This window comes from Bradyrhizobium sp. A5, assembly GCF_042076515.1.
Classification (GTDB): Bacteria; Pseudomonadota; Alphaproteobacteria; order Rhizobiales; family Xanthobacteraceae; genus Bradyrhizobium; species Bradyrhizobium cosmicum.
The window spans coordinates 5,307,552-5,763,026 of sequence record NZ_CP148990.1 but is presented as its reverse complement, the minus strand read 5'-3'; the positions used below and the strand labels follow the sequence as shown (position 1 = coordinate 5,763,026).

General features: G+C 64.2%; 403 protein-coding genes, 2 tRNA genes and 7 pseudogenes (2 of these 412 running past the window's edge). 235 read left to right on the top strand and 177 right to left on the bottom strand.

Going from position 1 to position 455,475, the window contains the following annotated elements; genetic code table 11:
• Positions 1-2,083 carry the 3' portion of a xanthine dehydrogenase family protein molybdopterin-binding subunit gene (locus WHZ77_RS27335; protein WP_375310797.1) on the top strand. It extends 179 nt beyond the left edge of the window, so 2,083 of the gene's 2,262 nt are visible here — the last part of the coding sequence; its start codon lies beyond the left edge, outside the window; the stop codon is at positions 2,081-2,083.
• Between the two features lie 42 nt (positions 2,084-2,125).
• On the opposite strand, the gene WHZ77_RS27330 is transcribed toward WHZ77_RS27335, so the two are convergent.
• Entirely contained in the window at positions 2,126-2,278 is a 153-nt protein-coding gene (locus WHZ77_RS27330) for a hypothetical protein (RefSeq protein WP_375310796.1), read from the bottom strand.
• Positions 2,279-2,423: 145 nt separating this feature from the next.
• Positions 2,424-2,972, bottom strand: coding sequence for a cupin domain-containing protein (locus tag WHZ77_RS27325; RefSeq protein WP_015688264.1), 549 nt, complete (start codon positions 2,970-2,972; stop codon positions 2,424-2,426).
• A 149-nt stretch (positions 2,973-3,121) separates the two neighbouring features.
• On the opposite strand from WHZ77_RS27325, the gene WHZ77_RS27320 reads away from it, so the two are divergent.
• On the top strand, positions 3,122-4,450 hold the full coding sequence (locus WHZ77_RS27320) for an aspartate aminotransferase family protein (protein ID WP_375310795.1): 1,329 nt from the start codon (positions 3,122-3,124) through the stop codon (positions 4,448-4,450).
• A gap of 70 nt (positions 4,451-4,520) precedes the next feature.
• Positions 4,521-5,786 carry a D-amino acid dehydrogenase gene (locus WHZ77_RS27315; RefSeq protein WP_375310794.1) on the top strand — a complete coding sequence of 422 codons (1,266 nt, stop codon included), beginning with the start codon at positions 4,521-4,523 and terminating at the stop codon, positions 5,784-5,786.
• 155 nt (positions 5,787-5,941) lie between these two features.
• Here WHZ77_RS27315 and WHZ77_RS27310 read toward each other — a convergent pair whose 3' ends face one another.
• Positions 5,942-6,580, bottom strand: coding sequence for a helix-turn-helix domain-containing protein (locus tag WHZ77_RS27310; RefSeq protein WP_375310793.1), 639 nt, complete (start codon positions 6,578-6,580; stop codon positions 5,942-5,944).
• 178 nt (positions 6,581-6,758) lie between these two features.
• Here WHZ77_RS27310 and WHZ77_RS27305 point away from each other — a divergent pair, with 178 nt between their 5' ends.
• Genes WHZ77_RS27305 through WHZ77_RS27290 form a run of 4 tightly spaced genes read left to right on the top strand, consistent with a single transcriptional unit; the run spans position 6,759 to position 10,229 of the window.
• Positions 6,759-7,517, top strand: coding sequence for an ABC transporter substrate-binding protein (locus tag WHZ77_RS27305; protein ID WP_375310792.1), 759 nt, complete (start codon positions 6,759-6,761; stop codon positions 7,515-7,517).
• 31 nt (positions 7,518-7,548) lie between these two features.
• Positions 7,549-8,202: an amino acid ABC transporter permease gene (locus tag WHZ77_RS27300; protein ID WP_375310791.1), complete on the top strand. Its 654-nt coding sequence runs from the start codon at positions 7,549-7,551 to the stop codon at positions 8,200-8,202.
• Positions 8,199-8,930 (top strand): amino acid ABC transporter ATP-binding protein, encoded by a 732-nt coding sequence (locus WHZ77_RS27295; protein WP_375310790.1) that lies wholly within the window; start codon positions 8,199-8,201, stop codon positions 8,928-8,930. The genes WHZ77_RS27300 and WHZ77_RS27295 overlap by 4 nt, the downstream gene beginning before the upstream one ends.
• A 12-nt stretch (positions 8,931-8,942) precedes the next feature.
• Positions 8,943-10,229 (top strand): NAD(P)/FAD-dependent oxidoreductase, encoded by a 1,287-nt coding sequence (locus WHZ77_RS27290; protein WP_375310789.1) that lies wholly within the window; start codon positions 8,943-8,945, stop codon positions 10,227-10,229.
• Between the two features lie 92 nt (positions 10,230-10,321).
• Here the strand turns inward: WHZ77_RS27290 and WHZ77_RS27285 are convergent, their stop codons facing one another.
• A complete protein-coding gene (locus WHZ77_RS27285; protein ID WP_375310788.1) occupies positions 10,322-11,911 on the bottom strand; it encodes a gamma-glutamyltransferase family protein in 1,590 nt (529 codons plus the stop codon).
• A gap of 99 nt (positions 11,912-12,010) precedes the next feature.
• On the opposite strand from WHZ77_RS27285, the gene WHZ77_RS27280 reads away from it, so the two are divergent.
• Positions 12,011-12,784: an enoyl-CoA hydratase-related protein gene (locus WHZ77_RS27280; RefSeq protein ID WP_375310787.1), complete on the top strand. Its 774-nt coding sequence runs from the start codon at positions 12,011-12,013 to the stop codon at positions 12,782-12,784.
• A gap of 21 nt (positions 12,785-12,805) precedes the next feature.
• Here WHZ77_RS27280 and WHZ77_RS27275 read toward each other — a convergent pair whose 3' ends face one another.
• Complete coding sequence (locus WHZ77_RS27275) at positions 12,806-12,982, bottom strand: hypothetical protein (RefSeq protein ID WP_168213515.1); 177 nt, start codon at positions 12,980-12,982, stop codon at positions 12,806-12,808.
• A gap of 9 nt (positions 12,983-12,991) precedes the next feature.
• A complete protein-coding gene (locus WHZ77_RS27270; protein WP_015688253.1) occupies positions 12,992-13,225 on the bottom strand; it encodes a DUF6894 family protein in 234 nt (77 codons plus the stop codon).
• A 207-nt stretch (positions 13,226-13,432) separates the two neighbouring features.
• On the opposite strand from WHZ77_RS27270, the gene WHZ77_RS27265 reads away from it, so the two are divergent.
• The 3 genes from WHZ77_RS27265 to WHZ77_RS27255 all read left to right on the top strand — a co-directional run bounded on the left by WHZ77_RS27265 (position 13,433) and on the right by WHZ77_RS27255 (position 17,619).
• Positions 13,433-15,508, top strand: coding sequence for a PQQ-dependent sugar dehydrogenase (locus tag WHZ77_RS27265; RefSeq protein WP_375310786.1), 2,076 nt, complete (start codon positions 13,433-13,435; stop codon positions 15,506-15,508).
• Positions 15,465-16,406: an SMP-30/gluconolactonase/LRE family protein gene (locus WHZ77_RS27260; RefSeq protein WP_375310785.1), complete on the top strand. Its 942-nt coding sequence runs from the start codon at positions 15,465-15,467 to the stop codon at positions 16,404-16,406. The genes WHZ77_RS27265 and WHZ77_RS27260 overlap by 44 nt, the downstream gene beginning before the upstream one ends.
• A 187-nt stretch (positions 16,407-16,593) precedes the next feature.
• Positions 16,594-17,619 (top strand): histone deacetylase family protein, encoded by a 1,026-nt coding sequence (locus tag WHZ77_RS27255; RefSeq protein ID WP_375310784.1) that lies wholly within the window; start codon positions 16,594-16,596, stop codon positions 17,617-17,619.
• 48 nt (positions 17,620-17,667) lie between these two features.
• Here WHZ77_RS27255 and WHZ77_RS27250 read toward each other — a convergent pair whose 3' ends face one another.
• Positions 17,668-18,507, bottom strand: a complete 840-nt coding sequence (locus tag WHZ77_RS27250; RefSeq protein ID WP_375310783.1) for a Crp/Fnr family transcriptional regulator — start codon at positions 18,505-18,507, stop codon at positions 17,668-17,670.
• A 327-nt stretch (positions 18,508-18,834) separates the two neighbouring features.
• Here WHZ77_RS27250 and WHZ77_RS27245 point away from each other — a divergent pair, with 327 nt between their 5' ends.
• From WHZ77_RS27245 to WHZ77_RS27235, 3 genes are read left to right on the top strand one after another with little or no spacing between them, the layout of a single operon-like run.
• Positions 18,835-20,232, top strand: a complete 1,398-nt coding sequence (locus WHZ77_RS27245; protein WP_375314821.1) for an ABC transporter substrate-binding protein — start codon at positions 18,835-18,837, stop codon at positions 20,230-20,232.
• Between the two features lie 4 nt (positions 20,233-20,236).
• Complete coding sequence (locus WHZ77_RS27240) at positions 20,237-21,037, top strand: ABC transporter permease (RefSeq protein WP_375310782.1); 801 nt, start codon at positions 20,237-20,239, stop codon at positions 21,035-21,037.
• A 30-nt stretch (positions 21,038-21,067) separates the two neighbouring features.
• Positions 21,068-21,901: an ABC transporter ATP-binding protein gene (locus WHZ77_RS27235; RefSeq protein ID WP_375310781.1), complete on the top strand. Its 834-nt coding sequence runs from the start codon at positions 21,068-21,070 to the stop codon at positions 21,899-21,901.
• A gap of 2 nt (positions 21,902-21,903) precedes the next feature.
• Here the strand turns inward: WHZ77_RS27235 and WHZ77_RS27230 are convergent, their stop codons facing one another.
• From WHZ77_RS27230 to WHZ77_RS27215, 4 genes are all read right to left on the bottom strand, one after another.
• A complete protein-coding gene (locus tag WHZ77_RS27230; protein ID WP_375310780.1) occupies positions 21,904-22,884 on the bottom strand; it encodes an LLM class flavin-dependent oxidoreductase in 981 nt (326 codons plus the stop codon).
• On the bottom strand, positions 22,881-23,612 hold the full coding sequence (locus WHZ77_RS27225; RefSeq protein ID WP_375310779.1) for a 4'-phosphopantetheinyl transferase family protein: 732 nt from the start codon (positions 23,610-23,612) through the stop codon (positions 22,881-22,883). Before WHZ77_RS27225 ends, WHZ77_RS27230 begins: the two co-directional genes overlap by 4 nt.
• A 218-nt stretch (positions 23,613-23,830) precedes the next feature.
• Positions 23,831-23,998, bottom strand: coding sequence for a hypothetical protein (locus tag WHZ77_RS27220; RefSeq protein WP_015688246.1), 168 nt, complete (start codon positions 23,996-23,998; stop codon positions 23,831-23,833).
• 140 nt (positions 23,999-24,138) lie between these two features.
• Positions 24,139-30,585 (bottom strand): amino acid adenylation domain-containing protein, encoded by a 6,447-nt coding sequence (locus WHZ77_RS27215; RefSeq protein ID WP_375310778.1) that lies wholly within the window; start codon positions 30,583-30,585, stop codon positions 24,139-24,141.
• Between the two features lie 135 nt (positions 30,586-30,720).
• Here WHZ77_RS27215 and WHZ77_RS27210 point away from each other — a divergent pair, with 135 nt between their 5' ends.
• The 3 genes from WHZ77_RS27210 (at position 30,721) to WHZ77_RS27200 (ending at position 36,027) form a co-directional block, all read left to right on the top strand.
• The gene (locus WHZ77_RS27210) at positions 30,721-34,185 is read left to right on the top strand and encodes an AAA family ATPase (RefSeq protein ID WP_375310777.1); all 3,465 of its coding nucleotides are present in this window, start codon (positions 30,721-30,723) and stop codon (positions 34,183-34,185) included.
• Position 34,186: 1 nt separating this feature from the next.
• Entirely contained in the window at positions 34,187-34,981 is a 795-nt protein-coding gene (locus WHZ77_RS27205) for a protein-L-isoaspartate O-methyltransferase (protein WP_375310776.1), read from the top strand.
• A 95-nt stretch (positions 34,982-35,076) separates the two neighbouring features.
• A complete protein-coding gene (locus WHZ77_RS27200) occupies positions 35,077-36,027 on the top strand; it encodes a DUF6492 family protein (protein ID WP_375310775.1) in 951 nt (316 codons plus the stop codon).
• A gap of 20 nt (positions 36,028-36,047) precedes the next feature.
• Here WHZ77_RS27200 and WHZ77_RS27195 read toward each other — a convergent pair whose 3' ends face one another.
• Positions 36,048-37,115, bottom strand: coding sequence for an endo-1,4-beta-xylanase (locus WHZ77_RS27195; protein ID WP_375310774.1), 1,068 nt, complete (start codon positions 37,113-37,115; stop codon positions 36,048-36,050).
• 104 nt (positions 37,116-37,219) lie between these two features.
• A complete protein-coding gene (locus tag WHZ77_RS27190) occupies positions 37,220-38,305 on the bottom strand; it encodes a glycosyltransferase family 1 protein (RefSeq protein ID WP_375310773.1) in 1,086 nt (361 codons plus the stop codon).
• Positions 38,306-38,592: 287 nt separating this feature from the next.
• Between WHZ77_RS27190 and WHZ77_RS27185 the strand changes: the two genes are divergently transcribed.
• Positions 38,593-40,029 carry a lipopolysaccharide biosynthesis protein gene (locus tag WHZ77_RS27185; RefSeq protein ID WP_375310772.1) on the top strand — a complete coding sequence of 479 codons (1,437 nt, stop codon included), beginning with the start codon at positions 38,593-38,595 and terminating at the stop codon, positions 40,027-40,029.
• Between the two features lie 800 nt (positions 40,030-40,829).
• Here WHZ77_RS27185 and WHZ77_RS27180 read toward each other — a convergent pair.
• The 3 genes from WHZ77_RS27180 to WHZ77_RS27170 all read right to left on the bottom strand — a co-directional run bounded on the left by WHZ77_RS27180 (position 40,830) and on the right by WHZ77_RS27170 (position 42,198).
• Positions 40,830-41,057, bottom strand: coding sequence for a hypothetical protein (locus tag WHZ77_RS27180; RefSeq protein WP_375310771.1), 228 nt, complete (start codon positions 41,055-41,057; stop codon positions 40,830-40,832).
• A 54-nt stretch (positions 41,058-41,111) separates the two neighbouring features.
• Complete coding sequence (locus tag WHZ77_RS27175; RefSeq protein ID WP_375310770.1) at positions 41,112-41,789, bottom strand: Crp/Fnr family transcriptional regulator; 678 nt, start codon at positions 41,787-41,789, stop codon at positions 41,112-41,114.
• A gap of 133 nt (positions 41,790-41,922) precedes the next feature.
• Positions 41,923-42,198 carry a hypothetical protein gene (locus tag WHZ77_RS27170; protein WP_375310769.1) on the bottom strand — a complete coding sequence of 92 codons (276 nt, stop codon included), beginning with the start codon at positions 42,196-42,198 and terminating at the stop codon, positions 41,923-41,925.
• A 965-nt stretch (positions 42,199-43,163) separates the two neighbouring features.
• On the opposite strand from WHZ77_RS27170, the gene WHZ77_RS27165 reads away from it, so the two are divergent.
• The 9 genes from WHZ77_RS27165 to WHZ77_RS27125 all read left to right on the top strand — a co-directional run bounded on the left by WHZ77_RS27165 (position 43,164) and on the right by WHZ77_RS27125 (position 54,071).
• Positions 43,164-44,192: a fatty acid desaturase gene (locus WHZ77_RS27165; protein WP_375310768.1), complete on the top strand. Its 1,029-nt coding sequence runs from the start codon at positions 43,164-43,166 to the stop codon at positions 44,190-44,192.
• Positions 44,193-44,433: 241 nt separating this feature from the next.
• Positions 44,434-45,666, top strand: a complete 1,233-nt coding sequence (locus tag WHZ77_RS27160; RefSeq protein WP_375310767.1) for a branched-chain amino acid ABC transporter substrate-binding protein — start codon at positions 44,434-44,436, stop codon at positions 45,664-45,666.
• Positions 45,667-45,780: 114 nt separating this feature from the next.
• Positions 45,781-46,728 (top strand): branched-chain amino acid ABC transporter permease, encoded by a 948-nt coding sequence (locus WHZ77_RS27155; RefSeq protein WP_015688231.1) that lies wholly within the window; start codon positions 45,781-45,783, stop codon positions 46,726-46,728.
• Entirely contained in the window at positions 46,725-48,017 is a 1,293-nt protein-coding gene (locus tag WHZ77_RS27150) for a branched-chain amino acid ABC transporter permease (protein WP_375310766.1), read from the top strand. Before WHZ77_RS27155 ends, WHZ77_RS27150 begins: the two co-directional genes overlap by 4 nt.
• Positions 48,014-48,805 carry an ABC transporter ATP-binding protein gene (locus tag WHZ77_RS27145; RefSeq protein ID WP_375310765.1) on the top strand — a complete coding sequence of 264 codons (792 nt, stop codon included), beginning with the start codon at positions 48,014-48,016 and terminating at the stop codon, positions 48,803-48,805. The genes WHZ77_RS27150 and WHZ77_RS27145 overlap by 4 nt, the downstream gene beginning before the upstream one ends.
• Positions 48,805-49,500 carry an ABC transporter ATP-binding protein gene (locus WHZ77_RS27140; RefSeq protein ID WP_015688228.1) on the top strand — a complete coding sequence of 232 codons (696 nt, stop codon included), beginning with the start codon at positions 48,805-48,807 and terminating at the stop codon, positions 49,498-49,500. Before WHZ77_RS27145 ends, WHZ77_RS27140 begins: the two co-directional genes overlap by 1 nt.
• Positions 49,501-49,722: 222 nt before the next feature.
• Positions 49,723-50,928, top strand: coding sequence for an ABC transporter substrate-binding protein (locus tag WHZ77_RS27135; protein WP_375310764.1), 1,206 nt, complete (start codon positions 49,723-49,725; stop codon positions 50,926-50,928).
• An 86-nt stretch (positions 50,929-51,014) separates the two neighbouring features.
• Entirely contained in the window at positions 51,015-52,211 is a 1,197-nt protein-coding gene (locus tag WHZ77_RS27130) for a CaiB/BaiF CoA transferase family protein (protein WP_375310763.1), read from the top strand.
• Between the two features lie 303 nt (positions 52,212-52,514).
• Positions 52,515-54,071, top strand: coding sequence for a L,D-transpeptidase (locus WHZ77_RS27125; RefSeq protein ID WP_375310762.1), 1,557 nt, complete (start codon positions 52,515-52,517; stop codon positions 54,069-54,071).
• Positions 54,072-54,102: 31 nt separating this feature from the next.
• Here WHZ77_RS27125 and WHZ77_RS27120 read toward each other — a convergent pair whose 3' ends face one another.
• The 5 genes from WHZ77_RS27120 to WHZ77_RS27100 form a co-directional block, all read right to left on the bottom strand.
• On the bottom strand, positions 54,103-54,912 hold the full coding sequence (locus WHZ77_RS27120) for a class I SAM-dependent methyltransferase (RefSeq protein WP_375310761.1): 810 nt from the start codon (positions 54,910-54,912) through the stop codon (positions 54,103-54,105).
• Positions 54,913-54,988: 76 nt separating this feature from the next.
• The gene (locus tag WHZ77_RS27115) at positions 54,989-55,525 is read right to left on the bottom strand and encodes a VOC family protein (protein WP_375310760.1); all 537 of its coding nucleotides are present in this window, start codon (positions 55,523-55,525) and stop codon (positions 54,989-54,991) included.
• 212 nt (positions 55,526-55,737) lie between these two features.
• On the bottom strand, positions 55,738-56,706 hold the full coding sequence (locus tag WHZ77_RS27110; protein ID WP_375310759.1) for a Bug family tripartite tricarboxylate transporter substrate binding protein: 969 nt from the start codon (positions 56,704-56,706) through the stop codon (positions 55,738-55,740).
• Between the two features lie 11 nt (positions 56,707-56,717).
• Entirely contained in the window at positions 56,718-57,611 is an 894-nt protein-coding gene (locus WHZ77_RS27105; RefSeq protein ID WP_375310758.1) for an MBL fold metallo-hydrolase, read from the bottom strand.
• 3 nt (positions 57,612-57,614) lie between these two features.
• Positions 57,615-58,823, bottom strand: a complete 1,209-nt coding sequence (locus WHZ77_RS27100; protein WP_375310757.1) for an ABC transporter substrate-binding protein — start codon at positions 58,821-58,823, stop codon at positions 57,615-57,617.
• 157 nt (positions 58,824-58,980) lie between these two features.
• On the opposite strand from WHZ77_RS27100, the gene WHZ77_RS27095 reads away from it, so the two are divergent.
• The 12 genes and pseudogenes from WHZ77_RS27095 to WHZ77_RS27040 all read left to right on the top strand — a co-directional run.
• On the top strand, positions 58,981-59,679 hold the full coding sequence (locus WHZ77_RS27095) for a TetR/AcrR family transcriptional regulator (RefSeq protein WP_375310756.1): 699 nt from the start codon (positions 58,981-58,983) through the stop codon (positions 59,677-59,679).
• On the top strand, positions 59,657-60,208 hold the full coding sequence (locus tag WHZ77_RS27090) for a carboxymuconolactone decarboxylase family protein (protein WP_375310755.1): 552 nt from the start codon (positions 59,657-59,659) through the stop codon (positions 60,206-60,208). Before WHZ77_RS27095 ends, WHZ77_RS27090 begins: the two co-directional genes overlap by 23 nt.
• 10 nt (positions 60,209-60,218) lie before the next feature.
• Positions 60,219-61,064, top strand: coding sequence for an SDR family NAD(P)-dependent oxidoreductase (locus WHZ77_RS27085; protein ID WP_375310754.1), 846 nt, complete (start codon positions 60,219-60,221; stop codon positions 61,062-61,064).
• A gap of 154 nt (positions 61,065-61,218) precedes the next feature.
• Positions 61,219-61,716, top strand: coding sequence for a (2Fe-2S)-binding protein (locus WHZ77_RS27080; protein ID WP_375310753.1), 498 nt, complete (start codon positions 61,219-61,221; stop codon positions 61,714-61,716).
• Positions 61,713-63,965, top strand: coding sequence for a molybdopterin cofactor-binding domain-containing protein (locus WHZ77_RS27075; protein ID WP_375310752.1), 2,253 nt, complete (start codon positions 61,713-61,715; stop codon positions 63,963-63,965). The genes WHZ77_RS27080 and WHZ77_RS27075 overlap by 4 nt, the downstream gene beginning before the upstream one ends.
• 16 nt (positions 63,966-63,981) lie before the next feature.
• Positions 63,982-64,563 (top strand): hypothetical protein, encoded by a 582-nt coding sequence (locus tag WHZ77_RS27070; RefSeq protein ID WP_375310751.1) that lies wholly within the window; start codon positions 63,982-63,984, stop codon positions 64,561-64,563.
• Positions 64,564-64,706: 143 nt separating this feature from the next.
• Positions 64,707-65,291, top strand: coding sequence for a HutD family protein (locus WHZ77_RS27065; RefSeq protein WP_375310750.1), 585 nt, complete (start codon positions 64,707-64,709; stop codon positions 65,289-65,291).
• A 77-nt stretch (positions 65,292-65,368) separates the two neighbouring features.
• Positions 65,369-66,559 (top strand): adenylate/guanylate cyclase domain-containing protein, encoded by a 1,191-nt coding sequence (locus WHZ77_RS27060; protein WP_375310749.1) that lies wholly within the window; start codon positions 65,369-65,371, stop codon positions 66,557-66,559.
• 547 nt (positions 66,560-67,106) lie between these two features.
• Positions 67,107-67,376 carry a hypothetical protein gene (locus tag WHZ77_RS27055; protein ID WP_375310748.1) on the top strand — a complete coding sequence of 90 codons (270 nt, stop codon included), beginning with the start codon at positions 67,107-67,109 and terminating at the stop codon, positions 67,374-67,376.
• A gap of 160 nt (positions 67,377-67,536) precedes the next feature.
• Positions 67,537-67,809, top strand: coding sequence for a hypothetical protein (locus WHZ77_RS27050; RefSeq protein WP_375310747.1), 273 nt, complete (start codon positions 67,537-67,539; stop codon positions 67,807-67,809).
• A gap of 107 nt (positions 67,810-67,916) precedes the next feature.
• Positions 67,917-68,714, top strand: a complete 798-nt coding sequence (locus WHZ77_RS27045; RefSeq protein ID WP_375310746.1) for an adenylate/guanylate cyclase domain-containing protein — start codon at positions 67,917-67,919, stop codon at positions 68,712-68,714.
• A gap of 419 nt (positions 68,715-69,133) precedes the next feature.
• Positions 69,134-70,246, top strand: a pseudogene (locus WHZ77_RS27040) (alpha-amylase family glycosyl hydrolase); the annotation flags it as partial.
• Between the two features lie 16 nt (positions 70,247-70,262).
• On the opposite strand, the gene WHZ77_RS27035 reads toward WHZ77_RS27040, so the two are convergent.
• Positions 70,263-70,338, bottom strand: a tRNA-Ile gene (locus WHZ77_RS27035).
• A 341-nt stretch (positions 70,339-70,679) separates the two neighbouring features.
• Complete coding sequence (locus WHZ77_RS27030; RefSeq protein WP_375310745.1) at positions 70,680-71,654, bottom strand: Bug family tripartite tricarboxylate transporter substrate binding protein; 975 nt, start codon at positions 71,652-71,654, stop codon at positions 70,680-70,682.
• Between the two features lie 107 nt (positions 71,655-71,761).
• On the opposite strand from WHZ77_RS27030, the gene WHZ77_RS27025 reads away from it, so the two are divergent.
• The gene (locus WHZ77_RS27025) at positions 71,762-72,727 is read left to right on the top strand and encodes a TAXI family TRAP transporter solute-binding subunit (RefSeq protein ID WP_375310744.1); all 966 of its coding nucleotides are present in this window, start codon (positions 71,762-71,764) and stop codon (positions 72,725-72,727) included.
• 76 nt (positions 72,728-72,803) lie between these two features.
• On the opposite strand, the gene WHZ77_RS27020 is transcribed toward WHZ77_RS27025, so the two are convergent.
• Both WHZ77_RS27020 and WHZ77_RS27015 read right to left on the bottom strand, forming a co-directional pair.
• Positions 72,804-74,033, bottom strand: coding sequence for an ABC transporter substrate-binding protein (locus WHZ77_RS27020; RefSeq protein WP_375310743.1), 1,230 nt, complete (start codon positions 74,031-74,033; stop codon positions 72,804-72,806).
• 104 nt (positions 74,034-74,137) lie between these two features.
• A complete protein-coding gene (locus WHZ77_RS27015) occupies positions 74,138-75,031 on the bottom strand; it encodes a substrate-binding domain-containing protein (protein ID WP_375310742.1) in 894 nt (297 codons plus the stop codon).
• A 389-nt stretch (positions 75,032-75,420) separates the two neighbouring features.
• Between WHZ77_RS27015 and WHZ77_RS27010 the strand changes: the two genes are divergently transcribed.
• The 3 genes from WHZ77_RS27010 to WHZ77_RS27000 are packed head-to-tail and all read left to right on the top strand — an operon-like array spanning position 75,421 to position 79,378.
• Entirely contained in the window at positions 75,421-76,254 is an 834-nt protein-coding gene (locus WHZ77_RS27010; protein WP_375310741.1) for a substrate-binding domain-containing protein, read from the top strand.
• 54 nt (positions 76,255-76,308) lie between these two features.
• Positions 76,309-77,415, top strand: coding sequence for a molybdopterin-binding protein (locus WHZ77_RS27005; protein ID WP_375310740.1), 1,107 nt, complete (start codon positions 76,309-76,311; stop codon positions 77,413-77,415).
• Between the two features lie 13 nt (positions 77,416-77,428).
• A complete protein-coding gene (locus WHZ77_RS27000; protein WP_375310739.1) occupies positions 77,429-79,378 on the top strand; it encodes a molybdopterin biosynthesis protein in 1,950 nt (649 codons plus the stop codon).
• A gap of 36 nt (positions 79,379-79,414) precedes the next feature.
• On the opposite strand, the gene mobA is transcribed toward WHZ77_RS27000, so the two are convergent.
• Together mobA and fdhD are read right to left on the bottom strand one after the other, a co-directional pair.
• On the bottom strand, positions 79,415-80,074 hold the full coding sequence (gene mobA / locus WHZ77_RS26995; RefSeq protein WP_375310738.1) for a molybdenum cofactor guanylyltransferase MobA: 660 nt from the start codon (positions 80,072-80,074) through the stop codon (positions 79,415-79,417).
• Positions 80,055-80,945 (bottom strand): formate dehydrogenase accessory sulfurtransferase FdhD, encoded by an 891-nt coding sequence (gene fdhD / locus WHZ77_RS26990; RefSeq protein ID WP_375310737.1) that lies wholly within the window; start codon positions 80,943-80,945, stop codon positions 80,055-80,057. The genes mobA and fdhD overlap by 20 nt, the downstream gene beginning before the upstream one ends.
• A 209-nt stretch (positions 80,946-81,154) precedes the next feature.
• Between fdhD and mobB the strand changes: the two genes are divergently transcribed.
• The 13 genes from mobB to WHZ77_RS26925 all read left to right on the top strand — a co-directional run bounded on the left by mobB (position 81,155) and on the right by WHZ77_RS26925 (position 95,400).
• Positions 81,155-81,682, top strand: coding sequence for a molybdopterin-guanine dinucleotide biosynthesis protein B (mobB, locus tag WHZ77_RS26985; protein ID WP_375310736.1), 528 nt, complete (start codon positions 81,155-81,157; stop codon positions 81,680-81,682).
• Positions 81,683-81,691: 9 nt separating this feature from the next.
• A complete protein-coding gene (glp, locus tag WHZ77_RS26980; protein ID WP_375310735.1) occupies positions 81,692-82,948 on the top strand; it encodes a gephyrin-like molybdotransferase Glp in 1,257 nt (418 codons plus the stop codon).
• 46 nt (positions 82,949-82,994) lie between these two features.
• Positions 82,995-83,258, top strand: coding sequence for a sulfurtransferase TusA family protein (locus tag WHZ77_RS26975; RefSeq protein ID WP_375310734.1), 264 nt, complete (start codon positions 82,995-82,997; stop codon positions 83,256-83,258).
• A gap of 316 nt (positions 83,259-83,574) precedes the next feature.
• On the top strand, positions 83,575-85,230 hold the full coding sequence (locus WHZ77_RS26970) for an OFA family MFS transporter (protein ID WP_375310733.1): 1,656 nt from the start codon (positions 83,575-83,577) through the stop codon (positions 85,228-85,230).
• A 91-nt stretch (positions 85,231-85,321) separates the two neighbouring features.
• Positions 85,322-85,597 (top strand): hypothetical protein, encoded by a 276-nt coding sequence (locus tag WHZ77_RS26965; protein ID WP_375310732.1) that lies wholly within the window; start codon positions 85,322-85,324, stop codon positions 85,595-85,597.
• Positions 85,598-85,842: 245 nt separating this feature from the next.
• Entirely contained in the window at positions 85,843-87,552 is a 1,710-nt protein-coding gene (locus WHZ77_RS26960) for an NADH-ubiquinone oxidoreductase-F iron-sulfur binding region domain-containing protein (protein WP_375310731.1), read from the top strand.
• Complete coding sequence (gene fdhF / locus WHZ77_RS26955; RefSeq protein WP_375310730.1) at positions 87,549-90,317, top strand: formate dehydrogenase subunit alpha; 2,769 nt, start codon at positions 87,549-87,551, stop codon at positions 90,315-90,317. The genes WHZ77_RS26960 and fdhF overlap by 4 nt, the downstream gene beginning before the upstream one ends.
• A 145-nt stretch (positions 90,318-90,462) precedes the next feature.
• The gene (ybaK, locus tag WHZ77_RS26950) at positions 90,463-90,936 is read left to right on the top strand and encodes a Cys-tRNA(Pro) deacylase (protein ID WP_375310729.1); all 474 of its coding nucleotides are present in this window, start codon (positions 90,463-90,465) and stop codon (positions 90,934-90,936) included.
• Between the two features lie 283 nt (positions 90,937-91,219).
• Positions 91,220-91,624 (top strand): hypothetical protein, encoded by a 405-nt coding sequence (locus WHZ77_RS26945; protein WP_375310728.1) that lies wholly within the window; start codon positions 91,220-91,222, stop codon positions 91,622-91,624.
• Entirely contained in the window at positions 91,621-92,478 is an 858-nt protein-coding gene (locus tag WHZ77_RS26940) for an alpha/beta fold hydrolase (protein WP_375310727.1), read from the top strand. Before WHZ77_RS26945 ends, WHZ77_RS26940 begins: the two co-directional genes overlap by 4 nt.
• 16 nt (positions 92,479-92,494) lie before the next feature.
• Positions 92,495-93,691, top strand: a complete 1,197-nt coding sequence (locus WHZ77_RS26935) for an ABC transporter substrate-binding protein (protein ID WP_375310726.1) — start codon at positions 92,495-92,497, stop codon at positions 93,689-93,691.
• A 63-nt stretch (positions 93,692-93,754) separates the two neighbouring features.
• A complete protein-coding gene (locus WHZ77_RS26930) occupies positions 93,755-94,636 on the top strand; it encodes an NAD(P)-dependent oxidoreductase (protein ID WP_375310725.1) in 882 nt (293 codons plus the stop codon).
• Positions 94,637-94,644: 8 nt separating this feature from the next.
• The gene (locus tag WHZ77_RS26925) at positions 94,645-95,400 is read left to right on the top strand and encodes an IclR family transcriptional regulator (RefSeq protein ID WP_375310724.1); all 756 of its coding nucleotides are present in this window, start codon (positions 94,645-94,647) and stop codon (positions 95,398-95,400) included.
• A gap of 5 nt (positions 95,401-95,405) precedes the next feature.
• Here the strand turns inward: WHZ77_RS26925 and WHZ77_RS26920 are convergent, their stop codons facing one another.
• A complete protein-coding gene (locus WHZ77_RS26920; protein WP_375310723.1) occupies positions 95,406-96,089 on the bottom strand; it encodes a GntR family transcriptional regulator in 684 nt (227 codons plus the stop codon).
• A 158-nt stretch (positions 96,090-96,247) separates the two neighbouring features.
• Between WHZ77_RS26920 and tcuA the strand changes: the two genes are divergently transcribed.
• From tcuA to WHZ77_RS26900, 4 genes are all read left to right on the top strand, one after another.
• The gene (gene tcuA / locus WHZ77_RS26915) at positions 96,248-97,639 is read left to right on the top strand and encodes an FAD-dependent tricarballylate dehydrogenase TcuA (RefSeq protein ID WP_375310722.1); all 1,392 of its coding nucleotides are present in this window, start codon (positions 96,248-96,250) and stop codon (positions 97,637-97,639) included.
• The gene (tcuB, locus tag WHZ77_RS26910) at positions 97,626-98,732 is read left to right on the top strand and encodes a tricarballylate utilization 4Fe-4S protein TcuB (RefSeq protein ID WP_375310721.1); all 1,107 of its coding nucleotides are present in this window, start codon (positions 97,626-97,628) and stop codon (positions 98,730-98,732) included. The genes tcuA and tcuB overlap by 14 nt, the downstream gene beginning before the upstream one ends.
• 66 nt (positions 98,733-98,798) lie before the next feature.
• Entirely contained in the window at positions 98,799-98,957 is a 159-nt protein-coding gene (locus WHZ77_RS26905) for a DUF5993 family protein (protein WP_375310720.1), read from the top strand.
• Between the two features lie 10 nt (positions 98,958-98,967).
• A complete protein-coding gene (locus WHZ77_RS26900) occupies positions 98,968-99,534 on the top strand; it encodes a disulfide bond formation protein B (protein ID WP_375310719.1) in 567 nt (188 codons plus the stop codon).
• Here the strand turns inward: WHZ77_RS26900 and WHZ77_RS26895 are convergent.
• On the bottom strand, positions 99,527-100,204 hold the full coding sequence (locus WHZ77_RS26895; protein WP_375310718.1) for an esterase/lipase family protein: 678 nt from the start codon (positions 100,202-100,204) through the stop codon (positions 99,527-99,529). The genes WHZ77_RS26900 and WHZ77_RS26895 overlap by 8 nt on opposite strands.
• 5 nt (positions 100,205-100,209) lie before the next feature.
• On the bottom strand, positions 100,210-103,614 hold the full coding sequence (locus tag WHZ77_RS26890) for an acyl-[ACP]--phospholipid O-acyltransferase (RefSeq protein WP_375310717.1): 3,405 nt from the start codon (positions 103,612-103,614) through the stop codon (positions 100,210-100,212).
• 679 nt (positions 103,615-104,293) lie between these two features.
• On the opposite strand from WHZ77_RS26890, the gene WHZ77_RS26885 reads away from it, so the two are divergent.
• On the top strand, positions 104,294-104,914 hold the full coding sequence (locus WHZ77_RS26885) for a TetR/AcrR family transcriptional regulator (protein ID WP_375314820.1): 621 nt from the start codon (positions 104,294-104,296) through the stop codon (positions 104,912-104,914).
• Positions 104,915-104,942: 28 nt separating this feature from the next.
• Here WHZ77_RS26885 and pncB read toward each other — a convergent pair whose 3' ends face one another.
• Positions 104,943-106,247 (bottom strand): nicotinate phosphoribosyltransferase, encoded by a 1,305-nt coding sequence (pncB, locus tag WHZ77_RS26880; RefSeq protein WP_375310716.1) that lies wholly within the window; start codon positions 106,245-106,247, stop codon positions 104,943-104,945.
• A 78-nt stretch (positions 106,248-106,325) separates the two neighbouring features.
• A complete protein-coding gene (locus WHZ77_RS26875) occupies positions 106,326-107,243 on the bottom strand; it encodes a LysR family transcriptional regulator (RefSeq protein ID WP_375310715.1) in 918 nt (305 codons plus the stop codon).
• 103 nt (positions 107,244-107,346) lie between these two features.
• On the opposite strand from WHZ77_RS26875, the gene pcaH reads away from it, so the two are divergent.
• Both pcaH and pcaG read left to right on the top strand, forming a co-directional pair.
• On the top strand, positions 107,347-108,135 hold the full coding sequence (gene pcaH / locus WHZ77_RS26870; protein ID WP_375310714.1) for a protocatechuate 3,4-dioxygenase subunit beta: 789 nt from the start codon (positions 107,347-107,349) through the stop codon (positions 108,133-108,135).
• A 5-nt stretch (positions 108,136-108,140) separates the two neighbouring features.
• Complete coding sequence (gene pcaG / locus WHZ77_RS26865) at positions 108,141-108,767, top strand: protocatechuate 3,4-dioxygenase subunit alpha (protein WP_375310713.1); 627 nt, start codon at positions 108,141-108,143, stop codon at positions 108,765-108,767.
• Between the two features lie 4 nt (positions 108,768-108,771).
• On the opposite strand, the gene WHZ77_RS26860 is transcribed toward pcaG, so the two are convergent.
• A complete protein-coding gene (locus tag WHZ77_RS26860; RefSeq protein ID WP_375310712.1) occupies positions 108,772-109,677 on the bottom strand; it encodes a helix-turn-helix domain-containing protein in 906 nt (301 codons plus the stop codon).
• A 49-nt stretch (positions 109,678-109,726) separates the two neighbouring features.
• Here WHZ77_RS26860 and pobA point away from each other — a divergent pair, with 49 nt between their 5' ends.
• Positions 109,727-110,899 (top strand): 4-hydroxybenzoate 3-monooxygenase, encoded by a 1,173-nt coding sequence (pobA, locus tag WHZ77_RS26855; protein ID WP_375310711.1) that lies wholly within the window; start codon positions 109,727-109,729, stop codon positions 110,897-110,899.
• Positions 110,900-110,917: 18 nt separating this feature from the next.
• Here pobA and WHZ77_RS26850 read toward each other — a convergent pair whose 3' ends face one another.
• The 3 genes from WHZ77_RS26850 to WHZ77_RS26840 all read right to left on the bottom strand — a co-directional run bounded on the left by WHZ77_RS26850 (position 110,918) and on the right by WHZ77_RS26840 (position 115,082).
• Entirely contained in the window at positions 110,918-113,068 is a 2,151-nt protein-coding gene (locus tag WHZ77_RS26850) for a CHASE2 domain-containing protein (protein ID WP_375310710.1), read from the bottom strand.
• An 18-nt stretch (positions 113,069-113,086) separates the two neighbouring features.
• On the bottom strand, positions 113,087-113,755 hold the full coding sequence (locus WHZ77_RS26845) for a hypothetical protein (protein WP_375310709.1): 669 nt from the start codon (positions 113,753-113,755) through the stop codon (positions 113,087-113,089).
• 187 nt (positions 113,756-113,942) lie between these two features.
• The gene (locus WHZ77_RS26840) at positions 113,943-115,082 is read right to left on the bottom strand and encodes an HD domain-containing phosphohydrolase (RefSeq protein WP_375310708.1); all 1,140 of its coding nucleotides are present in this window, start codon (positions 115,080-115,082) and stop codon (positions 113,943-113,945) included.
• 286 nt (positions 115,083-115,368) lie between these two features.
• Here WHZ77_RS26840 and WHZ77_RS26835 point away from each other — a divergent pair, with 286 nt between their 5' ends.
• The 12 genes from WHZ77_RS26835 (at position 115,369) to WHZ77_RS26780 (ending at position 127,556) form a co-directional block, all read left to right on the top strand.
• A complete protein-coding gene (locus WHZ77_RS26835) occupies positions 115,369-115,692 on the top strand; it encodes a lipid asymmetry maintenance protein MlaB (protein WP_375310707.1) in 324 nt (107 codons plus the stop codon).
• On the top strand, positions 115,692-116,057 hold the full coding sequence (locus WHZ77_RS26830; RefSeq protein WP_143843644.1) for a response regulator: 366 nt from the start codon (positions 115,692-115,694) through the stop codon (positions 116,055-116,057). The genes WHZ77_RS26835 and WHZ77_RS26830 overlap by 1 nt, the downstream gene beginning before the upstream one ends.
• Positions 116,054-118,120: a chemotaxis protein CheA gene (locus WHZ77_RS26825; RefSeq protein ID WP_375310706.1), complete on the top strand. Its 2,067-nt coding sequence runs from the start codon at positions 116,054-116,056 to the stop codon at positions 118,118-118,120. The genes WHZ77_RS26830 and WHZ77_RS26825 overlap by 4 nt, the downstream gene beginning before the upstream one ends.
• Positions 118,120-118,581 carry a chemotaxis protein CheW gene (locus tag WHZ77_RS26820; protein ID WP_375310705.1) on the top strand — a complete coding sequence of 154 codons (462 nt, stop codon included), beginning with the start codon at positions 118,120-118,122 and terminating at the stop codon, positions 118,579-118,581. Before WHZ77_RS26825 ends, WHZ77_RS26820 begins: the two co-directional genes overlap by 1 nt.
• A 40-nt stretch (positions 118,582-118,621) precedes the next feature.
• Entirely contained in the window at positions 118,622-120,319 is a 1,698-nt protein-coding gene (locus WHZ77_RS26815; protein WP_375310704.1) for a methyl-accepting chemotaxis protein, read from the top strand.
• A 65-nt stretch (positions 120,320-120,384) separates the two neighbouring features.
• Positions 120,385-120,873 carry a chemotaxis protein CheW gene (locus WHZ77_RS26810; protein ID WP_375310703.1) on the top strand — a complete coding sequence of 163 codons (489 nt, stop codon included), beginning with the start codon at positions 120,385-120,387 and terminating at the stop codon, positions 120,871-120,873.
• A 55-nt stretch (positions 120,874-120,928) separates the two neighbouring features.
• Positions 120,929-122,728: a methyl-accepting chemotaxis protein gene (locus WHZ77_RS26805; protein ID WP_375310702.1), complete on the top strand. Its 1,800-nt coding sequence runs from the start codon at positions 120,929-120,931 to the stop codon at positions 122,726-122,728.
• 140 nt (positions 122,729-122,868) lie between these two features.
• Positions 122,869-123,723 (top strand): CheR family methyltransferase, encoded by an 855-nt coding sequence (locus tag WHZ77_RS26800; protein ID WP_375310701.1) that lies wholly within the window; start codon positions 122,869-122,871, stop codon positions 123,721-123,723.
• Positions 123,724-123,738: 15 nt separating this feature from the next.
• Positions 123,739-124,830: a chemotaxis response regulator protein-glutamate methylesterase gene (locus tag WHZ77_RS26795; RefSeq protein ID WP_375310700.1), complete on the top strand. Its 1,092-nt coding sequence runs from the start codon at positions 123,739-123,741 to the stop codon at positions 124,828-124,830.
• Positions 124,831-124,835: 5 nt separating this feature from the next.
• The gene (locus WHZ77_RS26790; RefSeq protein WP_375310699.1) at positions 124,836-126,563 is read left to right on the top strand and encodes a chemotaxis protein; all 1,728 of its coding nucleotides are present in this window, start codon (positions 124,836-124,838) and stop codon (positions 126,561-126,563) included.
• Between the two features lie 151 nt (positions 126,564-126,714).
• Positions 126,715-127,161: a hypothetical protein gene (locus tag WHZ77_RS26785; protein ID WP_375310698.1), complete on the top strand. Its 447-nt coding sequence runs from the start codon at positions 126,715-126,717 to the stop codon at positions 127,159-127,161.
• Positions 127,162-127,340: 179 nt separating this feature from the next.
• A complete protein-coding gene (locus WHZ77_RS26780) occupies positions 127,341-127,556 on the top strand; it encodes a hypothetical protein (protein WP_375310697.1) in 216 nt (71 codons plus the stop codon).
• 22 nt (positions 127,557-127,578) lie between these two features.
• Here the strand turns inward: WHZ77_RS26780 and WHZ77_RS26775 are convergent, their stop codons facing one another.
• Entirely contained in the window at positions 127,579-127,944 is a 366-nt protein-coding gene (locus WHZ77_RS26775; RefSeq protein WP_375310696.1) for a VanZ family protein, read from the bottom strand.
• A 764-nt stretch (positions 127,945-128,708) separates the two neighbouring features.
• Positions 128,709-128,882: a hypothetical protein gene (locus WHZ77_RS26770; RefSeq protein ID WP_015688137.1), complete on the bottom strand. Its 174-nt coding sequence runs from the start codon at positions 128,880-128,882 to the stop codon at positions 128,709-128,711.
• Positions 128,883-129,610: 728 nt separating this feature from the next.
• Between WHZ77_RS26770 and WHZ77_RS26765 the strand changes: the two genes are divergently transcribed.
• The 3 genes from WHZ77_RS26765 (at position 129,611) to WHZ77_RS26755 (ending at position 130,810) form a co-directional block, all read left to right on the top strand.
• Entirely contained in the window at positions 129,611-129,766 is a 156-nt protein-coding gene (locus tag WHZ77_RS26765; protein ID WP_168213530.1) for a hypothetical protein, read from the top strand.
• A gap of 267 nt (positions 129,767-130,033) precedes the next feature.
• Positions 130,034-130,336 carry a hypothetical protein gene (locus WHZ77_RS26760; protein WP_375310695.1) on the top strand — a complete coding sequence of 101 codons (303 nt, stop codon included), beginning with the start codon at positions 130,034-130,036 and terminating at the stop codon, positions 130,334-130,336.
• A 51-nt stretch (positions 130,337-130,387) separates the two neighbouring features.
• A complete protein-coding gene (locus tag WHZ77_RS26755; RefSeq protein WP_375310694.1) occupies positions 130,388-130,810 on the top strand; it encodes a hypothetical protein in 423 nt (140 codons plus the stop codon).
• A 33-nt stretch (positions 130,811-130,843) separates the two neighbouring features.
• On the opposite strand, the gene WHZ77_RS26750 is transcribed toward WHZ77_RS26755, so the two are convergent.
• Together WHZ77_RS26750 and WHZ77_RS26745 are read right to left on the bottom strand one after the other, a co-directional pair.
• A complete protein-coding gene (locus WHZ77_RS26750; RefSeq protein WP_375310693.1) occupies positions 130,844-131,578 on the bottom strand; it encodes a metallophosphoesterase family protein in 735 nt (244 codons plus the stop codon).
• A 169-nt stretch (positions 131,579-131,747) separates the two neighbouring features.
• On the bottom strand, positions 131,748-132,026 hold the full coding sequence (locus tag WHZ77_RS26745) for a hypothetical protein (protein ID WP_375310692.1): 279 nt from the start codon (positions 132,024-132,026) through the stop codon (positions 131,748-131,750).
• 347 nt (positions 132,027-132,373) lie between these two features.
• Here WHZ77_RS26745 and WHZ77_RS26740 point away from each other — a divergent pair, with 347 nt between their 5' ends.
• A complete protein-coding gene (locus WHZ77_RS26740) occupies positions 132,374-133,798 on the top strand; it encodes an undecaprenyl-phosphate glucose phosphotransferase (RefSeq protein WP_375310691.1) in 1,425 nt (474 codons plus the stop codon).
• Positions 133,799-133,906: 108 nt separating this feature from the next.
• On the opposite strand, the gene WHZ77_RS26735 is transcribed toward WHZ77_RS26740, so the two are convergent.
• The 7 genes from WHZ77_RS26735 to WHZ77_RS26705 all read right to left on the bottom strand — a co-directional run bounded on the left by WHZ77_RS26735 (position 133,907) and on the right by WHZ77_RS26705 (position 141,665).
• Positions 133,907-134,704, bottom strand: a complete 798-nt coding sequence (locus tag WHZ77_RS26735) for a hypothetical protein (RefSeq protein ID WP_375310690.1) — start codon at positions 134,702-134,704, stop codon at positions 133,907-133,909.
• Positions 134,688-136,904, bottom strand: a complete 2,217-nt coding sequence (locus tag WHZ77_RS26730; RefSeq protein WP_375310689.1) for a GNVR domain-containing protein — start codon at positions 136,902-136,904, stop codon at positions 134,688-134,690. The genes WHZ77_RS26735 and WHZ77_RS26730 overlap by 17 nt, the downstream gene beginning before the upstream one ends.
• Positions 136,905-136,924: 20 nt before the next feature.
• Positions 136,925-137,491, bottom strand: a complete 567-nt coding sequence (locus WHZ77_RS26725; RefSeq protein WP_375310688.1) for a hypothetical protein — start codon at positions 137,489-137,491, stop codon at positions 136,925-136,927.
• 363 nt (positions 137,492-137,854) lie between these two features.
• The gene (locus tag WHZ77_RS26720) at positions 137,855-138,502 is read right to left on the bottom strand and encodes a transglutaminase-like cysteine peptidase (RefSeq protein ID WP_375310687.1); all 648 of its coding nucleotides are present in this window, start codon (positions 138,500-138,502) and stop codon (positions 137,855-137,857) included.
• A 149-nt stretch (positions 138,503-138,651) separates the two neighbouring features.
• Positions 138,652-139,302, bottom strand: coding sequence for a hypothetical protein (locus WHZ77_RS26715; protein WP_375310686.1), 651 nt, complete (start codon positions 139,300-139,302; stop codon positions 138,652-138,654).
• 37 nt (positions 139,303-139,339) lie between these two features.
• Positions 139,340-140,701: an O-antigen ligase family protein gene (locus WHZ77_RS26710; RefSeq protein ID WP_375310685.1), complete on the bottom strand. Its 1,362-nt coding sequence runs from the start codon at positions 140,699-140,701 to the stop codon at positions 139,340-139,342.
• A gap of 154 nt (positions 140,702-140,855) precedes the next feature.
• Positions 140,856-141,665 carry a class I SAM-dependent methyltransferase gene (locus tag WHZ77_RS26705; RefSeq protein ID WP_375310684.1) on the bottom strand — a complete coding sequence of 270 codons (810 nt, stop codon included), beginning with the start codon at positions 141,663-141,665 and terminating at the stop codon, positions 140,856-140,858.
• A 191-nt stretch (positions 141,666-141,856) separates the two neighbouring features.
• Here WHZ77_RS26705 and WHZ77_RS26700 point away from each other — a divergent pair, with 191 nt between their 5' ends.
• The 7 genes from WHZ77_RS26700 (at position 141,857) to WHZ77_RS26670 (ending at position 150,476) form a co-directional block, all read left to right on the top strand.
• Complete coding sequence (locus WHZ77_RS26700) at positions 141,857-143,068, top strand: acyltransferase family protein (protein ID WP_375310683.1); 1,212 nt, start codon at positions 141,857-141,859, stop codon at positions 143,066-143,068.
• Positions 143,069-144,403 carry a hypothetical protein gene (locus WHZ77_RS26695; RefSeq protein ID WP_375310682.1) on the top strand — a complete coding sequence of 445 codons (1,335 nt, stop codon included), beginning with the start codon at positions 143,069-143,071 and terminating at the stop codon, positions 144,401-144,403.
• Positions 144,404-144,495: 92 nt separating this feature from the next.
• Positions 144,496-145,593 (top strand): acyltransferase family protein, encoded by a 1,098-nt coding sequence (locus tag WHZ77_RS26690; protein WP_375310681.1) that lies wholly within the window; start codon positions 144,496-144,498, stop codon positions 145,591-145,593.
• Entirely contained in the window at positions 145,590-146,666 is a 1,077-nt protein-coding gene (locus tag WHZ77_RS26685) for an acyltransferase family protein (RefSeq protein WP_375310680.1), read from the top strand. Before WHZ77_RS26690 ends, WHZ77_RS26685 begins: the two co-directional genes overlap by 4 nt.
• A gap of 62 nt (positions 146,667-146,728) precedes the next feature.
• On the top strand, positions 146,729-147,907 hold the full coding sequence (locus WHZ77_RS26680; RefSeq protein WP_375310679.1) for a glycosyltransferase family 4 protein: 1,179 nt from the start codon (positions 146,729-146,731) through the stop codon (positions 147,905-147,907).
• A gap of 8 nt (positions 147,908-147,915) precedes the next feature.
• Positions 147,916-148,914 (top strand): glycosyltransferase family 2 protein, encoded by a 999-nt coding sequence (locus WHZ77_RS26675; protein ID WP_375310678.1) that lies wholly within the window; start codon positions 147,916-147,918, stop codon positions 148,912-148,914.
• A 104-nt stretch (positions 148,915-149,018) separates the two neighbouring features.
• The gene (locus tag WHZ77_RS26670) at positions 149,019-150,476 is read left to right on the top strand and encodes a lipopolysaccharide biosynthesis protein (protein WP_375310677.1); all 1,458 of its coding nucleotides are present in this window, start codon (positions 149,019-149,021) and stop codon (positions 150,474-150,476) included.
• Positions 150,477-150,486: 10 nt separating this feature from the next.
• Here WHZ77_RS26670 and WHZ77_RS26665 read toward each other — a convergent pair whose 3' ends face one another.
• From WHZ77_RS26665 to WHZ77_RS26640, 6 genes are all read right to left on the bottom strand, one after another.
• Positions 150,487-151,869: a hypothetical protein gene (locus WHZ77_RS26665; RefSeq protein ID WP_375310676.1), complete on the bottom strand. Its 1,383-nt coding sequence runs from the start codon at positions 151,867-151,869 to the stop codon at positions 150,487-150,489.
• A 253-nt stretch (positions 151,870-152,122) separates the two neighbouring features.
• Positions 152,123-156,469: an RHS repeat protein gene (locus WHZ77_RS26660; protein WP_375310675.1), complete on the bottom strand. Its 4,347-nt coding sequence runs from the start codon at positions 156,467-156,469 to the stop codon at positions 152,123-152,125.
• A gap of 349 nt (positions 156,470-156,818) precedes the next feature.
• Positions 156,819-158,021: a glycosyltransferase family 4 protein gene (locus WHZ77_RS26655; protein WP_375310674.1), complete on the bottom strand. Its 1,203-nt coding sequence runs from the start codon at positions 158,019-158,021 to the stop codon at positions 156,819-156,821.
• A 55-nt stretch (positions 158,022-158,076) separates the two neighbouring features.
• Positions 158,077-159,279, bottom strand: a complete 1,203-nt coding sequence (locus WHZ77_RS26650; RefSeq protein WP_375310673.1) for a glycosyltransferase family 4 protein — start codon at positions 159,277-159,279, stop codon at positions 158,077-158,079.
• 42 nt (positions 159,280-159,321) lie between these two features.
• The gene (locus WHZ77_RS26645) at positions 159,322-160,602 is read right to left on the bottom strand and encodes a hypothetical protein (protein WP_375314819.1); all 1,281 of its coding nucleotides are present in this window, start codon (positions 160,600-160,602) and stop codon (positions 159,322-159,324) included.
• Between the two features lie 173 nt (positions 160,603-160,775).
• On the bottom strand, positions 160,776-162,005 hold the full coding sequence (locus tag WHZ77_RS26640) for a polysaccharide biosynthesis/export family protein (RefSeq protein ID WP_375310672.1): 1,230 nt from the start codon (positions 162,003-162,005) through the stop codon (positions 160,776-160,778).
• A 538-nt stretch (positions 162,006-162,543) separates the two neighbouring features.
• Here WHZ77_RS26640 and WHZ77_RS26635 point away from each other — a divergent pair.
• A complete protein-coding gene (locus WHZ77_RS26635; protein WP_167527463.1) occupies positions 162,544-162,687 on the top strand; it encodes a hypothetical protein in 144 nt (47 codons plus the stop codon).
• A gap of 11 nt (positions 162,688-162,698) precedes the next feature.
• On the opposite strand, the gene WHZ77_RS26630 is transcribed toward WHZ77_RS26635, so the two are convergent.
• On the bottom strand, positions 162,699-163,862 hold the full coding sequence (locus tag WHZ77_RS26630) for a glycosyltransferase (protein WP_375310671.1): 1,164 nt from the start codon (positions 163,860-163,862) through the stop codon (positions 162,699-162,701).
• A gap of 67 nt (positions 163,863-163,929) precedes the next feature.
• Complete coding sequence (locus WHZ77_RS26625; RefSeq protein ID WP_375310670.1) at positions 163,930-165,045, bottom strand: glycosyltransferase family 4 protein; 1,116 nt, start codon at positions 165,043-165,045, stop codon at positions 163,930-163,932.
• A 287-nt stretch (positions 165,046-165,332) separates the two neighbouring features.
• Here WHZ77_RS26625 and WHZ77_RS26620 point away from each other — a divergent pair, with 287 nt between their 5' ends.
• The 4 genes and pseudogenes from WHZ77_RS26620 to WHZ77_RS26605 all read left to right on the top strand — a co-directional run bounded on the left by WHZ77_RS26620 (position 165,333) and on the right by WHZ77_RS26605 (position 169,838).
• Positions 165,333-166,352: an NAD-dependent epimerase gene (locus WHZ77_RS26620; RefSeq protein ID WP_375310669.1), complete on the top strand. Its 1,020-nt coding sequence runs from the start codon at positions 165,333-165,335 to the stop codon at positions 166,350-166,352.
• A 146-nt stretch (positions 166,353-166,498) separates the two neighbouring features.
• Positions 166,499-167,815 carry a UDP-glucose dehydrogenase family protein gene (locus tag WHZ77_RS26615; protein WP_375310668.1) on the top strand — a complete coding sequence of 439 codons (1,317 nt, stop codon included), beginning with the start codon at positions 166,499-166,501 and terminating at the stop codon, positions 167,813-167,815.
• 120 nt (positions 167,816-167,935) lie between these two features.
• Positions 167,936-168,271 (top strand): annotated as a pseudogene (locus WHZ77_RS26610) (aldose 1-epimerase family protein); the annotation flags it as partial.
• A gap of 493 nt (positions 168,272-168,764) precedes the next feature.
• Positions 168,765-169,838: a hypothetical protein gene (locus tag WHZ77_RS26605; protein WP_375310667.1), complete on the top strand. Its 1,074-nt coding sequence runs from the start codon at positions 168,765-168,767 to the stop codon at positions 169,836-169,838.
• Here WHZ77_RS26605 and WHZ77_RS26600 read toward each other — a convergent pair.
• Positions 169,802-176,278 (bottom strand): SDR family NAD(P)-dependent oxidoreductase, encoded by a 6,477-nt coding sequence (locus WHZ77_RS26600; RefSeq protein ID WP_375310666.1) that lies wholly within the window; start codon positions 176,276-176,278, stop codon positions 169,802-169,804. The genes WHZ77_RS26605 and WHZ77_RS26600 overlap by 37 nt on opposite strands.
• Positions 176,279-176,665: 387 nt before the next feature.
• Between WHZ77_RS26600 and WHZ77_RS26595 the strand changes: the two genes are divergently transcribed.
• On the top strand, positions 176,666-182,242 hold the full coding sequence (locus tag WHZ77_RS26595; RefSeq protein ID WP_375310665.1) for a MupA/Atu3671 family FMN-dependent luciferase-like monooxygenase: 5,577 nt from the start codon (positions 176,666-176,668) through the stop codon (positions 182,240-182,242).
• A 1,575-nt stretch (positions 182,243-183,817) separates the two neighbouring features.
• Here the strand turns inward: WHZ77_RS26595 and WHZ77_RS26590 are convergent.
• On the bottom strand, positions 183,818-184,036 hold the full coding sequence (locus WHZ77_RS26590; protein ID WP_375310664.1) for a hypothetical protein: 219 nt from the start codon (positions 184,034-184,036) through the stop codon (positions 183,818-183,820).
• Between the two features lie 576 nt (positions 184,037-184,612).
• On the opposite strand from WHZ77_RS26590, the gene WHZ77_RS26585 reads away from it, so the two are divergent.
• A complete protein-coding gene (locus tag WHZ77_RS26585; RefSeq protein ID WP_375310663.1) occupies positions 184,613-185,380 on the top strand; it encodes a sterol desaturase family protein in 768 nt (255 codons plus the stop codon).
• A 104-nt stretch (positions 185,381-185,484) separates the two neighbouring features.
• On the opposite strand, the gene WHZ77_RS26580 is transcribed toward WHZ77_RS26585, so the two are convergent.
• On the bottom strand, positions 185,485-185,850 hold the full coding sequence (locus tag WHZ77_RS26580; protein ID WP_375314818.1) for a VanZ family protein: 366 nt from the start codon (positions 185,848-185,850) through the stop codon (positions 185,485-185,487).
• A gap of 311 nt (positions 185,851-186,161) precedes the next feature.
• Here WHZ77_RS26580 and WHZ77_RS26575 point away from each other — a divergent pair, with 311 nt between their 5' ends.
• Positions 186,162-186,527 carry an H-NS family nucleoid-associated regulatory protein gene (locus WHZ77_RS26575; protein ID WP_375310662.1) on the top strand — a complete coding sequence of 122 codons (366 nt, stop codon included), beginning with the start codon at positions 186,162-186,164 and terminating at the stop codon, positions 186,525-186,527.
• A gap of 523 nt (positions 186,528-187,050) precedes the next feature.
• On the opposite strand, the gene WHZ77_RS26570 is transcribed toward WHZ77_RS26575, so the two are convergent.
• The 3 genes from WHZ77_RS26570 to WHZ77_RS26560 form a co-directional block, all read right to left on the bottom strand.
• Entirely contained in the window at positions 187,051-187,668 is a 618-nt protein-coding gene (locus WHZ77_RS26570; RefSeq protein ID WP_375314817.1) for an NYN domain-containing protein, read from the bottom strand.
• A gap of 699 nt (positions 187,669-188,367) precedes the next feature.
• Positions 188,368-188,502, bottom strand: a complete 135-nt coding sequence (locus WHZ77_RS26565) for a hypothetical protein (protein ID WP_375310661.1) — start codon at positions 188,500-188,502, stop codon at positions 188,368-188,370.
• A 999-nt stretch (positions 188,503-189,501) separates the two neighbouring features.
• A complete protein-coding gene (locus WHZ77_RS26560; RefSeq protein ID WP_375310660.1) occupies positions 189,502-189,768 on the bottom strand; it encodes a PilZ domain-containing protein in 267 nt (88 codons plus the stop codon).
• Positions 189,769-191,134: 1,366 nt separating this feature from the next.
• Here WHZ77_RS26560 and WHZ77_RS26555 point away from each other — a divergent pair.
• On the top strand, positions 191,135-192,019 hold the full coding sequence (locus WHZ77_RS26555; RefSeq protein WP_375310659.1) for an aldose 1-epimerase family protein: 885 nt from the start codon (positions 191,135-191,137) through the stop codon (positions 192,017-192,019).
• A gap of 6 nt (positions 192,020-192,025) precedes the next feature.
• Here WHZ77_RS26555 and WHZ77_RS26550 read toward each other — a convergent pair whose 3' ends face one another.
• The gene (locus WHZ77_RS26550) at positions 192,026-193,198 is read right to left on the bottom strand and encodes an acyltransferase family protein (RefSeq protein ID WP_375310658.1); all 1,173 of its coding nucleotides are present in this window, start codon (positions 193,196-193,198) and stop codon (positions 192,026-192,028) included.
• Between the two features lie 292 nt (positions 193,199-193,490).
• On the opposite strand from WHZ77_RS26550, the gene WHZ77_RS26545 reads away from it, so the two are divergent.
• Complete coding sequence (locus tag WHZ77_RS26545) at positions 193,491-194,306, top strand: response regulator (RefSeq protein ID WP_375310657.1); 816 nt, start codon at positions 193,491-193,493, stop codon at positions 194,304-194,306.
• 34 nt (positions 194,307-194,340) lie between these two features.
• Here WHZ77_RS26545 and WHZ77_RS26540 read toward each other — a convergent pair whose 3' ends face one another.
• Positions 194,341-195,474, bottom strand: a complete 1,134-nt coding sequence (locus WHZ77_RS26540; protein WP_375310656.1) for an alpha/beta hydrolase family protein — start codon at positions 195,472-195,474, stop codon at positions 194,341-194,343.
• Positions 195,475-195,753: 279 nt separating this feature from the next.
• On the opposite strand from WHZ77_RS26540, the gene pgm reads away from it, so the two are divergent.
• The 4 genes from pgm to WHZ77_RS26520 all read left to right on the top strand — a co-directional run bounded on the left by pgm (position 195,754) and on the right by WHZ77_RS26520 (position 200,416).
• Positions 195,754-197,400: a phosphoglucomutase (alpha-D-glucose-1,6-bisphosphate-dependent) gene (gene pgm / locus WHZ77_RS26535; protein WP_375310655.1), complete on the top strand. Its 1,647-nt coding sequence runs from the start codon at positions 195,754-195,756 to the stop codon at positions 197,398-197,400.
• Positions 197,401-197,618: 218 nt separating this feature from the next.
• The gene (locus WHZ77_RS26530; protein WP_375310654.1) at positions 197,619-198,668 is read left to right on the top strand and encodes a Rieske 2Fe-2S domain-containing protein; all 1,050 of its coding nucleotides are present in this window, start codon (positions 197,619-197,621) and stop codon (positions 198,666-198,668) included.
• 4 nt (positions 198,669-198,672) lie between these two features.
• Complete coding sequence (locus tag WHZ77_RS26525; protein ID WP_375310653.1) at positions 198,673-199,425, top strand: GntR family transcriptional regulator; 753 nt, start codon at positions 198,673-198,675, stop codon at positions 199,423-199,425.
• Between the two features lie 10 nt (positions 199,426-199,435).
• Entirely contained in the window at positions 199,436-200,416 is a 981-nt protein-coding gene (locus WHZ77_RS26520) for a PDR/VanB family oxidoreductase (protein WP_375310652.1), read from the top strand.
• 113 nt (positions 200,417-200,529) lie between these two features.
• On the opposite strand, the gene WHZ77_RS26515 is transcribed toward WHZ77_RS26520, so the two are convergent.
• Both WHZ77_RS26515 and WHZ77_RS26510 read right to left on the bottom strand, forming a co-directional pair.
• Positions 200,530-202,491 carry a putative bifunctional diguanylate cyclase/phosphodiesterase gene (locus WHZ77_RS26515; protein ID WP_375310651.1) on the bottom strand — a complete coding sequence of 654 codons (1,962 nt, stop codon included), beginning with the start codon at positions 202,489-202,491 and terminating at the stop codon, positions 200,530-200,532.
• A 350-nt stretch (positions 202,492-202,841) separates the two neighbouring features.
• The gene (locus tag WHZ77_RS26510) at positions 202,842-204,335 is read right to left on the bottom strand and encodes an FAD-dependent oxidoreductase (protein ID WP_375310650.1); all 1,494 of its coding nucleotides are present in this window, start codon (positions 204,333-204,335) and stop codon (positions 202,842-202,844) included.
• Positions 204,336-204,385: 50 nt separating this feature from the next.
• Between WHZ77_RS26510 and WHZ77_RS26505 the strand changes: the two genes are divergently transcribed.
• Positions 204,386-204,865, top strand: a complete 480-nt coding sequence (locus tag WHZ77_RS26505; protein ID WP_375310649.1) for a MarR family winged helix-turn-helix transcriptional regulator — start codon at positions 204,386-204,388, stop codon at positions 204,863-204,865.
• Between the two features lie 81 nt (positions 204,866-204,946).
• On the opposite strand, the gene WHZ77_RS26500 is transcribed toward WHZ77_RS26505, so the two are convergent.
• On the bottom strand, positions 204,947-205,312 hold the full coding sequence (locus tag WHZ77_RS26500) for a nuclear transport factor 2 family protein (RefSeq protein WP_375310648.1): 366 nt from the start codon (positions 205,310-205,312) through the stop codon (positions 204,947-204,949).
• 99 nt (positions 205,313-205,411) lie between these two features.
• Here WHZ77_RS26500 and WHZ77_RS26495 point away from each other — a divergent pair, with 99 nt between their 5' ends.
• From WHZ77_RS26495 to WHZ77_RS26480, 4 genes are all read left to right on the top strand, one after another.
• Entirely contained in the window at positions 205,412-206,002 is a 591-nt protein-coding gene (locus tag WHZ77_RS26495; protein ID WP_375310647.1) for a TetR/AcrR family transcriptional regulator, read from the top strand.
• A gap of 52 nt (positions 206,003-206,054) precedes the next feature.
• On the top strand, positions 206,055-207,680 hold the full coding sequence (locus tag WHZ77_RS26490; protein WP_375310646.1) for a GMC family oxidoreductase: 1,626 nt from the start codon (positions 206,055-206,057) through the stop codon (positions 207,678-207,680).
• 25 nt (positions 207,681-207,705) lie between these two features.
• A complete protein-coding gene (gene hemC / locus WHZ77_RS26485; RefSeq protein WP_375310645.1) occupies positions 207,706-208,686 on the top strand; it encodes a hydroxymethylbilane synthase in 981 nt (326 codons plus the stop codon).
• A gap of 316 nt (positions 208,687-209,002) precedes the next feature.
• Positions 209,003-209,623, top strand: coding sequence for a response regulator transcription factor (locus WHZ77_RS26480; RefSeq protein ID WP_375310644.1), 621 nt, complete (start codon positions 209,003-209,005; stop codon positions 209,621-209,623).
• Here the strand turns inward: WHZ77_RS26480 and hemE are convergent.
• A complete protein-coding gene (hemE, locus tag WHZ77_RS26475) occupies positions 209,620-210,663 on the bottom strand; it encodes a uroporphyrinogen decarboxylase (protein ID WP_375310643.1) in 1,044 nt (347 codons plus the stop codon). The two genes, WHZ77_RS26480 and hemE, sit on opposite strands and share 4 nt — an antisense overlap.
• A gap of 110 nt (positions 210,664-210,773) precedes the next feature.
• Between hemE and WHZ77_RS26470 the strand changes: the two genes are divergently transcribed.
• Positions 210,774-210,989 carry a hypothetical protein gene (locus WHZ77_RS26470; protein WP_375310642.1) on the top strand — a complete coding sequence of 72 codons (216 nt, stop codon included), beginning with the start codon at positions 210,774-210,776 and terminating at the stop codon, positions 210,987-210,989.
• A gap of 185 nt (positions 210,990-211,174) precedes the next feature.
• Positions 211,175-213,079, top strand: a complete 1,905-nt coding sequence (locus WHZ77_RS26465; protein WP_375310641.1) for a diguanylate cyclase domain-containing protein — start codon at positions 211,175-211,177, stop codon at positions 213,077-213,079.
• Between the two features lie 6 nt (positions 213,080-213,085).
• On the opposite strand, the gene WHZ77_RS26460 is transcribed toward WHZ77_RS26465, so the two are convergent.
• Positions 213,086-213,304 carry a SlyX family protein gene (locus WHZ77_RS26460; protein WP_375310640.1) on the bottom strand — a complete coding sequence of 73 codons (219 nt, stop codon included), beginning with the start codon at positions 213,302-213,304 and terminating at the stop codon, positions 213,086-213,088.
• Positions 213,294-214,091 carry a rhodanese-related sulfurtransferase gene (locus WHZ77_RS26455; RefSeq protein WP_375310639.1) on the bottom strand — a complete coding sequence of 266 codons (798 nt, stop codon included), beginning with the start codon at positions 214,089-214,091 and terminating at the stop codon, positions 213,294-213,296. Before WHZ77_RS26455 ends, WHZ77_RS26460 begins: the two co-directional genes overlap by 11 nt.
• 236 nt (positions 214,092-214,327) lie before the next feature.
• Here WHZ77_RS26455 and ggt point away from each other — a divergent pair, with 236 nt between their 5' ends.
• Positions 214,328-215,914, top strand: coding sequence for a gamma-glutamyltransferase (gene ggt / locus WHZ77_RS26450; protein ID WP_375310638.1), 1,587 nt, complete (start codon positions 214,328-214,330; stop codon positions 215,912-215,914).
• A gap of 68 nt (positions 215,915-215,982) precedes the next feature.
• Positions 215,983-216,447 (top strand): FKBP-type peptidyl-prolyl cis-trans isomerase, encoded by a 465-nt coding sequence (locus WHZ77_RS26445; RefSeq protein WP_375310637.1) that lies wholly within the window; start codon positions 215,983-215,985, stop codon positions 216,445-216,447.
• Between the two features lie 74 nt (positions 216,448-216,521).
• Here WHZ77_RS26445 and WHZ77_RS26440 read toward each other — a convergent pair whose 3' ends face one another.
• Positions 216,522-216,740, bottom strand: coding sequence for a CsbD family protein (locus WHZ77_RS26440; protein WP_015688065.1), 219 nt, complete (start codon positions 216,738-216,740; stop codon positions 216,522-216,524).
• Positions 216,741-216,867: 127 nt separating this feature from the next.
• Between WHZ77_RS26440 and WHZ77_RS26435 the strand changes: the two genes are divergently transcribed.
• On the top strand, positions 216,868-217,380 hold the full coding sequence (locus WHZ77_RS26435; protein WP_375310636.1) for a cupin domain-containing protein: 513 nt from the start codon (positions 216,868-216,870) through the stop codon (positions 217,378-217,380).
• A 79-nt stretch (positions 217,381-217,459) separates the two neighbouring features.
• Positions 217,460-217,948: a VOC family protein gene (locus WHZ77_RS26430; RefSeq protein WP_375310635.1), complete on the top strand. Its 489-nt coding sequence runs from the start codon at positions 217,460-217,462 to the stop codon at positions 217,946-217,948.
• A 117-nt stretch (positions 217,949-218,065) separates the two neighbouring features.
• On the opposite strand, the gene WHZ77_RS26425 is transcribed toward WHZ77_RS26430, so the two are convergent.
• On the bottom strand, positions 218,066-219,196 hold the full coding sequence (locus tag WHZ77_RS26425; RefSeq protein ID WP_375310634.1) for a hypothetical protein: 1,131 nt from the start codon (positions 219,194-219,196) through the stop codon (positions 218,066-218,068).
• Positions 219,197-219,207: 11 nt separating this feature from the next.
• Positions 219,208-219,909 carry a FecR domain-containing protein gene (locus WHZ77_RS26420; RefSeq protein WP_375310633.1) on the bottom strand — a complete coding sequence of 234 codons (702 nt, stop codon included), beginning with the start codon at positions 219,907-219,909 and terminating at the stop codon, positions 219,208-219,210.
• 51 nt (positions 219,910-219,960) lie between these two features.
• On the opposite strand from WHZ77_RS26420, the gene WHZ77_RS26415 reads away from it, so the two are divergent.
• Positions 219,961-221,391: a phospholipid carrier-dependent glycosyltransferase gene (locus tag WHZ77_RS26415; RefSeq protein WP_375310632.1), complete on the top strand. Its 1,431-nt coding sequence runs from the start codon at positions 219,961-219,963 to the stop codon at positions 221,389-221,391.
• A gap of 60 nt (positions 221,392-221,451) precedes the next feature.
• On the opposite strand, the gene WHZ77_RS26410 is transcribed toward WHZ77_RS26415, so the two are convergent.
• Positions 221,452-222,093 carry an OmpA family protein gene (locus WHZ77_RS26410; protein WP_375310631.1) on the bottom strand — a complete coding sequence of 214 codons (642 nt, stop codon included), beginning with the start codon at positions 222,091-222,093 and terminating at the stop codon, positions 221,452-221,454.
• A gap of 322 nt (positions 222,094-222,415) precedes the next feature.
• On the opposite strand from WHZ77_RS26410, the gene WHZ77_RS26405 reads away from it, so the two are divergent.
• A complete protein-coding gene (locus WHZ77_RS26405; RefSeq protein ID WP_375310630.1) occupies positions 222,416-223,795 on the top strand; it encodes a caspase family protein in 1,380 nt (459 codons plus the stop codon).
• 269 nt (positions 223,796-224,064) lie between these two features.
• Positions 224,065-225,225: a winged helix-turn-helix domain-containing protein gene (locus WHZ77_RS26400; protein ID WP_375310629.1), complete on the top strand. Its 1,161-nt coding sequence runs from the start codon at positions 224,065-224,067 to the stop codon at positions 225,223-225,225.
• Positions 225,226-225,346: 121 nt separating this feature from the next.
• On the opposite strand, the pseudogene WHZ77_RS26395 reads toward WHZ77_RS26400, so the two are convergent.
• A pseudogene (locus WHZ77_RS26395) lies at positions 225,347-225,761 on the bottom strand (DUF2809 domain-containing protein); the annotation flags it as partial.
• Between the two features lie 79 nt (positions 225,762-225,840).
• On the opposite strand from WHZ77_RS26395, the gene WHZ77_RS26390 reads away from it, so the two are divergent.
• The 10 genes from WHZ77_RS26390 to WHZ77_RS26345 all read left to right on the top strand — a co-directional run bounded on the left by WHZ77_RS26390 (position 225,841) and on the right by WHZ77_RS26345 (position 239,962).
• Entirely contained in the window at positions 225,841-227,163 is a 1,323-nt protein-coding gene (locus WHZ77_RS26390; RefSeq protein ID WP_375310628.1) for an MFS transporter, read from the top strand.
• Positions 227,164-227,374: 211 nt separating this feature from the next.
• Positions 227,375-228,481: an efflux RND transporter periplasmic adaptor subunit gene (locus WHZ77_RS26385; protein WP_375310627.1), complete on the top strand. Its 1,107-nt coding sequence runs from the start codon at positions 227,375-227,377 to the stop codon at positions 228,479-228,481.
• 230 nt (positions 228,482-228,711) lie between these two features.
• Positions 228,712-231,849, top strand: coding sequence for an efflux RND transporter permease subunit (locus WHZ77_RS26380; protein WP_375310626.1), 3,138 nt, complete (start codon positions 228,712-228,714; stop codon positions 231,847-231,849).
• A 33-nt stretch (positions 231,850-231,882) separates the two neighbouring features.
• Positions 231,883-232,482: a TetR/AcrR family transcriptional regulator gene (locus tag WHZ77_RS26375; RefSeq protein ID WP_375310625.1), complete on the top strand. Its 600-nt coding sequence runs from the start codon at positions 231,883-231,885 to the stop codon at positions 232,480-232,482.
• Between the two features lie 86 nt (positions 232,483-232,568).
• A complete protein-coding gene (locus WHZ77_RS26370; RefSeq protein ID WP_015688049.1) occupies positions 232,569-233,192 on the top strand; it encodes a flavin reductase family protein in 624 nt (207 codons plus the stop codon).
• Positions 233,193-233,480: 288 nt separating this feature from the next.
• Entirely contained in the window at positions 233,481-235,748 is a 2,268-nt protein-coding gene (locus WHZ77_RS26365) for an acyl-CoA dehydrogenase (RefSeq protein ID WP_375310624.1), read from the top strand.
• Positions 235,748-237,031 (top strand): acetyl-CoA C-acetyltransferase, encoded by a 1,284-nt coding sequence (locus tag WHZ77_RS26360; RefSeq protein WP_375310623.1) that lies wholly within the window; start codon positions 235,748-235,750, stop codon positions 237,029-237,031. The genes WHZ77_RS26365 and WHZ77_RS26360 overlap by 1 nt, the downstream gene beginning before the upstream one ends.
• A gap of 2 nt (positions 237,032-237,033) precedes the next feature.
• Positions 237,034-239,130, top strand: a complete 2,097-nt coding sequence (locus tag WHZ77_RS26355) for a 3-hydroxyacyl-CoA dehydrogenase NAD-binding domain-containing protein (RefSeq protein ID WP_375310622.1) — start codon at positions 237,034-237,036, stop codon at positions 239,128-239,130.
• 7 nt (positions 239,131-239,137) lie between these two features.
• Positions 239,138-239,548: an acyl-CoA thioesterase gene (locus tag WHZ77_RS26350; protein ID WP_375310621.1), complete on the top strand. Its 411-nt coding sequence runs from the start codon at positions 239,138-239,140 to the stop codon at positions 239,546-239,548.
• Positions 239,549-239,770: 222 nt separating this feature from the next.
• Complete coding sequence (locus WHZ77_RS26345) at positions 239,771-239,962, top strand: hypothetical protein (RefSeq protein WP_015688044.1); 192 nt, start codon at positions 239,771-239,773, stop codon at positions 239,960-239,962.
• A 57-nt stretch (positions 239,963-240,019) separates the two neighbouring features.
• On the opposite strand, the gene WHZ77_RS26340 is transcribed toward WHZ77_RS26345, so the two are convergent.
• Positions 240,020-240,472, bottom strand: a complete 453-nt coding sequence (locus tag WHZ77_RS26340; RefSeq protein ID WP_375310620.1) for a nuclear transport factor 2 family protein — start codon at positions 240,470-240,472, stop codon at positions 240,020-240,022.
• Between the two features lie 154 nt (positions 240,473-240,626).
• Here WHZ77_RS26340 and WHZ77_RS26335 point away from each other — a divergent pair, with 154 nt between their 5' ends.
• Together WHZ77_RS26335 and WHZ77_RS26330 are read left to right on the top strand one after the other, a co-directional pair.
• Complete coding sequence (locus tag WHZ77_RS26335; RefSeq protein WP_375310619.1) at positions 240,627-241,301, top strand: HAD family hydrolase; 675 nt, start codon at positions 240,627-240,629, stop codon at positions 241,299-241,301.
• Positions 241,302-241,393: 92 nt separating this feature from the next.
• Entirely contained in the window at positions 241,394-242,233 is an 840-nt protein-coding gene (locus tag WHZ77_RS26330) for a DeoR/GlpR family DNA-binding transcription regulator (RefSeq protein ID WP_375314816.1), read from the top strand.
• 11 nt (positions 242,234-242,244) lie between these two features.
• On the opposite strand, the gene WHZ77_RS26325 is transcribed toward WHZ77_RS26330, so the two are convergent.
• The 3 genes from WHZ77_RS26325 to WHZ77_RS26315 all read right to left on the bottom strand — a co-directional run bounded on the left by WHZ77_RS26325 (position 242,245) and on the right by WHZ77_RS26315 (position 243,132).
• A complete protein-coding gene (locus WHZ77_RS26325) occupies positions 242,245-242,667 on the bottom strand; it encodes a type II toxin-antitoxin system VapC family toxin (RefSeq protein WP_375310618.1) in 423 nt (140 codons plus the stop codon).
• Complete coding sequence (locus WHZ77_RS26320; protein WP_375310617.1) at positions 242,667-242,918, bottom strand: type II toxin-antitoxin system Phd/YefM family antitoxin; 252 nt, start codon at positions 242,916-242,918, stop codon at positions 242,667-242,669. Before WHZ77_RS26320 ends, WHZ77_RS26325 begins: the two co-directional genes overlap by 1 nt.
• 91 nt (positions 242,919-243,009) lie before the next feature.
• Positions 243,010-243,132, bottom strand: a complete 123-nt coding sequence (locus WHZ77_RS26315; protein WP_375310616.1) for a hypothetical protein — start codon at positions 243,130-243,132, stop codon at positions 243,010-243,012.
• Positions 243,133-243,206: 74 nt separating this feature from the next.
• On the opposite strand from WHZ77_RS26315, the gene glpD reads away from it, so the two are divergent.
• The 7 genes from glpD to WHZ77_RS26280 all read left to right on the top strand — a co-directional run bounded on the left by glpD (position 243,207) and on the right by WHZ77_RS26280 (position 250,847).
• Complete coding sequence (gene glpD / locus WHZ77_RS26310; protein ID WP_375310615.1) at positions 243,207-244,757, top strand: glycerol-3-phosphate dehydrogenase; 1,551 nt, start codon at positions 243,207-243,209, stop codon at positions 244,755-244,757.
• Entirely contained in the window at positions 244,754-245,830 is a 1,077-nt protein-coding gene (locus tag WHZ77_RS26305) for an ABC transporter ATP-binding protein (RefSeq protein WP_375310614.1), read from the top strand. The genes glpD and WHZ77_RS26305 overlap by 4 nt, the downstream gene beginning before the upstream one ends.
• Positions 245,831-245,842: 12 nt before the next feature.
• Positions 245,843-246,928, top strand: a complete 1,086-nt coding sequence (locus tag WHZ77_RS26300) for an ABC transporter ATP-binding protein (RefSeq protein ID WP_375310613.1) — start codon at positions 245,843-245,845, stop codon at positions 246,926-246,928.
• Entirely contained in the window at positions 246,928-247,830 is a 903-nt protein-coding gene (locus WHZ77_RS26295; RefSeq protein ID WP_375310612.1) for a carbohydrate ABC transporter permease, read from the top strand. The genes WHZ77_RS26300 and WHZ77_RS26295 overlap by 1 nt, the downstream gene beginning before the upstream one ends.
• Positions 247,830-248,636, top strand: a complete 807-nt coding sequence (locus WHZ77_RS26290) for a carbohydrate ABC transporter permease (protein ID WP_375310611.1) — start codon at positions 247,830-247,832, stop codon at positions 248,634-248,636. The genes WHZ77_RS26295 and WHZ77_RS26290 overlap by 1 nt, the downstream gene beginning before the upstream one ends.
• Positions 248,637-248,646: 10 nt before the next feature.
• Entirely contained in the window at positions 248,647-248,976 is a 330-nt protein-coding gene (locus WHZ77_RS26285; RefSeq protein WP_375310610.1) for a DUF2160 domain-containing protein, read from the top strand.
• Positions 248,977-249,053: 77 nt separating this feature from the next.
• Entirely contained in the window at positions 249,054-250,847 is a 1,794-nt protein-coding gene (locus WHZ77_RS26280) for an ABC transporter substrate-binding protein (RefSeq protein WP_375310609.1), read from the top strand.
• A 221-nt stretch (positions 250,848-251,068) separates the two neighbouring features.
• Here WHZ77_RS26280 and WHZ77_RS26275 read toward each other — a convergent pair whose 3' ends face one another.
• From WHZ77_RS26275 to WHZ77_RS26265, 3 genes are all read right to left on the bottom strand, one after another.
• Entirely contained in the window at positions 251,069-252,169 is a 1,101-nt protein-coding gene (locus WHZ77_RS26275) for an alkene reductase (RefSeq protein WP_375310608.1), read from the bottom strand.
• 179 nt (positions 252,170-252,348) lie between these two features.
• Positions 252,349-252,852, bottom strand: coding sequence for a DUF1993 family protein (locus tag WHZ77_RS26270; RefSeq protein ID WP_375310607.1), 504 nt, complete (start codon positions 252,850-252,852; stop codon positions 252,349-252,351).
• A gap of 261 nt (positions 252,853-253,113) precedes the next feature.
• The gene (locus tag WHZ77_RS26265) at positions 253,114-254,430 is read right to left on the bottom strand and encodes a lytic murein transglycosylase (protein ID WP_375310606.1); all 1,317 of its coding nucleotides are present in this window, start codon (positions 254,428-254,430) and stop codon (positions 253,114-253,116) included.
• 174 nt (positions 254,431-254,604) lie between these two features.
• Here WHZ77_RS26265 and htpX point away from each other — a divergent pair.
• Positions 254,605-255,549: pseudogene (htpX, locus tag WHZ77_RS26260) on the top strand (zinc metalloprotease HtpX).
• Between the two features lie 135 nt (positions 255,550-255,684).
• A complete protein-coding gene (locus tag WHZ77_RS26255) occupies positions 255,685-256,326 on the top strand; it encodes a tetratricopeptide repeat protein (RefSeq protein WP_375310605.1) in 642 nt (213 codons plus the stop codon).
• 174 nt (positions 256,327-256,500) lie between these two features.
• Here the strand turns inward: WHZ77_RS26255 and WHZ77_RS26250 are convergent, their stop codons facing one another.
• The 5 genes from WHZ77_RS26250 to WHZ77_RS26230 form a co-directional block, all read right to left on the bottom strand.
• Positions 256,501-256,854, bottom strand: coding sequence for a hypothetical protein (locus WHZ77_RS26250; protein ID WP_375310604.1), 354 nt, complete (start codon positions 256,852-256,854; stop codon positions 256,501-256,503).
• Positions 256,855-257,016: 162 nt separating this feature from the next.
• Entirely contained in the window at positions 257,017-257,817 is an 801-nt protein-coding gene (locus WHZ77_RS26245) for a hypothetical protein (protein WP_375310603.1), read from the bottom strand.
• 164 nt (positions 257,818-257,981) lie between these two features.
• The gene (locus tag WHZ77_RS26240) at positions 257,982-258,443 is read right to left on the bottom strand and encodes a hypothetical protein (RefSeq protein WP_375310602.1); all 462 of its coding nucleotides are present in this window, start codon (positions 258,441-258,443) and stop codon (positions 257,982-257,984) included.
• A 12-nt stretch (positions 258,444-258,455) separates the two neighbouring features.
• Positions 258,456-258,674, bottom strand: a complete 219-nt coding sequence (locus WHZ77_RS26235; protein WP_375314815.1) for a hypothetical protein — start codon at positions 258,672-258,674, stop codon at positions 258,456-258,458.
• A 115-nt stretch (positions 258,675-258,789) separates the two neighbouring features.
• A complete protein-coding gene (locus WHZ77_RS26230) occupies positions 258,790-260,235 on the bottom strand; it encodes a short-chain fatty acyl-CoA regulator family protein (protein ID WP_375310601.1) in 1,446 nt (481 codons plus the stop codon).
• 232 nt (positions 260,236-260,467) lie between these two features.
• Between WHZ77_RS26230 and WHZ77_RS26225 the strand changes: the two genes are divergently transcribed.
• From WHZ77_RS26225 to WHZ77_RS26215, 3 genes are all read left to right on the top strand, one after another.
• Positions 260,468-262,102, top strand: coding sequence for an isocitrate lyase (locus WHZ77_RS26225; protein ID WP_375310600.1), 1,635 nt, complete (start codon positions 260,468-260,470; stop codon positions 262,100-262,102).
• 30 nt (positions 262,103-262,132) lie between these two features.
• A complete protein-coding gene (locus tag WHZ77_RS26220) occupies positions 262,133-262,342 on the top strand; it encodes a hypothetical protein (protein WP_015688019.1) in 210 nt (69 codons plus the stop codon).
• Between the two features lie 184 nt (positions 262,343-262,526).
• Positions 262,527-263,081, top strand: coding sequence for a hypothetical protein (locus WHZ77_RS26215; RefSeq protein WP_375310599.1), 555 nt, complete (start codon positions 262,527-262,529; stop codon positions 263,079-263,081).
• Positions 263,082-263,193: 112 nt separating this feature from the next.
• Here the strand turns inward: WHZ77_RS26215 and WHZ77_RS26210 are convergent, their stop codons facing one another.
• Positions 263,194-264,075 (bottom strand): metallophosphoesterase family protein, encoded by an 882-nt coding sequence (locus tag WHZ77_RS26210; protein WP_375310598.1) that lies wholly within the window; start codon positions 264,073-264,075, stop codon positions 263,194-263,196.
• 176 nt (positions 264,076-264,251) lie between these two features.
• Between WHZ77_RS26210 and WHZ77_RS26205 the strand changes: the two genes are divergently transcribed.
• Complete coding sequence (locus WHZ77_RS26205) at positions 264,252-264,758, top strand: NUDIX domain-containing protein (RefSeq protein WP_375310597.1); 507 nt, start codon at positions 264,252-264,254, stop codon at positions 264,756-264,758.
• A gap of 79 nt (positions 264,759-264,837) precedes the next feature.
• On the opposite strand, the gene WHZ77_RS26200 is transcribed toward WHZ77_RS26205, so the two are convergent.
• Entirely contained in the window at positions 264,838-265,227 is a 390-nt protein-coding gene (locus WHZ77_RS26200; protein ID WP_375310596.1) for a DUF2304 domain-containing protein, read from the bottom strand.
• Between the two features lie 64 nt (positions 265,228-265,291).
• A complete protein-coding gene (locus WHZ77_RS26195; protein ID WP_375310595.1) occupies positions 265,292-266,035 on the bottom strand; it encodes a glycosyltransferase family 2 protein in 744 nt (247 codons plus the stop codon).
• 332 nt (positions 266,036-266,367) lie between these two features.
• On the opposite strand from WHZ77_RS26195, the gene WHZ77_RS26190 reads away from it, so the two are divergent.
• The 3 genes from WHZ77_RS26190 to WHZ77_RS26180 are packed head-to-tail and all read left to right on the top strand — an operon-like array spanning position 266,368 to position 268,381.
• On the top strand, positions 266,368-267,336 hold the full coding sequence (locus tag WHZ77_RS26190; protein WP_375310594.1) for a hypothetical protein: 969 nt from the start codon (positions 266,368-266,370) through the stop codon (positions 267,334-267,336).
• Positions 267,333-267,851, top strand: coding sequence for a GNAT family N-acetyltransferase (locus WHZ77_RS26185; RefSeq protein WP_375310593.1), 519 nt, complete (start codon positions 267,333-267,335; stop codon positions 267,849-267,851). Before WHZ77_RS26190 ends, WHZ77_RS26185 begins: the two co-directional genes overlap by 4 nt.
• Positions 267,852-267,901: 50 nt before the next feature.
• Complete coding sequence (locus WHZ77_RS26180) at positions 267,902-268,381, top strand: GNAT family N-acetyltransferase (RefSeq protein ID WP_375310592.1); 480 nt, start codon at positions 267,902-267,904, stop codon at positions 268,379-268,381.
• Positions 268,382-268,444: 63 nt separating this feature from the next.
• Here the strand turns inward: WHZ77_RS26180 and WHZ77_RS26175 are convergent, their stop codons facing one another.
• The 6 genes from WHZ77_RS26175 to WHZ77_RS26150 all read right to left on the bottom strand — a co-directional run bounded on the left by WHZ77_RS26175 (position 268,445) and on the right by WHZ77_RS26150 (position 278,330).
• The gene (locus tag WHZ77_RS26175; protein WP_375310591.1) at positions 268,445-270,805 is read right to left on the bottom strand and encodes a TonB-dependent receptor; all 2,361 of its coding nucleotides are present in this window, start codon (positions 270,803-270,805) and stop codon (positions 268,445-268,447) included.
• A gap of 146 nt (positions 270,806-270,951) precedes the next feature.
• On the bottom strand, positions 270,952-271,356 hold the full coding sequence (locus tag WHZ77_RS26170; RefSeq protein ID WP_375310590.1) for a DUF2946 domain-containing protein: 405 nt from the start codon (positions 271,354-271,356) through the stop codon (positions 270,952-270,954).
• Positions 271,357-271,509: 153 nt separating this feature from the next.
• Positions 271,510-273,573 carry a hypothetical protein gene (locus WHZ77_RS26165; RefSeq protein WP_375310589.1) on the bottom strand — a complete coding sequence of 688 codons (2,064 nt, stop codon included), beginning with the start codon at positions 273,571-273,573 and terminating at the stop codon, positions 271,510-271,512.
• 7 nt (positions 273,574-273,580) lie between these two features.
• Positions 273,581-276,391 carry a DUF4159 domain-containing protein gene (locus WHZ77_RS26160; protein WP_375310588.1) on the bottom strand — a complete coding sequence of 937 codons (2,811 nt, stop codon included), beginning with the start codon at positions 276,389-276,391 and terminating at the stop codon, positions 273,581-273,583.
• Positions 276,388-277,332 (bottom strand): DUF58 domain-containing protein, encoded by a 945-nt coding sequence (locus tag WHZ77_RS26155; RefSeq protein WP_375310587.1) that lies wholly within the window; start codon positions 277,330-277,332, stop codon positions 276,388-276,390. Before WHZ77_RS26155 ends, WHZ77_RS26160 begins: the two co-directional genes overlap by 4 nt.
• Complete coding sequence (locus WHZ77_RS26150) at positions 277,332-278,330, bottom strand: AAA family ATPase (RefSeq protein ID WP_375310586.1); 999 nt, start codon at positions 278,328-278,330, stop codon at positions 277,332-277,334. Before WHZ77_RS26150 ends, WHZ77_RS26155 begins: the two co-directional genes overlap by 1 nt.
• 258 nt (positions 278,331-278,588) lie before the next feature.
• Between WHZ77_RS26150 and WHZ77_RS26145 the strand changes: the two genes are divergently transcribed.
• Genes WHZ77_RS26145 through WHZ77_RS26130 form a run of 4 tightly spaced genes read left to right on the top strand, consistent with a single transcriptional unit; the run spans position 278,589 to position 281,407 of the window.
• Entirely contained in the window at positions 278,589-279,200 is a 612-nt protein-coding gene (locus WHZ77_RS26145) for a DUF1285 domain-containing protein (RefSeq protein ID WP_375310585.1), read from the top strand.
• Positions 279,197-279,880 (top strand): CoA pyrophosphatase, encoded by a 684-nt coding sequence (locus tag WHZ77_RS26140; RefSeq protein WP_375310584.1) that lies wholly within the window; start codon positions 279,197-279,199, stop codon positions 279,878-279,880. The genes WHZ77_RS26145 and WHZ77_RS26140 overlap by 4 nt, the downstream gene beginning before the upstream one ends.
• Positions 279,877-280,140, top strand: a complete 264-nt coding sequence (locus tag WHZ77_RS26135) for a DUF6111 family protein (protein WP_375310583.1) — start codon at positions 279,877-279,879, stop codon at positions 280,138-280,140. The genes WHZ77_RS26140 and WHZ77_RS26135 overlap by 4 nt, the downstream gene beginning before the upstream one ends.
• Positions 280,141-280,150: 10 nt before the next feature.
• On the top strand, positions 280,151-281,407 hold the full coding sequence (locus tag WHZ77_RS26130; protein ID WP_375314814.1) for a CCA tRNA nucleotidyltransferase: 1,257 nt from the start codon (positions 280,151-280,153) through the stop codon (positions 281,405-281,407).
• A 113-nt stretch (positions 281,408-281,520) separates the two neighbouring features.
• Here the strand turns inward: WHZ77_RS26130 and WHZ77_RS26125 are convergent, their stop codons facing one another.
• Positions 281,521-282,504 (bottom strand): AraC family transcriptional regulator, encoded by a 984-nt coding sequence (locus WHZ77_RS26125; RefSeq protein WP_375310582.1) that lies wholly within the window; start codon positions 282,502-282,504, stop codon positions 281,521-281,523.
• Positions 282,505-282,795: 291 nt separating this feature from the next.
• On the opposite strand from WHZ77_RS26125, the gene WHZ77_RS26120 reads away from it, so the two are divergent.
• From WHZ77_RS26120 to WHZ77_RS26110, 3 genes are all read left to right on the top strand, one after another.
• Entirely contained in the window at positions 282,796-283,644 is an 849-nt protein-coding gene (locus WHZ77_RS26120; protein WP_375310581.1) for an outer membrane protein, read from the top strand.
• Between the two features lie 94 nt (positions 283,645-283,738).
• Entirely contained in the window at positions 283,739-283,903 is a 165-nt protein-coding gene (locus WHZ77_RS26115; protein ID WP_375310580.1) for a hypothetical protein, read from the top strand.
• A 186-nt stretch (positions 283,904-284,089) separates the two neighbouring features.
• Entirely contained in the window at positions 284,090-284,860 is a 771-nt protein-coding gene (locus tag WHZ77_RS26110) for a sulfite exporter TauE/SafE family protein (protein ID WP_015687994.1), read from the top strand.
• A 91-nt stretch (positions 284,861-284,951) separates the two neighbouring features.
• On the opposite strand, the gene WHZ77_RS26105 is transcribed toward WHZ77_RS26110, so the two are convergent.
• From WHZ77_RS26105 to WHZ77_RS26095, 3 genes are all read right to left on the bottom strand, one after another.
• Positions 284,952-285,272 carry a hypothetical protein gene (locus WHZ77_RS26105; protein WP_143846195.1) on the bottom strand — a complete coding sequence of 107 codons (321 nt, stop codon included), beginning with the start codon at positions 285,270-285,272 and terminating at the stop codon, positions 284,952-284,954.
• 177 nt (positions 285,273-285,449) lie between these two features.
• On the bottom strand, positions 285,450-285,761 hold the full coding sequence (locus tag WHZ77_RS26100) for a hypothetical protein (RefSeq protein WP_375310579.1): 312 nt from the start codon (positions 285,759-285,761) through the stop codon (positions 285,450-285,452).
• A gap of 361 nt (positions 285,762-286,122) precedes the next feature.
• Positions 286,123-286,467 (bottom strand): hypothetical protein, encoded by a 345-nt coding sequence (locus WHZ77_RS26095; RefSeq protein ID WP_375310578.1) that lies wholly within the window; start codon positions 286,465-286,467, stop codon positions 286,123-286,125.
• Between the two features lie 283 nt (positions 286,468-286,750).
• On the opposite strand from WHZ77_RS26095, the gene WHZ77_RS26090 reads away from it, so the two are divergent.
• On the top strand, positions 286,751-287,380 hold the full coding sequence (locus tag WHZ77_RS26090) for a tyrosine-type recombinase/integrase (RefSeq protein WP_375310577.1): 630 nt from the start codon (positions 286,751-286,753) through the stop codon (positions 287,378-287,380).
• 64 nt (positions 287,381-287,444) lie between these two features.
• On the opposite strand, the gene WHZ77_RS26085 is transcribed toward WHZ77_RS26090, so the two are convergent.
• Both WHZ77_RS26085 and WHZ77_RS26080 read right to left on the bottom strand, forming a co-directional pair.
• The gene (locus WHZ77_RS26085; protein ID WP_375310576.1) at positions 287,445-287,852 is read right to left on the bottom strand and encodes a hypothetical protein; all 408 of its coding nucleotides are present in this window, start codon (positions 287,850-287,852) and stop codon (positions 287,445-287,447) included.
• A gap of 171 nt (positions 287,853-288,023) precedes the next feature.
• Positions 288,024-288,326, bottom strand: coding sequence for an antibiotic biosynthesis monooxygenase family protein (locus WHZ77_RS26080; RefSeq protein WP_375309897.1), 303 nt, complete (start codon positions 288,324-288,326; stop codon positions 288,024-288,026).
• A 522-nt stretch (positions 288,327-288,848) separates the two neighbouring features.
• Here WHZ77_RS26080 and WHZ77_RS26075 point away from each other — a divergent pair.
• Positions 288,849-289,319: a GNAT family N-acetyltransferase gene (locus WHZ77_RS26075; protein WP_375310575.1), complete on the top strand. Its 471-nt coding sequence runs from the start codon at positions 288,849-288,851 to the stop codon at positions 289,317-289,319.
• Positions 289,320-289,457: 138 nt separating this feature from the next.
• Here WHZ77_RS26075 and WHZ77_RS26070 read toward each other — a convergent pair whose 3' ends face one another.
• On the bottom strand, positions 289,458-290,408 hold the full coding sequence (locus tag WHZ77_RS26070; protein WP_375310574.1) for a hypothetical protein: 951 nt from the start codon (positions 290,406-290,408) through the stop codon (positions 289,458-289,460).
• A gap of 34 nt (positions 290,409-290,442) precedes the next feature.
• Here WHZ77_RS26070 and WHZ77_RS26065 point away from each other — a divergent pair, with 34 nt between their 5' ends.
• Positions 290,443-291,639 carry a c-type cytochrome gene (locus WHZ77_RS26065; protein ID WP_375310573.1) on the top strand — a complete coding sequence of 399 codons (1,197 nt, stop codon included), beginning with the start codon at positions 290,443-290,445 and terminating at the stop codon, positions 291,637-291,639.
• A gap of 73 nt (positions 291,640-291,712) precedes the next feature.
• Here the strand turns inward: WHZ77_RS26065 and WHZ77_RS26060 are convergent, their stop codons facing one another.
• The 5 genes from WHZ77_RS26060 to WHZ77_RS26040 all read right to left on the bottom strand — a co-directional run bounded on the left by WHZ77_RS26060 (position 291,713) and on the right by WHZ77_RS26040 (position 297,781).
• The gene (locus WHZ77_RS26060) at positions 291,713-292,279 is read right to left on the bottom strand and encodes a hypothetical protein (protein ID WP_375310572.1); all 567 of its coding nucleotides are present in this window, start codon (positions 292,277-292,279) and stop codon (positions 291,713-291,715) included.
• 90 nt (positions 292,280-292,369) lie between these two features.
• Positions 292,370-293,056: a LysR substrate-binding domain-containing protein gene (locus WHZ77_RS26055; protein ID WP_375310571.1), complete on the bottom strand. Its 687-nt coding sequence runs from the start codon at positions 293,054-293,056 to the stop codon at positions 292,370-292,372.
• Between the two features lie 76 nt (positions 293,057-293,132).
• Positions 293,133-295,274, bottom strand: coding sequence for a glucans biosynthesis glucosyltransferase MdoH (mdoH, locus tag WHZ77_RS26050; protein WP_375310570.1), 2,142 nt, complete (start codon positions 295,272-295,274; stop codon positions 293,133-293,135).
• Complete coding sequence (locus WHZ77_RS26045) at positions 295,262-296,773, bottom strand: glucan biosynthesis protein G (RefSeq protein WP_375310569.1); 1,512 nt, start codon at positions 296,771-296,773, stop codon at positions 295,262-295,264. Before WHZ77_RS26045 ends, mdoH begins: the two co-directional genes overlap by 13 nt.
• Before the next feature lie 210 nt (positions 296,774-296,983).
• Positions 296,984-297,781 carry a LuxR C-terminal-related transcriptional regulator gene (locus WHZ77_RS26040; protein ID WP_375310568.1) on the bottom strand — a complete coding sequence of 266 codons (798 nt, stop codon included), beginning with the start codon at positions 297,779-297,781 and terminating at the stop codon, positions 296,984-296,986.
• A gap of 616 nt (positions 297,782-298,397) precedes the next feature.
• On the opposite strand from WHZ77_RS26040, the gene WHZ77_RS26035 reads away from it, so the two are divergent.
• Positions 298,398-298,568, top strand: a complete 171-nt coding sequence (locus tag WHZ77_RS26035; protein ID WP_375310567.1) for a response regulator — start codon at positions 298,398-298,400, stop codon at positions 298,566-298,568.
• A gap of 566 nt (positions 298,569-299,134) precedes the next feature.
• On the opposite strand, the gene WHZ77_RS26030 is transcribed toward WHZ77_RS26035, so the two are convergent.
• The 6 genes from WHZ77_RS26030 to WHZ77_RS26005 all read right to left on the bottom strand — a co-directional run bounded on the left by WHZ77_RS26030 (position 299,135) and on the right by WHZ77_RS26005 (position 302,843).
• Positions 299,135-299,338, bottom strand: coding sequence for a DUF2158 domain-containing protein (locus tag WHZ77_RS26030; RefSeq protein WP_375310566.1), 204 nt, complete (start codon positions 299,336-299,338; stop codon positions 299,135-299,137).
• A gap of 370 nt (positions 299,339-299,708) precedes the next feature.
• Positions 299,709-300,455 carry an HAD family hydrolase gene (locus WHZ77_RS26025; RefSeq protein ID WP_375310565.1) on the bottom strand — a complete coding sequence of 249 codons (747 nt, stop codon included), beginning with the start codon at positions 300,453-300,455 and terminating at the stop codon, positions 299,709-299,711.
• Positions 300,446-301,333 carry an oxygen-dependent coproporphyrinogen oxidase gene (gene hemF, locus WHZ77_RS26020; protein WP_375314813.1) on the bottom strand — a complete coding sequence of 296 codons (888 nt, stop codon included), beginning with the start codon at positions 301,331-301,333 and terminating at the stop codon, positions 300,446-300,448. The genes WHZ77_RS26025 and hemF overlap by 10 nt, the downstream gene beginning before the upstream one ends.
• A gap of 16 nt (positions 301,334-301,349) precedes the next feature.
• On the bottom strand, positions 301,350-301,715 hold the full coding sequence (locus WHZ77_RS26015; protein ID WP_015687970.1) for a 6-carboxytetrahydropterin synthase: 366 nt from the start codon (positions 301,713-301,715) through the stop codon (positions 301,350-301,352).
• Positions 301,716-301,732: 17 nt separating this feature from the next.
• Positions 301,733-302,365, bottom strand: a complete 633-nt coding sequence (queE, locus tag WHZ77_RS26010; protein WP_375310564.1) for a 7-carboxy-7-deazaguanine synthase — start codon at positions 302,363-302,365, stop codon at positions 301,733-301,735.
• Between the two features lie 19 nt (positions 302,366-302,384).
• Positions 302,385-302,843 carry a tRNA (cytidine(34)-2'-O)-methyltransferase gene (locus WHZ77_RS26005; protein ID WP_375310563.1) on the bottom strand — a complete coding sequence of 153 codons (459 nt, stop codon included), beginning with the start codon at positions 302,841-302,843 and terminating at the stop codon, positions 302,385-302,387.
• Positions 302,844-303,121: 278 nt separating this feature from the next.
• Here WHZ77_RS26005 and petA point away from each other — a divergent pair, with 278 nt between their 5' ends.
• From petA to WHZ77_RS25975, 6 genes are all read left to right on the top strand, one after another.
• Positions 303,122-303,652 (top strand): ubiquinol-cytochrome c reductase iron-sulfur subunit, encoded by a 531-nt coding sequence (gene petA / locus WHZ77_RS26000; protein WP_041748489.1) that lies wholly within the window; start codon positions 303,122-303,124, stop codon positions 303,650-303,652.
• A 62-nt stretch (positions 303,653-303,714) separates the two neighbouring features.
• Entirely contained in the window at positions 303,715-305,778 is a 2,064-nt protein-coding gene (fbcH, locus tag WHZ77_RS25995; RefSeq protein WP_375310562.1) for a cytochrome b/c1, read from the top strand.
• A gap of 144 nt (positions 305,779-305,922) precedes the next feature.
• Positions 305,923-306,597: a dienelactone hydrolase family protein gene (locus WHZ77_RS25990; RefSeq protein ID WP_015687965.1), complete on the top strand. Its 675-nt coding sequence runs from the start codon at positions 305,923-305,925 to the stop codon at positions 306,595-306,597.
• 136 nt (positions 306,598-306,733) lie between these two features.
• Complete coding sequence (locus WHZ77_RS25985) at positions 306,734-307,867, top strand: DUF4375 domain-containing protein (protein WP_375310561.1); 1,134 nt, start codon at positions 306,734-306,736, stop codon at positions 307,865-307,867.
• A 250-nt stretch (positions 307,868-308,117) separates the two neighbouring features.
• Positions 308,118-310,283, top strand: a complete 2,166-nt coding sequence (locus WHZ77_RS25980; RefSeq protein WP_375310560.1) for an anthranilate synthase component I — start codon at positions 308,118-308,120, stop codon at positions 310,281-310,283.
• Positions 310,284-310,292: 9 nt separating this feature from the next.
• Positions 310,293-310,826, top strand: a complete 534-nt coding sequence (locus WHZ77_RS25975; protein ID WP_015687963.1) for an adenine phosphoribosyltransferase — start codon at positions 310,293-310,295, stop codon at positions 310,824-310,826.
• Positions 310,827-310,831: 5 nt separating this feature from the next.
• Here WHZ77_RS25975 and WHZ77_RS25970 read toward each other — a convergent pair whose 3' ends face one another.
• The 9 genes from WHZ77_RS25970 to WHZ77_RS25930 all read right to left on the bottom strand — a co-directional run bounded on the left by WHZ77_RS25970 (position 310,832) and on the right by WHZ77_RS25930 (position 320,960).
• Complete coding sequence (locus tag WHZ77_RS25970; RefSeq protein WP_375310559.1) at positions 310,832-311,164, bottom strand: GIY-YIG nuclease family protein; 333 nt, start codon at positions 311,162-311,164, stop codon at positions 310,832-310,834.
• Positions 311,165-311,251: 87 nt separating this feature from the next.
• Positions 311,252-311,920 carry a hypothetical protein gene (locus WHZ77_RS25965; RefSeq protein WP_375310558.1) on the bottom strand — a complete coding sequence of 223 codons (669 nt, stop codon included), beginning with the start codon at positions 311,918-311,920 and terminating at the stop codon, positions 311,252-311,254.
• A gap of 61 nt (positions 311,921-311,981) precedes the next feature.
• Positions 311,982-312,731, bottom strand: coding sequence for a hypothetical protein (locus WHZ77_RS25960; RefSeq protein WP_015687960.1), 750 nt, complete (start codon positions 312,729-312,731; stop codon positions 311,982-311,984).
• 204 nt (positions 312,732-312,935) lie between these two features.
• Positions 312,936-314,147 carry a M48 family metallopeptidase gene (locus WHZ77_RS25955; RefSeq protein ID WP_375310557.1) on the bottom strand — a complete coding sequence of 404 codons (1,212 nt, stop codon included), beginning with the start codon at positions 314,145-314,147 and terminating at the stop codon, positions 312,936-312,938.
• 145 nt (positions 314,148-314,292) lie between these two features.
• Positions 314,293-314,853 carry a LemA family protein gene (locus WHZ77_RS25950; RefSeq protein WP_015687958.1) on the bottom strand — a complete coding sequence of 187 codons (561 nt, stop codon included), beginning with the start codon at positions 314,851-314,853 and terminating at the stop codon, positions 314,293-314,295.
• Between the two features lie 139 nt (positions 314,854-314,992).
• Positions 314,993-315,970: a small ribosomal subunit Rsm22 family protein gene (locus WHZ77_RS25945; protein ID WP_375310556.1), complete on the bottom strand. Its 978-nt coding sequence runs from the start codon at positions 315,968-315,970 to the stop codon at positions 314,993-314,995.
• A gap of 32 nt (positions 315,971-316,002) precedes the next feature.
• Positions 316,003-319,467: a chromosome segregation protein SMC gene (gene smc / locus WHZ77_RS25940; protein ID WP_375310555.1), complete on the bottom strand. Its 3,465-nt coding sequence runs from the start codon at positions 319,465-319,467 to the stop codon at positions 316,003-316,005.
• A 217-nt stretch (positions 319,468-319,684) separates the two neighbouring features.
• Positions 319,685-320,341, bottom strand: coding sequence for a DsbA family protein (locus WHZ77_RS25935; RefSeq protein WP_375310554.1), 657 nt, complete (start codon positions 320,339-320,341; stop codon positions 319,685-319,687).
• A gap of 127 nt (positions 320,342-320,468) precedes the next feature.
• The gene (locus WHZ77_RS25930; RefSeq protein ID WP_375310553.1) at positions 320,469-320,960 is read right to left on the bottom strand and encodes a DUF721 domain-containing protein; all 492 of its coding nucleotides are present in this window, start codon (positions 320,958-320,960) and stop codon (positions 320,469-320,471) included.
• 122 nt (positions 320,961-321,082) lie between these two features.
• Here WHZ77_RS25930 and mutY point away from each other — a divergent pair, with 122 nt between their 5' ends.
• Together mutY and WHZ77_RS25920 are read left to right on the top strand one after the other, a co-directional pair.
• Positions 321,083-322,204, top strand: a complete 1,122-nt coding sequence (gene mutY / locus WHZ77_RS25925; RefSeq protein ID WP_375310552.1) for an A/G-specific adenine glycosylase — start codon at positions 321,083-321,085, stop codon at positions 322,202-322,204.
• 70 nt (positions 322,205-322,274) lie between these two features.
• Complete coding sequence (locus WHZ77_RS25920; protein ID WP_375310551.1) at positions 322,275-322,694, top strand: PaaI family thioesterase; 420 nt, start codon at positions 322,275-322,277, stop codon at positions 322,692-322,694.
• Between the two features lie 3 nt (positions 322,695-322,697).
• Here the strand turns inward: WHZ77_RS25920 and WHZ77_RS25915 are convergent, their stop codons facing one another.
• The gene (locus WHZ77_RS25915) at positions 322,698-323,975 is read right to left on the bottom strand and encodes a flavin-dependent oxidoreductase (RefSeq protein ID WP_375310550.1); all 1,278 of its coding nucleotides are present in this window, start codon (positions 323,973-323,975) and stop codon (positions 322,698-322,700) included.
• A 140-nt stretch (positions 323,976-324,115) separates the two neighbouring features.
• Between WHZ77_RS25915 and WHZ77_RS25910 the strand changes: the two genes are divergently transcribed.
• On the top strand, positions 324,116-324,736 hold the full coding sequence (locus tag WHZ77_RS25910) for a glutathione S-transferase family protein (protein ID WP_375310549.1): 621 nt from the start codon (positions 324,116-324,118) through the stop codon (positions 324,734-324,736).
• A gap of 193 nt (positions 324,737-324,929) precedes the next feature.
• Here the strand turns inward: WHZ77_RS25910 and WHZ77_RS25905 are convergent, their stop codons facing one another.
• Positions 324,930-325,853, bottom strand: coding sequence for a LysR family transcriptional regulator (locus WHZ77_RS25905; RefSeq protein ID WP_375310548.1), 924 nt, complete (start codon positions 325,851-325,853; stop codon positions 324,930-324,932).
• A gap of 91 nt (positions 325,854-325,944) precedes the next feature.
• On the opposite strand from WHZ77_RS25905, the gene WHZ77_RS25900 reads away from it, so the two are divergent.
• The 5 genes from WHZ77_RS25900 (at position 325,945) to WHZ77_RS25880 (ending at position 332,123) form a co-directional block, all read left to right on the top strand.
• Positions 325,945-326,388 carry a nuclear transport factor 2 family protein gene (locus WHZ77_RS25900; protein WP_375310547.1) on the top strand — a complete coding sequence of 148 codons (444 nt, stop codon included), beginning with the start codon at positions 325,945-325,947 and terminating at the stop codon, positions 326,386-326,388.
• 53 nt (positions 326,389-326,441) lie between these two features.
• Complete coding sequence (locus WHZ77_RS25895) at positions 326,442-326,609, top strand: DUF1127 domain-containing protein (protein WP_375310546.1); 168 nt, start codon at positions 326,442-326,444, stop codon at positions 326,607-326,609.
• Positions 326,610-326,717: 108 nt separating this feature from the next.
• Positions 326,718-327,302 (top strand): biliverdin-producing heme oxygenase, encoded by a 585-nt coding sequence (locus WHZ77_RS25890; protein ID WP_375310545.1) that lies wholly within the window; start codon positions 326,718-326,720, stop codon positions 327,300-327,302.
• On the top strand, positions 327,299-329,842 hold the full coding sequence (locus WHZ77_RS25885) for an HWE histidine kinase domain-containing protein (protein WP_375310544.1): 2,544 nt from the start codon (positions 327,299-327,301) through the stop codon (positions 329,840-329,842). Before WHZ77_RS25890 ends, WHZ77_RS25885 begins: the two co-directional genes overlap by 4 nt.
• A gap of 271 nt (positions 329,843-330,113) precedes the next feature.
• Positions 330,114-332,123 carry a methyl-accepting chemotaxis protein gene (locus WHZ77_RS25880; RefSeq protein ID WP_375310543.1) on the top strand — a complete coding sequence of 670 codons (2,010 nt, stop codon included), beginning with the start codon at positions 330,114-330,116 and terminating at the stop codon, positions 332,121-332,123.
• 53 nt (positions 332,124-332,176) lie between these two features.
• Here the strand turns inward: WHZ77_RS25880 and WHZ77_RS25875 are convergent, their stop codons facing one another.
• The 3 genes from WHZ77_RS25875 to WHZ77_RS25865 all read right to left on the bottom strand — a co-directional run bounded on the left by WHZ77_RS25875 (position 332,177) and on the right by WHZ77_RS25865 (position 334,836).
• Complete coding sequence (locus WHZ77_RS25875) at positions 332,177-332,863, bottom strand: glutathione S-transferase family protein (protein WP_375310542.1); 687 nt, start codon at positions 332,861-332,863, stop codon at positions 332,177-332,179.
• A gap of 178 nt (positions 332,864-333,041) precedes the next feature.
• Complete coding sequence (locus WHZ77_RS25870; RefSeq protein ID WP_375310541.1) at positions 333,042-333,464, bottom strand: hypothetical protein; 423 nt, start codon at positions 333,462-333,464, stop codon at positions 333,042-333,044.
• 241 nt (positions 333,465-333,705) lie between these two features.
• The gene (locus WHZ77_RS25865) at positions 333,706-334,836 is read right to left on the bottom strand and encodes a site-specific DNA-methyltransferase (RefSeq protein WP_375310540.1); all 1,131 of its coding nucleotides are present in this window, start codon (positions 334,834-334,836) and stop codon (positions 333,706-333,708) included.
• Between the two features lie 413 nt (positions 334,837-335,249).
• On the opposite strand from WHZ77_RS25865, the gene WHZ77_RS25860 reads away from it, so the two are divergent.
• Together WHZ77_RS25860 and moaB are read left to right on the top strand one after the other, a co-directional pair.
• Positions 335,250-336,179, top strand: coding sequence for a neutral zinc metallopeptidase (locus WHZ77_RS25860; protein ID WP_375310539.1), 930 nt, complete (start codon positions 335,250-335,252; stop codon positions 336,177-336,179).
• 136 nt (positions 336,180-336,315) lie between these two features.
• Positions 336,316-336,879: a molybdenum cofactor biosynthesis protein B gene (gene moaB, locus WHZ77_RS25855; protein WP_375310538.1), complete on the top strand. Its 564-nt coding sequence runs from the start codon at positions 336,316-336,318 to the stop codon at positions 336,877-336,879.
• A gap of 8 nt (positions 336,880-336,887) precedes the next feature.
• Here moaB and WHZ77_RS25850 read toward each other — a convergent pair whose 3' ends face one another.
• The gene (locus WHZ77_RS25850; RefSeq protein WP_375310537.1) at positions 336,888-337,817 is read right to left on the bottom strand and encodes a GNAT family N-acetyltransferase; all 930 of its coding nucleotides are present in this window, start codon (positions 337,815-337,817) and stop codon (positions 336,888-336,890) included.
• A gap of 62 nt (positions 337,818-337,879) precedes the next feature.
• A complete protein-coding gene (locus tag WHZ77_RS25845) occupies positions 337,880-338,455 on the bottom strand; it encodes a glycosyl transferase (RefSeq protein ID WP_151643269.1) in 576 nt (191 codons plus the stop codon).
• A gap of 330 nt (positions 338,456-338,785) precedes the next feature.
• Here WHZ77_RS25845 and WHZ77_RS25840 point away from each other — a divergent pair, with 330 nt between their 5' ends.
• Entirely contained in the window at positions 338,786-339,625 is an 840-nt protein-coding gene (locus WHZ77_RS25840) for an RMD1 family protein (protein WP_375310536.1), read from the top strand.
• On the opposite strand, the gene WHZ77_RS25835 is transcribed toward WHZ77_RS25840, so the two are convergent.
• From WHZ77_RS25835 to WHZ77_RS25820, 4 genes are all read right to left on the bottom strand, one after another.
• Positions 339,608-341,236: a PEP/pyruvate-binding domain-containing protein gene (locus WHZ77_RS25835; protein WP_375310535.1), complete on the bottom strand. Its 1,629-nt coding sequence runs from the start codon at positions 341,234-341,236 to the stop codon at positions 339,608-339,610. The two genes, WHZ77_RS25840 and WHZ77_RS25835, sit on opposite strands and share 18 nt — an antisense overlap.
• A gap of 10 nt (positions 341,237-341,246) precedes the next feature.
• Positions 341,247-343,175: a hypothetical protein gene (locus tag WHZ77_RS25830; protein WP_375310534.1), complete on the bottom strand. Its 1,929-nt coding sequence runs from the start codon at positions 343,173-343,175 to the stop codon at positions 341,247-341,249.
• 82 nt (positions 343,176-343,257) lie between these two features.
• Positions 343,258-344,454: an acetate/propionate family kinase gene (locus WHZ77_RS25825; RefSeq protein WP_375310533.1), complete on the bottom strand. Its 1,197-nt coding sequence runs from the start codon at positions 344,452-344,454 to the stop codon at positions 343,258-343,260.
• A gap of 4 nt (positions 344,455-344,458) precedes the next feature.
• Positions 344,459-346,846, bottom strand: coding sequence for a phosphoketolase (locus WHZ77_RS25820; RefSeq protein ID WP_375310532.1), 2,388 nt, complete (start codon positions 346,844-346,846; stop codon positions 344,459-344,461).
• Between the two features lie 211 nt (positions 346,847-347,057).
• Between WHZ77_RS25820 and WHZ77_RS25815 the strand changes: the two genes are divergently transcribed.
• The 4 genes from WHZ77_RS25815 (at position 347,058) to WHZ77_RS25800 (ending at position 351,182) form a co-directional block, all read left to right on the top strand.
• Positions 347,058-348,233 carry a PA0069 family radical SAM protein gene (locus tag WHZ77_RS25815; RefSeq protein WP_375310531.1) on the top strand — a complete coding sequence of 392 codons (1,176 nt, stop codon included), beginning with the start codon at positions 347,058-347,060 and terminating at the stop codon, positions 348,231-348,233.
• Between the two features lie 23 nt (positions 348,234-348,256).
• Positions 348,257-348,712: a VOC family protein gene (locus WHZ77_RS25810; protein WP_375310530.1), complete on the top strand. Its 456-nt coding sequence runs from the start codon at positions 348,257-348,259 to the stop codon at positions 348,710-348,712.
• Between the two features lie 76 nt (positions 348,713-348,788).
• The gene (locus tag WHZ77_RS25805) at positions 348,789-349,574 is read left to right on the top strand and encodes a ribonuclease HII (RefSeq protein WP_375310529.1); all 786 of its coding nucleotides are present in this window, start codon (positions 348,789-348,791) and stop codon (positions 349,572-349,574) included.
• A 99-nt stretch (positions 349,575-349,673) separates the two neighbouring features.
• Positions 349,674-351,182, top strand: coding sequence for a glycosyltransferase family 39 protein (locus tag WHZ77_RS25800; protein WP_375310528.1), 1,509 nt, complete (start codon positions 349,674-349,676; stop codon positions 351,180-351,182).
• Between the two features lie 117 nt (positions 351,183-351,299).
• On the opposite strand, the gene WHZ77_RS25795 is transcribed toward WHZ77_RS25800, so the two are convergent.
• Positions 351,300-352,115: a uracil-DNA glycosylase family protein gene (locus tag WHZ77_RS25795; protein WP_375310527.1), complete on the bottom strand. Its 816-nt coding sequence runs from the start codon at positions 352,113-352,115 to the stop codon at positions 351,300-351,302.
• Between the two features lie 136 nt (positions 352,116-352,251).
• Here WHZ77_RS25795 and WHZ77_RS25790 point away from each other — a divergent pair, with 136 nt between their 5' ends.
• The 3 genes from WHZ77_RS25790 to WHZ77_RS25780 all read left to right on the top strand — a co-directional run bounded on the left by WHZ77_RS25790 (position 352,252) and on the right by WHZ77_RS25780 (position 356,934).
• Positions 352,252-353,913 (top strand): electron transfer flavoprotein-ubiquinone oxidoreductase, encoded by a 1,662-nt coding sequence (locus tag WHZ77_RS25790; RefSeq protein ID WP_375310526.1) that lies wholly within the window; start codon positions 352,252-352,254, stop codon positions 353,911-353,913.
• A 307-nt stretch (positions 353,914-354,220) separates the two neighbouring features.
• Entirely contained in the window at positions 354,221-356,020 is a 1,800-nt protein-coding gene (locus WHZ77_RS25785) for a tetratricopeptide repeat protein (RefSeq protein WP_375310525.1), read from the top strand.
• A 29-nt stretch (positions 356,021-356,049) separates the two neighbouring features.
• Positions 356,050-356,934, top strand: coding sequence for a 4-(cytidine 5'-diphospho)-2-C-methyl-D-erythritol kinase (locus WHZ77_RS25780; protein WP_375310524.1), 885 nt, complete (start codon positions 356,050-356,052; stop codon positions 356,932-356,934).
• Between the two features lie 128 nt (positions 356,935-357,062).
• Here WHZ77_RS25780 and WHZ77_RS25775 read toward each other — a convergent pair whose 3' ends face one another.
• From WHZ77_RS25775 to WHZ77_RS25755, 5 genes are all read right to left on the bottom strand, one after another.
• Positions 357,063-357,941 (bottom strand): alpha/beta fold hydrolase, encoded by an 879-nt coding sequence (locus WHZ77_RS25775; protein WP_375310523.1) that lies wholly within the window; start codon positions 357,939-357,941, stop codon positions 357,063-357,065.
• Positions 357,934-358,566, bottom strand: a complete 633-nt coding sequence (locus WHZ77_RS25770; RefSeq protein ID WP_375310522.1) for a LysE family translocator — start codon at positions 358,564-358,566, stop codon at positions 357,934-357,936. Before WHZ77_RS25770 ends, WHZ77_RS25775 begins: the two co-directional genes overlap by 8 nt.
• A 44-nt stretch (positions 358,567-358,610) precedes the next feature.
• The gene (gene fabF, locus WHZ77_RS25765) at positions 358,611-359,873 is read right to left on the bottom strand and encodes a beta-ketoacyl-ACP synthase II (protein ID WP_375310521.1); all 1,263 of its coding nucleotides are present in this window, start codon (positions 359,871-359,873) and stop codon (positions 358,611-358,613) included.
• A gap of 1 nt (position 359,874) precedes the next feature.
• Positions 359,875-360,390 carry a winged helix-turn-helix transcriptional regulator gene (locus tag WHZ77_RS25760; protein ID WP_375310520.1) on the bottom strand — a complete coding sequence of 172 codons (516 nt, stop codon included), beginning with the start codon at positions 360,388-360,390 and terminating at the stop codon, positions 359,875-359,877.
• A gap of 392 nt (positions 360,391-360,782) precedes the next feature.
• Positions 360,783-361,790 (bottom strand): polyprenyl synthetase family protein, encoded by a 1,008-nt coding sequence (locus WHZ77_RS25755; RefSeq protein ID WP_375310519.1) that lies wholly within the window; start codon positions 361,788-361,790, stop codon positions 360,783-360,785.
• A gap of 130 nt (positions 361,791-361,920) precedes the next feature.
• Here WHZ77_RS25755 and WHZ77_RS25750 point away from each other — a divergent pair, with 130 nt between their 5' ends.
• The 6 genes from WHZ77_RS25750 (at position 361,921) to glyS (ending at position 367,593) form a co-directional block, all read left to right on the top strand.
• Complete coding sequence (locus WHZ77_RS25750) at positions 361,921-362,148, top strand: DUF2007 domain-containing protein (RefSeq protein WP_375310518.1); 228 nt, start codon at positions 361,921-361,923, stop codon at positions 362,146-362,148.
• Complete coding sequence (locus WHZ77_RS25745) at positions 362,141-362,971, top strand: tRNA1(Val) (adenine(37)-N6)-methyltransferase (protein WP_375310517.1); 831 nt, start codon at positions 362,141-362,143, stop codon at positions 362,969-362,971. The genes WHZ77_RS25750 and WHZ77_RS25745 overlap by 8 nt, the downstream gene beginning before the upstream one ends.
• Positions 362,972-363,124: 153 nt before the next feature.
• Positions 363,125-364,033, top strand: coding sequence for a S49 family peptidase (locus WHZ77_RS25740; protein WP_375310516.1), 909 nt, complete (start codon positions 363,125-363,127; stop codon positions 364,031-364,033).
• Between the two features lie 106 nt (positions 364,034-364,139).
• A complete protein-coding gene (locus WHZ77_RS25735; protein ID WP_015687915.1) occupies positions 364,140-364,331 on the top strand; it encodes a hypothetical protein in 192 nt (63 codons plus the stop codon).
• A 209-nt stretch (positions 364,332-364,540) separates the two neighbouring features.
• A complete protein-coding gene (locus WHZ77_RS25730) occupies positions 364,541-365,488 on the top strand; it encodes a glycine--tRNA ligase subunit alpha (RefSeq protein ID WP_375310515.1) in 948 nt (315 codons plus the stop codon).
• A complete protein-coding gene (gene glyS, locus WHZ77_RS25725; protein ID WP_375310514.1) occupies positions 365,488-367,593 on the top strand; it encodes a glycine--tRNA ligase subunit beta in 2,106 nt (701 codons plus the stop codon). Before WHZ77_RS25730 ends, glyS begins: the two co-directional genes overlap by 1 nt.
• Positions 367,594-367,819: 226 nt before the next feature.
• On the opposite strand, the gene WHZ77_RS25720 is transcribed toward glyS, so the two are convergent.
• A complete protein-coding gene (locus WHZ77_RS25720) occupies positions 367,820-368,173 on the bottom strand; it encodes a DUF1236 domain-containing protein (protein WP_015687911.1) in 354 nt (117 codons plus the stop codon).
• A gap of 222 nt (positions 368,174-368,395) precedes the next feature.
• Between WHZ77_RS25720 and WHZ77_RS25715 the strand changes: the two genes are divergently transcribed.
• The 3 genes from WHZ77_RS25715 to WHZ77_RS25705 all read left to right on the top strand — a co-directional run bounded on the left by WHZ77_RS25715 (position 368,396) and on the right by WHZ77_RS25705 (position 373,645).
• A complete protein-coding gene (locus tag WHZ77_RS25715; RefSeq protein ID WP_007594951.1) occupies positions 368,396-368,551 on the top strand; it encodes a DUF3096 domain-containing protein in 156 nt (51 codons plus the stop codon).
• Positions 368,552-368,647: 96 nt separating this feature from the next.
• Entirely contained in the window at positions 368,648-371,587 is a 2,940-nt protein-coding gene (ppdK, locus tag WHZ77_RS25710) for a pyruvate, phosphate dikinase (RefSeq protein WP_375310513.1), read from the top strand.
• 591 nt (positions 371,588-372,178) lie between these two features.
• Complete coding sequence (locus WHZ77_RS25705) at positions 372,179-373,645, top strand: cell wall hydrolase (RefSeq protein ID WP_375310512.1); 1,467 nt, start codon at positions 372,179-372,181, stop codon at positions 373,643-373,645.
• A 4-nt stretch (positions 373,646-373,649) separates the two neighbouring features.
• Here WHZ77_RS25705 and nadC read toward each other — a convergent pair whose 3' ends face one another.
• The 3 genes from nadC to nadA form a co-directional block, all read right to left on the bottom strand.
• Positions 373,650-374,528, bottom strand: coding sequence for a carboxylating nicotinate-nucleotide diphosphorylase (nadC, locus tag WHZ77_RS25700; RefSeq protein WP_375310511.1), 879 nt, complete (start codon positions 374,526-374,528; stop codon positions 373,650-373,652).
• Between the two features lie 11 nt (positions 374,529-374,539).
• Positions 374,540-376,138: an L-aspartate oxidase gene (locus tag WHZ77_RS25695; RefSeq protein WP_375310510.1), complete on the bottom strand. Its 1,599-nt coding sequence runs from the start codon at positions 376,136-376,138 to the stop codon at positions 374,540-374,542.
• A gap of 205 nt (positions 376,139-376,343) precedes the next feature.
• On the bottom strand, positions 376,344-377,450 hold the full coding sequence (gene nadA / locus WHZ77_RS25690) for a quinolinate synthase NadA (RefSeq protein ID WP_375310509.1): 1,107 nt from the start codon (positions 377,448-377,450) through the stop codon (positions 376,344-376,346).
• Between the two features lie 339 nt (positions 377,451-377,789).
• Between nadA and WHZ77_RS25685 the strand changes: the two genes are divergently transcribed.
• From WHZ77_RS25685 to WHZ77_RS25660, 6 genes are all read left to right on the top strand, one after another.
• Positions 377,790-379,043: an MFS transporter gene (locus WHZ77_RS25685; protein ID WP_375310508.1), complete on the top strand. Its 1,254-nt coding sequence runs from the start codon at positions 377,790-377,792 to the stop codon at positions 379,041-379,043.
• Positions 379,044-379,082: 39 nt separating this feature from the next.
• A complete protein-coding gene (locus tag WHZ77_RS25680; RefSeq protein ID WP_375310507.1) occupies positions 379,083-380,069 on the top strand; it encodes an MDR family oxidoreductase in 987 nt (328 codons plus the stop codon).
• A 113-nt stretch (positions 380,070-380,182) separates the two neighbouring features.
• Entirely contained in the window at positions 380,183-380,785 is a 603-nt protein-coding gene (locus WHZ77_RS25675) for a hypothetical protein (protein ID WP_375310506.1), read from the top strand.
• Positions 380,786-380,939: 154 nt separating this feature from the next.
• Entirely contained in the window at positions 380,940-381,173 is a 234-nt protein-coding gene (locus WHZ77_RS25670; protein ID WP_375310505.1) for a hypothetical protein, read from the top strand.
• A 229-nt stretch (positions 381,174-381,402) separates the two neighbouring features.
• Positions 381,403-383,145, top strand: a complete 1,743-nt coding sequence (locus tag WHZ77_RS25665; protein ID WP_375310504.1) for a methyl-accepting chemotaxis protein — start codon at positions 381,403-381,405, stop codon at positions 383,143-383,145.
• A 399-nt stretch (positions 383,146-383,544) separates the two neighbouring features.
• Positions 383,545-385,233 carry a methyl-accepting chemotaxis protein gene (locus WHZ77_RS25660; protein WP_375310503.1) on the top strand — a complete coding sequence of 563 codons (1,689 nt, stop codon included), beginning with the start codon at positions 383,545-383,547 and terminating at the stop codon, positions 385,231-385,233.
• A gap of 63 nt (positions 385,234-385,296) precedes the next feature.
• Here the strand turns inward: WHZ77_RS25660 and WHZ77_RS25655 are convergent, their stop codons facing one another.
• The 6 genes and pseudogenes from WHZ77_RS25655 to WHZ77_RS25630 all read right to left on the bottom strand — a co-directional run bounded on the left by WHZ77_RS25655 (position 385,297) and on the right by WHZ77_RS25630 (position 391,921).
• Positions 385,297-388,002, bottom strand: coding sequence for a DUF2339 domain-containing protein (locus WHZ77_RS25655; protein ID WP_375310502.1), 2,706 nt, complete (start codon positions 388,000-388,002; stop codon positions 385,297-385,299).
• Positions 388,003-388,053: 51 nt separating this feature from the next.
• Complete coding sequence (locus WHZ77_RS25650; RefSeq protein WP_375310501.1) at positions 388,054-389,022, bottom strand: NAD regulator; 969 nt, start codon at positions 389,020-389,022, stop codon at positions 388,054-388,056.
• Positions 389,023-389,167: 145 nt separating this feature from the next.
• Entirely contained in the window at positions 389,168-389,674 is a 507-nt protein-coding gene (locus WHZ77_RS25645) for a tyrosine phosphatase family protein (protein WP_375310500.1), read from the bottom strand.
• A gap of 130 nt (positions 389,675-389,804) precedes the next feature.
• Entirely contained in the window at positions 389,805-390,419 is a 615-nt protein-coding gene (locus tag WHZ77_RS25640; protein ID WP_375310499.1) for a YfbR-like 5'-deoxynucleotidase, read from the bottom strand.
• A pseudogene (locus WHZ77_RS25635) lies at positions 390,416-391,043 on the bottom strand (DNA-3-methyladenine glycosylase I). The gene WHZ77_RS25640 and the pseudogene WHZ77_RS25635 overlap by 4 nt, the downstream one beginning before the upstream one ends.
• Positions 391,040-391,921, bottom strand: coding sequence for a YgfZ/GcvT domain-containing protein (locus WHZ77_RS25630; RefSeq protein ID WP_375310498.1), 882 nt, complete (start codon positions 391,919-391,921; stop codon positions 391,040-391,042). Before WHZ77_RS25630 ends, WHZ77_RS25635 begins: the two are co-directional and overlap by 4 nt.
• A 101-nt stretch (positions 391,922-392,022) precedes the next feature.
• Between WHZ77_RS25630 and WHZ77_RS25625 the strand changes: the two genes are divergently transcribed.
• Entirely contained in the window at positions 392,023-393,357 is a 1,335-nt protein-coding gene (locus WHZ77_RS25625) for a dihydroorotase (RefSeq protein WP_375310497.1), read from the top strand.
• Positions 393,358-393,524: 167 nt separating this feature from the next.
• Positions 393,525-394,394: a sulfurtransferase gene (locus WHZ77_RS25620; protein WP_375310496.1), complete on the top strand. Its 870-nt coding sequence runs from the start codon at positions 393,525-393,527 to the stop codon at positions 394,392-394,394.
• Positions 394,395-394,638: 244 nt separating this feature from the next.
• Here the strand turns inward: WHZ77_RS25620 and WHZ77_RS25615 are convergent, their stop codons facing one another.
• The 4 genes from WHZ77_RS25615 to WHZ77_RS25600 all read right to left on the bottom strand — a co-directional run bounded on the left by WHZ77_RS25615 (position 394,639) and on the right by WHZ77_RS25600 (position 396,549).
• The gene (locus tag WHZ77_RS25615; RefSeq protein WP_015687891.1) at positions 394,639-394,905 is read right to left on the bottom strand and encodes a hypothetical protein; all 267 of its coding nucleotides are present in this window, start codon (positions 394,903-394,905) and stop codon (positions 394,639-394,641) included.
• A 270-nt stretch (positions 394,906-395,175) separates the two neighbouring features.
• A complete protein-coding gene (locus WHZ77_RS25610) occupies positions 395,176-395,553 on the bottom strand; it encodes a TIGR02301 family protein (RefSeq protein WP_015687890.1) in 378 nt (125 codons plus the stop codon).
• A gap of 46 nt (positions 395,554-395,599) precedes the next feature.
• Positions 395,600-396,034, bottom strand: a complete 435-nt coding sequence (locus tag WHZ77_RS25605) for an NUDIX hydrolase (RefSeq protein WP_375310495.1) — start codon at positions 396,032-396,034, stop codon at positions 395,600-395,602.
• A gap of 17 nt (positions 396,035-396,051) precedes the next feature.
• Positions 396,052-396,549, bottom strand: coding sequence for a hypothetical protein (locus tag WHZ77_RS25600; protein WP_015687888.1), 498 nt, complete (start codon positions 396,547-396,549; stop codon positions 396,052-396,054).
• Positions 396,550-396,610: 61 nt separating this feature from the next.
• Here WHZ77_RS25600 and WHZ77_RS25595 point away from each other — a divergent pair, with 61 nt between their 5' ends.
• On the top strand, positions 396,611-397,369 hold the full coding sequence (locus WHZ77_RS25595; protein ID WP_375310494.1) for an SOS response-associated peptidase: 759 nt from the start codon (positions 396,611-396,613) through the stop codon (positions 397,367-397,369).
• A 15-nt stretch (positions 397,370-397,384) separates the two neighbouring features.
• Here WHZ77_RS25595 and WHZ77_RS25590 read toward each other — a convergent pair whose 3' ends face one another.
• The 6 genes from WHZ77_RS25590 to WHZ77_RS25565 form a co-directional block, all read right to left on the bottom strand.
• The gene (locus WHZ77_RS25590; RefSeq protein ID WP_375310493.1) at positions 397,385-398,578 is read right to left on the bottom strand and encodes a CaiB/BaiF CoA transferase family protein; all 1,194 of its coding nucleotides are present in this window, start codon (positions 398,576-398,578) and stop codon (positions 397,385-397,387) included.
• Positions 398,579-398,616: 38 nt separating this feature from the next.
• Positions 398,617-399,546, bottom strand: a complete 930-nt coding sequence (locus WHZ77_RS25585; protein WP_375310492.1) for a glycine reductase — start codon at positions 399,544-399,546, stop codon at positions 398,617-398,619.
• Between the two features lie 104 nt (positions 399,547-399,650).
• Complete coding sequence (locus WHZ77_RS25580; protein ID WP_375310491.1) at positions 399,651-400,232, bottom strand: NUDIX domain-containing protein; 582 nt, start codon at positions 400,230-400,232, stop codon at positions 399,651-399,653.
• Between the two features lie 12 nt (positions 400,233-400,244).
• The gene (locus WHZ77_RS25575) at positions 400,245-400,685 is read right to left on the bottom strand and encodes a GNAT family acetyltransferase (RefSeq protein ID WP_375310490.1); all 441 of its coding nucleotides are present in this window, start codon (positions 400,683-400,685) and stop codon (positions 400,245-400,247) included.
• Positions 400,682-402,109: an FAD-binding oxidoreductase gene (locus WHZ77_RS25570; RefSeq protein WP_375310489.1), complete on the bottom strand. Its 1,428-nt coding sequence runs from the start codon at positions 402,107-402,109 to the stop codon at positions 400,682-400,684. The genes WHZ77_RS25575 and WHZ77_RS25570 overlap by 4 nt, the downstream gene beginning before the upstream one ends.
• 21 nt (positions 402,110-402,130) lie before the next feature.
• Positions 402,131-403,120, bottom strand: a complete 990-nt coding sequence (locus tag WHZ77_RS25565) for an L-threonylcarbamoyladenylate synthase (protein WP_375310488.1) — start codon at positions 403,118-403,120, stop codon at positions 402,131-402,133.
• Positions 403,121-403,188: 68 nt separating this feature from the next.
• Between WHZ77_RS25565 and WHZ77_RS25560 the strand changes: the two genes are divergently transcribed.
• The 4 genes from WHZ77_RS25560 (at position 403,189) to WHZ77_RS25545 (ending at position 405,996) form a co-directional block, all read left to right on the top strand.
• A tRNA-Pro gene (locus tag WHZ77_RS25560) sits at positions 403,189-403,265 on the top strand.
• A 280-nt stretch (positions 403,266-403,545) separates the two neighbouring features.
• Positions 403,546-404,160 (top strand): DUF5343 domain-containing protein, encoded by a 615-nt coding sequence (locus WHZ77_RS25555; RefSeq protein ID WP_375310487.1) that lies wholly within the window; start codon positions 403,546-403,548, stop codon positions 404,158-404,160.
• Between the two features lie 25 nt (positions 404,161-404,185).
• Positions 404,186-404,740: a Swt1 family HEPN domain-containing protein gene (locus WHZ77_RS25550; protein ID WP_375310486.1), complete on the top strand. Its 555-nt coding sequence runs from the start codon at positions 404,186-404,188 to the stop codon at positions 404,738-404,740.
• Between the two features lie 281 nt (positions 404,741-405,021).
• Positions 405,022-405,996 (top strand): tripartite tricarboxylate transporter substrate binding protein, encoded by a 975-nt coding sequence (locus WHZ77_RS25545; RefSeq protein WP_375310485.1) that lies wholly within the window; start codon positions 405,022-405,024, stop codon positions 405,994-405,996.
• A gap of 12 nt (positions 405,997-406,008) precedes the next feature.
• On the opposite strand, the gene WHZ77_RS25540 is transcribed toward WHZ77_RS25545, so the two are convergent.
• Both WHZ77_RS25540 and WHZ77_RS25535 read right to left on the bottom strand, forming a co-directional pair.
• Positions 406,009-406,335, bottom strand: a complete 327-nt coding sequence (locus WHZ77_RS25540; RefSeq protein WP_375310484.1) for a hypothetical protein — start codon at positions 406,333-406,335, stop codon at positions 406,009-406,011.
• A gap of 203 nt (positions 406,336-406,538) precedes the next feature.
• Positions 406,539-406,763 (bottom strand): hypothetical protein, encoded by a 225-nt coding sequence (locus WHZ77_RS25535; RefSeq protein ID WP_375310483.1) that lies wholly within the window; start codon positions 406,761-406,763, stop codon positions 406,539-406,541.
• 255 nt (positions 406,764-407,018) lie between these two features.
• On the opposite strand from WHZ77_RS25535, the gene WHZ77_RS25530 reads away from it, so the two are divergent.
• The 5 genes from WHZ77_RS25530 (at position 407,019) to WHZ77_RS25510 (ending at position 411,788) form a co-directional block, all read left to right on the top strand.
• On the top strand, positions 407,019-407,975 hold the full coding sequence (locus WHZ77_RS25530) for an N-carbamoyl-D-amino-acid hydrolase (protein WP_375310482.1): 957 nt from the start codon (positions 407,019-407,021) through the stop codon (positions 407,973-407,975).
• Positions 407,976-409,016: 1,041 nt separating this feature from the next.
• On the top strand, positions 409,017-409,637 hold the full coding sequence (locus WHZ77_RS25525) for a TetR/AcrR family transcriptional regulator (protein ID WP_375310481.1): 621 nt from the start codon (positions 409,017-409,019) through the stop codon (positions 409,635-409,637).
• 52 nt (positions 409,638-409,689) lie between these two features.
• Positions 409,690-410,883 carry an MFS transporter gene (locus WHZ77_RS25520; protein WP_375310480.1) on the top strand — a complete coding sequence of 398 codons (1,194 nt, stop codon included), beginning with the start codon at positions 409,690-409,692 and terminating at the stop codon, positions 410,881-410,883.
• Positions 410,884-411,031: 148 nt separating this feature from the next.
• Positions 411,032-411,451, top strand: coding sequence for a DUF4118 domain-containing protein (locus tag WHZ77_RS25515; RefSeq protein WP_375310479.1), 420 nt, complete (start codon positions 411,032-411,034; stop codon positions 411,449-411,451).
• A 127-nt stretch (positions 411,452-411,578) separates the two neighbouring features.
• On the top strand, positions 411,579-411,788 hold the full coding sequence (locus tag WHZ77_RS25510; protein WP_151643145.1) for a hypothetical protein: 210 nt from the start codon (positions 411,579-411,581) through the stop codon (positions 411,786-411,788).
• 122 nt (positions 411,789-411,910) lie between these two features.
• Here WHZ77_RS25510 and WHZ77_RS25505 read toward each other — a convergent pair whose 3' ends face one another.
• Positions 411,911-412,888 carry a LysR family transcriptional regulator gene (locus tag WHZ77_RS25505; RefSeq protein ID WP_375310478.1) on the bottom strand — a complete coding sequence of 326 codons (978 nt, stop codon included), beginning with the start codon at positions 412,886-412,888 and terminating at the stop codon, positions 411,911-411,913.
• Positions 412,889-413,007: 119 nt separating this feature from the next.
• Here WHZ77_RS25505 and WHZ77_RS25500 point away from each other — a divergent pair, with 119 nt between their 5' ends.
• From WHZ77_RS25500 to WHZ77_RS25455, 10 genes are all read left to right on the top strand, one after another.
• Positions 413,008-414,045: a class 1 fructose-bisphosphatase gene (locus WHZ77_RS25500; protein ID WP_375310477.1), complete on the top strand. Its 1,038-nt coding sequence runs from the start codon at positions 413,008-413,010 to the stop codon at positions 414,043-414,045.
• Between the two features lie 12 nt (positions 414,046-414,057).
• Positions 414,058-414,933 carry a phosphoribulokinase gene (locus WHZ77_RS25495; RefSeq protein ID WP_375310476.1) on the top strand — a complete coding sequence of 292 codons (876 nt, stop codon included), beginning with the start codon at positions 414,058-414,060 and terminating at the stop codon, positions 414,931-414,933.
• A gap of 12 nt (positions 414,934-414,945) precedes the next feature.
• Positions 414,946-416,967: a transketolase gene (gene tkt / locus WHZ77_RS25490; protein WP_375310475.1), complete on the top strand. Its 2,022-nt coding sequence runs from the start codon at positions 414,946-414,948 to the stop codon at positions 416,965-416,967.
• A gap of 14 nt (positions 416,968-416,981) precedes the next feature.
• Positions 416,982-418,067: a class II fructose-bisphosphate aldolase gene (gene fba, locus WHZ77_RS25485; protein ID WP_375310474.1), complete on the top strand. Its 1,086-nt coding sequence runs from the start codon at positions 416,982-416,984 to the stop codon at positions 418,065-418,067.
• A gap of 31 nt (positions 418,068-418,098) precedes the next feature.
• Positions 418,099-419,559, top strand: a complete 1,461-nt coding sequence (locus tag WHZ77_RS25480; RefSeq protein WP_375310473.1) for a form I ribulose bisphosphate carboxylase large subunit — start codon at positions 418,099-418,101, stop codon at positions 419,557-419,559.
• Positions 419,560-419,570: 11 nt separating this feature from the next.
• Positions 419,571-419,978 (top strand): ribulose bisphosphate carboxylase small subunit, encoded by a 408-nt coding sequence (locus WHZ77_RS25475; RefSeq protein ID WP_375310472.1) that lies wholly within the window; start codon positions 419,571-419,573, stop codon positions 419,976-419,978.
• 100 nt (positions 419,979-420,078) lie between these two features.
• Entirely contained in the window at positions 420,079-421,014 is a 936-nt protein-coding gene (gene cbbX / locus WHZ77_RS25470; protein WP_375310471.1) for a CbbX protein, read from the top strand.
• Positions 421,011-421,748, top strand: a complete 738-nt coding sequence (gene rpe, locus WHZ77_RS25465; protein ID WP_375310470.1) for a ribulose-phosphate 3-epimerase — start codon at positions 421,011-421,013, stop codon at positions 421,746-421,748. The genes cbbX and rpe overlap by 4 nt, the downstream gene beginning before the upstream one ends.
• A gap of 265 nt (positions 421,749-422,013) precedes the next feature.
• On the top strand, positions 422,014-423,870 hold the full coding sequence (locus tag WHZ77_RS25460; protein WP_375310469.1) for a putative bifunctional diguanylate cyclase/phosphodiesterase: 1,857 nt from the start codon (positions 422,014-422,016) through the stop codon (positions 423,868-423,870).
• 179 nt (positions 423,871-424,049) lie between these two features.
• On the top strand, positions 424,050-424,262 hold the full coding sequence (locus WHZ77_RS25455) for a hypothetical protein (RefSeq protein WP_375310468.1): 213 nt from the start codon (positions 424,050-424,052) through the stop codon (positions 424,260-424,262).
• A gap of 19 nt (positions 424,263-424,281) precedes the next feature.
• On the opposite strand, the gene WHZ77_RS25450 is transcribed toward WHZ77_RS25455, so the two are convergent.
• The gene (locus WHZ77_RS25450) at positions 424,282-425,118 is read right to left on the bottom strand and encodes a universal stress protein (protein WP_375310467.1); all 837 of its coding nucleotides are present in this window, start codon (positions 425,116-425,118) and stop codon (positions 424,282-424,284) included.
• A gap of 210 nt (positions 425,119-425,328) precedes the next feature.
• Between WHZ77_RS25450 and WHZ77_RS25445 the strand changes: the two genes are divergently transcribed.
• A complete protein-coding gene (locus WHZ77_RS25445; protein ID WP_375310466.1) occupies positions 425,329-426,864 on the top strand; it encodes a Do family serine endopeptidase in 1,536 nt (511 codons plus the stop codon).
• Between the two features lie 271 nt (positions 426,865-427,135).
• Positions 427,136-427,498, top strand: coding sequence for a hypothetical protein (locus WHZ77_RS25440; protein ID WP_375314812.1), 363 nt, complete (start codon positions 427,136-427,138; stop codon positions 427,496-427,498).
• A gap of 7 nt (positions 427,499-427,505) precedes the next feature.
• Here WHZ77_RS25440 and WHZ77_RS25435 read toward each other — a convergent pair whose 3' ends face one another.
• On the bottom strand, positions 427,506-427,790 hold the full coding sequence (locus WHZ77_RS25435) for a DUF6496 domain-containing protein (protein WP_375310465.1): 285 nt from the start codon (positions 427,788-427,790) through the stop codon (positions 427,506-427,508).
• A 63-nt stretch (positions 427,791-427,853) separates the two neighbouring features.
• Positions 427,854-428,048 (bottom strand): DUF3072 domain-containing protein, encoded by a 195-nt coding sequence (locus tag WHZ77_RS25430; RefSeq protein WP_375310464.1) that lies wholly within the window; start codon positions 428,046-428,048, stop codon positions 427,854-427,856.
• 115 nt (positions 428,049-428,163) lie between these two features.
• On the opposite strand from WHZ77_RS25430, the gene WHZ77_RS25425 reads away from it, so the two are divergent.
• Complete coding sequence (locus tag WHZ77_RS25425; RefSeq protein WP_375310463.1) at positions 428,164-428,385, top strand: hypothetical protein; 222 nt, start codon at positions 428,164-428,166, stop codon at positions 428,383-428,385.
• 18 nt (positions 428,386-428,403) lie between these two features.
• Positions 428,404-428,597: pseudogene (locus WHZ77_RS25420) on the top strand (hypothetical protein).
• Positions 428,598-428,693: 96 nt separating this feature from the next.
• On the opposite strand, the gene WHZ77_RS25415 reads toward WHZ77_RS25420, so the two are convergent.
• Both WHZ77_RS25415 and WHZ77_RS25410 read right to left on the bottom strand, forming a co-directional pair.
• A complete protein-coding gene (locus tag WHZ77_RS25415; RefSeq protein ID WP_375310462.1) occupies positions 428,694-428,933 on the bottom strand; it encodes a hypothetical protein in 240 nt (79 codons plus the stop codon).
• Positions 428,934-429,028: 95 nt separating this feature from the next.
• Positions 429,029-429,220 carry a hypothetical protein gene (locus WHZ77_RS25410; RefSeq protein ID WP_375310461.1) on the bottom strand — a complete coding sequence of 64 codons (192 nt, stop codon included), beginning with the start codon at positions 429,218-429,220 and terminating at the stop codon, positions 429,029-429,031.
• Positions 429,221-429,438: 218 nt separating this feature from the next.
• Here WHZ77_RS25410 and WHZ77_RS25405 point away from each other — a divergent pair, with 218 nt between their 5' ends.
• Entirely contained in the window at positions 429,439-429,660 is a 222-nt protein-coding gene (locus WHZ77_RS25405) for a hypothetical protein (RefSeq protein ID WP_375310460.1), read from the top strand.
• Here WHZ77_RS25405 and WHZ77_RS25400 read toward each other — a convergent pair.
• The 3 genes and pseudogenes from WHZ77_RS25400 to WHZ77_RS25390 form a co-directional block, all read right to left on the bottom strand.
• Complete coding sequence (locus WHZ77_RS25400) at positions 429,657-431,147, bottom strand: HWE histidine kinase domain-containing protein (RefSeq protein WP_375310459.1); 1,491 nt, start codon at positions 431,145-431,147, stop codon at positions 429,657-429,659. The two genes, WHZ77_RS25405 and WHZ77_RS25400, sit on opposite strands and share 4 nt — an antisense overlap.
• 14 nt (positions 431,148-431,161) lie before the next feature.
• Positions 431,162-437,454: pseudogene (locus tag WHZ77_RS25395) on the bottom strand (HAMP domain-containing protein).
• 214 nt (positions 437,455-437,668) lie between these two features.
• Entirely contained in the window at positions 437,669-438,178 is a 510-nt protein-coding gene (locus tag WHZ77_RS25390) for a DUF4142 domain-containing protein (RefSeq protein ID WP_375310458.1), read from the bottom strand.
• A 94-nt stretch (positions 438,179-438,272) separates the two neighbouring features.
• On the opposite strand from WHZ77_RS25390, the gene WHZ77_RS25385 reads away from it, so the two are divergent.
• The 3 genes from WHZ77_RS25385 to WHZ77_RS25375 all read left to right on the top strand — a co-directional run bounded on the left by WHZ77_RS25385 (position 438,273) and on the right by WHZ77_RS25375 (position 438,991).
• Entirely contained in the window at positions 438,273-438,467 is a 195-nt protein-coding gene (locus WHZ77_RS25385) for a hypothetical protein (protein WP_375310457.1), read from the top strand.
• Positions 438,468-438,570: 103 nt separating this feature from the next.
• Positions 438,571-438,702, top strand: coding sequence for a hypothetical protein (locus WHZ77_RS25380; RefSeq protein WP_375310456.1), 132 nt, complete (start codon positions 438,571-438,573; stop codon positions 438,700-438,702).
• 82 nt (positions 438,703-438,784) lie between these two features.
• Positions 438,785-438,991 (top strand): hypothetical protein, encoded by a 207-nt coding sequence (locus WHZ77_RS25375; RefSeq protein ID WP_375310455.1) that lies wholly within the window; start codon positions 438,785-438,787, stop codon positions 438,989-438,991.
• A 191-nt stretch (positions 438,992-439,182) separates the two neighbouring features.
• Here the strand turns inward: WHZ77_RS25375 and WHZ77_RS25370 are convergent, their stop codons facing one another.
• Entirely contained in the window at positions 439,183-439,443 is a 261-nt protein-coding gene (locus tag WHZ77_RS25370; protein ID WP_375310454.1) for a hypothetical protein, read from the bottom strand.
• A 174-nt stretch (positions 439,444-439,617) separates the two neighbouring features.
• Between WHZ77_RS25370 and WHZ77_RS25365 the strand changes: the two genes are divergently transcribed.
• Positions 439,618-439,776 (top strand): hypothetical protein, encoded by a 159-nt coding sequence (locus WHZ77_RS25365; RefSeq protein ID WP_375310453.1) that lies wholly within the window; start codon positions 439,618-439,620, stop codon positions 439,774-439,776.
• Positions 439,777-440,051: 275 nt separating this feature from the next.
• The gene (locus WHZ77_RS25360) at positions 440,052-440,426 is read left to right on the top strand and encodes a PRC-barrel domain-containing protein (protein WP_375310452.1); all 375 of its coding nucleotides are present in this window, start codon (positions 440,052-440,054) and stop codon (positions 440,424-440,426) included.
• 56 nt (positions 440,427-440,482) lie between these two features.
• Here the strand turns inward: WHZ77_RS25360 and WHZ77_RS25355 are convergent, their stop codons facing one another.
• On the bottom strand, positions 440,483-440,950 hold the full coding sequence (locus tag WHZ77_RS25355) for a winged helix-turn-helix transcriptional regulator (RefSeq protein ID WP_375310451.1): 468 nt from the start codon (positions 440,948-440,950) through the stop codon (positions 440,483-440,485).
• Positions 440,951-441,110: 160 nt separating this feature from the next.
• Here WHZ77_RS25355 and WHZ77_RS25350 point away from each other — a divergent pair, with 160 nt between their 5' ends.
• The 5 genes from WHZ77_RS25350 (at position 441,111) to WHZ77_RS25330 (ending at position 446,134) form a co-directional block, all read left to right on the top strand.
• Positions 441,111-441,848 (top strand): SDR family oxidoreductase, encoded by a 738-nt coding sequence (locus tag WHZ77_RS25350; protein ID WP_375310450.1) that lies wholly within the window; start codon positions 441,111-441,113, stop codon positions 441,846-441,848.
• Positions 441,849-441,910: 62 nt separating this feature from the next.
• Complete coding sequence (locus WHZ77_RS25345) at positions 441,911-442,912, top strand: NAD(P)H-dependent flavin oxidoreductase (protein WP_375310449.1); 1,002 nt, start codon at positions 441,911-441,913, stop codon at positions 442,910-442,912.
• A gap of 109 nt (positions 442,913-443,021) precedes the next feature.
• Positions 443,022-443,441, top strand: a complete 420-nt coding sequence (locus WHZ77_RS25340; RefSeq protein ID WP_375310448.1) for a hypothetical protein — start codon at positions 443,022-443,024, stop codon at positions 443,439-443,441.
• Positions 443,442-443,559: 118 nt separating this feature from the next.
• A complete protein-coding gene (locus WHZ77_RS25335; protein WP_375310447.1) occupies positions 443,560-445,125 on the top strand; it encodes an alkaline phosphatase D family protein in 1,566 nt (521 codons plus the stop codon).
• Positions 445,126-445,315: 190 nt separating this feature from the next.
• Positions 445,316-446,134, top strand: a complete 819-nt coding sequence (locus tag WHZ77_RS25330) for an aldo/keto reductase (protein WP_375310446.1) — start codon at positions 445,316-445,318, stop codon at positions 446,132-446,134.
• Between the two features lie 186 nt (positions 446,135-446,320).
• Here the strand turns inward: WHZ77_RS25330 and WHZ77_RS25325 are convergent, their stop codons facing one another.
• Both WHZ77_RS25325 and WHZ77_RS25320 read right to left on the bottom strand, forming a co-directional pair.
• Complete coding sequence (locus tag WHZ77_RS25325) at positions 446,321-446,542, bottom strand: hypothetical protein (RefSeq protein ID WP_375310445.1); 222 nt, start codon at positions 446,540-446,542, stop codon at positions 446,321-446,323.
• A 95-nt stretch (positions 446,543-446,637) separates the two neighbouring features.
• Positions 446,638-447,090, bottom strand: coding sequence for a hypothetical protein (locus WHZ77_RS25320; RefSeq protein WP_375310444.1), 453 nt, complete (start codon positions 447,088-447,090; stop codon positions 446,638-446,640).
• A 156-nt stretch (positions 447,091-447,246) separates the two neighbouring features.
• Here WHZ77_RS25320 and WHZ77_RS25315 point away from each other — a divergent pair, with 156 nt between their 5' ends.
• A complete protein-coding gene (locus tag WHZ77_RS25315) occupies positions 447,247-447,519 on the top strand; it encodes a helix-turn-helix domain-containing protein (protein ID WP_015687820.1) in 273 nt (90 codons plus the stop codon).
• A 6-nt stretch (positions 447,520-447,525) separates the two neighbouring features.
• Here WHZ77_RS25315 and WHZ77_RS25310 read toward each other — a convergent pair whose 3' ends face one another.
• Together WHZ77_RS25310 and WHZ77_RS25305 are read right to left on the bottom strand one after the other, a co-directional pair.
• A complete protein-coding gene (locus tag WHZ77_RS25310; protein ID WP_375310443.1) occupies positions 447,526-448,758 on the bottom strand; it encodes a PLP-dependent aminotransferase family protein in 1,233 nt (410 codons plus the stop codon).
• A 212-nt stretch (positions 448,759-448,970) separates the two neighbouring features.
• Positions 448,971-449,498 carry a DUF3124 domain-containing protein gene (locus WHZ77_RS25305; RefSeq protein ID WP_375310442.1) on the bottom strand — a complete coding sequence of 176 codons (528 nt, stop codon included), beginning with the start codon at positions 449,496-449,498 and terminating at the stop codon, positions 448,971-448,973.
• 67 nt (positions 449,499-449,565) lie between these two features.
• Here WHZ77_RS25305 and WHZ77_RS25300 point away from each other — a divergent pair, with 67 nt between their 5' ends.
• The 4 genes from WHZ77_RS25300 (at position 449,566) to WHZ77_RS25285 (ending at position 455,043) form a co-directional block, all read left to right on the top strand.
• Positions 449,566-451,296: a cation:proton antiporter gene (locus tag WHZ77_RS25300; RefSeq protein WP_375310441.1), complete on the top strand. Its 1,731-nt coding sequence runs from the start codon at positions 449,566-449,568 to the stop codon at positions 451,294-451,296.
• A 169-nt stretch (positions 451,297-451,465) separates the two neighbouring features.
• Positions 451,466-452,542 (top strand): 3,4-dihydroxy-2-butanone-4-phosphate synthase, encoded by a 1,077-nt coding sequence (ribB, locus tag WHZ77_RS25295; protein ID WP_375310440.1) that lies wholly within the window; start codon positions 451,466-451,468, stop codon positions 452,540-452,542.
• A gap of 193 nt (positions 452,543-452,735) precedes the next feature.
• Positions 452,736-453,950, top strand: a complete 1,215-nt coding sequence (locus WHZ77_RS25290; RefSeq protein WP_375310439.1) for an acyl-CoA dehydrogenase — start codon at positions 452,736-452,738, stop codon at positions 453,948-453,950.
• A gap of 172 nt (positions 453,951-454,122) precedes the next feature.
• On the top strand, positions 454,123-455,043 hold the full coding sequence (locus WHZ77_RS25285; protein WP_375310438.1) for an MBL fold metallo-hydrolase: 921 nt from the start codon (positions 454,123-454,125) through the stop codon (positions 455,041-455,043).
• A gap of 113 nt (positions 455,044-455,156) precedes the next feature.
• On the opposite strand, the gene WHZ77_RS25280 is transcribed toward WHZ77_RS25285, so the two are convergent.
• Positions 455,157-455,475 carry the 3' end of a DUF1499 domain-containing protein gene (locus WHZ77_RS25280; protein WP_375310437.1) on the bottom strand. It continues 536 nt past the right edge of the window, so 319 of the gene's 855 nt are visible here — the last part of the coding sequence; its start codon lies beyond the right edge, outside the window; it ends in the stop codon at positions 455,157-455,159.

Here is a 455,475-nt window from a genome sequence, read left to right as displayed (position 1 = left end):
CCGCGTGACCTCGCTCGATGTCGCCGCGGCCAAGCGTCATCCCGGCGTCGTCGACGTCATGACGCCGGACCACAAGCCACCGCTCGCGATCGATCCTGAGATCAAGACCAATCCGTTCGTGTTCCGGATGGAGGTCTTGCAGAGCAATGAGGTCCGTTACGCCAATCAGCCCATCGCCGTCGTGATCGCCGAAACGCTGGAGGCGGCGACGGAGGGCGCGGTGCTGCTGGCGCCGCGTTATGAGGTGCTGCCTGCGCGCGTCGGTCTCGACGCCGGCGAAAGTTTCGTGCCACCGGTTGTCGGTGTCGGCAATCCCACGGAGAACCACCACGGCGATGTCGAGGCGGGCCTTGCCGCGGCAGACAAGCAGATCGGCGCGGTTTACGAGACGCCGCCGCAATATCACAACGCCATGGAGCCGCATGCGATCGTGGCCGCCTGGGACGGCGACAATGTGCAAATCGACATGCCGACCCAGGGTCTCATGCTGTCGCTCGCGCGCGTTGCCGAGCTGTTCGGCATCGCGCATGACAAGATCCACATCCGCAGCCCCTTCCTCGGCGGCGGGTTCGGCTCCAAGGGATTGATGGCGGGCCCCCCGGTCCTCGGTCTCATGGCGGCAAAGCTGGTGGGCAAGCCGGTCAAGCTCGTGCTGCGCCGTGAGCAGATGTATGGCCCGGTCGGCCACCGCGCGCCGACGCGTCAGCGGCTGCGCATCGGCACTGACAGCGAGGGACGCCTGACCGCACTCGATCATCATGCGAGAACGGTGTCGAGCACGTTCGACGACTTCTACGAGCCCGCCGCCGATGCCTCGCATACGCTCTATGCGGCGCCTTCCATCCGCACCTCGCACGACGCCGTGCGCGTCAACAGCGGCACGCCGCTGTTCATGCGCGCGCCCGGCGAGGCGACGGGCTCCATCGCGCTGGAGAGCGCGATGGACGAGATGGCCTGGGCGTGCGGCATCGATCCGCTCGCCTTCCGCTTGAAGAACTATGCCGAGGTCGAGCCGATGACGGGAAAACCGTTCTCGTCGAAGGCCCTGCGCGCCTGCTACGAGCAGGGTGCGGCGCGGTTCGGCTGGTCGAAGCGGTCGCTGCAGCCGCGGCAGATGCGCGACGATGCCGGCTTCCTGGTCGGCTGGGGCATGGGCACCGCGACCTTCCCGGCGTTGATGTTCCAGGCCGAGGCGCGCGCGGTGATCCGGCGCGACGGCAGTGGTGCGATGGAGATCGGGGCGCATGACATGGGGCAGGGCGCCTGGACGGCGCTCGCCCAGATCGCGGCCGATGAGCTCGGTCTCGATATCGACCGCGTCGAGTTCAAGGCGGGAAGCTCAGACCTGCCCGATGCCGGCATTGCCGGCGGCTCCGCACACACCGCGACCGCGGGCGCCGCGATCCACAGCGCCGGTGCGGCCGTGGTCGCAAAGCTCGCCGATCTCGCTACCGGCGACGAGCGCTCGCCGCTGTTCGGCGCGGGGAATGCCGGCGTGATCGCGCGTGACGGCAGGTTGATCCGGCGCGACGACGAGAGCCGCGGCGAAAGCTACGTCGAGATTCTCGCGCGTGCCGGCGTCGCCGAGGTCGAGGCGCGCGGCACCGGCGCGCCGAACCCCGCGGCGATGGAGGAGTATGCCATGCACGCGCATGGCGCTGTGTTCGCGGAGGTGAAGGTCGATCCCGAACTCGGCCAGATCCGCGTCAGCCGCATGGTCGGCGCCTTCGCGGCGGGACGCATCGTCAATCCGCGCATGGTGCAGAGCCAGCTGTTCGGCGGCATGATCTGGGGCATGTCCTTCGCGCTGCATGAGGAGGCCATCACCGACCGCCGCAGCGGGCGGATCATGAACGCCAATCTCGGCGAGTACCACATCCCCGTGAATGCCGATGTGCCGCCGCTCGACGTGATCACGGTCGAAGAGCACGATCCGCATGTGAATGCGCTCGGCATCAAGGGCGTCGGCGAGATCGGCATCACCGGCAGCGCCGGCGCGGTCGCCAATGCGGTCTGGCATGCGACCGGCGTGCGGGTGCGTCGGTTCCCGATCCGGATCGAGGAGTTGCTGATGCAGCTTTGAGGCAGCAGGCGGGGCGAGATCGTCTCGCTCCGCCGCGCCCCGTCAATGCAGCTTCTTGCGAAGTGCCTTTAGCGCCTCTCGCTGCGTCTCGATGTACGCGGCGATGGCCTTGCGCAGCTCCTGCGAACGGAGCTTGTCGGTGTCGCGCAGCACTTCGTCGAGCGCGGCGTCAGCATTGGCGAGCGTGATCTTCATCTGCGAGCCTCGTTACGAAGCGGCCCCGGAATGCCTCTCGGCTACGGCTCGCAACATATAGAGGTTTGGCACGCGGAAATTGAGCTGGCTCAAGCTCCGTAAGATACCGGGGACTCCGTAAGATTCCGGATAGCGCCGATGAGCTTCAGAACGTCGGCGGCGTGCAGGCCGAGATCACTTCACACGGCTTGCCGCCGACGCAGCGGAAACGATGCGGGCGGCGGCTCTCGAAATAATAGGCATCGCCGGGATTGAGGATGCGGCGTTCGTCCTCGACGGTGACTTCGAGCTTGCCGGAGATGACGATGCCGCCTTCCTCGCCGTCATGGACGAGGTGAACGCGCCCGGTGTCGCTGCCGGGCTCGTAGCGCTCCTTCAGGATCTGCAGGCTTCGGCCGAACAGATTGTCGCCGATCTGCCGATACGAGATCGGCTTCTTGCCGACCTCGGTCAGCTCTTCCGAGCGGTAGAAGATCTTGCGGCGGCTTTCCGGCTCCAGCGCGAAGAACTCGGCGAGCCCCATCGGGATGCCGTCGAGGATGCGCTTGAGCGCGCCGACCGAGGGGTTCATCTGGTTGGATTCGATCAGCGAGATCGTCGAGTTGGTGACGCCGGCGCGCTTGGCGAGCTCCCGCTGCGACAGCTTGTGGTGCGCCCGGATGAATCGCAGCCGTCCACCGATGTCGACGCTCATGCCCCTGGTCCCTGTTGCAGGTGTTGCGGATCGCGCAAATATGGACCCGCAGCCCCAGTTAAATCAATGGCTTGCAGCTCAACAGAAAAGGACTTGTTGCGGTTCCGAAGCCGTGCCTCTGCTAGAGGGTCAGCAAAGGAGCGTGGCCCGTGACCCTTCATCAGATTCCGAACACCATCAAGACCGACTCGTTCTGGATGCCATTCACGGCCAACCGGCAGTTCAAGAAGGCGCCGCGCCTGTTCTCCTCCGCCGAGGGCATGCATTACACCACCGTCGACGGCCGCAAGGTGATCGACGGCTCCGCCGGCCTCTGGTGCGTCAATGCCGGCCACGGCCGCAAGCAGATCGCCGCCGCGGTCGAGCGGCAGCTGATGACGCTGGACTTCGCGCCGTCGTTCCAGATGGGCCATCCGCTGGCATTCGACTTCGCCGAGCGCCTCGCCGAGATCGCGCCGAAGGGCCTCGACCGCATCTTCTTCACCAACTCCGGCTCCGAGTCGGTCGATACCGCGCTGAAGATCGCGCTCGCCTATCACCGCGCCAATGGCCAGGCGAGCCGCACCCGTTTGATCGGCCGCGAGCGCGGCTATCACGGCGTCGGCTTCGGCGGCACCTCGGTCGGCGGCATGGTCGCCAACCGCCGCGCCTTCACGACCCTGCTGCCGGGCGTCGACCACATCCGCCACACCCATGATCTCACCCGCAACGCCTTCGCCAAGGACCAGCCGGAGCATGGCGCCGAGCTGGCCGATGATCTCGAGCGTCTGGTCGCCCTGCATGGTGCCGAAACGATCGCCGCCGTCATCGTCGAGCCGGTGCCGGGTTCGACCGCGGTGCTGCCGCCGCCCAAGGGCTATCTCAACCGCCTGCGCGAGATCTGCGACAAGCACGGCATCCTGCTGATCTTCGACGAGGTCATCACCGGGTTCGGCCGCCTCGGCACGCCGTTCGCCGCCGATTTCTTCGGCGTCACGCCGGACCTGATGACGACGGCCAAGGGCATCACCAACGGCACCATTCCCTGCGGCGCGGTGTTTGCGCACCGGAAGGTGCACGATGCCATGATGATCGGCCCGGAGAGCGTCATGGAGCTGTTCCACGGCTACACCTATTCGGCGCACCCGACCGCCTGCGCCGCCGGCATCGCGACGCTCGACATCTACAAGGACGAAGGCCTGCTCACGCGCGGTGCGTCGATCGCCGAATACTGGCGCGATGCGCTGCACTCGCTGAAGGGCCTGCCCAACGTCATCGACATCCGCAATTGCGGCTTGATGGGCGCGGTCGAACTGTCGCCGCGCGACGGCGCGGTCGGTGCGCGCGGTTACGACGTGATGGTCGACTGCTTCAATCGCGGGCTGTACTTCCGCATGAGCGGCGATAGCTTCGCGCTGTCGCCGCCGCTCATCGTCGAGAAGAGCCACATCGACGACATCGTGTCGATCCTGGGTGATGCCATCAAGCGGGTGGCCTGATAATTGCTCTCGCCGTTGCGAGTTGTTTCCTTGCAGCGGCGAGCGTGATGCCGCGGGAGTTTGACGAAGCGTGAAAGTTCTGATCCTCGGCAGCGGTGTCATCGGCGTCACCTCTGCCTACTACCTCGCGCGTGCCGGCCATGAAGTGACGGTCGTCGACCGTCAGCCCGAGCCGGCACTGGAGACCTCTTTTGCCAATGCCGGCGAGGTGTCGCCCGGCTATTCCTCGCCCTGGGCCGGCCCCGGCGTGCCGGTGAAGGCGATCAAGTGGCTGCTGATGAAGCATGGCCCGCTGGTGATCCGGCCGAAGCTGGATCCCGTGATGTGGGTCTGGCTCACCAAGATGCTGCGCAATTGCACCAGCGCGCGCTACGCGGTCAACAAGAGCCGGATGATCCCGATCGCGGAATACAGCCGCGATTGCCTGCGCGATCTGCGCCGCGACATCGGCATCCAATATGACGAGCGCGCGCAGGGCACGCTGCAGCTGTTCCGCTATCAGGCCCAGCTCGACGGCACCGGCGAAGACGTCGCCGTGCTCAAGCAGTATGGCGTGCCCTACGAGACGCTGAGCCGCGAGGGTTGCATCGCGGTCGAGCCGGCGCTCGCCGGCGTGAAGGAGAAGTTCGTCGGCGGCCTTCGCCTGCCGCAGGACGAGACCGGCGACTGCCACATGTTCACGCAGGCGCTGGCCAAGCATGCCGAAGCGCTGGGCGTACGCTTCCTGCTCAACACCGGGATCGACCGCATCGTCACCGACGGTGCGCGTGTCACCGGTATCGCGACCAGTGCGGGCGTGCTGCAGGCGGACGCTTACGTGCTTGCGCTCGGCAGCTATTCGTCTCAGATGGTCGCGCCGCTCGGCATCTCGCTGCCGGTGTATCCGGTGAAGGGCTATTCGATCACGGTGCCGATCAAGGACGCCTCCGGCGCGCCGGAATCGACCGTGATGGACGAGAGCTACAAGGTCGCGATCACCCGCCTGGGAAGTCGCATCCGCGTCGGCGGCACCGCCGAAATCTCCGGGTTCTCGACCAAGCTTTATGATGCGCGCCGCGCCACGCTCGATCATTCGCTGACCGATCTGTTCCCGCGCGGCGGCGATCTCTCCCAGGCGACGTTCTGGAGCGGCCTGCGTCCGATGACGCCGGATGGCCCGCCCGTGATCGGCGCGACCAAGTACGCCAACCTCCACCTCAACACCGGCCACGGCACGCTCGGCTGGACCATGTCCTGCGGCTCCGGCCGCGTGCTCGCGGATTTGCTGTCAGGCAAGAAGCCGGATGTCGATGTCAGTGCGCTGACGGTGGATCGGTACAATCACCGGTTCGGGTGATTTCTTCGCCTCTCCCCGCACGCGGGGAGAGGCCGGAATTTGCGAGAGCAAATTCCGGGTGAGGGGGAGTCTCCGGGAGTCTCGCTCTGACCGTTCGCGTGGAGAGAGCCCCTCACCCCAACCCTCTCCCCGTAAGAACGGGGAGAGGGAGAGAGTCAGCCCGCCCCCGTCACGCAATTGACCCACAGCACTACGGCCTTCGCATCCTCGGCCGGATTGGAAAACCGGTGCGGCCGGCGGCTCGCAAAGCGAAAACTGTCGCCGGTTTTCAGCGACCACGTCTCGCTGTCCACCATCAGCAGCATCTCGCCGTCGAGCACGAGGCCGGCCTCCTCGCCGTCATGGGTGTAGAGCTCGTCGCCGGTGGAGCCGCCGGGCTCCAGATGCACCAGGAACAAATTGAGCTTGTTGTCGGCGCTGGCCGGGCTCAGCAATTGCTTCGACACGCCGGTGCGCCACAGCTTCAATTCCGGCCGTTGCAGCCCGCGCGTCACCACCTGATCGGATGCACCGTCGGCGCTCGGGCGCGCGCCGAACAGCGCGGCGATGCCGACGCCGAGCACGTCGGCGAGCGTTGCCAGCACACGCAGCGATGGTGACGACAGGCCGCGCTCGATCTGGCTGAGGAAGCCGATCGATAGCTCCGTGCGCGCGGCGACTGTCTCCAGCGAGAATTGCCTGACACGCCTGAGATCGCGGATGCGGCGGCCGACTGCGACGTCCATTGCCGGCTCCGCCGGCTTCGCGCTAGCCTTCGTCTTCTTCACCGCTTTCGCGGCGGCCGGTTTGCGCATTCTTTTGCCACCGCTCACGTCAAACCGCTTCCTTCATGTGCATGAAAACCGCTTGCATCACCCGCGAAAGTGTGACCAAATTTTCATAGTGGTGAAAATAGGCCGAAACGGCTCGGCCCGCAATGTCTGCGATCACGACATTTGCGAGCGCCGCCGGCCGGACCCAAAGGGGAATGCGATGAAGCGTTTTGGTTTGGCCGCGGTCGCGGCGCTCGCGATTTCAGCCGCTATGCCGGCTTCGGCGCAGCAGGTACTGAAGGTCGGCTCGACGCCGACGGGCATTCCCTTCACCTTCCTCGACACCAAGACCAATACCATCCAGGGCATCATGGTCGATCTCGTGACTGAAGTGGGCAAGGATGCCGGCTTCAACGTTCAGATCGAGCCGATGCAGTTCTCGGCGCTGATCCCGTCACTGACCTCGAGCAAGATCGACATCATCGCGGCCGCGATGTTCATCACCGCGCCGCGCAAGGAAGTCGTCGACTTCTCCGATCCGATCTACACCTATGGCGAAGGCCTGGTGGTGCCGAAGACCGACACCAAGGCCTATGCGACGCAGGAGGATCTGAAGGGCGAGACGGTCGGCGCCCAGGTCGGCACCGCCTTCGTCGATGCGTTGAAGAAGTCCGGCCTGTTCGCCGACGTGAAGGCTTACGACACCATTCCCGACATCCTGCGCGACGTGAACACCGGCCGCCTCAAGGCCGGCTACGCCGACTATCCGATCCTGGCCTACAATCTGAAGCAAGGCGGTTTCCCCGAGGTGCGTCTCGTCGACGGTTACAAGCCCGTCACCGTCGGCTCGGTCGGCATCGGCGTGCGCAAGGGCGAGAGCGCACTGCTCGGCAAGATCAACGCGTCGCTGGCCAAGCTCAAGGCCAACGGCACCATCGACAAGATTCTCGGCAAATGGGGCCTGAAGGCACAGGGCTGATCCTCAGGGGCCGATCGATGAAGGCTGGCCGATGAAGGGCTTCTGGCACGACGCCGTCGAGTTCTTTCCGATCCTGATGAGCGGCGTCGCACTGACGGTCGTCGTCACCATCGGCTCGCTGCTGCTCTCGACGGTGCTGGGCCTGATCTGGGCGATGATGCGGGTCTCCGGCATCAAGGCGCTGTCGATGCTCAGCGCCAGCCTGATCAACGTGATCCGCGGCATCCCGATCATCGTGCTGCTGTTCTATCTGTACTTCGTGATGCCCGATCTCGGCGTCACGCTGTCCGCGTTGCAGGCGGCGATCCTCGGGCTCGGCATCGCCTATTCGGCCTACCAGGCCGAGAATTTCCGCGCTGGCATCGAGGCGATCGACAAGGGGCAGATCGAGGCGGCGCAGTCGATCGGCATGGGCTGGTGGCTGACCATGCGCCGCGTGGTGCTGCCGCAGGCGGTGCGGATCGTGCTGCCGCCCTACGGCAACGTCATGATCATGATGCTGAAGGATTCCTCGCAGGCCTCGACCATCACGGTCGCGGAGCTCGCGCTGCAAGGCAAGCTGATCGCGTCATCGACCTTCAAGAACACCAACGTGTTCACGATGGTGGCGCTGATGTATCTCACCATGAGCATTCCGCTGATCCTGCTGGTTCGTCATTTCGAGAAGCGGGCCGGCAAGAAATGATCGAGCTCACCGACGTCCACAAGAGCTTTGGCCAGAACGAGGTGCTCAAGGGCATCACGGCATCGGTCCAGAAGGGCGAGGTGGTCTGCGTCATCGGCCCGTCCGGCTCGGGCAAGTCGACGATCCTGCGCTGTATCAACGGGCTCGAAAGCTACGACCGCGGCGAGATCAGCATCGAAGGCCTCAAGGTCGATCGCGATGCCTCGTCGATCGTGAAGGTTCGCACCCAGGTCTCGATGGTGTTCCAGCGCTTCAACCTGTTCCCGCATCGCACGGCGCTCGAAAACGTCATCGAGGGGCCGCTCTACGTCAAGAAGGAAGCCCGCGCGCAGGCGCTCGAGCGCGGCCGCGCGCTGCTTGCGCAGGTGGGGCTCGCCGAAAAGGCCGACGCGCATCCGCCGCAGCTCTCCGGCGGCCAGCAGCAGCGCGTCGCGATTGCGCGGGCGCTCGCCATGCAGCCCAAGGCGATCCTGTTCGACGAGCCGACCTCGGCGCTCGATCCCGAGCTCGTCGGCGACGTCCTCGGCGTCATGCGCAAGCTCGCCGACGACGGCATGACCATGGTGGTCGTCACCCACGAGATGGGCTTTGCCCGTGACGTCGCCGACCGCGTGCTGTTCATCGACGGCGGCGTCATCGTCGAGCAGGGGCCAGCCAAGGCGCTGCTCAACCAACCACAGCATCCGCGCACGCAGGATTTCCTGCGCCGCGTGCTGCATCCGCTCTGATCGGTCCTCGCCATGACTGCGCGCCTGCCTCTGCCGCCCTCCCTCTATGCCGACACGGCCGTCGCGCCGGTCGCCACGCCGCCGCTCGATGTCGACAAGACCGTCTCTGTCGCGATCGTCGGCGGCGGCTACACTGGCCTGTCCACGGCGCTGCATCTGGCGGAGCAGGGTGTCGAGGCCCTGGTGCTGGAGGCGCAGGAGCCCGGCTGGGGCGCATCGGGCAACAATGGCGGCCACACCAATCCCGGCTTGAAGCACGATCCCGACCAGATCGAAGCGGATTTCGGCGCCGGACTCGGCCGCCGCATGATCGACTTCGCCTACGGCACCACGAACTTCACGCACGATCTGATCCGCCGCTACCAGATCCCGTGCGAGGCGCGGCAGAACGGCACGCTGCGCACGGCGTATAACGAGGCCAGCGCCGCTGCGATCGAGACGACCGCGAAGCAGTGCATCCGTCGCGGCATGCCGGTGACTTATCTGAACCGCAAGCAGCTGCGCGAGATGACCGGCACCGACCGCTATATCGGCGGCATGCTGGACAGCCGCGGCGGCGATCTGCATCCGCTCAGCTACGCGCGCGGCCTCGCGCGCGCCGCGATCTCGGCAGGGGCGAAGGTGCATGGCGAAACGCCGGCGCTGTCGCTCCGTCGCGACGGCAGTCGCTGGCGCATCGAGACGCCGCGCGCGATCGTGCATGCGGACAAGGTGCTGCTCGCCACCAACGGTTTCACCGACGATCTCTGGCCCGCGCTCCGCCGCACCATCGTTCCGGTGTTCTCGTCGATCGCCGCCACCGCACCGCTGTCGGACGAGGTCGCCCGTTCGATCATGCCGACGCGTCCGGTGCTCTACGAAAGCGGCCACATCACCGTCTATTACCGCATCGATCAGCAGAACCGGCTCTTGATGGGCGGCCGCGGCCCGATGCGCTGGATCAGCGCGCCGAACGATGTTGCCTATCTCATGCGTTATGCCGAGCGGCTCTGGCCGCAGCTCAAGGGCGTCGCCTGGACCCACGGCTGGAACAGCCGGCTCGCGATCACCGGGGATCATTATCCGCATGTGCACGAGCCTGCGGAGAGTGTCCTGATCTCGCTCGGCTGCAACGGCCGCGGCGTCGCGCTCTCGACCGCGATGGGCGCCCAGCTCGCCCGCCGCCTGATCGGCGGCGCCAGGGCCGAGATCGACATGCCCGTCACCGGCATCAAGCCGATCCCGATGCATGCGTTCTGGCCCGTTGGCGTGACGACCGCCGTGATCGCGGGGCGTGTCAGGGACCGGCTGGGGATCTGAAGCGGATTAGATTTACTGTTGCTGCAAAGCAGGTGCGCTCCCTCTCCCGCTTGCGGGAGAGATTAAGGAGCCCGTGGCGCGATCGAGTTTCCTCAGCCCTCCGCCACCGCGTCGGCCCAGGGCTGGAAGATTTCGACAGCGCCGGAATTGACGTCGCCGTCGCGCATCACCACGCTCGGGCAGGCGAATTTCTGCGGCAAGGCCTGCACCCGGCTCTCCTCGTAGTCGAAGCGTGCGGCGAGCGCCTTGCGGGCTTCCGCCGGCAGGCGTGCGTCGCAGATCACGATTGCGCCTTCGCTGGCGTCGATGCGTGGCTGGTGGATGGCGGCATCGAGGTCCATGCCGAAATCCATCACGAACGACGCGAGCTGCATCACCGACGGCAGGATGCGGCGGCCGCCGGACGCACCGATCGCGAGGCGTTTGCCATCCTTGGTCTCGGCGATGACAGGGGTGTAGTTGGTGAGGCAGCGCTTGCCTGCCGCGAGCGAGTTGGTGGTGCCCGGCGTCGGGTCGAACCACATGATGCCGTTGTTCATGGCGATGCCGGTGTGCGGCGTCACGTATTTCGAGCCGAAGGACGAGAGCAGCGTCTGCGTCACCGCTGCGATGTTGCCGTCGCGATCGACCACGGAGAAATGCGTGGTGCAGGCCGGTGCCAGATACTCCGCGCCGAGCGAGCGCTTGCCGGCGGCATCGCCCATGTCCTTGAGCCGCTCGGCATAGGCAGCTTGCAGGGCGAGCGCATATTCGCCATAGGCGGCCGCATCGGGCGCGCCTGCCGGTTTCAGATTCTCCTGCAGCAGGCGCAGCGCATGCGCCAGCGTCGGTCCGGCCGTGAGCTCCGGCGTCGCAAGCACCTTGCCGTCGCGATAAGGGATCGCCAGCGGCTCGCGCGGATGAGCGCGGAATGCGGCGAGATCCTCCACCGATAGCGAGCCGCCGTCGGCCTTGATGTCGGAGGCGATGCTCCTGGCGAGATCGCCCTGGTAGAAATCGCGTGGGCCGGCTTCGGCAAGATGCGACAGCGTCGCCTTCAGATTGTCCAGCCGCAGCCGTGTCTCGGACTTGATGCCCCACGGCGCGCTCGGCGGCAGGCCGTCCTTCAGGAACGTGGCCGCGCTTCCTGGATAGCGCCTGAGATCGGCGGCCGATGCCGCGATCATCAGCGTGGTCCACCAGTCGACCAGCATGCCTTCGCCGGCAAGCAGCACGGCCGGCGCGACCAGATCCTTCCACGGCAACCTGGCATGGCGGCGATGCGCCTCCTCCATGCCGGCGACGACGCCGGGCACGGCGACCGCGCCGGGGCCGTGGATGTTGCGGTCGTCCTTCACCCGCGGCCAGGGGAAGAGATCGGAGGCAGCGCCCTCGCCGCTGAGGGGATAGTCGGTGACGCGCAGGCTCTGCGGCGCGCACATGCCGTAGTCGATCACCTCGTAGCGATTTTCCTTGGCGCGGTAGAGCACCATCGCACCGCCGCCGCCGATGCCGCTGTTCCAGGGCTCCAGCACGTTTAGCGCGAAGGTGGTCGCGACGATCGCGTCCACGCAGTCGCCGCCCGCCGCCAGCACTTGCGCCCCCACTTCGGCCGCCCGGCGCGATTGCGCGGCGACGATGCCGCCCTTGGACGTGACGGCGGGTTTGCGAACGGTTTGGGCGAGGCTGAACTGATGAGGCATGATGTCGTCTTGTCTGTTGTCGTCGGTTGTCTTGGTTGGCGGAGCGCGCGGACAATGGCACATTGCGGCAAACGAGAACAATCCAAAGGGAGAAGCGACATGGCAGGTGTGAAACAGGCGCGGGATGGCGCGGTCGGGATATTGACGCTGGACGAGCCGGCGAGCCTGAACGCGATGACTCCGGACCTGCTCGGCGCGCTCGCCGCTGCGGTTGCCGAGACGACGCGGGACGAAAGCGTTCGCGCCCTGGTCCTCACTGGCGCCGGGCGCGGCTTTTGCTCAGGGCAGAATTTGAAGGCATCCGAGGCGCTCGGCGAGGACATCGCCGCCGGTGTCATGCGGTTCTACTGGCCGGCCTTCAGGGCGCTGCGCGAATGCCGCGTGCCCGTCGTCGTCGCCGTCAACGGCGTCGCGGCTGGCGGCGGCTTCAGTCTTGCGATGGCCGGCGACATCATTGTTGCGGCGCGGTCGGCGAGCTTCATCCAGGTATTCAGTCGCATCGCGCTGGTGCCGGATCTCGGCTCGACCTGGCTGCTGCCGCGCCTGATCGGCCGGCAGCGGGCGCTCGAGCTGATGCTGCTGAACGAGCCGCTGACGGCCGAGCGCGCCCAGGAGATCGGCCTGGTGCGGCAGGTCGTCGATGATGCGAAGCTGATGGAGGAGGCGATGACGCTGGCGCGTCGCCTGGCGGAGGGGCCGACGCGCGCCCTGGTCGCGACCCGCGCGCTGATCGAGGAGAGCGAGCATGCGACCTACGAGGCGCAATTCCGCCGCGAGATCGAGCTTCAGGCCACGATCCGCAGGAGCGCCGATGCGGTCGAAGGCCGCAACGCCTTCGTCGAGAAGCGCAAGGCGAAATTCACCGGCAAATAGGGGAGGGATGGCGGACCGCGCTCAGCGTGTGCGGTCCAGCCGGCTGGCCTGATATTTGGCGTGCCATTTCGGCCCCGGGCCGCGCATGTAGTGAAGCTCGGGGCGGTAAGGGTTGCCGGCAATCCGCACCAGCTTCTGCCATTTGGTGGCGATGAAGCTCAGGGGCTGGCAGAGCAGGGTCAGTGAAGCGAACAGCACGGCATCACCTCAATGCGGCTTGCCGAGCATGGCGGTGAAGGGGAGATCGAAAATCTCCTCGCCGTCAGAGCCGCTGACATGAATCACCCAATCGCGCCAGTCCTCGGTGCCGGGCGTCTGGATCATCGAGCTCATGATCTGGGCGGCACGGTCGCGCGCCTCGGTCAGGCTGGTCACCGCGGTGCCGCTGCGATCGATCAGCGTGCCGTCGGTATTGGAGCAGTGAAAATAGACCTGAACCATATTCGTCTCCTATAGGGAGCGATCGGGATGGCAGACCGATACCATCCGAAGCATGCGCGAAACATTCGGGTCGAGCCCGGTAAGGGAATTTACGGATATTGGTCGGCACCAAGGTCGTTTCAGGTTTAATCACAGGCGGGTGATGACCAACTGGACGGCGTTCCCTCGACATGGAACAAGTCTGCACGGAAAGTTTGGGAGGCTGCCGTGCATCACCTCACATTCTGGCGCGAACGTCGCTACCAGCGCCTGTTTGTCGCTGCTGTCACTGGGGTCCTGCTCAGCCTTGCATCGGGAGCCTCCTCCGAACCGGTGAGGAAAAGCGGCTACGTGATCGGCGCGGAGCTCTGCGGCAGCGGCGATCTCGCCTTTCCCAAACTCCAGATCGACATGAAGGCGGGATTTTGCGCCGGCCTCGTCGCCAGCGAGGAGGATGACCTCAAGTTTCCGCGTTCGATCGTCCAGGTGCCGGGCCGTGAGCTGTTCGTCGTGGCCGACATGGGCGGCTGGGGCCACACCGATGGCAGGCTGCTGCTGCTCGATCCGCATGCGCCCCAAGGGCAGGGATTCAAGGAACTGCTGACCGGCATCGAATATCCGTTCGGTCTGTTGATCGGCCCGGACAGGAAGCTCTATGCCTCGACCGCCGAGACGATCTTCCGGTTCGACCCGATCGCGGACAATCCGCGCGGCACGGTCGAGACCATCATCCGCCACATGCCCGGGCGCCGGATCCGGCTGCCTGACGGCACCAGGCTCGACGAGAGCGCGCATCCGCTGAAGCAGTTCGTCTTCGACAGGAACGGGCGGCTGTTCGTCAACATCGGCTCGCACAGCGACGATTGCATCACGCCGGCGCCGATCACGCGGCCTTGCGCGGCCGCCGAAGGCGGTGCCGCGATGGCGTCGATCTGGCTGTTCACGCCGCCCGCGGGCGGTGTCTTTCCGGCGTTGAAGCCGAACGATCCGGATCCGCCTCATCTGGTTTACGCGCGCGGCTTGCGTAATTCGATGGCGTTGGCGCTGCATCCGAACTTTCCCGATGCCGGCTATGCCTTCCTGCAAGGCGAGAACGGCCGCGACCTGCCGGATATCTTCAAGCCGAACGAGGAGATCAATGCGATCGAGCAGGGCAAGCATTATGGCTGGCCCTATTGCTATGATTTGTCGACGCCGAGCCCCGAATTCAGAACCGTGCTGCAGTCCGGCGTCTACAAGTCGCTGTGCACGGCCAACGCGCTCTACAGGCGACCGCTCTCACTGATGCCGCCGCACGGCGCCCCGCTCGCGATGCTGTATTATCACGGCGCCAAATTCCCGGAGCTGGAGGGCAGGCTGCTGGTCGGTCTGCACGGCTATCGCCCGACCGGCAGCCGCGTCCTCGTCTACGACGTCGACGACCACGGCTTCCCCAAGCCGAGCCCTCCGCCGGTGCGCTATCGCGTCAGCTGCGCAGCCGAGCCGACCCACAGCTTCCAGACCGACGCGGGTGAGGTTGCCGCCGCGCCGTTCGAGGAGCTGATCGCCGGCTGGCACCGCGTCAACGGCGCGCGGCCGCAGGGCGCGCCGGTCGGCATGACGGTTGCGGAGGACGGCGCGATCTGGCTGGTCGAGGACAAGAACCAGACCGTGATCCGGATCGATCGCGCCGCGGGCGATCCGCCGTCGCCGCTGCCCTGCGATACCCGCAGCCAGGCGGTGATCGACCAGCTCGCAGCCTTCGTCGCCAGGGACGCGCAGAACCGGATTCGGCTGACCACGCTGCGCAAGGGCCTCGTCGAGAAGCACTGCGTCGGCTGCCATTCGGATTTCGGTCTGAAGCCGGGACAACCGGATGCGGAGAAGGACACAACGGTGCTCCGCTTCATGCTGGCGCAGGACGGCTGGATCTACCCCGGCGATCCCAACTCGGGCAGGCTGCGCACGCGGCTGCGCGGGATCAGTGCGGAGAAGCTGATGCCGCCCGGCGGCGAGAAATTGCCGAAGACCGAACCCGGCTATGCCGGCTTGCTCGATACCGCCGACATGCTCGTTGCGAGAATGGTCCCCGGCACGCGGATGTGGATCAAGGCAGGACCGCCGCAACGCAAGTTCTTCAGCAGAGCCAACAAGGAATGCGGCGAAATACCGGCCTCCAAGGTCGTCGTCGTGACACAAAGGAGCGCTGTAGACAAACCCGGCTTCAGCCGATTCTTCCGGCCGGCCGATCCCTATTTGAATGGCGAGTGCAGCGACGACGATGGCTATTACATCCGGCAGGAATTTCTGGTGCCTGTGCAGTAGCGTTTGTCTCATCCTCGCGGTCTCGTCGGCCCGCGCGGAAACGAAACTGTTCGAAAGCGTGCAGGTCACGCCCGCCAGCGAATACACGTTCGGCATCGAAGGGCCCGCCGCCGATCTCGATGGCAATCTCTTCGTCGTGAACTTCGGCAAGCCCGGCACCATCGGCAAGCTGCCGGCGGGCGGCGCGGCCTCGGAGCCATTCACGGCACTTCCCGAGGGCAGCGTCGGCAACGCGATCCGTTTCGATCGAAGCGGCGCTATGTTCATCGCCGACTACAAGAAGCATAACATCTTCACCATCCCGAAGAGCGCAACCGAGCCCTCGGTCTGGTTTCACTCCGACGAGATGAACCAGCCCAACGACATCACCATCGCGCGCGACGGCACGATCTATGCGAGCGATCCGAACTGGAAAGGTCGCGAAGGCCACATCTGGCGGATCGCCAAAGCCGCCGACGGTTCGGTGCAGGGGCAGGTGATGTCCGCGCCGCGCGCGATGGGCACCACCAACGGCATCGATCTCAGCCCCGACGGCAAGACGCTTTATGTCGGGGAATCCAGCAGCGGCCAGATCTGGTCTTATGCGATCAATGGCAACGAGCTCACAGGCGCAAAGCTTATCAAGACGTTCCAGCCCGACACCGTCGACGGCCTGCGCACCGACGTCGCCGGCCGTCTCTATATCGCTCGCATCCTCAAGGGCACGATCGCGTTGATGAAGCCGAACGGCGCAGTCGAGCGCGAGATCGCGCTGAAGGGCAAGGAGCCGACCAACCTCGCGTTCGGCGGCAGCGACGGCAAGACCGTTTTCGTCACCCAGCGCCAGGGCGGCTTCATCGAGTCCTTTCGCACCGATCAGCAGGGCCGCGAGCACTGCCTGCAGCGCGGGCGTTGCTGAGCATCAGAGGTGGGCTGCTTCCGGCGCAGGACAGCGCGGCAGGGGCGGCATTCTTCTTGCTTGCATCCGGCCGCCGCAGGGATTTAGACATCCGTGGCATGAGAGCGTTTTCGAGCGAAGTGGATGCCGGTTCGCGCTAGGAAAGCGCGTCAAAACAAGAGTACAAAAGCGACCACGGAGTGTTTGAGTGAAAGCCGTCCATACCGAGCTGCATCGCAGCCACGATCCGCAATTCTTCCTGGTTCGCGGTGTCGTCAAGCGCACCACCGAACAGCCCGAGCGCGCCGATCGCCTGCTCGAGGGGTTGAAGGCCGGCAAGCACCAATTGGTCGAGCCGACCACATTCGGGCAGGGGCCGCGTTCGCGCATTCACAGCCCGGAATATCTGTCGTTCCTGAGCGAGGCCTGGGACGCCTGGACGGCGCTCGGCGATTCCGGGCCGGAGATGATCGGCAACATCCATCCCGTGCGCCAAGCGGCGACCTACCCCACCCACATCGTCGGCAAGCTCGGCTGGCACACCGCCGACACTGCAGCACCGATCGGTCCCGGCACCTGGGCCGCAGTATGTGCGGCCACCGATGTCGCAACCACGGCGGCGCAAATGGTGATGGACGGCGAAGACGCCGTCTATGCGCTCTGCCGTCCGCCCGGCCATCACGCCTATCGCGATATGGCCGGCGGCTTCTGCTTCCTCAACAACAGCGCGATCGCCGCCGCACATCTGCGGCTCAAGCACGAGCGCGTCGTGATCCTCGATGTCGACGTCCATCACGGCAACGGCACGCAGGGCATTTTCTACGCGCGCCCCGACGTCTATACCGTCTCGATCCATGCCGATCCCGTCGCGTATTATCCTTATGTGTGGGGCTACGCGCATGAGCGCGGCGAAGGGCCGGGCCTGGGCACCAATCTGAACATCCCCCTGGCGATCGGCACCGGCGATGACGGTTACATTCAGGCCATGGATGTCGCACGCAAGGCGATCGAATCCTTTGCGCCCGGCGCCCTCGTCATCGCACTTGGTCTGGACGCCTCCGAGCACGATCCGCTGAAGGGCCTCGCCGTCACCACGCCCGGCTTTCGCCGCATCGGCCAGGCCATCGCGAAGCTGGGCCTGCCGACCGTGTTCGTGCAGGAGGGCGGCTATCTCTCGGATATCCTCGGGGCGAACCTGACCTCGGTGCTGGCGGGATTCGAAGAGGCGCGGTGAGGCGAGCTCTTCACCTCGCTCCGCTTGTTGGGAGAGGGAATAGACCTCCTAGTCCTTGAACAGGATCTGCTCCAGCAGATCGATACGCCTGATCCGGATGGTGCTGCCGTCGATGGCGATGATGCGGCGGTTCTGGAATCGCTTCAGCATCATCGTCACCCATTGACGGGTCGAGCCGACCATGGCCGCGATCTGGTCATGGGTGATCTTGCGATTGATGATGATGGTGTCGCCGTCGGCAACGCCGTGCAACTCCGACAGCGTCAGCAGGAATTGCGCCAGCCGCTCGATCACCGAGCGTGTACCGAGGATCTGTGCCATCGAGGAGTAGCACTTGCCCTTGGCGATGAGGCCGTCGATCAGCGCCAGCGCGAAGCGCGGCATGCCGGTCAGGAGCTTCTCAAGCGCGGGGCCGGAGAGCGCCGTGATCTCGCAGGCGTCGATGGCGATGCCGGACCACATGTGGATGCCGCCGCCGGAGATCTCGGGACCGCCGATGAAGTGTCCCGGCGTCCAATAGGCGAGCGTGATCTCGCGCCCTGACGGCGCCGTGTAATAGACCCGCACCTGACCGCGCCGGATGATGAAGATGCCGTCGTGCCGATCGCCCTGGCTGAACACCATGTCGCCTTGCGGCACCGTGATCGTGCGGCCGGCCGCGTGCACGCGCGCCTGCTCGGATGCCGACAGGCGATCGAGGAAATGCGCACCCACGTTCAGCCCGTCGACCGTCTCGCTCATGAACAGCGCCGAGCTTGCGGCCTTTGCGCGAGCGCTGCGAGCCGGCCGCGTCCTGGTGCGATCGCTCCAATCGAGCTGAACGCCCGCGCCGGGCGGGTTGGCGTAAGCAGCAGGCTCGGTCACGGCAACGTCCTTGAGTATGGTCATCGCAATCCGTCAATGCTCCGAAGTCTTGCGAACAGGTAAGAGCGGTGATGGTGCGATGTCCATCTCTTTGCGATCGTTCCAAATCACTTAGCAAGGCTTGATATGCGCGCCGTCCGGCGGCGAAACGATTCCGCTGCCGATCGCTCCGTCCTGAGAAAATCCTTTGCGCCGCTGTGCGGCGGAATCTCGAGCCGAGCGGCTGCAGCTACGATGCAAGTAATTGCTTCAACCGCCGCGCCACGCCTTCGATAGTGGCGCCTCGCATCGTCGCCGGCATCGGCCCGGCCTCGGAAGGACAATTCGATGATCGATTTCAGCTCTTTGAGAATGAGTGCGGCCGTTGCGGCCATCACACTCGTCATGTTCGGGCCGTCGCAGGCGGAGACGATCCGCGTGGCGGTCGGGACGCAGGATACGACGATTAATTGCGCGACCGGCGGACTGCTCATTCGCGAGCTGAAGCTGCTGGAGAAGTTCCTGCCCCATGACGGCAAGTACAAGGATGTCACCTACGACATCCAGTGGAAGAACTTTACCAGCGGCGCGCCGCTCACCAACGAGATGGTTGCGGGCAAGCTCGATTTCGGCGCGATGGCGGATTTCCCAGGCTCGCTGAATGGCGTGGCGTTCCAGAAGGCGGGACGCCGCAGCCTCTTCATCAGCGTGCTGTCCGGCAGCACCAAGGGCAGCGGCAACGGCATCGTGGTGCCGTTGAATTCGCCGGTGCAGTCGCTCGACGAGCTCAAGGGCAAGACCATCTCCGTTCCCTTTGCCTCGACCTCGCACGGCATGCTGCTTCGCGCCATCGAGGCCAAGGGCTGGAATCCCGAGACCGATGTCAACATCGTCACCCAGGCGCCGGAGGTCGCGGGGCCGGCCTTGCAGGCGGGAAAGATCGAGGCGCATGCCGACTTCGTCCCATTCGCCGAACTGTTCCCGTGGCGCGGCTTCGCACGCAAGATTTTCGACGGCGCGCAAGCGAACGCGCCGACGTTCCATGGCAGCCTGGTTGACGCCGAGTATGGCGAGAAATATCCGGAGATCGTCGTCGCCTATTTGCGTGCCGCGCTCGAGGCGGACCGCCTGATCGCGGAGGAGCCCGAGAAATACAGCGAATTGATCGCCAAGGTGACTGGCATCGAAGCGGAGGTCGATTATCTCTTCCACGGCCCGCTCGGTCTTCAGACCCGCGACATTACCTGGAAGCCCGAGTATCGCCAGGCGGTCGCCACCTCGATCAAGACGTTGAAGCTGCTCAAGCGTGCGGACAGCGATCTCGATATCAACCAGTTCGTCACGGACAAGTTCATCCGCATCGCGGCCGCGCAGGCCGGGCGTGACTACGACGCCGAGTTGAAGAACTACGCGCAGCTTCCGCTGAAGACCAGGGACGCAGCGACGGGCGCCGAGATCGGCGACACCACACGCGTGGCGCAGATCTGGGTCAAGGACGAGCCCCGTGTGCGTCATTACGCTTCGCCCGAGAGCGCGCTGAAGGCGCTCGCCGGCCTCGAAAAGGACGGCAAGGTCATCCGCGTCGTCTATGCCCAGGATCGTGAGAGCGGCATCAAGCTGTTCGCAAACCAGGCCTGGTTCGTGCGGTCGCCCAAGGGCGAACTGAGCGCGTTCCTGCTCAAGCAGGCGGCCGAGCAATGGTCGAAGCAGCACGGCGGCGAGGTGCTCGATTTCGGCGCCGCGCGCGTGTCTCTCGTCGCGAGCCGGTGAAGGCATGGCCACCGCCATCCAGACGCGGCCCGCCGGCGTCCGATGGCTGGTCCGCGGCCTTTCGATCCTGGCCTGCATCTCCCTGTGGCAGATCGCATCGATGACGCATGTCAATCTGGGGATCGTCACTTTCCGCAACGTGCCGCCGCCGGTCGAGGTCGTTGAATCCGCCGTCGCCCTGTTTCACTCGCCGAAACTGGCGGCGCATATCACCAGCAGCCTCTGGCGGGTTTTCGCGGGTTACGGCGCGGCGGTCGTGATCGGCGTGATCTTCGGTTTCGCCATCGGCCGGTCGCGCGCCGCGAGCGACCTGCTGCTGCCGCCGCTCGAATTGCTGCGGCCGATTCCGGCGGTGGCGTGGATACCGCTCTCGATCCTGATCTTCCCGTCGTCCGAACTGTCGATGATCTACATCACCTTCATCGGAGCTCTGTTTCCCATCGTGCTGAACACGGTCCACGGTGTCGCGAATGTCGACCGCCGGCTGGTCGCCTCTGCCCGCAGTCTCGGCGCGGGGCGGCTGGCGATCCTCAGAGAGGTTGTGCTGCCGGACGCCGCGCCGAGCATCGTCACCGGGCTTGCGATCGGCATGGGCACCTCTTGGTTCTGCCTCGTCACCGCGGAGATGATCTCGGGTCAATTCGGCATCGGCTACTACACCTGGGAGGCCTACACGCTCCAGAACTATGCCGATATCATCGTCGGCATGCTGATCATCGGCCTGCTCGGAATGGGGAGCAGCTGGCTGCTGACGACCGCGGGGCGGCTTCTGATGCCCTGGCGCAGCCCAAGCGTCGCTCGATGAAGGGCGTGGCACGATGAAAGGGATGGGACGATGAACATTCGGGTCGCCGATATCGGTACGCAAAGCATCGGCCGTATCGACATCGCTGATGTCTCGATCTCGCTCGGCGAGGGCCACGCCGCGTTCGAAGCGGTGAGCAGGCTCGACTTTGCCGTCGCGCCGGGCGAGTTCGTCTGCATCCTCGGTCCCTCCGGCTGCGGCAAGTCCACGCTGCTCGGCGCGCTGGCCGGACATCTGCCGGTCACCGCCGGCCGGCTTACGGTCGACGGGCAGCGGGTTCGCGGGCCGAGCCCGGATCGGGGCATGGTGTTTCAGCAGCACACGTTGTTTCCCTGGCAACGGGTGCGCGACAACGTGGCCTTCGGTCCGAAGATGCGCGGCGTTGCGATGCGAGAGCGCGACCGTGCCGCCGATGCCATCTTGAATCTCGTCGGCCTTTCCGGCTTCGAGGCGTTCTATCCGGCGCAATTGTCGGGCGGCATGCAGCAGCGCGTCGAGATCGCGCGGGTGTTGATCAACCAGCCGCGGGTGTTGCTGATGGATGAGCCCTTCAGCGCGCTCGATGCACAGACGCGCGGCATGATGCAGGAGGTCCTGCTCGACATCTGGAGCAAGATCCCGACCACCACGGTCTTCGTCACCCATGATATCGACGAGGCTTTGTTTCTCGCCGATCGCATCGTCGTGATGAGCGCAAGACCCGGCCGGGTGATCGAGGATGCCGTGCTGCCCTTCGCGCGGCCCCGGGGCCACGAGCTCGTGACCGAGCCCGAGTTCGTGCGCCTGAAGCGCCATGTCATGCAGCTCTTGCGACGGCCGGCCGGAGCTGAGCCGCTGCCGCGGCTCAGTCCCCTCGGGGCCTGATTTCAGAGCATCCCGCTGGCCGCGAGCGCCTTGCAGACATGCTGCATCTCGGCCTCGTCCGCGACCATGTCGAGGATGATCGTGGTGAGGCCCTTCGCTGCAAACTCCTTCAGCTTGACGCCGATTTCGGCATAGCTGCCGACGAGGTAGGGGCAGTCGGCCTGGAAGGTCAGGAACGGCAATAGCCAGTAGCCGTTGTCGGCGAGCTCGCCGCTCTGGCCGTCATAGAGGCGCCGCTTCCACACGGAGTCGCTGTTCTCCACGGTGAGCGCGAGCAGTTCGCGATCATCGGGGTTGTCGCGGAAGCGCGCGTTGGCCGCCTGCCTCGCCTCCTCCCAGCTCTCGCGTGCGAAGATGCCGAAATTCATTCCGGGCGCATCCAGCCCGCGGTCGAGATCGGGCGGCAGCATCTGCATCTTGATGCAGCCGGTCTCCCTCGCCACGCGCTGCGCTGCGTCCGATTGGCCGGCGATCAGGAATTCCGGCATCATCTCCGCCGGCAGGCGCGGGCGAAGCTGCAGATGGTGCGCGCGGTAGAACCGGCCCTCGAAATTCACCGGTCGCGGGCTTGTCAGCAACTGGCGCATCAACTCCACGAATTCGCCGAGCCTGACATAGCGGTCTGCATGCGATTGCTCGTCGCCCAGCCCCTGCAAGTCACTGACCGCGGTCCCCGTGATCATGTTGAGATAGACTTTGCGGCCGTGGAGCTGGGCAAGCGACGAGACGAACTTCGCGGCCGTGAACGGGTGCATGTAGACCGGGTTGACCGCGATCAGCGGCGAGCTTCGCGTCGTCGCAGCCATGATGTGCTGGGCCATTGCCCAGGGCTCGACGAACACGTCGTTGCCCTCGAACAGCAGGATGCCTTCAAAGCCGTTGCGGTCGGCGAACTGCGCCACCCGCGTCAGCTCTCCGACATATTTGCTGGCATCGCGGTTGCGCGAAATCGCGGGAAAGACGCGCAGCCGCGGGGGCTTCATTCAGCCGCTTCCTGGAGCGGCCAGGCATTGCGGGTGATGGGAAGGCCGCCGTCGGCGCGTGAGCCGTCGGCGATCGCGAGGCGATGCGACGGCGATGGCGAGCACAGCGAGAAGCGCCAGCCCCGGGGATCGTCGGTGATATCGGGCTTGAATCTGATCTCGATGGCCTCCCGCGACACCTGCATCGCGAAGGCGTCGAGCGGCAGATTGAGCCCAAAACCCCTGGCCTTCAGGTAGGCCTCCTTGAGCGTCCAGTAGTCGAAGAAGCGCTCGATAGCAGCCGGCTCCGGCAGTCCGCGCAAGGCTTCGACCTCCTCCGGCGCAAAGAAGCGAAGCGCAGTCGACAGCGGCGCGACCCGCCGCGACACGGTTTCGACGTCGATGCCGACGGCCTCATGCCGCGATACGACGCAGGCAACGCAGCCGTCGGCATGGGACAGGCTGAAATGCAGCGCGGCCGATGTCGCGGGCGCTGCGACAAACGGTCGCCCGTAGCGGCCGGCCGCAAAAGACCAGTCGGACGGCGCGACGTTGGGCGCGACCCTGGACAGCGCCAGGCGCAGCATTGCGTGTGCAAAGATATACTGCCGCCGATGCCGCTCGAACATGAAGCGGTCGGCGCGGACCCGTTCGTCGACCGAGAGCAAGCGTCGGCACGCATCGACTGCGCCCGGCGCGTCAAAGGTCTCGATCAATCCGACAAACAGTTCAATTCCATCGTCTGCCATCAATTGGGCCCATGGCGTCAGGCGGAGGCAAAACTCCGGCTCTGACAGAAGAATCAACTGAGCAAGAATCAACTGAGCGAACCGCTTCTAGCGATCCACCCGGGCAAATTCTTGTCGATTGCTGGACGGTTTACGGACGCAAGCTTGTGCGAGCCCCCCAGCTCGGCTGGCGGTGCGACCGTTGTCCGAAGATTCGTGCGGCGTCTCGCCGACTAGTCTTACTTTTTCTTCTTGGCCTTCTTCGACCCGCCCAGCACCGAAAGGCTGGCATCGACATCCTTGAGCGCGGATTGCAGCTTCTTCTTCTCGGCGGCGAGCAGCTTCTGGAGCGCCTTGCGGTCCTTGTCGCTCAACGAGGTACCTTTGGTAAATTTGATGAAACCCATAACACTCCCCCGGTTGAAAATAATCGTCCAAATCAAAACGCGAGAATAATCTTGCGCGCTGGAGCCAAAGAATCAAGATGCAACTTGATCATTCACAGCTTTGGCGAGTGAACTCCCATTCGCTCGTTTTGTACAGCGGATCATGCCGCCCTGCGAGTGACCAACCGGCCGAGCGGCGTATTGGGTTGGGCGACGGCCGTCCCGAGCAGCGCGACGAGATCCGCCATCCACTCGCTGACCATGCGGCCATCGAACGACTCTCTCTTGTAGTTGCATGAGCCGGTAATTCCGGTTGGCCGCTCCTTGAGCATCAGCGACAGCCAAGTCTGGTCGATCGGCAGCACCGGCTGGCCCTCGCGTGCGATGTTTCCGATCGATTGCACTGCAATCTCCGGCAAATCCAGCGGCTGGCGCAGTGGATTTTGCAGCGTGAAATAGACCTGGAGCAGCGAGGACGGGTCGATCCCCTCCTGATCGAGATGGTCGGCCAGGATATTGAAGGGCAGTTCCTGCCGCGCATGCGCGTCGAGCACGCTTTGGCGAACCCGGGCCAGGGCTTCCGCGAACGACAACTCCGGCGTGATTCGCGTGCGGACGATGACCGTGTTCTCGAACGGGCCGACGATCCTATCGGTATCCGGCTGGGCGCGATTGGCCATGGCGGTGGCGATCGAGATGTCGTTACGGCCGGTTCGCGCCAGCAGCAGGGCCTTCAGGCCGGTGAGGAGGTACATGAAGAGCGTGCAATTGTGCTGGCCGGCTAGGGCCGTGAGCCGGCCGATCAGCTCGCGCTCGAGGTGGACCGGATGATGCCCGGTGGATGCACTCGGGCTCGCTTTGCCGTCGAAGACGGGGGCAGAGCCGCGCAGATTCTCCGTCCAGTCGGCGGCCTGGCGGCGGGCTGCGTCGGTGCCGCACCACCAGCGCTGCCAGCGCGCGATGTCCGCAAAGGCCAGCGGCAGTTTCGGCAGCGGCGCGGACGGACGTCCGGCCAGCGCCTCATAGCGGTTCGACAACTCCTCGAACAGCACGCCGATCGACCAGCCGTCGGCAATGGCATGGTGGAGCGTCAGCAGCAGCACGTGGTCGTCGGCATGAAGCCGCAACAGCCGTGCCCGCAACAGCGGCGGTCGCGCGGTGTCGAACGGAGTATAGGTTTCCTGCTGGATCAGGAGATCGACCTTTCTGAGCTCGAGCGCTTTGCGCCGCTTGTTATTGTGCGGATGCCCGTCGCCGATGACCTCGACGGTGAGGACCGGCCCGAGCTCGCTGGGTGTGGCGGTGCGGCTGACCGGCTCCTCGCCGCTCCAGCCGAATCCTGTCCGCAGCGATTCGTGGCGGCGCACGATGTCGCCGAACGCCTGGGCGAGGATGGCCGGATCGAGCGGGCCTTCGAGTCGGAAGGCGAAAGGCAAGTTGAACAGCGGCAGCCCGGGCAGCTTCTGCTCGATCCGTATCATCTGGTCCTGCGCGATCGAGAGCGTCGGCCGCCCGCTTTCGGCCAGCCGCGGCACGGTTGCCGTGAGGCTGCGCGGCTTCGCCGTCACGGCTTCGTCGACCCGTCGGGCCAGCTCTTCGATCGTCGCCGCCTCGAAGATGGTCTTGATCGGCAGCGACACGCCGAGTGCTCGGGCGATGCGCGCCATCACCTGGCCCGCCAGCAGCGAATGGCCGCCGAGATCGAAGAAATTGTCGGTGACGCCGAGGCTCTCGACCTTCAGCAGGTCGATCCATATGTCGGAGAGCACCTTTTCGGTGAACCCTCGTGCCGAAACGGCGGTGTCCGGCGCGGAGGCTTCCTGCTGCGTCGGCGCGAGCAGCGCCGATCGGTCGATTTTGCCATGGGCATTGAGCGGCATCTGATCCAGGAACAGGAATGCGGACGGGATGGCGTAACCCGGCAGCCGCCTCTTCAGGAATTCGCGCAGCTCGCTGGCGTTGCTCCGGCTGCCGGACCTTGCAACGATATGGGCGATCAGCCTGACATCGCCGCTCGCCTCGCGGCGCGGCTCGACGATGCCGGCCCGCACGCCCGGATGGTCGGCAAGCGCGTTCTCGATCTCCTTGAGCTCGATGCGGTAGCCGCGGATCTTGACCTGATGGTCGGCGCGGCCGAGGCATTCGATCGTGCCGTCGGCGCGGCGGCGGGCGAGGTCGCCGGTCCGGTACAGGCGCGCGCCGGCCTTGCGCCCGAATGGATCGGGAATGAAGCGCTGCCGGTGTTGCGCGGGATCGTTGATATAGCCGCGGCCGACGCCGGCGCCGCCGATGCAGAGCTCGCCGGTCACGCCGACCGGCAGCGGCTGAAGGTTCTGATCGAGCACGTAGAGCTGGGTGTTGGGCAGCGGCGCGCCGACCGGGACGTTGGCCGTCGCCGTCGCCGGCGCCTTGGTTAGGCGGTGGAGGGAAACGTCGTCGGAACATTCCGATGCGCCATAGGCGTTAATCAACGGCACCTTGGCGCAGCGGGCGAACCATGCACGGCAAAGATCGACCGGCAGCGGCTCGCCGGTCGAGATCAGCAGCCGCAACCCTGCAAAGGTGCGCTGGACCTGCGCTTCGTCCATGCGATCGAGGATCACGCGCAACAGCGACGGGACGATCTCGAGCACGGTGATTCCTTCGCGCTCGATCTCCCGGGCGAGCAATATCGGGTCCTGCACGGTCGCGTTGCCGCAGATATGGACGCGCGCACCGACCATGGGACCGGCGAGGAACTGCCAGACCGCAATCACAAAGCTCTGTGGCGCAGTCTGCGCGATCACGTCCCTGGCCGAGAGGCCAAGCTCCGCAATGAGCGACGCCAGATGGTTCGACAGTCCGCGCTGCTCGATCATGACGCCCTTCGGCGCGCCGGAGGAGCCGGACGTATAGACGAGATAGGCAAGGCTCGAAGCCGCGCGCCGCGCCGCACGCGCCGGCTTGGCGGATCCGGGCGACGTAACCGCATCGTCGATCTCGGCCACATGGATGCGCTCGACCAGCGGTTCGAGCAGCGCTTCGACCATGGCTGACTGCGCGCGTCCGGTCAGCAGCATGCGGGCGCAGCTCGATCCGAGGATGGTCGCGAGCCGTGCCGGCGGCTGGTCGGGATCGAGGTTCAGGAAGGCCGCGCCCACGCGCTGCACCCCGATCATCGTCGCGAGCAGATCGGGGCCGCGGTCCGCCAGCAGGGCGACGACGCTCTCGGCGCCGATGCCCTCGCGGGCCAGCCAGCAGGCCGCCGCCTGGCTGCGGCGGGCGAGCTCGCGATAGGTCAGGGATGTGTGTCCGTCCGACACCGCGATCGCATTCGGTCTCTTCCTCGCCTGGCGATCGAAGCGTTCTCCGAGATTGCCGTCTTTGGGGAAATCGGCCGGAGCGCCGTGGCCTTGCGCCAGCAACTGCCGGCGTTCGGCCTCGGTCCACAGCGGCAGGCGCGAGATGCGCTGCTCGGGATTTGCGATGACGGCCCTGAGCAGCGTCTTGAACTGCGCCGCCATGCCTTCGATCGTCGCCGCATCGAACAGATCGGTGGCGTATTCGAAGAAGCCGGTGAAGCGGCCGTCGGCCTCGACCAGTTCGAGCGTGATGTCGAAGCGCGCGACCCTCGGGTCCACTTCCAGCCGCCGTGTCGACAGGCCGGGGAAACGGGCCGCCTCGATCGAGGCGTTCTGGAGAATGAACATGATCCGGAACAGCGGATTGCCGTCGCTCCGGCGCGCGACCTGCAACGCGCGCAGCACCTCCTCGATCGGTAGGTCCTGGTTGCGGTAAGCATCCAGCGTCACCTGCCGCACCCGCCGCAGCACTTCGCCAAAGCTCGGATCCCCGCCAAAATCGTTGCGCAGGATCAGGGTGTTGGCGAACAGCCCGATCAGGCGCTCGCTCTCGATCTGGTTGCGGTTGGCGATCAGCGATCCGGTCGCGACGTCCTCGTGCCCGGTGTGCCGGAACAGCAGGCATTGGAAGGCCGCAAGCAGCGTCATGAAAGGCGTGACGCCCTGGTCCTGGCTCAGCGCGCGCAGATCGGCCGACAGTGCCTTGGAGAATTCGAGATAGTGACGGGCGCCGTGGCCGCTCCAGACCTCCAGTCGCGGCCGGTCGGTTCGCAGAGGCAGTGTGGTGACGCCGTCGAGCTGCGCCCGCCAGTAGTCGAGTTGTTCCTTCGCCGCTTCTGTCAGCGCCCAGCTCTGCTGCCAGAGCGCAAAGTCGCGATACTGGAAAGCGGGCGAGGGCAGCGCCGCCGCACTCGTCTTGCGCGCGGCGGCATAATGGGCGGCGAGCTCCTCCCAGAACAGGCGCTGCGACCAGCCGTCGGTGACGAGGTGGTGGACGTTGACCACCAGCGCGTGGCTGGATTTGTCGAATGACAGCAGCGTGATCTTCAGCGGCGGCTCCTTCGCCAGATCGAACGGATATTGCGCAAGCTCGAGCGCCGCGCGCCTGATCGCCGCTTCCCGCTTGTCCGCGGGGCAGGGCTTGAGCTTGATCCGCTCGAACTGCGGCGGCGACTGCAGCACATGCTGTACCGGCTCGCCGTGGCGTTCGACGAAGACCGAGCGCAGCGCCTCGTGGCGCGCGCAGATCGTGGTCAGACTCGCCTGGAGCGCAGAGACGTCGACCAGGCCTTTGAGCACGGCGACTTCGACGACGTTGTAGTTGTAGCGGGTCTTGTCGAGCCGCGAGAGCAGGTACATTCGCTGCTGCTGGAACGACAGCGGCGCCTCCGGTGCCGCCGCCTGGCGCCAGGCCGGCAGCATCGTTTCGCGATGCGTTGTCGCGGTCTCGATCCGGGCCGCGAGCGCGGAGACCGTGGCGCAATCAAAGATGTCTTCGAACGAGAAGTCGACGTTGAAGCGTTCGCGCAGGCGCGAACGCATCTGGGTCGCCGCGAGCGAGTCGGCGCCGAGCGCAAACACGTCCTGGTCGACACCGACCTGCGGCAGCTCCAGCAGGCCGGCCCAGATATCCGCGAGCTGGGTTTCCAGCGCGGTGCGCGGCAGCCGCGCTTCGTCGCTATCCTCGGTCCTCGCGATCAGATCGACCAGCGCATTGCGCTTGACCTTGCCGCTGGCGCCCTTCGGCAGCGCCGCCACGGCGCGGATCAGGCTCGGCACCTTGTAGGCGGCAAGGCGCTTGCGTGCGAACTGGCGCAACTGGTCCGAGGTCGCCTCGGAATTCGGCCGCAGCACCACGACGGCGGCGACGTTCTCGCCGAGCTTTGGGTGCGGGACGGCAAACACGCCGGCCTCGAGCACCGCCGGATGGCTCAGCAGGACCTCTTCGACCTCCAGCGGCGAGATCTTCTGGCCGCCGCGGTTGATGACGTCCTTGATACGGCCCACGATGTAGAGATAGCCGTCGGCATCGAGGTAACCGAGATCGCCGGTCCGGAACCAGCCGCCGCGAAATGCAGCCTGCGTCGCCGCGTCGTCGTTGTAATAGCCGCGCGTCATGTTCGGTCCGCGCAGCATGATCTCGCCATGCTCGCCGCTCGCAAGCGCCCGGCCTGTCTCGTCCATGATCGCGATCTCGGGGCCCGCGGCGCGGCCGACTGATCCGACCTTGCGCAGCTCGAATGGATTGGCGGCGATCTGCGAGGCCGCTTCTGTCATGCCGTAGGTCTCGAGCACGGGGACGCCGAACATGGCCTCGAGCCCGCTCAGGATCGCAGGCGCGAGCGAGGACGAGGCCGAGCGGATCACGCGCAGGGACGAGGACCGGGCGCGATCCGGGTCGGCTTCCGCCGCCGTCAGCAGCGCGCGATGAATGGTCGGCACCGCCGTGTACCAGGTCGGCTGCAGCTCTCGCATCCATCCGAAGAAGGACGATGCGTCGAAACCGTTGGTGCAGATCACGCTGGAGCCCGCGGCCAGTGCCGTCAGCAGGCCGGAGATCAGGCCATGGGCGTGAAACAGCGGCAACATGTTGAGCAGGCGATCATGGGACGCCAGCGACAGCACGCGGCCGGCATTGTGAGCGGACAGGCACACATTGCGCTGGGTCAGCGGCACCATTTTCGGCCGCGCCGCGGTGCCCGAGGTCAGCAGGATGAAGGCGTCATCGTCGCCGCTCGAAGCGCCGCTGGCGTCTGCCGGACCAACCGCCGGTCCGGCGAACGTGCAGGCGCCGAGACGATCGTCCGGCCCCGGCACGAAATCGATCACCGCGATATCCAGCGCCCTGGCGACGTCGCGACTGGCCGAGTTCATATCGGCACGGGTGACCAGCCCCCTCAGCTTCAATTCGCTGAAATAGCGTTGCAGCTCGTCTGCGGTCAGATCTGGGTTGACCGGGACGCAGGCACAGGCCGAGGCGACGGCGATCAGCGCTAGCGCACTGTCGGCGCCGCGCGGCAGTGCGACGGCAATCCGGTCGGCCGGGGTGATGCCACGCCCGCGCAGGGTGCGGACCAATTGCTGGATCAGCTTGTCCAGCTCGCCGTAGGTGAGGGCCGGCCGGCCCGGTGCAAGGAGCGCGGGCGCCGCCGGCGTCTTCCGCGCATGAAAGTCGAGAAAGCCGCTGATATGGGCAAAAGTCCCGGTTTCGGCGCCTCTGCCGTCCGATCCCTCTCCCGCTCCGGATGCAATGTCCGACAATGCCATTCCCTTTTGATCTGATTGAGCTATTCTTCCCAAGAGTTAGGGAACGCGTCCAGTCTGAGGTGAAGTTCGGGCCCCAAAATCTGTGGTTGAGGGGCCTAAAGCCCTTCGACGGAGTGATGGTCGGGCAGAATCACCATGCTGGAGAATGAACCGGGCACGGGGACGGAAGGCGGGCTGAATCGCTGGCTCGAAGGCATCGGTCTTGGTTACTATACCGATCTCTTCGCGCAGCACCGCCTCGATCTCGATGTCATGGCGGACCTGACCGAGTCCGATCTGGTCGAGCTCGGATTGCCGCTGGGCGATCGCAAGCGGCTGCAGCGGGCCATGGCCGCGCTGTTCCAGGCCGAGACTGCGGAGAAGCCCGAACCGGCGGCAGGCCTGCAACCGCGGACGGAGGTCGGCGCCGAACGGCGTCAGCTCACCACCATGTTCTGCGACATGGTCGACTCCACCTCGCTCTCGGTGCAGTTCGATCCGGAAGACGTGCGCGACATGATCGCGAGCTTTCGCGAGACCTGCGTCCGGGTGGTGAAGCATTATGAAGGGTTTGCCGCGCGCTTCGTCGGCGACGGCATCCTCGTCTATTTCGGCTATCCGACCGCGCATGAGGACGACGCCGAGCGCGCGGTGCGTGCCGGGCTCGAGATCGTGCGGGTGCTGTCGACCGCGCGCGCGGTCGAGCCGCGCGGCGCGCTGAGCCACGCTCCGGCCGTCCGGATCGGAATCGCGACCGGCCTCGTCGTGGTCGGGGACCTCGTCGGACAGGGCACCGAGGAGCGCGATTCCGCGGTCGGAGAAACCGTCAATCTGGCCGCGCGCCTTCAGAGCCTGGCGCCGCCCAATGGCGTCGTGATCTCCGCGTCGACGCAGTCGCTGCTGAAGGGGAAGTTCGACTACCGCAATCTCGGCGCCCATGCGCTGAAGGGGATCTCTGAGAAGGCGCAGGCCTGGCACGTGATGCGGGCATCGCGGGTGGAGACCCGCTTCGCCGCCGCCATGGGCGGGCGGTTGACGCCGCTCGTCAATCGCGAGGAAGAGATCGCACTGCTGATGGGGCGCTGGCAGCAGGTCAAGGACGGCGACGGCCAGGTCGTGGTCAAGTTCGGCGAGCCCGGTATCGGCAAGTCGCGCATCATCCAGGAGATCTTCGAGCGGATCTCGGGCGATCGGCACGGACAGATCTCGTTCCAGTGCTCGCCCTACTACACCTCCACGGCGTTCTATCCGTTCTCCGAGCAGCTCAAATTTTCGCTCGGTCTCGATCGCGAGGACCCGTCCGCGTTGTCGCTGGCCGGCCTGGAGACCGCGATCGCCGCCGCCCATGGTAATATCGAGCAGGTCACGCCGCTGTTCGCCGCGCTGTTGTCGATTCCGACCGGAGATCGCTATCCACCGCTCGACATGTCGCCGCAGCAGCAGAAGGATGCGACCGTCGTGGCGCTGGTCGATCACTTCCTCGGCCTTGCGCGCGAGATGCCGCTGGTGATCGCGTTCGAGGATCTGCACTGGATCGACCCAACCTCCCGCGAGGTGATCGATCTCCTGGTCGACCGGGTGCAGAACCGGCCGATCCTGGTCGTCATGACCGCGCGATCCGAGTTCCAGCCGAGCTGGAGCGCGCACTCGCATATCACCACGCTGGTGCTGAACCGCCTGAGCCGGCACCTGCGCACGACGCTGGTCGAGCGCGTCGCGGGCCGCGAGCTTCCCAAGGAGGTCGTGGAGGAGATCATTGTCAAGACCGACGGGGTGCCGCTGTTCCTGGAGGAACTGACCAAGACCGTTCTCGAATCCAACCTGCTGACCGAGCGGCATGGGCGCTACGTGCTGTCGGGCCCGTGGCGGCAACTCGCGATCCCGGCGACGCTAACGGATTCCCTGATGGCGCGGCTGGACCGGATGGGACCGTTCAAGCGCATCGCGCAGATCGGCGCCACCATCGGCCGCGAGTTCTCCTACGAGACGCTGCACGCCGTCGCCAACACGCCGGCGGAGCAGATCGAGGCCGCGCTCGATCATCTGGAAGAGGCGGGGCTGATCATGCGGCGCGGCCATCCGCCCGATGCTCTGTACTCCTTCAAGCACGTGATGATCCAGAACGCCGCGCATGACAGCCTGCTGCACAGCGAGCGGCGCAAGCTGCATTCAAGGATCGCGCAGGTGCTCGCCGAGATGTATCCGGAGAAGACCGAGCGCGAACCGGAGCTGCTCGCCCATCACCTCACCGAATCCGGCCAGAGCGAGGGCGCCGCGAGCTTCTGGCTCAAGGCCGGCAAGCAGGCGGCCAGGAGCGGCGCCAATCTGGAGGCGATCGGCCATCTGCACCGCGGCCTCGGCGTGGTGCAGGCCAATGCGCGCATGCAGGGCGCCGACGAGATCGAGCTCGAGCTGCGCATCGCGCTCGGCAACGCGCTGATCGCAGCCAAGGGCTATGCGGTGCAGGAGGTCGAGGAGAACTACATGCGCGCGCTCGAGCTCGGCCAGCAGCTCGACGACGATGAAAAGGCCTTCGCCGCCACCCGCGGGCTCTGGGTCTGCCATTTCATCCGCGCCGACCTGACCCGCGCGCACGATCTCAGCGTCGAGCTGTTGAAGTTCGCCAAGCGCGAGCGGCTGAACGAGCGGACGCAGCCGGCGCAGCAGACCGGCTACCTGATCGAGGCGCACCGCTCGATCGCGATGACCATGCTCTATCGCGGGCGCTTTGCTGCCTCACAACATCACCTCCACCGTTGCATCAATCTCTACAGCCCCGACCGGCACTCCGATCTGATGGAGCGGCACGGCACCGATCCCGGTGTCGTCTCGCTGTCCTATCTCGGCTATCTCCTGTGGTTCCTTGGCCGGCCCGACGCGGCGCGCCAGCACAGCGAGCAGGCGATTTTGCATGCGGAGAAGATTCGCCATCCCTTCTCGCTCGCTTTCGCGCTGGTGTTCGGCGCCTATCTCTGCCAGCACCTGCGCGATATCGAGGGCACGCGCGACTATGCCAATCGCGCCATGATCATCGCCACCGAGCACAATTTCCTGCACTGGAAGCAGCAGGCTGCGATCCTGCGCGGCTGGGCGCTGACGCAACTGGGCGAGGCCGATGAAGGCATCAGCCAGATGCGCCTCGGCCTCGACGAATACGAGGCGATGGATTCCTGGCTTGCCGGCTGCTGGTTTCGCTGCCTGCTCGCGGAAGCCTATGCCAAGGTCGGGATGCGCGATGCCGCCTTGCGCGCGCTGGACGGCGCGCTCGCGACCGCGAGAAGGACCGGTGATCATTCCTATCTCGCCGAAGTGTACCGTCTGCAGGGCGAGATCACGCTGTCGGACGGCGATCCCGCTTCCGAGCAAGAAGCCGAGGACCTGTTCGCCCTGTCGCTCGAGACCGCGCGCAAGCAGGGCGCGCTGTCTTGGGAGCTTCGCACCGCCGTCAGCCTCGCACGCCTGTCGCATGTGACAGGCAAGCGCGAGCACGCAAGCCTCCTGCTCGTGCCGATCGTCGCTAAATTCAGCGAAGGCTTTTACACGCCGGACCTGAAACAGGCGATGGAGCTGGTCAACGAACTCGGTGCGAGCGCGCCCGTTCGCGAACAGGCCGCTCGCTGACATGAGCGATGCTGTCGCCGCGCGTGCGCGCTACGTCGCGGTGATTGCCAGGCGGGAGCGGATTTCCTCGCCGCGCCTGCTCGCGGCGCTCGGTTCCGTGCCGCGCGAGGACTTTCTGGCGAAGGGTCCCTGGCGCATCAAGAGCGAGGCGGCGCGCAGCTACCGGCTGACGCCTGACGCCGATCCGGTTCATCTCTACGACAACGTGCTGGTCGCGATCGACGCGCGGCGCAAGCTCGACACCGGGCTGCCGAGCCTGTGGGCGCATTTCGTCGATCTGCTCGACGTCGGGGAGAAGGACCGCGTGGTCCAGATCGGCTGCGGGCTCGGCTATTTCTCGGCGGTGCTGTCGAAGATCGTGGGTCCCAGGGGCAGGGTGCAAGCCATCGAATGCGACGAGCGGCTCGCCGCTCGCGCCGCGACCAACCTTCGCGCCTATGGCAATGTCGAGGTCGTCCACGGTGACGGATGCCGGTATCTCGGCGAACCGGCCGACGTGATCATCGTGCATGCCGGTTTCTCGCATCCGCATCCGCTCTGGCTCCAGTCGCTCCGCCCGCGCGGCCGCCTTCTGGTGCCGTTGACCCAGCGCGACCGCGAAGGTGCCGCCCTCAAGATCACGCGCAAGGGCAAGGGGTTCGAGGCCGAAGCGGTGCAGCAGATCCGGATCTTTCCCGGCCGGGGCCGCGGTACGACCGCGCTGGATGACCGCGTCGCCGACTGGTGGCAGCGCGCCTCCGCTTTGGCGCCGCTGCGTTTTCGGGGAATAGAGCAGGGGCTGCCGTCGGATCGCTAATGCTTCGATTCATTTTACCTTGATTCAGATTGTGAGTTTCCGGCGTCACCCGGCGCCTGTATGAGTGCGGGGTCATGGCCATTTGAGCACGCATTATGCATTCCGTTGCCCTGCTGACAGCCAGCTACGCCAAGGATATCGAGCGGTTTTCGCTGCTCAGCGAGAGCATCGACACCTGGCTGACGGGATATACGCGGCATTATGTTCTCGTTAACGATGAGGACGTGCCGCTGTTCGCGCCGTTCGCTTCCGACAAGCGCGTCATCGTTCCGGCCTCGCATTATCTGCCGAAATGGCTGTTCGCGCTGCCGCCGGCGCTCCAGTTCATGAGCAGCCGCCGGATCTGGCTGTCGCTGCTGTCGTCGCCCGTCCACGGCTGGCACATCCAGCAGATCCTCAAGATCGCCGGCGTCCTCAATGCGCCGGAGCAGCGTGTCTGCATCCTGGACTCCGACAATCTGTTCTTCCGCGAATTCGACGTGAGCCGATATGCCGGTGCCGAGAAGACGCCGCTGTTCGTCACCCGCAAGGACATCGACGCCGATCACCCCTTGCATGTCCTGTGGCTCCGCACCGTCGATCAGCTTCTAGGTATCAAGGAGCGATCCTTCCCCGCTGACGACTATGTCGGCAACGCGCTGGTCTGGGACAAGGACACCGCGCGCGCCATGACCGGCGCCATCAAGTCGGCGACGGGATTGAACTGGGCTCTGGCGCTGTGCCGCAAGAAGAAGTTTTCCGAATATCTGCTCTACGGTCACTTCGTCGCCAATTCGCCAAAGCATCTGGCCGCCCATCGGGTGACGGAAGACAGCATCGCGGCCTCGCACTGGGACGATACGCGTCTCGACCGTCCTGCGATCGAGGCGATGATGCTTGCCGCTTCGCCCGAGCAGGTCGCGCTCTGCATCCAGTCCTATTCGTCGACCTCGATCGACGATATCCGCGACGTCTTCCGGCTGAGTTCGCGCGACCGGCGCGGCCCGAGCCTGTCTCCCGATCACATCGGGGACGTGGCCGAATTCGAGACGCCGAAGACGCGCTAGAGCTGGACTAAAGCCGCAGCTCAAGCATCCTTGGTGAACTTGCTTATGACCTCCATGAACGGCTTCGGCTTGAACTCGCCGTCGAGCGGCAGCGGGCGGTTCGGCTGCTTGTCCGCGCGGGCGAAGGTGCCGTTGATCCAGCTGTAGCGATCCGAAAGGCCCCAGGTCAGGATCGAGCGTACCGGTCCGCTGGTCGAAATTGCCGTCAGCAAATCGTTGACGCGCTTGGCGACGATGGCGTCGCGCTCCGCCGGACTGCCCGCCAGCTTCTGGTCGTCGACGTCGAGCTCGGTGACGAGGACGTCGAGGCCCCAGGAGCGTAGCTCGGTGACGAACTCGGCCAGCCCATGCGTGTCGATATCGAGCTCGGCGTGCAGATGCGATTGCAGTCCCACGGCGTGCAATGGCACGCCCCGGTCGAGCAGGTCCATGATGAGATTGCGGTAGGCCGCGCGCTTGGCGATGAACGAGTCCTTTGCCGACTCGATGTCGTATTCATTGATCGCGAGCTTGACGAAGGGATCGGCCGCGGCCGCCGTGCGGAAGGCCAGCGGAATCCAGTTGCTGCCCAGGTGCTGGGTCCAGAACGTGTCGCGCCGGTCGGTGATCTTCCTGGGATTGTCCGGGATCGGCTCGTTGACGACGTCCCACGACGTCAGCTTGTCCTTGTAATAGGAGACGACGGTGCCGATGTGGTCGACATAGGCGCGTTCGACGCCCTTGGTATCCTTGATCTGCTTGGTCCAGTCCGGAATGTCGTGATACCAGGCGAGCGTGTGGCCGCGCATCGTCAGATCGTTGTCCCGCGCGAAATCCAGGATGGCGTCGGCGCGCTCGAAGTTGAACGTGTGCGCGTTCGGCCGCAGCATCGGCCATTTCAGCTCGAGCACCGGCACCACCTGCGTGCAATAGGTGCTGATGGCTTCGCCGAGTCTGGGATCGGCCTGCAGGTCCCAGAGCGTGGCCGCGGCACCAAAACCCGGACGGCGCTGGGCAAGTTTCGACGCTGGCACCGCAGACGCCGATGCGCCGGCCGCAAGCGTTGCGGCGCCGCCGATCAGAAATTCGCGTCTGTCGAGCTTGACCAATTTGGGACGTTCCTTTGGGAAGCAACGCGCCAATGTACCAAGCGTCGCGTCGCGAAGCCGGGGTTTCCCGTGGTTGGGTTAACTTTTGCCCGGGGCGCCGCGCATCAACGCGCGTGATGCTGCATCACGGCTTCCGCGATCTCGGAATAGTGAAGCGCGCCCTTTTCGAGCGTCAAATTGTCCATCACATAGTCGCGAGGTGCGAAGTCGCCGGCGCCGACATGAGACCAGAACTCGCCCCAGCCAGCGGCGAAGCCATCCGCATCGGTGAAGGTCATGCCGCAACGGGCGTCGAAATAGGGCACTGATGACACGCCGCCTTCATATCTCACCTTGTTCGGAAAATACTGGGGGTCCTGCCATGGCCCGCCGCGGTCCCAGGCGAACACGGGGACGCCGCTCGACAATGCCTGCTGGCAGGCGATGCCCTGGCTCTCATGCTCGCAGAGGAAGATCATGCTGCGGCTGCGCGCCAGCGCCGCCTTGTAATCGTCTTCCTTATAGTGGCCGTAGCGGATCACCTCGACCGTGCGGCCGCTTGCTGCAAGATGTCTGCGGATCGGCTCGATCAGCTCGGTCTCGTAGCGCGCGTGGTCCCAGCGCACCTTGTCGTAGAGCAGCACGTCGACGCTCTTTTGTTCGGCAGGTGCAGGCGGCCACAAATCGGTCTCGATGCCGACCGGCCAGACCTCGACACCTGGCCAATAGGGCCGGCACATGTCGGCATACCAGGCGCAGGGCACCAGGATGGCCCTGACGTCGAGATCTTTCAGGCTGTCCGGTGCCTCGATCGGATGGTCGTACATGGCCACTCCGAGCAGGAGCGGGTTCTTCCATGCCAACCAGTCGAGCACGAAGGGACGCCCGATGATGCAGGCCAGCTCTTCCGGATGCTTGCGGATATGGCCGTAATCGTTGACGCGATAGCGGACGCCGATCCTGTCGAGTCCGGCGCAGAGATTGAGGAACACGCGCCTCTGGCCGCTGATCCAGGACCCGCCGAGCAGCACGCGTCGCAGCAGCGGCCGGATGTGGCGGTCGCCCGGAAACCAGCGGTCGTCCCGCTCCTCGAAGAACAGGTTGAGCGTCATCCGCTCGCCGTCGCCTGGGGCCGCCGGAACCAAGGGAGCTTCGGTGCCGCCGTGCGGCAGCGAGGCCGGGTTTGCCTGAATTCGCTCGGCAACGTCCATGTCAGTCAAGTCCAGGCACTGGAAAACGTCGGACGACGTTTAAAAATCATGGTTTCTTTTCTGTGATCGCGCCGTGCCGTGCAAGGAAAGGGCAAATTTAACGCTAACGCGCGAAATCCCCCGGCTGGTCCCGTTCGCGGCCCGATTTGCAGACTTATGTGACACTCTTCGGGGATGCTGCGCCGCAGTCCGATTGCCAAGCCCCTGATCGTCAAGGCCTCCGATCGTCAAGCCAAGGTCCAACTGATGAACGGCTGCGAAAGCCGCGCCGCCGGTCCCGTGTCCGCATGCTGAACCGACATTTCTCGATCTATCTCGTCGCCTATATCCTGCCTGCGGCGGTGGGCTTCTTCGCGGTCACGGCCTACACGCGGCTGCTGACGCCGGCCGAGTACGGCGTCTATGTCGTCGGCATCAGCCTTGCCGGCATTCTGGGCGCGATCTTCTTCGCCTGGATCAAACTGTCGGTGTCGCGCTATCAGGCGATGTCGGCGGAAGTGGATTTTCGCGGTACGGCGATGGTCGCCTTCGGGCTCACGGCCGCGGTCCTCTGTGCCACCACGCCGCTGGTCTTCCTGTTCCGCAGCGATGTCAGCGTCGAGCTGCTGCTCGCCAGCATGTTCGTCGCGATCATGGCCAATGCGGTCGATGTCGGTCAGGAGTTCGAGCGCGCCAAATTGCGGCCTTATCGGTTTGCCGCGATCTCGATCGTGCGCAGCGTGGCGAGCGTCGGCTTCGGCCTGCTCGGCATCTGGCTCGGCTGGGGTGGATTGGGGCTGCTCGCTGCGTTCGGTCTCGGTTCGCTCACCGGCATCGTCCTCAACCTCGTCGGCGATCGCACCAGGATCGCACGCTTCGAGCGCAGCCAGTTCATGCAGCTGGCGCGTTATGGCCTGCCGCTGACGCTGGCCGGATTGTCCGTTGCGGTCTATTCGGCCTGCGACCGGCTGATCGTCGCTTATTTGCTCGGCAAGGATGCCGCCGGCATCTTTGGTGTGGCCGCCGACCTGCCGCGCCAGTTCATGGTCATGATCGCGTCCAGCGTCGCCGCGGCGACCGTGCCCCTGGTGTTCCGGTCATTGTCGGAGAAGAACCACGAGACGACGCGGCAGCGGCTGACTGAAAGCCTCGAGCTGCTGCTCGTCGTCGTTGCGCCGGTCGCGGTGTGGCTCGCGCTTGCGGCGGACCAGGTCGCGGGCACCCTCGTCGGTATCGACTTCCGCGCCGGCGTGTCGGCGCTGCTGCCGACCCTGGTGCTGGCCCGGCTGTTCGGCATCGCCAATCAGTTCTATGTGCAGATCAGCTTCCAGCTCGCCGAACGGCCCTTCATGCTGGCGGCGCAATCCTTCCTCACGCTCGTCGTCAGCGTGGTCCTGATGTTCGCACTGGTCGCCGGCTACGACCTCTACGGCGCGGCGCTTGCGACGCTCGCGACCGAGGCGATCGGCTTCGTCGTCGCCGTCGCCCTGATGAGGCGTGCCCATCCCGTGCCGTTCGACTTCAATCGCCTCGCCGGCGTCGCGGCATCGGCTGCAGCGATGGCAGGCGCCATCCTCGTTGCGCGATCGCAAGTCAACGGCACCGGCATCGTCTCGCTGATCGTCGTGAGTCTCGCGGGCGGACTCGCCTATGTTGCCGCGGCGTGGCTGCTCAACGTCGCGAATGTGCGAACGCTCTCGCTGCGCTTCCTGCGGACGTTCAACCGCAAGGCGCTGGGCGTCTAGCCGCCTTCTGCCGCCACCCGCTTGGCAATGTCGGCGGGACGGTCCCGGGCACCGACAGGCCTGGCTGCCCGGCGGGGTGAGCAATATTGACCAGCAACTTCCGGTCTGAAGGCACATAATGTGCTTATCACCGTCCCTTATCGGCATCTATCGGTGACTGAGAGCGTGGTAGGGCTCCCGCCTGTGATCAGGGTGCATCGCATGCAGTTGCAATATTCCCATCTATTCGGTCCGTCACTGACGCCAGTCCAGCGAGCGCACAGTCCCGACTGCGGCGAACGCCTGAGCCGGACGAGAATCCCGGGCTTCTCCGCGTTTGACGCCGGTGCGTCCGCGTGTGCTGGCTGTCATCCCGTCCATACCGCGGAAGCCGAGACCGACCCGATCAAATCGACCGCGGTTCTCTGGCTCGCCAGTCACGATCTCAGGCCGCCGGCCTGAGCGAGTGCCCCGAATGGAGAATCTGGAAGAATTCGTTCACCGCGAAAACCTGAAAATCTTCAAGAGGCAGCTCGAGCTGGCGAAAGACGACGCCAGACGGCAATCGCTCACGAAGCGTCTCGCCGAGGAAGAGGCGAGAGTCTCGGTCGCGACCGGATGGGCGACGAGCGGCGCACCGGCAAGGAACCTCTGACGTGAGGCGAGCGGGTATACCGCAATCAAAAAGGTGTCTACGCCGGATATCCAGTGAGGTGCGGCGATTTTCGACCTTGCCGGCGGGAAGATCCACGCCGGATAGTTTCCGGCACGCCGTTCAATCGTCGTGAAAGAGGATGATCGCGCGCAGCAGGGCGCGGCAACTATTGCAGCGGGGATCTGGTCCTGGTCGCAGCATCGTAAATCAGGATCTGCAGCATGGGAAACCTGCCCAACAGCTCGGCGCCGGCTTTTTGAGCGGCATCTGCGTCGTCGTAATGCGTCTTGAAGTGACCGTCGACCACCAGCGAGAAGCCGCTGGTCGGCGCCACGTCAGCCCTTTGGATGATTCTCGGCTCAATCTCGTCTGCGGTTGTAAGCGGCTTTTTCATCGGTACCTTCATGTCATTGCAGGAGGCGGCTCGAGGCGCTGGCCCAAAACTGTCTCAGTCGTCCCTCACGATCTCAGGTTTGTCATACAAGACCGCGTTCAGGAGAGAATTGTGAACCTCGATCTTGCCGTTGTAGCTAATGAATCCGAGCTTGCGAAACTTGTTCATGAAGAAGCTGACCCGGGATCGGGTTGTCCCGATCATGTCGGCGAGCGTCTCCTGGCTGATCTGCAGCGCAATCGGCTGAGGGGCGCCTTCCTTGCCAAAATTCGCCAACAGCAGGAGCAGACGCGCAAGCCGCTTCTCGCTGGAATTGAACAACTGGTCGATCAGGTCTTCTTCGATGCGGCTGTTTCGGCTGAGAAGGTAGCCCATGAACAACTCGGAAAACTTTGGTTCGCTCTTGAGCGCGTCGAGCATCGCGGATTTCGCGATGGCCGTGATCACACATTGCTCCATCGCCACCGTTGTTGAAATCCGCAGCGGATGCCCGTTCAGGCAACCTTCGCCGAAGAATTGCCCGGGCTCCATGATTCCGACCACCGCTTCCTTGCCTTGCTCGGAGACGACGAGAACTTTGATCTTCCCCTTCTGGATATAGAAAACGGCATCCGCAGCGTCGCCTTGTGAAAACACGACCTGGTTCTTGTCGAATTGCAATATGGCTTTGCCGTCGCCGACTTTGGCGAGAAAGATCTTTGGATCAAACGTGCTTTTCGGCGCTTTTGGCATGAAGGCCTGATATGGGGACGATCCTCACGGAGGATAGCAGGGTCGGTGCCCGGCGCGTTAGGCAAATCTTGCTTGTCGTTTGTGGTCCAAGCCCCCGTTGGGGGCCATTTCGGGCTCACCGGCTCGTCTGCGCTCAATGTCGCGCGATCGTCTGATCCCGGTCCTTCATGAGTGCCGCATCCAGTTCCGTTTGGCTGATCGAGAACGACTGGATTAGCGGTCGGGAGGCAGACGTTGCGGGCGTCTGAAACAGCGTCGCGACGCGCCGGTAGGCGATCCTCGACAGCCCCTCGATCTGCTCGTCGTCGACGACGACGACATATTCACCGGCAGGTTGAACGCCATCGAGGTTGCGAAGGGTGAAGGCGTTGGCGAATGAAACGGTCGTCCGTGTAGTTCTGATCGTCAAGGGTTGGTCTCCTGGGCGAGCCCGCATTGGCGGCCGCCGCGCCATTTGGCAATCCGGCTCACTCCCGGTCGTGAGCGCGGTCAACCAACCTATCGGTTGGGTGGCGTCTCCGCAGAGCAAAATTGCTCAGTTCTGTAGGATGAGCGTTCGCAACCGGGCGAGCAGCGCTCAGCTAAGATGATTGGCACCTGAGCAGTTTTGCGCATTCCCTGCTGTCCCTCAGGTCTATTCTGAACAGCGGCAGAAGTTCCTCTGTCCGCAGGTGAGAGCGTGAAAATGAACTATCCCAAGGCGTGCTCGCACCGCCTCCCTACAGGGCTCTGCTTGGAACGAACGTCGCCAGGGTCGCTTGATGATAGCGACCGGATATGATGCCTACCCATCATATCCGATGAATGGCGGCCCCGGTTCGCACCCCCGTGCTGGGGCCGCTTCCGGTTTGGGGCTACTTGGCCGAGCTTACCGGATCGCTGGCGGGTCTTCCGCAGACGTGCCCGCAGCCGGAGCATTCGAAGATGCGCAGATCCGGGCCGTTGCAGCTTGATCCGATGCGGACCAGCATCATGCGGCGTTGGCAGGCCGGGCAGAGTGGCCGGGGGATCGGAATAAGCGATGGTTCCGGACGAGCATAGACCTCGACATGTGAAGTTCCTGTCCATGTGGCGGGGTATGCTGTACCAGAAGCCGCCGATGGCAGCCGATTCGCCGGCTGCGACGGCTGAGCATGCGGCGTGCCGGCGTCGGCCACTGTTCATTATAGCTCATACTTGGGAAGATTTGCTTGCGGTTCGGGACATGCGGAGGCGAATGCTGGACCTTGGACTGTGCAATATTGCTCAGCAAGATGTCCTCGCACGGATCATTATGAGAGTGCGCGGGGAGCGCGACCTCAGAGCTGCTGCCGAAGGCGTCCGTGCGCAAGAGCCATGCTTTCCTGGGCGGGCAAATTCGGGAGCCTGCCAGATATGACGCAAAAGACGCCGGACATCCGCGCATTGGCGCAGCTGCTTGCCCGCTATCGCGAGCCCGATAGCGCTCGCGGCGTCCTCGAACTCGTAATCACCGCGGTGCCGTTCCTGGCCATCTGGGTTCTGGCCTGGAATGCCTTTGACAACGGCTACTGGCTTGGCTTGCTGCTCGAGGTGCCTGCCGCCGGCTTGCTCGTCCGCCTCTTCATGATCCAGCACGATTGCGGACATGGCTCGTTCTTCCGCAGCCGGTTCGTGAACGACTGGGTCGGACGCGCCATCGGCGTCGTGACGCTGACGCCCTATGATTACTGGCGGCACAACCATGCACACCATCATGCGGGCTCCGGCAATCTCGATCACAGAGGTCTTGGCGACATCGATACGTTGACCCTGCGCGAGTTTCACGCACAGTCGCGATGGCGTCGGCTGCTCTATCGTCTCTATCGGCATCCCCTCGTCATGTTTGGCGTCGGCCCCACCTACCTGTTCATCTTGAAGCATCGATTGCCGGTGGGGATGATGCGTGGCGGCTGGAAGCCCTGGCTGAGCACGATGGGCACCAATGCCGCGATCGCGGTTTTCGTCGCCGCGGCGATGTGGCTGGTCGGATACGGTCCGTTCCTGCTGGTGCATCTGCCGATCGTGGTTCTGGCGGCGTCGATCGGTGTCTGGCTGTTCTACGTCCAGCATCAGTTCGAGGACACGTACTGGTCCCACGGCGAAGACTGGAGCTTCCACGAAGCTGCGCTGCATGGCAGTTCCCACTACCATTTGCCGGGCGTGTTGCGATGGTTCACAGCGAATATCGGCATCCACCACATCCATCATTTATCCAGCCGAATTCCCTGCTATCGATTGCCGGATGTGTTGCGTGACCATCCGCAGCTTGCGAACATCGGACGAATGACGCTGTTGCAGAGTTTGAGGTCCGTGCCGCTGGTTTTGTGGGATGAGGAGCGGCTGCAGCTCGTCTCCTTTGCCGAAGCACGCGCTCGGGTCCACGCCCGATCTGTCGGGACCTGACGCCCGCCCGTATCATGGTAAGAGGCCAGTGTGATCCGGCCTGCGATCTATTTCTCAATGTGGAAATTCTTGCAAAAGAGATGGGCAGGCGCCTTTACATTTTGCCGTAGCGGCGGCCGGAGCCATGTCCTGTTGTGCTTGTCAATCAAAGCTCGTTCTGCTCATTAGGGGTCTGAAATTGCGCAGCAATATGCGCATGCACTATCGACTAAAGTCGAAATCCAGCGAGGAAACAAAAACAATGCGCAAGCTCACTTTGGCCATTGCCGTGATCGCCCCGATGCTCGGTCATGCCGCGTCGGCCGAGGATACCATCAAGATCGGCTATATCGATCCGCTCTCCGGCGGCGGCGCCAGCGTCGGCGAAGGTGGCCTGAAGACATTCCAGTATCTGGCCGACGAGCTCAACGCCAAGGGCGGCATCCTCGGCAAGAAGATCGAGATCATCGGTCTCGACAACAAGACCAATCCGCAGGAGAGCCTGGTGCAGGCCCAGAAGGCGATCGACGCCGGGGTTCACTACATCACGCAAGGCAACGGCTCGTCCGTCGGCGCCGCGCTCTCGGACTTTGTCACCAAGCACAATTCGCGCAATCCCGGCAAGGAAGTGCTGTACTTCAACTACGCCGCGGTCGATCCGAGCCTGACCAACGAGAAGTGCAGCTATTGGCATTTCCGCTGGGATGCGAGCTCCGACATCAAGATGGAAGCGCTCACCAACTACGTGAAGGACACGCCTTCGGTCAAAAAGGTGTACCTGATCAACCAGGACTATTCGTTCGGCCAGTCGGTACGCACCGACGCGCGCAAGATGCTGGGTGCCAAGCGGCCCGACGTCCAGATCGTCGGCGACGAGCTGCATCCGCTGCTGAAGGTCACCGACTTCTCGCCCTACATCGCCAAGATCAAGGCGTCCGGCGCCGACAGCGTCATCACCGGCAATTGGGGTCAGGACATTGCGCTGCTGCTCAAGGCCGCCGCCGATGCCGGGCTGAAGGTCAATTGGTACACCTATTATGCCGGCGGCGCCGGCGGTCCGACCGCGATCAAGCAGACCGGCCTCGACCATCAGGTCTTCCAGATCACCGAAGGTTTTGCCAATTCCGGTAACCAGACCGCGATGGACTTCGAGAAGGCGTTCCGCGCCAAGGTCGGTATCTCGCTGTGGTATCCGCGTGCGGTCAACGAGATGCGGATGTTCAAGGCAGCGGCCGAGAAGGCCAACTCGATCGACCCGGTGAAGGTCGCAGCTGCCCTCGAAGACCTGAAGTTCGATGTTCTCGACGGTGGCCAGGGCCTCATGCGCAAGGACGACCACCAGTTCTTCCAGCCGATCTACATCTCCTCCTTCGGCAAGCTCGCCGCCAACGAGCCGTTCGACGAGGAGAGCACCGGTTGGGGCTGGCATCTGGTCTCCAAGGTCGACACGCCGCAGGCCATGGTGTCCACGACCTGCAAGATGGCGCGGCCGTAATCGCTGAGCTCGTCGTTCTCCCGCGGCCGTCATGGGCGGCGGGAGAATGGCGGCCGGACGACGTTTGATCGGATTCACCGGGACCGCCGGGCCCCGGCCAGAGACGAGTGCGCTGTGCTTGAACTGATTGTCATTTCGACCTTGAACGGCGTGCTGTTCGGCATGCTGCTCTTTCTGTTGTCGAGCGGGCTCACCGTCATCTTCAGCATGATGGGCGTGCTCAATTTTGCCCATGCCAGCTTCTACATGCTCGGCGCCTTCTTCGGCTTCCAGCTCACCAAATGGATCGGTTTCTGGCCCGCGCTGGTGCTGGCGCCGCTGCTGGTCGGCGCCATCGGCATGGCGGTGGAGCGCTACGGGCTGCGCAATACCCACAAGCACGGCCATGTCGCGGAGTTGCTGCTGACCTTTGGTCTTGCCTTTGCGATCGAAGAGATCGTGTCGATGATCTGGGGCAAGAGCCCGGTCGACTACCGCGTGCCGGCGCTGCTCGACTTTCCGGCCTTCACGATCTTCTCGACCAATTATCCCGCCTACAAGATCTTCATGCTGGCCGTGTCGGTCGTGATCTTCGTGGCGCTGCTGCTCGTGCTCAAGCGCACTCGCGTCGGCCTGATCGTGCAGGCGGCGCTGACGCATCCCCACATGGTCGGGCATCTCGGCCACAATGTCGGGCGCGTCTTCATGGCGGTGTTCGGCGTCGGCAGTGCGCTGGCCGGCCTTGCCGGCGTCATTGCCGGTCCCGCTCTGGTGACGCAGTCCGACATGGCCGCTTCGCTTGGACCCATTCTGTTCGTCGTCATCGTGTTCGGCGGCCTCGGCTCCTTGCCCGGCGCCTTCATCGCCTCGCTCGTCATCGGGCTGGTGCAGACGTTCGCGGTGGCGCTCGATGGCTCGCTGGCCAGCGCATTCGGCCCGCTCGATCCGTCGTCGGGACCGTCCGTCCTCACCGACATCTGGAACGTCACGATCGCGCAGGTCGCGCCGATCGTTCCCTATATGCTGCTGGTGCTTATTCTGATCGTTCGCCCCCTGGGCCTGATGGGGACGCGCGAGTCATGACGACTGCAACGACTTCGACATCGAACATGACGGGCAAGCGCGCTGGCGACGCCCTGCGCTTCTACGGCGTCTGGCTGATCGGTGTGATCGCCCTGATTGTCTTGCCGATGATCTTCTCCTCCGGCGGTTCGCTGACGTCCTTCAGCCTGATCGGCATCGCGATCGTCTTCGCGCTGTCCTACAACATCCTGCTCGGCCAGACCGGCCTGCTGTCGTTCGGCCACGCCGTTCACTACGGCCTCGGCGGCTTCGCGGCCTGCCACATGATGAATGCGGTGGTGTCGCACGGCTGGCCGATCCCGCTGCCGTTCATTCCGCTGTTCGGCGGGCTCGGTGGCCTGATCTTCGCGATGATCATCGGCTGGGTGATGACCAAGCGCGCCGGCACCGTGTTCGCGATGATCTCGCTCGGCATCGGCGAGCTGGTGGCGTCGTCCTCTCTGATCCTGCGCTCGGTGTTCGGCGGCGAAGCCGGCATCACCACGGACCGCACCGCGCTGCCAAAGATGTTCGGCTGGTCGTTCGGGCCGCAGCTCCAGGTGTACTATCTGATTGCGTTCTGGCTGGTGCTGGCGGCGATCGCGATGTACGCGCTGACCCGCACGCCGCTCGGGCGCATCAGCAACGCGGTCCGCGACAATCCGGAGCGCGTCCAGTTCATCGGCTACGATCCTCACGTGGTCCGCTATCTCGCCTTCTGCTTTGCCGGCTTCTTTGCCGGCATTGCCGGCGGATTGGCCGCGATCAATTTCGAGATCGCAAACTCCGCCTATCTCGGCGCGATCCAGTCCGGCCTCGTGCTGTTCTCCACCTTCATTGGCGGCACCGCCTATTTCTTCGGCCCCATCCTCGGTGCGATCCTCGTCACCTATCTCCAGCTTGGCCTCACAGGCCTCACCAGCGTCTGGCAGCTCTATTTCGGCATCATCTTCATCGGCATCGTGATGTTCTCGCCCGGCGGCATTGCCGGCCTGTTGATGATGCACCGGCCGCTGGTTCGCGCCGGAACGCTGTGGACGGTGATCCCGTCCTATCTCGTCGCCGTCGTGCCGACCGTGGCGCTCGCGTGCGGCGTCATCCTGACCATCGAGACGGTTGCGCGCTATTCCGGCGGGGAGGCCATCAACCTGTTCGGCATTGCCTTCAATCCAAAGTCTCCGATGACTTGGCTCAGTGCTGCGGTTCTGGTCTTCGGCGGCGGGTTCCTCGCGCGGCTCACCTGGCGGCGGATCGCCGATGCGTGGGACAGGGCTGCGACGGTCGCTCGTGACCGGGGGTATCTGGCATGAGCGGAGCGGTTTCTGTAAACAGCGGAGCGGTATCTGATAAGAGCGCAGCGATCGAAGTCCGCGCCGTCGAGAAGCGTTTCGGCAATGTCAGCATCATTCGCGATCTCAATTTCAGCGTCGCCAAAGGCGAGCGGCACGCCATCATCGGTCCGAACGGCGCGGGAAAATCCACGACGTTCAATCTGATCAGCGGCCATATCAAGCCGACCTCGGGCGAGGTGAAGCTCAACGGCGACGTCATCTCCGGCCTGCAGCCGTTCGAGATCAACCGGCGTGGCCTGTCGCGCTCGTTCCAGGTCACCAACGTGTTTGCCCGCATGTCGGTTTGGGAGAACGTGCGCTGCGCCGTGCTCTGGGCCACTGGACATCGCTATGCCTTCTGGAAGAACGTCGACAGCCTGCCCGAGGTACGCGAGCGCACCGCGCAGATCCTGGACGACATCCATCTGACGCACCGGCGCGATGTCCCGGCCGGTCTCTTGACCTACGCCGAGCAGCGCGAGCTCGAGATCGGCATCACCATCGCCAGCGGCGCCACCGTCGTCATGCTGGACGAGCCGACCGCCGGCATGAGCAATGCGGAGACCGAGCGCGCCATGGCGCTGATCCGGCGGCTGACCGAGGGCAAGACCCTCGTCATCGTCGAGCACGACATGAGCGTCGTGTTCGGCCTTGCCGACCGCATCTCGGTGCTGGTCTACGGCCACATCATCGCCTCGGGCACGCCGGAAGAGATTCGGCGCGATCCGAAGGTCAAGGAAGCCTATCTCGGCGAGGAAGCACACTGATGCTCGAGGTCAGGGATCTCCATGCCTATTACGGCAAGAGCCACATCCTGCAGGGCGTCGATCTCGACGTCGCCGCCGGCGAGGTCGTGAGCCTGCTCGGCCGCAACGGCGTCGGCCGCTCCACCACGGTCAAGGCGATCATGGGCGAGGTCGCGCCGCAGGGCACGATCCGCTTCAAGGGCAAGGACATCGTCGGCCTGCCCAGCTACAAGATCGCGCGCCTCGGGCTCGGCTATGTGCCGGAGCATCGCGACATCTTCCCGAGCCTGACGGTTCGCCAGAATCTCCTGCTCGGCGTCAAGGACACGCGCCGTCCCGGCAAATGGCGGCTCCAGGACATGCTCGACATGTTCCCCAATCTTGCCGCGCGTGCCGACACCGCGGCGGGCGTGCTGTCCGGCGGCGAGAAGCAGATGCTCACCACCTGCCGGACGCTGATGGGCGATCCTGACCTGATCATGATCGACGAGCCGACCGAAGGTCTGGCGCCGCTGATCGTGCAGCAGGTTGGCGATCTCATCGCGCGCATCGCGCAGGCCGGCGTCGCGATCCTGCTGGTGGAGCAGAAGCTGTCGATCGCGATGCGCATCTCCAAGCGCGTCTACATCATGGGCCACGGCCGCGTCGTGTTCGAGGGCACGCCGGACGAGCTCAAGGCGAATGCCGCCGTGCGGCAGGAATGGCTCGAGGTCTGACCTTACCTTCAGGCGGCAGGCTCGCAGAATAGAACGGCTGCAAGCTGCGCATACGCATCTGAATTCTTCGCTACATCTCCCGCTCCATATTCAGGCTATCGTCGCAATTGCCGACATCGCGATCGATGCGGCCGATGATAACCAAGAACAGAAGTGGAGGACGTTGGCGACGGCCTTTCGGGCCCGCGTCGATGCGCTCTGCCAGGGAAGGAGATGCCGGGCATGCCGGGAAAACAACTGGTCCGTGGAGCTGTTGCTCTGTTTGCAGTCCTGAGCGGCGCTTCGGCCGCGATGGCCGGAAACTACGACACCGGCGCGACCGATACATCCATCAAGCTCGGCCAGACCATGCCCTATTCGGGGCCGGCCTCGGCCTATTCGGCGATCGGCCGCGCCGAGATCGCCTATTTCAAGATGCTCAACGACAAGGGCGGCATCAACGGCCGCAAGGTCGAGCTGCTCAGCATGGACGATGCCTATTCGCCGGCGAAGACGGTGGAGCAGGTGCGGCGCCTCGCCGAGAGCGACGAGGTGTTCGCGATGTTCTCGATGCTCGGCACCGGCCCGAACATCGCCGCGCAAAAATACCTCAATGCCAGGAAGATCCCGCAGCTGTTCCCGTCGAGCGGCGCCAGCCGCTGGAACGATCCGCAACATTTCCCGTGGACCACCGGCTCGCAGCCGACCTACCGGACCGAAGGCCGCATCTACGCCAAGTGGATTCTGGCCAACAAGCCGGACGCCAAGATCGCCGTCATCACGCCGAATGAGGATCCCGGGCGCGACTATCTCGCGGGCTTCAAGGAAGGGCTGGGGGAGCACGTCAGCCAGATCGTTGCGGAGGCCACCTACGAGACCTCCGATCCGACCGTGGACTCCCAGATCGTCAAGTTCAAGGCCGCCGGCGCCGACGTTGTCTTCAACGAGTGCACGCCGAAATTCGCGGCGCAGGCCATCAAGAAGATCGCGGAGCTCGGCTGGAAGCCGCAGATCATTCTTCCGGCCGTCTCCAATTCCGTCGGCTCGGTGCTGACGCCGGCCGGCCTCGACAATGCCGTCGGCATCGTCACCGGCGCCTTCCAGAAGGACCCCGGCGATCCACGCTGGGCCGACGATCCCGGCATGAAGGCCTGGCGCGAATGGATGAAGACCTACAATTCGGGCGCTGACCCCGCCGACATCTTCAACGTCACCGGCTACACTATGGCGCAGATGATGGAGCTGGTGCTGCAGCGCGCCGGCAACGATCTGACGCGCGCCAATCTGATGAAGCAGACGCAGTCCTTCAAGGACGTCGAGCTGCCGATGCTGCTGCCGGGCATCAGGCTCAACACCTCGGCCGAGCAGGTCACGCCAATCCGCCAGCTGCAGATGGCGCGCTTCAACGGCAAGTCATGGGAGCTGTTCGGCGACGTGATCGGCGAATAGGATCGATACATCATCACAGGCGGGCAGGGTGCGAACCTTGCCCGCTTGCAATTGCCCGCATCGCTTGCTCCAGCCCGAGTGAAGACATGACGACAGCAACCGGTCCCCTCAGCGGCATCCGCGTTCTCGATCTGACGAGCGTGCTGTTCGGTCCCTATGCCGCGCAAATGCTCGGCGATTGGGGCGCCGACGTCATCAAGGTCGAGCCGCCCGCGGGCGACACCTGGCGCTACACCGGCGTGTTTCGAAACCGCGGCATGAGCGGGCAGTTCATGGCGGTCAACCGCAACAAGCGCAGCCTCGCGCTCGATCTCAAGCATCCGGACGGCAAGGCGGCGCTGGCGAGGCTAATTCCGACGGTCGATGCCCTCGTCACCAATGTGCGGCCCGCCGCGATGGCGCGCCTCGGCTTCGGTTATGAGGCCTGCGCAAAGCTCAATCCGCGGCTGATCTATGCCGCGGCGACCGGCTTCGGCCAGGACGGCCCGTGGGCCGCGCGTCCCGCCTTCGACGAGATCATCCAGGCCGCCTCGGGTCTCGCGTCGTCGATCGGATCGGACGAGGAACCGGCCTTCGTCCCGAGCCTGATCGGCGACAAGATCTGTGCGATGGCGATGGTCGGCGCGGTCTCTGCCGCCTTGTTCCGGCGCGAGCGCACCGGGCAGGGCCAGATGGTGGAAGTGCCGATGCTGGAAACCATCGCCGGCTTCAACAGCATCGAGATGCTGGGCGGGCACGCGTTCGATCCGCCGATCGGCCCGACCGGCTACAAGCGGATGAAGAACCGGCGTCCGGTGCGGACCAAGGATGGCTGGCTGACCATGCTGCCCTATTCCGGGGACAATTGGTGCGCCTTCTTCGAAGCCGTCGGCCGCCCTGAGCTAAGCGACGAGCTCGGCGTGCGCGATCCTGTGCTGCGCTCGCAAAACATCGACAAGATCTACGACCGGATGAGCGAGATCGGGCCGACCCGCACCACCGCGGAGTGGGAGGAACTGCTGCTGCGGCTGGACGTGCCGCACACGGCGTTCGCCAAGCTCACCGAGATCGGTGAGCAGCCGCATCTGGCTGCCGTCGGGCTGTTCGCCGATATCGATCATCCCACCGAAGGCCGGATCAGGCAGGCGCGCCCCGCGACGAAATTCTCGGAAAGCCCGGCCGGCCTCCATCGCATGGCGCCGCGCCTCGGCGAGCATTCGCGGGAGGTGCTGCGCGAGGCGGGCTTGAGCGATGCGGAAATCCAGGCGGCGGTCGACAGCAAGGCGGTCGGCGTCGCGTCGTAAGCCGTTCAGGAACCGTCACACAATTCTCTGTGATGACCGTCACATCGCGCTGCCCAAAGCACGGGCCTGACACGCCGTTCATTGTACCAGCGGACATCGTGCCGCAGCGATTCGTGACCAGCCCCGGGCCAGCCCCGGCCCCGCGCCACCTTCCGCCTGCGCAAGCCCTCGTATATGAGAGATTTGCCGCCTGCCAGGTCCGAATATTGCCGGATACGGAACGCAAGGTGGCTGCGATTTCTTAATCCAAAGATCGCAATCTGATCGAGATTGGCGCGGACTGGTATCGGACCGGGGTATGGCATGAAAGACCTGATGACGACGGCGCAATCCACCCCGGCGATGCGGCGTTGGCGGCCTCCCGGACTTGTCGCGCTCGCCGCGGTCGCCGTCCTGACGGCGCTGACCGGCAGTGCCGAAGCGGCCAAGCAGGCGCGCCAGCCGGCCGAGGCGGTGGCGCCGCGTGAAGCCGGCGAGCCGATCATGGCGATCGTGTCGATCAAGAGCCAGCAGGTCACCTTCTACGACGCCGATGGCTGGATCCTGCGCGCGCCGGTGTCGACCGGCACCACGGGGCGTGAGACGCCGGCCGGCGTCTTCGCCATCGTCGAGAAGGACAAGGACCACCGCTCGACCATGTATGACGATGCCTGGATGCCGAACATGCAGCGCATCACCTGGAACGGCATCGCGCTGCATGGCGGGCCGCTGCCCGGCTATGCCGCCTCGCACGGCTGCGTGCGCATGCCCTTCGGCTTCGCCGAGGGCCTGTTCGACAAGACCAACATCGGGATGCGCGTGATCATCTCGCCGAACGACGCGGCTCCCATCGATTTCACCCATCCCTCGCTGTTCGTGCCGAAGCGGGAGGCCATCGCAGCCGTGCCGAGCCGGGCCGACAAGCTCTCCGCTGAAGCCGAGGAGGCGACCCAGGCTGCCGCCGAGGCCAAGAAGGCTGCGGCAGCGGCCGTGAAGGAGGCGGCGTCGCTTCCTGCGTCCCTGCGCAAGCTGGAACAGCAGAAGGCCAAGGCCGACGCCGAGCTCGCCTTCGCCGACAAGAAGATCGCTGCCGCCAAGACCGATCAGGCGCGTGCGCAGGCCGAGGAGCTGAAGCAGAAGGTCGCCACCAAGGCTGCCGACGCTGCGTCGGCGCTCGATGCCGCCAAGACTGCCGCGCAGCCGAAGCGCGACGCCGTGGCAGCGACGAAGGAAGCCGCCAAGGTCGCGGCGACCAGGAAGGCCGAGGCCGTGACAGCTGCGACCGACGCCAAGCTCGCGCTCGAGCCGGTCTCGGTCTACATCAGCCGCGCGACGCAGAAGCTCTACGTGCGGCGGAACACCCACAAGCCGGCGCCGGATGGCGGCGGCGAGGTGTTCGACACCAGCATCGAGGTTCCCGTCACCATCCGCAATCCCGACCAGCCGCTCGGCACGCATATCTTCACCGCGATGGCGAAGAGCGATACCGGCCTGCGCTGGAGCGTGGTCACGATCGAGAGCGGCGACGACGCCAAGGACGCGCTCGACCGCATCACCATTCCGCAGGACGTCTGGGATCGCATCGGGCCGACCGCGTTGCCGCGCTCGTCGATCGTCATCTCGGACGAGCCGTTGAGCGCCGAGACCAACTACCGCACCGAGTTCGTGGCGGTGCTGAGCAATCATCCGCAGGGCGGCTTCATCACCCGCAAGCCGACCGCGCCGCCGCCGATGGAAATGGCGAGCGACGATGGCTGGGGCGGCAACGGTTTTGGCTTCTTCCAGCAGCGCGATCCGTATTCCCAGCCAGTCAATCCACGCCGCCGCGGCCAGTATCAATACTACCAGCCGGCGCAGCCGATGCAGCGGAGCTTTTGGTAAGTTGCGCGGGAGCTGAAGCTCCCAGCGACTTCTACCGCGCCTCGATCACGATCGCCTGAATCTTGCCTTCGACCGGTCCGGATCCATGGCGTGTTTGGATCGCCTCGGCAACGAGATCGGTTGCGGCCTGAAGCTTGCTGGCATCCCTGGCCTCGATCTCGTTGCGCAGCGGCGTGCCCTGGCAGAGAGCGATCGCGACATATTCGGCCGACGGCGCGCGGCTGATCTCGGATCGCGTTTCGATCGTGATGTCGCGGAAGCCGGCACGTTCGAGGTCGGATCTGATGACGTCCCTGTCGTAATAGCCGTGCGGTGTCCGGATCATGAAACGCGGCGGATCGGAGGGAAACATCGTGCCGAGCGCCATGGTCGCCTCGTGCGTCAGCACATTGTCCTCGATCCGATCCCAGACATTGAACACGAACGTGCCGCCTGGCTTCAAGACGCGCTTCACCTCGCCATAGGCCTTGACGCGATCCGGAAAGAACATCGCGCCGAACTGGCAGCACGCCACGTCGAATTCGCCGTCGCCGAAGGGCAGCGCCATTCCGTCCGCCTGGCGCCAGGTGATGCGATCGTCGTCCGCCTGCCGCTGCGCCGCGACCGCGAGCATCGGCTCGTTGAGGTCGGTCGCGACATAACGGATGCCGCGCGGCAGCGCCGCCGCCACGGCGCGCGTCACCGCACCGGTGCCCGCGGCGATCTCGAGCAGTACCGAAGGAGAGCGTGCCGCGACGCGTCGTGCGATGTCCTGCGCGTAGACCGCGAAGATCATCGGGACCAGATAGTCGTCGTAGAGCTTTGGGATCGAGCCGGCAAAAACCTTGTCAGTGCTGGACATGATGGCCTCGCTGAAGGTTCAGACACGAGGCTCACGCTAGCATGGATCGTTGTCCAGCGTGCAGAGGTGATCCGTCCTACGATTTCCCGACCACCTCGCGGATCGGACGCGAGCCGTCCCAGTTCATCGCCGCCTGTCGGACCTTCTCGAAGAACGGGCCCTTGGTGCCGCTGATGTCGGAGATCTCGATGACCGTTCCCGGATGCGCCTGCGTGTCGAAATAGGCAAAGCGCCCCTTGTCACCGCCGATCTGGCCCTCATGGCCGATCCTGTAGCCGAGCCCCAGTGCCTTGTCGTAAAGCGCCTGGTAGTCGTGACTCCAGTAGGACATGTGCTGGAGGCCTTCGTGCCCGGCGTCGAGGAATTCCCTGTACAGCGAGGGCGCGTCGTTGCGCTGCTGGATCAGTTCAATCTGGAGGTCGCCGGAGTTCGCCAGCGCGATGCTCATCTCGACGGCGGACTCCTGGCCGCGATGGCGGAACCAGTCGGTCTTGACGCGGTCGATGTAGTACCACGGGCCGACGCCCATCACCTCGATCCAGTGCTTCATCGCGGCCTGGATGTCCCGCACCACATATCCATTCTGGCGCACCGCGCCGAAGATGCGGCTCATGCCCGCGCTCCTGTTTTCATTCTATTCACTCCATATGGCGGCGGGAGTCTGTGGGACGAGCCCGGCCTGCATGGTTCGAGACGCCCGCTTGCGCGGGCTCCTCACCATGAGGGTTTAGGGTCGCGCCGCGAAACAAGTCCTCATCCTGAGGAGCCAGCGCAAGCGGGCGTCTCGAAGGATGGCCGCACGCAAGCTTCTCGCCAGGTTCCTGCTCACTTGACCTCGATGCCTGCGTCCTTGGCAACCTGCTTCCAGGCCTCGATGTCGCGGGCATTGATGTCACGCTGCTCGTCACCCGGCACGAATTGCGGCGTGATGCCGAGCGCCAGCAGCTTGTCTTTCACCACGGCGTCGCCGAGCGCGTCCTTCAGCGCCGCCTGCAATTTCTGTGCGATCGGCGGAGCGAGGCCAGCCGGCGCATACATCGCCCAGGACAGGCTGCGGTCGAACGGCACGCCCTGTTCCTTGTAGCTGGCGATATCCGGCAGGCTCGGCGAGCGCTCGCCGCAGGCGGCCAGCGCCTTGATCGAGCCGTCCTTCACCAGCGGCGTCGCGGTCGCCACGTCGAGCGTCGCCAGCGAGATGTGGCCGCCGAGCAGGTCGCCGGCGAGCTTGGCGATGCCGTTGAACGGCACGTGCTCCATCTTGATGCCGGTCTGCTGCATCAGGATTTCCGCGCAGAATTGCCCGGTCGAGCCGATGCCCCAGCTGCCGTACTGGATCGGTTGGCCCTTCTTGGCGAGCGCAATCAGCTCCTTGATGTCATTGGCGGCGAAATCCTTGGTCGCCACCAGCATGATCGCGGAGACGCCGACGCGCCCGAGCGTCGTAAAATCCTTGATCGAATCGTAGGGCAGCTTTGGATAGATTGCGGGGGCCAGCACATGCGTGGTCATGCCGCCGACGGTGATGGTGTAGCCGTCGTTCGGCGAGGTCGCGACCATCTGGGTCCCGAGCGTTCCGGCAGCTCCCGTGTGGTTCTCGATATAGATGCTCTGCCCGAGCGTCTTGCCCATCTTGTCCGCCAGCAGCCGGCCGACCACGTCGCCGCCGCCGCCGGCCGCATAGGGCAGCAGCATGCGGATTTTATGCGTGGGATAGACGGCGGGATCCTCGGCGCGCGACGGCAAGGCCGCCGACAGCAATGCGAGAAGCGAGAGCGAGACGGTGCGCAGCATCATGATGGCATTCCCTAATCTTCGAAACGAAATCGGTAGGCCTCGCCGTGCCGGATCACGCGGCCTGCGGTTGGCGCCGGAAAATGGCCGGTGAGCAGATAGCTCGGCGTGTCGGCAATCTCTTCCAGCAGCGCCATCCGCGTCGCGACCGCCGCGGCTGGATCGACGTCGGCGGCATTGGAGAGCCAGGGCGCGGCGCACTGGATCGGATGGTGGATGACGTCGCCGGACATCACCGCGTGGTCGTGCCCGCCGTTGAGATGGATCTGCATGTTGCCGGCGGTGTGGCCCGGCGCCGGCGCGAAGCGCAGGGCGGCGTCGCGATCATCGAACAGGCGATGGTCGGTCTCGACAAGCTCGGCGAGGCCCGCCGCGACCACCGGCAGCACGGAATCCTCGAACGAGCCGTGGTTCACCGGGCTCTTCGGCGCCGCATTGTGTGCGGCCTCGAAATGCCGGTATTCCTCGCGGCCCATCAGATAGCGCGCGTTGGGGAAGGTCGGTACCCAGCTTCCGTCGAGGAGGCGTGTGTTCCAGCCGACGTGATCGACATGCAGATGCGTGCACATCACGAAGTCGACCTCTTCGGGCACAACGCCCAGCGCCCGCATGTTTTCGAGATAAGGCTGGTTGAGGTCGTTCCACGCCGGCACGCGCGGCCGCTGCTTGTGGTTGCCGCAGCAGGTGTCGACGATGGCGGTCCAGCGCGGCGTGCGCACCAGATAGGAGTGGTGGCTGAGGATGAAGCGGCCGGTCTCCGGCTCGATATAGCGGTGATCGAGCCAGCTGCGGTTCTCCGCGATCACGGCGTCGGTGACGTTGGCGAACAGCCAGGTCTTGTCGAACGCAAGCGAGGAGATCTCGCTGACGAGATCGACCCGCATGCTGCCGATTTTGACCTGCCGCATAGCTCAATTCTTCAGCAGGTCGCCGAACGGGACCCAGCGCGTGCCGTCGAAACGGATGAGCTGGAGGCTCGTCATCGGCGTATAGCGCTCGGGCGAGTTGTTCACCGCGGTGCCGTTGATCAGCATCGGCAGCTTGACGTCCTTGAGCGTCGTCGCCTGCTTCATCACATTGGCGCGGGTGAGGTCGTTGCCGGAGGCCTTCAGCACCGTCACCAGCGTCTGCGCGATGGTGTAGCCATAGACGTTCAGCCAGTCGTTCTTGTTGGCGTCCGGCATGTACTTGTCCATGAACGCCAGCCATTCCTTGTAGCCGGCGTCGTCCTTCGACGCGGGATCCGTCGCGTCCTTCAGGTACTGGCTGGAGATGACGCCGGTGGAATTGTCCTTGCCGGCCGGCTCCAGCACGCCGCTGATCGAGGCCGAGACGTTGGAGATGATCGTTACGGGCTTCCAGCCGATTTCGCCGATCTTGCGGATCGCCTGCGCCGCAAATTTCGGCGTCGCCGCGACCAGCACCACATCGGCGCCTGCGGTCTTCAGTTGCAGGATCTGGGTGTCTACAGTCGGCGCCGAGGTCTCGTAGGCCGCGCGCGCGACGATCGCCTCGCCGCTGCCGAGGCCTTCCTCCAGCGCCTTCAGATAATCCTTGCCGAGATCGTCGTTCTGAAAGAGCACGCCGATCTTCGCCTTGGCGTGGCTCGCCTTGATGTATTTGGCATAGGCGATGGCTTCGTCGCGATAGGTCGGCTGCCAGCCGACGGTCCACGGAAAATTCTTCGGGTCGTCCCACTTCGCCGCACCCGAGCCCAGGAACAGCTGCGGCACCTTGCGGTCGTTGAGATATTTGTGCACGGCGCTGTTGGTGGGCGTGCCGACGCCGCCGAAGATCAGCAGCACTTCCTCGCTCTCGACCAGCCGCCGCGTCTGCTCCACGGTCTTCGGCGGGCTGTAGGCGTCGTCAGCGATGATCATCTGGATGCGCCGGCCGTTGACGCCGCCGTCGTCGTTCACCTTGCGAAAATAGGCTTCGGCGGATTTCGCGATCTGGGCGAAGGCCGAGACCGGCCCGCTCAGCGGCGCGGTGGTGCCGATCTTGATGGTCTTGTCGTCGGCGCCGGGATCGTACTTGCTTTGGGCGGAGGCGGTGCTGGCCGCGAGCAACGGCAACAGGATGCAGGCCGCACCCAGGCGAAGGCGGGCAAAGCGCGCCATGACGTCATCTCCCAAACTTGCTCTCCGCCTCTCGAATGAGCGGAGTTGAAACGCGAGAACCTGGCCCTTGCGGGCCGCGACCGTTGTCTCCACATTGGCAAACGAACGATCGTTCGTACGGTTGACTAGCGAACGATCGTTCGTTAGTCAAGCCGTCATGGCTGTCCACACCTCCAGCACGGCGGAAGCGGCTGCGCCCACGACCCGCGAGCGCATCCTCACAGAGGCGCTCGATCTGTTCGCACAGAGCGGCTATGGCGGCGCCTCCATGCGCGAGCTGGCGCGGCGCGTCGGTATCCGCGAGAGCAGCCTCTACAACCATTTCTCCGGCAAGGCCGCGATCCTGGAAGCGATCGTTGCCGAGCACGGTCCCGCCAGTTCGGCGAGTCGGCTGGAGGAAGTGCGTTACAGGCAGCTCGCGCGCCAGCCCGCCGCGTTCTGCCGGCAGTTTGCATTGGACCTCGTCGAGCAATGGTCCGATCCGCGCGAGCACCAGTTCCAGAAGGTGATCACAGCCGAGCGTAACCGCGTGCCCGGCATCCGCGCCAAGTTCGCCGATCATTTCTACGCGCGCGAGCAGAGCATGATGACGGACTATTTCCGCGGCTTTGCGCTCGCTGGCCTCGTCTCGACGCCCGACCCGCGCGAGACCGCGCGGCTGTTCGCCGCCGGCCTGATCTACATTCGCCTCGAACATTACGTGATGGGCGCGGCGCCGTCGCCGCGGGCCAAGGTGATCGAGGCGATCGACCGCTACCTCGCCTTCTTCCTGTCGCTGATCGCGGCGGGCAACGACGAAGCCAACAAGAAACGAAAACCCAAGGGAGAAACGCGTGGCAAGGCTGCCCCTGATTGATCCGGAGACGACGAGCGGCGACATCCGCGCCTCGTTCGACCGCATGCCGGTCAAGCTCAACATCTTTCGCATGATGGCGCACGCCGAGGCCAACATGATCCCGGCGATGCGGCTCGGCAATTCGATCCTGCACAAGCAGAAGCTCGGTGCCGTCAACCGCGAGCTCTTGATCCTCCAGGCCGCGCAGTTGGAAGGCGGCGCCTACGAATGGCGCCAGCACGTGCCGATCGCACTCGGCGTCGGCTGCACGCAAGGACAGATCGATGCGGTGGAGCGCGGCGACTACGACTCTGCCGCATTGAACGAAGCCGAGCGCGCCTTGCTGAAGTTTGGCCGTGAGGTCGTGCAGAACGTCCGCGTGCCCGAGACGACCTTTACTGCTGCGCGAGAACATTTCAGCGATCAGGAGATCGTCGAATCCATCGTTGCGCTGGGCTTCTACATGATGATGGCCCGCCTCACCGAGGCGACCGAGACCGATCTCGATCCCGCCGCGGGCATGAAGGTTTATGACGGCGGCAAGAAGTAGGGCGGCTGAGATGACGGATACCGAGAGCAAGCCGGAGCGCTACGTCCGTCCACCAAGCGCGGAGTCGTCGGGCGAAGCACCGGGCAGGGGGCGCCTGAAGGGACGCCGCATCCTGATCGTCGGCGGCGGCCAGCGCGTGTTCGATGCTGCCACCGATCCGATCGGCAACGGCCGCGCCATGAGCATCCTTTGCGCGCGCGAGGGCGCGAAGGTCGCGGTGGCCGACCTCAACCGCACCTCCGCACAGCAGACCGTCAAGCACATCACGGACGAAGGCGGGGAGGGTTTTGCGATTGCCGCCGACGTGACATCGGAAGCCGACGTCGTCCGCATGATCGAGGAGGCCCACCGCGCGATGGGCGGTCTCGACGGCATGGTGTTGAACATCGGCACTTTCGGCAAAGTTGGCCTCGATGCGGTCAGCCCCGAGGAATGGAACAGGATCTACGACGTCAACGTCCGCGGGCCCATGCTGTGCTGCCGCGCCGCGCTGCCGAGATTCGACGATGGCGGCGCCATCGTCTTCATCTCGTCGATCGCCGCACTGAAAGCCGGCTCCCAGATGGCCGTGTATGATTCCTCCAAGGCCGCGCTCGGCGGCCTGATGCGCAACATCGCCCATTTCGGATCGCGCCGCGGCATCCGCGCCAACCTGGTCTATCCCGGCCTCGTCGACACCCCCAACGGCCGCGAAGCCGGCGCCGGCCGCCCCAATCGTGGCAAGGGCCACGTCCCCTTCGGCCGCCAGGCCACCGCGTGGGAGATCGCCTATGCGGTGCTGTTCTTCCTCTCGGACGAAAGCGTCTACGTCACGGCACAGACGCTCGCGGTCGATAGCGGTCTGAGCGGGATGTAAGATGCGAGAATTCGGCAGCGGGAGCGCCGATCCGCCTCCTTGCCATCGCGACCTTCCCGCGCGATAATGCCACCCATATTAAAGCCTTAAGTTGAGGCTGCGCCGGTGGCCCGGCGATCCGTTTTGTCAGAACCATCTGTTTTCCGGAGCCCCCATGCGCGTGATTTGGGTCGACGGAGAGTCGCACAGCGTGGATGTCGAGGACGACATGCCCCTGTTGTGGGTGCTGCGCGACGAACTTGGTTGCACCGGTCCGAAATATGGCTGCGGCATCGCGATGTGCGGTGCGTGCACGGTGCATGTCGACGACCGGCCGGTGCGGTCGTGCTCGCTCAGGATCGGCGACCTCGCGAACGAGGCCAAGGTCGTCACGATCGCCGGGCTGGGAACGCCGCATGCGCTGCATGCCGTTCAGGCGGCATGGATCGAGCATCAGGTGGCGCAATGCGGCTATTGCCAGCCGGGGCAGATCATGGCCGCCGCCGCACTGCTGAATGCCAGGATCAAGGGCAAGCCGCTACTGTCCGACCGACAGCTCGACGATCAGATCGATCGCGTGATGTCGGCAAATCTTTGTCGCTGCGGCACTTACACCCGCATTCGCGCCGCGATCAGGACCGCAGCGCGGAAGCTGCAGGGACAACAGCCGTGAGCCGCCTCGGCGCGTGCTCGCGGCGTGCCGTGCTCGTCGGGGCGGGCGCGGTCGCCGGCGGCCTCGTTGTCGGCGTTTATTTCTTCGAGCGATTTCGCGTGAATGCGCGGTTGAAGGACGGTCTGGACAAGGGGCAGCTCATGCTGACGCCCTATGTGCGGATCGGCGAGGACGGTGTCACGATCATCACGCCGCGTGCCGATCTCGGCCAGGGAGCCTATTCCGTGCAGGCGGCACTGGTCGCCGAAGAGTTGGATATCGCGTGGAGCGACATCAAGGTCGATCCGGGGGCGCCGAGCTCGGTCTACTACAACGGCAAGGTTCTCAAGGAGGGGCTTCCGATTGCGGCGACCAGCGTGCTTCTTGGTCCGGTGGCGGAGGCGATCAGCCAGGCCGGCGGCAAGTTCCTCAGTCTTCAATGGACCGGCGGCTCGTCGACTGTGGCCGATGCTTACGACCGGCTGCGCATCGCCGGTGCGACCGCGCGCGAACTGCTGCTCCGCGCGGCGGCGAAGCAGATCGGTGTTGCAAGGGCTGATCTCAAGACGCGGGATGGAGCGGTCATCGCGCCGAATGGTCGCGCGCTCAGCTATGCATCGCTGGCCGAGATTGCGGCCACGCTGGAGGTGCCGGCCGACGTCAAGCTCAGGGATCGCAAGGATTGGCGTTATCTCGGCAAGTCCATGCCGCGGCTCGACATGGTCGCCAAGTGCACGGGCACCGCCACCTTCGGCATCGATATCCGCCTGCCCGGCATGGTCTACGCCACGGTCTGCACCAATCCCCATCTCGGCGGCAGCCTGCGGAGCTACGATGCTTCCAGGGCCGCGAAGGCGAGGGGCGTCCTCAAGATCGTGCCGGTCAAGGGCGGTGTCGGTATCATCGCCGACAACACCTGGCGCGCCTTCCAGGCGGCGAAGCTCATCGGGTTCGATTGGGGCGAGGCGTCCTATCCAGCGAGCAGCGCGGCGATGTTCGAGGAGGTGAGGGCCTCCTTCATCCCGGAGCGCCGCGACAGTCGCTGCAAGGACGATGGCGACGTCGATGCCGCGCTCGCCGGCGCGAGGGTGATCGAGGCCGAATACCGCGTGCCCTATCTCGCCCATGCGCCGCTCGAGCCGATGAACGCAGTGGTCCAGCTCAAGGACGGACGCCTCGACATCTGGACGGGGACGCAGGCTCCCGTGTTTCTGGTGAAAATGGCGCGAAAGCTGACCGGGCTTGCCGCCGAGGACATTCATCTTCACGCCCTGCCGAGCGGCGGCAGCTTCGGCCGGCGCCTGGAAAACGATTATGTGCGTCAGGGCGTCGAGCTCGCGATGGCCTATCAGGGCCGGCCGATCAAGATGACGTGGACGCGCGAAGAGGACATGACGCACGATTTCCCGCGTCCGCTCGCCGTCGCCCGCATGCGCGGAGCGGTGAAGGACGGAAAGCTCGACGCCTGCGACCTCGCCATCGCCGCGCCATCGGTGACGTCGTCGCAATTCGGCCGGCTGGGCCTGCACATGCCGGGACCCGACATGGCGATCGTCGCCGGTGCCTGGGATCAGCCGTTCAGGATTCCCAACTACCGGGTCACGGGCTATCGGGTGCCCGAGCTGGTGCGCGTCAGTTCCTGGCGCTCGGTCGGCGCGTCCGGCAACGCCTTCCTGCACGAATGCTGTCTCGACGAGTTGATCCAAATTGCCGGCGCCGATCCGCTCCACGAGCGGCTCCGGCTGTGCTCGCACGCGCCGTCGCGCAGGGTCCTCGACGAGGTCCGCAGGATGTCGTGCTGGGACAGCAAGCCCGGCCCTGGCCGCGCGCGGGGCCTCGCGTTTACGCTCTCGTTCGGTGTGCCCGTCGCCGAAGTGATCGAGGTCGAGAAGATCAATGATGCGATCAGGATTGCGCGTGTCTTCGTCGCGGCCGAGGTCGGGGTGGTGCTCGATCCCGATAATCTGAAAAATCAGGTCGAAGGCGCCGTGGTCTGGGCTCTCGGGCATGCGATGAACGCCGAGCTCACCTTCGCCAACGGCCGGGCGGTTCAGACCAATTATCACGAGTACGAGGGCATGCGCCTCTACCAGGCTCCGGAGATCGAGGTCGCAGCGCTGGAGACCACCGGCGAGACGGGAATCCGCGGCATCGGCGAGCCTGCCGTTCCTCCGGCCGCGCCCGCGCTTGCCAACGCCATCTTTGCCGCAACCGGAATTCGTGCGCGCCAATTGCCGCTGATCAAGACCGAGGGCATCAGGTTCGTCTGAGGGAGGGCCTCGCCGCATGATCCGCTACGCGCTCCTCATCCTGCTGATCGCCTGTCCCGCACAGGCGGCCGCCGAGGCTCAGCCGCCCGCCCGGGATCCAGCGCCCGGCCTCGCGCTCTGGAGCAGGATCAACGAAGTCTTCTCGCATCCGCGCTGCGCCAATTGTCATGTCGGAGAAGACGGTGTGCCGATGTGGTCCGGCGCAAGTAACGGGCCGGTAACGCGGCCCCATGGCATGAACATCGTTGCCGGCGACCGCCGCAACGGCGCAACCTATCTCGCCTGCACGACGTGTCACATGCCGCGAAATTCAGAGGCGCCGCATGGCCCGCCCGGCGCGGTGGACTGGAAGCTTCCGGCGCCCGAAAGACAATGGTTCGGCAAGTCCAGCGCCGAGATCTGCAGGCAGTTCAGGGATCCGAGGCTTCGCGGCATGGCCTCGATCGATGACGTGGTCGACCACATCAGGAATGACGGCAAGGTCAGATGGGGATGGAGTCCGGGCCCGGGCAGGGCCGCGCCACCTTACTCCGCCGATCAACTGGCCGCCTTCGTCGCGCAATGGGACAAGAGCGGCGCGCCATGTCCGGAGCAATAGCGCGTCAACGAGCTGGGCACCCGGCTGCAGCGCGACGCGAAGGCGTGAGGCCGTCCATCAAATCGGCTGGCAAATCCGCTCCATCGCACGCATGATGCGTGGGCCATATCGGCCCACATGCGTTTCCCGGACAGCTCCACCACATGAAAACCACGCTGCTCAAATCCGAACACTACACCCGCTCGCCCTGGAAGAACGGCGGCGGCATTTTCACCGATATCGCGGATGCCCATCGTGAAGGGAGCCCGGCCAGGGACTGGGACAGCCTGCTCTGGCGTTTCGCCGCCACGCCGATCGTGGCGCCCGGTCCGTTCTCCCACATGCCGGGTATCGATCGCCTGCAGATGGTCGTCGGTGGACGCGGACTGGTGCTGAAATCACCGACGCAGGACTTCGACGAGCGTGAACCTTTTACGACGGTGCGCTTCACCGGCGAGATGGAGATCGTCACTGCGCTCGAGGCTGGCCCGGTCGAGGTGGTGAACCTGATGGCCCGGCGCGGCGCGGCGGAGATCGAGCTGGACGCGATCAAGCAGCCCGGCGAGCGGATGCTTCCCGCCGGCACGCATTTGGTCTACGCGGCGCGCGGCGAATGCCGCATCCGCCTCGGCGGTGAGGATTTTGCGATTTCGCACGAAAACACGCTGAAGGTCGATCTGGCCGAGGCATCGAGGCTGGCGCTCGTTTCGGGCCTGATCGTGCTGGCATCGATCCGGCTGGTCGGTTAACGACGATCAGGCGCTGCGTACAATCCATGCAATCGGCCAGGTTGACGCCGCGTGGCCGGCGCACGATATCTGCATCCATGAATGCGCCTGATAAAAATACCCCCACGCTGTCCGACGGCGTCGTCGACTGGCTGACCAACGGCACGCGCGACGAGCGCTTCATCGACAACATCTTCGCCCAGATGTGCATCCGGCTGCAGCAGGCCGGCATTCCCCTGCAGCGGTCGACGTTTCACGTCCTGATCCAGCATCCGCAATGGCTGGGGGCCCGCTTCATGTGGGCAGACGGCCTGCGCGAGGCGGAGATCGCCCTGGTCGATTTCGACGTGCGGGAGCGCTCCGAATACATCGGCAGTCCCGCCAACGAGATCCAGGACGGCGCAACCGAATTGCGCGAGAATCTCGAGCGCGACGTCGCGCTCGGCCGCAAGCACGCGCTCTACGACGAGATGCGGGCAAAGGGCCTGACCGACTATGTCGCCTGGCCGCTCTATCACACCCTCGGCAAGCGTCATCTCGTCACCTTCGCGACCGATCGCCCCGGCGGTTTCGACGAGGCGCATATCGCTGCGCTGAAGCGCGTGCTGCCGGTGCTGGCGCTGGTCAGCGAAATCCGCATCAAGAACCGCCTGGCGCGGACGCTGCTGGAGACCTATGTCGGCTCCCATGCCAGCGAGCTGATCCTGGCCGGCGCGACACGGCGCGGCACCGGCACCACGGTGCGCGCCGCGATCATGATCTGCGACTTGCGCGATTTCACCAAGATCTCCGACAACTGGCCGCGCGACGACGTCATCGATCTCCTCAACGATTATTTCGACGCGATGTCGGAGCCGATCGCGAAGCACGGCGGCGAGATCCTGAAATTCATCGGCGACGGCCTGCTCGCGATCTTCCCGCTTCACGAGCCCGCCGCCTGCGCCAATCTGCTGCGCGCCGTGACCGAGGCGCGTCAGGCCATGGCCGCCCTGAACGAGCGCAACGGCGCGACCGGACGCGCGCCGCTCAACTACGGCATCGGCGTTCACGTCGGCGACGTCATGTACGGCAATATCGGATCATCCACGCGGCTGGACTTCACCGTGATCGGCCCCGCCGTCAACATGGCCTCCCGCCTCGAAGCGCTCACCAAGCAATTGGGGCGCAACGTGCTGCTGTCGCGCGCGTTCGCCGAACTGGTGGAGCGCGAGTTCGAGCTGGAGCATGTCGGCAAATATGAAGTGCGCGGCTTCAGCGACCCGATCGAGCTGTTCGCGTATCACGGCTGAGCCGGCGTATCGCGGCCGCCAGCCTCGCCTCAAGTGAACGTGGCGAAGAAGCGGATGACGAAGAACGCTCCTGCGGCGACCGCGGCGGTGGCGCCGATCGCGAAGACGATCCTCAGGCTCTCATCCATCGAATGCTGATTCCTTGAGGCGGCCCCGGACTCCGCAGGGGTGGGCTAAGAGCCGGAGCCGCCAAAGTGCCGGTGTTTTGTGGGACCCGGCGTTCACCAATCTCCGGCCGATGCGCCGGTTCCTATCTGATTTGAACGGCGGCCCATCGTGGGCGCGACCAATCTGGCCCGGTGGGACCGCCGGTCGGCTTCGCGCGTGAGGAGGTCCGCTCGCCGACATCCAAGATACGTGCGGCGCGCGCCGGGATTTCCAGATCGCCACCTTAAATTCCTGTCATGTGAATGGAACGCGCCCGGCTACGACATGCGACGCCCAAAGTTTCAAACCCCCGTGGAGAATGTTTTGCCGGCTCGATGGCCTCGCTAGGAACGAGGCGACTCGACGCGACGTTGCCCCCGCACAGATGAAGGAGTTTCCCATGAAGAAGATCATGATCGCGACCGCCGCCCTCGCCCTGATGTCCGGCTCTGCTTTCGCCCAGAACACCGGTCCCGCGCCGCAGTCCGACAACATGCAGAAGCCCGGCATGCACAGCACTGAAAAGGGTTCGATGCACAAGGGCACGACCGGCATGAATACCGGAACGAAGGGCATGGCCAAGGGCGGCATGCAGCCCGACGCATCCGGCCAGGGTGGTTCCGGCCCGGGCAGCGACCAGGGCGGCACCAAGGCCGGCACCATGAAGTAACCCGGTCGACATACCGCGAGATCAAGGGCTCCGCAGATTGCGGGGCCCTTTTTTGCTTGATGGCCGCGCGGCTCGCTGATGCCGCGACCATGGCCGCGATTGGATTGGCCGGCGCTGACGTCAATGCGGTATATGAAGCATCGGAGAGGCCACGGCGATCATGCCCCAAGTCCTGCAATGGTTCTTTCGAAGCCGGACGACCGGCGAGATTACCATCGCCCAGGCGCCCAATCTCGTGCTCTGGGTCGTCATCGTGGCCGGTGCCTTGCGCTGGGTCTGGCCCTCGCCTGGCACGGTTGCCACCGCTCTGGACATCTTGTTCAGAGGCGGCCTCGTCGTCTGGGCGCTCGACGAGATCTTTCGCGGCGTCAATCCATGGCGGCGCTGTCTCGGGGCGGGCGTCCTGATCTATGAGCTCGCGACGGTTCTGTGATCGGCCTCGGCGGCGGATCGTATTGCCAATGCCGGAGTGTATCACTACGCTTGACGCTGGGTAGCCCCAAGGTTGCTGCGAAGGTTGCGTCGACTGGCCGCGCGTTCATGCCGAAATTTCTCCGCATCGGAATCCATTGGTCGAACGTCTCTGGATACACGTCGAAGGCGTGGTGCGTCCGGCGCGTCGGCTCGGTGGTTTACCTGAAGTGGGGCGCCGTCGAAGTCCATGGCGCCGGCGACGGCCGCGAGGTCTGCTGGTCGCGCCTGCCGCAGGAGAAGACCATTCGCTGCGGCACCGCGCAGCGCGCCCAGGACTACACCAGGGCCGCGATCGCGCGGCGTCGCAGCCATCGCTATGAACCGCTGACCGGACCCATCACGAGCCGGCGCCCGTCGGCCGGGCGCAGCCCCGAACCCAAACAGGCGCTCGCCACCATCCTGATCGTCGACATCGTCGGCTCCACCGCAAAGGCCGCCAAACTCGGCGATGCGCGCTGGACCAAGATCATCGGCCATTATTACGCCGCCGTCCGCAAGGAGCTGAAGACCGCGCGCGGCAGGGAGGTGGTCACGACCGGCGATGGCGTGCTGGCGACCTTCAAGGCGCCAGCTGCCGGCATCAATTGCGCCACCGCGATCCAGAAGGCGATGCGCACGCTCGGCCTCGAGATCAGGGTGGGCCTGCATGCCGGCGAATACACGATGAGCGGCGGCGAAATGGTCGGCCTCGCCTTCCACATCGGCACCCGCGTCGCCGCCAAGGCGCGCGCCGGGGAAGTGCTGGTGTCGAGCGCGGTGAAGGATCTCCTGAAGGCGCAGCCTGCGATCAGCCTGCGGGATCACGGCATGCATCAGCTCAAGGGCGTGCCGGAGCGGTGGCGGCTGTATCGGGTCGAGTGTTAAGTCAGGCCATCACCTCGACCTCACCGCACCCCCGTGCCCTTGCAGCGCTGGCACTTCACCACCTTGTCGCCCTTCTTGAGCAAGCCCTTGCCTTCGCAATTCTTGCATTTCTGCTTCTTCTTGATGTTCGGGCCTTTTTCACTGGTCATGAATGTCTCCTGCCGCGAGAGGGCGGTTGTGTGCGAGTGCTCGGCGGAACGGCCAATATGGTCCGATCTAAGCTGCGGGTCCATCTGCGCTTTCGGCTGCGCACAAATCCGTCGACTTTCGCGTCCCATGGGAACACAGTGGCTCGCCACGGCCCGGATGATGCAATCCGCCGTCGCGGCGCGAAGGATGGAGCAGTCTTGACGACACCGTGTGACCAGTAAGCGCCGATCGGCGCACGCGCCAGCGCCCGGTTCGCGGGCTCGGTCGGCATGACCGCTCTCTGGTGGCAGACAGGCGTGATCTACCAGATCTACCCGCGCTCCTTTCAGGACAGCAACGGCGACGGCATCGGCGATCTCGCGGGGATCGCGCGGCGGCTCGATGATCTCACGGGCCTCGGCGTCGACGCGATCTGGATCTCGCCGGTCTACCCGTCGCCGATGGTCGACTTCGGCTATGACGTTGCCGATTACTGCGACATCGATCCATGCTTCGGCACGCTGGCGGATTTCGACGAGCTGCTGCTGCAGGCGCATCGGCGCGGGCTCAAGGTGCTGCTCGACTTCGTGCCCAACCACACCTCCGACCAGCATCCCTGGTTCGTCGAGAGCCGCGCTTCGAAGGAGAACCAAAAAAGAGACTGGTACATCTGGCGCGATGCCGCAGACGGCGGTGCACCCAACAACTGGATCAGCGATTTCGGCGGCTCGGCCTGGCAATGGGACGAGATCACCGGGCAATATTACTACCACGCCTTTCTGAAGGAGCAGCCGGACCTCAACTGGCGTCATCCGGACGTGCAGGCGGCGATGTTCGATGTGATGCGGTTCTGGTTCGACCGCGGCGTCGATGGCTTCCGCATCGACGTGCTCTGGCACATGGTGAAGGCGGCGGACTTTCCGGACAATCCACCTAACCCGGACTATCGTCCAGGCATGGGCGAAATGCACCGCCTGCTGCAACGCCACTCCACGGACCAGCCCGAGGTGCACAACATCGCCGCGGCGATGCGCGACATCGCCGACAGCTACGGCGCGAGAGGACTGGGCGAGCGGGTGCTGATCGGCGAGATCTATCTGCCGGTCGACCGTCTCATGCACTATTACGGCGGGATACGCCCGGGCGTGCATCTGCCGTTCAATTTCCAGCTCATCGACATGAAGTGGGACGCGCGCACCCTTGCTGCGGCCATCACCACTTATGAGGCCGCGCTTCCGCGCGGCGGCTGGCCGAACTGGGTGCTCGGCAACCACGACCGTCCCCGCGTCGCCACGCGGCTCGGTCAGATACAGGCCCGCGTCGCTTCCGTGTTGCTGCTGACGCTGCGCGGCACGCCCACGCTCTATTACGGCGACGAGCTGGGCTTGAGCGATGTCGGAATCGATGAGTTTCGAAGGCTGGTGGGCCCGGCAGGACTCGAACCTGCAACCAGACCGTTATGAGCGGCCGGCTCTAACCATTGAGCTACAGGCCCCGCCGCGGGACGGCCCGCGGGAACGCGCGGCCGGCAACGGTGCGCGGTTCGTTTACAGGGATGGAGGCAGGGGTGCAATGCTGGCTCGGGCGGATGGAAACGCCTGCGGCAACGCCGGGAAATTACGAATACCCGAAATTTCCGATAATGCCGTTATGCTCCTGTTTTGCCCGACGGGTCAACCGATTTTTGCCGGGGCGGCGTGCCTTCGTCGGTAACTCCTTGTAATCATTGGTCTCGTCTACTGTGCATGGGGTTGTTTTTGCTTTTTGATCGGAGGGGGCCTTTTGATCCCCTCCGATGTCTCGCCGGTGAGCTGCAGGCCCACGGCGGGGGCGGCCTCAGTCCACCGACACCCCGGCGAACTCCACCACCTTGCGCCACTTGTCGGTCTCATCGGCGACCAGCTTGCCGAACTCGGCCGGCGTCATCGGCTTGGGGATGCCGCCGGTCTCGGCGAGGCGCGCGACCAGCTTGGGGTCCTTCAGGGCCTCGTTGACGGCCTTGTTGAGGATCTCGACCACTTCGGGCGGCGTGCCCTTCGGCGCGGAGATGCCGTAGAAGCCGACCGATTCGAAGCCCGGCACGGTCTCGGCGATCGCGGGCACGTCGGGCACGATCGGCCAGCGCTGCGGGGAGGTGACGCCGAGCGCGCGGACATTGCCGCCCTTGGCCTGCTCCAGCGCGGAGGGCAGGTTGTCGAAGATCAGCTGCACCTTGTTGGAGATGATGTCGGGGAAGGCGATCGCCGAGCCGCGATAGGGCACGTGCACCATGTCGCACTTGGTCATCGCCTTGAACAGCTCGGCCGACATGTGCACCGAGGTGCCGTTGCCGGACGAGGCATACGAGATCTTGCCGGGATTGGCCTTGCAGTAGTCGATGAACTCCGCAACCGTCTTCGCCGGCACCGCGTTGGAGACGACCAGCATGTTGGTGAGCTGCATGATGCTGGCGACCGGCACGGTGTCGCGCAGGAAGTCGAACGGCAGCTTCTTGTAGAGCGAGGTCGAGATCGCGTTGTTGGGCGCGACGAACAGCAGCGTGTAGCCGTCGGGCGGCGAATTGATCGCGGCACCGGCCGCGATGTTGCCGCCGGAGCCGGCCTTGTTCTCGACGATGAACTGCTGGCCGAATTTGTCCGACAGCCACTGCGCCATGATCCGCGCCACGATGTCGACCGGGCCGCCGGCCGAGAAGCCGATGATCCAGTGCACGGGGCGGTCGGGATAGGCGGCGAAGGCGCGAGGCGCGGCGCCGACAAGCGTCGACAGCAAAACCAGCCCGAAAACAGCGCACCGCAAAATTCGCAACATGAAGCCTCCCATTGTTCTATTGTCGTTGGGGCGCATGCTTTCACAAAATCGGGCCGCTGCCTACATCGTCGCAAGTCGGTGTTGACGCAGCTCCGCCGGGACTCATCATGAGATTCGCTTCGATCGTCGTTCTTGCCGCGGCACTCCTCGCCAGCCCCGCCGCTGCTCAAACCGGAGGCAACGCCATTCCGCCCACGACAATCAGCCTCGGCACCGCGACGCCCGGCGGCGGCTTTCCGCTCTATGGCAACGCCTTCGCGCAGGCGATGAACGCGGCCGATCCGTCGCTGACGATCGCCCCGCGCAACACCAAGGGCAGCAACGAGAACATTCCGCTGCTGGAGAAGGGCGAGCTCGATCTCGCGCTGGTCGCGGGCGAGCCGGCCTATGAGGCCTTCGCCGGCATCGGCCGCGCGCCCGTGCGGTTGAAGATCCTCACCGCGATCTATTCCAACCCCGGCATGTTCGTGGTGCGGGCCGACAGTCCCTACCGGACCATCCGCGATCTCGTCGGCCAGCCCGTCGCGTTCGGCGCCAAGGGCTCCGGCCTGCCGATCCTGGCGCGCTATGTGCTGGACGGCCTCGGGTTGAGGCAGGACGAGGACTTCAAGGCCATCTATCTCGACCGCGCCGGCGACGGCCCCGCGATGGTCGAGGACGGCCGCGTCGCCGCGCTCTGGGGCGCCGGCATCGGCTGGCCCGGCTTTGCCGCGGTCGCCTCGAGCGCATCAGGCGCGCGCTTCATCGCGCCCAGCGCTGAGGAGATCACGCGCATCCGCGCCAAACATACGTTCCTGAAACCGCTGCTCGTGCCGGCCGGCTCCTATCCAAAGCAGTCCGAACCGATCGTCTCGCTCGGCTCCTGGAGTTTTGTCCTGACGCGCGAGGATCTGCCCGACGATGTCGCCTATCGCCTCGCGAAGACGCTGCACGGCGTCGAGGCCAGCTTCTGCAAGCAGCTCGCGCAGGCCTGCGAGACAACAGCGTCGAACACGGTTGCGGCCGCGCCGAAGCCGGAGCTGATCCATCCGGGCGTGATGAAGTATTTTCGCGAGATCGGCGTGGTGAAGTAGGACGCGACTTTGCCCACCATCGTCATGGCCGGGACAAGCCCGGCCATGACGACTTCTCTCGCGTGTCGCTACACCATCACTTCTTCACCATCGCGCACGCCGGGTCCGGCGGCCCGAACGCCTTGTCGCCCGAGATGGTCGTGAGGATCTTGTAATAGTCCCACGGATATTTGCTCTCCTCCGGCGTCTTCACCTGCACCAGCCAGAGGTCGTGCACCATCAGATTGTCCTCGCGCAGTTTGCCGTTGCGGGCGAAGAAATCCTCGACCGGCTTCTCGCGCATCTTGGCCGCGACCTTGAGCGGATCGTCGGTGCCGGCCTCCTTGATGGCGTTGAGATAGTGCATCACGCTGGAATAGACGCCGGCCTGCCACATCGACGGCATCTTGTTCAACTTGGCGAAATAGCGCTTCGACCATGCGCGGGTCTTGTCGTCCATGTCCCAGTAGAACGACGTCGTCAGCAACAGGCCCTGGGCTGCCTGCAGGCCGAGGCCGTGGATGTCGGTGATCAGCGCCAGCAGCGCCGCCATCTGCTGGCCGCCCTTGAACACGCCGAACTCCGAGCCGGTCTTGATCTCGTTCATGTTGTTGGGGGGACCGGCGGCAATGCCGATGATCTTGGCCTTGGACGCCTGCGCCTGCAGCACGAAGGAGGACAGATCCGGCGTCGCCAGCGGCGGCTTCACCGAGCCCAGCACCTTGCCGCCATTGGCGGTGATGACGGTGGAGGCGTCACGCTCCAGGGAATGGCCGAAGGCGTAATCGTCGGTGATGAAGAACCAGCTGTCGCCGCCGCGCTTCACGACCGCGTCCGCCGTGCCGACTGCGAGCGCGCGGGTGTCGAACACCCACTGCATGGCGTAGGGCGAGCAGAACTTGCCGTGGAAATCCGCGGTGCCGGTGGAGTGGGTGATGAACAGCCGCTTCTTCTCGTTGGCGATGTTCTGCACCGCGAGCCCGACCGCCGAGACCGGCACGTCGACGATCAGATCGACCTGCTCGACGTCGTACCAGCGCCGCGCGAGCGAGGCGCCGATGTCGGCCTTGAGCTGGTGGTCGCCGACCACGATGCTGATCGGCTTGCCGAGTACGGTGCCGCCGAAATCGTCGATTGCCATCTGCGCCGCCGTCACCGAACCCTGGCCGGTCGGCGCGGAGGCGGGGCCGTTCATGTCGGTGAGCACGCCGATCTTGACGACGTCGTCGGAAACCTGCGCCATCGCGGTATCAGGCAGCAGCGATGCCGCCAGGAACGTCGCGGCAAAGCCGGCCGCGACCGGCAGTCCAAATCTCGTTGGATTCACGCTTGTCCTCCCCTGATCCGGCTCGTTGGCCGAAGTTGCTTGTCCCCGGGTACGGCCCGGCTGAATTGGTTTCTTTTGCAACTATTGAGGGGTGGGCGTCAATGTCAGGCCGCGAAGCGGATCTGCCCCGCGGGCGAGGGATCGTAGCCGGTCAGCTCCTCGGCGCGCTGCCGCAGCCGTCTTTCGCTGAGGAACCGGATCAGGGCCTGCATGGCGGGGCGGAAATAGCTGCGCTGCCGCATCGCGAGGTCCAGATTCTCCCAGACCAGCGGCACGAAATCGAGCCCGGCCGAGCGCGCCGCCGCGCGCGTCGCCACGCCGCAATCGGCCTGTCCGGCGCGGACCACTTCGGCGAGATCCGGTCCGGTGAGGGCCGGTGTCTCGATCCGGCGCAGATCGCGCGTCGAGGCGCCGGCGCGCTTCAGCAGCACGTCGAGCAGCATCTGCGCGCCCGTACCCTGTTGCCGCATCGCCATCCGCGCGCCGAGCGCGAGCACGTCGGCGAGGCCGCGCAGCCGTTTGGGATTGCCCGGCGGCAGCACGAGGCCCTGCTCGCGGCGCACGAACGCGACCAGCACCGCATCATGCAGGTCCGGCGCGTCACGCAGCGCCGTCGCGCTGGCGTTGGAGGCAAGATTGCCGTCGGCGTCGAGGCTGTGGAAGTGCACCGCGACCGCCATCACCTCGTTGCGCTGCAGCCGCTCGAGCCCGCGCGCGCTGCCTTCGCTCATCGATCCCAGGCCCGAGCCGGATTCGCGCAGGCTCCAATCCAGCAGCTCGTCCTGGCTGCCGCCCACCACCGGCGGCGGCTCCGCGGTCAGCATACCGGCCGGACGCGCCAGTCCCGACAGCACCCAGAGGTCGAGCTCGTGGCGGGGGAAGAGCCACTTTCCGGTCACCTTCGTGCAGGGGATCGCGCCGGTCGTCACGAGTTCGTAGAGCTTGCGTTCGCCCAGTCGGAGATAGTCAGCCGCTTCACTCGTCGTCAGGAATTCCATCCTGCATTCCTATGCAAATTCTTGCTTCTTTTTGGACGTTCGTCGCAGGTGGAATTCTGCAGTTCCATTTCAGTCCGCGCGAACCATGCCTGATCATCTCGCTGCTTTGCAACACATGCTGACCAGCGATTTCGCATTGGGTTTACAATCTGCGGCGCTCCAATGGTGTGAGCCTTGCGATCGCTCGATATGAGCGCCGATGCGTTGCCGAACTTTCCCGAGTGCGGCACCTCCACGCGATGCGCGGGACGCACCGCGAAACCTGCTGTTGGTGGTGGTTATGTTTCCACTCTATCTCTTGTTGTCGCATCGCGCTGCCAGCAGGCAATTCGTCATGAGTGCGGCGTAATCGATCATCATGATCGCGCCGGATTCAAGGGAACCCGCTCATGGCCGTACGCCGCCTGTTCGTTGCATTGGCGCTTCTCTGTGGTCTCGCCGCCGGCATTGCTGCGTCGTCCGCGCAGGACCGCGCGATTGTCCTGGCATCGACCACGTCGACGCAGGAGTCCGGTCTGCTTGATTATCTCCTGCCCATCTTTCGCAACAAGACCGGCATCGATGTGACGGTGATCGCGCGTCGCGCCGACGAGGTGCTCGACGGGGCGCGCAGGGGCGAGGCCGATGTCGTGCTGATGCACGCGCGGCCGCAGGAGGAGAAATTCGTCGCCGACGGTTTCGGCGTGAATCGTCTCGACGTGATGTACAACGACTATGTGCTGATCGGACCGAAGAACGATCCTGCCGGCGTCAAGGGCAAGGACATCGCGACCGCGCTGAAGGCGATCGAGGCCAGGGGCGCGCCGTTCGTGACACGCGGTGATCGCTCGGCCACCCATGCCGCGGAGCTCTCGCTCTGGATCGTTGCGGGCATCGACATGCCCGCCGCCAAGGGCGCCTGGTATCGCGAGGCCGCGCCGGGCATGGCCGCGGCGCTCGAGGCGGCGCGCAAGGCGAATGCCTACGTGCTGTCCGACCGCGGCAGCTGGATCGCCTTCAGGGAGCGTGGCGATCTCGACATCGTCGTCGAAGGCGACAAGCGGCTGCTCAACCAATACGGCGTGATGCTGGTGAACCCGGAAAAATTCGCGAACGTGAAGAAGGAGCTGGGACAGACTTTCGTCGACTGGCTCACCTCGCCGGAGGGGCAGATGGCGATCGCCGGATACAAGGTCGACGGACAGCAATTGTTCTTCCCCAATGCGGGCAAGTCGGGCGGTTGATCCCGGCATGACCTGCGGTTGCCAAACCGGGCGATGCGTGGTCCATCATGGCGCATGACCCAACGCCTGCCGTCCTCGCTCACGCCGCTCGACGCCACGCTCGCCGCGTTGCTGCGAGACGTTGAACCGGTCGCATCGGTGGAGCTCTCGCTGGCCGAGGCCGCCGGCTGCATTGCTGCAGGCGCGCCACTGATGGCGGCCTGTCCGCCTCGTGACATTGCCGCCGCCGATGGCTGGGCATTGCGCGCCACCGATCTCGTCGGTGCCTCTGCCTATTCGCCGCTGTCGCTGACGGAGGCCCCGGCATGGGTCGAGGCTGGCGATGCCATGCCGGTCGGATGTGATTGTGTCCTTGATGCCGACGCAGTGGATGCATCCGGGCCGCTGATGCAGGTACTGGCGGAGGGCGGGCCGGGGCAGGGCGTCCGTCGCGCCGGCAGTGATATCGGAGAACACGCCCCCGCTGCGGCAGAGGGGTGTCCGGTCAGTCCGGCTGCTCTGCTGCTCGCCCGTGTGGCCGGTGTCGAAAAGCTCAGCGTGCGGCGTCCCCGGCTGCGCATCGTCAACGTGCCGGGAGCGACGGCGACCATGCATCTGATCGCGGAGACCGCGCGCGCCGCGGGGCTGGAAGTGCAGATGCGCGAAGCCGCCGCGCGCGACGTGGCATCGATCGCAGAGGCGCTCCGCGATTCCGCCTGCGATCTCGTCGTGACGATCGGCGGCAGCGGCGTCGGCCGCCGGGACTATGCTGTCGCCGCGCTGGCTCAGCACGGCGCTGTGCTCGCCCACGGCCTTGCGCTCCTGCCAGGACGCACCGCCGCTGTGGCGCGGGTCGGGAGAGTTCCCGTCGTCGCCTTGCCCGGCTCGCCGGATCATGCGCTCGCGGCCTGGTTTGTGCTCGTGCTTCCGCTCGTCGATCGTCTGTCGGGACGGCACCCGCGCCGGCAAATGACCCTGCCGCTCGCGCGAAAAATCGCATCCAGTGTCGGCATCGCCGAAATCGCTCTGCTGGTCAGGGAACATCAGGCATGGCTGCCGCTTGCGGTCGGCGAATGGTCGCTTCAGGCGATCGCCCGTGCGGATGCATGGCTGCTCATTCCCGCCAGCCACGAGGGGTTTGCGGCGGGCGCGCCGGTCGATGCTTATCTCATGCCGGAATGATATGGGTTCCGGCATGACGATGATCCCGCAAACGCCAGACAGCAGCAGGCTCGAGCAGGAGCAGTTCCTCAAGATTCTCTCGCGCGAGGATGCGCTGGCTCGTTTTGAAACTGCGCTGTTCCCGCGCGCGATCCCCAGCGAAGCGCGCAAGCTGGCTGATGCGCTCGGCGCGGCGCTCGCCGAAGACATCACAGCGCCGGTCGACGTCCCCCCGTTCGACCGTTCCAATGTCGATGGTTTTGCCGTCCGCTCGGCCGATCTTGCCGCGGCTGGCGAAGGCACGCCGGTGCGTCTCGCAGTGAACGGTGAGACCATCCACTGCGGAATCGCCCCCACGCTGCAAGTCGTGGCAGGAACCGCAACGCCGATCGCCACCGGCGGTCCTTTGCCGCGCGGCGCCGACGCCGTGGTCATGGTCGAGCACACCCAGCCGGCCGGCCCGGATGCGATCGAGGTCCGTCGGGCCGCGTCTCCCGGGCAATTCGTCTCCTATGCAGGTTCCGACATCGCGCGCGGCGAGGCGCTGCTGCGCGCCGGCACGATCATCGGATCGCGCGAGATCGGCATGCTGGCGGCCTGCGGTATTGCCGAGGTGAATGTCGCGCGCAAGCCGCGGGTTGCCGTGATCTCCACTGGCGACGAATTGGTTCAGCCCGGCGAGGCGCTCGCGCCTGCCGCGATCTACGACACCAACGGTGCGATCGTCGCAGCGGCGATCGACGAGAACGGCGGCGAGGCGATCTTCTTCGGCGCCATTCCCGACGATGAAGCAAAGCTCGAAGCCGCCATGCGGCGTGCATTGTCGGACGCGGACATGCTGGTGCTGTCGGGCGGCACGTCGAAAGGCGCCGGCGACCTGTCCCATCGCATCATCGGCCGGCTCGGCCAGCCCGGCATCATCGCGCATGGCGTTGCGCTCAAGCCCGGCAAGCCGCTGTGCCTTGCTGTGTGCGACGGCAAGCCGGTGGTGATCCTGCCGGGCTTTCCGACCTCGGCGATGTTCACCTTCCACGATATGATCGTGCCGGTGCTGCGCAGGATGGCCGGACTGCCGGCGCGCTCCGATGCCAGGGTGAACGTGACAGTGCCGGTGCGCATTTCTTCCGAACTCGGCCGCACCGAGTTCGTCATGGTCTCGCTGGTCGAGGGTAGGGACGGCCTGATTGCCTATCCCTCCGGCAAGGGCTCTGGCGCGATCACGTCCTTCGCGCAAGCCGATGGTTTTCTACGCATCGATGCTCTGGCCGACCAGATGCCGGCGGGGACCGACGCCGAGGTGACGCTGTTCGCGCCGCATGTGCGGGTGCCAGATCTCGTCATCGTCGGCAGCCATTGCACCGGCCTCGATCTCGTCACCGCGCAGCTCGCGCATGCCGGACTGACCGTGCGATCGATCGCTGTCGGCAGCCTCGGGGGACTTGCGGCAGCCAAGCGCGGCGAATGCGACCTCGCGCCGATCCATCTGTTCGACGACAAGAGCGAGACCTACAACACGCCTTACCTCGTCGACGGTATCGAGCTCGTCCCGGGCTGGCGGCGGATGCAGGGCATCGTCTTCCGCAAAGGCGACATGCGTTTTGAGGGTCTTGGCGCGAAGGAAGCGGTCGCCGCCGCGCTCGCGGATCCCGCCTGCATCATGGTCAACCGCAACCAGGGCGCCGGCACGCGCATCCTGATCGACCGGCTGCTCGGCGGTGCGCGCCCGGAGGGTTACTGGAACCAGCCGCGTTCGCACAACGCGGTGGCCGCGGCCGTCGCGCAACATCGCGCCGACTGGGGCATGACCATTGAGCCGGTCGCCGATGCGGTCGGCCTCGGTTTCATTCCGTTCGCGGAAGAGCATTATGATTTCGCGCTTGTGACGGCACGCAAGCAGCGACCGGCGGTGCAGGCTTTCCTCGACGCACTCGGCTCGGACGAAGCGCGTACGGCGCTGGAACGAGCTGGCTTCAGGCCCGCTTAGACATGCGGTGACGCGGTGTTTCAGAGTCCGCAGCTTCTATTGAGAAGCCGCATCCAGCGCCGCGAGCCTTTCAGCCTCGGTGATATCCTCGACCGTGTTGGCATTGAAGAACGGATCGAGCGGCTCGGTCGACCACGTCACCGTCGCGAGCGGGTAGCGTGCGGTCCAGCGGTCGATCTTGCGGATGTCCTTGACCACCAGCGCGTGGCGCAGCTCATTGCGCAAGGCGACGCGCCACAACCCGATCACCGGATGCGTCTGGTCGCCGGATGCGGCGACCGCAAGCTGCGCATTTTCTCGTTCCCGTGCTTCATGCAGGCGTGCAACGAGATCGCGCGGCAGGAACGGGCAGTCGCCGGCGGCGCTGAGCACCCATTCGATCTCCGGCCGGTTTGCCGCGGTCCAGTCGAGCGCGGCGAGGATGCCGGCAAGCGGGCCGGGAAAGCCGGGCACGTCGTCGGCGATGACCTGCAAACCGAACACGGCGAAACGCGCGGGATCGCCATTGGCATTGAGGATCAATCCGCTGCACTGGGGCGAAAGGCGCGCGATCACGCGCTCCAGGATGGTGCGGTCGCCAATGGTACGCATCGGCTTGTCGCCGCCGCCCATGCGGCGCGCGAGGCCGCCGGCGAGCAGTACGCCAAGAGTTGACGGAATGCCCGTTGCCGGAATGCTAGTCGTCACCACCTTCACCCTTACGCTTGTGCTTCGACGATTCTTCCTCGACGTAGGCGAGGTTCTGGTCGTAGACGATGCGTTCTTCGCCCGCGAGTGCGATGAAGCGCTTGCCGCGCGCGCGGCCGACCAATGTCAGGCCGACCTGCCGCGCCAGATCGACGCCCCAGGCGGTGAAGCCGGAGCGCGACACCAGAATCGGAATGCCCATGCGCACCGTCTTGATCACCATCTCGGAGGTGAGTCGCCCTGTCGTGTAGAGAATTTTGTCGGACGGATCGACACCGTGGCGGTACATCCATCCTGCGATCTTGTCGACGGCGTTGTGGCGGCCGACATCCTCGGTGTAGCAGAGCGGCTCGCCCTCCTTGCACAGTACGCAGCCATGGATCGCGCCGGCCTCCAGATAGAGCGACGGCATGGTGTTGATGGTCTGTGTCATCTGGTAGAGCCAGGAGGTGCGCAGCTCGGCCTTCGGCAACGCGACGCTCTCGACCGCTTCGAGCAGGTCGCCGAACGCGGTGCCTTGAGCGCAGCCCGAGGTCTGGGTGCGCTTCTTCAGCTTGGCTTCGAAATTGGTGTGGTGCTCGGTGCGCACCACGACCACCTGGAGATCGTCGTCGTATTCAACCTCGGTGACCGCGTCATTATATTTCAGCATGTTCTGGTTCAGCAGATAGCCGAGCGCCAGATATTCGGGATAGTCGCCGATCGTCATCATGGTGACGATCTCCTGGGCGTTCAGGTAAAGCGTCAGCGGGCGCTCCATCGGCACCTTGATCTCGACCCTGGCGCCGGACTGGTCGGTCCCGGTCACGCTCTGAGTCAAGCGCGGGTCGTCAGGATTCGGGAGGATCAGGGGCACCGGGGCTTTGTCGATCTTCATCATGGCCGCGACGTTAGCATGACATTCGGGTCAAGCCGATATAAGCATGGCGGGGAATGGGTGAAATGCCTCGGTTCGTCATTGCGAGCGCAGCCAAGCAATCCAGAATTATATCCGCGCTGGCAGTCTGGATTGCGTTGCTGCGCTCGCAATGACGGGGAGGGGATAGCGGTTCCATCGGCCGGCGAGCCGTTGGCGGAGAGCGAACGGTCATGAAAGTCATCGGCCTTGCGGGCTGGAGCGGTGCGGGCAAGACCACGCTGTTGACGCGGCTGATCCCGCATTTCAAGGCGCAAGGCTTGCGCGTCTCCGTCATCAAGCATGCGCATCACCAGTTCGACGTCGACGTGCCCGGCAAGGATTCCTGGCGCCATCGCGAGGCCGGAGCAGCCGAGGTGCTGGTCGCTTCGTCAAACCGCTGGGCGCTGATGCACGAATTGCGCGGAGCGGCGGAGCCGCGGCTGCCGGAACTCCTGAGCAAGCTGTCCGCCGTCGATCTCGTCGTGGTCGAAGGTTTCAAGCGCGAGCCGCATCGCAAGATCGAGGTGCATCGCGCCAGCAACGACAAGCCCCTACTGTTTCCCGACGATCCCGGGATTGTCGGAATCGCGACCGACACCGCCATTGAAACGCGGCTGCCGACGGTCCATCTCGATGACATCGAGGCCGCTGCGGCACTGCTGCTGCGCGCGGCCATGCCGGTCGAGGACGCGGTCGCGAAGAGCGCTGCACTGCGCTGACGAGGCACCATGGCGCAACTGTCGGACGATTGCTTTGCCTTCGGCGGACCGATGATGTCGGTCGACGAGGCCGTTGGCCTGATCACGGCGCGCGTCAATGCGATCGCCGATATCGAGACCGTGGCGCTTGTCGATGCCGACGGACGCGTGCTGGCGCACGATATCGCGGCGCCGCTGCCGCTGCCGCCCTTCACTAACTCCGCTGTCGACGGCTATGCCGTGCGCGACGCGGACCTTCCGCAACAAGAGGAGCGGGCACTCCCGCTCGACGGTCGCATCCAGGCCGGCGGCTCTGCGCAAGCGCCGATCAAGGCCGGTCACACCGCGCGCATCTTCACGGGCGCGCCGATGCCCCCGGAAGCCGAAACCGTCTTCATGCAGGAGGATGTCCGCATCGACGACGCCGGCAGCATCGTGCTGCCGGCGGGGCTGAAGCGGGGTGCCAATGTCCGTCCTGCCGGGGAGGACATTCCGGAAGGACACGTGGCGCTGCGCGCCGGCCAGCGCTTGCTGCCGCAGCATGTTGCGCTCACGGCGGCGTTCGGCCTGACCAGGCTCGACGTCGTCAGGCGCATCCGCGTTGCGGTGTTCTCGACCGGCGACGAACTGGCGTCGCCCGGCGAGCCGCGCGCGCCGTCCCAGCTCTACGATTCCAACCGCTTCATGCTGATGGCGATGCTGCGCCGGCTCGGCTGCGAGGTGAGCGATCTCGGCATTTTGCGCGACGAGCGGACCTCGCTTGCGGACGGCTTGAAGCAGGTTGCCGGCAGTCATGACCTGATCCTCACCACCGGCGGCGTCTCGACCGGCGAGGAGGACCACGTCAAGGCGGCGGTGGAGAGCATCGGATCGCTGGTGCTGTGGCGGATGGCGATCAAGCCCGGCCGCCCCGTGGCGATGGGCATCATCGACGGCACGCCGCTGATCGGCCTGCCCGGCAATCCCGTCGCGAGCTTTGTCACCTTCGTCCACGTGGTGCGACCGACCGTGCTGGCGCTTGCGGGTGGTCTGCCCGAGCCGCTGTTGCCGATCCCGATCCGCGCGGCCTTCGCCTACGGCAAGAAGATCGGCCGCCGCGAATATGTTCGCGCCACCTTGCGACGTGGAGAGGACGGCGCCTTGGAAGCGGTCAAGTTCCCGCGCGAGGGGGCCGGGCTGTTGTCATCGCTGGTCGAGACTGATGGCCTTGTCGAGCTCGGCGAAGACATCACGCGCGTCGAGCCCGGACAGAGTGTAGGTTTCTTGTCCTATGCGGACCTGCTCTGAAGCCCCTTGCGTTGACGCCATCGACCCAGCCCGCCATGTTGCGACCATGACCAGGACAACGCTTGATCTCACCGGGCTCAAGTGCCCGCTTCCGGCCTTGAAGACGCGCAAGGCGCTGAAACCATTGCAGCCCGGCGACCAACTCGAAGTGCACTGCACTGATCCCTTGTCGGTGATCGATATTCCGAACCTGATCCGGGAGACGGGCGATACGGTGGAGATCACCGAGCGCAACGACGCGCGCATCGTGTTCTTGATAGAAAAAGCGAATGACTCGATAGAGCGAGCCAATGGTGCGCTGCATCCGTGAGCGCGTTACCTTGCTGATACCGACCTTTTGTCTATCGACATCGAACACAGCTTCTGCCCAGATTGACTTTCTCCGTGCAAGCGCGGAGGTTGAGTCTTGTCTGCGATACGCGGAACAACGGGCCACGCATGAAGCCTGCACGTCGTATCGGGCATAGAGCCCCGCTCGAGGGGTTAACGTTTCGAACGCGCGTGATGATCCTGGCGCGCGTCGGGTGACTGTGCGGAGCAGCAGGGACGACGGCTGCACTGCAAGGGCTGAGGACCAGGATAGTAGTGGCAGGCTGCTCAGAAGGGCGGCTGCAGGGGAGGAATGCATGGCTACAATTGAGAGCGCTGGAGCACTTTCGGGTGCTGGCGCAGGTTTCCTTGATCGCGAGCGGACCATCGCGACCGCCGGCTTCAACCGCTGGCTGGTGCCGCCGGCGGCGCTGTGTATCCATCTCTGCATCGGCATGGCCTACGGCTTCTCGGTGTTCTGGCTGCCGCTGTCGCGCGCGATCGGTCTGAACGCGCCGAAGGCCTGCGGGGATATTTCGTTGTTCCAGGAACTGTTCACGACCAGCTGCGACTGGAAGGTCGCCAGCATGGGGTGGATGTACACGCTGTTCTTCGTCTTGCTCGGTATCGCGGCCGCGGTCTGGGGCGGCTGGCTGGAGCGCGTCGGCCCGCGCAAGGCTGGCTTCGTCTCGGCGCTGTGCTGGTGCGGCGGTCTCTTCCTCGGGGCGATCGGGGTCTACACCCATCAGCTCTGGCTGTTGTGGCTGGGCTCGGGCGTGATCGGCGGCATCGGTCTCGGCCTCGGCTACATCTCGCCGGTGTCGACGCTGGTGAAATGGTTTCCGGATCGCCGCGGCATGGCGACCGGCATGGCCATCATGGGCTTCGGCGGTGGCGCCATGATCGGCGCGCCGCTTGCGAACCTGCTGATGAACTACTTCAAGACCCCGACCTCGGTCGGTGTCTGGGAGACTTTCGTCGCGTTGGGCGTCATCTACTTCGTGTTCATGATGATCGGCGCGTTCCGCTATCGCTTGCCGCCGCCCGGCTGGCAGCCCGAGGGCTGGACCCCGCCGTCCAGGGCCAACGCGATGATCTCGAAGGCCAACGTCCATCTCAACGATGCGCACAAGACGCCGCAGTTCTGGCTGATCTGGTGGGTGCTCTGCCTGAACGTGTCGGCCGGCATCGGCGTGATCGGCATGGCCTCGCCCATGCTCCAGGAGATCTTCGCCGGCAAGCTGATCGGCCTGCCGGACGTCGGCTTCAACGCGCTCGATGCAGGGCAGAAGGCGCAGATCGCGGCGATCGCCGCGGGCTTTGCCGGATTGCTGTCGTTGTTCAACATCGGCGGCCGCTTCTTCTGGGCGTCGCTGTCGGACAAGATCGGACGCAAGAACACCTACTACACCTTCTTCATCCTCGGCATCGTGCTCTACGCACTGGCGCCGACCTTCGCGGCGATGGGCTCGAAGCTCCTGTTCGTGCTCGGCTTCGGCATCATCCTGTCGATGTATGGCGGCGGCTTCTCGACCGTGCCGGCCTATCTCGCCGACATGTTCGGGACCCAGTTCGTCGGCGCCATCCACGGAAGGCTGCTGACGGCGTGGTCGACCGCGGGCATCATCGGCCCCGTCGTGGTCAACTACATCCGCGAGTTCCAGCTCGCGGCCGGCGTGCCGCGCGACCAGCTCTACAACACCACCATGTACATCCTGTGCGCGATGCTGATCGCGGGCCTGATCTGCAACTATTTGATCAAGCCGGTCGATGCGAAGTGGCATATGAAGGAGGCCGATGTTGCCAAGTTGCAGGCGGCGAGCGCCAGCGCCGCTGCGGCGGGACCGCACGGCTCCTACGGCATCGGATTTGGCGGGCTTGACGCCAAGGCTGCTCTGTTCTGGGCCTTCGTCGGCATTCCTCTGCTCTGGGGCGTCTGGAAGACTCTGGAGAGCGCGGTCAAGATATTCTGACTGCAGTTCACATTGCCGCGGGATGTTGATGACCAGCGTCCCGCGGCGTTCGTCTTTCAAAATTGATCAAGAATGGATTAAGGGGGATCTCATGGTTCGCACCCGAATTAGCCTTGCTGCCGTGTTGCTCGTGGCCGGCCTTCATGCCGCCTCCGCGCAAACCGCGGCAACACCGACGGCAACTGTGGCGACGACCGACGCCAAGCCGGGCAAGGTGAAGCTGACGATGCAGAAGCTGAAGGACATGAAGGCGAAGTGGTCGGCCAACAAGCCGAAGCTGAAAGCTTGCCGGGCCGACGTGAAGTCCAAGGGTCTCACCGGCGACGACCGCTGGTTCCACATCGAAGAGTGCATGGGCAAGACCTGACATCGGGTTCCGTTTGTTTTTGCGTGAAGGCGCGTGGTGGTACGACCGCCTGCCCCTAAATCACTATAGAGACGTTCTAAATTTTCTTGCATCTGGCATGCCAGAGACTAGAGTCGTGTCGATCGAGAGTTGATCTGAGGGACGGAGGCAATGCCGTTTCCGATGATCAGGCTTGGAAGTGCGCCCCGGAAGATGAGGGCGGTTCCGCTGGACTGCATCTGTTTTGAGGAGAACGCGACGTTTCCATGAACAGCAACGACGACGTTCACAAGGTCAGGGAATTCGAACATCCGGGCGAAGGGCGCCGGCGCGCCAAGGCCACGCCCAAGGGGCGGCAGGTCGACCCGACCGCGGCCCACGAGATCGAGCAACTGCTCGGCGACAGACCACGGCGGCGCGACCTGCTGATCGAATATCTGCACCTGATCCAGGACAAGTACCACCAGATCTCGGCCGCGCATCTCGCCGCGCTCGCCGATGAGATGAAGCTCGCCTTCGCCGAGGTGTTCGAGACCGCGACCTTCTACGCGCATTTCGACGTGGTGAAGGAAGGCGAGCCAGACATTCCGCCGTTGACGATCCGTGTCTGCGATTCCCTCACCTGTGCGATGCTGGGCGGCGAGCAGCTGCTGCAGGATTTGCAGAGCAGCGCCGGTCCAGGCATGCGCGTGGTGCGCGCGCCCTGCGTCGGACTGTGCGACGCAGCGCCGGTCGCGGAAGTCGGCCACCATTTCGTGCATCAGGCGACGGCCGCCGAAGTGCTGGCCACGGCAGAGCGCGGCGACGTCCATGCGCACCTTCCCGCCTATGTCGACTACGACGCCTATGTGAAGGACGGCGGATACAAGCTGCTGTCGCGGTTGCGCTCGGGGCAGATCACCCGGGACGAGATCCTCAAGCCTCTGGAAGATTCCAGCCTGCGCGGTCTCGGCGGCGCAGGCTTTCCGACAGGGCGTAAATGGCGCGCGGTTCTTGGCGAACCCGGTCCACGGCTCATGGCGGTCAACGGTGACGAGGGCGAACCGGGCACCTTCAAGGACCGCCTCTACCTCAACAGCGACCCGCACCGTTTTCTCGAAGGCACCCTGATCGGCGCGCATATCGTGGAGGCGTCCGAGGTCTACATCTACATCCGCGACGAATATCCGGCGGCACGCGCGATCCTCGAGCGCGAGATCGCAAAGTTGCCGGCGGGCGGACCGACGCTGCACATGCGTCGTGGCGCCGGCGCCTATATCTGCGGCGAGGAATCCTCGCTGCTCGAAAGCATCGAGGGCAAGCGCGGTCTGCCCAGGCACAAGCCGCCTTATCCTTTCCAGTCCGGCTTGTTCGGTCTGCCGACGCTGATCAACAACATCGAGACGCTGTGGTGGGTGCGCGACATCGTCGAGAAAGGCGCCGACTGGTGGAACAGCCACGGTCGCCACGAACGCCACGGCCTGCGCAGCTTTTCGGTGTCGGGGCGCGTGAAAAATCCGGGGATGAAGCTGGCACCCGCCGGCATCACCGTGCGCGAGCTGATCGACGAATATTGCGATGGCATGGCCGACGGCCACCAGTTCTACGCGTATCTTCCGGGCGGCGCGTCCGGGGGCATCCTGCCGGCGTCGATGGACGACATCCCGCTCGATTTCGGTACGCTGGAGAAATACGGCTGCTTCATCGGTTCCGCGGCGATCGTGATCCTGTCGCAGAAGGACAGCGTGCGCGCGGCGGCGCTGAACCTGATGAAGTTCTTCGAGGACGAGAGTTGCGGTCAGTGCACGCCGTGCCGCGTCGGAACCCAGAAGGCGGCGCTGCTGATGCAGAGGCCGGTCTGGAACCGCGCACTTCTGGAAGAATTGAGCCAGGCGATGCGCGACGCCTCGATCTGCGGGCTTGGACAGGCGGCATCGAATCCGCTGGCCACCGTGATCAAATATTTCCCTGACGAGTTCAAGGAAGCGGCCGAATGACCAAGGTTACATTCGAACTCGACGGCAAGCAGGTCGAGGCCAATCCCGGCGAGACGATCTGGCAGGTCGCAAAGCGCCAGGGCCGCGAGATTCCGCATCTGTGCTATTCGCCGGCGCCCGATTATCGCCCCGACGGCAATTGCCGCGCCTGCATGGTCGAGATCGAGGGTGAGCGCGTGCTGGCTGCGTCCTGCAAGCGCACGCCGTCGGTCGGCATGAAGGTGAAAACCGAGAGCGCGCGCGCAGTATCCGCACAGAAGATGGTGATGGAGCTGCTCGTCGCCGACCAGCCGGCGCGCGAGACCTCGCACGATCCGGACTCGAAATTCTGGCATTGGGCCGAGACGACAGGCGTCACCGAGAGCCGCTTCCCCGCCGCCGAGCGCTGGGCGACCGACGCCAGCCATCCGGCGATGCGCGTCAATCTCGACGCCTGCATCCAGTGCGGCCTCTGCGTGCGCGCCTGCCGCGAGGTTCAGGTCAACGACGTCATTGGCATGGCCTATCGCAACCATGGCTCGAAGATCGTGTTCGACTTCGACGATCCCATGGGCGAGTCCACCTGCGTTGCCTGCGGTGAATGCGTGCAGGCCTGCCCGACCGGCGCGTTGATGCCGGCCGTGATGCTCGACGAGAAGCAAACGCGTGTCACCTATCCCGACCGGAAGGTCGACTCGCTCTGCCCGTTCTGCGGCGTCGGCTGCCAGGTCACCTACGAGGTCAAGGACGAGAAGGTGATCTATGCGGAGGGCCGCGACGGTCCGGCCAATCACAATCGTCTCTGCGTCAAGGGCCGCTTCGGCTTCGACTACATCCACCATCCGCATCGGCTGACCAAGCCGCTGGTGCGGCTGCCGAATGCGAAGAAGGATTCCAACGACCAGGTCGATCCGGCTAACCCTTTCACGCATTTCCGCGAAGCGAGCTGGGAAGAAGCGCTGGACATCGCCGCAAAGGGTCTGGTCAAGATCCGCGACGAGAACGGCGTGAAGGCGCTGGCCGGCTTCGGCTCGGCCAAAGGTTCCAATGAAGAGGCCTATCTGTTCCAGAAGCTGGTGCGTACCGGCTTCGGCTCCAACAATGTCGACCACTGCACCCGGCTGTGTCACGCCTCCTCGGTCGCTGCGCTGTTCGAGGGCCTGAGCTCGGGCGCGGTGTCGGCGCCGTTCGCAGCCGCGATGGATGCCGAGGTCATCATTGTGATCGGCGCCAACCCGACCGTGAACCATCCCGTCGCCGCGACCTTTATCAAGAACGCCGTCAAGCAGAATGGCGCGAAACTGTTCGTGATGGATCCGCGCCGGCAGACGCTGTCGCGGCACGCGACCAAGCATCTGCAGTTCAAGCCCGGCTCCGACGTCGCCATGCTGAACGCGATGATCAACACGATCATCACCGAAGGCCTGACCGACGATCAGTACATCGCCGGCTACACCGAGGGGTTCGAGGACCTCAAGGAGAAGATCAAGGAGTTCACGCCGGAGAAGATGGAAGCAATCTGCGGCATCCCGGCGCAGACCCTGCGCGAGGTCGCGCGGATCTATGCGCGCGCAAAGTCGTCGATCATCTTCTGGGGCATGGGCATCAGCCAGCACGTTCACGGCACCGACAATGCGCGCTGCCTGATCGCGCTGGCGCTGATCACCGGCCAGGTTGGCCGTCCAGGCACCGGCCTGCATCCGCTACGCGGCCAGAACAACGTGCAGGGCGCCTCCGACGCCGGCCTGATCCCGATGTTCCTGCCGGATTATCAGCCCGTCGGCCGCGACGATTTGCGCGGGGCTTTTGAAAAGATGTGGGACCAGGATCTCGATCCCGTCCGCGGCCTGACCGTGGTCGAGATCATGAACGCGATCCATGCCGGCGAAATCAACGGCATGTATATCGAGGGTGAAAACCCCGCGATGTCCGACCCCGATCTTCAACATGCGCGGCAGGCGCTCGCCAAGCTCGACCATCTCGTGGTGCAGGATCTCTTCGTCACCGAGACCGCCTTCCACGCCGATGTCATTTTGCCGGCCTCGGCCTTTGCCGAAAAGGAAGGCTCGTTCACCAACACCGATCGCCGCGTGCAGCTCGCGCGCCAGGTCGTCAAGCCGCCGGGCGATGCCCGCCAGGATCTCTGGATCATCCAGGAGATCGGCAAGCGCATGGGCCTGCCTTGGAATTATGCCGGTCCGGGCGACGTCTTCACCGAGATGGCGCAATTGATGCCGTCGCTGAAGAACATCACCTGGGAACGGTTGGTGCGCGAAGGCGCCGTCACCTACCCCGTCGACGGTCCCGACGTGCCCGGCAACGAGATCATCTTCACCACGGGCTTCCCGACCGCCAGCGGTCGCGGCAAGATCGTGCCGGCGAAGGTCATCCCGCCGGACGAAGTGCCGGACGCCGAATATCCGATGGTGCTGTCCACCGGCCGCGTGCTGGAGCATTGGCATACCGGTTCGATGACGCGCCGGGCGCAGGTGCTGGACCAGATCGAGCCCGAGGCCGTCGCCTTCATGTCGCCAAAGGACATGCACAGGAAGAAACTGGCTCCGGGCGATTTCATTCGGCTCGAGACCCGCCGCGGCGCCGTCGAGGTCAAGGTCCGCTCCGACCGTGACGTGCCGGAGAACATGGTTTTCATGCCGTTCTGCTACGCGGAGGCGGCGGCGAACCTGCTCACGAACCCGGCGCTCGATCCGTTCGGCAAAATCCCGGAGTTCAAATTCTGCGCGGCCAGGGCGGAGCGCGCGGAAATGCGCGACGCGGCGGAGTAAGAGCCGTCTTGTTGGTTGGGCGGCTTGGTGCTGCCAAACACAACGTCATTGCGAGCGTAGCGACGCAATCCAGACTGCATCCGTGGGGATAGTCTGGATTGTTTCGTCGCTTCGCTCCTCGCAACGACGGTGGTAAACACCGTTCATGTCCAAAGTCACCCCAGCCACGCGCGCGCTCGAAGCGGCCGGAGTCGCCTTCTCCGTTCACACTTACGACTACGACCCTGATGCCGAGAGCATCGGGCTCCAGGCGGCGGCCGCACTCGGCGAGGACCCGGCGCGCGTCCTGAAGACGCTGATGGCGCTGGTGGACGGCAAGCCGGTCTGCGTCGTCGTTCCGTCCGACCAGGAAGTCTCGATGAAGAAGCTCGCCGCTGCCGCCGGCGGGAAGTCCGCACAGATGATGAAGCCGCCCGAAGCCGAGCGCGTCACCGGCTACAAGGTTGGCGGCATCAGCCCGTTCGGGCAGCGCAAGCTTGTGCGCACTGTGATCGAGCAGAGCGCGCTCGCGCATAACCAGGTCTTTCTCAACGGTGGCCAGCGCGGCTTGCAGGTTCGGCTCAAGCCCACCGACGTGCGGGATGTCCTGAAAGCGGTCGCGGCGGATGTGCTCGCCTGAAGAAGCTTGATGGCGAGGTTGCGATTGTCTCAATCGCGCTCTCGGTGCCCGGCCCGATGGTCGGCTGATTCCTTAGCCAAGTCACTCAGATCGGCAAGCGTGGTGCGTCCGTCGCCCTGATTTCCTGACGCTGTCCCACAACATCGGCCGGACTTGAGTTCACGCGCGGGGTCTGTATAGATCTGCAGTAGAAATAGAATATCGTTCCGCCTAATAGAACGAAGAAAGTCCGAGGGACGAAACGATGGAATCCCAACGCGTCCACCCAAGCGCTGATCCGCCGGTGACGTACACACAAGAGGCGATCTTCGAAGGCTTCAGGGCCATCCCGGAATTGCTGGCGCGCGACGCGGCGCTGACAGCGCGCGGCCGCTGGCTCGACGTCGATTGCCTGCTCGGGCCGACCACGCAGCCGTTTCATGTCGCGATCCGCGCCGGACAGATTGTCGACATGACGCCTGCGCCGGTCCTGATGCGATCCTGGCGTTTCGCCTATCGCGCGACGCCGGCCGCATTCGCCGCCTATTGGCAGGCTATGCCGCCGGCCGGCTGGCATGACGTGCTGGCGTTGACCAAGCGCGGGCAGGCGAGCCTCGAAGGCGATCTGCATCCCTTCATGGCGCATTTGCAATACTTCAAGGACGTTCTCGCGCTGCCGCGCCAAAACGGCTTTGGGGGTGCGTCATGAGTGGCTTCATCGAACCGATCGTCGGCCGCTACGTGCACGTCGAGATCGACGGCGAGATCAACCGGATCTATTTCGAGGAGAACGGCAGCGGCATTCCGCTGGTCTGTCTGCACACCGCAGGTTCCGACGCCCGGCAGTGGCGCCATCTGCTCGCGGACGAGGAGTTCACAAAAAACTTTCGCGTGATCGCCTTCGACATGCCTTGGCACGGCAAGTCCAATCCGCCCGATAGCCAATATGCCAGCGAATACCGGCTAACCACCGCGAGCTACACCGCAACCATCCGCGCCTTCTGCAAGGCGCTCAAGCTGGAGCGGCCGGTGGTGATGGGCTGCTCGATCGGTGGCCGCATCGTGCTCAATCTTGCTATCGAACATGCGCGTGAATTTCGCGCGCTGATCGGGCTCGAGTCAGCCGACTTCCAGCAGCCCTGGTACGACACGGCCTGGCTCAATCGCCCTGATATTCACGGCGGCGAGGTCTGCGCGGCGCTGGTCTCCGGGTTGATCGCGCCGAATGGTCCCGAAGCCTCACGTAACGAGACGCTGTGGGGCTACAAGCAGGGCGGTCCCGGCATCTTCAAAGGCGACCTCTATTTCTACCGGGTCGATGGCGATCTGCGCGGACGCACCAGCGCTATCGATGTCGACCAGTGCCCGCTTTATCTCCTGACCGGTGAGTACGATTTTTCCTGCACGCCGGAGGACACGCTGCGCACCGCTGCCGGCATCCCCGGTGCCAAGGTGACCGTGATGGAGCGGCTCGGCCATTTTCCGATGAGTGAGAACCCGGCGCAGTTCCGTCGCTACATCGCGCCGGTGCTGCAAGACATCCTCGACAAGCAAAATTCGTAAAAGGGAGGCGTATGTTATGAAGTTGCGTTGGATGATGGCGGCCATTCTGGCCGCCCAGACGGGCGCCGTGTTTGCGGCGGACAATGTGATCAGGATCGGCGTGCTCAACGACCAGTCCGGCGTGTTCGCCGACAATGGCGGGCGCGGCTCGGTCGCCGCGGCAAAGCTCGCAGCGGAGGACTTTGGCAACGAACTGCTCGGCAAGAAGATCGAGATCATCTCGGCCGATCACCAGAACAAGCCGGACATTGCCTCGGCCACCGCGCGAAAATGGTTCGACAATGAGGGTGTCGACATGATCGCGGACGGCGCGGCCTCCTCGGCCGGTTTTGCCATCCTGGAAGTCGCCAAGCAGAAGAATAGGATCTTCGTGATCTCGGGTCCCGGTTCGTCCGATTTCACCGGAAAGTCCTGCTCGCCCGTCAGCTTTCACTTCAACTACGACACCTACGCGCTGTCGAAGCTGACCAGCGATGCGATCACGCGTGCCGGCGGCAAGACCTGGTATTTCGTGACGGCCGACTACGCATTTGGCCACGCGCTCCAGCGTGACGCCACGAAATTCATCGAAGCGGCGGGCGGCAAGGTGATCGGCTCGGCCGCGCATCCGCTCGGCACCGCCGACTTCGCTTCGTTCCTGTTGCAGGCGCAGGGCTCGAAGGCCGACGTGGTCGGGCTTGCGACCTCGGGCGCGGACGTGCAGACCGCAATCAAGCAGGCCGGCGAGTTCGGCGTCGTCGAGGGCGGCCAGAAGCTCGCCGGTCTCCTCGTCTTCATCACTGACGTGGATTCGCTGGGACTGAAGGTTACCCAGGGCCTGCAGGTGACGACCTCGTTCTATTGGGATCTCAACGAGGAGACCCGCGCCTGGTCGAAGCGCTATGCGGCACTGATGAACGGCAAGGTCGCGAGCATGGTGCAGGCCGGCGTCTATAGCGGCGTTCATCATTATCTTGCCGCCGTGAAGGCAGCGGGCACGACGGATGCGACGGCCGTCGCCGCAAAGATGCACGAGATGAAGGTCAACGACGCCTACAACAAGGACGTTACGATCCGTCCCGACGGGCGCGTGCTGCACACGATGTATCTGGTGCAGGTGAAGAAGCCGGAGGAGTCCAAGTACAAGTACGACTACTACAAGGTCGTCAGTTCCAAGCCGGGCGAAGAGGTGTTCCGGCCGATGAGCGAAGGCGGTTGTCCGCTTGTGAAGTAAGCAGCGTCGACCGGGCGGGCACTCGTGCCCGTCCGGCGGCGAGATTTTCGAGGAGAATACGGAATGTCTGGTGTGATCGGGTTCATCGGTCTCGGCGTCATGGGCGAGCCGATCTGCCGCAATCTTTTGCGCAAGAGCGGACGGGCGATGCTTGCGTTCGATCTCGCCGCGGAGCCCTTGGCGCGGATCGTGGCCGATGGTGCGACGGCGGCGAAGTCGGTCGAAGATCTGGTCGGCGGCAGCGAGACAATTTTCCTGTGCCTGCCCAGCGCCAAACACGTGATGTCGGTATTCTCGGGCATCCTGCCGGCGATCAGGAGCGGCCAGACAGTGATCGATCTCGGCACCTCCGACGTCGGCCTGACGCGGTCCTTCGCCAAGCAACTCGCGGACAAGGGCGCGCTCTGGATAGATGCGCCGATCGCGCGCACCCGTCAGGCAGCGCAGGACGGCACGCTTAGCGTCATGGTCGGCGCGACACCCGAGCAATTTTCGAAGGTCGAGCCGCTGATCCGGCATTTCGCCACCGACGTCACTCTTTGCGGCGGCACCGGGGCGGGGCAGGTGACGAAAATCCTCAACAACATGGTGCTGTTCGAGACAGTGAACGCGCTGGCCGAGGCCGTCGCGATCGCCAAGCACAGCGGCGTCGAGCCGAAGCTGTTGCTGGAGACGCTGTCCAAGGGCTCGGCGGACAGTTTTGCACTCCGCAACCACGGCATGAAGGCGATCATCGCCCAGGAGTTTCCGCCGCGCGCCTTCTCGACCGAATATGCAATGAAGGATCTGTCCTACGCACTGGAGCTGGGTACCCAGGCCGGGCTGAATTTGCGCGGCGCAACGCTGATGCGCGAGATATTCGAGGAGACGATCGACAAGGGCATGGGCGATGCGTACTTTCCGATCATCGCTAAACTGATCGATCCCTCCGGATTCCCAGAGTAGGAGACTGTATGCCTTCGCCCGGTGTCGCAGCCGTCGACCGTGCTTTGACCATCCTCGCGGCCTTCGAGGATGCGCCGGAGCCGATGACGCTGGCCGAGCTCGCGCGTCGCACCAAGATGTACAAGAGCACGCTGCTGCGGCTGATGACCTCGCTCCAGGAGTTCGGCTATCTCGTGCAGCTCGCCGACGGCCGTTACCATCTCGGCCCGACACCGTTCCGGCTCGGCGCGGTCTACCAGCGCAGCAACAATCTGCATGATCGCGTCATGCCGCTGCTGCGCCAGCTCGTGGCCGACGGGACCGAAAGCCCGTCGTACCATGTGCGGCATGACGCCAGGCGCAGGCTCTGTGTCTTTCGCGTCGATTCCCAGCATTCGACGCTCGACCGGGTCGAGGCGGGCGCTCTGCTGCCGCTCGACCGGGGAGCGGCCGGCCGGGTCATTCTGGCCTTCGACGGCGAAAAGGGCGAGGCCTATGACGAGATCCGCGAGGGGGGCATCGCCGTGTCGTTCGGCGAGCGCGATCCGGATTGCGCCGGGCTGGCCTGTCCGGTGTTCGGTCCCGGCGGAAAATGTGTTGGTGCGCTGTCGCTCTCGGGGCCGAAGCCGCGCTTCACGCGGGACACGATCAAGACGATGACATCGCTGCTGCTGAAGGCCGCCATCCGCCTGACGCGTGCGCTGGGCGGGCCGACCGACCTGCTCGACGCTGCCCTCGCAGCCTCGGTCGATGATGCGCGTCCTGCGCGGCGGGCGCGGCGATAAGCGGTCTACTGCTTCTGCAGCAGCTTCAGCCGGCAGCGCAGCGCTTCGCGAATATGCGCGCGCGCGAGCTGTTCGGCCTTGTTGCCGTCGTGCATGGCAATGGCCTCGATGATGGCCTCATGCTCGCCGTGGCTGGTCGACGAGCGTCCCGTCACGGTGAAGGTGGTAGGGCCGAGCAGGGCGATCCAGTCCTGCAATTCGCGAGAGGCGTTATCCAGATAGCGGTTGCGCGCCGCGCGGCAGATGGCCTCGTGGAAGACGCGGTTGAGCCTCGCCATCTCGGCCGCATCGGTCTCGGAGGCCTCGACAAAAGCCTGCTCGATATCCCTGAACGCGTCGATCTCCGTCGCCGAGGCGTGTTCGGCGGCGAGGCGCGCGGCGGCGCCCTCCATGATTTCGCGCATGGCGTAAAGCTCGAGCACCTCGGAAATATCGAGGTTGCGCACGATCACCCCGCGGCCACCGGCGGGCTCCACGAAGCCGCGGGCCGCGAGTCGGCCCAAGGCTTCTCGAACCGGCGTGCGGCTGACCTTCAGCCGCTGCGCGACCTCTTCCTCGCGCAGGCGGTCGCCGGCGCGGTAGCTGCCGGCCTGAAGCGCTTCGCAGAGGGAGCGGAACACCGCTTCTCCCAGCGCCACGCCGCCGCCACGTGCGATCGATCCGCCTGCCTTTGCCGGGCGTCTGGCCATGCGTCCTCTTGGGCTGCCAAGCGCATCCTGCCTATGCACAGATGCCGCTTGCGCCGGATTTGTATATCTTTGTATACAAACGTGCGCAATGGCAGTCCGGTTGACCGGAGTCGTCGGCGGGCAGAATGTCTCTAACTTCGTCGCAGCGGGCAGACGGCATGAGCAGCAAATACGACGTGCTGGTGATCGGCGGCGGCAACGCGGCGTTGTGCGCGGCGATTTCGGCGCGCCGCGGCGGCGCCTCGGTTCTCGTGCTCGAAGGCGCGCCGAAGTTCTATCGTGGCGGCAACACCCGCCATACCCGCAACATGCGCTGCGCTCACGACGCCGCGACCGAGATCCTGACCGGCCCCTATACCGAAGAGGAGTTTTGGGAGGATCTGCTGCGCGTGACCGGCGGGAAAACCGACGAGGTGCTCGCCCGTCACATGATCCGGGAGTCCAAGGACATCCTGAACTGGATCGTGGAGCAGGGTGTACGCTGGCAGCCCTCGCTCGGCGGAACGCTGAGCCTCGGCCGCACCAACTCCTTCTTCCTCGGCGGCGGCCGGGCGATGCTGAACGCGTTATACTTGACCGCCGAGCGGCTCGGCGTAGACGTCGAATACGACGCCGAGGTCACTGATCTCGTGATCGAAGACGGCATGTTCCTTGCCGCGCGCCTCAAGCGGCCGATCAACGGCGAGACCCAGATTCGCGCGACGTCGCTGGTCGCCGCGGCCGGCGGGTTCGAGGCCAACATCGAATGGCTGAAGCAATACTGGGGCGAGGCCGCCGACAACTTCCTGATCCGCGGCACGCCCTATAACCGCGGCTCGATCCTGAAAATGTTGCTCGACAAGGGCGTGCAGGAGGTCGGCGACCCCACGCAGTGCCATGCGGTGGCGATCGACGCCCGCGCGCCGAAATTCGACGGCGGCATCATCACGCGCCATGACTCCGTCGTCTTCGGTATCGTCGTCAACAAGCACTCCCAGCGCTTCTATGACGAGGGCGAGGACATTTGGCCGAAGCGCTACGCGATCTGGGGCCGGCTGGTCGCCGCGCAGCCCGATCAGATCGCCTACATCATCTTCGATTCGACGGTCGTCACCAGCTTCATGCCGACGCTGTTTCCGCCGATTGCGGGGCAGACGGTCGCCGAACTCGCTGGCAAGCTGGAACTCGATCCGGCTGCGCTGGAGAAAACCATCACCGAATTCAACGCCGCGGTGCGCCCCGGTACGTTCGATCATACGGTCCTGGACGATTGCGTCACTGAGGGTATCACGCCGGCCAAGACCCACTGGGCGCGGCGAATCGAGACGCCGCCCTATCTCGCCTATCCGGTGCGGCCCGGCATCACCTTCACCTATCTCGGCACGCGCGTGAACAAGGAATCGCGCATGCTGATGGCTGACGGCAGGCCGTCGGCCAACATGTTCGCGGCCGGCGAGATCATGGCGGGCAACGTGCTCGGCAAGGGCTATGCGGCCGGCATGGGCATGACCATCGGCAGCGTGTTCGGGCGAATCGCAGGACGGGAAGCGGCGAAACATGCACGGAACTAGGATTCTGGACGAAGCCGATCGTCTGATGACGGTCTGCAATTCCTGCCGCTACTGCGAGGGGCTCTGCGCGGTGTTCCCGGCCATGGAGATGCGCCGCGCCTTCTCCGACGGCGACCTCAACTATCTCGCCAATCTCTGCCATTCCTGCGGCGCCTGCTACGTCGACTGCCAGTTCTCGCCGCCGCACGAGTTCAACGTCAACGTCCCGCAGACGCTGGCGGTCGCACGCGCCGAGTCCTACGCGGCCTACGCCTGGCCGCAGGCGCTGTCCGGCGCGTTTGCGCGCAACGGCCTCGTCATCAGCGTCATCGCCGCGCTCAGCATGGCGGCCTTCATCCTCGGCTTTGCCGCCTTGAACGAGCGCGGCGTGCTGTTCGGCGTGCACACCGGCCCCGGCGCCTTCTACAGACTGATGCCGCATAACACGATGGCCGTTCTGTTCAGCGCAGCCTTCCTTTACGCGATCCTCGCGCTGGTCATGAGCGTGCGCGCGTTCTGGCGCGATATCGGCACCCCGATCGGCGGACGCGCCGATGGCGGCTCGATCTTCCAAGCGATCCGCGATGCGGGCGAGCTGCGCTATCTCCACGGCGGCGGCGTCGGCTGCTACAACGAGGACGAGAAGCCGACTGACCGGCGCAAGCTGTATCATCACCTGACGTTCTACGGCTTCCTGCTGTGCTTTGCCGCAACCTCCGTCGCCACGCTGTATCACTATCTGCTCGCCCGCGAAGCGCCGTATCCCTGGTGGGACCTGCCCGTCGTGCTGGGCACGCTCGGCGGCATCGGCCTCATCATCGGACCGATCGGCCTGTTCATCGCAAAGTCACGCCGCGCGCCCGAATTGCTCGACGAGCAGCGCTACGGCATGGATGTCGGCTTCATCGCCATGCTGTTCCTGACGGGTCTCACCGGCATGCTGCTTCTGCTCCTGCGCGAGACCGCGGCCATGGGGCCGCTGCTGGCGCTGCATCTCGGCGCCGTGTTCGCGCTGTTCATCACCATGCCCTATGGCAAGTTCGTGCACGGCATCTATCGCTTCGCAGCGCTGGTGCGCTATGCGCAGGAGCGTCGCGGCGAAGCCGGCTCTTGAGGGACAGGCGGGGCTGACGTATGCCTGCGCCTTGCGACGGCGCGAATCGCCCGGGGGCCCGCTCTCATGTACATGTTTCTACCGTTTTTGCTGGCGCTGGCAGGCTGTGCCTGCATCTGGCATATCCGCTTGGGATTGAGCTATGCGCTCTGGAGCGCAACCATCCTCGTTACGGTCGCATGGTTTTTCCATCACGCGACCGATCCGCTGAAGCTCTCGTTCTGACGGTGTCGACATGACCGCTTTGGAGATCAACAAGCAACGTCCGGTCGGCGTAGTCCTGAATATGCTTGGGCTGCTCGGCATCTCACTGGTCCTGACCGTCGCATTCTACTATCAGCTCGTGCTGGGCGAGTTGCCTTGTCCGCTTTGCCTGCTGCAGCGGGCCGGCTTCATCGCGATCGGCATGGGATTTCTGTCCAACCTGCGCCTTGGTGAGCGCGGGTCGCACTATGCGATGATCCTCATCGCCGGTCTCGTCACCGGCTTCATCTCGATCCGGCAGGTGGGGCTGCATCTCGCGCCCGGTGATCCCGGATACGGTACGACGTTGCTGGGGCTGCATTTCTATACCTGGGCGCTGATCGCGGCAGTCCTGATCGTGGGTTACGTCGCGCTTGTGTTCTTGCTTAAGGATGCGACCGGCAGCCTTGACAAAGATCCGCCTCTGGATGGGCTGTTATCAAACGCGTCATTCGCAATCTTCGCATTGCTGGTTGCCGCAAATCTCCTGTCCACCGTGCTGGAGTGCGGCGCGGGTCAGTGCGACGACAATCCGGTGCGCTATCTCCTGCTCAGGTGACGGAAGCCGCGCGAAAGCGTCCCTCGCGCAGGAAGGCGACAGTCTGTTCGATCACTAAGGCGTGGCGTGGAAGTCCGGTATGGGAGGCTTTCACGACGATATGGTCGGTCATGCCGGCAAGCAACGCGCTTTGCACGGAGACTCGTCCGTCGTTCGGCTTCGGGAGAATAAGGAGGCCGGCGACGGGATCGATGAAGCGATTTCCTGCGATCACGCCGACAGGATAGTCCACCGGGGGAGAGGCGTTTGATCGGCTTGCGGTGGTGAGTTCGCGCCCCGCCGGTCCATAGAACGAACGATAGAGCCAAGATCCGCTCAGAAAATCGGCGACCTCGCTGCCGCTGTTCGGTGTGCCGAGCATCACGACGCGGGCAAGCTTGCTCGGCCGGTATTTCGCGATATAGGCGCGCGTCACCAGGCCGCCCATCGAATGGGCCACGAAATGCAGCGGCATATCACTTGCGGCAAAGCGAGCAATCGCCGGGTGGATATCGTCGGCAAGGTCCGCGATCGGCTTGGTGCGACTGGCGTAGTCGATGTTGAGCGTGGCGAAGCCGTTCGCCTGGAGCGACCGTTCGAGGCCTTTCAGGGATGCCGAGGTGCGCGCGATGCCATGGAGCAGAACCACGCTAGGGCATCGCGCGCCGACCGCATTCCGTGCCGCGTGCATCTCACTTACGCCACTTCGCGCTCCGGCGCCGTCGCCTGCTCGCGGGCGATCGTGGTTGCAGTGACGTAGTCGGTCTTGCCGGTGCCGAGCAGCGGCACCTTGTCGACCACCATGATCGCCGCGGGAACGGTGAGCTCGGACGCACCGATCGCCTTGGCCTGGCCCTGCATCGCGCTGCGCTCTGCGTTCTTCTCCGTCGTCAGCAGCACGATGCGCTCGCCCTTGCGCTGGTCGGGGATCGACACGGCGACCGATGCGGCCTGCGGCCACAACGCGGTCGCGATTGCCTCGACCGCCGACAGCGAGACCATTTCACCCGCGATCTTGGCGAAGCGCTTGGCGCGCCCCTTGATGGTGATGAAGCCAGCCGGGTCGATCGCGACGATGTCGCCGGTGTCGTGCCAGCCCTCGGGAAGTACCTCGAGCACGCCGGGATTCTCCGCCCTGAGGTAGCCGAGCATCACGTTCGGCCCGCGCACCGACAGGCGTCCACCTTCCTCGATGCCGGGGACCGGATCGAGCTTGCTTTCCATCAGCGGCGAGAGGCGGCCGACGGTGCCGGGACGGTTGGCCATCGGCGTGTTCATCGCCAGCACCGGCGCGGTCTCGGTGACGCCATAGCCTTCGAGGATGCGGATGCCGTAGCGCTCCATGAACACCTGGCGTGTCCGATCCTTCACCGCCTCCGCGCCGGCGATCACCAGGCGCAGGGTGCGGAAGTCGTAGGCATGCGCCGAGCGTGCATAGCCGGTGAGGAACGTGTCGGTGCCGAACAGGATGGTTGCGCCGGTCTGGTAGATCAGCTCGGGCACGATCCGGTAATGCAGCGGCGAGGGATACATGTAGATCGGAATGCCCGCGAGCATCGGCATCATCATTCCGCCTGTCAGGCCGAAGGAGTGGAACACCGGCAGTACGTTGAACACCTTGTCATTGGCGTTGGCATCGACCCGCGCCAGTGCCTGGGCTGCATTGGCAAGGATGTTGCGGTGGGACAGCACGACGCCCTTGGGCGTGCCTTCCGAGCCTGACGTGAACAGCACGACCGCCGGATCGTTGGGCTGACGGACGACGCGCGGCGTCGTGCCGGCAAGCAGCCCCTTGATCTTGTCGGCCGCGCCGATCGAGGCGCGGACATCCTCGAGATAGACGACGCTGGATTCAACGGAGATCGCGGCCATCAGCTTGTCGAGCTTGCCCTTCTCGATGAAGGCTTTCGACGTCAACACGGTCTTGACCTGCGCCGCCTTCATGGCGGCGAGGACGTTGACCGGGCCGGCCGAGAAATTGAGCATCGCCGGGACGCGGCCGATGTTCTGCAGCGCCATGAAGACGACGGCGACGCCTGCGGAATTCGGCAGCAGCACGCCGACGTTCTCGCCGGCGGACGTCCCGGTTTCCAGCTTGCGGCTCAGGACCTGCGCGCCGAGGATCAGCTTGCGATAGGTCAGCTTGGTACCGAGCGCGTCCTCGACGATGACCTTGCCGGTATCGCGGTCGCGATAGGCGTGTCCCAGCGCTTCGAACAGGGTGTGATCGAGCATAGCGTTCTTCACCAGCGCGTCGATCATCACATCCTGGAGTGCGGCGCCCGCGGCATTGCGGCGGGCCTTGCCCTTCAGCGACGGATCGACCGGCAGCTTGATCGGCGGCAGGATGGTGACCGTCACCCGCGGAAACCACGAGCGCTTGATTTGGCTGCTGTTGAGGTAGCTGAGATGCGAGCGCTGGGCGCCTTCGATACGAACGGGCACGACCACGGCGTCGGCCTTGTCGGCGATCATCGCGGTGCCGTCATAGACCTTCATCAGCGAGCCGGAGACAGTGATGCGTCCTTCCGGGAAGATCACCACCGGCTCGCCTGCGGCGACGAGCTTGATCAGGTCGCGCGCGGCCAGCGGCTTGGTCGGGTCCATGGTGTAATGCTTGACCACGCGCAGGAACGGCCTGGCCCACCAGGCCTTGGCGATGCCGGTATCGACCGCGAAGCTGGCGTCGATCGGCAGTACGGCGTGCAGCAGCGGGCCGTCGATCAGGCTGACATGGTTGGGCGCGATCAGCATGCGCGTGCCCGGAGGAGGCAGGTTTTCCAGGCCGCGAACCTCGGTGCGGAAGAGGGCGCGGAACAGCAGTCCGCCGAAATCGCGCACGCCTTCCTTGCCCCACTTCGTCAGGACGAACCACACCGCGCCGAAGCTGGCGACGCCGAGGCCGAAGAAGATCCAGCCGATGTGAAGGCCAGCCGCCTGCAACAGAGCCACGAACAGCGAGCCGACCACCATGAAGGCGGCCTGCAGCACGTTGCCGGCGGCGATGATGCGGGCGCGCTCGGACGGTTCCGACCAAGCCTGCACGGCGGCGAAAGAGGGAACGACGAACAAGCCGCCGCCGAACGCGAAGGCGACGAAGTCGATCAGCATGCGCAGGCCGGCGAACGAGGTTGCGAAGTCGACCGCAGCGATGTCCTGGCCCTTGGCGGTCACACCGATGGCCCAGGCGAGATCGAGGCCGGCAAACCCCATGATGATGGCGCCGATCGGCACCAGCGCGAGGTTCGGGCGAACGTGACTGAGGCTGGCCGCGAATAGCGAGCCGATGGCGATACCGATCGCGAAGATCGCCAGACACAGCGTCACCACGCTCTCGGTGCCACCGACGACGTCCTTGACCAGCGCCGGCAGCAGCGACAGCACGACGGCGCCGACCAGCCAGAACCACGAGACGATCACGGTGCCGTCCCACAGCCGGTGGTCCGCATGCAGAGTCTTCAACAGGCCGAACGTCGAGGTCCAGGGATTGGCGTTGACTGGCAGATCGGGGGCGGATGGCGTTGTCTGCGGAATGCGGGACGCGAAGGCCCAGGACATCAGGGCCAGCACGACCACGGCCGATGCGACCCAGCCCATATGCGCGGAGCCGGCCACGAACTGGCCGCCGGCGACAGTCCCGAGCAGGATCGCCATGAAGGTCGCGCCTTCGACCAGCGCGTTGCCGGTCGCGAGCTCACCGAGCTCCAGCTGGTCCGGCAGCATGGCGTATTTCACGGGACCGAACAGGGCAGCGATGACGCCGAACAGCGCCAGCGCTGCGAACAGCAGCGGCACCGAGTGCAGGAAGAAGCCGGCGGCGGCAAAACTCGCGGCGAAGATCTCGGCGAATTTGAGCCGCCGCGCGACGACGGATTTGACGTATTTGTCGGCGAGCTGCCCGCCGAGCCCGGACAGGATGAAATAGGGGAAGATGAAGACGGCGCCTGCCACCGTCACCAGGGCATCGCCGTGGCCGGTCGCGGCACTGTAAAGCAGGATGATGACGAGTGCGTTCTTGAGCACGTTGTCATTGAGCGCCGAGAAGAATTGCGCCCAGAACAGCGGCGCGAAGCGGCGTGACGACATCAATTCCCTGATCATGACGAGTCCTGTTTTGGAAAAACGGCCTGAAGTTCTTGTGCTGTCGGTGAGACGTCACGACCGGATTTGCGTAGGGCGAACGATGGCGGGGTGGGGACGCCCGCCGGTCTGCTCTGTCCCTTCGATCCTTCCGATCCTGTTGGTCTCCAAGTAGTCTCGTTAGGTTCGCAAATATCTGGTTGCAGCTGTGGTTAGGACGGAAGCGCCGGACCTGCCGGGATACCGCGCCAGGCCATGAGGAAAAGTTGAGCCGCATTGCGAAGAGTCGCAAAACCGGCTGCCGATGCCGGGACATGGTAAGCCCTTCGTTGCAATCAGATATTGTATTTGATCTGATCGGAACGCGCCGGGTGAACCCGCCTTACGTGAGATGGGCGAGGTGTCGAAAGGGCGAGAGGCGGCCGAGCAGGCTGAAGCGGCCGCCCTCGCGACGGGCACGGGCGCGGTTGGCCCGCCACATCCGGAAGGTCGCGCGGCGCTCAGTGAGCACGCCGGCAATATCGCAGGCATTGGCAATGCGATCGACCGGGGCCATGGCGAACCGCCAGATGGTTCGGCCCAATCCGGTCACGAGAGCCGCCGCGTCATCGACGAAGGTGGTGGCAATATCAACAGCGAGCATTTGCATTTGGCAGTCCTCCGGGTTAATTTGAACAATGTTCAATTGAGTAGCTTGAAAATGAACAATGTTCAAGAAGAATCGCCGCGCGACCATAAAAAATTCCGGAGGCGGCTCCAGATCCTGGAGATCGCCCGCGGCATTATCGCTGCTAAAGGATTGAGATCGTTGAAAGTTCGGGACGTCGCGGAGGCCGCCGGCTGCTCGGTCGGTAGCGTCTATAACGAGTTCGGAGACTTCGACGGAGTGATCCTGACGGTCAATCGGGAGACTGTACAGGCTCTGGCGGTGCGGCTGAGCGGGGTTCCGGCAGATGATCCTGTTCGCCAGCTCTATGGGCTTGCGGCGACATATCTCGAATTCTTCTCCGAGCACGCCAATTTACTGCGCTCGCTGTTCGAGCATCGGATGGAGGACGATCGTCCTTACCCCGATGACATCCTTCAGATGGTGATGGATGCCTTCGCGCTGATGCATCCGCCTCTGCTACGACTGTTACCGGATGCGGATGACGTGAAGATCGCGCTGTTGTCGCGCACCCTGTTTTCCGCGGTGCACGGCATCATCTCGCTCGGTCTCGAGGAGCGCATGATCGCCGTGCCGCCGCAGATGCTGCGCCAGCAGCTCGACCAGTTTCTCGACGCGCATCTGGCAGGTCTCGGGATTCTGCCCGTGCGGTAACGCTGTCGGGGCGCGTCATCGATCAGCGCTAGACCAGCACCGGTTTGCGCACGCGACCGGCGTCGCCGAAAACGCGCAGATAACGTTCGATCTCGGAGGGAAGGCCGGTTGCCTTTTCCGGATTGTCCGAGAGCTTGACGGCCGGGTGCCCGTCAACCGACGTCACCTTGCAGACAATCGAGATCGGATCGAGATTGACCGAGCCGTCCGGCGGACAGCCGACGAAATCATTGGTGAGATTGGTGCCCCAACCGAACGAGAGGCGCGAGCGGCCGGCGAAGTGGTGATAGGTCTCCTCGATCGAGCCGACGTCCATCGCGTCGGAGAACACGAGCAGCTTGTCCCTGGGGTTGCGGCCTTTCTTCTCCCACCAGGCGATGATCTCCTCGCCGGCCTGGATCGGCGGCGCGCTGTCGGGACGGAAGCCGGTCCAGTCGGCCACCCATTCCGGCGCATCGCGCAGAAAGGCTTTCGTGCCGAATGCGTCGGGCAGCGCGATCAGGAGGTTGCCGCCATAGGTCTGCCGCCACTGGTCGAGAATCCGATAGGGCGCCCAGCGCAATTCCTCGTCGTCCCTGGCGAGCGCCGCCGCCACCATCGGCAGCTCATGCGCGTTGGTGCCGATGGCTTCGAGGTCATTGTCCATCGCGAGCAGCACATTCGAGGTGCCGATGAAGGACGGGCCCAGGCCTTCCTTCACCGCCTCGACGCACCAGCGCTGCCACAGGAAGCCGTGGCGGCGGCGCGTGCCGAAGTCGGAGAGCTTCAGATTCTCGAGCTTGCGCAGCCGCTCGACCTTGGTCCACAGCTTGGCCTTGGCACGGGCATAAAGCACGTCGAGCTCGAAGCGTCCGCGACCCTTCATCGCCGCGCGCGAGCGCAATTCGTTGAGGATGGCAAGCGCCGGAATCTCCCACATCGTGGTGTGGCTCCACGGCCCGTGGAAATGCAGTTCATATTGCCCCTCGACCTTGCGCAGCTCGTATTCGGGCAGACGGAATTCGGCGAGCCAGCGGATGAAGTCCGCCGAGAACATGTGGGTCTTGCCGTAGAAGGTGTTGCCGGCAAGCCAGATCAGCTCCTTCTTGGCGAAGCGGATGGTGCGGGCGTGGTCGAGCTGGGCGCGCAGCTCGTCCTCGTCGATGATCTCGGCGAGCCGCACATGGCGCGAGCGGTTGATGACCGAGAAGGTCACCTGCTGACTCGGGTAAGATTCCCGAATCATTTGTAACATCAATAGCTTGTAGAAGTCGGTATCAAGCAGGCTGCGGACGATGGGATCCAGCCGCCAGCTGTGATTGTAGGTCCGGCTCGCAATGTCGGTCACTGTCATGGGGCAACTCTAGCGTGACCGACCCTGCGCAACCAGTGGGTTTGGCGGGGATCAGGTTTTCGGGGGCGGGGCCCGTGCTCAGGCCGCGGCCGTCGCCGCCACGGTCTCGAGCTGCGCCCGTATCCAGCGATGTGCAGGGTCCTTCTGGTAACGCTGGTGCCAGACCATGAACATCGGCAGTTCGGCCAGCGTGCGGGTGCGCGAGGCCAGCGGAATGCGCGTTTGCGCGAAGCCGCGCATGACGCCCGACGCGAGCAGGCTCGGCATGCTCGCGAGCATTTGCGAGCCGCGCAGGAACGACGGGACACCGGAGAAGCTCGGCACGGAGATTGCGATGTCGCGGTGAAAGCCGTTTGCCGCCAGCCGCCGATCGAAGTCGAGCCGCTCGTTGTCCGTGTAGACCACGGTGACGTGGCGCGCCGCCAGATAGGCGCCGCGGCCGGATGGTGCCGCACGCGCCTTGGGATCGAAGTAGCAGACGTAATGATCGCTGAGCAGGCGCTTCTGCACGATGTCGGCGCCGGACGGCGGCAGCGGCGTGATCAGGAGATCGCAGCGGTCTTCGCGCAACATCGCCGGCGAGGGCGACTGCGAGGGGATCACGCGCAGGTTCAGGCTCTTTACCTGTGGGGCGACATGCGCGAAGAACCGCGGCAGCAGGAGATCGCGTTGGAAGTCATTGGCGGCGATCGTAAGCGAGAGCTGCGCTCCGGCCGGCTCGAACGTGACGCCACCGGCAAAGCTCCGCATCTCGTCGATCAGCGCGCGCGCTTTCGCGGCCAGTGCCTGGGCATGGGCGGTTGCGACGATGCCGCGGCCGGACTTGGCGAACAGCGGGTCGCCGGAGATCCGCCGCAGCTTGTTCAGCCCGTGGCTGACTGCCGATTGCGTCATTCCGAGCCGCGTTGCGGCCGCCGTGACCGAGCCTTCCTCCAGCACGGCCAGGAACAGCTCCAGCGCGTGACCGTCGAGAGCCAAATGATCGATTTTTTTCATGCAATATATTATAATCAATCTATTTATCTGTGGAATAGGCCGGCCCATGATCTCGCGATAAGCCGCGCGCCCGGACCAGGGCGCCAAGGGAGAGACAACGCCGATGAATGCTCAGGCGCCAGCATTGCAGGATCCCCGCCTCAACCGCCCCGAGCCCCTCAAGCCGCCGCTCGGTGATGGCGGCTTCTTTCAGCGCGACCGCTCCATCCATCCGCCGGCGCATGCGCCGGGTTACAAATCCTCGGTCCTGCGGTCGCCGCGCCAGTCGCTGTTGTCGCTGGAGAACTCGGTCTCGGAAATCACCGGTCCGGTGTTCGGCCACAACGATCTCGGCCCGCTCGACAACGACCTGATCCGCAACTACGCCAAGGACGGCGATCCCGTCGGCGAGCGCATCATCGTCCATGGCCGTGTGCTGGATGAGACCGGCCGCGGCGTGCCGAACACGCTGGTCGAGTTCTGGCAGGCCAATGCCGGCGGTCGTTACCGGCACAAGAAGGATACGTATCTGGCGCCGATCGATCCGAATTTCGGCGGCTGTGGCCGCGCGCTGACCGACGACACCGGCTACTATTATTTCCGCACGGTGAAGCCGGGACCGTACCCCTGGCGCAACTTCGTCAATAGCTGGCGTCCCGCCCATATCCACTTCTCGGTGTTCGGCTCGGGCTTTGCGCAGCGTCTGATCACGCAGATGTATTTCGAGGGCGATCCCCTGATTCCGGTCTGCCCGATCCTGACGACGATCCCGGACAAGGACGCGCTCGACCGTCTCGTCGCGCCGCTCGACCTCAACGCATCGACGCCGTTCGACTCGCTCGCCTATCGCTTCGACATCGTGCTGCGCGGCCAGCGCTCCACCTATTTTGAAAATCGCACCGCGGGGAACTAAAGTCCATGCCGCAGCCGCTCAACTACCTCAAGGAAACCGCTTCGCAGACCGCCGGACCCTATGTCCACATCGGCCTGATCCCGGCCATGGCGGGATTCGACATCTTCGAGAAGAACTTCTCCAATGTGCTGGTGACGCCGAACACGCAAGGCGAGCGCATCACGCTGGAAGGCAAGGTGCTCGACGGAACCGGCTCGCCGCTGCGCGACGTGCTGCTCGAAATCTGGCAGGCCAACGCGAGCGGCCGTTACAACCATCCGGCCGATCGTTCGGCCGGCACGCTGGACGGGGATTTCCGCGGCTGGGGCCGCGCGGGATCGGATTTCGACAGCGGTCTCGTCACCTTCGACACCATCAAGCCCGGCGCGATCGTCGACAAGGTAGGCCGCAAATGCGCGCCGCATGTCAACGTCTGGATCGTCGCGCGCGGCATCAACATCGGTCTCAACACGCGGCTCTATTTCTCGGATGAGGAGGCCGCAAACGCCGCAGATCCCGTGCTCAACCTCGTCGAACCGGCGGTGCGCCGCAAGACCCTGATCGCAACCCGCGGCGAGCGTGCCGGCAAGGTCGTGTATTCTTTCACGATCAATTTGCAGGGGGCGGACGAGACGGTGTTCTTCGACGTCTGAGGCCCTAGGCCTCATCGCCATGCAGCTGCGCGCGGAAGGCGCGCGGCGATAGTCCCGTGGCCGCGGCATAGACCCGGCTGAAATAGGCGGGGTCCTCGAAGCCGAGCGTGTAGGCGATGGTCGAAACAGGCAGGTTGGTATAGACGAGGTTGCGGCGCGCCTCGCGGATCAACCGGTTGAGGATCAGGTGCGAGGCGGTGTCGCCGGTCGCCGTACGCGTGATCCGGTTGAGATGGGTCGGTGTGATTGACAGCGCGCTTGCGTAGTCGGCAACGCTCCAGCGTTGCAGATGATGCTGTTCGAGCAACGCCTCGAAGCAGCGAAAAAGCCCGCTTTCCCCCGTGCCGTTGCGGCCGTTCTCGCTTGTCAGCGCACGCGCCACCAGCCCGATCATGGCCGCCGACAGGGCGCGCAGCACATGCGCGCGGCCGAAATCGCGCGCGGCGTGCTCGGCAAAGATCTGCTTCATGGTGGCTCGGATCTGCGGCGTGCCGCGCACCTCGGCCGACCGCGACAAGGCCCCGCGCAGCCCTTCCGAGGCAAGCAGTGCCTCGTCCAGAATTTCCGCGGCGATGGTCAGGACCCAGCCCTGGGTATCGGGCACGAAACGGAAGCCGTGGACATGGCCGACCGGCACGTTGACGATCTGCATCGGCTTCAGCGCCACCACGCGCCCGTCGAGCGTTGCCTCGCCGCCGCCGCGCTCGATCAGCAGCACCTGGTGCAGCCGCGCATGGCGGTGCACCGCCAGCGTCCAATTGTGCAGCACCGAGCGTGCCGCGATCGTCTCGCAATGCACGACGTCGGGCAGGTCGCCGGACTCGCCGAACAGGTTGTAGACCCGGATCGCCGGGGCGGCAGCTGCGGTTCTCATGTTCGAATTGTACAAGATAATGGCGAAAGCCTCCATCGGTTTGCGGCGCTGCGTCTGCAAAAAGTACCAGTGGGAGGACGTAGAAATGAAAGTTCAGGTCTGCATCATCGGCGGTGGACCGTCCGGGTTGTTACTGTCGCAGCTCCTGCACCTGAAGGGCATCGACACTGTCGTGCTGGAGAAATACAGCCGCGACCACGTACTGGCCCGCATCCGCGCCGGCGTGCTCGAGCACGGGTTTGCCAAGCTGATGCGCGAGGCGCAGTGCGGCGAGCGGATGGACCGCGAAGGCGAGATCCACAACGGATTCGAGATCGCCCATGACGGCGTGCTGTCCCACATCGATCTGCACAGGCATTCCAGCGGCAACTCGGTGCTGGTCTACGGCCAGACCGAGCTGACGCGCGACCTCTACGAGGCGCGGGACCGGTCCGGCGGCAAGGTCGTGCACAATGCGGAAGACGTGACGCCGCATGATCTGACGTCGGATCGGCCGTATGTAACCTATCGCTCCAACGGGGAAACCATCCGCATCGATTGCGACTACATCGTCGGCGCCGACGGCTTTCACGGCGTCAGCCGCAGGTCAATCCCGAAGGACGTGCTGCGCGAATACGAGAAGGTCTATCCGTTCGGCTGGCTCGGCGTGCTGTCGCGCACAAAACCGGTTTCGCCGGAACTGATCTACGCGAAGCACGGGCGTGGCTTTGCGCTGTGCTCACTGCGTTCGCAGGTGTTGAGCCGCTACTACGTCCAGGTGCCGCTGACCGACAAGGTGGAGGACTGGAGCGACGATGCGTTCTGGGCCGAGCTGAGGCTCCGCCTGCCAGTGGAGGTCGCCGGCCGCCTGGTCACGGGACCGTCGATCGAGAAGAGCATCGCGCCCCTGCGCAGCTTCGTCGCCGAGCCGATGAGCTATGGTCGCCTGTTCCTCGCCGGCGATGCCGCCCACATCGTGCCGCCGACCGGCGCGCGCGGGCTGAACAGCGCTGCGTCCGACATCTACTATCTCTATCACGCCATGCTCGCACACTACCAGAGCGGCGACGATTCCGGCCTTCAGGGCTATTCCGCCAAGGCGCTCGCCCGCATCTGGAAGGCACAGCGTTTCTCCTGGTGGATGACGATGCTGCTGCACCGCTTCCCCGACCGCTCCGAGTATGAAGACAGGCTTCAGCAGACGGAGCTGGACTATCTGCTCTCGTCCGAGACAGCGCAGCGGCTGCTCGCGGAGAATTACGTGGGGCTGCCGTTCTAGCGCGAGAGGAAAGGGACGCTACTTGCCTTCGAGCGTGTTGACCGGTGTCCAATCCGGCGGTGGCGGGTTGATGGAATACGCCTTGGCACGTCTGGCGAACAGACCTGACGCCTGATCGTTCATTGCCGCGCCTTCAAACGCATCGGCCGCCTTCGCAAACTCCCGCGCGCGCCAGCATGCCAGTCCTTCCGCATATGCTGCGGCCACCGTCTTCTGCTCCGCGCTCTCCGCGCCCTTCTCGGCAAGCGGCTCGAACACCTTGATCGCTTCGCCGCGCCCCAAGACCCTGATCGCGTCGAGCTCGCGCCATGCGAAGCTGTCGCCAGTCTGCGCGACCGTCGCCGCCGAGGCCATCATTGCTGTGCCGTAATATTTGTTGGCGCCCTCCAACCGCGAGGCGACGTTCACGGTATCGCTCATGACGGTGTAATTGAAGCGGCGTCGCGAGCCGATATTGCCGACAACGGCCTCGCCGCTGTTGAGCCCGATGCGATGCGACAGGCCGTGGCCGGCGAAGGCGGGATTGCTGGCATTCAGCTCCGCGAGCTTCTCGTGGCACTTCAGCGCCGCGCGGACCGCGCTACGCGCGTGCGCGGGATCGTCAGCCGGTGCGCCGAACATGGCGACGATGGAATCGCCTATATATTTGTCGACATAGCCGCCATGGCCTTCGATGATATCGGTCATGGCCGAGAGATATTCGTTCATCAGGGTCACCAGCTCGCCCGGTGTCATCGTCTCCGCGATGGAGGAGAAGCCGCTGAGGTCGGAAAAGAACATGGTGACGTTGCGCATTTCGCCGCCGAGCGCCGGCATCTTGCCCGAGGCCACCATGGTGTCGATCACTTCCGGGGCGAGATAGAAGGCAAAGCTCCTGCGCAGGAAACGTTCGTCGCGATCGGCCAGCACGAAACGGTAGCCGATCATCATCGCGAGCGCGGCTAGGCTCGCGAGTGCAGGCTCAGTCAGCGGCAGTGCAAGGGCTTGAACGAATGCGCCGACGGCCACGGCGGTGTACACGGCAGTGAGGGCGAACCAGGCTATCAGTGCGCCGCTAGGGGCGAGCATGCAGGCCGCAACGGCGATGACCGCCGCAAACACGATCGTGAGAATGGCCCGCATGGGAAAACCGAGCTCGGTCACGACGTCGCGCTCGATCAGGTTTCGCACGGCGGTGGCGTGCACGAAGACGCCGGCGATGTCGCTGCGGGCCCTCGGCGCGGTTCTCGCCGGGGCGGGCAAGACGCATCGTGCGGCTGGTGTTCCGTCGTAACCGCCTGCAAGGCGCATCGAGGTGAGCTTGCGATCTTCGAAATTCAGCACGCTGCCGAGCAGCACCACTTTGCCGTCGAAGGTGCGGCGGAAGAAGTCGCGGTCGCCTTTCTCGACGCAGGCCCGCAGGTCGGCAAAGGAAAAGGTCGGAACGTCGCGGCCAAGCCCTCGAAAGTTGAGCGTCAGCGTGTTCGGCACCGCGCTCGGGATCGCATATCCGGACAGCTTGGCCGCACCGGACGGCGCGATCTCGGGCGTTGCGTCGAGCGCGCGCGCGGCGAGCTCGACGGCCATGGCGGGCACCGGCTTGCCGTCGATGGAGAAACCGAGCGGCATCCGCCGGATGACGTCGTCCGCGTCAGTATGGACATTGAGCGCACGGATGTTGGTTCGCACCGCCAGTTGCTGCGCGCGGTAGGGCCTGTCGGGGTGGTCGTTGCTGAGGATCTCGCCGAGCACCAGCTTGCCGCTGTCGGAGATCTGACGCAGCGCGATCAGATAGTCCCGGTCAAATCCTCTCATGCGGCTGCCGAGCGGCGCGTCTCCAAAGGGGATTTCCGACTGTTCGATCGAGCTCGGAAAGATGACGTCGAAGCCGATCGCCTTGGCGCCGCCGTCGGCGATGCCAGCGAGCACCCGGCCGATCTCGCGCGTCCAGGTCTGCGTCGGCGATCCCTTGAAGGGCGGCGTGTCGTAGGTTTCCCCGTCGATCGCCACCACGAGGACCGGCGAGGTCGCGGGATCGCGGCGGTCGCCGACAAGCTTGCCGCGCAGCGCCGTGAGGATGTCGAGCGAGAGGCCTTGCAGCACCTGCAGCGGCGGAGACGTGAAGACGGCACCCGCCAGGAGCGCTATCAGGATCGCCGCAACGATGTCCCGCCTGCCGATCCGCCGCATCGCCCCGTCGCTGGCCGCCTATTCGAGTCGTAGTAACCGGCCGACGATCGGCGTCGGCGATGACGTGGCGCTGGCGTCGACCTGGAAGGCGTAGCGCTTGGCGCCGAGGATGGCGAGATAGCTGCCGCCGGGGGTCAGTGCCTTCCCGGCCTTGGCAAAGTCGTAGAACTTGCCGCCGATCATGACGTCATTCCTGAGCGGGATGCTGATCGTCGGCTCCTTGCCGTCGGTGCGCTCGATCACCAGCGTGCTGCCGCTCTTGGCTTGCACCAGCGGTGCGACGCCGTAGAGCGTCGGCAGCTTGGCCGGCGCGCCCTTGGCGTCCGATCGCATCGTGCGGAACGTCGTCGCGGCGCTCTGGTTCGCCTCGCGCTCCGACAGTTTTGCTGCGTTGGTATCGCAGGGCACCTTTTCCCGTTTGACTTCGCCGAGTTGCACCGTGCTCTGCTCCGTGCCGACCAGGACGACGCCTTCGCTGATGGTCTCGCGCTGGCAGGATTTGAGATAGCTGAGCGTGATGCTGGCCTTGGGTCCGAGCTTGATGATCTTGCCCGGCGCCACGTAATCCATGAACGCGATGCCGTCGACCTTGCCCTGGACGTCCTCGACGATCGCGGCCGGGGTCTCCGCCAGGGCGGGGGCGGCAAGACAGAACGCGCCGACAACGGTGCCGATCAGGCTTCTCATGGGAGTTCTCATCCAATTCGACCGATGCTCTGCCGGTCCCCGTCCTGGTTCGATGCTTAGCAGCAGATCGCCCAGGCAAGTGTGACCGGAATCACTCTTAGATATTGGTGCACTCTATCAGGAACAGGTTCAAACCGGCGACCGGAGAAAATAGAGCCACGGCAAGCTGTTGCGCGGATGGCCCATATCAGGTGGCCGGGACCGGCTCAGGCGAGCGGTCGGCGGCCGGACGGCTCTCAGCCGCACGCTCTATAGTAGGAGCCAGAGCAGCTTCGGTCTTGTGATATGGCGTCGCCTGCTGTCCGGCGGCGATCTCCACGACCTCGTCCCAGCGTGACAGAAAGGCCTCGACACAGGTCTGGTCGAATTGTCTGCCCTGGTTCTCGACCAGATAGTTGCGCGCCATGTCCAGCGGCATCGGCTCTTTATATGGCCGCCGCGTGGTCAGGGCATCGAAGACATCGGCGACGGCGACCACGCGCGCTGCGACCGGGATTTCGTCCGCCTTGAGGCCGTTCGGATAGCCTGCGCCGTCCCAGCGCTCGTGATGGCCTGCCGCAATCTGCGCACCGAGCTGGATCAGCTCGCAACCGGAGTCCGCCAGGATTTTCTCGCCGATCGCGGCATGGGTGCGGATCACCGCCATCTCCTCGTCGGTCAGCTTGCCGGGCTTGAGCAGGATGTTGTCGGGGATGGCGACCTTGCCGACGTCGTGCAGGGGGGCGGCAAGATAGATGTCACGGCAGAGCCGGGCCGGCAGGCCGAGCTGCTCGGCAATGATACGGCTGTAGCGGGCGACCCGCAGCGTGTGCTCGCCGGTGTCGTTGTCGCGGTACTCGACGGCAAGCGCGAGCCGCAGGATGATCTCCTCCTCGCGCTCGCCGAGTTTCTGGGTCGCGGCGGCAACTGCGCTCGCCAGGTCGGCAGCCCGGTCGTTCTGCTTGCGCACGGCTGCACCTAGCCGCACCAAATTGCGCAAGCGGACTTTCATCTCGAGGCTTTCTGGCTGTTTCGGTAAGAAATCGGTTGCACCAGCCTGCAGCGCTTCCATCTTGACGTCATCGGTCTGTCGCGACGTGATCATCGCGATCGGGACGTCGGCGCAGCCGGGTAGGGTGCGGAAGGCGCGGATGAAGCTGATGCCGTCCATATGGGGCATCTCGTAGTCGACAAGTACGATGTCGAAGACACGCTCGCGCGCGCAAGCGAGCGCCTCGACGGGATCGAGGAACGTCGTAGCCTCGACCTGTCCCTCGGCCTCGATGTGCCGTTGCAGGAATTTCAGGACAGAGCGGCTGTCGTCAACCAGAAGCACTTGGGTCAGCATCGGCGGCTGGGCTCGTTCGGACGGCGAGGCATGACCTGAACCAGTAGCCTTTGCGGTTTAACGCGGAGCAAACGTCCAGCCGCCCCGAACTGCCCGAACACTGCGCGCAACGCATGAGAATTGGGCGGGCCATGCATGCCTGCATGCAAACGCGAAGTTATTCGGTATGTGACCCGTAGTTGTACGGGGATGCCCATTAGGGGTTTGCATACTCCCTCACGCGAATAGTCGTCGTGCGGGATTCGCGCCATGCGTGCAGCGAATCCCGAGGAAATCTGGGGGACGAATGTCGTCTGATGTCACCGAGCCGAAGTGGTCCCTGCGGCTGCCGGCGGATTGCAGCATCGCTGCGATCCGTAGCGTCTATGACCTGATCCGCGAAGCCTTCGGCCGGCAGGATCGACTCGAGATCGATTGTTCGAGCGTCGACAAGGCCGATGTGACGTCGATCCAGCTTCTGCTGTCGACCGCCAAGACAGGCGAGGCCCAGGGCCGCCCGGTGGTACTCACCGCATTCTCCCAGTCTCTGCGCAATACCCTTCGCCGCGCCGGGTTCGCCAGCGATGCGATGATCGATCAGCATTTCCCGCTAAAGAAAGATGGCATCTAATGGCCACGATTCTAACGGTCGACGATTCCCCCAGCATCCGGCAGATGATCAAGGTCGTGCTCGAGCCGGCGGGTCACAACGTGATCGAGGCGGGTGACGGCGCGCAAGGGCTCGCCAAGGCGCAGGCCGGCAAGCTCGACCTCGTCATCACCGACCTCAATATGCCCGTCATGAACGGGCTGGAGCTGATCCGGGCGCTGCGCAAGCTGCCGAGCGCGGTCGGCATGCCCATCGTGTTCCTGACCACCGAGTCCAGCGATACGGTGAAGCAGGAAGCCAAGAGCGCCGGCGCGACCGGCTGGATCACCAAGCCTTTCAAGCCTGAGCAGCTGCTCGCAGTCGTCGGCAAGCTGGTGCGTGCATGAGTGCGATGGACCCGACCGAGGTCTTTCGTCAGGAAGCCAGCGAGCTGTTCGAGGTCCTGGAAGGGGCACTGCTCGACCTCGGCCAGCGTCCCGACGACCGCGAGCTGGTCGATTCCGCCTTCCGCGCCCTGCATACGATCAAGGGCTCCGGCGCCATGTTCGGCTTCGACAAGGTCGCCTCCTTCACCCATGAATTCGAGACCGCATTCGACCGCGTCCGCAAGGGCGAGATCAAGCCGACGCAGGAGTTGATCTCGGTCGCGCTTGCGGCCAAGGACTATATTCGCGCGCTGATCGAGGATCCGCAATCGACCGACGACGTCATCGGCGACGCCATCCTCGCCGATCTCAAGCGCTTCGTGTTTCCCGACCAGCCTGCCACTCCCGTCGCGGAGATCACCGAGGCGCCGTCGCTGGCCCCTGGCGAGAGCAAGCAGGCCGGCTGGCACCTCTATCTGGAATTCGAATCGCACATCCTGCGCAACGGCTCGAACCCGCTCGACCTGCTGGAAGATCTCTGCAAGCTCGGACCGTGCTTCGTCGTGCCTGTGACCGACGGCATCCCGTTCCTCGACGAGATGGAGCCGGAAGACTGCTATCTGAAGTGGGACGTCAAGCTGCATGCGGCCTGCGACAAGGACGCGATCGACGACGTCTTCATGTTCGTCCAGGACGAGATGAAGCTGACGCTCTCGCCGCTGGAGCAAGTCGAGGCGCCCGCGCCGATGCCGCTGTTCCAGCTTCTCGACGAGGAGCCGGCCGCCGTGGCCGATCCGATGGTCGAGGTTGCTGCCGCGTCGGTCGTCGCCGCGCAGCCCGCCGCGAAGGCGGAACCCAAATCTGACTCGAAGCCGGAGCCGAAGCCAGAAGCCAAGCGCGACGATCGCGGCATCGCCACCGTCCGCGTCCAGGCCGAGCGCCTCGACGAACTGATGGATCGTGTCGGCGAACTCGTCATCGCGCAGGCGCGTCTGACCCAGCTCGCATCCTCCGGCTCCGACCTCTCGATCAAGATGATCGCCGAGGAGATCGAGCGTCTCGCCTCCAGCCTTCGTGACACCACGATGGGTGCCCGCATGGTGCCGATCGGCTCGCTGTTCGGCCGCTTCCGCCGCCTGATCCATGACCTGTCGCGGGACCTGTCGAAGCCCGTCGAATTCGTCACCACGGGCGAGGACACCGAACTCGACAAGACCATGATCGAGTGCCTGGCCGATCCGCTGGTGCACCTGATCCGCAACGCCATCGACCACGGCATCGAGGACACCGCCTCGCGCGCCGCCGCCGGCAAGACCGAGCAGGGCCGGATCGAACTCGCCGCCGTGCATTCCGGCGCGCAGGTGCTCGTCACCGTGAAGGACAATGGCGGCGGACTTAACACCGCGCGCATTCGCGCGAAAGCGGAAGAGCAGGGGCTGATCGCGGCCGGCGCCGTGCTGACCGACCACGAGATCCATCAGTTCCTGTTCCACCCGGGCTTCTCGACCGCGCAGACCATTTCGGCGCTGTCAGGCCGGGGCGTGGGCATGGACGTGGTCAAGCGCACCATCGAGAACATGCGCGGTACGATCGACCTGTCGACCAAGCCGGGCCAGGGCACCACGGTGACGCTGCGCCTGCCGCTGACGCTCGCAATCATCGAGGGTCTGCTGATCCGGGTCGGCGAAGGCCGCTACATCATTCCGCTGTCTGCGGTCGAAGAGTGCATCGAGCTGACGGCCGAGGACGAGCGTTCGCGTGGCCGCAACTTCCTCAACGTGCGCGGCAACCTCGTGCCCTTCCTCAGGCTGCGCGAGATCATGACCGCGTCGGGCACGCCCGACCGGCACCAGAAGACGATCATCATCTCGACCGGCGAGACTCACGTCGGTCTTGTCGCGGACCAGATCATCGGCAACCACCAGACCGTCATCAAGTCGCTTTCCAAGTTGCACTCCGACGTCACGATCTTCTCCGGCGCGACGATCCTCGGCGACGGCACGGCGGCGCTGATCCTCGACGTCGCACAGCTCGTCGTTCTGGCGCAGTCGCAGGTCGAGAAGCACATCAGCGAGGCAGCGTGATGAATGAAGGTTTGGCTGACGGGCATCAGGCCGGCGCGATGCAGGTCGTGATGATCGGTCTCGGCGAGGAGAAGTTCGCGCTCGACGCCGGCCTCGTGCGCGAGATCATCGATCCCGTGCCGGTGACCAAGGTCGCGGGTGCGCGGGCCTTCGTTCCCAGCGTGATCAACGTGCGCGGCAACGTCATTCCGCTCGCGGACCTGCGCATCCGCTTCGGCATGCCGCAACCCGACAACTCGGCAGACACGCGCATCGTCGTCATCGAGCTCGAACTCGACGGCGAGCCGGTCCTGGTCGGCGTCACCGCCGACAAGGTCTACGAGGTCACGGAAATATCGCAGACCGACGTTCAGCAGACGCCGCGCGTCGGCATGCACTGGAAGCCGGAGTTCATTCGCTTCATCGCCAAATGGCGCGAAGAGTTCGTCATCGTTCCCAACATGGAACGCATTCTGAATTGAAACGGGGTCTCGGGCGGGACCTGGGCTTTAGGGGCTGAAGATGAGATTTACGGTCAAGGCAAAGCTTGCCATCGCGTTCGGTGTAGTCCTGTTGCTCTCGATGGCGGCGGGTGGTCTCGCTTACGTCAAGCTGAGCGAGATGATCGATACCGCCGACAGCCTGGTGTCGCGCGCCGGCCGGATGGACCGGGCGGCGGAAATCGAAAAGGGCATCCTGCTCCAGGTTCGCGCCGAGAAGAATCTCATTCTCGCGCCCGAGAGCGAAGCCGATCGCTTCCTGGCCGAGATCGCCAAGCAACGCGAAACGCTTCTGAAGCTGAAGGAAGAGATTCACGCGGTGGCCTCTCCCGAGGGCAAGAAGCTCATCGAAAATTTCGGCACCGCCTATACGCGGATGAATGCCGTTCAGGATGACGCCCTCAAGACCGCGCGCGCCGACAAGGCAAAAGGTGCCGAACGCTCCATGACGGAGGTCCGCAAGGCCGTCAGTGAGGCGATGGAAGCCGCCAATACTTACGTCACGAACGTCAAGAAGAACATGGCTGACCAGGCCGCCATGGCTCACGAGGACGGCAATCGGGCCCACATGATGCTGATCTCGGCCGTGGTGGCGTCGCTCGCGATCGGCCTGATCGCCGCGATCTGGATTTCCATCAGCATTGCTCGTGGTCTCAGCCGGGCGGTCGGCCTTGCCGGTGCGGTGGCGGGCGGCGACCTCACCCAGACGATCAGCATCTCCAGCAATGACGAGATCGGCGATCTCGTCAAATCGCTGAACACGATGGTCGAAAAGCTTCGGCAAGTCGTCGAGGAGGCTCTCACCGCCTCACACAACGTCTCTGCCGGCAGCCAGGAGCTCTCCGCCAGCGCCGAACAGCTCTCGCAGGGCGCGACCGAGCAGGCTTCGTCGGCCGAGGAAGCCTCCTCCTCGATGGAGGAGATGGCCTCGAACGTGAAGCAGAACGCCGACAACGCCAACCAGACCGAGAAGATCGCCGCGCGATCGGCCCAGGATGCCGAGGCCAGCGGCGTCGCCGTTGGCCGTGCCGTCAACGCGATGCAGACCATCGCCGAGAAGATCACGATCGTGCAGGAGATTGCGCGCCAGACCGACCTGCTCGCGCTCAACGCCGCGGTCGAAGCGGCGCGTGCCGGCGAGCACGGCAAGGGCTTTGCGGTGGTGGCGTCCGAAGTGCGCAAGCTCGCCGAGCGCAGCCAGGCCGCGGCCGCCGACATCGGCACGCTGTCGACGGAAACCGTCAAGGTCGCGCAAGAAGCCGGCGACATGCTGTCAAAGCTGGTGCCCGACATCAAGAAGACCGCCGAACTGGTCCAGGAAATTACTGCGGCCTGCCGCGAGCAGGACGTCGGCTCGGCCCAGATCAACCAGGCGATTCAGCAGCTCGACAAGGTCGGCCAGCAGAACGCCAGCGCGTCCGAGCAGGTGTCCTCGACCTCCGAGGAACTCGCCTCGCAGGCCGAGCAGCTCCAGTCCACCATCTCGTTCTTCCGCATCGAGAATGCCGGCCGCGGCGAGAGCGCTGCACCGGCGCCGATCGATCGCGCCGTCACCCAGCTCCGCGCCAAGGCCGCCCACATGGCGGCGGCGGATCGTGGCGGGAAGAAGCCTGTGCCCGCCCGGAAGCCGGCGCGCGCGACAAAGGTCGCCAATGGCGGCGGCTTTGCCTTCGACATGCATGACGGCGAAGACGACCGCGACGCCGAGTTCCAACGCTGACCGACCGGTCCGGCCTGGTGCCGGACCTTGCCCATTCGCCAACCCTGGGATTCCTGGACTGCATCATGGCCGCAACCTCGCAATATCTCACACTCGGGCTCGCCGGCGAGACGTTCGGCATCAGCATCCGCAATGTCCGCGAAATTCTGGACATGCGGCCGATCTCGCGGCTTCCGCACGCGCCAAACTTCCTGCTCGGCATGATCGACGTGCGCGGCAGCGGCTATCCGATCGTCGATCTCAGGACCAAGCTCGGCCTGCCGGCCGTGGCCGCCACTGAGGCGACCCGCATCATCATTCTCGACGTGCCGATGAAGGACCGTCTGGTCGGTGTCGGCTTCGTCGCAGACTGCGTGTTCGAGGTCACCGACATCGACGAGCAGGCGATCGAGGCGATCCCGGAAGTCGGCGGTAAATGGCAGTCGGACTATGCCGCCGGCATCGGCCGCAAGGGCGAAAAATTCGTCGTGATCTTCGACCTCGCCAAGCTGATGGCGCATGACGAGATCCCGGAAGGACGCAACGCGGCTGCGGATACGTCCCGCGCCGCCTGAGTTTGCACGTGCGTGGTCAAGCGTAAGCACCCCAATTCGAACCAACGAGACTGACATGAGATTCACCGTCAAAGCCAAGCTTGCCAGCGCGTTCGGCGTCGTCATCCTGCTGTCCATGATCGCCGGCGGCGTCGCCTACACGAAGTTGAACGATATGGTCACGACGGCCGAGCACCTATCGGCTCGGGCCGGTCGGCTGGCGAAGGTCGGCGACCTTCAGGAAGCCGTGTTGCTTCAGGTGCGAGCGGAAAAGAACACCATCCTGGCGGCCGATGCCGATCAGGACAAGTTCATCAGCCAGATCGCCCAGCTGCGCGAGCGCGCCTTGAAGGTGAAGGACGAGGTCCATGCCAGTGCGAGCGAGACTGGCAGGAAGATGATCGAAACATTCGCTACGGCGTATGCAAATTCGAACAACGTACAGGATCAGACACTCGCGTTGGCAAAGCAGGACAGGGCCAAGGCGACCGACCGATCCATGACCGAGGGTCTGAAAGCCACCACGCCGGCGCTTGCCGCGGCGAGTGACTACATCACCTATGTCAAGAAACAGATGGCCGACGAGAGCGAGCAGGCCAGAGCCGACGGCAACCGTGCCACCATCATTCTGCTATCGCTGATAATCGCTTCGCTCCTGATTGCCGCTGTTGCGGCGACTTGGATCGCTCTCAACATCAGCCGGGCGCTGGCACAGGCAGTGGGGCTTGCCGACGCGGTAGCAATCGGAGATCTCAGCCACAAGATCGAGTCCTCCAGCAACGACGAGATTGGAGATCTCATCAAGTCGCTGAACGCGATGACGGTCAACCTGAATGCGACGGCGGCGCTTGCCAACCAGATCGCGCAGGGTGATCTCACGGTCGAAGCCAAGCCGCTGTCGGACAAGGATACGCTCGGTCTTGCGCTGGAGCGCATGGTGGAAAAGCTCCGGCAGATCGTTGCCGAGGCTCTCACGGCCGCGCAGAACGTCTCTGCCGGCAGCCAGGAGCTCTCCGCGAGCGCCGAGCAGCTGTCGCAGGGCGCGACCGAGCAGGCTTCGTCGGCCGAGGAAGCCTCCTCCTCGATGGAGGAGATGGCCTCCAATGTGAAGCAGAATGCCGACAACGCCAACCAGACCGAGAAGATCGCCGCGCAGTCGGCCAAGGACGCCGAGGCCAGTGGCGCCGCGGTCGGCCGCGCCGTCAATGCGATGCAGACCATCGCCGAGAAGATCACGATCGTGCAGGAGATCGCGCGCCAGACCGACCTGCTTGCGCTCAATGCGGCGGTCGAGGCTGCGCGCGCCGGCGAGCACGGCAAGGGCTTTGCAGTGGTGGCGTCCGAAGTGCGCAAGCTCGCCGAACGCAGCCAGGCGGCCGCCGCCGAGATCGGCACGCTGTCGACGGAAACCGTCAAGGTCGCGCAAGAAGCAGGTAACATGCTTTCCAAGCTCGTCCCTGACATCAAGAGGACGGCAGAGCTTGTCGAGGAAATCACCGCCGCCTGCCGCGAGCAGGACGTCGGCTCGGCCCAGATCAACCAGGCGATCCAGCAGCTCGACAAGGTCGGCCAGCAGAACGCCAGCGCGTCCGAGCAGGTGTCCTCGACCTCCGAGGAACTTGCGTCGCAGGCCGAGCAGCTTCAGTCGACCATTGCCTATTTCCGGATCGAGCAGGGACGCAGCCAGGCACCCGCGCCGATCGACCGGGCGGTGAACCAGCTTCGCGCCAAGGCTGCCACGATGGCCGCCGTCGAGCGTCCGGCCAGGAAGCCGCAGACCAAGCCCGCGCGCGCGATGAAGGCGGCCGCCGGCGGCGGCTTCGCTTTCGACATGAACGACGGCGAGGACGATCGGGACGCCGAGTTCCAGCGCTAGGACTCATCGAAGGATCGGCCCATACCTTCACCGGTGGGCCGATCCGCCTTCAGTAACTGGCGTGAACGCTTAGGATTCAAGATGGCCCATTCGGCCCGACAGTCAGTGCAGGCGGCCATCGCGGATCGGGGCATTCAGCCATGATGCCCGCCGTGCAGGATACGGCCGTCCATCTGTCGGACCGCCACTTCCGGACCATCGCCGAATTGATCGAGGGGCAGGTCGGCATCAAGCTGCCGCAAGGCAAGCGGCTGATGCTGGAGGGGCGGCTGCACAAGCGCGTGCGCGCGCTGAACTTCTCCGATCTCAACGAATATGTCGACAACCTGTTCGAGGCCGAACATTTCGACACGGAGCTCACTCATCTCATCGACGTAGTGACGACCAACAAGACCGATTTCTTCCGCGAACCGCAACACTTCACCTTCATGCGGGACGTCGCAGTCCCGGCCTTGCTTAAATCGCATGGCCGCAAGAACGCGAACCTGAAGATCTGGAGCTCGGCGAGCTCGACCGGCATGGAGGCCTACACGACCGCGATGGTGCTCGACGACATGACGCGGAATGGATCACGCTTCCTGTACCGCATCCTCGGGACCGACATCTCGACCGCTGTGCTGCGCCTTGCCAAGACTGCGATCTACACCCGTGACGTAATCGCGCCGGTGCCCGAGCCGTTCCTGAAGAGATATTTCCTGTCATCGAGGGACAAGTTGCGCGGCGAGGTGCGGGTGGTGCCGGAATTGCGGCGCATGACGCATTTCATGCGGATGAACCTGATGGATGAATCCTATCCGGTGGATCGGGATGTCGACATCATCTTCTGCCGCAATGTGTTGATCTATTTCGACAAGCCGACCCAGCGCAAGGTCGTTCAGCAGCTTTGCAGCCATTTGCGGCCGGGCGGGTATTTACTCGTCGGGCACTCGGAATCCATGATTCACAGTTCCGTCCCCGATTTGAAGCAAGTTCAGCCAACCATTTTTCAGGTCTGATTGGAGCCGCGCGAGATGCCGAGGGAGAAAGTTCGCGTGCTGATCGTGGACGATTCGGCGTCGGTTCGCCAAATCCTGCAGACGATTCTCAACGACGACCCTGATATCGAGGTGATCGGAGCGGCTTCCGATCCGTTTGCGGCGGCGCGACGTCTCCAGAACGAAATCCCCGATGTCATGATCCTGGACCTGGAAATGCCGCGCATGGACGGCATGACGTTTCTGCGCAAGATCATGTCGCAACGTCCGATCCCGGTGATCATCTGCTCCTCGCTGACCGAAGAGGGCTCGGACGTGATGTTCGAGGCGTTCGAGGCTGGCGCCGTCGATATCGTGCCCAAGCCGAAGATCGACACGCGGCAGGCCCTGCTCGAATGCTCCACGCGGCTACGCGAGGCCGTGAAGTCGGCCGCTCGCGCGCGGGTGCGTCCGCGCGCGGAGCGCCGGATGATCGAGAAGAAGCTGACGGCCGACGCCATCATCCCGCCTCCCGTACAGGGCAAGGTCCGGCCGACGACCGAACGTATCGTGTGCATCGGCGCATCGACCGGGGGCACTGAAGCACTCAACGACGTCCTCGAGATGCTGCCGCCGCACTGCCCGCCGATCGTCATCGTCCAGCACATGCCGGCGGGCTTCACCGCGGCCTTTGCCCGGCGCCTCGACAGCGTCTGCCAGATCCGGGTGAAGGAAGCCGAGGATGGCGAGCCGGTGTTGCCGGGCTGCGCCTATATCGCTCCGGGAGCCCGGCACATGCTGCTCCAGCGCATCGGCCTACGCTACCAGATCGCGATCAAGGACGGTCCGCCGGTGTCGCGGCATCGCCCTTCGGTCGACGTGCTGTTTCGCTCGGCTGCCCAGCATGCCGGCGCCAACGCGCTCGGCGTCATCATGACCGGCATGGGCGACGACGGCGCGCGCGGAATGCTGGAGATGCGCAAGCTCGGCGCCTCGACGCGCGCGCAGGACGAAGAAAGCTGCGTGGTGTTCGGCATGCCCAAGGAAGCCATCGCCCATGGCGGCGTCGAGAAGGTCATCTCGCTGCACCATATCCCGCGCGAGATCATGCTCTGGTACCAGGCCGGGCACGGGGCACTGACGGGTTGATCGCAATGTCCGCCATTCCGGCCAATACACTGACTGAGGCGACCGCCGCGATCGAGGATGTCTCGTCGCGGATCGAGGATGTCTTCTCGCGGGTGGGTCACGAGCTCGGGCGCGGCCACCTCATCTTCAAGGAGTTGAACCAGGGCCTCGCGACACTCTCGGAAGAGCTCTCCGGCGCCGAGATCGAGGGCGCCGCCACCGCATTGCAGGAGATTGCCGCGCGGCTCGGAGAGCTCGCGCAGGCGCTGCCAGCCGAGAGCGCCCTGCTTGCTTCGATCGGCACCAGCACGGCCGAGGCGTCGTCGCTGCTCAAGCCGTTGTTCAAGCACATCGGGATGATCACCATCATCGCGCGCAGCGCGCGGATCGAGGCGGCCTCGCTCGACGGTGATCGCGAGGGCTTTCTCGCTTTCACGCAGGAGGCCTACGATCTCGGCAAGGCCGTGCAGGGCTCGATCGAGGGCTGCGCGCGGGACCAGCAGCGCCTGTCGGAAGCGGTGGCTACCGCGTCCGGCCGGCAGAAGGAGTTCGAAAGCCGTTACCGGAATAAGCTGGTGTCGGAGAGCGCCGAGCTCGGTGAAGCCTATTCCGGCCTGCGCGACCAGCGCCGCAACGGCAGCCAGCTCGCCGACCTCGCGAGTGCCAGCACCAGGAAGATCGCCGAAGCGGTCGGCAGCGCGATCATTTCGCTTCAGGCCGGCGACAGCACGCGCCAGCGCCTCGAGCATGTCTGTCACGGCCTCGGCCTTGCCTCGGGATCTTCGCCGAGCCTCGTTCCCGAGCCGGTCGCGAGCGACGATGGCGCGCGCGCGATCTGTCAGTTGCAGGCGGCGCTGCTCAGGGATGCCCAGCGCGAATTCGGCGGCGACATCGGCCAGATCGTTCGCGCGCTGACCGCCATTCTGCACGATGCCGGCAGTGTCGTCGGCCACGGCCGCACGCTGTTCGGCGGCGGGGACGGCGGCTCGTCCTCGTTCCTGTCGCGCATCAAGCAGACGCTGGCGCATGCCTCGACCCTGATCGCCACCTGCGAGAGCGCGGGCCGCTCCGTCGACGAGGCGCTCGCGATCGTCGAGGATACGCTGACGAAATTCCGCCAGGCGATCGCGGGGCTCGCCGAGGCGTCCGTCGACATCACGCTGATCGGCATGAATGCCGGCCTCAAGGCAAGTCATCTCGGCAGCCGAGGCAGCGCTTTCGTCGTGATTGCCAACGAGCTCAAGGCGACCGCCGACCAGGTCTCGGCGGGCGCGGGACGCTTGCGGCCCGTGCTCGACGGCATCGAGCGGTCGGCCAACGAACTGAAGGTGCTCCGCGTGCAGGGCGATCCTACGCAGCTCGCCAAGCTCGAGCCGCAGATCCTTCAGGCGCTGCGCGAGGTCGAGGTCGGCAATGAGCGGCTCGGCAGACTAATGAGCCGGCTCGTCGACGAAGGCGCGGAGTTCGAGGGCCTGATGAATTCGGCCCAGGGCCTGATGAACTCGCTCGGGGAAAGCTCCGCAGCCTTGCCCGCGGTCGCCGCGCGTCTCGAGACGGGAAGCGGCGGCGCTCAGCGGCCGCAGCCTGAGCCACAAGATCAGGCGATGCTCGACGGTCTCTTCGCGCGCTACACGATGGAGCGCGAGCGGGAGGTTCACCGAGAATTCTTGCAAACGCTGGGCCTCGCTTCGATTGCCGCCGCGCGCCGCGTCGAAGCGGTCGAGACTGCGGATGACGGCATAGAGTTATTTTGACTCTTTCGTCGCCGGCGTCATGCGTTGGCGGCAATTTGATGGATTGGGTTTTCGGGGCGTTAACCTTGCCCAAAGGGTTGGCAGGTCGGTCATTGCCGCGCCCCAGAGTTGGTCGCAAATACAAGTCAATTTCCGCGTCGAGAAATGCTCCATGTTGAAGGACGGCAAATACGCTGCCTGGTTCAGGACCCCGCGTGGTCAAGGCACCGGCATGGTGGATCTGATCGAGGGGCGGATCTCGGGCAACGACAGCTTCTTTACCTATGGTGGCTCCTACCGTGTCGATGAGCAGCATTTCTCTGCCGTCCTGACCGTAAATCGGCACGCTGATGGTCCGCCGAGTGTGTTTGGGCCGGACGAGGTCGAGGTCAGACTCACGGGGGTGTGCAACGGCCTGGTGGCGAACTGTTCGGGTACGGCCAGGGAAGTGCCCGACGTCAGGTTCGAGGCGACGCTGATCTACAGCCAGGACGACGTGCCGGCCGCCGACGCCCGATGCGCGGTCGTGAAGCTCAATGTCGACAGGCTGCCCAAGGGCCTCGACGGCCGTTCCCGGCCGCGCCATCCCTTCACGCCGCCCAAAGCCCCGATGTCTTAGCGTTGCATTGACGCTATTGTCGCCAAAACGCGCCGCACGCGCACCGCGGCAAGAGTGCGTTTAGACGTGAAATCTAGGTTGAGGCCCATAACAAAAAGGCGGACAGGGACATGCCTCAGATCTGGATGACATATGACGAACTCGCGGCACTCAGCGGCTGTAGCGCTGCCGAGGCCAGGATGCAGGCGCTGCATCTTTCGCTTGATCGCCGCAAGAGCCGCGACGGAAACACCCGCGTCAAGCTGAACCTCGCCTTGATGGCGCGGTTTTTCGAGACCGTTCGTGAAGCTAAGTTCGACCTCGACGATGCGATCGCGGCATTGCGCGATGCCCATCGGCAGATGTCCGGAGTCCTCTCGGCCGATCAGCCGGGATTGCAGCGCGGAGTTGCGTGATCTTGCCGTGCCGTCGGCCGTCTCAGGACGGCGACCTCGGCAGGAAAGCCAGGATGGTTTGGGCCAGAAGGACGCCGACGGTGCCGCCGGCGGCCTTTTGCAGGACATCGATGAACTCTGGATGACGATCCGGCGTCATCGCCTGCAAGACCTCTAACCCGACTGCGACGGCCACCACGAACGCGCAAGCTAGTTTGAACCGCCCCGGTAGCAGAAAGGACAGCAGGAAACCCAACAGGCCGTAGGCGCTGAAGCGTTCAATGACGACGACCCAATAGGCCTCTGCATGGCCCATCAGTGCCGGCCTGCCCGCGAGCTTGGCGAGCGTGGCGTAAATGATGAGTGCGATGCAGATCCCTGCAGCTGCGATGAAATGGTTGCGGCGCATGGCGCCAGCATAAACGGTCGGCCGGCCTGTCGCTTTCGAAAGCCAACAACATCGTTAAGGTTCATGAACCTTCGAGGGCATGAACCTGGGAACACGGGGCGTGTCGCGGATCGGTCGCGATGACCCATGCGCGAGAGTTCCGCTTTCAGGGAGCGGGCAGGCGATCGTTCCTGCCCAAATTCCTGGCATCGAGGAACCATGTCGGCCCGTTCAGGCGCGACGCCGCGTGCCTGATGGCTTCACAAATCCGTTTGCCGGGTTTGACGATCAACGCCGATTGTAGGACCAGCCCTTGTCGACATCTGTCGGGTAGTGAGCCGCGAAGTACGGATTCTTGAGGCAATTTCGTGCGGGGTCGAAGATCCAGTCCGCGCATTCCCGGTAATTCAGGAATCGGCAGTCGAAACCAAAAGCGCACCACGGTGCGCCGTTCGGAAATCCAAACCGCACAGGGACTTGCGCCGACGCCACCGAGGGCAGAGCCATGGAAGGCAGAGCCAGAAGCAAAGCTACGGCGAGTGGGCGGGACAACATGGTGCATTTCTCCAACAACCATCGAGCGGAGACCGACGCCGGTCCGGCGACCGTTCTCCGTCGGAAAGGGACGACGTTCGATCTCATCGTTGGATAGTCTAACATCCGGACGCGGAGAGATCGAGAGCGCTGAAGGCTGTCGGACTGTGTCGATCGGCGTCTTCCATTGATCGATTGAAGAGGAAGGCGCGCCCGTCCATGAAAAAGTCGTGTACAACCAGCAACGGACGCTAGGTCTTCTTGGATCCCTTGGATTTCAGCGTCAGGCCGAGGCGCAAGGCCATGCGCTTGACCGCATCGGGCGAGCGCCCGAGAGTTTTCGCCGCCTCTTCCAGCGAAGCCGAGGACTTGGCCAACTCCATCAGCCGGCGGTCTTCCTTGAACGACCAGGGCCTGCGCGCCATAACTGAATTCATCCTCTCGTCGACACAACGGCAAGCCGCCAAGCGGACCCACGTTCGCTCGACGGCTTTGCCTGGGTGGGGCCGGGTCTGGGGGAGCCCGGTGAGGAGATGGATATGCGATCTCGCGACGTTCGCAACAAACAACGCGGATTAAGCTAACTGCTCAACCTTACCGGGACAAAATAGCTGCGCGGCGCTCCGTAGTACCACGGGGATTCGCTAGCCAAGATCGATGCGTGCGCTCCGATGGCCGCGATCGAGCATATTCCGATGCCACTTCCGGTTGTCGCAGAACCAGCGCGCGCTCGCGCAATCCAGGCGTGCGACTGCGGCGGCTTCTCCGCGATGGACTATGCGCGTCCGGTCGCATCGAGTTCGACCACGCATATTGCTCGGGGTGTTGACGGAATATCCGAACATCCCGGCCGGGTGCCGCCCGCGGTGGCCTCGCTCGGTATCTCCGGCTGTCTGTTGCCGCAAGAGATGTTGTAGCCGAGCAGCGACTGCTGATGCGGGGGCGCGGCGCGAATTCGGAGATCAGTTTGAATTGAATCGCGGCGCGGCTGGATCGCAGAGACTTCGAACGAGAATGGATCCAATGCAATGCATGCGTGCACCGTCGATTCCGACGAGCAGCATTGCGCGTCTCTGAGATAACGCGTCACGAGATCGTCGAATTTGTTCGGCTATGCTCGCGCATACGGCCACAAACAAATCAGAAGACCGAGATGCTTCACAAGGCGCGCGCGGCACTTCCTCTCACGAAGATCAGAGAGCGGGCGTTGGAAGGCGCCTTTTTCAGCGTTGCGCTGATCGCGATGGCGGGCTGGGTGTATTTCATCACGCTGTTGCTGGTGAGGTTGTTCTTCTGGTTGTTCGGTTGAAGCGCGTGGGGGCACTTCGCGTGCAAGGTGCTGCCCAAAAAATCCCTGGCATGACGAGAAAATCAGCGGCGCTCATCATGATCTCGACACAACTCGAAGATGAGACTGTCACGGCATGAGACAAGACGCTCGGTCACTGGGGCGAATCCCGAATGATGCTGGTTGCGATCCTGATTTCGCTCTTCGCCGCGGCGTGCATTTTGATGGTTTGCAACCGGAATGTCGGCGTTCCGTTGCGGCGAGAATGACGGTAGAGGGGAGCGGATCATGACGAGGCTGCGGGTAGGCACCATGACGAGCCCGACGAACAACGCGCCGCGACGGTATTTCGTCGATGGGGGAGGCCGCCGTGTCCTGATCGGCCTCACGCCCGAGGAGACGTTCGAATTCGAGCGGCTCGATAGTGAGCAGGTGTCCGACCAGGGGCAGGCTGCCACCGACAGCCGCGATGTGTGGCCGAATGCCGGCGAGCAGCGCTGGCAGGAGCTTTATGAGAAGCACGAGGGCGCCTGGAAGTCCTGGATGGCGCAAAGCCGCACCGGGCGGCGCGAAGGATTCAATCTTTATTAACCATCCCGGGCCCATTTTCCGGTCTGGCGCCTCGAACCGGAAAACGCACGCATGTTTCAGCTCTTCCTGCGGGCCCGCACCCATAATTTCCTGAAGGACCGCTTCGGGGGAGAACAGACGTTTCGCGCGCGCTCGCCCGAGCGCGACGTTGAAACCGATCGCGCGCGCATCGAAGCCATCATGATCGCGATCGATGACGCCCTGCATGCGGCGGAGCGCGAGCAGTCGGGCTTGAACCGCCGAGTCGAGGACGTGCTGGCGCGTGCGGCCGTGACCTTCGGTAACGGCGACGATGAATATCTGGAGCGCGAGGCGCTCGACAATCACCACCAGGATCTGTTCGACAAGGAAATCCTTAACGGTCAGCGCCGGCTCAAGGAACTCGGCGCTTCGATCGCGCATTTCAAGTTCTTGAAGGCGGCGATGCTGAGTCGCTTTCCGGAATTCCGGCCTCCGGCAAGCTCTACCAATTAGAAGATCGGAGCGGCGCGCGACCGCAGCGGCTAGCTAGATCGCCAACATGCTGTTGCCCTGAATGGAGAGCAGCGTCAGATTTCCGGTGGCGTAGGCCCCCGTATCGATGTTGGCGCGGTTTTCCAGCAACTCGGCCTGCCGAACCGGCGTATGGCCGTGCACGACGTATTTGCCGAAGCGCCGCTTGCTCTGGAGAAATTCGTCCCGGATCCACAGCAGGTCCTGCTCGCTCTGTTCGGAGAGCGGAATTCCCGGACGCACCCCCGCATGGACGAAGAAGAAGTCCCCGCATGTGAAGGTCGGCCGCAACTGGCGCAGGAACGCGACGTGCTCCGGCGGCATCGCGGATGAGAGCTCGCGCACGAGGTCGGACAACTCGTCCTTGCCGAGACCGGGCGTGGCCGACACGCCGTACGACATCAGGGTCTGGAGCCCGCCGAACTGAAGCCATTCGGCGGCGCGGGAGGGATCTTCCAGCACCGAGGTCAAATAGGCCTCATGATTGCCCTTGAGAAAGACCGTGTTGCGGCGGCGGCTGCGTTCGATCAGGAGATCCAGGGTTCGACGCGAATCTGGCCCACGATCGATGTAATCGCCAAGAAAGACCTCGATCGCGCGATAGGGCCGGCTGTTCGCCATGTCGGCATCGATGACCGCGAACATCTGCTCGAGCAGATGCGCGCAGCCGTGGATGTCGCTCATCGCGTAGATGCGCACGCCGTTCGGTAGCTTCGGCCGGGGCGAATTTTGGGGCGCGATCATTGGCATGGGGTTCAACTCTTTCAGAGAGCTTCGCCCGTGATGTCAATATGCTATCGACGAAATCGGGGCGCCATGAGTGGCTTTTTTCCCACCTCGGCTGACAGACGCCCATTTGCGTGTCCTGCCGATCATCGGCCGGCTCTGCGAATCACCGGTTTCCGCGTTTGCTGCCCGGTTAGCCGAAGCTTTGGCTGTCGAAGGATTGCGCGACCTTGCCGCGATAGGCCGATGCGCGCACGCGGACCAGGACCGCGCCGCAGAAATAGCCGAGCTGGAGCGCCGATGCGAACACGAGGATCGTAACAACGATGTGAACTGACGCCTGCCCTTGCCAGGCGGAGCCCGCGCCGAGGGTCGCGGCCCCGAGAACGATGAAGGGCGGCAGGATGAAGATCCGGAAGCGCCCTCCCAGCAAAGATCCGATCAGCAGACTGAAAATGGCAACCGTACTCACGACACAACTCCCCGAGTTGGTCACGAGTGTTAATGGCTGCGGCCTAATACCGGCTTAAGCGGCATGGTTGAACAGCCGTTCAAATGCGCGCGAAAATGCTGTACGAATTTGACGCGATTTGGTGCGAAACGCGGCGCAATGCCCGCATAATTGTCACGTGTGTGACAGTAGTTTGAGCATTCATTTGCGGCGAAGCTGCGTTGCATGAAAATCGATTTGATTTTTTCGCTGCACTGCCGCAATGTCGCTTTGTTTAGTTAAGATATACTTCGGCGCACGTCGAAAATTTGGATCGATTTGCTCGCAATTCTTTATTGCGAATTGAGCGACGAGGCAGCGAGGTTCGGATGGCTGTAGCAACTTACGGTTCGGAAAACTATCATTCGGCTATATCGAACCGGCGCGGTGCCCTCCAACGGCCTCTCCAGGTTGCCTTGATCGCCGGTGACTTCGTTGCGGTGCTGCTCAGCTATTTCGTGGCGAGCGGTCTGTATCGCTTGCTCGTGACCGAGCAGGATTCCTCCGTCGGAGCGGGGCTCGTCGTCGGCGCTGTGTTCGTGACGATCTCGTATTTCCAGGGCGTGTACGATCACCACCGCCTGCTGAGCACGGTCTGGCAGCTGCGCAAGGTGCTGGCGGTCTGGCTGATCTCGCTGACGATTCTCGCGGTCGAGGCGTTTCTGCTCAAATCGTCCGCGGATCTGTCGCGCGGAACCACGCTGCTCTTCGCCGCGACCGGTGGCGTCGCCTTGGGCGGGCTGCGCCTGTTTTGGCGCATGGCTCTGACATCAAGCTATGCGAGGGGCCGCCTGGTCGACCGCAAGGTCGTGCTGCTCAGCCTCAAGCCGCTCGATTTCACCTCCACTCGCTTCAAGGACCTGCGCAAGCACGGCTTCAACGTCGTACGGCATTTCGTGCTCGAACAGTCCGAGGAGGGCGCCAACTGGGATCGCGAGATCCGCGACATCACCCGTCAGGCGCGAGCTGCGGACGTGGAAGAATATCTCCTGGTGATCGACTGGGACGAAATGCCTCTTCTCCAGAAGTTGAGCCAGCATCTGCGCGTGGTTCCCCAGCCGATTCGGCTGCTGCCGGACTTCCCGATTGCCGATCTGGTCTCGCGTCCGTTCCAGCCTGTCAGCGGCACGGTCGCGATCGAGATCCAGCGCGCACCATTGAATGCATTCGAGCGGGCGCAGAAGCGCTGCCTCGACATCGGGCTGGCATCGTTTGCACTTCTGTTGCTGGCGCCGCTGCTGGTAACGGCCGCGATCATGATCAAGCTCGATTCAAAGGGCAAAGTAATCTTCAGGCAGTCGCGGCGCGGCTTCAACGGCAAGCAGTTCGAGATCTGGAAGTTCCGCTCCATGACGGTGGCGGAGAACGGTCACACCGTCACGCAGGCGACAAAGAGCGATGCGCGGGTGACGCGCGTCGGCCGCGTGCTGCGGCGGACCAGCATCGACGAGCTGCCGCAGCTCTGGAACGTGCTTCGCGGCGAGATGTCGCTGGTCGGGCCGCGCCCGCATGCGCTGGCGCATGACAACTATTACGACCAGATCATCAGCAATTACGTGTACCGTCATCACATGAAGCCAGGCCTGACCGGTTGGGCCCAGGTCAACGGCTTCCGCGGCGAGACGCCCACCATCGACCTGATGGAAAAGCGGGTCGAGTACGATGTCTGGTACGTCAGCAACTGGAGCATCTGGCTCGACATCAGGATCATCCTGAAGACCGCGCTGGCGCTGATCCATCAGGAAGCGTACTGAGCCAAGGCCTTCTGAGCCAAGCCTTTTCTGATTGCATCCGGCACGCTCGCGTCATCCCGACACGGCGTGCCGGATTTTTGTGTTAACGGCGGCCAAGCAGGGGTCCTGCTAGTCCCTCAGATGCGCGGGACGTTCGTCCGACGGATAGCAGGGATGGCGCAGCTGAAATCCCTTGTCGGTGATAAAGCGCCGAAATAGCTCCCGGTCCACTTCCGTCGCGCCGCAAGTACGATCGAGAAGCTCGGTGCGGACGCTTGCGGCCGCGGCCTGGTAGAGCGCAGCTGCGCTCGGAAACAGGCGCGCCCTGAAGACATCGTCGAAGTCCTGGACCGCACTGGTCTTCAGCTCCGGCGACAGTGCGCCGTAGACGCGAAGGGCCAGCGGTGCGCGAATGAGCTGGAGCCAGGCTTCATGAGGCGCGAACTTGTATGACAGGCCGAGGAAGGTTGCTGTTCGCGGTCCAAAGCCGTCCTGACGGATCGCGGACCAGTAGCTGCCAAGCCAGCCAATTCCTTCGGACGGAGCACAGAGCGATAATGCGCGGCTGGAGGCAGCAACGGCCCCGGTATCGGTATCGGCCTGCTTCAAGTCGCCACTGCGCGTCGCCTCGTCGGCGATGGCAAGCTGAAGTAACAGAAGCTCGCGCATGGTCTTGACGCTGCATTGCTTTCGCGCGGCCGGCAGGTTCTCCGCAATGATTTGCCTGAGCTGGTCCAGATCGTAGCGCTCGCCGCGCGAGATCCGGCTGGCGACCTGAGGGATCGCCGGGGAGGTCAGATTGGGCGTAACATAGGCGACCCAGGCCAATGCGCAGACCGCAAGAGTGATGTTCGAGCCGAGCAGAACCCAGCGGTGGGTCCGTTCCGAACGCCGGCGCGCAACGGGCGCGCTAGGCCCCTTCGACATAGTAGCTGCCGTAGTGCGAGCCCTTATAGGCCTCGATCCGCTTCAGCATCTTCGGATTGGCGCGGTTGAGCACAGCGCCGAGAACCTTTTTCTGGATGCCTTCGGAGCTTGCCATCGACTCCTGCAGCGCGTTGCGACTGGTGCGGCCCCACTCGATCACATAGACCATCGCGTCGACGAGGTGGCTGACGGCCTTGGCGTCCGACACCGGCATCACCGGCGCGAGGTCGATGATGATGTATTCATACTCCTCGCGAACAACCGCGAGCAGGTCGGCCATCGACTTCGAGGCGATGACGTCCGCGGAGTTGACCATGCGCGATGCGACGAAGGAGGGGAGGAAGTCGAGCCCGCTCTCCTTGCTGCGCTGGATATGGTAGCCGAACGAACGCGGATCCTTCAGGGCCTCGACCAAGCCGGATTTGGCGTGAGGCGCAAGCTCGCGCGTGAGCGACCTCGTATGGAGATCGCCATCGATCAGCAGCGTGCGATGTCCTGTCAGCGCGGTGAGGTGCGCGAAATTGGCCGAGACCGTCGTCTTTCCTTCCTTGGGCAAGGACGACAGGATTCCGATCACCTTGACGTCCCGCTGAAGCCGCGCCACGTCGATCGAGACCTTGATGTTTCGCAGCGTCTCGGCAAATCGCGAGAACGGGTGGTCGACGACATAGTTGGAGATCGCGACGTCGGCCGCTGCGCTGTCGGTCGCCTTCCCGAGCTGGCGAATGTCCGGAAGAACGCCAAGGCACTTCACGCCGAGCAGGTCCTCGACGTCGCTCGGAGACCTCAGCACGTCGCTCAGCAACTCCCTGGCGAAGGCGGCGCCGAAGCCGAAGCACAGTCCGCCGAACAGGCCGCCGACCAGTGCCAGCATGCTCTTCGGCGAGCTCTTCTTGTCGGGCTTGACGGCCGTGCCGATGATGCGCGATTCGCTGATCGGGAAGCTCTGGTTCTGCGTGGCGCTCTGCAGCTTCTCGAGGAAGCTGTTGTAGAGATTGCGATAGGTATCAGCCGCACTCTCGAGGTCGCGCAGCTTGACCTGGGCCTGGCTGGTGCTCCCGGCCTGGGACACGAGATTATTGAGATTGTCTTCGAGCGATTTTTCACGGCTCTTGGCGATCTCGTATTCGCTGCGGTACGCATCAGCAATGCGCCGCACCTCGTCGGCCATCGCCTTGCGCAGCTCCTCCATGCGACTCGCCAGATTCATCGCAGCCTGGTGGGTCTTGCCGTAGCGGTTCGACCAGTCGGCATACTGGGCTGCCAAATCGAGATATTGGGCGCGCAGGCGCGTGATGACGGTGTTGTTGAGAGCGTCCGTCACCGTCGGCTGGACCAGATCCTTGTCGAGCAGTGCGTCGATTCGGTCGAGGCGCGCCTTGGCTTCAGCGGTCGCTGCGCGCGCGGTCACGAGCTGCGTATTGACGTCAGTCAATTGCTGTTCGCTCATCAGGCCGCGGCTGGTGCCGACGATGTTGTTCTGCGCCTTGAACGTCTGCACCGCGCGGTCGCTGGCGGTGGCCTGTTCGCGCAGCTCGGCGCTACGCTGCTGGAGCCATTCACCGGCGCGCTTGGTCGACTGGTACTTGGCTTCGAGCGCCCCGACGATATAGGCGTCCGAGATCGCATTGGCGATGACGGCCGCCTTTTCGGGATTCATCGAGCGGAACGATACCGACAGCACATAGGTGGTCAGAACCCGCTCGACCTTCAGATTCCTCTGAATGGATTCGACCGCGCTGCGCTCGATCTTGTCCCTCGATGCCGGACCATCCGATCCGAGCAGCGATATCAGCTTGCCGATGACCAGTGCCGGCAGTCCAGGCTCGGAGCCGTTGTATTCGGGATCATCCGCGAGCTTCAGGCGGCGAACGATGGAAAGGATCAGATCGTCGGACTGGATGATCTCGACCTGACTGTCGACGAAGCCGGTATCGATCAGGGCATTCGATTGACCACTGTCCTTGTCGAGGACCTGGGTTTGCCTCGTATCCATGAGGATACGGGCATTCGCGGTGTACATCGGCGTCGCCACAAGCAGGTAGGCGATGACGAGCGCCAGCGCAGCTCCCACGATCGAAGCGATTAACGGCCATTGCCGGCGCAGGATATCGAACACGCGGTCGACGCTGAGGGTCGTGCCGCCGAGCTCGATCTCGTATTTGGCGCGGGGCTGGAACTGGTCGCGAGGTTGAAACATCTGTCTGGGCGCTCGCAGGGCTATTCGGGAAGCGGCATGGGGACGAAAGGATCGGCGATGTCGGTCTTGTAGTCACCCGACATCAGGCCCGCTCCAGACTGCGCAGGCAGGTTGGCGGTCGTTGGCGAAGGAGGTGGCGAGGCGTCGTCCGGCTCGGAAGCGTATCCTGCGATTACCGCACTGTCGTGAAGCTTGCCGACGAAGTCGCTGATTTTCTGTGCAAACGCAGGCCTGCCAGAGCGGCAGCGAATTTCAGCCCGATGGAGCGCGGTCCCGATCGAGGCGCGGTCAGCCTGCGTCGCGGCCCGCGTCAGGGCCGGCACCGATTTGAGGACCGATATGTCGCTGACCAGATAGCCCTGGAGCCGGCCCGACAATTTTTCCTTCTCGCTGCGCAATTGAACGAGGAGCGAGCTGGGCTCGGCGACGAAGGCATCGATGGCGATCTGCGCAGATCGTTCCGAACGCTCGACGCACTGCGCATCAGACCTGCCGATCATCGCACACAGTATCACAACCGCCGAAACAATCGGTACGATCGATCGGCGGCCAACGTTCATGATTGTCCAAGACAAATTGTCTTCCATTCCGCTTACGTTTGCCGACTACGCTGGAAGTCCTATGAGAAGTCTTTGATGCGCATAAAGTATGTCAAATTTTTGTGCGATGCAAAAATAGCTGGAAATGACTTGCTGCGCCAGAGATTTTTGGATTTGCCGCAATCTCGTCAGGCTGCGAGCCGACACTCATGGGTGCCTCTTATCAGAGCAGCAAAATCCGCGCCACGGCGTAGCACGAGCAGGTGACAGGATTTCGAAACGTAGTCGCTCCGCGACGTGCATGCCTGCCGGATGCTTTCGTCTCGCTGCACGATACCCCCAAAACGCGTTGATCGGCCCCGACGAGCATCGGCACCGATCAAAGGCTTGTTGTTCTTGCAGCGTTAGATATCAGGAGGGCGTCCGCACCGTGGCAAGGCGACTGGCGCGCAGATGTGCACCATGCTCGCCGATGGCCACCCAGAAGCGTGGATTGCTTCCGGACTGCATCGAAATCCACTGATAGCCGGCCGCGCTCCAGGGGCGAACCGACGAGGACAGGTTATCGAGCACCACGTCGCCGTCACTCGTCCGTGCGACGAGAACCAGATGGCCCTGTCCGCCTTCGGTGAGGACAACCGCAAGTCGCAGTGCCGATCTCGGCCAGCCCTTTTCGATCAGCCGGTGGCGCTTGGTCACGGCGTAGTCGTTGCAGTCGCCGGCGTCAGGCGACACGGTCCAATGCGCGAGCATCGGGCTGGTCGGCTTTTTCATCGGCGTGATGGCGTCGTTCACCGCGCGATTGACCTCGCGAAGCATCTCCCGCGCACGTTCGCCCGAAGGCAAAGCCGATTGGTCTGCGGTCACATCCTGCTCGCACTCCGCGCCGTAGTTCATGCAGAACTTCACAAACTGCAGCGGAGCGAGGGCGTTGTCATACTCGCTGATGAAGGAGCCCGCGCCGGCCGTTGAGGGCGTCTCGACGATCGTGTCGGCTTTGGCAGCAGCGCCAGCGCAAGCGAGCCCGGCCACCAGGAAAGATCTGAAAATCCAGCTCATAGTCATCCCCGTTATTCGCCATTCTTCTTGACGCTAGGGATACAATGAACAAATTAGGTTCGGGTTTTGCAGACAATTACAATTTTAGCTGGTTCCGGGAGCTGGTTCCCGGGACATTCGTTTGGTTAAAATCTTCCCGGCCGCAGTGGTTAACGCGAGGGGCTGACTGAAGTTAGCGTCGTCGTCGTCGCAGCAGCAGCGAACAAAGTCTGGGTCTGTGACGCAGCGCCAGGACCACCCGTATTGAGTACAGTCGGCTCGGTGTTTGACGCCGCACCGCCACGCTCCGGTCCGGCTGAATTAATGCCGGGACCGCCACCTGTCGAGGTCTCGCCGGTCGGATCGGCACCGGCGGTCACTTCCGTCTTGATGTCGCCGGTGATGCCGGTGAAGGATTCAATCAGCGGCTGATTTTCGGTCTTCAGGACAGCTTCCTGAATGAGTCGCGCCACGTCCGGCTGCGACAGGACACAAACGGAAGCGGCAGTTCCAAGACCTGCACCGATGGCCCGGGCCTGGTCCTCGCTGCTGGCCCTTGCCAGCGAAACGATACCCTCGACGGTTTCCGGCCGAGAGGTCAGAAAGTCGCGAATCTGGGACGCAAGGCCGCCCTGACCATCTTTGAACTGATCGAGCAGACTTGCGGGATTAGCGAGGAACGAGTTCGCCTTCTCCGCCGAGACCAGATTGGCATTCGGTCCGCAGGGCGCGCTATTTCCGGTGGCCGCGAATGACGGAGAAACTGTGCCGAGCAACGCCGCGGCGCCGAGGATGACAGGCAAAAATTTCTGAAACTTCATAATGACCACCGGACTTTCTCGCCTCCTATAGTCCATTTTACTCAAACTTGCCACGATCTTTCCGCAGTTCTGACGGAAGCGACTGGGCGAGCCCACAACCCGCGATAGCGGCAAAAAAGACCCCGAAGCCTGGTATTTGCAGCGAAAAATCGATGCAACTATGGACCAGTCCGAGCGCCGCCACACTGACGCCGACAATGGGTATGTAACGGTCTCGCTTTCGCCGCAAGCTGCTCCTTAACAAAAGGTAAACATACCAGAGGCAGCATAACACGATGAGGCTTGCGGTAGGCAGGCCGAGCTCGACGGCGAGCTCCAGGGGGGTCGAATGGGCGCGATCCCACACTCCGAGGCTGCCGAGCTCAGCCGTCCGGTAGGCCGGGAACGTCGTCTCGAAATTGCCCCAGCCGACACCAAGCAGCGGATAGTCGCGGATGATGGCAATGCTTCTTTCATAGGCGCCGAGCCGCTGCTCATCGATCAGGCCGTAAGCGCCAATTCGCCCGGCAACGGCGCCGCCGACGAGTTGGAGAATCAGGAGTGCCGCAACGGCTGTGCCTCCGGCAAGCGCCCATCTCCGCAGATTGCCGAGCGGCAACGGCGCGAGATAGAGCGTACTGGCGAGCACAAATGCACAAATCGACAGCAGTAGGCCCGCGCGGGAGCCGGTCATCGCGGTGGCTGTCAGGCAGATAGCAAAACCGGTGCCGAGCGCAGCGGGCGAGGACAAGTAAAATGTCGCGCGGTCGAAGAAGCGGGGCGAGGCGGGTGCTTCGGAATGATCACGGCGATGCGCGAAACGCAGCAACGGGACCAGAAACAATATTGCTGTGCTGCCCCAGAAAATCGCCGCCGTGTTTCGGTTGACGAAGGTGCCGGTCGCGTAACCGAGATAGGCTTCCTTGCGTCTCGACAGGAGGCCGTCGGGGTCGCCGAATTCTGCAAGGATGCCGTAGATCGCGTAGGCGCAGCCGACCCAGGCAAGCAGCATCAGGAGCCGGCGGGCACTGCCCGCGTCGGTTGCAATCACAAATGCGCGAACGAGCACCATCGCAAGGAGGAGTGGATAGCCCGCCGCCAGCCACGGGCCATTGACGGTCGTCGACACACGGCTGGACGGCGGCGAACCAAGCCATTTCGAGGCGGCCTGCCAGACCGGATTGCCGAGCTCAAGCGGCGAATCGCGCCATTCCTGAACGACGACGACCGCCGCAACCGTCGCGAGCGTGGCGAGTAGAGGCATCAGCAGCCATATGTCCTCGCGGGCTACGCCGTCGAGATCGGCCGTCACCAGACTCGCAGCCATCAGCACGCACCAGATGCAGATCCAGATCTGGTCGGTGGATCCGAGTGGCAGGGGCGCCAGCGCGACAACCGCAAGCGCCAAGATCCTGGACACGGTGTTCAGCTGGTATTCCCCCGAAAGCAGCAATCAATCAACGGACTCTGGTCCGTACAACGTGCTGCATAAAGCATCAATCCGCGCCTTCAGGAAGCGCGGATTTGGATGCCTGCGGGGCGCTGGAGCGGGTAGCCGCTCCCTTCGGCCGGCGCTATGCCTTTCGCTTGAAGCGGAAGAACACTTGGCTGTTGATCGCGTGGGTCGGCAGCGGAATGGGCGAGTAACCGAGGGACTCCACCTCGAAGCCGCATTTCGCGAATAAGACGGGAATCACGCGGTAATCGAATCCGAGATGGGACGAGATCCAGCCCGTCTCGCTCGGCGGCCGTGCGATGGCGGCCGTATTGCCGATGAAGGAATCCCACACGATCTTCCAGGTGGTGCCGCGATGGCGCTGACCCGCAGCCATGCGGAAGAGATTCTTCACCAGCGAAGACAGCCCAATCTCGATCGGCACCGAGACGAGGATGCGACCGTTCGGCGCGGTCTTCTGCGTGAGGAAAGTGACGATATCCATGAGAGGAGGGCCGACGAAGTGCTCGAGCGTCTCGAGGCAATAGACCTTGTCGAAGGGCCCGTTGTCGATGCTGTCGCGTTCGCGCACAAATCTGACATCCGGAAACCGCTGTTTCACCTCATTTGCTGCTGCGTCCAGATGCGGATCGAAGCCGCAGACGCTGACGGAGGGGCACTGCTCCTTGAGGAGGCCTACGAGATGTCCGTCTCCCGTCCCGAAATCGAGGATGCGATCGTTCTCCGCCGGCGGCATGACGCTCAGCGCCTTGGTAAATCGGGAATTGTGGCTCCATCGCTTGATGGAGTTCGTGTTCCCAATCGTCATGGAAGAATAGGCCACTAAGAATTCCCCCAATGTTCCGGGTGATTGATCATACGGTGTTTCCGCTTGTTGTTGGTGGTCAAGGATAGGCGAAATCTTGATTAGCGCGGTCGTGCTGTGCACCAGGGTTCACGATGCTGCGACATCGACGCAAAACATCGCAAAACATGCACGCAGATTGATGATGGCGGTCATCAATCATGTTCTTCAAGACGACAGTCGGACACATCGTGTACATCGCTCGATATTTTTATTGAAAACCGAGGTCAAAAGTTAGAGTATTGCAATGCAGCATTTCAGGCAATGGGATAAATATGGAGTCGGCGCACAAGTCAAAACCCCACTATCTTCCGCTCGACAGCATTCGAGGGATCGCTGCGCTTTCAGTTGTCGTCCATCACTTCGTTCTGATGCCCACCTTCCTCGCGGCGTTCCCGCAGCGGCCCTGGGTCGATTGGCCGTTCTTCCGCAATTCCTGGCTCTTCGTTGATCTCTTCTTCGTCCTCAGCGGCATCGTCATGACGTTGAGCTACGCAGCACCGCACTCGGGCGATTTCTCGTTTCGGGAGTTCCTGGCGCGTCGGGCGGCGCGGCTCTATCCGCTGCACCTGTTCATGCTCGTCGTCATGCTGATGTTTCGATTTCTGCGCGTGGGCCTCGTGGCGGCCGGGCTCGTCGTCGCGGTCCCCGCGGCGTTCGAGGTCAACAACGCCTACTCGTTCGTGCTCAACCTGTTCATGCTCCACTCGCTGGGGTTCATCGACTATCTGAGCTGGAACGGACCCAGCTGGAGCATCAGCGTCGAATTCTTCACCTATATCGTCTTCGGTCTCGTCGTCTTTCTCTCGGCGCGCGCTGGTGCCAAGTGGGTGCTGAGCGCTGCCGCTGCACTGCTCGTGGTCGCGGGCTTGACGACATTGACTGTCGTCTTCGGCAAATCGAGCCTCGAAGTGCAATGGGATTTCGGGCTGGTCCGGTGCATCATCGGATTCTTTGTCGGGGTGTTGACCGCTCAAGCCTGCCTGCGCATTCGCCGAAGCGATCGCCTCGCCCTATACGGCATCCTCCAGATCGTCGCGTGTGTGGCGAGCGTCGTTCTCGTTTCGCTGGTGGGTGTATGGCCGCAGCTCAGTTTCGCGGCGCCTCTGACGTTTGCCGCCCTTCTCGGGTCTTTGCTGGCATTCCCCAAGGCGGCTCCGTTGCCGCGGTTGCTCGAATGGGCGCCCCTGGTGTGGCTGGGGCGGCGCTCCTACTCCGTCTACATGGTTCACGCCTTCGTCATTCTTCTGGCTGAATATTTCGTCAGAGCGATGGGGCCGCGCCCGATCGCGGCCCTGGACACGATCTGCAACGGCTTGGCGGCTTCGCTCATGCTGGCGATCATCGTTCTCGCCGTCCTTATTCTGTCACACCTGACCTACACGCTTGTAGAAATCCCCGGGGGAAAGCTGATGAACCGCTGGTTGCTTGGCGCCGCCCGTTTCAACACGACGCGGGCGATGACTTCGACGCGATGGCAGAGCTAGATGGCGGACGACAAATTGGCAACCAGTCTACAATCCGAGTCCGAGAGCGGCGGTTTCTCCCTCGAGGCCATCGTATTCTCGCTCTATCTCATCCGCGACGCGTTCGGCGGCGTGATGCGGTATTATTCCGCCAAACTGCACATGGACGTCCTTTGGTTCACGCCCGACCTGGCGGCCATCCTGTGCATCGCCCTTTTCCTCAAGCGCTGTATCGTCGACAACAGAAGCGTCATGGCGCTGCTGGTGTTCATCCAGATCTGCATATCGCTCGGGATCGGCTTCTTTTTCCTCGGCAGTACGACCGCGCTGTTCTCCTCCATCAAGATGATGTTCCCGCTGTTCGTCGGATTCTGCTTCTGCGATGCGAGCATCGGTAGCTACCGCAGAATGTTGCAGATCGTGACCGTGACGTTCTACATCACCCTCGGCGGCGTCTTCCTGTCGAAATACTGGTCGATGCCCTGGGTTGGATTCAAATACGAATCATTCGGCGCCGTTCGCGAAGCCGGACGGTTATGGTGGTCGTTCGCGGAGCAGCGGCTGACCGGTTTTGCCGCCGACAGCACGATGGCGGCTTATTTCATCCTGATTGCCTTCGTGCTGACGTCGATCCGCAGGAGCATTCTGTGGTGCCTCGTGCTGGGCGGAATTTCCGCCTATGCGATCCGCCTGACGACGAACAAGACGACGATGGGTGTTCTCATCATCTACGTCATCTGTCTGCTCGTGGTGCGCTCGCTGCCCGAGGAGAAAAAGCTGCTGACGCTTCGAAGGCTCACGCTCAGTTCCTTTGCAGCGATGCTGATCCCGGCGGTGCTCATCTTGCTGCTCAGCGGCGTAGATCTGTCGCCGGGGCACAAGGGCTTCTTCTTCAGCATCCAGGACCGGATCAACAACAGCTGGCAGCTGCCCTTCGTCTATCTCAGCCAGTTGATGCCGATCGGCATCATCACGGGCTGCGGGGTTGGCTGCTTCAACTATCCGCAGCAACTGTTCTCGAATCTGCACGGATACTGGGTGCCGGTCGATAATTTCTACATCGGCACCTATGTCATGTTCGGTCTGCCGTTCGTCGTCTACATGTGGATGGTGTTCCGCGCCACGTCCGGGATGACCGACGTTTACAAGCTGTCCGTGATCTTCGTGATGAACATCTTCACGATAACGGTGCTCAGCTACGGGCCCGCGACCGGCCTTCTGGTCATTGCGCTGGGATTCAGCGAGGTGTTCTCGAGGCGGATGACCGGAGTTCTCCAGGGAGCGCCACGCACGCCAAACAGTGATGGAGTGCCGCTGCACGGTGTTGCCGTCGGGGGCGCGCGGCCCATCAGCTGAAACGGGTCAGGAGCAGAGCTGGGCCCGCGGCCCGCTCTTGATGGAGGCCGATCAGCTTGTTGACGGTTATTCGACGGCAGGAAGGGACGTAGATGCATAGCCGACTTGCCTTTGTCGACACTTTGCGCGGGATCGCCGTCCTCAGTGTGATCATCCAGCACGTTCTGGAACATGTCGTGCTGACCGGGCAGACCGGTCCGTATGAGAGATTTCTGCACGGCCTGATCGGATATTACTTCAACTTCGGCCGGTTCGGCGTCGTGCTGTTCTTCTTCGTCAGCGGCTTCGTCGTGCCTTACAGCTTTCCCGACAGTTCCACGCCGGTTCGCGACTTCGCCGTGAGCCGCTTCTTCCGACTCTATCCGATGTATTGGTTCGCCATCGTTCTGGCGGTCGCAATCCTGCCGGTCACCGAGGCCAAGGTGTTTCCTGCCTGGCTGCTCGCCGTGAACCTGACGATGTTCCAGAATCTCGTCGGGGTGCCCAATATGGTGATTGCGCACTGGACGTTGGCGATCGAGCTGATGTTCTACATCGGTTGCGCCGCTCTTTTCGTTCTCGGCCTGCTTCAGCGCAGCAGGGCTGTCTTTGCCATCGTCGTCGCGCTTTCGATCGCCGGCATTGTTCTCCCGATCATGTTCGAGCAACGCATCGTGTCGCGCCTGCTTGAGGTCGCCCTCAACATCGATGCCATGCTGATCGGAAAGGTCATTCGCGACACGGTGATGGAGAAGCGATTGCGCTGGTGGCATGTGGCTATCTGCCTCGGGCTTTACTGCGCGTTCGCAGCCTTGATTTTCCATCGCCTCTACGGCGCGGTCTATCGGGACTTCTTCTTCAGCTACTCGATCGCCTCCGCCTATATCGTCGCGGGCCTCGTCTTCCTGGTGTTCGCCGGCTTTGGCGATCGCCTCGCCTCGCGAGTTCTGAGCTTTGTCGGCACGATCAGCTACTCCGTGTACTTGATGCAGGTCTATGTGCTGTCGGTCGCGCTGTACTGTTTCGGCGCGGGGGCCACGTTGGCGCAGTGGTTGCTGTTCGGGGTCGGTGTGATCGGCACCACCATCCTGCTGAGCTATGGCACCTACGCGCTGGTCGAAAAGCCGGCGATCGCGTTTGGCCGGAGGTTCCGGTCGCGGCGAGAGACCCGATCCGGAACGTTGCCGAGCGCGCAGCGGGGCATTGCATGACCCGGCCGGAAAAATCGGGAGAGGCGGGAGCCAAGGGCGGTGGCTTCGTCCCTTCGATTCAAGGGCTTCGCGGCCTCGCCGCCCTGACCGTCGTGTGCGCCCATCTGTACGCCATGCCAATGCTGGCAGGCTTCTTGCCCACGCTACCGCTCTGGGTTCAAAGGATTTTCGACACCGGTGGTCACGGGGTGGAGCTGTTCTTCATGATCAGCGGCTTCCTGATTCCGGCCAGTCTGATGCGCCACGGCCAGGTTTCGAAATTCATGTACGATCGCTGCCTGCGGATTCTTCCGGTGTTCGTCGTTCTGCACCTGGTCGTCTTCACGATGGGTCCGATCGTCGGTTACAAGTTCTTCAAGGGAATCGACGTTGGCACGTATGTCGAACTGTTCCTCGCCAACCTGTTCTTTCTTCCCGATGCGCTTGGTTTGCCGATCGCTCAGCAAAATGCCTGGACGCTGAGCTACGAATGGGCCTTCTACATCTGGTTCGCTGCCGTTTTCCTGGCCAGGCGAGGCGGAAGCAAGCTGGTCATCGTGCTGCTGGCGCTCGTTGCTGTGGCCGCAGTGGCGTACCGCCCCAACGTCGCATTCTTCGGAATCGGCATCCTGTGTGGTATGGCCTCGCTGCGGTTGCCGCTTCGCGGGGCGCCGGGAGCGATCGCGGCTGTCGCATGTTTTGTGCTGATGTTCGGCTTGCTGGAATATGTCAGCGCCTGGCTCGCGCTCGTTCCCGCCATCGCACTGTTTGCGATGGCGCTGACGCCAGACTCATGGTTCGCGGGTTTCGCGCGGGCGCGCAGCCTGCAATATGTCGGCAAGATCAGTTACAGCCTCTATCTGGTGCATCCTTTCGTCCTGTTCCCGCTGCAGATGATCGGCAGGAAGCTGTTCGACCTTGGCGTCAACTCCTGGGTGTTGTGGGGCGGTTTCGCCTTGGTCGGCGTCGGGCTGTCGCTCGTAGCCTCGGCTTTGAGCTATGAGCTGATTGAAGTGCGTCTTCGCACGGCCATCGACAGGCTCCTGACCCGGCGTGAGGTTGTCGAGCGCGAGGAAGCTCAGCAACGTGCGTGATCGAAACAGGCTCGACCGGATGTCTTCAACGGTCTATCGACATCGGGTCGGAGGATGACAAAGTGCGTATTCTCGTTCTAACCCACGAATTCCCGCCGTTTCGTGGTGGAGTCGGTACTTACTGCGTCGAGATGGCGCGGGCCGCGGCTGCACAAGGACACGCGGTCGAAATCCTCGCGCCCGACTTCGGAAACGACAACACCGAGGCGGACAGGCTTTATCCTTTTACGGTCCGGCGTTTCCCTGGCGGCGTTTACGCCACGCGAGCGCTGCCGCGGCTGCTGTTCGCGTTGCTTCGCGCCAGGCCGTGGACCTTCGACATCATCCATGCGGCGGATTGGCCGTTCGTCATGGTCATTCCCTGGCTGCGCCGGCTGACGCGCCGCCCCATCGTCGCGATGATGCACGGCACGGATGTGCTTCTTCTCGCGAAGTCCCGCGTGACGGGGTTTTTGTTCGGTCGGTCCTACCTTCGGGACGCCGATCGTGTGGCGGCTAACAGTCGGTTCACCGAAGCGCTCGTCCTGCAGCACCATCCTTATCTGGCGTCGCCTCGCCGGACTGCGGTGACGTTGCTTGGCGTCGATCCATTCTGGTTCGGCGCGTCCACGGACGCAGCCGCGACGCTGGCGAAATACACCGTGCCGACCGGCCGCAAGCTGCTGCTCACCGTGGCGCGCCTGGATGTTCGCAAGGGCCACCGTCACCTGCTGCAGGCGCTCGCCTTGCTGCCTCAGCACGCCAAGGATCAGCTTGGCTACGTCGTCGTCGGGAAAGCCCTGGACGCATCCTACCAGGACGAGCTGAAGCGGCTTGCGGCGGCATGCGGCGTGCCTGTCGTCTTCGCGGGTGCCGTCTCGAACGAGGACGTCCGCAGCTTCTACGCGTCTGCCTGGTTGTTCTGCATGATTGCGGAGCCTAACCCGGAGAAGGTGGAAGGCTTCGGGCTGGCCTATCTAGAAGCGGCAGCGCAGTCACTTCCAAGCGTCGCCGCGCCGAACGGAGGTGTGCCTGAAGTGGTGCTCGACGGCGAAACGGGCGTTCTGTTGGAGGACCGCTCGCCGGAGAAGCTGGCCGCCTTGCTCGAGCAGCTTCTCAGTAAGCCGCAAAACGTTCAGAAGTTCGGCGTCGCCGCCAAAAAATGGGCGCAGACATTCTCCTGGCAACGTTGCGCCGAACTGACATACCAGATCGATAATTCTGCGGACTATCATGCGAAGATTGTCGCGAAATCGCTGTGAAATCCAACATGACGCCTGTTCAGAATCCCAAGGTTTCCATCATTATCCCCGCGTACAACGCTGCGGCTTGCCTTGAACGCGCCGTGAAGTCGGTTCAAGCGCAGACCGAACAAAGCTTCGAGATCATCGTGATCGATGATTGCTCAAGTGATGCAACTGTACAGACTGCGACCGAGTTGGGGCGTCTTGATCCCCGCGTGCGGTTGATCGTCCTTTCGTCTAATGGCGGACCGTCGGTCGCGAGAAACGCCGGAATCGCCGAGGCAAAGGGAGAGTGGCTGGCCATTCTCGACGCGGACGATGCGTTCAAACCCGATCGTCTTCGGCGACTGATCTCGTTCGGCGAAGAGCGCGGGCTCGACTTGGTCGGAGACGATCTCACCTATTTCGATTCGGAGGCAAATGCCGAGGTTGGACTCGCGAACATCGTGCAGTCCAATGCGCCGGTTCGTTTGACCGCGGAATCATTTTTACAATCTTGTACTTTCAAGCCCGGACTTCTGGAGATCCTGTTCAAGGAGCAAAAGCAGTTTTCGCTCCTGAAATATGTCGTCAGCGTCGACTTCTTGAGGAGAAAGAGCCTGAGATATTGGGATCGCCTCCGGTACGGCGAGGACTTTGTGTTCATCTTCGAGATTCTGAAGATGGGAGCAGCAGCGATGCTTCTCCCCGAGCCCCTCTATGTTTACTCGCAGCAGTATGGCTCCCTATCGGGCAAGCGATCGTCCCTATCGCGCACGGTAGCCGATCGCTCCTCCATGCTGCGGACTGTCGATGAGCTTGTGGAGCGGTATCCGAGCCTGACTCGCGTTGAGCGGAATCTGCTTCTTGATCGTAAGGCCGCGTCCCTGGGCCTGCGCGAGTTCGAAACTGCGCGGGGTCTGATACGAGAGAAGAAGATCACTGCCGGAATTGGTCATGTGGCGCGGAATCCAGAAGCGATTCGGTTTGCTCTTCTCGAGACCAGACGCGCACTGCAACGGCGAATATCGACATTGTCGCGTTAGGGCTGGATAACGCGGACTATTGACGGGCGGCCGTGACTTGGCTGCGGACCGCCTTGTTCGACCTCGATAGCAAACTTGGCATGCGGACGATTGGATAGATAGCGGTGTCACTTCGCAAAGAGACGATCTCCGGGGTTCTGTGGATGGTACTTGGTACCGGAGGGCAGACCCTGTTCCAGTTCGTGATGTTCATCGTGCTGGCTCGAACGCTCGGTCCGGAGGCCTTTGGCGTTGTCGGGATTGCGACCGCGTTCATCGATATCTCGAACTTGATCGGGCGTGCCGGCCTGACCGAAGTGCTCGTGCAACGCCAGGATATGACGGAAGCCGAGCTCGATACCGCTTTCTGGAGCAGTTTCGGGATCGGGCTGCTCCTGACTCTCGCAATGTTTTTTGGCGCCCAGAGTCTGGCAGATCTATTCGGCGTGCCGGAATTGAAGATCGTCATGCAGCTGCTGTCGCCGATGTCGCTGTTGTTTGCAGCAGGCACCGTCTATGAAGCGAAGCTGCGCCGGTCCTTCGGGTTTCGTGCGCTTGCCGCGCGCAACGTGACCGCCACGATCTTCAGCGGGATCGTCGCAATGGGCATGGCCCTGACGGGATTTGGCGTGTTCAGTCTCGTGGGCCAGCGGCTCGCCTATTACGTCTGGTACATGGCGGCGATTCTCGTCGCGACTCGCTGGTTGCCCTCCATTCGCTTCCGCTGGCGTACCGCCGTGGATCAACTGAAGAGTGGTATTGCCGTCTCATTGTCGTCGCTTCTGGGCTCCGGCAACCAGCGCATCCTCGATTTGATCGTAGGCTATTTCGTCGGCGCCGAGGGATTGGGTTATCTGCGGATCGCATGGCGCGGTATTGATTTGTTGCTTGAGCTTTCGATCCGGCCTGTGATGACCGTTTCGCTGACGTCGCTTGCCCGTCTGCAGAGCGATCGGGCGGCGCTGATACAGGCCTATCTGAAGCTGGTCCATCTGACGGCGGTCTTCATTTATCCGCTCTTCGTCGGCGCGGCGATCGTGGCGCCGGAACTGCTGACCCTCATGTTCGGGACCAAATGGCAGGCAAGCATTGTTCCGATGCAGATATTGACCCAGATCGCATTCTTTGTTCCGTTGATCTACTACAAGACCAACGCCTTGATGGCGATCGGCAAGATGTGGGATGTCTTGCTCATAAACTTCGTCGAATTTGCTCTGAGCGCGGTGATCGGTGTCATCTCGGCACAGTATGGTGTCGAAGGGGCTGCCATTGGCAACGTCATCAGAATGGCGATAGCGACGCCGATTATCCTGCTCGCCTTGAAGGCGTGGGTCGGAATTCCCATCGGTCGTACCTTCGGCGTCGTTCTCTATCCGGTTATCGCGACGATGGTGATGCTGGGTGTCCTGATGTTGCTGCGGCCGATGCTTTTGTCGCTTCATCCGATCCAGATTCTCGCGATCATGTCCGTTGCGGGCTTTTGTACGTACGCGCCCGTGATTATCGTGCTCGACCGCGCGGTGTGGCAGACGGTCAGAAACGCGACCATGGAACGATTGCGGCGCCCGAAACCTGCTGGCTGAGCTTCTCCTTCTACGTCTTCAGGAGGTCGCCGACCCAGGCAATGGCGATCGTGATGAGTGCTGCAACCGAAATCTTCGCCAGGAGCCACAGAAGTGGCTCGGAGGGGAGCGCAACGGAGGCGGCGATGATCGCCGCGCCGAGCACCGATGAAAGCGCGAGCGCCCGACTGGGATAGGCGCCGAAGCGGATGGTGGGGCCGATCGAACACGCGATGACGAGCGCCGTGGCCAGTCCGGCAAGCGCGATTGCCGCCGTCGGACCGAGGCCTGCCGCGGTACTCGCGAGCACGAAGATGCTCACAACGGCGAGTTGGCCGGCCGCGATGACGATCAATCGGAGGGCAGCTTTCTCCAGGTGCGGTACGAGCGCAAGCGTTGCTTGCAGATGGGTGTGCAGGAAGTAGAACAGCGCGACAGTCGGCGTTACCGCGAGGAAGCTGGCGATGAGGGCCGGCGGCACGAAAAACCTGGCCGCGTCCGGAATGAATGCAATCAGTCCCCCCAGCATGAGGGCGGTTGAGCAGACCGCCAGATCGAACAGACCGGTCGCCGCGGCCTGCGCGGCCTTGCGTGTGTCGTTGTCGAAGCGCGCCACGACGTCCGGATAGCTGATGGTGTGAATCGCCGAGAGCAGCACCGAAAATGGCCGTTGCAGCAGATCGATCGCCATGGAGAAGCCTGCGCTGGCGCTCGAAGAAACGCCGAAGCGGCCGACGATCAGAAAGCGGATGAGGATCGGGACCGACAGGTGCACCACTGACGCGCCCGAGGCGAGCATTCCGTAGCGCGCGAAGGCGGACAGATCGGCTTGTGTGGCAAGGCGAGGCGACCAAGTGAGAAGGGTCCGGTCAAGGATCGATCCCAGGACCAGGCCCAGGCCTTGGCCGGCAAGAATTCCGAGCAGGGCGGCTTCAGCCGTTCCGTAGAGCCTGGCGCCGATCGCCGCCCCGGCCAGAAGGAACGTGGCGCGGCAGATCAACAGGATCGAAACCCAGGACAGCTTTCCGGAGACGCGGATCATCGTGTAGTGCAGGTCGGTCGTGCCCTGCATGATCGTGATGGCGAAACCCACGCCGATCAGGGACAGAGATACCAGGCCGGCGGCGGCAGCGAGTGCGGCGGTCGCGGCCAGCGCCGCGGCACTGAGCGCGAGCGCGAGAAAAAGGGAAGATTGCAACCGTTTCGTTTCGTCGCCGTGGCTCGAGGCCAGGAAGCGTTGGCCGGCCAGCTGGATCCATTCGAAGGCCACGACGGTCGCGAACTGACTGACCGCCATCGTCAGCGAATACGTCGTGTAATGCGCCGCTTCGAGCAGGTGACTGAGCAGGAGAATGAGGAGAATCGCGACCAGGCTTTGGTAGAAATAGCTGCCGAGGGCGAGAAGTCGGATCATGATCTGGCGGCGTCCTGCCGTTGACTGTCGAATCCTTCCACCGGATGCGACAGTGCACAAAGCTGCGCTCCCTGGCGGGAGGTGTCGTCACTTAAAACATGCGTAACATCGGCGGGCAATGGTCTCGCCATGACGTCCGCCGTCTCATTGCAATCTTTGCCGGGCGTCGTCGTGACAGCCCGCCAAACGGGAAACGGGCCGCAAGATGCGGCCCGTCCCGTCAGCCTGATGAGGGCTCGCCGATCCTGCGGCATCAGACGAACAGGAAGTTGCCGTGGTCGAGGTTCTGGATGTTGATCCCCTGGAGCACGATTGAGTCGCTGGCGGAGATCTGGATCACCGCGCTTGATCCGTTCTGCGTCATCTGCAGGTGAGCGTAGTCCGCCACCAGAGACTTCGAGATTTCGATGACGTCGTGATTGGCGGCCGTGCCGGCGTGGAAGCCAACGACCGTGTCATTGCCGTGATCGTAGACGATCGTGCTGGATCCCGGCGACACCATGAACTGGTCGCTGTTCGCCGAGCCCTGCAACATCTGGCTGGCGGTGACAGCGGTCACGCTGTGAGTCCCGTTGGCGTTTTGCATGTCGACCTTCGTGAGCGTTCCGTTGACGTCACGGCTGTCGTGCTCGATGGCGCCCGGCTTGCCGGGGACCTGGAAGATGAACACGTCCGAGCTGCCGTCGGTGTGTTTGATCGTCTCCTGCGTTTTGACGCCGGTGCCGTCGTAGATGTCGGTGGTCTTGGTGCCGTCGCTGCTGGTCAGCATGGTGTAGTCGAAGCTACCGTCCGCGTGCAGCCTGGTATCGGAGAGCAACGTCCCGGCCGCGTTGGTGTGCTGGTATTCCGTGACGTAGCTCTTGCCGCTGATGTTGAAGAACGAGTTGTCGTGGGTGCCGTCGGCATTGGTGACGTAACTCGCGCTCTTCACCCCTGCCGTATACATCGTCGAGGAGGTCGATCCGTCGGTGTTGTAGACCGAGTCGTTGGTGATGGTCCCGCTCGAGTCGAACAGCTTGGTTTCCTTCCAGCCGTCGGCGTGGACGACATAGATGGAAGCCTGGACGCCGTTGGCGTAGTTCGTCGTGGTGGTGTCGCCGTTCGAGGCCTTGATGACCTCCTGGGTGATCGCGCCCGACGACGTATTGAAGATGTCCGTAACGCTCGATCCGTCGGTATGGGACTGCACCTCGTTCAGCTTGTGGCCGGTGCTGTCATAGACGTCCGTGACCTTGCTGCCATCGGCGTTGATGACCTGCTTGTAATCGAGCGAGCCATCGGCGTGTGACCGGACGACCTGGGTCACGACGCCGGCAGCGGTGGTGTGCTGGGCTTCCGTGACGTAGGATTTCCCGGTGATGTTGTAGAACGTGCTGTCGTGACTGCCGTCGGCGTTGGTAACGTAGACCGCAGTCTTCACGCCGGTCGAATAGACGGTCGTCGACGTCGATCCGTTTGTGTTGATCAGCGAGTCGTTGGCGAGCTTCCCGGCCGAGTCGTACAGTTTCGTTTCCTTCGAGCCGTCCGCATTGACGATGTAGACCGAACCCAGCAGCGCCCCGTTGTAGTTCGTCGTGCTCACGAAGCCGTTGGTCTTCTGAACGACCTCCTTCGTCAGGACGCCGGTGGTGCTGAAGGTGTCGGTCGTCGTCGTGGTGGTCGTCCAGGCGACTGTCGAGGTCTTCTGTCCGGCGGCATTGTAGAGCGTCGTCAGGCTGCTGCCATCGCTGTTCTTGACCTGGGTATAGTCCAGCGTCCCGTCGGCGTGGGTGCGGGTGATTGCCGTGATCTTGCCGGAGGCATCCGAGTGCTGCGTCTCGGCGACGTAGGATTTCCCCGTGATGTTGTAGTAGGTGTTGTCGTGGCTTCCATCGGCGTTGTTGACATAGAGAACGGTCTTGACGCCCGCGGCATAGACAGTGGTCGATGCCGATCCGTCGGTCTTGATCACGGCATCGCTCGAAAGCCTGCCGCTGCTGTCATACAGCTTGGCTTCCTTCGATCCGTCCGCGTTGAGGATGTAAACCGACGCCAACAGCGCGCCGTTGTAGTTCGTGGTGATCACCGAACCCTCGGTTTTCTGGACGACTTCCTTCAGCAGCACGCCCGACGTGTTGAAGGTATCAGTCGTCGTGGTCGTGGACGTCGTTGTTATCTTTGTGATCTTTTGCCCGGCGGAATTATAGAGCGTCGTGACGGCGCTGCCGTCACTGTTCTTGACCTGGGTGTAGTCGAGTGTTCCGTCGGTGTGCGTGCGGGTGATCGCCGTGACCTTGCCTATCGCATCGATGTGCTGGGCCTCGGTGACGTAGGTCTTGCCGCTGATGTTGTAATAGGTGTTGTCGTGGCTGCCGTCGGCGTTGTTGACATAGTAGGCCGTCTTGATGCCGGCCGTGTACACGGTTGCGGATGACCAGCCATTCGTCTTGATCACGGTATCGTTGGAGAGGCGTCCGGCACTATCGTAGAGTTTGGTCTCCTTGGAGCCATCTGAGTTGAGGATGTACACCGATGTCAGCAGCGCGCCGTTGTAGTTCGATGTCGTGACGGAGCCGTCGGTCTTCTGAACGATCTCCTTCACGAGCACGCCTGAAGTGTTGAAGGTATCGGTCGTGGTCGAGGTGGAGGTGGAGGTGATGAGCGAGGTCTTCTTCCCGACCGCATCATAGAGCGTCGTGACGCTGCTGCCGTCGGCGTTCTTCACCTGGATGTAATCCAGCGTTCCGTCCGCGTGCTTGCGGGTGATCGACGTCACCTTGCCGGTCGAGTCGAGGTGCTGCGTCTCGGTGACGTAGGTCTTGCCGGTGATGTTGTAGAAGGTGTTGTCGTGGCTGCCGTCCGCGTTGTTGACGTAGTAGGCCGTTTTCACGCCGGCGGAATAAACGGTGTTGGACGACGAGCCGTCCTTGTTCTGGATGATGTCGCTCAGCAAATTGCCGTCCGTGCCGAACTTCTTCGTCTCCTTGGATCCGTTGGTCTTGACGATCACCTCCTGGGTGACGACACCGGCCGAATAGTTGACGGTATCCGACGATCCGTCGGCATTGGTCGTGACCTTGCTGTATGCGACTCCGTCGCTGAAGTTCGTAGTGGTGGTCGAAAGCAGGCTGCCGGACGAGCTGAAGACCTTCGTCAGGGTCCATGCGCTGCTCGACGTCGTCACCGAGAACGAATAGCCGCCCTGGATCGTGGCCAGCGCTTTTCCATAATGCGAGATGATGTAGCTCATCGTCGATTCGGAGGCGACGGGCAGGACGTGCGTGTCGGTCAGCGTAATCGTCTTCAGCGTGGTGGAGGCGTTCAGGTCCGACAGCTGTGCGACGATGTCGGCGGCGGTATCGCTGACGTTGACGAGGGCTTCGGGAGCCGAACCGGACTTGGCGGGCGCGTCGATTTCGATGATCAGCGGATGGTCGCTGAGCGGAAGGACGATCTGGCTGACGTCGGTGTAGCTGGCGATCGGCGTGGTGCCGCTCATCGGATCGTAGACGACGACGGAATGATGGACGGCACCGAGCTTTACCGTGACCGACGAGGTGGGCGCGGCGACCTCGCTGTCCGTGGCATCGTCCCAGATCTTCGGCTCGGCCCAGACGACGAGGTCATAGGCGCCGTTGCTCTTGGTGAGCACCATGCTGTTCCCGGTCGAGGGAAGGCCGGAAAGACTGTAGCCGAGCTGCGTCGTCGGGGTGTTGCTGCCGGTACCATCATCCGCGAGGATGGTAGTCAGATTGTGGATCGCCGTCGCAGCCATCTTCGGCGTGCCGTCGGCATTGAACAGGCCCATGTTCGAGCCGGCGTCCGAGCCGTGGTCGAGAAGCTCGTAGAGATAGGTGGTGTTCACGCCACCCTTGTAGGCATCGGCCAGGGTGTTGAGGATCGACTTGGCCTGGACGGTCTGATCGACGCCGATGTAAGGCGCGCTGGTCACCGTGCTGTACCCGGTCTCGGTGATCACGACCGGCTTTCCGGACGCGACGGATGTCGCGTTCGCGAGAAGCATGTTCATGACCGTCTGGGGTGAGCTGCTGGTTCCGACATACGCGTGCGAATTGGTGTAGTCGACCGAACCGGAGAGATTACCGAGCTTGGCGTAGTCGCTGGAGTCGTTGTAGCCGAGCGAGAGGTTGTAGACCGAAACGCCCGACAGCGAGGCGTCGCCCTTGATCGCCGTGTAGAGAGCCACCTGGAATTTCGCCGCAGCGGAAATATCGGAGCTGCCGTTGTAAGTAAACGGCTGCGTGTTGGCTTCGTTCAGGCCCTCGATGGCGATCAGGCTTCCGGGGTGATCCTTCACAAAGCTGTCGAGCAGCGCGAGGTATTGCGTAATCCCCGCGGAGCCCGCTGCGGGCGTGCTCGACGACACGATCAGATCGAATTTGTAGCCGTCCGCCGCAAGTCCTTCCATGACAGGCTGGCTGTTCGGAGTCGTCGCGAGCGCGTCGCGCAGCTTGGTGACACCGAGATATTTGAGGTCGTCCTCGACCAGCGCGAGGTTGCTATAGCCACCCCAGGAGTAAGCGACGTGCGTGTTGACACCAATGGATCCAGTGAAGGAACTCGCCGAATGGAGGGTCTGATCAACGGGAGACGTGGTCATCTGCTACTCTGCATGTGAGTTCAATTGACGTCGAGCAGTAGCCCCGACATTTGTGTTTCAGGTTTTTTATTCAGATAAAAGTCGACACATTGCGCTCTTCGCCCGCGAGCGTTTCGTCGACTCGTTTGCGCAAGTGATTAACCGCTGTCGATGTCAGCCGTGTGCGGGAACGATGTCATGATGGAGGCGTGTTGCTGTTCCACGCAACGTTTGTTGTGCAAGCTGCACGTTGCGTGAGCAATGCCCCGCAGTTCCACGTAGAGTTTCTGAATTCGTTAGCAGGTTGCAAACCAGCTTCACGCACTTCGCCGGCCGGATTGACGATCGACACGCGATCGTCAATCGCCCGTCACGTGGTTCGTCGGCCGCGGACGACGCTTTCGAACAGGTTGCGATACTCGTCGACGACGCTCGTAAAGGTATATGGATTCGATTCCAGCGACAGTTGCTTAACCATCGCTAAGATTTCGTCCGGCTTCGACAGAAGTTGCCGGATACTGGCGGCCAGGGATTCCGCATCCGGTTCCGTGAGCCAGCCCTTCGCCCCGCGCGCAACGGCCTCGGGGATGCCGCCGAATCTCGTGCCGAGAAACGGCTTGCCGGCGGCGCGCGCGTCGGCAACGACGATCGGACCGGGCTCCTCCCAGATCGGCGGAATGACGACGACGTCGATCTGCTCGTAGAACTTCTCCGGCGCAACGAAGCCGAGGAACTCGAGCGTGGCGTGCTGCGCCAGATTGCGAAGCTCCTGCTTCAACTCGTCGCTGGCATAGCCGGCGATGATGAGCCGGACCGAGTTCAGCGGCAGCAGGCCGATAGCCTTGACCAGATTGTAGATGCCTTTTTCCTCGGTCAATCGACCGATGAAGCCGAGCCTCAGCACATTCGAGGGAGGCGTGGCGGACGGGGCGATCGGCTCGAGTGCCGATGCATGCCGGATGACCTTCCGCGTCGTGTTCGAGAACAGCCCGAGCTCGGTGTGGATGTCGAGGATCCGCTGGCTCACGCCGACGACGGCGCTCAACTGGCCGGTCGCGCTGCGGCGGCTGATCGTCAACAATTTGCAGCTGAGGCAGGTGTGCTTGCATGCCCGGCCATTGGAGAAGCGCGAGCATCTCGGGCAGGTCAGATAATAGTCGTGCAGGGTGTGGACGATCGGAATGCGCCGGTCATGCGCCGCCTTCCAGACCGCCGTTGTCAGGCCCGACAAATTGTTCGAATGCAGCAGGTCAGGCTTGAAGGCATCGATGCGCGCGCCCACGACGTCAGCCGTTCGCTGCCAGTCCTCGACGGCGTGCCAGATGCCGCGCGCAGGCGCGCTGCGCTGTTCGGTAAACGGCAGATAAATATTCTTGCTCCGCGCAGAGTAGACGTCGACGTCGTTGAATCGCTCGGCCTTCTGGTCCGGCACGGAGGCGGCGCGAACCACCTCGATCACATCCCCGCGCGCGACGAGGCTCTCGACCAGCCGCCGCACGAATATTTCGGCGCCGCCGACGACTTTCGGCGCGCCGGGCGTCGGGTACAGCGATGAGGTGACGAGGACCTTCATTAAGAATGTGTCTCAATATCCATTGTGGCATTGTGCTGCTGCAGCTTTTCGCCCGCTATTCTTGTGAAGAGGCCCCGGCCTTGCCGGTGTACATCTCCAGAATTTGCCGTGTGATCGTCTCGGGGGTGAATTTCTCCGCAAAATCCGGTCGGGCAGGTGAGTTCTTCTTCCACCGATCCGCCTGTCGAATTGTCTCCTGCATCAGTTCGGCAAGCCGGCGGTGGTCGTGTGGCTCATATTTTCCTACAATATTAGAAAACTCGGATATCTCCGGTATTCCACCGGCTGTGGAACAAATTGTGGCCTTGCCGGCCCCGATCGCCTCGATCAGCGTCCGTGGCAGCGGCTCCGGCCAGACGGAGCTGATCAGGCAGACGTCGACGCCCGCATAAAAGTCGGCGGACTTGGTGAAGCCGAGCCATTGCACGCGATCATTTCGCGAAGCTGCCTTCAAATCGCGCACATAGGCTTCGAGGCCCCTGCCGGCGATCTTGAGCTGCCAGCCGGCGTCGGGGAGCAACTCGGCGGCCTTGAGGACGACATTTATGCCTTTCTCGGGCTCGAGGCGTCCGATGAAGCCGAAGACCACGTCGTCACAGGCAGGCCCGGGTGTCGCGCCGAGATTGGTCGTGTCGGCGATATTGTAGACGACGCGGCGGGGAATGTCGGTGAAATAGCCGGGTGCGAGGTGACGATCCAGCACGAACTGGCTGTTCGATGTTACCGCGTCGACCATGCGCGACGCGCGGCGATAGGGCGCGGTCATGGTGGCGCAGGCCGTGCAACGCTGCATGCAGGTCGCGCCCGCCCGGAAGAGCGTCGACCGTTTGCAGATCAGCGCATAGTCACGCAAGGTGTGCACGATTCTGATGTTGCGACGTTTGGCTTCTGACCACAGCGAGACGGAAAAACCCGTCAGGTTATTTGTGTGAACGACATCGGGCTTTTCGATGTCGAGAACCTCGGCGAATCGCTCGGCCGCCTTGCGATTCCAGGTGTCGCGCAAATGCCATTTGAGCCGCTGCATTGACGAGAGCTTTTTGTCCCGGCCGAACGGCCAGTAATCATTGTCCAGCGGCAGCCGATAGACGCGTACGCCATTGCGCTCGTCGACGGACCGCGTCCGACCATCCTGAAGACAGACGACCGCCACCTTCTCGCCACGCTGTGCGAGCGCTTCCGCGAGCAGCGACACCGAGACTTCAGCGCCGCCGATGATTTCCGGCGGATAGAGTGTATTGACGATCAGAATTTTCAAGAAACGCCCCGGATCTGGCAGTGCGCGGCCGCCATGACAGCGTCAGTTGACGGGCCGGATCTCGAAGTCGAGCGCGGCCTGTCCCTTCGCGGTGACGAGCACAGGGGTGGTCGAGAGCTCCGTCCAGGCGCCGGGAGCGGGACCTGCCCCTTGCTGGCAAACATGGGTGACCTCGGCATTCGGTTCTGCGCCTTTCAATCGTACTTCAAAACGCCTGGTCGGGGTTTCCAACCAAAGAGCCGCCTTCGTGTCCGACCCATCCTGGCTTCGGACGAGGACGACGCCCGGAGCGGGTTTCGTTTTCTCCGCCTTCAGGCTCGTACGAATAAACGCCCAGCTTTCCCGGATCGAGCATACAGCGGGCTTCGGCGAATTGTCGAAATGATAGATGCCGAAATTGTTCTCGAGCTCGGTCGGCTTGGTGCCGCTGTCCTTGAGTTCGTAAAGCCAGAGACCCTTCAACCATGGTCCTGCCGTCGACGACCACAAGATCATCTGGGCCATATTGTCGGCCGTCATTTGTTCACTCACGCTGCATTTGGCGTCGCCGTTGGGCCAGCCTGTCTCGGTGAGATAGATCGGATAGTTGGGGTTATTCGTGGCCTGCGCGACACGCTGATGAAAGGCTTCCAGTCGCTCGATCGCTTCAGCGGCAGTTCGCCTCGCCGGGTTCATGCAGTGATTGTAGATATGGATCGAAATTCCGTCCGCGATATCAAGCAGGCCGGTCCGCAGCAGCGCGTCGGTCCACTTCCAGCCGGGATCGTCGCCGAGGGCGCCGACGACGAAGGGAGACGAGGGGGCCGCACGTTTGACAACCGGCTGCACCACCCGCGCGAGCGCCACGTAGTTTTCGATGCTGAAGTTCGGATTTTTGCGCGCTTCGAGATTGTACTCGTTCCACAACTCGAAGATGGGCCGTCGGGCGCTAAGCGTTTGCGCCACGACGGTCGCGTAGTTGACGAAGCGCTGACGAGCCTCGTCGGTCGTCGGTGGGGTCGAATTCGGAACGAGGTGATGGCCGAAAGCCAGAATGATGGCGGGCGGGCCGATGTTGGCTTTGATCTGCGCATCGAGGCGACCGAGCAGCGGATTGAAGCCGAGCTGCCGGCCCGGCAGCTCGAAATCCGACCAAGGCAGATCGTCGCGGAACGAGGTCGCGCCAAGCTCCTTCATCTGCTTCACGGAGATGGCGGGTACATAACCCCGATTGCTGATCGAGCCGCCGAGGCCCTGGTGCGTGCCCACACCGAACAGAAGGCGCTGATCGAGCGGCTGCGCATTCTGAGCACTGGCCGCGGCCGACGACAAACCGATGGTCATGACCAAGGCGGCAAGCTGCCATCGCGAATGGGGCCGATCTCGTCTGCTTGGCTCAGTCACTCTGTTGCTCCACATTGGCCAATCGATTTGGCCGAACGAACTACCTCTCCCTTATGGTTCGAATTAGGCGGACCGCCGCCGCATATGTGCGGACGGCGGTTCCGTGTTCGAGGTTACTTCGCGTTCAAGACAACCGAGCTGATGTTGTCCGCGTTCACGCTTGCGGCATTCAGCGGGTTCATGAGCTTGATGAATTCGGTTGACGGCGATTCCGCGACCGAGATCACGTCATGATCGCGCATCCGGAACGTATCTGCCTGGAACCAGCCATCAGGCTTGCTCATGTCGAACTTGTAGACGGCGGGGACCGTCTTGGTCGGGAACTGCGAGACGTCGATGCCGATCTGCTGCAGCAGCGACTTCGGCTCGAAGCGGTAGACGTAGATGGACTTGGAGTCCGCACGGTTGCTGTCGAGGCCGCCTGCCTTCGCCAGGGCTTCAGCCAGCGACATGTTGTCGTTCTCGAACGAGAAGCGGCGGTTGTTGGTGCCGCCGATCGATCCCGGCGACGGCGTCGAGCCGAACACCATGTAGACGCGCGGAATGCGGGTCAGGAAGACGACGTCACCCGGCGCGAGCAGCGCGTCTTCGTTGGGGTTGTGCACCACCGAGGACATCGTCTCGCTGTAGGTTCGGCCCTCGCGCTTGATCGTGATCGTGCTCTCGTAGGACGGGTACTTCGGGCCGCCGGCGCGCGCGATCGCGCCCATCAGACGAATCCCGCCCGGGTCGACCGGGAAGCGGAGCGGCGAGTTGACCTCGCCGAGCACGCTGATCTGGTTGCCGCGCTGTTCGGCGACGCTCACGACCGCCTGCGGGTCGATGGCGCGGTCCTTGAGGCGCTCGCGAATGATGTTCGACACGGCACGCGGTGTCAGCCCCGCGACCTTGATCGATCCGGCGTACGGAATGTTGATGTTGCCGGACTGGTCGACCTGCTGCCGCGGAATGTCCACGAAGTTGCCCGGCCTGACGCCCGCTTCGCGTGGAATGAACAGGCCGCCTGCCTGCGCTTCGTACACGGTCACTGTGACGATGTCGCCGATGCCGATCGTGACGTCGCGGTAGTTGCCGCCCGGGAGGCGGGAGAACACCATTCCGGAGGAGTCCGTGAAAGCGTTGGTCGCCTGCAGGATCGCCGGATTGACCGGCATCAGGGCGTAGGCGAGCGGCGCGGTCGGCTCGGTGACGAGCGCAGCATTTGTTTGCGTGGAAACGGCATCCGGAGCGTCTAACGGAATGAAGCCTCCGCAACCCGCCAGGGAGATGCTGATCGCAGCAACAGCCAGGATTCGGCTAATCCCGAAATCAAAATTAAAACGTTCGGCCTTAGCCACCAGCATTCCCTCGTACTCATCTAAAATCTGAATCACCGTACCAATCATCGTGCTGCGGAGTCACTGCTACCTCTTCGACTTTATGGTAAAGCACTTATGGCTGTGACCTTATTGCAACTTGTGAACCTCGATGCACGCCCAAATCGCTGTTTAATTTTTGTGCGGAACGTCCTCTTTAACAAGCAGTTCGCGAACTGGACATACACGTGTCAGATCGATGTCACGATTGAGGCTGCGGTTGAACTTGTGAGCGGTGTGCGGCGATGGACCTGACATGCAACGGCATCGTCGCGAGATGAGACCGCCGTAAACTTCCAGTATTGGATTCGATTCTGGCCGACCTTGCGTTGTGTTTTCGTCGTCCTGCGGCAGGCATGACGCCCGAGCGGGCGTTCTCGCCGGGGCATCGGAGCAATTTTCTGCGACGGGATTCCGCCTCCATTAACGCTTAGATTTGGAAGCTGGCGTCGCGCTGGTGTCCGTAAGGTCTTCCTAATCCTGATCCGGCTAGTGGTCGGTCAAGCAAGAAGGGAAGGCGAAGACGATGTTGCACACCGGATCACTGCTGTTCGCGGCCGGTTTTCTCGTCTGCGCGATGGTCGTCATGTTCGCGATCGCGTGGTCGTTCTCGGACAAGCGCGTCATCGACGCCGAATTCGCGCCAGACGAGGCTCGTCGGCTGGCCTGATTGGCCGGTCGCTACGATCGCAGATTGTTCGGAAGGTCGGATTGCAGCTTCGTCCGCTGCCCGGATTCGCTGATCCGAACATGCAGCACGTCGGAATAGACCTGGCTCAGGGTACGGTGGGTCTGCTCGATGTCGTAGAGTCGGGTAAAGCGCTCATATCCGGCCCGGCCAACCGCGGGCAGGTCAAGCCTGGTTGCGCGCTGAAAACCTTCAACCAGTTTTTCGGCCGAGACTTCGTCGCACAGCACGCCGGTCACATTATCTTCGACGATCTCCGGCAGCGCGCCGATGCGGAAGGCGATGATCGGCTTGGCTGCGCGCATCGCCTCGATCGCGACGAGGCCGAATGCCTCCCAGCGCGAGGGAATGGCGACCATGTCGGCCTGCTCGAGCTCGGCCTCGATCTGGTTGCGGTTCATCCAGCCCAGAAACGTTATGTTGGCCGGCAGGTCGCTTCTGCGGAATTTGCTGACGACGGAGGCGCCGATCAGGCGCACGTCGAGCTTGTCGCCGAGCGCGCGCGCCGCCTCGATCAGCAGATCATAACCCTTCTGGCGGTCGAGCCGGCCGATGAAGAGGACCTTGATCTTGTCAGACTGCCACGGCGCCGCGCCCTTGTCGTCGAGCGCCGGGCGCTGCCTGGAAATCCCATTGTGCACAAGAACCAGGCGATTGTCCGCGATTCCGACCTGTCTTGCATCCGTCAGCTCGCTTTCGGAGATGCAGACGATGCGATGCGTGAGTTTCGACAGCACGAGTTCGGTGAACTTGGTGACTTCGCGGCTGAGGCGGCCGGTCTCGCGGCCGAACGCCCATCCGTGCGGGCAATAGACGATGCGCGAACGCCGATAGGTGAGCCAGAGCACCGGGCGCACCACGAGCCCGGCGAACGACGAGTGAAGGTGGATGATGTCAGGCCGCAACTGCCGGACCGCGCGCATGGTCGCAAACAGCATGCGGAACAGGCCGATCGCGTTGCGGCCGTCGCGCGGGAACGTGGTGACGGCATCATCCTCGATGTTCACCAGATCGCCGCGATGGTCGGATGGAACGACATAATTGACGTTTCCACGCCCGAAGCTCGCGCTCTGATGCGGATGCAGCTCGTTGAGGTAGGTGGCGATGCCGCCCCTGACCGTTTCGGCGACATGTAGAACTTTCAGGCCGCTGGACAACGGTTAGTCCTTCCTTGTCTTGCAGACAGCGCGTGTAACGCCTCTAAACAGCAATATTTGGGCCGCGTCATCGTGCCGTGCGGCCGGATGCGGTGTGGGAAGAGGGGCTGGCAAGGAATTCGAGCATCGCTGCGGCGGACTTGGCCCAGGAATACGTCGACAGTCGCTGTCGCTGCTTCTCCTGTTCAGCCGGCGAAATCCTGCCGAGCTCAATTTTTTCGCGCATCCGGGCCAATAGCTCATCCGCGCTGAGCGGATCGAAATAGACGGCAGCATCGTCGCAGGTCTCGCGCACGGCATCGGCGGAACTCGCAATGACCGGACAGGCGAAGAACATCGCTTCCAGGGGAGGCACCCCGAAGCCCTCATAGAGGCTCGGAAACACGAACGCAGTTGCCCGGGAGAACAGCGCCGCGATCTCCTCGTCCTTCAGGCGGCCCGCAATGATGATTCCGGCTTTCTGCGAGGCGGCGCCGCCTCCAAATACCTTGCTGTTGTCGCCGCCGACGACGACCAGCGGAAAATCGGGGCGGCCGAGCCGCTCGGCCGCTCGAATGGCAGTGTCGACGTTCTTGTTCTTCGTCATCGAGCCGACGAAGAGGAAGAACTGATGGGGGACAAGATGCAGTCGATCGAGGATCGAGACATCGGGCTCGACGGTCGCGAAATGTTCTGCGCTGTTCGCAATGACGGGAATCGAAGCGGGATCGAGCGACAGCACGTCGGCAAGTTCGTTGCGCGAAAACGTCGAAACTGTTGCGATCGTTGCCGTGCGCGCCAGTAAATGGCCGAGCGTCCGATGCAAAGCGAGGTAGCGCCAGCTGAAGAAGTCCGGCCGCCTGAAAACCTGCGCGTCGTGAATCACGACCAGATGGTCGCGGTGGAGCACCGGACCGGAGTTGGCGAGGCTGACGAGGCGCGTCCCGGCGGCCGCACGCGCCAGATCGACCTGATCCCACGCGTGCCCCTGCAGCGATCCGACCTGCTTGATTTGAATGCGGCTAAGACCGGCGAGCGTCTGCGCATTCGGGGGCGCAAGGATCTGCCATTCTGCATCCAGCAGTTGCTGCGGGGCCTCTCCTCTCGCGAGCAAGCGGTCCATCGCTTTGACGATTTCGGCAGCGTAGCGTTGCACGCCCGTGAGCGATTGTGACAGGAACCTGCCGTTGATGGAGAGTTTCAAAGCCGATCTTTTTCTTCGTGGGTGTCTTGTTCTTCGCAGGTGTCCTGCGCGAGCATTGCCTCAAGACTAAGCATTCGCGCCGAATATAGGATCTATGAAGTGTAGCACATGTGGCGCTATCGTCCGAGCATCCTCGCAGGCGGATAGCATGCGAGGATGCATGGCGCCATCATGTTTCCTACACATTTCGATGCGCTTACATGAGCCGCCTGATTTGATGATTGTCGCAATCGTCCAAACCTTGCCTCTCATGTCCTGGTCTGGCATTGCTTCGCGGAATGAACGAGATGACAACTTTGCGGCCAGTGATCGTTACCGGTGCTGCCGGCTTTATCGGAATGCACGTTTGTGAACGGCTGTTGGCGCGCGGAGAGCAGGTCGTCGGCATCGATGCGATCACGCCCTATTACGATCCCGCGCTGAAGCGTGCGCGCCTCGCAACGCTCAAGCACCGTCCTGGGTTCAGATTCTACGAGATCGATCTCGCAGACTTTGCCGCGGTGACGCGCGTTTTCGACGAGGTCGCGCCCGACCGAGTCGTGCACCTGGCGGCGCAGCCCGGCGTGCGCGCGTCGATCGACGATCCTATCACCAGCATCCGCGCCAATTGTGACGGCTTCGTCACCGTGCTCGAGGCCGGCAGGCGTCATGGTCTGGCGCATCTCGTCTACGCCTCGTCGAGTTCCGTATATGGCGCCAACCGCACCTTGCCATATTCGACCGAGCATTCGGTGAACCATCCCGTCAGCCTTTATGCGGCAAGCAAGAAGGCCAACGAACTGATGGCGCACACGTTCGCGCATGTTCACAAGCTGCCGGTGACTGGCCTTCGCTTCTTCACCGTCTACGGCCCGTGGGGCCGGCCCGACATGGCTGCCTGGCTGTTTACGCGTGCGATCTTCGCCAATGAGCCGATCAAGATCTTCAATAATGGCGACATGTGGCGCGACTTCACCTATGTCGATGACATCGTCGAAGGCGTGATCCGCACGCTCGATCGTCCCGCGAGGCCGAATCCCGAGTGGAACGCCGAGCAGCCGGAAAATTCGTCGAGCTATGCGCCGTATCGCGTCTACAACATCGGCAACAACCGCTCGGTCAATCTGATCGAGTTCGTCGAAACGCTGGAGAAGCTCATCGGCAAGCCCGCGATCCGCAAGCTGCTGCCGATGCAGGCGGGCGACGTCCTGGAGACGCGCGCCGACATTTCCGCGCTCCAGCGCGACGTCGGTTTCGCGCCTTCGACGTCACTTGCAGATGGCCTCGGTCGCTTCGTCGAATGGTATCGAAAGTACCACGGCGTCTGATCGCGTGATCGGTAGCACTTGCGTGCCGTGTGGCTCGTGTGCCTTTGGTCGGGCGGCAATCTGCCCGAATGTTGGGCGCGCGGTCGGATAGAGAAATCGGCTAGGGTGTTCAGTGGAACATCCGTCTTCAACGGAAAGAGTTTTTCATGCGCATCGCGATGATCGGAACGGGCTATGTGGGACTGGTGTCCGGAGCCTGCTTTGCGGATTTCGGTCACGACGTCACCTGCGTCGACAAGGACGAGAAGAAGATCGCTGCGCTTCATCGCGGTGAGATTCCGATCTACGAGCCCGGCCTCGACGAACTGGTCGCGACCAACGTGAAGGCCAAGCGTCTGGACTTCACCACCGACCTGTCGAAGCCGGTGGCGGATGCTGACGCCGTGTTCATCGCGGTCGGTACGCCCTCGCGCCGCGGCGATGGCCACGCTGATCTGTCCTATGTCTACGCCGCCGCGAAAGAGATCGCGCAGTCGCTGTCCGGATTCACCGTGGTGGTGACGAAGTCGACTGTGCCGGTCGGCACCGGCGACGAGGTCGAGCTCATCATCCGCGAGACCAATCCCAAGGCTGACGTCGTCGTCGCCTCCAATCCGGAGTTCCTGCGCGAAGGCGCTGCGATCCGCGACTTCAAGTTCCCCGATCGCGTCGTGGTCGGCACCTCCGACGAGCGCGGCCGCAAGGTGATGGGCGACATCTACCGTCCGCTGTCGCTGAACCAGGCGCCGCTGATGTTCACGGAACGCCGCACCGCCGAGATGATCAAATACGCTGCGAACGCGTTCCTCGCGACCAAGATTACCTTCATCAACGAGATCGCGGACCTCTCCGAGAAAGTCGGCGCCAACGTCCAGGAGGTCGCACGCGGCATTGGCCTGGACAACCGCATCGGCACCAAGTTCCTGCACGCGGGTCCGGGCTTCGGCGGCTCGTGCTTCCCGAAGGACACGAAGGCGCTGATCAAGATCGCGCAGGACTACGACGTTTCCTTGCGCATCGTCGAATCCGTGCTGGCGGTCAACGAGAGCCGCAAGCGCGCGATGGCGCGCAAGGTCAGCCAGGCGCTCGGCGGCTCGCTGCGCGGCAAGACCGTCGCCGTGCTCGGCCTCACCTTCAAGCCCGACACCGACGACATGCGCGACGCGCCGTCGATCCCGCTCGTCACCGGCCTGATCGACATGGGCGCGAAGGTCAGGGCGTTCGACCCCGTCGGCATGGAGCAGGCCAAGGGTGAACTCCCCAGCATCACCTATTGCGAGGATGCCTATTCCTGCGCGCAAGGCGCCGACGCGCTCGTCGTCGTCACCGAATGGGTCCAGTTCCGCGGCCTCGATCTGGACCGGTTGAAGGCGACCATGGCTCAACCCGTCGTCGTCGATCTCCGCAACATCTACCGTCCCGAAGAGATGGCTGCGGCCGGCTTCGTCTACGAGAGCGTCGGGCGGCCGTCGTTTCAGGCCTAGCAGACCTCCAGCGGAGCGACGGGCTTTCGCGACTTTTCGTCGCCCGTCGCGAGGCGGGCGGAGTGGCCTCCGTTGCGATATGATCCGATCGCACGCCTCGTCGCCGCCGTGGAGACCGTCATGACTGACGACACGCACACGATTCGCAGCGGCTCACTCACGGCGACCATCAAGGCGCACCGCGCCGAGCTGTGCTCGTTGAAGGCTGGCAGCGGTACCGAATTCGTCTGGCAGGCCGGTCCGGCGTGGCAGCGCCACGCGCCACTGCTGTTTCCGATTGTCGGGCGCCTCGCCAATGACGAGATGCGGCATCGGGGCAGGACCTACCAGATGACCCGCCTGATGGCGACCTATGCGATCGACGATCGAGGTCTCGATCTCTCACTCACGGTCATCAACACCGGCGGCGAGACATTGCCAGTGTCGCTCGGTGGTCATCCCGCCTTCAAATGGCCGAAGCTCTATCGGAAGCCCGCCAGGCACTAAGGGTCTGTTGCGGACATTACGCGATAAGCGCGGAAGTCAGCTAAGCGTCAAGGTTGCATGTGACAGTGCAACCGTCATCAATGGCGCAGACATGCCGTTAGTATCGATCATCTCGGTTACCAGCGCTTCCTGGAAGAAGGAAACGACATTACTACCTCCGCCGGCATCGGGGCAAGCGACGGGGAGAGAGAACGCTGCCCGATGTGCCGCAAATTGTGGCCATCGTCAGAATCTTGAGGGCGTCGGATCCTGCGGCTGCGGCGAGCCATAGCCAATGGACCCTTGTTCATTGAACATAGGGATATGACCAATTTGATATCGGTAGCACGACCCCGCTTTTGAATTTGCGAGTGCGAATCTGCATTTGTTGTAACTTAAGAACAGGGGCCGTGAGGCGGCGATACGTCTGCTGGCTTGCGGTGATTGCGGCGGCGATCATCTTGAATAGCGAGGAGGCATCGTGATGAGCGAGCAAACGTGTGATGTGGCGGACATGTCGTCATGGCCACGCAGGAATCACGTCCGGGCCTTCTACTCTGGCCACAGCCTTAGCGAGGGAGTTCCGGAGGTTGTCGCGCAGATTGCGGGCTCACTGGGCCATCAACTTGATTTCGAGACGCAAGTCCTGGGTTACTCGCTGTTGCGTCAGCGCACTAAAGGGGAAGTGCCTTCGGCTTCCGACTGGCCGGGCTATCGATCCGGTCAGAACCGCGAAGGCGCTGGCCTGGATGTCGCCGAAGAGCTGCGCCAACCGCGGCGGCTTGCACCCGGCGACACTTATGACGTCCTCGTCGTGACCGAGCGTCACGATCTGCCCGCCATTGCGCGCAAGGAGCGCACAGCTTTCTATCTGACTGAAATGACGAAACACCTTTTAGCGGGCAATCCCGACGCGGAGGTGTTCCTCTATCAATCCTGGCTTCCCGTGAATCTCGAAGCACCGCTACGCTGGATCGACTACGAGCGGGCGGTCTCGCCGATGTGGGAATGCATTGCCAACCGCGCGAATCTGGACCTGCAACCGCGCGGCGATGCGCCGCGCGTTCGCCTGCTGCCCGGTGGAAGTGCTCTAGCCGAGCTCGCTGCGGCGCTGTGGGAAGACAGCGTGCCGGGCGTTGCGAGCATTTCTCCGGCTGGGCGCGTGCGCCTGCTGTTTTCAGACAACGTGCACATGAGCGATTTCGGTCGCTACTTCATCGCGCTGGTGAACTATGTGGTCCTGTTCGGCGACCGTCCTGACGGCGCGGTAATCCCGACAGGATTATCGCAGGCGACAGGTCGGCACCTGCAAGCGTTGGCATGGCAATTTGCCGTCTCCTACGGCCAGCGGGCGAATGCCGTCGCGGGTCGAGATATGGCAGCTTGCCGAGCTCTGATGCAGAAGCAAATCTGTCCGGCCTATGCAGCCTTTCGGCACGGCAACGGTATGCCGATGCTCGCCACGCTCACGCGCTTGGTCAAAACCTGTTCTTGCCGGCGGGACTACGCTAATGCGCGCGATCACGAAAATCCCTTTGCTTCGCTCGAGGACGAATGAAGCGTTTTGGCGCATGCCATCAGCGGGTCTGCCTTGTCGAGGGCTTCGTTCAATGGACCCATCAACACCTTCGCGTTGGCGCCAAGCAGCAACGTGTCATGATTGCCGGGAATCATGACCGTCTTCAATCCACCTGTGATCACGCTGTCCCATCCGTAGTAGGGCCCTCCGCCGCCATAGATGTAAGGGACATTCTCGGCCCGGAAGAGAATCGCTTTTCCATGCCATGGCTGAGGTCGGTAGCATGCTGCGGCCTGGCCAAAATTGTCGGTAAGCTGGCGGTCTCGCAGCGCGTGTGGAACGGGCCTGTTTCCGCGGACGTACATCCTGATTTGCAACCGCTCGCGCGCCACATGAGCGTGCTCGCGTCTTTTGCGGACGATCTCTTTGATGTAGCCGAGGCCCTCGTTGCGCAAACGTAGGAGCATCCGGTCCAACGAGACCGTGCGCATCGGCATCTGGGGGTGGAAGGTGTCAAAGAATACGAGGAGTGGAACTTCTTCACCTAAAGCCGTCAGTTGTTGCGCCATCTCGAAAGCAACGACACCGCCACCTGAGTAACCCGCTAACAAGTAGGGACCGTGTGGTCGCAACGCGCGGATCTCCGCAATATAGGCCCGGGCCATTTCCTCAATCGACTTATGCGGGCTGCACTTGCCATCGACACCACGGGCCTGCAGCGCGAAGAACGGCTGGTCATGGTGCAGTCCCCAGGAGAGGTCGCGAAAATTGAGAACGTTGCCCCCGGCGCCATGAACGCAAAACAATGGCGTCCGATCGCCACCGCGCGCGACTTCGACCAATGATCGAGGCACTGTCGGAAGCCCCGCGGAATGTATATCCTGTGTTAGCCGAGCTTCGCGGGCCTCATGATCGATGGTCGCCGACGTGACATGGGACAAAGGCAGGTCCTGGCCGCTCCGTTGCGGGAGCACACTGGCACTATCTGCTGAAAGATCGATCGCGGCCAAGCCCTTGGCCTCACGCAACAGCGCCGCGGTCGCAGCAATGGTCGGCGCTTGGAACAGCACCGAAAGTGGCAGTTCGACTCCATGCTCTTTGCGAATCCGGTTGAAAAGCCGCATCGCGATCAGCGACTGCCCGCCCAGTTCGAAGAAGTCATCTTCAATCGAGACCCGCTGAACGCCGAGCATGTCCTGCCAGATAGACGCCAGGTCGCGCTCGATTGCATCTCGGGGGGCTCTAAAACCGACATCGCCACCGGGGCGCACGAGGCCTGGAGTTCCAATGGACCAATTGGCTTCCTCCGCCGGTGTTCCGCGGCCGCCGTGGTCCAACCGGTCGAGCCAGAGGTCGAGGTCGAGGGTGGAGGCGGCGATCTGCGGCGAGAGGTCGTAGGCGAGAATGCGATCAAGCGCTTCAAGACCTTCCGCAGTGGTCATGCCCTCGCGCAGGAAGCTTTCTTCGGCTGTCTCGGGGCCATCCGGCCGTGATGGCTTGGGGGAGGCCGGTATGGCAGCAAATGCCTTGACCCGGCGCATGGTGAACCGTTCGATCGAGACCAGTTCGTTGCCGTTTTCGTCGAGCAGGGTGACATCGAAGATTGCGCTTTTGCCGTCCGCGGCCTGCAGACGCACATGGCTGGAGAACGTCGCCGGCACCGGTTGCCTCACCAGCACGCGGCCATAAGAGAATGGCACGTAGAAATCATCATCGCTTGCAAATCCCGGGATTAGCTTTTGGGCTGCACCGGTCGCCATATCGAGCAGCGCCGGGTGCAGCGCATAGGTTGCAAGATCGGAGGCGAAGACGGCCGGCAACGCGAGATCGATCAGCGCTTCGCCCTCGCCGAGATTGATCGCCCGGAGGTTAGCCCAGCGCGGGCCGAAATCCATGAAGTTCTGGACCAACCGTCCGTTTATCACCTCGACACGCTCGCGGCAGCGTCCGCGAATTGTTGATAGGGAGTGCCTTGGAGCCGATGGGGGATCGGCATAGGCGACACGCGCCGTGACGTATGGCTGCTCGTCGGACTCGCCGTAGATTACGAGGCTATGATCGCCTGCGCGATTCAATCTGATATTGAGCGTGCGCGCCTCGCTAGGCCCGACGGCGCAAGGCTGGAGGAAGATGAGGTCGCTAATATCGATGGGCCGGTCTTCGGGCCGGAAGGCAAGCGCCGCGCGAGCAAGCTCCAGGAAGCCTGTACCTGGAATGACCGCTTGGGCGTTCCTAACGACATGCTCGCCCAACGGCCAATGTGTTTTGGGATGCAGCAAGGAATGAAACACTGTCTGCTCGACATCGTCACGGACGCAGTCGCCAAGGAGAGAGCCGGCGCAGGCGAGATCGCCACCAGTCGTGCCGTGACGCTCGCGGACCAAGGTCGCAAGCATGCCTACCTCTTTCCAGGCATTCCAATTAATGCTGACGATACGTGTACGGCTGCCCCGAGCCGTGCGGGCCTTCGCCACCGCGTCCAGAACAGCGTTGGCGGCTGTATAGTCGACCTGTCCGGCCAGTCCGAGAATCGAACTGACCGAAGAGAAATTGATCAGGACATCCAAGTCGCCATCGCGGAACAGTGATTGCAGGACCAGGGCACCCTTGGCCTTGACCGAAAGCACGGCCGATTGGGTCTCGGGCGAGCGAAGCGCGATCAATTGATCTTTGAGGACGCCGGCGCAATGGAAGACACCGTTGATGCGGCCGAAGCGTCGCGTTGCCTGGGTGACCACATCGGCCATCGCATTCCGGTCGGTGACGTCGGCGGCGGCCAGCATCACCTCGGCGCCGAGCGCCCGCAATGCCCATATCTTCTCGATTTTCCGCGAGGTGCTGTCGTTCGCGCCATGGTCTTGGACCCAGCGCTCCCACGCCGATTCCTCGGGCATCGCCGACCTGCCGACGCACACAAGACGGGCTTTGGCGTGCAGCGCCAGATGCTGCATTAGTTCGAGACCTATGCCGCCCAGTCCGCCCGTGACGAGGTAAACTCCGCTGGGCCGCAGCCAAGTGCGCGCGCCCGGTGCGGGATCCAGCACCAGCCGATCGAAACGCTGCACCCATCGCCCACCGTCGCGCAGGATCACAAGTGGATCGCGCTTGCTGCCGTAGAGCTCGTCGACCAGGCGATCGGCCAGGAGCGCTTCCTCGTTGGATCTGGCCGGCGGCATGACCACGTCGACGACCGAACATGATGCGCCTGGCATCTCGCGGGGCAACACGCGGCAGACGCCCCACAAGGTGGACTTTTCGGGATGTAGCTCGTGTTCGCCGGGAAGCGCCTCGATTGCAGTTCCGATCGCAGTCAGCCGGATCTGATCGACCTCGAAGGTCAAGGCTTGCGCCAAAAACAGCAGGCTGTAGAAATTGCGAACCGCACCGTTGTCCCAAGCAGCAAGGTCGCCATCAGCGGACGAGCCGAAGAAACGCATTGGCCTTGGAGCGAGTGCCCAGAGGTGGACAATATGCCCCGGCAGCGCGTCCTGCCTTCGTAGCCCCTCTAGCAGTCTGGAGTAATCGGCGGCGCTTGTTGGATCGATCGTGAAGCTGAGTGCGCCGCGCTCTGCAAACTGGGGCGCGGCTGTGACCGTGGCAACCCGTGCGCCGGATGCGCGCAGGCGTTTGACGATTGCGGTAGCCAGCGGTGAATTGTCGGTGATAACAAGCCACGGCTTGCGAAGCTCTTCTTCCGGAAGCTGCGCGGAGGGCGCCGAACGCACGAACGCGGGCGCCGAGAACCATCGGCCCAGATCGGGCTGCCGCGTCAGCGAGGTGCTGTGTGGGGCCTGTACGCCCTTATCGATCCAGTACCGCTGCCTTTCGAAGGGATAGGTTGGCAGCGGCACTCGGCGTTGTGACGTCCGCGCGAAGAAACTGGAGGGATCGATCTCGATGCCGGCGACCCAGAGTCGGCCTATCGCCTCCTTCAGGAAGGCAACGTCCGACGCCGCTTCGTTGGGATGACGTAGCGAGGTCGTAACCACCGCGGCTTTGCTGGGCTGCTGCCTGCAAAGGCTGGCAAGCGTGCGGCCAGGTCCGACTTCCAACAGCGCTCGACTGCCGCTCCCCAGCACCATCCGGGCGCCCTGGTCGAACCGAACAGTGTTTCGCAGATGACGGACCCAATAGGCCGGGTCCATCGCTTCGGCGTCGGTGATCCAGGTCCCTGTCAAGTTCGAAACGAACGGGATCGCCGGCTTCTGGAACCGAATAGTTCGGCAGAAGCGCTCGAACTCCGACAGGATCGGCTCAAGCATCGATGAGTGTGCGGCGACGTTGATGTGAATGCGAGTATGTTCGATCTGCTCCGCAGCAAGGTCGGCCTCGAGCTGCGTGATCGCGTCTATCGGGCCTGATGCGACGCAAAGCGAAGGTCCGTTCACAGCAGCCAGCGAAAGGTCGTTTCCAAGTCGCGACCGTACCTGCTCCTCGGATAATGCGACCGACAGCATCGCGCCGCGAGGTAGCGTCTCGAATAACTTACCGCGCAGCGCAACCAGCGCCATCGCATCCGGCATCGTGAGCACGCCCGACACACAGGCGGCGGCGTACTCGCCGGCGCTGTGGCCGATCAGAGCAGCGGGGATCAGGCCCCATGATCGCAGCAGCATCGCCAGGGCGTACTCGACGGCCAACAGTGCAGGAAGCGCCAAAGAGGGAGCCTCCAGCTGCTTGTCCGCCACGGCCACAGCCTCGGGAGGTGGAAACATCAAGCTGCGCAGATCGACAGTGAGGCGTGGTTGAACGACCGCAAGGCAGGCATCCAATGCGTCGCGGAACACCGGTTCCTTCTCATAGAGTTCGGCGCTCATGCCGGCGTATTGTGCTCCACCGCCGGGGAAGAGGAATACCGTCGAAGTGTGTTCGCGCGCGGCCTTACCCGTGAAGACGCGCTGCGGATCGCAGGCCTCCAATTGATCTGCCGCCGAGGCCGCGTCGCGCGCCACCAAAGAGCGACGAACCTCGAAGGCCTCGCGACCGGCCATCAGCGTGAATGCGACCTCATCGAGCGGCTGTCTCGGGTTCGTCCGCAGATGGTTGGCCAGATTCCGGGTCGCTGCGTCGAGGGCCGCGTTGGTTCGCGACGACACAAGAAGCAATTGCGGTCCGGCATCCCTAGGCGTGTGCAGTGGCCTGGGCGGGGCCTCTTCCAGGATGAGGTGGGCGTTGGTGCCGCCGGCGCCGAGGCTCGTGACACCTGCAATCCGCGTCCGGCCAGGAGCCGCCGGCCACGGCCGCAGGCTGGCGTTGACGAAGAATGGCGAGTCGGAAAAACCGGCCTGCGGATTGGGCGTTTGATAGTGCAGCGTTGCCGGCCATTCGCGCTGCTCGAGCGCGCAAACGGTCTTGATCAGGCTGCACATGCCTGCGGCCTCGCCGGCGTGGCCGATGTTGGATTTGACCGAACCGATCGCGCATGACTGGCGTTGGACGTTGGGCCCGAAAGCCTGGACTAGCGCCGTGATCTCGATAGGGTCGCCGATCATCGTGCCCGTGCCGTGCGCCTCAATATAGGACACCTCTTCGGGCGCGACACCGGCGAGATCAAGCGCCTCGGAAATGACCCGAGCCTGCCCGCTGATGCTGGGGGCAAGGTATCCCACCTTGTCAGAGCCATCATTGTTGATTGCTGAGCCGCGGATCACCGCACGGATACAGTCCTCATCGCGCAGGGCATCCGAGAGCCGTTTGAGAACGACACAGCCGACGGCGGATGCCATTACCGTGCCGCCGGCCTGGGCATCGAATGGACGACAGTGTCCGTCGGGAGAGAGGATTTCTCCCGGCCTGTACAGGTAGCCTTTCTGCTCTGGGTAAATGGTGGAGGCGCCGGCCAGCGCCACGTCGCATTCGCCGTTGAGCAGACTCTGGCAGGCGAGATGAACCGCAACGAGCGATGAAGAGCAGGCCGTTTGCACATTCATGCTCGGACCGACCAGGTCGAGTTCGTAAGATACACGCGTTGCGAGGAAATTCGGATCGTTGCCGGTGTGTCGCAGTAGCCAGGCGCCGATTGAGCGCAGGATCTCTTCATTGGTCGTGAGGTTGTAGGTAAAATATTCGCTTGCGCCTGATGCGGCAAAGACGGCGACCGGGCCGCCGATCTTTCCGCCGACATAGCCAGCATCCTCGAAAGCTTCAGACGAGCATTCTAGAAACAGGCGATGCTGCGGGTCGAACACGGCGGCGTCGCGGGGGGAGATGCCGAAAAATGATGCATCAAATTGATCGATGCCATCTAGATAGCCGCACGCCTTGACGTAGGACGGGTCGCGCAGCACCTCGGGGCGCTCGCCGACGGCAAGTAGCTCCTGCTCGGTGAAGACACGAACGCTTTCACGACTCTCGCGGATGTTCTCCCAGAATTTTGTCACGCTGGGTGCGCCGGGGAATCGTCCGGCCATGCCAATGATCGCGATTGAAGACACTTCGCTGTCGCTTTTGCCTCCAGCTGACATCACTTGATCATGCACTGGGCTCGCTCCGAAGGGGGCTTAAATCAGCTGCAAATGATTGAATAGTTTAAGATGAAATACGGATTGACTGGCGAGGTGCCATGCAATGCCGGCCGGTTGCAATCGTTATGCATTTGTCACACTCCGTCCATGGGACGCGATTAATAAACTCGATATTTTTTCAAACGGCGGAAAGTAAGGTAAATTCACCGACGACGTTTTCGCCCCCCCCGGCGTACCGACCGTAAATCAAGCTCGTTTTAATTGCTTGCGGCCATGTCGGCTATAATGGATATATTGGGCCTGATTTAATGTGATTTCTGGCAATTAATATACCCCGCTGAGGCTGCGCTCTCTTTTATTCGCGATCCAGGCGGCCGGCGGCGGTGACCTTTTGGGAGTACCATGCCTCAGGACAGTTATCCTCTCTCGCCGCTCCAGCAGGGTATGCTGTTCCATCACCTCGAGGCGCGTACTCCGGGCGTGGACGTCGAACAGCTTGAGATATGGCTCGACGAGCCGATCGACGCCAACCTCTTCCCCGAAGCTTGGGCCATGGTCGCGAAACGACACCCGATCCTGCGGACTCGGTTCCGTTGGGAAGGCCTGAAGGTTCCGCAGCAAGAGGTCGTGGGCGAGGTCGCGGTGCGGTTCGAGACGCGCGACTTGTCGGGGATGACGGCCGGGCAGCAGGAAGAGGCGCTAAGAAGTTTCCTGGCCGAGGATCGATCGCGGGCCTTCGCTCTCGACGTTGCGCCGCTCTGGCGCGTGACGGTGCTGCATCTCGCCGCCGATCGCCGCCGACTAGTTTTCACATATTCGCACGCCATCCTGGACTCCTGCTACGCCTTCGTCGTGAAGGAGGTGTTTGACGTTTATGCAGCGATGGCGCGCGGCGCGCAGCCGTCGTTCGAGCAGCGTCTGGCTTACCGCGAGCATATCGCCTGGCTTCAACGGCACCTTGCAACGAACGCATCGGCCGCCGAGGCGTACTGGCGCAGCTTTCTGGCCGGCTTCCGCACTCCGACCAATCTCGAAACGCTGCGGATTGCTACTTCGGATGCGCGGGCCGCCGCAAGTCACGCCACGCTGGAATTCGCGCTATCGCTTGCCGACACTGGGAAACTGCATGATCTCTCCGCGCGGGCCTCACTGCGGACGTCCGTCCTTGTCGAGGTTGCCTGGTCGCTCGTGCTTTCGGCGTTTTCGGCCCAGGAGGATGTCGTTTATGGACTGACCAGGGCCGGCCGCCGGTCGTCTATGGAAGGCGCAGATCGTGCTATTGGGCTGTTCATCAATACCGTGCCGATCCGGGTCAAATTGCCCTCCGAACTGCCGGTGCTGGAGTTATGCCGCCAACTGCGTGAGCAGCACCTCGAACTGCGCCAGTTTGAACACACGCCGCTCGTCGATATCCTTCGCTTCAGCGAGGTGCCTCGCGGACAGTCGCTTTTTGACACCATAATCGTCTTCAATTCGCAAACGGACGATGCGCGCCTGAAGTCGTTCGGTCCGGAATGGCGGCGTCGGGACTTCGCCCTGCACGACCAAACCAATTTTCCACTCAACGTGATGGCCTATGACGGCCCTCAACTGACCTTCAAATTGTCATACGACACGAACTCTTTTGAGCCGGTCGCCGTTGAGCGCATCGGCGATCTGTTTCAGGCGATCCTTATCGCGATTGCCGACCGGCCGGAGGCTAGGCTCGGCGACCTGCCGCGGCTGCCGTCGCAGGACGTCGGTTCGATATTCGGGATCTGGAACAACACCGAGAGACCGCTGCCGGAGCCCCACTGTGTACATGAGGCGTTTGAAGCGCAGGTTGATCGTACACCTGACAAGGTGGCGCTGGTCGACGGTTCCCGCTCGCTGACCTACCGCGAACTTGATCTGCGCGCAAACCATGTCGCCCAAGCACTGATCGCTAATGGTGCGAAACCGGACCAGATGATCGGAATCTACGTCGAGCGATCAGCCGAAATGATGATCGGTATGCTTGGCGTCCTAAAGGCCGGTGCAGCCTATGTGCCGATGGATCCTTCGTACCCCGGTGAGCGGATCGCGCTCATGATCGAGGACTCCCGCGCTGGCGTGGTGGTCACGACGGCGAATCTGGCCAGCGCGCTGCCGCCGCACACCCGCGCTCTGTGCGTTGACGCGGGCAGGGAGGCGGGGAAGGCGGATCGGCCGCACGTGGCGGTGTCGGGCGAAAATCTTGCCTATGTCATCTTCACATCCGGCTCCACCGGACGTCCCAAGGGGGTGATGCTCGAGCACCGCAACGTCACCAATTTCTTTGAAGCCATGGACCAGGCATTGGGGACGGAGCCGGGCGTGTGGCTCGCGACCACCAGCGTCTCGTTCGACATTTCGGTATTGGAGCTGTTCTGGACGCTGGCGCGCGGCTTTAAAGTGGTCATCCAGCATGAGCCCGAGCGGCTGCCGCGCGGGGCGGCAAGCACGGCATCGAGCGCCAGACCGATCGATTTCAGCCTGTTCTACTTCGCCGCCGATGCGGCCGAGGGGGGCGGCGGCAAGTACCACCTGTTGCTCGAAGGCGCCAAGTATGCCGATGAGCATGGCTTCTCCGCCGTGTGGACGCCGGAACGCCACTTCCATCCCTTCGGCGGCCTGTATCCGAATGCCGCGCTGACCGGCGCTGCAGTCGCAGCTGTTACCCGGCGCATAGGCATCCGGGCCGGGAGCGTGGTGTTGCCGCTGCACAACCCGATCCGTGTGGCGGAAGAATGGTCCGTCGTCGACAACCTTTCCAACGGCCGCGTCGGACTTAGCTTCGCGTCCGGATGGCACGCCCGCGACTTCGTCCTGCATCCGGAGAATTACAAAAACCGCCGCGAGCTGATGGCCAGCGGCATTGAGACCGTGAAAGCGCTCTGGCGCGGCGAGACGGTCAAGGCGGTTGGTGGCGACGGCCAGATTGTCGAAATAAAGACTTTTCCGCCTCCGGTGCAGCGCGAGCCCAAAATGTGGGTGACCGCGAGCTCGCATCCGGACACTTTCGCGCTGGCCGGACGGCTAGGCGCCAACGTGCTGACAAACCTACTGGTGATGAAGTCAGAGGAACTCGTCGAGAATATCGCGGTCTATCGCAAGGCTTGGATCGACGCCGGCCACGACGGAGCAGGGGTCGTTACCCTCATGCTGCACACCTTTGTAGGTCCCGACGCGGCAGCGGTCCGCAGCAAGGTGCGAGGTCCGTTCCTGGAATACCTCAAGACCTCAACCGACCTCATCTCCAAGATGCGATGGGAGTTAACGGCATTTGCGAAGGGCGATGATCGGCAAGCAACGGCCGCGCAGCCGATGAACCTCGCGGAACTCGACGCCGAGGAACTCAATGTCATCATGGAGCACGCGTTCGAGCGATACTTCAAGACTGCGGGCCTGTTTGGATCACCGAGCTCGTGCCTGGCGATGATCGATAAGCTGAAACAGTTCGGCGTCGACGAGATCGCCTGCCTGATCGATTTCGGTGTTTCGGCCGACGATGTGCTGGCGAGCCTTTCCTATCTGGACGAGTTGCGTCGCCTGGCCAATCCGTCCGTCACAGAGATCCCAACCGAGCCCGATCAGGATATTGCTTCGCAGATTCGTCGCCATGGCGTTTCTCACCTTCAGGCCACGCCGTCGCTCGCGAGCATGCTGGTATCTGACGACGCTTCGCTCGACGCGCTGAGCTCGCTGCGCATGCTGCTCCTGGGCGGCGAGCCGCTGCCGCAGACATTGGTCGAGCGATTGAGACAGCGCTATCAGGGCGAAATCCGCAACATGTACGGCCCTACGGAGACATGTATATGGTCAACGATCAGTCCAGTGAGGGATGCGGGTGACGCCATTACGATCGGAAGACCGATTGCGAATACCAGGGTGTATGTCGTCGATCGAGCCTTGCGATCGCTACCAATCGGCGTCCCAGGTGAGATCGTGATTGGCGGCGCAGGTTTGGCCAGGGGCTATCTCGAACAACCGCAGCTGACCAAGGAGCGCTTCGTCCCTGATCCTTTCAGCGGTTCTGGAGCTCGTCTATACCGGACCGGGGATCTCGGGCAGTGGTTGCCCGACGGCACGCTTGCGCACCTCGGACGTCTCGACCATCAGGTTAAGATCCGCGGCCACCGAATCGAGCCGGGCGAGATCGAGGCTGCATTGAACCGCCATCCCTCGGTGCAACAGAGTGCGGTAGTGGCCAGACCGGACGCGACTGGCGTGCAGCAGCTCGTCGCTTACATCGTCGCGTCCACCCAGGGCGGTGCTCCAACAATTGGTCACTGGGGAACGATCTGGGATGAGACCTATCAGCACGGCGGCGACTCCGAGACCGCCGGGTGGAGGAGTAGCTATACTGGCGACTTGATTCCCGAAGCGCAGATGCGCGAATGGATTGAGTGCACGACCGAGAGGATCCTGCAGCTGCGGCCCCGCCGGGTATTGGAGGTCGGCTGTGGGACGGGGATGATTCTCTTCCGTGTCGCGCCGAACTGCGAGCTTTATCACGGCATCGATCTGTCTGCCGCAGCCTTGGCGCGAGTAAAGGCCGAAGCTGAGCGGCGAGGTCTGGCCGGCGTGGTTTTGGAGCAACGGGCCGGCGACACGCTGGCTGCCGTCGAGGGCGGCCCCTTCGACACGATCGTCATCAATTCGGTCGCCCAATATTTCCCGAACGTGGCGTATCTCATGGACGTGCTGGCGGTCGCCCTGAAAAAGCTGAGTCCAGGCGGCGCGATTTTTGTCGGCGATGTGCGCCACCGCGCGCTGCTGGAGGTGATGCTCTGCGAGATCGAATTGCAGAAGACCACAGCCGACGCTTCGGCAGGCGAGCTTCAGGCCCGGCTGCGCAAACGGCTCGAGGAGGAGCCCGAACTGGTGTTGGATCCCCAACTGTTCTCGTCCCTTCGACACTGGCTTCCTGACATCGAGAACGTGCAGGTCGAGCTCAAGCACGGCCGCGAGCCGAGCGAGATGACTCGCTTCCGCTATGACGTGGTGATCAGAAAGCGCGGCGGGATACCGCGAAGGCCAATAGTCACGGGCAGCCGGAAGGCGCCCGAGCCGTGCACGCTGGAGAGCTTGAGGACGATGGTGCAGTCCGAGGCGACCGCGCTGCGCATCATCGGCATCCCCAACGCCCGGGTCGCAGCGCCGCTGGCCGCGTTGCGCGCGCTGCAGGCGCGCCTCCCCTCCAATCGCCTAGGAGAGATCGGCCCGTCATCGGGCATCGATCCAGAGGACGTGCGCGTGCTCGATGCGAATTATGAGGTGGCCATCGAGTGGTCTGCCGCAGGACCGGGATATTTCGATGCCATCTTCAGACCCGCACAAGTGACAGGAGAGATCGGCGCGGCAGCAGAAATTGCGGTGACGGACGATGCTCCCGCCGCGGCTGACGTGTCCGCCTACGCAAATCGCCCCGCGCTCCGCGTCGTCTCTGGGACGAATGTTCTGCCCTCGCTGCGACAGCATTTGCGCAGCATGTTGCCGGAGTACATGATTCCTTCGGCATTCGTGCTGCTAGAGATGCTGCCACTGACTCCTAATGGCAAACTGGACCGCCAAGCCTTGCCAGAACCGGATGGTGTGCGTCATGAGACCGCCACACCGTTCATTCCGCCTGCGACAGACGTGGAGCGCAAGCTTGCAGCCATCTTCCAGGACCTGCTGAGCGTCAACGAGATTGGAATCGACGACAACTTCTTCGAAATGGGAGCGAATTCCCTGATGATGGTGCGAGTGGTTGAAAAGATCCGCGCGGAGTTGGGACTGAAGATGTCGGTGGTTAGTGTGTTCCAGTATCCAACGTTGGGCAGCTTAGCTGCTGCGATCGCCAGTTCCGGGACCGATCCCGGTCTCGTTGCGGGGGCGCCGGAGCAGAGCCGGGGACAGCTTCGCAGGGACATGATGCAGCGCAGACGCGAAACACGTGGCAGCTCCAAGGCCATCCAGAGACTTGAACATCATTGATGCGCAGCATCCGATGCCGCGGTGGCTGACGCCCCGCCAGAACCAGCCGAGTTGCGGAAGGCAATTCGAGTCGGGGAACAACGATACCCATTGCAATCCATGCCGTCGATCGTGCGGGCGAGTTGCCTACAGACTACAATGCGCACAAGGGGCTTATTTCGATGTCAGCGGTTGGCGCTAAGGTCGCACCGCGAGACGACACAGGCCAAAGATTGAACCGGGTTTGCCGGAGGCCATTTGGTCCAAGTTATGCCCGCCATGGCGGGTTGTTCATGCTCGCTGTGTGATCAAGAACCACCTGAACCGCACGGGCGCGGACCTCGGCGAGAACTTGTTCGTCGTCTTGCTTGTCGTGACCCCACCTTCTCAAGTGGATCCTCGGGCAATCCCGTGGCGGTCGTGCGGCGCATGATCGTGACTTACGCCGAAGAGCAACTGCAGAAGCCAGCAGACGAAGCCGACCGAATCGCCGCCGCAAGATTCGGCTTAACTCGTGAGCAGACCTTCGGGCGCGAGTAGCCGCACAAAGGCGCCGCTTCGTGCAGCTCGAGCCAGCCTTTCTCGATCGCGTATTTGATGCCTGCGCCGACCCCGGCTCGGTTGAACCTGGACAGAACCGGGGCATCGATCTTCTCGATGTGGACACGGTCATCCTGGACCAAGCACCATCCTGGGCTTGAATAGGTGCGGATCCCGAGGTCAGCGCCGATCGCCTTCGGCACATTTTCGCCAAATTCGCATTAACAACTTGGTTCGGGGCAGGCTCATCGAGGAGCACTGCATGTTTAGAAGAGTAGCTGTTGCGTCGATTTTCATTGGACTGAGTTGTTTTGGTTCCGAAGCCCGCCCAAGCCAGACCGTTCACCCGCGCGAATGCAATGTGACGATGCCTTGCGACTTCTCGTCGTCACCACGCCAGGAGACGAGCATCAGGCACCCTCGGCTTGTGCAAAGGACCGCTGTCATGCGCAGCTCTTTCGCTAGTCCTGACGCCGCGGAAGGCCAAATCGTAGGAGGCCGTCCCACCGGATGTCCGCGGTCTTTCTGCGGCTGCGGCGCTGCGATTCGCGTGTTCGGCCGCATAGTTCCAGAGCTGAACCTCGCCTCAAACTGGCTTCGCTTTCCACGCACGTCACCGGCCCCTGGAATGGTCGCGGCCCGGCATGGGCATGTCTTCGTCCTGGAAAAGCACGTCGAAGGAGACCTGTGGATGGCATACGATGCCAATTCCGGCGGCCACGCGACGAGAATTCACGCCCGCTCACTACGGGGGTATACCGTCGTCAATCCTCACGCAGCGTAACTCGCTCAGCGAGTGGCGGAGCGTCGCTCTGCCGCTCGCTGATGGTTACTTTACGTGCATCTTCTCGACGATCGCGTAGAGCAGCACAAAGATCGGCAGGAATACGAAGAACCAAATCGCCGTTTGATCCGTTCGGGCAAATTCGCGGTTTGGGTTGCTGTCGGTCGCGTGAGGCGTTGTCGAATGCGCCCGAACGGGCCGCCGCCGTCTCGCGAACCGACCTAGCAGGCGGCGAACCGCCACTTCCGGGGGAGGCTTGTCCATAGCTACGCTTAAAGCGCTAGCATCAGTGGAAATTTGCGCACGAGCTCGAGGTCGACGTAGCCGGTGCTATTGATCCATTCGTGCGGACAGAACGCGAGCGAGGCGGCATCGATCTCCAGGCCATCACGTCTAATAGCGTCGCGCGTGCCCATGCGGCCAGCGCCTTCCTTGTCACCGCTAGTTGGATCGACGCGAAGGGCGTCATACACGGCTGTATCGTTCGTCAAGGCAATCCCTCAAGATGAATTAAACGGACTTCGTCAATGCGAGAAGATTATCGGAAGACCGATTTTGAGCAATGAGGATCGTTGCTGCGGGTGCGAACACCAAACCGGTTTTTCTAGCCCGCTGTGCGCGTGCTGTTGTCAGCGCTTCTCTCAGCGGCGCCGAGCAGCGGCAGCGAGAGCTGCAGGTCGAACGCAGCACCACGTTGTCGGTCTGCAGCGCCTCTCGTACATAGGCCCGCTCCCTCAGGCGGGAGCCACGGCCCACCTGTGAGATCGAACGATTATGCACCCAGCCTGCTGGGGACCGACGCTCTGTTCGCGCGAGTTCGATGAGCCCATACCGCTTGCCCGACGGGAAGCCGCTGCAAGACCCCCGTACACTTGTCCTAGGGCTGTTTTCGCCAGAAAGTGTTACAGGGGCAGACGGAAGCACTGCCTTGGCAAAATAGACAAAACCTCCTACCTTCCGACAGTTATTGTCCCGCTGCCCCATTTTGCAGAGCCGCATCTGCAGGAAATTATCGGAAATTTCTTGAAGTCTCGTTTTTCTGCTCAGCCGAATTTCAGGAGCCGAAGATGCAGGATTTTCTGCACCAGCTTTCGCACCTCATATCTTGGAAGATTACGTTAGTAGGCATCGCGCTCTTCTCATTTCGGCTGGTCATATTGACCGCTTTGGAAAAGTTAAATCCCGCCCACGTTGTCGAATATTGTAAAGTACTCCCCAGAGACTTCCTTGTTGCGCTCGTATTTTTCTTTTTTGTCTTACCATCTGCGGATTTTCTCGATCGGCGGATCGTCTACCAGCCATCTCTGCCTGAGTGGATATCCGAATGGCCGTTAGCACTCCGAATTCTTCTGTACCTTGTTTTGGCGGACTTTGGACACTATTGGGTTCACCGATGGCTGCACACACCGATGTTATGGCCATCTCATCGGTGGCATCACTCACCGACGTACATGTATTGGCTGGCCGGTACACGCGGCTCCGTCATCCAGCAAACCTTGGTCAATATCCCATACATTGTAGCAGCTGCTTTTGTTGAAGTGGCTCCGTGGTGGCTTGCATGGGCAATTCTACTAAAGAACGTGGCCCAGAACGACTTCATGCACATTAACTTGTGGTGGGGTCATCGGTGGCTGGAGTGGATTATTGTGACGCCCCGCTATCATCACATTCATCATAGCGTTGACCCAGCTCATTTCCGCGGAAACCTGGCAGCGCTGTTTCCAGTCTGGGACCACTTGTTTGGCACGTTCATTGATCCAGATAGAGTTTCGAGAAACCTAGCTTTCGGCACCGGTGAGTCAATTGCACCAATCCGGCTTGCTATCGGAATATAGATGGGGTTGCGAACGGCGTACCGAGATCCGTTTCGGGTAGCTGTGGCGGCGACCAAACCCGATGGCGGGCGGCGGCCTCGGCATCGAGGCGTTGCGCTTTCAGATTAAGATGGCAAACGAGGCAGAAAGATCAGAACGGCCTGGGCGAGGGCAGCTCCGATGATCCCACCGACGACTTTCTGACAAACCTCGAAAATCGTCGTCTCGTGGTCAGGTGTCAATGATTGCAGAATCCCAAGCGCGACGGACACGCTTATTGCCAGAAAGCAAGAGAGCGTGAAGCGACCGGGTAGTAGAAAGGAAAGCAGAAATCCAAGAAGACCATACGCGCTGAACCGCTCAATGGCGACGATCCAATACGTCTCGGCGTGACCGAATAACGCGGGTCGACCCGCCAGTCTAGCCAATGTGGCATAGACAATCAGAGCGAGGCAAATTCCCATCGCAGCGATTAGGCGATTTGGGTTCATGCCCCGACAGATTAAACCATTGGTCGGCTGCAGCGCAGTAAAGCTGAGAGCATCGTTAAGACGGAACTCGGTCTGCGTCGTCACTTCGAGCGGCGCGCCGTCGAAAGATCATCTGGAATGTTCGGGAACGGCGGTATTGTTTGAACTTGAACATATGATCTGGTGCCTTTCTGCAATGCGGCCAAGGCGCAGGATTTGGTCGAGCTGTTGCCGGCATAATCGAAAAGAGATCGTCCCTTAGCGTACTGTCCGTCTAACGCTTGCGGGCAAGGCAGGGGCATGACCTTTCGCAACGTGAATACTTCGATCGGATGACGACCGCCTGGCGAAAATCAGTATTATTGACCCCCATCAAGGAGCCCATCGGAAAATTCGTTGCGGGAGCCCGCGTGAAACAAATTGAGTTCGACGGTCTGCCAACAAACAGCTTGTGGACGATGTATCATGAGATCAAGGAAGCATTACGGGAGCGCATGACGCGCGAAAAATCGCTTCTCGATGAGCGCATCCGAGTTCTGAATGGGCTGAAGGCGGGGCGCAGGCCCTATCCAGCCGTTCCTGTAAAGTATCGAAATCCAGATCGTCCAAACGAAACGTGGACGGGACGCGGGAAGCGCCCTCGATGGATGTGCGCAAAGTTGAACGCTGGACATCATCTAAGCGATTTCAAAATCTAGGTGCACGGAAGCCTCCGATACGACTCACGGTGAGTGCCGCGGAGGCCGGCAGGCGAAGCGCGGGGCACTGAACGCATGGACAGCGCGCGATCGGCAGCGGCTGATGAACCCGTCGCCCGAGGTCGAACATGCGACCGAGTTGCTGGCGATTTGTGGAGCTTCTGCGAGACCGTGACTGGGTCGTCGGTGTAGAGCTCCTCCTGCGCCGCGCATAAAGCTCCGTGAGCTTCGATGTAAGTGGATCGAGCGCCGGCCTTCGCCGCCTCGACACACTATCGTCTCACCGACGCGGGAGTTGCGGAGTTGAAGAAGGCTCGTCCTTGATAACCTCCGCCAACGCAATCGTAGATTCGTGGATTTTCGCAGCAAGGCATGCGAGGATTTTGACATATTTTCGCGTCTCGGACGGGAAAGCCGATGCGCCTTGCATTGCCATACCGAGGAATTATTCTCTGCACGTCGCTGGCAGCGTGGATGTCGGTGATGTTGTTTTATTAGTCCGCCAGAGTGCCCCCTTGTCCGCCTATCCCAGAGGGGCATTTCCCTTCGGCTCTTGCAAGAATTTTGGTAATTGCCCACGGGCCTCGCGATCACGCGCGGCAGGGCGCTCGGACGGATCGCGGCCGAACTTGGATTGCAGCTCGACGAGATCGGTGAAGACGTCGGCTTGGCGGCGCAGCTCATCGGCGACCATTGGCGGCTGGCTGACTATGGTGGATATCACCGTGACCCGAACGCTGCGACGTTGGACTGCCTCGACCAAGGAACGGAAATCGCCGTCACCCGAGAACAGCACCATCTGGTCGATATGCTCGGCGAGCTCCATGGCGTCCACGGCAAGCTCAATGTCCATGTTGCCCTTGACCTTGCGGCGGCCGGAGGCGTCGACAAACTCTTTCGTCGCCTTGGTGACGACCGTGAAGCCATTATAGTCCAACCAATCGAGCAAGGGACGGATCGAGGAAAACTCCTGATCCTCGATGACCGCGGTGTAGTAGAACGCCCGCAACAGCGTCCCGCGGCTCTGGAACTCCTTCAGCAGGCGCTTGTAATCGATGTCGAAGCCCAGAGTTCTCGCCGTCGCGTAGAGGTTAGCTCCATCGATGAAGAGCGCGATCTTGTCAGTGGAAGAAGGTGACATCTGTTCACGCCTTCGGTGGAGCAAGTTCGGGTCAAGTAAGCATCCCGGAGATCCGCAACGCAAATGTTTCGGTCGCATGCCACATAAATAGCGACTGGAGATCGTCGAGTAGCGCCAAACGCTTTAAGCATCAACTATTCTAGAGGTGTCCAGCTGTGGAACCCTGCTATTAGCCGAAAGTTGTTCTATCAGATTTCTAATGTTTCCTGTCTATTTCCAAGCGCGTATTTGAGGGTGTCCCGCGATGATCGCTGGCGATTTTGCTCTCTTTGATCTTTCGATTTATAGGCGCGCGCGTGCCTGGCGGTGGTCCGTTATGGACCGATCAGGGGCGCCTGTTCTTACCGGGAGCGAGCGCAGCAAGAGTGCTGCGCAATATATGGCCGCAAGGGCTGTCTTCCAATTGCTGTTGACTGCTCCATATCGGAACCGAATTTCTCGCGCGGCTTAAGGCTCGTTGGAGCACCTCACCTTTGGTTCGCCTTGGGCCCAAGGCAGACAATCATGCGGCCGCAGCAAACGAGTCCCATGGGCCAGGCATTCCCTTCAGCTCTACTCCGCAATCGAGCTTTTACGATGCTCAAAGGGGCGTGTCTGACTGGCGCGTCAAGACCAATCATCCAAGTTGGATTGCTCGCATTGAGGAGAGCATACTGTGCCGGGTGGTTGAAGCGCTGGCGGTGCCGACATGACCGAAGCTCAACCTTGCTTGCGACAAGTTTCCGGCGAGGTGATGGCGATAGAAAACCATTGGCGCTCGTTCTCTGATCCGTTGATTTGCTTGTCATCCTGAATGCCCAACACGACGCCGAAACTGCGATTGATGGCATTCACCGGCTGCTCCATCAAATGGACAATCACGCAGCCGCAATCGGGCAGCACTGGGAGGCGGTATGGGCGGCGCTTCCGAGAGGGCAGGGATGGGTCTGATGCGAGCTCTATGGACGCTCCAGCGGCTCAGGTGGGCACGCTGGCGCAGCATGTCGCAAGCAAATCTGGGACGACTAGACGTCGACGCTATGAGGGCTCGCCGTCACTGAGGGGCGCCGCAGCTTATCGAAGTTAATTTTGGACGGAACATCACGCCCATCTTATCGAGCAGATCAAGCGCCTGACGCGCGTCAATCCATCCTGAGAGCGCCATATCTAGGCCATGGCGGCGCCCCGCCGTTGCCTTTAAGCACCTTCAAAAGCCTTTCGGATATTCCTCGCTCTATATTGCAGGGCCTCTTCCAGGGGATGGATTTTATGCTGTTCTCGATGCAAGCGAACAAATTGATCCGTCGGGCCCTTTGCTTGGCGGCAGTGGGCATGACGCTTTCCGCATGTACGTCTGCTTCGCTTCAGCAGAACACTCGTCCTATCGCGTGGGACGGAACTGGCCGAGATCCGAATTTGCCGGATGTCCGGCAGCGCAGCCATAGCCTCGCAGCGACCACGCTGAAGAGAGAGCCGATCGCGGAAGAGGACGCGTTGCTTGCCAGCCTCGAGCCAAAGTCGCCGGAGTGGCTTTCTGCTCAGCGGAAGATAGAAGCCGATCGAGACAACCGGCTCGCCGCCAAGTTGGTCATCTGCCGGGGCTGCTCGGTGTCCGGGACCAAAGCCGAACCGTCCCAGGCTGCTGGTCCCACCGATAGCCGATTGTCCGCACTCCGTTAAACCTCGGCGGCTACCAGTCGTCGACATGCTGTCCCAAATCATCGGGGCATGTTGTCGTGGTTGCGCGAGCGTTGATGAGAATTTCAGAGCTCTTCTTGAGGTCGGGCGACGCTGTGCACTTGCGTTCTTTCGCCTCGATCACAGACGCCGCGCGGCTGCGGGCCCCTAGGAGCCTCAGTAAACAAACATCAAGCCAGCTAACGCACCTTGGCGCCATACCACCCGACACTCGAACGGCGTCAGGAGGTCGTTGAAGGACAGATGGAGCGCGGTCGAAAACAGCGGAGTGTCCCTCCATCGTATGCAGGCCCCGAAGATTGACAAGTTCAGCATTCTGCACGGGGTGACGACAACGTCGCCGGGCAGCGTGAGCAACGCAGTCTGATTGACGATCTTACGTGTTACCTGCCGGCGCTCAGTCTCCGTCCATTCAAGAGACATTCGGGAGCCCCCTCGTTAATACCGCTGGGAGTTTTCGCTCTTGTCGGCCTTTTGGATGGCCCGCCACCGCGAGGCAGCCTTGTCTTCAGCGTCAGCGACTTGCTTCCGAAGCGTGACGACATTGGCCATTAGTTTCCGAAGCCGAAACTGTTGAAGCCGTTGTTGTCGGATTCGAGCCTTCGATGGCGAGAAAGAATTAGAGCTCATCTTGAAATCGCGCAACCTTTTGAGACCTGCGCTCCTTCGCCTCGACGCCGGCGCGTGCGACGCTAGCGACGACGAACGCTAACAGGGAGATGTAGGTGAAGCCAGTAATGCCGCTTGAAATCAGCTTTCGCATGCAGTGGACCTGATGGCCGTAGGTGGAAGTCGACGCGCCGAATATGATGGCGCGCCGACTTCGCCTGGGTGGACCCGGACGGGGGCAATGTCCGGTGAACGCAAACTAACGCGCGCTCAGATATCAGCAATCGAACTCGCGAATTAAGCTTGATATGGCCATCGCGGGTTAATCGTCGGAACCGAAAGCGCGCTTCCCGCCAAGCTTCTGAAGGGCCTTTTCCAGCGTTCGATCTGTTTGTTGGTATCTCCTAGATGGTTCTTGAGGCCGTCACCAGGTCGCCGTTACTGGTTTATGCATCATCTTGGCCGACCTTTGAGGATCTATTGCTCTGTGCAATGCGAAATCGCCGGCTCAGTGCGGGTTTTGGCAAGAGGTGAAGGCGGAAGCGGACAGGGATCGAGACAAACACCATCTGGACTAGCCAGGCCCTTGCCAAGAGGTGATGTTCGAAATGGTCGATGAGGCGGATACCCATCATTATGGCCACTGAAAAGCAGATCAGAGCCAACCGCGAGAATGCCAAACGGAGTACAGGGCCGAAAAGTCCGGCAGGTCGGATCAAGTCGAGCCGCAATGCCCTACGCCATGGTCTTTCGAGTCTCACAACCGATAGTGATCCAGTTGGGGCGCAGACTTACGGCTTAGCGCAACTATTGACCCCCGAAGGGGCCAGCCAGATTCACCGGCTGGCAGCGCTGGAAATGGCACAGGCCCAATCACAGTTGCTGCGGGTTGCGGCTGTGCGGAAAGACTTGCTCGCAAAGTTGGATCTGGAGTCTCTGTCCCTTGAACAAGTAAAACGGTTAGCGGCATTGGAACGCTACGAATCTCGCGCCAACAGCCGACGCCATCGAGCAATAGGCCGGCTTCGCGACGGAACAGATAGATGACGGAGCTGAGGGAGCATGGGCGAAAATTGGCAAAGCGAACCCAATTTGAGCGACCAACGGCACTGATAAAGAGTAAGTTGCCTCATCAAGAGCGCCGGAGTGACAAGTTCGGGATGTCTGGAGATCGATTGTCATGACTGACGACACGCACACGATTCGCAGCGGCTCACTCACGGCGACCATCAAGGCGTACGGCGCCGAGCTGTGCTCGTTGAAGGATGGCAGCGGCATCGAATTCGTCTGGCAGGCCGGTCCGGCGTGGCAGCGCCACGCGCCACTGCTGTTTCCGATTGTCGGGCGCCTCGCCAATGACGAGATGCGGCATCTCGGCAAGACCTACCGGATGACCCAGCACGGCTTTGCGCGTGACAGCCGCTTTGCGTGGGTGGAGCGCGGCGAAAACCGTTGCACACTGGCACTCGAAGACAGCGAGACGACGCGCGCACTCTATCCGTTTGCGTTCCGTCTGACGGCCAGCTATGCGATCGACGATCAAGGTCTCGATCTATCACTCTCGGTCATCAACACCGGCGGCGAGACATTGCCGGTGTCGCTCGGTGGTCATCCCGCCTTCAATTGGCCGCTTCAGGCTGGCGTGCCGAAGGAGAGCTACGCGTTGACGTTCACGACCGAGGAGCCGTCTCCGGTCCGCCGGGTCGAGGGCGGCCTCCTGCTCGCGGCAACGGATCCGAGCCCTGTCCAAGGCACGGTGCTGCCCCTGTCGGAATCCCTGTTCATCAACGACGCGGTGATCCTCGATCCCGTCAACAGCCATGCGGTCCGCTATGCGGCGGGGACGGGCGCTGGTCCCTGGCTCAAAATGTCATGGCGCGGCTTTCGCGAGCTCGGCGTCTGGTCGAAACCCTCCGGCGCGCCGTTCCTCTGCATCGAGCCCTGGCGCGGCTATGCCAGCCCCGTCGGCTTCGACGGCGAGTTCAGCGACAAGCCCGGCCTGATGCATATCGCGGCCGGCGCCAAGGAAGAGCTGTCGTACCGGATCGAGGTGGGATCGTCCTGAGACGATTCACGCGCCGGCGCTGCGGCCGTTCAGCACGACGCCTGTTGCAGTGACCGGCTCTCCGCGTGTGGTCGTGGCCGTCGAAGCGGTCAGGCGGTGCGCGAGATCCTGCGCATGCCGCTCGACCAGGTGCCATGTCGCGCGCGCCACGAGATAGCTGAGCGCCGCCGTGACGGCATAGACGATCAGCAGCGAGACCAGTCCGTCGGCAAGCGGCCAGATCTGGCGCAGGCCAAGGATCACCGCGAAGTGCGACAGATACATCGAATAGGAATTGCGGCCGAGCGCCTCGATCGGCTGCCAGCGGATCGCGAAGCGGATGCAGCCGGCCACACCCGCGCCGAGCGCGAGGTTGATCATCAGATAGTTGAATTCATGCGCGCCGGACGCGCGATTGGCCATGAAAGACAGCGCGATGAAGGCGGCGTAGATCGCGGCGTCCGACTTCGCAAAGCCGTCGCGCAGCGAGAAGAACAGCGCGCAGCCGACAAGGAAGACCGGCAACTGGTTCAGGAAGCTGATGTGCAGCGTGCTCCAGACGAAGGATTCATTGCCCGGTCCGTAATAGGCCGAGAACAGCTCGAAAGCCCACGGTTTGAACAGGTCGACATTGACGAGATGCAGCGCGATCGCCAGCGCAAGATAGAGATGGCGGCGCGATCCGAATGCCGTGATCACGAAGGGGAAGACGAGATAGAAAGTCATCTCCGCGGCGATCGACCAATCGCCCGGCACGACGCTGTTGACGCTGTCAGGCCAGAATCCGTGCAGGAAAGTCGCGGTCAGGATCACCTGCAGCGGGCCGATGCCGTTGGGAGCGTTGGCGCTGGGCCCCGTGCCGTTGACGACGAGGTAGAGCGGGATCGCGAGCCAGAACAGCGGCGCGATCCGCAAGGCACGGCGGATGTAGAATTTGCGCGTGGGGTTCGCCTCAACGCGCCGCGTCCACATCATGCACATCGTGATGGCGCTGACGAAATAGAACACGTTGACGCCGGTCCAGCCACACATGAAGGCGTAGTCGACGGCGTGGATGTTCGAAGGAAAAGATTGCGAAACGTGGATCGCCACCACGCCAAGGATGGCGAGACCGCGCAGGAAGTCGAGGCTGTGGGAACGACTGAGGCGCGTTGCACCGTCCTCGATTTGACCGGCGGCCAACCGGGCCTGCCCCTGCATTACGCCTGCTCCTGATTTCGGGCCTGCGGGGACAATAGAGGTGCGGCCTGCTTTTCCGAAGCCAAACGTGTTCTTTACGTTAACCGTCGGTTGCGTCCGGGGTCGAATGTACGGAATTGGCGGTCTCGAGGTAGCTCGACGGCGCTCGCGCGAGCCAAGCTTGCATGATGATGCGCGGGATGAGAATTGTGGGGCAATTCATACTTAATGCTCCCAAGCCATGACCAATATTGTTTGGCCAGCACAACACGCCTAGTATTCTGGCAGGCAATTTCGGGGGCTCGAATAAGTCGTGAATGTTCGTTTACAGGACAGCGCGCTGCGCGGTGACTTGAATTTTCAGGCCGGGTCGCAAGCACACAGGACACCCAACAACGTGACTGATTCCGCCCTTCGGGAATTGCGTCCCGCTGGCCGCGAGCGGCTGATCGTCGTCGAAGACGATCCGGTGACGCGCACGATGCTGGTTGGTTATTTCAGCGAGAACAATTTCGACGTGGTCGGCGCCGGCTCATGCGCGGAATGCCGCCAGGCGCTGCGCGCGCGCACCGATCTCGTCTTCCTCGACGTGCAGTTGCCCGACGGCGACGGCTTCGAGCTCGCCAAGGAGATCCAGGCGACCAGCAACGCGGGCATCATCTTCGTGACCCGCCGCGACACCGACGTCGATCGCATCCTCGGCCTCGAGATCGCCGGCGACCATTACGTCACCAAGCCGATCAATCTGCGCGACCTGCTCGCGCGCGCACGCAGCGTGCTGCGGCGCCGCTCGATCGACCGCAAGGCGGCGCGCAATCACAATTCGATCGCCTTCGGCGACTGGATCATCGACCTGACCCGGCGCGAGCTGCTCGGCAGCGACGGCAAGCCGGCGGCGTTGACGCGCGCCGAATTCGACCTGCTGGCCGCGCTGGTCGGTGCCGACGGCAGGCCGCTCAGCCGCGACTACCTGATCGAGGTCGTCAGCAACCGTCAGGCCGAGGTCGACATCCGCACCGTGGATGCGCTGGTGGCGCGGCTGCGCCGCAAGCTCGTCGGCAGCGGCACGCCCGTGATAGCGACCGTCACCGGCGTCGGCTACAAGCTCGCGCTCAGCGAACGGCTCTAGCTTCACCCATTGAAAGACCGGATCGCTCTCGCGCCTATCGCGCGCGGGCGCTCTGGTCCGTTGAGGTCCTCTGCGCAGCCCCCGCTAGTCGGTCGTCGACCGCGTAGAGCGTGCAGGTGGGTGACCATTTCATGCAGGCGTTCAGCGAATCCCGTTGCGCGTCCTCGGCCGTGGTGCGGCCCGAACGCCAGCCGTAGCCGCCATTGGGTGACACGGCGAAAGCCTTGTGCGGCATCGTGCTGGCGAGATAGCGCGAGAACTCGGCGCGCGCGGCCGCATTGAGCCGGCCCGGCGGCGGCAACGGATCGGGCAGACTCAGGATGTCATGGCTGAGTTCGCGCTCGCGCAGGAAGGCGTCGAGATACGGGGTCCATTGCGGCCGCCCCACCACCGAATAGAGATAATGGCCGTCGTCGCCGTAAGGCGCGGCCGCAATGAACTTTGCGTGACCGCCGCTGCCGCGAAACCCATCATAGAGACGGCGTGCGAGATCGGGCCCGAAGAACGAATCGTTGCTCGCATAGACCCACAATGTCGGCATGCGCGATGTCTTTCCGAACGTGACGAAGGCTTGCACCAGTCCGTCCGGATTGCAGACATTGTCATCGTCCCGCGAGCCGCGGCCGCCGGCAAAGTTGATCGCCGCGACGAGGCCGGGCGGCGCCTGCGCCGTCAGCGCGACGGTGGCGAGCCCTCCGGCGGAATGGCCGGCCGCGATCATGCCTGTCGTCGTCACGTCGGACCTGCGCCCCATCGCATCGATCGCGGCGCGCAAATCCGCGACCGCAACGGCGGCTGCGGGCAAATAAGCCGCATTGGCACAGCCGCCGACGCTGTCGACGCGCCCGCCCGGCGAGGTGCCGTAGCCGCGCCGCATCACGATCAGCGCGGCAAAGCCGCGCCGGGCATATTCGAGCGCGATGCCGTAATATTTGTGTGCCGACATGGTCGCGCGGTCGTCGAAGCTGCGTGGCGAGCCGTGGCTGAGCAACGCCAGCGGATAGCGCTTCGCGCCCGCAGGGCGGACCAGGAACGCCTCCAGGCCCTGCGGCCCGGCCTCCGCCATCGGAATGCGAAGGTCTTCGGTGTAGAACTCCGCGGCGCGCGCCGACGTGCCCGCCAAGACGAGGCCGGCGATCAGCAGAAGCAGTTTTCGCGGGAGGATCATGGGACGATTCGAAGGGCCTCGATGGTCGCGAAGCATAGCATGATCCCGGGGCTGTGAGGCGCGGCCCATCCACTCGTCATTCCGGGGCGCGCCTCTTGGCGCGAGCCCGAAATCCATTTGTCCGCGCCGTTGCTGTGCGATGGATTCCGGGCTCGCGCTACGCGCGCCCGGAATGACGGGAAGGAACGCCGTCGCCATCTCCCGTGTTGTGCCCTTGGCGGTGGCCCGGCCGATGCTATGCTGCTCCGCAATCTCTGTAGGCAGGACGAGGATATTTCAGTGGCTGATGTTCATCCCGCGGCGGGCAAGCTGGTCTCGCCGGACGCGCTCACCAACGTTCCGCGGCTGGTGACCGCCTATTTCGCCGGCAAGCCTGACGTCGCGGATCCCGCGCAGCGGGTCGCGTTCGGCACCTCCGGCCATCGCGGCACCTCGTTCAAGAACACGTTCAACGAAGGGCACATCCTCGCCACCACGCAGGCGATTTGCGACTACCGAAAGGAAAAGGGGCTGACCGGTCCGTTGTTCATCGGCATCGACACCCATGCGCTGGCCGAGCCGGCGCTGGTCAGCGCGGTCGAGGTGTTCGCGGCCAACGGTGTCGACATCATGATCGACAAGGACGGCGGCTACACGCCGACGCCTGTCATCTCGCACGCGATCCTCACCTACAACAAGGGCCGCACGTCGGGCCTTGCCGACGGTGTCGTCGTCACGCCCTCGCACAATCCCCCCGAAGACGGCGGCTACAAATACAATCCGCCGCATGGCGGGCCGGCCGACACCGACGTCACCGGCGTGGTCGAGAAGCGCGCCAACGCCTATCTCGCGGACGGCCTCAGGGGTGTCGCGCGGATGGACTATGCGAAGGCGAAAAAGTCCGGGAACGTCCACGCCTACGACTTCATTACGCCTTACGTCGCCGATCTCGGCAACGTCGTCGATCTCGATCTGGTCAAATCCGCCGGCATCAATATCGGCATCGATCCGCTCGGCGGCGCCGCCGTGCACTACTGGCACCCGATCATCGAGCGCTACGGCCTGAAGGCCACCGTCGTGAACGAGGCGATCGATCCGACCTTCCGCTTCATGACGTTGGACTGGGACGGCAAGATCCGCATGGACTGCTCCTCGCCTTACGCGATGGCGAGCCTGATCGCGATGCGCGACCGCTTCGACGTCGCCTTCGCCAACGATACCGACGCCGACCGCCACGGCATCGTGACGCGCACCGGCGGCTTGATGAACCCCAACCATTATCTTGCGACCGCGATCTCCTATCTGTTCGCGCACCGCCCGAACTGGGGCAAGGATGCCGCGATCGGCAAGACCGTGGTGTCGAGCTCCATCATCGACCGTGTTGCCAAAAAACTCGGCCGCAAGCTGGTCGAGACGCCGGTCGGCTTCAAATGGTTCGTCGACGGCCTCGTCAGCGGCGGCTTCGGCTTCGGCGGCGAGGAGAGTGCAGGGGCCTCGTTCCTGCGCCGCGACGGCACGGTGTGGACCACCGACAAGGACGGCATCATCCTCGGCCTGCTCGCCGCCGAGATCATGGCGAAGACCGGCCGCGATCCGAGCCAGCTGTTTGGCGACCTCACCGCCGAGCTCGGGGTGCCCCATTACGCGCGCATCGACGTCGCCGCCACCACGCCGCAAAAGAACATCCTGAAGTCCGTCACGCCCGAGCAGCTCGGCCTGAAGGATCTCGCCGGCGATCCGGTCCGCGCCACGCTGAGCAAGGCGCCAGGCAACGGCCAACCCTTCGGCGGCATCAAGGTCGAGACCGATTTCGGCTGGTTCGCCGCGCGGCCGTCGGGGACCGAGGACGTCTACAAGATCTACGCCGAAAGCTTCCGCAGCGCCGAGCACTTGAAACGGATTCAGGACGAGGCGCAGGCGGGGTTGAAGAAGGTGTTCGGGGCGTAGGGGCCGAGCTAAAGCGCCGCTCTCTCAATGCCCGCTCAAAGGGAGGGCTCGCCGCATCAATAGGTGTCATCACCCGCTTTCCCCGGGAATGACTTGTCGTTGAATATGTATACATAAACTGAGATAAAGGTAATTAGATACGCCATAATCGATCTTGAATGATTCCTGGCCCCCGCTATTGTATACATAACGCATACATAAGCCTTGGGAGATCGCCGGTGACAAAACCCTTCCCCATGAACGCCTGGTACGCCGCGGCCTGGGACGCGGAGGTGAAGCCAGCGTTGTTGCCGCGGACGATCTGCGGCAAGCACGTCGTGATGTACCGCAAGGCCGACGGCTCGGTGGCCGCGCTGGAGGATGCCTGCTGGCACCGGCTGGTGCCGCTGTCGAAGGGCCGGCTCGAGGGCGACACCGTCGTCTGCGGCTATCACGGCCTCAAATACAATTCGCAGGGCCGCTGCACCTTCATGCCCTCGCAGGAGACCATCAACCCGTCGGCCTGCGTCCGCGCCTATCAAGTGGTCGAGCGCCACCGCTACGTCTGGCTCTGGATGGGCGATCCCGCGATGGCCGATCCCGCGCTCGTCCCAGACATGCACTGGAATCACGATCCGGCCTGGGCCGGCGACGGCAAGACCATCCACGTCAATTGCGACTATCGCCTCGTGCTCGACAATCTCATGGACCTCACCCACGAGACCTTCGTGCACGGCTCCTCCATCGGCAACGACGCGGTCGCCGAAGCGCCGTTCGACGTCACCCATGGCGAGAAGACGGTCACGGTGACGCGCTGGATGCGCGGCATCGAGCCGCCGCCGTTCTGGGCCAAGCAGCTCGGCAAGACCGGTCTCGTCGACCGCTGGCAGATCATCCGTTTCGAAGCGCCGTGCACCATCGCCATCGACGTCGGCGTGGCGCCAACGGGGACCGGCGCGCCGGAAGGCGACCGCTCGCAGGGCGTCAACGGCTTCGTGCTCAACACCATCACGCCGGAAACCGAGAAGACCTGTCACTATTTCTGGGCCTTCGTCCGCAACTATCAGATCGGCGAGCAGCGCATCACCACCGAGATCCGCGAAGGCGTCTCCGGCATCTTCCGCGAGGACGAGCTGATCCTGGAAGCGCAGCAGCGGGCGATGGACGAGAACCCCGATCGCATCTTCTACAATCTCAACATCGACGCCGGCGCGATGTGGTCGCGCAAGCTGATCGACAAGATGGTGGCGAAGGAAAGCGCGCCGCAGCGCCTCCAGGCCGCGGAGTAGGCGCATGGCCGAACGTGAGGTCGACCGCTCCGTCTCGCAGACCGTGAAGGCGCAGCTGGCGCTGCGCGACCAGATCCTGTCGGGATCTCTTCGTCCGGGCGAGCGCATCTCCGAGCTGCAGGCGGTGGAGACCACCGGCGCCTCGCGCACGCCGGTGCGCATGGCGCTGGTGCGGCTGGAGGAGGAAGGGCTGCTGGAGGCGATCCCTTCCGGCGGCTTCATGGTGAAGGCGTTTTCGGAGCGCGACATCTCCGATTCCATCGAGCTGCGCGGTACCCTGGAAGGCCTCGCCGCGCGCTTCGCCGCCGAGCGCGGCGTCTCCGCGCGCGAGCTCGAGCCGCTGAAGGAATGTCTTGCGGCGATCGACGAACTGCTGCGGCAGGTGCCGATCTCGGTCGATGCCTTCTCCTCCTATGTCACGCTGAACGCGCGCTTTCACGCACTGCTCACCGAATTGTCGCGCAGCCCGCCCTTGATCCGCCAGATCGACCGCGCCTCGGCGCTACCATTCGCCTCGCCAAGCGGTTTTGTGATGGCGCAGTCGGCGCTGCCCGAGGCACAGCAGATCCTGATCATCGGGCAGGAGCACCACCGCGTCGTGATCGACGCGATCGAGAACCGCGAAGGCGCGCGCGCCGAGGCTGTGATGCGTGAGCACGCCCGGCTCGCCGTCCGCAATTTGCGGCTGGCGTTGCGCAACCGTACCCATCTCGACCTCCTGCCGGCGCTCGCGCTGATCAGGACCGCAACCGACTAGGGCAGTCACCATGCGCTTTATCGAAACCTGGATTCCGGCCACGCTCGTCTCGACGCGCGAGCTCGCGCCCGGCATCCGCGAATTCCTGATCCTGCCGGATCGGTTCGACGGCACAGCCTATCCGGTCGGCAGCCACATCAATGTCAGCGTCACCATCGACGGCCTGCCGGAGACGCGGTCCTATTCGCTGGTCGGCGAGGCCTCGTCGCAGGGCTTGCGGATCGCGGTGCGCCGGGCCGAGGATTCGCGGGGCGGTTCGCGCTACATGTGGTCTCTGCAGCCGGGCGCGCGGCTCGACATCACCCAGCCCGCATCGCTGCTCGCGGTCGATTGGACCCGCCAAAACTATTGCCTGATCGCCGGTGGCATCGGCATCACGCCGATCCTCGGCGCGGCGCAGGCGCTGGCGCGGCGCGGGGCCGACGTCACGCTGCATTATGCCGTGCGCTCGCGCGGCGAGGCGGCCTATCTCGACGATCTTGCTGCGATGCTCGGCGACCGCTTGATAGTCCATGCGAGCGACGAAAGCAGCCGGCTCGATCTCGACGCGCTGTTTGTCTCACTGCCGCAAGGTGCGCTGGCGCTGTTTTGCGGCCCGATGCGGATGCTGGACGCCGCGCGCCATGCCTGGATCGGCGCCGGCCATCCGCTCCCCGATCTCCGCTACGAGACCTTCGGCTCCAGCGGCACGCTCCCGACTGAAACGTTTCGCGTGCGCCTGAAGGACTCGGACGTCGAGCTCGAAATCCCCCGCGAGCGCTCGATGCTGGACGTCCTCAACGCCTGCGGACACGACGTGATGTACGATTGCAAACGCGGCGAATGCGGCCTCTGCGCCATCGACGTGGTCGACGTCCAGGGCGAGATCGACCATCGCGACGTCTTCTTCAGCGATCATCAGAAACAGAGCAACGAAAAAATCTGCGCCTGCGTCTCCCGCGCGCGGGGAACCATCACGGTGGACACGCTGCTCCGGGCGGATGCGATCTGACGTAGGTCGTCATGCCCGGGGCTCGTCCCGGGCATCCACGTTCTTTGTGCCATGTGGTAAGGCATGGATGGCCGCGAAAAGCCCGGCCATGACGCTTGTGGAGGCTTTGGAGCCTACGCCGCGTAAACCGCCCGAACCTGCTTCGTATCCAGCAGCGCCAGCACGCCATCGGCCGACACCGGCCGGCTGATCAGATAGCCCTGCACTTCGTCGCAATTGAACTGGCGCAGATATTCGAGCTGGTCCGCGGTCTCGACACCCTCCGCGACCACGCCGATGCGCAAGTCGCGGGCCAGCGAGATCACCGACTTCACGATGGCCGCGCAGTCGGGCTGCACCAGCATGTCGCGGATGAAGGACTGGTCGATCTTGATGCGGCTGAACGGCAGCTTGCGCAAATAAGTCAGTGACGAAAACCCGGTGCCGAAATCGTCGAGCGCCAGCGTTGCGCCGAGTTGCAGCAGCGCGTTGAGGATCGACGCGGCCGAGCCGTATTTCGACAACAGCATCGATTCGGTGATCTCGATCTCGAGCCGGTGCGGTTCAACCCTCGCGTCCGCGAGCGCCTGCACGATGGTCTGCAGAATGCCGGCGTTGTGAAACTGCGCCGCGGAGAAGTTCACGGCGACCCTGATCTCCTCCGGCCAGTCAGCCAGCGTCATGCAGGCGCGCCGGATCACCCATTCGCCGATCTCGTGGATGAGTCCGGTCTCTTCCGCGATCCCGATGAATTCGCTCGGCGGAATCAAGCCGCGCCGCGGGTGCTGCCAGCGCAGCAGCGCCTCGAAGCCGGTGATGCGGTTGCGGTCGAGATCGAGGAAGGGCTGGAACACCAGGAACAGCTCGTCGCGCGCGATGGCGCCTTCGAGATCCGCTTGCAGCGCCTTGCGGTCGCGCGAGGCCTTGTCGTCGGCTTGCTCGAAGAAGCACACCGTCCCTGGTCCGGCCTTCTTGGCGCGATAGAGCGCGGTGTCGGCATTCTTCATGATGTCGAGTTGCGTGTCGCCGTCGCGCGGCGCCAGCACGATGCCGACGCTCGTCGCCCCCGGGATCTCGCAGCCCTCGATCATGAACGGTTCGGTGAAGGCGCTGACGAACCGCTCGGCGATATCGAGGGCATCTTCGGGCCGCGCCAGATTGGCCATCACCAGCGCGAACTCGTCGCCGCCGATGCGCGCGACGTGTTCGGCTGCGCGCGTGCAGCGTTGCAGGCGGCTTGCGACCTGAACCAGGAATTCGTCGCCGGCCGGATGGCCGAACTTGTCGTTGACCTCCTTGAAGCGATCGAGGTCGAGCAGCAGCACCGCGAACTCTTCGCCCGACAACGTCAGCCGCTTCAGCGCGACATCGAGCGTCTCGTTGAAGGCGAAGCGGTTGGGCAGGAGCGTCAGCGGATCCTGCCGCACCGTGCGCTCGGCCTCGACTTGCCGGATCACGCGCCGCGCGAACCCGATGGAATTGACGAACACCGCGCGCAGCAGCACCGACCCGTAGACCACCACGAGGATGGCCATCAGAACATAGGCGGGGTCGCCGTCCCAGCTGAGGCAGATCGCGATGCCGATGAAGATGGGCGTCGTAAAGGCAATCGCCGCGATCGGGATCGTCGCGAAGGCGAGCGCGCCGCCGGCCAGCATGCCCGAGCAGAGACAGGTGATGACGAGCTGGCCGCCGGTTGCGGCATTCGCAAAGAAGGCGACCGGAACGATGCCCCAGGCGGCACCGAGGACGAAGGCGTTGCGCACCAGCCTTTGCATCGCCCGGCGCGAGACGAATTGCGGCTTGGTGATGCGGCGCGAGGCGTGGGACTGCAGACCGAACGCGATCGCGGATCCGGCCACGATCACGGACCAGGACAGCGCGAATTTCCAGTCCGGCGAATGCCACAGCGCGATGGCAAGCACGGCCGCGTTGCAGGCATTGGCGAGCATGATGCCGACCGAATAGCCGAGCACTAGCGACATCTGTTCGGCACGGATATGGCCGGCGACGGCTTCGTCGGTTGCAGGACCGCCAAAGGCCGACAGATCGCCGGCGAACAGCCGCGCGAAATAGCTGGTCAGTTGAGTCCGCATTCCAGAGCCTGCAGCATGGGCCGTTTGTCCGGCTCGATCCGGAGAATTCGCCGCAAACATTTGACGAACTATGAATTATCCCCGCTTGCCACGAACGCCGTGACCACTTCTGCGTGTTCAATCGGGAGTATCGATAACAAATCGATACAAATGCGGCGCCCGGCGTTACGGTTGTAGCCGTCTCCGCTGTCATGCCCCGGCTTGACCGGGGATCCAGTGCGCCGCAGCCCATCGTATCAGTACAACCGTCTCGGAAGACTGGGATCGCCCGGTCAAGCCGGGCGATGACACCTGTGATAGGGGCGCGCGTTCACCGCCCGAGTTGCTTCGGATCGCAATGGAGCGGTTCTTCAAACCACGCCCTGTTCGTCCAGGAATCGCGCGAGCTGATCTGTCTTTTGCGAACCCACGAAGGCGCTAATGTAGCCGTCGGGACGCACCAGCACCAAATCTCCGGGTGACACGGTGTAGGCGCTGCGGAAGTGCTCGCTTTCGTCGATGAGCTCATCATCGGGGCCGATGCAGTGGACGTGCAGTCCGGTGCGTGCAGGCATTGCCCCGCGCTTCACCCGATAGCCAAGCAGCGTCCAATGCGGCCCCCTGAGCAGCTCGAACAGGCGCGTGGGTTGTCCGGCGGCCCCGCGCAGATGCGCGTCCGGGGCACGGTCTCCCGCGACAAGACCGTCCAGCCGTCCCGGATTTTCCAGCGCCAGCGCCGAGCCGGGATAGCCGATGTCGAGTTGGTGCACCTCGCGGCCGCGCCTCATGTCGCCGCGTTTGGCGGCATCCAGCAATTTTGTGGCAAGGCCGAGCATGCTTGCAGCGACGGGACGTCGTTCTTGTTCATAGCTGTCGAGCAGACTTGCCGAGGCCCCACCGATAAAGGCCGCGAGCTTCCAGCCAAGATTGTAGGCGTCCTGCACGCTGGTATTGAGACCCTGTCCTCCGGTCGGGGGATGGATGTGAGCGGCATCGCCGATCAGGAACGCGCGGCCGTCCCTGTAGCGATCGGCGAGGCGGGCGTTCATCTGATAGGCCGACGCCCAATGCACCGAATGAATGCGGATATCGCTACGTCCGGTGCGTTCCGCGATCATCGCCGAAAGCCCTTCGGCCGACAGATCGACCTCGCCTTCGAGCGGGACCGGCGCCTGCAATTGAAAGAGTTCAGTTCCGGCCAGCGGACACAGCGAAATCTGGCGTTCCGTCGCGCCGTCGTTGAAGCGGTGCCACGCTGAGCGATCCAGCCCCGTCAAGACAACATCGGCCACCACGGCTCGTACGCCGAGTGTCTTGCCTTGAAAGCCGATATCGAGTGCGTGACGCACGAAGCTGCGCCCGCCGTCGGCTCCGACGAGGTAACGCACTCGTATCGTCTCCTCGCCGGCCTCGCCTGAAAGGCGCGCAGTCACGCCGTCCTGATCCTGCTCCAGGCCGACCAGCTCGCGGCCGAATTCCACTCGCTGCCCGAGTTCGAGCAGACGTTCGCGCATCACGCCCTCGGTCAGAAATTGCGGGATCATCAACGCCATGTGGTAGGGCTCGGCGGGTGTCGGGTCGATCTGCTCTGCGACCCCGGACTCGATGAAGCCGCCGTCGTCGCGGTATTCGCGCTGCGGCGGGTAGAGACCGCCGGCCGCGACGACGCGGTCGATAATGCCGAGATCCTCGAAAATCTCCTGAGTTCGCGGCTGGATCCCCTTGCCGCGAGACCCGTCGAACGGACCGTCCATTTTCTCGATCAGCCGAAAAGATACGCCCCGCCGCGCGAGATCGATGGCGAGTGTGAGGCCGGCCGCGCCGGCTCCGCAGATCAGAACATCCGCCGTGAATTGCTTTGTCATGGGACCCTCAATATGTGTAATATGCACATATTAGCGGGAGGTCTGCCGGGATGTCAAGAAGAGTGCAAAATACACATATTAAGAAGCAGGTGCGCTCGCTTCACGAAGCGCTGATCGACATCATCAGCGTCATGAACCGCCGCCAGGGCGACGAGATGATGATCCGCGAGGCGGGCATATCGCTCGATCGCGCGCTGTTTCCGCTGCTGGTCGGCATCGAGCGGCGTGGTCCGATCGGAGTCGTCGACCTCGCCGATCGCATGGGGCGCGATTACACGACGGTAAGCCGGCAGGTCGCGAAACTGGAAAATCTCGGCTTGATCAAGCGTCACGCCAGCGAAGCGGATCGCCGCGTCAGCGAAGCCACCATCACCCCCAATGGCAAAGCCATGACAGACGCGGTCGACAGGGCACGCGAACGGATCGTCGGAGGGATGTTCGCAAGTTGGGACGATCAGGATATCGAGGATCTGGTACGTCTGATGCGCAAGCTCGCAGACTCAATGATCGCTCCGGGAGAGCCTGCCTAGAATCGATCCCCTAACGGCGCTCGGCAAGATCGACGAACCGGTGCAGCTGCTGATCAGACGCTTGCAGATTTAACGCCCCGTTCACCGCCCGAGTTGCTTCGGATCGTAATAGAATCGCTCCTCGACGAGCCGATCGCCCCGCCATGTCTGCCACGCGATCTCGTCCAGCGTTCGCACAACCCCTTCGGCATTGGTGAAGCTGAACGTCCAGCGTGTCGCGACGTGGTCGCCTTCGATCAGGCTGGGGCCGACGCGCACGGCCTTCACCTCCTTCGAGGCCGCCAGCACGCCGCGCTCCTTGGCGACGAGCTTGTCGCGGCCCACCGTCGGGGCGGCGTTGTTCTCGTAGGTCACAGCGTCAGGCGCATAGAATTGCTCGATCGCTCCGATGAAATCCCCGGCCTCCAGCCGCTTTGCAAAAGCTTCGACGACGTCACGGCTCGGCATGGCGGACCTCACTCATAAACCGACTATTGGTCGGCAAATACCGACCGATAGTCGAAAAGTCAACTGGCCGCGTCCGGCGAATCCGACTAGACGAGAGCTATGGCGAAACAGGCGGAGCGGCGGGCGGCGACATCGGAGGCGATCCTGACGGCGGCGCGCCGCCTGTTCGGGACGCAAGGGTTTGCCGCCACCACGATGGACGAGATCGCGGAGGCCGCCGGCGTCGCCAAAGGCGCGGTCTATCATCACTTCAAGACCAAGGAGGCGGTGTTCGAAGCCGTGTTCGAGCAGGTCTCGCGCGATCTCGTCGCCGAGATCGACCGCACCGCGCGGGCCGAGAAGGACGTGCTGGCTGCGATGGTCGCCGGCACCCAGCATTATTTTACGGCGACCGCCAACGGTCCGACCGGCCAGATCATCTTGCGCGACGGCCCGGCCGTGCTCGGCTGGGAGCGCTGGCGCGAGATCGACGCGCGGCACTTCGGCGGCAAGCTGCCGCGTGCGATCACGGCCGCGATGGAGGCCGGCCTGATCGCGCGCCAGCCGGCCGAGCCGCTGGCGCGGCTGCTGCTCGGCGCGGTCACGGAAGCCGCGGTCGCCTGCGCCGGGCGCGCCGATATCGCAAGGGCGGGCGCGGAATATGCCCGTGCGTTCAGGTCACTGGTCGAGGCGCTGCGTCTGCGCGCATGATTGTGCTAATCACGAAACGGAAACGCCCACATCAACAAGAAGACTTTAGCGCATGAACGCAAATTCCTCCCTCGCGCCATCAGATCCCGAATTCGACTACATCATCGTCGGCGCCGGCTCCGCCGGCTGCGTGCTCGCCAACCGCCTGTCGGCGAACGGCAAGCACAGCGTGCTGCTGCTCGAGGCCGGCCCGAAGGATTCCAACATCTGGATCCACGTGCCGCTCGGCTACGGCAAACTGTTCAAGGAAAAGACCGTCAACTGGATGTACCAGACCGAGCCGGAGCCCGAGCTGAAGGGACGCCAGGTGTTCCAGCCGCGCGGCAAGACGCTGGGCGGATCGAGCTCGATCAACGGCCTGCTCTACGTCCGCGGCCAGCACGAGGATTACGATCGCTGGCGCCAGCACGGCAACACCGGTTGGGGCTATGACGACGTGCTGCCCTATTTCAAGAAGGCCGAGAACCAGTCGCGCGGCGCCGACCAATATCACGGCAGCGGCGGTCCGTTGCCGGTCTCCAACATGGTCGTGACCGATCCGCTGTCGAAGGCCTTCATCGACGCCGCGGTCGAAAAAGGCTTGTCCTACAACCCTGATTTCAACGGTGCCACGCAGGAAGGCGTCGGCCTGTTCCAGACCACCACGCGCAACGGCCGCCGCGCCTCGACGGCGGTGGCCTATCTGGGCCCCGCGAAGGCGCGCAGCAATCTCAAAATCGAGACCGAGGCGCTCGGCCAGCGCGTGCTGTTCGAGGGTCGCCGCGCCGTCGGTGTCGAATATCGGCAGGGCGCAGCCGTGCGCCGCGCGCGGGCGCGCAAGGAGGTCGTGCTGTCGAGCGGCGCCTACAACTCGCCGCAGCTCCTGCAGCTCTCGGGCGTCGGTCCTGCCGATCTCCTGCGCAAGCACGGCATCGATGTCGTGCTCGATGCGCAAGGTGTCGGCCATGATCTCCAGGACCACATGCAGGTTCGCATCGTGATGCGCTGTTCGCAGAAGATCACGCTGAACGACACCGTCAACAATCCGCTCCGCCGCACGCTGGCCGGTGCGCGCTATGCGCTGTTCCGCAAGGGATGGCTGACCATTGCGGCCGGCACAGCCGGTGCGTTCTTCAAGACCAATCCGCGGCTGGCCTCGCCCGATATCCAGGTTCATTTCCTGCCGTTTTCGACCGACAAGATGGGCGAGAGGCTTCATGACTTCTCCGGCTTCACGGCGTCGGTGTGCCAGCTCCGGCCCGAAAGTCGCGGCTCCCTGCGCATCAGGAGCGCGGACCCGACCGTGCCGCCGGAAATCCGCATCAACTACATGTCGACCGAGACCGACCGCACCACCAACGTCGAAGGCCTGAAGATCCTGCGCAAGATACTGAATGCGCCGGCGATGCAGCCGTTTGTGGCTGGCGAGTACGATCCCGGGGCGAAGGTATTTACGGATGCCGAGTTGCTCGATTATTGCCGTGAGCGCGGCAGCACCATCTACCATCCGACCTCGACCTGTCGTATGGGCAACGACGCACTTTCGGTGGTGGACCAGCGGCTGAAGGTGAGGGGGCTCGAAGGCCTTCGAATCGTTGACGGCTCGATCATGCCGGACCTCGTGTCGGGGAACACCAACGCGCCGATCATCATGATCGCCGAAAAGGCCTCGGACATGATATTGGAGGATGCGCGGTAAACCCGCGCGAGAAGGAGCGGACGGTTTGGCTACGCGACTGAAGATCGGCACACGCAAGAGCGCGATGGCGCTGGCACAGACGGAAGAGATCGCGCGCCGCCTGACCGCCGCCATGCCCGATCTCGATGTCGAGATCGTCAAGTTCGACACCACGGGCGATCTCGACCAGACCAGCAAGCTGCTGCCGCATGGCGGCAAGGGCGGCGCCTTCGTGGCGCAGATCCGTGCCGCGGTCCTGTCGGGCGAGCTCCAGGCGGCGATGCATTCGCTGAAGGACATGCCGGGTAACGAGGACACGCCCGGCCTCGTCATCGGCGCCACGCTGTCGCGCGATCCCGCCAGCGACGCGCTGGTGCTGCGCGATGGCGTGACGCTGGAGGCGCTGCGCCAGTCCGGCGGCAAGGGTTTCAAGATCGGCACCAACGCCGTCCGGCGCGCGGCCTATGCGCGAAGGTTGTTTCCCGAGATCGAGGTGATTCACTTCCGCGGCGCCGCCGACACGCGCGTGCGAAAGCTCGACAATCGTGAGAAGCAGCGCCTGCCGGATGGCGGCACGGTGGGGCCGGCGGACGCGCTGATCATGGCGCGTTCCGGCCTCGATCGCGTCGGTCTTTCCCATCGCATCGCCTACGAGTTCACCGCGGCGGAAATGCTGCCGGCGGCGGGGCAGGGCATCGTCGCGGTCGAATGCGCGGCGCAGGATTGGCAGACGCGGCGCATTCTTGCGTCGATCGACGATCTTGCGGCGCGCGCCTGCGCCGATGCCGAGCGCGAGGTGCTGTGGGTGCTCAACGGTCACTGCAATTCGCCGGTGGCGGGTTTTTCGACCATCACGGGCGATCAGATGTCGCTCACCGCGGCCGTGCTCGACCTCTCCGGCAACACCATCATCGAAGCTTCGCGCGCAGGGGCCGCCAACCGTCCTCGTGAGCTCGGCCGTGCGGTGGGGCTGGATCTGCTGGGCAAGGGCGCCGCCGAGATCATCGAGCGCAGCCGGCCGCAGTAAGCCGTCTGCGGGGGACGTCGGTGCGATCGTATTATCGTGCGCCTGTTTTGCCCGACGTGTCAAACGTTGTCGCTGCGGGGCCTGGAGTCGGGCCGGGCCAAATTTTCAATGATTTCTACTTTGCATGGGGTTGTTTTCCCGTCTTTTTGCGGAGCCGGCCCGGTCTCCGGTGGAGGGGCTTTAATTTCGACCTAATGCCAGGGGGTCCTGGACAAGCTCGTCATTATCCGATGGAGAACTGTCCTGGCATCTTCTGCTTTTCCCGGCGACCTGATCGGCGCATAGCGATCCCGGTTACAGCGCAGGGACAAGAACGATGAGTACCAACGACGTCTTCATTCTCGAAGATGATTTGACGATGCGTATGATGCTGAAGGCCCTTCTGGAGAGAGCCGGATATCGATCCGTTTTCTTCGCGGACGGCGAGGCGCTTCAGGCCGAGGCCCGGCAGAACTCGCCGGTCTGTATTCTCCTGGATGTGTGCGTGCCCGGCAAATCGGGCCTGGAAACATTGAGCGAGCTGCGCGATCTGGATTATCCGGCGCCGATCCTGATGATGTCCGGTCACGGCGATATCCCCACGGCCGTGCGTTCGCTCAAGTCCGGGGCGGCCGACTTCATCGAGAAGCCGTTCCGGCCGGATACCCTGATTGCGCGGATCGAGACGGCCTGTTCAGGCGCGCGTTCCTCAGCGAGTCCGGCCGCGCATTTCAAGCACGCGAAACGGCTGACGAGGCGCGAACGGGAGGTCCTGGATCACATGCTCGCGGGCTCGTCGACGAAGATCATGGCGAGACAGTTGGGTCTCAGCCCGCGCACGGTCGAGGACCATCGCGCCAATATCCTGCGAAAGGCCGGCGTCAAGACCAGCGCCCAACTCTTGCTGGGGGTGTTCGGCGCAAGACAGGCGCCGGGGGAGCGAGCCGCGGCGGCTTAGCCGCGATAACTCCGGACCCGCTTCAGCATCTGCTCGACATGGGCGATCGGCGTTTCCGGCTGGATGCCGTGGCCGAGATTGAAGATGAAGCGCCCCTGCGCAAAATTCGCCAGCACGTCGTCCACGGCGCGGTCGAGCGCGGCGCCACCGGTGATCAGCGCCAGCGGATCGAGATTGCCCTGCACCGCGACGCGGCTCTGCACGCGCTCGCGGATGAAGGCCGGCTCGGCGGTCCAGTCGATGCTGACGGCGTTGACGCCGGTCGCATCGACGTAACCAGGCAATTGCGCGCCGGCTCCGCGGGGAAAGCCGATGATCTTCGCATCCGGCACCTTGGCGCGCACGCCCTCCACGATGCGCCGGGTCGGCTCGACTGACCAGCGCGCGAATTCGGCCGGTGGCAGCACGCCGGCCCAGGTGTCGAAGATCTGCAAGGCATTGGCGCCGGCGGCGAGCTGCGCCAGCAGATACTCGATCGAGTTCCCGACCAGCACGTCGATGATCTCCGCGAACGCCTCCGGATGCCGATAGGCCATCATCCGTGCCGGTGCCTGGTCGGGCGTGCCGTGACCGGCGACCATGTAGGTCGCGACCGTCCATGGCGCGCCGCAGAAGCCGATCAGCGCGGTCTTAGGGTCGAGCGCACTGCGCACGATCTTGAGCGCATCGAATACCGGCTGGAGCTTGCCGAAGTCGGCAAGCGGCGCCAGCGTCGCGACCTTGGCGGGATCATCCAGCGGCTCGAGCCGCGGACCTTCGCCGACCTCGAAGCGCACGGAGCGGCCGAGCGCATAGGGGATGACCAGGATGTCGGAGAAGATGATCGCGGCGTCGAAGCCGAATCTCCGGATCGGTTGCAGCGTGACTTCGGCGGCGAGCTCCGGGTCGAAGCAGAGATCGAGGAAGCCGCCGGCCCTGGCGCGAACCTCGCGATATTCAGGCAGGTAGCGGCCGGCCTGCCGCATCATCCACACTGGCGGGACGGCCTGGCGCTGGCCGGAGAGCACGTCGATGAAGGGCTTTGTCGCAGACTGGGGCACGGACCGTCCTGATGCAGGTTGAGGTTCCTGATACACCCCCGGAGGCTCGAGCGGAACAGTGGAACCAGTGCAAATGCGCCGCGTTGACCCGCCAATGGAGGAGGATTTCCATGGCTGAGACATTCAATCCCGCGCCGCACGACAAGCACGCCGACGATCTGCACAAGGCGCTGGCCGCCGATCGACATGCCAGGCTCGAAACCGGGCTCGAAGATTCCTTCCCGGCGTCAGACCCCGTGAGCGCCACCCAGCCGACGCCATCGAAGGCCGACGCGGATGCCGAAAACCCCTCGCTCTGGGACAAGGTTAAGGCGATTTTCAGCTGAGGCGATCGTAAGCCCGGATCGGTCGCCGGTTTCCGATAGGGTCGCTAACGCATTGTTAGCGATCCATCGACGCTTCAGTCCGTAGGAGTACGGGAAAACCCGCATATCCCTGCGAATGCCGGCAAGCGTTTCAGGGTTCAATAACAGAAGCGGCAGAGTTTCCGAACGCTCGGAGAGTCTGCCGTATGAGCGCTGTTACCCAGAGAGCCGGATGGAGCCGCCTGCCGCTGCGCGCGGCGGCTTTCGTCGTGCTGACTTGCGCGACGATTCTCGGCGTCAGCGGCTGGCGCGAATGGGCTGCTCGCGATGCGGTGCTCAAGGGCGCCGAAACCGAGATGGCGAACGTCGCCCGCTCGCTGACCCAGCATGCCGAAGACAGTCTCGACCTGCTCGATTCCGGCGTCGTCGGCACCGTCAGCCGGCTGGAAATGGACGGCACCGATCCCGCAACGATCACGAAGCTGCGCAACCTCCTGGAGGTACGCAAGAAGGCTATGCCGCGCGTCCACAGCCTCGCCGTCATCGACGACCAGGGCAATTGGCTGACCTCGCCGGGGACGATCGCCTCGACGCTCAGCGACGACGCTTTCTTCCGCTATCATCAGCTATCCCCGAAGCGGGAGGCCTATGTCGGCCGTCCCGTGAAGAGCCTGCTTGACGGCGAATGGGTCGTCACCCTGTCGCGCCGCTTCAACAAGCCGGATGGCAGTTTCGCTGGTGTGGTGCTCGCGACCCTCAGCTCCAGATATCTCTCGCATTTCTACGAGCAGTTCGAGATCGGCCGCAACAGCTCGGTGTCGCTGATGTATGGCGACGGCACCATCATCGCGCGCAACCCGAACAACGAGAAGTTCGTCGGCCGCAGCGTCGCCGACACGTCATTGTTCCGCGACGCGAGCCTGCAAGGGCCGAGCGGCACCTATCATTTCAAGTCGTCGCTGGACGGCGTCGAACGGGTCAGCTTCTTCAAGCGCAGCGGCCGCTACCCGCTCGTCCTGCTCGCCACCGTCGACAAGGACGCGCTGCTGGCACCGTGGCGCGCCGCGGCAATCTCACGCATGCTCTTCGTGCTCGCACTGGTCATGCTGATTGCCATCATCGGCGCGGTTCTGGTGCGGCATCTGCAACGGGGCCAGCGCATGGCCGCGGCGCTGGTGGAGAAGGAAGCCCATTTCCGCCTGCTTGCGGAGGGCTCCAGCGACATGGTCACGCGTATCGGGTTGGACGAGCGGCTGCGCTATGTCTCCCCCTCGTCGGTCCGTGTCGTCGGCTGGCGAGCCGCTCAACTGATCGGAACCCCCGCGCTCGCCGGCATCCATGCTGAGGACCTGCCGCAGGTCCGGGCCATCGTCGACGCCATGAAGCGCGGCGAGAACGAGGAGGCGCGTGTCACCTACCGCAACACGCACCGAAAAAATGGCGAGGTCTGGCTCGAATCGAACATGCGGGTGACGCGCAAGGACAACGGCTTTGTCGACGGCGTGGTCGCGATCTCGCGCGATATTACCGAGCAGAAGAAGCTGGAGACCCGGCTCGAGACGCTCGCGATCGAGGATAGTCTCACCGGGCTTGCGAACCGCCGCTGTTTCGACGAACGGCTCAGGGAAGAATGGGCGCGCGCCTATCGCGAACGTTCCAGCCTCGGTCTGCTGATGATCGATGTCGATCACTTCAAGTCCTACAACGACGAGTACGGCCATCCCGCAGGCGATGCCTGTCTGCGCGTGGTGGCGCAGGCCATCGCGGCCGAGATGCATCGCGCCGGCGACCTGGCTGCGCGCTATGGTGGTGAGGAATTCGCCGTGCTGCTGCCGAACACCGACGCTGCGGGCTGCGCCCGCATCGGCGAGCGGGTCCGGAAGGCCATCCGCGAAGCGGGCCTCGTCTACAGCACCAATCGCCTGTCGGGCTGCGTCACTGCGTCGTTCGGCGGCGCGGCCTGCCGGCCGGCGCTGGAGCGCACCGCAGGCGTAGGCACGCTCGTGGAGGCCGCGGATCAGGCGCTCTATGCCGCCAAGGATGCCGGCCGCGACCGCCTGATGATGGCGGGCGAGGTCGCCCGTCTGCTGCCGAAGGCGTCCGGCCAGTAGATTCGTTCAATAATGCGGCGGGCGCTCGTTGGCCGCTCCCGGCGCGTTCGCCTCGGCTTCCTGCAGCCGCTCGCCGAGCTCCGCGATCTTCCGCGTCAGCGCGTCGATCTGCTTCCACTGCGCGGTGATGGTCTGGTTCAGCGTCTCGATGGTGTCGTCCTGATAGACAATGCGCGTCTCGAGCGTGTCGATGCGCTCGCTGAGCATCTTGATCTCATTCGTCACGTGCCGCGTCCTTGTCCCGTTCGCGAAGCCCAACTTCTTGCAAGCCAAGTTTTCGCAAGCCAAGTTCCCGCAGGCCATGGCCGAGCGCGACGCGCTCGTCGAACACGAAGCATTCGCCGCGCCAGCGGCTCTCCGCCTCCGGCACCTCCTCGAGATATTTCAAGATGCCGCCCTTGAGGTGATAGACCTCGGCAAAGCCGCGCGCGAGCAGATGTGCGCTCGCCTTCTCGCAGCGGATGCCGCCGGTGCAGAACATGGCGATCCTGCGGTGCCTTGCCGGATCGAGCTGCTCGGCGGCAAAATGCTTGAACTGGCCAAAGCTCTTGATATCAGGGTCGACCGCGCCCTCGAACGTTCCCATCGCCACCTCGAAGGCGTTGCGGGTGTCGAGCAGCAACGTATCGGGCGCCGAGATCAGCGCGTTCCATTCGCTCGCATCGACATAGGTGCCGACCTGCCGCGTCGGATCGGCGGCCGAATCGCCGAGCGTGACGATTTCCTTCTTCAGCCGCACCTTGAGCCGGCCGAATGGCATGGTTTCCGCAGTCGAGAACTTCAATTCGAGATTGTTCAGTCGGCCTCCGAACATTTCGCCGTGTGCGAGCTCATGGGCGAAGGCGTCGATCGCCTCAACCGATCCGGCGATCGTGCCGTTGATGCCTTCTTGAGCCAGCAGCACACTGCCCTTCAGCGCCAGCCCAACGCAGAACGCGCGCAGCGGCTCGCGCAGCTCGCGGTAATCGGGCAAGGCGGCGAATTGGTAGAAGGCGGCAACCTTGTGGATCATGCCGGCTCGTTTAGCAGGCGTCCGCCGCCCAGAAAACCCGCATGGCGCGGGGGGCGCGTCAGGTCCATACGCCCAGCGGATGGCAGCCATTTCGCTGGTATGCCAGCATTGCCCGGACGGGCCGGAATGTGTCATGTAGGCGCGGTTTTTCCGAGGTGGCGCGACCCGCGCGCGCCTCAAGACTTAGTCCGGGCTCAACAGAGCCTTACAAGAGCGCCTTGAGAGAGCAGAATTCGATGAGAAACTTCCACTTCCCCGGCAGGTCCACGGTCCACGCCACCAACGCAATGGTGGCGACCTCGCATCCGCAGGCGTCGCTCGCGGCGATCGAGGTGCTGCGCGAGGGCGGCACGGCGGTGGACGCAGCGGTGGCGGGTTCTGCCGTACTCGGCGTGATCGAGCCGCAATCGACCGGCATCGGCGGCGACTGCTTTGCTCTGATCCAGCCGCGCGGCGAGGGCAAGATCATCGCCTATAACGGCTCCGGCCGGGCGCCGAAGGCGGCCAACGCCGACTGGTACCTCGAGCGCAAGATTACCTCCGTGCCGCTGACCTCGGCGCACGCGGTCTCGATCCCCGGCGTGATCGACGCCTTCGCCACCGTGCTGCGCGACCACGGCAAGTTCGGCTTCGACCGCCTGCTGCAGCCCGCGATCAAGGCGGCGGAAGAGGGCTATGTCGTTGCCCCCCGCATCGCCTTCGACTGGAAGAACCAGTTCGAGAAGCTCAAGAACGGCACCAACACCGCGCGTTATCTGTTGCCGGGCGGCAAGCCGCCGGTGGCCGGCGACGTCATCCGCCAGGCCGAGCTCGGCAAGACGCTGCGCGCGATCGCCAAGGACGGCCGCGACGCCTTCTACAAGGGCGCGATCGCCGAAGACATGGTCGAGACCCTGCGCGGCATCGGCGGCCTGCACACGCTCGAAGACTTCGCCACGCACACCACCGAGACGACGACGCCGATCGGCACCATGTACAAGGGCCATGACGTCTGGCAGTGCCCGCCGAACGGCCCGGGCGTCACCGCGCTCTTGATGCTCAACATCCTGTCGCGCTTCGACCTGACCAAGTATGCGCCCGTCAGCGTCGAGCGCTTCCATCTCGAGGCGGAGGCCGCGCGCATCGCCTACATGAACCGCGAGATGCATATCGCTTCTCCCGAGCACATGAAGATCAACGTCGCCGAGATGCTCGAAAAGAGCTTTGCCGACGAGTACATCAGCAAGATCCGCATGGACGGCATGCTCGACCTGCCGAACGTCGCGCCGCCGATGAACCCCTCGACCATCTACATCACGGTGGTGGACAAGGACCGCAACGTCTGCTCGTTCATCAACTCTGTCGCGCATTCTTTCGGCTCGGCGATCGTCTCGAACAAGACCGGTGTGCTGTTGCAGAACCGCGCCGGCGGCTTCCGTATCCAGCCGGGCCACCCCAACTGCATCGAAGGCGGCAAGCGCCCGCTGCACACGATCATGCCGGGTCTGCTCACCAAGGGCGGCCGCTCCGTGATGCCTTTCGCCGTGATGGGCGGCCAGTACCAGCCGACCGGCCAAACCCATGTCCTGACCAACATCCTCGACTACGGCTGCGACGTGCAGGAAGCGATCGACATGCCGCGCGGCCTGCACTACGAGGGCCAGTACCAGCTCGAGGACAGCGTGCCGGTTGACATTGTCGAGGGCTTGAAGAAGCTCGGCCACAAGACCGCCAGCGTGGTCGGGCCGCTCGGCGGCGCCCAGGCGATCTGGATCGACTGGGACAAGGGCACGCTCACCGGCGGTTCCGACCCGCGCAAGGACGGCTGCGCGCTCGGCTATTGATGGGCGCGGGGCTGGAAACGGTATCCTTGTTGGGCTAGACACCTCCCGCCTCAAACGGAAGGTGCCTAATGCAGCGTTTCCAGCGCGCACTCCTCGCCATCATGTCGGCTCTCGCGATCACCGTGATCGGCGGCGTGTCCGACTTCGTTTCCACCACGGCCTCGGCCCAGACCGCAGGAAAGACCATGACCACAGCTTCAGGCTTGCAGACCATCGACAGTGTTGTCGGCACCGGCGCCTCGCCGCAGCCCGGGCAGATCTGCGTGATGCATTATACCGGCTGGCTCTATGAGAACGGCCAGAAGGGCAAGAAATTCGACTCGTCCGTCGACCGCAACGAGCCGTTCGAGTTTCCGATCGGCAAGGGCCGCGTCATTGGCGGGTGGGACGAGGGCGTCGCCACGATGAAGGTCGGCGGCAAGCGCACGCTGATCATCCCGCCGCAGCTTGGCTACGGCGCCCGCGGCGCCGGCGGTGTGATTCCGCCGAATGCGACGCTGATGTTCGACGTCGAATTGCTCGGGGTGAAGTGACGGTACAAACAAAAAGACCGGCCGCGAGGCCGGTCTTTTCGCTTTCAGTCTTGTAACTCTTGGTTTGACGCGCGTCACTCTGCCGCGCGCTTTGCCGCCGCAGCGGCGCGATCGATCGCGTCTTTCGCGGCGTCCTTGGCGTCGCCCATGGCCTGCTGGCCCTTGCCCTTTACTTCCTGGACCACGCCTTCACCCTTGAGGCGGTCGGAACCGGTGGCTTCGCCGATACCCTGCTTGGCCTTGCCGATCGCCTCGTTGGCGGTGCCCTTGATCTTGTCGCTGGTGCTACCCATGAAACTCTCCTTCCAGTTTGCTCGCGGGGACAACACCTGACGGCTGTCAGGGTTCCCTTTTTGGTATGGCTTGATGTCGCGGCTTTGGTTAGTTTCGCGTGCACGGAACCAGCAGAAAGCAAGACCCATGACCGGCCATGACCATTCGCATTCCCACCATGACCACGATCATGACGAGCGCTGGAAACATGACGGCGTGCGCGTCATCCCCGGCAACCAGCTCGATACCAACGTGCCGTCGACGAAGGGCATGGACCGCGCCGCCGCGATCAATTTCGCGCGCGTCGGCGCGCAGAAATTGTGGGCGGGCACCGTCAGCATCAAGCCTGACGCCAAGACCGGCGCGCATCATCACGGCCATCTCGAAAGCGTCATCTATGTGGTGAAGGGCAAGGCGCGCATGCGCTGGGGCGAAAGCCTGCAGTTCACCGCAGAGGCCGGCCCCGGCGATTTCATCTTTGTGCCGCCCTACGTGCCGCATCAGGAGATCAACGCCAGCCCGGACGAGGTGCTGGAATGCGTGCTGGTGCGCAGCGACGGCGAGGCGGTCGCGATCAACCTCGACATCGAGCCGGTCGAAAAGCCCGAGACCGTGCTGTGGATCGACCCGGTGCATCGGGATCCCAACGAGAAGAAGTAGAAGATAGTCCGTCGGGCCTGTCGGATTGCGTCAGGCCGGCTCGTCCTCGGGGTGGACCCCACCGAAGAGGAGCTTTTCCATGTCCAAGGTCGTGCCCTGTATGTGGTTCAACGGCGATGCCGAGGAAGCCGCGAAGTTCTATGTCTCGCTGGTCCCGAATTCGGAGATCACGCACGTCCAGCGCAACGTTTCGGATGGCCCGTCCGGCAAAACAGGCTCCGTGCTCGTCGTCGAGTTCACGGTCGCTGGACAGCCGCTGGTCGCGCTCAATGGCGGCATGAAGGTGGAGTACACCCACGCAATCTCGCTGATGATCCATTGCGACGATCAGGGCCAGGTCGACAGCGTGTGGGATGCCTTCCTCGCTCATGGCGGCAAGGAGCAGCAGTGCGGCTGGATCAGCGATCGCTGGGGCGTTTCCTGGCAGGTGGTGCCGAAGGTGATGTTCGATTTCCTGTCGAGCCCCGACAAGGCGGCGGCTGCGCGTGCGATGCAGGCCATGATGAAGATGGTGAAGCTCGATGTCGAGACTTTGCGCCGCGCGTTCGAGGGCACGTCGGCGGCGTGACGTCAACACAGGTGCCGCAGGGTGGGCAAAGGCGCTCTTGCGCCGTGCCCACCGTCTATCCGCAATTGAGAGAGTTGGTGGGCACGCTTCGCTTTGCCCGCCCTACGATCGAGGATCTCAATAATTGATCCTGAGCCCCACGCCGCCGTGGATGGTATTCCCGACCGGCTGCGGGCCGAGCGTGCCGTTGGCGAATAGATCGACGATCCAGCCCTTCTGCACGCGGAAGCCGAGGCGGCCGCCATATTCGAACCAGCCCTGGTTGCCCATGGTCGGCACCACAGTGCCGTCCCCGGTTACGGTGGCGACGATGCCGCTATGGCTGGCGAAGGACTGCACCCAGCCGCCGTTGATGTTGGTCTCGATGTTGCCGCCGAAGAGATGGGTCCACTGGCCGCCGATCTTGACCAGGCTGGTGCGATCGGTGCCGGTCGCGATGGTGGCGTCGAACGGATTGAACGCCACGGCGCTGTCGCTGTAGCCGGACACGCGTTGCCAGAGCTGCCAGACTTCGATGGAAGCCGCGACCTCGTCGCGTGGCGACACCCGGCTCATCCAGCCCGCGCGGCCGTAGACCGCGTAGTTCGAGGCGTTGGTCGAACCCGTGACGCTCACCGGGCCGAGGCTGGTGTTGTAGCTGCGGGTGTAGCGCGCCTTCTCCCACGGCGTCAGGATCGTGCCGACGTCGAAGAACGGGCGTGACGAGCCCCAGTCCGTGAAGTCGTAACGCAGCGCGAAGGCGCCGATCGGGGCGCTGGTGATCTTGTAGCCGCCCTCGTTGTATTGCGTGTAGGCGATGCCGGCGAGCAGCGAGAGATTGTTGGTCAGCTCCTTGCGGCCGTGGATGCCGGCCGAGAACGAACCGGCGGAGCCGAACGCGCTGATGCAGTCGCTGCAATTGACCTGCTCGTTGACCCCGAGCAGCACCGTGCCGAGCACCCGGTTGGTGATCATCTGGTTGAAGCGCTGGTCGGCGAGGCCGCCGATCGAATTGCCGCTGGAGTCCGCACCGGTCGGGCCCGACGGTGGCGGATAGGGGCTCGGAGAGGGCGACGGGTAGGGGCTCGGCGACGGAGAGGGCGTCGGTGTCGGCGATGGGTACGGCGATGGCGAATAGGTCGGCGTGGGCGTCGGCTCACAATAGCCGGCATCGCATTCGTCAGCCGCGGCCGGCCGCGCATCGAACGCGAGAGAACAGAAGAGGACAGCCGCCGCGAGCGCCGCCCAGGCCATGAGGCGTTTTGCCATTCCTGCCATCGTCACCGCCCGCACAGCATGCCGTCGTCATTAACGGCGGGCGTGATGGTCGGCGAGACGCCGGCATATTGGTTGACCGAGCACAGCCCGGCACTCGCGGCGCAGTTGGCGGCAAAGGTCCAGGGCGGCGTGCTGGTCTTGGTGATGCTGACCTTGCCGCCGGCCGAAACGATGACTGCGGTATCGCCCGGCTGGGTGAGCTGCACGCATTGGAGGCTGGTCGTGCAGACGCTGGCCGCACCGTCCTGAAGCACGACGACGGAGCGCCCGCGCTGGGACAGGATGTCGAGCGTTGTGCCGCGCACGCCGATGGTCGCGAGCGGCGTCGTGATCTTGTAGGCGGTCTTTTCCGAATGTCCGGTGACGAAACGGAAAGCGCCCGTGGTCATGCGGATCGCGACGTCGCGATAGCTGTGCTCGTCGTTGAAGACGGTGCGGTCGAGCTTGAGCGTCGCGCTCGGCCCCAGCGACAGGTTGGTGCTGTCGGCCATGACGAAGCGCGCCGCGCCGTCGGCGCCGGTGCGCACGGTCTCGTCGCGCAGCATGCTGTCGCCGACATTGATCGGCGTCGTGCTTGCGGCGACGCGCACGACTTCGTTCTGGATCACGACGGCTTCGCCGACGCGCGTCTGCGCCTGCGCACAAGGCGCCGCGCATAATGCGGCCGACAACAGAGTGGGGAAGAGCCAGAAACGCAAATTCATTTCACAACCGATCGATGTGTCCCTGATCGTACCGGATCGCGCGCGCTTCTGATGTGGCGAAATTATCACAAGCGGCGCGGGACGAGCATTATGCTTAGTGACAGTTGCGGCAGAATGCGTTCAATGAAAAGTGCCATTCATATTTTTCTCCGCGGTGAAGCAGATTTGCCACGCAAAACGTCCCGACAAATGTCGCTAAATTTGCCCGCGGTTCCGAAGATGTCGCGGAGCGCAGTGTATGCTGTCGCGATTTTCCTGGTCGCCCATCTTGCACTGTTGATCGGCCTGACGACGCCGGAAAAGTTCGTTTTCGACGAGGTGCATTATGTGCCCGCGGCACGGCAGATGCTCGCACCAGCGATGTCGCAGCCGATGCTCAATCCGATGCATCCGCCGCTGGCAAAGGAGCTGATGGCGGCGTCGATCGCGGCCTTCGGCGACAACGCGCTCGGCTGGCGCTATCCGGCGACGTTGTTCGGCGCGCTCGCGATCGTCGCGATCTATCTGTGCGGGCTGGCGCTGTTCTCGGCACAAGGACCCGCGATCGCCGCAACGCTGATCGCGGCCTTCAATCAGATGCTCTACGTGCAGGCGCGTATCGCGATGCTCGACATCTTTGCGCTCGGCTTCAGCCTGCTCGCGATCGGAGCCTTTATGCATGGCTTTCGAAGGCAGCGCCCGCATGTGTTGTTCGCGCTGGCGGGTACGTTGTTCGGTCTTGCCGCGGCCTGCAAATGGAGCGGGCTGTTCCCGCTCGGAATCTGCATCGTCATCGTTGCGGTGATCCGCCTGATGCAGGGCTGGCGCGCGCTGTTCGCCGACGCGAAGCCGGGCGATTGGTATCGACCCGATCTCTGGATCGATTTTCGGGTGCAGCATGCCGCGCTCTGCTTCGCCGTTCTGCCGGCGATGACCTATCTTGCCACGTTCGTTCCCCTCTATGGGTTGTCCCTAACGGACCTGATCGAGGCGCAGCGCCGGATCTTTGCCGACAACACCACCACCGCGATCGCCGGCCATACCTATATGAGCTCGTGGTCATCCTGGCCGCTGCTCGCCCGACCAGTGTGGTTCCTGTTCGACAAGACGACGGAGGGCAATGTCTCCGCGATCGTCTTTCTCGGCAACCCGCTGGTGCTGTGGCCGGCGCTCGCCGCGCTCGCGATCGTGCTGCGCGATTTCATCGTCACGCGCCGCTGGGATGCATTCCTGATTGCGATGTTCTATTTCGGCTGCTGGCTCGCCTGGGCTTTGCTGCCGCGTACGCTGGGCTTCATCTACTACTATCTGCCGGCCGCAACGATCGCGTCGCTCGCACTGGTCTATGTGTTGCGTCGGGAGGGCCTGCCGCGCTGGCTGCTATGGGCCTATGTCGGCGTCGCCGCCGTCGGCTTTGCGGTGATGCTGCCGATCTCGGCGGCCTTCGTCGGGACGTCGATGCAGACCTTCAATCGGCTGATGCTGTTCCAGAGCTGGATATGACATCGCCGCCTGCCGGGGGAGCGGCAGACGGCGTGTTGCGGGTCGCAATGGTCCGACGGACTACTTCGAGGCCGTCGTCTTGGCTTCCATGTTCACCACCTGGACGCGGCGGTTGATCGGGTCGGCGCCGTTGGCGATGTCCTTCAGCTTGGTCTTGCCGTAGCCGACCGTGACGAGATCGGTGCCGGTGAGGCCGTAGTTCTGCATCAGGTATTTCTTGATGGTGTCGGCCCGACGTTCGGACAGCCCTTGATTGTACTCTTCGGTGCCGACCGCATCGGTGTGGCCTGCGACTACGAAGGTCGAGCCCTTCAGCGACGGGTCGGACAGCGCCTTGCCAAGCGCCTGCACCGACGGCACTGAGGTCTTGGCGATGTCGGCCGAGTTGTAGTCGAACTGGATCTCCAGATCGATCTTCGGCTTGGTCGCGGCCAGCTCGGCGATCTGCTCACGCTCGCCCGTCGAGAGCGACCGGGTGGAGCGGTTGCGCACGGTGTTCAGGAAGGTCGATTCCTTGGCCTGCACCGCCGGATCGGCCTGCGGCCCGACGGACAGGCCGCGCGTCGCCGGCTTCGGCTTCAACGCATCCAGGATCTTGTCGGATGAGACATTGTCGCCGGCCAGAGCCAGGCCCGCCGTCATCGACAGCGCTGCCGTCAGAGTGATCGCCTTCAGTGCAAAGAACTTATCAAAACGGGTCATCGTGGTATCCTCGCTGTTACGCCTGATGGCGATTTGATGCTGCGAGCATAGGGAAGGTTCAAAGGCCTTGATGTGATCCTGGTCACGCAGGTCAGAAGGGCCTCCTAACTCATTCTAGCGCATTTGGCGGCGTTCGGGCGCATGATCGGGGCGCTTTGCTTCCACAGGGAAGGCGGGCGCTACGGCGCGAACGCCGGTTGTCGCGTTTTTCTTGAGGCCGGTTCGAGCCGTTGCGACCCTAACGTGATCTAAATCACATTCGGCTTCCGTGGAAGAGATCACACTGCGGCCATCGATGGTTCTGGATCTGGGGAGAAAGACCATGCGTTTCCTGCTCGCGGCAATGTCTCTCGCAGCCTTCGTCTTTGGCAGCAACGTGGCGCTTGCCGACAAGCGTGTCGCCTTCGTGGTCGGCAACGCTGCCTACAAGAATGTCCCCCAGCTCCCGAATCCGGCGATCGACGCCAAGTCGATGGCGCGGGTGCTGCGCAATGTCGGCTTCGACGTGGTCGAGGGTGCCAATCTTACCCGCGACGCCATGACGGCGAAGCTGCTCGAATTCGGCAAAAAGAGCGAAGGCGCCGATGTGGCGCTGTTCTTTTATGCCGGCCACGGCATCGCGGTGAACGGCACCAATTATCTGCTGCCTGTCGATGCCGACCTCAAATCCGAGATGGACGTCAAGCTCGGCGCTGCCATCAATGTCGACCTGACGCTCGAGCAGACCATGGCGGATGCCAAGGTGAAGCTGGTGTTCCTCGACGCCTGCCGCGACAATCCCTTCGCCGCAAAGATCCGTTCCGCCAAGGCAACGCGCTCCGTCAACGTGGCGAGCGGTCTTGCCGAGATGAAGTCCGGAGAGGGCACGCTGATCGCGTTCGCCACCGGCCCCGGCCAGACCGCGCTCGACGGCGAGGCCGGCACCAACAGCCCCTTTACTCGCGCGCTCCTTGCCAACATCGCGTCTCCCGGCCTAGAGATCCAGCAGGCCATGACCAAGGTTCGCGCCCAGGTCAACGACGAGACGGGCAAGGCGCAGCTGCCCTGGGGCCACACCAATCTCACCGGCGCGGTTTTTCTCAACCCGGCCGCAGCGACCGCGTCGGACGCTGTTGCGCCCGCGATCGTAGCCCAGGCCGGCGAAGTCGAGCTCGAATTCTGGCGCTCGATCAAGGACACAAACAAGGTCGAGGAGCTCGACGCCTATCTCACCAACTATCCGAACGGCACCTTCAAGCCGCTGGCGCTCGCCCGCATCGCCGCGCTCCAGGACGGTCCCTCCAAGACGACGCGCAACCTCACCGCAGGAATCGATCCCGCGACCTTCACGGATACGGCTGACCAGATCGCCGAAGACCAGGTTGGTCTCGACAAGAACCAGCGCCGCGACGTGCAGCGCCGCCTCACCGGTCTTGGCTTCGACATCAAGGCGACCGGCAAGTTCGACGAGGAGACCCGGTCAGTGATCAGGCGCTGGCAGGCCGCGCGCGGCTACCCCTCGACCGGCTATCTCAACAAGCTCCAGCACAAGGCGATGCAGTCCGAGATCGTCTCCAGCCGCGTGGCCTCTGAGGATTCCACTGATGAGCCCGCGCGCCGCCGCTCCTCCGGCGGTGGCAGCCGCCGCGCGCACAGTGGAGGCGGCATGGGTGGCCCCGGCAATCTCTTCGGTCACATGATGGGCGGCCTGTTCCGGCGGTGACGTGAGGAGCGGCAAGGTGCGAAGCGGCCCGAGCTCGGGCCGCTTCTGCTTCGGAGACGCGCGCACGTCGCGGGTCAATCGCCTCGCCGGCAACGTCTTTTGCTGCCAGGCGGCGGCGCGCACCAAGGCTGCATGCGAGCCGGATGATGAAGTAAGCGCGAAGCGCGCCATCAGGCCGCGCTGTCAGCAGCTGGCAGCGCGATTTTCTTTGGCCGCTCCTTCGGCGTCTGCTTTTCCCCGGTGCGAATCCGGCTACATTATCCCCCGCAATGTCACGCGCGCTGAAACCGATCCCGCTCACCACGACACAGGCCCGGCAGATCTGGCTGCATGCCCAGCGGCTGGATGCGCGCGCTCCGTTTGGGGATGGCGCGGCAGCCGTGACGGATGCAGTTGCCCATCTCGGCTATGTGCAGATCGACACCATCAACGTGATCGAGCGCTGTCATCACCACATCCTGTTCAGCCGCATTCCGTCCTACCGCCGCGCCGACCTGCGCCAGGCCCAGAGCGTCGACAGGACCGTGTTCGAATACTGGACGCATGCACTCTCCTACGTTCCCTCGAACGATTTTCGCTTCTTCCTGCCGGCGATGCGCGAGCATCGGCGCGAGGGCCACAGATGGTACGCCTCGGTGACGCCGGCCGACACGCGCAAGGTGATGCGGCTGCTGCGCGCCGGCCCGCTGACGATCCGCGACATCGAGGACGACGTGCTCACCGAGAAGGAGCACCTCTGGCAGAGCCGAAAGCCCTCGAAGCGCGCGTTGCAGCTCGCCTTCTATACCGGCGTCGCGACCGTCAGCGAGCGCCAGGGCATGCTCAAGACCTACGAGCTGATGACGCGTCATTTCGGCTGGGACAGGCTGCCGAAGCCGGCGTCGGCGCGGGAGATCACGGCCTATCTGCTCGATCGCGCGCTGCGGTCACAGGGCGTGGTCAGCCTGGATTCGATCTGCCACCTCGATGCGCCCAGCAAGCAGGCGGTGGCGGGCCTGATCGCCTCACGCGTCCGCCGCGGCGAGCTCGTGCCTGTCGCGGTCGACGGCGCCGGCAAGCAGGAGCATTGGGCGGCGCCCGCGGCGCTGGAGCCCGGCGAAGTGTCGCCGGATCTCGTCCACATCCTCTCGCCGTTCGATCCCCTGATCATCCAGCGCAAGCGCACCAATCTCATCTTCGGCTACAACCATCTGTTCGAAGCCTATGTGCCGAAAGCCAGGCGCAAGCTCGGCTATTTCGCACTGCCCGTGCTGGTCGGCGACGAGATCGTTGCCGCGCTGGACCTCAAGACCGACCGGCAGGCAAAGAAGCTGCTGATGCAGAAATGGACCTGGGTCGGGGAGGGTGAGAAGACCTCAGAGCGCAGGGAGCTGAAGCGCGCGATCGAGGAAGAACTCGATCGCTTTGCGCGGTTTCAATTGGCGGAGTGAAGGCTGCTCGCCACGGCGCCGGTCTCGTAGGGTGGGCAAAGCGGAGCGTGCCCACCATCGTAGTAAGTGAAGAGAAATGGTGGGCACGGCGCTGACGCGCCTTTGCCCACCCTACGAGACCGCGCTTCCCGGCGAGCCGATCGATCCAAACACCGAGCGCGATCCCCACCGCACAAGCTACCAAATTCCACAACGAAAAGATTCGCCCCAACAGCAGCGCGCCTGCCGTCGTCAACCGGAATGCATCGAGCCACGGCGGATGCACCAGCCGCGAGAACTCGACCACGACCGCGATGCCCATCGCGACGGCGGCGATCTGCGCCAGCGAGCGCCGCGTCAGCAAAACCCCGACCAGCAGAAACCATCGTCGCCCATAGCAGCGAGCCGCCGTACTTCACCGCGAAGGCGGGGAGGCCGGGCGGAAAGCCGTACCAGCGCAAGCACAGTCCACACCCCATCACGACCAGCGCCAGGGCGGCACGGATCAGCGACCGCTGCCGCAGCGCAATGGTGTCGGCCGGCTGCGCACCATGCATTGCTTGCTCCATTGACTCTTTGCCGGCGATGCTGAAAACCCCGGATCAGCTCACAAAAGCAATAACCCGGGGGAAAGCCATGAGCCAGACCACGACCTATTCCGGCGCTGCCAAGAGCGCCATCGAGACGTCGACCATCCGCGCCATCTCCTGGCGCCTGATACCGTTCCTGGTGCTGGCCTACTTCTTCTCCTATCTCGACCGCGTCAATCTCGGCTTCGCCGCGCTGACCATGAATGCCGAGCTGAAGTTCACGCCGCTGATCTTCTCCTGGGGCGCCGGCATCTTCTTCATCGGCTATTTCATCTTCGAGGTGCCGAGTAACCTGGCGCTGGAGAAGTTCGGCGCGAGCCGCTGGATCGCCCGCATCATGGTGACATGGGGCATCATCTCGGCGTTGATGGCGCTCACGAGCGGTGTCACCAGCTTTTACGTGTTCCGCTTCCTGCTCGGCGTCGCCGAAGCCGGTTTCTTCCCCGGCATCATCCTCTATCTCACCTACTGGTACCCGGCCGAATATCGCGCGCGCTTCCTCGCGGCCTTCGCCATCGCCGTGCCGGTCTCGACCGTGATCGGCGCGCCGGTCTCGGGCCTGCTGCTCGGGCTCGACGGCGCGATGGGCCTGAAGGGCTGGCAGTGGCTGTTCATTCTGGAGGGCATCCCCTCGGTGCTGCTCGGCATCGTCACCTGGTTCTATCTCACCGACAAGCCGGAGAAGGCGGACTGGCTTTCGGCCGAGCAGAAGGCCTGGCTCAAGGCGAAGCTTGACGCCGAGATCGCGGCCAAGCAGGCCGTGAAGCATCTGACGCTCGGCGAAGCGCTGTCCTCGCCCAAGGTGATCACGCTGAGCCTGATCTATTTCGGCTTCGTCGGCGCGCTCTACGGCATGCAGTTCTGGCTGCCGCAGATCGTCAAGGCGTTCGGTCTCACCAATGCGCAGACCGGTTTTGTCACCGCGATCCCCTATCTGTTCGGCACCATCGCGATGATCCTGTGGGCGCGGCATTCCGATGCGACGCGCGAGCGCGTGGTGCATGTCGGCGCGCCGCTGCTGCTCACCGCCGTCGCGCTTGCCGTTTCCAGCTACCTCACGGACCCCGCCATGACGATGGTGGTGCTGACGGTCGCGGCGATCGGCGTGTTCTGCTGCTTCGGCGTGTTCTGGACGCTGCCGACCGCCTGGCTCTCAGGCACGGCGGCAGCCGGCGGCATCGCGCTGATCAACTCGATCGGCAACCTCGCCGGCTTCGGCGGGCCGTACCTGATCGGGTGGGTCAAGGAAGCCACCGGCCAGACCTCGACCGGCTTGCTCGTGCTTGCGGTGTTGCCCCTGATCGCCGGCATCCTGGTCTTCATCGGCGGCCACCAGAGCGAGCACGAGTTCGTGGAGCAGGGGCGGTAGAGGCGGCCCGTCTGCGAGTGTGCAGGCCCGGATTGCGCTGCACGCGATCCGGGCTGCGAGCTTTTGCCGACCCTACAATCGCACCCCAATGACGTTCATCCCAATCCTTACCACCCCTTAACGATCACGCATTCCTGATGACTGACGATTATTGACTTTCGTCAGTAGTTAGTCGACATTCCCGGCATTGCAGCCGCAGGAGTGTCCTCCGATGTTCGTTCGGTCGGTTTTGTCCAGCTATTCCAGGTTCTTGGCGGGTGTGTCGCTGGCCCTGATGGCCGCCGCGCTGGCCGGGTGCAATGACACCGTCGCTGAAAAGGCCGAGCCGCCGCGGCCGGTTCTGGTCGCGACCGCGCATTATGATGCCGAGACGCCGGAGCGCAGCTTCGTCGGCACCGTCAGGCCTCGGATCGAGAGCGATCTCGGCTTCCGTGTCGCCGGCAAGGTCGCCAAGCGCCTGGTCGAGGTCGGTCAGACCGTCGAGATCGGCCAGCCACTGGCGACCCTCGACGAGGTCGATTTGAAGCTCCAGGCCGAGCAGTCCGTCGCCGAGCAGACCGCCGCGACCGGCGTGCTGGCCCAGGCCGCCGCTGCCGAGCAGCGCGCGAAGGATCTGAAGGCCAAGGGCTGGACCACCGATGCCCAGCTGGATTCGAGTCGCGCCGCGGCCGACGAGGCCCGGGCGCGTCTGAACCGGGCCGAGCGCTCGGTCGAGCTGACCAAGAATTCCCTTTCCTACGCGACGCTCAACGCCGACGCCCGTGGCGTCGTCACCGCAACGCTGATCGAGCCCGGCCAGGTGGTTGCCGCAGGCCAGACCTCGATTCGCGTCGCCCGCTTTGCCGAGAAGGAAGCGGTCGTCGCGATCCCTGAGACGCTGGTCGGACGTGCCAAGTCGGGCGCCGCCAGCGTCACTCTTTGGTCGGAGCCGGGCAAGAAGTACGCGGCCAAGCTGCGCGAGATCGCGCCCACGGCGGATTCCGCCACGCGCACCTATCTCGCGAAATTTTCGCTGCCCGAGGCCGACGACAAGGTGTCGCTCGGCATGACCGCGACGCTGACGCTGTCGGATGCTGCGACCGAACGCGTTGCGCGGTTGCCGCTGTCGGCGTTGTTCAACGAAGGCGGCAAGCCTTCCTTCTACGTCGTCGACGACAACGGCGCCGTCACGCTGAAGCCGGTCGTGGTGAAGTCCTACGAGAGCAACGACGTCATCATCACCAGTGGTGTGGACGAGGGCGCCAAGATCGTGGCCCTCGGCGTTCAGAAGCTCGATCCGGGCCAGAAGGTGCGGATCGTGTCGTCGTTGTCTTTCTAACGAGCATGATCCGGAAAAGTGTGTAGCGGTTTTCCGATCAAGATCATGCTCAAAAAAGTTACGAGTTTCGTCGTGTGAGGTGAGTTTCGGCCCGAGCGCAAATGCGAAGGCTGAAGCGGCGAAGCGATCCAGAACCTGCCCAGCCCCCTGGATTGCTTCGCTGCCTCGCGACGACGGCTGAACAGAGTGGCTGTCGTTTTTTGCAACTGGATCGTCTTTCGGAGAGAGCGATGAAGCGCTTCAACCTTTCGGCCTGGGCCGTCAGCCATCAAACGCTGGTTCTCTTCCTGATGCTGGTGCTCGGCGTCGCCGGCTTCTTCTCCTATCAGAAGCTCGGACGTGCCGAGGATCCGTTCTTCACCGTGAAGGTGGTCAACGTCTCCGTGATCTGGCCGGGCGCGACCGCGCAGGAGATGCAAACGCAGGTCGCCGATCCCATCGAGAAGAAGATCCAGGAGCTGCCCTATTTCGAGAAGGTGCAGACCTATTCCAAGCCCGCTTTCACCGCGCTCCAGGTCACCTTCCGCGATTCAACGCCGCCGAAGGACGTGCCGTATCTGTTTTATCTGCTGCGCAAGAAGCTCGCCGACGTGCAGGGTCAGCTGCCCTCGGGCATCCTCGGTCCGGTCGTCAACGACGAGTTCTCCGACGTCGATTCCATTCTCTACATGATGACCGGTGACGGCGCGGATTACGCCCAGCTCAAGAAGGTCTCGGAAGGATTCCGCCAGCGCCTGCTGAAGGTGCCGGGCGTGACCAAGGTCGACGTCTACGGCAATCAGGACGAGCGCATCTTCGTCGAGTTCAGCCACGCCAAGCTCGCCACCCTCGGCATCACGCCGCAGGCGCTGTTCGATTCGCTCGCCAAGCAGAACAACGTGACGCCTGCCGGCACGGTCGAGACCTCGTCGCAGCGCGTGCCGCTGCGCGTCACCGGCGCGCTCGACGGCGCCAAGGCTGTCGCCGAAACGCCGGTCGAAAGCAACGGCCGCGTGTTCCGCTTAGGCGATATCGCCGCTGTCACCCACGGCTATGTCGACCCGCCGAGCTTCATCGTGCGCCAGGAAGGCAAGGCCGCGATCGGCATCGGCGTCGTCACCGCCAAGGGCGCCAACATCCTCGAGCTCGGCAAGGAGGTCGAGAAGGCCACCGCCGAGTTCATGAAGGCCGTGCCGCAGGGCGTCGACGTCAAGCTGATCGCCGACCAGCCCAAGGTGGTCGAGCACGCCGTCGGCGAGTTCGTGCACTCCTTCATGGAAGCACTCGTCATCGTGCTGTTCGTCTCGTTCCTGGCACTGGGCTGGCGTACCGGCATCGTGGTTGCGCTGTCGGTGCCGCTGGTGCTCGGCATCGTCTTCATCGTCATGAACACGATGTCGCTCGACCTGCACCGCATCACGCTCGGCGCGCTGATCATCGCGCTTGGCCTTCTGGTGGATGATGCCATCATCGCGGTCGAGATGATGGTGGTGAAGATGGAGCAGGGCTGGGACCGCTTCCGGGCTGCGTCATTTGCCTGGGAATCGACCGCGTTTCCGATGCTGACGGGAACGCTGGTCACGGCCGCCGGCTTCCTCCCCATCGGCTTTGCCAATTCCGCGGTCGGCGAATATGCCGGCAGCATCTTCTGGATCGTGGCGATCGCGCTGGTCGCCTCCTGGTTCGTTGCGGTGATCTTCACGCCCTATATCGGCGTCATGCTGCTGCCCAACATCAAGGTGCACCACAATCACGATCCGCACGCGGTCTACGACACCCGGATGTATCGCGGCCTGCGCGCCATCGTGCAGTGGTGCGTCAACCACCGCATCACCGTGGTGGCCGCGACCGTCGGCGTGTTCATCGCCTCGATCGTCGGCTTCGGCCATGTCCAGCAGCAGTTCTTCCCGCTGTCGGAGCGGCCCGAGCTGTTCCTCCAGCTGCGCCTGCCGGAGGGCACCGCCTTCAACGTCACCGAGAAGGCGGTGAAGAAGGCCGAGACGCTGCTGAAGGACGACAAGGACATCGAGACCTATACGTCCTATGTCGGCCAGGGCTCGCCGCGCTTCTGGCTCGGCCTCAACCCGCAACTTCCGAACGAGGCTTTTGCCGAGATCGTCGTCGTCGCCAAGGGCGTCGAAGCGCGCGAGCGGGTCAAGGCCAAGATCGAGAACGCGGTCGCCGACGGCATGCTGACGGAGGCGCGCGTGCGCGTCGACCGCTTCAATTTCGGTCCGCCGGTTGGCTTCCCCGTCCAGTTCCGCGTGATCGGACCTGATGCCAACAAGGTGCGCGAGATCGCCTATCAGGTTCGCGACGTCATGCGGCAGAACAAGAACGTCAAGGACGTCCAGCTCGACTGGAACGAGCAGTCGCCCTACCTCAAGCTGGTCGTCGACCAGGACCGCGCCCGCGCCATGGGCCTGACCCCGCAGGACGTGTCGCAGGCACTCGCGATGCTGATCTCGGGTGCGCAGGTCACGACCATCCGCGACGGTATCGAGAAGGTCGCCGTGGTCGCCCGCGCGATCCCGTCCGAGCGCCTCGACCTCGGCGGCGTCGGTGATCTCACCATCACCTCGCGCAACGGCGTTGCCGTGCCGCTGCAGCAGATCGCCAAGATCGAGTATGCCCACGAGGAGCCGATCATGTGGCGGCGCAACCGCGACATGGCGATCACCGTGCGCTCCGACGTCGTCGACGGCGTGCAGGCTCCCGACGTCACCAACCAGATCACGCCGAAGCTGAAGGCGATCAAGGATCACCTCGAGCCGGCCTACCGGATCGAGCCGGGTGGCGCGTTCGAGGAATCCGCCAAGGGCAACGCCTCGATCTTCGTCCTATTCCCGCTGATGGTCATGGTGATGCTGACGCTGCTGATGATCCAGCTGCAGAGCTTCTCGCGCCTGATCCTCGTGTTCCTGACCGCGCCGCTCGGCATCGTCGGCGCCTCGTTCGGCCTCAACCTCGCCAACGCCCCGTTCGGCTTCGTGGCGCTGCTTGGCCTGATCGCGCTCGCCGGCATGATCATGCGCAACACGGTCATCCTGGTCGACCAGATCGAGACCGACGTCTCGCACGGCCTGACCCGCCGCGAGGCGATCGTGGAGGCAACCGTCCGCCGTGCCCGTCCAGTGGTGCTGACGGCGCTCGCCGCGATCCTCGCCATGATCCCGCTGTCGCGCTCGGCCTTCTGGGGTCCGATGGCGATCACCATCATGGGCGGTCTGTTCGTCGCGACCTTCCTGACCCTCCTGTACCTGCCGGGCCTCTATGCACTTTGGTTCAGGAAGAGCCTGGATGAGGCGGGGACTCCCGAACAGTCCGCTGCGTCGCAGCATGGCAGCGATGAGCATCCCGCAATTCCGCTTGCTGAAGCGGCTGAATAAATGAGAAGACTGCTGACGAACGAGTCCTGACTGATGGCCCTTATTTCGGAACATATCGAAGGCGACACCCGGGATCGTATTCTCGAGGTGGCCGAGCGGCTGTTCCGCCAGATCGGCTACCAGAAGACCACGGTCGGGGACATCGCCAAGGAGCTCAGGATGAGCCCCGCCAATGTCTATCGCTTCTTCGAATCGAAGAAGGCGATCCATCAGGCGGTGGCCCGTTCGCTGATGGGCGAGGTCGAGCTGGAGGCGCAGCGGATCGTGGCGCGGCCCGGTCCCGTGCTCCCGCGCTTCCGCGAACTGCTCACCACCATCCATCGTATGAACACCGAGCGCTATGTCGGCGACAACAAGCTGCATGAGATGGTCGAGATCGCGATGCAGGAGGACTGGGAGGTCTGCGTCGCCCATATGGAGCTGATCACCACGACGATCGCCCAGATGATCGCGCAAGGCGCGGCCTCCGGCGAGTTCGTCGCGCCGGACCTGCAACTGGCCTCGATGTGCGCCTGCACCGCGATGATGCGCTTCTTCCACCCCCAGATGATCGCCCAGTGCACCACCAAGCCCGGCCCGACCATCGACCAGATGATCGATTTCGTCATCGCGGGTCTGTCGCCGCGCCCCTGACGGGCGGGGAATTTCTCCTGTAAGCAGGTTCAATGCACCAGACCGACCGGCTGGTGGCAGACGAGGACGGGCAGGGGAAAGCCAGCGTGACCGACAAAGATCTGTACTTCTACGAGCCCTCCAAAGGCCACGGCCTCAAGCACGATCCCTTCAACGCCATCATCGCGCCGCGGCCGATCGGCTGGATCTCCTCACGCGACACCAAGGGCCACGTCAATCTAGCGCCCTACAGCTTCTTCAACGCCTTCTGCTACGTGCCTCCGATCATCGGCTTCTCCTCCACAAACTGGAAGGACACGGTCTCGAACATGGAGCAGACTAGGGAGTTCGTCTGGAATCTGACCACCATGGATCTCGCCAAGCAGATGAACGCGACCGCCGCGCATGTCGGACCCGAGGTCGACGAGTTCGAACTCGCGGGCCTCACCGCCGTACCCGGCAAGCTCGTCAACGTGCCGCGTGTCGGCGAGAGCCCGGTCGCCTTCGAGTGCAAGGTGTCCGACATCGTCCGCCTCAAGGGCGCCGACGGCAAGGAAGCCGATGCCTGGCTGACGCTCGGCGAGGTCGTCGCCGTCCACATCGACAAGGCCATGATCAAGGACGGCGTCTACCAGACCGCCGCCGCCCGCCCGATCGTGCGCGCGGGGCGCCGCGGCGACTATTTCGAGATCAAGCCGGAAAACATGTTCGAGATGGTCCGCCCGGATTGAGGCTGGGCCACAGTCATTCCGGGGCGGCGCGTCAGCGTCGAGCCCGGAATCCATAACCACGATCGGGAGTATGGATTCCGGGCTCGCGCCAAGAGGCGCGCCCCGGAATGACAGCTGGGCATCCCGCCCCAACCCCTCCCCGGAACTGCCCCCACGCCCCGGCCGTTAGGTCCCCGGGGCGGCCGCCCGGCCGCGTCAATTCGCTTCTTTTTGCCGGCGAAGTGTTCACTCACCCCAGCCACTTTCCGCTAAAATGCCTGACAACCGCGCCGTTGCATGAGGTCCGCCATGAGCTTCCGCCGCGACACCATCACCAAGCCGATCTTCTCCTGGGCGCGCGGCGTGCTGCCGGCGATGTCCGACACCGAGCGCGAGGCGCTGGAGGCCGGTGACGTCTGGTGGGACGCCGATCTCTTCACCGGCAATCCCGACTGGTCGAAGCTGCTGAAGATCGCGCCGGCCAAATTGACCGACGAGGAGCAGGCCTTCCTCAACGGTCCCGTCAACGAACTCTGCGCCATGCTCGACGAGTGGAAGATCTTCTGGGAATGGCGCGACTTGCCCCAGGACGTCTGGGCTTTCATCAAGCGCGAGAAGTTCTTCGGCATGATCATCCCGAAGGAGTTCGGCGGCCTCGGCTTCTCGCCCTATGCTCATTCGGAAGTCGTCCGCAAGATCTCCACCCGCTCGATCGCGGCGGCCGTCACCGTGATGGTGCCGAACTCGCTTGGACCGGGCGAGCTTCTGATGCGCTTCGGCACCAAGGAGCAGCAGGAGCGCTGGTTGCCACGCCTCGCCGATGGCCGTGACATTCCCTGCTTCGGCCTCACCAGCCCCGAAGCCGGCTCCGATGCCGCCTCGATGGTCGACACCGGCATCATCTGCAAGGGCACTTTCGAAGGTCGCGAGGTCGTCGGCCTCCGGCTGAACTGGCACAAGCGCTATATAACGCTCGGTCCCGTCGCGACGCTCTTGGGGCTGGCGTTCAAGGCCTACGATCCCGATCATCTCGTGGGGAGTCAGGAAGCGCTCGGGATCACCGTGGCGTTGATCCCGACTCATCTGCCCGGCGTCGAGATCGGCCAGCGCCATCTGCCGTCGATGCAGGTATTCCAGAACGGCCCAAACCGGGGCCGCGATGTCTTCATTCCGCTCGACTATGTCATCGGCGGCCAGGAGCGGCTGGGGCAGGGCTGGAAGATGCTGATGACGGCGCTCGCCGCCGGCCGCGGCATCTCGCTGCCGTCGCTGTCGGCGGCCGGTGCCGCCTACGCGGCGCGCACCACCGGCGCCTATGCCCGCATCCGCGAGCAGTTCGGCATCTCCATCTCCAAATTCGAAGGCGTCGAGGAGCCGCTGGCGCGCATCGTCGCCACCGCCTATCAGCTCGACGCGGCGCGGCGGCTCACCTGCGCGGCGCTGAACGCCGGCGTTCATCCCGCTGTCATCTCCGGCATCATGAAGCTGCATGCGACCGAGCGAATGCGCACCGCTGTCGACGACGCCATGGACATCCATGGCGGCAAGGCCGTGATCGACGGACCGCAAAACTATCTCGGCAATCTCCACCGCGCCGTTCCGGTCGGCATTACGGTGGAGGGCGCCAACATCCTGACCCGCAACCTCATCGTGTTCGGGCAGGGCGCGATCCGCGCGCATCCCTATCCGCTCGCCGAGATGACCGCGCTTGCCGACACCGACCGCGACCGCGGGCTCACCGCGTTCGACAAGGCGTTCTGGAAACATGTCGGCCATAGCTTCGAGACGCTCTTGCGCGCCTTCGGCCGGAGTTGGACCTTTGGCGCCTTCGCGCCGGCACCGAACGCAGGCGACGCCACGCCATTCTATCGCCAGCTCTCGCGCTATTCGGCGGCGTTCGCGCTCTGCGCCGACATGGCGCTGCTCACGCTCGGCGGCGCACTCAAGCGCAAAGAGATGCTGTCGGCGCGCTTTGGCGACATCCTGTCCGAGCTGTACCTGTTATCGGCGGCGCTGAAACGCTGGCAGGACGAGGGCCGGCAGAAGGAAGACTTCGCCGCGCTGGAATGGTGCATGGCGACCGGCTTCAAGACGATCGAAAACAGGCTTGCGGAAATCCTCGCCAATCTGCCCAACCGTTTCGTCGCCGGCTTCCTCAAGCTCGTGATCCAGCCGTTCGGTGCCCGCGTGCTTGGCCCGTCCGACCGTGTCGTGCACCAATGCGCTGGCATCGTGCTGGAGCCCTCGGCCGCGCGTGAGCGCCTCACGCCGGACCTCGCCCATGTCGATGACGACGGCGGCTTCGCCCGGCTGGAGCGCGCGTTCACGCTGGTCACGGGCACCGACGCCATCGCCAAGCGCATGCGCGCGGCGCACATCCGTGACTGGAAGGACGCCGTGGCCAAGGGCGTGATCACGCAGGCCGAAGGCGAGCAGCTTGCCGAGGCTCACGAAGCCGTCACAAAAGTGCTCGAGGTCGACGATTTTGCGCCGGAGGCGCTGTCGCCGATTTACAAGAAAACCGGAGATGTGCATCAGTTCTTCCAGGAACTCGGTGAACAGAGGGCGGCGAGCTGATGGCACGACCGGTTTTGATCGTCGACGGCAGCCGGACGCCGTTCTTGAAGGCGCGTTCGGGGCCCGGACCGTTCACGCCGGTGGATCTTGCCGTGCAGTGCGGACGGCCGCTGCTCGCGCGCCAGCCGTTTTCGCCGGATGATTTCGACCAGGTCATCCTCGGCTGCGTCAACGTGATCGCGGACGAGATGAATCCGGCCCGCGTCGCCGCGCTCCGGCTCGGTATGGGCGAGGACATGGTCGCCCTCACCGTGCAGATCAACTGTGGCTCCGGCATGCAGTCGATCGATACCGCCTACCGCTACATTCGCGAGGGCCACGCCGACATGATCCTCGCCGGCGGTACCGAGGCGCTCAGTCACGCGCCATTGGTCTGGCCGAATTCCGGCGTGCGCTGGTTTGCCGGCCTTGCCACGGCCAAGGGCATCGCCGCGAAGGCCGCCGCCGCCTTCAGGCTGCGGCCGCGCGATCTCAAGCCCATCATTGGCCTGGAGCGCGGGCTGACCGACCCCATCACCGATCTGAACATGGGTCAGACCGCCGAAGTCGTCGGCCATCTCTTCGGCATTACGCGCGCACAGTCCGACGCTTACGCCGCCGAGAGCCATCGCCGGCTCGCACATGCGCAGACGGAGGGCTATCTCAAGGGGGAGGTCGAGACCGCGTTCTCCCGTAATGGAAAATTCTTCGACCACGACGACGGCGTACGTCCGGACTCGACGGCCGAGACGCTGGCAAAGCTGAAGCCGGTGTTCGAGCGGCCCTGGGGGCAGGTCACCGCCGGCAATTCCTCGCAGATCACCGACGGCGCCTCCTGGGTGATCCTCGCCTCCGACGCGGCGGTGGCAAAGCACAGGCTGACGCCGAAGGCCGCCATCGTCGACAGCAACTGGGCCGCGCTCGATCCCAGCATCATGGGACTCGGCCCGGTGATGTCGGCGACGCCGCTGCTTGCGCGCAACGGCCTCACGGTTCAGGATGTCGAGACTTGGGAGCTGAACGAGGCTTTTGCAACGCAGGTGCTCGGCTGTCTCGCCGCCTGGAACGACGATAAATTCTGCCGTGAGATCCTGGGCCTCGACGGCGCGGCCGGCGAGATCAATCGTGACAAGCTCAATGTCGACGGCGGCGCCATCTCGCTCGGCCATCCCGTCGGCACCTCCGGCAACCGTATCGTGCTGCACCTCGTCAACGCGATGAAGCGGCTCGGCACGCGGCGCGGTGTCGCCACCGAATGTATCGGCGGCGGGCTAGGCGGCGCCATGCTGATCGAGGCGGTGTGACCATGGATTCGAAGATCATGACCGCGCTCGGCGATCGCGTGCTGGAGCTGGGACCCAAGCTTGCGGCCGACGGCCCCTACAAGCATTTCAAGTTGACACGCGATGACGACGGCGTCGCCTGGCTGCTGTTCGACCGTGCCGACGCCAGCGCCAATACACTCTCCTCCGACGTGATGGAGGAATTCGACGCCGTGCTCGCGGCGATCGAGACCGAGCGCCCCGCCGGCCTCGTGATCCGTTCCGCAAAGCCGTCCGGCTTCATCGCCGGCGCGGACGTCAACGAATTCCGTGGCGCCAGCGATCCTGCGATGGTGGAGACACGCATCCGCGCCGCGCATGCCGTGGTCGATCATCTGGAAGCATTGAAGCTGCCGACGGTCGCCGTCATCCACGGATTCTGTCTCGGCGGCGGCCTCGAGGTCGCGCTCGCCTGCCAGTCGCGCATCGCCATCGACGGCGCGCGCTTCGGCTTCCCCGAGGTGATGCTCGGCCTGCATCCCGGTCTCGGCGGCACCGCGCGCTTCACCGCGCTGGTCAATCCGACCCAGTCGATGGCGCTGATGCTGACCGGCCGCACCATTGATGCGCGCCGCGCGAAATCGCTCGGCCTCGTCGACACCGTGACGCAGGAGCGCCATGTCCGGGGCGCGGTGAAAGACGCCCTGTTCGGCCGGCTGAAGCGGGCCAAGCCTGGCCTCCTCACGCGCGCAGCCAATCTCGGACCGGTCCGCGGGCTGCTGGCCAAGCGGATGCGCGCGGAGGCCGCAAAGGCTGCACCCCGCGAGCACTATCCCGCGCCTTACGCGCTGATCGATCTCTGGAAGAGCCATGGCGGCAGCAAGGCCGCGATGCTGAAGGCCGAGCAGGCTTCCTTCGCCAAATTGATGGTGACGCCGACCGCGCAGAATTTGATCCGCGTGTTCTTCCTGCGCGAGCAGATGAAGAAGACGACGGGCGGCGGGAATACGATCAAGCACGTCCACGTCATCGGCGCCGGCGCCATGGGCGGCGACATCGCCGCTTGGGTAGCCGGGCAGGGGATACGCGTCTCGCTCGCCGACATGAAGGCGGAGCCGATCGCCGGCGCGGTGAAGCGCGCTGCCGAGCTCTACGGCAAGATCATCCGCAAACCGACCGAGGTGCGTGACGCGCTCGATCGGCTGATCCCTGATATGGACGGAGAGGGCGTCCGCAACGCGGATCTCATCATCGAGGCGGTGCCGGAAAAGCTGGAGCTCAAGCAAAAAGTCTATGCCGGCCTCGAGCCAAAGATGAAGCCGAGCGCGATTCTCGCGACCAACACGTCAAGCATTCCGCTTCAGGATTTGCGCACGACGTTGGCGCGGCCCGAGCGGCTCGTCGGCCTTCACTTCTTCAATCCGGTGTCGCGGCTGCAATTGGTCGAAGTCGTCAGCCACGACGGCAACGATACGCAGGTACTGAAAGAGGCGCTCGCCTTCGTCGGCGCGATCGACCGTTTGCCGCTACCCGTGAAGAGCTCGCCCGGCTTCCTCGTCAACCGCGCGCTGACGCCGTACATGCTGGAAGCGATGGTGATGCTGGACGAGAAGACCGACCAGCGCCTGATCGACGCCGCCGCCGAGCAGTTCGGCATGCCGATGGGGCCGATCGAGCTGGCCGACCAGGTCGGGCTCGACATCTGCCTCGACGTCGGCGACATGCTGCGCACCAGGTTCGGCGATCTCTTGCCGCCGACGCCGGCCTGGCTGCGCGACAAGGTCGCCAAGGGCGAGCTCGGCCGCAAGACCGGCAAGGGCTTCTACACATGGAAGGACGGCAAGGCGGAGAAGGCGCCGCTGCCCGAGACCGGCCCGCGCGTCACCGACCAGATGATCGACCGGCTGGTGCTGCCGATGTCCAATGTCTGCGTCGCGGCCCTTCGCGAAGGCATCGTCGACGATCCCGACGCCGTCGACGGCGCGATGATCTTCGGCACCGGGTATGCGCCTTTCCGCGGCGGGCCGTTGAATTATGCGCGCACGCGCGGGGTGGAGAATGTCGTATCCACCATGCGCGCGCTTGCCGAGCGATTCGGCGCGCGCTTTGCGCCCGATCCGGGCTGGGACAATTTCAATTGAGAACCATATGACCGACGAGTCCGACACCGAACCGAGCGGCGATCTCTGCATCCGCACGCTGGCGATGCCCGCCGACACCAACGCCAATGGCGATATCTTTGGCGGCTGGCTGCTCAGCCAGATGGACGTCGGCGGCGGTGTGTTCGCATCGAAGGTGGCGAGATCTCGCACCGTGACGGTGGCGATCGAGGCGATGAATTTTCGTAAAGCGGTCTATGTCGGCGATCTCGTTTCCGTCTACGCCAATCTCGTGCGCCTCGGTCGCACCTCGATGACCGTGCATCTCGAAGCCTGGGCGCTGCGGCGCAGGGAGCTTCAGCCGATCCTGGTGACCGACGGCAATTTCACCTATGTCTCGATCGACGACGAGGGACGTCCGCAGGCGATCAGTCGGGATGATCCGCCGATCGCGACGTAATCGCGCGCGTCGCTCTGTCCCATCTCACGAAGATGTGCAGGGCGGCCAAACGCGGCGCGACTGAGTCATTGCGTCGCGGCTTCGCCAACAAGCAGTCATAAAACGGATGAGGTCCCCAAGTACTTAATTGCACGTCGATTCGGGGTGGAAACCGTCTGATTTGCCTGAGGAACTTTTGGGCAGAGATCCGGTTATTTGCCCGCATTGAGGAATCTACGGGCCATGCCGGACAGCTACATCATCGAAGTCAATTCACAGACCGCGGGTATCGTCGTTCGCGGCCAGGGCGGCTACTGCTTCTTCGCCTCGTCCCACCAGTTCAATCGTCTCGAAGGCCAGCTCTTCCGCAACGCCCGCGAAGCAGAGCGCGCCGCGCGCAAGCTGGTTAACGGTGATGTGAGGGAAGCGGCGTAATAGCCGATGTCATTCCGGGCCCGCGCCTTTCGGCGCGTCCCGGAGTGACGCCGCCCATCACAACTTCGTCGCAGCCCGCGACAACAGCTTCCAGTCGTCGCCCTGCTTCTGCCAGTTCATCAGGATGTGAAGGTTGGTCGGCACTTTTTTCCCATCGGCCGCCATCTCCTGTTCCGCGACCCAGTGGAAGCGCACGATCGCGGCGGGACCGATGACCTTGATGGTCGGCTCCTTGTATTCAATCGACAGGAACTTCGATTTGCCGTCGGTGGCATTGGTGATGAAAGTTGCCTTGTCCTCGACCTTGCCACTGGAATGGCTGTAGCTGAGATCGTCCCAGCACAGCGCGCCGAGCGCCTTGGGGTCTGCCGCGATCTGGGCGAGGCGGAAGGCCTCGACCTTCTTTGCAACGGCGTCCTCGTCGGCCGAGGCCGCCAGCACTGGTGTCGTGACAGCGAGCGCTGAGACGGCAAGAGTCGAGAGAGCCAGAACGCGTCGATTGATCGTCATCGTTTCCTCCTTTTTTGATCTTGCATGGAGTGTTGCAGCCGTGCGCGGCTTTGTCGAGTGTCCGTGACGGTCATGTCGATGTGTCATTGCGCGATGGGGGCTGTATTGATACGTCTTTCGCATTGATGCATCGCGCATCGGGGAAAGTACGGAAATGATCGAAGCTCTCGGCCGGGCATTGCTGTTCGACATCGACGGTACGCTCGCCAATACCGACCCGCTGCACCTGAAGGCCTTCAACCAGGTGCTTGGGCCGCGTGGCCATGTGTTCGATCACGCGCGCTTCTCCAGGGAGCTGCAAGGTTTTTCCAATGTATCGATCGGCGAGCGCTTCCTGTCCGATGAAGCGCTGGACAAGCGCGCCGAGATCCTTGGCGAGAAGGAGCAGGTCTTCCGCACCCTCGTCGCCGGGCAGATCGAGCCGCTGCCTGGTCTGTTGGCGCTGCTCGACCGGGCGGATGGCGCCGGCATTCCCATGGCCGCGGTAACCAACGCGCCGCGTCTGAATGCCGAGCTGCTGCTCTCCGGTCTCGGCATCACGCATCGCTTCAAGGCGATCGTGATCGGTGACGGACTGCCGCACGGCAAGCCGCATCCGCTGCCCTATCAGGAGGGACTGCGCTTCGTCGGCGCCAGCGCGGCGGCCTCCGTTGCGTTTGAGGATTCCCGCTCCGGCGTGCAATCGGCGGCCGCCGCCGGCATTCCGACCATCGGAATCCGCACCAGCCTCAGCCATGCTGACCTTGTTGGATCAGGCGCAGTCGCGTCCGCCAGCGCCTTCGACGATCCGGATCTGCTCGCGCGTCTCGCCGCCGCGATGGCGTGGTGAGAGGCTTCGGCCGTTAACCGTGATCGGCGTCCGCATTGACCGCAGCTGTGAACCGCCGCACCATGCGGCATCCTGATTTGAGGCCCATCGCCGTGACCGGATTGACCCATCGCCAAGCAGAGATCCTCAACATCGCGCGTGCTTCGGGCCGCGTCATGGTGGAGGAGCTGGCGCGCAAGTTCGAGGTCTCGGCGCAGACCATTCGCAAGGATCTCAACGATCTCTGCGAGCGCCGCTCGCTGACCCGCATCCATGGCGGGGCGATCATCGCGTCCGGCGTCGAGAACCTCGCTTACGAGGCGCGGCGCTTCGTCGCCGCCGACGAGAAGAAGGCGATCGGGATTGCGGCCGCCTCGCTGATCCCGAACGGCTGCTCGCTCTTCATCAACATCGGCACCACGACCGAGGAGGTCGCGAGCGCGCTGACCTCGCACGAGGACCTCCTCGTCATCACCAACAACCTCAACGTCGCGATGCTGCTCTACCGACATCCCCGCATCGAGGTGGTGGTCGCCGGCGGCACGGTGCGGCGTGCCGACGGCGCCGTGGTCGGCTCGACCGCGACGCAGCTGATCGGACAGTTCAAGGTCGACTACGCCATCATCGGCGCGTCCGCGATCGACGAAGAGGGCGCGCTGCTCGACTTCGACTATCGCGAGGTGCAGGTGGCGCAAGCCATCATCGCCAACGCCCGCAGCGTCATGCTGGTCGCTGACTCGACGAAACTGAGGCGCAGTGCGCCGGTGCGCATCGCCCATATCAGCCAGATCCAGACCTTCGTGACCGATCAGGAACTGCCCGAGCGCCTCGCCACGATTTGCCACAGCAAAGGCATCGAGGTGATGGCGGCAATGCCGAAAGGGGCGGGGGAATCGGATGAGGCAGCAGCGGAGCCACCTCAAGACCCGGGTTCGGTCGTCCGCCTGCGATAGCGGGAGGCGTCCTACCCTGCTGCTGGTTTCCACGGGTTGATCAGCGTCACACCCGTAGGTTCGAAATCCCCAACATTGCGCGTAACAACCGTCAAGCCGTGAACAAGCGCGGTTGCCGCGAGGAGAGCGTCGCGTTCAGCCTTCTGATCGGGAACGTGAAGTTGCGCACAACGCTGTGCCACCACCGTATCAATGGCCAGGATTCGCCCTTCGAAACGAGCTAGAACCTGATCGTCGATCCACGTGCGCAAGACAGCGCCCTGCGTCGCGTCCTTGCGCGCGATCAGGCGCGCACCAAGTTCGATTTCGAGAATCGAGATCGCCGACATGAAAAAATTCGCAGCGGGAATCGCATTGGCCCAGGCGACGACATTGCGATCCGCTTTGTCGGGTCGCCTCAGTTCGGAGATGACATTGGTGTCCAGCAGAAACATCAGTCGAGATCGGCGGGCTTGAAGCCTCCGCCGGACATGCGGGGCGGATCGAACTCGAAGTCCGTGTTCGCCTGCGCCAGAGCTTTGGCGAGGCTCATGTCCCCGCCGCTCAGGCGCAAATAATCCTCGATCGTCAGCAGGACATGAGCCGGGCGGCCACGATCCGTAATGAAGACGGGTCCCTGCGAGGCGGCTTTCTTGGCGCCGCTTGTATCCTGGTTGAACTCTCGGCTGGTCAGGGTGGTCACCATCTTCAGCTCCACGCCGTGGTTAGGCTTACGATCGCGAAGTATATGTAGATATGTTGCTACATTCAATATCCTCTTCGGACCGCGGGGCTGGTCATGCCCCCATGCCGATCAATCGGGACCATTTGGTCTCGAATTTGGCCGTTTCTCTGCCGATCTCTCCGCCGGCTGCCCATAAAAAATGTTTCGCTTTCACTTCCTGTCTCTTGTCTTTCATCTTGCTTTCGGTTTTCGGTGTGATCTAATCAAAAACGAAAGTAGCTGCTCGAAGGAACGAGCGGTCGCCGGGGGATGCGTCTGTTGGAGCGGATATTCGACCTCGCCATCATCGGAGGCGGTGTTAACGGCTGCGGCATCGCGCGCGACGCGGTGGGCCGCGGCAACAGTGTCTTCCTGTGCGAAATGAACGATCTGGCGAGCGGGACGTCGTCCTGGTCGACCAAGCTGGTGCATGGCGGACTGCGCTATCTCGAATATTACGAGTTTCGCCTGGTCCGCGAGGCGCTGATCGAGCGCGAGATTCTCTGGGGCATCGCGCCCCACATCATCCGTCCGCTGCGTTTTGTTCTACCGCATCACGCCGGCCTGCGCCCGGCCTGGCTGCTGCGCCTCGGCCTCTTCCTGTATGACCACATCGGTGGCCGTCATCTGCTGCCCGCAACCCGCTCGGTCGATCTGCGGCGCGACGAGGTCGGCCGTCCCCTGATCCCTAATCGCTACAGCCGCGCATTCGAATATTCCGACTGCTTCGTCGATGACGCTCGCCTCGTGGTGCTCAACGCACGCGACGCCGCCGACAAGGGCGCGGAGATCCGCACCCGCACCCGCGCCACCGAAATCCGCCAGTCCGACGGCGTCTGGACGGTCAGCATGGTCGATACGCTGACCGGCGCACGCTCGCAGGTCCAGGCCCGCGCGCTGGTCAATGCCGGCGGTCCCTGGGTCGAGGACGTGCTCGGCCGTGGCGCCGGTGTGAATGCGAAGGCCAAGGTGCGCCTGGTGCAGGGCTCGCACATCGTCGTGAAGAAACTTTACGATCACGACCGCGCCTACATGTTCCAGAACGCCGACGGCCGCATCATCTTCGTGATCCCGTACCAGGACGATTTCACGCTGATCGGCACCACCGACCGCGACTATGACGGCGATCCCTCCAAGGTGAAGGCGACGGTCGAGGAGATCGAGTATCTCTGCAAGGCCGCCAGCGAATATCTGGCCAAGCCGGTGACGCCCGAGGACGTGGTCTGGACCTATTCCGGCGTGCGTCCGCTTTACGACGACGGCGCCAGCGAAGCCAAGGCTGCCACCCGCGACTACGTGTTCGAACTCGACATACCCGGAGGCGTGCCGCTGCTGTCGATCTATGGCGGCAAGATCACGACCTATCGCCGCCTCGCCGAAGAGGCGCTGGAACGGCTGGCGCCCTATCTTCGCAGTGCGAAAGCGCGTGAGGGATGGACCGGCAAGGCGCCGCTGCCCGGCGGCGACATGGGTGTGTCCGACGTCGACGGCCTGATCGCCGAGCTCCAGCGCGGCTATCCCTTCCTCAGCCATGAGCATGCGCGGCGCCTCGCGCGCGCCTATGGCACAAGGGCGGAAAAGCTGCTCGGCGATGCGAAATCGGCCGCCGATCTCGGCCTGGCCTTTGGCGCGACGCTGACCGAGCGCGAGGTCCGCTACCTCATGGCCAACGAATGGGCCGTCACCGCCGAGGACATCGTCTGGCGCCGCTCCAAGCTCGGCCTGCGACTATCTGCCGACGAGATCGCGGCTTTGAGCGACTGGATTGCAGCCCATGGTGTGCGGCAAAGTCCCCTGCTGGAAGCAGGAGGTCGCTCATGAGCGTGACACTCGATCACGTGACCCGGACCGTCGACGGTATCGAACATATCCGTGACGTCTCGCTGACGCTCGAGAGCGGCACGCTCAACGTGCTGCTCGGGCCGACGCTGTCGGGCAAGACCTCGATCATGCGGCTGCTCGCCGGTCTCGACAAGCCGACCACGGGCAAGGTGCTGGTCAACGGCAAGGACGTCACCGGCGTCGATGTGCGCAAGCGTTCGGTCGCGATGGTCTATCAGCAGTTCATCAATTATCCCTCGTTGACGGTCTACGAGAACATCGCCTCGCCGCTGCGCGTGCAGGGCAAGCCGCGTGACGAGATCGAGACGCGCGTGGCAGAAGCCGCAAGACTGCTGCGGCTCGAGCCGTTCCTGAAGCGCACACCGCTTCAGCTCTCCGGAGGTCAGCAGCAGCGCACCGCGATGGCGCGCGCGCTGGTCAAGGGCGCCGATCTCGTGCTGCTCGACGAGCCGCTCGCCAATCTCGACTACAAGCTCCGCGAAGAGCTGCGCGCCGAACTGCCGCGCATCTTCGAGGCCTCGGGCGCGATCTTCGTCTATGCCACCACCGAGCCGACCGAAGCGTTGCTGCTCGGTGGCAACACGGTCTGCATGTGGGAGGGCCAGGCGCTCCAGATCGGCGAGACGCCGAGCGTCTACCGCCGGCCGCAGACGCTGCGCGTCGCGCAGGTGTTCTCCGATCCGCCGCTCAACCTCGTTGGCATCGAGAAGAAGAACGGCTCCGTGCAATATGCCGGCGGCGCCGCGTCGCCAGCCTCCGGGCTCTATTCGTCGCTCGCCGACGGCTCCTATCGCGTCGGCTTTCGCGCCCATCAATTGGCGCTCGCCAACGGCGAGGCCGACCGTCACGCCTTCCACGCCACGGTGACGGTGACCGAAATCACCGGTTCGGAGAGCTTCGTGCATTTGACCCGCGACGGATCGAACTGGGTTGCGGTGTTGCATGGCGTGCACGAATTCGAGCCCGGCCAGACGCTGGATGCCGTGCTCGATCCCAATGATGTCTTTGTGTTTGATGCCGCTGACCGATTGGTCGCGGCACCAAGCTCTTGAGGGAGATGCGACATGGCCCGCATTGACCTCGTCGATCTCGCCCACTCCTACGCCGGCAATGACGCGCCGCAGGACAGCTTTGCGCTCAAGCCGGTGACCATGACCTGGCGGCAGGGCGGCGCCTATGCGCTGCTCGGCCCAAGCGGCTGCGGCAAGACCACGCTGCTCAACGTCATCTCCGGCATCATCACGCCGTCGCGGGGAAAAATCCTGTTCGACGGGCAGGACATCACACCGCTGTCAACCCAGAAGCGCAACATCGCCCAGGTGTTCCAGTTCCCGGTGATCTACGACACCATGACGGTGGGGCAGAACCTGGCTTTCCCTCTGAAGAACCGCGGCGTGCCGAAGGCCGAGATCGACAAGCGCGTCGCCGAGATCGCCCGCCTGCTCGATCTCGAACCCTATCTGAACCGCAAGGCGACTCGGCTCACCGCCGATGCCAAGCAGAAGATCTCGCTCGGTCGCGGCCTGGTCCGGTCCGACGTGGCCGCCGTGCTATTCGACGAGCCGCTGACGGTGATCGACCCCGAGCTGAAATGGCAGCTGCGTTCCAAGCTGAAGGCGCTGCATCGCGAGCTCGACCTCACGATGATCTACGTCACCCACGACCAGACCGAGGCGCTGACCTTCGCCGACACCGTCGTCGTCATGCATGACGGCCGCGTCGTGCAGAGCGGCACGCCCGCCGAGCTGTTCGACAAGCCGGCGCACACATTTGTGGGCTATTTCATCGGCTCGCCCGGCATGAACATCATTCCAGCCGAGGTGAGGGGCCGCGAAGCCAAGGTCGGCGGCCACGTCATTGCGCTGGGCCGCAGCTATGACAAGCTTCCGGCCGGCGCGAAGATCGAAATCGGCGTTCGTCCCGAATTCGTCGACGCGGTCGCGCCGGCTCCCGGCCTGCTTACGGCAAAGATCGAGCGCATCGACGATCTCGGCCGCATCCGTTTCGCCCGCACGCGCCTCGGCGACGCAAAGCTCGCGGCGCGCGCGCCTGCGGGATTCGCCAGTTCGGACGGCACCGCCGGGCTGAAATTCGACCCGTCGCATATCCACGTCTATGCCGACAGCCTTCTGGTGGAGGGAGCCGCCTGATGGACAAGATCGTCAACCAAAAAGCCTGGTTCCTGGTGCTGCCGGTGTTCCTGGTCGTCGCCTTCTCCGCGGTGCTGCCGCTGATGACGGTGGTGAACTATTCGATGCAGGACACGTTCGGCAACAATCAGTTCTTCTGGAACGGTGTCGGCTGGTTCAAGGAATTGCTCGATCCCTCGACCGACCTCGGCGGCCGCTTCCTCGCCTCGCTCGGGCGCAATCTTTTCTTCTCGCTGGTGATCCTCGCCATCGAGGTGCCGCTCGGCATCGTCGTCGCGCTGTCGATGCCGCGCCAGGGCTGGACCGTCGCGGCCTGTCTCGTCATCCTCGCGCTGCCGCTGCTGATCCCGTGGAACGTGGTCGGCACGATCTGGCAGATCTTTGGCCGGCCCGACATCGGCCTGCTCGGCTACGTCCTCAACGCCATCGGAATCGACTATAATTACGTCTCGAACGAATTCGACGCCTGGGTCACGGTCATCGTGATGGACGTCTGGCACTGGACCAGCCTCGTCGCGCTGCTCTGCTATGCCGGCCTGAAGTCGATCCCGGAAGCCTACTACCAGGCCGCCCAGATCGACGGCGCTTCGCGCTGGGCCGTATTCAAGGCGATCCAGCTGCCGAAGATGAACCGCGTGCTGCTGATCGCGGTGCTGCTGCGCTTCATGGACAGCTTCATGATCTACACCGAGCCGTTCGTCGTCACCGGCGGCGGACCCGGCAATTCCACCACCTTCGTGTCGATCGAGCTGGTCAAGATCGCGCTCGGCCAGTTCGACCTCGGCAAGGCGGCGGCGCTGTCGCTGGTCTACAATCTGATCATCCTGATCGTCTGCTGGATCTTCTACACCGTCATGACCAATGCCGGCGCCGAACGTAAGCCGCAGGAAGGAGCCGCGTGATGCATTCGATCCCCGGCCGGCGCGTCATCATGGCGCTGTTCCTGATCTTCCTGCTGCTGCCGATCTACTGGCTCGTCAACATGAGCTTCAAGACCAATGCCGAAATCGTCTCGACGATGACGCTGTGGCCGCATGCCCCGACGCTGCAGCACTACAAGCGCATCTTCACCGACGAGAGCTGGTATTCCGGCTACATCAATTCGCTGGAATACGTCGTCCTCAACACCATCATTTCGATCTCGGTGGCGCTGCCGGCGGCCTACGCCTTCTCGCGCTACCGCTTCCTCGGCGACAAGCATCTGTTCTTCTGGCTGCTGTCGAACCGCATGGCACCGGCCGCGGTCTATGCGCTGCCGTTCTTCAACCTCTATTCGGCGATCGGCCTGTTCGATACGCCCTGGGCGGTCGCGCTCGCGCATTGCATCTTCAACGTACCCTTGGCGGTCTGGATCCTCGAAGGCTTCGTCTCCGGCGTGCCGCGAGAGATCGACGAGACCGCCTTCCTCGACGGCTATTCATTCCCGCGCTTCTTCATCAAGATCCTGGTGCCGCTGATCGCGAGCGGCATTGGCGTCGCCGCCTTCTTCTGCTTCATGTTCTCCTGGGTCGAGCTCCTGCTCGCGCGCACGCTGACCTCGGTACAGGCCAAGCCCATCGCCGCGATCATGACGCGCACGGTATCGGCGGCCGGCATGGATTGGGGTCTGCTGGCCGCGGCCGGCGTGCTCACCATCATTCCGGGTGCGCTCGTGATCTGGTTCGTCCGCAATTACATCGCGCGCGGTTTCGCGCTCGGTCGGGTCTGAGGAGGCTCTCATGGAATCCATCGCATGGATGGCCTGGACGCTGCCGACGGCGATCTTCTTCGTCGCGCTCGCCTGCACGCTGGCCGTGATGACGTACCTGGCCGCGGTCTATCCCGAAGCCGAGCGCGTCGGCGTGCTCAGCATCCCGACCACGCGCGGCGACCGCCTGTTCATCTCGCTGATCACGGCTGCCGTGATTCACCTCTTGTGGATCGCTTTCATGGGCACCGATGCGCTTGCCACACTGCCGATCGGCGAGGAAGGTTTTGAAATCTCGAGCCTGTGGCTCGCATCAGGAATTTCGCTGGTCACGGCCGCGCTCATCTTCCGCACGGTCTGAAACTCGCGAAGGGACGGCCAGATCCGGGACCAACCCGGGCCTGTACAAAAGTTTGTCGCTGCAACGGAGGAAACAACATGCGACGGTCTAGAAGCAAAGGTCCGCTGACCAAAGTCAGCTTGCTGAGCGTATCAAGTGCGGCAGCCATCATTGCGGTGGCGTTCGCCGTCTCGGCGCCGGTCCGCGCCGCTGACGACGCCGCCATCCAGAAGTGGATTGCGGAATTCCAGCCCTCGACGCTGTCGAAGGACGACCAGAAGAAGGAGCTGGAGTGGTTCGCGAAGGCCGCCGAACCATTCAAGGGCATGGAGATCAACGTCGTCTCCGAGACCATCACGACCCACGAATACGAATCGCAGACGCTGGCCAAGGCGTTCTCCGAGCTCACCGGCATCAAGCTCAAGCACGACATCATCCAGGAGGGTGACGTGGTCGAGAAGCTGCAGACCCAGATGCAGTCCGGCAAGAACGTCTATGACGGCTGGATCAACGATAGCGACCTGATCGGCACGCACTTCCGTTACGGCCAGACCATCGCGCTGTCGGATTACATGACCGGCGAGGGCAAGGACGTCACCGATCCCATGCTGGACGTCAACGACTTCATCGGCAAGTCGTTCGGCACCGCGCCCGACGGCAAGCTCTATCAGCTGCCCGACCAGCAGTTCGCCAACCTCTATTGGTTCCGCTACGACTGGTTCACCAACCCGGACTACAAGGCCAAGTTCAAGGCCAAATACGGCTATGAGCTCGGCGTGCCCGTGAACTGGTCGGCCTACGAGGACATCGCCGAGTTCTTCACCAACGACATCAAGGAGATCAACGGCGTCAAGGTCTACGGCCATATGGACTATGGCAAGAAGGACCCGTCGCTCGGCTGGCGTTTCACCGATGCCTGGCTGTCGATGGCCGGCAACGGCGACAAGGGCATCCCGAACGGTCTGCCGGTCGACGAATGGGGCATCCGCATGGAAGGCTGCCGTCCGGTCGGCTCGTCGATCGAGCGCGGTGGTGACACCAATGGTCCGGCCGCGGTCTACTCGATCACCAAGTACCTCGAGTGGATGAAGAAGTACGCTCCGCCGCAGGCCCAGGGCATGACCTTCTCGGAGTCCGGTCCCGTGCCGGCGCAGGGCAACATCGCCCAGCAGATGTTCTGGTACACCGCCTTCACCGCCGACATGGTGAAGCCGGGCATCGCGGTGATGAACGCGGACGGTACGCCGAAATGGCGTATGGCTCCGTCGCCGCACGGCGCGTACTGGAAGGAGGGCATGAAGCTCGGCTATCAGGACGCCGGCTCTGTGACGTTGCTGAAGTCGACCCCGGCGGATCGCCGCAAGGCAGCCTGGCTCTATCTCCAGTTCATCGTCTCCAAGACGGTGTCGCTGAAGAAGAGCCATGTCGGTCTCACCTTCATTCGTGAATCCGACATCTGGGACAAGTCGTTCACCGAGCGTGCGCCGAAGCTCGGCGGCCTGATCGAGTTCTACCGTTCGCCCGCGCGCGTGCAGTGGACCCCGACCGGCAACAACGTGCCCGACTATCCCAAGCTGGCGCAGCTGTGGTGGCAGAACATCGGCGATGCGTCGTCCGGTGCGAAGACGCCGCAGGCCGCGATGGACTCGCTTGCCGCCGCACAGGACTCCGTCATGGAGCGCCTGGAGAAGTCGGGCGTGCAAGGCGCCTGCGGTCCGAAGCTGCACAAGAAGGAGACCGCCGAGTACTGGTACGCCAAGGCCCAGAAGGACGGCACCATCGCGCCGCAGCGCAAGCTCGCCAACGAGAAGCCGAAGGGCGAGACGGTCGACTACGACACGCTGATCAAGTCGTGGCCGGCAACCCCGCCCAAGCGCGCCTCGCTGCAGTAAGGCTGGTCACATGACGACGAAAGGCCGGGAGCAATCCCGGCCTTTTTTCTTTGTGGCGCATACGTTCCACATTCCCGGTGTCATCGTCCGCCTTGTGCGCAATTGCGCACTAGGGCGGACGATCCAGTATTCCAGAGACGGGAGTGATTGAACCGAGAAGCCGCGCCGTACCGGATGCCCCGCCTTCGCGGGGCATGACAGCGTCATGTGTGGAGAGAAAATTACTCCGCCGGTTCGGCCGCCAGCGTCGGGTAATCCGTATAGCCCTTCGCGCCGCCGCCGTAGAACGTGTTCTTGTCCCAGTCGTTCAGCGCCGCGCCCGTCTTCAGCCGCTCGACCAGGTCGGGGTTGGAGATGAACGGTTTGCCGAAGGCGATGAGGTCGGCAGCGTTGGCGTCCAGCACCTTGGTTGCGAGATCGAAATCGTAGCCGTTGTTGGCGATGTAGGCGCCGGCGAAGCGCTTGCGCAGGCTCGCATAGTCGAACGGCGCGAAGTCGCGCGGACCGCCCGTGGCGCCTTCGACGACGTGGAGATAGACCAGCTTGAGCGCACTCAGGCCGTCGACGATATGGTCGTACAAGGCTTGCGGGTTCGAGTCCGAGATGTCGTTGGCCGGCGTCACTGGCGAAATGCGGATGCCGGTGCGGTCGGCGCCGGCCTCGGCCACCACGGCCTTGGACACTTCCAGCATCAGCCGCGCGCGGTTCTCGATCGAGCCGCCATAGGCATCGGTGCGCTTGTTGGCGCCGTCCTTGGCGAACTGCTCGAGCAGATAGCCGTTGGCGCCGTGGATCTCGACGCCGTCGAAGCCCGCTTCCAGCGCGTTCTTCGTGGCGCGCTTGAAGTCGTCGATGATGCCGGGAATTTCGGAGAGCTCGAGCGCGCGGGGCTCGGAGACGTCTGCGAAGCCGCCATTCACGAAAGTCTTGCCCTTGGCGCGGATCGCGCTCGGCGCCACGGGAGCTGCGCCACTGGCCTGGAGATCGACATGCGAGATGCGGCCGACATGCCAGAGCTGGATGTAGATCTTGCCGCCGCGCTGATGGACGCCGTCGGTGACCTTGCGCCAGCCTGCGACCTGGTCCTTGGTGTAGATGCCGGGCGTATCCTGGTAGCCCTGGCCCTGCTGCGAGACCTGGCTCGCCTCGGTGATGAGCAGCCCTGCGGAAGCGCGCTGGGCGTAATAGTCTGCGGCGAGTGCACCCGGTACGAAAGTGCCGGGAACGGCGCGGTTGCGCGTCAGTGGCGCCATCACGAGGCGGTTGGCCAGCGTGATCGGGCCGAGCTTGTAAGTCTCAAACAATTTGGTCGGACGGCTCATGGCAATGCTTTCGGGCGGTGAGAGGTCCGGAACACTTGTGCATCGCGGCAATCAGCGCAAGGGATGAGCCATACGGAAAGTGCAGGCGAGCTACGCGGCGGGGACCGCGTAGCATAATTCATGTGCAGTTTTGGCTGCGGCAGCGGATTTCGCCTGCTGCAGCCGTACGAACTCGCAAATCAGTTGGCGCCGAGGAAATCGCGCTTGCCGATCTCGATACCGTTGTGGCGCAGGATGCCGTGTGCGGTCGCAGCGTGGAAATAGAAGTTCGGCAGCGAGAACGCGCTGAGGAATTGCTGGCCCTTCATGGTGATGGATTTGTCGGGACCGGCCGGGAAGGTGACGTCCTTGGTCTCGGCGCCCTCGAACTGCTCGGGCTTGAACGACTTCACATAATCGATGGTCTTCGCCAGCCGCTGCTTCAGCTCCGCGAAGCTGGTCTCGGTGTCGGGTGTGGAGGGCACTTCGCTGTGGGTCAGCCGGGCGCAGCCCTTGGCGGCGAAGTCGCTGACGAGTTGGATCTGCTTCGACAGCGGCAGCATGTCCGGGAAGAGGCGGGAGCCAAGCAGGACGCTCGGGTCGACCTTCTTCGCCGCGCAATGCGCCTCAGCCTTGGTGAGGAGGCCGGTGAGGCTGTTCAGCATTTGCAGATACGCGGGGACGACGGCGTCGTGGAAGGACATGTGATGCTCGCTTGAATGGATGGGGAATCTCAGGAGAAAACCTGAGCCACTCACATGGGAGCGTCATGGAAAAATACAATCGCGGAGGCGGCTTGTGCGATGCGAAAATTCTATCGCGCCACACCCTCGCTGTCATCGCCCGGCCAGTGCGCAATTGCGCACCAGGACCGGGCGATCTAGTACTCTGAGGCAGCAGTGATTGAGCCGATAGGCTGCGGCGTACTGGATTCCCTGCCTTCGCGGGGAATGACGGAGGAGGGCTTACCGGACTGCGCTCGCCGGCTGCGCCTGTGCGGTGCCGCCGCGCATGCGGGCCAGAAGCTCGGCAGTCGGCCAGGAATCCGCCGGCAGGCCATGCTTGATCTGCATCGCCTTCACCGCGGCGCGGCTCTGCTGGCCCAGTACGCCGTCGACCTTGCCGACATTGAAGCCGGCGCGCACCAGCAATTGCTGCAATTCCTTGAGCTCGTTGAACGGCAGTTGTGCGACCGGTTGGCTCGGCTTGCGCATCGGTGCGGCGCCCGCGATGCGCGAGGCGAGATAGCCCGCGGTGGTCGAATAGATCAGCGAGTTGTTCCATTCGGTGTAGGCCGCGAAATTCGGGTAGGCCATGAAGGCCGGTCCAAAGCGTCCCATCGGCAGCAGTACCGAGCCTGCGAGATTGTCGCTCGGCAGCGGCCGTCCGTCGGGATAGGTGACGCCAAGCTGCGCCCATTTCGAGCGCGGCTGCTGCGCGGTGAGATCGGTCTGATCCCACGGCAGGTTCTGCGGCACCTTGATCTCTTCCAGCCACGGCTCGCCGCGCCGCCACTTCAGTCCGTTGGCGATGTAGTTCGCGGTCGAGCCGATCACGTCGTCCTCGCTGCGGAGCAGATCGCGCCGCCCGTCGCCGTCATAGTCGACGGCATAGTTGACGTAATGGACCGGCAAAAACTGCGTCTGGCCGAGCTCACCGGCCCAGGAGCCGATCATCTCGTCCGGATGCAAGTCGCCGCGGTCGATGATCTTCAGCGCGGCGATGGTCTCGCCCACGAACATCTCCGAGCGCCGGCAATCATAGGCCAGCGACACCAGCGATTTCAGTGTCGGCAGATTGCCCATGTTGACGCCGAAATCGCTTTCGAGGCCCCAGAACGCCGCGATCACTGCCGGCGGCACGCCATATTCCTTTTCCGCGCGCGCGAACGCGGCCGCGTGGGTCTTGATGTGCTGCTGGCCGTTCTGCATGCGATAGGGCGCGGCCATGCGGCCGGCAAATTCGGTGAAGAGCTGGCCGAACACGCGCTGGCCGCGGTCGCGGTTGACGATGCCTTGGTCGTAGACGAGGTATGGCGAGGCCTCCGCGATCGTCCGCTGCGACACGCCGGCGGCAACGGCCTGCTGTTTCACGTCGGCCAGGAAGCGATCGAAGCTCGCGCCATTGTGGCACGACGCCGCGCGCGGCGAGGGGGCGGTGGCCTTGGAGGCCGTGGTTTTGGGAACGGCGGGTTTGGCGGGCGGCGGCGCGAGCTGGGCGGAGGCGGGAAGGGCGAGCGTGAGCAGAGCGGCGGCCGCGATCGCAAATCGGGTCTGGAGCATGAGGTTTCCGGGGGAGGGAGACGCTTGGATTCTTGACGAAGTTTAATGGAATGATCGAGCGCAAACCAGTGCCGCGGCTCCGCGACGCACCCTGAAACCTTGCGCCCGGGCCGGGGTCATCCCTACCTCAAGTGCGCCGGCCGAGGCTCGCCTGCGGCCGCCCAGGAGACGGCCATGAACTATCTTCGTACCGCAATGCTGCTTGCAGGGCTCACCGCTCTGTTCATGGGGGTGGGCTATCTGATCGGCGGCGCCTCCGGCGCCATGATCGCGCTCGTCATTGCCGCAGCGACCAATCTCTTCACCTACTGGAATTCCGACCGCATGGTGCTCTCGATGTACGGCGCCCATGAGGTCGACCGTAACAGTGCGCCCGAGCTGGTCGGTCTCGTCGCCGAGCTTGCGGGCCGCGCCGGGCTGCCGATGCCGCGCGTGTTCCTGATGGACGAGGCACAGCCCAACGCGTTCGCGACCGGCCGCAATCCCGAGAATGCGGCTGTCGCCGTCACCACCGGCCTGATGCGGCAGCTCAGCCGTGAGGAGCTTGCCGGCGTGATCGCGCATGAGCTTGCCCACGTCAAGAATCACGACACGCTGCTGATGACGATCACTGCCACCATCGCCGGTGCGATCTCGATGCTGGCGCAGTTCGGCATGTTCTTCGGCGGCCACCGCGACAATAACAACGGCCCGGGAATCGTCGGCTCGATCCTGATGATGATCCTGGCGCCGCTCGGGGCCATGCTGGTGTAGATGGCGATCAGCCGCACGCGCGAATACGCAGCGGACGATCTCGGCGCGCGCATCGTGGGACAGCCGATGTGGCTGGCGTCGGCGCTGGTGAAGATCGAAGGCGCCGCGCATCAGGTGCCGAACTATGATGCCGAACGAAATCCCGCGACCGCGCACATGTTCATCATCAATCCGCTGTCGGGCCATGGCGTGGACAATCTGTTCGCCACCCATCCTTCGACGCAGAACCGCGTCGCGGCGCTCCGGCAGCTCGCGGGCGAGCTTGGCGCGCGGGCCGCGCCGTCGGTCGGCGCCAACGAAAACTATCCGCCGCGAGGCCCGTGGGGCCGCTCGTCGCGCGGTCCTGCTCGTGGTCCCTGGGGTTGATGGAACAGGCCGGAAATTGCTCCCCGCTTTGTGACTTGGCGCACATAAAATCGCCCGCGGCGGTGGTAACAGCGCGACGAGATTGTTTCTTCGAAAGGGGATGCGTGGCCGGCCCAATGCCGGTCGCCGTCGAAGATGACCAAAGCTGCGGTACCATTGCTGATCGTCCTGGGCGTGCTCGTCGGCCTGTCCACGCATACCGTCGTCAATTGCGGGGACGAGGACGAGCCCGACATCTGCTCGGCCGTGATCGGCTTCTCGCCGCTCCGCGGCTCGCTGATCGCTTTCGCCTATGAGGGACGCGGCCGGATCGCGTTGCGCCACGGCGACTGGCGGCGGGCGATCGCGGATTTCGACGAGGCCATCCACCTCAATCCCAACCGCGCCACGCTCTATCGCGACCGGGCGTTGGCGCGCCGGCAGAATGGCGACCTCGAGCTCGCCATCGAGGATTATGACGAAGCGATTGCGCACAATCCAAAGCTCGCTGCGCCCTATCACGAGCGCGGTCTGGCGCTTGCCGGCAGCGGCGATCTCGATCGCGCGATCCTGAGCTACAACACGGCGATCCGCCTCGATCCGTCGGTTGCCCAGGCCCGCCTCGACCGGGGTCTTGCCTTCCTCGCCCGCGGCCAGGCCGATGATGCCCGCGCCGATTTCGAAGCCGCGCTTGCGCTGCCGGCCGGCAAGGACGCCCGCACCCACGATGCGGCGCGTGCCAAACTCGCCGAACTCGCGAGCGCCGAGCCGACCCAGGCCTCTGCGTCGCGGCGGTGAGAGGATTTTTTCTCCCTCGCCCCGTTCTTACAGGGAGAGGGTTGGGGTGATGGCCTCTATCAGCGAATACGGTGAGTGTTGGATCCGCGGAGACTCGCCCTCACTGGGATTGCATCTGAGATGCAATCCGACCTCTCCCCGCGAGCGGGGCGAGGTGAAGGGTAACGGTCGTGCCTACCTCGCCTTCTGGGCTTGTGCCTTCTTCGCCTTGGCCGCCTTTTTCTCAGGCTTCTCCTTCGCCTTCTTTTCCGCCTTCACCGCAATCGGCGTGCTGGCGGCGAGGCGCATCGCGCGGGCGTAGCTGTCGGCGACGTTGTCGGCGGACATCTGCAGGCGTTTTGCGGCGGCAGTGGCCTGCTCCATGCTGGCCTTGGCCAACATCTTGAAGCGCTCGCCGGTCTCCTTGCCCTTGGCCTTGGCCGCGAGGCCGTTGAAGCGATCCCGCCGCTCCTTGGCGCGGGTCATCAGGCCCGTATGCAGCTGTCTGGCCAGTTGCCGGATCACGACATCCAGGTCGGCGTCCGCCATGTTCTTCTATCCTCTTGAAAACAGTATCGATGCGGGCGGGACTATGCAGATCGGGCCCCGCCTTGGCAATTCCCGGCGGGGCGTCATCCGCAGCTTCCGGTTGGCAAAACAAAAAAGCCGCGCATTTTCTCGCGGCTTTCGGGGTGAGTTGGCGGAGTCGCCTCACTTCAGCGAGGCAACCGGGCCGTTGGATGCCGCCGGCTCGGGGTCGAAGCCGAACACGCCGACCAGATATTTGTAATAGTCCGGCATCTTCTCCTTGAGCGCCTCACGCGACTTCGGGTCGTGGAATTCGCTTTTTCCGGCCAGGAAGATGCTGGAGGTCACGGCAAAGAATTCCATCGGATTCTTCATCGCGTAGGAGTCCTTGGGCAGCAGGTCCTTGGACTTGGCTAGGGCATAATGGCCGATCACGCCCTTGTTGGCGTAGCCGTCCGGCAGCAGCCGCGCGTGAAAGGCGTGCAGCATCTCGTGCAACAGCACGGCTTCCTTCTCGTAGCGCATCATGTCGGGGCGCAGCATGATGACGCCGAGGCCCGAATCGACCGCGAGGTCGACGGCATTGGGATTGCTCCAGCGCTGCTTGTTGGGGTCCCAGACCGTCAGCGTCCGCGGAGCGGTGCGCTGGATGTCCGGTGTGACCCGGCCGTAGCACGCGGTCGCGGCGCCTTCGTCGAGGCAGGCCAGCTCGCTCGCAACGATCGGAACGGTATGGAAGAAGCGCAGCACGCGCGGAGAGAGGCCGGCGCCTTCGACGACGTCGATCTGGCTCTTCAGATTGTCCATGAGCTTGTCGACGTCCTTGCGGTCGCGATTCTCGGACACGTCGAACATGTAGCCGCGGTAGCTCTGGAAGCCCGGCGGCAGCGGCTGCGCTGCGTCGGCATCCAGCGATCCGGCTCTGGATGGACTGGCGAAGAGCGCGCCGACGATGGTTGCGGTCAGCAGCAACGCAATGCGCATGATGAACCCCCTGATGTCACTTCGCCCGGCAGGATAGGCCACCGTTGTTTGCGAAAAGTGAGTGGGGCGAGACTATGGCAGCGATGTTGAGGCGTGCTTAATCCTTGGTTGCAGATCGCGCGGGCGGATTAGTGCGGGGTTAACCAAAGAGAGTCGTGAGGGCGTCAGCTGCCGCCAAGGCTGTGGCTGACCCTGGTCACGACGGCGTCCCACTGGCGCTTCTCGGCCGCGGGATAGTTGATCAGCACGCAGTGGACGTAGCGGACCGAAAAGTTGCAGCGGTCGTACCAGATGGTGTCGCGCTTGACGCTCGACACGACGAAGAAGTGCGGGGTGATCCGCTTGTAGACGATGCCGGACGGTGGATTCTTCCGGGCTAGGAAGGCGGCGGGAGATTCGCCCGTCCGGGGCACCGCTTGCACGGTCAGATCGGCTCTGCCGTCCGCCGAGCGAAACCGCTGCCCTTGGCCGTCCGGCTTGCCGGCGTCCTCCGTGAATATCGAGGCGGGGATGTCTACCGTGGTCCCGGTTTCAGGAATGCGATAGGCGGCCCAGCTCTCCGCGTGCGCAACCGCAGAGCCGCAAAGCGCCAGAACGGCTGCTACAACGCCCGCCTCAACTCTCATGGGTTCACCTCGTCATGTTCCCGGCGCAAGGCTGAGCTCCATCAGCGCAATCCGCTGCAAGACCGCGACGTTGCGCTCGCCGGTGCTGGCCGTGCGGAGAATGGATTGGGCAATGGTGTCGACATGCCCCGAATGCACCGGCTCCGGCAGTGTGGCGACCGCAGCGCCAAGGGCGGCGGTCATGGCCTCGATCACGTCAGGTGCGAATGCCGCATTTGAAAAGTTCTTCATGTCGCCGACCGGCGTCAAATAAGCCGCGCCGCCCTTCTACAGCGATAACGTTGGGAAAAAACGGAAGTTCCTTTAACTGCGAGAGGCGTTATGGTGACGGCGCCAATGGCAACCCTCAGAGCTCCCGTGCATTCGAGAACGCGAACGAACTCACCCGCCGTGTCGTCTCGTCCAGGATCAGCGTGCGCGTGATCGGCGGCTCGGCGCGCTGGGCGCAGTTTTCGCGCTCGCAGAGGCGGCAGTTGACGCCGATCGGCGTGCCTTCGGTTTTCTCCAGGTCCATTCCGGCGGCGTAGACGAGGCGGGAGGCGTGGCGGATCTCGCAGCCGAGACCGATCGCGAAGCGCGGCTGCGGCAGCGGATGCGGCGCCACCGGCCGGCGCACCATCTGCGCGATCGAGAAATAGCGCGTGCCGTCGGGCAGCTCGATCACCTGCTTGAGCAGCCGATCCGGCGTGTCGAAGGTCGAGTGCACGTTCCACAGCGGGCAGGTGCCGCCGAATTTCGAGAACGGGAACGTGCCGGAGGAAAACCGCTTGGAGACGTTGCCGGCATTGTCGACGCGCAGCAGGAAGAACGGAATCCCGCGCGCATTCGGCCGCTGCAGCGTGGTGAGGCGATGGCAGACCTGCTCGAAGCCGGAGTTGAAGCGCTGCGCCAGCAGATGGATGTCGTAGCTCAAGGCCTCGGCGGCGGCCAGGAACGCCGGATAGGGCATCATCACGGAAGCCGCGAAATAGTTGGCGAGCGTGATGCGGAACAGCCGCCGCGGCGCGTCGTCGAGCGGACCGGCGCGGCCGATGATGGTCTCCAGGGCTTGCGCGCATTCGCCGAGGCCGAGCTGGAAGGCGAGCTGGAAGGCGCGGCCGGGCGGGTCGACCAGTTCCGAGATCAGCAACTGGCGGCGGTGACGGTCGAAACGCCGCAGTGTTTCGCGCATCACGTCGACGGGCATGATGCGGGTCTGGATCGAGTGCTTTTCGCGCAGCCGCGCGGCGAGCGCGGCATAGAGCCCTTCGGCCGGCACGTTCAGCTCGTCGCGCAAGGTTTCGGCGGCCTGTTCGAGCTCCGGAAAATAGTTGCGGTTGGCCTCGATCAGCTCGCGCACGCGCTCGACCGGATTGGCCTCGTAGCGCGTGCCGACATCCCGGTCGGCCATCTGCGCCGCGGCCAGCGTCTCGCCCTGGCGGGCCTCGGTGTAGGCCGCGTAGAGCCGTTGCAGTGCGTGAGTCACGCCCGGGCATAGCTCGGCGAGGTCGCGCAGCTCCTGCTTGGGCACGTCGATCTGGCGGAACAGCGGATCGGAAAAGATCTCGTTCAGCTCGGCGAAGAAGCGATCCTCGTCCGCGGTGGCGAGGTCGCGCAGGTCGAGGTCGTAGGTCTCGGCCAGCCGCAGCAGGATCTGCGCGGTCACCGGGCGCTGGTTGCGCTCGATCAGGTTGACGTAGCTCGGCGAGATCCCGAGCCCCTCGGCCATCTGGGTTTGCGACAGCCCCAATTGCTGCCGGATCCTCCGGAAGCGGGGGCCGACGAACAGTTTCTTCCCGGGCTCGGCGGGCATTTTAGAAGCTCCAGAGGCGCTAAGGGCAGCAATGCTGTCCTATATTGTTACAAGATTTACAAAATAACATCTATTACATGTTCCGATGTTACATGACATCACCATTCAAATACAAGCCCTCTATACGAACTTCCCTTTCTCGCGTTTAGCTCAGGACACGCATTTCGCAATGCACTGTCAAAAATGTCGATGACAATGCTAGCAGCTTGTCATCAGCGAAAGGATCGAGCACATGAACTACCAGCCCCGTGGCATCAACGCCCTGCAGCGCCCGGCCTCGTATCAGAGCGAGATCGAGGCGGCCCAGGCGCTCCTCGAAACCAAGCCGACCTGGAACGGGGTGAAGGCCGAGGCCGTCGCGCGCATGCGCCTGCAGAACCGCTTCAAGACCGGCCTCGACATCGCCCGCTACACCGCGGCGCTGATGCGCAGCGACATGGCGGCCTATGACGCCGATCCGACCAAGTACACCCAGTCGCTGGGTTGCTGGCACGGCTTCATCGCGCAGCAGAAGCTGATCTCGATCAAGAAGCACTTCGGCGGCAAGACCGATCGCCGCTACCTCTATCTCTCCGGCTGGATGATCGCGGCGCTGCGCTCCGAGTTCGGACCGCTGCCCGACCAGTCGATGCACGAGAAGACCTCGGTGCCGGCGCTGATCGAAGAGCTCTACACCTTCCTGCGTCAGGCCGACTCGCGCGAGCTCAACGACATCTTCCGCAACCTCGACAAGGCGCGCAAGGAAGGCGACAAGACCCGCGAGAAGGAACTGATCGAGAAGATCGACAACTTCCAGACGCATGTCGTCCCCGTCATCGCCGACATCGACGCGGGCTTCGGCAATGCCGAGGCGACCTATCTGCTCGCCAAGAAGATGATCGAGGCGGGTGCCTGCGCGCTGCAGATCGAGAATCAGGTCTCTGACGAGAAGCAGTGCGGCCACCAGGACGGCAAGGTCACCGTGCCGCACGAGGTGTTCCTGGCCAAGATCCGGGCCTGCCGCCATGCGTTCCTCGAACTGGGCGTCGAAGACGGCGTCGTCGTGACCCGCACCGACTCGCTCGGCGCCGGCCTCACGCAGCAGATCGCCGTCAGCCACAAGCCGGGCGACCTCGGCGATCAGTACAACAGCTTCCTGGATTGCGAGGAAGTGACGCCGGAGAACGCCCGCAACGGCGACGTCATCATCAACCGCAACGGCAAGATGCTGCGTCCGAAGCGCCTGCCCAGCAATCTCTATCAGTTCCGTCCCGGCACCGGCGAAGATCGCTGCGTGCTCGACAGCATCACCTCGCTGCAGAACGGTGCTGATCTGCTGTGGATCGAAACCGAAAAGCCGCATATCGAGCAGATCGCCAAGATGGTCGATCGGATCCGCAAGGTGGTTCCCAACGCCAAGCTCGCCTACAACAACTCGCCGTCGTTCAACTGGACCCTCAACTTCCGTTGGCAGGTCTACGACGCGATGAAGGAAGCGGGCAAGGACGTCAGCAAGTACAACCGGGCCGAGCTGATGAAGCCGGAATACGACGATACGCCGCTGGCCATCGAAGCCGACGAGCGCATCCGCACCTTCCAGGCCGATTCCGCCAAGCGTGCCGGCATCTTCCACCACCTGATCACGTTGCCGACCTATCACACGGCAGCGCTCTCGACCGACAATCTCGCCAGGGAGTATTTCGGCGAGCAGGGCATGCTGGGCTACGTCAAGAACGTCCAGCGCGCGGAAATCCGTCAGGGCATCGCCTGCGCCAAGCATCAGAACATGGCCGGCTCCGACATCGGCGACGACCACAAGGAATACTTCGCCGGCGAGGCTGCCCTGAAGGCGGGCGGCGCTCACAACACGATGAACCAGTTCGGCTAACGCATCACGCTAGCAAACAGGAGACTGACAATGACCAAAGGCAGCAATTTCTGGGTGATCGGCGGCGAGTTCGGTTCGATGAACTTCCACAAGCTCGTGGAAGGCTCGGCCCAGGTGCAGGGTCCGTTCAAGACCCGCACGGAAGCCGAGGACGCCTGGCGCACCGTCTCGGAAGAGAACCGCCACAAGGCCGGCGTCCGCTTCTCGATCGTGGAAGAGCCGGCGCGCGTCTCGGCCTGACGGTCTCAATTCAAGAAGACGTCCAAGGACGGATGGTCCCATCCAGGCTTTGCCTGGGTGGGATCGTCTGTTTTTGGCACAGGTGAGCCGGCTGCGGCGCCGTAAGTCTCTGGAATTGCGAACCCTTTGCGGAAGGATTGGTTGCTGATAGGTTAACGGAGGATAGTCGAGGACGAGGCCGACAATGTCAGAGCCCGAGACCAGCGGGACCCATCCCAGCCAGCCGCGCCCGGTGCGGCTGCGCGACGCGCTGCTGCGCGCACGGATCGAGGCCGCCGACCGGACCGGCGTGGTCGTCGATTTGCGCGACGCCGAGGTGGCGCGGCTCGAGATCCTCAACGACGCGCTCGATCCCCTGTTCGCCCAGGTGCCTGACAAGATCGACCTGTTCGACCGCGGCGTCAGCCAGGGCGATACGCCGAGGCTCTGGATCGACGTCGTCGCGCACATCCTGATGGGGCGCGACAAGCGGATGTACCGCTTCGTCCAGGACACCCGCTTCGGCCGCATCGTGCTCGCCGAATCGCACGACATTCCGGTGATCGTCGAAGCCGTCACCGACTATGTCGCCCGCCGCATGATCGAACGCGAGCGCGCGCTGGTGGTGCCATCGGAGCCAAAGTCCGAGGCCGCGCCGCCGCCACGCCGCTCGCGAGTCTGGCCGTTCGTGTTCGGATTCGTACTCGGTGCCGCCGCCTTGTTCGGGGTTGCCGTGCTGGCGGCCCTGCGGAGCTGGTGAGGCGTTGTCATTCCGGGGCGCGCGAAGCGCGAGCCCGGAATCCATTTATCCTCATACGCGTGGCTCGATGGATTCCGGGCTCATGCTCCGCATGCCCCGGAATGACAGCCGGTTAAACCAGCCTCGTATGTTTGATCTGCCGGATCTGAAATCCGGACTCCAGACTCCGCACCGTCTGCTCGCAGCGCCAGCCGGCATTGTCCTTCTCGATCGTGAACAGATTATACGCCGCGGCCGGGTAGCGCCCGTGCGCGAGCGCGGAGGCCGACGGCACGCCGACCGCGGGGATGTTGCCGTTGGGGCCCTCGAACCACATCGTCGAATGAATGTGGTCGTGCCCGTGCAGGATCAGCTCGACGCCGTGGCGTTTCAAGAGTGCCAGCAGTTCTCCGGAATCCGTCATCCGCTTCTGGCGCGCGTCCGACTTCAGCGGATGATGCACCAGCAGCACCCGGAAGACATCCTCGGCCGAAAGCCGTTCGAGCATCTGTTCGAGGGCCGCGAGCTGCTCGCGGCCGAGCGTGCCCGTGGCCATCAGCGGCAAGGTCGGCACCGCCGTGGACAGGCTGATCAGCGCGAGCGGCCCGCGCCGGCGCAGGCTCGGAAACCCGGTGCTGCCGTCGTCGCCGGCAAGATAGGGCGCAAAGGTCTCGCCGAAGCGATGAAAGGTGGCGCGGACATAGGCATCGTGATTGCCGGGTATCGTGGTGACCCGGTCGGGCGGGCCGACATCGTCGAGCCAGGCCCGCGCGGGCGCGAACTCCGCCTCGAGCGCCAGATTGACGAGGTCGCCTGTGACGGCGATGTGGTCGGGTGCCTGCGCTTTGACGTCGGCGACGAGTACGTCGAGCACCTCGCGGCGCTGGTACTTGTGGCGGTTGCGGGTCCAGTTGACGTAGCCGAGCGCGCGCTTGCCCGCGAGTTCGATCAGCCGCGGCTTCGGCAAGGGCGGCAGATGCGGGTCGGACAGATGGGCGAGCGTGAAGGGGGCCATGACGCGCGATTGCCTCGCTATTCGTTTGCTGTAATGGCAAGGTCGCGGGCAACGTGCAAGCGGGGTCCGGGCAGGGGCCTGTTGGGAGTTTTCTTGGGAGTTTTCTTGGGAGTTTTCTTGGGAGTTTTCTTGGGAGTTTTCTTGCGAAGTTTCTTGCGAAGTCTCTTGGGAGCCTGATGGGGGATCGTCTGAACCGCGTCCGACGGAAATTCGAGCCGCTGCTGCGGCGAATCTTCCACGCCTATTTCCTGCTGGTCCGCGGCATGACGCTCGGCGTCCGCGCCGTGGTGCTGGACGACGAGAACAGGGTGTTCCTGGTCAGGCACAGCTACATCAGCGGCTGGTATCTGCCCGGCGGCGGCGTCGATCTCGGCGAGACCATGGAGCAGGCGATGCGGCGCGAGCTCAAGGAGGAGGGCGATATCGATCTCACCGGGGAGGCTGTGCTGCACGGCATCTTTCTCAACAGCCACGTCTCCCGCCGCGACCATGTCGCGGTCTACGTGGTCAGGCAGTTCACGCAGGAACGGTTGCCTGAACCGAACCACGAGATCGTCGAGTGCGGCTTCTTCGCGATCACGGCGTTGCCCGAGGGGACCACGCATGGCACGCGGCAAAGGCTTGCGGAGGTGCTGGACGGCCAGCCGTTGATGTCGACGTGGCGTGAAACGCCGAGGACATGATGAAATTGGGCTCGGTCGGCTTGCTCGGTTCACCTCTCCCTTCGGGAGAGGTGTCGGAGCGTTGGCGGCTTGCTTCTCTTCAGGCAACATTCGTCCCGCTTGTCCGCCCGCACTCCTTCGCCTTCAGCTCCAGCGCCAGCAGGCTCTGCTCCTGGATCAGCGCGCAGTTCTGCCGCTCCAGCCGGTGCAGCTGCGCCGTCATGTTGTGCATGAACGCGAACACCACCAGGAACAGCGTGCCGAACATCACGACGAACGGAAACACGACGCCGGTCAAATGGCTGACCAGATAGGCCAGGTTTGGAAACAGCGCGAAGCCCGCCGGTATGATCGCCACCATGGACAGCATCATGAAGTCATAGAGATCGAACTTCCCCTGCAGCGTCTTGCGCAACAGCACCAGCATGTAGATCGACGCGAAAGCGGAGATGATGACGACCGTCTCCGGGCTCGGAAGGGGACTTGTCACGGCTGCCTCCTCGGAAGGTTCGATGGAACGATGGGATTGCAAATCACCGCTGGCAGTCTCGGGGTCATGGCGCTCTCACCAGACGCGCGAGCAGGATGTAGCCGAGGACGCGGATCATGTAGCTCGCCGACTTGATTCCGTCGATCGAGCTGACGCCGGCCTTCCGCGCCCGCATCTCGACCGGGACCTCGCTGACGGTCAGCCCCGCGCGCATCGCCCAGGCGAGCGAGATTGGCTCCGGAAAATCAGCAGGATAGGACCTGGCGAAGAAGGCGATGGCCGAGCGGTCGAGCAGCCGCATGCCGCTGGTCGGATCGGTGATGCGGCCGCCGGTGAAGAGCCCGTTGAGCGCAAGCACGATCAGCCTGATGCCGGCGCGGCGCATCGGCGTCGAGCAGAAGCCGGAATGGTCGATGAAGCGGCTTCCGATGGTGATGTTGGTCGGGTGGCTGCGATAGGCATCGAGCAGCGTCTCGATCGCACGCGGATCATGCTGCCCGTCGCCGTCGATCTGGATGCAGAAATCGAAATCCTGCCGCGCCGCGTATTTGAAGCCGGTCTGCACGGCGCCGCCGATGCCGAGATTCTGCGCGAGGCGGGCGACGGGCGAGCGGCAGCTTGCCACCGCGCACGTCGCGTCGGACGAGCCGTCGTCGATGACCAGGGTGTGGTAGCCGCGGCCGATCGCGGCGATCTCGCTCAGGAGACCGCCGATCGAGGCCTCCTCGTTGAAGCAGGGAATGACGAGCAGGACCCGCGGCGCGCCGGCCTTCTTTGCGGCGCTGCGGCACGTGTCGCTTGAACCCAAGCCCGGACCCAAACTCATGTCGGCCACGGCGGCCTCACCTCCAAAATCCCCACCTTGCTATACTTGCCGGTGCTTTTCCTGTACAGGCGAACCATTTCCAGGCTAGGCCGGCAGGCCCGGCGAGAGCCCATGAGAGCTGTCAAAGTATTTTTTTCAATTGTGTTTCTGGCAATTCTGACCAGCAACGTCAGGCTGATTTCGCACTGGAGCGAGAGCCGCGGCGTCTATGACGACATCTGCTATCTCAGGCAAGCGCATCTGTTCAGCGGTTCGGATGGCAAGGGCTCGACACCAACCTCGCCCGTGAAACCGACGGCTATCTCGCGGGCAAATTGCGCAGCATCGATTTTCCGAACTGGCGCGATCCGACGCGGGCGCCCTGCCACACCCAGACCGCCGACGGCAGCAAATGGGTGATGACGCCGCCGCCGGGCACGGGCTTCGCGCTGGCGCTTTTCCCGGAGGGATTCCAGGTCATTCCGCTGTATGCGCTGGCGAACATGATCATTGCCGGTCTGGCGCTGTACGGTCTGCGGCGGGCACGGGAGCCGGCGTCGTTGACAGCGGCCGCAGCGTTGGGCGTGCTGTCGATCTACTTCATGATCAACCCGGCCAAGGCGAGCTATTCGATCGCGCCGACCATGGTCGTGTGCGCGCTGGCGGGCCTGTTCACCGCGAGGCTGTTCGTCGATGACGGCCGGCGCCGCCTGCTGGTGGTCGCGGCCGTCGGCCTTCTGCTCGGCCTGTCCGCGAGCTTCAGGATCGCGAACGTGGTTCTGTCGGCCGGCTATTTCCTGTTCTTCGGGCTGTCGTTCCTGATCTGGCGTAGCCGCGCGACCTACGCAGCTGGTCTTACGCTCGGCCTGTCGATTCTCGTCGGCCTGTTGCCGGTATTCGCGGCCAACTTCGTCAATTCGGGTAACCCGCTGGTCTCGGCCTATGGCGGCCAGGATACGGCTCCGCGGAGCCTCGATCCTGCCGTGCTGCGGGCCTATCTCGGCGACACGCAATTCCCGTTGATCGTGATCGCCTGTGTCTGGACCGCGCTGTTGTGGCGTTTCGCAGGCCATGCCGGCGTCAGGAAACTCACGCTGCTGGTCGCCGTCAATCTCGTACTGAATCTCGCGTTCTTTGCCACGCATCCCGTCTTCACGCCGTATTACATCATTCCCATCCTGATGCTGTCGTTCTGGACGCTGCTGTTCGCGACCGTCTTTACCCGCGTCACGTCACAGGGTTCGATCGCGCAAGAGCCCGGTGGACCACGGCCCGCTGAGATGTTATCCCGCCGGTCAACATGACCGATCTCTCGCTCACCATCCATCCCGAAGCCGCCGGCGACGCCCAGGCGATCGAACGGCTGCACGAACGTACCTTCGGCCCCGGCCGCTTCGTGCTCAGCGCCTACCGCATCCGCGAGCATGTCGACCATCTGCTCGAACTTTCCTTCACGGCGCATATCGGCACGCTGCTGGTCGGCTCGGTCAGGCAATTGCCGATCCTGATCGGCGAGACGCCAGCGCTGATGCTCGGGCCGCTCACCGTCGAGCCGCCGTTCCGCAGCCGCGGGGTCGGCCGTCTGTTGATGGAGCGCGCGCTGAAGGACGCCAAGGAAAAGGGGCACCGCCTCGTGCTGCTGGTCGGCGACGAGCCCTATTACAGCCGCGTCGGCTTCAAGCGGGTCGACAAGGGCCGCATCACCATGCCGGGCCCGGTCGATGCCGCCCGCATCCTGGTGTTCGAGCTGGTCGACGGGGCCTTCGCGGGCGTATCGGGACCGGTCGGACCCGACTGGAGCAAGGCGCGGGCAGGGTAGGTTGGTTCGCTCGATCCGGGCTGCAACCCATGCCTTATGGAGTGTCGACAATGCAGGTGCGTCCCGCTGATGCCGGTGAGGTCGATCATCTCGCGCTAGTGTGGCACGACGCCTGGCATGAGTCGCATGCGCATCTGGCGCCGCCCGAGTTGGTCCGGCTCCGGACCGTTCCAAGCTTTCGCGACCGGCTCGCACTCAAGTTCCCCGATGTCCGCGTCGTCGGCCCCGCCGGCGCGCCGCTTGGCTTCTGTGCCCTCAAGGGGGACGAACTGAATCAGCTCTTCGTGTCGGCCGAAGCGCGCGGCTCGGGTGTGGCTGCGGCGCTGATCGCCGACGCGGAGGCTCGGCTCGCCGCGCGCGGCGTGGAGCTGGCGTGGCTGGCATGCGCGGTCGGCAACGCGCGGGCCGCGCGGTTCTACCAGAAGAGCGGCTGGCGCAATGCCGGCACCTTCATGATGTTGTCGGAGACCTCGAACGGGCCGTTCCCGGTCGAGCAGTGGCGCTTCGAGAAGCGGCTTACGCGCGCGTAGCTCTGGGCTACGATGCACGTGCCCGAGATCTATCGGGGCCCGCAGGCCCCGACTTGATCGCGGCTAGAACTTGAAGTTGGCAAACGCCCGCACGCCGATGCCGGGCATCAGGACCTCGTCCTTGGTGTAGGACACCGAATTGCGGATGCTTTCGTTGAGCAGGTTGTTGCCGACGATGCCGGCCGTCATCTCGCGCGCGCCGAACCAGTTGCGGGCGAGTTTTGTTTTGTAGCTGACCTCGGCCTTCAACAAATTGTAGCCCGGTGTCGGCGTCTCCGCGATCACGGCGACGTTGTTCTGGGCGAAGGCGTGCAACAGGTTGATGCGCATCAGCCAGTTGTCGTCGCGCCAGAACACGCCGCCGCCCATCCGCAGCGGCGGAATGCGCGGCACGTTGGTGCCGTCGGTGAAGGTGGCGCGGACCATGTCGAGCTGGTTCTCGATGCCCCAGATGCCGCCGTGGAACGCACCGACATCGAGCTGCGACTGGAACTCGCCGCCGCGGAAGTTAGCATTGCGTTGAGAATAGACCGCCTGGTTCAGTTCGGCGCCCGGCGTACCGCACGAAGCGAAGTCGCCATCGCACATCACGCCGGTGAGCCGGCGATAGATGAAGTTGTCGAAATGCGTGTAGTAGACGGTCGCCTCGAACCTGAACGGCCCCGTCGCCCTGCGCACGCCGAGCTCGACCGACTTGGCGGTCTCGATGGTGAGGTTGGGATTGCCGATGTCGAACGTCGCGGTCGCATCATGGCCGCCGCGGGAAAACAACTCGGCCGCCTTCGGCGCTCGCTCGACATATTGCGCGGTGATGCTGCCGACCATTCCGCCCGGCAAATCCTGCAACAGGCCGATGCTGCCGCTCTTCGGCGTGAACGACGGATTGCGTGCAAGGCCCGCCTGCGGCGTGCCGTCGGGCAAATAGTCCGTCGGGAAGTCCGGCGTGGTGCCGTGCAGCTCGACGTGCTCGATGCGGCCAGCGATCTGCGCCTTTGTTTGTTCGGTGAACTTGAACTCGTTGAAGGCGTAAGCAGCAACGCGCGTGCTGTTGTTGGGGTCCCACAGCCCATTGAACAGCGTGCCGGGATTGTCCGGGCTCGGCGCGCTCAGTTCCTGATGGCCGACCTGGAAGCCCAGCGCCGTCGTCACCTCGGCGAAGCGCGCGTTGAACGGCATCAGCTGCACCTCGGTGCGGATCTCCTGCTCCTTGTTGGTGAAGGTCTGCCGCACGCCGTCGCTGGTGGGATCGGCGGGATCGGCAAGCCCGATCTCGTTGTGCCGATAGTCGGTCGCGCCGGCCCAGAAGCGGACGGTGTCGATCGCGGCGGCGTCGGGATGATACTCGCCCTTGACGTTGATCTTGGTCTGGTGGCCGTCGATCCGCGTGTTGTGGTCGGCGCCGTCGATGCCGGGGATGTGGTAGAGCGAGTCGTTCTGCGTGATCGACGCGCCGATATAGCCGCCCTGGAAGAAGTAGGAGCCGCCGATCGAGGCGCCGTCCGAGCGCGTCGCCGAGTTCGGCTGGCGCCCGTTCACGGATCGCGACTGATCATTCAGGTAGGGATAGCTCGGAATGGAATAGTCCGAGGTGGTGCGGCCATAGACGTCGGCATGGAAGGCAAAATTGCCGCCGCCGGTGTCGAGCAGCACGCCGCTCTCGACGCCGCGATCGACCGAGCTGAACGCGGTGCGCGTCTCGGCGGTGACGCACGGCGATGTCGCGGCCGCCGCGAGCGGGGCCTTGGCCGGCAGGCCGTAAGCCTGGAACGACGGCGCGCAAGCAGGCAGCGCGTCCGGAATCCGGTTGTTGGTGGCGCTGACGACGCCGCCGATCGAGGTCGAGCCGTAGCGCAGCGCGGCCGGGCCGCGCACCACTTCGATCTGGTTGGTCGCGAGCGGATCGATCGGGACGAAGTGATCCTCGCCGAGGTCGGAAGCGCCGCCCGCATTGGTGCCGTTCTCGACGATGCCGACACGGTTGACGTCGAGACCCCTGATGATGGGCCGGCTGGAGGCGCCGGGTGCGAAGCTCGAGCCGGTGATGCCGGGCTTGGAGAACAGGAGATCGCCGAGCTGCCCGCCGCCCTGACGGCGGATCTCCTCGTTCGGTATCACCGTGACGGTGGCGAACTGGTTGGTCACGACAGGCAGCACGCCCGGCTGCGGCGTGGCGGATGCCGGCGCTGGTGGCGCGGCTTCGGCGGTGCGCTCGCGGTTGCGCGCCGGCGCGGGACGCTTGGCGCGGCTTGCCGTGCGCGATGGCACGATGGCCCGGCGCACGATGGGGCTGGGCGCCGTCACGGTGACGGCGGGAAGCTCGGTCGCGGCGGGCTTGTCCTGAGCCAGCGTCGGAGTGGCGGCGGCGCCGAGCAGGAGCAGGCTTGCTCCACCCAGACGCTGCGCGCGTCGCAATTGAAATGACATGGTCCTGATTCCACTCAGGCGCCGTCCGCAGATGTGGTTGCTGATCGGAGGCGGCCTGCCGTCGCGGTGCGACGGAATTCGACTTCAACGGTTCCCGGGCATTTCGCCGACATGCGGCGAGCCCGGGCATGATCAAGCGTTGGAGATCAGGACGCGGGAGGGGCGCGCGGCTGGAACGCCGCTGCGGCCGACTTCAGATGGACGAATTCGGCGTCAGTGGTGAGATAGAGCAGTTCGATCGCCTGCGGCAGCAGCAGCAGGGGCGGCGTCGCGGAGACGATGGTGCTCGCCATCGCGACGACGGCGCAGATCGCGCAATTGTCGTCGCCCGGCTGCTCGCGGTCGGAGCCCGCGGGCGATTGCTTCTCAACCGCTGCGCGGTCGATCGAGGAGATTTCGCTGGTGCTATCGGTCTGCTGAAGCGAGGACTGGGCGAGCGTCGTCGCCTGGGCGAACCAGTGGCTGTGGCCGAACGTCAGCGCGAGCTGCACCAGCATCGCGAACAACGCGAGCCGGGCGCCGTGCCTGATATTCGACCGGAACCACTTCATCTGGAAACGCCACCCCGCATCGCGAGGCACCGATCCCCTCGGGCTTCCACGATGTTATAATGTAACATCGCGCGATCAGTGAGTGAATGTCAACCGCCGCCGAGCTCATGGGCGCAGGCCAGCACGCGATGTGTCGTTCCTGCCACTGGGAGTTCACCGTCCCTCGCGGACCCACGTCGCGGCGAATGCGCCGAGCAGCAGCAACAGGCCGATCAGGCCGGCGAAGATCGGCAGCACGCCGACGCCCTTGACGACGCTGGCGTCGCGCATCCGCACGCCCATCCAGCCGTCGCCGGCGAACATGCCGGCCGAGCGCACCGGCACGATGCGCGGCAGCTCGACGCTGGCGCCGTCGACCACGCGCACGGCGTTGCCGCCGGTCGCCTGCGTCAGCGGCTTCAATGTGTCGATGGTGGAGGTGACCTCCGAAAACTCCTTCGGATTGGTCGGGCCGACATTGATCAGCGCCTTCAGCGTGCCGTCGGTGGCCTGCCACAGGCCGAGCTCGTTCGCGGGAAGGCTGGCGCGCCACTCGCCGGGATCGCCGGCGCTCAGCGTCAGATCGTGCGCCACGCCCGACGGCGAGGTCACGCTGACCGGCTGGACGCTGTCCGCCATGGTCTGGCGCACCACCACGAGGTCCTTACCCTGCACCTGCAGGCGCAGCGCCTCCTCGTCGAGATCCGGCTGCTTCATCAGCCAGTGCGACATCCGCCGCAGCAGGTCGAGATGCGGGCCGCCGCCCTCATAGCCGCGCGCCCACAGCCAGATGTGGTCGGAGAGCAGCAGCGCGACGCGGCCCTCGCCGAAGCGCGACAGGAACAGCAGCGGCTTGCCGTCCGCGCCGGTCATCACCGGCGGGTTGACGGCATTGCGGGTGTCGACGGTGCGGAAGAACCGGCTCCAGCGCGGCGGCTCGCTGGCGGAGCCTTCCAGGCCGCGCGTGACCGGATGGCGTTTGCCGACGTCGGACAGATGCGCATAGAACGGCTTTTCAGTCACGCCGACGGGTTCTGCCGGCAGCACCGAATCCAGCGGCGTGCGCCAGATGCTGGTGTTCGACGCATAGTCGGGACCGGCTGAGACCAGCACGGCGCCGCCCGCGCGGACATAGCGCGCGATGTTGTCGAAATAGGCGATCGGCAGCACGCCCTGGCGGGCGTAGCGGTCGAAGATGATCAGCTGAAATTCGTGGATCTTCTGCTGGAACAGTTCGCGGGTCGGAAACGCGATCAGCGACAATTCGTTGATCGGCGTGCCGTCCTGCTTCTCCGGCGGACGCAGAATCGTGAAGTGCACGAGGTCGACGCTGGCGTCGGACTTCAAGAGGTTACGCCAGGTGCGCTCGCCCGAATGCGGCTCGCCAGAGACCAGCAGCACGCGCAGCTTGTCGCGCACGCCGTCGATGGCGACGACGGCGCGGTTGTTCACCGGCGTCAGTTCTTTCTCGAGCGGCGAGGCTTCGATCTCGACGATATTCGGCCCGGCATGCTTGATGTCGACGTCGACGCTTGCGGTCTGGCCGCTCCCCAACGTGCGCTCGCTGAGGACTTCACCGTCACGGCGGATCGTGACCTTGGCGCGCTCGCCGGTGACGCCCTGGTCGTCGAGGCGGTAAGTGATGCTCTGGGTCTGCCCGACGATGCCGAAGCGCGGCGCGGCCGTGATCGCGATGCGGCGGTCGCGCTCGTCCTTCTGCCCGGTGATCAGCGCGTGCACCGGTGCCTGGAAGCCGAGCGCTGCGGCGCTCGCCGGGATGTCGTGGACGCGGCCGTCGGTGATCAGGAACGCGCCGGCGACGCGGTCGACCGGCACGTCCGACAATGCCGAGGCCAGCGCGCCGAACAGTTTGGTGCCGTCGGTTTCGCCGTCGGCCTGGCCGGCGTCGACGACGCGGACTTCCAGCCCCTTGATTTTCTTCAGGCCGTCGACCAGCGCCTCCTGCGCCTTCGCGGCTTCCTCGTTGCGCTTGCCGAAATTCTGGCTCGGGCTCTTGTCGACGACCACGGCGGCAACCGAGGTGAGGGGATCGCGCTCCTCGCGCGTGAAGGATGGATTGGCGAGCGCCAGCAGGAACAGCGCCAGCGCGGCCACGCGCACGGCGGCGCCGCGCGCACGCGCCACCAGCAGCACGATCGCAATGACCACGATCGCGGCGAGCGCGAGCCACAGGACGATCGCGGGGACGAGCGGCGTGAACGCGATGCCGTAATTCATGGCGATCCTATTGCCCCAGCCGTTCGATCAGCGCCGGTGCGTGCACCTGGTCGGCCTTGTAGTTGCCGGTCAGCGTGTACATCACGATGTTGGCGCCGGCACGGTAGGCGAATTCGCGCTGGCGGGCGTCGCCGCCGGCCACCGGCAGCATGTACTGACCGTCGAGCCGCACTGCCCAGGCGCCGGCAAGATCGTTCGAGGTGATGATGATCGGCGAAACGCCGTCGCCGCCGCGGGCGGGCCGCTGCGCGCTGTCCTCGTCCTCGTCGCGCGGCAGGGCCTCGACCCAGGTCTGGCCGGTGCTGAAGCGGCCGGGAAAGTCGCGCAGCAGATAGAAGGTCTTGGTCAGCACGTGCTCGCGCGGCACCGGCTCGAGCTCGGGCACGTCGAGCGACGACAGGATCTCGCGCAGCGTCTGCATGCCCGGGGTCTGCGCGGCGCCGTTCTCGCCGGGCGGCGCTTCGATCGCGTCGCGGGTGTCGAACAGCACGGTGCCGCCCTGCTTCATGTAGGCGTCGATCTTGTTGATGGCATCCTGCGGCGGCTTGGGCGCGCCGGGCACGATCGGCCAGTAGATCAGCGGAAAGAAGGCGAGCTCGTCGCGGCCGGGATCGATGCCGACGGGGTCGCCGGCCTCGAGCGCGGTGCGCTGCGCCAGGAACTGCGTCAGTCCTGATAGCCCGGACTTGACGATGGAATCGACGTCGGCATTGCCTGTGACGACATAGGCGAGGTGGGTCTGCGACACCGCTTTCATGGCGAACTCGTCCGAGGCGCTATCGGCGCGCGACGGCGTCGGCGTGAACGCGCTGAGGCCCGCGAGCAGTCCGAGCACGATCATGGCGGGCGCGGCGCGCCGGCGCAGCAGCGCGGCGATGCCGCCGCCGAGCACCGCGACGATGATGGCGTCGATCAGGAACAGCGCGAGCGCGGTCGACAGCAGCCAGCCGCGCAGGTCGCGCGGCTCGGCATTGGTGTAGGTGGCGCGCCGGGCGCGCAGGCTCGCGGTGTTCAGCGCGGCGATGCGGTCGGCGGCGGCGAGGGTATTCACGGCGAGCGGTCCTTCTGCCGGACCGTAGAAGCCGGGCGGATGATCGGGTGTGGCGCGGTCGCGGTAATCCGCAGGCAGGGGCTTGGCGGTGGCCGGCGGCGGACCGAAGGCGCCGAAGCCGTCGAGGATGTGTAGCGGCGCCACCGTCTCGGCGGTCGCCTCGCCGGCGACCCCGGGGCCGGGCTTGGCGGTGTAGCCGGACATGTCGACGATCCGCCGCAGCATTTCGACGAAGGTGCCCGACATCGGCAGGTCAGACCAGCGCATGTCGGCGCTGACGTGGAACAGGCTGACCAGGCCCTTGCCGCGATGCTCGCCGGTCACGAGCGGCGTGCCGTCTTCCAGCGAGGCCCAGCTCTTGGTGGCGAGCACGGCGTCGGGCTCGGCCAGCACCTGCCGGCTCACGGTGATGTCCTTGGGAACGGTGACGCCCGAAAACGGCCCGTCGGCCGCGAAGGATGCAAGATGCTGCGGCTTCTCCCAGGTCAGGCTGCCGCCGAGGGTGCGGCCGCCCTTGCGCAGCCTGACCGGAACGAGATCGTCCTCGGCCTGCGCCAGACGGGGGCCTGCGAACCGCACCAGCACGCCGCCCTGATCGATCCAGGCGTTGAGGCGCTCGCGGATTTCGGGGGCGACGGTGCCGACATCGGCGAGGATGATCATCGGCAGCTTCTGGTCGAGGAATTGCGTGATGCCCTGCTGCGGCGAGCCCTTGTCGGCAAGCCGCACATCGGCGAACGGCGCCAGCGCGCGGGTGAGGTAGAAGGTCGGAGCCAGCAGCGGCTGCGCGGTCTCGCTGCTCGTGCCGGTGACGATGCCGATGGCGCGGCGGCGCCAGCGCTTGTCGAGCAGCTGTACCGCGCCGGCCGAACGCTCGCCCGATATCTCGAGCCGGGTGATGTCGTTGCGCAACTCGACCGGCAGGTCGAACGCGGCTTCGGTCTCCTTGTCCTGCGGGCCGAACGAATAGCGCGCTTCGCCGATCGGCGAGGCCTTCTGGTCCAGCGCCCGCACGGTGCCGATGGTGATGCCGCTGTCGGTGCGCAGCACCTTCACGGTCATCTTGGCGGCGGCGTTTTCGGCCGCGACCAGCGCCAGCGGCGACGATGTGCCGCCTTCGAACACGGTCAGGATGCGATCGCCGACGGTCTTGCCGAGAGCCTGCACGAAGTCCTCGCCGCGCCCGGTGTCGATGCCATCCGAGAGCCAGGCGATCTCGCAGTCGCCGGTGGCCGCCAGGAAACGATCGACGGCGGTCAGCGTGTCGATGCGATCGATCGAATAGGGTTTTGGCGCGAGCTGCCGCAGCGCCACGCGCGCCGCGCCTGCCGGCATCAGGGTGATGTCGCGGTTCGGCTCGGACAGCGGCACCAGCGCGATCGCGCGGCGGTCGGTGTCGGCGTTGGCGATCAGTTCGTCGGCGGCCCTGAGCCTGATGTCCCAGTGCGATGCCGCGCTCCAGCCGTCGTCGAGCATGATCATCAGCGGCGCCTTGCTGCCCGCGGCGCCTGTTGGCGGATTCCAGATCGGGCCGGCGGCGGCAAAAATCACGAGCGCCGCAGCCAGCAGGCGTAGCGCGGTCAGCCACCACGGCGTCCGCGAGGGCGTCTCTTCCTTTGGCGCGATGTCGAACAGCAGGCGCGTCGGCGGAAATTCGATGCGGCGCGGCCGCGGCGGCATCACGCGGAGCAGCCACCACAGCACCGGCAGGCTGACGAGGCCGAGCAGGAGCAGCGGTTCGGTGAAGGCGAGCGGCAATCCCATCATGCGGCGGGCCCCGCCTTGATGGAGGTGGTACGGGCGCCGGATTTGCTCACCTGCATGCCGGCGTGCAGAAACAGCAGCAGCTCGGCGGCGGAGCGGTCGGTCGCATGCGTCGTGAACAGCCAGTCGAGCTTGCGCGTCTCGGCGCGGATTTGGTCGCGGTGCAGCGCGAGCCGCGCGGTGTAATCCTGCGCCCAGCTTTCGGCGCGGCCGGCGGTGATCACGCCGAAGCCTTCCGGCTCGACGAACTCGATGCGTCCGGAATAGGGGAACGATTCCTCGGCGGGATCGACGACCTGCACCAGCGTGCCATGCGCGCCGGAACCCGACAGGCCGGCGAGCGTGGCCCTGATCTCCGCGATCGGCGACCAGAAGTCCGACAGCACGATCGTCTCGGCCGGTGCCGCAGGCACGAAGGACGGCGGCAGGCTCAGCCGGTCGGCATCGTCATGCAGCATCGCCTGCGCCATCTTGTCGATGATGCTGCGGCTCGTGGTCGGCGCCATCAGGCCGGGAATGCCGACGCGTTCGCCGCCGGCGACCAGCAGCTCGGCCAGCGCGAAGGCGACGATCAGTGTCCGCTCCAGCTTGGACTCGCGCGCGGTCTTCGAGGCGAACGCCATCGACGGCGAGCGGTCGGGCCAGATCCAGACCGTGTGCGAGGCTTCCCATTCAAGCTCGCGGACATAGAGATGATCGTCACGCGCCGAGCGCCGCCAGTCGACGTTCTGTGCCGGCTCGCCGGAGACGAAGCGGCGGTATTGCCAGAAATTCTCGCCGGCGCCGGCGCGGCGCCTTCCGTGCAGGCCGTGGATGACGTTGGCGGCGATACGGCGGGCCTCGAGCACCAGGCGCGGCAACGAAGCGGCGAGCGTACGGCTTTCGCCATCGGCACGTCGGATCGCAACTGTCTCCTTTGCTGCGTGCCCGGTCTCTGCGGCCATCAACCGATCCGTGTCTTGAGTTGCTTGATCACGTCCGGAATCGTGCGGCCTTCGGCGCGCGCCTGGAACGTCAGCGCCATGCGGTGCTTCAGCACGGGCTCGGCGAGGTCGAGCACGTCGTCGATCGACGGTGCGAGGCGTCCGTCGATCAGCGCGCGTGCGCGCACGGCGAGCATCAGCGACTGGCTGGCGCGCGGGCCGGGGCCCCAGGCGATGAACTTGCCGGTCTCGCCGCTCTCTGGACCCGGACGGGCCGAACGGACCAGCGACAGGATCGCCTCGACCACGGAGTCGCCGACCGGCAGGCGGCGGACCAGCCGCTGCGCGGTGATCAGCGCGTCCGTGCTCATCGAGCCCTTTGCCAGCGTTTCGTCCGCGCCGGTGGTCTCGAACAGGATGCGGCGCTCGGCGTCACGATCGGGATAGTCGACGTCGATCTCCATGAGGAAGCGGTCGAGTTGCGCTTCGGGCAGCGGATAGGTGCCTTCCTGCTCCAGCGGGTTTTGCGTGGCGAGCACGTGGAACGGCTTCGGCAGATCATGGCGCGCGCCGGCAACGGTGATGTGCTGCTCCTGCATCGCCTGCAACAGCGCCGACTGCGTGCGCGGGCTGGCGCGGTTGATCTCGTCGGCCATCAGGAGCTGTGCGAACACCGGGCCGGAGATGAAGCGGAAGGCGCGCTTGCCCGCGGTGCTCTCGTCCAGCACTTCGGCGCCGAGAATGTCCGACGGCATCAGATCGGGTGTGAACTGAATGCGCTTGGCGTCGAGACCGAGCGTGACGCCAAGCGTCTCGACCAGCTTGGTCTTGGCAAGACCCGGCACGCCGATCAACAGCGCATGGCCGCCGGAGAGGATGGTGACCAGCGTATTCTCGATCACGCGATCCTGGCCGAAGATCACCGACGCGATCGCGTCTTTCGCCGCGCGAACCTGGGCCGACACCTGCTCGGCCGAACGGACTATACCGTCTTCGAGCTTCTCGACACTCTCCGCCATCCGTCAGCTCCTTCAGCCTGCCGCGCTTTCTTGCGTCGTCATTCCCTCACATGGGCCTTATGCTAGACTTGCAGGAAGGCCATGTATTCGTTGTATTAACCTATCCCCACCTTATCGGCTTAGGCATATGTAAGGCATCACGAAGTGGCGACCTCCACACCGGACTAATCCGGGGGTGGAACTCCACCGCGATATACAACGTCAACGTACAAGTCAGACTTGCACCAATCGTGCCAAATGACAAAGTCAGGGCAAACCATGGCGAACCAAGGGCAGAGCGCCGATCGTGGACTTGAGGGGCTGACTGCCGCCGCCAAAAGTGCTGCCAGTGCCGAAGATGCCAAAAAGGGCCTGCCTCCGGTGCATCTGTGGAATCCGCCGTTTTGCGGCGATCTCGACATCCGAATCGCCGCCGATGGTACTTGGTTCTACATGGGGACGCCAATCGGGCGTCCTGCGCTGGTGCGCCTGTTCTCGACCGTCCTGAAGCGCGAAGGCGACAAGTATTTCCTCGTCACGCCCGTGGAGAAGGTCGGCATTCGCGTCGACGACGCGCCGTTCATGGCGGTCGAGATGCTGAAGGACGGCGAGGGCAGCCATCGCGTGCTGAGCTTCCGCACCAATGTCGACGACTGGGTCACCTGCGATGCCACCCACCGGCTGCGCTTCGAGCAGGCCAAAGACGGCGGGCTGACGCCCTATCTGCATGTCCGTGCCGATCTCTGGGCCAAGGTCACCCGCGCGCTCTACTACGATCTGGTTGACATGGGCGAGGAGCGGATGGTCGATGGCCAGCCGATGTTCGGCGTCGAGTCGGCCGGCGAATTCTTCGCCATGGCCGACGCGGAACAGGTGAGGGCCGCGCTTTGAACAAGCCTATCTCCAGGAGCGAGCCTGGTCACGAGCCCGTCGTGCTTGGCGCTGCGGACTTCTTCGCGCGCTCCAGGGCGAAGCTCGGCTTCGACGTTCCGTCCGGCCTGTACGATCCGAACATCGTTCCGGCCTCGGGCGATCCCGGCACCGACAAGATGCTCGAGATCATCGCGCGCGAGCAGCCGGTGCGGCCGGCAGCGGTGCTGATCGCGGTGGTCGATCATCCCGAGCCGACCATCCTGTTGACGCAGCGCGCGGCGCATCTCAACGACCACGCCGGCCAGATCGCCTTTCCCGGCGGCAAGATCGACGCGACCGACACCTCGCCGCTCGATGCGGCGCTGCGCGAGGCCGAGGAGGAGGTCGGGCTGTCCAGGAACTTCGTCGAGCCGCTCGGCTATCTCGATCTCTACGGCACCGCGTTCGGCTTCCGCATCCTGCCGACGGTCGCCAGGGTGCGTCCCGGCTTCGAGCTCACCATCAACCATTCCGAAGTTGATGACGCCTTCGAGGTGCCGCTATCCTTCCTGATGAACCCGGCGAACCACCAGGTGCACAGCAAGGAATTCCGCGGCATGGAGCGGTCCTACTACGCGATGCCGTTCGCGGAACGCTACATCTGGGGTGCGACGGCCGGAATGCTGCGTGTGCTCTATGAGCGGATCTATTCATCATGATCCGGCCGGTTCTGACCGAGATCGGAATTTTCCTCGTCCCGTTTGCCGTCTATGCGTTGTTCCTGGCAGCCACCCGATCCGGCCTGTTCGTGCAATCGTCATGGCCGGTCACGGTCGTCGCGCGCCTTGTTCTGGTCGCGCTCGTGCTCGTGATCGCGGGGCTGATCGGCTTTGCGCATTTCTCCGGCGCCGCGCCGGATTCGACCTACGTTCCAGCCCATGTCGAGAACGGCAGGCTGGTGCCGGGCGTGGAAAAATAGGGGCGGCATGATGAGCGCGAAGCCGTTACTCGCCGACGCGCCCTGGCTGACCGCAGGCGGGACCGCGCGCGTCCTGGAGCTTCTCAACGCCAATGGCGAGGAGGGGCGGGTGGTCGGCGGCGCCGTGCGCAACGCGCTGCTCGGCCTGACGCCCGGTGACATCGACATTGCAACCACCGCGTTGCCGGACGAAGTGGTGCGGCGCGCCAAGGCTGCCGGCATCAAGAGCGTGCCGACCGGCATCGACCACGGCACCATCACGCTGGTCATCGACGGTCAGCCTTACGAAGTCACGACGCTGCGCGAGGACACCGAGACCTTCGGCCGCAAGGCCAAGGTCGCGTTCGGCCGCGACTGGGTGAGGGACGCCGAGCGGCGCGACTTCACCATGAACGGCCTGTCGGTCGACGCGTCAGGTGTCGTCTACGACTATGTCGGCGGCATCGCCGATGCCGCTGCCCGCCGCGTGCGCTTCATCGGCGATCCCGACCAGCGCATCGCCGAGGATTTCTTGCGGATCCTGCGCTTCTTTCGCATCCACGCCGCCTTCGGGGCCGGCGCGCCCGATCGCGACGGTTATCTCGCCTGCATCCGGGGACGTACGGGGCTTGCCAGCCTGTCGGCCGAACGCGTGCGGATGGAGATGCTGAAGCTGCTGGTGGCCGGCGGGGCGTCTGACGCGGCGCTGGCGATGGCCGAGGGCGGGTTGCTGCAGGCGCTGATCGGCGGCGTCGCCTATACCGGGCCGCTCGCGACCATGATCGCGATCGAGCGCGAGCTCGGCCTGCCGCCGAGTCCCACGCGCCGCCTCGCGGCGCTGACGGTGGCGGTGACGGAGGACGCCAGGCGCGTCGCGCTGCGCTTCCGGCTCTCCAATGCCGAAGCCAAGGCGCTGGATTCGATGGGGCACCGCTGGTGGCGTTTCGCCGCCAAGGACGAGGCCAACGCGCGGCGGATGCTCTACCGGCTTGGTGCCGACCGCTATCACGATCGCGTCCTACTCGGCTGGGCGCGGGCGGAGAACGACGTGCATTCGTCGCGCTGGCGCGAACTCGCCGAACTGCCGTTGCGCTGGACTCCGCCGAAATTTCCGCTTCGCGCCGCCGACTTCATCGCGCGCGGGATGGCGGAAGGACCTGCGCTCGGACATGTCTTGACGCTTGCCGAGGACGCTTGGCTTGCGGCGGATTTTCCACTAGAGGAAGCGGCGCTCGCTTCCATCGCAGATCAAGCTGCGGCACGCGTCGGCCGCGAACGGAAAAATTGACCTCGTCTCGGGCTTCGCCGAGGTCTCGATTTTCCAGGGCCTGCTGGTCGCGTTGACAGCGTTGTCTGCCAATCTGGCGAAACCGGCGTGCCGGTGCCCGACTGCAAATCCGATCACGTATCGCTGTGGTTCGTCCCCATTCGATATTGCGTCGGTGAGCAGCCGAAGTGATCGCGGAAGCGGCGATTGAAGTAAGTCACTTCATTGAAGCCGCAGGCAAAGGCGATGTCACTCACCTTGGTGTCGTCGTAGCGAACGTCCGACAGCATGGCCCGCGCCTTCTGCAAGCGCAGTTCGAGGACGCGCTCGGAGAATGTCGCGCCGCTTTCCAGCAGCAAATCGCTCACATAGCGGCGCGACAGATCGAGAGCATCCGCGATGGTCGTGATCGACAGGGACGGCTCGGCGAAGCGCTTCTCGATGATTGCGATCAGTTCGCGCTGCCGCGCTGCGCGCAAGCCGCGTTCCGCCGCAATCTCCGCGACTTCGCCGCGCGCGCCGAGCGCCAGCACGATCAAGTCTCCGAGCATGGCCTTGGCGCGCCGCGTCAATTCCGGGTCTTCGTAGACTTCATCGGCTTCGAGGAGAAAATTGATGGTGCGCTCGAGATGCCGCACCGCCGGATTGGCCGGGTCGAGCAACATCGCCGCACGATGATCGGCATGCGGAACGAGTTTCAGGATTTGCGCACGCGGGATGGAGGCCAAATTCCAAGCCGTGAGCCCGTTCGTGAAGCTCGATACCGGTTGGGCGATGTTGAAGGCGACGACGCTTCCCGGTTTCAGCTCAAACCCCTGGTTTCCCACCGTCCATAATTGCGGCTGGGGGCTGCGATAAAAGCCGACAAGAATGTCGTCGCGATCATGGGCCACGTGCTTGCGCGTGCGCACGTAGTGTCCGGTCGTCGTGGCAAACCGGCCGACGCTCAATTCGCCAAGAAGGACATTCTTCGACGCGGTGTAGAATGGCTTGTCCTCGGCGTGCTTCATCTCCGCCTTACCCAGTTGCTCCATCCATATGTCGTGCCACAGGCGGAATCGGGCCTTGTCGTTCAGGTGAGATGGAAGCTGGTCCGATGAGAATTCTACCTTCGGCATATCCGTCCATAATCCTCGCGCGCCGGCTCCATTGGTACCATGAGCCCTCGCGAATGGCATCCACCCGCCTGTCCACCAACGTGATGCAAAAGCGGACCGCCGTGCATTCCAGGCCAAGTTCAGTGCCGGATAGGTCAAGTCTGTCGCTTTCGACCGTTGCTCCGAAATCACACTCACCAGCGATCCCGCTGCCGTGCCGTTGCGATCAACCCCGGCACCTTCGCGGACAAGACGACCCGGGCGCGACCCGGTAGTTGATTCCGAACGAGGGACTTGCTGGAAATGCCGAACATGAGAAAATTGATCGCGGCCGGATTTGCCGTTTCAGCCATGATGCTGTCGCCGGCATCGGCTGCCGACCTGCCGGTGAAGGCAAAGCCCGTCCCGGTCTATGACTGGACCGGATTTTACGCCGGTGTGAACGTTGGCTATGGCTGGGGCGATCGCGACCTGAGTTATGCCCCGAACGATGACGCTACCCGTCTCTTGTCTCTTTTTGACGGCATCCCGCCACCAGCGTCGTTCAAGACGTCGGGTGCGCTCGGCGGATTGCAGTTCGGCTACAACCGACAGCTCAGCACCGGCTGGCTTGTCGGCCTTGAGGCCGATTTCAACTGGTCCGGCATCAAAGGCTCAGGCATCAGTTCCGGTGTCATGCCCCCAGTGCCCATTCCAGGTCCATACTCAGCGCCCTTTGACGAGCGAATCGACTGGTTCGGCACGGTGCGGGCCCGCCTCGGCTACCTGCCGACCAGCACGCTGTTGACCTATGTCACCGGTGGTCTGGCGTCTGGTCAGGTCACGCGCAGCGGAAGTTACATCAACAATAGTACCGTTCCTTTCACAGCCAATGGACTGCCCGACAACAGCGGCTACACATGCGCAAGCGGCACCACCTGCTTTTCCGGCGTGTCGCGCGACGTAACTGCGGGATGGACAGTGGGCGGTGGATTCGAATACGCTCTCGGAGAGCGCATGACCCTCAAGGCCGAATATCTATATGTAAGCCTTGCTGGGAAGAAAATCACCGAAACGGCTCTGGCGGTCTTCATTCCCGGCGATACGCCGGCCTCGATCAGCGCCAATGTCGGCCGCGCCACCTTCAGCACCGCGCGCGTCGGTCTTAACTATCGCTTCTAGAGCCTATTCGGTTCTGATTGAATCAGAACCCGGCTCCTTGCAACCTCCTCGTCACAGACGTTGCTGGACGGCCGGTGGCGGCCTCGAATATGCGGTGCTCCCGAACGCTACCGTCAAGGCCGAATACCTGCACATGGACCTCGGCCACCAGAACGTGAAGCTGACGGTGCAGAGCCCGGCGACCGGCAATGGCTTTGTCAATGTCAGGTTCAGCAACGCTTACGAGATCGTTCGTATGGGGATGAACTTCCGGTTTTGACGCCATTGAGGGGATCGAAAAGCAGTGCTCCGTCCGGTGGCCGGCTGCTTGAAAAAGATGTGAAGTCGGACATGTGTTGAAACTCGCCGAGGACGCTTGGCTTGCGGCGGATTTTCCACTAGAGGAAGCCGCGCTCGCTTCCATCGCAGATCAAGCTGCGGCACGCGTCAGCCGCGAACGGAAAACGTGACCATCGTTTCAGGCTTCGCCGACATCTCGATTTTCCAGCTCCTGCTGGTCGCGTTGATGGCGTTGTTTGCTTCGATCATCGGTGGTCTCGCCGGCTACGGCACCGGCGCGCTGATGCCGCTGGTGCTGGTCCCGCTGGTCGGCGCCGAGCCTGTGGTGCCGATCATCGCGATCTCCGCGATTTTCACCAATTCCAGCCGTGCGCTCGCCTATCTGCGCTATGCCGATCGCCGCCGCGCGCTGATCGTGCTCGCCTGCGCCGCGCTGACGACTGCGCTCGGTGCCTACGGCTACACGCGCCTCACCAATGCCGGCGCGGCGCTCGTGATCGGCTCGATGCTGATCCTGAGCGTGCCGCTGCGCCGCGTGCTCCGCCGCCGCCAGGTCAGGATCGGCGACGCGGGCCTTGCGGCAGGTTCTGTCGGTTACGGCGTGCTGGTCGGCGGCACCTCCGGCTCCGGTGTGATCCTGCTGTCGCTGCTGATGGCCGCGGGCCTCGAGGGGGCCGCCGTGATCGCGACCGACGCGATGATCTCGCTCGGCACCGGCCTCATCAAGATCTCCGTGTTCGGCCTCGCCGGCGCCGTCACCGCCCAGGTGCTCGCCTTCGCGCTCTTGATCGGCGGCATCGCGATCCCCGGCGCGTTCCTCGCCAAGGCTTTCGTCGAGCGGATGCCGGTGCACATCCACACCGCGATCCTCGACGTCGCCGTGATCACCGGCGGCCTGGTGATGATCACGGCTGCGGCGCGGCAGCTGATCGCGTAGATGCTCCCGAACCAACCGGCATTCGCACCGGTCTGAAGAGAGCAGGAGACGGCACGTCCCCTGGACGCACCGCCGATCGTCCTCGTGTGAATTACTTGCGTTCGACGAAAATGGCCTGGCAATCCGACGCGCCGACATTTTCAGCGGTGTGCGAAGGTGTGATTGGTCCCGAAAAGGCCGTGCCGGCCACGCTCTTGGTCTCGTGAATCGTGCCGTCCGGATTGCGGAGCCGCAGGGAGCAATCGTTGAGCGCATAGACGACGAAGGGAACGGGATGAGAATGCGGCTTGTCAGTCGTACCCTTCTTCCAGGTCCCGGCGATCACCCGGAAGTTCTGATCTTCGTAGATGATCTTATAGGTCGTCGCGTCGGCCTGATAGGATGGAGCTGACTCCTGCGCGGCGGCAGACACGATCCAAATGGTCGCGAGGCCTAAGCCAAGCGCTGTACGTCGAGCCATAACAAGATTCCTTCGTAATAGGGGGATCGAAAAAAGAAACGGTGGACCGGGGCACGGGGATCCCGTGCCGGACAATGTGCGAGTCGCGAAACGCGACATATGGCGATGACGGTCGCCGCGAGAGGGTTGCTAGAGAATGCCCTGAGCGGCCGCGTTGTCACGATCGACCTGCTTTTGGCGGATGATCGCCAGCTCTTTGCTGCAGGCGGGGAATGCCGCGCTCGTTGGGGATACTCCGAACGCCCCGCAGAATTGCCGATTCTCGTCTGCGATCGTTCGTTCAAGGTCGGCGCGTGCGGCGTCACGCATGGCAGGGCCGGAGATCAAAAGCGCGTACAGCCCGTAGGCCGCCAGGGCGGCAAAGAGGAGCGCATAGCCGGTTGCAGGGAGCGGGAAGCGGTCGGGACGGGACGTATCGATATTGGAGGTGGCTTTGGCCATGAAAATCTCTTGAACAATGAGGGCGCTGAGGAAATCGGGTGGCTTGCGAGCGGATATTCCGGACGCGACCGCAGAATAACCTTGGGATCGCGACCCGCGCTTGGAAAACCTTGCGCATATGTCCTCGCGACCGAAACATCGGCGCGGGCAGGCGGAAAACATCGCCGGCTCGCCGGCCGCCATGAGCGGCTGCGGAATCAAGCTTAGGCTTTTGATCTAAGGGCGTGCACTCATAAACCCGCGCTGCACCTCGTATGAGGTCCGCTGTGCCTCTGATAGCGGCGCATTGGCGCGCTCGCCCTAGGTCCGAGTTGGGCCAACAGGCGACATCGCAGTCCATGGCTTCGGGCATGCTGAAAGGCTAGTCATCGTGTGGTGGCTGGGATGCTGCCCGTCCCTTGGTGCGGTCCAATACCAGGCCCCAAACGTGACCAAGCAATAGTCCGGGTAGCCAACCGGCGCAGAAGCCAACGAAGCCCGTCAGGACAAAAAGGATAGCGTAGGTGATGGTGAACCACGTCGGCGGCGTCAAGAACCGCGCGGGCAACAATAGAGCTAGAAACACTAATGCGCTGATTATCGGCGGCCCAGCGCTTTTCCGAAAGTAGAGGCTGAAGATCGCACCGACGATGATGCCGACAAGAAACCAGACCTGCACTTGAGGCTGAGGGGCGTACTCTGAAGTTATCGTCCAAAATTCCGTCATGCGCAGTTCTCGCTTCGCTGCGAACCGTGAGCAACTGCTGATGCTGCGAGAAATAGCAGGACTGAAAGGCGACGAATGTTGTGCATCGCAGGCTGACCCGTTCGACGAAATTGGACTGGGAATGCCTTACCACAAGATCGATCTCTGGTCTGCTATGGGTCAAAATCGGTCCCGCCATCGTTCGAATTGGACGCAAGTACGTCTCCAATCGTCTAGAAGCGGACGCCGGATTGGAAGGTCTCCGGACTGAAAGTGACCAGCCTCACTAGTTGAGGAGGTCAACATGACCAATACTGCAACCGTTCCCGCCATCTCGAAGCACGTTCCTTGGAACAAGGGGAAGATCGTCGGCGCAAAGCCGCCGCTCCGTCCAAAGCATGTGTGGTCGATCCGAACCAAACTTCAGGTCGAAGGTCGAACGCGCGATCTGGCAATGTTCAACGTCGCCATCGATAGCAAGCTGCGCGGCTGCGACGTCGTAGCCTTGAAAGTTGAAGACCTTGCGCCGGGCGGGTATTCCGCCGATCGCGCGACCGTCCGACAAAAGAAGACCGGCCGACCAGTCAAGTTTGAACTGACGGAATCGACACGGCAGGCAGTCGACGATTACCTGCGGCTCTCGGGCAAGAAATCGGGAGAATACCTGTTCACGGGAAGGCGGCCGAGTGGTCATATGACGACCCGCCAGTATGCCCGCCTCCTATCCCGCTGGCTGGCCGACATCGGACTAGACCCGCACTTTTTTGGGACGCATTCCCTTCGTCGGACCAAGGCGACCTTGATCTATCGACGTACCGGAAACCTGCGAGCCGTACAGCTCCTTCTGGGGCATACCAAAATCGAGAGCACCGTTCGATATCTCGGCATCGAGGTCGACGGCGCGCTCGCGATAGCAGAACAAGTCGACGTCTGACTTCGGGGGGCAGAGCAGACGTGCTCTGCGCTGCCCTCACAGACTGCTCCGGGCCAACAGCAGACTAAGCGTCCGCAAGCGAATGGCGGTGGGTTAGCCAATAGTCATTCTGCCACTCCTCGTAGCCGAGCAATTCGCCAAAGCGCTTTTCGCGGTTGTCGGACCAAGCTCCGGGCTCGCTTAGAAGCGTAAGCATTGCATCAACCCGCCACTCGTGACCCGGCAAGGCGTAGAGCAGCCTCCGGTATTTGAGCTGCGGCACGTCAGGGCATGGTTCAATCACTTCGTGCCTTATCAGTCGGCCTGCAGCAACATGCTTATCGAACAGCCGCCAATATCGAATACAGATGTCTGGCTCATCACCAACGACATCCATGAAATATGCGAGCGGCTTCGAGCCCCTCAGCATTAGGCCAAGTTCTCTGTTGGTGTGAACCAAATAGGGCAGTTGACGAAGCCATTCGGGTTGCATGTTCGGCATCTTGACTGCACAACGTTAATTTCCGCTAAGGGGCAAGGGCGGCGGTCCGCACCGGAGGCGATGACTTCTGCTCTGCCCCCGACTACAGACCTGCCGCTGCACTGCGCCAACGGAAGCGATGGGCCAACAGCGGAAGTCCGGAATCGCGCGCGGGGGCGAGGCCTACCTATCAATGGGCGAGAATGTGCGCACGACCTCATATATGCCCGGCTCAAATTTCGCGATCGTGAGCGCCTCTTCGAGAAAGGGTAGCGGTCCAGGATCCTGGCGCATGGACTCATAGTCTTCCGCGCTGCGCCACTGCGCATACATGGTCACCTTCGTGCCATCGAGGCTCCGATGAAGGGCCGAGGAAACAAAGCCCGGTGCCCGGCTGACGAATTCATCGGTTGCGCGCGCGAGCAAAACGAGGAGCCGGTCTTGGTTGGCGGGATCTACCGTGAAGACATTTATTAGGCTGATCATACGGTCGGTCCTTTCTTTTGTTGCCTGATGTCTTGCCTATCACGGGGGAGTTCCAATAGGACCGTCACCATCTTCAGCCTCACGCCGGATTGACCGCCCGAGGTCGTTGTTGGACGCAAATGACGCGCCCCCGAGAGAACCCGATCAAACCAGAGGTAGGCCGCACCGGGTCAAGGCCATTGATGCCCGTTGCGGGTCAAAGGCTGCCTTAACCCGCTCGCATCCCTGTTCGGGTCACCTAGAGGAAGCAGACCTCTCGGCTCGTAGAGCTAAGGTCAGGCACGGGCCAACAGGCGACATTACAGATGTGAGCGTGGCCGGGCCAGCAGCGTACACGCTGGACAACTTTACCGAGAAGTGGCACTTTTTATCGCATGGATAACAATCGCTCGCGCGCTTCTAAGAAGTTTAGCACCGCCCATTTGGCGGGTTAGCGCGCTGTCGATATTGTTCGCGCTACCCGTCCTTTGGAGGCGGGATTTTTTGTGCCTGTCTCCCGGCTCCACATTGAAGGAGACAGCTATGCTGGAGAAGCAGATCGCAATTAGGCGCGCCACGGCTGATGATTGCCATGCCGTCCACGACATCGTTTTACGGGCGATACGTGAAACCAATGCTAGGGACTATCCGGCGTCTGTGATCGACCGCCTCGTTTTGACATTGCCAGAAAAGGTCGCATCAAACCTTGAGAACTGGCATGCCTTCGTCGCCACCGTGGATGGGCGGGTTGTTGGAACCGCAAGTCTAAGCGGTGATACCGTCAAGTCTGTCTTCGTCCATCCTGACTATCAGCGCGGGGGCATCGCGACGAAGCTCATGGGCGCGGTCGAAAACGTCGCCCTTGCTCAATCCCTCCGCGCGTTGAACGTGCAGTCTTCGATTACGGCACAGCCCTTCTATGCGAAGTGGGGCTTCAATGTCGTTCGGGAGGAGTTTTACGGGGAAGAGCGGACAATCGTCATGTCGAAGCCATTTCGGGGGACGTCGGACTAACATTCGATCAACCTTGGACGCCTTAAGGGATTACCTTGAGCAGCGGGAGAGGTCGCCTTTGGGTCACAAGCCGCCGATCCGCGCAAGGTGGCAGACTTCCGCTTTGCCTTCGTAAGCCGACGTTTATGAGTACACGCCCTAGGACGAGGGACTGGCCGTCACCGTGAGATCGGGCAGGGTCGTCGCGCCGCTATCCTTGTGGGACTTGGCCCACCGGTTCATCGCGACGACATTGACTGCGTCGTGCAGATACATCCCCACGGCCAGTCCGCGGTCGTAGCCGGTCCAAAAGCGCGGCAGGATGAGGATGCTGCGACCGCCCTGCCCGGTGATCCTGACCAGTCCAACCTTTTCCGCATCCTTCATCAGGTTGCGGACATGGGTTCGCGAGACGCCGAAGCGATCCGCGGCTTCCATGTAGGGGACCGCCGCGTTCGGATCGGCCGCATCCATGGCAGCCTTCAGCACCGCGTTCTGGATGAGCGGTCCCGCTGCGTGCATGAAAAACAGCAGGGTGTCCGGCAGCGTCATCATCAGGCGAGCAGACACGGCGTTGAATGGCAAACATTCACTGCAGTGCAGGGCGTGAAATGCGTGATCGCGCGCCAGCACCGGGCTGTAATCATGATCGGGGAAGAGCGTCGCAAGCGGGACGTAGTGCGTTGCCAGCCATTCGGCGTGATGCGCGCGCAGCTTGTGCGTGGACGCAAGCAGCCGAACGCGCCCGTCGCCGGGTGCTCGATGCTGCTCCAGAAATCCAACCTCGCGCAGGCGAGCGACGAGATGATCCACCTGCCGGCCACTCGCATAGCCGTAAACGGAGAGTTGCTGCTTCAGCGCAGCCACTGTGAACCAGGTCTCGCGTCGCGACAAATCCTGCGCGGCCTCGAGCACCGCGACGCTATGAAAGACCAGAAATCGGCCGGCCTGAAGCAGCAGACGAACCAGAAAAGGGTCACCCTGGTAGAGGCCGACGAAGCTGTTCAGATAGGCGTGGCGCGCTTCCGGCAGGCGGGGATGGTTTAAGATCTCGTCGAAACTCAGCCGCAACCGGCCACCGACAAGGCGCTCGAGTTCGCCACGTTCCACGGCCGCCCCTCAGCTTGAGCCTCCGGAGAGCCTATTGGCTCGCCGCGATCCACGCAATGTTTTCCGCAGATCATTCCAGCGATTGCGCCTATCCTGCGGACAAGCCAGCCCAACCAGTCGCCTTTGGTTTTCAAAGCGCGAGGGCTGCTCGGCTCGGGAGACCCGGGTCATCGTCATTGTTCATCGCCAGATCTATTCGATCCATTTCACATTTCCAATTCTGTTCGATCCATTTGAAGAGAGAGCCATTGCCGTGAACTTGCCCGCGCTGATGCTATCGATCACCGTCATCTTCATTGCACCGGCTGCTCTTGCGCAGCAGAACAACGCCGCCCCTCCGTCTGAGGGATTTCCGGCTTGGGCGTTCCTGTGGGACCCGTCCGTCAAGGTGCCCCCGCCGGACGACAGACCCAACCAACTCGCCGGCAGCAACGCCTCCTTCAGTTGGAAGCAGGCGAGAGATCTTTTCCTTGCGCTGGATTGGCATCCGGATGACCACCCGGCCATGCCGGAGATCGTTGCCACCGGGCGCAAGCCGGACGTCCGCGCCTGCGGAGCTTGCCATCGCGTCGAGGGCACTGGTGGTCCTGAAGGTGCGAGTCTCGCGGGGTTGCCGGTGAACTATCTGGTCCAGCAGCTCGCCGACTTCAAAAGTGGCGCCCGAAAGATGTCGGGGCCGGAGAGACCGCCCAAAACCATGGTGGCCTCGGCCAAGGCCATGACCGATGCCGAGATGCACGCCGCGGCGGAGTATTTTGCCGGGCTGAAGCCCAGGCGTTTGATCAAGGTCGTCGAAAGCGAGATCATTCCCAGGACCGGGCCATCTCGCATGTTTTACGTCAAGAGCCCGGAGGGCGGCTCCGAAGCGCTCGGCGAGCGCATTGTCGAGATGCCGGACGACGGAGATCAGTTCGAGCTTCGTGACTCACGAGCGACCTTCACGGCGTATGTGCCGGTCGGAAGCCTGGCGAAGGGAGAAACACTCGCGAAGACCGGCGGGGCGGGCACGACCGTTGCCTGTGCCGGCTGCCACGGTTCCGATCTGAGAGGCGCTGGCGAGATTCCACCAATTGCAGGACGATCGCCGACCTACATCGTGCGACAGCTTCATGAATTCCAGACCGGGGGACGCGTCGCGAGCGCGAGCGCTCTGATGAAACCGACCGTGGAAAAGCTGTCCGCGAACGACATGATCGCGCTGGCCGCCTACGTGGCATCGCTAGCGCCCTGATCCAGGCCGCTGCTGCGATCAGAGATCAAGATGACGCTCGCGCCCGGATGACTGATCGCGTAGACGACCCGGCTCAGCGCACAGTCGCATCGGGCGCAGTGTTCAACGGCGCACCCCCGACCGATATCGGACCCGTTGGGGTCGTTGCGCGCGGTGGCTTCTTTTGCTTCGGGACGACGCGCGCTGCCGGAGCTGGCGCGACGGGAGGCACTGAAGCGGATGGCATCGCGGCAGCAGGCCCAGGAAAAGGAGATGGTGCGACCGGTGCCTGCGGGGCCGGGCTCTTCAGAGCGTCAATTTTCGAACTGAGCTCGGCAAGTTGACTGACGATTGCCTTCAACTGCTCCTGTTGGTTGGCAATGGTCCTGTCGATCGCCGCGAGGTCGTCGGCTGTCTTTTGTTGCGCGGCGAGCAGGTCGGTCATGACCGCGCTGTCATTGGCGCCGGCGTCAGCTTCCGCGGCGTCGCGCCCCGCGGACGGAACGAACAATCCCGGGTTCAGCCAGGCATAAGCCGCCCCTGCGCCTGCGAGTGCAAGGACAACGGCCACAAAGAGCGCAAACGGCCATCGGCGACGAGGCGCGGGAAGAAAGGGCGGCGGGTCCACGACCGGCCAACTCGGAGGCGATTCGATGCTCATCCAAACGTCCTAGTCAGCCTTTTGGCCCAACGCAATTGGCGCGTGGGCGATCGGCATTGCCCTGTGCGCTCGCAATTCGTGGGCACGGCTTCATCCATCGCTGCGTGCCGCGCTGCGCAGCAGCTTGACGAACGCCTCCGCGGGCGGCGAGAGCACGAGTCCCCGCCGTTGATAGATGTAGTAGCGGCGGCGGATTTCCGGCGCGCGCAGCTTGATGAAACGCACGTCGAAATTCGGTGCGAACAGCTGTCCGTAGTCGGGAACGGCCGCAAGGCCGGTCCCGACGCCCACCAGCGCCAGGGCGGTGGTCAGATATTTGACCTCGACGGCGGTCTGCATGGACAGCGAGCTGTCATGCGCATGCAGCAGGCTCTCCAGGTGCCGGTTGAACTCGCTGGAATAGATCACCCAGCGTTCGTCGCGCAGTTTCTTCCACGAGACGGCGCGTTGCTGCGCCAGCGGGTGCTTTGCCGAGCAGACCACCCGGATCGGCACATCCATCAGGAACGTGCTGGTGACATCCTCGCCGGTGGCGCGCTCGGGGCCAACGCCCAGCTCCGCCTCGCCCCGCCGCACGATGTTCACCACCTCGTCCGCCATCGCGTCGGTCACGCGGAGGCCGACATCCGGATGGGCCCGGTCGAATTCGCCCAGCACGGCCGCCACCCAGGTGCATGCCAGCATCTGCGGCGCCACCACGCGGAGCAGGCCGGTGCGCAGCGAGCGAAGGGCCGAAGCACCCTCCGCGATCCGCGGGCGCCGCCGGCGCGGTGCCATCTGAAATTGCGGATCTACGGGTGCAGTCGAGCACTGACCGTAATCGCCGGTCGATTTGGCATTCGCTCCGCGATGGCTAATCTCGCCTGCCTTGAGGCATTTCGAGAACCTTTTTGAGCAGTCCGGGATGGCCGAGTACGGCGTGCAATTCCGATCTGTCGAGCCAGGCAGCGGCATCCTCCTGGCTTTCGCATTGCTCGACCTTGGCGGTTGCGGTCGCAAGAGGCACGTCGACGGGACCAAATCTGCGCGGGCTGGCAGGCGACAGCGAGCCCAGATGCTCGACCAGCAATTCAGGGTCCCGGCCGAGCTGGTGTAGAGCCCCGGCCATTTCAGTGCGCTCTGATGCGGCGAGCTCGTTCGCGCGCAGCACCACCGCAGGCGGGCTGTTGGTTTCCGGCGTGGCAAAGACGCCGGGCGCGCTCAGCCGCGAAGACGTTACGATCCCCAACGGTATCGAGAGCAGCAGCCCCAGCACCACCGGCGACATCCAGAGCAGCAGGGGCAAGGAGACTGCATAGGCGCAGAGCGACAGGGCGAGGCCGCACAGTGTCGGTCCGGCGAGCTTTCGGTAGACTTCGCCGCGGGCGGGCTGTCCATCGCCTCGGCGCTGCACCTGCCAGCCTGCGTCCCGACCAGCGAGAATCTCCACGACGGCCTTGGTCTGGAGGATCATCATGCAGGGCGCAAGCAATGCCGCCACGAACGTCTCGCAAACGACACCCGCCAGGGCCCGAAAGCTTCCTGCAAACCCGCGCCGCTCGTCGCGATTGCTGATCAGAACCAGATAGGCCAGCAGCTTCGGCAGGATCAGAAGCCCCATGGTCGCGGCAAAGACCCAGGCCGCAAGCACCGGGTCCTGCTGCGGCCAGGTCGGAAAGAGACTGAAGCCCTTCGGAAAGTATTCGGGCCGGATGAAGTGTGCCTGCAGCGAGATGAGCAGACCGAGCAACAGGAACAGAAGCCAAAGCGGCGCCGTCACGTAGGAGCCGATGCCGGTGAGCAGATGCAGCCTCGAGACCCAGTGCAGCCCGCGCGCCGGCAGCACCGCGAGATGCTGCAGGTTTCCCTGGCACCAGCGACGGTCTCTCCCCGCAAAGTCCAGCAGCGACGGCGGGACCTCTTCGAAGCTGCCGCGAACCGCCGGGACCATATAGATGGCCCAGCCGGCGCGGCGCATCAACGCGGCCTCGACAAAATCATGGCTGAGGATGTGCCCTCCGAACGGTTTGCGACCGCGGAGTTCGGGTAGGCCAGCCTCCGCAGCGAAGGCCTGTATCCGGATGATGGCGTTGTGGCCCCAATAATTGCTGTCGCCGCCGTGCCACCAGGCATTGCCCGCCGTGATCAGGGGGCCATACACGCGCCCCGAAAATTGCTGCAGCCTGCTGAACAGCGTGCGCGCGTTGACGATGACGGGCTGCGTCTGGATTAGCGCGCAGGTGGGGTGGCGTTCCATTGCGTGGACGATGCGAACGATCGTGTCGGCCTCCATGAGGCTGTCCGCGTCGAGGACAATCATGTGGTCATAGGCCGCGCCAAACCTGGTGACCCAGTCGGCGATGTTCCCGGACTTCCGCGCGGTGTTGTCGGAGCGATGCCGGTAGTACAGCCGATCTCCGCCGCAGGCGCGGCGCAGCTCGATGAAGGCCATCTCTTCGCTGATCCAGATGTCCGGGTCGGTCGTATCGCTTAGCAAAAACCAGTCGAATTGTGCGCCATATCCGGTTGCTTCGACGGATTCATACATCGCGCGCAGGCGCGCCATCACATGATGCGGGTCCTCGTTATAGGTCGGCAGCAGCATGGCGGTGCGCGTGGTGATGGGGGGCAGCGGGCCTGTCGTGTCGATCGGCAGGCTGACTTGCCCGCGCGTCAGCAGCACGAAGAATCCGGCAACGGCGGACATGAACGAGAACGCGACCCAGGCGAGCAGCACGAGGAACAGACCGAGCAGCAGCGCCTCGAGAAACGTCACACCGCCAATTTTCACCACGTCGTACATGCCGTAGCCGCCTGCAAGCGTCAGCAAGCCCGTACCGGCAAAGATGAAGACACGGCGAACCGTCAGGCTGGCGCTCGCCGGCGCTAGCGATTGCCCGACGTCGGCCGCGCGGTCCAGCCGGCACGGCAGCATCGTCAGCGGGCTTTCCTGTGGCAGAAACGGGCGGGCGAGGGCGCTTGGCAGCGGCGCCTGCGACGGCTTCAGGGCGTCCATCGATAGATCCATATCTCGGAGACCGGCGCATCGTTCTGCGCGAGGAAAGCGCGCAATTCGATCGACGCCTGCCCCTTGACCGCGCATTGGAAGCTCAGACGCCATCCGCCGGTCACAGGATTTGGTTGCGTGACGATGTTGCTGATTTCAGCTTTTTCAGCGGTCACCACGCCCTTGATGGCCTTGGGATCAATGCCCTTGAGGCGGTCGCCCATCAGTTCCAGGACGAACAGCTTGTTGTCATCGCCGCGGCTGCCGATTCCCGTTCGCGTGAACCGCGCGAGTGCGTCGGCTTTCGGCGCGTCCGGACCCCAGTGCAGTCGATAGGTAAAGATGTGCTCGCTCTTTGCCGTCAGGGGCTGTTTCGGCTGCCAGAGCGCGGCGATGTTGTCGTGGACTTCCTCCTTGGTCGGTATCTCGAATAGTTTCACCGCCCCTTCGCCCCAATCGCCGATCGGCTCGAACCAGAGGCTTGGGCGCGTCTCGAAACTGGATTCCAGATCCTGATAAGCGAGATAGTTTCTTTCCCGCTGCATGAGGCCGAAGCCGCCCGGATTGATGTCGCCAAAACTGCTGACCTGCAGATCGTGCGGATTGTTGAGCGGTCGCCAGAGCTGCTCACCTCTGCCGTTGTAGATCGAAAGTCCATCCGAGTCGTGAACCGCGGGGCGAAAATCATCGAAGTCCTTCCGATCGTTCGGACCGAAGAAGAACATGCTGGTCATCGGCGCGAGCCCAGCGTGCTCGACGTCCACCCGCGGATAGAGCGCCATCTCGACGTCAAATACCGTGGTTTGGCCGGGCCGTATGGTGAAGCGGTAGCTGGCTGCCGCGCTCTTGCTGTCGAGCAGCGCGTGGACCACCATGGAGGAGGCGTTCGGCACCGGCTTCTCCAGCCAGAACGCCTTGAACACCGGAAACTCTTCGCCTTTGCTCTCGCCTGTATCGATCGCAAGCCCTCGCGCGGACAGACCATAGGTCTGTCCTTTCGCGACGGCCCGGAAGTAGCTTGCGCCAAGGAATACGCAAAGTTCGTCGTAATAATCGGGTTTGTTGATGGGGGTATGGATACGGAAGCCGGCGAACCCGAGGTCCGCATCCGGCCATTGCCCGAGCCCTTCGCCGAACGAAAAGTCCGCGCGCCGATACGACACCGGTGTGACGCTCCTGTTCGCCACCTGAAAGATGTCGACCCTGTTCTTGTAAAAGAAGCCGCGGTGGAAGAACTGCACCTCGAACGGGAGCTTTTCGTCACGCCACAGCGCCTTTTCGGGGGCGAACCGAATGGATCGGTATTGGTCGTAATTGAGATTCTTCAGTGCATCCGGAAGCTTCTCGTCCGGAGCTACGAACGGCTTGGTCGCAAGCGCGCGCGCCAGCTCGCGCACGGTGGATGGGCTGAAGGGTGGGGCGTCGCTGGTCTGGGCGTCCGCAGCCCGTGGCAGTATGACTGCAGCTGAAACAGCAGCCGATGCGCGAAGAAGGTCTCGGCGATTCACGCGCGTCTCCCAATTTTGGAACGAATGGAAACGGCCAATATTCCCGGGAGTTCCATTGCTGGTCTGGGTCGATGTCGTAATTGCTCGCCGGCCGGTGATGACCTCACCGGGGCGGGGCGTTTCTGATCAGCAGATTTGAAGAAAGGGAGGCTTCGGGTCCCTCCTACGCAATGACCCGCCGCTGACACTGCCGTTCCAACCTCGTTCAGATCATCGCAGCTTGCCGAGCCACAGCGCAGCGAGCGCGGAGCGATTGCTCACGCCGAACTTGGCGTAGATCGACTTGACGTGGAAGTGCGTGGTGTTGGGGCTCTGGTTGAGCTTCTGCGCGATCTGCTTTTCCGTTTGTCCGTCGAGCAGTGCGAGCAGGACCCTGCGTTCAGCGGGTGTCAGCGGCGCGTCGGCGATGAGAAGGCCATGGCTGAGCAGTTGCTGACGGTGAAACCATCTCAAGGCGCGCATCGCGAAGCCCAGACGCTGGCCGTCCTGCGTTGTGAAGCGGGGTGACTGCGCATCGCGAAATACGAACAGGCGAATCCTCACATCGTCATTGAGCGCGATGCGCACGGAGATGCTGTCGGCGAAGCCGACGTCCAGATAGTGCCGCCGATAGTGCTCGCCCTCGAACCATTTCGGCGGCAGCGTTTCGAACAGCAGGCGGACACGAAACGGCTCTTCTCCCGACATGGAGAGAATCTGGGACAGGTCGACGTTGTCGGACCAGAGCGTATCGAACTGTTTCTGCACAGATGTTGCAACCGTCGGAATCGGGTCCAGCAACCGGACCAGACGCGGACGCCAGCCGAGCAGGGGATCGGCCCGCTTGGGCGAAGGCAATCGCACCAGCACACCCCATAGTACGTTGCGCGCCGACAACATCGAGCGCAGTGCGGACAGCAGGTGTGTCAGCGCGGCGTCGCTGTCGCCGACCGAGAACTCGGCCAGCTGATCCCAGAGCGCGTAGACTTCTTGATTTTGCGGATCGGTGGGATCCGTGGAGAGTTGCATGCCATTTCCAGGACGTGTGCAGAGTTCCTCGACCTCGGAGGTCGCCGACCTGCGCGATCATACATAAGGGACACCGGACCACCTTTCTAGGTAGTTTCCAGGCGCATCAATTGGCGCGATATTCGGCACGGGTGTTGAGAAGGTGGGTCTTCTCACCGTAACGATACTCGGAGACTAGCGATGCGCACGGCAACAGGAGCGCCCCAAATTGAGAGGCCTGGCGGCGACCGGACGAAAAGGCAATGGCAGCTCGGCTCTTTCGTCGTCCTGTCATGCGCCGTTCTGACTGCACTCGCGCTTTTCGCGCAGCAGCCACTGACCATGGTGTCGATCCGCCCGACCGGTCCGATGCCGAGCGTCAACGTTCCCTGATCGACCAGCCTCGAGGGCATTTCCTTCGCTTTCAAGTTTGATTTGCATTGGACATGTCACGATCCAGACCGCCAGCGATCGAGCATTTCTTCTGGTCGTGATTTCAGTCTGCCTTGGGGTGTGTCTGGTCCAGGCTTTTTGGGAAGTCGAAGAAGCCCGCAGACATCGACGGCAGCGCCGCGAGTTCGTGCGCGCCGCGCGCCGCTCGGTCGTATCAGGCCACTAACAATCTCCGGAAGCCGTCATGCGGACTCTCGCAATTACCGCCATCGCAAACGCTTTCATGCGGGCGTTTCCCGCATCGTCGCTGCGGGCAGATCTCTTCGAGCAGATCGCGTTGCTCTGTGGAGCCGTCCTGTTCGTGTGGCTGTTGTCGCTGACATCAGGGTTGGATCTCAGCGCCGGGTTTTTCTAGCCAATGGGGATCGATGGCACCATTTCGTATCCGTCCGAAGCAGCCTCTCAGGCTTCCGATCGTCTCGTCGAACCCGAAAAGCGAGGCGTTGTTGCTTTCCTCATGTCCGCGCTGCACGCGTCGCGATGCCGCCAGGCCCGTCGCGTCCTACGCCAGTATGAGCACCTGCTCGCAAACGAACGCGAACAAAATTCCGGAGAACGAGAATGGTCGTTATGAACAGGACGGCGCGAACGGGATTGACGAGCAGGTCCAAGCCCCAAAATGAAATGGGCTGGCTCTTGGCGGTCGCCGCCGCATTTCTCCTCGTGCACGTCGTCGCCTGGGCCATCTGCGGACATGCTTCGAGAGTTGAGGCTGCGAATTCCCGGCCTGAGACAATATGCCTGTCGTGCGACTAGTTGCGATCGGAGATCGCGATTCACCAGTCGTGCAGGGGCGGCCGGCCCGCTCCCGAAAAATGCATCCAGCGATGTCCGCTACCGCGCCGCTATTGGCGGAGAAGCGGACATCAGCCGCCGAAGTCGAGCGCTCCGGTCTAGGTCAGGCCGCGCTCTGGGGCGTCCCTACTCCTCGTCTTCGTCGTCTTCTTCATCCTCATCGTCCAACTCTTCCAGTTGCTCGAGCACGACGAGCGGCAGTGTCTCGCGAAACAGATCGCCTTCGACGCCCATCCAGAGACAGACCACGTCGTCGCCCTTCACTTCGGCGACGGTGAGCGGCTGGCCGCCGGATTTCAGCATGACGATATCGCCGGCTTTTAGTTCCATGGATGGTCCTTTCGGGTTGATTGACGAGAGAAGGTAGCAGTCCGGCATGACACGCCGATCACGAAGTGCGGGATCAGTGGATGTGCTGCGGCAGCGCGCACCCGCTGTCAGGCTGCTGAAACACCGATGACAGAGCTTCGAGCCGGGAGCGGGACCATGACGGAGGCGATGGTGCCTGCGCGATGGGTTGCGCAGGGGCTTATCCGTCCCATGCGCCGCGATAATGGCATCATGCACCTGTTTTGCCCGACGCGTCAAATGATTTCGTAAAATCAGCATCCGCGTCTGCGCTCGCGGCAAGCTATTGAATTTGCAGCGGCCGGCTACTGTGCATGGGGTTGTTTTCGATGTTTTTGTTGTGGCGGCCCGGTTACGCCTCGCCCGGCACAAGCTCGCTCAGCGAGCGGATCATGCGGTCAGGCTTCGCCGTCGAGCCCTCGGGCAAGCCGTCGCCATGCACGTCGATCCAGATCGAATAGATGCCGAGGCGCTGCGGCGTCACGACTTCCCATTCCAGATTGTCGCCGATCATCCAGGTGTCCGCAGGCGTGACGCCGAGCGCGTCCATGGCGTGCAGATAGGCGCGCTCCTCGGGCTTGCCGAAGCCGTGCTCGCCCTCGATCTGGATGTGATGGAAGCGATGCGCGAGCTCGAAGCGCTCGACCTTGGCGCGCTGGGTGTCGGCGGCGCCGTTGGTGACGAGCGCAAGTTTGATGCCGAGCGCCTTCAATCGGTCGATCGCCTCATGTGCGCCGGGGAAGACGAACATCTCCTCCTCGCGATAGGTGGTGAAGCGATCGGCGAGGCGGATGGCGAGATCGTCCGGCAGGGCGCGATGCCCCGCGGCCGCAAGCGCGGCAAAGCCGCCCTTGACGGTCAGGTGCCGCGCTTCGGCGAGCTTGAGCCGCCACGAGGCGTCCGCGTTGGCCCAGAAGTTCTTTGCGAAAGCCAGCACGGTGGAGGCGACCTCGCCCGGCGGCAGCGGCGCGAGCTCCTCGGCAAACTCCTGCGCGATCGTGTTCCAGGCGATCTCGGGCCGGCCATAGGCCGACAGGATGGTGTCGTCCATGTCGATCAGCATCGCGCGCGGCAGCGGCCTCATGACGGTCATGGCCATTTCACCTCCGGCGGCAGCGACGACAGGATGGAGTCCACATTGCCGCCGGTCTTGAGCCCGAAGATGGTGCCGCGGTCGTAGAGCAGGTTGAATTCGACATAGCGGCCGCGCCGGATCAGTTGCTCCTCGCGATCCTCAGTGGTCCAGGCGCTCGCGAAATTGCGCCTGACGATGTCGGGGTAGATCTTGAGGAAGGCGCGGCCCACATCCTGGGTGAAGGCGAGGTCGGCGTCCCAGTCGCCGCTGTCGTGCCAGTCGTAGAAGATCCCGCCAATGCCGCGCGCTTCTTTCCGGTGCGGCAGATAGAAATACTCGTCGCACCACTTCTTGTACTTGTCGTAGTCGGCGGTGCCATTCGGCTGGTCGCAGGCCGCTTTCATCGCGGCGTGGAAGGCGAGCGTGTCGGCATCGTCCTGCGTGCGCCGGCGGTCCAGCACCGGCGTCAGGTCGGCGCCGCCGCCGAACCAGGCTTTTGTGGTGACGACGAAGCGGGTATTCATGTGCACGGCCGGTACGTGCGGATTACGGTGATGCGCGATCAGCGAGATGCCGGAGGCCCAGAAGCGCGGATCGTCGGCGGCGCCCGGAATCTGGGCGCGAAACTCGGGCGCGAACTCGCCGTGCACGGTCGAGCAGTGCACGCCGACCTTCTCGAACAGGCGGCCCGACATCATCGACATCACGCCGCCGCCGCCGGCCGCGCCGCTGTGGTCGGTGCGCTGCCAGGGCGTGCGTTTGAAGCGGCCGGCCTCGCCGGCATAGAGGCCTTGCGGCGCGTCGTCCTCCAGCCGCTCGAAGCTGGCGCAGATGTCGTCGCGCAAGGATTCGAACCAGGCGCGGGCGCGGGTCTTGCGGTCTTCGATCAAGCTCGGGTCCATCGTCGATGCCATGCTGTCAGCCTTGCGGACCGTAATAGGTGCAGCTCTCGTTGCAACTGTCGCGGTGGATGCTGACGCGGGTCAGCTTGCCGATATGCTGGAGCCGCTCCCAGACGAAGCGCGAGAGGTTCTCCAGCGTCGGCTTGCCCAGCGCCTCGATCTTGTTGAGGAACTTGTGGTCGAGCGAAAGCCGCACGTCCTCGATCGCGCGCTGGACGAGGCCGAGATCGACCACCATGCCGGTCGCAGGGTCCGGCGTGCCGCGCAAGGTCACCTCGGCACGGAACGAGTGGCCGTGGATCTCTTCGCTGGCCGCACCGAACGTCGTTCCCGACAATGAATGCGCCGCCTCGAAGCGAAACGATTTCGTCAATTCCCACATGTGTTCGAAAACCAATCCTATCTGATGCCGAGCGATTTATGCGTCTGCACGCTGAGCCGCCATTGCGGATGGCGCAGGCAATAGTCGATCGCACGCGCGGTGTTTTGGGCGGCCTCGGGGCCGTCCATCGGTTGCAGCGAGAAGCGCTCAAAGGCCAGATCCGCGAAGGCTTCGGGCGCGGCGAGCGTCTGCGGATACACCAGCTTCAGCTCGTGACCGTGGCGCAGCACGAGCTCGCTGCCGCCCTTGGGGCTGACGCAGATCCAGTCGAGCCCGTCGGGCGGCGCGATGGTGCCATTGGTCTCGACGCCGATCTCGAAGCCACGCGCATGGAGCGCGTCGACCAGGGCGGCGTCGACCTGCAGCAGCGGCTCGCCGCCGGTCAGCACCACGTAGCGGTTGTCGCCCTTGGCCGTCCATTGCGAGGCGATGGTGTCGGCGAGTTCCGCGGCGGAAGCATAGCGGCCGCCGAGACTGCCGTCGGTGCCGACGAAATCCGTGTCGCAGAACTTGCAGGTCGCCTCCAGGCGGTCGGCCTCGCGTCCGCTCCAGAGATTGCAGCCGGCGAAACGGCAGAACACCGACGCGCGCCCGGCATGGGCGCCTTCGCCTTGCAGGGTCAGGAAGATTTCCTTGACCGCGTAACTCAATCGTCTCTCCTCAGCCTTATCAAACCTGCGGGTTCCGGAGCTGCCGCAGCGCCTCGCCTGCGGCCATCGCCGCGGTCATGGCGACATTGAGCGACCGCAGCCCCGGCGTGATCGGGATCACCAGCCGCGCATCGGCGGCCTCGACCACCGCCTCGGTGACGCCGGCGCTCTCGCGCCCGAATAGCAGGATGTCCGACCTCTGGTAATGAAAATCGCGGTAATCGGTGGCTGCCTTGGTGGTGAACAGCAGCAGCCGGTAGCCCTGTGCCGCGCGCCAGTCCTCGAATCTCGGCCAGGAATCGTGGCGGGTCACGCTGACATGGTCGAGGTAATCCATTCCCGCCCGGCGGAACAGGCGGTCGGAGAAGGGGAAGCCCGCCGGTTCGATGATATGGGCGGCCATGCCCAGACAGGCGCAAAGCCTGAGAATCGTGCCGGTGTTCTGGGCGATGTCGGGTTGGAAAAGTGCGATCTGCATGGGGGGCGGGCGGGTTGTTGAGCGCGGGAAATGTCTCAATAAAACATCGCCGGCGCGGGAATTCGTGCATTGCACGTCTCCCCGCCGTTAGCGGGCTTGCGCTCGCCCGGCAAGGGTGCCAATAGAACGATTCTGGACTGCTGTTTTCGCCTTGTTTTGGTGGGGACACGTGAAGTTCTGCCGCCGCGGGGGGCCGCGGGCGCCGGCAGCCTGTTCTGGGGACCTTGGGGGCCTCCGGAGCGGTTCCACCGGTAGCATAAGAAGAAAGGGTTGGAATCGTGACGACAGCGTCTTCGGCGGACCATCCGACACGCCGTGATTTCTTATTCGTTGCAACCGGGGCAGCTGCAGCAGTAGGGGGCGCGGCTGCGCTCTGGCCCTTTATCTCCCAAATGAATCCTGATGCTTCGACCATCGCCGCCGGTGCGCCGATCGAGGTCGATCTCAGCCCGGTCGCCGAGGGGCAGGACATCAAGGTGTTCTGGCGCGGCAAGCCGATCTACATCAGCCACCGCACCAAGAAGCAGATCGACGAGGCGCGCGCCGTCAACGTGGCGAGCCTGCCCGATCCGCAGAGCGACGAGGCCCGGGTCAAGTCCGGCCACGAGCAGTGGCTGGTCGTGATCGGCATCTGCACCCATCTCGGCTGCATCCCGATCGCTCATGAGGGCAATTACGACGGGTTCTTCTGCCCCTGCCATGGTTCGCAGTACGATTCGTCCGGCCGTATCCGACAGGGGCCCGCGCCCGCGAACCTGCCGGTGCCGCCGTACACTTTCGTTTCCGACACCAAAATCCAGATCGGCTGAGCTTCGGACCCGCGTCCGAAGCTTCGCGCCGTCTCGTCGTATAATTTCCTCAGGATCGCATCATGAGCGGACCATCCGACTACCAGCCGAGCAATCCGGCCCTGCAATGGCTCGAACGGCGCCTGCCGATCCTCGGCCTCATGCACTCTTCCTTCGTCGTCTATCCCACCCCGCGCAACCTGAACTACTGGTGGACCTTCGGCGCCATCCTCTCCTTCATGCTGGGGATGCAGATCCTGACCGGCGTGATCCTGGCGATGCACTACACGCCGCATGCCGATCTCGCCTTCAAGTCGGTTGAGCTGCTCGTCCGTGACGTCAATTACGGCTGGCTGCTGCGCAACATGCACGCCTGCGGCGCGTCGATGTTCTTCTTCGCGGTCTACATCCACATGCTGCGCGGCCTCTATTACGGCTCCTACAAGGAGCCGCGCGAGGTGTTGTGGATTCTCGGCGTCATCATCTACCTCCTGATGATGGCGACGGGCTTCATGGGCTACGTGCTGCCGTGGGGCCAGATGAGCTTCTGGGGCGCCACCGTCATCACCAATTTGTTCTCCGCCATCCCCTATGTCGGCGAGAGCATCGTGACGCTGCTGTGGGGCGGCTATTCGGTCGGCAACCCGACGCTGAACCGCTTCTTCTCGCTGCACTACCTGCTGCCGTTCCTGATCGCGGGCGTCGTCGTGCTCCACGTCTGGGCGCTGCACGTCGCCGGCCAGAACAACCCCGATGGCGTCGAGCCGAAGACGGAAAAGGATACGGTTCCGTTCACGCCGCACGCCACCATCAAGGACGGATTCGGCGTTGCCTGCTTCCTGCTGCTCTACGCCTGGTTCATCTTCTACATGCCGAACTATCTCGGCGACGCCGACAACTACATTCCGGCGAACCCGGGCGTGACGCCGCCGCACATCGTGCCGGAATGGTATTACCTGCCGTTCTACGCGATCCTGCGCTCGATCCCGAACAAGCTCGCGGGCGTGATCGGGATGTTCTCGGCGATCATCATCCTGTGCTTCCTGCCCTGGCTCGATGCTGCCCGCACCAGGTCGTCGAAGTACCGTCCGCTGGCCAAGCAGTTCTTCTGGATCTTCGTCGTGGTCTGCGTGCTGCTCGGCTATCTCGGTGCGCAGCCGCCGGAAGGCATCTACGTGATCGCCGGCCGGGTCCTGACGGTCTGCTACTTCGCCTACTTCCTGATCGTGCTGCCGCTGCTCTCGCGCATCGAGAAGCCGCGCCCCGTGCCGAACTCGATCTCGGAAGCCATCCTGGCCAAGAGCGGCAGGGCGGTGGCTTCGATCGCCATCGCGCTCGTCGCCGCCGGTGCGCTGTTCCTCGGCAGCCTCGGGGATGCCCGCGCCTCCGAAGGCAGCGACAAGCCGCCCGGCAATAAATGGTCCTTCTCGGGCCCGTTCGGTAAGTACGACCGCGGTGCGCTGCAGCGCGGCCTGAAGGTCTACAAGGAAGTCTGCGCCAGCTGCCACGGCCTGTCCTACATCGCCTTCCGCAACCTCGCGGAAGACGGTGGCCCCGGCTATTCCGTGGCGCAGGCTGCGGCGTTCGCCTCCGAGTACAAGGTCAAGGACGGTCCGAACGATTCCGGTGACATGTTCGAGCGTCCGGGCCGGCCGGCGGACTACTTCCCCTCGCCATTCCCGAACGAGCAGGCGGCTCGCGCGGCGAACGGCGGCGCGGCGCCGCCCGATCTGTCGCTGATCACCAAGGCGCGCTCCTACGGCCGCGGCTTCCCGATGTTCATCGTCGACTTCTTCACCCAGTACCAGGAGCAGGGCCCGGACTACGTCTCGGCGGTGCTCCAGGGCTTTGACGATCACGTGCCGGAGGGTGTGACCATTCCGGAAGGGTCCTACTACAACAGGTACTTCCCGGGCCACGCCATTAAGATGCCGAAGCCGCTCAGCGACGGCCAGGTGACCTATGACGACGGCTCGCCTGCCACGGTCGCGCAGTACGCCAAGGACGTCACCACGTTCTTGATGTGGACCGCCGAACCGCACATGGAAGCGCGCAAGCGCCTCGGCTTCCAGGTCTTCATCTTCCTGCTCATCTTCGCCGGCCTGATGTACTTCACCAAGAAGAAGGTCTGGGCCGACTCGCACTGAGCGGCGCGCGACGAGAATGAAGAAGCCCCCGAACGGGGGCTTTTTTGTTGCACACGCGTGTGTGTTGTTTGGCGCGATTGCGTATCGCGCTCGCACCCGCCAAGATGCCCGCAACCGCTCCCCAGAAACTCGTCGGAGGACACCATGGGAACCGCCATCACCTTCAAGCGCCCGGACGGCAAGGACGCGTCGGGCTATCTCGCCAATGCCGCACGCGGCAATGCGCCGGGCGTTGTCGTGATCCAGGAATGGTGGGGCCTGTCGGATCAGATCAAGGGTCTGTGCGACCGCTTCGCGCTGGCCGGTTTCGATGCGCTGGCACCGGATCTCTACAAGGGCAAGGTGGTGCCGTATCACGACACGGACGCCGCCGGCAAAGAGATGAACTCGCTCGACTTCATGGACGCCACCACGCAGACCGTGCGCGGCGCCACGCAATATCTGTCGCGCAACGGCGCCAAGGTCGGGCTCACCGGCTTCTGCCTCGGCGGTGCCGTCACCATCATCGGCGCCACGAAGATTCCGGAGCTTGCCGCCGGCGTGGTGTTCTACGGCATCCCGCCGGAGCAGGCGGCCAAGCCCGCCGACGTCAAGATCCCGCTCCAGGCCCATTTCGCCAACAAGGACGATTGGTGCACGCCGGAGCTGGTCAACGGCTTCGAAAAGGCCATGAAGGCCGCCGGCAAGTCGCTGGAGCTGTTCCGCTATGACGCCGAACACGCCTTCGTCAACGAGCAGCGTCAGGCCGTCCACGACCGCGAAGCCGCCGAACTCGCTTGGGGCAGGGCAACGGAGTTTTTCCGGAAGCATTTGGGATAGGGGCTGCGCGGTGCGCGTCGGTCATCACGCTCTTGCTACGTCGCTGTTGAAATCGATCTGATGCAATCATAGGCTGTGGTCGGGTGGCGTGTCGCCATGGCGACGGTGGGGGATGTCCATGATTGTAGAGGGGCGCTTGACGACGGTTGTCGTGCCCCGCGAGGCGCTGGAAGCGGCTAGCGACCCTGAGAAGGCCTATTATCTGACTGGCGCTGTGGTCGACTACGTCAACCAAATTCAACGCGCCGGCGTTTACGCGGGACGTGAGTTGCCGGCCGTGGCTATGCAGGCCTATCACGCGGACCTTTATCTCGCTCAGGTCAACAACGGCGGCCACAGTCAGTTCATCCGGAACACAGGCGTCGCGATGCTGCCGACGACATCCGGCGATGCGCTCGCGGGGCTGAAGGCCATGGGAGCGAGCGCGCAACACCAGATATTGCAGGAGATGATCGCATGGGTGGATGAGCACCCCGGGGAGGCCGCGCTGCAGAGTGGATTCGAGAATCGCGCCGCGGAGCTCGATGCGCTTGACGCTCGCTTCTATGAAGCCGAGCGACTTCAGCCGATGACGCCACTTGCGGCGCGGTGGATTGCGAACTGGCCCGAATTGCGCGCCGTAGCAAAGGAGCAATACGCCTCCGAAATCGAGCGGCTTGCGCAGCTTAATCCGCTTCTGCCGGAGCGCCGGATCTGGCTAAGTGTTCGCCAGGTCAGCTACCAGATCACCGACCGCCTGCAGCTTACCGTCGCCGCGGCGTGTGGGGGCGTGATGCCTGACCCGGAACTCAAGCTCAAGGTTCTTGCGGGATTCGACCTGGATGTGGAGGGAGAGCAATGCAGGACCTTCGGTGTCAAGACTGACAAGGGCTCGCGGTTATGCGTCTTCGAAGAAGCGGGTGGACGACTTTATGAAGCTGGCACGAGCAGTCCGTTCGTGGGGGCGCGGCTGTCGACCGTGGGCGCTGACACGATCCGGAATTTCTCGAGAATTGCCGAGGAGAACCTGGCGGCCGAAGCCATCGACCTGCTGTTGCGGAAGTTGGGCCTGGACCCCGCCGCGGCGATCACGGCGTTGAGTGTGAGCGACGGTCGGGCGGCATGGTATGCGGTCACGGGAAACACCTTCGTCTTGATTGAAACCCTCGGCGATCGCGCCTACGTCGTGGGATCTGACGGCAAGGCCGCGCTCACGGTAACGCGGGCCGAAATCGAACGACACGCAGCAGAGGCGGCGGTGGGGCGCGACAGCCTGCCGACCCCGCCATAGCAGCCCTCGATCCGCACTATTTTGTTGACCGAGGCGAGCCTGGCCGCCCCTTGACGCCACCCCCGCGCCATGGTGAGTATCCGGCCATGAGCACCGCCGTCCGCCCAACCCGTCTTTGGTGGCGCACCTCCTAACGAGGTGGCCGGTGCGATTTATTCTCCCAAAATCGTCTGAGGTCGCCCACGCAGTGCGGCGGCCTGATCGTTTGTCCTGTGTGGCGTTTCCTCGGCAAGTTTCGTAAGAGGACCCCATGAACAGGACAGTCTTTGCTCTTCCGGCCCGAAGCGATTACGTGACCCGCGCAGGTCTCGCGATCACGCGCGTGGCGGAGCAGTTCACCGGCGGCGCCAACCGGCTCGATGACCTCGTCAGTCTGCTCGACCGCCGCCGCGGCGTGGTGCTGTCCTCGGGCACGACCGTGCCCGGCCGCTACGAGAGCTTCGACCTTGGCTTCTCCGACCCGCCGCTCAAGCTCGAGACCGTTGGCGTCAATTTCAGGCTGGAAGCGCTGAACGGGCGCGGGCAGGTGCTGATCGCCTTCCTCACGGAGGTGCTGCGCGAGCCGTGCGTGGTGATCTCCGAGAAGACCGCCACGCGGCTATCAGGCCATATCATCCGCGGCGATGCGCCAGTCGAGGAAGACCAGCGCACCCGGCGCGCCAGCGTGATGTCACTGGTGCGTGACATCGTCGCCGCCTTCTCCGCCAATGACGACGGGCTGCTCGGGCTGTTCGGCGCCTTCGCCTACGACCTCGTGTTCCAGATCGAGGATCTCGTGCAGAAGCGCCCGCGCGAACAGGACCAGCGCGACATCGTGCTCTACGTGCCCGATCGCCTGCTGGCCTACGACCGCGCCACCGGCCGCGGCGTGGTGCTGACCTACGATTTCTCGTGGAAGGGCAAGTCCACCGCAGGCCTGCCGCACGAAACGGCCGAAAGCCCGTATCAGAAGACGCCGCGCCAGGGCTTTTCCGATCACGCGCCCGGCGAATATCAAGCGACGGTCGAGACCGCACGCGCGGCCTTCGCCCGCGGCGATCTGTTCGAGGCCGTGCCCGGCCAGCTTTTCGCCGAGCCCTGCGACCGCTCGCCGGCGGAAGTGTTCCAGCGGCTCTGCGTCATCAACCCGTCGCCCTACGGCGCGCTGATGAATCTCGGCGAGGGCGAGTTTCTCGTCTCGGCTTCGCCCGAGATGTTCGTGCGCTCCGACGGCCGCCGCGTCGAGACCTGCCCGATCTCGGGCACCATCGCCCGCGGCACTGATGCGATCGGCGACGCCGAGCAGATCCGCCAGCTCCTGAACTCGGAGAAGGACGAGTTCGAGCTCAACATGTGCACCGACGTCGACCGCAACGACAAGGCGCGCGTCTGCGTGCCCGGCACGATCAAGGTGCTGGCGCGCCGCCAGATCGAGACCTACTCAAAGCTGTTTCACACCGTCGATCACGTCGAGGGTATGCTGCGTCCCGGATTCGACGCTCTCGACGCCTTCCTCACCCATGCCTGGGCCGTCACCGTGACCGGCGCGCCGAAGCTCTGGGCGATGCAGTTCGTCGAGGATCACGAGCGCTCGCCGCGGCGCTGGTATGCCGGCGCGATCGGCGCGGTGAATTTCGACGGCAGCATCAACACCGGCCTCACCATCCGCACCATCCGCATGAAGGACGGTCTCGCCGAGGTCCGCGTCGGCGCCACCTGCCTGTTTGACTCGGATCCTGCCGCGGAAGACCGCGAATGCCAAGTCAAGGCTGCGGCGCTGTTTCAGGCGCTGCGCGGCGATCCGCCAAAGCCGCTGTCGGCTTTTGCGCCCGACGCCACGGGTTCGGGCAAGCGGGTGCTGCTGATCGACCACGACGACAGTTTCGTGCACATGCTCGCCGACTATTTCCGCCAGGTCGGCGCCAGCGTCACCGTCGTCAGGCATGTGCATGCACTCGACATGCTCAAGCAGAAGAGGTGGGACCTGCTGGTGCTGTCGCCCGGTCCCGGTCGCCCCGAGGATTTCGGGATCAAGAAAACCATCGACGCGGCGCTGGAGAACAAGCTGCCGGTGTTCGGCGTCTGCCTCGGCGTGCAGGCGATCGGCGAATATTTCGGCGGCGAACTCGGGCAGCTCACGCATCCCGCCCATGGCCGGCCGTCGCGGGTGCAGGTGCGCGGCGGGCGCTTGATGCGCAATCTGCCGAACGAGATCGTCATCGGCCGCTATCACTCGCTCTTCGTCGAGCGCGACAGCATGCCGGAGGTGTTGAGTGTCACCGCCAGCACCGAGGACGGCGTCGCCATGGCGCTGGAGCACAAGACCCTGCCGGTCGCGGGCGTGCAATTCCACCCGGAATCGCTGATGTCGCTCGGCAACGAGGTGGGCTTGCGTATCGTTGAGAATGCGTTCCGGCTCGATGCGCCGGCCAATTGAGAGGCACGAATGACCTTTGATCTGAAGGCGAGCGTCCGCACCATCCCCGACTATCCCAAGCCGGGGATCCAGTTCCGCGACATCACCACCTTGCTCGCGGACGCGCGCGCGTTCCGCCGCGCGGTGGACGAGCTCGTCAATCCCTGGGCCGGCAACAAGATCGACAAGGTCGCCGGCATGGAAGCGCGCGGCTTCATCATCGGCGGTGCGGTGGCGCACCAGCTCTCGGCCGGCTTCGTGCCGATCCGCAAGAAAGGCAAGCTGCCGCACACCACCGTGCGGATCGCCTATTCGTTGGAATACGGCATCGACGAGATGGAGATGCATGTCGACGCCATCTCGCCCGGCGAGCGCGTCATCCTGGTCGACGACCTCATCGCCACCGGCGGCACCGCGGAAGGCGCGGTGAAGCTGCTGCGCCAGATCGGCGCCAACGTCGTCGCGGCCTGCTTCATCATCGACCTGCCCGAGCTCGGCGGCGCCGCCAAGCTGCGCGCCATGGACGTGCCGGTGCGCACGCTGATGACGTTCGAGGGGCACTGAGAGCGTCAGATCGCCTCGGCCTTCAGCTCGGCCCGCCAGTGCAGCATGCGCTCCTTCAGGAGCGCGTTCCTGACATAGGGGCTCTCCTCGTCTTCCAGACGCTCACATTCGCCAAAGGTCAGTCCCGCCTCGCCATGCGCGTTCCAGGCGGCCTGAAGGCTGCGGCAGGTGTGGTTGCCCTGGCGCAGCGAGAACCAGATGCGGTTCTGGATCGTTTCGAGGTTCGGCGCCTGGCCGACCCAGGCCTCGCTCGACGCCGCGCAGCGGATGACGAAGATGCCCGCGATGGTCTTGCGCTCCTTGTAGGCGGCGATGGCTGCTTTCCGGTCGATGCTCACGGGGAAGACCTTGTTGAAGGACGCGATGGGCGTCCTCAATAGACGCGGCGTGGCGCGCAGTCAATAATATCCGGGTGAAATTGTCGCCTACGACCGCTGCAGGATCAGGCTGAGCTCGAGTTCGCGGAAGGCGAGGTAGTTGCGCCGGATCCACTGGTGCAGCTCGGTCGACGAGTCCTTCTCCTGGCGCAGATAGCCGGTGAAGGAGAAGTTCAGCCGGTCGATATAGGTCTTGAGAAAGCCGGGCAGCGCGGGCAGGCGGAACACCCGTCCGGCCGCCATCGCCGCCGGCAGCTCGCCGCGCACGATGTGCTCGTTGTCCACCGTGATCAGGTTCATCCGCGGTATCCGGTCCCGCAGCATCTCATGGGCGCGGGCCGAGGCGCGGTCGGTGTCCGCCATGAACAGAATCATCGGCGCGACGTGGCGGCGTGCCGCCTCCTTGAGCAGGCCGATTTCCTCGGTCATCTTGAAGAATTCGTCGAAGGCGTGGAAGCCGAGGTCGATCACCTTGGCAAGGCCATCATCGAGGATGACGCGGTCCATCAGCTGCATCTTGCCGAACGTGTCGATCACATCGGCCGTTTCGGTGACCTTCGGCAGGAAGTCGAGCAGCGACGGCTCCTTCAGATTGACATCGAAGGCCGCGACGTCGCCGTTCTTGAGCAGCAGAAACTCGGTCAGAAGCCGCGCCAGCAGCGTCTTGCCGACCTGCGGGCGGGGCGAACAGATGATGTAGAGGGGCGTCGCGGGCATCGACAGCTATATCTGCGCGGATTCACCGCTCAATCCAGCGGCATCCGTCCGGCTTGCGCAACTATTTTTCGCTGTTGCGGCCGGGCTTCGCACCGACGATGTCGGTCAGGTGGATCCGGTCGAATTCACTCCAGACGTTCGCGAGCCAGTGCCGGACATAACCGCGCAGCACGAACGAATAGTTCGCGGCTTCGTCGTGGATGCCCTTGTTGGCGACGAATTTCAGGAACGGGACGGAGGACACCTCGACCTGCTCATAGGCCATTTCGTTGAGCTTGGGGATGGTCAGCTCGGTCGCGTCCTTGATGCGGTTGAAATACGATTGGTAAGTCGCCTGGTCCCACTGGAAGAACTGGGTGTCGTTGATGAAGTTCTTCACCAGGAAATATTTCGCGCCGCCCATGAAGCCCGCGGTCTCGGCGATCTCGTCCAGCGAGGCGATCGAGGGGCCGAGGATGTGGAACACCGCGAAGGTGATCTGGCCGGCCTTGGCGGCGTCGAGGAAACCGATATCGCGCAGCGAGGCGAGCGCCGGCGAGAGCAGGCCGGCGCGGACGTCGATCACGGTGACCGACGGACTGGTCGCGTTGAGCGTGTCGAAGATCTTCATCTGATCGGCCGTCGTCGTCATGTCGACGATCTCGGTGATATCGGGGTGGAAGCGCTTCAGGGTTCCGCGCGGCGACTCCGTGTCGAACGCGCGCGTCGGCACGTTGTTGGCGGAAAAATAATCGAGCAGGGTGCGCGATACCGTGGTCTTGCCGACCCCGCCCTTGTCCGCGCCCACCACAACCACTGCCGGCTTTGCCATTGTTGTCCCCTAAAGCGGCCCCGATCGCAGCTCGCAATCGGCCGGGCCCCAAATCGATGTCCCAAAGATGTCCCAAGTCTGCTGTTGGGCGCGAACATGGCAGAAACAAGGGAGAATTCAAATCTCTGGCACCCCGCTGCGGCAATTTCCGGAGTTTTTCCCAACCGTCGCAAAACCTGCCGCGCGCGGCGGTAAATCACGCACTCAATGGCGGCCCCAGGGGCCCATCGGATTGATGGGACTTCCCGCCGCGGTTCCGGCCGGGCTGGGTGCGGGGACGGGCGGCGGACTGACCGAGCCGCCAGCATCGTTCCACGGTCCCTTCGCCACCGGCGGGGCGTCAGGCTGGTCGGCTTGCGGCTGCGGCTCGTCGGGTTCGTCCCCGGGCGGCGGTAGCGGACCTGGATCACGGCCCCCGGCGAACTTGACCAGCGCGTCAACGCGGGATTGCACCGACGGATGGGTCGCGAACAAATCGGCAAAGCCCTCGCGCGGATTGTCGACGCACAGCTCCATCACCGCCGAAGTCGCGCCCGGCAGCTCGCCGCGGTTCTCGATCTTGCGCAGTGCCGAGATCATGGCGTCGGGATCTTTCGTCAGCTCGACCGAGCCGGCGTCGGCGAGATATTCGCGCGACCGCGACAGCGCGAGCTTGACCACCTGCGACATCAGCCAGGCGACCACGATCAGCACGACCGCGATGATGATCACGATCACCGCGCCGCCCCCGGAGTTCTTGCTGTCGCTGCTGGACGAGGACGATCGCGACGACGAGGAGGAGCCAGAGGACCACGAGCCGCCGGAACTCCAGCTGAAATTGGTAAACAGGCGAAAGAACAATTCGCCGAAGAAGCCGACCACGCCGGCGATGATGACGGCGACGACCATCAGCTGCACGTCGCCGTTCTTGATGTGGGTCAGCTCATGGCCCAGCATCGCCTCGATCTCCTTGTCATCAAGCGCTTCGAGGAGGCCGGTGGTGACCGTGATCGAATATTGCCGCGGGTTGAGGCCGGTCGCGAACGCGTTCAGCGCCGGGCTCTCCATGATCTTCAGCTTCGGCATGGTGATGCCGCGCGAGATGCAGAGATTTTCGAGCAGATTGTAGAGCCGCGGCTCCTCCTGCCGGGTGACGTCGTGGCCGCCGGTGACGGCATCGATCATCGACTGGTGGAAGAAATAGGCGATCACGATCCAGACCGCCGCCACGATCGTCGCGACCGGCGCGGCGACTTTCAGATCACTGAACGCGCGGCTCAGATAGTAGGCAACGGTCTCGTTGCCGTCGATGACGACTTCGGCGACCAGCGCGCCGGCATAGACCAGCACGTAGACCAGCGCGAACAGACCGGCGAGCAGCAGCATCGAACGAAACTTGTTCGAGGCGATGTGCGTGTAGAGACCATACGCGGCCATGGCTGCTTCCGTTAGCTCCCGTCATTCCGGGGCAGGCCGCAGGCCTGAACCCGGAATCCAGAGCTTAGTGTCTCGGTCGAGATTCCGGGTTCGCGTCTTCGACGCGCCCCGGAATGACGAAGGTGAGAGGTCGCTCACGCAGCAATCAGAACTTCACCTGCGGCGTCGCCTCGACCTCGGTGCGGCTGGCGCCGAGATCGAAGAAGTCCTTCTTGGTGAAGCCGAACATGCCGGCGAACAACGCGGCGGGCATCTGCTGGATGCCGGTGTTGTATTCCTGGACCGCGCTGTTGAAGAAGCGGCGGCTCGCCGCGATCTTGTTCTCGAGGTCGGAGAGCTCGCTGGCGAGTTGCTGGAAGTTGGCGTTGGCCTTGAGGTCGGGATAGGCCTCCGACAGCGCGATCAGCCGGCCGAGCGCGCCGGAGAGCTGGTTCTCGGCGGCGGAGACCTGCGCCGGGCCCTGTGCCGACATCGCCGAATTGCGCGCCTTGATGACGTCGTCGAGCGTGCCGCGCTCGTGCGAGGCATAACCCTTCACGGTCTCGACCAGGTTCGGGATCAGGTCGTGGCGCTGCTTGAGCTGCACGTCGATATCGGCAAAGGCCTGGCCCACGCGCTGGCCCAGCGCCACCAGGCGGTTGTAGGCGCTGAACGCCAGGAACACGAGAACGACGATGACGCCGAGAACGATCCAGCCGGTCGACATGGAGAACTCCTGAAGAGGGAAGAAGGCGGGCGCTAGGGTAGACCAAATTGGCGCGGAGCGAGAGCCCCGGTGCAGAGGGAAGGTCAGATTTGGTCGGACCGGAAGCCATCCGAGTTCAAGGCAAAAGCGCCGGGCGAGGTTAACTTTCGGCAATGACGGCATCGCCCCAGCGCCACCGGCGGGCACTGGCATAGGCGGCCTTGTCGCGTCGCGGAATCTTGCCGAGCTCAACACCCTGTTCGGTGCAGAGCTTGGCCGTGATCTCGGCCTTGCCGACATCCGGCGGTGCCAGCACGCGCGAGGCGCGGCTCGCAGGCGCTACGCGGGTCAGGGCGACATAGATGAAGCGTTCGTCCTCGAACGGCACGTCGGCGCCCTTGATCTGGCGATGAGCCTGGGAGCGCGGCAGGCGCTGGCTGAAATGGCACCAGTCGGGCGCGGTGAGCGGGCAGGGCTTTTCGTGTGGGCACGGCGCGGCGACGTGGGCGCCAGCTGCGATCAGTTGCTGGCGCAGCGCGAGGATGCGCGCGGTGCCGGCAGGCGTGCCGGGCTCGATCACGACCAGCGCGTGGCGTGCCTTGGCCCACATTGCCTCCGCGAGCTTGCGTTGCTCGGTTTCATTGAGTTCGCCGATGAAGTAGCTCGCAACGACCAGATCAGCCTGCGCGACCTCGGCGAGGTTGCCGCCGGCATCGCCCGGCAGGTAGCGGCACTCTGCCAGGCGCGTGCTGTCGCGGGCGAGTTCGAGCGCGAGCCGGCTGAGCGTGGCGTTGGCGTCGAGCAGCGTGAAATCTTGCAGCGACGGAAAGGCCTCAGCGGCAGCCCAGCTTGCCGTGCCGGGGCCTGCGCCGACGTCGAGCAGTGTTTCCGGGGCAAGGTCCGGTGCAATCTCGGTCAGTGCATTGAGGCTTGCGGCTACCGCCGCGTAGGTCGCAGGCATCCGTGCGAGCGCATAGGCGAGCGCATCGGCGTCCGACTTGATCGTGCCGGAGCCGCCGCCAGCGCGATAGGTGGTCGAGATCTTCTGCGAGCGCTGTGCCGCGTCGGTGCGCGAGAAACCCTGAAGCTTGCCGTCGAGGGCCGCTTTCAATTCAGGTGGAAGTGTGGGCGAGATCATCTTCGTCCACCTTCATTTCGGAGCCAGAGGTATCACGCCACGTTCTGGTCGAGAATGTCCACCGCCTCTGACAGGCTCACCGACACGAGCTGCGAGACGCCGCGCTCGGCCATAGTGACGCCGAACAGCCGGTTCATCCGCGCCATCGTGATCGGGTTGTGCGTGATGATGATGAAGCGGGTGTCGGTCGAGCTGGTCATCTCGTGCAGGAGGTTGCAGTACCGTTCGACGTTGTGGTCGTCGAGCGGCGCGTCGACTTCGTCCAGCACGCAGATCGGCGAAGGGTTGGTGAGGAACACCGCGAAGATCAGCGCCATCGCGGTCAGCGCCTGCTCGCCGCCCGAGAGCAGCGACAGCGTCTGCGGCTTCTTGCCCGGCGGCTTGGCAATGATTTCGAGGCCGGCTTCCAGCGGGTCGTCGCTCTCGATCAAATGCAGCGCGGCCTCTCCGCCGCCGAACAGCTCGACGAACAGGCGCTTGAAGTGGTTGTTGACGACCTCGAACGAGGTCAGCAGCCGCTCGCGCGCCTCCTTGTTGAGGCTCTGAATGCCCTGGCGCAGCCGCTTGATGGCTTCGACGAGATCGTCGCGCTCGGTGACCAGACCCGTGTGCTGGGTCTCGACCTCGCGCAGCTCTTCCTCGGCGCGCAGGTTCACCGAGCCAAGGCGCTCGCGGTCGCGGCGCATCTTTTCGAGGTCTTCCTCGATGTCGTGCAGCGGCGGCAATTCGGCGCCGGGCTCGATCTCGGCGAGGCCGGCAACGGCCTGCGGCTCGACTTCGAGCATGTCGCGGATCTCGCGCTCGATGTCCTCGAGCCGGCGCCGCGCGCCTTCCATGCGCTCCTCGGCGCGGGCGGTGGCCTCGCGGGAGCTGGAGAGTGCTTCCAGCGTCAGCTTGGCGACGCGATCGGTCTCCGCCATCGCGGCTTCCGCGGTGGCGAGCGCGTCGGCGGCCATGCGGCGGTCGTTCTCGGCGTATTCGATCTCGGTGATCAGCGCGCTGCGCTTCTCGGCAAACACCTGCGGCGCGTTTTCGAGATCGCTGCGCTCGATCGAGACCTCGGTGATGCGGGTCTGGATGGTGTCGATGTGGGAGGCCGCGCTCTCCTTGCGGTTCTGCCACTCGGTGCGCTCGGCGAGGATCGCCTGCACGCGGCGGTCGGCAAGCTCGGCCTCGCGCGCCAGTGCCTGCGCCTCGGCGCGGACCTGGGCGGCCATGCGGCGGTGGCCCTCGATGTCGCTGCGGACGGCGGCGAGACGGGTCTCGGTGTCCTCGCTCGACGGCAGCTCGGTGATGCCGGCCGCGGCATATTCGTAGGCTGCCTCGGCCTCGGCGCGGTCGGCGGCGAGACGGCTGTGAGCTTCTGACAGCGTCGCCTTGCGTGCGGCGTGACGGCTGATCTCGCGCTCGGCGGTGGCATGGCGCTCGCGCGCGACGTTCAGTTCGCGCTGCGCGGCGCGCCAGGCTTCACGCGAGGCGCCTTCGGTGCTGGCGGCCATCTGCAGCTCGGCTTCGGCATTCTCCAGCGCCTGACGCTTGATCTGCGCGTCGATGCGGGCCTGCTCCAGCTCGTTCTCGATGTCGACGAGGCGGGCGCGCTCGGCAAGCCGTCGTGCCGCGCCGGTCGGGGCGTGGGCGGCGGCGACAAAGCCATCCCAGCGCCAGACGTCGCCCTCGGGCGAGACCAGCCGCTGACCGGTCTTGAGCTGCGAGATCAGCTCGGCACCGCGCTCGCGCGGCACTACGCCGATCTGCGCCAGACGGCGGGCCAGCTCGGTCGGCGCCTGCACATGGTTGGCGAGCGGCACGACGCCTTCGGGAAGCTCCGGATCGCCCTCGGTGACGCCGGCATTGGTCCAGCGCATCGGCGCCGACGGATCGACCGGCGCGTCGAGATCGTCGCCGAGCGCGGCACCGATCGCCTTCTCAAAACCCTTGTCGACAGTGATGCCGTCGATGATCGGCGGCCACAGGTTCTTGGTCTCGCCGTTGACGATCTTGGAGATTGTGCGCGCCTCGGTGTCGAGCCGCTGCACGCGCTTGTCGGCTTCGACAAGCGGCGAGCGCGAGGATTCCAGGGTCTGGCGGGCGGCGAGATGCGCTGCTTCGCTCGCCTGCGCGGCGGCTTCCGAAGCAGCCAGCGTCTGTTCGGCGGTCTCGACAGTCGCGGTCAGCTCGTCGAGATCGCCGAACCCGCCGGTTTCATCCGCGAGCTTCTGCTCTTCGGCCGCGACGTTCGAAATTTCCTGGTCGAGCCGGGCGAGCTTGTCGCGGTGGGTACGGACATTGGCTTCGAGCTGGTTGCGCTTGGCGGTGAGGTCGGCGAGCGCGGTGGTCAGCTCGGCGAACTGCTGCTCGGTCTCGGTCAGCGTCGCCTCGGCTTCCGCGACGCGCTCATCGACGCCGGAGCGCTTCTCGACGCGCGACTTGATCTCTTCCTTCAACTCGGCGTCTTCGGCGTCGAGCCGCTGCAGCGCGACGTCGGCGTCCATGGTCTGCTGCTGGGCGCGCGAGATGTCGCCTTCGAATTGCGCCAGGCGACGCTCGAGCTCGGCCACGCGCTCCTTGGCGCGCTCTTCCTCGCGGTCGAGCAGCTCGCGGGCATTGGTCAGGCGCTGAAGCCCGGCCGCGGCGCGCGCCTCGGCATCGCGCAGCGCCGGCATCTCGGTGGCGCGGATGGCCTGGATGCGGGCCGCCTCGGCCTGGTGCTGGGTGCGCTCGGCCATCTCGCGCACGGCGAGATCATGGGTCTGGCGGGATTCGCTGACGTCGGCATGGGCGCCGATCCAGCGCAGGTGGAACAGGGTTGCTTCGGCCTTGCGGACCTTGGCCGCGACCTCGCGATAGCGCACGGCCTGACGGGCCTGCTTCTTCAGGCCTTCCACTTGCCCCGCGAGCTGGCCGATCACGTCCTCGACGCGGGTGAGGTTGGTTTCGGCGGCCTTCAGCCGCAGCTCGGCCTCGTGGCGGCGTGCGTGCAGGCCGGCGACGCCGGCGGCGTCTTCCAGCACGCGGCGGCGCTGCTCGGGCTTTGCCTGGATGATCTCGCCGATCTTGCCCTGGTGGACCAGGGCCGGCGAGCGCGCGCCGGTGGCGGCGTCGGCGAACAGGATCTGCACGTCGCGGGCGCGCACGTCGCGGCCGTTGATGCGATAGACCGAGCCGGCCTCGCGCTCGATGCGGCGAGAGATTTCCAGAAGCTGGCTGTCGTTCATCGCCGCCGGCGCGGTCCGATCGGAATTGTCGATCGTCATCGTCACTTCGGCGTGGTTGCGCGCGGGACGGTTGCCGGAGCCTGCGAAGATCACCGCGTCCATGTCGGCGGCACGCAGCGACTTGTACGAGGTCTCGCCCATCGCCCAGCGCAGAGCCTCGACGAGATTCGACTTGCCGCAGCCGTTGGGTCCTACCACGCCGGTCAGGCCGGGCTCGATGACGAAGTCCGTGGCTTCAACGAAGGACTTGAAGCCGTGAAGGCGCAGGCGGGTGATTTTCATAAGCACGCATCTCTGTTGGCAGGCGCGAATCCCCCTGCCGGGACAATACCATGGAAGGCAGTGTCGCTATCCGGGCGAGTCGCGCGAGGCGCCTCATGCGGCTGGACAATGGCCGCGGTGCGCCGCGAGGGCAACCGGCGAAAGCCGCTTTTCCCAAGGGATTTATGACGGGAAAGATACGGCTTTCGAGATGCGAATCAGAATCTTGACGAGCGAATCAGCTCTTCAGCAGCGGATTGATCTTCTTGGCGAATTCCTCGAACGAGGTCTCGCCCTTGATCTTCTCGCCGTTGATGAAGAAGGTCGGCGTCGAATCCACCTTCAGAACGTCGCTGGCATATTTCTGGTCGGCGGCGATCTTGTCGAGCAGGGCCTGGTCCTTCAGGCAGGCCTCGACCTGGCTCTGGGTGAGGCCGGCCTGCTTGCCGATCCGGGTCAGGGTCTCGGTGGTGTTCTTCAGCACCCAGTCGTTCTGCTGGCGGAACAGCATGTCGGTGACGGCGAAGTATTTCGGCGCGTCGTCCTTGGCGATGCAGCGCGACAGCATCGAGCCGGCAGCGGCTTTGATGTCGAGCGGGAACTCGCGGAAGATGTAACGCACCTTGCCGGTGTCGATGTATTCCGACTTGATCTTGGGGAACACCTGCTCGTTGAAGGCCGCGCAATGCGGGCAGGTCATCGAGGCGTATTCGGTGATGGTGACCGCGGCGTCCTTCGGGCCGAGCGCCATGTCGGGCAGCGAGACGGGCTTCGCCACATCGCCGGCGGCCTGCGCCATGGCTTCGGAGACGAACCGCAGCGGCGACAGTCCGGCGAGCGCGGCAAGCCCGGTCAGCGACAGCATCGTGTTGAAGGCGCGGCGGGTGATGATCAAGGTCGGCTCCCGGATTGGCGTGGTCTCGCCCGAAGTTCCAGTTCAGGCGGCCTGTCGCTAGCTTGAAACGTCGTTTGTGGCAATGGCGCGCCGCAAGGACAGGTCCAGATTGACCGCGAAATGAGGCTCAATTTCGCTTGATGGCGGCCCCGAGACGGGCCAGCGCCGTCTTCAGTTCTTCATCTTCGATCTGGCCAAGGCTCTCCGCCACCTTGGCGACGGCCTGCGGGTCCGGCGGGCCGGGCCGCTTCCGGGCCCGGGGCCGCGACAAGGGGGCTTGGCGGAAGGCCAGCTTGCCGACCGCGCTCCAGCCGAAGAAGCGGTTGACCCGCTCCAGGATGACATCGGCGGAGTGCTGGATCTCCAGCGCCATCGGTCCCTCGACCCGCAGCACCAGGGTCGCCGGCTCCTGCGGCTGGCCTTCGACCGGCCGTGGCCATTGCATCTTGAGGGGCTCTGCATGGGCCGCGATCTCCGGCCCGGCAATCTGCGCCCACCGCGTCACCAACTCGCGCGAGGCAAAGCCCTGCTTGGCGTAGGCCTCCGCAAAGACGTCGTTGAGCAGGATCGCGAGCGGCTTGGCGCTGATGGGGCCGGGCTTTGGAGGGAATTTGGACATGGACCCTTATAGCACTTCGGGGCGCTACCCACAGGCTCCTCGTCGTGAAGAAAGACGTGGATGCCAAGGATGAGCGCGGGCACGACGTGGAGAGATCGGAGCGACATCGCTACAGTGTGAGCATGAGCCACAAATCCGCGCTGAAGGCGAAGTCGGAACCCAGTCAGGCGGAGACCGCGTCGCGCCCGCTCGCGCTCCTCCAATGGTACGACCGCCACCGCCGCCGATTGCCGTGGCGGGCCGCGCCCGGCGAGGCGTCGGATCCTTACCGCGTCTGGCTGTCGGAGATCATGCTGCAGCAGACCACCGTCAAGGCGGTCGGTCCCTATTTCGAGAAATTCGTCGCGCGCTGGCCTGAGGTCACCGCGCTGGGGCAGGCGTCGCAGGACGACGTGCTGCGGATGTGGGCCGGGCTCGGCTACTATTCGCGCGCGCGAAATCTCCACGCCTGCGCGGTGGCGGTGACGCGCGACCATGGCGGCGTGTTTCCCGACACCGAGGAAGGCCTGCGCGCGCTGCCGGGGATCGGGCCCTACACGGCAGCCGCCATCTCCGCGATCGCCTTCGACCGCCGCACCATGCCGGTCGACGGCAATATCGAGCGGGTGGTGTCGCGGCTCTTTGCAGTTGAAGAAGAACTCCCGCAAGCAAAACCGCTGATCCAGCAATTGGCGGCGACGCTGCTCGCCAACTCTATCGCCGGCGACGAGAAGTCTCGCGCCGGCGATAGCGCGCAGGCGCTGATGGATCTGGGCTCTTCGATCTGCACGCCGAAGAAGCCGGCCTGCTCGCTGTGCCCGCTGAACGAGGATTGCACCGCGCGTGCGCGGGGCACCCAGGAGAGCTTTCCGCGCAAGGCGCCGAAGAAGAGCGGGACGCTGCGACGGGGCGCGGCCTTTGTCGTCACGCGCGGTGACGAGCTGCTGGTTCGATCCCGTCCCGAAAAGGGCCTGCTCGGCGGCATGACGGAAGTGCCGGGCTCGGACTGGCTCGCCGGACAAGAGGACGCGACGGCGAAACAGCAGGCGCCGGCGATGAAAGGGCTGTCGCGCTGGCAGCGCAAGGTCGGCGTCGTCACCCACGTCTTCACGCATTTTCCGCTGGAGCTGGTGGTCTACACGGCGAAGGCCGAAGCCCGCACCCGCGCGCCCGCGGGCATGCGCTGGGTGCCGATCTCGACGCTCGCCGATGAGGCGCTACCGAACGTCATGCGCAAGGTGATCGCGCACGCGCTGGGCCTTTGATCGCCCCCCTTCTCCTGACAGCACGTTGCAGCAGGACTACGCTATCGGGATGCGAGAGGAAGACAGTCCCATGGTGAAGACCGCGCTCGACAACTTTCGCAGGCCGCCTTGCGCCGAATTGCTCGGATGGCGGCTGCTGGATGCCCGTCCGGAGGAAGGCTGGATCAGGCTCGCCTTCGAGGGCAAGCCGGAGTTCTGCAACCCGGCAGGTTTGATCCAGGGCGGCATGCTCTCGGCCATGCTCGACGACACGATGGGGCCGGCGGTGCTGGTGATGAGCGAGGGCCGGCTCTACACCACCACCATCAGCATGACCGTGAATTTCCTCAGCCCCGCAAAGCCCGGCCCGATCATCGGCGAGGCGAAGGTGACGCAGCTCGGCAAAACGATTGCGTTCGTCGAGGCCAGGCTGATGGCGGAAGACGGCACGGTGCTGGCCACGGCCAGCGCGAGCGAGCGGCTGCTGGAAGCGGCGAGGGTGGTGCGGTAGTCTTTACGCGCCCGCGCGCGCACCCGCGCTCACGATCGGCGGCTTCGCATTCAGCGCTTCGACCTGGAATCCCGCGACGCGCTTGTAGTTCGCGGCGACGTCTTCCAGCTCCTGTTGCGACAGCACGTCGGTGACGACGTTGTAGCCGTCCGGCGCGCGCTCCTCGACCAGCTGCATGACCTGCTCGGGGCCGTTCTTGCGGTTGAGCAGGACGAGGTCGGTGGTCGCCGGCCGCCGCTCGGCCTCATAGGCCAGCAGCGCCGCCTGCGTTGGTCCGTGCGCGAGGATCTCGCGCGTGATGGTGCGGGCATCGAGGATCGCTTGGGATGCGCCATTCGAGCCGATCGGATACATCGGATGCGCGGCATCGCCCATCAGCGTGACGCGGCCGAAGGTCCATTGCGACACAGGATCGCGATCGACCAGCGGATATTCATAGGCGTGCGGGCAGTTCCTGATCAGGCCGGGCACGTCGAGCCAGTCGAACTGCCAGCTCTCGAACCAGGGCAGAAACTCTTCCAGCCGCGCGGTGCGGTTGTAGTCCTCGCGCCGCCACTGATAGGTCGGCGGCATGTGGCGCTCGGCGACCCAGTTGATGAGCTGGTTCCCGTTTGCATCCGGCGCCTTGCTGATGGGATAGCAGACGAATTTCAGGATCTCGTGGCCGGCCATGATCATGGTGCGGCCGGTGAGGAACGCCTTTGACGGCGTGACGCCGCGCCAGAGGATGCGGCCGTTCCAGATCGGCGGTCCCTCGTTGGGATAGAGCTTTTCTCGTACGGCGGAATGAATGCCGTCAGCAGCGATCAGGATTGCGCCTTCGTAAGTGCCAGCGGCCTTGCCGCTCGCCTTGTTGATGAAGTCGGCGCGCACGCCGTCGGCCGTCTCGCTCCATCCGGTCAGATGATGGCTGGTCAGAATGTTCTCGCGGCCGAGCCGCTCGACCGCGGTATCGAGCAGGAGTTGCTGCAGCGTGCCGCGATGGATCGAGAATTGCGGCCATTTGTAGCCGGCTTCGAGCCCGCGCGGCTCGCTCCAGATCGGCTTGCCATGCTTGGAGAAATAGGCGAGCTCGCGGGTGCGCACGCCGCTGGCATCGAGCTTGTCCATCAGCCCGAGCTCGATCAGCTCGCGCACCGCGTGCGGCAGCACGTTGATGCCGACGCCGAGCGGCTTCAGCTCGGCCACGCTCTCGAACACTTTTACGGGAACGCCGATGCCGTGCAGGCTGAGTGCAAGCGTCAGCCCGCCGATGCCGCCACCGGCGATGAGTACGGTCATGACAAAACCCCTCCGATTGCAGGCGTCTTGGCACAGGCGGGCGGCAGTGGGCAACTGCGAAGAGCAAAGCACGTAGAATAGCGTGCTATAGACCTCAGGGACGACAGCCGTTATTTTCCAGCTTTCCCATGAGGTCAGACATGCTCAAGCTCTACTACGCCACCGGGACCTGCGCGCTTGCCACCTACATGACCCTGGAGGAGGCCGGCGCCGACTACACGGCTGAACGGCTGAGCTTCAAGGACAGCCAGCAGACCAGTCCGGACTATCTCGCCATCAACCCGAAGGGGCGCGTGCCCGCGCTGGTGACCGATCGCGGGGTCCTTACCGAGACGCCGGCGATGCTGGCCTACATCGCGCAGACCTTCCCCAAGGCGAAGCTTGCGCCGCTGGACGATCCCTTCGACTTCGCCCAGGTGCAGTCGTTCAACTCCTATCTCTGCTCGACCGTGCACATCAACCATGCCCACAAGATGCGCGGCGCGCGCTGGGCGACGCAGGAGAGTTCGTTCGCCGACATGAAGGCGATGGTCCCCAAGACCATGGCCGCCTGCTTCGCCCTGATCGAGCAGAAGATGTTCAGGGGGCCTTGGGTGATGGGCGATCAGTTCACGATCTGCGATCCCTATCTCCACACGCTCTCGCTTTGGCTCGAAGGCGACAGCGTCGACATCCACGCCACGCCGAAGATCGCCGACCACTTCAAACGCATGTCGGACCGCCCCACCGTGCGCAAGGTGATGGACGCGCAGAAGGCATAACAAACTCGGTGTCGTCCCGGGCAAGCGTAAGCGCAGACCCGGGACCCATACCGCGGAATCTATCGATTGTGCTCGATAGCAGTACCGAACGATCAGTCTTCGTCGAACTACACCCTGGGGCTATGGGTCCCGGATCCGCGCTCCGCTTCGCTGCGCTTGTCCGGGACGACACTATTTGTTTTGAAGCTGTGTCCTACCCAGCACGTCGCTCTTTCTTCTCCAGCTCCCGGCCCGTCTCCAGCATCAGCCGCCGCAGCCAGATCGATCCGGGGTCCATCTGCGCGCGGGTCGGATGGAACATGAACTGCTCATCGATCCCGGGGTCGAGCGGCGGTGTCACCGCGACGAGGCCGAACTGCTTTGACAGCGCCGCGATAAGCCGGCGCGGCACGAAGGCGACGAGATCGGTGCGGGCGGCGACGTGCAGCGCTTCGAGATAGCCCGGCACCACCAGCGAAATATGCCGCTCGATGCCCTTGGCTCGCAGCCAGGTGTCGATCAGATCCTCGGGCTGGCCGCGAATGATCACGCCGACATGACGCGCGGCCAGGAAGGTCTCGCGCCGCTTTAGTTTCGCGGCTTGCGGATGGCCGCGCCGCACCGCCAATGCGTCGCTGTCGGTATAGAGCAGCTGGCGATGAAAACCTTTGAAGGCGTTGCCGATCGAGATCACGAGGTCAATGGTGCGGGCGAACTCGGCGTGGAAGATTGCAGGCCCCCGCCACGGCACGACGTCGATGCGAACATTGGGCGCTGCCCGCGTCACCTTCTCCATCAGCGGCGGCATCAGCAGTTCGACCGCGAGATCCGGCATCATCAGGCGGAACTGCCGCTCGCTGCGCGCGGCATCGAACTCCTCGGGCACAAAGAGCCCGCGCACCTGGTCGAGCGCCTGTGCCAGCGGCGCGCGCAGCGCTTGCGCCCGCGGCGTCAGCTCCATGCGCGCGCCGGTGCGAACCAGGAGTGGGTCGCCAAAGATGTCGCGCAGGCGCTGGAGTGCGTGGCTCGTCGCCGGCTGCGACAGGCCGATCCTCAGGGCCGCGCGACTGACATTGGCCTGGCGCAGCAGCGCGTCGAGTGCGGTCAGCAGGTTGAGGTCAAGGGAATTCAAATTCATGAGGTGAATAGATATCATATTCGCTATCGATTTGAAGAATGATCCTGACCCCGCGATGATCTCCGTGTTGCCACCAAACGGAGATGCCGCCATGAGCGCGAGCGCCAACAAGAAACTGATGCAGGATATCTTCGCCGCCGCCGCCGATCCCGATCCGGCCGCGCGCGACCGCGCTTTGTTCACCGCAAGCCTTGCCGACGACGCCCGATGGGTCGTCACCGGCCAGTATTCCTGGTCGCGCACTTTTTCCGGCAAGCAGGCGATCCTCAACGATCTGCACGCCTATGTGCGCACCCGCCTGGCCGACCGGACCCGGACGGTCGCCCACCGCTTCATCGCCGACGGCGACGTCGTCGTGGTGGAGGCCAAGGGCGATAACGTCACGCCGGAGGGCGTCCGCTACGACAACGACTATTGCCTGGTGTTTCGTCTCGAGGACGGCAAGATCAAGGAGATTCGAGAATACTGCGACTCGATCCTGACCGAGAAGGCGCTCGGTCCGTTTCCGCAGAGACACGTGAGGGCCGCGGGCTGACCGGATTGAACCGCGTCGCGTCCGCCGGTCGGTCCTGTCCGTCACAGCCGGCGATGGTCATGCGGGCCTGGCGGACGCTTGTGGACATCGTGCGGGTCCGGCGGGAGCGGTCCCGGGCCCGGTATCAGCTCGCAGCCATGACCGAACGGGAGCTGCTGGACTGCGGCATGACCCGGTCCGAGATCGAGTACGAGTTGAGCAAGCCCCGGCGGCGGCCCTAGGGCGCCGCCGCCGTTTTTCCGGCGCCGGGTGGGAACCTTTGGGTTTCCCCCGGCGTTTCGTCGTTCCGGGGCAATCGCGCCCCCGGCATCGCGCGCGTTGGGAAATCTATGCTGGCTGGGGCTTCGGACGTTTCGACACATGTGGGCCGCAGCTTCTCCGGACTCCGCGAAAGACTAAGAGACGCCACTGCGGCTGCGCACCGGGACCTCGATGCGCAGCTGACGTCGTTCGATCTCGCCGCCTTGTCCGGCTATCGTCGTTTTCTGCAAGCCAGTGCCGGCGCGCTCTTGCCGCTCGAGGCGGCGCTCGTCGAGGCCGGCGTCGCCAGAATGTTTCCGGACTGGCCGGAGCGGTCGCGCAGCGCTGCGATTGCGGCTGATCTCGGGCGGCTTGGGAGCGGCGCGCAGTCCACGGTGTCGGTGCGGCCTCTGACACGAAGCGGCGTGCTCGGCACGATGTATGTGCTGGAGGGCTCCCGGCTCGGCGCCAAATTCCTGCTGAAGGCGGTCGCTGACGCTGCAGATCCGCGCATCGGTGAGGCCTCGGCGTATCTCAGCCATGGTGCGGGCCAGCGGCTCTGGCAGAGCTTCCTGGCGAAGCTTGGAGCCGAAGGTGCGTGCGACGAGGACGACGCGATCGAGGCGGCAGGCGCAGCCTTCAGAGCGTTCGAGCAGGCGGCGGACCGCGCATGAACGAGGCGGTCAATCTCACCAATTGCGATCGCGAGCCGATCCACATCCCCGGCAGCGTGCAGCCGTTCGGCTTCCTGCTGACGCTGCTATCCGATTTCACCATCTGCATGGCGTCGGACAATGTCGGCAGCTTTCTTGGCGTCGAACTTTCCGATCTTTTGCGGCGACCGATCGCCGACGTCTTCTCGTCGGTCGCGATCGAGACGATCCGCAACCGTGTCGACCAGCTCAGCGGCCCTGATGCAACCGAGCGCGTGTTCGGCGTCGAGATCCAGTCCGGCAAGCCGCTCTACGATCTCTCGATCCACTTCTCCGGCGTTTATCTCGTCATCGAGGCCGAGCCCAGCGTGATCGAGCCCGACGTCAATTCGGGCGAGCTCGTGCGCCTGATGCTCGAACGTGTCCGCAAGACCCGCGGCATGACAGAGCTTGCCCGCGAGGCGGCGCGCCAGCTCAAGGTGCTCACGGGCTTCGACCGCGTCATGGTCTACCAGTTTCACCCGGACGGATCGGGCGAGGTGATCGCGGAAGCCGCGGAAGCCGGGCTCGAACGATTTCTCGGATTGCACTATCCGGCTTCGGACATCCCCAGGCAGGCGCGCGTCCTCTATGAGCGCAACTGGCTGCGCATCATCGCCGACATCAACGCAAAGCCGGCCGCGCTGTTCTCGGTCGCCACGCACAATGCGGGTCTGCTCGATCTCTCCATGAGCGTGCTACGCTCTGTCTCGCCAATCCACATCGAATATCTGCGCAATATGGGCGTCGGCGCCTCGATGTCGGTGTCGATCCTGCGTGAAGGCAAGCTATGGGGGCTATTTGCCTGCCATCATTACTCGCCGCGCTACATTTCGTTCGAGAAGCGAACGGCCTCCGAGCTGTTCGGGCAGATGTTCTCCTGGATCGTCGAGGGAAGGGAGCGCGAAAGCGGTGTCGCCTACGAGGCCCGCGCCCACAAGGTCCAGGAGCGACTGGTCGAGACCGCCGCGGTCCATGAAAACAGCCGCCGCGCGATCGTCGATTTCGTCGGCGATTATCGCAAGATGATCGAATGTGACGGCGTTGCGGTCTGGTCCGACAACAAGATCACGCTCGACGGCGAGACGCCGACCGAAGAGGAAGTGAAGGAACTCGTCACCTTCATCAACCGGACATCGCCGGGACGGATCTTCGCCAGCGCCGAGATGGCCAAGGTCTACCCGGCCGGCGAGCCCTTCCGGGACCGGGCTGCGGGCTTCCTCGCCATCCCGATCTCGCGGACCCCGCGCGATTGCCTGATCTTCTTCCGGCGCGAGGTGCTGCGTTCCGTCAACTGGGCTGGCGCTCCCGAGAAGGTCTATGAGGAGGGCCCGAACGGCCCGCGCCTGACGCCACGCAAGAGCTTCGAACTCTGGGAGGAGACGGTGGCTGGCCAGTCGAAACCGTGGTCGGCGGCCGATATCCGCATCGCCGAGAGCCTGCGCGTGACGCTGCTCGAGGTGATCCTGCAATTGTCCGATGTCGCTGCGCGCGAGCGCCGCGGCGCGCAGGAGCGGCAGGAACTGATGATTGCCGAGCTCAATCATCGCGTCCGCAACATCCTCAGTCTGGTCCGGGCTCTGGTGGCGCAGAGCAAGGATACCGCCAAGAACGTCGAGGAGTTCGCCAGTGTGCTCGGCGGCCGCATCCAGGCCCTGGCACGCGCCCACGACCAGATCACCAACCTGAATTGGGCGCCGGTGGCGCTGCGCGCGCTGATCGAATCCGAGGCCGGCGCCTATCTCGGCGCGCGCGCTGACCGCGTGAGGATCGACGGACCGGACGTGGCGCTCGATCCCCGGGCGTTCGCGACACTGGCGCTCGTCGTCCACGAGATGATGACCAATTCCGCCAAATATGGCGCGCTCGCCGATTCCACCGGGCAGGTCGAGGTGGTGTGGCGTATCGACCCGAATTCGAGCCTCGAAATCGAGTGGAAGGAGAGCGGTGGCCCTCCGGTGCAGCCGCCGTCGCGCCGCGGCTTCGGGACCACCATCATCGAGCGCTCCGTTCCGTTCGATCTCAAGGGCGAGGCCGAGATTCGTTTCGATCTGCTCGGCGTGCAGGCGAAGTTCATCATTCCACCAAACTTCGTCGAGTTGGTGACAGCAATCGCAGGAGCCGCAATGCGCGTAGAGGAACAGCAATCCACCCGTCCCCGCATTTCCGACACGGCGCTGATCGTCGAGGACAATCTCATCATCGCCATGGCGGCCGAGGTCATCCTGCTCGATCTCGGCGCCCGCCAGGTCGACACGGCGGCGAGCGTCGACCAGGCGCTGCGTGCGATCGAGCGCGCGCGGCCGAGCTTTGCATTGCTCGATCTCAATCTCGGCAACGAGAGCAGCATCAAGGTGGCGCAGAAGCTGAAGGAGATCGGCGTGCCCTTCATCTTCGCGACCGGCTATGGCGAGCGTGCGCCGATCCCGGCGGATCTGGCCTCGGCGCCGGTGGTCCAGAAGCCCTACACGCTGGAAGTGGTCGAGCACGCGCTCGGCAAATTAATGCCGGCGGGCAGCTAGCAAACGTTCAACCGGACGGGATTTGCAGCGGGCTGCATACACATGCGGACGCGCGCCGCCTTCTTGCGCAACTGTCTATAAAATCAGCATACATTGCGCCCTTCGCTGCGAGTCTGCGCGAACTTTTGGAAGGTTCAATTAACGAGTGTCCCGCATTGTGTCGCAGTGCAGCGTGGGGCGCCGAAACGACTCGCGGCTGCCAGGGTGGCCGTGACGATCGCCTGACGCGTTCGGCCGCTCGAATTCACATGCTTTTGGGTGGACAGTGGGAATGCCGAACTTTCGTTTGCGGATCAGGGGACGCCTGTACGCAGGTTTCATGGCCTTGGTGGCGGTTGGTCTCGTGATGGCAGTGGTCGCCGTCTGGAATTTACGGGCGGTGCAGGACCAGGTCGCAAAGGCCTCGGCATTTTCGGACAGCACGGCGCGGGTGCTGGAGATATCGACCCACCTTCAGGCGATCCAGCGGGCCAATCTGCGCTATATTTACGACGCCAACGAGCCTGCGATGCGGGAGGCGGCGGAGCGCGAGACTGCGGCGACCGAGCTTTTGCAGGTCGGGGCGAAGGGGACGCTCTCCGAGGAACGGCGCAAGCTCTACAACGATCTGATCGCCGACATCGCCAAAATGCGAAGCCTGCGTGACAATCTCGGCGACGCCGTCAACGAGGCGAGAACAGGCAAGGCGACGCTGTTGCCGAGCGGCGACGAATTGACCGTCAAGGTGGGCAAGCTGGTCGATACGGCGCGCGCGGCCGTCGATGAAGACACAGCGGCCCTCGTTGCGGATCTCGAATCCAGGCTGCTCCTCGTCCAGATCGCAAACTGGCGTTTCCTGGCCTTGCGCGACACCAAGGGGCCTGCCAATTTCAGGACGAATGTGGACCGAGCCATGCAGCGGCTCACGGCTCTCGAAAAGAGCCCGCAGGCGACGGAATTGCGAACCACGCTTGCGCCGGTGAAGACGTCGCTCGGAATCTACAAATCCGCGTTCGAGACCACGTCCGCCGCGATGCTCCAGGCCGACGAGATCTATCACAAGAACCTCGCGCCCCTCATCGTCGACAGCATCGCCAAGCTCAAGGTCGCGGAAGCGGCCTTGAAGAAGGATTACAAGGATTCGCGCGCTACCGCCGAGGCGGTGATCGACGGGACGACGACCATCCAGGAGATCGCGGGCGGGCTTGCCATCCTTTTCGGCGTGATCGTCGCCTTCCTGATCGCCCGCAGCATCGTGGGTCCGCTGACCTCGATGACGCGCGCGATGGGGCTGATCGCCGGCGGCAATCTCGAGGTCGAGATCCCCGGGCGCGGCAAGGCCGACGAGATCGGCGACATGGCCAAGGCGATTGAGGTGTTCAAGACCAACATGATCGACACCGAGCGCATGCGCGCGGAGCAGGTGGAAGTTGAGGCGCGCCAGGCGGAGAGCCGCAAGGCCGACATGGTCCGGCTCGCCGATCAGTTCGAGCAGGCGGTCGGTGAGATCGTCAACACCGTATCGTCGGCGTCGCACCAGCTCGAGGCGTCCGCCGGGACGCTCACATCGACCGCGACGCGTGCGCAGGATCTATCCACCGAGGTCGCCTCTGCGTCGCAGGAAGCCACGGCCAACGTGCAGGCCGTTGCCTCGGCAACGGAGGAACTGTCCTCCTCGGTCTCCGAGATCGCGCGCCAAGTGCAGGAATCCGCGCGCATCGCCAGCGATGCCGTCGGCCAGGCGAGCAGGACCAATGAACGCGTCGGTGAGCTCTCCAAGGCGGCCGCCCGCATCGGCGATGTGGTCGAACTGATCAGCACCATTGCTGGCCAGACCAATCTGCTGGCGCTGAACGCCACCATCGAGGCCGCGCGCGCCGGCGAAGCCGGCCGCGGCTTTGCCGTGGTCGCTTCCGAGGTCAAGGCGCTGGCCGAGCAGACTGCGAAGGCGACCGGCGAGATCGCCCAGCAGGTCTCCGGCATCCAGGCCGCGACCGAGGAGTCGGTCGGCTCCATCCGGGAAATCAGCGGCACGATCGCGCGGCTGTCGGAAATCTCGTCGACGGTTGCGGCGGCGGTGGAAGAGCAGGGCGCCGCCACGCAGGAAATCTCCCGCAACGTCCAGCAGGCCGCTCACGGCACGCAGCGCGTGTCGACCAATATCGGCGACGTGCAGCGCGGCGCGTCCGAGACCGGCTCGGCCTCCTCGCAAGTGCTCTCGGCGGCGCGCTCGCTGTCTTCAGACAGCAACCGGCTGAAGCAGGAAGTCGCCAGGTTCCTGAACTCCGTCCACGCCGCGTAGAAAAGCCAGAGGCCACGCGCATGCGCGTGGCCTCTCATAGCGGCGCGATGCGATCAGGCGACCTTGGTCGTCATGTGCCTGAACATGTTGGCGCGCGCCTCGTCGTCCATCTCGGCCTTGAAGGTGAACTTGTCCTTTAGCGCGATCGCACGCGCCGCCGCCGGGCGCGCCGAGATCTCGTCCACCAGCCGCTTCACGTTCGGGTATCGCGCAAAGGCGTCGTCGCCGAGCTTGAACGGCACCATCCGCGCCCAGCCCCACAGCGCCATGTCGACGATCGAATAGCTGTCGCCGACCATATAGCGGCGGCCTTCGAGGTGACCGTCGAGAATCTTGTAATGGCGATCGGTCTCGTACTGATAGCGGTTATGGGCGTAGTCGTGGTTCTGGTCCTTCGGCGCAAAGTGCTTGAAGTGCACGGCCTGGCCCGAATAGGGCCCGACGCCCGTGGCGATGAACATCAGCCATGACAGCGTCTCGCCGCGCGCGCTGGCGGGAGGCAGGAACTTTCCGGTCTTCTCGGCGAGATAGAGCAGGATGGCGTTGCTGTCGAAAACAATCGTGCCGCCGTCGTCGATCGCCGGCACCTTGCCGTTCGGATTGATCTTGAGGAATTCCGGCGCGAACTGCTCGCCCTTGCGGGTGTCGATCTTTACCGGCTCGAAGGGCAGGCCGGCCTCTTCGAGATAAAGCGCGACCTTGGTCGGGTTCGGCGATCCGTTGAAATAGAATTTGAGCATTGAGTATCTCCCCAGTCTTTACTGGCGCAGACCGCAGCGTTTTGGCCGCCAGGCGAATTTGTCTTGCCTGAGCTTCGTCCGAGTGAGCAACCGGCGAATTTGTCGGGTGGTGTCTGCGCGGCACGCAGAACAGCCGGCGTAACAAAGGCTCATCGCTCCCGTAGTAGCGGCCTCGCCTTTACTCGTGCTGGCGCGCCTGGCAACGATCGGCAGCGGCTTGGCGGCCCCGGCGAAAGACAGCGGTCTGATACCAGTTAAGTAATGCAATCAAGCCGAGCACCATCATTAAGGCCAGACCGAAGAGCACCAGCATGAAGAACAGGATGTGGAAGAAAGCCAGGCTGTCACCTTTCTGAACAGCCATCGAGTTGTAGCCATGTCTGTAGAACTCCAGCACATGGAGCATGCGCAGGACGAAGAACACGACGATGGGAGACCCCAGGAGGGCAAGTGCAGCGTAGCCAAAGAAACTGAGAAGCCAGAGGGCGGCCACCGGCGACAGATAGATGGCGTAATTTACGATGTCGTTGAAGCCAAAGCTGAGTTGCCTGAATGTTCCTGCCTGATACTGCGTGCCAAGGATCGTCAGGATGTGCAGCATTGAGAGAACCAATGCTGCGACTGCGCGCCCCGTGCTGAGTTGGACTGGACCGCCGGACATCTGACATCGCTCTCGCCAACCAAGGAATGCAACATCGTATATCGGGCGAGCATCGGAGTCACTCGATGACGGGAGCGCTGCAGCCGCGCAGGCCGGGCAAGCCGAAGCGTGCCCACCGGTTGTCTGGGTGATTGCTCGCAATGGTGGCACGGCGCCTTGCGCCGTTGCCCTGCCCGCAACGTCATCCCGCCGCCATGCCGGCGCGGATTTCGGCGCGCAGTTCGTCGATCAGCTTGAGACCCTTCTTGGTCTCGACGTGCCAGAAGGTCCAGCCGTTGCAGGCTTGTGCGCCTTGCGCCACGGCGCCCATGCGGTGGATCGAGCCGACCTTGTCGCCGAACATGATGGCGCCGTCGGCACGGACCAGCGCGCCGAACTTCTTCTTGGCGTCGAACAGCTTTGCGCCGGGCATGATCATGCCGCGTTCGATCAGTTCGGAGAACGCCACGCGCGGGGCTTCGCGCGCGGTCATGAACGGGGCGAGGCTTGCTTCCGGCAGCGGCTCGACCTTGGCGATGCGCGCTTCCGCCGCCTTCGCATAGGTCTTGTCGCGCTCGAAGCCGATATAGGAGCGGCCGAGGCGTTTTGCGACCGCGCCGGTCGTGCCGGTGCCGTTGAAGGGATCGATCACGAGGTCGCCGGGCTTCGACGACGACAGCAGCACGCGCGCGAGCAGGCCTTCAGGCTTCTGCGTCGGATGCACTTTCTTGCCGTCGGCGCCCTTGAGGCGCTCCTCGCCGGTGCAGAGCGGGATCAGCCAGTCGGAGCGTGCCTGCACGTCCTCGTTCGCTGCCTTCAGCGCCTCGTAATTGAACGTGTAGCCCTTGGCCTTCTCGTCGCGCGCGGCCCAGATCATGGTCTCGTGCGCATTGGTGAAGCGGCGGCCGCGGAAATTCGGCATCGGATTCGACTTGCGCCAGACGATGTCGTTCAGGAGCCAGAAGCCCAGGTCCTGCATGATCGCGCCGACGCGGAAGATGTTGTGATAGGAGCCGATCACCCAGATCGTCGCCGACGGCTTCATCGCGCGGCGGGCGGCAAGCAGCCAGGCGCGGGTGAAGTCGTCATAGGCGGAGAATGAATCGAACTTGTCCCAGTCGTCGTTGACGGCATCGACATGGGATTCGTCGGGGCGCTTGAGATCGCCCTTGAGTTGGAGGTTGTAGGGAGGATCTGCGAACACCAGATCGACCGAACCAGCCTGAAGCTTCGACATCTCGGCGACGCAATCACCGAGGATGATGCGATGCGACGAAGACTCAAAATTTGTGCGGGGCGCCCTTGCAGACGCCCCGCGACGCGACTCTACCATGACTCAAGAACTCTGACTCAGGCGACGCTGTCGGCGACGCGGGACCAAACAACCGACTGACAGTTACAATGAAGCGGCAAAGTAAAAATCGACTTAACCCGCTGCTTTTGTAAGCAGGCCTCGTATCGCGCGTTGCGCGTGGTTCGTTGCGCATATTCGCTGAGTTTTTCAGTGCATTTCACGCTTCTTCGCGCTGCGGGAGTGGCCGGAGCGCCGGAAAGACTCCAAATTTCTCTCGGAAAAAACTGCACGGACTCGGAAAAAATTGCTGGCATCGGCATGCTGCCGCACTAGGCAATTTTTGCCGACCACGATATTGATAAAGGCAACGGAAATTTTACGTATGTGGCGCGTTGAGCTTTCGCGCTCCTGTGCGCCAGATTGACGCCATCAAGGACTTGAGGGAAGCCGCCATGCGCTACGATGATTTCCGCCGCAGCGACGACATCGAGGATCGTCGCGATGATGGCGGCGGCGGCGGCGGTGGCGGGTTCGGCCTGCCGATGGGCGGCGGCGGGCTCGGCATCGGCACCATCATCGTGCTCGGCCTGATTGGCTATGCCTTCGGCATCGATCCGCGCATCCTGATCGGCGGCGCCGAGATCCTCACCGGCGGCGGCCAGGCGCCCTCCTACCAGACCGATCGCCAGTCGACCTCCGCCAAGCGCGGCGCGCCGACCGACGAGATGGGCAGCATGATCTCCGGCATCCTCGGCGAGATCGACGACCGCTGGAGCGAAATCTTCCAGGCCAGCGGCCAGAACTACACCGGTCCGAAGATCGTCCTGTTCCGCAACGCCACCAATGGCGGTCGCTGCGGCATGGCGCAGTCGGCGATGGGACCGTTCTATTGTCCGCCCGACCGGACCATCTTCCTCGACACCGGCTTCTTCCGCGAGGTCGAGACGCGCTTTCGCGGTTGCTCCGGCAAGTCGGCATGTGACTTCACCACCGCCTACATCATCGCGCACGAGGCCGGCCATCACATCCAGAACCTGCTCGGCATCATTCCGCGTGTGACGCGGATGCAGCAGCAGGCCGGCAGCAAGGCCGAGGCCAACGCGCTCCAGGTGAAGGTGGAGCTGCAGGCCGACTGCCTGTCCGGCGTCTGGGTCAATCGCGAGGCGAAGAAGCGGCCGAACTTCCTCGAGTCCGGCGACATCGACGCCGCGCTGACCACGGCCAGCGCGATCGGCGACGACACGCTGCAGCGCCAGTCCACGGGACGCGTCGTGCCCGATTCCTTCACCCACGGCTCGGCAGCGCAACGCAAGCAGTGGTTCATGACCGGCTACCAGCAGGGCACAGTGCAGGCCTGCAACACGTTCGGCGGCGGGTCGTAGGAGTTATCCGTCATCCTGAGGTGCTCGCCTCTTGGCGAGCCTCGAAGGATGACGAGCCCGTAACCCATCCTTCGAGGCGCGCTTGCGCGCGCACCTCAGGATGACGGCGGTGGGGTGGGAAAGAAGGTGTGACGCAATGGTCTCGATCGACGAAACGAAGCAGTTCATCCCGCTTAACATCGCGGTGCTCACCGTCTCCGACACGCGCGCGCTTGCCGATGACAAGTCCGGCCAGACGCTGGCCGATCGTCTCACCGAGGCGGGGCATCATCTTGCCGCGCGCGAGATCGTCACCGACGATGTCGAGGCGATCCGGGCCGTGATCCGCCGCTGGATCGCGGATGCCGGCATCGACGTCGTCATCACCACCGGCGGCACCGGCTTCACCGGGCGCGATGTCACGCCGGAGGCGATCGAGCCCTTGTTCGAGAAGCGCATGGACGGCTTTTCGATCGCCTTCCACATGATGAGCCATGCCAAGATCGGAACGTCGACGATCCAGAGCCGCGCGACCGCGGGCGTTGCGGGCGCGACCTACATCTTCTGCCTGCCCGGTTCGCCCGGCGCCTGCCGCGACGGCTGGGACGGCATCCTCAAACCCCAGCTCGACTACCGCACGCGTCCCTGCAATTTCGTCGAGATCATGCCGCGGCTGGACGAACATCTGCGCAGGCCCAAGGCGCAGGGCGCGACGGTGTAGTTAGACCGTCAGAGATCCCGCTCCCAGGTCTCGCCCACCAAATCTTGCCCGAAGCTGTGATGTGCTTCGGTGGCGACCAGCCTGAAGCCCGCACTTTGATAGATGCCGCGTGCGGCGACCAGGATGCTCTGGGTCCACAGCGTCATCCTGCTGTAGCCTCTCTCGCGAGCGCCCTGGATGCATTGCTCGACCAGCGCGCGGCCGACGCCGAGCCCGCGCGCTTTCTTCTCGACCTGCAACAGGCGGAGCTTGGCGATCTCGTCCGTGGCCTTGACCAGAAAGATCGAGCCGATCGGCTCGCCACTGGCTTCCGCGATCCAGCAGTGCTCACGCGCGGGGTCGTAGTTCTTGATGAAATGTGCGCAGATCTCGGCGACGAGCGCCTCGTAGCTGATGTCCCAGTTGTAGTCCGCGGCATAGGCGGCGGCCTGCCGCGAGATGACCCAGCCCATGTCGCCGACGCGGTGGCTGCGCAGCACGAACGCTGCGGGCTGGCGTCGACGCGGCTCCAGCACGTCCTCGATGGTCGCCATGGCTTGCGTGAGCCGCGTTGCATCGCCGGCCGAAAGCGGAGCCAGCATTGCGGCGACCTCGTTTTGCGAGCCGAGGTTCAGCTTGGCGAAGGTCTGGCGCCCCTTGGCGGTGAGGCTGAGCTGGTATTGCCGGCGGTCTGCGGGCAGGGGCCTTCGCGTGATCAGTCCCTTCTCGTCGAAGCTTTGGACGATGCGGCTGAGATAGCCGGGATCAAGACCAAGCTCGTTTCCGATCTCTTTTGCCGCAAGGTCGTCGCGATGCGCGAGCTCGTAGAGCACGCGGGCTTCGCTGAGCGAAAACGGGCTCTTGCCGAGATGCTGGTCGAGCACGCCAAGCTTGCGGGTGTAAAAGCGGTTGAAGGCGCGCACCGCTGCGATGTGGTCGTCGGTACCGTTGGTCGGCATGGTTCACCTCGATATTTGCCATAGTCAAATAATTATTTGACGTTGGCAAGTATCTGGTGGCCTCAGCCGACCATGACGATCCGGCTGCGCAGCATGGTCCGGGAGGAGCGGCCGAGCCGCCGCAGCAGCCGTGCCTCGGAACGGCGGGCTTGGGGCGGGTAGCCGCCGATCCGGTCGTAGTGGTCACGCGCGATCAAAAGTCCCTGATCGCCTAGCGGACCAACCAGCTTGCGCACGACGGCGCGGAGCATGTCGCGGAATCCGGTATCGGCGTAAGGAGAGCGCGCATAGCGGAACACCGCGGCACGATCCCGGCCGCTGGTGGAGACGGCCTGGATGAACTGGGTGGTCTCCTCGATCCAGCCGGTTTCCAGCACAGCGCCGGCGGGGAGGAACATCAGCCAGGGCGAGCGGGCCTGGAGCGCGCCGGCGGCCAGCGCCGCGCCCTGCGAGGAGCCCTCGAAGCCGACGAAACGGCAGCCCGCGACGTCGGCAACGCGCTCGATGACGCCGTTGCGGGTGCCGTCGATCAAAAGCACTTCCCGGATGATGCCGGCCGCGGCACCGGGGACCAGCGCCGCCAGGGTGGCGACCGCCGTCTGCTCGACGCCTTCGGTCGGTATGATGACGCTCAGCATGATTGAGGCTTCGGTGTCTGCACTTCGGGAGAAGCGTAGCTTGTTATGATGTTGTCATAAACACGCGGCCTTGCCGAGTGCAACTTTTCGGCGGCGCTTCGGGGAGCGATGGTAAACTGCCAGAGCAATCGCATCCAAATATGTCCCGCGCGGGGTGGCAATATTGCCGAATATTTCGGCGTAAGCCGCCTCAACGATCTTAACCCGGAATTTCGTTCCTATATTGCGCGCCATGCAGGCAGATCGCAATCCTGCAAGAGGAGGATGCGAGCGGGACGAAAGCCGGAAATGGGAAAATCCTGCAATCCGTGTTGCTGACGAGAGCTTCGCATGACCGCCGATCAACTTGCTGTTAGCCTGACGTCCACGTCCCCGAAGCCGGATGCCGCGCCGACTTTGCGGATCCGCGCCGTGATGCTGGGCGAACGCATCAATCCCTCCGGGCTCGAGATCGGTGCGCCTGTCTCCTCGACGCCCGCCGCCTTTCGCGTCCATGCCGGACTCGCCGTCATCTTCCGCTACGGCGTCGTGGTGCTGATCGGCCTCCTTCCTTCCGAAGAGAAGGTTCTGATCGACAGCCTAAAGTCCCGCGTGACCGGCGAGCTCAGCCCCTATGAGGAAGAGATCGCGCAGGCGCAGCTCTGCAAGGACGAAAGCACCGAGGTGATCCAGCCGGGCGGGCCAATCTGCCTTGCCAAATTCTCCGACGATCGGCTGCTGATCGTTGCGGACGCGCTCGCCAAGAGCACCTCGCTCGCCCGCGACGAGCGGCGCGTCGCTGCGGTCTTCGACGTGATCGAGCCCTTTGCACGCGAGCTCGCCGAGCGCGGCCGCACGCCACGCCGGCGCAAGGCGATCTTGCAGCTGATCGGCAACGCGCTTCTGGTCCAGCAGCGCGTCGCCGGCCGTGTTGCGGTGGCCGAGAAACCCGACGTGCTCTGGGAGAAGCCCGAGCTCGACCGGCTCTATGCCCGTCTCGAAGACGAGTACGAATTGAAGGAGCGTCTCGACACGCTCGAGCGCAAGCTCACCGCGGTGTCGGAGACCGCCAACGCGCTGACCGACATCATCGACACCCAGCGCTCGCTGCGCCTCGAAATCGCGGTGGTGGTTCTGATCGTGATCGAGGTGGCGATCGGCTGCTTCCAGATCCTATCCGGGACTCACTGAGCCGCTCGCTGCGTGCGAGCGGCGCTTGTGCGGGGCGGACCGCGCATGCCACGCGGCGATCTCGGCAAGCTCGGCCTCGGGCCGGGTCTCGACCGTCTCGCAGCGTCCGAGATGAAGCTCTCCGGCATCGCCGTCGATCGTGACCCATTCGTCCTCGCACAGCAGGGCACCGGCGAGCTGGGCCCGCCGCGCGACGGGATCGATCTTCAGTTCGCGGCAGCCGACCACGCAGGGCTTGCCCATTTGCCGCGCCACCAGCGCTGCATGCGAGGTCCGCGCGCCGACCGCCGTGACGATGCCCGCCGCCAGCGCGAAGCCTGCGACATCGGCGGTGCTGGTGTCGGGACGCAGCAGGATGACCGGCTCGCCCGCGGCCGAGAGGCGCTGGGCGCTTTCGGAATCAAAGGCAGCGCGTCCGATGCCGATGCCGCCGGACGCTCCGACGCCGGCGGTTGCGGGCTTGCCGGGAGAAACCAGGCTGGTTTCCGTGAGCGCGGCGAGATCGATGTCTTCAATGCGCGTCAGGGCCTCGTCCTGCGTGATCAGGCCTTCATGCACGAGATCGATCGCGATCCTCACCGCGGCGCGCGGGGTGCGCTTGGCGGCCCGGGTCTGCAGGATCCAGAGCCTGCCGTCCTCGACGGTGAATTCGACGTCCTGGACGTCGGTGAACTCGCGCTCGAGCCGATTCAGCACGTCGCCGAGCTCGGCTTCGGTTCGCGGCAGTGCGCGCGCGATCGCGTCGGCCGAGTCGGGCGCGCGGCGGCCGGATACGACGTCCTCGCCCTGCGCATCGAGGACCAGATCGATCATCGGGCGTGGTGCTCCCGTCGAAGGATCGCGCGAGAAGGCGACGCCGGCGCCGGAGGCCAGCCCGCCGTTGCCGAACACCATCGCCTGTACCGTGACGGCGGTGCCCTCGAGCTCTTCGAGCTGCTGGAGCTTCCGGTAGGTCTGGGCACGCTCGCTCATCCATGACCGGTAGACGGCCTGCGCCGCCGCTTCGAGCTGAGCGACCGCATCGTCGAGCCAGCCATCGGCGCGATCCTCGACCAGCGCCTGTTCGTCGCCGGCAAGCCGCTCCAGCGCTTCGCTGTCGAGCTCGCGATCGCTGTCAGTCCCTTCGGCTCCAACCAGTTCGGCGATGCGGACGGCGAATGCGTCGGCGTCCAGTCCGAGCACGGTTTCGCCAAAACTCTCCAGGAAGCGGCGTCGGCAGTCCCAGGCGAGCCGCGGCCGGCCCGTCGCCCGGATCAGGCCGTGCACGGCATCCGGCGTGCAGCCGACATTGAGGACGGTGTCGAGCATGCCCGGCATCGATCGGGCGGCACCCGAGCGGACCGAGACCAGCAGCGGCTGCCGTCGGTCGCCGAAGCGCTTGCCGGTTGCGTGTTCCAGGAACGCAATTCCTTCCTTGAGCCCGTCGCGCAGACGATGTTCGGCATGGGCGTGGCGGGAGATGATGTCCGCACACAGCTTGACCGGCAGCACGAAAGCGGGCGGCACCGGCAGGCCCAGCGTCGCCATCCGGGCGAGGTTGGCGGCCTTGGCGCCGATCTCGTCGGCGGAATGCAGCTCCGTCGCGCCGGCGCCGATACGCACGATATGCATGGTGATTCCCCTAAGCTGCGAGATCGATCATGATGTGACGGCGCAACAGGTGGCCGAAGCCCGCGAAACGATCGGTGGCGCGCTCGATCGCACGCGCGAGTTCGAGCACCGAGAGCGAGGTCGCGACGTCGAAGCCGCCGCCGAACACCAGCGCGGTCGTTGCGCGCTCCAGGCTGTCCGCGGCATGTTCGGCATCGATCAGTCGGGTCACCGCGGTCAGCGCGTCCTCGGAATCCGCGCGCCGTCCTTCCGGTACGTCGGTCGCTGCGGCGATCCCGCTGGCGGCGACCTCGGTCGCGGTCATCGCGACCGCGCAGAGTTCGGCGAGCGCGGTCAGCAGCGACGGGTCCGCCCGATCGGGCATGAGGGAGGCAATGAAGGCGGCCTGTTCGAGTTCGTCGACGGCTTCTTCGGCGCGATCGATCAATTGCCCGATCGTCGGCCGCGCGTTGAGCCGGTCGATCTCCTTGCGGGTTTCGAGCGCGATGCGATCGGCCTTTTGCTCGATCGCGCCGCAGCGTCGCGCCAGCAGCTTCGGGTCGGCGGGCCGGCCGACCCGAAGCGCGTCAATATGACGAGAGATCGCCGCGACGAGATCATGGGCCAATCCGATCTGGCGCAGCACGGCGGCGAGCAGGGCGCCATCGACGCGCTCCAGGTGTCGCACCAGATCGGCCTCGATCTGGTCGCGTACCGTCCTGACCGAGCGCCCCGTGAGCAGCGCGCCGGTCGAGGCGCGCAGCGCCGCCTTCAGGAAATCGATTGCGGCGGTACGGCCAAGTGCCTGGTCGAGCCTCTCGCCGAAGCCGATCCGCGCGGGGGCGGCGTTGCGGACCGCGGATCCCAGAAGTTCGTTGCCGCCGAGCTCGAGGAAGCCGCGGTGTCCGATCCGGTGACGCGCCGCCCATTCCAGGATCCTTGCCGCGTCGTCCTTGGCGACCCAGGTACGCAACAGCTTGCGCGCCTTGTTCCAGTCGATCAGGAACACCAGTGCGCCGCCCACGGCCGTCAGGAATTCGTTGCGATCGGCGGCATGAGAGGCCTGGAACTGCCCGGTGACGAGATAGAACGAGTTGTCTTCACCAAGGCCTGCGGCGGTGTGACGGTCGAGCCCGCTCCAGGTCGCCTCGAATTTGTCAAACAGCGAGATGAAGAACTTGGCCCGCGCCAGGTGCACGTCGGTGTAGGTGACGGTGACCGCGTTCTTCTTGACCGCGATCACGACGACATGGGCATCGGTGGTGCCGATGTCGTTCTGGATCAGCAGCCTTCCGCCCGAGCGGGTCGCCATGGTGTCGAGGCCGGGGTGGTTGAACTTCAGACCGCGCGTCTCGTTCAGGCCCTTCATGAAGGCCTCCACCGCGCTGCGATCTTCGCCATGCAGGCCGAACACATGGGCGCCCTCGATCGTTTCCTCCGCGCAGCTCGCCGCGAGCTTGTTCAGCGCCTTGTGCAGATCCATTACCAGGCGATGGAGACTGTCGCCGGCCGCCTCAGTGACGCCGGTGAGACGGGCGATGCGGGCAAGATCGATGTCGTTGGTCGCATCGAGCAGGCCGGCGCTGCGCACGGCCGACAGCCGCGCATTCGCCTTCTCTCCCTCCGAAGGCGCGCCGGCGCTGACGGCGCGGATCATGGCTGCGGCGTCGTCCTGGATCTCCTTGATCAGCTTGGCGAGGTTCGGTGCTGCGAGCCGCGACGGTCCGATCAGATGGGCGCCCCCGATCAGTGTTGCGATCGCCGCAGGCGCGATCCCGGCGGCGTGGCTCTCGACCGCAAGCTCGCTGGCCGGACGATCTGGGTTCTGCGCATGGCTCACTGCCGCCTGCAACGCGCTCATTCGCACCTTGATGCGGTCGTTGGCGGCAAGCCCTTCCGCCACCAGAGCGGGCAGAAGGATGCCGCCCTGTCCGAGCTCTTCGATGATCTGGGTTTTCATGGTCTGTCCGCACAGCGATTGATGCGCTCCTTATGCCGCGAAGTCGCGACGGCATCATTGCGGCAGATCATTCATAAAAATGTCATGCGGTATGCCGCTTGCGGAGCAGCGCGGCGCAATGGCGCGCGATGGTGATCTCTTCGTTGGTGGGAACGACGAAGACATCGACGGCGCTGTCGCTGCGGTTGATGCGCTCGCGCGCCGTGTCGTTGGCGACGAGATCGATGCGCACGCCGAGCCATGCGAGCCGCTCGCCGATCGCGCTGCGGATCTCCTTCGCATGCTCGCCGATGCCGCCGGTGAACACGAGGCAGTCCAGCCCTTGAAGCGTGTTCGCCATCACCGCGACCCCTTGCGCCGCGCGGAAGGTGAAGAGGTCGATCGCCTCGCGCGCGGCGGGCTCGCGGCTTGCGAGCAGCGTGCGCATGTCGGAGGAGAGCCCGGATACGCCGAGCAGGCCGGACTCGTGATAGAGCAGGTGCTGCACCGCCTCGACGGACATCTTTTCGTGCTGTTGCAGATAGAGCAGCACACCGGGATCGATCGCGCCGCAGCGCGTGCCCATCACGAGGCCGTCGAGCGGCGTCAATCCCATCGTGGTGTCGACGCTGCGGCCATCGCGCAGCGCGCATAGGCTCGCGCCATTGCCGAGATGCGCGATGACCGTGCGCCTGGCTGCGAGGTCCGGCGCGATTTCGGCGAGACGGCCCGCGACATATTCGAACGACAGCCCATGAAAGCCGTAGCGCCGGACGCCGCGCGCCTCGAAGCGCCGCGGGATGGCGAAGCTGCTCGCGGGCGGCGCGAGGCCGTGGTGAAAGGCGGTATCGAAGCAGGCGATCTGCGTCAGCGCGGGTTGGATCGCTTTGAGGGTGCGGACCGGCGCGAGGCAGCGGGGCTGATGCAACGGCGCCAGCGGCGTCAGCGCCTCCAGCTTCGCGGTGACCTCTTCAGTCAATTCGACCGGACCGGAATATTCCGGCCCGCCATGAACGATGCGATGGCCGACGGCACCCAAACGGCCTTTGCCGAAATGGTCCTCGATGAAGGCGAGCACGTCGGCGAACAGATGACCGCTGTCCGCATCCGACGCTTCTCTCCGGGTCTCGAACAGGTCTTCGCCGGCGGGGTTTTTCACGACGAGTCGGGGCCTGGCCTCGTGCTCGTCGAGCAGGCCCTTGCAGAGCAGGACAGGCTCGGCCGCCGAGATGTCGAACAGGCCGAACTTGATGCTTGACGATCCCGAATTGAGGACGAGAACTGAGGCCGACGCCGGCATGATGTCAGCCCGTCTTGCCCGGCCAGGCCCAGTCGCGGATCTCAGGCATGTCCTCGCCATGCTCGCGAATGTAGCGCGAATGCTCGATCAGCGCGTCGCGGAACTGCTGCTTCACAACCGCGGCCCTGGCCGCAAGGCCCGGTATGCGTTCGATCGCCTCGATCGCGAGGTGATAGCGGTCGAGCTTGTTGAGCACCACCATGTCGAACGGCGTCGTCGTGGTGCCTTCTTCGATGAAGCCGCGCACATGCAGGCCGGCATGGTTGGTGCGGTTATAGGTCAGCCGGTGGATCAGGTGGGGATAGCCATGATAGGCGAAGATCACCGGCTTGTCTGACGTGAACAGGCCGTCGAAGTCGCGATCGCTGAGCCCATGCGGATGCTGCTCCTTCGGTTGCAGCGTCATCAGGTCGACGACGTTGACGACGCGGATCTTCAGATCGGGCAGTGCCTTGCGCAGGAGGTCGACGGCGGCAAGCGTCTCCAGTGTCGGCACGTCGCCGGCGCAGGCCATCACCACATCGGGCTCGCCGGTCGCGTCCTCGTTGCCCGCCCAGCTCCAGATGCCGATGCCGGCATCGCAATGCGTGGCGGCGTCCAGCATCGACAGCCATTGCGGCGCCGGCTGCTTGCCGGCGACGATCACGTTGATGCGGTTGTAGGTGCGCAGGCAGTGATCGGCGATCCAGAGCAGCGTATTGGCATCCGGCGGGAAATAGATGCGGACGATATCGGCCTTCTTGTTGGCGACGAGATCGACGAAGCCGGGGTCCTGATGGCTGAAGCCGTTGTGGTCCTGCCGCCAGACATGCGAGGTCAAGAGATAGTTGAGCGAGGCGATCGGACGCCGCCACGGCAGATGCCGCGTCACCTTGAGCCATTTGGCGTGCTGGTTGAACATGGAATCCACGATGTGGATGAAGGCCTCGTAGCAGGAGAACAGGCCGTGGCGACCGGTGAGGAGGTAGCCTTCGAGCCAGCCCTGGCAAAGATGCTCGCTGAGGACTTCCATGACGCGGCCGTCCTGCGCGAGGTGGACGTCGTAGGGTTCGATCGGCTCCATCCAGACCCGCTCGGTTTCCTCGAACACGGCCTCGAGCCGGTTTGACGCCGTCTCGTCCGGACCCATGATACGGAAATTGCGCTCGGCGGCATTGAGGCGAATGACGTCGCGCAGGAATTTGCCGAGCTCGCGCGTCGCTTCGCCGGTGACGGCCCCCGGCTGCGGCACTTCGACCGCAAAGCTGCGGAAATCCGGCAGCTTCAGCTCTTTCTTCAACAGCCCGCCATTGGCGTGCGGATTGGCGCCCATGCGGCGATTGCCCTCGGGCGCCAGCGCCTGGAGCTCGGGGATCAGTGCGCCGCTCGCGTCAAACAGTTTTTCAGGCTCGTAGCTGCGCATCCAGTCTTCGAGAATCTTCAGATGCGCCGGATTTTCGCGGCAGCCCGCGACCGGCACCTGATGCGCGCGCCAGAAGCCCTCGACCTTCTTGCCGTCGACCTCTTTCGGACCTGTCCAGCCCTTCGGGCTGCGCAGCACGATCATCGGCCAGCGCGGCCGCTCGACGCTCTTGCGGCCGTCGCGGGCGTGCTGCTGGATCGAGCGGATGCTGGCGAACGCGACGTCGAACGCATCCGCCATGGCCTGGTGCATCAGCTTGGGATCGTCGCCTTCGACGAACAGCGGCTCATGGCCGAGCCCGCGGAAGAGATCGCGGATTTCCCCGTCGCCCATCCGCCCGAGCACGGTCGGGTTGGCAATCTTGTAGCCGTTGAGGTGCAGGATCGGCAGTACCGCGCCGTCGTGCACGGGATTGAGGAACTTGTTGGAGTGCCAGGACGCCGCGAGCGGGCCGGTCTCGGCCTCGCCGTCGCCGACGACGCAGGCGACGATCAGGTCGGGATTGTCGAACGCGGCGCCATAGGCGTGCACCAGCGCATAGCCGAGCTCGCCGCCCTCGTGGATCGAGCCCGGCGTTTCCGGCGCTGCATGGCTCGGAATGCCGCCGGGGAAGGAGAACTGCCTGAACAGCTTGCGCAATCCGTCCGTATCGCGCGCGATGTTCGGGTAGATCTCGCTGTAGCTGCCTTCGAGATAGGTGTTGGCGACCATGCCGGGGCCGCCATGGCCGGGACCGCAGACATAGAGCACGCTGAGATCCAGCGCGCGGATAACGCGGTTGAGGTGGGCGTAGATGAAATTCAGCCCGGGCGTCGTGCCCCAATGGCCGAGCAAACGCGGCTTGATATGCTCGGGCCGCAACGGCTCGCGCAGCAGAGGATTATCGAGCAGATAGATCTGCCCGACGGAGAGGTAGTTCGCGGCGCGCCAGTAGCGATCGAGCAGATCGAGGTCGCTGCGCGTGGCGGCCGATTGTTGTTGATTTTTCATATTCCTGCCGACTTTCACCCCAGCGACCGTCACCAACTTTGTTCCGGCACGATTGATCCCTGTCCGACATCAAACGGGATGGCCATGACGGGCGTGTTGCGTGATGTCAAAAGACCGCGCCTGAAATTTGGGCGGCTACTGTGCATGGGGTTGTTTTCCAGCTTCTCGTTCTTGTTCTTGATTTGTTCCAGTTGCGTGCTATCTTGGCTTCATGAGTCGAGCATCCTCTCGTGCCCTCAAGCACCCGCCGGTCACGGCGCCCTCCGAGCCGGCGGGTGCGCCTTCCGATTTTCCCGTCGCTTTCCCCGAGCTGGCTGTCGCCATCGACAGCCAGCGCAGGCGCGGGCGGGGCGCGCAGTCCAACGCCAGCGGCCGCTATGAGGCCGAGGCGCGGGTCGCCTTCGACGATGGCTGGCAGAGCCTGGAAGAGCTGCCGCCGTTCAAGACCACGGTGGCCGTCGACACCTCGCGCAAGGTGATCACCCGCAACGAGTCGCCCGACATCGGCTTTGACCGCTCGATCAATCCCTATCGCGGCTGTGAGCACGGCTGCGTCTACTGCTTCGCGCGCCCGACCCATGCCTATCTCGGCTTGTCGCCGGGGCTCGACTTCGAGTCGAAGCTGTTCGTCAAGCCGGAGGCGCCGGCGCTGCTCGAAAAGGAGCTGGCCGCACCCGGCTACGAGCCGCGGATGATCGCGATCGGCACCAACACCGATCCCTATCAGCCGATCGAGCGCGAGCGAAAGATCATGCGCGGCATTCTGGAGGTGCTGGAACGCGCCGGCCATCCCGTCGGCATCGTCACCAAATCGGCGCTGGTGACGCGCGACATCGACATTCTCGCGCGCATGGCAAAGCGCAACCTCGCCAAGGTCGGGATCTCGGTCACCTCGCTCGATCCGAGACTCGCGCGCACCATGGAGCCGCGGGCGTCGACGCCGTCGAAGCGGCTGGAAGCACTGAAGCAGCTCTCGGAAGCCGGCATTCCCACCACCGTCATGGTCGCGCCCGTGATCCCCGCGCTGAACGATTCCGAGATGGAGCGCATTCTGGACGCGGCGGCCCACGCCGGCGTCAAGGAAGCCTCTTACATACTGTTGCGGCTGCCGCTGGAGGTGCGCGATCTCTTCCGCGAATGGCTGATGGCGAACTATCCGGACCGCTACCGCCATGTCTTCACGCTGATCCGCGACATGCGTGGCGGCCGCGACTACGACGCAAAATGGGGCGAGCGGATGAAGGGCACCGGCCCGATGGCCTGGACCATCGGCCGCCGCTTCGAGATCGCCTGCGACAGGCTCGGACTCAACAAGCGCCGTGCGAAGCTGACGACGGATCACTTTGCGAGGCCGAAGCCGGACGGCGCTCAGCTCAGCCTGTTCTAGTACGAAGGCAAACGAGGCGTAGCATGAGTAAAGACGTCCCCGGCCCGGTTCTGCGTCTCACAGTCATCACGCTGGGCGTGAGCGACATCAGCGCCAGCATCGCCTTTTACGACGCGCTCGGTTTCTCGCGCCGCCTGAAGGCGACCGGCGAGGCCGTTGCCTTCTTCGACACCGGCGGTCCGGTGCTGGCACTGTTTCCCTGGGATCAGCTCGCAGCGGACGCCGTCTCGCCCGACAAGCCGAGGCCAACGACCTTCCGCGGGATGACGCTGGCATGGAACTGCGCCACGCGCGAGGAGGTCGACACGGTGCTCGCCTTCGCCGTTGGCAAGGGCGCCACGCTGCTGAAGCCCACGCACGAGACCGACTATGGCGGCTATTCCGGTTATTTTGCCGATCCCGACGGCCATCCTTGGGAAGTCGTGGTCGCGCCGGGCATCGAGGTGGGAGAGGACCGCCGTGTGCATCTGGCGGAGTAGGCTGCTGGCCTGAATAGCGGGAATTGTCCGGGGTTCCGGGTTGCGCAAGCAACGCCTCTTGCGCACGATCCCGGTCATGATTCGGGACAAGTCCGCCGGGAAGCCAGCCAAAGACGCGCCAAAGAAGGACGCCGGCAAGAGGGCCGCGCCCGCGAAGGCGAGCTTTCGCCGCGAGCGCGCGCTGATCAAGCGCGGCGTGTGGCCGATCGCGGGTTGCGACGAGGCCGGTCGCGGGCCGCTGGCAGGTCCCGTGGTGGCCGCGGCCGTCATTCTCGACCCCGACCGCATCCCCCGCGGTATCGACGATTCCAAGCGGCTGACGGCGGAGGAGCGCGAAAAGCTGTTCGACAGGATCTGCGCGACCGCGCAGGTCTCGGTCGCCGTCGCCTCGCGCGCCCGGATCGACCGCGACAACATCCTGCGCGCCTCGCTATGGGCGCTGAAGCGCGCCGTGGTGGCGTTGCCCGAGCAGCCCAGGCATGTCTTCGTCGATGGCCGCGACCGGCTCGACACCGAATGCGATTGCGAGGCCGTGATCGGCGGCGACGGTATCGTGCTGTCGATCGCCGCGGCCTCGATCGTCGCCAAGGTGACGCGCGACCGGCTGATGTGTGCGCTGGCGCAGGACTGCCCGGGCTACGGTTTCGAGCAGCACAAGGGTTACGGCGTTCCCGAGCATCTCGACGCGCTGAACCGCCTCGGTCCGACCGTCCACCACCGCAGCTTCTTTGCCCCCGTCGTCGCCGCGCGCGCCAAGCACATGCCCTGGACCGTCGAGCCGGTGCGGGACCTGTTTGCCGTCACCGAGGTCGAGCTGCAGGTGGAAGCAGCCACCGAAATCGATGCGTCCCTCGGGCTCTAGAGCAGACTGGCGTTGCCACGACGCGTCACGCCCTTTATCAAAACAGGCGCGAGCGAATAGGGCCGGCTGGACGGGTTGGCTGCATCTTTCAGGCGTTGCATGCGGTTTACCTCCCTGGTCATCGAGCTCATTCGCGCCCGGCCGCGGCTGATCGTGTGGATCGCCGTGCTGCTGCAGGCCGCGATGTGGCTGTTCGTGGCGCTGGTGTTTTACCGCAGCCCGCCCGGCAGCCTCGCGACGCTGCTGGCGTTCGGTCGCGAGTACCAGGTCGGCACGGATCTTGGGCCCCCCTTGCCGGTCTGGCTGGCCGACATCGCCTTTCGCGCCGCCGGCGGCCACATGTTCGGCGTCTATCTGCTGGCCGAGCTCTGCGAGGTCGCGACCTTCATCGCGCTCTATCATCTCTCCCGCGCCGTGGTCGGCTCGCAGCAGGCGGTGCTCGCCGTGCTGCTGACCATGACGGTGCTGGCCTTCTCTTCGTCCGCACTCGACTTCGGCCCGCTGGTGCTGGCGCGGCCGCTGTGGGCGCTGCTGCTGCTTCATTCCTGGCAGATCATCGGCCAGCGCCGCGGCAATGCCTGGTTTGCCTGGTCGATCGAGGCCGGCCTCCTGCTGCTCACCACGCCCGCGGCGATCTACCTTCTCTTGTTGATTGTCGTCTTCGCGCTCGCGACCGCCGGCGGCCGTCGCACGCTGCGCGCGCTCGATCCGCTGTTTGCCCTGATCGTCGTCGCCGTGCTGGCGCTGCCCTATGCGGTCTGGCTGATGCGGGCCGAGACGCTCGTCCTGCCGGCCCTGCCTGAGGTCGCAGAGCTGAACGCCCGCGCGATCCACGTGGCATGGCTGCTCGGTGGCCTCGTGCTCGGGGCCGCTGCGATCCCGGCGCTGACCTTCCTCAACACCGGCCTGTTCGTCGCCAAGGGCGAGGAGGCGCCGATCATCTACCGCCCGCCGGTCGAACCGCTCGCGCGCAACTTCGTCTACTTCTTCGCGATGGCGCCTGCGCTCGGCGCGGTGCTGATCTCCGGCCTGCTCGGGCTCGATTCCGTCGTCGGCGGCGCCGGTGTCGTGCTGGTCATGTCCGGGCTGGCCGTGGTCGTGGCGGCCGGCGACCTCATCGCGATGCGCCGCGCGCGGATGCTGCGCATGGTGTGGGCCGCCGCCGTCGCGGCGCCCGCCGCCGGCGTCGTGCTTGCCGTGCTGTTCCTGCCATGGACCGGCGCCGGCGAGATCGCGACCTCGATGCCGGCGCGCGCGATCTCGGATTTCTTCGACGAGAGCTTTGCCCGCCGCACCAACCATCGCCTGCGCGCGGTCGCTGGCGAGACCCAGCTTGCGAGCCTGATCACGCTGCATTCCGGCCGTCCGCATCTCTTCATCGATGCCCAGCCCGCGCGCACGCCGTGGATCAACCAGGCCAAATTCAGCGAGACCGGCGGCGTCGTGGTCTGGCGCGCCTCCGATACCGCCGGCACGCCGCCGCCGGAAATCCTCGCGCGCTTTCCCGGCATCGTGCCGGAGGTGCCGCGTGCGTTCGAATGGCTGGTGACCGGCCGCCAGCAACTCTTGCGCGTCGGCTGGGCCATCGTGCGGCCGAAGGGAATGTAGCTTGTCATTCCGGGGCTCGCGAAGCGAGAGTCCGGAATCCATCGAGCGACAGAGTTGGTGGAGGAATGGATTCCGGGTTCGCGGCTTCGCCGCGCCCCGGAATGACGGCATGTGTGCCTACGCCGCGCCTTGCGCCAGCACCTTCGCGATCGCCCGCAGATCCTGCCAGGCAAGCCGCTTGTAGGATGGCGAGCGCAACAGATAGGCCGGGTGGAACGTCGGCAGTGCGCGGATCGTGCGCCCGCCCGTCTCGTAGTCGAACCAGCGGCCGCGGGTGCGCATGATGCCTTCGCGGGTCGAGAGCAGTGTCTGCGTCGAGGGATTGCCCAGCGTCACCAGCACATCCGGGTTCACCAGCTCGATCTGACGCTGGATGAAGGGCAGGCACACTTGCGTTTCCTGCGGCGTCGGCGTGCGATTGCCGGGCGGCCGCCATGGAATCACGTTGGCGATGTAGGCCGTGGAGCGGTTGAGGCCTATGGCGCCTATCATCAAATCGAGCAGCTTGCCGCTGCGCCCGACGAAGGGCAGCCCTTCGATGTCTTCATCGCGGCCCGGCGCCTCGCCGACGAACATGATACGCGCCTGCGGATTGCCGTCGGCGAACACCAGTTGTGTCGCGGTGTGCTTCAGGGCGCAGCCCTCGAAACCCCGCATCAGCTCGCGCAGCGCCTCGAGCGTCGGTGCAGTGCGCGCGGCCTCGCGCGCCGAGGCAATTGCGACGTCGGGCGCGGGTGTTGCCTCGCCGCGCATCACCGCAGGCGCAGCAACGGGCCGTGGCGCCTCGACCGGCGGTGCCGCGCGCAGGACCGGAGGCGGAGCGTCCAATTCCGCCAGGCGGTCGATCGGTTCCTCCGCGAGCGCGCAATCGACTCCAGCCTCCAGATAGAAGGCGAGCAGCTCGCGGACGGTGGGTGCGGGTTCGGGTATCATGGGAAAGTCTGACTATTAGTTCAGTTTAAGGCGTCTTGCATCCCAGCGAAATGCATTTCCGTGGTTGTCCTACCCGGAAAAATCGGAAACAAGAGGGCGCAATCGACCCAAGGACCGTCTCAAGGGCTGAGATCAGATGAGCACCGAAGAACTTCCCCCGCGCGAATCCATGGAATTCGACGTCGTCATCGTCGGCGCCGGCCCATCGGGCCTGGCTGCGGCGATCCGGCTGAAGCAGATCAACGCCGATCTCAACGTCGTCGTGGTGGAGAAGGGCTCCGAGGTCGGCGCGCACATTCTCTCGGGCGCGGTGATCGATCCGGTCGGGCTCGACAAGCTCATTCCGGACTGGCGCGAGGATTCCGACTGCCCGCTGAAGACACAGGTGAAGGAAGACCGCTTCTACTGGATGACGGGCGGCGGTGCGATCAAGCTACCGAACTTCATGATGCCGCCGCTGATGGACAACCATCACTGCTACATCGGCTCGCTCGGCAATGTCTGCCGCTGGCTGGCGCGCAAGGCCGAGGCGCTCGGCGTCGAGATCTATCCGGGCTTTGCAGCCGCCGAAGTGCTCTATGACGAGCAGGGCGCGGTGAGGGGCATCGCCACCGGCGATATGGGCATCGGCCGCGACGGCAAGCCGAAGGACTCCTTCACCCGCGGCATGGAATTGCTCGGCAAGTACACCCTGTTTGCCGAAGGCGCCCGCGGCAGCCTGACCAAGCAGCTCATCAACAAGTTCGCGCTGGACGCCAACCGGGAGCCGGGGAAGTTCGGCATCGGGCTGAAGGAAGTCTGGCAGATCGACCCGGCCAAGCACCAGAAGGGTCTGATCCAGCATTCGTTCGGCTGGCCGCTCGACCTGAAGACCGGTGGCGGCTCGTTCCTCTATCATTACGACGACAATCTCGTCGCAGTCGGCTTCGTCGTGCATTTGAACTACGACGACCCGTATCTGTCGCCGTTCGACGAATTCCAGCGCTTCAAGACCCATCCGTCGATCCGCGGCACTTTCGAAGGCGCCAAGCGGCTCGCTTATGGTGCGCGCGCCATCACCGAGGGCGGCTACCAGTCGGTGCCGAAGCTCAGCTTCCCCGGCGGCGCGCTAGTCGGCTGCGCGGCCGGCTTCGTCAACGTGCCCCGCATCAAGGGCGTGCACAACGCGATGGGCACCGGCATGCTCGCGGCAGAACATGTTGCAGCGGCGCTCAAAGCCGATCGCGCCAATGACGAGATCGTCGACTACGAGAACGCCTGGCGCTCCTCGTCCGTCGGCAAGGATCTGTTCCTGGTCCGCAACGTCAAGCCGTTGTGGTCGAAGTTCGGCACCGTGCTCGGCGTCGCGCTCGGCGGCTTCGACATGTGGTGCAACACGCTGTTCGGCGGCTCGCTGTTCGGCACGCAGTCGCATGCCAAACCTGACCGCGCCACGCTCGATCCGGCCAAGCAGCACGCGCCCAAGGCCTATCCGAAGCCCGATGGCAAGATTTCCTTCGACAAGCTGTCTTCGGTGTTCCTGTCCAACACCAATCACGAGGAGGACCAGCCGGTCCATCTCCGGGTTGCCGACATGAACCTGCAGAAGACGTCCGAGCACGACGTCTTCGCCGGTCCCTCGAATCGCTATTGCCCGGCCGGCGTCTATGAGTGGGTCGAGGAGGGCGCGAGCCCGCGCTACCAGATCAACGCCCAGAATTGCGTCCACTGCAAAACCTGCGACGTGAAGGACCCCAACGGTAACATCACCTGGGTTCCCCCGGAGGGCGGCGGCGGTCCGAACTACGAGGCGATGTAAGAGCGAGCAGATCGGAGCGACGTCAGAGCGGACCAGGTCACAAAAGGTGATCTGACGCACGTTCGCGTGAGGACCCGGCTGCGGCTACCCGCCGCGGCCACGATACGGCCATACTGGCGGCGTCTTGGGGCTCTGTTGGCCGATTTGGGGCGTGCGGAGGGGATCGCCCGGCCCGAATCCTTGCGGCGAAGCGCCAAAAGCGGCATTGTCGGCCCGACGGTTCCGGGTCCGATGCCACCGGCCGCGTTCGCATGCGATACGGCCTTCTGCTGCAAACCCAGGCACTACCAACTCAAGGCGAGCCCTGATGTTCTCAAATCGTTTCAACCGCTGGACTGTTGCCGCCATCGCCCTGATGGGCACAGCGATCGCGACGGTCCCCGGCGCGGTCCTGGCGCAGACGCCGGACCATCCGTCCGATACGGCGGCGCAATTCCCGAGCCGAAACGATCTGAAATCGCTCACCACCGCCGGCAGCTATCTCGCCGCCCGCCACGCCAGCGTCGAGCGCGACGCGACATCGGCCGCGGCCTTCTACCGCTCGGCGCTTCGCACCGACCCGAAGAACAACGAGCTGCTCGACCGCGCCTTCATCTCGTCGGTCGCGGACGGTGACATCGACGAAGCCGTCAAGCTCGCCGAGCGCATCCTCACCATCGACAAGACCAACCGCGTCGCGCGCCTCGTCGTCGGCGTGCATGATCTCAAGGTCAAGAAGTACGCGACCGCGCAGACCAACATCAACCAATCGATTCGCGGTCCGATCACCGATCTCGTCGCCACGCTGCTGTCGGGCTGGGCCGCCTATGGCGCGGGCGATGCCAAGGGCGGTGTCGCCACCATCGACAAGCTTGCCGGTCCGGAATGGTATCCGCTGTTCAAGGACCTCCACGCCGGCATGATCCTCGAGCTTGCCGGCAAGGAAAAGGACGCCGGCATCCGCTTCGAGCGCGCCTACAAGCTCGACGATTCCATGCTGCGCGTCACCGAGGCCTATGCGCGCTGGCTGTCGCGCAACAAGGACTCGGCTGCCGCGACCACCGTCTATCAGGCGTTCGACAAGAAGCTCGCCCGTCATCCGCTGATCGTGGAAGGCCTGCGCGACACCAAGGCCGGCAAGAAGATGCCGCCGCTGGTCGATTCCGCGCAAGCGGGCGCCGCCGAGGCGCTCTACGGCATCGGCGCGACGCTGACCCGCCGCGGCGGCGAGGATCTGGCGCTGGTCTATCTGCAGCTCTCGCTCTACCTCCAGCCGACCCATCCGCTGGCGCTGCTCTCGCTCGCCGATCTCTATGAATCGGTGAAGCGGCCGCAGATGGCGATCAAGGTCTACGAGCGCGTGCCTGCGACTTCGCCGCTCAAGCGCAACGCGCAGATCCAGCTCGCCATCGATCTGGATTCCGCCGACCGCACCGACGAGGCGATCAAGATCCTCAAGGGCGTCACCACGGAAGATGCCAAGGACCTCGAAGCCATCATGGCGCTCGGCAACATCGAGCGCGGCCGCAAGCGGTTCGGCGACTGCGGCGCGACCTATTCGCGGGGCATCGAGGTGCTGCCGGCCGGCAACGACAAGGCCAACAGCGTCTGGTACTATTATCGCGGCATCTGCGAGGAACGCACCAAGGAATGGGCCAAGGCCGAAGCCGACATGAAGAAGGCGCTCGAGCTGCAGCCCGACCAGCCGCATGTCCTCAACTATCTCGGCTATTCCTGGATCGACCAGGGCGTCAATCTCGACGAGGGCATGAAGATGATCAAGCGCGCCGTCGAGCAGCGTCCCGACGACGGCTACATCGTCGACTCGCTCGGCTGGGCTTACTACCGCATCGGCAATTACGAAGAGGCGGTGAAGAACCTCGAGCGCGCGATCGACCTCAAGCCCGAGGATCCCACCATCAACGATCACCTCGGCGATGCCTATTGGCGTGTCGGCCGCACGCTCGAAGCCAAATTCCAGTGGGCCCACGCCCGCGATCTCAAGCCCGAGCCGGAGGAGCTTCCGAAGATCGAGGCCAAGATCGCCAACGGCCTCGCCGCCGAGGACAATTCGAACTCTTCGGCCGCGCAGGCGGACAAGAAGAAAGACGACGGCAAGGGCGGCTAGTCTGAGTGAGTTCTGGGGGCTGATCGCCGATGCCGGCGTTGATTGAAGAGGGGCGGGCGAAGGTCAATTTGAGCCTTCGCGTCGTCGGCCGTCGTACGGACGGCTATCATGATCTCCAAAGCGTGGTGGCCTTCGCCGACTGCGCGGATCGTTTGACGCTCGATCCGGGCGCCGAGTTGAAGCTCGTCACCACAGGACCGCTGGCGGCGGCCTGCGGCGAGACTTCCGACAATCTCGTACTCAAGGCCGCCAGGCTTCTGGCCGAAGCCGTGCCGAACCTGAAGCTCGGGGCCTTCGCGCTCGACAAGGTGCTGCCTGTTGCGGCCGGTATCGGCGGCGGCTCGGCCGATGCCGCAGCGGCGCTGCGGCTGCTGGCGCGTCTCAACGATCTGTCGCTCGATGATCCCCGGCTCCAGAAGGTCGCGCTCGCGACCGGCGCCGATGTGCCCGTGTGCCTGTTCTCGCGCGCCTGCGACATGACCGGTGTCGGCGAGCAGCTGCTGCCTCTGGCGCTGCCGCGCATGCCCTGCGTCATGGTCAATCCGCGCGTGCCTGTTGCCACCAAGGACGTGTTCAGGGAGTTGGGCCTGCGCAACGGTGAACTGCTGGTGGGCGCCACCTCCGTCCTCGAAGCCCCGGCCTGGCCGGACGAGGGCGGGTCGATTGCGGATTGGGTCGAAGTCCTCGAAACCGTCCCCAACGATCTGGAAGCCCCTGCGCTGCGGATCGAGCCCGTGATCGGTGAGGTGCTGGAAGCCTTGCGCGTCACCGCCGGCGTCAAGCTCGCCCGCATGTCCGGCTCGGGTGCGACCTGCTTTGCGATCTATGGCGCGCCCACTGATGCCCACGCCGCCGCCGAAAAAATCCGGCGTGATCACCCCGGCTGGTGGGTGCATGCGGGGACGTTGAGCTAGCCGCTGCTGTCTTCGGCCAGCTGCCGTAGGGTGGGCAAAGGCGCGATAGCGCCGTGCCCACCATGTATCCAAGTCACGCGATCGAAGTGGTGGGCACGCTTCGCTTTGCCCACCCTACGGCAATGGAGCTAACCCGCGCCGTCCTCCGCCAGTCCGAGAAACCGCCGGATCTCGCCCAACACCTCTTGCGGCTTGTCGTGCTGCAGCCAGTGTCCGGCCCCGGCGATGGTCTCGATACGCGCCTGCGGGAAGTAGCGCTCCAGGCCCGCTGCCTTGGCGCCGGCGAGAAAGCTCTCGCCCGCATTGAGCAGCAGCGTCGGGCAGGCGATGCGCGACCACAGCGCGACGTGATCGTCCGGCCAGAGCCGGTGCGGTGCGGAGGCACGCTGGTAGGGATCGAACTTCCAGCTATGGGTGCCGTCCTCGTTCCGCCGTGCGCCGTGCGTTGCGAGATGCAGCGCAAGCTCGCGGGACAGCCGCCTGTTGTGAAGCACCATCTGCGCGGCCGCGTCCGCGAGGGTCGCATAGCGACGCGGCGTGCGGTCGTGCAGCTTGTCGAGCTGGCCGACCCATTTGCCGATGCGCTCATGCGCCGGCGGTTTGGGCGCATCCGGCAGCATGGTCACGCCGTCGAGCACGACGAGCTTTGCGACCTGCTCGGGGAATGATCCCGAAAAGATCAGACTCACCATGCCGCCCATCGAGTGGCCGATGAGAGTTACCTGGGATGCGGCGATGGTGCGGACGAGCCGGGTGAGATCGTAGACATATTCGGTCAGCGCGTAGCTGCCGCCCTTGGTCCAGTCGGAATCGCCGTGACCGCGCAGGTCCGGCGCGACCACGTGAAAGTGTGGTTGCAGCGATTTGGCGATGACATCCCAGCTGCGGCAATGATCGCGGCCGCCGTGGACCAGGATGAGGGGCGGCGCGCCCTCGTTGCCCCAATCGGCATAGTGCAGCCGCAGGCCGTGCGATTCATAGAAGTGGCTATGCGGGGCGCTATCCATTGGCCGGCCGCCGCGCCAGCGCAAGCGAGAGGCCGAGGCCGGCGATGAAGACGCCGGAGCCTTGCGTAAGCCGCCGCATCAGGTGCGGCCGTCCGGTCAGCTGCGTGCGTGTCGCAGACGCCATCACCACCACGACGACATCGGCGAGCGTGTTCAGCGTCACCGAGATCGTGCCGAGCATGATGAATTGCAGCGTGGGGTTCGATCCCGCGGGATCGAGGAACTGCGGGATGAAGGCGAGGAAGAACGCCGCGGTCTTCGGGTTCAGCGCCTCGACTAGAACGCCGTCACGGAACGCGCGCGTGTCGCCGGCGGGCTCGCTGTCCAGCGACAATGCGCGGCCGGCGTTTCGATCCGTCTTGATGCCGAGCCAGACCAGGTAGAGCGCGCCGACGAATTTGACGGCGGCAAACAGCTCGGCACTGGCAAGGATGATCGCGGAGATGCCGAGGCTGCCGGCGACGACATGAAACAGCCCGCCCAGCGCCGTGCCCGCGGTCGAGGTAAAGCCGCTGTCGCGCCCTTCCGACAAGGTTCGCGCCGCGACGTAGAAGATGCCGGGGCCGGGAATGGCGGCGATCACACAAGCAGTTGCGAGGAACAGCCAGAAATTCGTTTCGGTCATCCTACTGTCGTAGCGATGCCCGGCGTGATTGCAAGTCCTTGCGTCTATCCCATGTGGCGGAAGATCACGCTGGCGTTCACCCCGCCGAAGCCGAATCCGTTGGAGATGGCGTGCCGCATCGGCATCGGCCGCGCGCTACCGGAGACGATGTCGATGCCGTCAGCGCTCGCGTCGGGGTTTTCGAAGTTGAGCGTCGGCGGCGCAATCTGGTCGCGCAAAGCGAGGATGGTGAAGATCGCTTCCAAGCCGCCGGCGGCGCCGAGCAGATGGCCGGTGGCCGATTTGGTCGCGCTCACCGCGATGTTTCGATTGCGGCCGAACAGGGCGGCGATGGCGCCAAGCTCGCTCTGGTCGCCGGCGGGCGTCGACGTCGCATGGGCGTTGAGGTGCTGCAGATCCCCGGGCGCAAGGTTTGCCTGCCGCAGCGCGATCTCCATGGCGCGGCGGGCGCCGTCGCCATCGGGCGGCCCCGACGTCATGTGATAGGCATCCGCCGTGGTGCCGTAGCCGACGATCTCCGCGATCGGCGTGGCGCCGCGCGCGAGCGCACGCTCCAGCTCCTCGATCACCAGAATGCCGGCGCCTTCGCCCATGACAAAGCCGTCGCGGTCACGATCGAACGGCCGCGAGGCGCGTGCGGGCTCGCCGTTGAAGGAACTCGATAGCGCACGCGCCGCCGCAAAGCCGCCGAGGCTGACGATGTCGATGCAGGCCTCGGCACCGCCGCAGATCGCGACATCGGCTTCGCCCGCGCGGATCATGCGCGCGGCATCGCCGATCGCCTGGACGCCGGCAGCACACGCCGTGACAGGCGTTCCCAGCGCGCCCTTGTAGCCGTATTTGATCGAGACGTGACCCGCCGCGAGATTGGCGAGGAACGAGGGGATCGTGAACGGCGAGAGCCGGCGCGGCCCGCGCTGTTCGGTGATGCGAACCGCCTCCGCCATCGCCGGGAAGCCGCCGACGCCGGAGGCGATGATCGTCGCGGTTCGCTCCAGCGCCGCCGCATCCTGCGGCGTCCATCCGGCCTGCGCGACCGCCTCCGCGGTCGCGAGGAGCGCGAACAGGATGAAGCGGTCCATCTTGCGCTGGTCCTTTGGCGCGGCGGCCTGCGCCGGATCGAAGCCGCCTTCGGCGTCGTCGGCCTTGTCGGGTACGAGGCCGGCAATGCGCGCGGGCAGCGCCTGCGACCATTCGGGCAGAGGGCGCAGCCCGCTTTGGCCGGCGAGCAGCCGGCGCCACGACAGTTCGACACCGCAGCCGAGCGGCGACACCGCGCCCATTCCTGTCACGACGATACGAGGCATGTCAGTCTCCGGCCGGCGCGACCGCCGGGTTCATGGCCTTGAGCGAGGCGAGCCGCGCGCGCATCCCGCGGCTTGCGCGCGGACCTGCGACAACGACCGCATTGGCGAGCGTGATCGGCTGCATGTCGCTGGAGTCGACCACCACCGGATCGAACGGGCGACGATCGTTGCGGTTCGCCAGCACGATGGATTCGCCCTTCGGCGCCAGATGCCTATTGCCCCAGGCGAGCAGCGCCACGACCACGGGAAAGAAGTCCCGCGCCTTGTCCGTCAGCACATATTCGTAGCGCGGCGGCCGCTCATGATAGCGCCGTCGCACGAACATGCCGCTCGCGGTGAGATGCGCAAGCCGCCGCGACAGGATGTTCGGCGCGATCCCGAGGCTCTGCGAGAACTCGTCGAACTTCGTGGCGCCCTGGAACGCATCCCGCAGGATCAAGATGCTCCACCATTCGCCGACCGTCTCCACGGCGCGGCCGACCGGGCATTCCAGGATGGAAGGGGATTTGGGCTGCATAGCGGGAAGGTAGGAGAGTAACTTGCAAAATGCAAGTAACTACCTCGTCTCGTGCCCCGGACGCAGCGCAGCGCCTCATTGCGGTGCGCTGCAGCCGGGGGGCCATGTCGTAGATGGTTGCGGAAGTCGCGTAGGTCCCGGCTCTGCGCAGCAGCGTTTCACGCTGCAGCGCGTCCGGGACCTGAGGGTGGGGCCGTGTCGCATCGCAATGACGATGATGGCGCAGCTAGCGCATATCCATGACCGTCACCCTGAGGCGCTCGTCTGGCGACGCGATAGCGTCGCTGGGCGAGCCTCGAAGGGCGACAGCCCGGCTGCATCTCGGCCGTGCATCCTTCGAGGCTCGCTGCGCGAGCGCCTCAGGATGACGGGGCTTACAGTGGTCAGAGCCCCTAATGCGACCGTGCCAGGCAGAACGCCACGACCTGCTCCAGCGCGCTCTTCATCGGCGAGGACGGGAACAGCGCCAGCGCATCCACCGCCATGGCGCCGTAGTGGTGGGCGCGGCTGATCGTGTCCTCGAGCGCGCGGTGCTTGTTCATCAACCCGATGGCGTGGTCGAGGTCGGTGTCGCCGATCTCGCCGCGCTCCAGCGCCTTGATCCAGAAGGCGCGCTCGGTGTCGTTGCCGCGGCGGAAGGCGAGCACCACCGGCAGGGTGATCTTGCCCTCGCGGAAATCGTCGCCGGTGTTCTTGCCGAGTTTTGCGCTCTTGCCGCCATAGTCGAGCACGTCGTCGACGAGCTGGAAGGCGATGCCGAGATTCATGCCGACCGAGCGGCAGGCGGTCTGCTCGGCCTTCGGCCGGTTGGCGATCACGGGGCCGACCTCGCAGGCGGCGGCGAACAGCTCGGCGGTCTTGCCGCGGATCACGGCGAGATATTCGTCCTCGGTGGTCGCGGTGTTCTTGGCAGCCGCAAGCTGCATCACCTCGCCCTCGGCGATGGTGGCGGCCGCCGCCGAAAGAATATCGAGCGCACGGAGCGAGCCGACCTCGACCATCATGCGAAACGCCTGGCCGAGCAGGAAGTCGCCGACCAGCACGCTCGCCTCGTTGCCCCAGAGCATGCGCGCCGACAGCTTGCCGCGGCGCATCTCGCTCTCGTCGACGACGTCGTCGTGGAGCAGGGTCGCGGTGTGCATGAACTCGACGCTGGCTGCGAGCTTGATGTGGCCGTCGCCGGTGTAGCCGGCGAGGTTGGCCATGGCGAGCGTCAGCATCGGGCGCAGGCGCTTGCCGCCGGAGGAGATCAGATGGTTGGCGACCTCCGGGATCATGGTCACGTCAGAACCGGTCCGCGACAGGATCGTGGCGTTGACGCGCTCCATGTCACCGGCGACAAGGGCAACCAGCTCTTCGATCGACGCGCCGGGAGTTTCGAAAGGTACGATGACGGCCACGCCGGTCTCCAATATTTGCCCCGGAGGGGCTATTCTGATGGAAATACAATAGAAACTGGAGGCGGATGCGGCAAGTGCTGCGGAACCATTGACATTTGCCGCTTTAACCCCTTCAGGCAGGAGACCTGCTTTGCGCGAACTGGTTCGGACCAACGATATGGTGCTGGTGTCAGCGATCGGCGCGCTGCTCAACGGCGCCAATATCCATCATCTGGTGCTGGACCAGAACATGAGCATCATCGAGGGCTCGCTCGGCATCCTGCCGCGGCGGATCCTGGTCCATGAGGACGACGCCCTCGAGGCAAGGGCGCTCCTCACCGAGGCCGGCCTCAGCCACGAATTGCGCGGCGATGATTGAGGCGCTTGCAGACATCACCGAGGACGCTTTTCTCGGCGGCCAGTTGCGGCTGAAGCAGAAGCGGTCCGGCCACCGCGCCGGCCATGACGCAATTCTGCTCGCGGCGGCGACGGAGGCGAGGGCCGGCGACCGCGTGGTCGACCTCGGCGCCGGCGTCGGCACGGCCGGGCTGGCGCTCGCCCGGCGCCTGGCGGGACTCAGTCTCAGCCTGGTCGAGATCGATCCGGAACTTGCGCAGCTTGCGCGCGCCAATGCGGTGGCGAATGCGATTGCGGCCGAGACGATCGTGCTCGATGTCACGGCCGATGCGTCGGCGTTTGCGGAGCACGGGCTTTTGCCCGACAGCGTCGATGCGGTGCTGATGAACCCGCCCTTCAACGATCCCGCGCGTCACCGCGGCTCGCCGGATCAGGCCCGCCATGTCGCGCATGTGGCAACGAGCGAGACGTTGGATGCCTGGGTGCATGCGGCCCGGCGCATCCTTCGATCGAATGGCGCGCTGACATTGATCTGGCGTGCAGATGGGATCGCGGAGATCTTGACGGCGCTGTCACGCGGCTTCGGCAGCCTGTCGATCCTGCCGGTTCATGGCGAGGCGGGACGGCCGGCGATCCGCGTGCTGGTGCGCGCAGTCAAAGGCGGCCGGGCCCCGACGCGATTGCTGCCGGGCCTCATGCTTAACGAAGAGTCGCGCGTGCCTAAAAAAGAGGTCAGGGAAGTTCTGGAGGGGAGGGCGGTTTTGCCGCTGGCGGAGCCGCGAAAGTCTACTGCGGAAGCGATTCCGACTGCTGTTCCTGCGCGGATGTCAGGCGAATCGCCGTGAAAAGCGCACCGATCAGCAGCATCAGCAGATAGATCTTCATGGCGTTTTCTCCGCTGCTTCATTGCAGCTTTCCAACGGGCAAACTGCAAAACACGTTCCAGGCACTTCCAATGACAGTCGCGTGATAAAAAATGGTTAATCAGAGGTAACGGCATGGCCGAACAATTGAACGATCGTGAGAGTTCCGGCCTGGCCGACAAGCTCCTGCAATATCTGCCGGCACGCTTCCGGCCGGGGACGGCGGTAGTGCCGGTGGTGCGGCTGTCGGGGGTGATCGGCGCGGTGACGCCGCTGCGCCCGGGTATGTCGCTCGCGGGGGTCGCGCGGGTGCTGGAGCGGGCCTTCTCGATGCGGAACGCCAAGGCGGTGGCGCTGGTGATCAATTCGCCCGGCGGATCGCCGGTGCAGTCGCGTCAGATCTATCTGCGCATCAAGCAGCTCGCGGCGGAGAAGAAGCTGCCCGTGCTTGTCTTCGTCGAGGACGTTGCAGCGTCGGGCGGTTACATGATCGCCTGCGCCGGTGACGAGATCATCTGCGATCCCTCCTCGATCCTCGGCTCGATCGGCGTGGTCGGCGGCAGCTTCGGTTTCCAGGAGGCGATAAAGCGGCTCGGCATCGAGCGGCGTCTCTATACCGCCGGTGCAAACAAGGCGATGCTCGATCCGTTCCTGCCCGAAAACCCTGACGACGTCGCCAAGCTGAAGGCGATCCAGCGCGAGATCCACCAGATCTTCATTTCGCTGGTGAAGGACAGCCGCGGCGCCCGGCTGAAGGGGGCGGACGACACCCTGTTCACGGGCGAGTACTGGGCCGGCGACAGCGCGGTGGCACTGGGGCTCGCCGACAGCATCGGAGATCTCCGCTCAACTCTTCGTGCCCGCTATGGCGAGAAGGTTCTCACCCCCGTGATTGCGCAGCCGAGCGGGCTCTTGTCCGGCCTTCTCGGACGAAAACCAGCCGGCGCGGGCCAGCTTTCGGCCATGGAATCAATGGCCGGGCTGCCGGATGATCTGATCTCGGCGGTCGAAACGCGCGCGATTTGGGCAAAATTCGGGTTCTAGCGGAGCTGCTCCCGCGCCATTTGGTCCGGCCCGAGCCAATTGCGGCGCGGCCCGGTCTGCGCAAGAATGCGTGTGGGGGCTGAGCACTGTGAACAAGGAACGACCGATGCCGCCGTTCGTCGCTTTTGCGGGCGTCCTGGGTGGGCTTGCCGTGGTCCGCTGGGCCTACAAGACCGCTGTCCGGATCAACCATGAGCTGGAGGAGATGCGCCTCTCGCGCGTCGCCGAGGCCGCCCATGCCGGGGATATTCAGACGTTGAAGCGTGACCCTGTAACCGGGGCTTACCGGCCGGGTTAGGGGTCCTTTCCGCTCAATCGTCATTCCGGGGCTCGCGAAGCGAGAACCCGGAATCCATCGAACCACGGAGTGAGCGGCGCAATGGATTCCGGGCTCGCGCTTCGGGCGTCCCGGAATGACGGCCAATCCGCCCCTTTGCCTTGATTCCCACACCCGCCGTCGATACGGTCCCGCGCGATTCAAAACCCCCGCGAGAGCCTGATCTGACGATGGACGCCTCATTGCCCGCCCATATGCGCCCGGAACGCTCGTTCCAGGGCTTCATCCTCGCGCTCCAGCGGTTCTGGGCCGAGCAGGGCTGCGTGATCCTGCAGCCCTACGACATGGAGATGGGTGCGGGTACCTTTCATCCGGCGACCACGCTGCGCGCGCTCGGGCCAAAACCCTGGAACGCCGCCTATGTGCAGCCCTCGCGCCGGCCCAAGGACGGCCGCTACGGCGAGAATCCGAACCGGATGCAGCACTACTACCAGTTTCAGGTGATCATGAAGCCGTCGCCGCCGAACCTTCAGGAGCTGTACCTGAAGTCGCTCGCCGCGATCGGCATCGATTCCGCCGTGCACGACATTCGCTTCGTCGAGGACGACTGGGAGAGCCCGACGCTGGGCGCCTGGGGCCTCGGCTGGGAATGCTGGTGCGACGGCATGGAAGTCAGCCAGTTCACCTATTTCCAGCAGGTCGCGGGCTTCGAATGCGCGCCGGTTGCAGGCGAGCTCACCTACGGGCTCGAGCGCCTCGCGATGTATGTGCAGGGTGTCGACCGCGTCTATGACCTCAACTTCAACGGCCGTGACGGCGATGCCAAGGTCACCTATGGCGACGTCTTCCTGCAGGCCGAGAAGGAATATTCGAAGCACAATTTCGAAGTCGCCGACACCGCGATGCTGTTCGAGCAGTTCAAGATGGCGGAGCAGGCCTGCAAGAAATACCTCGACGCGGGCTGGCAAAAAAACTTGGAGTCCGGCAAGCGCGAGGCGCACCTGATGGCGCTGCCCGCCTATGACCAGTGCATCAAGGCGAGCCACGTCTTTAACCTGCTCGATGCCCGCGGCGTGATCTCCGTGACCGAGCGGCAGAGCTACATTCTTCGCGTGCGCGAGCTGGCCAAGGCCTGCGGCGAGGCCTGGATCCATACCGAAGCGGGCGGAGCGGCCTGATGCCCGATCTGTTGCTTGAACTGTTCTCGGAAGAAATCCCCGCGCGCATGCAGGCCAAGGCGGCCGACGATCTGCGCCGCATGGTCACCGACAAGCTCGTCGCCGAAGGCCTCGTCTACGAAGGCGCCAAGGCATTCGCAACGCCGCGCCGCCTTGCGCTGACCGTGCACGGCATTCCCGCGCGCCAGCCCGACCTGAAGACCGAACGCCGCGGACCGAAAATGGGCGCGCCCGATGCGGCCGTGCAAGGCTTCCTCAAAGCCACAGGTTTGCAGTCGCTGGACGAAGCCAAGATCCAGCGCGACCCGAAGGGTGATTTCTACATCGCGCTGATCGAGAAGCCCGGCCGCGCCGCGATTGACGTGCTCGCCGAGATTCTGCCGGTGATCATCCGCACCTTCCCCTGGCCGAAATCGATGCGCTGGGGTGCGCGCTCCGGAAAACCGGGATCGCTGAACTGGGTGCGTCCGCTGCACGCGATCACGGCGACCTTCGGGCTCGAGACCGAAGAGCCCGATGTCGTGAAGTTTGCGGTGGATGGCATCGAGAGCGGCCAGACCACTTACGGTCACCGCTTCCTGGCGCCGGCTGCGATCAACGTGCGCCGCTTCGAGGATTACGACGCAAAGCTGCTCGCCGCGAAGGTCGTGCTCGACCCCGAGCGCCGCAAGGACGCCATCCTCACCGACGCCAAGCAGCTTGCGTTCGCGCAGGGCTTCGACCTCGTCGAGGACCAGAACCTGCTCGACGAGGTCGCGGGCCTGGTCGAATGGCCGGTCGTGCTGATGGGCTCGTTCGAACCTGAGTTCCTGGCGACGCCAGCGGAAGTGATCCGCGCCACCATCCGCAACAACCAGAAGTGCTTCGTCGTCAGCGATCCCAAGAGCAATCAGGGCAAGCTCGCCAACAAGTTCATCCTGGTCGCCAACATCGAGGCCACCGACGGCGGCAAGACCATCATTGCCGGCAACGAGCGCGTGATCCGTGCGCGGCTTAGCGATGCGAAGTTCTTCTACGAGACCGATCTGAAGACGAAGCTCGAGGATCGGCTGCCGAAGTTCGAGCAGATCGTGTTCCACGAGAAGCTTGGTACGCAGGCTGAACGCATCAAGCGCATTGAGAGACTTGCTGCCGAGATAGCTCCGCTCGTTGGCGCCGATGTCGCCAAGACAACGCGTGCTGCTCATCTGGCAAAGGCGGATTTGCTGACGGAGGTTGTCGGCGAATTCCCCGAGGTGCAAGGCCTGATGGGCAAGTATTACGCGCTGGCCCAGGGCGAGGATGAGTCCGTCGCCGCCGCCTGCGAAGAGCACTACAAGCCGCAGGGGCCTGCGGATCGCGTGCCGATCGATCCGGTCAGCGTCGCGGTGGCGCTGGCGGACAAGATCGACACGCTGGTCGGCTTCTGGGCAATTGACGAGAAACCGACGGGAAGCAAGGACCCGTACGCACTGCGTCGCGCCGCGCTGGGTGTGATCAGGCTGATTGCTGAGAACGCGCTCCGCCTGTCGCTGGTGAGGGTGGCTGCGTCGGCACTCGCCGGTTTGTCGGTGAAGCCGGCCGATGCCCAGAAGCTTCCGAGCGATCTGCTCGCCTTCTTCGCCGACCGCCTGAAAGTTCAGCTGCGCGAGCAGGGCGCACGCCACGACCTCGTTGACGCCGTGTTTGCGCTCGGTGGTCAGGACGATCTCCTGATGGTCGTTCGCCGTGTCGATGCTCTCGGCAAGTTCCTTGACACCGACGACGGCAAGAATTTGCTCGCTGGCATCAAGCGTGCGAGCAACATTCTCGGCATCGAGGAGAAGAAGGACAAGCGCAGCTTCGACGGCGCGCCCGATGCTGCGCTCTACAGCCTCGATGAGGAGAAGGCGCTGGCGAAGGCCATCGGCGAGGTGACGGCGGAAGCCAGTGCCGCGGTCGCCAAAGAGGATTTTGCCGCCGCGATGACCGCGATGGCAAAGCTGCGTCCGCCGGTCGACGCATTCTTCGACAAGGTTCGCGTCAACGACGAAGATCCGAAGGTACGCGAGAACCGCCTGAAGCTGCTGAACGAGATCCGCAGCGCCACGCGTGCGGTGGCGGATTTCTCGAAGATCCACGATTGAGGCGCTGTCGCGCGGCAAACTCCGCGGTTATTCCGGGACACGCCGAAGGCGTGGGCCCGGAATCCATCGTGCCGCACGTGACGTGGAGAAATGGATTCCGGGCTCGCGCTCCGCGCGCCCCGCGAGCAAAAAAGCCCCGCCCGGCGGGGGGAAGACCGGGCGGGGCCTGATGTCCGATTACGCGATGCGCGCCAGCCTGACGTGACGCGCCGGACATCGAGTTGAGCTAGTCCATCACCTCGACGATGCGCCGCGAGCGCGGCTCGACCAGCACGGTTGCGCCGTTCACGACGGTGTAGCGGTAGGTGGTGGCGCCGAAACGTTGCGGTACGTCATAATAGGTAACGCCGCTCTCGGGTAAGGTGCTGCCGACCACCACGCGATCTGGAATGCTGAAGGCCGGTACACGTTGCTCGACGACATAGTCTCGGAAGGCCGGCCGCTGTTCGACCGCAATCGTCGGGCCACCATCGACCACGACGGGCGCGCGTCCCACTGTGATTCCGGTTTGCGCCTGCGCCGCGACGGGCGAACCGATCGCGGCCGCGAGCGCTGCAAGAGCAAGAATCCTGTTCCGCATGCAAAACTCCTTCGACATGATTCAGTCGGCGCCAGCGGCGCGACCGGTTGGCCAATGCATGCCCCCTTCGCAATGTTCCGGGAAAGTCATGCCGCATCAGCGGCAATTTCGGGCAGTTTTCGCGAAGCCGGGAACCCGCTTGCCTCTTGCGCGTCTCTACCCGCGGAACCGGGTCCGGTATGATCCGCCCGCGATTCGCCTCACGTTACGGAAAGACAATTCATGCACATCACCGTCGCCCACATTTCGCCGATCCTGTCGCTGCTTGCGGGCGTGCTGATCCTGATCATGCCGCGCCTGCTCAACCTGATCGTCGCGATCTTTCTCATCATAAATGGCGCGATCGGGCTCGGATTGTTGAAGTGGCTCCATCTCTAGGCCTTCATTTTCCGGAACTCTTCGACTTGCGCGACCCTGCCCAAAGTGGTGTAAGGCGCGCGATTTCCCATTCCTCTCGCAGGTTGTGTGCAAGCTATGGCCAAAGCCGCCTCGAAGCCCAATAAAACTCCGGCGAAAATGCCAGCGAAATCAAAGCCCTCCGCCAAGGCGAAGGCCGCGCCGGCGGCTCGCAAGGCGCTCCCGAAGACTGCCCCGAAGCACGTTGCAAAGGCGGCTGCCAAGCCGGCAGCTAAACCTGCTGCGAAAGCTGCGGCCAAGCCGATTGCTTCGAAGGTCGCTGCCAAGCCAGCACCGGGCAGGCGTGCACCCGCCAAGGCCGCGCCGGGCGTCGCCAAGGCCGGTAAGTGGGTCTTCACATTCGGCGACGGCAAGGCCGAAGGCCGTACGGAAATGCGCGACCTGCTCGGTGGCAAGGGCGCCAATCTCGCCGAGATGGCCAATCTCGGCCTGCCGGTGCCTCCTGGCTTCACCCTCCCGACCTCGGTCTGCACCTACTTCTACGCACACGACAAATCCTACCCCAAGGAATTGCAGTCGCAGGTTGAGAAGGCGCTCGACCATGTCGGCAAGTTGACCGGCAAGATCTTCGGCGACACCAGGAACCCGCTGCTCGTCTCCGTGCGCTCCGGTGCACGCGCCTCGATGCCGGGCATGATGGACACCGTGCTCAACCTCGGCCTCAACGACCAGACCGTGGAAGCGCTGTCGGAGCTGTCGGGGGACCGCCGCTTCGCCTATGACAGCTATCGCCGCTTCATCACCATGTACTCGGACGTGGTGCTCGGCTTCGAGCATCATCACTTCGAGGAAATCCTCGACACGTTCAAGGACAGCCAGGGCTATACGCTCGACACCGATCTGTCCGCGGAGGACTGGGTCGATCTGGTCGGCAAGTACAAGGACGCGGTCGCGCGCGAGACCGGAAAGGACTTCCCGCAGGATCCGCACGACCAGCTCTGGGGGGCGATCGGTGCGGTGTTCTCATCCTGGATGAACGCGCGCGCGGTGACCTACCGCAAGCTGCACGACATTCCGGAATCCTGGGGCACCGCGGTCAACGTGCAGGCCATGGTGTTCGGCAACATGGGCGAGACCTCGGCGACCGGCGTTGCCTTCACGCGCAATCCCTCGACCGGCGAGAGCAAGCTCTACGGCGAGTTCCTGATCAACGCGCAGGGCGAGGACGTGGTGGCGGGCATCCGCACGCCGCAGGACATCACCGAGGACGCGCGCAAGGAATCGGGCTCCGACAAGGCGTCGATGGAAGCGGCGATGCCGGAGGCCTTCAAGGAGCTGACGCGGATCTACACGCTGCTCGAGAAGCACTACCGCGACATGCAGGACATGGAGTTCACGGTCGAGCAGGGCAAGCTGTGGATGCTCCAGACCCGCGGCGGCAAGCGCACCGCGAAAGCGGCGCTGCGCATCGCGGTCGAGCTTGCCAATGAAGGCCTGATCACCAAGAACGAAGCGGTGATGCGGATCGATCCCGCCTCGCTCGATCAGCTGCTGCATCCGGCCATCGATCCCGGCGCCAAGCGCGACGTGATCGCGACCGGCCTGCCGGCTTCGCCCGGTGCGGCCTCCGGCGAGATCGTGTTCTCCTCGGACGAGGCAGCAAAGCTTCAGGCCGATGGACGCAAGGTCATCCTGGTCCGCATCGAGACCAGCCCGGAAGACATCCACGGCATGCACGCCGCCGAAGGCATCCTGACCACGCGCGGCGGCATGACCTCGCACGCCGCCGTGGTGGCGCGCGGCATGGGCAAACCCTGCGTCTCCGGCTGCGGCACCATCCGCGTCGATTACGGCCGCGGCACCATGAGCATCGGCTCGCGCAGTTTCAAGACCGGCGACGTCATCACCATCGATGGCTCGCTCGGCCAGGTGCTCGCCGGCCGCATGCCGATGATCGAGCCGGAGCTCTCCGGCGAGTTCGGCACGCTGATGAAGTGGGCCGACCAGGTCCGCAAGATCGGTGTCCGCGTCAATGGCGATACGCCTGATGACGCGCGCACCGCGATCAAGTTCGGCGCCGAAGGCATCGGCCTCTGCCGCACCGAGCACATGTTCTTCGAGGAGACGCGCATCCGCACGGTGCGCGAGATGATTCTCTCCGAGGACGAGCAGTCGCGCCGCGCCGCGCTCGCCAAGCTGCTGCCGATGCAGCGCGCCGACTTCGTCGAGCTGTTCGAGATCATGAAGGGCCTGCCCGTCACGATCCGTCTGCTCGATCCGCCGCTGCACGAGTTCCTGCCGCACACCCATGCCGAGGTCGAGGAAGTGGCGCGTGCCATGAACACCGACCCGCGGCGCCTCGCTGACCGCGCGCGCGAACTCTCGGAGTTCAATCCGATGCTCGGCTTCCGCGGTTGCCGTATCGCGATCGCCTATCCGGAGATCGCCGAGATGCAGGCGCGCGCGATCTTCGAGGCAGCGGTCGAGGCCGAGAAGCGCACCGGCAAGGCCGTCGGCCTCGAGGTGATGGTGCCGCTGATCGCGACCAAGATGGAACTCGACCTCGTCAAGGCGCGCATCGACGCCACCGCGAAGGCGGTGATGCGCGACAACAATACCAAGATCGCCTATCAGGTCGGCACCATGATCGAGCTGCCGCGGGCCTGTCTGCTCGCGGGCCAGATCGCGGAGAGCGCCGAGTTCTTCTCGTTCGGCACCAACGATCTGACGCAGACCACCTACGGCATCAGCCGCGACGATGCCGCGAGCTTCCTCGGGACCTACGTGTCCAAGGGTATTCTCCCGATCGATCCCTTCGTGGCGCTCGACCAGGAAGGCGTCGGCGAGCTCGTCAAGATCGGCGTCGCGCGCGGCCGCAAGACGCGCCCGAAGCTGAAGGTCGGCATCTGCGGCGAGCACGGCGGCGATCCCGCCTCCGTCGCCTTCTGCCACAACATCGGCCTCGACTACGTCTCCTGCTCGCCCTACCGCGTGCCGATCGCCCGCCTCGCAGCGGCGCAAGCCGCGCTCGGCAAGGCGGTCGCGAGCCAGGCGTAAGCGAAACGCAGGATTGAGTTGAGAGAGGCGGGGCGCTGGCTCCGCCTCTTTTCATTTGAGGTCACACTCTCGCCTATCAGGTCGAAGAAGCCGTTGGTGCCGTCATCCTGAGGTGCGAGCGTCGCGGTGCGCAGCGCCGCGCAGGGAGTCTCGAAGGATGAGCGGCCCGAGATGCAGCCGGGCCGTCGCCCTTCGAGGGCCGCTGAAGAAGCGGCCACCTCAGGGTGACGGGGAAGCGACGCGTTCGTCATTCTCGGCAGTGATTGAATCGAGAAGCTGCGGCGTACTGGATGCCCGCCTTCGCGGGGCATGACAGCTGTTGTCGGCGTGACGATGGAACCGCGTCCCGTAATGATACGCGCGCGCAAGAGTTCCTTCACCATTCGCGTTGACCGATTGTTTACCGCTTGACGTCAGCCCGCATTTACCACGCCCGCAATCCCTCCGTGAAAACACCTGAGATTGCTTGAGTGTGCTGCGGGCGCAACGTCGATTAACGCCCCGGCAACCTAAATTAGATACTCATGAGAAAGATCGAATTGCACGGATGTACTGCATCTCGATTTTTGTAAGCGTAGCGTGAGCGTATCGATGTCTGTGTTGCGTAACCATCCGAAGGGCGCGCGGTTCGCGTCCTTCGGCATCGGTCTCTGCATCTTCGCATTGATGCCGAGAGAGACCGGCTATCAGGATATTGCCTCCCTGCTGGCGCGTCAGCCCGGCGTCGCCGAGCGTTGGCAGAAGCAGGTGTTCTCTGCGGCGTCCTCCATTCAGCTCGCCACCTACAGTTTTTCCCGTCCCATCGGCACGTCGGTTCCGCAGAGCGCGATGGTTCGCCTCGCGAGCCTCGACGGTCGCGACGTCACCGGCGCGCTCGGCCGCAACCCGGCGCTGCAGGCGCCGCCGCGCTACCAGGCCGCCGATTTTCCCAAAGTCGATCGCTCCATGAAGGGTGATCGCCTCGCGACCGTGACGCCGACGCAGGCGCCCGAGACGGCCGCGCCGGCCACAGCACCCGCGGGCCAGGATCCCGCGACCTCGAACAGCTCGGTGTTCGGCGCCAAGACCGCCGCGCTGCCACAGGCGATGTCGCAGGCAATGTCGCCGGAGTCCGCAGCCGCACTCGATCCCGAGCTCGCGGAAGCGCTGCGCGCGCCGCCGCTGCCGCAATACACCAATGCGCCGCAGGCCAGCGAGCTCGCGCGTTCATTCGCGGTGCAGCCGCTGGAGGCGCTGAAGCGAGCCACCGCGCCGACCACGCCCGTGCGCGATCCCTTCAGCGTCAAGACTTCGAACCTGTTCTTCGGCAGTTCCTCGCTCGGCGGCAGTGTCGAGAGCATCGAGAGCTGGCAGCCCGGCGCCGAGCCGCTGATCGTGATGCCCGATCCGGACATGAAGGTGACGGCCTCGCTGTCGCCGCCGACGGAGGAGATCGCTCGGGATATCGAGAGCGGCGAGAGCGTCGCCCCCAAGGGCGAGGTCAACGCCGACAACCAGCGCGCCAGATCGCCGGCCGAGCGGCTGGCACTCGACGACAAGTCGCGCGCGAAATCCGAGAAGTGTCTCGCCGAAGCCGTCTATTTCGAGTCCCGCGGCGAGGCGGTGCGCGGCCAGATCGCGGTGGCGCAAGTGGTATTGAACCGCGTGTTCTCCGGCAAATATCCCGACACCGTGTGCGGCGCGGTCTATCAGAACAAGCACCGCCATCTCGCCTGCCAGTTCACCTTTGCCTGCGACAACAATGCCGACGTGATCCGCGAGCCCGAGATGTGGGAGCGCGCCAAGAAGATCTCGAAGGCGATGCTCGACGGCCAGATCTGGCTGCCCGAGGTCGGCAAGTCGACGCACTACCACGCCTATTGGGTGCGCCCGTCCTGGGTCGCCGAGATGAAGAAGATGTACAAGACCGGCGTGCACACCTTCTACCGTCCGCGCGCCTGGGGCGACGGCAGCGAGGAGCCGAGCTGGGGCACCCCGGCGCAAACCGCCGCGCTCTCCGCCGAGCTCGCGCAGGAAGCCAAGAGTTCTGCCGAGATGGGCGTGAGCGAGCGGCGCTAGCGCCTCACGCGGCGATATCCAGCGCACAGTCGAAATTGGGCGCCGAATGCGTCAGCGCGCCAGATGACGCGTAGTCGACGCCGGTGGCTGCGATCGCCGCGATCGACTCCAGTGTGACCCCGCCGGACGCCTCCAGCTTGAGGCGGCCCTCGTTGAGCTTGACGGCCTCGCGCAGGGTTGCAAGATCCATGTTGTCGAGCAACACGGCGTCAGCCATTGCGCTGTCGAGGACCTCGCGCAGTTGCGGCAGCGTATCCACCTCGATCTCGATCTTGACGAGGTGTCCGGCATGGGCGCGGGCGCGCTCCAGCACCGGCCGGATGCCGCCGGCGACCGCGATGTGGTTGTCCTTGATCAGGATCGCATCGTCGAGGCCGAAGCGGTGGTTGAAGCCGCCGCCGCAGCGCACCGCGTATTTCTCCAGCGCACGCAACCCCGGCGTGGTCTTTCGCGTGCAGCAGATGCGCATCCTGGTGCCTTCGGTGCGCGCGACGTAATCGGCCGTGAGCGTCGCGACGCCTGACAGGCGGCCGACGAAATTCAGCGCGGTCCGCTCCGCCGTGAGAATGGCGCGCGCCGGGCCGGTGATCGTCAACACCTGCTGACCGCGGACAACGCGTGCGGCATCGCGGGCATGCGCGCGCACCTCGATGTCGGGCGACAGCTTTTGCAGTGTCGCCAGCGCCAGCGGCAGGCCGGCGATCACGCCGGACTGCCGCGCCACCAGGATCGCCTGCGCCTTGGTGGCTTCCGGAATCGTGGCGAGCGAGGTGATGTCGCCAGCGCGGCCGAGATCCTCGTCGAGTGCGCGCCGCACGGCCTCGTCGATCGCGAGCGGCGAGAGGAAGGCATCGGGATAGAGCAGTGAGGTCGGGGTGATCATGGAGGCCTCCTTCAGGCGATCATGGGTTGCGCGGTGCGCGGCTGGAGATGCTCGTTCAAACTCTCCGCGACCGCGCGCGCTGCGGCGAGCGTGGTCATCGTTCGCTGCGCCAAGGCGGGGTCATCCGCCGGATGATCGATGCGGAAATGCGCGCCGCGGCTCTCGCGCCGGCTCCAGGCCGAGGCGGCGACCAGCAGGGCCGATGTCGCCATGTTGCGGACAGCGACGCTCGTGCCTTCGTGTTCGAGCGCGGCGAAGCTGCGCACCGCCTCTGCAAGTCCGTCCTCGTCGCGGATGACGCCGACGCGTGCGCTCATCATCGCCCGCAGCCGCTTTACGGCCGCAGCATCCGGCGCCTCGCCGCGCGGCGTCACCAGCACATCGGGGAGGCGGGCAGACGAGGGGATGGCGCGACCGGCGATGTCGTCGGCGATGCGTGCGGCATAGACCACGGCTTCCAGCAGCGAGTTCGACGCAAGCCGGTTGGCGCCGTGGGCGCCGGTCGACGACACTTCGCCGCCGGCCCAGAGCCCGTCGATCGAGCTGCGGCCGCGCGCATCCACCGCGATGCCGCCCATGTGGTAGTGCGCGGCCGGCGCGATCGGGATGGCCTGCGTCACGGGATCGATGCCGGCGGCGATGCAACTCGCATGCACCGTCGGAAATCTGTCGGCGAAGCGCCTGCCCAGCGCGGCCCGCGCATCGAGGAATGCTCCCCGTCCGGCCGTGATCTCCGCGAACACGCCGCGGGCCACGATGTCGCGCGGTGCGAGTTCGGCGAGCGGGTGGAGTGCCGGCATGAAGCGCTCGCCATGGCTGTTGACCAGCGTCGCGCCTTCGCCGCGCAGCGCTTCGGTCGCGAGCGGCGCCGGATCGCGCCCGGCCATGATGGCGGTCGGGTGGAACTGCACAAATTCGGGGTCGGCGATGACAGCACCGGCGCGCGCCGCGATCGCAAGGCCCGATCCGCTGGCCTCGTCAGGATTTGTGGTGACGGCATAGAGATGGCCGATGCCGCCGGTCGCGAGCACTACCGCGCGGGAAGCGATCATGGTCGGCCTCGCCGAGAAATTGCCGGCCTCGCGCAATTGCAGGCCGGTGACCGCGCCGTCCTCGGTCAGCAGCGCTTCGGCGACCAAGCCTTCGATCAGCCGGATCGACGGCGTGCGGCGCACGGCTTCGCTCAATGCTGCGATGATCGCCGCGCCCGCCCCGTCGCCGCGCACATGCACGATGCGCCGCGCCGAATGCGCGGCCTCGCGCCCGACGGCGAGCCGGCCTTCGAGATCGCGGTCGAACGGCACGCCATGGGCGAGCAGATCATGGATCCGCGCTGCGGCCTCGCGCGCGATGCCGAGCGCGACCGCCTCATCGACGATGCCGCCGCCGACCGCGATGGTGTCGGCGGCATGCGCTTCGGGCGTATCGCCTTCGGCCATTGCGGCGGCGATGCCGCCTTGCGCCCAAGCGGAGGATGCGCCTTGTCCGAGCGGAGCGGCCGAGATCAGCGTCACCGGCCGCGGCGCGAGCTTCAGCGCACAGAACAGCCCGGCAAGGCCGCCGCCGACGATTACCACGTCGTCAGTGCTGCGGGTGAGGTTGTTTGTCATTGTTCTCTCCTTTCACTGTACTGTCGTCCCTGCGAAAGCAGGGACCCATACGCCGCGGCGGAAGTTGTTGCGCGAAGTTGTTCACGTCGTTCGTCGCCAAACATCTCCCTGTGTTATCGCGACGAGCGCGAAGCGCTCGCGCGGAGGTCCCGGATCTGCGCTTCGCTTGTCCGGGACGACACCGAGTGTGTTGCTGCGTTCGCTCTCAATTCTTCAGATTGATCATCCGCTCGACCGAGCGTCGCGCACGCTCCGCAAGCGCCGGATCGATCGTCACTTCCTCGCGCAGCGTCAGCAGGCTTTCCAGGATATTGGCGAGGGTGATGCGCTTCATGTGCGGGCAGAGATTGCAGGGGCGCAGCATCTCGACGTCAGGCAGCTCGGCGCGCACATTGTCCGCCATCGAGCATTCCGTGATCATCACGAGTCGCCGCGGCCGCTTTTCGCGCACCCAGTTGATCATGTGCGCGGTCGAGCCGGTGAAGTCGGCCTCCGCCAGCACGTCCGGCGGGCATTCGGGATGCGCGATGATCTGCACCGAGGGATCGGCCTCGCGATAGGCGCGCAGCTCCTCGGCGGTAAAACGCTCGTGCACCTCGCAGGCACCCTTCCAGGCGATGATCTTCACGTCGGTCTTCGAGGCGACGTAGGTCGCAAGATAGCGATCGGGCAGGAAGATCACGCTCGGCGCGTTCAGGCTCTCGACCACTTGCACCGCGTTCGACGAGGTGCAGCAGATGTCGACCTCGGCTTTCACCTCCGCTGACGTGTTGACATAGGCGACCACAGGCAGGCCTGGAAATTTTTCGCGGAGCAGACGGACGTCCGCACCCGTGATGCTGGCGGCGAGCGAGCATCCGGCGCGCGAATCCGGGATCAGCACCGTCTTGTCCGGATTGAGCAGCTTCGAGGTCTCCGCCATGAAGTGCACGCCGCATTGGACGATGATGCCGGCCTTCACCTTGGTTGCTTCGACGGCGAGCTGGAGCGAGTCGCCGCCGATGTCGGCAACGCCGTGAAAGATCTCCGGCGCCTGGTAGTTGTGCGCGAGGATCACCGCGCCGCGCGCCTGCTTCAGCTCGTTGATCGCCTTGATGGTCGGCGCCATCAGCGGCCATTCGATCGGCGGGATCACGTGCTTGATGCGCTCGTAGAGCGGCGCGGTGGCCCGCTCGACCTCCGGCGTCCATTCCAGCGAGGGCATCGGCAGTGCGGGGCCCGACCGTGCCGGCGCGGGGCGGGGTGGGATGGTGGATTGGCCCTGAGGCCGGTTGGCAAAGTCGTCGGGGCCGTAAATTCCAGTGATCGGCATCGAAGCCTCCCGTACATGTCAATTATGCTCGTCATGAGCATATATAAGGCCCGATAAATCCGGCCGAGAGGCCGGTGGGAGTTCATCAGGACTTAGATATACTCAATATGAGTAGATTGAAGCTAACACGCCACCGACGCGGCTGCCAGCCCCCGCCACACACATTCTCGTCAAAACGCGATTGCAGTCTCCGGGCGAGGCCTCGAAGAAACGCAATGCTCCGGCAACAGCTCTTCGTAGGACGCAATCACTTTCGGCTTGGGGGTTTCATGCACTTGCATTAAATGCCTGACTGGCGGCTGCCTATTCCGGACCCGCCTGCGACAGATGAGGAAGCGCATGTCGACACAAGCGGGCGAGCTCGGTCCGGTTTCCCGGCCTTCCACCTGGCGCACGCCGGCGATCATCATTCTCTGCGGCTGCGCCATCGGCATGCTCGGCTTCGGACCGCGTTCGGCACTCGGCTTCTTCGTGCAGCCGATGAGCCATGAATTCGCCTGGGGCCGCGACGTGTTTGGCCTCGCCATTGCCTTCCAGAATCTGTTGTGGGGATTGGGCCAGCCGATCGCCGGCGCGGTCGCTGACCGCTTCGGCCTGTTCCGGGTGATGTCCGTCGGCGCTCTGCTCTATGCCGGCGGCCTGCTGTTGATGCGCTACTCCTCGACGCCGCTGTCGCTCAACATCGGCGCGGGCGTGATGGTCGGCTTTGGCCTGGCCGGCTGCTCGTTCAATCTGGTGCTGTCGGCGTTCAGCAAGCTGTTGCCGGCCGAGAAGCGCGGGCTGGCGCTCGGCGCCGGAACCGCGGCGGGCTCGTTCGGCCAGTTCCTGTTCGCACCGATCGGCGTGGCGCTGATCGACAATTTCGGCTGGCAGCAGGCGCTCACCGTGTTCGGCTTCCTGATGCTGCTGATCATCCCGCTGTCGCTGGCGCTCTCGACGCCGCCGGTCGCAAGCACGGCCAACGCTGCGCCCGCGGAGGAGCAGTCATTCACCAAAGCGCTCTCCGAAGCCTTCGGGCATCGCTCCTACGTGCTGCTGGTGCTCGGCTTCTTCACCTGCGGCTTCCAGCTCGCTTTCATCACCGTGCATCTGCCGGCCTTCCTGGTCGATCGCGGCATCTCGACGCAAACCGGCGGCTGGGTGATCGCGGCGATCGGCCTGTTCAACATCATCGGCTCGCTCAGCGTCGGCTATCTCCAGAACTCGCTGCCCAAGCGCTACATCCTCTCCGTCATCTATTTCACCCGCGCGCTTGCGACGCTGGCCTTCATCTCGTTCCCGATCACGCCGTTCTCGGCAATTGCGTTCGGCGCGATCTCCGGACTGACCTGGCTGTCGACGGTGCCGCCTACCTCGGCGCTGGTGGCGCTGATGTTCGGCACCCGCTGGCTCGCCACGCTTTACGGCTTCGCCTTCGTCAGCCATCAGGTCGGCGGCTTCCTCGGCGTCTGGCTCGGCGGCATCGTGTTCGAGAAGTTCGGTTCCTATACGCCGATCTGGTGGCTCTCGATCCTGTTCGGCGTGCTCTCGGCGCTGATCAATCTTCCGATCGTGGAGAAACCGGTTCAGCGAGCGGTTGCGCAGCCTGCCTGATCGGCTAAACATCGCCTGAAACAAGTCAGGGAGTTTGCTGTGGCCACGTTCAAGGCGATCCGGATCGACAAGGCGGACAAGGGCACCACCGCGCAGCTGGCGCAGTTCGACGAGGCCGAGCTGATGGACGGCGACGTCACCGTCCGCGTGGAATGGTCGACGCTGAACTACAAGGACGGCCTCGCGCTCACCGGCAAGGCGCCGGTGGTGCGCCGCTTCCCGATGATTGCCGGCATCGATTTCGCCGGCACCGTCGAAACGTCCTCGCATCCGCAATGGAAGGCCGGCGACCAGGTCATCTGCACCGGTTGGGGCATGGGTGAGACCCATCTCGGCGCCTATGCGCAGAAGGCGCGGGTGAAAGGCGACTGGCTGGTCGCTCTTCCGCAGGGCCTGTCGGCGCGTGACGCCATGGCGATCGGCACTGCCGGTTTTACGGCGATGCTGTCCGTGCTGGCGCTGGAGAAGCACGGCCTCTCACCGAAGGGCGGCCCCGTGGTGGTCACGGGCGCGGCGGGCGGCGTTGGCTCGGTCGCCATCGCCGTGCTGTCGAAGCTAGGCTACCACGTCATCGCCTCGACCGGCCGTGCCGCGGAAGCGGACTATCTGAAGGGGATCGGCGCGGCCGAGATCATCGACCGCAATGAACTGTCGGCGCCGGCCAAGCCCCTGGCCAAGGAGCGTTGGGCGGGCGGCGTGGACAGCGTCGGCTCGACCACGCTGGCGAATCTCCTGTCGATGACGAAATACGGCGGTGCGATCGCGGCCTGCGGCCTCGCGGCCGGCATGGACCTGCCGTCTTCTGTCGCACCCTTCATTTTGCGCGGGGTGTGCCTTCTCGGCATCGATTCCGTGATGTGCCCGATCGAACCGCGCAAAGCCGCCTGGCAGCGTCTGGCGTCCGATCTGGATCGGACGAAACTATCTGAAATTACTCACGAAATTTCACTCGATCAGGTTCCCGAGTGGGGCGCGAAAATCCTGGCCGGCCAGGTCCGCGGCCGCATCGTGGTAAAAATTGTCTAACGACGTTCAGACTTTACCAACCAAGCTGCTTCAATGTCGCCTTGGTTAGTATGGTAAGCAGCGGGTAAAGAGATAGGGCATCGCCCGCTGCAAGGGTTGGTTCGGAGTAGAGCATGCTTGCGCGTATTGTGTTGGGGGCTGTCACGGCGGCAGTGACGATTGCGCCGGCCATTGCCGGAGGCATGAACGCCGACGAGGCGCGCCGTTTCGTGGCCGGTAAGGTGTTCGCCTTCACCTGTTTCGACGGCACCCGCGGCGCAGGCCGCATCCTGGACGACCTCGGTGCCGCCGGCGCGGTGCAGTTCTCGGGCGCAGGTCCGGTGAAACACCTCCGCCTGCCCGGCAACACGCTCCAGATCCGCGGCCAGAACGTCTGCGCCTCGATCAAGGGCATCCCGTTCGAGCCCTGCTTCAATCTGGAGAAGACTGACGATCGCAGCTTCCGCGGCTCGGTGTCGGGCATGGGCTTCGCCTATTGCGACTTCCACCATCAGGGCGGCAATCAGATGCTGATGGCGCGTGCCGTGGCGCGTCCGCGCTCGCTGCGCTCGTCGGAGCACACCGGCTCCGTCGGCGCGCCCAACACCGAAGTCGCCGCGCGCGTCGAGACACCGCGTGTCGAGAGCAGCCGTCTCGAGCCGGTGAAGTCCGAGCCAGCAAAGTCCGAGCCTGCCAAGAACGACGCTCCGCTGGAACTGCGTCGTTCCACCCAGTGATCTGGCTGTGCGGGCTTCGTCGCACACTTTCTCGTTGAACATCTTCATCCTTGGTGAAGCCGCCGCGCCGTAGTCGTACGGACGGCGGTTTTCATGCGTTGGTAGCGACTCGCGCCCCAGTTTACGCAGGGCCGGGGGGCACAAGGTTTCTAAGATGTCGCTGTACTTCTTTCGCATCAGTACCGGTCGTTATTCCGGCGCAGCCGATCAGCCGTACGAGTTCGAGGATCGCGCGGCCGCGTGGACCGAGATGACCGAGGTCTGCGCCAATCTGCTCGGCAGCATCGCGCGCGGCCTCAAGCGGGATGCCGAGTGGCGGATGGAGCTGCTCGACGAGAACAAGACACCGGTGTTTCGCATCAGCCTCGTCGGCGAAACGATGGGCTGAGGAGCGAGAACGGAGCGATGGGCATCGACGGGCTGAAGGCCTGCAAATTCGCGAAGCATCTGCGCTCTGCACGTGAAAGCTGCGCAAGTTCGACAATTTGAGCAGCGATTTCCGTATTTCTACCCGGGGCGCGGCGGCGGCACTTAACGTTAACGAGTGGCCTGCCGGTTAGCCTTCCCGGGCTGTTCACGCGCTTCGTCGCGGCAATGCGTATCCCGGGAATACTTCAATGATGTTCATTCAGAACCTGCGAATTGGCACCAAGCTCGCCATCACCTCCGCGCTGACCATCGCGATCGTCGCGCTGATGATCTTTCTCCAGATGAGCGGCGGCGCCGATGTCCAGAGGCTCAGCAGCGCGGCGGCAGGACAGCAGGCGATTGCGCAAAACGCCGCGGAAGCCAAGGCCTCGGTCCGCGGGATGCAGATCGGCATCCGTGACATCCTGACATCGTCCTCGCCGGCCGAGATGCAGAAGGCCGTCACCTATTTCAACGACCGGCAGACCGCGGCCCTGAAATTCTCGGGCGAAATGGCGAAGCTCTCCCGCTCGCCGGAGAACCGCAAGCGGATCGACCGTCTGACCGTGCTGGTCGGCAATTTCAGCAAGGGCCAGCAGCAGATCGAGGCGATCCGCAAGCAGGAGCTCGCGCTCGAAGGGAAGAAGGACGGCGAGGCGGCGGCGCAATTCACCAAGCTGGTGGCCGAGGTCGATCGCATCCGCAAGGAGACTCTGGCGCCGATCAACGAAGAGATATCGGAGCTGACCAACCAGATCACCGAATTTGCCAAGCAGAGGAGTGTCGAAGCACGCGGCGAAGCGGAAGCAGAGGCCCAATCGGTTGCGCGGACCTCGTTCATCACCGGCATGCTGGCTGCGCTGGTCCTGATCGGCGCCTGCATCTTCTCCGTCTTCAGCATCGCGCGGCCCATGCGCGCGCTGACGGTGGCGATGGAGAAGCTCGCGGGCGGCGACTTCTCGGTGGTGTTGCCCGGCCTCGGCCGCAAGGACGAGGTCGGCGAAGTTGCCGGTGCCGTCGAGAAATTCAAGATCGTGTCCGAGCAGAAGGCGCGCGAGGAAGCGGAAGCCAAGATGCGACAGGATCAGATCGCAACCGAGCAGCGCAAGGCCGAGATGCGCAGGCTCGCCGACAGTTTCGAAGGCGCAGTCGGCGAGATCGTCGGCACCGTGTCGTCGGCGTCGACCGAGCTCGAAGCCTCCGCGACGACGCTGACCTCGACCGCAGAGCGCACGCAGGAACTCACCACCGTGGTCGCTGCCGCATCGGAAGAGGCGTCCACCAACGTGCAGTCGGTCGCCTCTGCGACCGAGGAGCTGTCGTCCTCGATCACCGAGATCAGCCGGCAGGTTCAGGAATCCGCGCGCGTGGCCAGCGAGGCCGTCGGCCAGGCCCGCACCACCACCGAGCGCGTCAGCGAATTGTCCAGGGCGGCGACGCGCATCGGCGACGTCGTCGAGCTGATCAACACCATCGCGGGCCAGACCAATCTGCTGGCGCTCAACGCCACCATCGAGGCCGCACGCGCCGGCGAAGCCGGCAAGGGCTTTGCGGTCGTCGCCTCCGAGGTCAAGGCGCTCGCCGAGCAGACGGCGAAGGCGACTGGCGAGATCGGCCAGCAGATCTCCGGCATCCAGGCGGCGACGCAGGAATCCGTCGGCGCCATCAAGGACATCAGCGACACCATCGAGAAGCTGTCCGAGATTTCCTCGACCATCGCGGCGGCCGTCGAAGAGCAGGGCGCGGCGACGCAGGAGATCTCCCGCAATGTCGCGCAGGCCGCGCAAGGCACCCAGCAGGTCTCGTCCAACATCACCGACGTGCAGCGCGGCGCCAGCGAAACCGGATCGGCGTCCTCGCAGGTCCTCTCCGCGGCGCAGATGCTGTCCAGCGACAGCGATCGTCTCAAGCTCGAGGTCGGCAAGTTCCTGGAGACGGTACGCGCGGCCTGACACATCCACGCTCAGTTCCGATTTGATCCAGCGACCGTCGCGCCTGAAGCGCGGCGGTCGTTTGCTCTCATATTTCAGTGCGGCGACCAGTAGCGCGCCCTCCGTGAAGACGGGCGTGACACGCCGTGTGTAAATGCTGCAAGGCGGCATCCGTGCAGCCGCGTTGCAGCACGAGATTTCGGTCTCGCTGCAACGCATGATTGCGGAACATCTAACGCCGGCGATAGCGAAGCCGTAATTTTACGTAGGCTCCTGTTAACGGCTGTTTGCAATTATACGCGTAATCCTACTGCATAAGAACCAGCCAGCATTGTTGGAATGACTTCCGCCCCATCGTACGTCGTAGCGATCGCGGCGCAGGTGACTTGCGCGTGCCTGGTGTCATCGGGATTTGTTGTGATGTCGAAATTATCGATCGTCTTCAAGCTTCTGACCGTGTTGTCGGTCCTCGTGCTCTCGCTCGCCGGCGTCGGCGTGACGGCCATCGGCACCATGCAGAACATCAATGCCCATACCGTCGAGATCGCGGAGAGCTGGCTGCCGAGCGTGCGCGCGCTCGGCTCGCTTCGCGCCGACATCAACGAGCTGCGCGTCGCGCTTCGGCTGCACCTGATGCAGGACACGCCTGAAGGCAAGGAAGCCGCCGAGAGACGCCTCGCCTCCCTGAAGGCGCGCATCGACCAGACGCGCAAGGTCTACGAGCCGCTGATCACCACCGCCGAGGAGCGCTCGCTCTACGAGCAATGGAGCAAGGCGTGGGCCGAGTATCTGAATGGCGTGCAGGACGTGATGGCGCTGTCGCGCAAGAGCCCCGGCAAGTTCCCGACGGACGCCAACGAGATGCTGCAGACCAAGGTCGCCAAGATGGCCCAGGCTGCCGATCCATTGCTCCAGAAGGGCATCGAACTCAACAATCGCGGCGCTGAACTGGAGACGAAGCAGGCGGCCGACAGCTACGCCACGATCTTCCGCGTGCTGGTCGGCATCATCGTGCTTTCGGTCGTGATTGCGATCGGTGCCGCCTATTATCTCGTGCGTGACGTCTCGCGCGGTATCGCATCCATCATCACGCCGATGCAGTCGCTCGGTGAGGGTGACCTCTCGGCCGAGGTGCCGCATCGCGGCGAGAAGACTGAAATCGGCTCGATGGCCGATGCGCTCCAGATCTTCAAGGAGGCGCTGATCGCCAAGCGGGCCGCCGACGAGGCCGCCGCGGCTGATGCCGAAGCCAAGATCGAACGCGGCCGCCGCGTCGACGCCATTACCCGCAAGTTCGAGGCGATGATCGGCGAGGTCGTCGGCACCGTGTCGTCGGCATCGACCGAACTGGAGGCGTCGGCATCGACGCTGACCAGCACCGCGCAGCGCGGGCAGGAGCTCGCGACCGTCGTTGCGGCTGCGTCCGAGGAAGCCTCCACCAACGTTCAGGCCGTGGCCTCCGCCTCAGAGGAACTGTCCTCCTCCATCACCGAGATCAGCCGCCGCGTGCAGGATTCGGCGCGGATGGCGGCGGAAGCCGTCGAGCAGGCGGCGCGGACCAACGACCGGGTCAACGCGCTGTCACAGGCGGCTTCCCGCATCGGCGACGTCGTTGAGCTGATCAACACCATCGCGGGCCAGACCAACCTGCTGGCCCTGAACGCGACCATCGAGGCGGCGCGCGCCGGTGAAGCCGGCCGCGGCTTCGCCGTCGTCGCCGCCGAGGTCAAGGCATTGGCCGAGCAGACCGCGAAGGCGACCGGCGAGATCGGTGCGCAGGTGTCGGGCATCCAGTCCGCAACCCAGGAATCCGTCAGCGCGATCCAGGAGATCGGCGGCACCATCGAGCGGCTGTCCGAAGTGTCCGCGGCGATCGCCGCCGCGGTCGAGGAGCAGGGCGCGGCGACGCAGGAGATCTCGCGCAACGTCCAGCAGGCCTCGATCGGCACGCAGGAGGTCTCGGCGAACATCACCGACGTGCAGCGCGGAGCGATGGAGACCGGCGAGGCCTCGACCGAGGTGCTGTCGGCGGCGAAATCGCTGGCGACCGACAGCACGCGACTCAAGGTCGAGGTCGCGCAGTTCCTGGAGTCGGTCCGCGCGGCCTGATCCTCAGGAGCATGATCCGGAAAAGTGTGAAGCGGTTTTCCGAAAAGATCATGCTCAAAAAATTCAGCCGCTGGTCTGCGGTGCCGGCGGCGGAGCCTGCCGCCGGAACAGGATGCGCTGGTAGAGCCAGCCGATCGCGACCAGCACGACGCCGAGGCACATGAAGGACAGCGCCCGGTAGACCCCCGTCAGCGTCGACATGTCGATGACGAACGCTTTGAGGATCGTCAGCGCGATCACTGCTGCGGATGCCAGCCGCGCCCGCTCGGAATTGACGAGAATGCCGACACCGAGCAGCAGCACGCCGAAGCCGAGCCAGCCGATCGAGTAAGTATATTGCTCAGCGCCCGTGGTGCCGCCGAAAAGCAGCACCGGGCCGTGATAGAAGCGGCGGATCTCCAGCGTCACGTAAGTGAGTGCGAACAGCAATGCCCCGCCCGCGATCGTGTTCGCGTATGCGACCGAGCGGTGTCCCGCCACCGCATAGGACAGCAGCAGCATCAGCACCGCCGGGAGCGCGTAGCCGAGCAGCAGCAGATTGAACACGAGGCCGCCGACGTTGGTGCTGCTGAACAGCCACGGATTCTCCAGGATCAGCAGGCCGAACACGCTGATGAGGCCGGCGATCACGGTCAGCACCACCGCGCCGGCATTGTGCACGATGCTCCGGCTCCGCAGCCGCAGCCGCTCCAGCCCGATCGCCATCGCGAGCGTAACGCAGACCTGCAGCGCGCATTCGAGCAGCGAGGGCGTCGCCGTCATGTTGCCGCCGGTCGCAACGTGGCGGATCTCCATGAAGGCAAGCAGTGCGGTGAACAGGATCGCGGCGGTCTCGACCACGCGCAGCGCTGGATCGTCGCCTTGGCGGCGCAGGAAGATGCTCGCGCCCCAGAACGAGGCCGCCGGCAGGCCGTAGCCCCACAGCAGCCAGTTGAAGATCGGCGTGGTGCCGACGGCGTCGCCGACGATGCGCGGGTCATAACCGATGCGCGCGGTGACGATTGCGGCGAAGATGGCGGCGAGCCGCCGCAGCACCGGGATCGGCCGTTGCATCGAGATCCAGGCGGTGCCGAGCGACATCAGCGCCAGCGCGATGGTGAGCCAGCCTTTTTCCAGCGCGAAAGTCAGCGCCAGCGCCAGCGCACCGAGCGTGCCGGTCGCGAACAGCGCGGTCGAGGTCGCAAGGCCCGGCCGGGTCTCGCGGCGCGTCAGCGCTTCGGTCGCTGCGCCAAAGGCGGCCGCGAGCAGGACGGCGAGGATCGCAAACGGGATCGAGCGGTCGAGATGGGCGATGCGCGCGTAGAGCGCAACCAGGATCGCGATCGGCGTCGCGACCGCCGCCGCCGACCACACCACCGGAATGATCGCCGAGTTCGAGCGGCCCTGTGCGAGGAAGCCCGCGACACCGAAGCCGGCGGCGAAGATCGCGGCCATCACCAGATGCAGCGTCACCGCGCTGTCGGTCGCGACCGGTCCCACGCCGGGCAACGGGCCGCCCGGCAGCACCAGCATGTCCGGATTGGCGCGTACCGCCCATTCGGCGAACACGATGAAGACGGTCGCCGCAGCCGCTCCGAGCGCGCCGGTGGCCGCCGGCGCGCGCCAGGCGACGAGCAGCGTCCCGCCAACCAGTAGCGTGAAGGCGATCAACGCCAGGTCCGCATGCTCGCTCGACAGCACGATCAGCATCGCGCCGAACAGATAGGCGCCGAGCGAGCTCGACGACACCGGTTCGATCTCGCCGTCCTCGATGGAGGGGCCGAACATGAAGCCGCAGACGACGAGGAGCGCGGCGAGCACGAAGCCCGCGATCGCATGGAAGGCGTGCGGCGCCACCTGCAGGTCGCCGGCGTCGAGGCCCGGGAAGATCCAAAGCACGGCGAAGGCGATGGTGGTCACGGCAAGCCAGCGCCACAGCCGGATGCGGGCAAGGCCGAAGCTCGCGGCGGTGACGATGGCCAGATAGATGTAGAGCGCCCAATAGTCCGGCTTGCCGCTGGAGACGAGGACCGGCGTCACGAACGCGCCGACCACGCCGAGACCTGCCAGCGCGGGTCCGTGCAGGAGCGCCGCGGCCAGCGTGCCCATCGCGACGATGCCGAGCAGCACGAAGGCGGTGGCGGGCACGAGGAAGCCATAGAGCGCATAGGCCGCGTAGATGGTCGCGAACGCCACGGCCGTTCCGGCCGCGGTGAGGATCGCGGGGATATTGGCGATCGGCAGCGCCGCGATGTTGGAGATGCTCTCCTTGCGCCGCGACCATTCGCCGGCACCCAGCAGCGCGGCTGCGAACAGGCCGCCGAGGAACACGCGCACGCCGGGACCGACGAGGCCGGCCTCGATCGAATAGCGCACCATGAAGAAGCCGCCGAGCGCGAGCGCAAGGCCGCCGATCCACACCACCCAGCGCGTGCCGAGCCGCTCCTCGAAGCCGGGCGCCGGTGCGGGCAGGGGCGGCGGTGCAGCAGCCTCCGTGCTCGCGGCGAGCGGGGGCGGCGAAACATCTTCGGTGACGAGCGGAGGCGGCGCAGCCTCGATTTCGGGCGCGAGCGGCGCCGGTTCTACGGGAGCTGCCGCGGGCGCTTCGGCCTGCACCTGCGCAGGCATCAGCGGCGGCGGCTGCACCACCCGCCGCTGCGCGTAAAACATCTCTTCCAGCGTGTTCAGCTTTCGGCGCAGTTCGGCCGCCTGGCTGGAAGCCTTGATCGCGATCAGGACAGCGACGATCGCAATGATCAACGCAAAGACGTCAAACGGGCCGTCGAACATGAAGCCTCCAGGCAACCGGCGGGCAGGGGCCGGTCACGCATATCCTTCGGGTTAGCGCCGGGAGCGCACGCGCAAGCCCGGCGCGGGCCGCTCCTGGAGCACGTCGCGGCGGAAGCGGTAGAGCGCAGCCGGCCGTCCGCCGGTCTGTGTCGACATCACCCCGGTCGGTTCGACCAGGGCTTCCATTTCGACCAGGCGGCGGAAATTCTGCTTGTGCAGGTGCCGGCCGGAGATCGCCTCCACCGTATACTGCAACTCAGTGAGTGTGAATTCGGCGGGCAAAAGTTCAAACACCACAGGACGATACTTCAGTTTTGCGCGCAGCCGCGCGATCGCGGTGGCGAGAATCCGGCGGTGGTCGAAGCGCATGGAAGCGCCAAGTAGCGGAAGCGCCTTGCGCGCTAATGCCGCAGGACGGCCGTCGCGCCGCGCCTCCTCGATCAGGCCTGCCTCGTAGAGCAGCTCGTAGCGGTCGAGCACGCGCTCCTCGTCCCAGGGCGCGCCGTCGAGGCCGAAGTAGAAGCGCATGCGATCCCTGCGCGGCAGCGCGCGCGTGGTCTCGGGCGTCTCCTGCTCGGCCCAATCGGTCAGCGCCGGGATGATGTCGCGCGCGATGATCGCGGGTGGCTCCTCGCGCCAGTCTTCCCAGGGCAGGAAGCGATACCATGGCTCGAAGCTTGCCCCCGTCGCCGCGAGCTCGCCGCCGACCGCGCGCGTTAGCGCGAGATAGCCGATCGACACCATATGCGCGCCGGTGTCGCCGGCCTCCGCGTGCCGGCCACGATCGCCGAACGTGTAGAGCTGCTCGACATAGCCGAGCCGCAAGCCTGCCTGCGCCTCGACCCAAGCGCGCAGGCCGATCTCGAAGGTGCGGTGCGTCAGCGCGTCGAACGGACCGGACGGCAGGCCGGCCAGCCCGTCACCACCGCGCGCCGTGAGGATCAGCGGCTCATGATCCTCGATCGCGACGATCGCGGCGGTCAGGCCGATCTCGATCGGCGTGAGGAGCGTCTCACTCATTCGGCTGAAGGTCGCAATTGGTGCCACAAACCCGTCTTGCCCGGGCTTGTCCCGGGCATCCACGTTCTTCGTGCCGCGAGAAAGTCCGTGGATGGCCGGGACAGGCCCGGCCATGACGCAACATCTGCGTTGTGGCGCGCAGCTGTCATTCGAGCTCGATCAGGAAAGGGCGGCCCTCGACCATCATCGCGCCCGGGCCCATCTCGTCGAGCGCGCGCAGCATGCGGCCGTTGCGTCCCAGCGCGCGGTCGGCGAGGCCGACGATGCGCCGGTTCGGCGAGGCGATCGGGGAAGCCGCGCGGATCTTCTTCGCGATCTCGATCTCGTCGCGATCCGGATTGAGCGCGCAGACGGCCGCGAACGCGCTCGCGGTGGAACGGCTGATGCCGGCATAGCAATGCACCACCAGCGGCGCATTGCGGTCCCAGCCGCGCACGAAATTCAGCACCTGCTCGATATGGATCTCCGACGGCGCGACGAAGCCGTCCATCTCCTCGGTGATGTCGTCCATCGACACCTTGAGATGGTTGGCCGGCAGCACCGATACCGGCCGCGCCACCTGCTCGACATTGGCCATCACGGTCAGCACGTGGCTGGCCCCGGTGAGGCGGACGGTTTCGGGCAGGGCGGCAAGGGAGCAGACATGGATCATGAGGGGACCTTTCGCCAGCGATTATAGCCGCGGCCGTAGGGTGGGCAAAGCGAAGCGTGCCCACCGCTTGTATCGCAAACGCGAAACCTGGTGGGCACGGCGCGTTGCGCCTTTGCCCATCCTACAGGAGCTACGCAAACACCGTGCCGAACCGCTCCAGAAACTGCTTCTCGGCCCGCGCCGCCGTCCAGGGCGTGAGGTAGTCGCGCCGGACGCTGTCGGAGAGGCCGGGATCCCGGCCGAACAGGCGCTTGGCCTCGGCATCGCTGAAGCCGGCAAGCTCGGTCGCCTCCAGATAAGCCGCGCCGCGATCGGCGGCCTTGATGGCTTGCGTGATCTCGTCCGGCAGTGCCGGCGGCAGGCCGAAGCGGATGTGGATGGCGCCGAGCAGGCGCTTCTCGACCGCCTTGTAATGGCCGTCCAGCACGGCCTTGAACGGTGAGATCATGTCGCCGATCACGTATTCGGGCGCATCGTGGAGCAGCGCGGCAAGCCGCAGGCGCTGGTCGGCGCGCGGCATCTCGTGCCGCAGCACGGTCTCCACCAGCAGCGTGTGCTGCGCGACCGAGAAGATGTGTGCGCCGGTGGTCTGCCCGTTCCAGCGCGCGACGCGCGCCAGCCCATGCGCGATGTCGGCGATCTCGACATCGAGCGGCGAGGGATCGAGCAGGTCGAGCCGCCGGCCCGACAGCATGCGCTGCCAGGCGCGGGTGTCCGTGCTGCGTGCCGTCTTCTTCGCGCTCATTTGACCTTGAGGCGCTGCTTGCGCTGCGTCCTGCCGCAGCTCGCGTGGCAATGACAGTCGACGAGATGGTCGTTGACCATGCCGGTCGCTTCCATGAAGGCATAGACGATGGTCGGGCCGACGAATTTGAAGCCGCGCCGACGACAGCTCCTTGGAGATCTGGACCGAGAGCGGCGTCGAGGTCGGCACGCTCGCGGTGGTCTTGAACTGGTTGACCTTGGGCCTTCCGTCCATGAAGTCCCACAGCAGCTTCGAGAAGCCCGGCCCCTTCTCCATGATGTCGAGATACGATTTGGCGCTGAGGATCGCGCCGTCGATCTTGGCGCGGTTGCGTACGATGCCGGCATCGTTCATCAGCGCGTGCACCTTCTTGTCGTTGTAGCGCGCGATCTTCTCCGGCTGGAAATCGTCGAAGGCTTTGCGGAAATTGTCGCGCTTGCGCAGGATCGTGATCCAGGACAGGCCGGCCTGGAAGCCGTCGAGGATCAGCTTTTCATAGAGCGCCCGGTCGTCATATTCCGGCACGCCCCATTCGGTGTCGTGATAGGCGACATAGAGCGGATCTTCGCCCGGCCAGGGGCAGCGCGTCTTTCCGTCGGGATGCAGGCGGGGGGCACGGCTCATGCGATGGGTTGCTTCGTCGGAATGCGCACGACTTCGGGTTCGGCGAGCGTTAAGGCGAGGCCGCCGGCAGTGAGCGGCTGGCCGGCATCGAGCGCGTCGGCGACGCGATCGATGCGCACCAGTGCGATGCCCTTGCCCTGCGCCGACGAGCCCATGGTGCCGACCGGCTTGTCGCCGGCGAGAATGCTGACACCGGCCTCCGGCGAGAAGTCATCGAGCAAAACCTTGACGCTGCGGGTGCGCGCGGTGCCGCGATGCTGCATGCGCGAGACGACCTCCTGGCCGACATAGCAGCCCTTGTCGAAGTCGACGCCGGCCAGACGATCCATGTTGGTCTCGTGCGGGAACGCATCGCTGTACATGAAATCGAGCCCGCCGCGCGGCACGCCCAGCGCAATGCGATGCGCCTCATAGGCGGCCGCATCGATCAGCTCCGCGCCGATGAGGTCAGAGAGTTTCTGCTTGAGATCCTCGGGGATCAGGATGCGCGTGCCGAGTTCCGCATGGCGCGGATCGGCGAACGCCAGATCCGGCTGGGCCGCAGGCGTGCCGTCCCAGGCCGCGAGCACGCCGAGATCATCGGAAAGGTTTTCCACCGTGACCTTGGCGCGCAGCTTGTAGAATTTCAGCTTGGTCGCGAGGCCGTCGGCCAGCGCCTTCGGGCAGTCGATCAGGAACCCGCCGCCATGGCCGGCGGGCGCTTCCGTGATCAGGAAGTCCACGATGATCTTGCCCTGCGGCGTCAGCAGCGCGCCGAATCGCCCCAGGCCCGGCTTGAGCTTGTCGAGATCGGTCGTGATCAGGCCGTTGAGGAAGTTGCGCGCATCCTCGCCCGCGACCTTGACCACGCCCCGGTCGGGAAGAAACGCTGATTTCATGCGAAAATCTCTTGCGACATGGTGCTCCGGAACGTAAGCCCGCGAGGCATAAACGACAAGACCTCAAGCCCTGCGCTTGGGGACGAGAGAGGCCTTCAGCCATGACCCAGCGTTTCGACGTGATCCTCAAGGGCGGCACCGTCGTCAACCAGGACGGCGAGGGTCTGCGTGACATCGGTATCGCCAACGGCCGTATCGCGGAGCTGGGCGCGCTGTCGCAGGCCACCGCCGCGGAGGTGGTCGACTGCAAGGGCCTCCACATCCTGCCCGGCGTGATGGACACGCAAGTGCATTTCCGCGAGCCCGGGCTGGAGCAGAAGGAAGATCTCGAAACCGGCTCGCGCAGCGCCGTGATGGGCGGCGTCACCGCCGTGTTCGAGATGCCCAACACCTCGCCGCTCACGGTGACGGAGGCCACCTTCACCGACAAGGTCAAGCGCGCCCATCACCGCATGCACTGCGATTTCGCCTTCTTCATCGGCGGCACCCGCGAGAACGTGCAGGACCTGCCCGTGCTGGAACGTGCGCCGGGCTGCGCCGGCGTCAAGGTGTTCATCGGCTCCTCGACCGGCGCGCTGCTGGTGGAGGACGACGAGAGCCTGCGCCGCATCTTCCAGGTGATCCGCCGCCGTGCGGCGTTCCATGCCGAGGACGAGTACCGCCTCAACGAGCGCAAGCCGCTGCGCATCCAGGGCGATCCGCGTTCGCATCCGGTCTGGCGCGACGAGACCGCGGCGCTGATCGCGACGCAGCGTCTGGTCAAGCTCGCGCACGAGACCGGCAAGCGCATCCACGTGCTGCACATCTCGACCAGGGAAGAGATCGAATTCCTGCGCGACCACAAGGATGTCGCCTCCTGCGAGGCGACGCCGCATCATCTCACCCTGGTCGCGCCCGAATGCTACGAGCGGCTCGGCACGCTGGCGCAGATGAATCCGCCGGTGCGCGGCGCCGATCATCGCGCGGGCATCTGGCGCGGCATCGAGCAGGGCATCATCGACGTGCTCGGCTCCGACCACGCCCCGCATACGCTGGAAGAAAAGCAAAAGACCTATCCGTCTTCGCCGTCGGGCATGACGGGCGTCCAGACGCTGGTGCCGCTCATGCTCGACCACGTCAATGCCGGCCGCCTGTCGCTGGCAAGGTTCGTCGACCTCACCAGCGCCGGCCCAGCGCGTCTCTACAACATGGCCTGCAAGGGCCGCATCGCCGCGGGCTACGACGCCGATTTCACGGTCGTCGATCTCAAGCGCAGCGAGACCATCACCAACAAATGGGTGGCCTCCAAGGCCGGCTGGACGCCCTATGACGGCGTGCGCGTCACCGGCTGGCCCGTCGGCACCTTCATCCGCGGCCGCCGCGTGATGTGGCAGGGCGAACTCGTGACGCCGTCGCAGGGCGAGCCGGTGCGGTTTCTGGAGACACTGAAGCAGTAGAGGGCAGGGCTGCGCCGTTTACTCCGGTGTCATGCCACGCGCAGGCGGGGCATCCAGTACGCCGCGGCTTCTCGGTTCAATCACCGGCGCCTCTGAGATACTGGATTGCCCGCTTTCGCGGGCAATGACAGAGTGCCGGGAAGCGCAAGCTCAAATTGGGAGAGAGCATGTCCCAGCCAGCCGCCCTCATCACCACCGAGCAACTCGCCGCCATTCTCGGCGATCCCAATCTCCGCCTCTACGACTGCACGACCTACAACGAAGCTGTGCCGCCTGGCAGTGACGTGCCGTATCGCGCGGTCCCCGGCGACAAGACCTTTGCGGCCGGCCACATCCCCGGCGCGGACTTCCTCGACCTGCAAGGCGAGTTCTCCGACACCTCGGCGGAGCAGTTCTTCATGATGCCCGGCGTGGCGCAACTCGAAGCCGCCTTCGGCCGCCACGGCCTCGATGCAAGCAAGACCGTCGTGCTTTACAGCATCGGCACGATGATGTGGTCGACGCGGTTCTGGTGGATGCTGCGCTCGCTCGGCGTCGAAGCGCGCGTGCTCGACGGTGGTTTCGACAAATGGAAGGAAGAGGGGCGGCCGATCGAGACGGGCGCGCCGAAGGGCTATCCGGCCACGACCTTCAAGACCGCGCCGCGCGCGGGCTTGTTCGTCGACAAGAGCATCGTGAAGGCACGCATCGGCGATCCCTCGACCGTGACCGTCAATGCGCTTGGGCCGCAGTTTCATCGCGGCCTCGAGCCGAGCCGCTATGGCCGGCCCGGCCGCGTTCCCGGCAGCGTCAACGTATCAGCCGCATCGCTCACCAATGCCGACAAGACGCTGACGAATCTTGCGGATGCGGAATCCAGGTTCGCGGCCCAGGGTGTCACGCGCGACAAGAACGTGATCTGCTATTGCGGCGGCGGCATCTCGGCGACGATCGACCTGCTGCTGCTGACGCAGCTCGGCTACGACAAGCTGACGCTGTATGACGCCTCGATGGGGGAATGGGCAAGAGATCCGGCGCTGCCGATCGAGACCGATTAAAGCATGATCCGGAAAAGTGTGACGCGGTTTTCCGAAAAGATCATGTTCAAAAAATAAGTCGCGCGTTCCCGATCGTTTTGGGAAAATGTCCCGGTTGCCGCCGGACTAATGCTTGTCTACGGCGAAATGCTTCCGTGCGATAAATCCGGCAGACTTCGCGAACGCATTCGCTAAATTCTGTTCGCAAAGTCATTCATCCGTAGACTGGCCCCGCCCGCGTGGCGGGGTCATTTTCGGAAGATGCTTACTGCCGGGAGATATCGACGGAGAATTCGCCGTTGCGGATGCGGCCGGGAAAACCCTCGACGAACTTCGCCACCGCGTCCTCGCCATAGGTGCCGACGAGCTCGGCGAGCGCCGCGAACAGGCTCGCCTGCGCCAGGCAGTCGCCGTCGACGCCGTCATGGCGCGCTTCGGCCCAGGCTTCGTTGAGATAGCTCAGTGCGGCCTGTTTCTGCTCGTGGTCGGGCAGCGGCGCGCGGGCGGGGGCGTAGGAAATCGGCTGGCTCATGAAACTCGATCAGGGCTGGGGCGCGATCCACGGCGATGCGCTGTGCCAGAGGTGTAGCACGCGCATTAACGGCCGCTAGGCCACTTCTTTAAGAACGGTTAATGGCGGTGGACAAAGACGATGACGGGGTTCCCGTCGCGCGTCCGCGTCGACCGGTCGTCATTCCGGGGCGCGCGCAGCGCGAGCCCGGAATCCATCGGGCCGCAGTGACGGTGGAAGAATGGATTCCGGGCTCTCGACTTCGTCGAGCCCCGGAATGACGAAGAGAATTCAATTCGCGTAACGCGCCGTGAGATCCCGCGAGATCTTCGAGCCTTCCTCGATGTAGCGGCGGATCGCCACCGTCGCCGCCGGCGTGCAGCTCCGGTAGGTCTGCTGAAAGCCGTTATAGCCGCGGTTGAAGCCGGCGATCATGCGGGTGCGGCGCTCGCCCGAGGGGGTTTCGGCATCGATCAGCGCCTGCATCTCGTTGCGCCATTTGTTGCCCTCGTTGGCCCCGCAGATGCCGCGGAGATAGTGCAGTCCCCCGAGGATCTCCGCCAGCCGCTGCAAATCGGCGTCAAACGGCGCCGCCACGCTCTGGGCCCTCGCGGGCACGGAGGCGCAGGCGAGAATCAGGGCAAAAATGGCCAGAAATCGCGTGGACATCGGCGGGCTGTATGCCCCCTCGGGGCTGATGACGCAAGGCGGGCCCTCAGGGCTCGATCAGCCGGTGGGCGGACTGGATAACCTCCTCCAGCCCCCCGGTGAGCTTGAGGTCGCCGAGGTCCGCCAGAGCGTCCGGGGCGATCCAGCGGTGGTCGTCGAGCTCGTCGTTGAGAGCCGGCTCCCCGGCCACCCAGCGGGCGGCAAAGGACATGATCAAATAATGCCCGGCGCCGGCCGCGGCCGGCAGCACTTCGCGCCAGCCGGCAAGGCCGATGATCTCGATCTTCAGCCCGGTCTCCTCGTCGATCTCGCGTGCCAGTGCCTGGTGCAGCGATTCGCCGAACTCGACCCGGCCGCCCGGCAGCGAATAGAACCCCTTGGCGGGCGAGCGGGCGCGGCGGGTCAGCAGCACCTTGCCGTCGCGAAAAATCGCGGCGCTGACCGCGATCTGGGGACGGGTGGGCTGGGCGGCCGCCGACATATCTCAGCTCCCCTGGCTCAATTTGCCATGATGGTGTCGACGTCGGCGTCCGCGCCGCCATGGATGACGCCGCCGCAGGCCGCGATCAGCGGCTGGACCCAGAGGGTGGCCTGCTCGGCGAGCTTGACGCGAGTCTCGTCCTTCTCGACCTCGCGCATGGCTGTGCCGACCGCGGTCAGGATCGAGTGCAGGGTCTGGGTGATGTTGTCGAACTGGGCCCGCACGGACGGTTCGGCCTTCTCATAGGCTTCGATTGCCAGATCCCGTGCCTTGAAATTCGAAGCCGTGAAATGCTCGGCATAGGACAGCGGCGTCCAGGTCAGGAAGTCTTCGGCGCATTCCGGCATGTCGGGAATCATTTCGAGCAGCATCACGGCTTCGTTGAAATGATTGAGATAGTCAGTGGCAAGTCCGGTTCGCGGGTTGATGTTGGCCACGCGCAGCCGCTCGGCCCAGGCCGCGGCCTCGGGGCCCGTCCTTGCATGCGTCGCGGGTTGGGAGGCCGTTGAGCTCATCTGCTGCAGTGTTAACGTTCGGGGTTAAAAGGACCTCAACGGACCCTATATTGGCCTCAGGATGTGTGGACGCTTTGTCATAACTTCGGCCCCCGCGGCTTTACGGCAACTGTTCGGCTATATCGAGCAGCCTAACTTCCCGCCACGGTACAATGTCGCCCCGACACAACCGATTCCTGTCGTTCTGGTCGAGAACAGTACCCGTCATTTTCGGCTGATGCGCTGGGGCCTGTTGCCGAGCTGGGTCAAGGACCCCCGTGGATTTACATTATTGATCAACGCCCGTTCCGAGACGGTGCTGGAGAAGCCGGCGTTCAAAAACGCGATTCGCCGGCGCCGCGGCCTGATCCCGGCCGACGGCTATTACGAATGGAAGGCAGAAGGCGGTCGCAAGCAACCTTATTTCATCCATCGCGCCGATGGCACGCCGCTCGGTTTCGCCGCCTTGTTCGAGACCTGGGCCGGGCCGAACGGCGAGGAGCTCGATACCGTCGCAATCGTCACGGCGGCGGCGAGTGAGGATCTCGCCGCGCTGCATGACCGCGTGCCCGTGACCATCAGCCCGCGCGATTTCGAGCGCTGGCTCGACAGTCGCGGCGACGAGATCGATGCGATCCTGCCGCTGATGACCGCCCCGCGCATCGGTGAATTCGCCTGGCACCCCGTCTCCACCCGCGTCAACCGCGTCGCCAACGACGACGATCAGCTGCTGCTGCCGATCAGTGCGGAGGAGATGGCGGCGGAAACGCCAAAGCCGAAGCGGGCGGCGCGGAAGGTTGAGGCGGGCTCGGCAGACGACGGGCAGGGGTCGTTGTTCTGATTGCTGGCGCTGCTCTCACACAATCTCCCGCTCTCTCAGCGCCGCGATCTCCTTCGCATCGAACCCCAATTCTCCCAGCACCGCATCCGTATCCGCGCCCAGCTCCGGCGCCATCCGGTCGAGTTTGCCGCCGCCATGGGCGAGCTTGAAGCCGCTGCCGGCGAAGCGCAGGCGGCCGTAGGGCGTATCCAGTTCCTGGATCGCGCCGCGCGCCTTGATCTGGGGATGATCGATGACCTCCTCGACCTTCCAGATGCTGGCGCAGGGCGCGCCGGCGTCCTCCAGAATCGTTTCCCACTCGCGTGCGGGCCTGGTCGCGAGCGCCGTCTCGATGATGGCGCGCAGCGCAGGCTCGTTCTCGTTGCGCGCGAACCAGTCGGCGAAGCGCGGATCGGACAGCGTGTCCTCGCGGCCGAGCGCGGACATCAGCGCGCGGTATTGCTTCTCGTTGTTGACGGCGAGCAGAATGTGACCGTCGCCGCATTTGAACAAATTCGCCGTGGTCCGGCGGCTCACCGCCTGGTTGCCCGACAATTGTTGGCGGTGACCGGCAACCGACCAGTCCGCGATCTGCCCGGAGAGAAACGCCATCGTGGCCTCCAGCATGGAGACATCGACGAACTGCCCTTTGCCGGTGCGGTCGCGCTGGTACAGCGCGCTCGACACGCCGAACGCGGCCGTGGCGCCCGAGAGCACGTCGCAGACCGCAAAGCCCGCGCGCGTCGGACCCGTTTCGGGATGCCCGGTGATCGCCATGATGCCCGACAGCGCCTGCATCTTGCCGTCATAGCCGGGCCGCAGGCGGTCCGGGCCGGTCTGGCCGAAGCCCGACACCGCGCAATAGATCAGCTTCGGATTGATCGCCGAGAGCGCCTCGTAGCCGATGCCGAGCTTGTCCATCACGCCCGGGCGAAAATTCTCCATGACGATGTCGACCTGTGCGGCGAGCTTCTTCACGATCGCGATCGCGTCCGGCTTTTGCAGGTCGAGCGTCAGGCTGCGCTTGTTGCCGTTGATGGCCTGGAACGCCGGCGCAAGCCCGCGCTCGGCCCATTCGCGGCTGAGCGGCGTGCGGCGCATGTCCTCGCCTTCGCGCCGCTCGACCTTGATGACATCCGCCCCCAGCAGCGCGAGCTGGTAGCTTGCGTAGGGGCCGGCCAGCACTTGCGTGAAGTCCAGGATCTTCACGCCCTCGAACGGTCGCGTCACGTCGTTCTCCCTATTTTTGTTTTCGTTATCGGAGGACGTCAGGCGGCGCGGTTGCTGCGCGCGATCTCCTTCTGCTTGTCGAATTCGGCGCGGCGGCGCGCCAGCTCTTCGGAGCTGAGCTGCGCGACGTTGTTGTAGTCGAGCTTCCAGGAGGCATCCTCGCTCCAGCGCAGCGGCGACTGCATCGTGGTCTGCGGGCCGCTGGCGGTCTCCAGCAGTTTCAGCGCGAGCTCCAGCGTCTGCGCCTGCGAGGCGACGTCATGCGGCTTGCCGGCGGAATTGCCGAGCGGGAAATCCGAGAACAGGAAGCGCGGCACGGCGGCGTGCTCGATGATGTCCTTGGCGCAGCCCATGATCACGGTCGGAATGCCGTTCCGCTCCAGATGCCGCGCCACCAGCGCGGTGGTCTGGTGGCAGACCGGGCAGTTCGGCACCAGCACGGCGACGTCGACCTTGTCGGCAAGACAGCGCGCCAGAATCTCCGGCGCGTCGGTGTCGAGCGTGACGCGATGGCTGCGGTTGGTCGGCGCACCGAAGAAGCGCGGGGCGACCTCGCCGATTCGTCCCGCGGCGCTTGCCTTCAAGAGCTGCGGCAGCGGAAACCAGGTGCCGTTGTCGGTGGCCGTGGTGTGCTTGCGGTCGTAACCGATGTGCGAGATGCGCAGATCGTGCTGTTGCGACGTGTCGCCGTCATAGACCTGGTAGAATTTTGCGCCGCCGTTATACGCTGCGCCCGGCCCCTGGTCGCCCTTGGTGGGATCGTACGGTGCTGCCGTCGTGATGATGGTGACGCGCGATTGCGAAAGCGGCTTCTTCAGCGGCTGGAATGGCGCCTCGACATGATGCGCCCAGCGATACGCTGTGGTGTAGCCGATCGCGGCGTAATAATCGCGCGTGCGCTGCATATAGGGGACGGGGGCATCATAGTCGGGCGCAAAGCCGAATTCATCGTCGCGCGGGGCGGACATAGGCGCGTCTCCTGGTTCTTGGTTGAGGCCAGACTAGAGATAGTCGGCCATGAGCTCAACAGGCCCCGTCGCCGCGCAGGTCAGAATTGCGGATGCGGTGGGGGCTACCGAAACAGATGCAGCGCCGCGTATTGCAGCAGCATGATCGCCTTTCCGTCGATGATCCGGCCGTCGGCGATCATCGCCAGCGCCTCGTCGATGGAAAGCTCGAGCACCTCGATATCCTCGCCCTCGTGTTCGAGGCCGCCGCCGGCGCTGACCCGCATCTCCGGCTCGTACTCGGCGACGAAGAAATGCAGCTTCTCGGTCACCGAGCCGGGGCTCATGAAGGCCTCGAACACCTTTTGGACGTGGTGCAGGCGGTAGCCGGTCTCCTCTTCGGCCTCGGCGCGGATGCGAACCTCGGGGGAGGCGTCGTCGAGCACGCCGGCGGCCGCCTCGATCAGGAGATCGTCGTAGCCGCGGAAGTACGCCGCAAGGCGGAACTGGCGCACCAGGATCACGGTACGCTGCGCGCGATTATACGGCAGCACGGCGGCGGCGTTGTCGCGCTCATAGGTCTCGCGGTGCTGCGTCTGCCATTCGCCATTGGCGCGCCGGTACTCGAACGTGGTGTTCTTCAGCGTGGTCCAGCCGTCCGAGAGCACGCGGACGTCCTTGATGCGGACGCGGTCGGAAATGGTCATTGCTGTCCTTCGCTAACGGGGCTGCGCGCGGCCGTCGAGCCACTTCTGGAACATCACCGACGTGGATTCCTCGAAGCCGAGCGACTGGTAGAACGCATTGGCCTGTGCGTTCTCGCGGCGGACCAGCAGCTGTAGCTTTGCGATGCCGGCCGTGCGCAGCCAGTCTTCCGCGGCCGTCATGATGACGCGGCCATGGCCGCGCTTGCGGCCATCGGGATCGACGGCGACGTAGTAGACCCAGCCGCGATGGCCGTCATGGCCGACCATGACGGTGGCGACGATGGCGCCGTCGTCGCGGCCGACCAGCACGGTGGAGTTCTCCCGCCGCCGCGCCAGGGCGATGTCGGCATGCGGATCGTTCCACGGACGCGTCAGGCCGCAGCGCTGCCACAGCGCGACGACCGGCTCGACATCGGCATCGCCGATCGCATCGATCGTGAGGGAGGCGCTCACAGCACCTTCCCGGGATTCATGATGCCGAGCGGATCGAGCATCGCCTTGATCGCGCGCATCAGCTCGATCGCGGTCTTGTCCTTGACGTCGGGCAGCTCGTCACGCTTGAGCACGCCGATGCCGTGCTCGGCCGAGATCGAGCCGCCCATGCGCAGCACGATCGCGAACACCACCGCGTTCATCTCGTGCCAGCGCGCGAGGTAATCCGCCGTATTGGCGCCGACCGGCTGGCTCACGTTGTAGTGCAGGTTGCCGTCGCCGAGATGGCCGAACGGCACCGGCCGCGCGCCGGGGATCAGCTTCACCACGGCGGCGTTGGCTTCCTCGATGAGTTCAGGCACGGCGGCGATCGGCACGGAGATGTCGTGCTTGATCGAGCCGCCTTCCGGCTTCTGCGCCGCCGACATCTCCTCGCGCAGCTTCCAGAAATTGTTGCGCTGGGCGAGGCTGGCGGCGATCACGGCGTCGTCGACGATCTCCTCCTCCATGGCGCGGCCGAGGATCGTCTCCAGCGGCGTGCGGGCGTCGTCGCCGGGCGAGGACAATTCCATCAGCACGTACCAGGGATGCTTCTGGCTAAGCGGATCGCGTACGTCGATAGAATGGCGGACCGAGAAATCGACCGCCATCTCCGACAGCAGCTCGAAGCTCGTCAGCAGATTGGCGGCCTCGCTCTGTGCGATCGTCAGCAGCTTCAGCGCCGCTTCCGGCGACTTCAGCCCGACATAGGCGGTCTCGACCGATCGCGGTTTGGGAAACAGCTTCAGCGTCGCCGCCGTGATGATGCCGAGCGTGCCTTCCGCGCCGATGAAGAGGTTGTGCAGATTGTAGCCGGTGTTGTCCTTCTTCAGCTTCGACAGCGTGTTGAGCACGCGCCCGTCGGCGAGCACCACTTCGAGCCCCAGCGCCATCTCGCGCGCGACGCCATAGGCGAGCGCGGCGGTGCCGCCGGCATTGGTCGAGAGGTTGCCGCCGATGGTGCAGCTGCCTTCGGCGCCCAGCGACAGCGGAAACAGCCGGTCGACGTCGGAGGCCTTCTGCTGCGCGACCTGCAGCACCACCCCGGCTTCCACCGTCATGGTGTTCGACGCCGTGTCGACCTCCCGGATCTTGTCGAGCCGGCGCAGCGACACCACCACCTCGCCATTGTGCGGCGTCTGGCCGCCGACGAGGCCGGTATTGCCGCCCTGCGGCACCAGCGCGATTCTGTGCGCGGAGGCGAGCTTGCAGATTTCGGCGACTTCCGCGGTCGAGCCCGGGCGCAGCACCAGCGGCGAGCGGCCGTGGAACAAATTGCGCTCCTCCGTGACGTAGGCCTCGATGTCGGCCGCATCGGTGATCGCGTGGCGCTCGCCGACGATCTTGCGGAATTGGTCGATCAACTCGGGCGCAAGCGGAGGGGTGGCAGGCTTGTTGATGTTCATTGTCTCGTCTCTTGCTTGCTCTTATCTCGCCACGGCCGCCCGGCGCAGCCGGTCGTTGATCGCCTCGCCAAGTCCCTCGCCAGGGATCGTCATCACCGCGATCGTCCGCGCTCCCTTCGCATCGAGGCTGCGAAGATGGCCGAACAGGTTCGCGGCGGCCTCATCGAGATCACCGGCGGGCGACAAATTCATGACGGCCGACGCGGCGTCAAGGCCGGGCAGGCGCGCAGGGCCAAATGCCAGCAGCGCTTCGCCCGGGGCGACATCGCGCGCGTCGAGCCGCACCTGGGCGCGCGGCGCGTAATGCGAGGCCAGCATGCCCGGCGCCAGCGGCCGGCTGTCGTCGCTGCCGGCCTCCACGGGCGGCCGCGCCAGGGCTAAGCCGAGCACCGCCTCGATCCGCTCGCGCGAGAGCCCGCCGGGCCGCAGCAGCATCGGCGCGTTGAGGCACCCGACGATGGTCGATTCGACGCCGACCTCGACCGGCCCGCCGTCGACGATCAGGTCGATCCGCCCCGTAAGGTCGCTTGCGACATGGGCGGCCAGCGTCGGCGAGACATGGCCGGAGATGTTGGCCGAGGGCGCCACCACGGCCCCGCCAAAGGCCCGCAGGATGGCTTGCGCCACCTTGTGGGCGGGAATGCGGATCGCGACCGTGTCGAGGCCGGCGGTGGCGAGATCGGCCACCGGGCAGCCCTCCGTCTTCGGCACCACCAGCGTCAGCGGCCCCGGCCAGAACGCCTCCGCCAGCCGCAGGGCGCGGGTGTCGAACCGCCCGATGGCCTGCGCGGCTGCGAGGTCGGCGACGTGGGCGATCAGCGGATTGAACGCCGGCCGGCCCTTGGCGGCGTAGAGATGGGCGATTGCGGTCGCATTGGCGGCGTCCGCGCCGAGCCCGTAGACCGTCTCGGTCGGGAACGCGACCAGCCCGCCGGCGGCCAGCCGCCGGGCCGCGGCTTCGGCGGCGGCCGCGCCGGCCGGTAAAATCAGCGTTTCAACACCCGTTTTCACTGGGACGAAATTCCTCAAACCGGCCGCTTGCGGTGCGCCACACCCGACGCTATAAGCCGGCCTCTTGTCGGAGTGTGGCTCAGCCCGGTAGAGCACTGCGTTCGGGACGCAGGGGTCGCAGGTTCGAATCCTGCCACTCCGACCAAGATTTCAAAAGTTGACGTTTTCCAGAGGCTGGCGGACCGGCCGCCGAGGTCTCGGGAGCGCCCTTTCTGCAACGATTTTCCGGGCGGGTCCACGGCCGATTTGGGTCGGCAGGGCAGCCTGTGCGCGTGGCATGGCTTGAGGAGACAAATCGCGGAGAAGGGCCGCCTCCTTGCGACAGGTCCAAACAAATTTACAGTGATTCATCAGGTCGTCGGAATTGACTTGGCCAAGTAGTCCAGAGAACGTCTTCTACTAATCGTTGTATTAGGGGGGATTTTATGGCGCTTCCGGACGCATACGTGCAAATTTATGGTCAGTTGCCCGACATACTAAAGAGATTGTCGGACGGGCAGGCCCCAGAAAAATTTACGGTCCAATATCTCAAGGATATCGGCTTTCAATCAACCAACCACCGCGCGGTCATTCCATTATTGAAAGCGCTTGGCTTCCTTTCCGCCGACGGAACTCCGACTGGCCGGTATCACAACTACCGCGATCACAGCCAATCTAGGAAAATTATGGGGGAAGCGCTACGCGAGGCTTATAGCGATCTGTTCACGATCAAAGCCCGACCAACCGATGCCGATCGCGCGCTGATTGAAGGGAAATTTAAGAGCGCTCACAATACTGGCGAACGAACTGCGAAGTTGATGACAAGTACCTTTTATTCGCTGTTGTCGTTAGCTGATCTAGATGCAGCTACTCCAAGCGCCGTTCCGTTAGAGGAAAAGAAGCCCGAGCCGCCTCCGACGCCGCCCTCAGATAAACACGATCGCACATCGTCGCACCGGCCGTCGCTTCATTACAACATCGAAATACACCTGCCTGCGACCAAAGACGTCGAGGTCTTCAATGCAATTTTCAAGTCGTTAAGGGAGCACCTCCTTGACTAGCGAAAGGTCGGCGTTGAGAGACTTTATGTTTCGCGGACTGATGTTTGAATCTGAAGCCGCACAATTCCAGTCCGCAGGTATTCAAGTTGGGGCCGAAATTGGCCAAGCAGAAGAAAGGCTTCTGTCAGAGGCCTTATCACCATTCGGCGTTACGCGACGAAACCACGCTCTAGAGATGGGGCGGCTATATGTGGTGCTTCACTGTTTTGAGAATGAGGTTAGATCTCTGATCCGCGAGACGCTGGAAGAAAAGGAAGGTGGTGATTGGATTGAAAGACTGCCGCCCAAAATAAAATCCTTTGCTGAGGGACGACAAAAATCTTCCGAGCAGGATTCTTGGCTCACGGGCGAGAGGGCAGACTTACTAGGTTTCGTTGACTTCGGCCAACTCGCATCGATCATCGTTGACAAGTGGGTGCATTTTGAAGACTTGCTGCCGAGTCAGCATTGGCTGAAGCAGCGAATGGATGAGTTGGAGAAGGTGCGTCATTTCATAGCGCACAATCGAGTGCTTCTGCCGACCGAGTATCAGCGTGTGTACTTATATATCGCAGACTGGAATCGCGTGGTCGGACTTTGAAGGAGGTTATCGCCTCGTCCCCAGCACGCCGAGCATCCATTGCGATGACAGTGCACAAAACGCCTTGCACTGAACCAAGCTGATCTCTTCGAGAGTCCATTGACGCCGCCGGCAGGCAACGACCTTCGGCTACAGCGTCCTCGGTTTCGGCCCGTGCTCCATCAAATTCCCCGCGGAGATAACCAGTTGTCAGCCAGTCATCCCAACGGCTAGATAAGTCTACAGTCGATCGCAGCTTCGACGGCGCGATCGGCCAAAAACAAAAAACAGGGCTGGAAATCATGACCAAGAAAATCATCGCGCTCGCCACTGCCTTTGGCTTCGCGGCCTGCGGGCCGGCATGGGCCGCGTGGCCGGAGGACAAGCCGATCGAAGTCGTCGTCGGCTTTGCGCCCGGCGGCGGGACCGATGTGATGGCGCGCAAGCTGCTTCCCTTCGTCGAGCGCGCGCTGGGCGGCAAGGCGAAGTTCGTCGTCCTGAACAAGCCCGGCGCCGGTGGAGAGATCGCGTTTGCGTCGATCGCGCGCGCGGCGCCCGACGCCTATGCGATCGGCGTCGTCAACGTGCCCGGCTACAACTTCCTGCCGATGACGCGCAAAACCCAATACACCACGGACGACATCCGGCTGGTCGCGCGGGTCGTCGAAGATCCGAACGTGGTCGTGGTGCCCGCGGACAGCGGATTCAACACTCTGCCGGATGTCATCGCCGCACTGCGCAGCAAGCCGGGCTCGGTGACGTTCGGTCACAATGGCGCCGGCACCAACGGTCATCTGGCCATTCGCATGCTCGCGGCAGCCGCGAAGGTCGAGCCCAACGAAATTTCCTACCGGGGAACGGCCGCACAGCGGACCGATCTGCTCGGCGGGCATCTGCAAGTGGGGATGGTCAGTCTCAGCGAGATTCCGGAACTGCACGGCAGCAACAAGGGGCCGCTTCGCGTCATCGCGATCCTGTCGAAGAAGCGCTTTGCATCGCTGCCCGAGGTTCCCACAGCAGAGGAAGTCGGCTTTCCGGTCACGTCGACGGCAGAACGCGGCTTCGCGGTCCCGAAGGCCGTGCCGGACGACATCGTCAGGAAGCTGGAAGCCGGAATTGCCGAAGGCCTGCGTAATCCCGAATACTTGACGGGCTCGCCCAGCGACGAGCCGGTGATCGCCTTTCTGCCTGGTGCCGAGTGGCAAAAGCGCCTCGACGCCATGTCCGAGGCTTTGCGTCCCTATGCCGAGGACATGAAAGCGAACGAGCAGAAGTGAGCGGCTCGTAGCCTACCGCCGCGCCACCACCACGCCGATCATGAACGCGACCATCAGCGCCGACAGCGGCGCCTCGCGCACCATGCCGCGAACGATGTGTGTCCAATGCTGCTGCGGGACGAGCTTCGGCGACCTGACCTCAGGCGCCGGCGTGATGCCCCATTCCGAGGCAAGTTCGGCGATCTCGCTCGCAGCCAGCCGCACGTCGTCGCGGACGCGGAAGATGGCGGCGTCGGTGCGTTCGCGCGGCGCAAGCAGCATCAAGGTCGTGACGGCCGTGCGCAACGTCATCTCGCCGTAGCCTTGCAGCCGCACAGCCTCCTCTGGATCCGAACTCATGTGAAACTCCTCACAGCGCAAAGTGGCGCGCAATGGTGAATGCCATCGTCGCGCACAGGACCAGCGTGGACACCGCGCCGGCCACCCCGCGCGCGAGATGGGCTCGCGTCAGGTGCGTGGTCATGATCTTGCTCCATGCTCAGCATGGCAATGGCGGCGGAGAGCGTTGGTTCCCTGCAGGCCGACGAATGGGCTCGCGGTGACTACTTCCGCAGCAGCTCGCTCAATGCCGCCGTCGCCTCGGCGCAGCGGATGTCGTCGATCTCGCGCGACAGGCTGAGCGCACTCGATCTCAGGTCTTCGACCTTCCAGCCCTCCGGCTGCTGGTCTTCAAGTTGGCTGAGGCGTTTGTTCAGATCGTCCAGTTTTGACTGGAGCTGCCCGACGCTGGCCACTCCATTCACTTTCCAAATGCGTTGTGCGCGCATCCTAACTTCCCCTGCGTGTCTCACGGCGTTGTGAGAGCGGTTCGTGGCCGCAATGGGAGTTTCTCTTGTCCGGCTTCAGATCCTTGGGAACCGTTGCAAATAGGCAACGATGGTTCCACGATTGGAGGCGCTGGACGGCTTGCCCTTGCGTGGCGTGCTCCAGAGGCGCGGAATCTGCATGTGCGCGATCGCGACTGTGCGCCGCGCGATAGCGCGACGGTGAGGCTGTCCAGGAAGCGAACAAAGGAACGACGCGTGGCGAGATTTGTAAATGTCGCGGCCGGCCAGCTTGGCCCGATCGCGAGAGTCGAGGCAAGAACCGAGGTCGTGGCGCGGCTGATGGCCTTGATGCGGCAGGCGTACGCCAACGGCTGCGACCTGATCGTCTATCCCGAGCTCGCGTTGACCACCTTCTTTCCGCGCTGGTATTTCGAGGATCAGGCCGAGATCGACAGCTTCTTCGAGCGCGAGATGCCGGGGCCGGCGACGCAGCCTTTGTTCGACCTCGCACGCGAGCTCGGCATCGGCTTCTGCCTCGGCTACGCCGAGCTGACGGTCGAAGCCGGCGTTGTCAGGCGCTACAACACCTCCATCCTGGTCGAGAAGAGCGGGGCGACCGTCCTGAAGTACCGCAAGGTCCATCTGCCCGGCCATGCCGAGCACGAGCCGTGGCGTGAATTCCAGCATCTGGAAAAGCGCTATTTCGAACCCGGCAGCGGTTTTGGCGTGACGGAGGCGTTCGGCGGCGTGATGGGCATGGCGATCTGCAACGATCGCCGCTGGAGCGAGACCTACCGGGTGATGGGCCTGCAGGGCGTCGAGATGGTGATGATCGGCTACAACACGCCGGTGCACAATCCGCCGGCGCCCGAGCACGACGATCTCTCGCTGTTTCACAATCATCTGGTGATGCAGTCCGGCGCCTACCAGAACGGCACCTTCGTGGTCGGCGTCGCCAAGGCCGGCGTCGAGGAGGGGGTGGATCACATCGGCGGCAGCTGCATCGTCGCGCCCTCCGGCGAGATCATCGCGCGATGCACCACCAAGGGCGACGAGATCGCGCTCGCCCGCTGCGACCTCGATCTCTGCAACTCCTACAAGCGCACGACGTTCAATTTCGACGTTCACCGCCAGCCGAAGGCGTATGGGATGATCGTGGAGCGCAAGGGCGTGACGACGATGGCGGACGGCACGCCGGTGCGGAAGGGGTGACGCTGTAACCTCGTCATTCCGGGGCGCGCGAAGCGCGAGCCCGGAATCCATCGTGCCCCGTGTCATGCGGGCAAAATGGATTCCGGGCTCGCGCCAAGGGGCGCGCCCCGGAATGACGTGATTGCAGCCGCCCTGTTTCGCCGCCCAGTCAAGTCCTTTCGGCAAAAATATTCCACTTTACCGAAATTCGGAAATATCGTATGTGTCGCCCATCCCGGCTCATCCTTGAGGGGCGATCGTACGTCGTCACGATATGCGAGCCGGGCCTGCGGTGGACGTGGCAGCGTCGTGCGCGAGAGGCTAAGGGCAGGGCGGGTAGTCCCTGTGAGCCCGTGGCCGCGTGCGGACGAGCGGCGCTGATGCGTACGGCAAAACCGTGTGGTCCTGGCCGTCGTTGCTACGGTCAAGCCTTTGCGGAGATGTGCGCGAGCCCAACCGGGTAGACGGCATCGTCAATTCGCGGGGCGAGGGAGGCCAGAAGGAAAGTTCGGCTCCCGGGAGAGCACGGCATAGGCCGTCCGACCATCGCGCAGGGAAGGCCGAGTGATCGGCGACACCTGTATGCTGCTGTGCGGTTTCTCTGCGTGTGCTTTTCGCGCAGCGGACCGCGGGTGCCCGCCGGCACCCGGTCTTCCCTGCGCCCTCTTGGATTGGAGGGTCGAGAGAACAAGCAAAGCTCGGGCGAATTCAGCCGCGAGAACGCGAAGGCGTGTCTGCAACCACACACTCGCTGTCATCGTCCGGCTCGACCGAACGATCCAGTACTCCGAGACAGTGGTGGTTCAACCGAGCGGCCGCGGCTCGACTAACGGGAAGAGCGCGCCTCAATCCTCGGTGCGTGCCCCGGACGCAGCGCAGTGCTACTTCAGCGGTGCGCTGCAGAGCCGGGGCCTGTCTATCCGCGTCGGACCCGCCGCCTTCTGGGTCCCGGCTCTGCGCTGCAGCGCGTCCGGGACACGAGACCCGGCAACTTTCCCCAACGATCCCCCAATCACAACCACGTGTCTTTATTCGGAAACGACCATTCCCTATTATCCCGCAATGCAAAAAGCAGCCCGCCGATCGCAATCCTCTTCCCGTCCGCCCGGTCGTCCCCGGGAGTTCGACATGGACATCGCGCTGGACCGCGCCGTGCGGGTGTTTCGCGAGCGCGGCTATCACGCCACGTCCATCGGCGACCTCACCGCGGCGATGCGGCTCGCCACCGGCAGCATCTACAAGGCGTTTCGCGACAAGCATGCGGTGTTTCTCGCCGCCTTCGAGCGCTACACGGCGCGGCGCCAGGAGCAGACCCGCAGTGCTGCCGCGCGCGGCGCAAATGGGCGCGAGCGGCTGCGCCACGTGCTGCTCTCCTATGTCGAGCAGTCCCAGGGCAGCGAAGGCCGGCGCGGCTGTCTCGTGGTCGGCAGCGCGGTCGAGTTGTCGGCGGTTGATTCCGTCGTCGGTGCCCGCGTCAGCGCGCAGCTCCAGACCAACGAGAGCTTCATCGCCGGCCTCATTCGCGAGGGGCAGGCCGACGGCTCGATTCCCCGCCACGTCGCGGTCGACGACACCGCGCGGCTGATGATCTGCATCACGCAGGGGCTGCGCGTCGTCGGCAAGGCCCGCCTGCCGCTCGACGGGGACCGCCTCGTCGGCGCCGCGATGAAGCTGCTTGCCTGAATTTCTGTCTTGTTAGGGAACGATTGTTCCCGATTGTTTGGAGACCATGTAAATGACGATGAATGCCACGATCGAGGCCGCGCCGGGGCCGGATGCGGTGTCGCAGCGACTGACCTTCGTGCTGGCCGCGGCCTGTGGCATGATCGCCGCCAACATCTATTACGCCCAGCCGTTGATCGCGCCGATCAGCGCCGCGCTGGGCCTGTCGCACGCCGCGGCCGGGCTGATCGTCACCATGACGCAGATCGGCTACGGCACCGGATTGCTGTTCATCGTGCCGCTCGGCGATCTCGTCGAGAACCGCGCCCTGATCTGCTCGATCATCATGCTCGGTGCTGCGGCGTTGCTGGCGGCGGCCTTCGCCACCCATGCGCTGCCGTTCCTGGTCGCGGCGCTGTTCATCGGCGTCGGTTCGGTCGCGGTGCAGGTGATTATTCCCTATGCGGCGCATCTGGCGCCGGCGGCGATCCGGGGCCGCGTCGTCGGCAACGTCTCGACCGGCCTGATGCTCGGCATCATGCTGGCGCGCCCGGTGTCGAGCTTCGTCACCGCGGCGTTGTCGTGGCATGCGGTGTTCTTCGCCTCTGCCGCGCTGATGATCGTGCTCGCTGCCGTGCTGTGGATGACGTTGCCGAAACGCAAGCCGGTTGTGCGCATGCATTACGGCACGCTGCTGCTGTCGATGCCGCATCTGGTGCGCACCACGCCGCTGCTCCGGCGCCGCGCGCTGTACCAGGCAAGTCTGTTCAGTTGCTTCACGCTGTTCTGGACGGTCGCGCCGCTCCAGCTCGCACGCGAATTCGGCTTCACCCAGCGCGGCATCGCGCTGTTCGCGCTCGCCGGCGTCGCCGGCGTGTTCTCGGCGCCGATTGCAGGACGGCTCGCGGACCGTGGTCACAGCCGCGTCGCAACCCTCGTCGCGATGCTGCTTGCGGCCTTTGGCTTCCTCGTCAGCTATGTCGGCGCGGCTGGATCGGCGCTGAACCTCGCCTGCCTGATCGTGGCTGCGATCGCCATCGATCTCGGCGCCCAGGGCAATGTCGTGCTCGGCTTCCGTGCCATCTTCCTGCTCGGGCACGAGAACCGCAGCCGCCTCAACGGCCTCTATATGGCGACGTTCTTTGCGGCCGGCGCCGCCGGCTCCGCGGTCGGCGCCTGGGCCTTCGCGCAAGGCGGCTGGGCGCTGGCATCGGCCATTGGCCTCGCCTTGCCCGTCGCGGGCTTGCTCTACGCGGCCACCGAGTAGCCGCGGGGCCGGGATTGTGCGCTGCGGCCGTTTACCAGGCGCCGGATACCGGGTCCTGCGTGGCGCAATTTCCATCTCGCGGTTTGCCGGCCGCTGTAGTACTTTGGTCGCAAGAGGAGCCTGGTCAACAGGTGGCAGGGGGAGGCTGATGAGACAAGCGGGGCTGTTTGGCGTACCGCGGATGCGGCCATGGTCGTGGCAGGCGTTCCTGCTCGGGTTCGTCGTCGTTGCGGTGTCGGCGGTGCTTCAGGGCATCTGCGTCGCGCTCGGCGCAAAATTGTATTTCGCAGCATTCCTGCCCAGCCTGTTCGTGCTCGGACTTGTCGCGGGCGCGCCGGCGGCGGCATTCGCGGCGCTGCTCACCGTTCCGCTGGTGTGGTGGGCGTTCATACCGCCGTTCTTCCAGTTCACGCCGCTCTCCAGCGCGAATGCGGATTCCGTCAATTTGTTCTGTCTTCTTGCCGTGCTCCTGATCGGTCTCGCCGATCTCTGCCGCGAGACGGCGGCGATCGTCAGCCGCGGCGGGCTGCAGTCCTCGGGCGAGAGCGCGGCAACGAATCCGCAATAAACGGGCTGCGCGCGTTGCGCCCGCGCAACAGTCCGGCAACCATCCGCGCATCTGCTGCGCGCCGCTAACTTTTCGAAAAAGATTTGGCCGCAATTTCTCCCCCGGGAATGACGAGGGAGTTTTCGACATGAACGGCCAGATCAACGGTCACGCCATCTTTGAGAACGTGCGCCGCTACCGCGGCATCGCATCGCTCTATCGCCAGACCGCTGCATTCCGCCCGGGCCAGCGCTGGTCGCTGCTGGAGCAGGCCAGGGAATGGGAAGAGCGGGCGCTGTCGGAGCTGGAAACCTATTTCGCGACGCGCGCGGACTACGCCACCTCGCTCGCTGCCTGATCGTTAATTGTCGAGGCGTCGATGCCACGGGGCGGGCGCCCGTCGACGGAGCATCTGCACCAGATCGTCGTCATTCTTGCGGCAACTGTCGCGATGAAGCTGATGGGGTGACGTTCGGCGGGCTATTGTCCACCGAACTCGGGCACCTCGGGCAGGTAGTTCGAGCCTTCCGAGCCCAAAAAATCGAACATCGCCTGCGCCGGCGGCAGCAGCACCTTGTCGCTGCGGCGGATCACGTACCATTGCCGGACGATGGGAAGGCCCGCGACATCGAGCACGATGAGGCGGCCTTCGGCGAGCTCATGCGCCACCGTGTGGGCCGAGATGAAGGCGATCCCGAGCCCGGCAATCACCGCCTGCTTGATGGTCTCGTTGCTGCTCATCTCCATGCCGATGATCGGCTCGAGATCGGACTTCTGGAACATGCCCTCCATCAGCGTGCGCGTGCCCGATCCCGGCTCGCGGGTGAGGAAGGTCTCGTGCACGAGATCAGTCAGGCTGAGCCCTGAATCCGTCTCCAGCCAGTGCCCCTTGCGCGCGACGATGATGTGCGGATTACGCCCGAGCTGACGCACGTCGACGCTGACGTCGGCCGGTGGCCGACCCATCACCGCGAAGTCGAGGTCGTAGCCGTGCATGGCCTCGCGGATCTCCTCGCGATTGCCGATGGTCAGCTTGATCTCGATCTTCGGATGCCGCTTGGAGAAGGCCGCGATCGCATGCGGCACGAAATACTTTGCGGTCGAGACCGCGCCGAGATGCACCGTGCCGCCCGTGCGCCCGGCAAGCAGATCGAGCGCGCCCTGGCAGTCCATGATCGCGGCTTCGACGCGCTCGGCGAGCGTCAGCACCTCCCTGCCGGCCTCCGTCAACAGCATGCCGTCGCCGGTCCGCTGCACCAGCGGCAGGCCCGCAAGGTCCTGAAGCTGGCGGAGTTGCTGGGTGACGGCCGGCTGGGTCAGGCCGAGCTGGCTCGAGGCCGCCGTGACGCTGCCCTTGGCCGAGACTGCCGCGAGCGAGCGGAGCTGCCGGATCGTGACATGCCGGAGCTGGACCGCTGCGTGGCCGGGACCATTATAAGAAAATTCTTTGGCGCTCATTATGAATAGAAATTTTCCTTATTAAGCCCGCCCTGTCAATCTCATCGTGCTGGGACTGACCGCACTGACCTCCACCACGGAGGGAACTGGATGCGGCGCTCACAAGGGGATGGACGCAGATGACCGGGCAACTCAGGCTGGACGAGCACCTTCAGCGGTATTCCGAGACTGCACCTCATGCGCTGGCGGTGGCGGCAGCGGTCGATGCCGTCGCGGCAGCCGCGATCGAGATCGCCGACCTCATTGCCAGCGGAGATCTCGCCGACGCCTCGGGCTTGACCACCGGCCGCAACAGTGACGGCGATCTCCAGCGTGATCTCGACGTCCAGGCGGACATGATCCTTCGCCGCTGCCTCGGCAGATTGCCGATCGCGGCGTTGGCGTCGGAGGAGATGCGCGAGCCGCAGACCGGCGATCGCGAAGCAAAGATCTGCGTCGCGATCGATCCGCTCGACGGCTCCTCCAACATCGATATCAACATGACGGTCGGCACGATCTTCTCGATCCTGCCGGCGCCGGACGACCTCGATCTCGCCTTCCACCAGCGCGGCTCGGCGCAGCTTGCGGCGGGCTTCGTCACCTACGGTCCGCAGACCTCGCTGGTGCTGACGCTCGGCGACGGCGTCGATGTCTTCACGCTTGATCGCAGGTCCGGCTGCTTCCGCCTTGCGCGCAGCGGCGTCCAGATCGCGGAGGCGTGCGACGAGTTCTCGATCAATGCATCGAACCGCCGGCATTGGGATCCGCCGATGCGCGCCTTCGTCGACGAATGTCTTGCCGGCGTCGACGGGCCCGCCAATCGCAATTTCAACATGCGCTGGATCGGCTCGCTGGTCGCGGAGGCTTATCGCATCCTTACCCGTGGCGGCGTGTTCCTCTATCCCTCCGATGCACGGCCCGGCTATGGCGACGGCCGCTTGCGCCTCACCTACGAAGCGCATCCGATGGCGATGATCATCGAGCAGGCCGGCGGCTCCGCGTCGACGGGGCGCGAGCGCATCCTCGATCTTGCCGCGGACAGCCTGCATCAGCGCGTACCGCTGATCATGGGATCGAGCAACGAGGTGCGGCGCGTCGCGGAACTGCACTGCGATCCGCTGCTGGTGGCGAGCGGCTCCGCGCCGTTGTTCGCGCGTCGCGGCTTCTTCCGCGTGTGAGAGGGACGGCGCATGTCCAGGAAGCATCCGATCATCTCCATCACCGGCTCCTCCGGCGCTGGCACGACCTCGGTGAAGAAGACCTTCGAGCAGATATTCTTCCGCGAGAAGGTCAATGCCGCCTACATCGAAGGCGACGCCTTCCACCGCTATGACCGCACCGAGATGCGCACGCAGATGGCCAGGGAGGCCGATCGCGGCAATAAGCATTTCAGCCATTTCAGCCCCGAGACCAATCTGTTCGAGGAGCTCGAGCGGGCGTTCCGGGATTATGGTGAGACCGGCACGGCGACGACGCGGCACTACGTCCACGACGCCGAGGAGTCTGCGCTGCACGGCGTGGCTCCCGGCACCTTCACCGAATGGGAACGGCTGCCGGAGAATTCGGACCTGCTATTCTACGAGGGCCTGCACGGCGCAGTGGTCACCGACAAGGTCAATGTCGCGCGCTATGCCGATCTCAAGATCGGCGTCGTGCCCGTCATCAATCTCGAATGGATCCAGAAGCTGCATCGCGACCGCAGCGCGCGCGGCTATTCGACCGAGGCCGTCACCGACACCATTCTGCGGCGGATGCCGGACTACATCCACTACATCTGCCCGCAATTCACCGAGACCGACATCAACTTCCAGCGCGTGCCCACGGTGGACACCTCCAATCCGTTCGTCGCGCGCTGGATCCCGACGCCGGATGAATCGATGGTGGTGATCCGCTTCAAGAATCCGCGCGGCATCGACTTTCCCTATCTGCTGTCGATGCTGCCGCACAGCTTCATGTCGCGCGCAAACTCCATCGTGTGTCCCGGCGCGAAGCTGGACCTCGCGATGCAGCTCATCCTGACGCCGCTGATCATGCAGCTCATCGAGCGCAAGCGAAACCTGAAGTAAGGGGAGGATCCGATGAACATCTCCGTCCGTGCCGAAGCCGATCTCACGGCGGTCGCGCATAGCGATCTCTCCAACGCCGTCCGCTTCCTCGCGGTCGATGCCATCGAGACCTCGCAGTCCGGCCATCCCGGCCTCCCCATGGGCATGGCCGACGTCGCGACCGTGTTGTTCTCGCGCTTCCTGAAATTCGACTCCGCGCATCCGAACTGGCCGGACCGCGACCGCTTCGTGCTGTCGGCGGGGCACGGCTCGATGCTGCTTTATGCGCTTCTCTATCTGACTGGCGGCGATGTCAGCCTCGATGACATCAAGGCGTTTCGGCAGTGGGGCTCGAAGACACCGGGCCATCCAGAATACGGCCACACACCGGGCGTGGAGACCACGACGGGACCGCTGGGGCAGGGGATAGCGACCGCGGTCGGCATGGCGCTCGCCGAGCGCATGGCCAATGCGCGGCATGGCGATGGCCTCGTCGATCACTTCACCTACGTGATATCAGGCGATGGCTGCCTGATGGAGGGCATCAGCCAGGAGGCGATCTCGCTCGCGGGCCATCTCCAGCTCCACCGACTGATCGTGCTATTCGACGACAACGGCATCTCCATCGACGGGCCGACGTCGCTCGCGACTTCCGATGACCAGCTTGCCCGGTTCGCCGCGTCCGGCTGGTCGGTGCGCCGCGTCGATGGACACGATCCGGAGGCGGTTGCGCAGGCGATTGCGGAGGAGCGCGAGAGCGCAAAACCGTCACTGATCGCTTGCCGCACCATCATCGGCTATGGCGCACCGGACCGGCAAGGCACCGAGAAGGCGCATGGCGCGCCGCTCGGTGCCGATCAGACGGCGGCCGCGCGCCGGACACTCGGCTGGGACTACCAGCCCTTCGTGGTGCCTGTCACGATCATGAAGGCGTGGCGGATGATCGGGCAGCGCGGGCAGGTCGATCGTCTCGCCTGGCTCGATCGCTACGAATGCGCGACGCCGGAGCAGCAAGATCTGTTCGTCGAGGGCAAGGCCGTTGCCCTGCCGGCCGCCTATGCGCTGGCCGCGGCGAAACTGCGCGAGCGCTTTGCCAGCGAGCGCCCGAAGCTCGCGACGCGGCAAGCCTCGCAACAGGTGCTCGACAATATCGCCGCGACTATTCCCGGTCTGGTCGGCGGCTCTGCGGACCTGACCCATTCGAACCTGACGCACGCCAAGGCGCAGGCGCCTGTGAAGCGCGGCGCGTTCGCCGGCGACTACATCCATTATGGTATCCGCGAGCACGGCATGGCAGCCGCGATGAACGGTCTCGCGCTGCACGGCGGCTTCATTCCCTATGGCGGCACCTTCCTTGCCTTCTCCGATTACAGCCGGCCGGCGATCCGCCTTGCGGCCTTGATGCGGTTGCGCGTCATCCATGTGATGACTCACGACTCCATCGGTCTCGGTGAGGACGGTCCGACGCACCAACCGGTCGAACATCTCGCCGCGCTGCGCGTCATTCCGAATCTGCTGGTGTTCCGTCCGGCCGACGCGGTCGAGACGCTGGAGGCCTGGGACTGCGCACTCGAGTCCGAGCATCGTCCCTCCGTGCTGTGCCTGTCGCGGCAGGCGCTGCCGACCTTCCGCAGCGACGCCCGCGGCCGGAACCGCGTTGCGCGGGGCGCTTATCTCGTGGTCTCGCCGGACGGCGGCCGTGACGTGACGCTGATCGCAACAGGTTCGGAAGTGTCGATCGCGCTGGAAGCCGCCCGCCTGCTTGCGACCGAGCACGTCCGTGCGGCCGTGGTCTCCGCGCCTTGCTTCGCGCTGTTCGACGAGCAACCGGAGGACTACCGCGCCGCTGTTCTCGGCACCGCGCCGCGCGTCGGCATCGAGGCGGCGGTCGCCGGCGATTGGCATCGCTGGATCGGCTCCGACGGCGAGTTCGTCGGCATGCGCGGCTTCGGCGCGTCGGCGCCTGCGTCTGTGCTCTACCGCGAATTCGGCATCACTTCGCAAGGCATTGCGGAAGCCGCCCGGCGGGCGATCGCCCGCGCTCGCAAGCCATAACAGGAGGACTATTCGTGGCCCGTATCACCCTTCGCCAATTGCTCGATCACGCCGCCGGTCACGGCTACGCAGTGCCGGCGTTCAACATCAACAACATGGAGCAGGGCATCGCGATCATGCAGGCGGCGGCCGAGGTCGATGCGCCCGTGATCATTCAAGCCTCGCGCGGCGCGCGCAGTTATGCCGGAGATCTCATGCTTTCGCACATGATCGAGGCGCTGGAGCGGACTTATCCCGATATCCCGCTCTGCATGCACCAGGACCACGGCAATGACGAAGCGACCTGCGCCAGCGCCATCGCGCACGGTTTCACCTCGGTGATGATGGATGGCTCGCTGAAGGCCGACGCCAAAACAGCGGCCGATTACGACTACAACGTCGCCATCACCCGCCGCGTCGTCGATCTTGCCCATTGGGTCGGTGCCTCCGTCGAGGGCGAGCTCGGCGTGCTCGGCTCGCTCGAGCATGGCGGTGGCGAGCAGGAGGACGGCCACGGCGTCGAGGGCAAGGTCAGCCGCGACCAGTTGCTGACCGATCCCGACCAGGCCGTGGACTTCGTCCGTGCCACCAAGGTCGACGCGCTCGCGATCGCGATGGGGACCTCGCACGGGGCCTACAAGTTCAGCCGCAAGCCCGACGGTGACATCCTGGCGATGCGGGTGGTCGAGGAGATTCATCGCCGGCTGCCGAATACGCATCTGGTCATGCATGGCTCGTCCTCGGTGCCGCAGCCGCTCCAGGACATGTTCAACCAGTTCGGCGGTGAGATGCCGCAGACCTGGGGTGTGCCGGTCGAGGAGATTGTCCGCGGCATCCGGAGCGGCGTGCGCAAGGTCAATATCGACACCGATTGTCGCCTGGCGATGACCGCAGTATTCCGCAAGGTCGCAGCGCAAACGCGCTCCGAGTTCGATCCGCGCAAATTCCTCAAGCCCGCGATGGATGCGATGCGCGACCTCTGCCGCGACCGCTTCGAGCAGTTTGGCACCGCGGGGCACGCCAGCAGGATCAAGGTCGTTCCCATGAGCGAGATGGCGCGGCGCTACCGCGCTGGCGAGCTCGATCCGCGCGCCGACGCGCGCGAGCCGGTCGCAGCCTAGTCATTCAGAGAGAGAAGAGCAGGAGAGAGCGATGAACGCACATGCAGGTACGGTCCACGGCAAGGAAAGATATCGCTCGGGCGTGATGGAATACAAGCGCATGGGCTATTGGGAGCCCGACTATGTGCCAAAGGACACCGATGTCATCGCGCTGTTCCGCGTCACGCCGCAGGAGGGCGTGGACCCGATCGAAGCGTCCGCCGCGGTGGCGGGCGAATCCTCGACCGCGACCTGGACGGTGGTGTGGACCGATCGCTTGACGGCAGCCGAAAAGTATCGCGCGAAATGCTACCGCGTCGATCCGGTGCCGGGCACGCCGGGCTCCTATTTCGCCTACATTGCCTATGACCTCGACCTGTTTGAGCCGGGCTCGATCGCCAACCTTTCCGCTTCGATCATCGGCAATGTGTTCGGCTTCAAGCCACTGAAGGCGCTGCGGCTGGAAGACATGCGCTTCCCGGTCGCCTATGTGAAGACGTTCCAGGGACCGGCGACCGGCATCGTGGTCGAGCGCGAGCGGCTCGACAAGTTCGGCCGGCCGCTGCTGGGCGCAACGGTCAAGCCGAAGCTCGGACTGTCGGGCCGCAACTACGGCCGCGTGGTGTACGAGGCGCTCAAGGGCGGGCTCGACTTCACCAAGGACGACGAGAACATCAACTCGCAGCCGTTCATGCATTGGCGCGACCGCTTCCTCTATTGCATGGAGGCAGTGAACCGCGCCCAGGCCGCCTCCGGCGAGGTGAAGGGCACCTACCTGAACATCACCGCCGGGACGATGGAGGACATGTACGAGCGTGCGGAGTTCGCCAAGGAGCTCGGATCGTGCATCGTCATGATCGACCTCGTGATCGGCTACACCGCGATCCAGTCGATGGCAAAATGGGCGCGCCGCAACGACACGATATTGCATCTGCATCGCGCCGGTCACTCGACCTATACCCGGCAGAAGAGTCACGGGGTGTCGTTCCGCGTCATCGCGAAGTGGATGCGGCTCGCCGGCGTCGACCACATCCATGCCGGCACCGTGGTCGGCAAGCTCGAAGGCGATCCCAACACCACGCGCGGCTATTACGATGTCTGCCGCGAAGACTTCAATCCGACCAGACTCGAACACGGGCTGTTCTTCGACCAGTCCTGGGCGAGCCTGAACAAGATGATGCCGGTGGCGTCCGGCGGCATCCATGCCGGCCAGATGCACCAGCTGCTCGATCTCTTGGGCGAAGACGTCGTGCTGCAGTTCGGGGGCGGCACCATCGGTCATCCCATGGGCATTGCGGCCGGCGCGATCGCCAACCGCGTGGCGCTGGAAGCGATGATCCTCGCCCGCAACGAAGGGCGCGACTATGTCCACGAAGGGCCCGAGATCCTGGCCAGGGCAGCCGAGACCTGCACGCCGCTGAAGGCGGCGCTCGAGGTCTGGAAGGACGTGTCCTTCAACTATCAATCCACCGACACGCCGGACTTTGTGCCGACCGCGCTGGAAACCGTCTAGGGAGTATTGACATGAAATTGACCCAGGGCTGCTTCTCGTTCCTGCCCGATCTCACCGACGACCAGATCACCAAGCAGGTGCAGTACTGCCTCGCCAACGGCTGGGCGGTGAACATCGAGTTCACTGACGATCCGCATCCCCGCAATACTTATTGGGAGATGTGGGGCCTGCCGATGTTCGATCTCCAGGATGCCGCCGGCGTGATGATGGAGCTCGCCGAGTGCCGCAGGGTGTATGGCGATCGCTACATCCGCATCAGCGGTTTCGACTCCAGCCAGGGCTGGGAATCGGTGCGGATCTCTTTCCTCGTCAATCGTCCACCGCAGGAGGCCGAGTTCGACCTGGTGCGGCAGGAGGTCGGCGGCCGCGCGATCCGCTACACCACCGTGCGCCGGCAGGTCGCGCACGCGTCGACCTAATCCATCCTCCTCCGCGCGGAGCACTCCCTGCTCCGTATCCTTGGCGGACCACTGCTTCGCCGCTTCCCCGCGGCGAAGCTCTTTTCTTCGAGGGTAGCCGATGCTCGATGTCCCCCACCTGGTCACCGCTGACGGAAATGAGACCAACTTCGATCTCCGCAAGGAGGCCGAAGCCGCCGGCATCACAGACACGCTGCAACTGCTCGAGCAGGAGCTGATAGGCCTGAAGCCGGTCAAGAACCGCGTGCGCCAGATCGCATCGCTGCTGCTGATCGAGCGCATCCGCCAGCGTGCGGGCCTCGCCTCCGCTCCGCCGACGCTGCACATGTCGTTCACGGGCAATCCCGGCACCGGCAAGACCACGGTGGCGCTGCGCATGGCGAAGATCCTGCACGGGCTCGGCTTCGTCCGGCGCGGGCAGGTGATCTCGGTGACGCGCGACGATCTCGTCGGGCAATATATCGGCCACACCGCGCCGAAGACCAAGGAGATCCTGAAGAAGGCGATGGGCGGCGTGCTCTTCATCGACGAGGCCTACTACCTGCACCGCCCTGACAACGAGCGCGACTACGGCCAGGAGGCGATCGAGATCCTGCTCCAGGTGATGGAGAACCAGCGCGAGGATCTCGTCGTCATCCTGGCCGGCTATGGAGAGCGAATGACGAGATTCTTTGCATCAAACCCAGGCTTCCGTTCGCGGATCGCCCACCACATCGACTTTCCGGACTATGCGGAGGCCGAGTTGCTGGTCATCGCCGAGCTGATGCTCAGGGAGCGCGGCTATCGCTTCTCGGCATCTGCGCGCGAGGCCTTCGAGAGGTACATCGCACTGCGACGGACCCAGCCGTTCTTCTCCAACGCGCGCTCGATCCGCAACGCGATCGACCGCATCCGATTGCGGCAGGCCGATCGCCTGGTATCCGATCTCGATCGCATGCTCGATGTCGCCGATCTCGAAACCATCGACCCGGCGGATGTCCTTGCGAGCCGCGTCTTCAGCGGTGGTGCGGACGCGCAGAGGACTGCAAAGCCATGACCGGGGAGATTATCATCGCGCCCTCGATCCTGGCGGCGGATTTCGCGCGCCTCGGCGAGGAGATCGCAGCGATCGACGCGGCGGGTGCTGACTGGATTCATTGCGATGTGATGGATGGACATTTCGTTCCGAACATCAGTTATGGCGCAGACGTCATCAAGGCGATCCGGCCGCTGACGAAGAAGATGTTCGACGTGCATCTGATGATTGCGCCGGTCGATCCTTATCTTGAAGCGTTCGCAAAGGCCGGCGCCGACGTCATCACGGTCCATGCCGAAGCCGGCCCGCATCTCGACCGCTCGCTGCAGGCGATCCGCGCGCTCGGCAAGAAAGCCGGTGTCAGCCTGTGCCCGGCCACTCCAGAGAGCGCGATTGAGTACGTGCTCGATCGTCTCGATCTCGTGCTGGTCATGACCGTCAATCCCGGCTTTGGCGGCCAATCCTTCCTCGACTCCCAGCTTGAGAAGATCAGGCGGGTTCGATGCATGATCGGCGAGCGGCCGATCCGGCTGGAGGTCGATGGCGGCATCACGCGGGACAAGGCCGCTGCTGTCGCCGCCGCGGGCGCCGATACGCTCGTGGCAGGCTCCGCCGTGTTTCGCGGCAAGAGCCGCGCCGATTATACCGGCAACATCGCGGCCATTCGGGTCGCGGCGGAGGCCGCGCGGGCTCCCATCCTGCGGGATAGTCCCGCGCGGCTGATGCAGCTCCGAGAAGGCGCGCTCATCCGGTAGACTACGGATCGGACGCATGAAGAGGATGTCGCGGCGCTGGTTGTACCAAGGCGTGCCACTTCTCTCCGGGGGTCTACGGAGGATACCGCGCAAGTCGATCAACTCCTTCAGGCCGGGGTAACCAACGCGCCTGACACGAAAATTCGATTAACGCCCGCGCAATGCTACGCATCGCAATCTGCGGTTTAGGAACGCGAGAGAGCGCGGGGATGCGGATCGAAGAGAATTGCGGGCATGAGGCCTGCACGCGGCGGGGAGCGACGGCATGAGCATGCATCGCTTGTTCGCCGAGCAGCTTCGCTGCGCCACCGATGCGGCCGGTCGGGTCCAGCTCGTCAAGCTGGGTAAGCTCGTCAGCGCCGCCTATGAGGCGAGCGACCGCGATCGCCAGCGGATGACCGAGGCGCGCGCGAAGACGCACGGGCAGGTGGAAGAAGATCTTCTGCGGACGCGCGAGTTCCTCGACACCATCGTGGACAACATCCCGATCGCCGTGTTCGCAAAGTGCGCGAAGGATTCGCGCTACATCCTGCTCAACCGCGCCGGCGAGGATTATTACGGCCTGCCGCGCGAGCAGATGCTGGGCAGGACGCCCGAGGAGGTCTTTCCGGCGGATGTCGCCCGCATTGTCAACGAGCAGGACCGCCGGGTCGTTGCCAGCGGTATGCCGATGTTCCTCGAGGAGCATCTGCTCGAAGTCGGCGTCAAGGGGCACGACCGCGTCATCAACTCACGCAAGATGCTGATCACGGACGCCGCGGGCGAGCCGCAATATCTGGTCGGCGTGATCGAGGACGTCACCGAGCGCATCACCACCCAGGAACGCATCAGCCACCTCGCGCATCACGATGCGCTGACCGACCTGCCCAACAGAAGCGCATTCAATGCGGCACTGAGCGAGCGGCTGGAACGTGCCCAGGAGGCGTCGACCAGCTTTGCGGTGCTCAGCCTCGATCTCGATCGCTTCAAGGAAGTGAACGATGTGTTCGGCCATCCCGTCGGCGACATGTTGATGCGGGCAGCAGCCGGACGCCTTGCCGAGGAATCCGACGGCGGCTTCGTCGCCCGTATCGGCGGCGACGAGTTCATGATCCTGATGCCGGACGATGTCTGCCGCGAAGAGGTGCTGGCGCTCGGCGAACGCCTGGTCGAGGCGATCGGCAACGAACTCGAGGTCGACGATTATCTCCCCCATGTCGGCTTGAGCGTAGGTATCGCGATCTATCCGGATGACGGCGTGGACGCGGTGACGCTGCTCGCCAATGCCGATTCGGCGCTCTATCGCGCCAAGCGCGAGGGCCGGGGCCGGGTCTGCTTCTTCGAATCCGCGATGGACCGCGAACTGCGCGACCGCAGGCTGCTATTGCACGATCTCCGGCAGGCGGTGGAGCAGAACCAGCTCCTCGTCTACTTCCAGCCGCAGGCGCGGATGGACGGCGAGATCATCGGTTTCGAGGCGCTGGTGCGCTGGAACCACCCGACCCGCGGCTTCGTGCCGCCGGACCAGTTCATTCCGCTCGCCGAGGAGAACGGACTGATCATCCAGATCGGTGAATGGGTCTTGCGCGAGGCGTGCCGCGAGGCGGCGTCCTGGCCGCGGCCGTTGCAGGTCGCGGTCAATCTGTCGCCGGTCCAGTTCCAGGCCGGCGACCTCGAACGTTCGATCCACCAGATCCTGCTGGAGACGGGGCTGGCGCCCACGCGGCTCGAGGTCGAGATTACCGAGGGCGTTCTGATCGGCGATTTCACCCGCGCGCTCACCCTGCTGCGCCGGCTGAAGGCGCTCGGCATCCGCATCGCGATGGACGATTTCGGCACCGGCTATTCCTCGCTGTCCTATCTCCAGTCGTTCCCGTTCGACAAGATCAAGATCGACCGCAGCTTCATCTCCGATCTCGAAGAGAGGCCGCAATCGGCCGAGATCGTTCGCGCGGTCTTGAGCCTTGCGCATGCCCTGAAGATTCCGGTGGTTGCGGAAGGGGTGGAGACCGAAGCGCAGCGGGTGTTTCTCGCGCGCGAGGCCTGCGAGGAGATGCAGGGTTATCTCATTGGCCGGCCTGAACCGATCGAACGGTATCTCGATCTGATCGGCGTGACCGTGGAACAGCGCCTTTCCGCCTAGCCAGCGTCATGCCTGACGAGACCGGTTCCACGGTGCGATAGGAACCAACGCCCGCGAGCGCATTTCTCAAAAGTCGACCGCGGTCGGGCGCGCTGTGCATGCAGCAAATGTTTTGCACAACCGCCATCCGCCTGACGTAAATAAGGGCCATAAGGCATTTGAATGCGAGGGAGGGTCTCATGGAGAACGTACGTCGCTACCGGGCGCTGGCGTCCCTCTGTCGTCAGCAGGCGGCCTACCGGCCGCTCCAGAACTGGCAACTTCTTGGCCAAGCCGAACATTTCGAACATCTCGCCGAAATCGCGCTGAAGGCGCATTTTGACGCGTGCAATGCCCAGCGCGAAGACGACGCCGCCGCGCCCGCGGTTTGGGAGACGCCGGTCGCAGCGTGACGTCGTCGCAGTGGCATCGTTAATGCGACATCAGCGTCGGGACCGTCATGGCTTCGAGCATGGCGCGGGTGACGCCGCCGAGCAGGCGCTCTTGCAATCGCGAATGGCCGTAACCGCCCATGACGAGGAGATCGAGGTTCTCGTCGGCTGCCAGTGACAGGATGGTCGGCTGAATGTCGGCGCGCGCGGCCGACAGGCTGGCTGTGCGGGTCGACAATCCGCGTCGGCCGAGATGCTTTGCCAAATTGCGCGCCGAGACGTCGTCGGGAACCGCGTCGGCCTCGTTGATGGTGATGATCACGATCTCCTCGGCCCGAGCCATGAACGGTGCGGCATCGCGCATCGCGCGGGCGGCGAGGCGGCTGCCGTCCCAGCAGATGCCGATTCGTTTCGGCTTGAATGCGCCACGGAAATTGTACGGCAGGAACAGCACCGGGCCGCCCGCCTGGAAAAGGATCTCGCTGGGCACGTCGTTGTCGAATGAGCCTTGCGCTGGTTCGGGCTGTAGCACGATGCTGAGATCGTGCAGCCGCGCCATCTCGCCGAGCAAGGCGGCTGCATCCGCCGGGATCGCGCCGAGTGGGTGGCATGCAAAGGAAAGGCCGGCGTTCGCGGCTTCGGTCTTGAACACCGTCAGCGCCGCTTCGGCCCGCTCCACCGCGCGCTCACGTTCCATCTCGAACACCGCTGCCACTGCGGCGCCGCCTTCCATCACGTAAGCCGTGCTGGTTGCGACATAGCCGACGGCGACAGCGTCGACATGGGCGTTGAGCTGCGCGGCCAGCGAAATCGATCCGTCGATCACGGGGCGCATGGGGCGTTCGGTTGGGACGTGAACGAGAATGTCTTTGTACATGGCGCGCCTCCGATGGACTGCATCCGATAGTCACAGTCTGTCACTTCGCGCGGGGCCTGTGTTGAGCTGCATCAAATGTGCAACTGCGACTTCTGGCCGTGCCGCCGGTCGCAGCAACTTTGCCAAGATTTAATCGGCTGGACGGGACCCCGTAAGGTGACGATGTCCATGTTGGGTGCAAGGCGACTTACCCAACATGGACATTTCGACATGAACGACCGCGTCAATTCCGACACCACCTCGTCCCGCACGATCCTGAAGCCGCGCCGGCTTGCGCTGCTCGGCACCGTGGCCGCGCTTGGCGTGGCCGTGCTCGCCAGTTCTCCCGGCTCTTCGCCGCTCGGGATGGCCTCCTTCATCGCACCGGCGCAGGCCGCCGAGGCTGCCGCGACGCCGCCGGGCTTCGGCGATCTCGTCAGCAAGGTCAAACCCGCCGTCATCTCGGTGCGGGTCAAAATCGACCAGGACAACGACAAGAGCGCGATGCTGCAACAGAACCGGATGGACTCCGACGAGGATTCGCCGCTCGACCAGTTCTCCCGGCAGTTCGGCTTCCGTGGCCCGGGCGGCATGAACGGCATGCCGCGTCAGCGCCACCAGACGATCACGGGTGAAGGATCCGGTTTCTTCATCTCCGCCGACGGCTATGCCGTGACCAACAACCACGTCGTCGACCACGCCGAGTCGGTGCAGGTGACGATGGACGACGGCACGGTCTACACCGCGAAGGTGGTCGGCACCGATCCCAAGACCGATCTCGCGCTGATCAAGGTCGATGGCAAGAAGGACTTTCCGTTCGTCAAATTCTCCGACCAGAAGCCGCGGATTGGCGACTGGGTGGTCGCGGTCGGCAATCCCTTCGGCCTTGGCGGCACCGTGACCGCCGGCATTGTCTCGGCCAGCGGCCGCGACATCGGCAATGGTCCCTATGACGATTTCATCCAGATCGACGCGCCGATCAACAAGGGCAATTCCGGCGGTCCGGCCTTCGACATGAGCGGCAACGTGATCGGCGTGAACACCGCAATCTTCTCGCCGTCGGGCGGTTCGGTCGGCATCGGCTTCGACATTCCGGCCTCGACCGCAAAACTCGTCGTCGCGCAGTTGAAGGACAAGGGCATGGTGACGCGCGGCTGGCTCGGTGTGCAGGTGCAGCCGGTGACTGCTGACATTGCCGACAGCCTCGGTCTCAAGGAAGCGCGCGGCGCGATCGTCGACACTCCGCAGGATGGAAGTCCGGCGGCGAAGGCGGGCATCGAGGCGGGTGATGTCATCACCGCCGTCAACGGCACGGCCACCAAGGACTCCCGCGATCTCGCCCGCACCATCGCCACCTTGGCGCCGGGGAGCTCGGTGAAGCTCGATGTCTTCCACAAGGGGGACAGCAAGACCGTGACGTTGGCACTTGGCGAGTTGCCGAACGAGCAGCACGCAAAGTCCGGTGAGGGCAAGGCGCAGCCCGGCGCCGGCACACCGCGCCTCGGGCTCAGCCTGGCTCCGGCCGGCGACGTCCAGGGCGCGGGCCAGAAGGGTGTCGTCGTCACCGAGGTCGATCCGGAGGGGCCGGCCGCGCAACGTGGCATCCAGACCGGCGACGTGATCCTCAATGTCGGCGGCAAGCCCGTCGCCAATGTCGGCGAGGTCCGGTCCGAGCTGGCGCAGGCCAAATCGTCCGGCAGGAACAGCGTGCTGTTGCAGGTAAAGAGCGCGGAGGCGACACGGTTCGTCGCGGTGCCGCTCGCGTAAGTCGAGCTATTCCGGCGCAAACGCAAAAAGGCGGCCTTCGGGCCGCCTTTTCTCGTTTGCATCCGAGATACCCACAGGCCGCCGATAACATTCGCGTTAACGGCAGCGATGATGACGGGTTCGTCCGAAAAAGCCGCGTTCGCTCGTCACTGTCCGGAGGCGCGTGTTGCGCTTTGGCGCCAATGACGGCGCCAGGGCAAAAGACAAGAGTGGAACTCCGAACGTCTGGCCGTCTTGTGGAGCCTGGCGTTTGCGTTTGATCGGTGCCGACATGGATCGATTGAAGCTCTCGCTGAGGTGTGCGCTGTTGGCAGCGCCGATCGTGATGACGAGCGGAAGCGCCCTCGGGCGCGACGATGGCCGCTACGCCAACTCAGCTCTTAAACCCTGGTTCGACAGCCTTCGCAGCCATCTCGGCCCGTGCTGCTCGGATGCAGACGGATTTGCGGTGTCAGATCCCGATTGGGAATCGCATGACGGACACTATCGGGTGCGGCTCGACGGGCAGTGGATCGACGTGCCGGACGAGGCCGTCATCACCGAGCCGAACCGTGCCGGCCGCACCATGGTGTGGCCGGTCAAAACCGCGTTCGGGATATCGATCCGCTGCTTCATGCCGGGCAGCATGATCTGACGCAGCGTCACCGTTTGCTGGATTTGCGCTTCGAGCTCTTCTTCGTCTTCTTGGTTGTCTTCCTGGCCGTTTTCCTGGTCGTCTTTCGCTTCGACGCCTTCTTCGGGACTTTCTTGCCCTTCGCGCGCGCTTCCGACAGGCCGATTGCGATCGCCTGCTTGCGGCTCTTCACCCGTCCACCACGGCCGCCCGGGCCGCTTTTCGCGGTGCCCTTCTTGTAACGACGCATTTCGCGCTCGACATCATCGCCGGCGCTGCGGGAATAGCGGGGTTTCGTTGCCTTGCGTGCCATCGACTCTCACCCTTGGCCAAGGGAAAGAACCGTAGCGCTGACGCAACGTTCCAGGCGCGCGCCTCAGAACGAGTTCGCCAACTCGATCTCCGCTTCGAGCACCTGGATGCGATGGGCGGCCTCGGCGGAGGACAGATCCCGATTGTATTGGGCGGGCTGATAGGCCTCCTCGCTCAGCCGCTTCAACCTCAGGCCTTGCGCCCGCGTCATCTGCTCCGCGAGGAAAGCCCTGGCGTCATATTTACCCTGAACCTGCATCTGACCTCTCCGTGCTGGAATCGCGGCTTGACTATATGTTCTTATTTTGTTCTAACAAGCCATGGACAACAGAATTAATGAAATTCGACGTAAAATCAGTGTCTTGAGGCTGGAGATGGCCGATATCGAGGCGTCTGTGCGCGACCTCGTCGATCGCGATCGCGACTGCACGGAAAAGGCCTTGGCGCAGATGGATCTGCGCCGGAAAATCAGCCTGCTGATCGGCGAATGGAAGGCTGCCGGCGGCGGCGACGTCCTGCCAGACGTTCGCGGCCGGGTGCGCCTTCGTCCCGTCAAGACAGCCAGCAACCCCCTGCGTGCGATCGCGCGCCGCTGAAAGCTTTGGGAGCGTGCGGTGGAGGAAGACCCGGACGCGTACCGGATCTTGAGGTTGCGCGCAGAGATTCTCGAGCTCGGCTCAGCCATCCGGCAATTGCAGCGCGAAGGCCTCGACGATGCCGCGGCCCAGCTCCTGATCGCACGCAAGCGTGCGCAGCTCGATCACTCGTGAAGACAAGCTCCGCAGTCGATCGTCCAGGCAATCACTGACATCCGGGTGGCTAAAGCCGACGCGCGCTCGATTGATCGTCGAAGAGAAAAGCCCCGCGTCGCAGCGGGGCTTTTTGATTGCCTTGTCGGCTGGCGCTACTTGCTGTTGGTTGTGCCCTTGTTGTTCGTCATGGTGCCGCCCTGATCGGAACCGGGGCCGGAGCCGCCTTGGCCGGAAGGATCGGCACCCTTGGATTTCGTGTTCGCGCCTGTCGTCTGCGACGACTGGGTCGCGGATTCGTGCTTGGCCTTGTGCGACTTCGCCTGCGCGGCGAACGGGGCGGCGGTGACGCCGGTGGCCAGCATCACGGCGAGAGCGAGCTTGGTGGTCTTCATACGCGGGAACTCCCTGAGTTGAATTGACGCAGGCAGCCAACCGCCATTCACCGCGGGAGTTCCGATTGAGCGGCCCCATACGCTTCACGCGCGCTTCAAAATTCCTTGTCCTCGGCGATCATGAACACGATTCCCGTGAGCGTCGCGCCGATCGCGAAGGTGGTTACCAAGGTGAGAACCAAAGCGACCGCTGCCGAATCCCCGCCGTGATTCAGCAAGCTGACGACGGCCGGATTGGTCAGGATGAGGGCGAGACCGAAGGCAAGGCCGAGGGCGGCGCCCATCATTGCGTGGGTCATTAGCTTGATGATTCCGGCGGGAGAGACGAGGCTCCGCGACGTCTTGGGCGACTTCTTCGCACGCATGGAACCGCCCTCCGTTTTGCGTACAAAACGCGCAACCTGATCCCCGGTTCCATCTTCATGAAGGAATTGTCATCACCTGCTTCATCCGACGTTCATGCCGGTATTGCGAGGATGAACGGCATCAACACGGGAACTCCGATATGGGTAAGGTCGTATTTCTCTATCGCTCGCTCGCCTATCGCAACGCGGCCGCGGACATGCTGCGCAAGGCACGCAAGCTGCCGCGCGGCGCCGAGCGGAGCGCAGCCCGACGCTACGCGCGGGCGCTGCGTGATCTCTCGCAAACGGAAGCATGGCTGGAAGGACGTCTGGCTGACGAGTCTTGGCCGATGACGCGTATCAGGGTCGTCGCGTCGCGCTAACCTGAAGCCCGCTGAAGAGCCCCGGAGGGAACCGGGTCGAACTTTCCCGCGCTGGTCGGCGCTGCGCCCTTTAGCGTCAGCGGCACCTCGAGACGGCACAACAGGCCTTCGGGCCGCCAGTTGAACTCCGCCTGTCCGCCGAGCTGGGATTCGACGCTGGCAAGAAGGCTCCGTGTGCCGAAGCCGCGGGACTTCGGCGGCCCGACCAGCGGACCGCCGGTTTCGTCCCAGGTCAATGTGAGGTGGTCGTCCTCGACCTGCCAGCCGATTGCAAGCCGACCCGCCCGCGCCGACAACGCGCCGTACTTCGCCGAGTTGGTGAAAAGCTCGTGCAGCGCCAGCGCCAGCGTCTGCGCGGTCGCCGGCAGCAACTGAACCTCGGGACCCGCCAGCTTGATCTGGCCTCCGAGCGAATAAGGTGCAAGTTCCTCCTCGATCAGCTTGGAGAGCTCCGCGCCTTGCCAGCTCGACAGCGACAGGATCGTGTGGACGCGCGCCAGCGCATTGATGCGTCCCTCGACGGCGTTGACGTAAGCCTTGACCTCGTCGGCACGGGTGAGGCGCACGATCGACTGCGCCAGCGCCAACGCATTTTTGGCGCGGTGGTCGACCTCGCGCGCCAGCAGATTCTGTCTCTCCTCCGCGCGCTTGCGTTCGGTGATGTCCACGGTAACGCCGCTTACCCGCACGACACGGCCGCTCGGGTCCAGCGTGGCGGCCGCCGTGCCGACGCACCAGCGCACCTCGCCGTCGGGACGGCTGACGCGAAACTCGCCTTCATGGGCGTGCACCCCCATATTGAACGCCGCTATGGCCTTGCTGAACTGGTCGGCATCATCGGGGTGCAGCAATGCCTGGATGTTCGCCGAGGTGACGTTGAAGGTTTCGGGCGTCACACCAAAAATGCGATACTGGCCATCGTCCCACATCCAGTCACCGTTGACCCAGTCCCAGTCCCAGGACCCCATCTTGCCGGCGGCAATCGCCATGCTGCGCCGCTCTTCGCTTTCACGCAGCTTTGCGGTGGAGTTCTCCAGCTCCGCCGTGCGGGCGCGCACGCGGTCCTCGAGATCCTGGTTCAACCGTTCGAGCTCGCGGGTCTTGCGATAAAGCTCGGCGAACACCTTGACCTTGGCGCGCAGCACCTCCGGCACGACCGGGACCGGAACGTAGTCGACCGCGCCCATTTCGTAGCCGCGCAACCGATCGATGTCGCTGACCTGGATGGCCGAGATGAAGATCATCGCGGTCTTCTGGAAGCGCGGATGCTCACGGATCATCGCGGCGAGCTCGAAGCCGTCGAGCTCGGGCATGCAGACGTCGACCAGAATCACCGCGATCTCGGTCTTGAGCAGCACCTCGAGCGCCTCGCGGCCCGACGAGGCGGTCACGAGGTTCTCGCCGAGCTCCTTCAGGATCACCTCATAGGCGAGCAGCTTGGCCGGCTGGTCGTCGACGAGGAGGATGTTGACCTTTTCGTGGTCCATTCGCAGATCCAAACTCAACGGTGCAGCCACATGCGGATCGCAAGCAGCAATTGATCGGTGTTGACTGGTTTGGCGAGGTAGTCGGACGCGCCGGCCTCCAGGCATTTCTCGCGGTCGCCCTTCATCGCCTTGGCGGTCAGCGCGATGATCGGCAGGCGGGCGAAGGCCGGGTTTTCGCGAATGACGCCGATGGTCTGGTAGCCATCCATCTGCGGCATCATGATGTCCATCAGCACGATGGCGATCTCCGGATTGGATTCGACCAGCGTCACCGCCTCACGGCCCGTCGTCGCCGTCAGCACCTTCATGCCGCGGCGTTCCAGCACGCTCGACAGCGCGAAGATGTTCCGGGCGTCGTCGTCGACCAGCAGTGCGGTCTTGCCGATCAGGTCCTCGTCGGAACTGTTCAGCTTCTCCAGCATGCGCTGCTTCTCGACCGGCAGTTCCGTGATTACGCGATGCAGGAACAGCGCGGTCTCGTCGAGCAGACGCTCCGGCGACTCCACGCCCTTCACCACGATGCTGCGCGCCATGGTGTGAAGCTCGGCATCCTCTTCCGCCGAGAGCTCACGGCCGGTGAAGACCACGACCGGAATGTTCGACAGCGTCTCGTCGTTGCGGATCTGGTCGAGCACATCAAAGCCGCTCATGTCGGGCAGCCGCAGGTCGAGCACCACGCAGTCGCAGGGTTCCTGACGCAGCGTCGATAGCGCGCCAGCGCCGGTATCGGTCGTCACGATCTCGATGTCGTCGTGATGCAGCAACTCGCGGATCGACATCCGCTCGGCCTCGTTGTCCTCGACGATCAAGAGCCGCTTGCGCCGCGGCCGCGCATATTCCTTGATCTGCGTCAGCGCGGCGGAGACCCCTTCGGTCGTGGTGGGCTTGTTGACGAAGGAGAAGGCGCCGCGCGCCAGGGCGTGCTGGCGGTCCTCGTCGAGCGTGATGATCTGCACGGGGATGTGCCGGGTCAGCGGATTGTGCTTGAGCTGGCTCAGCACCGTCCAGCCGAGCATGTCAGGCAGGAACACGTCGAGCGAGACCGCCCGCGGCTGGTACTGCTTGGCAAGCTCCAGTGCCTCCGCGCCCTGCGCGGCGACCAGAACCTTGAATCCCTTGTCGCGGGCGAGGTCGACCAGAATGCGCGCATAGTGCGGATCGTCCTCGACGATGAGCAGGATGGTGTCGCCGGGTTCGAGGTTGAGCCTGTCATCGGCAATCTGCTCGATGACGCGCTGCTGCTCGGGCGTGGCGGGCTGCAACGCCGGCGGCTGGCCGTACTGATGCTGCGCGGGTGCGCGCGGCGCAGTGTCGGGCCCGAATATTTCAGCGGCAGATACAGCGTGAAGGACGAGCCCCTGCCGGGCGTGCTGCGCAGATGGATTTCGCCGCCGAGCAGGCCTGCGAGCTCGCGGCTGATGGCAAGGCCGAGGCCGGTGCCGCCGTATTTGCGGCTGGTGCCGGCGTCGGCCTGCTGGAACGCCTCGAAGATCAGCTTCTGCTTCTCCAGGGGAATGCCGATGCCGGTGTCGGACACTTCGAACGCGATCACGGCCGGAGCCGAGTTCAGCACCGGATGATCCGTGCCCCAGCCGCCGACCGCGGCGGCGACCTTCAGGCGCACCTCGCCTTCGGCGGTGAACTTGAAGGCGTTGGAGAGCAGGTTCTTCAGGACCTGCTGCAGGCGCTTGGAGTCGGTGACGATGCTGCGCGCAAGGTTGGGGTCGACGTCGATCTTGAACGACAGATTGCGGTTCTCCGCTTCGTGCCGGAATGGCCGCCCGACGGTCTCGAGCAGGTTCGCCGTCAGGATTTCCTCGGCGTCGACCGTCACCGTGCCGGACTCGATCTTGGAGAGATCGAGAATGTCGCTGATGAGGTTGAGCAGGTCGGTGCCGGCGCCGTGGATGGTGCGGGCGAATTCGACCTGTTTGGCGGTGAGGTTGCCGTCCGGGTTGTCGGTGAGCTGCTGACCCAGGATCAGGATCGAGTTCAGCGGCGTGCGCAGCTCGTGGCTCATATTGGCGAGGAATTCGGACTTGTATTTCGAGGTCAGTGCGAGCTCCGTCGCCTTTTCCTCCAGCGCGCGGCGGGCCTGCTCGATTTCCTGGTTCTTGCGCTCGACCTCGACGTTGCGCTCGGCGAGCTGTTGCGCCTTCTGCTCGAGCTGGTCGTTGGTCTGCTGCAATTCGCGCTGCTGGGTCTGGAGCTCGCCGGCGAGCTGCTGCGACTGCTTGAGCAGGCCTTCGGTCTGCATCGTCGCCTCGATGGAGTTCAGCACGATGCCGATGGAATCGGTGAGCTGCTCGAGGAAGGTCATCTGCGAGGTCGTGAACGAGGTGAGCGAGGCGAGCTCGATCACGGCCTTGACCTGGCCCTCGAACAGCACCGGCAGCACGACGAGGTTCTTCGGCGCGACGCGGAACAGCGCCGAATTGATCGGCACCACGTCGGCCGGAATGTCGGCGATGACGCGCGGCCGTCTGTCGAGCGCGCACTGGCCGATCAGGCCGTCCCCGAATGGCAGCACGCGCTGGTACGGATAGATGCCGTCGCCGGCATAGGAGGCGAGCAGCAGGAGCTGCGGATCATCCTCGTTCTCGACCTGGTAGATCACGCCGGTATGAGCGTTCACCAGCGGCGACAATTCAGTGAGCAGCAGCCGGCCGACGGTGGCGAGGTCGCGCTGGCCCTGAAGCATGTTGGTGAACTTGGCGAGGTTGGTCTTCAGCCAGTCCTGCTCGGTGTTCACGTCCGTCGTGAGACGGAGGTTCGTGATCATCGTGTTGATGTTGTCCTTCAACTCGGCGACCTCGCCGCGGGCATCGACCTGGATCGATCGTGTCAAATCGCCCTTGGTCACGGCGGTTGCCACTTCCGCGATCGCGCGCACCTGCGAGGTGAGGTTTGCCGCCAGCAGGTTGACGTTGCCGGTGAGGTCCTTCCAGGTGCCTGCAGCACCCGGCACGTCGGCCTGGCCGCCGAGCCGTCCCTCGACGCCGACCTCGCGCGCCACCGACGTCACCTGGTCGGCGAAGGTCGCAAGCGTCTCGGTCATGTTGTTGATGGTGTCGGCGAGCGCCGCGACCTCACCCTTCGATTTCACCGTGAGGTTCTGCTTGAGGTCGCCGTTGGCGACCGCGGTCACCACCTTGACGATGCCGCGGACCTGCTCGGTCAGGTTCGCCGCCATGAAGTTGACGGTGTCGGTGAGGTCCTTCCAGGTGCCGGCCACGCCGGGCACCTGTGCCTGGCCGCCGAGCTCGCCTTCGGTGCCGACCTCGCGCGCGACGCGCGTGACTTCGCCGGCGAAGGCGTTGAGCTGGTCCACCATGGTGTTGATGGTGTTCTTCAGCTCGAGGATTTCGCCCTTCACGTCCACGGTGATCTTGCGGGACAGGTCGCCGCGTGCGACGGCCGTGGTGACCTCGGCGATGTTGCGGACCTGCGTGGTGAGGTTCGCGGCCAGCAGGTTAACGTTGTCGGTGAGGTCCTTCCAGGTGCCGCCGACGCCGGGCACGACGGCCTGACCGCCGAGGCGGCCTTCGGTGCCGACCTCGCGTGCCACGCGCGTCACTTCGGCGGCGAAGGAGCGCAGCTGCTCGACCATGGTGTTCAGGGTGTCCTTCAGCAGCAGGATCTCGCCGCGCACGTCCACCGTGATCTTCTTCGAGAGGTCGCCGCCTGCGATCGCGGTGGCGACCTCGGCGATGTTGCGGACCTGAGCCGTCAGGTTCGAGGCCATGAAGTTGACGTTGTCGGTGAGGTCCTTCCAGGTGCCGGCGACGCCGGACACCTCGGCCTGGCCGCCGAGCTTGCCTTCGGTGCCGACCTCGCGCGCCACGCGCGTGACTTCGCCGGCGAAGGCGTTGAGCTGGTCCACCATGGTGTTGATGGTGTTCTTCAGCTCGAGGATTTCGCCCTTCACGTCGACGGTGATCTTGCGGGACAAGTCGCCTCGCGCGACGGCGGTGGTCACTTCGGCGATGTTGCGGACCTGGGCGGTGAGGTTGCCCGCCATCGAGTTGACGGAGTCGGTCAAGTCCTTCCAGGTGCCGGCGACGCCGGGCACGTTGGCCTGGCCGCCCAGCCGTCCTTCGGTGCCGACCTCGCGCGCGACGCGCGTCACCTCGCCCGCGAAGCGGTTGAGCTGGTCGACCATCGTGTTCAGCGTGTCCTTGAGCTGAAGAATCTCGCCGCGCACGTCCACCGTGATCTTGCGCGACAGGTCGCCGCCGGCGATCGCGGTTGCGACCTCGGCGATGTTGCGGACCTGGGCGGTGAGGTTGCCGGCCATCGAGTTGACGGAGTCGGTCAAGTCCTTCCAGGTGCCGGCCACGCCGGGCACGTCGGCCTGGCCGCCGAGCTTGCCGTCGGTGCCGACCTCGCGCGCGACGCGCGTGACTTCGCCGGCAAACGCGTTGAGCTGGTCGACCATGGTGTTGAGCGTTTCCTTCAGCTGAAGGATTTCGCCCGACACGTTCACGGTGATCTTCTTGGACAGGTCGCCCTTGGCGACCGCGGTCGCGACTTCGGCGATGTTGCGGACCTGGCCGGTCAGGTTCGAGGCCATCGAGTTGACGGAGTCCGTCAGATCCTTCCACGTGCCGCCGACGCCGCGCACGACGGCCTGGCCGCCGAGCTTGCCTTCGGTGCCGACCTCGCGCGCGACGCGCGTGACTTCGCCGGCGAAGGCGTTGAGCTGGTCCACCATGGTGTTTATGGTGTCCTTCAGCTCCAGAATCTCGCCGCGCGTGTCCACGGTGATCTTCTTTGAGAGGTCGCCGCCTGCGACTGCGGTCGTCACCTCGGCGATGTTGCGGACCTGTGCGGTCAGGTTCGACGCCATCGAGTTGACGCTTTCCGTGAGGTCCTTCCAGGTGCCGGCGACGCCGAGCACGTTGGCCTGACCACCGAGCCGGCCCTCGGTGCCGACCTCGCGCGCCACGCGCGTGACTTCGCCGGCGAACGCATTGAGCTGGTCCACGCAGGTGTTGAGCGTTTCCTTCAGCTGAAGGATTTCGCCCGAGACGTTCACCGTGATCTTCTTCGAGAGGTCGCCGCCTGCGATCGCGGTGGCGACGTCGGCGATGTTGCGGACCTGCGCGGTCAGGTTCGACGCCATGAAGTTGACGTTGTCGGTGAGGTCCTTCCAGGTGCCGGCCACACCCGGCACCTGGGCCTGGCCGCCGAGCTTGCCTTCGGTGCCGACCTCGCGCGCCACGCGCGTCACTTCCGAGGCGAACGAGTTGAGCTGGTCCACCATAGTGTTGATGGTATCCTTCAGCTCCAGGATTTCGCCGCGCACGTCCACCGTGATCTTGCGCGACAGGTCGCCGCGCGCCACGGCGGTCGTCACGTTCGCGATGTTGCGCACCTGGGCGGTGAGGTTGCCGCACATCGCGTTGACGGAGTCGGTGAGGTCCTTCCAGGTGCCGGCCACGCCGGGCACGATCGCCTGGCCGCCGAGCTTGCCGTCGGTGCCGACCTCGCGCGCCACGCGCGTCACTTCGGAGGCAAAGGAGCGCAGCTGGTCCACCATCGTGTTGATGGCTTCCTTGAGCTGGAGAATTTCGCCGCGAACGTCGACGGTGATCTTCTTGGACAAGTCGCCGTTCGCGACCGCGATCGTCACCTCGGCGATGTTGCGAACCTGGTTGGTCAGATTATTCGCCATCGAGTTGACGCTCTCGGTGAGGTCCTTCCAGACGCCGGTCACTTCCGGCACCTGGGCCTGGCCGCCGAGCTTGCCCTCGGTGCCAACCTCGCGCGCCACCCGCGTCACCTCGGAGGTGAACACGCCGAGCTGCTTGATCATGGTGTTGACGATGGTCGCCGACTGCAGGAATTCGCCGCGCAGCGGGCGGCCGTCGACGTCGAGCTTGACGGTCTGGAGCAGGTCGCCTTGCGCCACCGCGGCTACCGCACGCGTGACCTCGCGCGTCGGCCACAACAGATCGTCGATCAGCGTGTTCACCGAGCCTTCCATGTCGGCCCACGAGCCGCTCGCGAGGCCGAACTTGACGCGCTGGCGCGTCTTGCCCTCGCGTCCGACGACCTGGCCGACCAACTCGAGTTGCTGCGCCATACGCTGGTTGGCGGCGATGATTTCGTTCAACGTGTCGGCGATCTTGCCGTCGATGCCGAGATAGTCGCCGCTCATCCGCACCGAGAAATCGCCGCTGCGCATCGCCTGCAAGGCGAGCAGCAATTCCGGCCGGGAATCCGGCTCCGACATACCGTTGTTTTTTGGCTTTGGGACGCGACGACCGGAGCGTGATGCAGTTCCGGGATCGAGGTCGCTCATACTATTTCCCCCGCGGCGTCGGCCGAATCCACGGCGCGACGCGATTGATCAAACTAGAGCGGTAGCCAAATTCGAAATCAAGCGCCAAGGCCGCGGCGCGAGAAATTGGAACCTGCTTTGCTCAGCCCGGCCCAAATAACCGGGGGAATTATGATTGGTTCCATCGGATTCCGGAAAAAATTCCGGCCCTTAGCGAGGTTCCCGGCACTGCCAATTACTTGTCGGCCATCGTGCGCTCGGCGTCCTTCACCTGCGAGCGCAGCATCGGCAGTTGCTCGCGGGCAAAGGCGGCAAGCGCCGGATTGTCGGGTGCCTTCAGATAGCGCTCGAGCAGAGCGATTGCGGTTTCATATTCCGGGATCTGCGCGGCGAAGAAGGTCCGGACGTACGCAGGTCCATCCGAATTCTCAGGCTCGGCGAGGCTCGTGCTGGCGGTGGTCTTGCCGACGCGCGGCTCGGCGCCGGTCGCCACTTGAATCTCCTTCAGGGCCTTGTCGCGCCTGACTGCTTCGTCGGCGCGCAGGGCGGCGAGATTCTTCACCTCCGCATTGCTCTTCAGGTCGGCACTCTCCAGCAGACCCTGCTGGAAGCGGCCGAAAGTATAGAGGCCGATGATGACATCGGTCGCCGTTGGTGGCCGCTGGCCCTCCGTTCGCTGAACGGTGCCGTCCGCGAGTGCTGCGGTGCTGATGAACGTCAGGACGATCACGACAAGAGTACGCATGGATTCCAATGATCGGCGGCGCGCGAAGTTCCCTGGACGTTACGATCCGGTAAGGGCGGTTGCGACGTCAGGGTTCCGTCCCCAGATCTTCACCATGAAACAGTCTGACATCTTCAGGGACAACGCCGACAACTGCCTGCAGCTCGCCGAGCGAGCCGATGGCCAGCCCACCCACAAGCGCTATTCGCGGATGGCGGAGGCGTGGATGGCGCTCGCAAACGAGCAGGACTGGCTCGACGGCGAAATCCCGCCCGTCAAGGTTCGCGTCCTTCAAATGCAGGGTGCCTGATCCGCGTGACTCTTCGTGTGAGATCGCTCACGGACTGCAATCGAGCAACTTAGGATCATCCGGGAATAGTCGATCTCATTGCTTTTCCAGAAGGAGGTTTGCAATGGCTCCGCGTCTGGCTCTTCTCTCTTTTATTCTCGCCTTTGGCGTCTCGGTCGCGTTCGCGACGGTGACAACGGTCCGCCAGGTGCATCAGGAAAATGCATCTGCACCGACCCACGCCGTGCACAGCTAGCGAAGCTTCTCTCGCGTCCCGGAACATTCGACGCGTCCGCGCGTAAGCGCTTCGACGCAATCCATAAACGCGAGAGGACATCATGGCCCATTCCGACCACGGCATCGTCAGGGACAAGCGGGCGGAGGATCAGCCGCGCGACAAGCAGCGTGCGCAGACCGCGCACAAGACGGATTCGAAGAGCTCGCCGTCGCGTGAGGCGACCCGTGATCCCAAGCTGAACGACGACAGCAAGACGCCGGGCTCCGGCATGACGCCGGATGATTCCGGCGCCGCGCCGAGCGGTTAGAGCATGATACGGAAAAGTGTGAAGCGGCTTTCCGAAAAGATCATGTGCCACAAATAGCGCGGGGAACGAATCCTTGCGCGGAGAGTCGACAGATTGCTTCCGGTTATCATGCCCCCGGTGAGCCGGAAGCAATCTCCAAGACGGCCCTGGCACCCACCGTGCCAGGGTCGTTTGCTTGTGAGAGAGCGTAATCAGTCCTCGGCGTCCCCCTCGGGCTTTCCCGGCGAGTGTCCCTCCGGACCGCGGCCGAAGACACCGAACTCGCTGGATTTGACACCCGTTGAAGAGCCGATGTTGGTCTCGATGCCCGCGGCTGCGAGTCCGAATTTGAGCAGCTCGCGAACGGCAGCGGCGCGCGTCGGCATGCGGTGCTTGAACCGGAAATCATCAACCGCGGCCAGCTCGTCCGGGGAAAGCATCACTTGAAGCCGCTCGGCGCGAAGGTCGTTCATGGTCAATCACGCAAAGTTAGTAGGTTGAGCAGTTTGCTGAACCCGCCAACTTGCCGCGAGTTCCACAGGAGTCCGAAGAAGTGTCGGTTGAGTAGAGTAATCAAGTAAAATCAATAGGTTATATCTTGAAATGTCTTGGGATAGGGCGCATGTTTGGAAAAAGGGAGACAGGCCATGACAGATGAGGTCAAGTTACCCCGCCAGCTTTCCGAAGAGCCCGGGCCGCCGCAGCCCCTGCGTCCGAGCCATCAGAAGGTCATCGAGCAAGTCGAGCGCTGGGCCAATAGCTCGGGCCTGCAACCGCCGAGGACGGAACATGCGACGACGATCTGAGCCACACACATTCGAGCAACGTTTGGACGCGCAGAGGCTGCGGCTCGAGCGCGAGCTCGCAAGTTTGCCGGTCGGCATTGAGCGCGATTGCGTTGCCGCGCGTATTGAGCAGCTTCACGTTGCGGCCGAGATGTTCGATTTTCTATCGCCGCGTGAGTCATTCGCATCTCTTCACTAGGTTCGCTCCTTCGCGTGGCACTTTGGCTCACGATGCGTTTTGGAACGATCATTTCCAAGCCCGGTTGATTCACATATTGGCTGAGCGGAGAATCGCGATGATGAACCAGGGTGAGTTGGACCGGAACGAAATGGGCCGCCTGATCGGCAGCGACAAGGTCGAGGGAACATCGGTCTACGGCGCGGATCGCAACAAGATCGGTTCGATCGAGCGCGTGATGATCGACAAGGTCAGTGGCAAGGTGTCCTACGCCGTGCTCGGCTTTGGTGGCTTCCTGGGCCTCGGGAGCGATCACTATCCCTTGCCCTGGCAGTCGCTCAAATACGACACCGAGCTTGGCGGTTACCTCACCGGCATTACCGCCACGGCGCTCGAAGGCGCGCCGAAATACGGCGAACGCAGCGACTGGAACTGGGGAGACGACGCCGCGGTTCGCGGCATCAACGCCTATTACGGTGTTCCCTTCGCGTAGACGCTTCGCTCCGTGGGAAGTCCGATGACCTGCGATGCATCAGCGGGCAGCCTCAGTTAGCCCGCCACCGTTTCTCTCCGCCCCGGCCCTGCATGCACATGCACTTGTTTGGCATGCAGCGGCTCGCCGCATTCCGAGCACACCATCACGGGATCGAACAGTTTGCCGCAGGTCTTGTGCTCGTGCAGCAGCGGGCGGCCGCGTTCATCGCCCATGTGGGCGTCGCCCCAGTGCACCATCGCGATGATGATCGGATAGAGGTCGAGCCCCTTCTGCGTCAGAATGTATTCGTAGCGCTTCGGCGCCTCGGAATAGGGCACGCGGCGCAGGATGCCGAAGCGGACCAGCTTCTTCAGCCGCTCCGAGAGCAGATGCCGGGTGATCTGGAGCGAAGACTGAAATCGCTCGAACCGGCGCACGCGCAAGAAGCATTCACGCAGGATCAGCAGCGTCCAGCGGTCGCCAATCACAGCGACGGTGCGGGAAAGCGAGCAGGGCTCTTCGTCCAGCGTGTCCCACTTCATGGTCCGATCTCCGGCCTCGTTAGTAAGTCAGAAAAAGGAACTGACTTGAACGGTCAGCGATATTTCATCTTTAGTTTACCGGCTAGGCTCCCGGTTTGACAGTTCTATTTTAGAACTATAGCCTCTGCTCCAATCAATACTCTCTCCGGAGGAGGCAACCTTGCCCAAGCGAGACGCGACAGCCGCCGTGATCGGGGCCGGCGATTTCATCGGCTCCGAGATCGCCAGGAAATTCGCCGCCGAAGGTTTTTCGATCTTCGCCGGCCGCCGCAACGGCGACAAGTTGGCGCCGCTGGTGAAGGACATCGAGGCCGCCGGCGGTGAGATCCAGGCCCGCTCGCTCGATGCGCGCAAGGAAGAAGAAGTCGTCTCCTTCCTCAACGAGGCCGACGCGCATGCACCGCTGGAAGTCTGCATCTTCAACGTCGGCGCCAACGTCAATTTCCCGATCCTCGACACCACCGAGCGCGTCTTCCGCAAGGTCTGGGAGATGGCCTGCTATTCCGGCTTCCTGGCGGGGCGGGAAGCTGCGCGGCTGATGCTGGCGCGCGGCGGCGGCAAGATCTTCTTCACCGGCGCGACCGCAAGCCTGCGCGGCGGCAGCGGTTTTGCGGCGTTTGCCAGCGCCAAGTTCGGACTGCGCGCGGTGGCGCAGGCGATGGCGCGCGAGCTCGGGCCGAAGAACATTCACGTCGCCCATCTCATCATCGATTCCGGCGTCGACACCGAATGGGTCCGGCAGCGCCGGCTCGAGGCGCTCGGCCCGAATGCGCTCGACAATCCCGATCTGCTGATGCCGCCGTCGGCGGTGGCCGACTCCTATTGGCAGCTCTATCAGCAGCCCAAAAGCGCCTGGACTTTCGAGATGGAGATCCGCCCCTTCGGCGAGAAATGGTGACCGCGGCACAGAAGTCCGGCTAGACTGATCTCAACCTGAGCAAAATTCCGGGAGGTATTGAAGTGAAGACCGCGATCACCGAACTGTTCGGCATCGAGCATCCCATCATCCAGGGCGGCATGCATTTCGTCGGCTTTGCAGAGCTGGCCGCTGCCGTCTCCAATGCGGGTGGGCTCGGCATCATCACCGGTCTCACGCAGAAGACGCCGGAGCTGCTTGCCAAGGAGATCGCGCGCTGCCGCGACATGACCGACAAGCCGTTCGGCGTGAACCTGACGTTCCTGCCGACCTTCTCGGCGCCGCCTTATCCGGAATACATCGCGGCGATCGTCGAAGGCGGCGTCAAGTCCGTGGAGACTGCGGGCCGCAGTCCGGAAGCCTACATGCCCGCGCTGAAGGCGGCCGGCATCAAGGTGATCCACAAATGCACGTCAGTCCGCCACTCGCTGAAGGCTGAGCGGATCGGCTGCGACGCCGTTAGCGTCGACGGTTTTGAGTGCGGCGGTCATCCCGGCGAGGACGACATTCCCAACATGATCCTGCTGCCGCGCGCGGCGGAGGAATTGAAGATCCCGTTCGTCGCCTCCGGCGGCATGGCCGACGGACGCAGTCTCGTCGCCGCGCTCGCACTCGGGGCGGCCGGCATGAACATGGGGACGCGCTTCATCGCGACCAAGGAAGCGCCGGTGCATCAGAACGTCAAGAACGCGCTGGTCGCGGCGACCGAGCTCGACACCCGTCTGATCATGCGCAGCTTGCGCAACACCGAGCGTGTCCTGAAGAATGCCAATGTCGACCGCCTGCTCGAGATCGAGCGCGAGAAGGGCGACAAGCTCACGATCGACGACATCCACGACCAGGTCGCGGGCGTCTATCCCAGGATCATGCTGGACGGCCAGATGGACGCGGGCGCCTGGAGCTGCGGCATGGTCGCCGGCCTGATCCACGACATTCCCTCCTGCAAGGAACTCGTCGATCGCATCATGGCAGAGGCAGAACAGATCATCCGCAGCCGCCTGATGGGGTTCCTGGACGGGACGGGGGCCACGCGAAAGGTCGCCTGACACCGCCAAACTTCTTAACCACGGCGGCACTTGACCGCTGGAATTGCGCGCGACGCCCCCTAAATAAGGGTAAATTGGCCCTTTCATAAATCAATTTCAGGAGGCGTCCGTGGTCCTGAAGAGCGTTTATCTTGCTGCTGCCGTTGCCCTCGTCCTCGCGGGCAGCGGCGTTGCGCGTGCAGACGACTACAAGCCCGGTGAATATCTCGGTCTCGACCTCTCCAAGGCGGTGCTGTCGCCGAAGCGTCTCGGGCCCGAGACGCAATTTGCACCGGTGGCACTCGAGGCGCGCGGCGGCAACGACGCTCAAGCGCGCGCCGAGCCGGTCGACGTGCCGAAGAAGGTTGCCGCCGAGCGCGTGCATGTGTCCGAGCCAAAGATCGCGCATGCCAGAAGCGCCCAGCCGCGCGGCGGAGCGCGCACCAGGCTCGCGCATCGCCATGGCAATCCGCTCGATGCGCAGGCGATGGACACCCGGATCCAGACCTGGCCGTGTCGTTCCGGCGGCATCTGCAGCTGGAAGCGCTAGTCGGATCCGAGGCCGTCATCCGCGCGTCGCAAAACCGTAGGCTCGGAGTCAAGAAACCGTAAGCCGGGAGTCAAGGAGCGCAGGCACCTTCCGTCACGATTCGACGAAGGTTTCCTGAATGGCAACTCTCCGCGCCCCGCGCGCTTGGACCCGGCGGCAGTTCCTGGTCCGCTCCACCTCAAGCCTCGCCATCGCTGCGCTTGCGAAACCCTCGATCAGTCGTGCCGCCGACCGCCCGCAGATCGCCGGCGGCATCCAGTCCGGCGACGTCTCGGACGGCTCAGCGGTGATCTGGGCAGGCGCCGATCGGCCGGCGCGCATGCAGGTGGAATGCTCGACCGTCGAGAGTTTCAGGACCATCATCGCCTCCGCGTCGCGCGATGCGTTGCCGGATGCGGATTTCACGTCAAAGCTGCTGTTGAGCGACCTGCCGCCCGGGCAGGACATCTTCTACCGCGTGCGCCTCGACGACATCGCCGCCGGCATTGCCGGCGAAAGCCGCGTCGGCCATTTCCGCACCGCGCCGGCCGGGGGCCGGTCGATTTCGTTCCTGTGGTCCGGCGATGTCGCAGGGCAGGGCTGGGGCATCGATATCGCGCGCGGCGGCTATCGCAGCTATCGCACGATGCTCGACAACCGCCCCGATTTCTTCATCCACTCCGGCGATCACATCTACGCCGACTGCACGATTCCTTCCGAGCAGAAACTGCCGAACGGCGAGGTCTGGCGCAACATCGTCACCGAGGAAAAGGCCGAGGTCGCGCATACGCTGGCGCAGTTCCGCGGCAACTACAAATACAACCATCTCGACGAGCACTTCCGTGCCTTCCATGCCGAGGTGCCGATGTTCGCCCAGTGGGACGACCACGAGGTCACCAACGACTGGTCGCCGGCTGCTAGTCATGACGACGCAGGTTACGAGGACGACGGCACGCCGCGGCTCGTCGCGCGCGCCCGCCGCGCCTTCTTCGACTTCATGCCGATCCGCGACGTCGGCGCCCGGCAGGGGCGAGTCTATCGCAAGATCGCCTACGGCTCGCTGCTCGACGTCTTCATGATCGACATGCGCAGCTATCGCGACGACAATTGGAACAAGGGCCAGGATCACCGCGGCTGGATCCTTGGCGCCGAGCAGCTCGCCTGGTTGAAGCGGGAACTCGTCGCCTCGCGTGCGACCTGGAAGGTGATCGCGGCCGACCTGCCGATTGGCCTCGTCAGCATGGATGCCGTCGCGCTCGGCAATGGGCCGCCCGACCGGCGCGAGCACGAGATCGCCGATCTGCTTGCCGCCATCAAGCGCGCGGGCGTCCGCAATATCGTCTGGCTCACAGCCGACATGCATTACACCGCCGCGCATTATTACGATCCGAACAAGGCGCAATTCCAGGATTTCGAGCCGTTCTGGGAGTTCGTCTCCGGGCCACTGCATGCCGGCACCTGGGGACCGGGCGAGCTCGACGACACCTTCGGCCCGGTCGCGATGTACCAGCACGGTTGCAGCGAAGCGCAGGGCGAGAATCTGGCGCCCTGCTTCGGCTTGCAGTTCTTCGGCCGGGTCGACATCGACGGCGCCAGCAGCGTCATGACCGTGACTCTGAAAGACGTCGATAATCGCGATCTCTGGTCGGTCGACCTCGTGCCGCAGCCTCAGGCGCGCCCGGCCATGGTGGCGCAGCATTCGTGAGGGGTATTCGTCATGCCTGGGACAAGCCCGGCACGACGGTGAGGAAGAACCTAACCCGTTCTTGATTGGCCACCGCGCGGCTTCTGCGCTATGCTGACCATACCCGCCACCCCTTCTCCATCGCCGAAGAGTTTGCCCACGCGGCTTCGCCTTGCGAATTCGGCGGGCTGAATACGTCAGGAGTTAACTCATGGACAATCTGAAGACACAGGGCATCAGCATGCCCAAGCTCGGCCTCGGCACCTTCCGCATGCAGGGCGATGACTGCCGCGCCGCGGTCGAGAGCGCGCTGTCGATCGGCTATCGCCATATCGACACCGCCGAGATGTACGCCAACGAAGAAGCGATCGGCGCCGCGCTCGCGGCCGCCCGCCTGCCGCGCGGCGAGCTGCACGTCACGACAAAGGTCTGGCACGAGAACCTCAGCCCCGACGCGATCCGCCGCGCCTTCGACGCCAGCCTGCAGAAGCTCAGGCTCGACCACGTCGATCTCTATCTCGTGCACTGGCCGTCCAAGTCGGCGAACTGGGGCACGGTGTTCGAGACCCTGATGAAGCTGAAGGAGGAGGGGCGTACGCGCGCGATCGGCGTCGCCAATTTCACCACGGCGCTGCTCAAGATTGCGGTCGAGGACATCAAGGCGCCGATCGTCTGCAACCAGATCGAATATCACGCCATGCTCGATCAATCGAAGGTGCTGGCCTATCTCAACGCCAAGTCGATTCCGCTGGTCGCCTACTGCCCGCTGGCGCAGGGGCGCATCGCCTCCGATCCGGTGCTGGCCGAGATCGGCGTCAGGCATAATGCGACCGCGGCCCAGGTCGCGCTGAAATGGCTGCTCGACCAGGACGGCGTCGCGGCGATCCCGAAGGCGTCGCGCCGCGAGAGCCAGCAGGCCAATCTCGACGCGCTGAAGATCACGCTCGACGATGCCGACCGCAAAAAGATCGCCGCGCTGCCCAAGGACAAGCGCTGCGTCAATCCCGGCTTTGCGCCGGCGTGGGATTAGCCAACTCTTTCTCTCCGCCAGTTCGGAATCGTAGGGTGGGCAAAGACGCACTTGCGCCGTGCCCACGATCTCTAGCGATGGAAAGAATTCGTGGGCACGCTTCGCTTTGCCCACCCTACGGGACTGATATTTCGAGAACGCAAAGAAATGGCCCCGCGAGGGGCCATTTCCATGATGCGTTACGCATCAATCCCAGTGGTGACGGTGACCGCGCTTGACCACAACGACCCGGTCGCGATGATGCCAGCCGCGATGCCAGCCATGGTCATGATGCTCGCGCATTTCGGCGCGGGCGCCGTAGCCATGATGATGACCGCGCTTGATCACCACCGTTTCGGCACTTGCCATCGTCGGCGCAACGATCGCGAGCGCGCCGAGAGCCGCAATCACAAAACCAAGCTTCTTCATGATGTCCTCCTCCAATTCAATGCCAATGAGAACCGCGCATCGGCGTGAACGTTCCGGAGGAATGGAAAGAGAATTCTGAACGCTTGTTCAGGTGGTTAATCGCAACGTTGCTGCGGCGGGGTTGGCGCGCCGGTGGCGACGTATTTGCCGTCCCTGATGGTGTACTCACCGCGCTCGCTGCGATTGTAGATCGCGCGCAGGCTACCTTGCTTTGAGAGCAGCAGGCCGAACTCACGCGTCTGCTTCAGCGAGGGGAAGTACACCATCACATTGAGCACGCCTTCGGCGTTGACCGCGGCGGATACCACTTCGCTCTCGTCCCTGGCGTCGCCGAAATTGCGCCGGTACATCACCCGGCCGTCCTTCCGGATTTCGTAAGTCAGGAGAGCGCCCTTGTCGCGGTCGGGCCGGGCTGCACAATCGACCGCCCATGAGCCGAGCAGACCCCATTGCTCGACCGTCGCCGAAAGCGTCTCGGCGCCGGCCGCGGGCGTGAACGCAACCCACAGCAGCGCCGCTGTCGTGCAGCGGCTCAAACAAGGTGTCATGGCTTGCAAACCCCGCCTCGAACCATTCCAAAGTGTAGCATTCCGCGCGCCGCCGTCCACGCCAGGTGCCAATCGCGCGCGAATTTGATCCGCGTCAATGAGGCCGGTCGTAGCAAGGGTAGGATGGCGCTCCCGAAGGCGAACGTGGATAGACCGATGCTGAATCAAGTCATGGATTTTGCGGGTGAAGTGCTGCCGGGGAGCCGTGCCCTGCCGCCTCATTCCGAGACCGCGTTTCTGGCCGAACTGGGCGAACGCTTGAGATCCTCGCGCGCCCGCTGCGAGCTGTCGCGCCGGGAGCTGGCCCGCCGCTCCGGGATTTCCGAGCGCTATATCGCGCAGATCGAGGCCGGCAAGGGCAACGTCTCGATCGTGCTGTTGCTGCGGCTGGCTTCCGCCATTCACGGCAGCCAGCCCCAGGCTGCGTAATAACCGCTAGACCTGCTTCTCGATATTGGCGCTGCGGGCCGGCACGCCGAACTCCTTGCGGCACACTTCGGCCAGCACGGCGACGCCCTCGCGGATTTGCTGATGCGATGGGCTCGCGAAGCAGAGCCTGAGGCGCGAGCTGGAATGGCTCTTGTCGGTGGACCATTCCGGCCCCGGATTGATCGATACGCCGGCGGCGAGCGCGGCCTGATACAGCTTGAGCGTATCGACCTGGTCGGGCAGCTTGACCCAGAGGAAGATGCCGCCCTTGGGTTCCTCGAATTCCGCCGCCGTGCCGAACTGCTCGTTGAGGGCCTCCATCAGCGTATCGAGCTTGGTGCGCAACGCTTTCGTCAGGGCTGGCACATGGCTTGCGAAATGCGGCTTGCAATAAGCGGCAAGCACCATCTGCTCCAGCGCGCCGGAGCCGGCGTCCGTCTTCAGCGCCAGCATCCGCGACATCACATCCCAGGGCGCGACGATGAAGCCGACGCGCAACGCCGGCGCGATCGACTTGGAGAACGAGCCGATATGGATCACGCCGCCGTCCGGGCTCATCGCATGGATCGCCGGCGGCCGCTGACCTGACCAGACGAGGTCGGCGTAGCAATCATCCTCGAAGATGGGCACGCCGTATTCTGCCGCGAGCCGCACCAGTTCGGCGCGGCGGCTCTCCGGCATGATGCTGCCGGTCGGGTTCTGCACAGTCGGGATGGTGTAGATGTATTTCGGCCGGATGCCGCGGCTCCTGAGATCGGCCAGCGTCGAGGCCAGCACGTCCATGCACATGCCGTCCTCGTCGAGGGGGATACCGACGACGTTGACCCCGAGCCGCGCCAGGCGGGTCAGCGAGCCCTGATAGCTGTCCTGCTCGAAGATCACGGTGTCGCCGCGCGTCAGCAGCGTCGCGTTGACGAGATCGAGCGCCTGCAGTGATCCCGAGACGATCATGAGATCGTCGACCGTGCAATTGATGCCGGCATCGCGCCTGAGTTTCGTCACCAGGAATTCGCGCAAGGGCAAATAGCCCTGCGGACCATGCGCCAGCCCATAAGTGGCGAGCGATCGGCCCTCGCGCCGCAGCACCGCGTTGGTGGCTTCGATCAGTTCATCGAGCGGCACCTGCTCGGAATCGTTGTTGCCGCCGACGAAGCTGTATTTGGCAAGGCCCGTCCAGCGCGCAGAAGGGGCCGGCAGCCCCTGAGGAAACAGGGGCGCGAAATCGAAGCTGGACGTCATGGGGCATTCCTCGTGTTTTTATTGGTGGGTGTTTTTATTGAGCGGCCGACTTGGTGCCAACCGGGCGCTGGGATTTCGACGATGTCATCATGCCAGTGTTTTGCCCGACGCGTCAAATTAAATTCGTAAAATCCGCATTTTTGTCGCGTGGGCCGGCAAGTCATTGATTTCGCGGATTGGGCCTACTGTGCATGGGGTTGTTTTCGGGTTTTCTATTTTTTCCCCGCTGTCCTGGTCGGACGGCCCTGGCTGATGAAAGCGTAATGCGCATTGGCGACGCCGCCAACCATCAAGGCTTCGACCACCGGCTCGGCGATCTCGCCGGTTGCGGCCCAGTCGACCAGGAAATTGGCCCCGGTCCCGCCCCGCACGTCGTCGGTCGGAACGAAGATCGAGACGGTGGCCAGCGGCTTCAAGGCGACCGGCGCTTTCAGATAGGTCTCGACCTGCTTGCCTGCGGTGTCGAAATAGGCGATGCGTTTGACCACCAGCGGCTGGGTCTCGGAGGCGTTGTGCACGCTCAAGGTCACCGAGAAGTCGACGCGCAACTTGCCCTGGCTCATCGCAACACTGGAATAGGCGGGCACGTAGAACCCCCCCGAGACGGCGAGTTCCTCCTTCGGCAGTGCGGCGAGCGAATCGGCAAAGTTTTGTTCGATATTGACCTTGGATTGCGCGACTGCGGGCACGGCAGAGGCGAGGGGGCATAGCAGCATTGCTGCGAAAAGCGCCGTTCGCATGTGACGAATTGCTCGCTTGCCGCGCCGCAACCTGCCTCTAGGGTGCGGCAAAACGGACCAATTTGGTATGCACGAGCTCATTCGAGACATCACTCTCTGTATTCTGTTTGCCTGGATGCTGGGCCTGCTCGCCCATTTCACCCGGCAACCGCTGATCCTGGCCTATCTTATCGCCGGCTTCTGCATAGGTCCATTCGGCGCCGGCTGGGTCCATTCGCAGGAATCGATCAGCGTCATCTCAGAGCTCGGGCTGATCTTCATGCTGTTCATGATCGGGCTCGAGATCGACCTGAAGAAAATCGTGCGGGCGGGAAAGGTGATCCTGTTCGCCGCCGGCGCCCAGCTGATCGGGGGCTGCCTGCTCGGGGTGCTGTTCTTCATCGGAATCGGCCTGTCGCTCGGCGGCGGGCACTTCGATGCGGTCTATCTCTGCGTCGCCTGCGCACTCTCGAGCACCGTGATCATCGTCAAGGTGCTCTACGAGAAGCGCGAGCTCGACACGCTGCCCGGCCGCATCACCCTCGGCGTGCTGGTGCTCCAGGACATCTTCGCCATCCTGTTCCTGGCGGTGCAGCCGAGCCTTGCCAATCTGCAGGTCAGCGTCATCCTGCTGTCGATCGGCCGCGTCGCGGTGCTGGTCGCCGCGGCGCTGCTGGTCAGCCGCTACGTGCTGCCGCGCCTGTTTCACCAGATCGCCCGCCGCCCCGAGCTGATCCTGCTCGGCGCGCTCGCCTGGTGCTTCCTCGTCGCCGAGACCGCCGAACGGCTCTCGCTGTCGCGCGAGATGGGGGCGCTGATTGCCGGCGTCTCGCTCTCGACCTTTCCTTACGCGCTCGACGTCACCGCCAAGGTCACCACGCTCCGCGACTTCTTCATCACGCTGTTCTTCGTCGCGCTCGGCATGACCATTCCCGTGCCCGGCCTGTCCGTGATCGGGCTGGCGCTGATGATCGCGGCATTCACGGTGGTGAGCCGTCTCGTCACGACCTTCACCCCGCTCTATCTGATGAAGCAGGGCCTGCGCGCCAGCCTGTTGCCGGCCCTCAACCTCGCGCAGATCTCCGAGTTCTCGCTCGTGGTGATCCAGACCGGCGTCGCCGACCACCACATCGCGGCCGAGACGGCCAATGCGGCCTCCTTTGCCTTCGTCGTGCTCGCCGTGCTCTCGACATTCGCGATGAGCCGCAGCGACGAGATCACCCGCTGGGCGATCGGCCCGCTGAAGCGGATCGGCCTGCGCGATCTCGACCATGGCAACGGCCATGGCGAGGAAGGGCACGGGGGCGGCCATGGCGAGGCCCGCCGCATCGTCATCCTCGGCTTTTTCCGCGCGGCGAGCGCGCTGCTGGCCGAGATCGAGCGGCAGGCCCCGGTGCTGCTCGAGCAGATCACCGTGATCGACTTCAACCCCAATGTGTATCAGACGCTGCTGTCGCGCGGCCTGCACGTGATCTATGGCGACATCAGCAGCGCCGACACGCTGCTCCATGCCGGTGTCGGCAAGTCCGAGATGATCATCCTCAGCGTGCCCGACGCGCTCCTGAAGGGCGCCAGCAACGAGAAGCTGGTCCGCCACGTCCGCACCCTCAACCCGACCGCCATGATCGTGGCCACGGCCGATCTCTTGTCGGATGTGGGCGAGCTCTATGCGGCTGGCGCCAGCTACGTCACGGTGACCCGGCTCAGCGATGCTCATGAGCTGTTTACCGTGATCGAAGCCGCCCAGGCCGGTCTGCTGCCCGACAAGCGCGCCGAGCTAGATCAGCGGCTCGGCGAGCGGCGCGAAGTGCTGCCCTGACGGTGCCCGGCGGCTTCTTTCCGAGCCCGTTCGCACCCATATCCCTGGTATGATCGGTGCAAGCCCTCTGGCAGGCTTGCCGTCCGGCATATGTGGTTGCGCCGGGGAGACTAGCGCTTGGCCCCAAGTCCGGCTAAGCCTCCGGCTCACAACCGATAGAGATTGGGAAATGCCCGATAGCGTTCAGGAAGTCTTGCAGGCCTTTGCCCGGGGTGAACTCGTGGTCGTCACCGACGACGACGATCGCGAGGGTGAAGGCGATCTGATCGTCGCCGCCTCGCTCTGCACCGCGGAGAAGATGGCGTTCATCATCCGCCATACCTCCGGAATCGTCTGCGCTCCGATTACCTCTGAGGATGCGCGCCGGCTGCGGCTCGACCCGATGGTCGCCCACAATGATTCCGCGCACACCACCGCCTTCACGGTCTCGATCGACTACAAGCCCGATGGCGGCACCGGCATCTCGGCCGAGGAACGCGCCTCGTGCTGCCGCGCGCTGTCCAATCCCAATGCCGGCGCCAACGACTTCGCCCGTCCGGGCCACATCTTCCCGCTGATCGCCAAGGACGGCGGCGTGCTGCTGCGCTCCGGCCACACGGAAGCCGCGGTCGACCTCTGCAAGCTCTCCGGCCTGCCGCCGGTCGGCGTCATCAGCGAGTTGATGAACGACGACGGCAGCGTGATGAAGGGCGAGCAGGTCGCCCGCTTCGCGGCCCAGCACAAGCTGAAGCATGTCACGATTGCCGACATGATCGCCTATCGCCAGGCGCGCGAAAAGCTGATCGAACGGGTTTCGACCTTCGTCACCGAGAGCCCGATCGGCCCCTTGCAGGGCTATGCGTATCGCTCGCCGTTCGATTCCATCGCCCACGTCGCCTTCGTCTACAATGGGGTCGGCGACGGGAAGAACGTGTTGACGCGCTTTCACAAGCCGAACATCGTCAAGGACATCTTCACCGGCCACAAGCGGATGGCGGCCGTGCTCGAACATTTCAAGAAATCCGGCCGCGGCGTTCTGGTTTACCTGCGCGACGGCGCGGCTGGTGTGCCTGTGGCGGCGCTGCCTGATGAGAGCGCGACGGAGGCTGACCGCAACCGCCAGTGGCGCGAGGTCGGTGTCGGCGCGCAGATCCTGCGCGATCTCGGCGTGACCTCGATCCGTCATCTCACCTCGTCGGTGCACGATTACAAGGGCCTGTCGGGCTTCGGCATCGAGATCGTCGCCAACGAGCAGCTTGAAAGCTGACACGCAGTGTCATTCCGGGATGGCGCTGAAAGCGCCAGACCCGGAATCTCGAAGTGGTGAGCAAGAGGATTCCAGGTTCGACGCTTCGCGTCGCCCCCGGGATGACAGAAACCAGGACGCAATTGCACTTGTTGCCGCGGCGCTTTAGTTTGTCGGGCAATTCTTGACGGAACCAGATGCGAAAGGACGTTTCATGAGCGCGCGCCCCCAGGCCAAGGACAAGCCGGCTGCGGCTTCTTTCCAGTGGGACGATCCGTTCCTGCTCGACGAGCAACTCACCGAAGACGAGCGCATGGTGCGTGACACCGCCCGCGCCTACGCCCAGGACAAGCTGCTGCCGCGCGTCACCAAGGCCTATCTCGAAGAGAAGACCGACCGCGAGATCTTCAACGAGATGGGCGAGCTCGGCCTGATCGGCATCACGCTGCCGGAAGAATATGGCTGCGCCAATGCGAGCTACGTCGCCTATGGCCTCGTGGCGCGCGAGATCGAGCGGGTCGATTCCGGCTACCGCTCGATGAACTCGGTGCAGTCCTCGCTGGTGATGTACCCGATCTACGCCTATGGCGACGAGAACCAGCGCAAGAAGTACCTGCCGAAGCTCGCTAGCGGCGAGTGGGTCGGCTGTTTCGGCCTGACCGAGCCGGACGCCGGCTCCGATCCGGCCGGCATGAAGACCCGCGCCGAGAAGGTCTCGGACGGCTACCGCCTGACCGGCAGCAAGATGTGGATCTCGAATGCGCCGATCGCGGACGTGTTCGTGGTCTGGGCCAAGTCGGCCGAGCATGACAACCAGATCCGCGGCTTCGTGCTCGAGAAAGGCATGAAGGGCCTCTCCGCGCCGAAGATCGGCGGCAAGCTGTCCTTGCGCGCCTCCATCACCGGCGAGGTCGTGATGGACGGTGTCGTGGTCCCCGAAAGTGCGCTGCTTCCCAACGTCTCCGGCCTGAAGGGCCCGTTCGGCTGCCTCAACCGTGCGCGCTACGGCATCTCGTGGGGCGTGCTCGGCGCCGCCGAGGACTGCATGCACCGTGCCCGCCAGTACACGCTCGACCGCAAGCAGTTCGGCAAGCCGCTCGCCGCGACCCAGCTGATGCAGAAGAAGCTGGCCGACATGCAGACCGAGATTGCACTTGGCCTTCAGGGCTCACTTCGCGTCGGCCGCCTGATGGACGAGGGCAAGTTCGCCCCCGAGATGATCTCGATCATGAAGCGCAACAATTGCGGCAAGGCCCTCGACATCGCCCGCGTCTCGCGCGACATGCACGGCGGCAACGGCATCTCGGCCGAGTACCACGTGATGCGCCACGTCCATAACCTCGAGACGGTCAACACCTACGAGGGCACCCACGACGTCCACGCCCTGATCCTGGGCCGCGCGATCACGGGCATTCAGGCGTTCTTCTGAGAGCGCACGGGTACGAGGCGACAGAACTCTCCAACTCCGTCATGGCCGGGCAGAAGCGCGAAGCGTGTCTTCGCGCTGGATGTCCCGGCCATCCACGTTCTAGCTCCAGCGAAGAACGTGGATGCCCGGCACAAGGCCGGGCATGACGAAGTCAGCAAGGTATGAGCAAGCCATGTCCGACAACGACGACGTCCCGTTCAACCGCAACTTTCCGCTTCAGCCCGGCCTCGTCGAGGAAGTCCGCCCCGGCGTGCGGCGCGTGCTCTGTAACAATCCGAGCCCCTTCACCTTCACCGGCACCGTCAGCTACATCGTAGGCACCGGTAACGTCGCGATCATCGATCCCGGCCCGGACGATGCGGCGCATGCCGCGGCTCTGCTCGATGCCGTGCGCGGCGAGACGGTGAGCCATATCTTCGTCACCCACACCCACCGCGACCACTCGCCGAACACCGCGCGGATCAAGCAGGCGACCGGCGCGCCGGTGTATGCCGAAGGCCCGCACCGGGCCTCGCGCCCGCGCTTCGAGAGCGAGAAGCACAATCCGGAATCCGGTTCTGACCGCGACTTCGTGCCCGATGTCAGAATCGCCCATGGCGATATCGTCGAGGGTGATGGCTGGCGTCTGGAGGCCGTGGCGACGCCCGGCCACACCGCCAATCATCTCGCGTTCGCCTGGCCCGAACGGAAGGTCAACTTCGTCGGCGATCACGTGATGGGCTGGTCGACCTCGATCGTGGCGCCGCCCGACGGCTCGATGATCGACTACATGGAGTCGCTCGACCGCCTGGCCGCGCGCGAGGAGGATCTGTATTTCTCCGGCCACGGTCCCGAGATTCCGGACGGTCCGCGCTTCGTGCGCTTCCTGATCCGTCACCGCAAGGCGCGCGAGGCCTCGATCCTGCACCGCCTCGCCAAGGGCGAGACCGACATTCCGACCATGGTGCGTGCGATCTATATCGGCATCGATCCCAGGCTGACGACGGCGGCGGGCTATTCCGTGCTGGCGCATCTGGAGGATCTGGTTGCGCGCGGGGTGGTGGCGACGGACGGCGATCCCGTGATTGGCGGGACGTATCGGATAGCGGGCTAGCCTCTCGTCATTCCGGGGCGCGCGTAGCGGAACCCGGAATCCATCGGGCAGCGGCGTTAATGGATCAATGGATTCCGGGCTCGCCCTGCGGGCGCCCCGGAATGACAGTCGGGCTACTTCTTCACCGTCTTCGCCGGGGCCTTCGGCGGCGTCACCGGCGTCTTCTTCACCGGCTTCAGCGCATCGGCGTCCGCGGCGGTGTTGAGATCGTCGATGAATTTTGTCACGCGCGCGGCGTTGCTGCCGAGGTCGCTGTCGAAATAGCGCGAGGCCGAGCGGATATCGACGCGGGAATCCTCGCCATCGGGCGCAACCCTGATGGAAATGTCTTCACGCAAGCCCATGATCGGCGAGCGCGCCACCGCCTCGATGCGGCCGATGCGGCGCGGCGGCTGCGGCGCGCGCTCGTCGATGACGAGCCATTTGCGCTTG

What these genes read in the sequence shown, in the direction of transcription:
- WHZ77_RS27330 (WP_375310796.1), bottom strand. Translation starts at nt 2,278, where the DNA reads ATGAAGATCACGCTCGCCAATGCTGACGCCGCGCTCGACGAAGTGCTG.
- WHZ77_RS27325 (WP_015688264.1), bottom strand. Translation starts at nt 2,972, where the DNA reads ATGAGCGTCGACATCGGTGGACGGCTGCGATTCATCCGGGCGCACCAC.
- WHZ77_RS27310 (WP_375310793.1), bottom strand. Translation starts at nt 6,580, where the DNA reads ATGCGCAAACCGGCCGCCGCGAAAGCGGTGAAGAAGACGAAGGCTAGC.
- WHZ77_RS27305 (WP_375310792.1), top strand. Translation starts at nt 6,759, where the DNA reads ATGAAGCGTTTTGGTTTGGCCGCGGTCGCGGCGCTCGCGATTTCAGCC.
- WHZ77_RS27300 (WP_375310791.1), top strand. Translation starts at nt 7,549, where the DNA reads ATGAAGGGCTTCTGGCACGACGCCGTCGAGTTCTTTCCGATCCTGATG.
- WHZ77_RS27295 (WP_375310790.1), top strand. Translation starts at nt 8,199, where the DNA reads ATGATCGAGCTCACCGACGTCCACAAGAGCTTTGGCCAGAACGAGGTG.
- WHZ77_RS27290 (WP_375310789.1), top strand. Translation starts at nt 8,943, where the DNA reads ATGACTGCGCGCCTGCCTCTGCCGCCCTCCCTCTATGCCGACACGGCC.
- WHZ77_RS27285 (WP_375310788.1), bottom strand. Translation starts at nt 11,911, where the DNA reads ATGCCTCATCAGTTCAGCCTCGCCCAAACCGTTCGCAAACCCGCCGTC.
- WHZ77_RS27280 (WP_375310787.1), top strand. Translation starts at nt 12,011, where the DNA reads ATGGCAGGTGTGAAACAGGCGCGGGATGGCGCGGTCGGGATATTGACG.
- WHZ77_RS27270 (WP_015688253.1), bottom strand. Translation starts at nt 13,225, where the DNA reads ATGGTTCAGGTCTATTTTCACTGCTCCAATACCGACGGCACGCTGATC.
- WHZ77_RS27260 (WP_375310785.1), top strand. Translation starts at nt 15,465, where the DNA reads ATGGCTATTACATCCGGCAGGAATTTCTGGTGCCTGTGCAGTAGCGTT.
- WHZ77_RS27250 (WP_375310783.1), bottom strand. Translation starts at nt 18,507, where the DNA reads ATGACCATACTCAAGGACGTTGCCGTGACCGAGCCTGCTGCTTACGCC.
- WHZ77_RS27245 (WP_375314821.1), top strand. Translation starts at nt 18,835, where the DNA reads ATGAGTGCGGCCGTTGCGGCCATCACACTCGTCATGTTCGGGCCGTCG.
- WHZ77_RS27240 (WP_375310782.1), top strand. Translation starts at nt 20,237, where the DNA reads ATGGCCACCGCCATCCAGACGCGGCCCGCCGGCGTCCGATGGCTGGTC.
- WHZ77_RS27235 (WP_375310781.1), top strand. Translation starts at nt 21,068, where the DNA reads ATGAACATTCGGGTCGCCGATATCGGTACGCAAAGCATCGGCCGTATC.
- WHZ77_RS27230 (WP_375310780.1), bottom strand. Translation starts at nt 22,884, where the DNA reads ATGAAGCCCCCGCGGCTGCGCGTCTTTCCCGCGATTTCGCGCAACCGC.
- WHZ77_RS27225 (WP_375310779.1), bottom strand. Translation starts at nt 23,612, where the DNA reads ATGGCAGACGATGGAATTGAACTGTTTGTCGGATTGATCGAGACCTTT.
- WHZ77_RS27220 (WP_015688246.1), bottom strand. Translation starts at nt 23,998, where the DNA reads ATGGGTTTCATCAAATTTACCAAAGGTACCTCGTTGAGCGACAAGGAC.
- WHZ77_RS27215 (WP_375310778.1), bottom strand. Translation starts at nt 30,585, where the DNA reads ATGGCATTGTCGGACATTGCATCCGGAGCGGGAGAGGGATCGGACGGC.
- WHZ77_RS27210 (WP_375310777.1), top strand. Translation starts at nt 30,721, where the DNA reads ATGCTGGAGAATGAACCGGGCACGGGGACGGAAGGCGGGCTGAATCGC.
- WHZ77_RS27205 (WP_375310776.1), top strand. Translation starts at nt 34,187, where the DNA reads ATGAGCGATGCTGTCGCCGCGCGTGCGCGCTACGTCGCGGTGATTGCC.
- WHZ77_RS27200 (WP_375310775.1), top strand. Translation starts at nt 35,077, where the DNA reads ATGCATTCCGTTGCCCTGCTGACAGCCAGCTACGCCAAGGATATCGAG.
- WHZ77_RS27190 (WP_375310773.1), bottom strand. Translation starts at nt 38,305, where the DNA reads ATGGACGTTGCCGAGCGAATTCAGGCAAACCCGGCCTCGCTGCCGCAC.
- WHZ77_RS27185 (WP_375310772.1), top strand. Translation starts at nt 38,593, where the DNA reads ATGCTGAACCGACATTTCTCGATCTATCTCGTCGCCTATATCCTGCCT.
- WHZ77_RS27180 (WP_375310771.1), bottom strand. Translation starts at nt 41,057, where the DNA reads ATGAAAAAGCCGCTTACAACCGCAGACGAGATTGAGCCGAGAATCATC.
- WHZ77_RS27175 (WP_375310770.1), bottom strand. Translation starts at nt 41,789, where the DNA reads ATGCCAAAAGCGCCGAAAAGCACGTTTGATCCAAAGATCTTTCTCGCC.
- WHZ77_RS27165 (WP_375310768.1), top strand. Translation starts at nt 43,164, where the DNA reads ATGACGCAAAAGACGCCGGACATCCGCGCATTGGCGCAGCTGCTTGCC.
- WHZ77_RS27160 (WP_375310767.1), top strand. Translation starts at nt 44,434, where the DNA reads ATGCGCAAGCTCACTTTGGCCATTGCCGTGATCGCCCCGATGCTCGGT.
- WHZ77_RS27150 (WP_375310766.1), top strand. Translation starts at nt 46,725, where the DNA reads ATGACGACTGCAACGACTTCGACATCGAACATGACGGGCAAGCGCGCT.
- WHZ77_RS27145 (WP_375310765.1), top strand. Translation starts at nt 48,014, where the DNA reads ATGAGCGGAGCGGTTTCTGTAAACAGCGGAGCGGTATCTGATAAGAGC.
- WHZ77_RS27140 (WP_015688228.1), top strand. Translation starts at nt 48,805, where the DNA reads ATGCTCGAGGTCAGGGATCTCCATGCCTATTACGGCAAGAGCCACATC.
- WHZ77_RS27135 (WP_375310764.1), top strand. Translation starts at nt 49,723, where the DNA reads ATGCCGGGAAAACAACTGGTCCGTGGAGCTGTTGCTCTGTTTGCAGTC.
- WHZ77_RS27130 (WP_375310763.1), top strand. Translation starts at nt 51,015, where the DNA reads ATGACGACAGCAACCGGTCCCCTCAGCGGCATCCGCGTTCTCGATCTG.
- WHZ77_RS27125 (WP_375310762.1), top strand. Translation starts at nt 52,515, where the DNA reads ATGAAAGACCTGATGACGACGGCGCAATCCACCCCGGCGATGCGGCGT.
- WHZ77_RS27120 (WP_375310761.1), bottom strand. Translation starts at nt 54,912, where the DNA reads ATGTCCAGCACTGACAAGGTTTTTGCCGGCTCGATCCCAAAGCTCTAC.
- WHZ77_RS27115 (WP_375310760.1), bottom strand. Translation starts at nt 55,525, where the DNA reads ATGAGCCGCATCTTCGGCGCGGTGCGCCAGAATGGATATGTGGTGCGG.
- WHZ77_RS27110 (WP_375310759.1), bottom strand. Translation starts at nt 56,706, where the DNA reads ATGATGCTGCGCACCGTCTCGCTCTCGCTTCTCGCATTGCTGTCGGCG.
- WHZ77_RS27105 (WP_375310758.1), bottom strand. Translation starts at nt 57,611, where the DNA reads ATGCGGCAGGTCAAAATCGGCAGCATGCGGGTCGATCTCGTCAGCGAG.
- WHZ77_RS27100 (WP_375310757.1), bottom strand. Translation starts at nt 58,823, where the DNA reads ATGGCGCGCTTTGCCCGCCTTCGCCTGGGTGCGGCCTGCATCCTGTTG.
- WHZ77_RS27095 (WP_375310756.1), top strand. Translation starts at nt 58,981, where the DNA reads ATGGCTGTCCACACCTCCAGCACGGCGGAAGCGGCTGCGCCCACGACC.
- WHZ77_RS27085 (WP_375310754.1), top strand. Translation starts at nt 60,219, where the DNA reads ATGACGGATACCGAGAGCAAGCCGGAGCGCTACGTCCGTCCACCAAGC.
- WHZ77_RS27080 (WP_375310753.1), top strand. Translation starts at nt 61,219, where the DNA reads ATGCGCGTGATTTGGGTCGACGGAGAGTCGCACAGCGTGGATGTCGAG.
- WHZ77_RS27070 (WP_375310751.1), top strand. Translation starts at nt 63,982, where the DNA reads ATGATCCGCTACGCGCTCCTCATCCTGCTGATCGCCTGTCCCGCACAG.
- WHZ77_RS27065 (WP_375310750.1), top strand. Translation starts at nt 64,707, where the DNA reads ATGAAAACCACGCTGCTCAAATCCGAACACTACACCCGCTCGCCCTGG.
- WHZ77_RS27060 (WP_375310749.1), top strand. Translation starts at nt 65,369, where the DNA reads ATGAATGCGCCTGATAAAAATACCCCCACGCTGTCCGACGGCGTCGTC.
- WHZ77_RS27055 (WP_375310748.1), top strand. Translation starts at nt 67,107, where the DNA reads ATGAAGAAGATCATGATCGCGACCGCCGCCCTCGCCCTGATGTCCGGC.
- WHZ77_RS27050 (WP_375310747.1), top strand. Translation starts at nt 67,537, where the DNA reads ATGCCCCAAGTCCTGCAATGGTTCTTTCGAAGCCGGACGACCGGCGAG.
- WHZ77_RS27045 (WP_375310746.1), top strand. Translation starts at nt 67,917, where the DNA reads ATGCCGAAATTTCTCCGCATCGGAATCCATTGGTCGAACGTCTCTGGA.
- WHZ77_RS27030 (WP_375310745.1), bottom strand. Translation starts at nt 71,654, where the DNA reads ATGTTGCGAATTTTGCGGTGCGCTGTTTTCGGGCTGGTTTTGCTGTCG.
- WHZ77_RS27025 (WP_375310744.1), top strand. Translation starts at nt 71,762, where the DNA reads ATGAGATTCGCTTCGATCGTCGTTCTTGCCGCGGCACTCCTCGCCAGC.
- WHZ77_RS27015 (WP_375310742.1), bottom strand. Translation starts at nt 75,031, where the DNA reads ATGGAATTCCTGACGACGAGTGAAGCGGCTGACTATCTCCGACTGGGC.
- WHZ77_RS27010 (WP_375310741.1), top strand. Translation starts at nt 75,421, where the DNA reads ATGGCCGTACGCCGCCTGTTCGTTGCATTGGCGCTTCTCTGTGGTCTC.
- WHZ77_RS27005 (WP_375310740.1), top strand. Translation starts at nt 76,309, where the DNA reads ATGACCCAACGCCTGCCGTCCTCGCTCACGCCGCTCGACGCCACGCTC.
- WHZ77_RS27000 (WP_375310739.1), top strand. Translation starts at nt 77,429, where the DNA reads ATGACGATGATCCCGCAAACGCCAGACAGCAGCAGGCTCGAGCAGGAG.
- fdhD (WP_375310737.1), bottom strand. Translation starts at nt 80,945, where the DNA reads ATGATGAAGATCGACAAAGCCCCGGTGCCCCTGATCCTCCCGAATCCT.
- mobB (WP_375310736.1), top strand. Translation starts at nt 81,155, where the DNA reads ATGAAAGTCATCGGCCTTGCGGGCTGGAGCGGTGCGGGCAAGACCACG.
- glp (WP_375310735.1), top strand. Translation starts at nt 81,692, where the DNA reads ATGGCGCAACTGTCGGACGATTGCTTTGCCTTCGGCGGACCGATGATG.
- WHZ77_RS26975 (WP_375310734.1), top strand. Translation starts at nt 82,995, where the DNA reads ATGACCAGGACAACGCTTGATCTCACCGGGCTCAAGTGCCCGCTTCCG.
- WHZ77_RS26970 (WP_375310733.1), top strand. Translation starts at nt 83,575, where the DNA reads ATGGCTACAATTGAGAGCGCTGGAGCACTTTCGGGTGCTGGCGCAGGT.
- WHZ77_RS26965 (WP_375310732.1), top strand. Translation starts at nt 85,322, where the DNA reads ATGGTTCGCACCCGAATTAGCCTTGCTGCCGTGTTGCTCGTGGCCGGC.
- WHZ77_RS26960 (WP_375310731.1), top strand. Translation starts at nt 85,843, where the DNA reads ATGAACAGCAACGACGACGTTCACAAGGTCAGGGAATTCGAACATCCG.
- fdhF (WP_375310730.1), top strand. Translation starts at nt 87,549, where the DNA reads ATGACCAAGGTTACATTCGAACTCGACGGCAAGCAGGTCGAGGCCAAT.
- ybaK (WP_375310729.1), top strand. Translation starts at nt 90,463, where the DNA reads ATGTCCAAAGTCACCCCAGCCACGCGCGCGCTCGAAGCGGCCGGAGTC.
- WHZ77_RS26940 (WP_375310727.1), top strand. Translation starts at nt 91,621, where the DNA reads ATGAGTGGCTTCATCGAACCGATCGTCGGCCGCTACGTGCACGTCGAG.
- WHZ77_RS26935 (WP_375310726.1), top strand. Translation starts at nt 92,495, where the DNA reads ATGAAGTTGCGTTGGATGATGGCGGCCATTCTGGCCGCCCAGACGGGC.
- WHZ77_RS26930 (WP_375310725.1), top strand. Translation starts at nt 93,755, where the DNA reads ATGTCTGGTGTGATCGGGTTCATCGGTCTCGGCGTCATGGGCGAGCCG.
- WHZ77_RS26925 (WP_375310724.1), top strand. Translation starts at nt 94,645, where the DNA reads ATGCCTTCGCCCGGTGTCGCAGCCGTCGACCGTGCTTTGACCATCCTC.
- WHZ77_RS26920 (WP_375310723.1), bottom strand. Translation starts at nt 96,089, where the DNA reads ATGGCCAGACGCCCGGCAAAGGCAGGCGGATCGATCGCACGTGGCGGC.
- tcuA (WP_375310722.1), top strand. Translation starts at nt 96,248, where the DNA reads ATGAGCAGCAAATACGACGTGCTGGTGATCGGCGGCGGCAACGCGGCG.
- tcuB (WP_375310721.1), top strand. Translation starts at nt 97,626, where the DNA reads ATGCACGGAACTAGGATTCTGGACGAAGCCGATCGTCTGATGACGGTC.
- WHZ77_RS26905 (WP_375310720.1), top strand. Translation starts at nt 98,799, where the DNA reads ATGTACATGTTTCTACCGTTTTTGCTGGCGCTGGCAGGCTGTGCCTGC.
- WHZ77_RS26900 (WP_375310719.1), top strand. Translation starts at nt 98,968, where the DNA reads ATGACCGCTTTGGAGATCAACAAGCAACGTCCGGTCGGCGTAGTCCTG.
- WHZ77_RS26895 (WP_375310718.1), bottom strand. Translation starts at nt 100,204, where the DNA reads ATGCACGCGGCACGGAATGCGGTCGGCGCGCGATGCCCTAGCGTGGTT.
- WHZ77_RS26890 (WP_375310717.1), bottom strand. Translation starts at nt 103,614, where the DNA reads ATGATCAGGGAATTGATGTCGTCACGCCGCTTCGCGCCGCTGTTCTGG.
- WHZ77_RS26885 (WP_375314820.1), top strand. Translation starts at nt 104,294, where the DNA reads ATGAACAATGTTCAAGAAGAATCGCCGCGCGACCATAAAAAATTCCGG.
- pncB (WP_375310716.1), bottom strand. Translation starts at nt 106,247, where the DNA reads ATGACAGTGACCGACATTGCGAGCCGGACCTACAATCACAGCTGGCGG.
- WHZ77_RS26875 (WP_375310715.1), bottom strand. Translation starts at nt 107,243, where the DNA reads ATGAAAAAAATCGATCATTTGGCTCTCGACGGTCACGCGCTGGAGCTG.
- pcaH (WP_375310714.1), top strand. Translation starts at nt 107,347, where the DNA reads ATGAATGCTCAGGCGCCAGCATTGCAGGATCCCCGCCTCAACCGCCCC.
- pcaG (WP_375310713.1), top strand. Translation starts at nt 108,141, where the DNA reads ATGCCGCAGCCGCTCAACTACCTCAAGGAAACCGCTTCGCAGACCGCC.
- WHZ77_RS26860 (WP_375310712.1), bottom strand. Translation starts at nt 109,677, where the DNA reads ATGGAGGCTTTCGCCATTATCTTGTACAATTCGAACATGAGAACCGCA.
- pobA (WP_375310711.1), top strand. Translation starts at nt 109,727, where the DNA reads ATGAAAGTTCAGGTCTGCATCATCGGCGGTGGACCGTCCGGGTTGTTA.
- WHZ77_RS26850 (WP_375310710.1), bottom strand. Translation starts at nt 113,068, where the DNA reads ATGCGGCGGATCGGCAGGCGGGACATCGTTGCGGCGATCCTGATAGCG.
- WHZ77_RS26845 (WP_375310709.1), bottom strand. Translation starts at nt 113,755, where the DNA reads ATGAGAAGCCTGATCGGCACCGTTGTCGGCGCGTTCTGTCTTGCCGCC.
- WHZ77_RS26840 (WP_375310708.1), bottom strand. Translation starts at nt 115,082, where the DNA reads ATGCTGACCCAAGTGCTTCTGGTTGACGACAGCCGCTCTGTCCTGAAA.
- WHZ77_RS26835 (WP_375310707.1), top strand. Translation starts at nt 115,369, where the DNA reads ATGTCGTCTGATGTCACCGAGCCGAAGTGGTCCCTGCGGCTGCCGGCG.
- WHZ77_RS26830 (WP_143843644.1), top strand. Translation starts at nt 115,692, where the DNA reads ATGGCCACGATTCTAACGGTCGACGATTCCCCCAGCATCCGGCAGATG.
- WHZ77_RS26825 (WP_375310706.1), top strand. Translation starts at nt 116,054, where the DNA reads ATGAGTGCGATGGACCCGACCGAGGTCTTTCGTCAGGAAGCCAGCGAG.
- WHZ77_RS26820 (WP_375310705.1), top strand. Translation starts at nt 118,120, where the DNA reads ATGAATGAAGGTTTGGCTGACGGGCATCAGGCCGGCGCGATGCAGGTC.
- WHZ77_RS26815 (WP_375310704.1), top strand. Translation starts at nt 118,622, where the DNA reads ATGAGATTTACGGTCAAGGCAAAGCTTGCCATCGCGTTCGGTGTAGTC.
- WHZ77_RS26810 (WP_375310703.1), top strand. Translation starts at nt 120,385, where the DNA reads ATGGCCGCAACCTCGCAATATCTCACACTCGGGCTCGCCGGCGAGACG.
- WHZ77_RS26805 (WP_375310702.1), top strand. Translation starts at nt 120,929, where the DNA reads ATGAGATTCACCGTCAAAGCCAAGCTTGCCAGCGCGTTCGGCGTCGTC.
- WHZ77_RS26800 (WP_375310701.1), top strand. Translation starts at nt 122,869, where the DNA reads ATGATGCCCGCCGTGCAGGATACGGCCGTCCATCTGTCGGACCGCCAC.
- WHZ77_RS26795 (WP_375310700.1), top strand. Translation starts at nt 123,739, where the DNA reads ATGCCGAGGGAGAAAGTTCGCGTGCTGATCGTGGACGATTCGGCGTCG.
- WHZ77_RS26790 (WP_375310699.1), top strand. Translation starts at nt 124,836, where the DNA reads ATGTCCGCCATTCCGGCCAATACACTGACTGAGGCGACCGCCGCGATC.
- WHZ77_RS26785 (WP_375310698.1), top strand. Translation starts at nt 126,715, where the DNA reads ATGTTGAAGGACGGCAAATACGCTGCCTGGTTCAGGACCCCGCGTGGT.
- WHZ77_RS26780 (WP_375310697.1), top strand. Translation starts at nt 127,341, where the DNA reads ATGCAGGCGCTGCATCTTTCGCTTGATCGCCGCAAGAGCCGCGACGGA.
- WHZ77_RS26775 (WP_375310696.1), bottom strand. Translation starts at nt 127,944, where the DNA reads ATGCGCCGCAACCATTTCATCGCAGCTGCAGGGATCTGCATCGCACTC.
- WHZ77_RS26770 (WP_015688137.1), bottom strand. Translation starts at nt 128,882, where the DNA reads ATGGCGCGCAGGCCCTGGTCGTTCAAGGAAGACCGCCGGCTGATGGAG.
- WHZ77_RS26765 (WP_168213530.1), top strand. Translation starts at nt 129,611, where the DNA reads ATGCTTCACAAGGCGCGCGCGGCACTTCCTCTCACGAAGATCAGAGAG.
- WHZ77_RS26760 (WP_375310695.1), top strand. Translation starts at nt 130,034, where the DNA reads ATGACGAGGCTGCGGGTAGGCACCATGACGAGCCCGACGAACAACGCG.
- WHZ77_RS26755 (WP_375310694.1), top strand. Translation starts at nt 130,388, where the DNA reads ATGTTTCAGCTCTTCCTGCGGGCCCGCACCCATAATTTCCTGAAGGAC.
- WHZ77_RS26750 (WP_375310693.1), bottom strand. Translation starts at nt 131,578, where the DNA reads ATGCCAATGATCGCGCCCCAAAATTCGCCCCGGCCGAAGCTACCGAAC.
- WHZ77_RS26740 (WP_375310691.1), top strand. Translation starts at nt 132,374, where the DNA reads ATGGCTGTAGCAACTTACGGTTCGGAAAACTATCATTCGGCTATATCG.
- WHZ77_RS26735 (WP_375310690.1), bottom strand. Translation starts at nt 134,704, where the DNA reads ATGTCGAAGGGGCCTAGCGCGCCCGTTGCGCGCCGGCGTTCGGAACGG.
- WHZ77_RS26730 (WP_375310689.1), bottom strand. Translation starts at nt 136,904, where the DNA reads ATGTTTCAACCTCGCGACCAGTTCCAGCCCCGCGCCAAATACGAGATC.
- WHZ77_RS26725 (WP_375310688.1), bottom strand. Translation starts at nt 137,491, where the DNA reads ATGGAAGACAATTTGTCTTGGACAATCATGAACGTTGGCCGCCGATCG.
- WHZ77_RS26720 (WP_375310687.1), bottom strand. Translation starts at nt 138,502, where the DNA reads ATGAGCTGGATTTTCAGATCTTTCCTGGTGGCCGGGCTCGCTTGCGCT.
- WHZ77_RS26715 (WP_375310686.1), bottom strand. Translation starts at nt 139,302, where the DNA reads ATGAAGTTTCAGAAATTTTTGCCTGTCATCCTCGGCGCCGCGGCGTTG.
- WHZ77_RS26700 (WP_375310683.1), top strand. Translation starts at nt 141,857, where the DNA reads ATGGAGTCGGCGCACAAGTCAAAACCCCACTATCTTCCGCTCGACAGC.
- WHZ77_RS26695 (WP_375310682.1), top strand. Translation starts at nt 143,069, where the DNA reads ATGGCGGACGACAAATTGGCAACCAGTCTACAATCCGAGTCCGAGAGC.
- WHZ77_RS26690 (WP_375310681.1), top strand. Translation starts at nt 144,496, where the DNA reads ATGCATAGCCGACTTGCCTTTGTCGACACTTTGCGCGGGATCGCCGTC.
- WHZ77_RS26685 (WP_375310680.1), top strand. Translation starts at nt 145,590, where the DNA reads ATGACCCGGCCGGAAAAATCGGGAGAGGCGGGAGCCAAGGGCGGTGGC.
- WHZ77_RS26675 (WP_375310678.1), top strand. Translation starts at nt 147,916, where the DNA reads ATGACGCCTGTTCAGAATCCCAAGGTTTCCATCATTATCCCCGCGTAC.
- WHZ77_RS26665 (WP_375310676.1), bottom strand. Translation starts at nt 151,869, where the DNA reads ATGATCCGACTTCTCGCCCTCGGCAGCTATTTCTACCAAAGCCTGGTC.
- WHZ77_RS26660 (WP_375310675.1), bottom strand. Translation starts at nt 156,469, where the DNA reads ATGACCACGTCTCCCGTTGATCAGACCCTCCATTCGGCGAGTTCCTTC.
- WHZ77_RS26655 (WP_375310674.1), bottom strand. Translation starts at nt 158,021, where the DNA reads ATGAAGGTCCTCGTCACCTCATCGCTGTACCCGACGCCCGGCGCGCCG.
- WHZ77_RS26645 (WP_375314819.1), bottom strand. Translation starts at nt 160,602, where the DNA reads ATGACCATCGGTTTGTCGTCGGCCGCGGCCAGTGCTCAGAATGCGCAG.
- WHZ77_RS26640 (WP_375310672.1), bottom strand. Translation starts at nt 162,005, where the DNA reads ATGCTGGTGGCTAAGGCCGAACGTTTTAATTTTGATTTCGGGATTAGC.
- WHZ77_RS26635 (WP_167527463.1), top strand. Translation starts at nt 162,544, where the DNA reads ATGTTGCACACCGGATCACTGCTGTTCGCGGCCGGTTTTCTCGTCTGC.
- WHZ77_RS26620 (WP_375310669.1), top strand. Translation starts at nt 165,333, where the DNA reads ATGACAACTTTGCGGCCAGTGATCGTTACCGGTGCTGCCGGCTTTATC.
- WHZ77_RS26615 (WP_375310668.1), top strand. Translation starts at nt 166,499, where the DNA reads ATGCGCATCGCGATGATCGGAACGGGCTATGTGGGACTGGTGTCCGGA.
- WHZ77_RS26605 (WP_375310667.1), top strand. Translation starts at nt 168,765, where the DNA reads ATGAGCGAGCAAACGTGTGATGTGGCGGACATGTCGTCATGGCCACGC.
- WHZ77_RS26595 (WP_375310665.1), top strand. Translation starts at nt 176,666, where the DNA reads ATGCCTCAGGACAGTTATCCTCTCTCGCCGCTCCAGCAGGGTATGCTG.
- WHZ77_RS26585 (WP_375310663.1), top strand. Translation starts at nt 184,613, where the DNA reads ATGCAGGATTTTCTGCACCAGCTTTCGCACCTCATATCTTGGAAGATT.
- WHZ77_RS26580 (WP_375314818.1), bottom strand. Translation starts at nt 185,850, where the DNA reads ATGAACCCAAATCGCCTAATCGCTGCGATGGGAATTTGCCTCGCTCTG.
- WHZ77_RS26575 (WP_375310662.1), top strand. Translation starts at nt 186,162, where the DNA reads ATGACGACCGCCTGGCGAAAATCAGTATTATTGACCCCCATCAAGGAG.
- WHZ77_RS26570 (WP_375314817.1), bottom strand. Translation starts at nt 187,668, where the DNA reads ATGTCACCTTCTTCCACTGACAAGATCGCGCTCTTCATCGATGGAGCT.
- WHZ77_RS26560 (WP_375310660.1), bottom strand. Translation starts at nt 189,768, where the DNA reads ATGTCTCTTGAATGGACGGAGACTGAGCGCCGGCAGGTAACACGTAAG.
- WHZ77_RS26555 (WP_375310659.1), top strand. Translation starts at nt 191,135, where the DNA reads ATGACTGACGACACGCACACGATTCGCAGCGGCTCACTCACGGCGACC.
- WHZ77_RS26550 (WP_375310658.1), bottom strand. Translation starts at nt 193,198, where the DNA reads ATGCAGGGGCAGGCCCGGTTGGCCGCCGGTCAAATCGAGGACGGTGCA.
- WHZ77_RS26540 (WP_375310656.1), bottom strand. Translation starts at nt 195,474, where the DNA reads ATGATCCTCCCGCGAAAACTGCTTCTGCTGATCGCCGGCCTCGTCTTG.
- WHZ77_RS26525 (WP_375310653.1), top strand. Translation starts at nt 198,673, where the DNA reads ATGGCCGAACGTGAGGTCGACCGCTCCGTCTCGCAGACCGTGAAGGCG.
- WHZ77_RS26520 (WP_375310652.1), top strand. Translation starts at nt 199,436, where the DNA reads ATGCGCTTTATCGAAACCTGGATTCCGGCCACGCTCGTCTCGACGCGC.
- WHZ77_RS26515 (WP_375310651.1), bottom strand. Translation starts at nt 202,491, where the DNA reads ATGCGGACTCAACTGACCAGCTATTTCGCGCGGCTGTTCGCCGGCGAT.
- WHZ77_RS26510 (WP_375310650.1), bottom strand. Translation starts at nt 204,335, where the DNA reads ATGACAAAGCAATTCACGGCGGATGTTCTGATCTGCGGAGCCGGCGCG.
- WHZ77_RS26505 (WP_375310649.1), top strand. Translation starts at nt 204,386, where the DNA reads ATGTCAAGAAGAGTGCAAAATACACATATTAAGAAGCAGGTGCGCTCG.
- WHZ77_RS26500 (WP_375310648.1), bottom strand. Translation starts at nt 205,312, where the DNA reads ATGCCGAGCCGTGACGTCGTCGAAGCTTTTGCAAAGCGGCTGGAGGCC.
- WHZ77_RS26495 (WP_375310647.1), top strand. Translation starts at nt 205,412, where the DNA reads ATGGCGAAACAGGCGGAGCGGCGGGCGGCGACATCGGAGGCGATCCTG.
- WHZ77_RS26490 (WP_375310646.1), top strand. Translation starts at nt 206,055, where the DNA reads ATGAACGCAAATTCCTCCCTCGCGCCATCAGATCCCGAATTCGACTAC.
- WHZ77_RS26480 (WP_375310644.1), top strand. Translation starts at nt 209,003, where the DNA reads ATGAGTACCAACGACGTCTTCATTCTCGAAGATGATTTGACGATGCGT.
- WHZ77_RS26470 (WP_375310642.1), top strand. Translation starts at nt 210,774, where the DNA reads ATGGCTGAGACATTCAATCCCGCGCCGCACGACAAGCACGCCGACGAT.
- WHZ77_RS26465 (WP_375310641.1), top strand. Translation starts at nt 211,175, where the DNA reads ATGAGCGCTGTTACCCAGAGAGCCGGATGGAGCCGCCTGCCGCTGCGC.
- WHZ77_RS26455 (WP_375310639.1), bottom strand. Translation starts at nt 214,091, where the DNA reads ATGATCCACAAGGTTGCCGCCTTCTACCAATTCGCCGCCTTGCCCGAT.
- ggt (WP_375310638.1), top strand. Translation starts at nt 214,328, where the DNA reads ATGAGAAACTTCCACTTCCCCGGCAGGTCCACGGTCCACGCCACCAAC.
- WHZ77_RS26445 (WP_375310637.1), top strand. Translation starts at nt 215,983, where the DNA reads ATGCAGCGTTTCCAGCGCGCACTCCTCGCCATCATGTCGGCTCTCGCG.
- WHZ77_RS26440 (WP_015688065.1), bottom strand. Translation starts at nt 216,740, where the DNA reads ATGGGTAGCACCAGCGACAAGATCAAGGGCACCGCCAACGAGGCGATC.
- WHZ77_RS26435 (WP_375310636.1), top strand. Translation starts at nt 216,868, where the DNA reads ATGACCGGCCATGACCATTCGCATTCCCACCATGACCACGATCATGAC.
- WHZ77_RS26430 (WP_375310635.1), top strand. Translation starts at nt 217,460, where the DNA reads ATGTCCAAGGTCGTGCCCTGTATGTGGTTCAACGGCGATGCCGAGGAA.
- WHZ77_RS26425 (WP_375310634.1), bottom strand. Translation starts at nt 219,196, where the DNA reads ATGGCAAAACGCCTCATGGCCTGGGCGGCGCTCGCGGCGGCTGTCCTC.
- WHZ77_RS26420 (WP_375310633.1), bottom strand. Translation starts at nt 219,909, where the DNA reads ATGAATTTGCGTTTCTGGCTCTTCCCCACTCTGTTGTCGGCCGCATTA.
- WHZ77_RS26415 (WP_375310632.1), top strand. Translation starts at nt 219,961, where the DNA reads ATGTGGCGAAATTATCACAAGCGGCGCGGGACGAGCATTATGCTTAGT.
- WHZ77_RS26410 (WP_375310631.1), bottom strand. Translation starts at nt 222,093, where the DNA reads ATGACCCGTTTTGATAAGTTCTTTGCACTGAAGGCGATCACTCTGACG.
- WHZ77_RS26405 (WP_375310630.1), top strand. Translation starts at nt 222,416, where the DNA reads ATGCGTTTCCTGCTCGCGGCAATGTCTCTCGCAGCCTTCGTCTTTGGC.
- WHZ77_RS26400 (WP_375310629.1), top strand. Translation starts at nt 224,065, where the DNA reads ATGTCACGCGCGCTGAAACCGATCCCGCTCACCACGACACAGGCCCGG.
- WHZ77_RS26390 (WP_375310628.1), top strand. Translation starts at nt 225,841, where the DNA reads ATGAGCCAGACCACGACCTATTCCGGCGCTGCCAAGAGCGCCATCGAG.
- WHZ77_RS26385 (WP_375310627.1), top strand. Translation starts at nt 227,375, where the DNA reads ATGTTCGTTCGGTCGGTTTTGTCCAGCTATTCCAGGTTCTTGGCGGGT.
- WHZ77_RS26380 (WP_375310626.1), top strand. Translation starts at nt 228,712, where the DNA reads ATGAAGCGCTTCAACCTTTCGGCCTGGGCCGTCAGCCATCAAACGCTG.
- WHZ77_RS26375 (WP_375310625.1), top strand. Translation starts at nt 231,883, where the DNA reads ATGGCCCTTATTTCGGAACATATCGAAGGCGACACCCGGGATCGTATT.
- WHZ77_RS26365 (WP_375310624.1), top strand. Translation starts at nt 233,481, where the DNA reads ATGAGCTTCCGCCGCGACACCATCACCAAGCCGATCTTCTCCTGGGCG.
- WHZ77_RS26360 (WP_375310623.1), top strand. Translation starts at nt 235,748, where the DNA reads ATGGCACGACCGGTTTTGATCGTCGACGGCAGCCGGACGCCGTTCTTG.
- WHZ77_RS26355 (WP_375310622.1), top strand. Translation starts at nt 237,034, where the DNA reads ATGGATTCGAAGATCATGACCGCGCTCGGCGATCGCGTGCTGGAGCTG.
- WHZ77_RS26350 (WP_375310621.1), top strand. Translation starts at nt 239,138, where the DNA reads ATGACCGACGAGTCCGACACCGAACCGAGCGGCGATCTCTGCATCCGC.
- WHZ77_RS26345 (WP_015688044.1), top strand. Translation starts at nt 239,771, where the DNA reads ATGCCGGACAGCTACATCATCGAAGTCAATTCACAGACCGCGGGTATC.
- WHZ77_RS26340 (WP_375310620.1), bottom strand. Translation starts at nt 240,472, where the DNA reads ATGACGATCAATCGACGCGTTCTGGCTCTCTCGACTCTTGCCGTCTCA.
- WHZ77_RS26335 (WP_375310619.1), top strand. Translation starts at nt 240,627, where the DNA reads ATGATCGAAGCTCTCGGCCGGGCATTGCTGTTCGACATCGACGGTACG.
- WHZ77_RS26325 (WP_375310618.1), bottom strand. Translation starts at nt 242,667, where the DNA reads ATGTTTCTGCTGGACACCAATGTCATCTCCGAACTGAGGCGACCCGAC.
- WHZ77_RS26320 (WP_375310617.1), bottom strand. Translation starts at nt 242,918, where the DNA reads ATGGTGACCACCCTGACCAGCCGAGAGTTCAACCAGGATACAAGCGGC.
- WHZ77_RS26315 (WP_375310616.1), bottom strand. Translation starts at nt 243,132, where the DNA reads ATGAAAGACAAGAGACAGGAAGTGAAAGCGAAACATTTTTTATGGGCA.
- glpD (WP_375310615.1), top strand. Translation starts at nt 243,207, where the DNA reads ATGCGTCTGTTGGAGCGGATATTCGACCTCGCCATCATCGGAGGCGGT.
- WHZ77_RS26305 (WP_375310614.1), top strand. Translation starts at nt 244,754, where the DNA reads ATGAGCGTGACACTCGATCACGTGACCCGGACCGTCGACGGTATCGAA.
- WHZ77_RS26300 (WP_375310613.1), top strand. Translation starts at nt 245,843, where the DNA reads ATGGCCCGCATTGACCTCGTCGATCTCGCCCACTCCTACGCCGGCAAT.
- WHZ77_RS26295 (WP_375310612.1), top strand. Translation starts at nt 246,928, where the DNA reads ATGGACAAGATCGTCAACCAAAAAGCCTGGTTCCTGGTGCTGCCGGTG.
- WHZ77_RS26290 (WP_375310611.1), top strand. Translation starts at nt 247,830, where the DNA reads ATGCATTCGATCCCCGGCCGGCGCGTCATCATGGCGCTGTTCCTGATC.
- WHZ77_RS26285 (WP_375310610.1), top strand. Translation starts at nt 248,647, where the DNA reads ATGGAATCCATCGCATGGATGGCCTGGACGCTGCCGACGGCGATCTTC.
- WHZ77_RS26280 (WP_375310609.1), top strand. Translation starts at nt 249,054, where the DNA reads ATGCGACGGTCTAGAAGCAAAGGTCCGCTGACCAAAGTCAGCTTGCTG.
- WHZ77_RS26275 (WP_375310608.1), bottom strand. Translation starts at nt 252,169, where the DNA reads ATGAGCCGTCCGACCAAATTGTTTGAGACTTACAAGCTCGGCCCGATC.
- WHZ77_RS26270 (WP_375310607.1), bottom strand. Translation starts at nt 252,852, where the DNA reads ATGTCCTTCCACGACGCCGTCGTCCCCGCGTATCTGCAAATGCTGAAC.
- WHZ77_RS26265 (WP_375310606.1), bottom strand. Translation starts at nt 254,430, where the DNA reads ATGCTCCAGACCCGATTTGCGATCGCGGCCGCCGCTCTGCTCACGCTC.
- WHZ77_RS26255 (WP_375310605.1), top strand. Translation starts at nt 255,685, where the DNA reads ATGACCAAAGCTGCGGTACCATTGCTGATCGTCCTGGGCGTGCTCGTC.
- WHZ77_RS26250 (WP_375310604.1), bottom strand. Translation starts at nt 256,854, where the DNA reads ATGGCGGACGCCGACCTGGATGTCGTGATCCGGCAACTGGCCAGACAG.
- WHZ77_RS26245 (WP_375310603.1), bottom strand. Translation starts at nt 257,817, where the DNA reads ATGCGCATTGCGTTGCTGCTGACCGCAACCATCGTCGGCGCGCTCTTC.
- WHZ77_RS26240 (WP_375310602.1), bottom strand. Translation starts at nt 258,443, where the DNA reads ATGAGAGTTGAGGCGGGCGTTGTAGCAGCCGTTCTGGCGCTTTGCGGC.
- WHZ77_RS26235 (WP_375314815.1), bottom strand. Translation starts at nt 258,674, where the DNA reads ATGAAGAACTTTTCAAATGCGGCATTCGCACCTGACGTGATCGAGGCC.
- WHZ77_RS26230 (WP_375310601.1), bottom strand. Translation starts at nt 260,235, where the DNA reads ATGCCCGCCGAGCCCGGGAAGAAACTGTTCGTCGGCCCCCGCTTCCGG.
- WHZ77_RS26225 (WP_375310600.1), top strand. Translation starts at nt 260,468, where the DNA reads ATGAACTACCAGCCCCGTGGCATCAACGCCCTGCAGCGCCCGGCCTCG.
- WHZ77_RS26220 (WP_015688019.1), top strand. Translation starts at nt 262,133, where the DNA reads ATGACCAAAGGCAGCAATTTCTGGGTGATCGGCGGCGAGTTCGGTTCG.
- WHZ77_RS26215 (WP_375310599.1), top strand. Translation starts at nt 262,527, where the DNA reads ATGTCAGAGCCCGAGACCAGCGGGACCCATCCCAGCCAGCCGCGCCCG.
- WHZ77_RS26210 (WP_375310598.1), bottom strand. Translation starts at nt 264,075, where the DNA reads ATGGCCCCCTTCACGCTCGCCCATCTGTCCGACCCGCATCTGCCGCCC.
- WHZ77_RS26205 (WP_375310597.1), top strand. Translation starts at nt 264,252, where the DNA reads ATGGGGGATCGTCTGAACCGCGTCCGACGGAAATTCGAGCCGCTGCTG.
- WHZ77_RS26185 (WP_375310593.1), top strand. Translation starts at nt 267,333, where the DNA reads ATGACCGATCTCTCGCTCACCATCCATCCCGAAGCCGCCGGCGACGCC.
- WHZ77_RS26180 (WP_375310592.1), top strand. Translation starts at nt 267,902, where the DNA reads ATGCAGGTGCGTCCCGCTGATGCCGGTGAGGTCGATCATCTCGCGCTA.
- WHZ77_RS26175 (WP_375310591.1), bottom strand. Translation starts at nt 270,805, where the DNA reads ATGTCATTTCAATTGCGACGCGCGCAGCGTCTGGGTGGAGCAAGCCTG.
- WHZ77_RS26170 (WP_375310590.1), bottom strand. Translation starts at nt 271,356, where the DNA reads ATGAAGTGGTTCCGGTCGAATATCAGGCACGGCGCCCGGCTCGCGTTG.
- WHZ77_RS26165 (WP_375310589.1), bottom strand. Translation starts at nt 273,573, where the DNA reads ATGAATTACGGCATCGCGTTCACGCCGCTCGTCCCCGCGATCGTCCTG.
- WHZ77_RS26160 (WP_375310588.1), bottom strand. Translation starts at nt 276,391, where the DNA reads ATGATGGGATTGCCGCTCGCCTTCACCGAACCGCTGCTCCTGCTCGGC.
- WHZ77_RS26155 (WP_375310587.1), bottom strand. Translation starts at nt 277,332, where the DNA reads ATGGCCGCAGAGACCGGGCACGCAGCAAAGGAGACAGTTGCGATCCGA.
- WHZ77_RS26150 (WP_375310586.1), bottom strand. Translation starts at nt 278,330, where the DNA reads ATGGCGGAGAGTGTCGAGAAGCTCGAAGACGGTATAGTCCGTTCGGCC.
- WHZ77_RS26145 (WP_375310585.1), top strand. Translation starts at nt 278,589, where the DNA reads ATGGCGAACCAAGGGCAGAGCGCCGATCGTGGACTTGAGGGGCTGACT.
- WHZ77_RS26135 (WP_375310583.1), top strand. Translation starts at nt 279,877, where the DNA reads ATGATCCGGCCGGTTCTGACCGAGATCGGAATTTTCCTCGTCCCGTTT.
- WHZ77_RS26130 (WP_375314814.1), top strand. Translation starts at nt 280,151, where the DNA reads ATGAGCGCGAAGCCGTTACTCGCCGACGCGCCCTGGCTGACCGCAGGC.
- WHZ77_RS26125 (WP_375310582.1), bottom strand. Translation starts at nt 282,504, where the DNA reads ATGCCGAAGGTAGAATTCTCATCGGACCAGCTTCCATCTCACCTGAAC.
- WHZ77_RS26120 (WP_375310581.1), top strand. Translation starts at nt 282,796, where the DNA reads ATGAGAAAATTGATCGCGGCCGGATTTGCCGTTTCAGCCATGATGCTG.
- WHZ77_RS26100 (WP_375310579.1), bottom strand. Translation starts at nt 285,761, where the DNA reads ATGGCCAAAGCCACCTCCAATATCGATACGTCCCGTCCCGACCGCTTC.
- WHZ77_RS26095 (WP_375310578.1), bottom strand. Translation starts at nt 286,467, where the DNA reads ATGACGGAATTTTGGACGATAACTTCAGAGTACGCCCCTCAGCCTCAA.
- WHZ77_RS26090 (WP_375310577.1), top strand. Translation starts at nt 286,751, where the DNA reads ATGACCAATACTGCAACCGTTCCCGCCATCTCGAAGCACGTTCCTTGG.
- WHZ77_RS26085 (WP_375310576.1), bottom strand. Translation starts at nt 287,852, where the DNA reads ATGCAACCCGAATGGCTTCGTCAACTGCCCTATTTGGTTCACACCAAC.
- WHZ77_RS26080 (WP_375309897.1), bottom strand. Translation starts at nt 288,326, where the DNA reads ATGATCAGCCTAATAAATGTCTTCACGGTAGATCCCGCCAACCAAGAC.
- WHZ77_RS26075 (WP_375310575.1), top strand. Translation starts at nt 288,849, where the DNA reads ATGCTGGAGAAGCAGATCGCAATTAGGCGCGCCACGGCTGATGATTGC.
- WHZ77_RS26060 (WP_375310572.1), bottom strand. Translation starts at nt 292,279, where the DNA reads ATGAGCATCGAATCGCCTCCGAGTTGGCCGGTCGTGGACCCGCCGCCC.
- WHZ77_RS26055 (WP_375310571.1), bottom strand. Translation starts at nt 293,056, where the DNA reads ATGGCACCGCGCCGGCGGCGCCCGCGGATCGCGGAGGGTGCTTCGGCC.
- mdoH (WP_375310570.1), bottom strand. Translation starts at nt 295,274, where the DNA reads ATGGACGCCCTGAAGCCGTCGCAGGCGCCGCTGCCAAGCGCCCTCGCC.
- WHZ77_RS26040 (WP_375310568.1), bottom strand. Translation starts at nt 297,781, where the DNA reads ATGCAACTCTCCACGGATCCCACCGATCCGCAAAATCAAGAAGTCTAC.
- WHZ77_RS26035 (WP_375310567.1), top strand. Translation starts at nt 298,398, where the DNA reads ATGCGGACTCTCGCAATTACCGCCATCGCAAACGCTTTCATGCGGGCG.
- WHZ77_RS26030 (WP_375310566.1), bottom strand. Translation starts at nt 299,338, where the DNA reads ATGGAACTAAAAGCCGGCGATATCGTCATGCTGAAATCCGGCGGCCAG.
- WHZ77_RS26025 (WP_375310565.1), bottom strand. Translation starts at nt 300,455, where the DNA reads ATGGCCATGACCGTCATGAGGCCGCTGCCGCGCGCGATGCTGATCGAC.
- hemF (WP_375314813.1), bottom strand. Translation starts at nt 301,333, where the DNA reads ATGGACCCGAGCTTGATCGAAGACCGCAAGACCCGCGCCCGCGCCTGG.
- WHZ77_RS26015 (WP_015687970.1), bottom strand. Translation starts at nt 301,715, where the DNA reads ATGTGGGAATTGACGAAATCGTTTCGCTTCGAGGCGGCGCATTCATTG.
- WHZ77_RS26005 (WP_375310563.1), bottom strand. Translation starts at nt 302,843, where the DNA reads ATGCAGATCGCACTTTTCCAACCCGACATCGCCCAGAACACCGGCACG.
- fbcH (WP_375310562.1), top strand. Translation starts at nt 303,715, where the DNA reads ATGAGCGGACCATCCGACTACCAGCCGAGCAATCCGGCCCTGCAATGG.
- WHZ77_RS25990 (WP_015687965.1), top strand. Translation starts at nt 305,923, where the DNA reads ATGGGAACCGCCATCACCTTCAAGCGCCCGGACGGCAAGGACGCGTCG.
- WHZ77_RS25980 (WP_375310560.1), top strand. Translation starts at nt 308,118, where the DNA reads ATGAACAGGACAGTCTTTGCTCTTCCGGCCCGAAGCGATTACGTGACC.
- WHZ77_RS25975 (WP_015687963.1), top strand. Translation starts at nt 310,293, where the DNA reads ATGACCTTTGATCTGAAGGCGAGCGTCCGCACCATCCCCGACTATCCC.
- WHZ77_RS25965 (WP_375310558.1), bottom strand. Translation starts at nt 311,920, where the DNA reads ATGCCCGCGACGCCCCTCTACATCATCTGTTCGCCCCGCCCGCAGGTC.
- WHZ77_RS25960 (WP_015687960.1), bottom strand. Translation starts at nt 312,731, where the DNA reads ATGGCAAAGCCGGCAGTGGTTGTGGTGGGCGCGGACAAGGGCGGGGTC.
- WHZ77_RS25955 (WP_375310557.1), bottom strand. Translation starts at nt 314,147, where the DNA reads ATGGCCGCGTATGGTCTCTACACGCACATCGCCTCGAACAAGTTTCGT.
- WHZ77_RS25950 (WP_015687958.1), bottom strand. Translation starts at nt 314,853, where the DNA reads ATGTCGACCGGCTGGATCGTTCTCGGCGTCATCGTCGTTCTCGTGTTC.
- WHZ77_RS25945 (WP_375310556.1), bottom strand. Translation starts at nt 315,970, where the DNA reads ATGATCTCGCCCACACTTCCACCTGAATTGAAAGCGGCCCTCGACGGC.
- smc (WP_375310555.1), bottom strand. Translation starts at nt 319,467, where the DNA reads ATGAAAATCACCCGCCTGCGCCTTCACGGCTTCAAGTCCTTCGTTGAA.
- WHZ77_RS25930 (WP_375310553.1), bottom strand. Translation starts at nt 320,960, where the DNA reads ATGTCCAAATTCCCTCCAAAGCCCGGCCCCATCAGCGCCAAGCCGCTC.
- mutY (WP_375310552.1), top strand. Translation starts at nt 321,083, where the DNA reads ATGAGCCACAAATCCGCGCTGAAGGCGAAGTCGGAACCCAGTCAGGCG.
- WHZ77_RS25920 (WP_375310551.1), top strand. Translation starts at nt 322,275, where the DNA reads ATGGTGAAGACCGCGCTCGACAACTTTCGCAGGCCGCCTTGCGCCGAA.
- WHZ77_RS25915 (WP_375310550.1), bottom strand. Translation starts at nt 323,975, where the DNA reads ATGACCGTACTCATCGCCGGTGGCGGCATCGGCGGGCTGACGCTTGCA.
- WHZ77_RS25910 (WP_375310549.1), top strand. Translation starts at nt 324,116, where the DNA reads ATGCTCAAGCTCTACTACGCCACCGGGACCTGCGCGCTTGCCACCTAC.
- WHZ77_RS25905 (WP_375310548.1), bottom strand. Translation starts at nt 325,853, where the DNA reads ATGAATTTGAATTCCCTTGACCTCAACCTGCTGACCGCACTCGACGCG.
- WHZ77_RS25900 (WP_375310547.1), top strand. Translation starts at nt 325,945, where the DNA reads ATGAGCGCGAGCGCCAACAAGAAACTGATGCAGGATATCTTCGCCGCC.
- WHZ77_RS25895 (WP_375310546.1), top strand. Translation starts at nt 326,442, where the DNA reads ATGGTCATGCGGGCCTGGCGGACGCTTGTGGACATCGTGCGGGTCCGG.
- WHZ77_RS25890 (WP_375310545.1), top strand. Translation starts at nt 326,718, where the DNA reads ATGCTGGCTGGGGCTTCGGACGTTTCGACACATGTGGGCCGCAGCTTC.
- WHZ77_RS25885 (WP_375310544.1), top strand. Translation starts at nt 327,299, where the DNA reads ATGAACGAGGCGGTCAATCTCACCAATTGCGATCGCGAGCCGATCCAC.
- WHZ77_RS25880 (WP_375310543.1), top strand. Translation starts at nt 330,114, where the DNA reads ATGCCGAACTTTCGTTTGCGGATCAGGGGACGCCTGTACGCAGGTTTC.
- WHZ77_RS25875 (WP_375310542.1), bottom strand. Translation starts at nt 332,863, where the DNA reads ATGCTCAAATTCTATTTCAACGGATCGCCGAACCCGACCAAGGTCGCG.
- WHZ77_RS25870 (WP_375310541.1), bottom strand. Translation starts at nt 333,464, where the DNA reads ATGCTGCACATCCTGACGATCCTTGGCACGCAGTATCAGGCAGGAACA.
- WHZ77_RS25865 (WP_375310540.1), bottom strand. Translation starts at nt 334,836, where the DNA reads ATGGTAGAGTCGCGTCGCGGGGCGTCTGCAAGGGCGCCCCGCACAAAT.
- WHZ77_RS25860 (WP_375310539.1), top strand. Translation starts at nt 335,250, where the DNA reads ATGCGCTACGATGATTTCCGCCGCAGCGACGACATCGAGGATCGTCGC.
- moaB (WP_375310538.1), top strand. Translation starts at nt 336,316, where the DNA reads ATGGTCTCGATCGACGAAACGAAGCAGTTCATCCCGCTTAACATCGCG.
- WHZ77_RS25850 (WP_375310537.1), bottom strand. Translation starts at nt 337,817, where the DNA reads ATGCCGACCAACGGTACCGACGACCACATCGCAGCGGTGCGCGCCTTC.
- WHZ77_RS25845 (WP_151643269.1), bottom strand. Translation starts at nt 338,455, where the DNA reads ATGCTGAGCGTCATCATACCGACCGAAGGCGTCGAGCAGACGGCGGTC.
- WHZ77_RS25840 (WP_375310536.1), top strand. Translation starts at nt 338,786, where the DNA reads ATGACCGCCGATCAACTTGCTGTTAGCCTGACGTCCACGTCCCCGAAG.
- WHZ77_RS25835 (WP_375310535.1), bottom strand. Translation starts at nt 341,236, where the DNA reads ATGCATATCGTGCGTATCGGCGCCGGCGCGACGGAGCTGCATTCCGCC.
- WHZ77_RS25830 (WP_375310534.1), bottom strand. Translation starts at nt 343,175, where the DNA reads ATGAAAACCCAGATCATCGAAGAGCTCGGACAGGGCGGCATCCTTCTG.
- WHZ77_RS25825 (WP_375310533.1), bottom strand. Translation starts at nt 344,454, where the DNA reads ATGCCGGCGTCGGCCTCAGTTCTCGTCCTCAATTCGGGATCGTCAAGC.
- WHZ77_RS25820 (WP_375310532.1), bottom strand. Translation starts at nt 346,846, where the DNA reads ATGAAAAATCAACAACAATCGGCCGCCACGCGCAGCGACCTCGATCTG.
- WHZ77_RS25815 (WP_375310531.1), top strand. Translation starts at nt 347,058, where the DNA reads ATGAGTCGAGCATCCTCTCGTGCCCTCAAGCACCCGCCGGTCACGGCG.
- WHZ77_RS25810 (WP_375310530.1), top strand. Translation starts at nt 348,257, where the DNA reads ATGAGTAAAGACGTCCCCGGCCCGGTTCTGCGTCTCACAGTCATCACG.
- WHZ77_RS25805 (WP_375310529.1), top strand. Translation starts at nt 348,789, where the DNA reads ATGATTCGGGACAAGTCCGCCGGGAAGCCAGCCAAAGACGCGCCAAAG.
- WHZ77_RS25800 (WP_375310528.1), top strand. Translation starts at nt 349,674, where the DNA reads ATGCGGTTTACCTCCCTGGTCATCGAGCTCATTCGCGCCCGGCCGCGG.
- WHZ77_RS25795 (WP_375310527.1), bottom strand. Translation starts at nt 352,115, where the DNA reads ATGATACCCGAACCCGCACCCACCGTCCGCGAGCTGCTCGCCTTCTAT.
- WHZ77_RS25790 (WP_375310526.1), top strand. Translation starts at nt 352,252, where the DNA reads ATGAGCACCGAAGAACTTCCCCCGCGCGAATCCATGGAATTCGACGTC.
- WHZ77_RS25785 (WP_375310525.1), top strand. Translation starts at nt 354,221, where the DNA reads ATGTTCTCAAATCGTTTCAACCGCTGGACTGTTGCCGCCATCGCCCTG.
- WHZ77_RS25780 (WP_375310524.1), top strand. Translation starts at nt 356,050, where the DNA reads ATGCCGGCGTTGATTGAAGAGGGGCGGGCGAAGGTCAATTTGAGCCTT.
- WHZ77_RS25775 (WP_375310523.1), bottom strand. Translation starts at nt 357,941, where the DNA reads ATGGATAGCGCCCCGCATAGCCACTTCTATGAATCGCACGGCCTGCGG.
- WHZ77_RS25770 (WP_375310522.1), bottom strand. Translation starts at nt 358,566, where the DNA reads ATGACCGAAACGAATTTCTGGCTGTTCCTCGCAACTGCTTGTGTGATC.
- fabF (WP_375310521.1), bottom strand. Translation starts at nt 359,873, where the DNA reads ATGCCTCGTATCGTCGTGACAGGAATGGGCGCGGTGTCGCCGCTCGGC.
- WHZ77_RS25760 (WP_375310520.1), bottom strand. Translation starts at nt 360,390, where the DNA reads ATGCAGCCCAAATCCCCTTCCATCCTGGAATGCCCGGTCGGCCGCGCC.
- WHZ77_RS25745 (WP_375310517.1), top strand. Translation starts at nt 362,141, where the DNA reads ATGATTGAGGCGCTTGCAGACATCACCGAGGACGCTTTTCTCGGCGGC.
- WHZ77_RS25740 (WP_375310516.1), top strand. Translation starts at nt 363,125, where the DNA reads ATGGCCGAACAATTGAACGATCGTGAGAGTTCCGGCCTGGCCGACAAG.
- WHZ77_RS25735 (WP_015687915.1), top strand. Translation starts at nt 364,140, where the DNA reads ATGCCGCCGTTCGTCGCTTTTGCGGGCGTCCTGGGTGGGCTTGCCGTG.
- WHZ77_RS25730 (WP_375310515.1), top strand. Translation starts at nt 364,541, where the DNA reads ATGGACGCCTCATTGCCCGCCCATATGCGCCCGGAACGCTCGTTCCAG.
- glyS (WP_375310514.1), top strand. Translation starts at nt 365,488, where the DNA reads ATGCCCGATCTGTTGCTTGAACTGTTCTCGGAAGAAATCCCCGCGCGC.
- WHZ77_RS25720 (WP_015687911.1), bottom strand. Translation starts at nt 368,173, where the DNA reads ATGCGGAACAGGATTCTTGCTCTTGCAGCGCTCGCGGCCGCGATCGGT.
- WHZ77_RS25715 (WP_007594951.1), top strand. Translation starts at nt 368,396, where the DNA reads ATGCACATCACCGTCGCCCACATTTCGCCGATCCTGTCGCTGCTTGCG.
- ppdK (WP_375310513.1), top strand. Translation starts at nt 368,648, where the DNA reads ATGGCCAAAGCCGCCTCGAAGCCCAATAAAACTCCGGCGAAAATGCCA.
- WHZ77_RS25705 (WP_375310512.1), top strand. Translation starts at nt 372,179, where the DNA reads ATGTCTGTGTTGCGTAACCATCCGAAGGGCGCGCGGTTCGCGTCCTTC.
- nadC (WP_375310511.1), bottom strand. Translation starts at nt 374,528, where the DNA reads ATGATCACCCCGACCTCACTGCTCTATCCCGATGCCTTCCTCTCGCCG.
- WHZ77_RS25695 (WP_375310510.1), bottom strand. Translation starts at nt 376,138, where the DNA reads ATGACAAACAACCTCACCCGCAGCACTGACGACGTGGTAATCGTCGGC.
- nadA (WP_375310509.1), bottom strand. Translation starts at nt 377,450, where the DNA reads ATGCCGATCACTGGAATTTACGGCCCCGACGACTTTGCCAACCGGCCT.
- WHZ77_RS25685 (WP_375310508.1), top strand. Translation starts at nt 377,790, where the DNA reads ATGTCGACACAAGCGGGCGAGCTCGGTCCGGTTTCCCGGCCTTCCACC.
- WHZ77_RS25675 (WP_375310506.1), top strand. Translation starts at nt 380,183, where the DNA reads ATGCTTGCGCGTATTGTGTTGGGGGCTGTCACGGCGGCAGTGACGATT.
- WHZ77_RS25670 (WP_375310505.1), top strand. Translation starts at nt 380,940, where the DNA reads ATGTCGCTGTACTTCTTTCGCATCAGTACCGGTCGTTATTCCGGCGCA.
- WHZ77_RS25665 (WP_375310504.1), top strand. Translation starts at nt 381,403, where the DNA reads ATGATGTTCATTCAGAACCTGCGAATTGGCACCAAGCTCGCCATCACC.
- WHZ77_RS25660 (WP_375310503.1), top strand. Translation starts at nt 383,545, where the DNA reads ATGTCGAAATTATCGATCGTCTTCAAGCTTCTGACCGTGTTGTCGGTC.
- WHZ77_RS25655 (WP_375310502.1), bottom strand. Translation starts at nt 388,002, where the DNA reads ATGTTCGACGGCCCGTTTGACGTCTTTGCGTTGATCATTGCGATCGTC.
- WHZ77_RS25650 (WP_375310501.1), bottom strand. Translation starts at nt 389,022, where the DNA reads ATGAGTGAGACGCTCCTCACGCCGATCGAGATCGGCCTGACCGCCGCG.
- WHZ77_RS25645 (WP_375310500.1), bottom strand. Translation starts at nt 389,674, where the DNA reads ATGATCCATGTCTGCTCCCTTGCCGCCCTGCCCGAAACCGTCCGCCTC.
- WHZ77_RS25640 (WP_375310499.1), bottom strand. Translation starts at nt 390,419, where the DNA reads ATGAGCGCGAAGAAGACGGCACGCAGCACGGACACCCGCGCCTGGCAG.
- WHZ77_RS25630 (WP_375310498.1), bottom strand. Translation starts at nt 391,921, where the DNA reads ATGAAATCAGCGTTTCTTCCCGACCGGGGCGTGGTCAAGGTCGCGGGC.
- WHZ77_RS25625 (WP_375310497.1), top strand. Translation starts at nt 392,023, where the DNA reads ATGACCCAGCGTTTCGACGTGATCCTCAAGGGCGGCACCGTCGTCAAC.
- WHZ77_RS25620 (WP_375310496.1), top strand. Translation starts at nt 393,525, where the DNA reads ATGTCCCAGCCAGCCGCCCTCATCACCACCGAGCAACTCGCCGCCATT.
- WHZ77_RS25615 (WP_015687891.1), bottom strand. Translation starts at nt 394,905, where the DNA reads ATGAGCCAGCCGATTTCCTACGCCCCCGCCCGCGCGCCGCTGCCCGAC.
- WHZ77_RS25610 (WP_015687890.1), bottom strand. Translation starts at nt 395,553, where the DNA reads ATGTCCACGCGATTTCTGGCCATTTTTGCCCTGATTCTCGCCTGCGCC.
- WHZ77_RS25605 (WP_375310495.1), bottom strand. Translation starts at nt 396,034, where the DNA reads ATGTCGGCGGCCGCCCAGCCCACCCGTCCCCAGATCGCGGTCAGCGCC.
- WHZ77_RS25600 (WP_015687888.1), bottom strand. Translation starts at nt 396,549, where the DNA reads ATGAGCTCAACGGCCTCCCAACCCGCGACGCATGCAAGGACGGGCCCC.
- WHZ77_RS25595 (WP_375310494.1), top strand. Translation starts at nt 396,611, where the DNA reads ATGTGTGGACGCTTTGTCATAACTTCGGCCCCCGCGGCTTTACGGCAA.
- WHZ77_RS25585 (WP_375310492.1), bottom strand. Translation starts at nt 399,546, where the DNA reads ATGTCCGCCCCGCGCGACGATGAATTCGGCTTTGCGCCCGACTATGAT.
- WHZ77_RS25580 (WP_375310491.1), bottom strand. Translation starts at nt 400,232, where the DNA reads ATGACCATTTCCGACCGCGTCCGCATCAAGGACGTCCGCGTGCTCTCG.
- WHZ77_RS25570 (WP_375310489.1), bottom strand. Translation starts at nt 402,109, where the DNA reads ATGAACATCAACAAGCCTGCCACCCCTCCGCTTGCGCCCGAGTTGATC.
- WHZ77_RS25555 (WP_375310487.1), top strand. Translation starts at nt 403,546, where the DNA reads ATGGCGCTTCCGGACGCATACGTGCAAATTTATGGTCAGTTGCCCGAC.
- WHZ77_RS25550 (WP_375310486.1), top strand. Translation starts at nt 404,186, where the DNA reads ATGTTTCGCGGACTGATGTTTGAATCTGAAGCCGCACAATTCCAGTCC.
- WHZ77_RS25545 (WP_375310485.1), top strand. Translation starts at nt 405,022, where the DNA reads ATGACCAAGAAAATCATCGCGCTCGCCACTGCCTTTGGCTTCGCGGCC.
- WHZ77_RS25540 (WP_375310484.1), bottom strand. Translation starts at nt 406,335, where the DNA reads ATGAGTTCGGATCCAGAGGAGGCTGTGCGGCTGCAAGGCTACGGCGAG.
- WHZ77_RS25535 (WP_375310483.1), bottom strand. Translation starts at nt 406,763, where the DNA reads ATGCGCGCACAACGCATTTGGAAAGTGAATGGAGTGGCCAGCGTCGGG.
- WHZ77_RS25525 (WP_375310481.1), top strand. Translation starts at nt 409,017, where the DNA reads ATGCAAAAAGCAGCCCGCCGATCGCAATCCTCTTCCCGTCCGCCCGGT.
- WHZ77_RS25520 (WP_375310480.1), top strand. Translation starts at nt 409,690, where the DNA reads ATGACGATGAATGCCACGATCGAGGCCGCGCCGGGGCCGGATGCGGTG.
- WHZ77_RS25515 (WP_375310479.1), top strand. Translation starts at nt 411,032, where the DNA reads ATGAGACAAGCGGGGCTGTTTGGCGTACCGCGGATGCGGCCATGGTCG.
- WHZ77_RS25510 (WP_151643145.1), top strand. Translation starts at nt 411,579, where the DNA reads ATGAACGGCCAGATCAACGGTCACGCCATCTTTGAGAACGTGCGCCGC.
- WHZ77_RS25505 (WP_375310478.1), bottom strand. Translation starts at nt 412,888, where the DNA reads ATGAGCGCCAAAGAATTTTCTTATAATGGTCCCGGCCACGCAGCGGTC.
- WHZ77_RS25500 (WP_375310477.1), top strand. Translation starts at nt 413,008, where the DNA reads ATGACCGGGCAACTCAGGCTGGACGAGCACCTTCAGCGGTATTCCGAG.
- WHZ77_RS25495 (WP_375310476.1), top strand. Translation starts at nt 414,058, where the DNA reads ATGTCCAGGAAGCATCCGATCATCTCCATCACCGGCTCCTCCGGCGCT.
- tkt (WP_375310475.1), top strand. Translation starts at nt 414,946, where the DNA reads ATGAACATCTCCGTCCGTGCCGAAGCCGATCTCACGGCGGTCGCGCAT.
- WHZ77_RS25480 (WP_375310473.1), top strand. Translation starts at nt 418,099, where the DNA reads ATGAACGCACATGCAGGTACGGTCCACGGCAAGGAAAGATATCGCTCG.
- WHZ77_RS25475 (WP_375310472.1), top strand. Translation starts at nt 419,571, where the DNA reads ATGAAATTGACCCAGGGCTGCTTCTCGTTCCTGCCCGATCTCACCGAC.
- cbbX (WP_375310471.1), top strand. Translation starts at nt 420,079, where the DNA reads ATGCTCGATGTCCCCCACCTGGTCACCGCTGACGGAAATGAGACCAAC.
- rpe (WP_375310470.1), top strand. Translation starts at nt 421,011, where the DNA reads ATGACCGGGGAGATTATCATCGCGCCCTCGATCCTGGCGGCGGATTTC.
- WHZ77_RS25460 (WP_375310469.1), top strand. Translation starts at nt 422,014, where the DNA reads ATGAGCATGCATCGCTTGTTCGCCGAGCAGCTTCGCTGCGCCACCGAT.
- WHZ77_RS25455 (WP_375310468.1), top strand. Translation starts at nt 424,050, where the DNA reads ATGGAGAACGTACGTCGCTACCGGGCGCTGGCGTCCCTCTGTCGTCAG.
- WHZ77_RS25450 (WP_375310467.1), bottom strand. Translation starts at nt 425,118, where the DNA reads ATGTACAAAGACATTCTCGTTCACGTCCCAACCGAACGCCCCATGCGC.
- WHZ77_RS25445 (WP_375310466.1), top strand. Translation starts at nt 425,329, where the DNA reads ATGAACGACCGCGTCAATTCCGACACCACCTCGTCCCGCACGATCCTG.
- WHZ77_RS25440 (WP_375314812.1), top strand. Translation starts at nt 427,136, where the DNA reads ATGGATCGATTGAAGCTCTCGCTGAGGTGTGCGCTGTTGGCAGCGCCG.
- WHZ77_RS25435 (WP_375310465.1), bottom strand. Translation starts at nt 427,790, where the DNA reads ATGGCACGCAAGGCAACGAAACCCCGCTATTCCCGCAGCGCCGGCGAT.
- WHZ77_RS25430 (WP_375310464.1), bottom strand. Translation starts at nt 428,048, where the DNA reads ATGCAGGTTCAGGGTAAATATGACGCCAGGGCTTTCCTCGCGGAGCAG.
- WHZ77_RS25425 (WP_375310463.1), top strand. Translation starts at nt 428,164, where the DNA reads ATGGCCGATATCGAGGCGTCTGTGCGCGACCTCGTCGATCGCGATCGC.
- WHZ77_RS25415 (WP_375310462.1), bottom strand. Translation starts at nt 428,933, where the DNA reads ATGAAGACCACCAAGCTCGCTCTCGCCGTGATGCTGGCCACCGGCGTC.
- WHZ77_RS25410 (WP_375310461.1), bottom strand. Translation starts at nt 429,220, where the DNA reads ATGATGGGCGCCGCCCTCGGCCTTGCCTTCGGTCTCGCCCTCATCCTG.
- WHZ77_RS25405 (WP_375310460.1), top strand. Translation starts at nt 429,439, where the DNA reads ATGGGTAAGGTCGTATTTCTCTATCGCTCGCTCGCCTATCGCAACGCG.
- WHZ77_RS25400 (WP_375310459.1), bottom strand. Translation starts at nt 431,147, where the DNA reads ATGGACCACGAAAAGGTCAACATCCTCCTCGTCGACGACCAGCCGGCC.
- WHZ77_RS25390 (WP_375310458.1), bottom strand. Translation starts at nt 438,178, where the DNA reads ATGCGTACTCTTGTCGTGATCGTCCTGACGTTCATCAGCACCGCAGCA.
- WHZ77_RS25385 (WP_375310457.1), top strand. Translation starts at nt 438,273, where the DNA reads ATGAAACAGTCTGACATCTTCAGGGACAACGCCGACAACTGCCTGCAG.
- WHZ77_RS25380 (WP_375310456.1), top strand. Translation starts at nt 438,571, where the DNA reads ATGGCTCCGCGTCTGGCTCTTCTCTCTTTTATTCTCGCCTTTGGCGTC.
- WHZ77_RS25375 (WP_375310455.1), top strand. Translation starts at nt 438,785, where the DNA reads ATGGCCCATTCCGACCACGGCATCGTCAGGGACAAGCGGGCGGAGGAT.
- WHZ77_RS25370 (WP_375310454.1), bottom strand. Translation starts at nt 439,443, where the DNA reads ATGAACGACCTTCGCGCCGAGCGGCTTCAAGTGATGCTTTCCCCGGAC.
- WHZ77_RS25365 (WP_375310453.1), top strand. Translation starts at nt 439,618, where the DNA reads ATGACAGATGAGGTCAAGTTACCCCGCCAGCTTTCCGAAGAGCCCGGG.
- WHZ77_RS25360 (WP_375310452.1), top strand. Translation starts at nt 440,052, where the DNA reads ATGATGAACCAGGGTGAGTTGGACCGGAACGAAATGGGCCGCCTGATC.
- WHZ77_RS25355 (WP_375310451.1), bottom strand. Translation starts at nt 440,950, where the DNA reads ATGAAGTGGGACACGCTGGACGAAGAGCCCTGCTCGCTTTCCCGCACC.
- WHZ77_RS25335 (WP_375310447.1), top strand. Translation starts at nt 443,560, where the DNA reads ATGGCAACTCTCCGCGCCCCGCGCGCTTGGACCCGGCGGCAGTTCCTG.
- WHZ77_RS25330 (WP_375310446.1), top strand. Translation starts at nt 445,316, where the DNA reads ATGGACAATCTGAAGACACAGGGCATCAGCATGCCCAAGCTCGGCCTC.
- WHZ77_RS25325 (WP_375310445.1), bottom strand. Translation starts at nt 446,542, where the DNA reads ATGAAGAAGCTTGGTTTTGTGATTGCGGCTCTCGGCGCGCTCGCGATC.
- WHZ77_RS25320 (WP_375310444.1), bottom strand. Translation starts at nt 447,090, where the DNA reads ATGACACCTTGTTTGAGCCGCTGCACGACAGCGGCGCTGCTGTGGGTT.
- WHZ77_RS25315 (WP_015687820.1), top strand. Translation starts at nt 447,247, where the DNA reads ATGCTGAATCAAGTCATGGATTTTGCGGGTGAAGTGCTGCCGGGGAGC.
- WHZ77_RS25310 (WP_375310443.1), bottom strand. Translation starts at nt 448,758, where the DNA reads ATGACGTCCAGCTTCGATTTCGCGCCCCTGTTTCCTCAGGGGCTGCCG.
- WHZ77_RS25305 (WP_375310442.1), bottom strand. Translation starts at nt 449,498, where the DNA reads ATGCGAACGGCGCTTTTCGCAGCAATGCTGCTATGCCCCCTCGCCTCT.
- WHZ77_RS25300 (WP_375310441.1), top strand. Translation starts at nt 449,566, where the DNA reads ATGCACGAGCTCATTCGAGACATCACTCTCTGTATTCTGTTTGCCTGG.
- ribB (WP_375310440.1), top strand. Translation starts at nt 451,466, where the DNA reads ATGCCCGATAGCGTTCAGGAAGTCTTGCAGGCCTTTGCCCGGGGTGAA.
- WHZ77_RS25290 (WP_375310439.1), top strand. Translation starts at nt 452,736, where the DNA reads ATGAGCGCGCGCCCCCAGGCCAAGGACAAGCCGGCTGCGGCTTCTTTC.
- WHZ77_RS25285 (WP_375310438.1), top strand. Translation starts at nt 454,123, where the DNA reads ATGTCCGACAACGACGACGTCCCGTTCAACCGCAACTTTCCGCTTCAG.